Annotated in this window: 405 protein-coding genes, 22 tRNA genes, 4 rRNA genes, 2 other RNA genes, 5 pseudogenes and 1 other annotated feature (2 of these 439 only partly in view); of the genes and pseudogenes, 165 read left to right on the top strand and 273 right to left on the bottom strand. The window is 47.9% G+C overall.

Going from position 1 to position 461,373, the window contains the following annotated elements:
- A protein-coding gene (locus tag EPB59_RS03035; protein WP_154171525.1) for a DUF1853 family protein crosses the window boundary here: on the top strand, nt 1–311 show its final stretch. The gene continues 439 nt to the left of window position 1, outside the view; only the last 311 of its 750 coding nucleotides appear in the window; its start codon lies beyond the left edge, outside the window; its stop codon occupies nt 309–311.
- A 57-nt stretch (nt 312–368) separates the two neighbouring features.
- Here the strand turns inward: EPB59_RS03035 and pgm are convergent, their stop codons facing one another.
- On the bottom strand, nt 369–2,015 hold the full coding sequence (gene pgm / locus EPB59_RS03030; protein WP_154171524.1) for a phosphoglucomutase (alpha-D-glucose-1,6-bisphosphate-dependent): 1,647 nt from the start codon (nt 2,013–2,015) through the stop codon (nt 369–371).
- A gap of 108 nt (nt 2,016–2,123) precedes the next feature.
- Nucleotides 2,124–2,660 (bottom strand): replication initiation negative regulator SeqA, encoded by a 537-nt coding sequence (seqA, locus tag EPB59_RS03025; RefSeq protein WP_000848404.1) that lies wholly within the window; start codon nt 2,658–2,660, stop codon nt 2,124–2,126.
- 92 nt (nt 2,661–2,752) lie between these two features.
- Between seqA and EPB59_RS03020 the strand changes: the two genes are divergently transcribed.
- The 3 genes from EPB59_RS03020 to fldA all read left to right on the top strand — a co-directional run bounded on the left by EPB59_RS03020 (nt 2,753) and on the right by fldA (nt 4,419).
- Nucleotides 2,753–3,532, top strand: a complete 780-nt coding sequence (locus EPB59_RS03020; protein WP_154171523.1) for an alpha/beta fold hydrolase — start codon at nt 2,753–2,755, stop codon at nt 3,530–3,532.
- An 89-nt stretch (nt 3,533–3,621) separates the two neighbouring features.
- Nucleotides 3,622–3,843 (top strand): DUF2788 domain-containing protein, encoded by a 222-nt coding sequence (locus EPB59_RS03015; protein WP_000965049.1) that lies wholly within the window; start codon nt 3,622–3,624, stop codon nt 3,841–3,843.
- A gap of 48 nt (nt 3,844–3,891) precedes the next feature.
- Nucleotides 3,892–4,419, top strand: coding sequence for a flavodoxin FldA (fldA, locus tag EPB59_RS03010; protein WP_055028022.1), 528 nt, complete (start codon nt 3,892–3,894; stop codon nt 4,417–4,419).
- Nucleotides 4,420–4,494: 75 nt separating this feature from the next.
- Here fldA and EPB59_RS03005 read toward each other — a convergent pair whose 3' ends face one another.
- Nucleotides 4,495–5,184, bottom strand: coding sequence for an LrgB family protein (locus EPB59_RS03005; RefSeq protein WP_154171522.1), 690 nt, complete (start codon nt 5,182–5,184; stop codon nt 4,495–4,497).
- A 5-nt stretch (nt 5,185–5,189) separates the two neighbouring features.
- Nucleotides 5,190–5,630, bottom strand: a complete 441-nt coding sequence (locus EPB59_RS03000) for a CidA/LrgA family protein (RefSeq protein ID WP_154171521.1) — start codon at nt 5,628–5,630, stop codon at nt 5,190–5,192.
- 115 nt (nt 5,631–5,745) lie between these two features.
- On the opposite strand from EPB59_RS03000, the gene EPB59_RS02995 reads away from it, so the two are divergent.
- Entirely contained in the window at nt 5,746–6,624 is an 879-nt protein-coding gene (locus EPB59_RS02995; protein WP_154171520.1) for a LysR family transcriptional regulator, read from the top strand.
- A 1-nt stretch (nt 6,625) separates the two neighbouring features.
- On the opposite strand, the gene EPB59_RS02990 is transcribed toward EPB59_RS02995, so the two are convergent.
- Nucleotides 6,626–7,126, bottom strand: coding sequence for a DUF4442 domain-containing protein (locus EPB59_RS02990; protein ID WP_154171519.1), 501 nt, complete (start codon nt 7,124–7,126; stop codon nt 6,626–6,628).
- Nucleotides 7,127–7,490: 364 nt separating this feature from the next.
- Here EPB59_RS02990 and fcrX point away from each other — a divergent pair, with 364 nt between their 5' ends.
- A complete protein-coding gene (fcrX, locus tag EPB59_RS02985; protein WP_001282826.1) occupies nt 7,491–7,943 on the top strand; it encodes a ferric iron uptake transcriptional regulator FcrX in 453 nt (150 codons plus the stop codon).
- Between the two features lie 73 nt (nt 7,944–8,016).
- On the opposite strand, the gene EPB59_RS02980 is transcribed toward fcrX, so the two are convergent.
- The 3 genes from EPB59_RS02980 to fabB all read right to left on the bottom strand — a co-directional run bounded on the left by EPB59_RS02980 (nt 8,017) and on the right by fabB (nt 11,574).
- On the bottom strand, nt 8,017–9,030 hold the full coding sequence (locus EPB59_RS02980) for an aspartate-semialdehyde dehydrogenase (RefSeq protein WP_149560221.1): 1,014 nt from the start codon (nt 9,028–9,030) through the stop codon (nt 8,017–8,019).
- Nucleotides 9,014–10,159, bottom strand: a complete 1,146-nt coding sequence (locus EPB59_RS02975; protein ID WP_195707037.1) for a 4-phosphoerythronate dehydrogenase — start codon at nt 10,157–10,159, stop codon at nt 9,014–9,016. The genes EPB59_RS02980 and EPB59_RS02975 overlap by 17 nt, the downstream gene beginning before the upstream one ends.
- Before the next feature lie 203 nt (nt 10,160–10,362).
- Complete coding sequence (gene fabB, locus EPB59_RS02970; RefSeq protein ID WP_055050931.1) at nt 10,363–11,574, bottom strand: beta-ketoacyl-ACP synthase I; 1,212 nt, start codon at nt 11,572–11,574, stop codon at nt 10,363–10,365.
- Between the two features lie 126 nt (nt 11,575–11,700).
- Between fabB and mnmC the strand changes: the two genes are divergently transcribed.
- A complete protein-coding gene (gene mnmC / locus EPB59_RS02965; protein WP_195707036.1) occupies nt 11,701–13,716 on the top strand; it encodes a bifunctional tRNA (5-methylaminomethyl-2-thiouridine)(34)-methyltransferase MnmD/FAD-dependent 5-carboxymethylaminomethyl-2-thiouridine(34) oxidoreductase MnmC in 2,016 nt (671 codons plus the stop codon).
- A gap of 78 nt (nt 13,717–13,794) precedes the next feature.
- On the opposite strand, the gene EPB59_RS02960 is transcribed toward mnmC, so the two are convergent.
- From EPB59_RS02960 to EPB59_RS02950, 3 genes are all read right to left on the bottom strand, one after another.
- Nucleotides 13,795–14,322 (bottom strand): NADPH-dependent FMN reductase, encoded by a 528-nt coding sequence (locus tag EPB59_RS02960; protein ID WP_055044339.1) that lies wholly within the window; start codon nt 14,320–14,322, stop codon nt 13,795–13,797.
- Between the two features lie 196 nt (nt 14,323–14,518).
- Nucleotides 14,519–14,782, bottom strand: coding sequence for a YfcL family protein (locus tag EPB59_RS02955; RefSeq protein WP_055050929.1), 264 nt, complete (start codon nt 14,780–14,782; stop codon nt 14,519–14,521).
- 38 nt (nt 14,783–14,820) lie between these two features.
- On the bottom strand, nt 14,821–15,351 hold the full coding sequence (locus EPB59_RS02950) for an elongation factor P hydroxylase (RefSeq protein WP_095457267.1): 531 nt from the start codon (nt 15,349–15,351) through the stop codon (nt 14,821–14,823).
- Nucleotides 15,352–15,719: 368 nt separating this feature from the next.
- On the opposite strand from EPB59_RS02950, the gene EPB59_RS02945 reads away from it, so the two are divergent.
- Nucleotides 15,720–16,343 carry a trimeric intracellular cation channel family protein gene (locus tag EPB59_RS02945; RefSeq protein ID WP_055050927.1) on the top strand — a complete coding sequence of 208 codons (624 nt, stop codon included), beginning with the start codon at nt 15,720–15,722 and terminating at the stop codon, nt 16,341–16,343.
- 103 nt (nt 16,344–16,446) lie between these two features.
- Here the strand turns inward: EPB59_RS02945 and aroC are convergent, their stop codons facing one another.
- Together aroC and prmB are read right to left on the bottom strand one after the other, a co-directional pair.
- On the bottom strand, nt 16,447–17,532 hold the full coding sequence (gene aroC, locus EPB59_RS02940; protein ID WP_154171516.1) for a chorismate synthase: 1,086 nt from the start codon (nt 17,530–17,532) through the stop codon (nt 16,447–16,449).
- Between the two features lie 229 nt (nt 17,533–17,761).
- Nucleotides 17,762–18,694 carry a 50S ribosomal protein L3 N(5)-glutamine methyltransferase gene (gene prmB, locus EPB59_RS02935; RefSeq protein ID WP_154171515.1) on the bottom strand — a complete coding sequence of 311 codons (933 nt, stop codon included), beginning with the start codon at nt 18,692–18,694 and terminating at the stop codon, nt 17,762–17,764.
- Nucleotides 18,695–18,760: 66 nt separating this feature from the next.
- Between prmB and smrB the strand changes: the two genes are divergently transcribed.
- Nucleotides 18,761–19,321 carry an endonuclease SmrB gene (gene smrB, locus EPB59_RS02930; protein ID WP_055050924.1) on the top strand — a complete coding sequence of 187 codons (561 nt, stop codon included), beginning with the start codon at nt 18,761–18,763 and terminating at the stop codon, nt 19,319–19,321.
- A gap of 142 nt (nt 19,322–19,463) precedes the next feature.
- On the opposite strand, the gene flhB is transcribed toward smrB, so the two are convergent.
- The 27 genes and pseudogenes from flhB to EPB59_RS02795 all read right to left on the bottom strand — a co-directional run bounded on the left by flhB (nt 19,464) and on the right by EPB59_RS02795 (nt 46,934).
- Nucleotides 19,464–20,594 carry a flagellar biosynthesis protein FlhB gene (gene flhB, locus EPB59_RS02925; protein ID WP_154171514.1) on the bottom strand — a complete coding sequence of 377 codons (1,131 nt, stop codon included), beginning with the start codon at nt 20,592–20,594 and terminating at the stop codon, nt 19,464–19,466.
- A gap of 9 nt (nt 20,595–20,603) precedes the next feature.
- On the bottom strand, nt 20,604–21,386 hold the full coding sequence (gene fliR, locus EPB59_RS02920) for a flagellar biosynthetic protein FliR (RefSeq protein WP_000456296.1): 783 nt from the start codon (nt 21,384–21,386) through the stop codon (nt 20,604–20,606).
- An 8-nt stretch (nt 21,387–21,394) separates the two neighbouring features.
- Nucleotides 21,395–21,664, bottom strand: coding sequence for a flagellar biosynthesis protein FliQ (fliQ, locus tag EPB59_RS02915; RefSeq protein WP_000187050.1), 270 nt, complete (start codon nt 21,662–21,664; stop codon nt 21,395–21,397).
- A gap of 12 nt (nt 21,665–21,676) precedes the next feature.
- Complete coding sequence (fliP, locus tag EPB59_RS02910) at nt 21,677–22,576, bottom strand: flagellar type III secretion system pore protein FliP (RefSeq protein ID WP_154171513.1); 900 nt, start codon at nt 22,574–22,576, stop codon at nt 21,677–21,679.
- A complete protein-coding gene (gene fliO, locus EPB59_RS02905; protein WP_154171512.1) occupies nt 22,554–22,943 on the bottom strand; it encodes a flagellar biosynthetic protein FliO in 390 nt (129 codons plus the stop codon). The genes fliP and fliO overlap by 23 nt, the downstream gene beginning before the upstream one ends.
- A gap of 3 nt (nt 22,944–22,946) precedes the next feature.
- Complete coding sequence (gene fliN, locus EPB59_RS02900) at nt 22,947–23,357, bottom strand: flagellar motor switch protein FliN (protein WP_055050920.1); 411 nt, start codon at nt 23,355–23,357, stop codon at nt 22,947–22,949.
- Between the two features lie 72 nt (nt 23,358–23,429).
- Nucleotides 23,430–24,479 carry a flagellar motor switch protein FliM gene (fliM, locus tag EPB59_RS02895; RefSeq protein ID WP_000130776.1) on the bottom strand — a complete coding sequence of 350 codons (1,050 nt, stop codon included), beginning with the start codon at nt 24,477–24,479 and terminating at the stop codon, nt 23,430–23,432.
- Between the two features lie 7 nt (nt 24,480–24,486).
- Nucleotides 24,487–24,990, bottom strand: coding sequence for a flagellar basal body-associated protein FliL (fliL, locus tag EPB59_RS02890; RefSeq protein WP_055050919.1), 504 nt, complete (start codon nt 24,988–24,990; stop codon nt 24,487–24,489).
- Nucleotides 24,991–25,024: 34 nt separating this feature from the next.
- Nucleotides 25,025–27,007 (bottom strand): flagellar hook-length control protein FliK, encoded by a 1,983-nt coding sequence (locus EPB59_RS02885; RefSeq protein WP_154171511.1) that lies wholly within the window; start codon nt 27,005–27,007, stop codon nt 25,025–25,027.
- A gap of 188 nt (nt 27,008–27,195) precedes the next feature.
- A complete protein-coding gene (gene fliJ, locus EPB59_RS02880) occupies nt 27,196–27,639 on the bottom strand; it encodes a flagellar export protein FliJ (protein WP_000367974.1) in 444 nt (147 codons plus the stop codon).
- 14 nt (nt 27,640–27,653) lie between these two features.
- Nucleotides 27,654–28,973, bottom strand: coding sequence for a flagellar protein export ATPase FliI (fliI, locus tag EPB59_RS02875; protein ID WP_055050916.1), 1,320 nt, complete (start codon nt 28,971–28,973; stop codon nt 27,654–27,656).
- Nucleotides 28,974–28,976: 3 nt separating this feature from the next.
- Nucleotides 28,977–29,777, bottom strand: coding sequence for a flagellar assembly protein FliH (gene fliH, locus EPB59_RS02870; protein ID WP_154171510.1), 801 nt, complete (start codon nt 29,775–29,777; stop codon nt 28,977–28,979).
- Nucleotides 29,778–29,859: 82 nt separating this feature from the next.
- Entirely contained in the window at nt 29,860–30,906 is a 1,047-nt protein-coding gene (fliG, locus tag EPB59_RS02865; protein ID WP_001030087.1) for a flagellar motor switch protein FliG, read from the bottom strand.
- The gene (gene fliF / locus EPB59_RS02860; RefSeq protein WP_055031755.1) at nt 30,899–32,641 is read right to left on the bottom strand and encodes a flagellar basal-body MS-ring/collar protein FliF; all 1,743 of its coding nucleotides are present in this window, start codon (nt 32,639–32,641) and stop codon (nt 30,899–30,901) included. The genes fliG and fliF overlap by 8 nt, the downstream gene beginning before the upstream one ends.
- 15 nt (nt 32,642–32,656) lie before the next feature.
- Nucleotides 32,657–32,968, bottom strand: coding sequence for a flagellar hook-basal body complex protein FliE (gene fliE / locus EPB59_RS02855; RefSeq protein ID WP_032469616.1), 312 nt, complete (start codon nt 32,966–32,968; stop codon nt 32,657–32,659).
- A gap of 75 nt (nt 32,969–33,043) precedes the next feature.
- On the bottom strand, nt 33,044–34,480 hold the full coding sequence (locus EPB59_RS02850) for a sigma-54-dependent transcriptional regulator (protein ID WP_154171509.1): 1,437 nt from the start codon (nt 34,478–34,480) through the stop codon (nt 33,044–33,046).
- Nucleotides 34,481–34,482: 2 nt separating this feature from the next.
- The gene (locus EPB59_RS02845; protein ID WP_154171508.1) at nt 34,483–35,538 is read right to left on the bottom strand and encodes a sensor histidine kinase; all 1,056 of its coding nucleotides are present in this window, start codon (nt 35,536–35,538) and stop codon (nt 34,483–34,485) included.
- 111 nt (nt 35,539–35,649) lie between these two features.
- Entirely contained in the window at nt 35,650–37,116 is a 1,467-nt protein-coding gene (locus tag EPB59_RS02840; RefSeq protein WP_154171507.1) for a sigma-54 dependent transcriptional regulator, read from the bottom strand.
- A 232-nt stretch (nt 37,117–37,348) separates the two neighbouring features.
- Nucleotides 37,349–37,759, bottom strand: coding sequence for a flagellar export chaperone FliS (fliS, locus tag EPB59_RS02835; RefSeq protein WP_001214987.1), 411 nt, complete (start codon nt 37,757–37,759; stop codon nt 37,349–37,351).
- 10 nt (nt 37,760–37,769) lie between these two features.
- Complete coding sequence (locus EPB59_RS02830; RefSeq protein ID WP_009355174.1) at nt 37,770–38,075, bottom strand: flagellar protein FliT; 306 nt, start codon at nt 38,073–38,075, stop codon at nt 37,770–37,772.
- Nucleotide 38,076: 1 nt separating this feature from the next.
- On the bottom strand, nt 38,077–40,083 hold the full coding sequence (gene fliD, locus EPB59_RS02825; RefSeq protein WP_055050910.1) for a flagellar filament capping protein FliD: 2,007 nt from the start codon (nt 40,081–40,083) through the stop codon (nt 38,077–38,079).
- A 21-nt stretch (nt 40,084–40,104) separates the two neighbouring features.
- A pseudogene (gene flaG, locus EPB59_RS02820) lies at nt 40,105–40,565 on the bottom strand (flagellar protein FlaG).
- 71 nt (nt 40,566–40,636) lie between these two features.
- Nucleotides 40,637–41,767: a flagellin gene (locus tag EPB59_RS02815; protein ID WP_000996999.1), complete on the bottom strand. Its 1,131-nt coding sequence runs from the start codon at nt 41,765–41,767 to the stop codon at nt 40,637–40,639.
- Between the two features lie 239 nt (nt 41,768–42,006).
- A complete protein-coding gene (locus tag EPB59_RS02810; protein WP_154171506.1) occupies nt 42,007–43,140 on the bottom strand; it encodes a flagellin in 1,134 nt (377 codons plus the stop codon).
- Between the two features lie 288 nt (nt 43,141–43,428).
- A complete protein-coding gene (locus EPB59_RS02805) occupies nt 43,429–44,565 on the bottom strand; it encodes a flagellin (protein ID WP_154171505.1) in 1,137 nt (378 codons plus the stop codon).
- 117 nt (nt 44,566–44,682) lie between these two features.
- Nucleotides 44,683–45,546: a MurR/RpiR family transcriptional regulator gene (locus tag EPB59_RS02800; protein ID WP_154171504.1), complete on the bottom strand. Its 864-nt coding sequence runs from the start codon at nt 45,544–45,546 to the stop codon at nt 44,683–44,685.
- 119 nt (nt 45,547–45,665) lie between these two features.
- Nucleotides 45,666–46,934: an amino acid deaminase gene (locus EPB59_RS02795; protein WP_154171503.1), complete on the bottom strand. Its 1,269-nt coding sequence runs from the start codon at nt 46,932–46,934 to the stop codon at nt 45,666–45,668.
- 182 nt (nt 46,935–47,116) lie between these two features.
- On the opposite strand from EPB59_RS02795, the gene EPB59_RS02790 reads away from it, so the two are divergent.
- The 7 genes and pseudogenes from EPB59_RS02790 (at nt 47,117) to EPB59_RS02760 (ending at nt 56,007) form a co-directional block, all read left to right on the top strand.
- Nucleotides 47,117–48,550, top strand: a complete 1,434-nt coding sequence (locus EPB59_RS02790) for an N-acyl-D-amino-acid deacylase family protein (RefSeq protein ID WP_154171502.1) — start codon at nt 47,117–47,119, stop codon at nt 48,548–48,550.
- A 77-nt stretch (nt 48,551–48,627) separates the two neighbouring features.
- Entirely contained in the window at nt 48,628–49,020 is a 393-nt protein-coding gene (locus EPB59_RS02785; RefSeq protein ID WP_000023756.1) for a RidA family protein, read from the top strand.
- 215 nt (nt 49,021–49,235) lie between these two features.
- Complete coding sequence (locus EPB59_RS02780) at nt 49,236–50,753, top strand: sodium:solute symporter family protein (RefSeq protein WP_055050905.1); 1,518 nt, start codon at nt 49,236–49,238, stop codon at nt 50,751–50,753.
- A gap of 62 nt (nt 50,754–50,815) precedes the next feature.
- The gene (locus EPB59_RS02775; RefSeq protein ID WP_154171501.1) at nt 50,816–51,757 is read left to right on the top strand and encodes a sugar kinase; all 942 of its coding nucleotides are present in this window, start codon (nt 50,816–50,818) and stop codon (nt 51,755–51,757) included.
- Between the two features lie 21 nt (nt 51,758–51,778).
- Nucleotides 51,779–52,408, top strand: a complete 630-nt coding sequence (locus EPB59_RS02770) for a bifunctional 4-hydroxy-2-oxoglutarate aldolase/2-dehydro-3-deoxy-phosphogluconate aldolase (protein ID WP_154171500.1) — start codon at nt 51,779–51,781, stop codon at nt 52,406–52,408.
- A 36-nt stretch (nt 52,409–52,444) separates the two neighbouring features.
- A pseudogene (locus tag EPB59_RS02765) lies at nt 52,445–54,897 on the top strand (beta-N-acetylhexosaminidase).
- A 66-nt stretch (nt 54,898–54,963) separates the two neighbouring features.
- Nucleotides 54,964–56,007: a lactonase family protein gene (locus tag EPB59_RS02760; RefSeq protein WP_154171499.1), complete on the top strand. Its 1,044-nt coding sequence runs from the start codon at nt 54,964–54,966 to the stop codon at nt 56,005–56,007.
- Nucleotides 56,008–56,145: 138 nt separating this feature from the next.
- Here the strand turns inward: EPB59_RS02760 and EPB59_RS02755 are convergent, their stop codons facing one another.
- Together EPB59_RS02755 and EPB59_RS02750 are read right to left on the bottom strand one after the other, a co-directional pair.
- Nucleotides 56,146–57,054 (bottom strand): Dyp-type peroxidase, encoded by a 909-nt coding sequence (locus EPB59_RS02755; RefSeq protein ID WP_154171498.1) that lies wholly within the window; start codon nt 57,052–57,054, stop codon nt 56,146–56,148.
- Between the two features lie 65 nt (nt 57,055–57,119).
- Nucleotides 57,120–57,584, bottom strand: coding sequence for a DUF2919 domain-containing protein (locus EPB59_RS02750; protein ID WP_154171497.1), 465 nt, complete (start codon nt 57,582–57,584; stop codon nt 57,120–57,122).
- Nucleotides 57,585–57,727: 143 nt separating this feature from the next.
- On the opposite strand from EPB59_RS02750, the gene EPB59_RS02745 reads away from it, so the two are divergent.
- Entirely contained in the window at nt 57,728–58,084 is a 357-nt protein-coding gene (locus EPB59_RS02745; protein WP_154171496.1) for a DUF2956 domain-containing protein, read from the top strand.
- 49 nt (nt 58,085–58,133) lie between these two features.
- On the opposite strand, the gene EPB59_RS02740 is transcribed toward EPB59_RS02745, so the two are convergent.
- Entirely contained in the window at nt 58,134–58,421 is a 288-nt protein-coding gene (locus EPB59_RS02740; protein WP_000423625.1) for a winged helix-turn-helix domain-containing protein, read from the bottom strand.
- A 245-nt stretch (nt 58,422–58,666) separates the two neighbouring features.
- Here EPB59_RS02740 and EPB59_RS02735 point away from each other — a divergent pair, with 245 nt between their 5' ends.
- Genes EPB59_RS02735 through EPB59_RS02720 form a run of 4 tightly spaced genes read left to right on the top strand, consistent with a single transcriptional unit; the run spans nt 58,667 to nt 61,058 of the window.
- Nucleotides 58,667–59,014: an ArsC family reductase gene (locus tag EPB59_RS02735; protein ID WP_055050897.1), complete on the top strand. Its 348-nt coding sequence runs from the start codon at nt 58,667–58,669 to the stop codon at nt 59,012–59,014.
- Nucleotides 59,015–59,030: 16 nt separating this feature from the next.
- A complete protein-coding gene (gene dapE / locus EPB59_RS02730) occupies nt 59,031–60,164 on the top strand; it encodes a succinyl-diaminopimelate desuccinylase (RefSeq protein ID WP_154171495.1) in 1,134 nt (377 codons plus the stop codon).
- Between the two features lie 5 nt (nt 60,165–60,169).
- Entirely contained in the window at nt 60,170–60,844 is a 675-nt protein-coding gene (locus EPB59_RS02725; protein WP_055051179.1) for a M15 family metallopeptidase, read from the top strand.
- Nucleotide 60,845: 1 nt separating this feature from the next.
- The gene (locus EPB59_RS02720; protein ID WP_055050895.1) at nt 60,846–61,058 is read left to right on the top strand and encodes a DUF2897 family protein; all 213 of its coding nucleotides are present in this window, start codon (nt 60,846–60,848) and stop codon (nt 61,056–61,058) included.
- A 100-nt stretch (nt 61,059–61,158) separates the two neighbouring features.
- On the opposite strand, the gene bamC is transcribed toward EPB59_RS02720, so the two are convergent.
- Nucleotides 61,159–62,178 (bottom strand): outer membrane protein assembly factor BamC, encoded by a 1,020-nt coding sequence (gene bamC / locus EPB59_RS02715; RefSeq protein WP_154171492.1) that lies wholly within the window; start codon nt 62,176–62,178, stop codon nt 61,159–61,161.
- A gap of 57 nt (nt 62,179–62,235) precedes the next feature.
- The gene (gene dapA / locus EPB59_RS02710) at nt 62,236–63,114 is read right to left on the bottom strand and encodes a 4-hydroxy-tetrahydrodipicolinate synthase (protein WP_000491217.1); all 879 of its coding nucleotides are present in this window, start codon (nt 63,112–63,114) and stop codon (nt 62,236–62,238) included.
- Between the two features lie 275 nt (nt 63,115–63,389).
- Between dapA and EPB59_RS02705 the strand changes: the two genes are divergently transcribed.
- Nucleotides 63,390–63,932, top strand: coding sequence for a glycine cleavage system protein R (locus EPB59_RS02705; protein WP_000191993.1), 543 nt, complete (start codon nt 63,390–63,392; stop codon nt 63,930–63,932).
- A 14-nt stretch (nt 63,933–63,946) separates the two neighbouring features.
- Nucleotides 63,947–64,414, top strand: coding sequence for a thioredoxin-dependent thiol peroxidase (bcp, locus tag EPB59_RS02700; protein ID WP_055050893.1), 468 nt, complete (start codon nt 63,947–63,949; stop codon nt 64,412–64,414).
- 81 nt (nt 64,415–64,495) lie between these two features.
- Here the strand turns inward: bcp and EPB59_RS02695 are convergent, their stop codons facing one another.
- From EPB59_RS02695 to EPB59_RS02685, 3 genes are all read right to left on the bottom strand, one after another.
- On the bottom strand, nt 64,496–66,367 hold the full coding sequence (locus tag EPB59_RS02695; RefSeq protein WP_154171491.1) for a methyl-accepting chemotaxis protein: 1,872 nt from the start codon (nt 66,365–66,367) through the stop codon (nt 64,496–64,498).
- 175 nt (nt 66,368–66,542) lie between these two features.
- On the bottom strand, nt 66,543–67,619 hold the full coding sequence (locus EPB59_RS02690) for an AI-2E family transporter (protein ID WP_055050891.1): 1,077 nt from the start codon (nt 67,617–67,619) through the stop codon (nt 66,543–66,545).
- Nucleotides 67,612–67,848, bottom strand: a complete 237-nt coding sequence (locus EPB59_RS02685; RefSeq protein ID WP_055044326.1) for a sulfurtransferase TusA family protein — start codon at nt 67,846–67,848, stop codon at nt 67,612–67,614. The genes EPB59_RS02690 and EPB59_RS02685 overlap by 8 nt, the downstream gene beginning before the upstream one ends.
- A 183-nt stretch (nt 67,849–68,031) precedes the next feature.
- Between EPB59_RS02685 and EPB59_RS02680 the strand changes: the two genes are divergently transcribed.
- The 4 genes and pseudogenes from EPB59_RS02680 (at nt 68,032) to EPB59_RS02665 (ending at nt 70,850) form a co-directional block, all read left to right on the top strand.
- Nucleotides 68,032–69,486, top strand: a complete 1,455-nt coding sequence (locus EPB59_RS02680) for a beta-barrel assembly-enhancing protease (RefSeq protein WP_055050889.1) — start codon at nt 68,032–68,034, stop codon at nt 69,484–69,486.
- 23 nt (nt 69,487–69,509) lie between these two features.
- Nucleotides 69,510–69,859: pseudogene (arsC, locus tag EPB59_RS02675) on the top strand (arsenate reductase (glutaredoxin)).
- Nucleotides 69,856–70,422, top strand: coding sequence for an NAD(P)H:quinone oxidoreductase (gene wrbA, locus EPB59_RS02670; protein WP_134817927.1), 567 nt, complete (start codon nt 69,856–69,858; stop codon nt 70,420–70,422). Before arsC ends, wrbA begins: the two are co-directional and overlap by 4 nt.
- Nucleotides 70,423–70,433: 11 nt before the next feature.
- On the top strand, nt 70,434–70,850 hold the full coding sequence (locus tag EPB59_RS02665) for a DUF2069 domain-containing protein (protein WP_055051178.1): 417 nt from the start codon (nt 70,434–70,436) through the stop codon (nt 70,848–70,850).
- 123 nt (nt 70,851–70,973) lie between these two features.
- Here the strand turns inward: EPB59_RS02665 and EPB59_RS02660 are convergent, their stop codons facing one another.
- The gene (locus EPB59_RS02660; protein WP_055050886.1) at nt 70,974–72,098 is read right to left on the bottom strand and encodes a DUF2066 domain-containing protein; all 1,125 of its coding nucleotides are present in this window, start codon (nt 72,096–72,098) and stop codon (nt 70,974–70,976) included.
- Between the two features lie 220 nt (nt 72,099–72,318).
- Between EPB59_RS02660 and EPB59_RS02655 the strand changes: the two genes are divergently transcribed.
- Nucleotides 72,319–73,572, top strand: a complete 1,254-nt coding sequence (locus EPB59_RS02655; RefSeq protein ID WP_055050885.1) for a uracil-xanthine permease family protein — start codon at nt 72,319–72,321, stop codon at nt 73,570–73,572.
- Between the two features lie 87 nt (nt 73,573–73,659).
- Here the strand turns inward: EPB59_RS02655 and ybaK are convergent, their stop codons facing one another.
- The 8 genes from ybaK to hemA form a co-directional block, all read right to left on the bottom strand.
- Complete coding sequence (ybaK, locus tag EPB59_RS02650; protein ID WP_055050884.1) at nt 73,660–74,142, bottom strand: Cys-tRNA(Pro) deacylase; 483 nt, start codon at nt 74,140–74,142, stop codon at nt 73,660–73,662.
- Nucleotides 74,143–74,280: 138 nt separating this feature from the next.
- Complete coding sequence (ushA, locus tag EPB59_RS02645; RefSeq protein ID WP_154171490.1) at nt 74,281–75,942, bottom strand: bifunctional UDP-sugar hydrolase/5'-nucleotidase UshA; 1,662 nt, start codon at nt 75,940–75,942, stop codon at nt 74,281–74,283.
- 405 nt (nt 75,943–76,347) lie between these two features.
- A complete protein-coding gene (gene kdsA / locus EPB59_RS02640; RefSeq protein WP_154171489.1) occupies nt 76,348–77,199 on the bottom strand; it encodes a 3-deoxy-8-phosphooctulonate synthase in 852 nt (283 codons plus the stop codon).
- 19 nt (nt 77,200–77,218) lie between these two features.
- On the bottom strand, nt 77,219–78,031 hold the full coding sequence (locus tag EPB59_RS02635) for a SirB1 family protein (protein WP_154171488.1): 813 nt from the start codon (nt 78,029–78,031) through the stop codon (nt 77,219–77,221).
- Between the two features lie 14 nt (nt 78,032–78,045).
- A complete protein-coding gene (locus EPB59_RS02630; RefSeq protein WP_154171487.1) occupies nt 78,046–78,429 on the bottom strand; it encodes a SirB2 family protein in 384 nt (127 codons plus the stop codon).
- A complete protein-coding gene (gene prmC, locus EPB59_RS02625) occupies nt 78,429–79,289 on the bottom strand; it encodes a peptide chain release factor N(5)-glutamine methyltransferase (protein WP_154171486.1) in 861 nt (286 codons plus the stop codon). The genes EPB59_RS02630 and prmC overlap by 1 nt, the downstream gene beginning before the upstream one ends.
- A 3-nt stretch (nt 79,290–79,292) precedes the next feature.
- A complete protein-coding gene (gene prfA, locus EPB59_RS02620) occupies nt 79,293–80,381 on the bottom strand; it encodes a peptide chain release factor 1 (RefSeq protein ID WP_055050880.1) in 1,089 nt (362 codons plus the stop codon).
- 29 nt (nt 80,382–80,410) lie between these two features.
- Nucleotides 80,411–81,670, bottom strand: coding sequence for a glutamyl-tRNA reductase (gene hemA / locus EPB59_RS02615; protein WP_055032908.1), 1,260 nt, complete (start codon nt 81,668–81,670; stop codon nt 80,411–80,413).
- Between the two features lie 157 nt (nt 81,671–81,827).
- On the opposite strand from hemA, the gene lolB reads away from it, so the two are divergent.
- From lolB to EPB59_RS02510, 21 genes are all read left to right on the top strand, one after another.
- Nucleotides 81,828–82,445: a lipoprotein insertase outer membrane protein LolB gene (gene lolB, locus EPB59_RS02610; protein WP_154171485.1), complete on the top strand. Its 618-nt coding sequence runs from the start codon at nt 81,828–81,830 to the stop codon at nt 82,443–82,445.
- Entirely contained in the window at nt 82,442–83,314 is an 873-nt protein-coding gene (gene ispE / locus EPB59_RS02605) for a 4-(cytidine 5'-diphospho)-2-C-methyl-D-erythritol kinase (RefSeq protein ID WP_195707087.1), read from the top strand. Before lolB ends, ispE begins: the two co-directional genes overlap by 4 nt.
- Nucleotides 83,315–83,344: 30 nt before the next feature.
- A complete protein-coding gene (locus tag EPB59_RS02600) occupies nt 83,345–84,289 on the top strand; it encodes a ribose-phosphate pyrophosphokinase (RefSeq protein ID WP_001113134.1) in 945 nt (314 codons plus the stop codon).
- A 169-nt stretch (nt 84,290–84,458) separates the two neighbouring features.
- Nucleotides 84,459–85,049: an aminoacyl-tRNA hydrolase gene (pth, locus tag EPB59_RS02595; protein WP_055050878.1), complete on the top strand. Its 591-nt coding sequence runs from the start codon at nt 84,459–84,461 to the stop codon at nt 85,047–85,049.
- Nucleotides 85,050–85,059: 10 nt separating this feature from the next.
- Nucleotides 85,060–86,151 carry a redox-regulated ATPase YchF gene (ychF, locus tag EPB59_RS02590; protein ID WP_055050877.1) on the top strand — a complete coding sequence of 364 codons (1,092 nt, stop codon included), beginning with the start codon at nt 85,060–85,062 and terminating at the stop codon, nt 86,149–86,151.
- Between the two features lie 277 nt (nt 86,152–86,428).
- Nucleotides 86,429–86,505: transfer RNA gene (locus EPB59_RS02585), tRNA-Met, on the top strand.
- Nucleotides 86,506–86,534: 29 nt separating this feature from the next.
- Nucleotides 86,535–86,620: transfer RNA gene (locus EPB59_RS02580), tRNA-Leu, on the top strand.
- Nucleotides 86,621–86,644: 24 nt separating this feature from the next.
- Nucleotides 86,645–86,729 (top strand) — tRNA-Leu (locus EPB59_RS02575).
- A 27-nt stretch (nt 86,730–86,756) separates the two neighbouring features.
- Nucleotides 86,757–86,831, top strand: a tRNA-Gln gene (locus tag EPB59_RS02570).
- Between the two features lie 77 nt (nt 86,832–86,908).
- Nucleotides 86,909–86,985 (top strand) — tRNA-Met (locus EPB59_RS02565).
- A gap of 23 nt (nt 86,986–87,008) precedes the next feature.
- Nucleotides 87,009–87,094, top strand: a tRNA-Leu gene (locus tag EPB59_RS02560).
- Nucleotides 87,095–87,111: 17 nt separating this feature from the next.
- Nucleotides 87,112–87,186: transfer RNA gene (locus EPB59_RS02555), tRNA-Gln, on the top strand.
- Between the two features lie 41 nt (nt 87,187–87,227).
- A tRNA-Leu gene (locus tag EPB59_RS02550) sits at nt 87,228–87,312 on the top strand.
- A gap of 27 nt (nt 87,313–87,339) precedes the next feature.
- Nucleotides 87,340–87,414, top strand: a tRNA-Gln gene (locus EPB59_RS02545).
- A gap of 40 nt (nt 87,415–87,454) precedes the next feature.
- Nucleotides 87,455–87,539: transfer RNA gene (locus tag EPB59_RS02540), tRNA-Leu, on the top strand.
- Nucleotides 87,540–87,564: 25 nt separating this feature from the next.
- Nucleotides 87,565–87,641 (top strand) — tRNA-Met (locus EPB59_RS02535).
- A gap of 22 nt (nt 87,642–87,663) precedes the next feature.
- A tRNA-Leu gene (locus EPB59_RS02530) sits at nt 87,664–87,749 on the top strand.
- Between the two features lie 17 nt (nt 87,750–87,766).
- A tRNA-Gln gene (locus tag EPB59_RS02525) sits at nt 87,767–87,841 on the top strand.
- A gap of 41 nt (nt 87,842–87,882) precedes the next feature.
- Nucleotides 87,883–87,967 (top strand) — tRNA-Leu (locus tag EPB59_RS02520).
- Between the two features lie 38 nt (nt 87,968–88,005).
- Nucleotides 88,006–88,080: transfer RNA gene (locus EPB59_RS02515), tRNA-Gln, on the top strand.
- 41 nt (nt 88,081–88,121) lie between these two features.
- Nucleotides 88,122–88,206, top strand: a tRNA-Leu gene (locus EPB59_RS02510).
- A gap of 266 nt (nt 88,207–88,472) precedes the next feature.
- Here the strand turns inward: EPB59_RS02510 and EPB59_RS02505 are convergent.
- From EPB59_RS02505 to EPB59_RS02435, 15 genes are all read right to left on the bottom strand, one after another.
- Entirely contained in the window at nt 88,473–89,606 is a 1,134-nt protein-coding gene (locus EPB59_RS02505; RefSeq protein ID WP_095468790.1) for a flagellin, read from the bottom strand.
- Between the two features lie 559 nt (nt 89,607–90,165).
- On the bottom strand, nt 90,166–91,305 hold the full coding sequence (locus EPB59_RS02500) for a flagellin (protein WP_000154826.1): 1,140 nt from the start codon (nt 91,303–91,305) through the stop codon (nt 90,166–90,168).
- A gap of 407 nt (nt 91,306–91,712) precedes the next feature.
- Complete coding sequence (gene flgL, locus EPB59_RS02495) at nt 91,713–92,906, bottom strand: flagellar hook-associated protein FlgL (protein WP_000934645.1); 1,194 nt, start codon at nt 92,904–92,906, stop codon at nt 91,713–91,715.
- Nucleotides 92,907–92,918: 12 nt separating this feature from the next.
- A complete protein-coding gene (gene flgK, locus EPB59_RS02490; protein WP_055051370.1) occupies nt 92,919–94,793 on the bottom strand; it encodes a flagellar hook-associated protein FlgK in 1,875 nt (624 codons plus the stop codon).
- A 189-nt stretch (nt 94,794–94,982) separates the two neighbouring features.
- Complete coding sequence (flgJ, locus tag EPB59_RS02485; RefSeq protein WP_055028294.1) at nt 94,983–95,921, bottom strand: flagellar assembly peptidoglycan hydrolase FlgJ; 939 nt, start codon at nt 95,919–95,921, stop codon at nt 94,983–94,985.
- 10 nt (nt 95,922–95,931) lie between these two features.
- Entirely contained in the window at nt 95,932–97,017 is a 1,086-nt protein-coding gene (locus EPB59_RS02480) for a flagellar basal body P-ring protein FlgI (protein WP_055051371.1), read from the bottom strand.
- An 89-nt stretch (nt 97,018–97,106) separates the two neighbouring features.
- A complete protein-coding gene (gene flgH, locus EPB59_RS02475; RefSeq protein WP_055051372.1) occupies nt 97,107–97,883 on the bottom strand; it encodes a flagellar basal body L-ring protein FlgH in 777 nt (258 codons plus the stop codon).
- 23 nt (nt 97,884–97,906) lie between these two features.
- Nucleotides 97,907–98,695 carry a flagellar basal-body rod protein FlgG gene (flgG, locus tag EPB59_RS02470; RefSeq protein WP_055051373.1) on the bottom strand — a complete coding sequence of 263 codons (789 nt, stop codon included), beginning with the start codon at nt 98,693–98,695 and terminating at the stop codon, nt 97,907–97,909.
- A 19-nt stretch (nt 98,696–98,714) separates the two neighbouring features.
- On the bottom strand, nt 98,715–99,464 hold the full coding sequence (gene flgF / locus EPB59_RS02465) for a flagellar basal-body rod protein FlgF (RefSeq protein ID WP_154171483.1): 750 nt from the start codon (nt 99,462–99,464) through the stop codon (nt 98,715–98,717).
- A 182-nt stretch (nt 99,465–99,646) separates the two neighbouring features.
- Nucleotides 99,647–100,951: a flagellar hook protein FlgE gene (gene flgE / locus EPB59_RS02460; protein ID WP_055028291.1), complete on the bottom strand. Its 1,305-nt coding sequence runs from the start codon at nt 100,949–100,951 to the stop codon at nt 99,647–99,649.
- Between the two features lie 28 nt (nt 100,952–100,979).
- A complete protein-coding gene (gene flgD, locus EPB59_RS02455; RefSeq protein ID WP_055051375.1) occupies nt 100,980–101,687 on the bottom strand; it encodes a flagellar hook assembly protein FlgD in 708 nt (235 codons plus the stop codon).
- 17 nt (nt 101,688–101,704) lie between these two features.
- Nucleotides 101,705–102,121 (bottom strand): flagellar basal body rod protein FlgC, encoded by a 417-nt coding sequence (gene flgC, locus EPB59_RS02450; RefSeq protein ID WP_009356150.1) that lies wholly within the window; start codon nt 102,119–102,121, stop codon nt 101,705–101,707.
- Between the two features lie 4 nt (nt 102,122–102,125).
- Nucleotides 102,126–102,521, bottom strand: a complete 396-nt coding sequence (flgB, locus tag EPB59_RS02445) for a flagellar basal body rod protein FlgB (RefSeq protein ID WP_001007978.1) — start codon at nt 102,519–102,521, stop codon at nt 102,126–102,128.
- A gap of 204 nt (nt 102,522–102,725) precedes the next feature.
- Nucleotides 102,726–103,553, bottom strand: a complete 828-nt coding sequence (locus tag EPB59_RS02440; RefSeq protein ID WP_000125390.1) for a protein-glutamate O-methyltransferase — start codon at nt 103,551–103,553, stop codon at nt 102,726–102,728.
- Nucleotides 103,554–103,563: 10 nt separating this feature from the next.
- Nucleotides 103,564–104,490: a chemotaxis protein CheV gene (locus EPB59_RS02435; protein ID WP_000145782.1), complete on the bottom strand. Its 927-nt coding sequence runs from the start codon at nt 104,488–104,490 to the stop codon at nt 103,564–103,566.
- Nucleotides 104,491–104,546: 56 nt separating this feature from the next.
- On the opposite strand from EPB59_RS02435, the gene flgA reads away from it, so the two are divergent.
- From flgA to EPB59_RS02420, 3 genes are all read left to right on the top strand, one after another.
- A complete protein-coding gene (flgA, locus tag EPB59_RS02430; protein ID WP_081017767.1) occupies nt 104,547–105,314 on the top strand; it encodes a flagellar basal body P-ring formation chaperone FlgA in 768 nt (255 codons plus the stop codon).
- A 129-nt stretch (nt 105,315–105,443) separates the two neighbouring features.
- Nucleotides 105,444–105,767 carry a flagellar biosynthesis anti-sigma factor FlgM gene (gene flgM, locus EPB59_RS02425; protein ID WP_000907261.1) on the top strand — a complete coding sequence of 108 codons (324 nt, stop codon included), beginning with the start codon at nt 105,444–105,446 and terminating at the stop codon, nt 105,765–105,767.
- A 57-nt stretch (nt 105,768–105,824) separates the two neighbouring features.
- Nucleotides 105,825–106,250 (top strand): flagella synthesis protein FlgN, encoded by a 426-nt coding sequence (locus EPB59_RS02420; protein WP_000729364.1) that lies wholly within the window; start codon nt 105,825–105,827, stop codon nt 106,248–106,250.
- A gap of 83 nt (nt 106,251–106,333) precedes the next feature.
- On the opposite strand, the gene flgP is transcribed toward EPB59_RS02420, so the two are convergent.
- A complete protein-coding gene (gene flgP, locus EPB59_RS02415; RefSeq protein WP_000805586.1) occupies nt 106,334–106,768 on the bottom strand; it encodes a flagellar assembly lipoprotein FlgP in 435 nt (144 codons plus the stop codon).
- A 10-nt stretch (nt 106,769–106,778) separates the two neighbouring features.
- The gene (locus tag EPB59_RS02410) at nt 106,779–107,414 is read right to left on the bottom strand and encodes a FlgO family outer membrane protein (RefSeq protein ID WP_000759068.1); all 636 of its coding nucleotides are present in this window, start codon (nt 107,412–107,414) and stop codon (nt 106,779–106,781) included.
- Between the two features lie 159 nt (nt 107,415–107,573).
- Between EPB59_RS02410 and EPB59_RS02405 the strand changes: the two genes are divergently transcribed.
- From EPB59_RS02405 to EPB59_RS02395, 3 genes are all read left to right on the top strand, one after another.
- On the top strand, nt 107,574–108,707 hold the full coding sequence (locus EPB59_RS02405; protein ID WP_154171482.1) for a flagellar assembly protein FlgT: 1,134 nt from the start codon (nt 107,574–107,576) through the stop codon (nt 108,705–108,707).
- 42 nt (nt 108,708–108,749) lie between these two features.
- Nucleotides 108,750–108,826, top strand: a tRNA-Arg gene (locus tag EPB59_RS02400).
- Nucleotides 108,827–108,981: 155 nt separating this feature from the next.
- Nucleotides 108,982–109,488, top strand: coding sequence for a hypothetical protein (locus tag EPB59_RS02395; protein WP_000045927.1), 507 nt, complete (start codon nt 108,982–108,984; stop codon nt 109,486–109,488).
- Nucleotides 109,489–109,584: 96 nt separating this feature from the next.
- Here EPB59_RS02395 and EPB59_RS02390 read toward each other — a convergent pair whose 3' ends face one another.
- The gene (locus EPB59_RS02390; protein ID WP_055029868.1) at nt 109,585–110,553 is read right to left on the bottom strand and encodes an OmpA family protein; all 969 of its coding nucleotides are present in this window, start codon (nt 110,551–110,553) and stop codon (nt 109,585–109,587) included.
- Between the two features lie 294 nt (nt 110,554–110,847).
- The gene (gene gltX, locus EPB59_RS02385) at nt 110,848–112,272 is read right to left on the bottom strand and encodes a glutamate--tRNA ligase (RefSeq protein WP_154171481.1); all 1,425 of its coding nucleotides are present in this window, start codon (nt 112,270–112,272) and stop codon (nt 110,848–110,850) included.
- A 200-nt stretch (nt 112,273–112,472) separates the two neighbouring features.
- On the opposite strand from gltX, the gene copA reads away from it, so the two are divergent.
- On the top strand, nt 112,473–115,181 hold the full coding sequence (gene copA / locus EPB59_RS02380; RefSeq protein ID WP_195707035.1) for a copper-translocating P-type ATPase CopA: 2,709 nt from the start codon (nt 112,473–112,475) through the stop codon (nt 115,179–115,181).
- 8 nt (nt 115,182–115,189) lie between these two features.
- Nucleotides 115,190–115,630, top strand: coding sequence for a DUF411 domain-containing protein (locus tag EPB59_RS02375; protein WP_154171479.1), 441 nt, complete (start codon nt 115,190–115,192; stop codon nt 115,628–115,630).
- A gap of 137 nt (nt 115,631–115,767) precedes the next feature.
- Here EPB59_RS02375 and EPB59_RS02370 read toward each other — a convergent pair whose 3' ends face one another.
- Entirely contained in the window at nt 115,768–118,419 is a 2,652-nt protein-coding gene (locus EPB59_RS02370) for a beta-N-acetylhexosaminidase (protein ID WP_154171478.1), read from the bottom strand.
- 446 nt (nt 118,420–118,865) lie between these two features.
- Between EPB59_RS02370 and EPB59_RS02365 the strand changes: the two genes are divergently transcribed.
- Entirely contained in the window at nt 118,866–119,732 is an 867-nt protein-coding gene (locus tag EPB59_RS02365; RefSeq protein ID WP_055051382.1) for a TraB/GumN family protein, read from the top strand.
- A 53-nt stretch (nt 119,733–119,785) separates the two neighbouring features.
- Here EPB59_RS02365 and EPB59_RS02360 read toward each other — a convergent pair.
- Nucleotides 119,786–119,862, bottom strand: a tRNA-Pro gene (locus tag EPB59_RS02360).
- A 229-nt stretch (nt 119,863–120,091) separates the two neighbouring features.
- Here EPB59_RS02360 and EPB59_RS02355 point away from each other — a divergent pair.
- The 3 genes from EPB59_RS02355 to rluF all read left to right on the top strand — a co-directional run bounded on the left by EPB59_RS02355 (nt 120,092) and on the right by rluF (nt 122,056).
- Nucleotides 120,092–120,232, top strand: coding sequence for a DUF3149 domain-containing protein (locus tag EPB59_RS02355; RefSeq protein ID WP_081017771.1), 141 nt, complete (start codon nt 120,092–120,094; stop codon nt 120,230–120,232).
- Between the two features lie 181 nt (nt 120,233–120,413).
- Nucleotides 120,414–120,992: a DNA endonuclease SmrA gene (gene smrA / locus EPB59_RS02350; protein WP_154171477.1), complete on the top strand. Its 579-nt coding sequence runs from the start codon at nt 120,414–120,416 to the stop codon at nt 120,990–120,992.
- A 65-nt stretch (nt 120,993–121,057) separates the two neighbouring features.
- Entirely contained in the window at nt 121,058–122,056 is a 999-nt protein-coding gene (gene rluF, locus EPB59_RS02345) for a 23S rRNA pseudouridine(2604) synthase RluF (RefSeq protein WP_195707034.1), read from the top strand.
- Between the two features lie 59 nt (nt 122,057–122,115).
- Here rluF and EPB59_RS02340 read toward each other — a convergent pair whose 3' ends face one another.
- Both EPB59_RS02340 and upp read right to left on the bottom strand, forming a co-directional pair.
- The gene (locus EPB59_RS02340; RefSeq protein ID WP_055051385.1) at nt 122,116–123,543 is read right to left on the bottom strand and encodes a sensor domain-containing diguanylate cyclase; all 1,428 of its coding nucleotides are present in this window, start codon (nt 123,541–123,543) and stop codon (nt 122,116–122,118) included.
- A 320-nt stretch (nt 123,544–123,863) separates the two neighbouring features.
- Nucleotides 123,864–124,490 carry a uracil phosphoribosyltransferase gene (gene upp, locus EPB59_RS02335; protein ID WP_000706206.1) on the bottom strand — a complete coding sequence of 209 codons (627 nt, stop codon included), beginning with the start codon at nt 124,488–124,490 and terminating at the stop codon, nt 123,864–123,866.
- Nucleotides 124,491–124,656: 166 nt separating this feature from the next.
- Between upp and purM the strand changes: the two genes are divergently transcribed.
- Together purM and purN are read left to right on the top strand one after the other, a co-directional pair.
- Complete coding sequence (gene purM, locus EPB59_RS02330; RefSeq protein ID WP_142727034.1) at nt 124,657–125,697, top strand: phosphoribosylformylglycinamidine cyclo-ligase; 1,041 nt, start codon at nt 124,657–124,659, stop codon at nt 125,695–125,697.
- Nucleotides 125,698–125,699: 2 nt separating this feature from the next.
- Nucleotides 125,700–126,337 (top strand): annotated as a pseudogene (purN, locus tag EPB59_RS02325) (phosphoribosylglycinamide formyltransferase).
- A 126-nt stretch (nt 126,338–126,463) separates the two neighbouring features.
- Here the strand turns inward: purN and EPB59_RS02320 are convergent.
- Together EPB59_RS02320 and lpcA are read right to left on the bottom strand one after the other, a co-directional pair.
- Nucleotides 126,464–127,297 carry a class II glutamine amidotransferase gene (locus EPB59_RS02320; protein ID WP_154171475.1) on the bottom strand — a complete coding sequence of 278 codons (834 nt, stop codon included), beginning with the start codon at nt 127,295–127,297 and terminating at the stop codon, nt 126,464–126,466.
- Between the two features lie 62 nt (nt 127,298–127,359).
- Nucleotides 127,360–127,935: a D-sedoheptulose 7-phosphate isomerase gene (gene lpcA, locus EPB59_RS02315; protein ID WP_055051389.1), complete on the bottom strand. Its 576-nt coding sequence runs from the start codon at nt 127,933–127,935 to the stop codon at nt 127,360–127,362.
- A gap of 320 nt (nt 127,936–128,255) precedes the next feature.
- Between lpcA and fadE the strand changes: the two genes are divergently transcribed.
- The gene (gene fadE / locus EPB59_RS02310) at nt 128,256–130,700 is read left to right on the top strand and encodes an acyl-CoA dehydrogenase FadE (protein ID WP_154171474.1); all 2,445 of its coding nucleotides are present in this window, start codon (nt 128,256–128,258) and stop codon (nt 130,698–130,700) included.
- Between the two features lie 89 nt (nt 130,701–130,789).
- Here the strand turns inward: fadE and EPB59_RS02305 are convergent, their stop codons facing one another.
- Nucleotides 130,790–132,049: a TIGR03503 family protein gene (locus EPB59_RS02305; protein WP_055051391.1), complete on the bottom strand. Its 1,260-nt coding sequence runs from the start codon at nt 132,047–132,049 to the stop codon at nt 130,790–130,792.
- Between the two features lie 8 nt (nt 132,050–132,057).
- Nucleotides 132,058–132,801, bottom strand: a complete 744-nt coding sequence (gene dnaQ, locus EPB59_RS02300) for a DNA polymerase III subunit epsilon (RefSeq protein ID WP_055044240.1) — start codon at nt 132,799–132,801, stop codon at nt 132,058–132,060.
- Between the two features lie 56 nt (nt 132,802–132,857).
- Here dnaQ and rnhA point away from each other — a divergent pair, with 56 nt between their 5' ends.
- Complete coding sequence (gene rnhA, locus EPB59_RS02295) at nt 132,858–133,328, top strand: ribonuclease HI (RefSeq protein ID WP_095475962.1); 471 nt, start codon at nt 132,858–132,860, stop codon at nt 133,326–133,328.
- 34 nt (nt 133,329–133,362) lie between these two features.
- On the opposite strand, the gene EPB59_RS02290 is transcribed toward rnhA, so the two are convergent.
- Nucleotides 133,363–134,100 (bottom strand): class I SAM-dependent methyltransferase, encoded by a 738-nt coding sequence (locus EPB59_RS02290; protein ID WP_154171473.1) that lies wholly within the window; start codon nt 134,098–134,100, stop codon nt 133,363–133,365.
- A gap of 37 nt (nt 134,101–134,137) precedes the next feature.
- On the opposite strand from EPB59_RS02290, the gene gloB reads away from it, so the two are divergent.
- The gene (gloB, locus tag EPB59_RS02285; RefSeq protein WP_055029158.1) at nt 134,138–134,896 is read left to right on the top strand and encodes a hydroxyacylglutathione hydrolase; all 759 of its coding nucleotides are present in this window, start codon (nt 134,138–134,140) and stop codon (nt 134,894–134,896) included.
- Nucleotides 134,897–134,967: 71 nt separating this feature from the next.
- The gene (locus tag EPB59_RS02280) at nt 134,968–136,563 is read left to right on the top strand and encodes a lytic transglycosylase (protein WP_055051394.1); all 1,596 of its coding nucleotides are present in this window, start codon (nt 134,968–134,970) and stop codon (nt 136,561–136,563) included.
- 20 nt (nt 136,564–136,583) lie between these two features.
- Here EPB59_RS02280 and EPB59_RS02275 read toward each other — a convergent pair whose 3' ends face one another.
- From EPB59_RS02275 to rpsB, 21 genes are all read right to left on the bottom strand, one after another.
- Nucleotides 136,584–137,429 carry an endonuclease/exonuclease/phosphatase family protein gene (locus tag EPB59_RS02275; RefSeq protein WP_055051395.1) on the bottom strand — a complete coding sequence of 282 codons (846 nt, stop codon included), beginning with the start codon at nt 137,427–137,429 and terminating at the stop codon, nt 136,584–136,586.
- A gap of 72 nt (nt 137,430–137,501) precedes the next feature.
- Complete coding sequence (gene glnB / locus EPB59_RS02270; RefSeq protein ID WP_000717796.1) at nt 137,502–137,840, bottom strand: nitrogen regulatory protein P-II; 339 nt, start codon at nt 137,838–137,840, stop codon at nt 137,502–137,504.
- A gap of 103 nt (nt 137,841–137,943) precedes the next feature.
- Complete coding sequence (locus EPB59_RS02265) at nt 137,944–138,267, bottom strand: c-type cytochrome (RefSeq protein WP_154171472.1); 324 nt, start codon at nt 138,265–138,267, stop codon at nt 137,944–137,946.
- Nucleotides 138,268–138,302: 35 nt separating this feature from the next.
- Nucleotides 138,303–139,625 (bottom strand): tRNA lysidine(34) synthetase TilS, encoded by a 1,323-nt coding sequence (tilS, locus tag EPB59_RS02260; RefSeq protein WP_154171471.1) that lies wholly within the window; start codon nt 139,623–139,625, stop codon nt 138,303–138,305.
- Nucleotides 139,626–139,747: 122 nt separating this feature from the next.
- Complete coding sequence (accA, locus tag EPB59_RS02255; protein WP_055051398.1) at nt 139,748–140,707, bottom strand: acetyl-CoA carboxylase carboxyl transferase subunit alpha; 960 nt, start codon at nt 140,705–140,707, stop codon at nt 139,748–139,750.
- A 54-nt stretch (nt 140,708–140,761) separates the two neighbouring features.
- Nucleotides 140,762–144,241, bottom strand: coding sequence for a DNA polymerase III subunit alpha (dnaE, locus tag EPB59_RS02250; RefSeq protein WP_154171470.1), 3,480 nt, complete (start codon nt 144,239–144,241; stop codon nt 140,762–140,764).
- 38 nt (nt 144,242–144,279) lie between these two features.
- Nucleotides 144,280–144,900 (bottom strand): ribonuclease HII, encoded by a 621-nt coding sequence (rnhB, locus tag EPB59_RS02245; protein ID WP_154171469.1) that lies wholly within the window; start codon nt 144,898–144,900, stop codon nt 144,280–144,282.
- A gap of 24 nt (nt 144,901–144,924) precedes the next feature.
- Nucleotides 144,925–146,064: a lipid-A-disaccharide synthase gene (gene lpxB, locus EPB59_RS02240; protein WP_154171468.1), complete on the bottom strand. Its 1,140-nt coding sequence runs from the start codon at nt 146,062–146,064 to the stop codon at nt 144,925–144,927.
- 147 nt (nt 146,065–146,211) lie between these two features.
- Nucleotides 146,212–147,000, bottom strand: a complete 789-nt coding sequence (gene lpxA / locus EPB59_RS02235) for an acyl-ACP--UDP-N-acetylglucosamine O-acyltransferase (RefSeq protein ID WP_055051402.1) — start codon at nt 146,998–147,000, stop codon at nt 146,212–146,214.
- Nucleotide 147,001: 1 nt separating this feature from the next.
- The gene (fabZ, locus tag EPB59_RS02230) at nt 147,002–147,433 is read right to left on the bottom strand and encodes a 3-hydroxyacyl-ACP dehydratase FabZ (RefSeq protein ID WP_009355382.1); all 432 of its coding nucleotides are present in this window, start codon (nt 147,431–147,433) and stop codon (nt 147,002–147,004) included.
- 108 nt (nt 147,434–147,541) lie between these two features.
- Complete coding sequence (gene lpxD, locus EPB59_RS02225; RefSeq protein ID WP_154171467.1) at nt 147,542–148,594, bottom strand: UDP-3-O-(3-hydroxymyristoyl)glucosamine N-acyltransferase; 1,053 nt, start codon at nt 148,592–148,594, stop codon at nt 147,542–147,544.
- 9 nt (nt 148,595–148,603) lie between these two features.
- The gene (locus EPB59_RS02220) at nt 148,604–149,113 is read right to left on the bottom strand and encodes an OmpH family outer membrane protein (protein ID WP_055029149.1); all 510 of its coding nucleotides are present in this window, start codon (nt 149,111–149,113) and stop codon (nt 148,604–148,606) included.
- A gap of 14 nt (nt 149,114–149,127) precedes the next feature.
- Nucleotides 149,128–151,539 carry an outer membrane protein assembly factor BamA gene (gene bamA / locus EPB59_RS02215; RefSeq protein ID WP_154171466.1) on the bottom strand — a complete coding sequence of 804 codons (2,412 nt, stop codon included), beginning with the start codon at nt 151,537–151,539 and terminating at the stop codon, nt 149,128–149,130.
- A gap of 48 nt (nt 151,540–151,587) precedes the next feature.
- Nucleotides 151,588–152,946 (bottom strand): sigma E protease regulator RseP, encoded by a 1,359-nt coding sequence (rseP, locus tag EPB59_RS02210; RefSeq protein WP_154171465.1) that lies wholly within the window; start codon nt 152,944–152,946, stop codon nt 151,588–151,590.
- A complete protein-coding gene (gene ispC, locus EPB59_RS02205; protein ID WP_154171464.1) occupies nt 152,943–154,151 on the bottom strand; it encodes a 1-deoxy-D-xylulose-5-phosphate reductoisomerase in 1,209 nt (402 codons plus the stop codon). Before ispC ends, rseP begins: the two co-directional genes overlap by 4 nt.
- Nucleotides 154,152–154,197: 46 nt before the next feature.
- A complete protein-coding gene (locus EPB59_RS02200; RefSeq protein WP_000813570.1) occupies nt 154,198–155,040 on the bottom strand; it encodes a phosphatidate cytidylyltransferase in 843 nt (280 codons plus the stop codon).
- Between the two features lie 17 nt (nt 155,041–155,057).
- Nucleotides 155,058–155,810, bottom strand: a complete 753-nt coding sequence (locus EPB59_RS02195; RefSeq protein ID WP_001180537.1) for a polyprenyl diphosphate synthase — start codon at nt 155,808–155,810, stop codon at nt 155,058–155,060.
- A 90-nt stretch (nt 155,811–155,900) separates the two neighbouring features.
- Nucleotides 155,901–156,458, bottom strand: a complete 558-nt coding sequence (gene frr / locus EPB59_RS02190) for a ribosome recycling factor (protein ID WP_000606616.1) — start codon at nt 156,456–156,458, stop codon at nt 155,901–155,903.
- Between the two features lie 53 nt (nt 156,459–156,511).
- Complete coding sequence (gene pyrH, locus EPB59_RS02185; RefSeq protein ID WP_000210549.1) at nt 156,512–157,243, bottom strand: UMP kinase; 732 nt, start codon at nt 157,241–157,243, stop codon at nt 156,512–156,514.
- Between the two features lie 181 nt (nt 157,244–157,424).
- Complete coding sequence (gene tsf, locus EPB59_RS02180; protein ID WP_154171463.1) at nt 157,425–158,267, bottom strand: translation elongation factor Ts; 843 nt, start codon at nt 158,265–158,267, stop codon at nt 157,425–157,427.
- Between the two features lie 131 nt (nt 158,268–158,398).
- Nucleotides 158,399–159,124 carry a 30S ribosomal protein S2 gene (gene rpsB, locus EPB59_RS02175; RefSeq protein WP_000179227.1) on the bottom strand — a complete coding sequence of 242 codons (726 nt, stop codon included), beginning with the start codon at nt 159,122–159,124 and terminating at the stop codon, nt 158,399–158,401.
- A 343-nt stretch (nt 159,125–159,467) separates the two neighbouring features.
- Here rpsB and map point away from each other — a divergent pair, with 343 nt between their 5' ends.
- From map to EPB59_RS02160, 3 genes are all read left to right on the top strand, one after another.
- Entirely contained in the window at nt 159,468–160,310 is an 843-nt protein-coding gene (map, locus tag EPB59_RS02170; protein WP_000023304.1) for a type I methionyl aminopeptidase, read from the top strand.
- Between the two features lie 104 nt (nt 160,311–160,414).
- The gene (glnD, locus tag EPB59_RS02165) at nt 160,415–163,045 is read left to right on the top strand and encodes a bifunctional uridylyltransferase/uridylyl-removing protein GlnD (RefSeq protein WP_195707033.1); all 2,631 of its coding nucleotides are present in this window, start codon (nt 160,415–160,417) and stop codon (nt 163,043–163,045) included.
- Nucleotides 163,046–163,239: 194 nt separating this feature from the next.
- Nucleotides 163,240–163,623, top strand: coding sequence for a DUF3461 family protein (locus EPB59_RS02160; protein WP_000483923.1), 384 nt, complete (start codon nt 163,240–163,242; stop codon nt 163,621–163,623).
- Between the two features lie 32 nt (nt 163,624–163,655).
- On the opposite strand, the gene pgpA is transcribed toward EPB59_RS02160, so the two are convergent.
- The 14 genes from pgpA to EPB59_RS02090 form a co-directional block, all read right to left on the bottom strand.
- Nucleotides 163,656–164,162: a phosphatidylglycerophosphatase A gene (gene pgpA, locus EPB59_RS02155; protein WP_154171461.1), complete on the bottom strand. Its 507-nt coding sequence runs from the start codon at nt 164,160–164,162 to the stop codon at nt 163,656–163,658.
- Complete coding sequence (thiL, locus tag EPB59_RS02150) at nt 164,159–165,133, bottom strand: thiamine-phosphate kinase (protein ID WP_154171460.1); 975 nt, start codon at nt 165,131–165,133, stop codon at nt 164,159–164,161. Before thiL ends, pgpA begins: the two co-directional genes overlap by 4 nt.
- A 91-nt stretch (nt 165,134–165,224) precedes the next feature.
- A complete protein-coding gene (gene nusB, locus EPB59_RS02145; protein WP_000501297.1) occupies nt 165,225–165,695 on the bottom strand; it encodes a transcription antitermination factor NusB in 471 nt (156 codons plus the stop codon).
- Complete coding sequence (gene ribH / locus EPB59_RS02140; protein WP_000864130.1) at nt 165,695–166,165, bottom strand: 6,7-dimethyl-8-ribityllumazine synthase; 471 nt, start codon at nt 166,163–166,165, stop codon at nt 165,695–165,697. Before ribH ends, nusB begins: the two co-directional genes overlap by 1 nt.
- A gap of 140 nt (nt 166,166–166,305) precedes the next feature.
- Nucleotides 166,306–167,415 (bottom strand): bifunctional 3,4-dihydroxy-2-butanone-4-phosphate synthase/GTP cyclohydrolase II, encoded by a 1,110-nt coding sequence (gene ribBA / locus EPB59_RS02135; protein ID WP_055051412.1) that lies wholly within the window; start codon nt 167,413–167,415, stop codon nt 166,306–166,308.
- Nucleotides 167,416–167,454: 39 nt separating this feature from the next.
- Complete coding sequence (locus EPB59_RS02130; RefSeq protein ID WP_154171459.1) at nt 167,455–168,108, bottom strand: riboflavin synthase; 654 nt, start codon at nt 168,106–168,108, stop codon at nt 167,455–167,457.
- Between the two features lie 4 nt (nt 168,109–168,112).
- Nucleotides 168,113–169,216, bottom strand: coding sequence for a bifunctional diaminohydroxyphosphoribosylaminopyrimidine deaminase/5-amino-6-(5-phosphoribosylamino)uracil reductase RibD (gene ribD, locus EPB59_RS02125; protein WP_154171458.1), 1,104 nt, complete (start codon nt 169,214–169,216; stop codon nt 168,113–168,115).
- A 12-nt stretch (nt 169,217–169,228) separates the two neighbouring features.
- Complete coding sequence (gene nrdR / locus EPB59_RS02120; RefSeq protein ID WP_000543546.1) at nt 169,229–169,678, bottom strand: transcriptional regulator NrdR; 450 nt, start codon at nt 169,676–169,678, stop codon at nt 169,229–169,231.
- A gap of 100 nt (nt 169,679–169,778) precedes the next feature.
- The gene (locus EPB59_RS02115) at nt 169,779–171,029 is read right to left on the bottom strand and encodes a glutamate-5-semialdehyde dehydrogenase (RefSeq protein ID WP_154171457.1); all 1,251 of its coding nucleotides are present in this window, start codon (nt 171,027–171,029) and stop codon (nt 169,779–169,781) included.
- An 11-nt stretch (nt 171,030–171,040) separates the two neighbouring features.
- Nucleotides 171,041–172,174: a glutamate 5-kinase gene (gene proB, locus EPB59_RS02110; RefSeq protein ID WP_154171456.1), complete on the bottom strand. Its 1,134-nt coding sequence runs from the start codon at nt 172,172–172,174 to the stop codon at nt 171,041–171,043.
- 120 nt (nt 172,175–172,294) lie between these two features.
- A complete protein-coding gene (gene crl, locus EPB59_RS02105) occupies nt 172,295–172,684 on the bottom strand; it encodes a sigma factor-binding protein Crl (protein WP_055051416.1) in 390 nt (129 codons plus the stop codon).
- A 146-nt stretch (nt 172,685–172,830) separates the two neighbouring features.
- Entirely contained in the window at nt 172,831–174,078 is a 1,248-nt protein-coding gene (gene frsA / locus EPB59_RS02100; protein WP_055051417.1) for an esterase FrsA, read from the bottom strand.
- 96 nt (nt 174,079–174,174) lie between these two features.
- Complete coding sequence (gpt, locus tag EPB59_RS02095) at nt 174,175–174,639, bottom strand: xanthine phosphoribosyltransferase (protein WP_055051418.1); 465 nt, start codon at nt 174,637–174,639, stop codon at nt 174,175–174,177.
- A 37-nt stretch (nt 174,640–174,676) separates the two neighbouring features.
- The gene (locus tag EPB59_RS02090; protein WP_000890420.1) at nt 174,677–175,969 is read right to left on the bottom strand and encodes an NCS2 family permease; all 1,293 of its coding nucleotides are present in this window, start codon (nt 175,967–175,969) and stop codon (nt 174,677–174,679) included.
- Between the two features lie 878 nt (nt 175,970–176,847).
- On the opposite strand from EPB59_RS02090, the gene EPB59_RS02085 reads away from it, so the two are divergent.
- The 4 genes from EPB59_RS02085 to EPB59_RS02070 all read left to right on the top strand — a co-directional run bounded on the left by EPB59_RS02085 (nt 176,848) and on the right by EPB59_RS02070 (nt 180,950).
- On the top strand, nt 176,848–178,320 hold the full coding sequence (locus EPB59_RS02085) for an aminoacyl-histidine dipeptidase (RefSeq protein WP_154171455.1): 1,473 nt from the start codon (nt 176,848–176,850) through the stop codon (nt 178,318–178,320).
- 236 nt (nt 178,321–178,556) lie between these two features.
- Nucleotides 178,557–179,000, top strand: coding sequence for an ATP-dependent zinc protease family protein (locus tag EPB59_RS02080; protein WP_154171454.1), 444 nt, complete (start codon nt 178,557–178,559; stop codon nt 178,998–179,000).
- Nucleotides 178,997–179,902, top strand: coding sequence for a 30S ribosomal protein S6--L-glutamate ligase (gene rimK, locus EPB59_RS02075; RefSeq protein ID WP_000689987.1), 906 nt, complete (start codon nt 178,997–178,999; stop codon nt 179,900–179,902). Before EPB59_RS02080 ends, rimK begins: the two co-directional genes overlap by 4 nt.
- A complete protein-coding gene (locus tag EPB59_RS02070) occupies nt 179,889–180,950 on the top strand; it encodes a succinylglutamate desuccinylase/aspartoacylase family protein (protein ID WP_195707032.1) in 1,062 nt (353 codons plus the stop codon). The genes rimK and EPB59_RS02070 overlap by 14 nt, the downstream gene beginning before the upstream one ends.
- A 55-nt stretch (nt 180,951–181,005) precedes the next feature.
- Here EPB59_RS02070 and EPB59_RS02065 read toward each other — a convergent pair whose 3' ends face one another.
- From EPB59_RS02065 to EPB59_RS02005, 14 genes are all read right to left on the bottom strand, one after another.
- Nucleotides 181,006–182,361 carry a sodium-dependent transporter gene (locus EPB59_RS02065; protein ID WP_154171452.1) on the bottom strand — a complete coding sequence of 452 codons (1,356 nt, stop codon included), beginning with the start codon at nt 182,359–182,361 and terminating at the stop codon, nt 181,006–181,008.
- Nucleotides 182,362–182,516: 155 nt separating this feature from the next.
- Nucleotides 182,517–184,034 (bottom strand): sensor domain-containing diguanylate cyclase, encoded by a 1,518-nt coding sequence (locus tag EPB59_RS02060; protein ID WP_154171451.1) that lies wholly within the window; start codon nt 184,032–184,034, stop codon nt 182,517–182,519.
- A 63-nt stretch (nt 184,035–184,097) separates the two neighbouring features.
- The gene (locus EPB59_RS02055) at nt 184,098–184,841 is read right to left on the bottom strand and encodes a YggN family protein (protein WP_154171450.1); all 744 of its coding nucleotides are present in this window, start codon (nt 184,839–184,841) and stop codon (nt 184,098–184,100) included.
- Nucleotides 184,842–185,000: 159 nt separating this feature from the next.
- Entirely contained in the window at nt 185,001–185,405 is a 405-nt protein-coding gene (locus EPB59_RS18495) for a hypothetical protein (protein ID WP_241666222.1), read from the bottom strand.
- Nucleotides 185,339–186,079 carry a DNA polymerase IV gene (gene dinB / locus EPB59_RS02050; RefSeq protein WP_241666221.1) on the bottom strand — a complete coding sequence of 247 codons (741 nt, stop codon included), beginning with the start codon at nt 186,077–186,079 and terminating at the stop codon, nt 185,339–185,341. Before dinB ends, EPB59_RS18495 begins: the two co-directional genes overlap by 67 nt.
- 109 nt (nt 186,080–186,188) lie before the next feature.
- A complete protein-coding gene (nqrM, locus tag EPB59_RS02045; RefSeq protein ID WP_001091359.1) occupies nt 186,189–186,422 on the bottom strand; it encodes a (Na+)-NQR maturation NqrM in 234 nt (77 codons plus the stop codon).
- 16 nt (nt 186,423–186,438) lie between these two features.
- On the bottom strand, nt 186,439–187,443 hold the full coding sequence (locus EPB59_RS02040) for an FAD:protein FMN transferase (RefSeq protein ID WP_134818609.1): 1,005 nt from the start codon (nt 187,441–187,443) through the stop codon (nt 186,439–186,441).
- 145 nt (nt 187,444–187,588) lie between these two features.
- A complete protein-coding gene (gene nqrF / locus EPB59_RS02035; protein WP_000103960.1) occupies nt 187,589–188,815 on the bottom strand; it encodes an NADH:ubiquinone reductase (Na(+)-transporting) subunit F in 1,227 nt (408 codons plus the stop codon).
- Between the two features lie 33 nt (nt 188,816–188,848).
- Nucleotides 188,849–189,445 carry an NADH:ubiquinone reductase (Na(+)-transporting) subunit E gene (gene nqrE, locus EPB59_RS02030; protein ID WP_055051426.1) on the bottom strand — a complete coding sequence of 199 codons (597 nt, stop codon included), beginning with the start codon at nt 189,443–189,445 and terminating at the stop codon, nt 188,849–188,851.
- Between the two features lie 7 nt (nt 189,446–189,452).
- Nucleotides 189,453–190,085 (bottom strand): NADH:ubiquinone reductase (Na(+)-transporting) subunit D, encoded by a 633-nt coding sequence (locus tag EPB59_RS02025; RefSeq protein ID WP_055051427.1) that lies wholly within the window; start codon nt 190,083–190,085, stop codon nt 189,453–189,455.
- Nucleotides 190,085–190,858, bottom strand: a complete 774-nt coding sequence (locus tag EPB59_RS02020) for a Na(+)-translocating NADH-quinone reductase subunit C (RefSeq protein WP_154171449.1) — start codon at nt 190,856–190,858, stop codon at nt 190,085–190,087. Before EPB59_RS02020 ends, EPB59_RS02025 begins: the two co-directional genes overlap by 1 nt.
- Entirely contained in the window at nt 190,845–192,092 is a 1,248-nt protein-coding gene (locus EPB59_RS02015) for an NADH:ubiquinone reductase (Na(+)-transporting) subunit B (RefSeq protein ID WP_000523295.1), read from the bottom strand. The genes EPB59_RS02020 and EPB59_RS02015 overlap by 14 nt, the downstream gene beginning before the upstream one ends.
- A 5-nt stretch (nt 192,093–192,097) precedes the next feature.
- A complete protein-coding gene (locus tag EPB59_RS02010) occupies nt 192,098–193,438 on the bottom strand; it encodes a Na(+)-translocating NADH-quinone reductase subunit A (RefSeq protein ID WP_055051520.1) in 1,341 nt (446 codons plus the stop codon).
- A 483-nt stretch (nt 193,439–193,921) separates the two neighbouring features.
- Entirely contained in the window at nt 193,922–194,242 is a 321-nt protein-coding gene (locus tag EPB59_RS02005; RefSeq protein WP_055051429.1) for a BolA family protein, read from the bottom strand.
- Between the two features lie 164 nt (nt 194,243–194,406).
- On the opposite strand from EPB59_RS02005, the gene EPB59_RS02000 reads away from it, so the two are divergent.
- From EPB59_RS02000 to EPB59_RS01985, 4 genes are all read left to right on the top strand, one after another.
- Complete coding sequence (locus tag EPB59_RS02000) at nt 194,407–195,537, top strand: methyltransferase (protein WP_154171448.1); 1,131 nt, start codon at nt 194,407–194,409, stop codon at nt 195,535–195,537.
- 41 nt (nt 195,538–195,578) lie between these two features.
- Nucleotides 195,579–196,154 carry a YajG family lipoprotein gene (locus EPB59_RS01995; RefSeq protein WP_055051430.1) on the top strand — a complete coding sequence of 192 codons (576 nt, stop codon included), beginning with the start codon at nt 195,579–195,581 and terminating at the stop codon, nt 196,152–196,154.
- Nucleotides 196,147–196,695: a peptidylprolyl isomerase gene (locus tag EPB59_RS01990; RefSeq protein ID WP_055027581.1), complete on the top strand. Its 549-nt coding sequence runs from the start codon at nt 196,147–196,149 to the stop codon at nt 196,693–196,695. Before EPB59_RS01995 ends, EPB59_RS01990 begins: the two co-directional genes overlap by 8 nt.
- A 148-nt stretch (nt 196,696–196,843) precedes the next feature.
- Nucleotides 196,844–198,154, top strand: coding sequence for an AmpG family muropeptide MFS transporter (locus EPB59_RS01985; RefSeq protein ID WP_195707086.1), 1,311 nt, complete (start codon nt 196,844–196,846; stop codon nt 198,152–198,154).
- Between the two features lie 81 nt (nt 198,155–198,235).
- Here EPB59_RS01985 and EPB59_RS01980 read toward each other — a convergent pair whose 3' ends face one another.
- From EPB59_RS01980 to EPB59_RS01970, 3 genes are all read right to left on the bottom strand, one after another.
- Complete coding sequence (locus EPB59_RS01980) at nt 198,236–198,916, bottom strand: ChrR family anti-sigma-E factor (protein WP_154171446.1); 681 nt, start codon at nt 198,914–198,916, stop codon at nt 198,236–198,238.
- Nucleotides 198,913–199,497 carry an RNA polymerase sigma factor gene (locus tag EPB59_RS01975; RefSeq protein WP_154171445.1) on the bottom strand — a complete coding sequence of 195 codons (585 nt, stop codon included), beginning with the start codon at nt 199,495–199,497 and terminating at the stop codon, nt 198,913–198,915. Before EPB59_RS01975 ends, EPB59_RS01980 begins: the two co-directional genes overlap by 4 nt.
- Nucleotides 199,498–199,588: 91 nt before the next feature.
- Nucleotides 199,589–200,170: an LON peptidase substrate-binding domain-containing protein gene (locus tag EPB59_RS01970; protein ID WP_055029128.1), complete on the bottom strand. Its 582-nt coding sequence runs from the start codon at nt 200,168–200,170 to the stop codon at nt 199,589–199,591.
- 327 nt (nt 200,171–200,497) lie between these two features.
- On the opposite strand from EPB59_RS01970, the gene EPB59_RS01965 reads away from it, so the two are divergent.
- The 4 genes from EPB59_RS01965 to csdA all read left to right on the top strand — a co-directional run bounded on the left by EPB59_RS01965 (nt 200,498) and on the right by csdA (nt 204,177).
- Nucleotides 200,498–201,349 (top strand): outer membrane protein OmpK, encoded by an 852-nt coding sequence (locus tag EPB59_RS01965; RefSeq protein WP_154171444.1) that lies wholly within the window; start codon nt 200,498–200,500, stop codon nt 201,347–201,349.
- Nucleotides 201,350–201,486: 137 nt separating this feature from the next.
- Nucleotides 201,487–202,377 carry a 2-dehydropantoate 2-reductase gene (panE, locus tag EPB59_RS01960; protein ID WP_154171443.1) on the top strand — a complete coding sequence of 297 codons (891 nt, stop codon included), beginning with the start codon at nt 201,487–201,489 and terminating at the stop codon, nt 202,375–202,377.
- On the top strand, nt 202,374–202,979 hold the full coding sequence (locus EPB59_RS01955) for a DJ-1 family glyoxalase III (protein ID WP_000044236.1): 606 nt from the start codon (nt 202,374–202,376) through the stop codon (nt 202,977–202,979). Before panE ends, EPB59_RS01955 begins: the two co-directional genes overlap by 4 nt.
- Nucleotides 202,966–204,177 carry a cysteine desulfurase CsdA gene (gene csdA, locus EPB59_RS01950; RefSeq protein WP_154171442.1) on the top strand — a complete coding sequence of 404 codons (1,212 nt, stop codon included), beginning with the start codon at nt 202,966–202,968 and terminating at the stop codon, nt 204,175–204,177. Before EPB59_RS01955 ends, csdA begins: the two co-directional genes overlap by 14 nt.
- Before the next feature lie 69 nt (nt 204,178–204,246).
- Here the strand turns inward: csdA and csdE are convergent, their stop codons facing one another.
- The 4 genes from csdE to EPB59_RS01930 form a co-directional block, all read right to left on the bottom strand.
- Nucleotides 204,247–204,678 (bottom strand): cysteine desulfurase sulfur acceptor subunit CsdE, encoded by a 432-nt coding sequence (gene csdE / locus EPB59_RS01945; RefSeq protein WP_195707085.1) that lies wholly within the window; start codon nt 204,676–204,678, stop codon nt 204,247–204,249.
- A 7-nt stretch (nt 204,679–204,685) separates the two neighbouring features.
- Nucleotides 204,686–205,501 (bottom strand): tRNA cyclic N6-threonylcarbamoyladenosine(37) synthase TcdA, encoded by an 816-nt coding sequence (gene tcdA, locus EPB59_RS01940; protein WP_154171440.1) that lies wholly within the window; start codon nt 205,499–205,501, stop codon nt 204,686–204,688.
- 96 nt (nt 205,502–205,597) lie between these two features.
- Nucleotides 205,598–206,704, bottom strand: coding sequence for a murein transglycosylase A (gene mltA / locus EPB59_RS01935; RefSeq protein ID WP_154171439.1), 1,107 nt, complete (start codon nt 206,702–206,704; stop codon nt 205,598–205,600).
- Nucleotides 206,705–206,774: 70 nt separating this feature from the next.
- Nucleotides 206,775–207,191, bottom strand: a complete 417-nt coding sequence (locus EPB59_RS01930; RefSeq protein ID WP_154171438.1) for a DUF2850 domain-containing protein — start codon at nt 207,189–207,191, stop codon at nt 206,775–206,777.
- Nucleotides 207,192–207,396: 205 nt separating this feature from the next.
- On the opposite strand from EPB59_RS01930, the gene argA reads away from it, so the two are divergent.
- Nucleotides 207,397–208,734: an amino-acid N-acetyltransferase gene (gene argA, locus EPB59_RS01925; protein ID WP_195707031.1), complete on the top strand. Its 1,338-nt coding sequence runs from the start codon at nt 207,397–207,399 to the stop codon at nt 208,732–208,734.
- Between the two features lie 224 nt (nt 208,735–208,958).
- On the top strand, nt 208,959–209,144 hold the full coding sequence (locus tag EPB59_RS01920; RefSeq protein WP_055029121.1) for a hypothetical protein: 186 nt from the start codon (nt 208,959–208,961) through the stop codon (nt 209,142–209,144).
- Between the two features lie 29 nt (nt 209,145–209,173).
- On the opposite strand, the gene recD is transcribed toward EPB59_RS01920, so the two are convergent.
- The 5 genes from recD to EPB59_RS01895 all read right to left on the bottom strand — a co-directional run bounded on the left by recD (nt 209,174) and on the right by EPB59_RS01895 (nt 219,882).
- Entirely contained in the window at nt 209,174–211,294 is a 2,121-nt protein-coding gene (gene recD, locus EPB59_RS01915; protein WP_154171436.1) for an exodeoxyribonuclease V subunit alpha, read from the bottom strand.
- Complete coding sequence (recB, locus tag EPB59_RS01910) at nt 211,291–214,917, bottom strand: exodeoxyribonuclease V subunit beta (protein ID WP_154171435.1); 3,627 nt, start codon at nt 214,915–214,917, stop codon at nt 211,291–211,293. The genes recD and recB overlap by 4 nt, the downstream gene beginning before the upstream one ends.
- A gap of 156 nt (nt 214,918–215,073) precedes the next feature.
- Entirely contained in the window at nt 215,074–215,211 is a 138-nt protein-coding gene (locus EPB59_RS01905; RefSeq protein WP_154171434.1) for a hypothetical protein, read from the bottom strand.
- 17 nt (nt 215,212–215,228) lie between these two features.
- Nucleotides 215,229–218,675: an exodeoxyribonuclease V subunit gamma gene (recC, locus tag EPB59_RS01900; RefSeq protein ID WP_154171433.1), complete on the bottom strand. Its 3,447-nt coding sequence runs from the start codon at nt 218,673–218,675 to the stop codon at nt 215,229–215,231.
- Nucleotides 218,676–218,913: 238 nt separating this feature from the next.
- Nucleotides 218,914–219,882, bottom strand: coding sequence for a TDT family transporter (locus EPB59_RS01895; RefSeq protein ID WP_055051444.1), 969 nt, complete (start codon nt 219,880–219,882; stop codon nt 218,914–218,916).
- 110 nt (nt 219,883–219,992) lie between these two features.
- On the opposite strand from EPB59_RS01895, the gene EPB59_RS01890 reads away from it, so the two are divergent.
- From EPB59_RS01890 to dapD, 3 genes are all read left to right on the top strand, one after another.
- Nucleotides 219,993–220,907, top strand: a complete 915-nt coding sequence (locus tag EPB59_RS01890; RefSeq protein WP_154171432.1) for a LysR family transcriptional regulator — start codon at nt 219,993–219,995, stop codon at nt 220,905–220,907.
- A 115-nt stretch (nt 220,908–221,022) separates the two neighbouring features.
- Nucleotides 221,023–221,331: a YebG family protein gene (locus EPB59_RS01885; RefSeq protein ID WP_000268538.1), complete on the top strand. Its 309-nt coding sequence runs from the start codon at nt 221,023–221,025 to the stop codon at nt 221,329–221,331.
- Between the two features lie 406 nt (nt 221,332–221,737).
- Nucleotides 221,738–222,769 carry a 2,3,4,5-tetrahydropyridine-2,6-dicarboxylate N-succinyltransferase gene (gene dapD / locus EPB59_RS01880; protein WP_000312992.1) on the top strand — a complete coding sequence of 344 codons (1,032 nt, stop codon included), beginning with the start codon at nt 221,738–221,740 and terminating at the stop codon, nt 222,767–222,769.
- An 81-nt stretch (nt 222,770–222,850) separates the two neighbouring features.
- Here dapD and EPB59_RS01875 read toward each other — a convergent pair whose 3' ends face one another.
- Both EPB59_RS01875 and EPB59_RS01870 read right to left on the bottom strand, forming a co-directional pair.
- Nucleotides 222,851–224,035, bottom strand: a complete 1,185-nt coding sequence (locus EPB59_RS01875) for an NnrS family protein (RefSeq protein WP_195707084.1) — start codon at nt 224,033–224,035, stop codon at nt 222,851–222,853.
- Between the two features lie 162 nt (nt 224,036–224,197).
- On the bottom strand, nt 224,198–225,289 hold the full coding sequence (locus tag EPB59_RS01870; protein WP_000354940.1) for a GNAT family N-acetyltransferase/peptidase C39 family protein: 1,092 nt from the start codon (nt 225,287–225,289) through the stop codon (nt 224,198–224,200).
- 205 nt (nt 225,290–225,494) lie between these two features.
- Here EPB59_RS01870 and EPB59_RS01865 point away from each other — a divergent pair, with 205 nt between their 5' ends.
- The 3 genes from EPB59_RS01865 to EPB59_RS01855 all read left to right on the top strand — a co-directional run bounded on the left by EPB59_RS01865 (nt 225,495) and on the right by EPB59_RS01855 (nt 228,565).
- On the top strand, nt 225,495–226,946 hold the full coding sequence (locus EPB59_RS01865) for a RimK family protein (RefSeq protein ID WP_001285013.1): 1,452 nt from the start codon (nt 225,495–225,497) through the stop codon (nt 226,944–226,946).
- 106 nt (nt 226,947–227,052) lie between these two features.
- Nucleotides 227,053–227,994, top strand: coding sequence for a zinc transporter ZntB (locus EPB59_RS01860; RefSeq protein ID WP_095475987.1), 942 nt, complete (start codon nt 227,053–227,055; stop codon nt 227,992–227,994).
- 19 nt (nt 227,995–228,013) lie between these two features.
- Nucleotides 228,014–228,565, top strand: a complete 552-nt coding sequence (locus EPB59_RS01855; protein WP_000275210.1) for a gamma-glutamylcyclotransferase family protein — start codon at nt 228,014–228,016, stop codon at nt 228,563–228,565.
- Here EPB59_RS01855 and EPB59_RS01850 read toward each other — a convergent pair.
- Entirely contained in the window at nt 228,562–228,906 is a 345-nt protein-coding gene (locus EPB59_RS01850) for a tRNA-binding protein (RefSeq protein ID WP_154171429.1), read from the bottom strand. The genes EPB59_RS01855 and EPB59_RS01850 overlap by 4 nt on opposite strands.
- 158 nt (nt 228,907–229,064) lie before the next feature.
- On the opposite strand from EPB59_RS01850, the gene EPB59_RS01845 reads away from it, so the two are divergent.
- Entirely contained in the window at nt 229,065–230,072 is a 1,008-nt protein-coding gene (locus EPB59_RS01845; protein ID WP_019829868.1) for a substrate-binding domain-containing protein, read from the top strand.
- An 11-nt stretch (nt 230,073–230,083) separates the two neighbouring features.
- Here the strand turns inward: EPB59_RS01845 and EPB59_RS01840 are convergent, their stop codons facing one another.
- Nucleotides 230,084–233,158, bottom strand: coding sequence for a beta-galactosidase (locus EPB59_RS01840; RefSeq protein WP_154171428.1), 3,075 nt, complete (start codon nt 233,156–233,158; stop codon nt 230,084–230,086).
- A gap of 318 nt (nt 233,159–233,476) precedes the next feature.
- Here EPB59_RS01840 and chrA point away from each other — a divergent pair, with 318 nt between their 5' ends.
- The 3 genes from chrA (at nt 233,477) to EPB59_RS01825 (ending at nt 237,686) form a co-directional block, all read left to right on the top strand.
- Nucleotides 233,477–234,619, top strand: coding sequence for a chromate efflux transporter (gene chrA / locus EPB59_RS01835; RefSeq protein ID WP_154171427.1), 1,143 nt, complete (start codon nt 233,477–233,479; stop codon nt 234,617–234,619).
- Between the two features lie 83 nt (nt 234,620–234,702).
- The gene (locus EPB59_RS01830; protein WP_154171426.1) at nt 234,703–235,857 is read left to right on the top strand and encodes an HD domain-containing phosphohydrolase; all 1,155 of its coding nucleotides are present in this window, start codon (nt 234,703–234,705) and stop codon (nt 235,855–235,857) included.
- A 143-nt stretch (nt 235,858–236,000) separates the two neighbouring features.
- Nucleotides 236,001–237,686 carry an AMP-binding protein gene (locus EPB59_RS01825; RefSeq protein WP_154171425.1) on the top strand — a complete coding sequence of 562 codons (1,686 nt, stop codon included), beginning with the start codon at nt 236,001–236,003 and terminating at the stop codon, nt 237,684–237,686.
- 117 nt (nt 237,687–237,803) lie between these two features.
- Here EPB59_RS01825 and fusA read toward each other — a convergent pair whose 3' ends face one another.
- Nucleotides 237,804–239,891: an elongation factor G gene (fusA, locus tag EPB59_RS01820; RefSeq protein WP_000774527.1), complete on the bottom strand. Its 2,088-nt coding sequence runs from the start codon at nt 239,889–239,891 to the stop codon at nt 237,804–237,806.
- A 270-nt stretch (nt 239,892–240,161) separates the two neighbouring features.
- Entirely contained in the window at nt 240,162–241,538 is a 1,377-nt protein-coding gene (gene radA / locus EPB59_RS01815; protein WP_154173170.1) for a DNA repair protein RadA, read from the bottom strand.
- Nucleotides 241,539–241,668: 130 nt separating this feature from the next.
- On the opposite strand from radA, the gene EPB59_RS01810 reads away from it, so the two are divergent.
- On the top strand, nt 241,669–244,011 hold the full coding sequence (locus tag EPB59_RS01810) for a PilZ domain-containing protein (RefSeq protein ID WP_154171424.1): 2,343 nt from the start codon (nt 241,669–241,671) through the stop codon (nt 244,009–244,011).
- Nucleotides 244,012–244,117: 106 nt separating this feature from the next.
- On the opposite strand, the gene serB is transcribed toward EPB59_RS01810, so the two are convergent.
- Nucleotides 244,118–245,098, bottom strand: coding sequence for a phosphoserine phosphatase (serB, locus tag EPB59_RS01805; RefSeq protein WP_195707030.1), 981 nt, complete (start codon nt 245,096–245,098; stop codon nt 244,118–244,120).
- A 102-nt stretch (nt 245,099–245,200) separates the two neighbouring features.
- Here serB and EPB59_RS01800 point away from each other — a divergent pair, with 102 nt between their 5' ends.
- Nucleotides 245,201–245,824, top strand: coding sequence for a YtjB family periplasmic protein (locus tag EPB59_RS01800; RefSeq protein WP_046127023.1), 624 nt, complete (start codon nt 245,201–245,203; stop codon nt 245,822–245,824).
- Between the two features lie 81 nt (nt 245,825–245,905).
- On the opposite strand, the gene deoD is transcribed toward EPB59_RS01800, so the two are convergent.
- From deoD to deoC, 4 genes are all read right to left on the bottom strand, one after another.
- Complete coding sequence (gene deoD / locus EPB59_RS01795) at nt 245,906–246,631, bottom strand: purine-nucleoside phosphorylase (RefSeq protein ID WP_000224887.1); 726 nt, start codon at nt 246,629–246,631, stop codon at nt 245,906–245,908.
- 82 nt (nt 246,632–246,713) lie between these two features.
- The gene (gene deoB / locus EPB59_RS01790) at nt 246,714–247,934 is read right to left on the bottom strand and encodes a phosphopentomutase (protein ID WP_055044203.1); all 1,221 of its coding nucleotides are present in this window, start codon (nt 247,932–247,934) and stop codon (nt 246,714–246,716) included.
- A 17-nt stretch (nt 247,935–247,951) separates the two neighbouring features.
- Nucleotides 247,952–249,298, bottom strand: a complete 1,347-nt coding sequence (gene deoA / locus EPB59_RS01785; protein ID WP_154171422.1) for a thymidine phosphorylase — start codon at nt 249,296–249,298, stop codon at nt 247,952–247,954.
- 87 nt (nt 249,299–249,385) lie between these two features.
- Nucleotides 249,386–250,165: a deoxyribose-phosphate aldolase gene (gene deoC, locus EPB59_RS01780; RefSeq protein WP_001292542.1), complete on the bottom strand. Its 780-nt coding sequence runs from the start codon at nt 250,163–250,165 to the stop codon at nt 249,386–249,388.
- A gap of 107 nt (nt 250,166–250,272) precedes the next feature.
- Here deoC and EPB59_RS01775 point away from each other — a divergent pair, with 107 nt between their 5' ends.
- Complete coding sequence (locus EPB59_RS01775) at nt 250,273–250,455, top strand: hypothetical protein (RefSeq protein WP_001911798.1); 183 nt, start codon at nt 250,273–250,275, stop codon at nt 250,453–250,455.
- Nucleotides 250,456–250,766: 311 nt separating this feature from the next.
- Here the strand turns inward: EPB59_RS01775 and EPB59_RS01770 are convergent, their stop codons facing one another.
- From EPB59_RS01770 to EPB59_RS01755, 5 genes are all read right to left on the bottom strand, one after another.
- Complete coding sequence (locus tag EPB59_RS01770) at nt 250,767–252,023, bottom strand: NupC/NupG family nucleoside CNT transporter (protein WP_055051455.1); 1,257 nt, start codon at nt 252,021–252,023, stop codon at nt 250,767–250,769.
- A gap of 186 nt (nt 252,024–252,209) precedes the next feature.
- A complete protein-coding gene (locus tag EPB59_RS01765) occupies nt 252,210–253,025 on the bottom strand; it encodes a TatD family hydrolase (protein ID WP_195707083.1) in 816 nt (271 codons plus the stop codon).
- A complete protein-coding gene (locus EPB59_RS18395) occupies nt 253,006–253,146 on the bottom strand; it encodes a DUF5363 family protein (RefSeq protein ID WP_001935559.1) in 141 nt (46 codons plus the stop codon). Before EPB59_RS18395 ends, EPB59_RS01765 begins: the two co-directional genes overlap by 20 nt.
- Nucleotides 253,147–253,175: 29 nt before the next feature.
- Complete coding sequence (gene yaaA, locus EPB59_RS01760; protein WP_154171420.1) at nt 253,176–253,949, bottom strand: peroxide stress protein YaaA; 774 nt, start codon at nt 253,947–253,949, stop codon at nt 253,176–253,178.
- Nucleotides 253,950–254,112: 163 nt separating this feature from the next.
- Nucleotides 254,113–255,543, bottom strand: a complete 1,431-nt coding sequence (locus tag EPB59_RS01755) for an alanine/glycine:cation symporter family protein (protein ID WP_032468385.1) — start codon at nt 255,541–255,543, stop codon at nt 254,113–254,115.
- Nucleotides 255,544–256,235: 692 nt separating this feature from the next.
- On the opposite strand from EPB59_RS01755, the gene EPB59_RS01750 reads away from it, so the two are divergent.
- The gene (locus tag EPB59_RS01750; RefSeq protein ID WP_000343856.1) at nt 256,236–256,415 is read left to right on the top strand and encodes a DUF3545 family protein; all 180 of its coding nucleotides are present in this window, start codon (nt 256,236–256,238) and stop codon (nt 256,413–256,415) included.
- A gap of 72 nt (nt 256,416–256,487) precedes the next feature.
- Here EPB59_RS01750 and EPB59_RS01745 read toward each other — a convergent pair whose 3' ends face one another.
- From EPB59_RS01745 to nfo, 3 genes are all read right to left on the bottom strand, one after another.
- On the bottom strand, nt 256,488–257,039 hold the full coding sequence (locus EPB59_RS01745) for a hemerythrin domain-containing protein (RefSeq protein ID WP_154173168.1): 552 nt from the start codon (nt 257,037–257,039) through the stop codon (nt 256,488–256,490).
- Nucleotides 257,040–257,127: 88 nt separating this feature from the next.
- Nucleotides 257,128–257,808 carry a uracil-DNA glycosylase gene (gene ung / locus EPB59_RS01740; RefSeq protein WP_154171419.1) on the bottom strand — a complete coding sequence of 227 codons (681 nt, stop codon included), beginning with the start codon at nt 257,806–257,808 and terminating at the stop codon, nt 257,128–257,130.
- A 376-nt stretch (nt 257,809–258,184) separates the two neighbouring features.
- Nucleotides 258,185–259,039, bottom strand: a complete 855-nt coding sequence (gene nfo / locus EPB59_RS01735; protein ID WP_154171418.1) for a deoxyribonuclease IV — start codon at nt 259,037–259,039, stop codon at nt 258,185–258,187.
- A gap of 345 nt (nt 259,040–259,384) precedes the next feature.
- Here nfo and grcA point away from each other — a divergent pair, with 345 nt between their 5' ends.
- Nucleotides 259,385–259,762: an autonomous glycyl radical cofactor GrcA gene (gene grcA, locus EPB59_RS01730; RefSeq protein WP_055051460.1), complete on the top strand. Its 378-nt coding sequence runs from the start codon at nt 259,385–259,387 to the stop codon at nt 259,760–259,762.
- A gap of 79 nt (nt 259,763–259,841) precedes the next feature.
- On the opposite strand, the gene thrC is transcribed toward grcA, so the two are convergent.
- From thrC to thrL, 4 genes and pseudogenes are all read right to left on the bottom strand, one after another.
- Nucleotides 259,842–261,122 carry a threonine synthase gene (thrC, locus tag EPB59_RS01725; RefSeq protein WP_154171417.1) on the bottom strand — a complete coding sequence of 427 codons (1,281 nt, stop codon included), beginning with the start codon at nt 261,120–261,122 and terminating at the stop codon, nt 259,842–259,844.
- Complete coding sequence (thrB, locus tag EPB59_RS01720; RefSeq protein ID WP_000118026.1) at nt 261,119–262,075, bottom strand: homoserine kinase; 957 nt, start codon at nt 262,073–262,075, stop codon at nt 261,119–261,121. The genes thrC and thrB overlap by 4 nt, the downstream gene beginning before the upstream one ends.
- A 20-nt stretch (nt 262,076–262,095) precedes the next feature.
- Nucleotides 262,096–264,555 (bottom strand): bifunctional aspartate kinase/homoserine dehydrogenase I, encoded by a 2,460-nt coding sequence (gene thrA, locus EPB59_RS01715; protein WP_055051462.1) that lies wholly within the window; start codon nt 264,553–264,555, stop codon nt 262,096–262,098.
- Nucleotides 264,556–264,585: 30 nt separating this feature from the next.
- Nucleotides 264,586–264,704, bottom strand: a sequence feature (Thr leader region).
- Nucleotides 264,640–264,752, bottom strand: a pseudogene (thrL, locus tag EPB59_RS18865) (thr operon leader peptide). Its footprint overlaps the feature before it by 65 nt.
- Before the next feature lie 274 nt (nt 264,753–265,026).
- Here thrL and EPB59_RS01705 point away from each other — a divergent pair.
- Nucleotides 265,027–265,452, top strand: coding sequence for a hypothetical protein (locus tag EPB59_RS01705; protein ID WP_081017800.1), 426 nt, complete (start codon nt 265,027–265,029; stop codon nt 265,450–265,452).
- Here EPB59_RS01705 and EPB59_RS01700 read toward each other — a convergent pair.
- The gene (locus EPB59_RS01700; RefSeq protein WP_055051464.1) at nt 265,449–265,934 is read right to left on the bottom strand and encodes a putative 4-hydroxy-4-methyl-2-oxoglutarate aldolase; all 486 of its coding nucleotides are present in this window, start codon (nt 265,932–265,934) and stop codon (nt 265,449–265,451) included. The two genes, EPB59_RS01705 and EPB59_RS01700, sit on opposite strands and share 4 nt — an antisense overlap.
- A 22-nt stretch (nt 265,935–265,956) precedes the next feature.
- Nucleotides 265,957–266,346 carry a DUF3293 domain-containing protein gene (locus EPB59_RS01695; protein ID WP_154171416.1) on the bottom strand — a complete coding sequence of 130 codons (390 nt, stop codon included), beginning with the start codon at nt 266,344–266,346 and terminating at the stop codon, nt 265,957–265,959.
- A 314-nt stretch (nt 266,347–266,660) separates the two neighbouring features.
- Between EPB59_RS01695 and arcA the strand changes: the two genes are divergently transcribed.
- Nucleotides 266,661–267,377 carry a two-component system response regulator ArcA gene (gene arcA / locus EPB59_RS01690; RefSeq protein ID WP_055051466.1) on the top strand — a complete coding sequence of 239 codons (717 nt, stop codon included), beginning with the start codon at nt 266,661–266,663 and terminating at the stop codon, nt 267,375–267,377.
- A 56-nt stretch (nt 267,378–267,433) separates the two neighbouring features.
- Here the strand turns inward: arcA and arcB are convergent, their stop codons facing one another.
- The 3 genes from arcB to EPB59_RS01675 form a co-directional block, all read right to left on the bottom strand.
- Nucleotides 267,434–269,782: an aerobic respiration two-component sensor histidine kinase ArcB gene (gene arcB, locus EPB59_RS01685; protein WP_431355111.1), complete on the bottom strand. Its 2,349-nt coding sequence runs from the start codon at nt 269,780–269,782 to the stop codon at nt 267,434–267,436.
- 159 nt (nt 269,783–269,941) lie between these two features.
- Nucleotides 269,942–271,681 carry a diguanylate cyclase domain-containing protein gene (locus EPB59_RS01680; protein WP_055051468.1) on the bottom strand — a complete coding sequence of 580 codons (1,740 nt, stop codon included), beginning with the start codon at nt 271,679–271,681 and terminating at the stop codon, nt 269,942–269,944.
- A 67-nt stretch (nt 271,682–271,748) separates the two neighbouring features.
- Nucleotides 271,749–272,687, bottom strand: a complete 939-nt coding sequence (locus EPB59_RS01675; RefSeq protein ID WP_154171414.1) for a TIGR01212 family radical SAM protein — start codon at nt 272,685–272,687, stop codon at nt 271,749–271,751.
- Nucleotides 272,688–273,266: 579 nt separating this feature from the next.
- On the opposite strand from EPB59_RS01675, the gene gltB (EPB59_RS01670) reads away from it, so the two are divergent.
- The 10 genes from gltB (EPB59_RS01670) to EPB59_RS01625 all read left to right on the top strand — a co-directional run bounded on the left by gltB (EPB59_RS01670) (nt 273,267) and on the right by EPB59_RS01625 (nt 290,469).
- Nucleotides 273,267–277,811 carry a glutamate synthase large subunit gene (gltB, locus tag EPB59_RS01670; protein ID WP_195707029.1) on the top strand — a complete coding sequence of 1,515 codons (4,545 nt, stop codon included), beginning with the start codon at nt 273,267–273,269 and terminating at the stop codon, nt 277,809–277,811.
- Entirely contained in the window at nt 277,812–279,281 is a 1,470-nt protein-coding gene (locus tag EPB59_RS01665; protein ID WP_154171412.1) for a glutamate synthase subunit beta, read from the top strand.
- Between the two features lie 406 nt (nt 279,282–279,687).
- Nucleotides 279,688–284,151, top strand: coding sequence for a glutamate synthase large subunit (gene gltB, locus EPB59_RS01660; RefSeq protein ID WP_154171411.1), 4,464 nt, complete (start codon nt 279,688–279,690; stop codon nt 284,149–284,151).
- 18 nt (nt 284,152–284,169) lie between these two features.
- Nucleotides 284,170–285,582, top strand: a complete 1,413-nt coding sequence (locus EPB59_RS01655; RefSeq protein WP_154171410.1) for an FAD-dependent oxidoreductase — start codon at nt 284,170–284,172, stop codon at nt 285,580–285,582.
- Between the two features lie 170 nt (nt 285,583–285,752).
- Nucleotides 285,753–286,187, top strand: a complete 435-nt coding sequence (locus EPB59_RS01650) for a DUF1499 domain-containing protein (protein WP_154171409.1) — start codon at nt 285,753–285,755, stop codon at nt 286,185–286,187.
- Between the two features lie 71 nt (nt 286,188–286,258).
- Entirely contained in the window at nt 286,259–286,954 is a 696-nt protein-coding gene (gene mtnN / locus EPB59_RS01645; RefSeq protein WP_000689872.1) for a 5'-methylthioadenosine/S-adenosylhomocysteine nucleosidase, read from the top strand.
- A gap of 12 nt (nt 286,955–286,966) precedes the next feature.
- Nucleotides 286,967–287,920, top strand: coding sequence for a cobalamin biosynthesis family protein (locus tag EPB59_RS01640; RefSeq protein WP_154171408.1), 954 nt, complete (start codon nt 286,967–286,969; stop codon nt 287,918–287,920).
- A complete protein-coding gene (gene btuF, locus EPB59_RS01635) occupies nt 287,921–288,751 on the top strand; it encodes a vitamin B12 ABC transporter substrate-binding protein BtuF (protein WP_154171407.1) in 831 nt (276 codons plus the stop codon). It abuts the gene before it with no gap.
- A gap of 82 nt (nt 288,752–288,833) precedes the next feature.
- Nucleotides 288,834–289,454, top strand: coding sequence for a TRIC cation channel family protein (locus EPB59_RS01630; RefSeq protein ID WP_154171406.1), 621 nt, complete (start codon nt 288,834–288,836; stop codon nt 289,452–289,454).
- 154 nt (nt 289,455–289,608) lie between these two features.
- Nucleotides 289,609–290,469 (top strand): LysR family transcriptional regulator, encoded by an 861-nt coding sequence (locus EPB59_RS01625; RefSeq protein WP_154171405.1) that lies wholly within the window; start codon nt 289,609–289,611, stop codon nt 290,467–290,469.
- Here the strand turns inward: EPB59_RS01625 and EPB59_RS01620 are convergent.
- The 3 genes from EPB59_RS01620 to carA all read right to left on the bottom strand — a co-directional run bounded on the left by EPB59_RS01620 (nt 290,399) and on the right by carA (nt 295,788).
- Complete coding sequence (locus tag EPB59_RS01620) at nt 290,399–291,184, bottom strand: TSUP family transporter (protein WP_154171404.1); 786 nt, start codon at nt 291,182–291,184, stop codon at nt 290,399–290,401. The two genes, EPB59_RS01625 and EPB59_RS01620, sit on opposite strands and share 71 nt — an antisense overlap.
- A gap of 217 nt (nt 291,185–291,401) precedes the next feature.
- Nucleotides 291,402–294,632 (bottom strand): carbamoyl-phosphate synthase large subunit, encoded by a 3,231-nt coding sequence (carB, locus tag EPB59_RS01615; protein WP_001126442.1) that lies wholly within the window; start codon nt 294,630–294,632, stop codon nt 291,402–291,404.
- Nucleotides 294,633–294,648: 16 nt separating this feature from the next.
- Entirely contained in the window at nt 294,649–295,788 is a 1,140-nt protein-coding gene (carA, locus tag EPB59_RS01610) for a glutamine-hydrolyzing carbamoyl-phosphate synthase small subunit (RefSeq protein ID WP_148519642.1), read from the bottom strand.
- Nucleotides 295,789–295,961: 173 nt separating this feature from the next.
- Here carA and EPB59_RS01605 point away from each other — a divergent pair, with 173 nt between their 5' ends.
- The gene (locus EPB59_RS01605; RefSeq protein WP_154171403.1) at nt 295,962–296,177 is read left to right on the top strand and encodes a 1-deoxy-D-xylulose 5-phosphate reductoisomerase; all 216 of its coding nucleotides are present in this window, start codon (nt 295,962–295,964) and stop codon (nt 296,175–296,177) included.
- A 93-nt stretch (nt 296,178–296,270) separates the two neighbouring features.
- On the opposite strand, the gene dapB is transcribed toward EPB59_RS01605, so the two are convergent.
- From dapB to secA, 3 genes are all read right to left on the bottom strand, one after another.
- Nucleotides 296,271–297,080, bottom strand: coding sequence for a 4-hydroxy-tetrahydrodipicolinate reductase (dapB, locus tag EPB59_RS01600; RefSeq protein ID WP_154171402.1), 810 nt, complete (start codon nt 297,078–297,080; stop codon nt 296,271–296,273).
- A 114-nt stretch (nt 297,081–297,194) separates the two neighbouring features.
- The gene (gene mutT, locus EPB59_RS01595; protein WP_154171401.1) at nt 297,195–297,593 is read right to left on the bottom strand and encodes an 8-oxo-dGTP diphosphatase MutT; all 399 of its coding nucleotides are present in this window, start codon (nt 297,591–297,593) and stop codon (nt 297,195–297,197) included.
- Between the two features lie 90 nt (nt 297,594–297,683).
- A complete protein-coding gene (gene secA, locus EPB59_RS01590; RefSeq protein ID WP_154171400.1) occupies nt 297,684–300,395 on the bottom strand; it encodes a preprotein translocase subunit SecA in 2,712 nt (903 codons plus the stop codon).
- A 353-nt stretch (nt 300,396–300,748) separates the two neighbouring features.
- Here secA and EPB59_RS01585 point away from each other — a divergent pair, with 353 nt between their 5' ends.
- Nucleotides 300,749–301,222 carry a DUF721 domain-containing protein gene (locus EPB59_RS01585; RefSeq protein ID WP_154171399.1) on the top strand — a complete coding sequence of 158 codons (474 nt, stop codon included), beginning with the start codon at nt 300,749–300,751 and terminating at the stop codon, nt 301,220–301,222.
- Between the two features lie 104 nt (nt 301,223–301,326).
- On the opposite strand, the gene lpxC is transcribed toward EPB59_RS01585, so the two are convergent.
- The 19 genes from lpxC to pdhR form a co-directional block, all read right to left on the bottom strand.
- Entirely contained in the window at nt 301,327–302,244 is a 918-nt protein-coding gene (gene lpxC, locus EPB59_RS01580) for a UDP-3-O-acyl-N-acetylglucosamine deacetylase (protein ID WP_154171398.1), read from the bottom strand.
- Nucleotides 302,245–302,341: 97 nt separating this feature from the next.
- Nucleotides 302,342–303,538, bottom strand: a complete 1,197-nt coding sequence (gene ftsZ / locus EPB59_RS01575) for a cell division protein FtsZ (RefSeq protein WP_055051484.1) — start codon at nt 303,536–303,538, stop codon at nt 302,342–302,344.
- Nucleotides 303,539–303,568: 30 nt separating this feature from the next.
- Complete coding sequence (gene ftsA / locus EPB59_RS01570; RefSeq protein ID WP_055051485.1) at nt 303,569–304,831, bottom strand: cell division protein FtsA; 1,263 nt, start codon at nt 304,829–304,831, stop codon at nt 303,569–303,571.
- Nucleotides 304,824–305,606: a cell division protein FtsQ/DivIB gene (locus EPB59_RS01565; RefSeq protein WP_000608983.1), complete on the bottom strand. Its 783-nt coding sequence runs from the start codon at nt 305,604–305,606 to the stop codon at nt 304,824–304,826. Before EPB59_RS01565 ends, ftsA begins: the two co-directional genes overlap by 8 nt.
- 180 nt (nt 305,607–305,786) lie before the next feature.
- Complete coding sequence (murC, locus tag EPB59_RS01560) at nt 305,787–307,247, bottom strand: UDP-N-acetylmuramate--L-alanine ligase (RefSeq protein ID WP_154171397.1); 1,461 nt, start codon at nt 307,245–307,247, stop codon at nt 305,787–305,789.
- 13 nt (nt 307,248–307,260) lie between these two features.
- Nucleotides 307,261–308,322, bottom strand: a complete 1,062-nt coding sequence (gene murG, locus EPB59_RS01555) for an undecaprenyldiphospho-muramoylpentapeptide beta-N-acetylglucosaminyltransferase (protein WP_154171396.1) — start codon at nt 308,320–308,322, stop codon at nt 307,261–307,263.
- The gene (gene ftsW / locus EPB59_RS01550) at nt 308,309–309,505 is read right to left on the bottom strand and encodes a cell division protein FtsW (protein ID WP_032469982.1); all 1,197 of its coding nucleotides are present in this window, start codon (nt 309,503–309,505) and stop codon (nt 308,309–308,311) included. Before ftsW ends, murG begins: the two co-directional genes overlap by 14 nt.
- A 16-nt stretch (nt 309,506–309,521) precedes the next feature.
- The gene (gene murD / locus EPB59_RS01545) at nt 309,522–310,844 is read right to left on the bottom strand and encodes a UDP-N-acetylmuramoyl-L-alanine--D-glutamate ligase (RefSeq protein WP_154171395.1); all 1,323 of its coding nucleotides are present in this window, start codon (nt 310,842–310,844) and stop codon (nt 309,522–309,524) included.
- 23 nt (nt 310,845–310,867) lie between these two features.
- Nucleotides 310,868–311,950, bottom strand: a complete 1,083-nt coding sequence (gene mraY, locus EPB59_RS01540; RefSeq protein ID WP_055051489.1) for a phospho-N-acetylmuramoyl-pentapeptide-transferase — start codon at nt 311,948–311,950, stop codon at nt 310,868–310,870.
- Complete coding sequence (locus EPB59_RS01535; RefSeq protein WP_154171394.1) at nt 311,947–313,308, bottom strand: UDP-N-acetylmuramoyl-tripeptide--D-alanyl-D-alanine ligase; 1,362 nt, start codon at nt 313,306–313,308, stop codon at nt 311,947–311,949. The genes mraY and EPB59_RS01535 overlap by 4 nt, the downstream gene beginning before the upstream one ends.
- Nucleotides 313,305–314,792, bottom strand: a complete 1,488-nt coding sequence (gene murE, locus EPB59_RS01530) for a UDP-N-acetylmuramoyl-L-alanyl-D-glutamate--2,6-diaminopimelate ligase (RefSeq protein WP_154171393.1) — start codon at nt 314,790–314,792, stop codon at nt 313,305–313,307. The genes EPB59_RS01535 and murE overlap by 4 nt, the downstream gene beginning before the upstream one ends.
- Nucleotides 314,793–314,808: 16 nt before the next feature.
- Entirely contained in the window at nt 314,809–316,554 is a 1,746-nt protein-coding gene (locus EPB59_RS01525; RefSeq protein WP_055051492.1) for a penicillin-binding transpeptidase domain-containing protein, read from the bottom strand.
- Nucleotides 316,551–316,871, bottom strand: a complete 321-nt coding sequence (gene ftsL, locus EPB59_RS01520; protein WP_001137974.1) for a cell division protein FtsL — start codon at nt 316,869–316,871, stop codon at nt 316,551–316,553. The genes EPB59_RS01525 and ftsL overlap by 4 nt, the downstream gene beginning before the upstream one ends.
- A gap of 9 nt (nt 316,872–316,880) precedes the next feature.
- Entirely contained in the window at nt 316,881–317,831 is a 951-nt protein-coding gene (gene rsmH, locus EPB59_RS01515) for a 16S rRNA (cytosine(1402)-N(4))-methyltransferase RsmH (RefSeq protein ID WP_000127221.1), read from the bottom strand.
- Between the two features lie 181 nt (nt 317,832–318,012).
- Nucleotides 318,013–318,414, bottom strand: an RNA gene (gene rnpB, locus EPB59_RS01510) — RNase P RNA component class A.
- A gap of 174 nt (nt 318,415–318,588) precedes the next feature.
- Entirely contained in the window at nt 318,589–320,016 is a 1,428-nt protein-coding gene (lpdA, locus tag EPB59_RS01505; protein ID WP_000031534.1) for a dihydrolipoyl dehydrogenase, read from the bottom strand.
- A 268-nt stretch (nt 320,017–320,284) separates the two neighbouring features.
- The gene (gene aceF, locus EPB59_RS01500; protein WP_000963633.1) at nt 320,285–322,171 is read right to left on the bottom strand and encodes a pyruvate dehydrogenase complex dihydrolipoyllysine-residue acetyltransferase; all 1,887 of its coding nucleotides are present in this window, start codon (nt 322,169–322,171) and stop codon (nt 320,285–320,287) included.
- 18 nt (nt 322,172–322,189) lie between these two features.
- On the bottom strand, nt 322,190–324,850 hold the full coding sequence (aceE, locus tag EPB59_RS01495) for a pyruvate dehydrogenase (acetyl-transferring), homodimeric type (RefSeq protein ID WP_154171392.1): 2,661 nt from the start codon (nt 324,848–324,850) through the stop codon (nt 322,190–322,192).
- Between the two features lie 49 nt (nt 324,851–324,899).
- Nucleotides 324,900–325,670: a pyruvate dehydrogenase complex transcriptional repressor PdhR gene (pdhR, locus tag EPB59_RS01490; RefSeq protein WP_000331318.1), complete on the bottom strand. Its 771-nt coding sequence runs from the start codon at nt 325,668–325,670 to the stop codon at nt 324,900–324,902.
- A 457-nt stretch (nt 325,671–326,127) separates the two neighbouring features.
- On the opposite strand from pdhR, the gene EPB59_RS01485 reads away from it, so the two are divergent.
- On the top strand, nt 326,128–328,032 hold the full coding sequence (locus EPB59_RS01485) for a bifunctional metallophosphatase/5'-nucleotidase (RefSeq protein WP_154171391.1): 1,905 nt from the start codon (nt 326,128–326,130) through the stop codon (nt 328,030–328,032).
- Nucleotides 328,033–328,076: 44 nt separating this feature from the next.
- On the opposite strand, the gene recJ is transcribed toward EPB59_RS01485, so the two are convergent.
- From recJ to xerD, 3 genes are read right to left on the bottom strand one after another with little or no spacing between them, the layout of a single operon-like run.
- Nucleotides 328,077–329,816, bottom strand: coding sequence for a single-stranded-DNA-specific exonuclease RecJ (gene recJ, locus EPB59_RS01480; protein WP_154171390.1), 1,740 nt, complete (start codon nt 329,814–329,816; stop codon nt 328,077–328,079).
- Between the two features lie 51 nt (nt 329,817–329,867).
- Entirely contained in the window at nt 329,868–330,620 is a 753-nt protein-coding gene (gene dsbC / locus EPB59_RS01475) for a bifunctional protein-disulfide isomerase/oxidoreductase DsbC (protein WP_154171389.1), read from the bottom strand.
- Nucleotides 330,621–330,635: 15 nt separating this feature from the next.
- A complete protein-coding gene (gene xerD / locus EPB59_RS01470; protein ID WP_162231908.1) occupies nt 330,636–331,514 on the bottom strand; it encodes a site-specific tyrosine recombinase XerD in 879 nt (292 codons plus the stop codon).
- Between the two features lie 167 nt (nt 331,515–331,681).
- On the opposite strand from xerD, the gene fldB reads away from it, so the two are divergent.
- On the top strand, nt 331,682–332,200 hold the full coding sequence (gene fldB / locus EPB59_RS01465; RefSeq protein ID WP_095467139.1) for a flavodoxin FldB: 519 nt from the start codon (nt 331,682–331,684) through the stop codon (nt 332,198–332,200).
- 63 nt (nt 332,201–332,263) lie between these two features.
- On the opposite strand, the gene ampD is transcribed toward fldB, so the two are convergent.
- Nucleotides 332,264–332,815 (bottom strand): 1,6-anhydro-N-acetylmuramyl-L-alanine amidase AmpD, encoded by a 552-nt coding sequence (ampD, locus tag EPB59_RS01460; protein ID WP_154171387.1) that lies wholly within the window; start codon nt 332,813–332,815, stop codon nt 332,264–332,266.
- Nucleotides 332,816–333,102: 287 nt separating this feature from the next.
- On the opposite strand from ampD, the gene nadC reads away from it, so the two are divergent.
- From nadC to yacG, 8 genes are all read left to right on the top strand, one after another.
- Complete coding sequence (nadC, locus tag EPB59_RS01455) at nt 333,103–333,993, top strand: carboxylating nicotinate-nucleotide diphosphorylase (protein WP_055065163.1); 891 nt, start codon at nt 333,103–333,105, stop codon at nt 333,991–333,993.
- A gap of 244 nt (nt 333,994–334,237) precedes the next feature.
- Nucleotides 334,238–334,693: a pilin gene (locus EPB59_RS01450; protein ID WP_154171386.1), complete on the top strand. Its 456-nt coding sequence runs from the start codon at nt 334,238–334,240 to the stop codon at nt 334,691–334,693.
- A 7-nt stretch (nt 334,694–334,700) separates the two neighbouring features.
- Nucleotides 334,701–336,389: a type IV-A pilus assembly ATPase PilB gene (pilB, locus tag EPB59_RS01445; protein WP_154171385.1), complete on the top strand. Its 1,689-nt coding sequence runs from the start codon at nt 334,701–334,703 to the stop codon at nt 336,387–336,389.
- Nucleotides 336,390–336,442: 53 nt separating this feature from the next.
- Nucleotides 336,443–337,669, top strand: coding sequence for a type II secretion system F family protein (locus EPB59_RS01440; protein ID WP_055051503.1), 1,227 nt, complete (start codon nt 336,443–336,445; stop codon nt 337,667–337,669).
- Between the two features lie 57 nt (nt 337,670–337,726).
- Complete coding sequence (locus tag EPB59_RS01435; protein ID WP_154171384.1) at nt 337,727–338,602, top strand: prepilin peptidase; 876 nt, start codon at nt 337,727–337,729, stop codon at nt 338,600–338,602.
- The gene (gene coaE, locus EPB59_RS01430; RefSeq protein WP_195707027.1) at nt 338,599–339,207 is read left to right on the top strand and encodes a dephospho-CoA kinase; all 609 of its coding nucleotides are present in this window, start codon (nt 338,599–338,601) and stop codon (nt 339,205–339,207) included. Before EPB59_RS01435 ends, coaE begins: the two co-directional genes overlap by 4 nt.
- A gap of 31 nt (nt 339,208–339,238) precedes the next feature.
- The gene (zapD, locus tag EPB59_RS01425; protein ID WP_154171382.1) at nt 339,239–339,979 is read left to right on the top strand and encodes a cell division protein ZapD; all 741 of its coding nucleotides are present in this window, start codon (nt 339,239–339,241) and stop codon (nt 339,977–339,979) included.
- Between the two features lie 156 nt (nt 339,980–340,135).
- Nucleotides 340,136–340,333 (top strand): DNA gyrase inhibitor YacG, encoded by a 198-nt coding sequence (yacG, locus tag EPB59_RS01420; RefSeq protein ID WP_154171381.1) that lies wholly within the window; start codon nt 340,136–340,138, stop codon nt 340,331–340,333.
- 48 nt (nt 340,334–340,381) lie between these two features.
- Here yacG and parC read toward each other — a convergent pair whose 3' ends face one another.
- From parC to nudF, 6 genes are all read right to left on the bottom strand, one after another.
- Nucleotides 340,382–342,667: a DNA topoisomerase IV subunit A gene (parC, locus tag EPB59_RS01415; protein ID WP_154171380.1), complete on the bottom strand. Its 2,286-nt coding sequence runs from the start codon at nt 342,665–342,667 to the stop codon at nt 340,382–340,384.
- A 3-nt stretch (nt 342,668–342,670) separates the two neighbouring features.
- The gene (gene parE, locus EPB59_RS01410; RefSeq protein WP_055051508.1) at nt 342,671–344,551 is read right to left on the bottom strand and encodes a DNA topoisomerase IV subunit B; all 1,881 of its coding nucleotides are present in this window, start codon (nt 344,549–344,551) and stop codon (nt 342,671–342,673) included.
- Between the two features lie 329 nt (nt 344,552–344,880).
- Nucleotides 344,881–345,468, bottom strand: coding sequence for an esterase YqiA (gene yqiA / locus EPB59_RS01405; RefSeq protein WP_055051510.1), 588 nt, complete (start codon nt 345,466–345,468; stop codon nt 344,881–344,883).
- 1 nt (nt 345,469) lies between these two features.
- The gene (gene cpdA, locus EPB59_RS01400; protein ID WP_233420231.1) at nt 345,470–346,225 is read right to left on the bottom strand and encodes a 3',5'-cyclic-AMP phosphodiesterase; all 756 of its coding nucleotides are present in this window, start codon (nt 346,223–346,225) and stop codon (nt 345,470–345,472) included.
- Nucleotides 346,226–346,312: 87 nt separating this feature from the next.
- Nucleotides 346,313–346,759 (bottom strand): DUF1249 family protein, encoded by a 447-nt coding sequence (locus EPB59_RS01395; protein ID WP_055051512.1) that lies wholly within the window; start codon nt 346,757–346,759, stop codon nt 346,313–346,315.
- Nucleotides 346,760–346,765: 6 nt separating this feature from the next.
- Nucleotides 346,766–347,392, bottom strand: a complete 627-nt coding sequence (gene nudF / locus EPB59_RS01390; protein ID WP_154171379.1) for an ADP-ribose diphosphatase — start codon at nt 347,390–347,392, stop codon at nt 346,766–346,768.
- 232 nt (nt 347,393–347,624) lie between these two features.
- Here nudF and tolC point away from each other — a divergent pair, with 232 nt between their 5' ends.
- Nucleotides 347,625–348,941 carry an outer membrane channel protein TolC gene (gene tolC / locus EPB59_RS01385; protein WP_055051514.1) on the top strand — a complete coding sequence of 439 codons (1,317 nt, stop codon included), beginning with the start codon at nt 347,625–347,627 and terminating at the stop codon, nt 348,939–348,941.
- A 108-nt stretch (nt 348,942–349,049) separates the two neighbouring features.
- Here tolC and hldE read toward each other — a convergent pair whose 3' ends face one another.
- The 4 genes from hldE to EPB59_RS01365 form a co-directional block, all read right to left on the bottom strand.
- On the bottom strand, nt 349,050–350,480 hold the full coding sequence (hldE, locus tag EPB59_RS01380; protein ID WP_055051515.1) for a bifunctional D-glycero-beta-D-manno-heptose-7-phosphate kinase/D-glycero-beta-D-manno-heptose 1-phosphate adenylyltransferase HldE: 1,431 nt from the start codon (nt 350,478–350,480) through the stop codon (nt 349,050–349,052).
- A 63-nt stretch (nt 350,481–350,543) separates the two neighbouring features.
- Entirely contained in the window at nt 350,544–353,390 is a 2,847-nt protein-coding gene (gene glnE / locus EPB59_RS01375; RefSeq protein ID WP_154171378.1) for a bifunctional [glutamate--ammonia ligase]-adenylyl-L-tyrosine phosphorylase/[glutamate--ammonia-ligase] adenylyltransferase, read from the bottom strand.
- 123 nt (nt 353,391–353,513) lie between these two features.
- A complete protein-coding gene (locus tag EPB59_RS01370; RefSeq protein ID WP_000210401.1) occupies nt 353,514–354,770 on the bottom strand; it encodes a methyl-accepting chemotaxis protein in 1,257 nt (418 codons plus the stop codon).
- Nucleotides 354,771–355,105: 335 nt separating this feature from the next.
- Nucleotides 355,106–356,623, bottom strand: coding sequence for an inorganic triphosphatase (locus tag EPB59_RS01365; RefSeq protein WP_095474471.1), 1,518 nt, complete (start codon nt 356,621–356,623; stop codon nt 355,106–355,108).
- A 205-nt stretch (nt 356,624–356,828) separates the two neighbouring features.
- Between EPB59_RS01365 and EPB59_RS01360 the strand changes: the two genes are divergently transcribed.
- From EPB59_RS01360 to EPB59_RS01350, 3 genes are all read left to right on the top strand, one after another.
- On the top strand, nt 356,829–357,509 hold the full coding sequence (locus tag EPB59_RS01360) for a TIGR00153 family protein (RefSeq protein ID WP_055051527.1): 681 nt from the start codon (nt 356,829–356,831) through the stop codon (nt 357,507–357,509).
- 147 nt (nt 357,510–357,656) lie between these two features.
- Complete coding sequence (locus EPB59_RS01355) at nt 357,657–358,919, top strand: inorganic phosphate transporter (protein WP_055033121.1); 1,263 nt, start codon at nt 357,657–357,659, stop codon at nt 358,917–358,919.
- Nucleotides 358,920–359,086: 167 nt separating this feature from the next.
- Nucleotides 359,087–359,695 (top strand): TIGR04211 family SH3 domain-containing protein, encoded by a 609-nt coding sequence (locus EPB59_RS01350; RefSeq protein WP_154171376.1) that lies wholly within the window; start codon nt 359,087–359,089, stop codon nt 359,693–359,695.
- A gap of 78 nt (nt 359,696–359,773) precedes the next feature.
- On the opposite strand, the gene EPB59_RS01345 is transcribed toward EPB59_RS01350, so the two are convergent.
- Complete coding sequence (locus EPB59_RS01345; RefSeq protein WP_154171375.1) at nt 359,774–360,535, bottom strand: general secretion pathway protein GspB; 762 nt, start codon at nt 360,533–360,535, stop codon at nt 359,774–359,776.
- Nucleotides 360,535–362,124 carry an ExeA family protein gene (locus EPB59_RS01340; protein ID WP_154171374.1) on the bottom strand — a complete coding sequence of 530 codons (1,590 nt, stop codon included), beginning with the start codon at nt 362,122–362,124 and terminating at the stop codon, nt 360,535–360,537. The genes EPB59_RS01345 and EPB59_RS01340 overlap by 1 nt, the downstream gene beginning before the upstream one ends.
- Before the next feature lie 92 nt (nt 362,125–362,216).
- Here EPB59_RS01340 and EPB59_RS01335 point away from each other — a divergent pair, with 92 nt between their 5' ends.
- The gene (locus EPB59_RS01335; protein ID WP_154171373.1) at nt 362,217–363,428 is read left to right on the top strand and encodes a multifunctional CCA addition/repair protein; all 1,212 of its coding nucleotides are present in this window, start codon (nt 362,217–362,219) and stop codon (nt 363,426–363,428) included.
- 101 nt (nt 363,429–363,529) lie between these two features.
- Here the strand turns inward: EPB59_RS01335 and eno are convergent, their stop codons facing one another.
- The 5 genes from eno to rlmD form a co-directional block, all read right to left on the bottom strand.
- On the bottom strand, nt 363,530–364,831 hold the full coding sequence (gene eno, locus EPB59_RS01330; protein ID WP_000036738.1) for a phosphopyruvate hydratase: 1,302 nt from the start codon (nt 364,829–364,831) through the stop codon (nt 363,530–363,532).
- Nucleotides 364,832–364,909: 78 nt separating this feature from the next.
- On the bottom strand, nt 364,910–366,547 hold the full coding sequence (locus EPB59_RS01325) for a CTP synthase (RefSeq protein ID WP_000210849.1): 1,638 nt from the start codon (nt 366,545–366,547) through the stop codon (nt 364,910–364,912).
- Between the two features lie 277 nt (nt 366,548–366,824).
- A complete protein-coding gene (mazG, locus tag EPB59_RS01320; RefSeq protein WP_154171372.1) occupies nt 366,825–367,637 on the bottom strand; it encodes a nucleoside triphosphate pyrophosphohydrolase in 813 nt (270 codons plus the stop codon).
- Nucleotides 367,638–367,736: 99 nt separating this feature from the next.
- The gene (relA, locus tag EPB59_RS01315) at nt 367,737–369,953 is read right to left on the bottom strand and encodes a GTP diphosphokinase (RefSeq protein WP_055052157.1); all 2,217 of its coding nucleotides are present in this window, start codon (nt 369,951–369,953) and stop codon (nt 367,737–367,739) included.
- Between the two features lie 63 nt (nt 369,954–370,016).
- Entirely contained in the window at nt 370,017–371,339 is a 1,323-nt protein-coding gene (rlmD, locus tag EPB59_RS01310; RefSeq protein ID WP_154171371.1) for a 23S rRNA (uracil(1939)-C(5))-methyltransferase RlmD, read from the bottom strand.
- Between the two features lie 172 nt (nt 371,340–371,511).
- Here rlmD and barA point away from each other — a divergent pair, with 172 nt between their 5' ends.
- On the top strand, nt 371,512–374,289 hold the full coding sequence (gene barA, locus EPB59_RS01305; RefSeq protein ID WP_154171370.1) for a two-component sensor histidine kinase BarA: 2,778 nt from the start codon (nt 371,512–371,514) through the stop codon (nt 374,287–374,289).
- Here barA and EPB59_RS01300 read toward each other — a convergent pair.
- From EPB59_RS01300 to rpoE, 14 genes are all read right to left on the bottom strand, one after another.
- A complete protein-coding gene (locus tag EPB59_RS01300) occupies nt 374,277–375,569 on the bottom strand; it encodes a diguanylate cyclase domain-containing protein (protein WP_055052154.1) in 1,293 nt (430 codons plus the stop codon). The genes barA and EPB59_RS01300 overlap by 13 nt on opposite strands.
- Nucleotides 375,562–375,966 (bottom strand): hypothetical protein, encoded by a 405-nt coding sequence (locus EPB59_RS01295; protein WP_081017920.1) that lies wholly within the window; start codon nt 375,964–375,966, stop codon nt 375,562–375,564. Before EPB59_RS01295 ends, EPB59_RS01300 begins: the two co-directional genes overlap by 8 nt.
- A 9-nt stretch (nt 375,967–375,975) precedes the next feature.
- Complete coding sequence (locus tag EPB59_RS01290) at nt 375,976–377,259, bottom strand: hypothetical protein (protein ID WP_154173166.1); 1,284 nt, start codon at nt 377,257–377,259, stop codon at nt 375,976–375,978.
- Between the two features lie 255 nt (nt 377,260–377,514).
- Nucleotides 377,515–377,895, bottom strand: coding sequence for a holo-ACP synthase (acpS, locus tag EPB59_RS01285; RefSeq protein ID WP_055052152.1), 381 nt, complete (start codon nt 377,893–377,895; stop codon nt 377,515–377,517).
- A gap of 3 nt (nt 377,896–377,898) precedes the next feature.
- Complete coding sequence (gene pdxJ, locus EPB59_RS01280; RefSeq protein WP_000095367.1) at nt 377,899–378,630, bottom strand: pyridoxine 5'-phosphate synthase; 732 nt, start codon at nt 378,628–378,630, stop codon at nt 377,899–377,901.
- Nucleotides 378,627–379,352 (bottom strand): DNA repair protein RecO, encoded by a 726-nt coding sequence (recO, locus tag EPB59_RS01275; protein WP_001279493.1) that lies wholly within the window; start codon nt 379,350–379,352, stop codon nt 378,627–378,629. Before recO ends, pdxJ begins: the two co-directional genes overlap by 4 nt.
- 69 nt (nt 379,353–379,421) lie before the next feature.
- Complete coding sequence (era, locus tag EPB59_RS01270; RefSeq protein WP_060780517.1) at nt 379,422–380,399, bottom strand: GTPase Era; 978 nt, start codon at nt 380,397–380,399, stop codon at nt 379,422–379,424.
- Nucleotides 380,392–381,069 (bottom strand): ribonuclease III, encoded by a 678-nt coding sequence (gene rnc / locus EPB59_RS01265; protein WP_154171369.1) that lies wholly within the window; start codon nt 381,067–381,069, stop codon nt 380,392–380,394. The genes era and rnc overlap by 8 nt, the downstream gene beginning before the upstream one ends.
- A gap of 31 nt (nt 381,070–381,100) precedes the next feature.
- A complete protein-coding gene (lepB, locus tag EPB59_RS01260) occupies nt 381,101–381,997 on the bottom strand; it encodes a signal peptidase I (protein ID WP_055052150.1) in 897 nt (298 codons plus the stop codon).
- 91 nt (nt 381,998–382,088) lie between these two features.
- The gene (lepA, locus tag EPB59_RS01255) at nt 382,089–383,882 is read right to left on the bottom strand and encodes a translation elongation factor 4 (protein WP_000680628.1); all 1,794 of its coding nucleotides are present in this window, start codon (nt 383,880–383,882) and stop codon (nt 382,089–382,091) included.
- Between the two features lie 112 nt (nt 383,883–383,994).
- Complete coding sequence (locus tag EPB59_RS01250; RefSeq protein WP_055052149.1) at nt 383,995–384,465, bottom strand: SoxR reducing system RseC family protein; 471 nt, start codon at nt 384,463–384,465, stop codon at nt 383,995–383,997.
- Entirely contained in the window at nt 384,462–385,427 is a 966-nt protein-coding gene (rseB, locus tag EPB59_RS01245; RefSeq protein WP_095469929.1) for a sigma-E factor regulatory protein RseB, read from the bottom strand. The genes EPB59_RS01250 and rseB overlap by 4 nt, the downstream gene beginning before the upstream one ends.
- Nucleotides 385,424–386,038 carry a sigma-E factor negative regulatory protein gene (locus EPB59_RS01240; protein ID WP_055052147.1) on the bottom strand — a complete coding sequence of 205 codons (615 nt, stop codon included), beginning with the start codon at nt 386,036–386,038 and terminating at the stop codon, nt 385,424–385,426. Before EPB59_RS01240 ends, rseB begins: the two co-directional genes overlap by 4 nt.
- Before the next feature lie 31 nt (nt 386,039–386,069).
- Nucleotides 386,070–386,642: an RNA polymerase sigma factor RpoE gene (gene rpoE / locus EPB59_RS01235; RefSeq protein ID WP_001005347.1), complete on the bottom strand. Its 573-nt coding sequence runs from the start codon at nt 386,640–386,642 to the stop codon at nt 386,070–386,072.
- Nucleotides 386,643–387,148: 506 nt separating this feature from the next.
- Here rpoE and nadB point away from each other — a divergent pair.
- Nucleotides 387,149–388,756, top strand: a complete 1,608-nt coding sequence (nadB, locus tag EPB59_RS01230) for an L-aspartate oxidase (RefSeq protein WP_055052163.1) — start codon at nt 387,149–387,151, stop codon at nt 388,754–388,756.
- A 24-nt stretch (nt 388,757–388,780) separates the two neighbouring features.
- Here the strand turns inward: nadB and EPB59_RS01225 are convergent, their stop codons facing one another.
- Nucleotides 388,781–389,122, bottom strand: coding sequence for a hypothetical protein (locus EPB59_RS01225; protein ID WP_095459841.1), 342 nt, complete (start codon nt 389,120–389,122; stop codon nt 388,781–388,783).
- Between the two features lie 52 nt (nt 389,123–389,174).
- Nucleotides 389,175–389,435, bottom strand: coding sequence for a succinate dehydrogenase assembly factor 2 (locus EPB59_RS01220; protein ID WP_000287744.1), 261 nt, complete (start codon nt 389,433–389,435; stop codon nt 389,175–389,177).
- 152 nt (nt 389,436–389,587) lie between these two features.
- Between EPB59_RS01220 and ygfZ the strand changes: the two genes are divergently transcribed.
- Complete coding sequence (ygfZ, locus tag EPB59_RS01215) at nt 389,588–390,559, top strand: tRNA-modifying protein YgfZ (RefSeq protein ID WP_154171368.1); 972 nt, start codon at nt 389,588–389,590, stop codon at nt 390,557–390,559.
- A 628-nt stretch (nt 390,560–391,187) separates the two neighbouring features.
- The gene (locus tag EPB59_RS01210; protein ID WP_055033109.1) at nt 391,188–391,394 is read left to right on the top strand and encodes a DUF1107 domain-containing protein; all 207 of its coding nucleotides are present in this window, start codon (nt 391,188–391,190) and stop codon (nt 391,392–391,394) included.
- Nucleotides 391,395–391,494: 100 nt separating this feature from the next.
- Here the strand turns inward: EPB59_RS01210 and EPB59_RS01205 are convergent, their stop codons facing one another.
- Genes EPB59_RS01205 through EPB59_RS01195 form a run of 3 tightly spaced genes read right to left on the bottom strand, consistent with a single transcriptional unit; the run spans nt 391,495 to nt 394,532 of the window.
- Nucleotides 391,495–392,724 carry an FAD-dependent 2-octaprenylphenol hydroxylase gene (locus EPB59_RS01205; protein WP_154171367.1) on the bottom strand — a complete coding sequence of 410 codons (1,230 nt, stop codon included), beginning with the start codon at nt 392,722–392,724 and terminating at the stop codon, nt 391,495–391,497.
- Between the two features lie 11 nt (nt 392,725–392,735).
- Nucleotides 392,736–393,944: a 2-octaprenyl-6-methoxyphenyl hydroxylase gene (gene ubiH, locus EPB59_RS01200; protein ID WP_154171366.1), complete on the bottom strand. Its 1,209-nt coding sequence runs from the start codon at nt 393,942–393,944 to the stop codon at nt 392,736–392,738.
- Between the two features lie 12 nt (nt 393,945–393,956).
- Nucleotides 393,957–394,532 (bottom strand): YecA family protein, encoded by a 576-nt coding sequence (locus tag EPB59_RS01195; RefSeq protein ID WP_154171365.1) that lies wholly within the window; start codon nt 394,530–394,532, stop codon nt 393,957–393,959.
- Nucleotides 394,533–394,774: 242 nt separating this feature from the next.
- On the opposite strand from EPB59_RS01195, the gene EPB59_RS01190 reads away from it, so the two are divergent.
- The 5 genes from EPB59_RS01190 (at nt 394,775) to serA (ending at nt 398,116) form a co-directional block, all read left to right on the top strand.
- Nucleotides 394,775–395,083: a cell division protein ZapA gene (locus tag EPB59_RS01190; protein ID WP_055033105.1), complete on the top strand. Its 309-nt coding sequence runs from the start codon at nt 394,775–394,777 to the stop codon at nt 395,081–395,083.
- A gap of 12 nt (nt 395,084–395,095) precedes the next feature.
- Nucleotides 395,096–395,279: non-coding RNA, 6S RNA (gene ssrS, locus EPB59_RS01185), on the top strand.
- 3 nt (nt 395,280–395,282) lie between these two features.
- Nucleotides 395,283–395,867, top strand: a complete 585-nt coding sequence (locus tag EPB59_RS01180; protein ID WP_055033104.1) for a 5-formyltetrahydrofolate cyclo-ligase — start codon at nt 395,283–395,285, stop codon at nt 395,865–395,867.
- 109 nt (nt 395,868–395,976) lie between these two features.
- A complete protein-coding gene (rpiA, locus tag EPB59_RS01175) occupies nt 395,977–396,633 on the top strand; it encodes a ribose-5-phosphate isomerase RpiA (protein WP_154171364.1) in 657 nt (218 codons plus the stop codon).
- A gap of 253 nt (nt 396,634–396,886) precedes the next feature.
- On the top strand, nt 396,887–398,116 hold the full coding sequence (gene serA / locus EPB59_RS01170; RefSeq protein ID WP_055028202.1) for a phosphoglycerate dehydrogenase: 1,230 nt from the start codon (nt 396,887–396,889) through the stop codon (nt 398,114–398,116).
- Between the two features lie 110 nt (nt 398,117–398,226).
- Here serA and ilvN read toward each other — a convergent pair whose 3' ends face one another.
- The 7 genes from ilvN to EPB59_RS01135 form a co-directional block, all read right to left on the bottom strand.
- Complete coding sequence (ilvN, locus tag EPB59_RS01165) at nt 398,227–398,721, bottom strand: acetolactate synthase small subunit (RefSeq protein WP_001215918.1); 495 nt, start codon at nt 398,719–398,721, stop codon at nt 398,227–398,229.
- Between the two features lies 1 nt (nt 398,722).
- The gene (locus EPB59_RS01160) at nt 398,723–400,444 is read right to left on the bottom strand and encodes an acetolactate synthase 3 large subunit (protein ID WP_154171363.1); all 1,722 of its coding nucleotides are present in this window, start codon (nt 400,442–400,444) and stop codon (nt 398,723–398,725) included.
- 442 nt (nt 400,445–400,886) lie between these two features.
- Entirely contained in the window at nt 400,887–402,692 is a 1,806-nt protein-coding gene (locus tag EPB59_RS01155) for an AMP-dependent synthetase/ligase (protein ID WP_154171362.1), read from the bottom strand.
- 175 nt (nt 402,693–402,867) lie between these two features.
- On the bottom strand, nt 402,868–403,827 hold the full coding sequence (gene leuO / locus EPB59_RS01150) for a transcriptional regulator LeuO (protein WP_000884668.1): 960 nt from the start codon (nt 403,825–403,827) through the stop codon (nt 402,868–402,870).
- Between the two features lie 305 nt (nt 403,828–404,132).
- A complete protein-coding gene (locus tag EPB59_RS01145; protein WP_154171361.1) occupies nt 404,133–405,221 on the bottom strand; it encodes an MJ1255/VC2487 family glycosyltransferase in 1,089 nt (362 codons plus the stop codon).
- Nucleotides 405,218–405,751 (bottom strand): phosphatase PAP2 family protein, encoded by a 534-nt coding sequence (locus EPB59_RS01140; RefSeq protein WP_055052136.1) that lies wholly within the window; start codon nt 405,749–405,751, stop codon nt 405,218–405,220. Before EPB59_RS01140 ends, EPB59_RS01145 begins: the two co-directional genes overlap by 4 nt.
- A 129-nt stretch (nt 405,752–405,880) precedes the next feature.
- Entirely contained in the window at nt 405,881–406,516 is a 636-nt protein-coding gene (locus tag EPB59_RS01135) for a TetR/AcrR family transcriptional regulator (RefSeq protein WP_055052135.1), read from the bottom strand.
- A 396-nt stretch (nt 406,517–406,912) separates the two neighbouring features.
- Between EPB59_RS01135 and leuA the strand changes: the two genes are divergently transcribed.
- From leuA to EPB59_RS01110, 5 genes are all read left to right on the top strand, one after another.
- The gene (gene leuA / locus EPB59_RS01130) at nt 406,913–408,463 is read left to right on the top strand and encodes a 2-isopropylmalate synthase (protein WP_055052134.1); all 1,551 of its coding nucleotides are present in this window, start codon (nt 406,913–406,915) and stop codon (nt 408,461–408,463) included.
- A 111-nt stretch (nt 408,464–408,574) separates the two neighbouring features.
- Nucleotides 408,575–409,666, top strand: a complete 1,092-nt coding sequence (leuB, locus tag EPB59_RS01125; protein WP_154171360.1) for a 3-isopropylmalate dehydrogenase — start codon at nt 408,575–408,577, stop codon at nt 409,664–409,666.
- A gap of 57 nt (nt 409,667–409,723) precedes the next feature.
- The gene (gene leuC / locus EPB59_RS01120) at nt 409,724–411,127 is read left to right on the top strand and encodes a 3-isopropylmalate dehydratase large subunit (RefSeq protein WP_154171359.1); all 1,404 of its coding nucleotides are present in this window, start codon (nt 409,724–409,726) and stop codon (nt 411,125–411,127) included.
- 15 nt (nt 411,128–411,142) lie between these two features.
- Complete coding sequence (gene leuD / locus EPB59_RS01115; RefSeq protein WP_000012775.1) at nt 411,143–411,745, top strand: 3-isopropylmalate dehydratase small subunit; 603 nt, start codon at nt 411,143–411,145, stop codon at nt 411,743–411,745.
- 100 nt (nt 411,746–411,845) lie between these two features.
- Nucleotides 411,846–412,637: a DUF547 domain-containing protein gene (locus EPB59_RS01110; RefSeq protein WP_101410125.1), complete on the top strand. Its 792-nt coding sequence runs from the start codon at nt 411,846–411,848 to the stop codon at nt 412,635–412,637.
- 58 nt (nt 412,638–412,695) lie between these two features.
- On the opposite strand, the gene rrf (EPB59_RS01105) is transcribed toward EPB59_RS01110, so the two are convergent.
- The 7 genes from rrf (EPB59_RS01105) to EPB59_RS01075 all read right to left on the bottom strand — a co-directional run bounded on the left by rrf (EPB59_RS01105) (nt 412,696) and on the right by EPB59_RS01075 (nt 418,141).
- Nucleotides 412,696–412,811, bottom strand: a 5S ribosomal RNA gene (rrf, locus tag EPB59_RS01105).
- A gap of 42 nt (nt 412,812–412,853) precedes the next feature.
- Nucleotides 412,854–412,929: transfer RNA gene (locus EPB59_RS01100), tRNA-Thr, on the bottom strand.
- A 48-nt stretch (nt 412,930–412,977) separates the two neighbouring features.
- Nucleotides 412,978–413,093, bottom strand: a 5S ribosomal RNA gene (gene rrf / locus EPB59_RS01095).
- A gap of 94 nt (nt 413,094–413,187) precedes the next feature.
- Nucleotides 413,188–416,074 (bottom strand): 23S ribosomal RNA (locus EPB59_RS01090).
- Nucleotides 416,075–416,375: 301 nt separating this feature from the next.
- Nucleotides 416,376–416,451, bottom strand: a tRNA-Ala gene (locus EPB59_RS01085).
- Between the two features lie 8 nt (nt 416,452–416,459).
- A tRNA-Ile gene (locus EPB59_RS01080) sits at nt 416,460–416,536 on the bottom strand.
- 62 nt (nt 416,537–416,598) lie between these two features.
- Nucleotides 416,599–418,141, bottom strand: a 16S ribosomal RNA gene (locus EPB59_RS01075).
- The 16S, 23S and 5S rRNA genes sit together here with 3 tRNA genes alongside, the layout of an rRNA operon.
- 499 nt (nt 418,142–418,640) lie before the next feature.
- On the opposite strand from EPB59_RS01075, the gene EPB59_RS01070 reads away from it, so the two are divergent.
- Nucleotides 418,641–420,278: a methyl-accepting chemotaxis protein gene (locus EPB59_RS01070; protein ID WP_241666220.1), complete on the top strand. Its 1,638-nt coding sequence runs from the start codon at nt 418,641–418,643 to the stop codon at nt 420,276–420,278.
- Between the two features lie 34 nt (nt 420,279–420,312).
- On the opposite strand, the gene EPB59_RS01065 is transcribed toward EPB59_RS01070, so the two are convergent.
- Together EPB59_RS01065 and EPB59_RS01060 are read right to left on the bottom strand one after the other, a co-directional pair.
- The gene (locus tag EPB59_RS01065; RefSeq protein ID WP_055051358.1) at nt 420,313–421,566 is read right to left on the bottom strand and encodes an HD-GYP domain-containing protein; all 1,254 of its coding nucleotides are present in this window, start codon (nt 421,564–421,566) and stop codon (nt 420,313–420,315) included.
- Between the two features lie 165 nt (nt 421,567–421,731).
- Nucleotides 421,732–421,816 (bottom strand) — tRNA-Leu (locus EPB59_RS01060).
- Nucleotides 421,817–422,007: 191 nt separating this feature from the next.
- Between EPB59_RS01060 and EPB59_RS01055 the strand changes: the two genes are divergently transcribed.
- On the top strand, nt 422,008–422,481 hold the full coding sequence (locus tag EPB59_RS01055; RefSeq protein ID WP_055051208.1) for an RDD family protein: 474 nt from the start codon (nt 422,008–422,010) through the stop codon (nt 422,479–422,481).
- Nucleotides 422,482–422,555: 74 nt separating this feature from the next.
- Here EPB59_RS01055 and lptG read toward each other — a convergent pair whose 3' ends face one another.
- Together lptG and lptF are read right to left on the bottom strand one after the other, a co-directional pair.
- Nucleotides 422,556–423,626, bottom strand: a complete 1,071-nt coding sequence (gene lptG / locus EPB59_RS01050; RefSeq protein WP_055051209.1) for an LPS export ABC transporter permease LptG — start codon at nt 423,624–423,626, stop codon at nt 422,556–422,558.
- 3 nt (nt 423,627–423,629) lie between these two features.
- Entirely contained in the window at nt 423,630–424,730 is a 1,101-nt protein-coding gene (gene lptF / locus EPB59_RS01045; protein ID WP_000587728.1) for an LPS export ABC transporter permease LptF, read from the bottom strand.
- A gap of 193 nt (nt 424,731–424,923) precedes the next feature.
- On the opposite strand from lptF, the gene pepA reads away from it, so the two are divergent.
- The 3 genes from pepA to EPB59_RS01030 all read left to right on the top strand — a co-directional run bounded on the left by pepA (nt 424,924) and on the right by EPB59_RS01030 (nt 429,923).
- On the top strand, nt 424,924–426,435 hold the full coding sequence (pepA, locus tag EPB59_RS01040; RefSeq protein WP_154171358.1) for a leucyl aminopeptidase: 1,512 nt from the start codon (nt 424,924–424,926) through the stop codon (nt 426,433–426,435).
- Between the two features lie 83 nt (nt 426,436–426,518).
- Nucleotides 426,519–426,968, top strand: a complete 450-nt coding sequence (locus EPB59_RS01035; protein WP_154171357.1) for a DNA polymerase III subunit chi — start codon at nt 426,519–426,521, stop codon at nt 426,966–426,968.
- A gap of 93 nt (nt 426,969–427,061) precedes the next feature.
- Nucleotides 427,062–429,923, top strand: a complete 2,862-nt coding sequence (locus tag EPB59_RS01030) for a valine--tRNA ligase (RefSeq protein ID WP_154171356.1) — start codon at nt 427,062–427,064, stop codon at nt 429,921–429,923.
- Between the two features lie 80 nt (nt 429,924–430,003).
- Here EPB59_RS01030 and EPB59_RS01025 read toward each other — a convergent pair whose 3' ends face one another.
- From EPB59_RS01025 to rapA, 5 genes are all read right to left on the bottom strand, one after another.
- Nucleotides 430,004–430,999 (bottom strand): M48 family metallopeptidase, encoded by a 996-nt coding sequence (locus EPB59_RS01025; protein WP_154171355.1) that lies wholly within the window; start codon nt 430,997–430,999, stop codon nt 430,004–430,006.
- Nucleotides 430,999–432,171, bottom strand: a complete 1,173-nt coding sequence (locus tag EPB59_RS01020; RefSeq protein WP_154171354.1) for a YjgN family protein — start codon at nt 432,169–432,171, stop codon at nt 430,999–431,001. Before EPB59_RS01020 ends, EPB59_RS01025 begins: the two co-directional genes overlap by 1 nt.
- A 125-nt stretch (nt 432,172–432,296) precedes the next feature.
- Nucleotides 432,297–433,259 carry a D-2-hydroxyacid dehydrogenase gene (locus EPB59_RS01015; RefSeq protein ID WP_154171353.1) on the bottom strand — a complete coding sequence of 321 codons (963 nt, stop codon included), beginning with the start codon at nt 433,257–433,259 and terminating at the stop codon, nt 432,297–432,299.
- 39 nt (nt 433,260–433,298) lie between these two features.
- Nucleotides 433,299–434,036 (bottom strand): pseudouridine synthase, encoded by a 738-nt coding sequence (locus EPB59_RS01010; protein ID WP_001251800.1) that lies wholly within the window; start codon nt 434,034–434,036, stop codon nt 433,299–433,301.
- 96 nt (nt 434,037–434,132) lie between these two features.
- The gene (gene rapA, locus EPB59_RS01005) at nt 434,133–437,042 is read right to left on the bottom strand and encodes an RNA polymerase-associated protein RapA (RefSeq protein ID WP_154171352.1); all 2,910 of its coding nucleotides are present in this window, start codon (nt 437,040–437,042) and stop codon (nt 434,133–434,135) included.
- A gap of 420 nt (nt 437,043–437,462) precedes the next feature.
- Here rapA and EPB59_RS01000 point away from each other — a divergent pair, with 420 nt between their 5' ends.
- The 5 genes from EPB59_RS01000 (at nt 437,463) to EPB59_RS00980 (ending at nt 442,146) form a co-directional block, all read left to right on the top strand.
- Nucleotides 437,463–438,839 carry a PhoH family protein gene (locus EPB59_RS01000; RefSeq protein WP_000502897.1) on the top strand — a complete coding sequence of 459 codons (1,377 nt, stop codon included), beginning with the start codon at nt 437,463–437,465 and terminating at the stop codon, nt 438,837–438,839.
- A 149-nt stretch (nt 438,840–438,988) separates the two neighbouring features.
- Nucleotides 438,989–439,993, top strand: a complete 1,005-nt coding sequence (gene argF / locus EPB59_RS00995) for an ornithine carbamoyltransferase (protein ID WP_000885252.1) — start codon at nt 438,989–438,991, stop codon at nt 439,991–439,993.
- Nucleotides 439,994–440,243: 250 nt separating this feature from the next.
- Complete coding sequence (gene pyrB / locus EPB59_RS00990; protein WP_000013853.1) at nt 440,244–441,173, top strand: aspartate carbamoyltransferase; 930 nt, start codon at nt 440,244–440,246, stop codon at nt 441,171–441,173.
- Between the two features lie 11 nt (nt 441,174–441,184).
- Nucleotides 441,185–441,652, top strand: a complete 468-nt coding sequence (gene pyrI / locus EPB59_RS00985; protein WP_069731257.1) for an aspartate carbamoyltransferase regulatory subunit — start codon at nt 441,185–441,187, stop codon at nt 441,650–441,652.
- A 104-nt stretch (nt 441,653–441,756) separates the two neighbouring features.
- Nucleotides 441,757–442,146, top strand: a complete 390-nt coding sequence (locus EPB59_RS00980) for a RidA family protein (RefSeq protein ID WP_000170058.1) — start codon at nt 441,757–441,759, stop codon at nt 442,144–442,146.
- An 80-nt stretch (nt 442,147–442,226) separates the two neighbouring features.
- On the opposite strand, the gene EPB59_RS00975 is transcribed toward EPB59_RS00980, so the two are convergent.
- The 8 genes from EPB59_RS00975 to mlaF form a co-directional block, all read right to left on the bottom strand.
- The gene (locus EPB59_RS00975) at nt 442,227–442,955 is read right to left on the bottom strand and encodes a 1-acylglycerol-3-phosphate O-acyltransferase (protein WP_195707026.1); all 729 of its coding nucleotides are present in this window, start codon (nt 442,953–442,955) and stop codon (nt 442,227–442,229) included.
- A gap of 78 nt (nt 442,956–443,033) precedes the next feature.
- Complete coding sequence (gene murA, locus EPB59_RS00970; RefSeq protein WP_154171350.1) at nt 443,034–444,293, bottom strand: UDP-N-acetylglucosamine 1-carboxyvinyltransferase; 1,260 nt, start codon at nt 444,291–444,293, stop codon at nt 443,034–443,036.
- Between the two features lie 7 nt (nt 444,294–444,300).
- On the bottom strand, nt 444,301–444,555 hold the full coding sequence (ibaG, locus tag EPB59_RS00965) for a BolA family iron metabolism protein IbaG (RefSeq protein WP_000376481.1): 255 nt from the start codon (nt 444,553–444,555) through the stop codon (nt 444,301–444,303).
- On the bottom strand, nt 444,548–444,877 hold the full coding sequence (locus EPB59_RS00960) for an STAS domain-containing protein (protein WP_154171349.1): 330 nt from the start codon (nt 444,875–444,877) through the stop codon (nt 444,548–444,550). The genes ibaG and EPB59_RS00960 overlap by 8 nt, the downstream gene beginning before the upstream one ends.
- Nucleotides 444,877–445,512: a phospholipid-binding protein MlaC gene (gene mlaC / locus EPB59_RS00955; protein ID WP_055027393.1), complete on the bottom strand. Its 636-nt coding sequence runs from the start codon at nt 445,510–445,512 to the stop codon at nt 444,877–444,879. The genes EPB59_RS00960 and mlaC overlap by 1 nt, the downstream gene beginning before the upstream one ends.
- A gap of 3 nt (nt 445,513–445,515) precedes the next feature.
- A complete protein-coding gene (gene mlaD / locus EPB59_RS00950; protein WP_055029253.1) occupies nt 445,516–446,007 on the bottom strand; it encodes an outer membrane lipid asymmetry maintenance protein MlaD in 492 nt (163 codons plus the stop codon).
- Between the two features lie 2 nt (nt 446,008–446,009).
- A complete protein-coding gene (gene mlaE, locus EPB59_RS00945; protein ID WP_154173162.1) occupies nt 446,010–446,786 on the bottom strand; it encodes a lipid asymmetry maintenance ABC transporter permease subunit MlaE in 777 nt (258 codons plus the stop codon).
- Between the two features lie 4 nt (nt 446,787–446,790).
- A complete protein-coding gene (gene mlaF, locus EPB59_RS00940) occupies nt 446,791–447,594 on the bottom strand; it encodes a phospholipid ABC transporter ATP-binding protein MlaF (RefSeq protein WP_055029252.1) in 804 nt (267 codons plus the stop codon).
- 495 nt (nt 447,595–448,089) lie between these two features.
- Between mlaF and EPB59_RS00935 the strand changes: the two genes are divergently transcribed.
- From EPB59_RS00935 to mgtE, 12 genes are all read left to right on the top strand, one after another.
- Nucleotides 448,090–449,052: a calcium/sodium antiporter gene (locus EPB59_RS00935; protein WP_154171348.1), complete on the top strand. Its 963-nt coding sequence runs from the start codon at nt 448,090–448,092 to the stop codon at nt 449,050–449,052.
- A 24-nt stretch (nt 449,053–449,076) separates the two neighbouring features.
- Entirely contained in the window at nt 449,077–450,051 is a 975-nt protein-coding gene (gene kdsD / locus EPB59_RS00930) for an arabinose-5-phosphate isomerase KdsD (protein ID WP_055029251.1), read from the top strand.
- Between the two features lie 3 nt (nt 450,052–450,054).
- The gene (gene kdsC / locus EPB59_RS00925) at nt 450,055–450,612 is read left to right on the top strand and encodes a 3-deoxy-manno-octulosonate-8-phosphatase KdsC (RefSeq protein ID WP_154171347.1); all 558 of its coding nucleotides are present in this window, start codon (nt 450,055–450,057) and stop codon (nt 450,610–450,612) included.
- A complete protein-coding gene (gene lptC, locus EPB59_RS00920) occupies nt 450,609–451,172 on the top strand; it encodes an LPS export ABC transporter periplasmic protein LptC (protein ID WP_055029250.1) in 564 nt (187 codons plus the stop codon). The genes kdsC and lptC overlap by 4 nt, the downstream gene beginning before the upstream one ends.
- Nucleotides 451,153–451,650, top strand: a complete 498-nt coding sequence (lptA, locus tag EPB59_RS00915; RefSeq protein ID WP_055029249.1) for a lipopolysaccharide transport periplasmic protein LptA — start codon at nt 451,153–451,155, stop codon at nt 451,648–451,650. Before lptC ends, lptA begins: the two co-directional genes overlap by 20 nt.
- A gap of 2 nt (nt 451,651–451,652) precedes the next feature.
- On the top strand, nt 451,653–452,378 hold the full coding sequence (gene lptB / locus EPB59_RS00910; RefSeq protein WP_000996178.1) for an LPS export ABC transporter ATP-binding protein: 726 nt from the start codon (nt 451,653–451,655) through the stop codon (nt 452,376–452,378).
- Nucleotides 452,379–452,433: 55 nt separating this feature from the next.
- The gene (locus EPB59_RS00905; RefSeq protein WP_154171346.1) at nt 452,434–453,897 is read left to right on the top strand and encodes an RNA polymerase factor sigma-54; all 1,464 of its coding nucleotides are present in this window, start codon (nt 452,434–452,436) and stop codon (nt 453,895–453,897) included.
- A gap of 24 nt (nt 453,898–453,921) precedes the next feature.
- On the top strand, nt 453,922–454,209 hold the full coding sequence (hpf, locus tag EPB59_RS00900; protein WP_055051222.1) for a ribosome hibernation promoting factor: 288 nt from the start codon (nt 453,922–453,924) through the stop codon (nt 454,207–454,209).
- A 2-nt stretch (nt 454,210–454,211) separates the two neighbouring features.
- Complete coding sequence (gene ptsN / locus EPB59_RS00895; protein WP_154171345.1) at nt 454,212–454,658, top strand: PTS IIA-like nitrogen regulatory protein PtsN; 447 nt, start codon at nt 454,212–454,214, stop codon at nt 454,656–454,658.
- 12 nt (nt 454,659–454,670) lie between these two features.
- Entirely contained in the window at nt 454,671–455,531 is an 861-nt protein-coding gene (gene rapZ, locus EPB59_RS00890) for an RNase adapter RapZ (protein ID WP_055051224.1), read from the top strand.
- Between the two features lie 9 nt (nt 455,532–455,540).
- The gene (locus EPB59_RS00885; RefSeq protein ID WP_001135899.1) at nt 455,541–455,819 is read left to right on the top strand and encodes an HPr family phosphocarrier protein; all 279 of its coding nucleotides are present in this window, start codon (nt 455,541–455,543) and stop codon (nt 455,817–455,819) included.
- A gap of 170 nt (nt 455,820–455,989) precedes the next feature.
- Complete coding sequence (gene mgtE / locus EPB59_RS00880) at nt 455,990–457,351, top strand: magnesium transporter (RefSeq protein WP_000840452.1); 1,362 nt, start codon at nt 455,990–455,992, stop codon at nt 457,349–457,351.
- A gap of 72 nt (nt 457,352–457,423) precedes the next feature.
- On the opposite strand, the gene pmbA is transcribed toward mgtE, so the two are convergent.
- Nucleotides 457,424–458,767: a metalloprotease PmbA gene (gene pmbA / locus EPB59_RS00875; RefSeq protein ID WP_154171344.1), complete on the bottom strand. Its 1,344-nt coding sequence runs from the start codon at nt 458,765–458,767 to the stop codon at nt 457,424–457,426.
- A 110-nt stretch (nt 458,768–458,877) separates the two neighbouring features.
- Here pmbA and yjgA point away from each other — a divergent pair, with 110 nt between their 5' ends.
- Nucleotides 458,878–459,447 carry a ribosome biogenesis factor YjgA gene (gene yjgA / locus EPB59_RS00870; protein ID WP_195707081.1) on the top strand — a complete coding sequence of 190 codons (570 nt, stop codon included), beginning with the start codon at nt 458,878–458,880 and terminating at the stop codon, nt 459,445–459,447.
- Nucleotides 459,448–459,549: 102 nt separating this feature from the next.
- Here yjgA and thiQ read toward each other — a convergent pair whose 3' ends face one another.
- Nucleotides 459,550–460,266 carry a thiamine ABC transporter ATP-binding protein gene (thiQ, locus tag EPB59_RS00865; protein WP_154171343.1) on the bottom strand — a complete coding sequence of 239 codons (717 nt, stop codon included), beginning with the start codon at nt 460,264–460,266 and terminating at the stop codon, nt 459,550–459,552.
- Nucleotides 460,267–460,277: 11 nt separating this feature from the next.
- Nucleotides 460,278–461,373, bottom strand: the 3' portion of a protein-coding gene (gene thiP, locus EPB59_RS00860) for a thiamine/thiamine pyrophosphate ABC transporter permease ThiP (protein WP_154171342.1). It continues 497 nt past the right edge of the window; the window shows 1,096 of its 1,593 coding nt (coding positions 498–1,593); its start codon lies off the right edge, out of view; its stop codon occupies nt 460,278–460,280.

Here is a 461,373-nt window from a genome sequence, read left to right as displayed (position 1 = left end):
TATGGGCTGGAGCATCACAACACTTACTAATGCAAGGCCGTCTTTATACTAATCCTTTCTCTAATGAGCCAATTCCGACGGATTGCCTTGGTTACACGCTCAATGCAAGCCAAATCCAAGGTTATTGGTGTTTTCAGCGTGAGCAGCATTTAATTGATGAACCTTTGTATCTGCTTGAGAAAGCCGATTGGTTGACGGGACGCCAACCTAGCTCACCATCTTATTCAGGGCAAACCGAAGGTTTTGTGCATTGCCAATCTGAATCCGGTAAATTTTGGTTTATCGTGCCTGACCAGTGGCCTGCTATTTAAGTGCTATAAAAGTAAAGGGGCGATATCATCGCCCCTTGTTCATCTCGTCACAATTGATTATAAACCCGCGTCTTTAAACACTTGGTTCACAATCTGCTGAGCTTCAGACTCAATCTGTTTCAAGTGTTCTGCACCTTTAAAGCTCTCACAATAGATCTTGTAGATATCTTCTGTGCCAGAAGGACGAGCCGCAAACCACCCGTAATCTGTTGTCACTTTCAGGCCACCAATCGCCGCACCATTGCCTGGCGCATGAGTCAAACGAGCTGTAATTGGATCTCCTGCTAAGGTTTGTGCAGCAACCATTTCAGGAGACAGCTTTTTCAGTACATTCTTCTGTGGGCCATTTGCCACAGCTTGAATACGGCTGTAATGAGAATCACCGTGCTTAGCCGCTAGCTCATCATAGTATTGTTGCGGATTCTTACCTGTTACCGCGGTGATTTCGGCCGCTAGCAAACATAGAATGATACCGTCTTTGTCAGTAGACCAAGGTGTACCATCTTGACGTAGGAAAGATGCGCCCGCACTCTCTTCTCCGCCAAAACCAAAACGACCTGAGTGCAGACCATCTACAAACCATTTGAAGCCCACTGGCACTTCACAGAGTTCACGACCTAGATCGGTGACCACTTTATCAATCATGGCACTAGAAACGAGGGTTTTACCTACCGCAACATTCTCTGCCCAACCCTTACGGTGGCGGTACAGATAATCAATGCACACCGCGAGAAAATGGTTAGGATTCATCAAACCTTTTGGCGTAACAATGCCGTGGCGATCGTAATCAGGATCGTTGCCAAAAGCTAAATCGTACTCATCTTTCAGCGCCAGCAAACCAGCCATCGCATAAGGTGAAGAACAATCCATGCGGATCACGCCATCTTTATCTAATGACATGAATTGGAAGCTTGGATCGATAGCTTCACTCACCAGAGTCAGATCCAGTTGGTAGGCTTTACCAATTTGACGCCAGTAATCGATGCCACTGCCACCCAGTGGATCTACACCCATTTTGAGCTTAGCTTTTTGAATTGCCGCCATGTCGATCACATTAACCAGATCGTCTACGTATGGTTTGACCAAATCGACTTGCTTGAGCAGCTCGGATTGTTTAGCCAACGCAATCGGCATACGTTTCACACCTGCCAAGTGATTGCCGATGTATGCATTAGCACGATCTTCAATCGCTTGGGTTAACTCACCTTCGGCTGGACCACCGTGCGGAGGGTTGTATTTGATACCACCATCTTGTGGTGGGTTGTGCGAAGGTGTAATTACAATACCATCTGCTTTATCTGCATGCTTCAGGTTGTAAGTTAAAATCGCGTGTGAAATACCTGGCGTGGGTGTATAGCCGTTATTTTCTTGAACAATCACTTCAATGTCGTTGGCAATCAGCACTTCGAGCACACTGCTAAATGCAGGCTCAGAAAGCGCATGTGTATCTTTGCCAATGAAGATTGGGCCTGTAACGCCTTGCTCGCGGCGTACATCTGCCACGGCTTGTGCAATCGCAAGAATATGATGTTCGTTAAACGTCGTTTTATCTGCTGTACCTCGGTGTCCCGATGTACCAAACTCGACTTTATGCGCCATATTTCCAGCTTCTGGCTGGAGTAGGTAATAATTTGCAACCAGCGCCGGGATATTGTGGAGATCCTCTTGTTGCGCCTTTTGTCCTGCACGAGGGTGCATAGCCATAGTGACATCCTTTCTTTAAATTTCACATAAAATAAAACCCCATAATAACGGCGTAACGCTACGCATTATGAGGCTTGAATCAGAGTTTTTGGCTGTAATCAGCAAAAATCAAATAGAATGGGTAACTTTCTCAATAATGTCGCTTGGGAAGCCCATGCGTACCATCACCTGCTCCACCATTTGTTGCTTACGGCTGGTATTGTTATTAGTGATCACCCAAAACGGTGTATTTGGAATCGCTTTCGGCTTAGTGGTTTGCCCACTGGCTAACAAAGTCTGTTCATTGTCAGCAAAATAAACGCGCTTACGGCCTTTCACCATAGTCGCTTCAGAAAAGCTCGCAGAGTCGATGCGATGAAGAGTAGACAGCACCAACATAAAACGGTCGATTGCATTCTTCAGGCCTGCAAATTCATCGGAAATCAGCAGTGAACGCATTTCTTTAACACCATCAATTTTGGTATCTAACGCTGCGTCTTTGCTCACCACAATGCCTTTTGGCTCAACAACAGGTGTAGCAGTGGCTAACTCACTACCATCCACATTGAGAAGACGACGCAAAATATCGGAGGCACTTTCACCAATATGCAGAGTCTGGCTCGCAATGTAACGGTATAGATCCTCATCAACCTCAATTGTTTTCATTCGCTTTTCACAATCTCTATGTTTAAACTTTCGGGGATTATAGCGAGATCTTTACTGAGACTCTACGTTAAACCAATCACTAATAAGATAAAATGTCAGCACTTCTAAATTACAAACTAGAGGGCAATGGACAGACAGTCGTTCTGATCCACGGTCTATTCGGCAGCTTAGATAACCTTGGCTTGCTTGCTCGCGATCTAAAAAACGATCATCAGGTACTGAGTCTAGATCTCCGTAACCACGGGCTTTCTTTCCACAGTGATGAACACAATTATGATCTGATGGCGCAAGATGTGAATCAGTTACTTGAGCATCTCAATCTCAATTCTGTCATCGTAATTGGCCACTCGATGGGTGGCAAAGTGGCGATGAAATTAGCTGATATCGCCGCACCGAAAATTAGCCAATTGGTGGTTTTAGACATGTCACCGGTCGCTTATACCCAACGTCGTCACGATAATGTGTTTGCCGGACTCGATGCCGTGTTAGCGCAGAAACCAACGTCGCGCAGCGAAGTGATGTCAATCCTTGCTCAACATATTGGAATGGAAGGTGTACGCCAGTTTCTCGGCAAATCTTTGATGTCAGATCAAAACGTGATGACATGGCGTTTCAATGTTGCTGCTTTGAAAGCACATTATGCAGAGATTCTGGGTTGGAACATTATCGCCAAATGCCGAATTCCAACCCTATTTATCAAAGGTGCGGATTCCGATTATCTCACGACACAACATCAGCCTATGGTTCAAGCCCAATTTAGCCAAGCCAAAGCCCATGTGATCGCCAACACGGGGCACTGGCTGCATGCGGAGAAACCGGCTGAAGTACTGCGCGCTATACGCAAGTTTATTGATACACCAATTTCAGGCTAACAAGTGTGAATTGAGAAACATTCGACGCATTAACTTTGTCGGATAACAGTGGTATAGTGCGCGCAAGCAATTTGGCATAAAGGAATATCATGCTTTACGACTATATGAACATGCTGGAGTCGGTGGGACTCGATCTGCTGTTTGCCTCAATCTTTTTCTTGATCGGTATGGCAATTAAAGATGTGTTGAAACAAGGCAATGTTCCGGCTTTCGGGCGTCGTATTGTGTGGTTAGTTCTCTTTTTGGGGTGCGCAGGCTTTGTCGCCAAAGGCATAATTCAATTGACTTGGGAAGGCAGTGGGCTAGGTTAAGCTCAACGAGGCTTCGCAACTCTATAACAATCTAAAGGTAATGACTCTATGGCAAGTGTAGGTATCTTCTTTGGCAGCGACACCGGCAACACCGAAGCAATTGCAAAGATGATTCAAAAACAACTCGGTAAAAAACTCGTTCACGTACAAGATATTGCCAAAAGCAGTAAAGAAGACATCAATAACTTCGACCTGCTGTTGTTGGGCATCCCAACTTGGTATTACGGTGAAGCACAGTGTGACTGGGACGACTTTTTCCCTGAGCTGGAAGCCATTGATTTCTCAACTAAGCTTGTGGCTATTTTTGGTTGTGGTGACCAAGAAGATTACGCAGAGTACTTCTGTGATGCGATGGGCACTGTTCGTGACATCGTTCAAGCCAAAGGCGCAACCATTGTCGGTAACTGGCCAACAGAAGGCTACGAGTTCGAAGCATCTAAAGCTCTGGTTGATGAAAACCACTTTGTCGGTCTGTGTATCGATGAGGATCGCCAGCCAGAACTGACAGAGCAACGCGTAACCAAATGGGTTAACCAAGTTTATGAAGAGATGTGTCTCGCTGAACTTGAAGACTAATTTGCAGAGTCAAAATAAAAAATCCCCTGCCCAGTAGGGGATTTTTTATTAGGGGAGAGTTTCAATCTCTGCCTATCACCAAAACCAGCGCCCAATCCAAGGGGCAATCACCACAGTCACCATGCCCGCCAGCATCATCACAACGCTGGACACCACGCCTTCTGAATTACCGATTTGATAGGCTTTTGCAGTGCCAGCCCCATGAGCTGAAGCCCCCAAGCTAGCCCCTTTCCCCAAGCGAGAGCGAATAGAAAGCACCGTGAGGATCACCTCACCCACCGCCATTCCTATCACGCCAGTCAACACCACAAACAGTGCGGTCAGATCACTTTGTCCACCAATTGATTTGGTGGCCTCAACGGCAAAAGGAGTCGTGATCGAACGCATAGCCAGACTGCGTTGTAACAACTCAGGAAGGTTGAGCCAACGCGCTAGCAAAACCGTGCTTGAGATCGCGACTAACACAGACACCATCACACCAACCGACAGCGATAACCAGTGCTGACGCAATAAGGCTCGGTTATCGTAAACCGGAACCGCAAAAGCCACGGTTGCAGGACCGAGTAACCACAATAGCCAATGGGCATCGGCCATGTAAGCTTGGTAAGGAATATGAAACATCATCACAACGATGACGAGCAGCAATGGCGCGAGTAACAGCGGCATCAGCAACAAACTGCGTTTACGTCGATAAAGAAATTTACTCGCATAGTAAAACAGCAACGTGAGCAGGAAACAGAAAAGGCTAAGTAATGACGTCGACATGAGTTCTACTTCTCCACACTTCGAGCAAACATCATTTGGCGACGTTTGCGTCTGGCTAAAACCAGCTCTACCCGATGCATTTTATCGACAACCCAAGCAGTAGAAGCGATCACCAAAATGGTACTCGCCACGAGCACCACACCTATTTTCATCCCCTCTTGGCGCATTAAGTCTTGGTAATTCACTACCGCCACGACAGCCGGAACAAAAAACAACAACATTTCAGCCAGCAACCAGCTCGCCCCGCGCCGAAACCACTCGACATTTACCACTCTGAGCATGACCAGTAACAACAAAATCAGCATTCCCGTTAAATTGGCGGGTAACGGCAGGTGAAACTGATTGACCAACCAATCGGAGAAAAACCAAATCAGTGAAAGTGCCGCCACTTGAACGACAATCAGTAGGCTATGCTTGAACTGAAAAGTACGCGTAACGTTTTGCATTAAGGTTGCCTAGATAAAATGGGAACTGGGTCACATTGTATTCCGGGTGATTACCAGCATAAAATGACTTAAATTTATTTAATTCATGCCATTTAGGCATACAAAGAGACTTTTGATGGATATCCGCGCCCTACGCTACTTCGTTGAACTGGTTAACCAGCAGAGTTTTACCAAAGCCTCTGAGCGCCTGTTTGTGACTCAGCCAACCATCAGTAAGATGATCCGTAATTTGGAGCAGGAGTTAGAACAGCCCCTTCTACATCGTGAAGGACGACGCTTCTGGCTGACTGAAGCCGGAGAGATTGTCTATCAAAGAGCGCAGCAGATTTTAACCCAAATGCAGCAACTGGAAGCGGAACTCACGGATTTAAACCAACTGCAGCGCGGCCATTTGCGTTTAGGCATCCCGCCCATGGTGGGGCATGTTTACGCACGGTTATTTCGTCAATATCGTCAAACGTACCCTAACGTCGAATTAACGGTGGTGGAGTATGGCGGACGTAAGATAGAACAAGCGATCTTAGACGGTGATATTGATGTGGCGGTGACCATGCTCTCCCCTAATCAGCATCCCGATCTCAATACGGTTGCCCTCGATCACTACCCTATTTTTGCCGTGGTCCCCGATATTCCTCGCTGGCGATCACTCACCACACTCACTTGGACGCAGATCAGCCAAGAGCCTTTCTATCTGTTTACCCATGAATTTACTCTAAGTGACCACATTCATACCTGCTGCCAAGCGGCGGGCTATACACCACAAGTCGCCGCGCGCAGTAGCCAGTGGGATTTTTTGGTGGCATTAGTCAAAAGCGGGGTTGGCGTGTGCTTTCTTCCAGCTCCACTTTGTCAAAGGATTCAAGGGGATGGCGTATTAATCTACCCCATCGCACCGGCTATAGACTGGCGTTTGGGCGTGGTTTGGCATCGCGAACGTTATGTTTCAAAAACCGTAGAAGCTTGGATTGCGTTATGCCGCCGTCAGAGTCTCTAACTCACTCAATACACTCGATAGAACTCTCGCGATATTGCGGTTTTTTGCGTACATACAGTTTACGCTGCACTTCCGAAACCACTTCGCCACGAGCATTTTTGACATGCACAATAAACTCCGGAAAGCATTTATCACCTTCTGCCGTTGAAGCCAGAATCCAATCTAACATCTCTTGAGTGATGCGAAATTCTGCAAATAAATCGGTATCGCCCGGTTTAATAAAGTTAATGCTCGCTTCTTTATCCCACACGTAATAACGCTCACCCAATATGCCCATCAGCATCAAGGCATAAACCGGATCGGTCAGTGAGAAAATACTACCGCCGTATTGAGTCCGGTTGGCGTTTTTATTCCACCAACGCAATTTCAAACGAATGGTCACTTCACGAAAATCGGCACTGATCGCGTCAATATGGATTCCTGCCCCCCAAAAAGGAGGCCAAGAGTTTAGTGCCCACTTCACAATATTCGGTTGATAAAGCTTAGAGAGTGTTTTATTCATACCCTGAGTGCCCTAGACTTCGGTTTGGACAGCCACTGAAATGGATGAACAGTGCTGCCAAGTATTCACATTATCATTGTTAAATAATTGTAACTGGTAAGAGCACTTTGTTCAGTGATTTGCCTCGACTTTGCAGGTTTCCCATTAACCTCTTGAAGTTCGTGGTTTATTGTTCGCGGTGACTCACCTATAATGCAAAGCAACATTGACTTCTGTTATACCCAAACGAATTGAGATGCAGGTAGACGGCAAGTGAGTGATCCCCACTACAGCAACGGTTGAGGTGGGTTTGACAACGCAGCCAATACGATTGCCATTTCATGTAGAACGGATGTATCACTGCAGAACATCAACAGGAAAGTATATGTCAGACAATAACCAAGCGCTAAAGGATGCTGGTCTTAAAGTTACCCTCCCACGGCTTAAGATTTTAGAAGTTTTACAACAGCCAGAGTGCCAACATATTAGTGCTGAAGAGCTGTACAAAAAGTTGATTGATCTCGGCGAAGAGATTGGTCTTGCCACAGTGTACCGTGTTCTCAACCAATTTGATGATGCTGGTATCGTGACTCGTCACCATTTTGAAGGCGGCAAGTCAGTATTTGAGCTTTCAACTCAGCATCACCATGACCACCTAGTCTGTTTAGATTGTGGCGAAGTCATCGAGTTTTCTGACGATGTGATTGAACAACGTCAAAAAGAGATCGCGGCGAAATACAATGTGCAACTGACTAACCACAGCCTCTATTTGTACGGCAAATGTGGCAGTGATGGTAGCTGCAAAGACAATCCTAACGCTCATAAGCCAAAGAAATAATCGCTTAGTAACCAAATAGCAAAAACCCACCAAACGGTGGGTTTTTTATTGCTTATGCTATGGGTCGCGCTACTTAGAAATAGTCGCGCACTAACAGCTCTGCAATTTGTACCGCGTTGGTTGCCGCACCTTTACGCACGTTATCTGCCACTACCCACAGGTTCACACCGCTGTGATGGCTGATGTCATTACGCACACGACCAACCAATACATGGTCTTTGCCACCAGCATCACGTACTTGAGTGGGAAAGTCTGCACCGCGGAACAGCTCAATACCGTCGGTTTGATCCAGCATGTCCATCACTTGCTCTGCATCAATAGGAGCACGCGTCTCCACATGCACCGCTTCAGCATGACCATAGAATACCGGTACACGTACGCACGTTGGGTTGACCATGATCGAAGGATCATTGAAGATTTTCTGGGTTTCCCACACCATCTTCATCTCTTCTTTGGTATAACCGTTGTCCATAAACTGATCGATTTGTGGAATACAGTTAAACGCGATCTGCTGGCTAAAAGTATTCGTTTCCGCTGGATAGCCGTTGAGCAGTTTAGCGGTTTGTCCTGCTAACTCATCAATCCCAGCTTTCCCAGCACCTGAGACCGATTGGTAAGTCGTCACGTTAATACGTTCAATCCCCACCGCATCGTAAATCGGCTTTAGCGCGACAAGCATCTGAATGGTTGAGCAGTTTGGGTTAGCAATAATATTGCGGTTACGAAATTCGGCAATCGCCTCTGGGTTCACTTCAGGTACCACAAGAGGAATGTCGTAGTCGTAACGGAAGTGTGAAGTGTTGTCGATCACCACAACACCCGCTTCTGCGGCAATCGGAGCCCACTTGGCAGAAAGCTCACCACCGGCAGAAAACAGCGCAATATGCACTTGCGACCAGTCAAATTCTTCGACATTTTGCACACGCACGGTTTTACCGTTGAAGCGATAGGTTTTTCCCTCACTGCGCTCACTGGCCAGCAGGAAAAGTTCATCCACAGGAAACTCACGCTCCTGCAGTACTTCCAACATGGTTTCGCCTACAGCGCCGGTTGCGCCAAAAATGGCAACATTAAATTGTTGGCTCATCACATACCTCTACTTGAAAACCGAGTTTAGCCAAAGGAGCCAAATGGCAATCAGCGCCTCCAGCTAGCGTCACCGCGCTGTATTCACGTCTATCCCAATAGTGTTTGCGCATCAAGTCAAACGCTCCGGGTTGGTGAATCTCGCGGCGAAACTGTGCGTCATCTTTACGCACATCATAAATAATTTGAGTTAGCGTACGCAGTGTTTCCTCGTCCCATGCTCGCTCTAGATAAACTTTGGGCACAGGCGCTTTGGGTAACAAGCTTGCTGGGTTTGCACAGTGTGCACTGCCAAGAAACTCGCAGTAGCTATTGAAAATCATGGTGGTACCACGCGCCTTACCTTCAAGGCCATAACCGGCAATATGCGGAGTGGCAAATGCGAGCAGCGGTAGCAATTCCATATCCACTTGCGGTTCAAACTCAAACACGTCTAATACAGCGGTAAAACCATCGCCTTTTTGCAAGCGCGCTTTCAGCGCCGCGTTATCCACCACAGGACCACGCGCCGCATTAATCAAAATCTGATCGCTATGTAATTGCTCAAGAATCGCTGCATCAATCAAATGATGGGTTGGCCACTCACCATCGCGAGTAATCGGTGTATGCAAAGTGATCACATCCGATTCTTTAAGTAAGGTTTCCAGTTCGGTAAATTCTCTCTCATCGCCTTGTGCTTGCTTAGGCGGATCATTGAGTAGCACTTTCATGCCAATCCCAGAAAGACACTTCGCAAGATAGCTGCCGACTTGACCTGCACCGATGATGCCTACCGTTTTATCGAAAACCGAGAAGCCTTGTTGCTGCGCCAGTACCATCAGCACGCTGAACACGTATTCTGCAACACCGACTTTGTTACAGCCAGGAGCAGCCGTGAAGAAGATGCCACGTTCTGCTAACAGAGCTTGGTCAACATGGTCCATACCCGCCGTCGCGGTACCCACAAACTTCAAGCGATTCGCTTTAGCAAGGAGAGCTTCATTGACTTTGGTGACAGAGCGAATCATTAAGGCATCGACATCAATCAGATCATCGGCGGTTAAGTTACGGCCGGGTTTTAAGATCACTTCGCCAAGCTGACTAAACAGCGCTTGTGCGTAAGGCATGTTCTCATCAATCAGAATTTTCATAGTGGGAATTTGCGGCAATCAAAGTTGCAGGCATTGTGCAGAAAAGCACGGAGGCTGTCGAGAATAAAAATACCCGACGACCTAAGCCGCCGGGCAAACATCCAGAACAAAAGGATCCTATCCCGCTCTCCATGGGACAGAGTCTGCGTCTGTTCGATTAGCGATACTAATCTGTTCTGGAAACTATGATGGATTTGGTGCGCTTAACCTTGGTATTTTTTGATAACCAAAGTTGCGTTTGTGCCACCAAAACCAAAGCTGTTAGACATCACTGTAGTCAGCTCTTGCTCACGCATTTCCGTCACGATATCCAGACCATGTGCTGCTTCATCTAACGTTTCAACGTTAATGCTTGGAGCAATAAAGCCGTGGTGGAGCATCAGAGTTGAGTAAATGGCTTCATGTACACCTGCTGCGCCCAGTGCGTGACCAGTCATCGCTTTGGTTGCAGAAATCGCAGGGCTGTTACCTGCAAACACTTCTTGGATTGCGCCAAGCTCTTTCACATCACCGACTGGTGTTGAAGTGCCGTGAGTGTTGATGTAGTCAATTTTATCAACGCCTTGCATCGCCATCTTCATACAACGTACTGCGCCTTCACCCGATGGTGCTACCATGTCGTAGCCATCTGAGGTCGCGCCGTAACCGACGATTTCACCGTAAATTTTTGCGCCGCGAGCCAGTGCGTGTTCCAGTTCTTCAACCACCACCATGCCGCCGCCGCCAGAGATCACGAAACCATCACGATCGGCATCGTAAGTACGTGAGGCTTTTTCTGGTGTTTCGTTGTATTTGGTTGATAGTGCGCCCATCGCATCAAACATCATGGTTTGTGACCAGTACAGCTCTTCACCACCACCGGCAAAAACGATGTCTTGCTTACCCAGTTGGATCAGCTCAACTGCGTTACCAATACAGTGCGCCGAAGTCGCACAAGCTGAGCTGATTGAGTAGTTCACACCGCGAATTTTAAATGGCGTAGCCAAACATGCAGAAACGGTTGAAGACATGGTACGTGGCACCATATAAGGACCCACACGCTTCACGCCTTTTTCACGCTGAGTATCCACCGCGATAACTTGGTTTTCAGAAGACGCACCGCCAGAGCCAGCAACGATACCAGTACGGTCGTTAGACACTTGCTCAGGAGTTAGACCCGCATCAGTAATCGCTTGTTCAAGAGATAGGTATGCATACGCAGCCGCATCACCCATAAAGCGCATTTGCTTACGATCGATATGTTCTTCTGGGTTGATTTTTAAATCACCCCAAACCTGTGAACGCAAGCCATGCTCTTTAAACTGTTCAGAGGCGGTGATGCCTGACTTGCCAGCTTTTAGTGAGGCCAAAACTTCTTCGACGTTGTTACCGATACTCGAAATAATACCCATACCGGTGATGACGACTCGTTTCATGTAACATTCCTATTATGTAAATTTGGCTAGATGATATCGAAGAAGAATAACAGAAGTGGTCAGCTTTCCCATAAATTCGTACAATCTCGACCCATATACAGCCTGATTTCATAGAATTTGTTCATTATGTCATCCATTTCACACGCCCAGCTTGGCTGGAACGACGCAGGAACCCCTGTCTCTGATCAATTTGACGATGTCTATTTCTCTAACGTCAATGGTTTGGCCGAGACACGTTATGTGTTCCTTGAGCAGAATCATCTCCCACAAAGATGGCACAATGATGACCAAAGGCGATTTGTGATTGCGGAAACCGGCTTTGGTACGGGCCTGAATTTTCTGGCAGTGTGGCAAGCGTTTGTGGAGTTTCGTGAAGCCAATCCCGATGCAAAACTCAAAGAGCTGCATTTCATTAGCTTTGAAAAATACCCGCTCAGTAAAAGCGATTTAATTCAGGCACATAAAGCGTGGCCGGAACTGGCAGAATTCGCGCAAAAACTGCATAAACACTATCCATTAGCCATTCCAGAATGCCAGCGGATTGTGTTGGATGATGGGCTCATCACGCTCGATCTCTGGTTTGGAGATATCAAAGACTGCCTACCGAAAGTGGCAACACAGGAGCAAGGCTTAGTGGATGCATGGTTCCTCGATGGCTTTGCTCCTAGCAAAAATCCCGAGATGTGGAATCAAGACCTGTTTGCAGGTATGGCGAAACTGGCGAAAAACGGTTGTACCTGCGCTACCTTTACTTCGGCTGGTTTTGTACGCCGTGGCTTGATTGACGCTGGCTTTGCGATGAAAAAAGTCAAAGGTTTTGGTACCAAACGCGAAATGATTGCCGGCAATCTGAGTGAAAAAGTACCTTACACCAATATTGCGCCAGAATTTCGTTTTGAAGCCACCAACGGCCTGCGAGATGTGGCAATTATTGGTGGTGGAGTCGCTAGTGCCACACTCGCTACAACACTAGCCAAACGCGGCATTTCAGTAACCCTCTATTGCGCCGATGAAAAACCAGCACAAGGCGCATCCGGTAACCGACAAGGTGCGGTCTATCCGCTACTCAGTGGTGATCACAATTCGGTTTCACGAGTGTTTGCTCCAGCATTTCTGTTTGCGCGTCAATTTATTGAACAAGCGGCTGAGCAGGTAACCTTTGACCACGATTGGTGCGGTGTTACCCAATTAATGTGGGATGAAAAGGCAGCCCAAAAGCTCACCAGTATGCTTGAGGGTAATTTCCCAGAACAATTAGTACATGGTTTATCCGCAGAGCACACCAATCAACAAGTCGGAGTGCCTGTTGATCAAGCCAGTGTGCATTATCCGCTCGGTGGCTGGCTCTGCCCAGCAGAACTCACTCAAGGCTTAATCCATCTCTTAGAGCAGCAAGGCAAGCTCACTGCGCATTATAACTCTCCCATTGATGCCCTGACTTGGCAGCCAGAGACTCAGCAGTGGCAGCTACGTAGTGGCGACAAACTCATGTCACATCAGTGCGTAGTGATTGCCAGTGGCCATCAGTTTGACAGCGTAACACAAACCGCCAACTTGCCACTGGGCAAGGTGAAAGGCCAAGTCAGCCATATTCCGACCACCGGCACACTCAGCAAAATCAAGAGCGTACTTTGCTACGATGGCTATATGACCCCGGTTAGCCAACAAAATGGACATCACTGTATTGGGGCAAGTTATGATCGCCAGCACCTTGATGCGACTTTTGATGCGCAAGCACAACGCGAAAATGCGCAAAAGCTGATTCACTGCTTGCCGGAGCAAACTTGGCCATTAGAAGTGGATGTCAGCGGCAATCAGTCACGCCAAGGCGTACGCTGTGTCAGCCGCGATCATCTGCCTTTTGTCGGCAATGTCGGCGAATTTTCGAAAATAATCGAGCAATATCGCGATTTAGCTCATCAGCAAGAAGTCGAGCCAATCGCGCTCTATCCACAACTTTATGCGTTTGCAGGGCTTGGCTCACGCGGTTTAAGTAGCGCGCCGCTGATGGCTGAACTTCTCGCTTCGCAAATGTGTGGCGATCCCATGCCACTAAGCGTGGATCTGCTCGAACAGTTACACCCTTGCCGCATGTGGGTTCGAAAGCTGCGTAAAGGCAAGGCGCTTACACAAAAAGTCTGATAAGGGCTATCAACGCCGATCAAAAAAGCCTCGCTATGCGAGGCTTTCAACATTTAGGACTTAATGGACAATTTTTTCTTAGGCGCTGAGTTTAGCCACGGCCGCTTTCAGCTCTGCAACAATCTCAGGCTTGGTCACAACCCCTTGCTCAAGATCGAAGTTATCGTAGAAGCTAGGTACTGAAACCGATGCTTTCACGTTACCCCCAAAGAAAGGCGCTGAAGCAGTAGCCGCAGCAAGCACTGATTGAGCACCGCCAGGACCTGGAGAGGTAGAAAGGTAAACTGCAGGCTTATCACCAAACATCGCACGATTGATGCGACTTGCCCAATCGAACAGGTTTTTGTACGCCGCAGGGTAGTGGCCATTGTGCTCAGCAAACGAAATCACGAAAGCATCTGCTTGTGCAAGATCGCGTAAAAAGGCTTGTGCACCTTCGGCTTGGCCGATCTCTTTTTCCAGATCTTCGTTAAACATAGGTACAGAATAATCGTTGATATTCAGCACTTGGACTTGTGCTCCATCAATTAGATTTGCAGTAAAAGTAGCAAGCGCTTTATTGATTGAAGTTGAACTGGTGCTGGCACCGAAGGCAATAATTTTCATGGTGGTTTCCCCTGACTAGTGTTAAAGCAAGATTAGTCGGGAAATGGACGAGCAACAATCCTGATTTTTTTACTTAGTTGTTCAGAAAGTTTGAACAACAGACTTTTAGCACTGGAGAGTTGAGCAAAAACGTGGGGAAATCGCGAAAGCCTTACTCTACTCATGGCGACTTTCGCGATAATACCGGATGGTTTGGTTACGCTTGCGTGGCCAGCTGTTGCCAAAGCTCAGCCACAATCGCGCGGTCGGCAGGGCTCAACTCTGAACGCGCAGCCTCTAAACTTTGTTCAATGCGTTGCTTGAGCACATCAAGTTCGGTAATCCCTTCCTCTTCACACTGCGCCGCAGAAAGTGAAATGTGTCCACGTAAATAGCCACCCGCAAACAGCTCATCACTGGACGCGTTAACGACTTGTGCATCAATCAGATCCAGCAGTTTTTCTTCAAATTCAATAATCATCAGCTTCTCGTTAATGGATAAATGGTTTTCACCTAGGGTTATTTAACCGCAAAGTGCTCCGGCAGCAAGGCAGGCGTTTGGTAAAAAGCGCGCAACGCCTCCGACAACATCTTCACTCGCTGCGGTAAACCTTGTTCAAGAATCTTGAGCACTTCACTGTGCACCTTGCTCATAAAAGCCAAACGGTCTGGCTCAAAATCACCGCTCAGGTTGTCACAACTCACCGAGAAGGGAAAGCCTGCGCTCATGGCTAAAATCCACTCATAAGCTTGCGGACGAATTTCCACTTTTTCAAACTCCGCCTGCACTTGCGCGGTACGTCCATCCGGTTCATACCAATAACCAAAATCTTCGAGCAAACGTCGCTGCGGCCCAGCCACACACCAGTGAGCGATTTCATGCAAAGCAGAGGCGTAAAAGCCACGAGCAAAAATGATCCGGTGATAACTCACTTGCTCATCGGCAGGTAAGTAGATCGGCTCATCGCCGCCCAGCTCTAATTGGGTGTTGTAGTCGCGGTAAAAAGTCTGGTTGAAAATGTCAACTAAGTCTTGGTATTGATGGTTCATAGTGCATGGCAAATAGGAGTGACGGCGTGCATTCTGGAGATTTTTTTCCATCGGGTAAAGAACTAAACCTCACACCGAAGATATCTACTCGGAAAACGTTTGGGTTACTCCAACCATTAACTCATTAGTTTTACTAATTTAAATCACATTCACCTTATAAAAAATCATTGTTTATTTCCTAGGATAAACCCTAGAATTTCGCCTTAATTTTTCTATACCAAACTACTTGGAGTTTCAGGTGGACGGCAAATGAACTCATCCCAATGAGCATAGGCAAACTATGTGATTGGGGTGAACGAGCGTAGCCAACACCGCTGCAGCTTCAAGTAGGAAGGGTATATATCCTCTGCTGTTGAATGAGGTGATGCATGCTGCTGAGTGTTTTGTATATCATTGGGATCACGGCGGAAGCCATGACCGGAGCGTTGAGTGCCGGCCGTCGCAAAATGGACTGGTTTGGCGTCATGCTGGTCGCCAGCGCCACCGCGATTGGCGGTGGCACAGTGCGTGATATTTTGCTGGGCCACTACCCACTCGGCTGGGTAAAAAATCCTGAATATCTGGCGATAACTTGTGTCGCGGGCGTGCTGACCACTTGGGTATACAAGTGGGTGATCAAGCTTAAAGGCTTATTTATTCGTCTTGATGCGCTAGGCCTGATTGTGTTTTCAATCATCGGCACGCAAGTGGCAATGCGCATGGGCCTGCATCCCGGTATCTGTTTAGTTTCTGCGGTAGTCACTGGCGTGTTTGGTGGTTTGCTACGCGATTTGATTTGCCGTCAGCCGCCCTTGGTATTGCATGAAGAATTGTATGCGTCGATTGCTCTCATGGCATCTGGTCTATATCTGACCCTACTTGAGTTTGGTGTCAGTGATGTAGTGAGCACCGTGGTAACTCTCGTGGTGGGTTACACTCTGCGTATGGCTGCTGTGCGTTTTAAATGGCGTCTACCCTCTTTCCATTTGGAAGCCGAGAACTCGATTCACTAATAACCATTCCTTATCTATGCGATTTGCAGTTAAGTCGCGGATATGACAACGCCCTCAATTGAGGGCGTTGTTGCATTTAAAGCGATTAACTCTAAAGATAAAACTAGATTTTCGGTGTTGCCGTCATGACACCGTGGTTCTGACCACGATGACGCAGCAGATGATCCATCAGCACAATTGCCAACATGGCTTCTGCGATGGGTACTGCGCGAATGCCGACACAAGGGTCATGGCGACCTTTAGTGATAAGCTCGGTTGGCTCACCGTTCACATCAATCGTCTCGCCCGGCACGGTAATGCTGGAGGTCGGCTTCAGGGCGATATTGGCTACGATATCCTGCCCGCTAGAAATGCCACCTAAAATGCCACCCGCATGGTTAGAACGGAATCCTTGCGGAGTGAGAGGATCACGATGTTGGCTGCCTTTTTGGCGCACCACATCAAAGCCATCACCAATCTCCACCCCTTTCACTGCGTTGATGCTCATCAACGCATGGGCAATATCCGCGTCCAGACGATCAAACACAGGTTCACCCAATCCAACCGGAACGCCTGTAGCAACCACTTGGATTTTCGCGCCGACCGAATCGCCTTCTTTTTTCAGCTCACGGATCAGCTCATCAAAGGCGGCCACTTTATCGACATCAGGGCAGAAGAAATCGTTGTTTTCAATCTCATTCCAGTCCACTTTATCAATCGCGACATCACCCATTTGCGACAAGTAAGCACGCACTTCAATGCCAAATTCTTGCTGCAGATATTTTTTGGCAATCGCTCCCGCCGCGACACGCATGGCAGTTTCACGCGCCGATGAACGGCCACCACCACGATAATCGCGCACACCATATTTTTGATGATAGGTGTAATCCGCATGTCCGGGACGGAACTTATCTTTGATATCTGAATAATCTTTGGAGCGTTGGTCGGTGTTTTCGATCAAAAGCCCAATCGATGTGCCTGTGGTTTTTCCCTCAAACACACCTGAGAGAATTTTGACTTCGTCCGGCTCGCGACGCTGGGTGGTATAACGCGATGTGCCGGGGCGACGACGGTCAAGATCCACTTGTAAATCCGCTTCGCTGATGGTGAGCCCCGGTGGGCAACCATCGACAATACATCCCAGTGCGATACCGTGACTTTCTCCGAATGTGGTGACTCGGAAATGTTGTCCGATACTGTTTCCTGCCATGACTTCCTCAATGCACAGTGAAACTCCAGTTTCACTGATTAACTGTTCTTCGTGGCTTCATAGTGGCGTTAATGCTTTGTGATGTAAAGTCCTAAAAATGACCAGATTTGACCGTTTTCATCGCCTAATGGTGCTATTCACCACCTTCTCCAAGGTCTTTCGGCTGTTTATATGCCATAAAAAACGCCGACTCAAAGGTCGGCGTGGGAATAAGTTCAGCGTGTCATCATTAATCTTTGTACAGCGCGAAATCCGCAGCACAGTCGATAAGCTGCTCACGAGTCAGCAAAAATACACCGTGGCCACCATTTTCAAACTCTAACCACGTAAATGGGATGTGCGGGTACTGTTCCATCATATGCACCATGGAGTTGCCCACTTCACACACCAGAACCCCGTTCTCTTTCAGATAGAGTGGCGCATTGGCCAGAATACGGCGTGCCAGTTTCAGACCATCTCTGCCTGCTGCAAGGCCAAGTTCAGGTTCATGACGGAACTCACTTGGTAGGCTATCCATATCTTCTTGATCCACATAAGGTGGATTGGTCACAATCAGGTCATACTGCTCTTGTGGCAAATCACGGAACAGATCGGAACGGATAGGGAAAACTTGCTGTTCTAGACCATGATCTTGAATGTTTTGCTCGGCAACGTTCAGCGCATCGACTGAAATATCAATCGCATCGACTTCTGCTTCAGGGAAAGCATTGGCACAAGCAATCGCAATACAGCCGCTGCCGGTACACAAATCCATGATGCGCGTTGGTTCTTCAATCAACCAAGGCTCAAAACGGTTTTGGATCAATTCACCGATCGGTGAACGCGGTACCAGAACACGTTGGTCAACAAAGAACTCAAGACCACAGAACCACGCTTTGTTGGTCAGGTACGCCACTGGCGTACGATCGTTAATACGTTTGATCACGCGTTCAACCACACGCAGGCGCTCGCTGCTGGTCAGGCGTGAACTCAGTACATGCGGAGGCACATCAATCGGCAGATAGAGCGTTGGCAGAATGAGTTGTACCGCTTCATCCCAAGCGTTATCCGTGCCTTGACCATAAAACAGGTTAGCAGCGTTAAATCGACTCACAGTCCAACGAATCATGTCTTGCAAGGTATGCAGTTCAGAAACCGCTTCCTCAACGAAAATCTTATCCAAAATTGCCTCCAAAAAGCGCTACAATACCGCGTCATCCATTTACAGTAACAAACACACGTCACCCTAATGAGCAAAAACGATCACCGAATTACCCATAACAAGAACGATAAAGATAATCTTGACGACGATTTCTCACTGTTTCGTGACGAAGTAAAGGGCGTAAAAAAGTTGCGTCAGGATACCATACTCCACGCGCCAAACAGAAATCCCAAGCAAAAAGAAATCCGCCGTACCGAGCGTGAAGCTTCAGACAACGATTTCTATTTCTCCGATGAGTTTATGCCCCATCTGAGTGATGAAGGCCCAACGCGTTACGCACGTAGCGATGTTTCTAAGTACGAAGTGAAAAGGCTACGCCGTGGCGTGTATGTGCCAGATGTGTTTTTGGATATGCATGGCATGACTCAGCAAGAAGCAAAACGCGAATTGGGGGCGATGATCGCCTACTGCCTAAAAGAGAATGTGCATTGTGCTTGCGTGCAGCATGGCATTGGCAAGCACATCTTAAAACAGAATGTTCCACTGTGGCTGGCACAGCACCCCGATGTACTCGCGTTCCACCAAGCCCCACTCGAATTTGGCGGTGATGGCGCGCTCTTGGTGCTGCTGTCTATTCCTGAGAAATAGTGAATTAAAATCGATATACCCAAACTACTTGGAGTTGCAGGTAGGCGGCAAGTGAGTTCATCCCCATGAGCATAGATAACTATGTGATTGGGGTGAACGAGCGTAGCCAACACCGCTGCAGCTTCAAGTAGGCAGGGGATAGTTAGTAACGCATATCCGGTGGGATAGGCATATTCTCTTCGTTGAGTTTCGGCCGCTGACCACCTTTGCGACGGTACTGTTTTAACTGGAAGACGAACGCTAGCACTTGCGCCACCGCCACGAACAAACCATCCGGAATTTGCTGTTCAAGCTCTGTGGTGTGGTACAAGGCTCGCGCCAAAGGCGGTGCAGGAACAATCGCGATATCGTATTCCCGCGCAATTTCACGAATTTTCAATGCCATATGATCCACGCCCTTGGCAATCACCACAGGGGCTTTATCAGTATTTTGCTTATAACGTAGCGCCACCGAGAAGTGTTCCGGGTTGGTGATGATCACATCGGCTTGTGGCAGTGCAGCCATCATCCGCCGCTGCGCCGCTTCACGTTGCAGCATACGAATACGCCCTTTCACCTCTGGTTTACCTTCGGTGTCTTTGTACTCGTCTTTCACTTCCTGTTTGGTCATTTTCAGTTGGTTGGCGTGTTGCCAAATCTGAAATGGAATATCAATTGCCACCACCACCAGTAATGAACAACTGATCAGAAGTACAAAGTTGAGCAGAATGTCGAGCGCATGGAAAATGTTTTGCGGATACACATCCAAGCTGAGTTGAAACAGATCTTTTTGCGAAGCTTCGATGAGATAGAAAGCTACGCCCGCCACCAACATGACTTTTAGAATCGACTTAAGCAATTCAACCCAGCTTTGCATACCGAACATTCGCTTAAACCCACTCAGTGGATTCATTTTGGAGAGTTTGGGCATCGCTGCTTCCGCGGAAAAATTAATTCCCCCTAGCCCTGCCGCACCAATCAAAGCCGCAGCAAACAGAGTAATCAAAATCATCATCAGTGGTAGCAACAAATTAACCAGCGCGCCACCTATGATGTCGAACAGTTTTCCGACATCGAAGATCTCTTCTCGGCTGAGCGAAAAAAGCCGCTGCATAGCCGTGAATAGGCCTTGGGCTAATGCTTCGCCAAACCACATCAAGGAAACTGCGCCTACAACAAGAACGGAAACCGAAGCCAGCTCCTTCGAACGCGCAACTTGGCCTTTTTCCTTGGCCTGCTGCAACCTTCGGGGGGTGGCTTCTTCGGTCCTTTCTTGGCCGTCGGATTCTGCCAAATCAGCCTCCTAACAATTCAAGCGAATGAGACGACAAATCTGCTCTTCCGTCTCTTGCCAGTAGATTTCGTAATGGGTGTACAGGCCGCTGAGTATGTACCAACACAGTAACAGACCCACGAGGAGCGCAAACGAGAAGCCGAGCGAAAAGATGTTGAGCTGCGGCGCAGCACGAGTCATCACCCCAAATGAGAGGTTCACGGTGAGCAGCGCAATAATGCCGGAAAGCGATACCGCAAGTGAGGCTTTAAACATAATGCCAAGCCACAAGGCTAATTCGCGATAATCGACCGTAGTGAGTGAACCGCTGCCAATCGGCAAGCTTTTAAAGCTGAACACCACCAGTTGAATCATTTTTAAATGGCCATCACTGGAGAGAAAAAACAGCGTGGCCAACAGCATAAACATCTGACCCAATAACGGGGTATTTTGTCCATTGGCAGGGTCAACCATGGAAGCAAAACCCAAGCTCGACTGCATACCGAGGATTTGACCAAGCATGACAAAGATTTGCACCAAAAACTGAGTCACCATGCCCATTGCCATGCCAATCACAATTTGTTCAAAGGTGATCATGAATCCTTGCAGTGAGAGCAAGGCAATATCGGAAGGCACCGCAGGAATCGCCGGCATCACCGCAAAGGTCAGGGCCAACCCTAAATAAAGACGCACACGCGCAGGCACAAAGCGCGCACCAGTAACCGTCATCACCATCAACATGGCCGCAATACGCGTGTACGGCCAGAAATAGTTGGCGATGAAATCGAGGACGACACTGGCTGGATACTCCATAAGTGATCCTAGTACAGAACCTGCGGCAAGCGCTCAATCATGCTGTAGAAAAAGTCCATCAGCATTTGCGTCATCCAATGCCCAAAGAACATCAGTGCTAATAAGGTGATGATCAAACGCGGCAAAAAGCTCAACGTCTGTTCGTTAATCGAAGTGGCTGCCTGAAAAATGGCGACCACAAGACCAATCAGCAAGCTGGGGATGATGATGGCACACACCATAATCAGCACCAGCCAGAGTGACTCTTTGAACAGTTCGACAAATATCTCTGGTGTCATGCTGCTTCCCCGCTACAAGGCAAAACTGCCCGCCAAGGTCGACAGAATCAAGTTCCAGCCATCCACCAACACGAACAACATCAATTTAAAAGGTAAGGAAACAATCATTGGCGAGAGCATCATCATACCCATCGCCATCAGCACTGAAGCCACCACCAAGTCGATAATCAAAAACGGCAAAAACAGCATAAAACCAATCTGGAACGCGGTTTTCAGTTCCGAGGTGATAAAAGCAGGAATAAGTACCGCCATGGAGACTTGCTCCGGTGCGGTGACTTGAGCACCCGACATTTCAACGAAGGTTTCCAGGTCTTTGACTCGGGTCTGCTTGAGCATGAAGGCCTTCATTGGCTCTTGTGCTAAATCGAACGCTTGTCGTGCAGAGATCTGTTCATTGAGATAAGGCTGCACCGCTTGTTCATTAATCTGGTTAAACACCGGAGCCATAATAAAAAACGTTAAAAACAGCGCAATACCAATAATCACTTGGTTGGAAGGCGTTTGTTGCAAACCCATGGCTTGCCGCAGAATCGACATCACCACCACGATACGGGTGAATGAAGTCATCAAAATCACCATGGCAGGCAAGAAGCCCAACATGGTCATCAGTGCAAGAATTTGTAGGTTTATCGAGTAATCTTCACTGCCATCCGGATTGGTGGTCATAGTGAACGCAGGAATGCCACTTCCCCCGCTGCTACTGCCCAACGCGATGGTTTTGGCGTTGCCTTGTTCTTTTTCAAGTGCTGTAACAGTGACGGAAGATGCTCCCGCCGCAGTCGATGGAATTCCTGTATTGAGCGGTTCTTCAGCAAATGCGAGCGAAGCAAAACCCAGCATGCCGGAGAGCAGCCAAGTGAGTAATCCCGTAGTCAACCAAGAGGTCAAATTAAATCTTTGAGTCCGTTTCATTTTTTCTCAGTAGCTGCATCAACTGGTTAGAAAAAGGCGTTGCTGGCAGCTCCTCCTGTGTGAGTGGATTATCGAGTCTGGCTAGCAGTTGAATCGACTGAGTGGTAACGCCAATTAAATACTGCTCTTCGCCCACTTGGATGATCATCACCCGCTCTCGGGTACCAACGGGCAGCTGTTTGACAATACTCAATCCTTTCTGCTGACCAAACGCGGGAACACGCATCCGTTTGAGCAACCAAGCCAGTAAAAGGATCAGGGCGATAACGAACAAAAGCGACCCGAAAGTGGTCGCCAAATCCAGTTGGCTGCTGGTTGCAGCCAACACAGGAATAGGGATAAGAATCAAAGCAGCCAATTTACGCATTGGCTATCTCAGTTTCTTGATACGTTCAGTCTGGCTGATTACGTCGGTCAAGCGGATACCGAACTTATCGTTCACCACCACCACTTCACCATGAGCAATCAAAGTACCATTAACCATCACATCCAATGATTCACCGGCAATACGATCCAACTCCACCACCGAACCTTGGTTCAGTTGCAATAGGTTACGGATGCTGATTTTAGAGCGCCCTACTTCCATTGAAATGGTGACTGGAATATCCATAATGGTATCCAGCTTGCGACGTTCATCATCGCTGATCGGTGGCGCAGTATTTTTTAACTCTTCGAGTGGGGCGGCCAGAATTTCATCCACATCAATATCTGGCGCACTAGGGTCTTCACCTAGTGCCGCAGCCCACTCTTCGGCCAATCTTTCATCTTCACTTTTTGCCATCTTCAACTACCTATTGGTTCTGATCTTCATTCGCTGGGTAACAGCGAGGTCATCCTAATCACGTGTAACGGACTACTCGATTTCATCTTCTTCTGCGTTTTCAAACTCAGCCATGATGTCTTTGCCGAGGAATGCGAGATCCGTTTTCACCACATCAGGGCGTTTAATTTTTTCGGAAACTTGTACCGCGAGTTTCTCCCCAGAGCGACCCATTTTAACGCGGTAAGTCGGTAACTCTTCAACAAACATCACCGCGTGTTCTGGCATTTTGATCGGGATAACATCACCGACTTGCAGCTCCATTAAATCACGTAGCGCGATATCCATTTCCAATAGGTTCACTCGGAAATTGACCGGCACATCCATGATCTCCTCACGCAGTGCAGTGCTCCAACGCACGTCGGTTTCCATTTTGTCCGACTGTACACCCGCATCCAGCAGTTCACGGATTGGCTCAACCATGGAATACGGCATGACCATGTGGAAATCACCGCCGCCGCCATCCACTTCAACGTGGAAGGAACTGACGACAATCACTTCGGTTGGGCTGACAATGTTCGCCATACTCGGGTTTACTTCGGAATCGAGGTATTCAAACTCAACCCCCATCACCGGAGACCAGGCTTCTTTGTAGTCAGCAAACACGATTTTGAGCAGCAGTTGAATAACGCGTCGCTCGGTCGGAGTAAATTCACGCCCTTCAATCCGCGCATGGTAACGACCATCGCCGCCAAAGAAGTTCTCAACCAGAATAAACACCAAACGCGCTTCCATGGTCACCAAAGCGGTGCCTTTTAAAGGACGAAAGCGCACCATGTTCAAACTGGTGGGGACATACAAGGTGTTTTGGTATTCACCAAACTTCATCATCTGCACGCCGTTGATCGAGACTTCTGCGGTTTTGCGCAGCATGTTGAAGAGACTGATGCGTAGGTGGCGAGCAAAACGTTCATTGATCAGCTCCAGAGTCGGCATTCGACCCCGGACGATACGATCTTGGGAAGAAAAGTCGAAATTTACCGCGCCAGGGACCGACTTGGGTAATTCCTCTTCTTCCTCATCGACACTATCGACACCGTGGAGCAGTGCATCAATTTCGTCTTGGCTTAATAAATCAGTCACATTTCACCTATTGCATTACAAAATCGGTAAACAGCACTTTTTCAATAATCGGCTTACCTACGGCTTGGTTGAGTGCCGCTTTGATGTCTTCAGTCGCTTTGTCGCGCAATTCAATACGTCCGTTAGGCGTACGTAGCTGTTCAACAGTCGCTGAAGCAAAGGTCGCCAACAAGGTACTTTCCACTAAGGGAGAATGGTAACGGGCTAAATTCTCATTTTCGCTGCCTCGTACCATCAACTGCACTTTGATTTGTACCATGCGATCTTTTGCATCACCCGTTACATTAAACACAAACGGCTGAGCAATATTGACGTAAGAGACAGGGTCGGCCGGTGTCGCAGCTTGTTCTGTTTTCTGCTCAGCTTGCGCTGCGGCCTCTTCATCACTGGATCCCATCATAAAAAATGCTGCACCACCACCGCCAGCCAGTAATACCACGGCGGCGATAATGATGATCAACAATTTCTTTTTCCCTTTGGGGGCATCCGCAACTTGTTCTTCTTCGGCCATAATTGCCTCTGTATGTGGTTAATTTTGTATAAGTTTAAGCGTAATAACTGATTCCATCACGCTTTGTTGCCACATTCAAATCAAGTTTGACGTCGGTATCAAGGTTTTCTTCGCTATTATGCTGTTCGTTGCGTGCAGTTTGACCAAAACCCGACTGCTCTTGTCCTGTATAACGCTGTTGTTGTCCTGCACTTTGCTGTTGAACAGAGGTATCCCCCAATTGAACACCCTGTTGAGCTAGCATTTCACGCAGTCTTGGCATGGTTTGTTCTAACGCATCGCGTGCGTGTTGGTTTGCGACAGTGAAATGCACTGTGGCTCCATCCCCTTGCATGTTCATGCGAATATGCATCCGTCCCATTTCCGGTGGATCAAGCCGAATATCAATGTTTTTCAGGTTTTTGGACATCATCACCTGTACACGTTCAGCAAGCTGATCAGCCGCCATCTCTTTATTGAGATGTAAAGGGGTTGCATTGGCTTGCACGCCTTGCGACTCAGCGCGATGTAACGCCTGATTTTGTCCCACACCCTGCCCCGCAGCCGCAGCAATTTGCTGAGCCAGTCCCTCATGTCCGGAATCATTCGTTGCACGGCGTTCATCACCGCCAGCCAAGGCTCGCCCACTGAGTGCAGCAAGCATAGCAGAACTGGCTGCCAGTTCTGGATTAACGGTTGAAGCAGGGTTGACCATAGGATTCACCGCCACTGCCTGTGGTGCAAGAGCGGCCATATCAACCGGAGTCGTTGCAGTTGGATTTACTGGCACTGCCGAGCTTGCAGCCTGCTGCGCCGCCAAGTGTGCGGGTGTGATTCCTTGTGTAACGGATGACACAGACGGATTAGGGGTAAGTGTTTTGGTTTTACCACCTTCTTCTAGCAGTGCTTTCAATTCTGGAGACACCGCAGCAAGATCATGTTCCGTAGGTGTTTGTGTTGCCCATGGAATCGCCACTTTGCCACTCTCAGCAACCGGAGTTTCAGCCGTCAATACGTCGTTTGTCGTTGGAGTTATGCCATGTACAGGCGCTTGAACCAGTGCTGCAGCACTCGGCACTTTGGCTTTGGTCATCAGTTGATTGTCGACCAAAGCGGCTTCAGATCCCCCTACGGAGGAAGAGGCGACTTGCGCAGCATCGATTGGCATGTCCTCAGCGACGGTGCTTGCCGACTGATTATTCACCACGCTAACGCCGGTGAGCGCGCCACCTAACAACGCTGCAGCCATCAGCTCATCTTGTGTTTTTTCATCTTCACTCGTTTGAGCAACCGCTGCATTCTTTAACTCGTCAGTCGTAGGCTTTGCACCTTGCACGGCAAGCAAATGCGCCTCAGATGATGGGACTTGAGCTGATATTTCGGCAGATAACGGCTCATTTTCTAATCGCTTGGCCGTATGTTTATCTAGCGCTTGACCATGCTGAACAGGCAAAGTTTTGCCGTTTGTTTTTGAAAGCACTTGATTGGATTCTTGTAAGCGTCCAAGTATTTTGTCGCCCTCACTCATGGCTTGTGCGGTTTTGCGTTGTAGCTCATCGCTGACCTGCGCATCATCGATCGCCTCTGATGGTTTAACCCATTTAGCGAGCGAAGCCGGCACTGGCGCATTCGAGTTGCCTTGAGCTTGATGGTTTTGTGTAGGCTTGGCGGAGGTAGCCTCTCCTTTTTCTAATTGAGGCGCTTTTTGATCAGGCTTTACCGCGGCCACATTCGTGCTTTCATCACTGGTTGTGTCCAGATCCGTGGCGCTAAGCAAAGCGTCATCCATCTCTGCTGTTAAAGCGGGCTCACTGTCGGAACTCACTACGGCATCGGCGGTGACTTCAGCGTCTTCAACCTCAGTCGCAGTGGCGGCAGGCTCATCCGATGAGGTTTTGCTACCAAAAATAAGAGCGTGTAACTGCGCAAAAAAGCCACCGGATGTTTCGGTTTCTGCCGCATCCGTACTGACTGCGCCGCTTTTAGCCACAGAGGCGACTTTGCCCGGATCAACCGGAGGGGTGAGATTCACATTCATTTTCGCTACTCGCACAGTGGGATTTGAGCTTAGGAGTAACCAACGGAGGTAACCCCATGTTGTTCAACTCATCGGTAACCATGGGGAATTTATCCCCTTTACAGAAAACCTAGCAAGAAATACGCCAAATAATCTGTTCATAACGAAGGAATAGAGGAAGAAGGTGGCAGCGCGATACTGGACTAACATTAAGAAGAAAGACGTCGACGGTTGAACATCAGCGTTGAAAACTCATCCATTTGTTTTTGCTCACGTTTTTCCTGAAGCAGCTGACGCTCCGACTGTTTTTTCTCAAGCAACCATTGATACGACTTACGCTTTTGGCGCATGCTCAGCCAGTGTTGCTCACAGTTTTCGACTTGTAGACGGAAGTGTTGCTCAGCACTTTTTTGTTTGGCTAAGGTTTCATCAAGCTGAGTCAGGAAGCGATTAAGGTGACCATACTGACTGGCCGTTAAACCCGATTGACCGCGCTCCACCAACTGTTGGCAATACTCCAAACGGTATTGCTCAATTTGGCGTAACTGATGGTAATAACTCTCTAGCTCGCTACGCGCTTTGCTGAGTGCTAATACGGCTTTGTCTTCCCCTTCTTGAGCTTGCTCAAGCAGAAAATCTAACGCGTTATCCATTTAACGGCTCCGAGCTATGAACTGAGCACATGGCGCAGCATATTAACGCACATGTCATAAGGCACGGTTTCTTTCATTGCCTGCTGCAAATACTGATCCAGCTTAGGCTTGAGGGTGAAAGCCGCATCAATCGCTTTATCGGTTCCCGGCTTATAAGCACCAATTGATACCAAATCTTGGTTCTTACGACAGACCGAGAGAATTTGCCGCACCGCTTTAGACATCAGTAAATGTTCATCGGTGGTGATCTGTGGCATAACCCGGCTGACGGATTTTTCGACATCAATCGCGGGATAATGTCCCGCATCAGCCATTTCACGAGACAAGACAATGTGACCATCCAAAATCGCGCGTGAAGCATCCGCGATCGGATCTTGTAAGTCATCCCCTTCGGTTAATACTGTGAAAAAAGCCGTAATGGATCCCTGATGTGGGCCACCGTTCCCAGCTCGCTCAACGAGAGCAGGAAGTTTAGCAAACACGGAAGGCGGATAACCTTTGGTAGCAGGGGGCTCACCGACCGACAAAGCAATTTCCCGCTGCGCTTGAGCAAAACGGGTTAACGAATCCATCAGCAGAAGAACATCTAAGCCTTGGTCTCGAAAATATTCAGCAATAGTCAGAGCGGTTTGGCAGCCTTTTAAACGCATCAATGGTGATGAATCGGCGGGAGCCGCAACGACAACCGAACGCTGACGCCCATCAACCCCGAGGATCTCTTCGATAAATTCTTTAACTTCGCGTCCCCGTTCACCAATCAACCCAACCACGACGACTTGCGCGGTAGTACCTCGGGTCATCATGCCGAGCGTGACCGATTTACCCACACCGGAGCCAGCAAATAAGCCAATCCGCTGTCCTTTGCCGACCGTCAGTAAACCGTTAATAGCTTTAAGCCCGACATCCAAAGGTTCGCTGATCGGTTTACGCGCCAATGGGTTAATCGGTGCGGCGTTCAAGGAAGCACGTTGATCGGTGTAAATCGGGCCAAGACCATCAAGCGGATTGCCAACTCCGTCAATCACTCGACCGAGCAACTCCATTCCCACGGGTAAGCCAGATTCAGACGTAATCGGTGTAACTTTAGCCCCCGGTAGAACACCGATGATCTGTTCGCTTGGCATGAGAAAAAGATTCTCGCCCGAAAACCCGACCACCTCTGCTTCCATTTCCCCCGTCATGGTTTGTACTTTACACAAACTGCCCACCGGCGCCTTGCAGCCAGTCGCTTCCAACGTGAGGCCGACCACACGCACTAGCTTGCCTGAGGCCATGGGTCTGGTGGTATGTCCTTCGACTTTGTACTGGGCAAGACGGTCCGCTAAAGCCAACATCGCTTACTCTCCCGGATGATGGCGGTTAATACCGCAGAAGCTTTTCAATACGCTACGAATCCGCTCTTCCATCCGGTAGCTAACACTCGATTCTCCTGCTTCAATCTGCACATCACCGCGACTTAACGCGGGCTCGCTGAGTAGAGTCCAATTGCGAGTTTCGATTTCTTGTTCGCCATACGCTTGGCGAATGATCTCGACATCTTCAGGATTGAGCTTGAGGGTAATCGCGTGACCAGCAATCGGCAACGACTCGACAGAAGCTTTCACGGTATCAAGGATCACTTGCGGATTGGTTTGTACTTCCACATGCACCACTTCTTTGGTGAGCGCGAGTACCATATCCACTAGCTGCTTTTCTACTTGCGCATTCAGCAGATCAAGGGGCTGGGCAAACTGATTCGCCAGGGCCATAAAGTTTTTGACATGTTCTTGAATTAAGGCTTGTCCTTCGGCAATCCCGTCTTGGTAGCCTTGCGTCTGACCTTCTTGATGTCCGGTTTGAAACCCTTCCGCTTTACCTTGCTCAAGACCTTGCTGATAGCCTTCCGCTTGCCCTTGCTCAAACCCTTCTTGCTGAGCCGCAGTACGAATCAACGCAATTTCTTCTTCGGTTAATTCGTGTTCGACTTCCAGCTCGGGTTCATCAAAGTTGGGAATCCAGCCCGGATCGTAGTTGAAAGCGGTCTGCTTTGCCGCTTTATGGCTCTCGGCACCGTAATCAGGTAGTCCCCAACGTTGAGGAGTGACAGTCGCATCGTCTGCGCCTGGGCGAATAAAACCGCGCTTTCTTTCACTAGACATAGTGATCCTTAATCATGCAGCAAGTTTAAGGTCAATAAACCTATCGATGTGAAACGGATCGGCTTGCGCCAACCCGTATCGATTACAAGAATTCGTCGGCACCGCCGCCTAGCATGATTTCGCCGTTATCGGCCATGCGGCGAGCAATCGCCAAGATCTCTTTCTGCGCAGTTTCCACATCCGATACTTTGATCGGTGGCATCGCTTCCAGATCATCTTTCATCATCTCAGCAGCACGCTTCGACATGTTCTTGAAGATTTTCTCACGCAGCGCATCGTCGGCCCCTTTGAGGGCTTTTTGCAAGACATCTTGTGGCACGTCACGCAGCAACTTTTGAATACCTTGATCGTCGACTTCGACCAAGTTTTCGAACACGAACATCAAATCTTGGATCTGAGTCGCCAAGTCCTCGTCTTGTTCGCGCATCTGATCCATCAACACGCTTTCGATGTTGTTGTCCAGATAGTTCATGATATCGGCAGCCGCTTTCAAGCCGCCAATTTTGGCCGCTTGCGCGCCTGCTTGACCCGCGAACTGTTTCTCCATGATTTCGTTCAACTCGGCCAGTGCTGAAGGCTGTACCTCTTCCAAGTTGGCGATACGCATCAACAAATCAAGACGGTCACGCTCTGCAAACTGTGCCAAGATTTCCGCGGATTGATCCGGCTCAAGGTATGACAATACGATAGTTTGGATCTGCGGGTGCTCGTTGACAATAATGCTCGCCACTTGACGTGGATCCATCCATTTAAGGGAATCCAAGCCTTTAGAGCCCGTACCAAGCAGAATTTGATCCACCAAGTTATTGGCTTTATCGGCACCCAATGCAGCCACCAAGGCATTGCGCAGAAAGTCTTCGCTGCCCATACCGATGTTGGTGTATTTCTGAATGTCTTCCAAAAAGGCGCGATGTACCGCTGACACTTTGGTTTGACTTAAGTCTTTGGCACGCGCCATGGCGCTACCCACACGTTGAACCTGTTTTGGTTCAAGGTGACGAATAATGCCAGCTGCATCTTCTTCGTTAAGGCTGAGCAGAAGAATCGCGGCTTTTTCATCACCTGGGATCTCACTGATGTCAATGGTTGACTCAACCACTTCTCCACCATCTTTATTGTCTTTAGCCATTTTGCATCCAGTTCTTCACCACTTGAGCCGCGAGTTCTGGCTCGTTTGCCACCAAAGCACGCACCGCTTTCAGTACGTCCTCATCTTTGTGGAGATTAGGGAGATCAATGCCGGAACCAAATTCGAACAATTCACCACTGTCGATTTCGCTACCGATCAAGCTAGTTTCACCATCCGCTCCGATAGGCATACCGTCCGGACCATACATCTGATCGTCCGAATCTGCGGTTGGGTTGATAAGTTTTTTCATCGCTGGGCGTACCAAGACCAACACCACAATGATGATCACAAGCGCACTGGCTAGCCAACGAACCCAGTCGTTGAAGTTTGGATTTTCCCAGATTGGCACATTCGCAATCTGTTCCACTTCTGGCTCAGCAAATGGCATGCTTAACACATTCAGTAAATCCCCACGATTTTCACTATAGCCTACCGTGCCGATCAGGATCTGACGAATCGAGTTGATTTCAGCTTCGCTCAATGGGGTGTAAGTGACTTCACCCGTATCAGGATTGACACTCGAACGGCTTTTCACTGCTACAGCGACGGTTTGGCGATTCACAACACCCGATTGTTTACGTTCATGGCTGATTGTGGTGTCGAGTTCGAAGTTGCGCGTGGCTTCTTTGTGTACAGAGCCTTGACCCAGTACCGAGCCATCTTTCATCTGCGCCACATCTTGTGGAATTGATGCATCGGCAGGAGGTTGGTTGCTTAGCGCTCCGGGAACACCTGCAACCACATTACCGTTGTTGTAATCTTCCAACGTGTACTCACTGCGTGTCGCCGGAGTATTGGGGTCAAACACTTTACGAGTTTGTTCAACCGCGCTGAAATCAAGCTCAATATCAACCTGAGCGGTGTAGTTACCTAACCCCAAAATCGGGATCAGCACGGAATCAATTTTTCCGCGTAACGCCTCTTCTTGCTGCTTTTCTAACTCTTGTTCTTTACGGCGGGCAGCCGATACCGGATCTTGTGAGCCAGAGCTGAGCAAGCGACCATGTTGATCGGTCACGGTGACACGGCTCGGCTTCATACCGGGTACCGCACTGGCCACCATATCGACCACCGCATCAATTTCTTCTTGTTTGAGGTTAGCGCCAGTACGCAGACTGAGGAAAACCGAAGCCGAGGCTTCTTGGTTTTGGCGAACGAAGACACTCTGCTTCGGCAGAGCGAGCAGAACGCGAGCTTTGTTTATCTGGCGCATTTCTTCAATGGCTTTTGCCAATTGACGCTCACGACTCAGTTTCAAGCGCTCTTGTTCCAAGCGTTGTGAAACACCAAAACCCATGTCTTGCATTAAGATTTCATCGCCCGCTTGGCGCTCTTGGTTTAATCCCGCACGCACCATGGACAATTTCAGACTGTTGTAATCACTCACCGGCACCAAGATGGTGTTACCGTCGAGTTTGTATTGCTGTTTTTGCTGATCGAGATAATCCAGAACTGGGATCAATTCTTCGGTTTCATACGCGCCAAGTGGACGCATATCCGGCTCACGAACCCAGAAGAACAACATAACGATGAGCGCAACACAGATAGAAATGGACAGCACCAGTACCACTTGGCGCAATAAATCAAGATCACCAACGGTAAAGTCCATCTTGCTACTTTTTTCGTTGATGTCTGGATTTTGCGTATCATGGTCAAGGTCCGAACTCGCCATTAAGGCGTGCTCACCACTACTGTTGGTCAACGCAAGATCGGTTGTTTGTTTATCATCAGCCACAATTTGCTACCCAAGTTATACTGGCATGTTCATCAATTCTTTGTACGCTTCTACCAATTTGTTACGTACTTGAATGGTGGCTTCAAACGCCACACTCGACTTATTGCGGGCAATCATCACGTCGGAAAGAGAGACTCCTTCATCGCCACGATCAAAGCGCATTTGCAAATCGCTTGAGGTCTTTTGTAGGCCGTTCACATTGTTGATCGCGTTATTCAGCATTGCGCTGAAGTCTGCGCCAACTTTCTGACCTGTTGATGCTGGTTGAGTGTTCATCGCTTCGAACATCATCGCTTGCATTTCGCTGTTTAAACCGTCAAGTCTCATTGCTACCTCTGATGCCAATTCTTTGACTCAAAATTTCTATTCCTAACTCTAAAGAGCAATTTATATGCCATGCCCTCATCCGGGGATATCAATTCCAGCATCACGCATTTTAGCGAGCTTATAACGCAAGGTTCGTGGGCTGATACCGAGCTTTTCCGCCATCTCTTTACGACGACCCTGACATTCGACCAACGTATCGAGAATGATCGCAAACTCTTGATCGCGTAGTTCCCCACCCAATCCTGAATTTGGCGCACCCGCCCCCAGCACACCTGAGCCTTGAACCAAAGGTTTAAACACTTCAGGCTCAGCTACTGGTTTAATTTGCGGAGCCGCGACCGATTCACCCGCAACGACTTGTTGCAGGCTGCTGGCGTCATGCCAATCCACGCCTTCGAGTAAAATGTGCTCACTGGCAATATGGCCGTTCTCGCTTAAAATCAGAGCCCGCTGCACCACATTATCCAATTCACGCACATTACCGGGCCAAGAATAATGCAAAAGTTTATTCACTGCATTAGGTTCAATACTCGGAACGGGTAAACCCAGCTTTTTACAATGACGTTCAATCAAATGATTAGCCAGTGGTTCGATGTCATCTTTGCGCTCGCACAGGGCTGGCCACGTTAATGGAAACACATTTAGGCGATAGTATAAATCTTCACGGAAATTCCCCGCTTGCACATACTGTTTCAAGTCACGGTTACTGGTAGCAAGTACACGTACATCTAACTTGATGCTTTTACGGCTACCTAAGCGTTCCACTTCACGCTCTTGCAGTACACGCAGTAACTTAGCTTGTAGGTTCAAATCCATTTCGCTGATTTCATCAAGCAAAATGGTGCCCCCCTGAGCTTGTTCAAATTTGCCAGGACACGCTTGCACCGCCCCAGTAAAGGCGCCTTTTTCGTAACCAAACAGCGTAGCTTCCAGCATGTTGTCAGGAATCGCCGCACAGTTTATCGCGATAAACGCTCCATCTTTACGAGGTGAAGCGTTGTGAATGTAACGCGACATCACTTCTTTACCTGAACCACTAGGACCTAAAATCATCACGTTAGCATCGGTTTTCGCGACTTTGTCTGCTAAGGCAAGAAGTTTTAGGCTCTTGGCATCCGCCACCACCGCATCACCATTGTCATCGGATTTAACGGGTGCATAACGGCTGACCATATTCAGCAGTACTTCTGGCGCAAAGGGTTTTGCCATGTAATCAATGGCTCCATCTTTCATCGCGGATACCGCATCTTGAATATTGGCGTAAGCCGTCATCAATAACACTGGCAGGTTCGGCCAATGCTGCTTGATACTGCGTAAGAGTGCCAAGCCACCCATGCCAGCCATTTGCACATCAGAAACCACAATATCCACACTGTTAGACTTGAGCTTGAGTAAAGCGTCTTCCGCGCAATCGGCTTCTAGCCACTCGTAACCCGCTAAAGCTAAGGTGTCGATCAATGCTTCGCGAAGACCTTCATCATCTTCTACGATTAAGACTTTGCTTTGAGCCATCTTCACTCTCCAGTCTCTGAGTTTGAGCTATCTACCTGACGTTCAAGGGGAATGCACATGGTAAAGCAAGCACCTTCGCCCTCCTTGGATATCAGTTCCAATCGCCCACCATGGGCGCGACACACCATTTGCACCACTGCTAAACCAAGGCCAGTCCCTTGCGAGCGAGTAGTGAAAAAGGGTTCCATAATTTTTTGCTGCAAAGATTCAGGCACACCTGGGCCATTATCTTGCACTGAAATTTTGAGTTCGCCATTCACTGGGCGGAAAAACACATCAATTTGTGAGCCTTTGCCAGCAATTTGCACCGCATTCATCACCAAGTTACTGAGTGCTGATGCTAATGCGTTGGCGTTCCCTAAAAGCATGGTCTCTTCACTTTCAACTTCCTGACCATAATCGATCTGGCTATTTTTCAGTGCCGTTTCCACCATCGGCATAAATTCAGAGGCCAGCTCACCAATTGAAAAAGGCGCGACTACTTTATTATCGCCCCCTTTGGCAAACAGCAGCATGTCGTTAACTTGCTTTTCAAGATCATGCAGCCGATCCACAAGCTTACTTTGAAAACGCTCGCGCGTTGCCGGCGGAAGGTTTGGCGCAGCAAGATTGGCGGCATACAACATGGCGCTAGAAAGTGGCGTACGCACTTGGTGCGCAAGAGAGGCGACCATACGGCCAAGTGAAGAAAGCCGTTGTAAATCACTGACCCGCGACTGCAATAATCGCGTTTCAGTTAAATCGGTGATGAGGATAAGCTGCCCTGTGGTTGAAGCTGAAATCGCCAAGCGGACTTTACGGCCATTACGCAGTGAGATTTCATGACCATCATCTTCTCGAGGTGCAAACGCAATTTGGATCACGCTATACCATCTTTCCCCTACTAATGGGATATCCAACAAGCGCTGCGCTTCTGGGTTGGCTTCACGCACGATACCTTGAGTATCAAGCAAAATGACCCCTGCGGGCATCACATCCAATACCTGTTTATAACGCTCAACTTGATCTTCTAACGAGTCCAAATGGGAATGCTGCTCTTGCACTGCGCTGGTCATCATTCACTCTCTGTCTTAAAATGCAACAATGGCTTGACACGCAAGAGTCATGCCAAGCCATTTAGTTTAAAAATCAATACGTTACCAATGCCAATATATTGACTATGGGTTTTCTTAGCGTTGCATGTTGTATTTGCGCATTTTCTCAACCAAGGTGGTACGACGCATACCAAGCATGTCTGCAGCCCGCGCAACAACGCCACCTTGCGCTTCTAACGCTTGATTGATCAGATTCACTTCCAGGTCCGCCAACAGCTCTTTCAGATTAACCCCTTCAGGAGGTAACGCTTGTGGGGCATCGATATCGGTTGGGAACTCATGCGGCTCCTCAAAGTTGAAATCTTCTGAAAAAATACCTTCCAGAACATCGCGTTCCTGCTCCTCAACCGAGCTAAATCGGCTAGGTTCAGGCTGGAATTCGGGAATATCGCTGTAGCGGTACTTGGTCGGTAAGTGGTTGACATCCACCAGACTATTTGGATACAGGATGACCATACGCTCAACCAAGTTGGCTAATTCACGTACATTACCCGGCCAATCGTGTTCCATCATCGAATTGATGGCACGAGGAGTGAAGCAGATCGGTTGCGCACCTTCTGCCTCCATACGCGTCATCAACTCTTGCAGTAACAAAGGAATATCATCGATGCGATCACGCAGCGCTGGCATTTCGATCGGGAAAACGTTTAAGCGATAGTAGAGATCTTCACGGAATTTCTGATCATCAATCATCTCTTCTAAATTGCGGTGTGTCGCCGCAATCACGCGTACATTCGCTTTAATGGTGGAATTACCACCAACACGTTCAAAACAGCGCTCTTGCAGCACACGCAGCAGTTTTACCTGCATGCTCATTGGCATGTCGCCTATTTCGTCTAAAAACAGCGTGCCGCCTTCAGCCAGTTCGAAGCGACCTTTCCGTGAGGTAATCGCCCCTGTAAATGCACCTTTTTCATGCCCAAACAGTTCGCTTTCTAGCAGTTCCGCCGGAATCGCGCCACAGTTAATCGGCACAAAAGGTCCATTGCGGCGTCCTGAGTGGTAGTGGATATTGCGAGCGACCACTTCTTTGCCCGTACCTGATTCACCGAGGATCAGTACATTGGCTTCGGTCGTCGACACTTGTTCAATCAAATGACGAACTTCTTGGATCCCCATGCTTTGCCCAACAAGGCTACGAAACAGGGTGTTTTTACGTGCTGTCGCAAGAACCTGAAAGCCTTTGCGTCCAAGAAACTCTTTACAGTGGCGGAGTGCTTCACTCAACTGTGGATAGTTAAGGGGAAAATCTAATTCACCAACGTAATTGGGAAACTCTTCTAAGGAATAAGACTGCTTATTCGCCATCAATAGCGGAATATGGTTTGCTTTGGTCAAAGATTGAATTAATTCTTGAGAAAGCGCTTGACCACGCAACGAACCTAAAATACATCCCGCCCACACCGCAGACCAATTGACTTCGGCAAGCTGAGTAGACTCAATGACCTCACACTGCTCTCCTACAAATTCTAAAATAACACTGAGATTGAGCCGGATCGCGGCATCGTCCTCAATCACAAGTAGTTTCGCTAAACTCTGCATAGGTGAGATTATTTGCCTTTATTATAAGAAGTTGTGGTTGCACCCGTTGAACATCATTTTCAGGTGATTCATTTTTGTTATATAACCTGAATAAACGATAGACAATTTGTGGAAATCAGCAACAAAAAAAGCCACTTGGCTAGTTAGTGGCTTCTATTCTATTTAAATCAGCAAATAAGGCAACCAAGCATTTGCTGGGTGTGATATCTGTTAAAAGTTTCCCTGACGGAAATCAAATACCCACTTCAGCGGCGGTCAAATTGTGGAATTCCGGCGGAATTTGATCCCAAGCTGATTTTATTTCACGAATGATCTCAATCACGTCATCCAGCATCTGTGGATCATTTTTGTGGTTGGCTTGGGTAATTTGGTTGACCATAAAGTCATACAGTTGATCGAGATTTTTAGCGATATCGCCACCGTCTTCCATCGACAAGCAACTGCGCAGGCTGATGATGATATCCAGAGCCTTGCCTAAGCGTTCACCCTTTTGTGGAATATTGCCCTGCTGCATTGCCGCCTTACCTTGGATAAGACGCTCAATGGCTCCCGCCATTAACATTTGAACGATTTTATGCGGTGAGGCCGCACTTAGCTGGCTATCCACTGATACTTTTTTGTACGCCTGTAAAGAACCACGCATAGTCTTCCTCTTATAAAAACTTTTTGTATTGTTGAACGGATTTATTTCCGTGGCGATATTTATGAAGAGTTTGACCAATCGCCGCCGTTTTTAACTGCATCTGTTCAACAAGTTGTTGGGTATTACCAATTGCCTCGCGCCATAAATCGGATTGAGCCCATTCTGGGTGCTCGGCTAAATAGCCTAACAAGCTATGCAATAGCTGTTCCCTGTTATCGACCAACTGCAAAATATCTTCAGCATGAATATCATCTTCAGCCAGAAGAGTTGTTATTTGTTGATCAAGATCACTTAAATATTGCAGTTGTGCTTCCACATTAACCACCTAACGCATTCATCATGCCCGCAAGCTGGGATTGCATTTTGCCAGTGGCATCTTGCATGGCACTGAATTTCGAATGAGTGCGTTTTTCCAAGCTATCCATACGGCGATCCAAAGCACGCTGATCATCATCCAGTCGATAGGTTTGCTCTGTCAGGGTTTTTTCACGCGTTCGGATGGAGCCTGTAACTCCCGTCATGCTCGAAATGGCATCTTCGACTCGTTTGGCAAAGCCTTGATTGCCGCCAAAAAAATCACCCAACTTGGTGAAGTTGCTATTTAATTGACGGTTGAGCATATCATAGTTGATTTCCAACGTCCCTTGTCGAGTCGTAGTGATGCCGAACTCCGTCAATGATTTTAGGTTATCTGGTGCTTGTTCGATGCTCGCCGAGAAAGCCGTTTTTAAGCGTGAGTCGGCACTGCGTACAATGCTGTCTCCGGCCAGTGGCCCTGCTTGTCCGGTTCGAGGGTCAACCCCTGCCAGTTCTTTGCTGGTTTGGAAAAACTGATTGTAGGCGGCGACAAACTGTTCAATGTCGGTACGCACCCGATCGCGATCATACTCAATGCCAATTTCGGCAGGAGTTTGGTTGCGATCAGTCTTGCCTTTGAGGGTTAAGTTTACTCCTTCAATGGCATTTTCAATGATGTTGTTATTGCTTGATAAGGTGGCAACACCATCCAGTACGACCATGGAGTCTTGCGCCGATTGCACTTCGGTCATGCCACCGTAACCATCAAACGCCGTTTGCGCAGCATCGAGCGCGGCTTGTGCTTTTTCGACTTGCTCGATGTAGGCTCGCTCTTCAGGGCTGAGCTTAGCCCGAGCCTGAGCTTTAGCCTCTTCTGGGGTCATTTTTCCGCTGCGAATTGCCGCTTCAATATCGGCCTTCTCTTGCGCCAGTTTCTGCTCTAATTTTTGCTGCGCTTCTTTGGGCGTGACGTAAGAATCGAGCAACGTACCGGATGCGGTATTACTCCAGCCGGGGACATCTGAGGCTTTTTCACTGCCTTTAGCATCGAGCTCTTCTTCGGGTTCCCAGTAGGAATCAAGCAAGGTTCCTGAAGCGGTTTCACTCCAGCCGGGGATTCTGTCTTCTGGTCTGATGTATTTTTTGGCTTCGCTTGCCGCACCGGCTGCCGCTTTAACAGCACTGTCGGTGAGTTCACCCGCATTGGTGGCAGTATCTACCGCGCTAGCACCTTGCGCCATTTGTGCCGCGTTGCGAATTTCTTGTGCAACTTCTTGATCCACTAATCGAGCAGCATCGCCGATCTTTTCTGCGACTTTCGCTGCCACTTTCTGCTGTTCAGGTGTCAGTGGGTTAATTAATTGCTGGGCTTGAGCACGTGCTTTTTCCAGATCGCGGACCCGCTGCTCAAGCGTTTTGTATTCGAGTTGTTTGAGAGGATTGCCAGGCTCAGCTTGAGCCGACATTTTTACACTGTTGTCTTTCCCAGATACATTGGAGGCAACAATCAGCCGCGGCCCTTCAACATCGTTAATGATGGAGGCACGCACGCCTGGGTTGGACTTTTCACCGTTTATTCCGCGGACGATATCGACCAGTTTGGAATTGGCTTGTACATCTAGCGTAAAACTCTTATCGCCTAATGAAATTTGCAGCTTGCCTGGGCCAAACTTTGCATCTTTATCTAACACTTCAGACGCAATTTTATGACTTTGAGCAAGCTGCAACACATCGACGGAATAGTTGCCAGCGATCGCTTCCGTGGTGGCAGTCGCGGAGACAACCTTTTCATCACTGGTGTCGACTTTGCGCACAGCAAAAGCCTTCTCCTGACGAAACTGGGTCATCAGATTTTTCATCGTATCCAGCGACTCTCTGAGCCGACCATAGGCACTAATACTGGTATCAATGTTGGTGCGCTCGTTGTCAATGCGTTGCTGCTTGGGTACGCGCTCCGCACTGACAATTTTGCTGACCATGCCATTGATATCAAAGCCAGTATTCATCCCCATCGGGCCTAAACTCATTCAATCACCTCAAAAACATATTCACACCTTTGCCATCAGTAAACCGGATCGATGATCCTGTTCACGGGCAAGGCGACGCAATACTTCAAGCATCTCTTCCTCAGGGATTTGACGAATGATATCACCCGTCGAAGCTTCGTAGATGGTAACCACCTCTCGCCCGGATTCTTGATCCAATCTGAAAGACAGGCCTTTGTTGATAGATTTCACGAACTCGTTCATTTGATCCACCATTTTGGCAAGTTGCTCCTCGTTGAGACGTTGGCGCTGCCTAGCATGCTCCATAGCCGTATCAACCGATTCTTGCTGCTTTGCCCTGGCCTGCTCAGAAAAGTGTTCAGATGATTTATCTGCACGCGAAACCGAGCGGCTGTTCTCCCTGAAAGCGAAACACTTTTTGCATTATCGTTTTCTGAAGCAATTTTAATGCCACTTTGTGAGCCGTAAGGCTGGATGTTCGATGCGTAGGATGGTATTTCCATAACAATCTCCCTTCCACCTTATAAGTAACATTTACCGCAAGTTACTTACTAGCTCGAATGAGCTTAAAGGGTTACCCCAATAAGCTCAGAGCTGCAGATGGTGACTGCTTCGCTTGCGCCAACACGGAAGTACTCGCTTGTTGCAATATCTGCGCTTTCGTCATCGCCGTGGTTTCACGAGCATAATCGGTATCACGGATACGGCTACGAGACGCATTGACGTTCTCGTTGACGTTATCCAAGTTACTGATCGCGTGACCGAATCGGTTCTGGAACGCACCCAATGAAGCGCGTTGGCTATCCACCGCCTTCAATGCACCGTCCAATACCGAGACCGCTTCTTGTGAACCCGCAACGGTCGAAACATCAATATTCGCCACAGTCACATCACGACCTGCGTCAAAGCCGATTTCACCGCCTAGCCCACCGCCAATGGTCACATCACCGTTCACTTTTTGCGATGAAGCAAACAGTTGCATTTTGCCGTTTTCACCTACGGAAGCTTTAACGTCATCCGTTTGGCCGTTGATATAGGTCGCGAGCTCTTCTAAGTCGTCACCTTGTTTGGCATTAATGGTCACTTCACGTGCTTCACCCTGTTTATCAGTGTAGTTCAGGGTTAAGTCCGTTGCAGCGCCTACGCGCCAATCTGCGGCTTTCCCCTCTTGAGCACGGTAACTTCTGCCGCCCATTGCTTGGGTATCCGAGCGCATACTGCCCATGCTGAGCATGACAGCTTCACCGGAATCCGCACCGATCTGGAACGATTTGTTACCAAAGGAGCCGTTGAGCAGTTTGTTACCACCAAATGAGGTGGTTTCTGCAATACGGTTTAGCTCATCATTGAGGGCGGACACTTCTTCTTGAATCGCTCGGCGTTCAGAAGAGGAGTTCGAACCGTTAGAGGATTGCAACGAGAGGTCACGCATCCGTTGTAAGATGTTGGTCGTTTCATTCATCGCCCCTTCAGCAGTTTGGGCGATAGAAATACCATCGTTGGCGTTTTTCACCGCCATATCCAAACCACGACTTTGCGATGTTAAACGGTTAGAAATTTGCAGACCTGCGGCATCGTCCCGAGCACTGTTGATTTTATAGCCGGACGACAAACGCTCCATCGATTTCTGCATGCCATCAGCAGCGCCATTTAAATAGCGCTGAGCGGTCATGGCAGACACGTTCGTGTTTACATTAATTGCCATATTGATCTCCTTAGGCGGATAAGTTGGTAAACCTCGGTGTCTCTCACCTCACGTCGGTTTACCTCATTTCTCTCGTATCCTGTAACGGCGAGAAATAGATATCCTTTAGAGAAATTTCAGGCTTTTTTTCGAAAAAAGAAAATCCCCTCCACTTTCGTGAAGTTAGGCACTGAATTAATGAAATTCGAATGTAATAAAAAATCCAGCCGAAGCTGGATTTTTTGGCGGTGCGGGTATGATTAACCCAACAGGCTGAGTGCGGCGTTTGGCGCTTGTTTGGCTTGGGCCAGCACAGAGCTTGATGCTTGAGACAGGATTTGCGATTTGGTAAGAGCGGTCGTCTCTTTCGCGAAATCGGTGTCTTTGATACGGCTCTTAGAAGCATTCACGTTTTCGTTAATGTTATCCAAGTTGCTGATTGCATGGCTGAAGCGGTTTTGGAACGCACCCAGTTCAGCGCGATGGCTATCTACGTATTTCAGTGCAGAGTCGATAACCGCAACTGATTGTTGCGCGCCACCAACTGAAGTTACATCGATAGTATCAACGGTTTCAGCAGTACCCGCTTGCATGTTCAGTGCACCAGCCAGACCACCAGAGAAAGCTACACCACCGGTTACTTTGTTGTTACCAGCAAAGACTTGCAGTTGGCCTTTCTCATTAACCGATGCTTTCACCATATCGGTTTGGCCGTTGATGTAAGTTGCGACTTCTTCGATGTCATCGCCTTCTTTTGCGTTGACAGTGATGGTTTGATCGTTGCCATCAATATCTTTCAGTGTGAAAGTGATGTCGTTTGCGCCCGCTTGCACTTTCCAGTCTTTGTCTTTGCCTTCAGTCGCAACGTAGCTGGTACCACCCATCATGCGGTTATCACTGCGCATGTCTTTCAGGCTTAACATTACCGCTTCACCGTTGTCAGCACCGATTTGGAACGACTTGGTTGAGAAGGTACCGTTCAGTAGTTTGTTACCACCGAATGAAGTGGTTTCTGCCACACGGTTCAATTCATCGTTAAGCGCGGTGATCTCTTCTTGGATAGCCACACGGTCAGCTTTAGAGTTCGAGCCGTTCGCAGATTGCAGTGACAAATCACGCATACGTTGCAGAATGTTGGTGGTTTCATTCATCGCGCCTTCTGCGGTTTGAGCAATTGAAATACCATCATTCGCGTTGCGTACTGCCACATCCAGACCGCGGCTTTGTACATTCAAGCGGTTAGAAATTTGTAGGCCTGCAGCATCATCTTTAGCGCTATTGATTTTAAAGCCTGAAGATAGACGCTCCATTGAAGTTTGTTGTGCGTTAGTTGCACCAGTCAAATAACGTTGAGCGGTCATTGCTGCTACGTTGGTATTTACATTTACTGCCATGGTGATTTCTCCAATTGATTTTCCGATGTATCCGGTTTCCGACGTCTCGGAAAACCAAAGTAGTTCTCTCAAAGTTACCTTTTATAACGGCGCGTTTTTTAAATCCTTTAGGAAAAATTTTCAATTTTTTAAGAAAAAAGTTTGGTTGGCGATAAATTAGGCATCAAACATATAAAATGCACAAAAAGTGCACTTTGGCACTCAAGGTTTTTCTACCACGGACGATAAAGCGAGCTTGATCTTGAGTCAGACGAACAATGAGTTAGATACGAAGTCGAGCAGGCAACGTTAATTACGCAGCAAAAACAGCACAAACTTCGGCTGGCGTTTCGCTTGAGCGAGCACAGAAGTGCTGACTTGCTGCAAAATTTGCTGCTTAATCATTTGCGTGGTCTCTTTAGCGTAATCGGCATCTTTAATCCGGCTATTTGAGGCAGCCAAGTTTTCATGCACGTTATCGAGGTTACTGATCGCATGGTGGAAACGGTTTTGCATTGCCCCCAATTCCGATCGATGCCCATCGACATATTTCAATGCCGTATCAATGACCGAGACGGCGCGTTGCGCACCGCCAGCACTGCTGATATCGAGATTATCCACCGCTTCATAACCCAATAAGTTCATTTGTAATTCGTTGGCTAAACTGCCACTGAACGATAGGGTTCCGGCAGTCTCTTTACCCGCGATGTAAAGCTGAAGTTGTCCTTTTTCATTCACAGAAGCTGAAACTTTATCAGTTTGGCCATTGATGTAAGTCGCCACTTCCTCAATATCATCGCCTTCTTTCGCTTGGAGCTGAATGTTCTCATTCTCGCCTTGCGCATTGACGTAGTTAATATTGAGTTGTTGCTTACCTTTCGCGACTTGCCACTTTTTATCCGCCATTGCGGAGGCAACGTAGCTAAAGCCGCCCATATCCAAGCTGTCGGATCGCATATTGCGCAGTGAAAGCTGTACCGCCTCACCACTGCTGGATCCAATCTGGAAACTGGCCTTTTCAAAATGGCCATTGAGCAGTTTTCGCCCAGCAAAAGAGGTGGTTTCAGCAATTCGATTCAATTCATCGTTTAAAGCGGCCATTTCTTCTTGTAATGCGGTTCTTTCAGCGGCGCTGTTCGAGCCGTTGGCCGATTGCAAAGAGAGATCGCGCATACGTTGTAATAGTTGAGTGGTTTCCTGCATCGCCCCTTCTGCGGTCTGCATGATCGAAATGCCATCGTTCGCATTACGCACGGCAATGCTCAGGCCACGCATTTGCGTTTCCAGACGGTTCGATATTTGTAGCCCTGCAGCGTCATCCTTCGCACTGTTAATGCGATTGCCAGAAGAGAGGCGCTCAAGAGATTGATTGAGCATCTCGGAAGCGGAATTGAGATGTCGCTGTGCGACCAGCGCTGACACATTGGTGTTTACCGTCATGGCCATGGCTGCTGCACTCCTCACACTATTGCTTACTTGTTCTTTTATCGGTGCGAGGTGGTTTTTCTTTAATCAAAAAAAACGCTAACCGATCCAGTTAACGTTTTAATCTGCTGTCGGCATTTAATCGCCCAGCGGTTGTCGATCTAAACCGCCACGATACGAGTCGAGAGCCAGTTTTAAGCGACGGAGTTTATCGCGTGAACGGCGTTTGTGGTTGACCGCTAAAGCCATCGACAATACATCCACTAAGGCCAGCATGGCATACCGAGAAGCCGAAGGTTTATAGATAAAGTCGGTTTCTTGGTGCTCAATTGGCAAAGTGAGATCCGCGATTTTTGCTAAAGGTGTCGCCTTCGGGGTAATCGCAATCACTTTCACACCGTATTCTTTGGCAAGCTCTGCGCTTTCAATAATGGCGGGTGTGTACCCTGTAGCCGAGAGCATCACAATCACATCATTACCATCGGCAGTTGATGCGATCATGCGTGACATCAAACCATCATTATAAGCCACGACAGCATAGCCTAAGCGAAATAAACGGTGCTGCATCTCTTGCGAGGCGATGGTCGAGCCTCCGCCCATGCCGATCGCAATCACTTGTCTTGCCTCATGCAGCCACTCAACAGCAGTCGCGATATCTGCTTCATTGATCAAATTTCGGTTGATATCCAGTGACTGTTTGATCGACTCATAGATACCTTGATAGCCGCTTTGATCGGGTGGCTCAAGAATAAATCGCTGACCAACGGTGAGCGTTTGAGCCAGTTTGATCTTCATATCACGAACATTCTTACAACCAACCGCTTTGGCAAAGCGCGTAATGGTGGCTTCGCTCACTGCTGCGCTTTCTGCCAGTTCAGTGATACTGGCATTCGCAGCGGTTTCAATATCGTCCATGATCAATTTTGCGACTTTTTTTTCCGCATCGCGTAGCGCACTGAATCGCTCGGTGATCCGAGAAATAATATCTACGTCTAAACTCAACCTAGTGTCCTATTTTTTGCTGTAGGGGGGCGGCGATGGCCGGCATGCCGACCCGAGGTGCTCTGCGCCCATTTTTGCCGTGAGTATACCTTAAAGCGAGCGGACTCACGGCGTTTGGTTTAGAAACAAGTCTCAACCCAATGCGTAACTTGATAGTCATCATCACATATTGCGATGGAGCGCCACTTATCAATCGTTAAGCATGGATGCGATGTGGAGAACGCGATGATGTCTCCAACATTGAGTTGATTGTCTGAATCAATCTCAATAAAGGCATGCTGATCCATTACCGCTATGGTCTGCGCATTGCCCACCGAAATAAGCTGTCCATTACGATAAGCCCGTTCAGGTGTGGGTAATCCTGCATCAAAAGCCACATCACGCTTACCTAGCCCAACCACCAGTCTGTTGCTTTCTGGTCGAGAAAGAACGTGTGCCCAGACTTCAAGAGAAGATTGGAGATCGCCTCCCAAATCGCATGCCACGCCTTGGTTTTTTTCTGCGCGAGCCATCACCTTATTCTGAGCGGCTAAATAGATTCCAGTGTCATGGATTGCATAACAACCGGGGCGAATGATCGCCTCCACATCGTCTAGGTTTGAAAAGCATTCAGAAACCACGTCATACCATGCTGAGCCTGCCCCAGTCACCATAGGTTTATCGGCGATCAACGCTTCTTGCTTTAAAGCACGGGTTAACGCCAAGGCTTGGTTCAAGAATTGCCGGATCATTTCCTCCGCATTGTCGCCATGAATCACCCCTTCGTAGACTTCAATGCCACGTAATATGAGATGACTCTGTTGTTGAATGAAGCGGGCAAGCGATAACACTTGGCTTTGATCACGACAGCCACAGCGACCGCCTTCCACACCATATTCGATAAGCAAATTGAGCGGGATCTGGCGCTGAGCAAAATATTCCCCCAACGCTTTGGCGTTGAGTGTTGAATCAACGCAGGTATAAATGTTCACTCTGCGCTGCTCAATAAGGTTAGCCACGATGGCCATATTCACTTTGCCGACCAGTTGATTGGCAATGATGATCTGCGTCGCGCCGGCACTAGCCGCCACCTCAGCTTGCGCTGCGGTGGCCACCGTAATCCCCCAAGCGCCATGCTCAAGCTGCTGACGAAAGAAACTCGGGATCATGGTTGTTTTGCCGTGTGGACAGAGCTTCACTTGATGCTGCTGCGCAAAACGCTGCATCCAATCTAAATTGTTGTTGAGTTTAGACTGCTGGATCACCGCCGCGGGCAAACTGACTTCTTCATTGATCAGACTGTATTTTGTGGCCACCTCTCGTGAGTTGGCTTGGCATTTTTGCCCAACATCAGGATGGTTAACCCATTCATTATGATAGTTTTTATCACGATAACTTTCTAAAGCCATAATAAAAATCCTTCTCTAACATGATTTAACTCTATGATTAATCACAGTTGACTCTGTGAAAACTACACTCAAGGTTAGAAAGTATCAAACAATAAGGATGTTTATGTGTGGGTTATCACTGATTTTGTAGTGGGGGATTATTAAGATGCATCCATACAAACGAAAAATGAAAAAGGTCATTCATGTTGTTCGATACCCTGATCAAACGTGTAGAAGTCTTCGATGGCAGCGGCGGCCAGTCTTATCACGCTGATATTGCCATTCGCCACGATCGCATTGAACGAATTGGCCAGTTGGATGATGCACAAGCCAAGCATGTGATTAAGGCAGACGGGTTAGCTATCGCCCCTGGTTTTATTGATGTACATACGCACGATGATACGAATGTGATCCGCTTTCCTGAATGTTTGCCAAAGATTAGCCAAGGGGTCACGACCGTTATTGTGGGTAACTGTGGCATTAGTGCTAGCCCCGTTGTTTTAGCCGGAGATCCCCCCGACCCAATGAACTTATTGGGAAAACGCAGCGATTTTCAATATCCAACCTTCGCAAGCTACGCCAAAGCGGTAATAGATGCACAACCTGCGGTGAATGTCGCAGCCTTAGTCGGCCATACCGCTTTACGTAATAACGTGATGGATAATTTACAGCGCACGGCCACCGATGAAGAAATCGAGAAAATGCGTTTAGCCCTTGATCAAGCGATGCAGGAGGGAGCGCTTGGACTCAGCTCTGGTTTAGCCTACGCCAGTGCCAAGCAAGCCAATGCCGATGAAGTGATGCGTTTGGCACAAATACTGGGCGATCACGGTGGGATTTATACTACCCACATGCGTACAGAGTTCGAAGAAATTCTGTCTGCGATGCAAGAAGCTTTCGAAACCGGTCAGTTTGCCAAAGTCCCCGTGGTGATTTCTCACCTTAAATGTGCCGGTGCTGGCAACTGGGGCAGAACAGTTGAAGTGCTGAACTTGATGGATAAAGTCTCTCAGCATCAAGATGTGGCTTGTGACTGTTATCCTTATTCTGCGAGTTCTTCCACGCTCGACCTCAAACAAGTATCCGATGAGATCGATATTTACATCACTTGGTCAGAGGCTCATCCAGAACATGCAGGCAAGATGCTGAAACAGATTGCCCAAGAAATGGCAATGCCATTAATGGATACCGCAAAAGCACTTCAACCTGCCGGAGCGGTTTACCACTGCATGGATGAGAACGATGTAAAACGAGTGCTTAAGTACAGATTAACCATGATCGGCTCTGATGGCTTACCGAATGATCCTAAGCCGCACCCTCGTTTATGGGGGACGTTCCCCAAAGTGCTGGGGCATTACTGCCGAGAAGAGCAGTTATTTTCTCTGCCAGAAGCCATTCATAAAATGACGGGAATGTCGGCCAAGCGATATAACTTGCAAGGACGAGGGGAAATTAAAATAGGCGCATATGCTGACCTAGTAATATTTAATCCAAAAACAGTTAAAGATACTGCAACCTTTGAAAATCCCATTTCTATGGCTAAGGGTATCGAATATGTTTTTGTGAATGGTACTTTGTCTTATTTTAAAGGTGAAGTGAGTAAAAAAAGAAATGGTACATTTATTTATAGAAAATAAGCTTATCGAAAATAAGTTTATCGAAAATAAATGAATCAAAAATTTAAAATAATAATTTTTAAACACTGGAGAATAATATGTCTATTAAACGTTACGGTGTAGAAGGTGGTACAGGTACCGGTGGTCAACACCTACCTTTTGCAAGAGCCACCGAAGCCGGCGGTTTTCTGTATGTTTCTGGCCAAACACCGATGATCGATGGTGAAGTGGTTGAGGGTGGCATCGTTGAGCAATCACGTCTTGCGATCCAAAACTGTGTCAACATTATGACCGAGGCGGGCTACACCCTTGCAGATGTGGTGCACGTAAAAGTAGTGCTCACCGACTCTCGTTATTTCCAATCGTTCAATAAAGTATTTAAAGAATTCTTTGGTGAACACCCACCGGCGCGTATTTGCATGGTCTGTGATCTCGTTGTGGACGTCAAAGTGGAAGTCGATGTGACTTGCTACCGAGAGGATCGTCGATAAGATTACTTAAATCTACCTAACGTTGAGATAAATCCTGAAGACAAATTATCTTATCTCAACGTTCTTACCCTACAAAATACAAATCAAGCAACAGAGCCAACAAGTTAATTTAAATACATTCTTGGATGGCAGTTAATTAAATTAGCACAAATAATGAATGATGCTCTGGTGCAATAAATAAAAACTGAATATGGATTATTCTAACGAGGTGTTCCATGAGTAGCACATTTTTTCTTACAGGTTTTGGTATATATGTACTTTTTTTAATTTGGCTCGGATGGTTCGTGTCCCGTAACCAAAAATCCGGTGAAGATTTTCTATTGGGCGGCCGCGGTCTGCCATTATTTCTCGTTTTAGGTACCACGGTGGCCACCATGGTCGGTACAGGCTCCAGCATGGGCGCCGTGGGTTTTGGTTATGCCAATGGTTGGGCTGGAGCACTCTATGGTATTGGGGGCGCACTAGGCATTTTGCTGTTGGCTCTCTGGTTTGCCCCGGTTCGTAAGCTGAATTTCATGACCATGAGTGAAGAGCTGGCTTATTACGTGGGCGCGCATCGTATTGTGAAGAATGTGGTGGGTTTACTCATCTTCATCGCGTCCATCGGTTGGTTAGGAGCACACATCCTTGGTGGGGGGATGTACCTCGCATGGATTGCTGATATTGAACTGAGTACCGCGAAAATTATCATTGCTGCAGCGTTCACAATTTATGTTGTCATCGGTGGCTATACCGCCGTGGTATGGACAGACACTATCCAAGCCATCATCCTCTTTGTGGGCTTTATTTTGATGGCGGTGCTTTCGGTGCAGCACATCGGCGGCCTAGACAATCTTTACAGCGCGATGGATCCCGCCGCCACCAGCTTCCTCGCGATCGAAAAACTCGGACTGCTGCCAGCTATCTCACTTTCTGTGGTGATTGGTGTGGGTGTGTTGGCAACGCCCTCTTTCCGTCAACGGATATATTCTGGGAAAGATGTCTCAACGATTCGTCGCTCATTTGTCGGGTCTGGCATCTTGTATCTTTTCTTCTCCATCATCCCTGCAATCATAGGTATGGCAGCGCATGCCATTGATCCTACACTAGAAAATCCTAACTACTCGTTCCCCTACATTGCCGCTACCGTACTGCCTGTTGGTGTAGGGCTTATTGTTTTGATTGCGGGCCTGTCCGCCACTATGTCTAGCGCGAGTTCAGACGCAATTGCAGGGGTATCGATTTTACTGCGTGATGTCTATGTCATGTTCACAGGCCGAGTACCAAACAAAGAGTCCATGTTAAATTACTCTCGTCTTGCGTTGGTCGTCGTGATCGGTTGTGCTTTGCTCTTCGCTCTCACCTCCAATGACATCATCGGCTACATCACTAAGATGATTTCAACCGTCATGTCCGGCATGTTTGTGTGTGGAATGCTCGGCCGCTTCTGGAAACGCTACAATTGGCAAGGTGCACTCGCCACGCTCGTGGGAGCCTCCGCCGCCTCATTCACTGTGATGTTCAACGCTGATTTGACAGCCTTTTGGGGTAATCCTGTCATTCCTTCTTGCCTGTTTGCCTTGACCTTAGGGGTTATCGTAAGTCTTGTAACCCCTGCTAACCAAGTCACCCCTGAGATGGCTAGAGCCATCCTTGATGATGAGCGAGCGCTGATGGAAATGGAGTTATCCGATAACGGCCAGCTAGAAGAAGATCTGTCTTTGCAAAACCGTAAAGTGACACAAAATTCTTGATGATTCAGTTCCCAAACACGGTGGCTCAATGAGCCACCATCTTTGACAAGGTTAGCCTCTCTATGACACCTCCATTTCATATCGCATTCTTTGGTGAATGCATGATCGAACTTAGTGGCCTGCCTCTCAAAAAAGGCTTTGGTGGCGATACACTCAACACCGCACTCTACCTTGCGCGCCTAACGGCGAACCGCCCAATAACGGTGAGTTACGCCACTGGATTGGGTTCAGATCCTCTTTCTGAGCAGCTACTTGCCGCTTGGCAAGAAGAAGGGATCCACACCACTCTTGTGCAGCAATATAACGATAAATTGCCAGGACTCTATCTGGTTGAAACCGATCCGCAAGGCGAGCGCCGTTTTATGTATTGGCGAGACAACGCCGCAGCAAAAAGTTATTTCTCCCCTACAGCGCCAAGCAAATTAGAGCAAGCTATTCAAAATGGTGAGATCGATTGTGTGTATCTCAGTGGCATCAGCTTAGCGATCCTCAATGACACGAGTAAACAGCAGCTTATCAACACCCTACGTGATTTTTCACAGAGCGGTGGCACGATCATTTTTGACAATAATTTCCGCCCCCAATTGTGGAGTGCGGAGCAGGCTCGCACTTGGTACAGCCAACTACTGCCACTTGTCGATATTGCTCTGATCACAGAAGAGGATGATCAACACATCTGGGGCGACGAGGAAGGTGCCGAGCAGCGTTGTGCGCGATTTGGCTGTAGAGAGATAGTGCTCAAGCGTGGCAGCCATCCCTGTAAAGTCATTTGGCAGCAAAATGGTGAGCCACATCAGGCAGTTGTCGCCGCGCAACAGGTGACGCATGTCGTTGATACTTGCGCGGCTGGGGACTCCTTTGCCGCAGGCTATTTAGCGGCACGTCTCAGCGCTCAAAGTGCCGAAGCTTCAGCGGAATTGGGCCACCAACTGGCTTCGATTGTGATCCAATTTTCAGGGGCGATCATTCCTAAAGCGGAAATGACCCACCTCACTCTTTGCTAATTTTTTACTGGGTATAAAACAATGACAACAGAAATTATCAACAAACTTAAGCGGTTCAAAATTATTCCTGTTATTCAAATCAACCACGTTGAACACGCCATTCCTTTAGCTAAGGTACTGATAGAAAATGGTTTACCTGTCGCTGAAGTAACATTTCGGACACCAGCGGCAGCAGCATCAATCCAAACAATGCGTGAAGCCTATCCTGAAATGTGTATTGGGGCTGGAACCGTGCTGAATGCCGAACAAGTGGAGCAAGCCAAAGCGGCGGGGGCTGAGTTTGTCGTTGCTCCAGGCCTAAACCCCAATACCGTTCGCTACTGCCATAACATAGGGATGCCGATTGTACCGGGGATCAACAACCCAAGTCAGGTAGAACAAGCGCTTGAGCTCGATCTGACCTTGTTAAAATTCTTCCCTGCGGAAGCATCGGGCGGTATCGCCATGGTGAAATCCCTGCTCGCACCGTACGTTGATGTTCAGCTGATGCCTACAGGTGGTATTGGAAAAAACAACATCAATGATTATCTCGCACTAGAACGCGTGGTGTGCTGTGGCGGAACTTGGATGGTCGCCCCTCAACTGATTGAGAACGAACAATGGGATGAAATTGGTCGTTTAGTTCGTGAAGCTGTTGAGTTAGTCGCATAACAGCAAGCTGAGTATAAAAATCAAAGGAAAAATCCCATGAAAAGATCAACGCTTGCTTTATTCATTTCCGGATTACTAAGTACAAACCTGATGGCAATGGTTCCCTCCACACCTTTAAACCTCATGCCTTATCCACAAAGCGTGGAATTGGGCGTTGGCACAGTCAATATTGATAAAAACTTCAGCATTTACATCAAAGGATTCGATTCGGATCGGGTGCAATTTAATGCCAAACGTACGATGGAGCGCTTGTACCGCCAAACTGGTCTTCCCATGCTGCACTGGCAAGCGAAGTCGGAACAGACGGCGACATTAGTGATTGATATTCGCCAAGGCCCTAAAGAGGAAGTGCAGAATCTGGAAAGCGATGAGTCATACCAACTGACCGTAAGCGATGGGCAAATCCATATCTCATCCCCCCGTCCATATGGTGCATTCCACGCTCTGGAAACCTTTCTTCAACTAGTGCAAACCGATGCCAAGGGATATTCGGTTCCTGTGGTGTCAATTCAAGATGCGCCGCGCTTTAAGTGGCGTGGAGTCTCTTACGACACTGCGCGCCACTTCATCGAACTCGATGTCATTTTGCGCCAACTGGACGCAATGGCATCCGCAAAGATGAACGTTTTTCACTGGCATATTTGGGATGACCAAGGGATCCGCATCCAACTGGATAGCTACCCTAAGCTTTGGGAAAAAAGTTCGGACGGCGACTACTACACCAAAGAGCAGATTCGCTATGTGGTCAACTATGCTCGCAATCTCGGTATTCGTGTGATCCCTGAAATCTCATTACCTGGTCATGCTTCTGCCGTAGCTCATGCCTATCCGGAACTGATGTCTGGTCTCGGTGAGCAGTCTTACCCTCAGCAACGGGCTTGGGGGGTCTTCGAACCGTTGATGGACCCAACCAATCCAGAGCTGTACACCATGCTTGCCCGTATTTTCGATGAAGTTGTAGAACTCTTCCCTGACGAGTATTTCCACATTGGGGGAGACGAGCCGAACTACCAACAATGGAAAGATAATCCGAAGATCCAGCAATTCATTAAAGACAATCACCTCGATGGTGAACGTGGCCTGCAATCTTACCTCAATACTAAGGTTGAGCAGATGCTTGCCGAACGTGGTAAGAAGATGTCCGGCTGGGATGAGATCTGGCATAAGGATCTGCCCAAATCAATTGTTATTCAAAGCTGGCGAGGACACGACAGTATTGGCAGTGCGGCGAAGCAGGGGTACCGAGGCGTTTTGTCTACCGGTTACTATCTCGATCAACCGCAACCGACCAGCTATCACTATCGCAACGACCCCATGCCAACGGGCATTACGGTGGATGATACCCTGCACAGTGGCGAAAAGTTCGAAACTTACAACTGGGTAAAACCGAGAAATAAGGGTGGCCCCCGTCATGGTAATTTAACCATTATCGAAGCCAAAAACGGCACTTTCCGTGCATTTACTGACTACAATGGCAAATCACGCCAAGAAGTCCACATTCTCGACTACCAACCCGGCATTAAATTTCGCGGCCATATGGACAACTTCATGTCTTACACCGAATTCAACTATGAATTTGCTGAGGGTAAGTTGAAAGAAAGCAGCTATCAGTTGATTGGAAATGTTCGATGGCCCACCACCGGTGAGCAGGTAGCAGGAACAGCAATCAAAGGCAGCGTCATTCCCAAGCCGGAGGGAGGCTATCCTGCCGAGCTGCAAGGCGATGAAAAAGATCTGATTTTAGGTGGTGAAATCACCATTTGGGGGAAAACCTAGACTCACTGACCATAGAACAACGGTTGTGGCCGCGTAGTTATGCGATTGCAGAACGCTTATGGTCTAGCCAAACGCTGACCGATGAGCGCAGCATGTATCAACGCATGAACGTAATGGATACTTGGTCTGAAATCTCGCTAGGGCTTCGCCATCATGCCAATCAGAGCATCATGTTAAAGCGCTTAGCCAATGGTGCCGATGTTGCCGCATTGCAGACGTTAGCAAAATACATTGAGCCCGCTCAGTATTATGCTCGCCATTGGGAAAAATGGATTTCAACCCCCAACAAAGGCGATCTCTACAACCAGTATGAGCGCTTAAACCGATTTGCCGATGCCTTACCAGTAGAGAGTTTGGCGGTTTACGCGATGAATGACTTGGTGACTCAATTCGCCCAAGGTGATATTGATGCATTAGATAAATTGACCATGCACTATCAAGAGGCCGCGTTAGCGGCTCAACAAGCGAAGCCGATTTTCGCCAATAACATAGCTTCTATTGAGACGGTAAAAGTGGCGGATGCAACCCTAAAAGTCGCCCAGATCGCCAACATTTTGCTCGAACGGGCAAAACAAGGAAAATCCGTGAAGGCGGCAGAAGCCACTGAATACCAAGCGATTCTTGATGCGCATGCCATCATCTTTGATGAAACCATCATCGCTATCGTCAAGCCGACTCAAAGCTTACTCCACACTTTAGCGAAGAAGTCTTGATACACAGAGCCGCCAGCGCCAACTGGCGGCGTTCATTTGATAAGGTTTAAGGATAAAATCATCGCTATGCAAACCAGTGGACACTTAACATTTTATGTAGGCACTTACACCGATGAACCCAGCTACAGTCGAGGTATTGCGCAGATTCGCCTCAATCCACACACAGGTGAACTCACTAGGCTTGAGGATTTCGCGCCTCTGCGTAATCCATCTTACCTGACGCAATCATCACAAGCCGTCTATAGCTTCTCAGAAGTCGCTCAACAAGAGGGCGCAGAGTTAGTGTGTATCATCGACCAACAGACTCATACCTTGCCTATCGCTGGGGACTATCCATGTCATGTGGCAACCTCTCCGGATGCCAACTACCTTGCCGTGGCGAATTATGGCTCAGGCAATGTTTGTGTTTACGCACTCGACCAACAAGGAAAACCCACTCACGTAGTCGCAGATTTAGCGGCCAACTTAGCCGCGAATGAGCAAGATTCAACGCCCGAACGGCCGATCACACCGCATGCTCATCAAGTGTTTTTTCAGAGCACAGAACCTCGATTGGTCACGGTTGATTTAGGCTGCGATGCCATACGTTTCTATCATCACGATGAGCAAGGGTTTAGCCTACAACAAGACTTACCTCTTCCCACGGGTTCAGGGCCAAGACACTTAGTTTTTAATCGTGCGGAAGATACGGCCTATGTGGTGTGTGAACTGAGTGAAACGCTAGTGGTGATCACCAAAACGGCTGAGGGTTGGCAAGTACAGCACCAAGCCGATCTACTCCCTCAACAGGCAAAAGGTGCGGCCGCAGGCGCGATCAAGCTCTCTGCCGATGAGCGCTTTGTGTATGTCTCATGCCGGCATCAAAATGCCATCAGTTGCTTTGCGATACAGGGTTCTAATGTTCAATGGCACAGTATGCAGGAGTGCGGCGGAAGGTTTCCTAGAGACTTTTCTCTCTCGTCTTGTGAGCAGTGGCTGATAGTGGCTAACCAACATTCAAATAATTTAGTCAGCTTTAGACGCAATCCAAGCGATGGTCGTTTACAAGCAAGCGGCTATCAATGTCATGTTGATGCCCCAGTATGTGTGTTAGAACAAAACTCTCGATAAGGAAGATTAAGGCGTAAGCCGCTTTCTTTACTCTATCGACCTCAAAATCACTAAGGCCGCTCCTAAAGCCTTATGAGTTTAAACATATTGCCCGAGGCATACTGAGCCCGCCTCGGGCAATACAAAAGTGCACAACGCTTACTGAGCTTTTAAGCTCAAGCCTTGTAGCATCACTTGGGATGGTGCAAAGAAATAAGCCCCTGTCACGGCTTTGGTAAAGCGCAGCAATTGGTCTGTTTTTCCATCGGTCACACCATACATGCTTTCCAGCATGGTTTTAAAATTATGCAGCGTATGACAGTAAGCAATAAACAGTAGGCCGTGATCGCCGCTCACGCTGCCGTAAGGTAGGCTGTGGCGAACAATCTTCAGCCCTTTGCCTTCTTCTTTAATATCTACGCGGCCAACATGCGAAGCCGCAGGAACATTGTCTAACTCAACCGAATCAGGCTTGGTGCGACCAATCACTTTCTCTTGCGCCGCCAAATTGAGTCGGCTCCACGCAGGTAGGTTATGCACGAAACGTTGCACCATCACATAACTGCCACCCGCAAATTCACCATCAGCGACTAAAGCCACTTCCGCACGTTTCTCCGCTTTCGGGTTTTCTGTGCCGTCGATAAAGCCGGTCATGTCTCGTGCATCTAGGTAACGGAAACCGTAGGTTTCATCTACCACTTCAATATCTTCAGCGATATCACTGATCCCTTTACGCAGGGCATAAAACAGCAAGTCGTGACGCATAGAGTGGCAGTGAATCAACACATCAACATCGGTAGTTGGTGCATGAATATCCCCTTCCCCTAACTCTGGGAAGTCAATCAACTCTGGTGGTAAAGCCACATCAAGCTGATCCCAAAAACCTTTGCTAAATGCCAGCGAAAGCGTGAGCTCTGCCCCCGGTTGGTTTTGATTTATTTCTTCAATTAATGCGGGTAAAGCCTTGAGCGCATGCAAAACATTGGCGTGGTTCTGGCGAACTTTAATCAGTGTGTACAGGGCAAATGGGCCAGCTTCCGGCACGATTGCAGTCTGTGACTTAAACATAATGAGTCCTCACTTTTAGGTTTTGCTCAGTGTAATAAAAAGTAATAGCACAGTGTTGATGGCGATCATGCCTTCCCCAACACTGGGGTTTGTAAACTGTCTTTGACGTGGCGACTCTGCACAAGGTAAATGCCAAACCACAGCAACAAGACTAACGTTAAAGCGTTAGCCCAGTGAAATGCGCCTTGCTGCAAATAAACATGGAAAGCGGTTTGAATAGCCTGACCGATGACGGTCAACAAAGTCATTGCACGACCTTGGGCCACGATTCGATTGACCCATCCACGTTGTGGGTTACGCAACGTAATCAACCACATTAAGCTGAGAATAGGAACGCCCATCCCCAACCCTACATAAAGCAACGAATGATCAGGATAGATTAAAGAGAGCAAACGCGAACCATGTTCACGGCTCACTCCCGCCATCACAAACATCACCCAAGCCCGAATAAGAAACAGCCATCCTAGCCACAGCCATAGCGGCGCTTTTAAAAATCCTTGACTATCATACTGTTCTAGCGAATAACGCACGGAGGTCTCTACTGATCAATCACGGGCTTTCCACTCTAGCGCAATTCATCCAAATGACCACCGCTAATTCTTGAGAAGCGCCATTTTTTACTGAAGCATCACATGCTAGTCTTAGCCCTCAAGCTTTTTAATTCGAGCCGATAATGAAAAATTCCACGCCAATACCTTCAGAGCAAACGCAACAAGAGGCGCAGAAAATCGCCAAAGCCACCCAAAGACCAGGGCAAACCAAAGAGCAGACCAAACTGATTACTCAAGGTATCGAAAAAGGGATTGCTCTGTATAAGAAGCAGCAAAAAGAGAAACATCGGCAAGCCGATAAACTGCGTAAAAAAGCCTTAAAAGCCAAGCTATCCTCGACGGAGGAAATAGGTGAAGCTGATGACGATGTATCCGAGCTAGGTCATGCAGCTCATACCAATCAAGCCAAACTCGCATGGGTATTATTAGCGCTCAGTTGGGTGGGCTTTATTAGCTATTGGTTGTGGCGAAACAGCTGATGAACCAACCAACATGATGTGGACAAAGAAAAAGCCAGCGATGCTGGCTTTATGCACAAAATCCTAGACTTTCCGCAATATCTTTTTTTCGTTCAGTCACCCACTGACTGTCAAAGGGCCCCCAGTCCGAGAGCTGGTAGTAACCATCGTTATGTCGACGACCATCTTGAACAAAATTTAATTCAATTCCGATACCCGGCATGGCTTTAATCACATCTTGAATGGTGCGACGTGGCCAACCCGTTTTTTCGATGAGCTTAGGGACATTGGGTCGCTCAAGGCTTTCCACTAACAAAGCTAAATACAAGCGCCTTGCAAAAACAGGACTCAGTTCCATTGATACCTCCTAAAGTGTGCTGTGCTCATTATTTCCGTTTTACCGTGTCATGTGTTGCGTTTGATCAAGAACTTGCCAATCGATTTATCTTGACGGGGTATTTTTTCTTTGCGTGAAATATCTACATCACACTTTTGTCTCAGCAGTCCCTTCCTGTTAGGATTGAACGCACAATAAGCAAGGTTGCAGCAAGCTCAGCTTCGCCTAGCAATCCATTCAGCCCTTCAATAAAAACAAGGATAAACATGACGAATATTCTGTATGGCATTCCTAACTGCGACACGATAAAAAAAGCACGCAAGTGGCTAGAACAAGAGGGTGTTCCCTATCAGTTTCACGACTATCGTAAAGATGGCATCACACCGGAGCTCGTCACTGGGTTTTGTGACCAATTAGGCTGGGAACAAGTGCTCAACAAACGCGGTACCACCTATCGCCAACTCAGCGATGAACAAAAAGCCACTTTGAATGCCGAGAATGCCGTGGCATTGTTAGTGGAACAGCCGGCAATGATTAAACGCCCTATTTTACAGCGCCAAGATACGCTCCATCTTGGCTTTAGCGATACGCAGTACCGCGCTCTTTTCTCTTAATACAAGGATTTCAAGGATGACAGATAGCCCTGTTCTGGCTCTGGCAAAAGATCTCATTAGCCGCCAATCAGTGACCCCTGCAGATGCAGGCTGCCAAGATGTAATGATTGCGCGCTTAAAAGCGCTTGGGTTTGAAATTGAAAGCATGGTGTTTGAAGACACCACCAATTTTTGGGCTCGTCGCGGCACACAATCTCCTCTGTTTGTTTTTGCTGGGCATACCGATGTCGTGCCTGCTGGCCCTCTAGCGCAGTGGCATACCCCGCCGTTTGAACCCACAGTGATTGATGATTTCTTACACGGACGTGGCGCCGCGGATATGAAAGGCTCACTGGCTTGTATGATTGTGGCTGTGGAACGTTTTATTGCCGAGCATCCCGATCACCAAGGTTCAATCGGCTTTTTGATCACCTCCGATGAAGAAGGTCCTTTCATCAACGGCACCGTACGCGTAGTGGAAACTCTGATGGCACGTAATGAGATGATCGATATGTGCATCGTTGGTGAGCCATCTAGCACCCTAGCGGTAGGTGATGTGGTGAAAAATGGCCGTCGTGGCTCCATCACGGGTGATTTGAAGGTGAAAGGCTCACAAGGCCATGTCGCTTATCCCCATCTGGCCAATAACCCTGTGCACAAAGCGCTACCAGCCCTAGCTGAGCTTGCTGCAACTCAATGGGATGACGGCAACGCGTATTTTCCCCCCACCAGCTTTCAGATCCCGAATTTGCAAGCGGGTACTGGCGCCTCTAACGTGATCCCAGGGGAATTTGATGTGCAATTTAACTTCCGCTTTAGCACCGAACTGACTGATGAAGAGATCAAACGCCGCGTACATTCGGTTTTGGATGCTCACGGATTGGATTACGACCTGAAATGGACACTCAGTGGTCAACCCTTCCTGACAGATGCTGGTGAACTGCTCGCCGCTGTCGTTGCTGCAGTTGAAGAGGTCAATCATCAAGCCCCTGCGCTACTGACTACGGGTGGAACCTCCGATGGCCGCTTTATCGCACAAATGGGCGCACAAGTGGTGGAGCTGGGGCCAGTCAATGCCACTATCCATAAGGTTAACGAATGTGTGCGGATCGCTGATTTGGAAAAATTAACCGATATGTACCAAAAAACCTTAAACCATCTTCTAGGCTAACTATGATGACGGCGGAGCAGCTGACCGGACAAACTGACACTCATTTGCAGTCAGTGCTGGTAGGACAAAAAGCGTTTCACATTCATCCGCAGGTGAGTGCCGACTTGTTGGCACTCAAACAAGCGGCGCACGATGCTGGGTTTAATCTGTGCATTGCGAGTGGTTTTCGCTCTTTTGAACGCCAGTTGAGCATCTGGAATCAGAAGATGACCGGCCAAAAGCCGATTTTAGATGAACAAAGCCAACCATTAGTGGTCGATAGATTAAGCGAGGCAGAAAAAATACTGGCCATTTTACGCTGGTCAGCCTTACCAGGCGCCAGTCGCCATCATTGGGGTACCGATTTTGATGTCTACGACCGAGATGCCTTGCCTGAAAATACGAGTCTACTGCTTGAGCCTTGGGAATACTTAACTGGTCACCAAAGTCAGTTCTACCTATGGCTAAAGGCTCACCTTGCTGAGTTTGGCTTTTTTCTGCCCTATCAGAACGGTCAAGGGGTTGGTTTTGAGCCTTGGCATATCAGCCATAAAGTAACCGCGCAACAATGCCTTGCGGAGCTTACTGAACCGCGACTGCGTGAACAACTTTCCAAGGCTAACATCGAAGGTCAATCAACGATTCTCACGATGCTACCGGAGCTTTATCAGCACTTCATTACCAATATTAGTGAGGGATAAAATGGAGATATTGTTTAACCCTTGGGTGATCTCTTTCATTGTGGTGGCGGTGATTGTCGGCAATATTGCGGCGCTGAAATACACAGCCAACATGAAAGTAGGACAAATGGGGAAAAAAAGTGAACTGGATCGATTAAACGAACTGGATAAGCAGCGCAATCCTCAGTCTAAAGATACATCCAAACAAACGACCGAACCCGAAGACAAGCCATAGTCACTGATGAAGTTCAAAAAAGAAGGGATGCCGTTGCATCCCTTCTTTTTACTTTGCTATTCGTTTTGAAATGAGGGCATCAAAACGCCCCCCTTTCACATTACTTCTTATCCACTACCGCAGAAAGTACAGGAACCATCTCTTTAAGCAGTGCTTCATTAACCGGTTTTCCTGAAGAGTCCGTAACGTTAATGGACGTTCGGTTACCCAAATCGCCAAACAAGAAAGTATACGTCCCCGATTTTAGCTCAATCGGTTTTACGCCAATCTCTTGCCAGAAATCATCATCTGGCGAAGCATATTTCACTTTAACTGTACCTTGTGACTGGTTACGTTCTTCAATGGTAAAGCCCATCTTAGGCAGCAGCTCAGGTAAACGTTGCCACAGCACATCATAAGGTGTACGTGCGATAATCACAGGGAAACCACTACGGTCTGCGCCCATGGTGATTGGGATCTGTTTCACCAACTCTTGAGCACGACGCGCCGCTTCCGCACGAATGTCAGAATCATAACGAGTGGTCACCAAGTTCGTCATAAAAGCGTTATAGCGCTCTTTATTGGTGGCAGAGACGGTTTGCACTTGGCCGTTTTCACGCCAACCAACCAGTGATATTTTGAAACCGTAACGGTTGTTGTTTTCCACCATCGACATTAAGTAGCGGCTACCGATAGTGACATCTTCATCTTCGGAAACCCACTCAACCCAATCCGTTTCAACCATAGAATCGGTTTGCTTACGTAACGAAATCTTACGTTCAGCAATCATATTCAGTGCCGTTTGCCACACTTTTTGGGCTTCATCTTGGCGCACCATCCAGAGCGTTACTTCACCATTTTGGCGTTCTGCGCGAGCACCTGGAATCAACTCCAGCACTTGTTGTGGAGGACGAATATCGACCGTACTACCCACTCCTCCGAGAAAATCACCTTGGGGAATATCGTAGTTAGGGTAGAACTGTGGCGTGGAACCTTGTGGCAATACCCAAGGCTTGAATTCTGTGGTTTCGAGGTAGTCGAAATCGTTTTTGGCTTGGCGTCGCTGCGTCGGGCTGCTGGAGCAAGCACTTAAAACCAAAACAGCCAGTGAACCGAGAACTAGCTGGCGAGAAAACTTCATTGAAACTCCTAAAAATGACCGGGGTTATCAGACCCCGGCATTGTAATGGATAGCGCCTTAATAAATACAGGCTTCAGACAGTGCTTGGGCAACGATTGGACGCGCTTGTTCCGACAGTTGGGTCAAAGGTAGACGCAGATCACCATTTGTGATCAATCCCATTTTGTGGGCCGCCCATTTCACTGGGATTGGGCTAGATTCGATAAACAGATTTTTGTGCAACGTCATTAAACGTTGATTGATGATTTCCGCTTCTTCAAATTTTCCTTCCAGAGCCAAATGCATCATCTTCGCCATATCGGCAGCTGCGATGTTGTTGGTCACAGAAATCACACCTTGACCACCAAGTTTCACAAACTCAAGACCGGTTGCGTCATCGCCACTGAGCAGCACAAACCCTTTCTTACACATTTCAAGGTGTTTAGCCACGCGGCTGAGATCGCCCGTTGCATCTTTTAAAGCCACAATATTCTTGATTTCAGATAAACGAGCAACCGTTTCTGGACGCATATCGACTGCCGTACGCCCTGGAACGTTATACAAAATCACAGGAATGTCGGTTTCTTGCGCAATCGCATTATAGTGAAGGAACAGCCCCTCTTGAGTCGGCTTATTGTAGTAGGGCGTAACACTCAAATAACCGGATATGCCGGTGTTATTGAGCAGACGACTGAATGTAACCGCTTCATGCGTTGCATTAGCCCCCGTTCCCGCAATAATCGGAAGTCGGCCTTCAGCAAACTCAACAGTTTTAGCAACCACCTTTACGTGTTCTTCGACCGTCAGCGTGGCGGATTCACCCGTGGTGCCGACAGACACAATCGCATCGGTTCCAGCATCAACATGGAAATCGACTAACTTTTTCAGGCTGATATAGTCGACCTCTCCGTCTGGAGTAAATGGGGTAATTAACGCAACGATACTTCCTGAAAACATGTCTATCTCCCTAATCTGATACTCTCAGCATGGTAATGCATGGCGCTAAAAAAAGACAAGCGGAGAAATGGGCTTAAATCGCCATGCGGATGAATATTGATAAGACGCCCTCATAAAATGGCATCTCGATGAATCGTCTTTATACACAGTGCGGCCGAGTGGGTGTCAAACCACCGTCATTTTCAGGGGCATAGCACGGAAAAACGCGTTTGCTCACGGTTTTTCTATACTTTAACTGTGTTAACATGCCCGAAAAATCATCTTAAAGTGACAGTATGACTCAGCATCTTGTGATCACCGCCGTGGGCACCGACAGACCCGGCATTTGTAATGAAGTGGTTCGATTGGTTACCCAAGCGGGTTGCAACATCATCGATAGCCGTATTGCTTTGTTTGGAAAGGAGTTTACTCTCCTGATGTTGATCTCCGGCTCCCCAAGCAGCATCACTCGCGTTGAAACAACACTCCCTTTGCTTGGTCAACAACATGATCTGATTACTATGATGAAACGTACTTCACCTCATGATCATCAAAGTCATGCTTATACCGTTGAGGTATATGTTGAGTCTGACGATAAATTGGGGCTAACGGAAAAGTTCACTCAGTTTTTCGCTCAACGCCAAATCGGTATGGCCTCACTCAGCGCACAAACCATCAGCAAGGAAAAGCTGCACAGTGAGCAAGATCAGTTCCATATTGCGATTGGAGCGCGTGTGGATTCCGGCTGTAATCTGATGCAACTGCAAGAAGAGTTTGATGCCTTGTGTGAAGAACTTGATGTTCAAGGTTCGCTTAATTTTATAAAAAATAGTCAGTAATCAAAGGGATCACTATGAACACACTCACCGCAGGAACTCCAGCGCCAACCTTTTCTCTGCCTGATCAAGATGGCAAGGCGATTTCACTTGCTGATTTCGCAGGTAAAAAAGTGCTGCTTTATTTTTACCCTAAAGCCATGACACCCGGCTGTACCGTTCAAGCCCAAGGTCTGCGTGATGTTCAAACGGAATTGCAGGCACATAATGTGGTCGTATTAGGCGTCAGCATTGATCCGGTAAAACGTCTCGGCAAGTTCATCGAGCGAGATAACCTCAATTTCACACTGCTGTCAGATGAAGATCACCAAGTGGCGGAACAGTTTGGTGTATGGGGCGAGAAAAAATTCATGGGTAAAGTGTTTGATGGTTTGCATCGCATCAGCTTTTTGATCAATGAACAAGGTGTGATTGAACAGGTATTTGATAAATTCAAAACCACCAACCATCATGAAGTTGTGCTGAACTACCTAAACCAAGCGTAATTCGCTTTCTCTGATAACCCACAAGATTATCTAAATTTAAGGCCAGTCAATGACTGGCCTTATTGTTGCGAGAAAAGAGGGTTACACAATAAAGGCATTGAGTACTTTGTCTTGCTCACGCACGTTTTCGGTCTGTACTTGCATTGCCAAGCTAGCCGCTTTGGCTGAATCAGCAACCAGAGTCGAGAGGTCTTTGATTTTGACCGTGTTAGTGTTGATCTCTTCGGCAACCAAACTCTGCTCTTCAGCTGCTGACGCAATCTGCATATTCATATCGCTGATGCGCTGAATCGCACTGCGGATCCGTTGCAGTGATTCATCGGCACGCTGCGCTTTTTGTACCGCATCATCGGCCGTGTATTTACTTTCATTCATCGCGACCGAAACCGCACTCGCACCACTTTGCAACTGTTCAATCATGCTGCGAATTTCCGTTGTCGATTGCTGTGTACGCTGTGCTAGGGTACGAACTTCATCCGCAACTACCGCGAAACCGCGGCCAGATTCTCCTGCACGCGCAGCCTCAATCGCCGCGTTTAGTGCCAATAAGTTAGTTTGGTCTGCAATATCGTTAATCACTTTTAAGATGGTTTCGATATTCCCCGTCGCCACTTCTAACCCTTTCACCTCTTCTACGGCTTGTTCAATACGTGCTGATAGCGCGTCAATCGAACGCGTAGTATCACTCACGACCTTACTGCCATCTTGTGAGGCTTCATCAGCTTCATGAGCCGCGGCCGCCGCCCCTTGAGCATTGTTGGCAACTTCGGTTGCTGTCACGGCCATCTCGTGCATTGCTGTCGCTAACTGCTCTAACTCTTGCAACTGCTGAGACATGGCACTGGCTGATTCATGAGCCCCTTGTACCGTCTGTTCGGTACCATGCATGATCTCTGCACCAATCCCTTTCAACTGCTGAATACGTTTTTGCAATGTTTCGCTAAATACGTTGAAATCCTTAGCCAATATCGCGAATTCCATATCCGTATTAGTGTCTAGGCGTTTGGTTAAATCACCTTGGCCTGAAGCCACATCTTCAATCGCACGACTTAACGCACCGAGTGGTTTCATCAGCACTTTAATTAAGAAGCTCAGACCAACAATGCTGAGTAATACGCCAATCACGGTGTAAATCAACGAACTGCGACGTAAATCATTCACCATCGCGAACGCGACAGATTCATCAACCACAGCACCGATATACCAATGTTCTGAAGGCACTTGGGCAAACTTAACTAAGTAGTATTTGCCATCAAGCTCAACTCGCTGAGTTCCCTCTTTTAGCTCCACATTGGGCAAAAACTTGCTGAACTTCTCACCGTTATTTTCTGCATTAGGGTGTGCAATCGTAATGCCATCTGCAGTGGTGATAAACAGATAGCCTGCATCGAACAAGTTTATTGAGTTAACCAGTTGCGCTAATTGCGTAAGTTCAACGTCGTAGAACATGGCACCAATAAAATTGCTCTGTTGATAAACGGGGGTGCCGATAGAAATGATGATTTTCTTAGTTGATATATCTACATACGGCTCTGTAACCGTCAGCTTTCCTTCCCGTTTTGCATCGATATACCAAGGACGCTTGCGAGGGTCATAATCGGAGTTTGGCTCCCAGCCATCATCGTTTTCAACAACCGAAGCGTCCGACTCATACCCCAAACCAATCGCTAAAAAGCTGCCTTTTAAATTCGGCGCTTCCAACACGTTTTTCACAAACGTTTTATTGGTTGGGTCAAGTTCCAACACTTCCGTCGTCGATTGGGCTAGCCCCTTTTTACTCGCGAGATCCGACTCTATGGTGTTTTTAACCCCTTTCACCATTTCCATCAGGCTATCTTGCACAAGTGACTCAATCTCCTCACGCACCGTTGAAAGCTGCTGAAAAGAAAGCAGTGCAATAATACACAGTAATAAAGCCGATGAAGCGGCAACGATCTTCTGACTAAACCTCATAATTCCCAATCCTTCTGTTTCTGGGTTCCAGATAACCGCAGTGCGATAAATAATCTTGATTAACCTGACTTTCTTATAAGAGCTATATCGCCAACCTTCTTTACAAACTTTAGTCTGAATTTTTGGTTTTGGGCTGAATGACAAAAAAAAACCAGCATTACGCTGGTTTTTTTATTTACGAATAACTCTCTTTACTCGGCTCTTCATCGATACTAGGAAGGGCTTTCCATACCGCTTTTACTAAAGTTGCGAGGGGAATGGCAAAGAATACGCCCCAAAATCCCCACAATCCGCCAAATACCAGAACAGCGATAATAATAGCAACAGGATGTAAGTTAACCGCTTCAGAAAACAGTACGGGAACCAACACGTTGCCATCCAGAGCTTGGATAATGCCGTAAGCAATCAGCAGCGTATAAAACGGTGGAGTTAATCCCCATTGGAACAAAGCAACAATCGCAACAGGTACAGTCACGGCCGCCGCACCAATATAGGGAATCAACACGGATAGACCAACCGCAACCGCTAGCAGCACGGAGTAACGTAGATCTAAAATCGCGAAAGTGATGTAACTGACGGTTCCCACAATCACAATTTCCAGCACTTTACCGCGGATGTAGTTAGAAATTTGTTGGTTCATTTCTTCCCATACTTTGGTGGCGAGCTTACGGTTACGTGGCAGAATACCGCTCGCCATACGCAACATCTCTTGCTTATCTTTCAACAAGAAGAACACCAAAAGCGGAACCAGAATCAAATAAACCCCTAATGTTGCTAAACTCACTAAAGACGCTAACGAGCCTTTCACGACAGTTTCGCCCATGCCAAGCACTTTGTTTTTCGCATTGTTGATGACCGATTCCACGATCTCTAAATGCGCTAATTCTGGAAAACGCTCCGGCAGAGTGGTGATGAACTTTTGCGTACCGTTGTACATGTTTGGAACATCATTAATTAAGTTGCCCACTTGCTTCCAAATTGTCGGAACCAATCCGAATACCGCCAGAATCATCAAACTAGTAAACACGGTAATCACAATGATCACCGCTAAGGTACGAGGAATGCGTAAACGGCGCAGTTGAGTCACTGGCCACTCAAGCAGATAAGCGAGCACAATCGCAACCAATAACGGTGCAATTAGATGCCCAAAGAAATAGATGGTAATAAAACCAAACAGCAAAATCGCTACCAAACTGGCAGCATGTGGATCGGAGAAGCGTCGTTTATACCAACGACTGACCATTTCAAACATTAAACGAAGTCTCCTTACTCACCATGAGCGAACAATGATCGTGTTTTTGAGTACGCTGACATTGTACTGGCTGTTGAGCCATATATTGTTCAATGTCACGTAATGAGGCGGGATCGGCAATCAAAATGGTCAGCGATTCATTGGGTAGCAGTGCTGCCGTTGCCCGTTTAGCCAGCAATAATGCCAGAGGGCAGCGTTGCTCCCGCAAATCGAGAATATTCGGTTCCATTCTGCCGCTTAATCCTTAATATAGGTGGCACATTGTATCGGCTTTCGGTCAGGGTTACACCTATTGTGCGTTCGCAGGTGGCGGATTTTGACAGGAAATTCACTACAGGATAGTCAGCTTGAGAAACCAATTGGGTTCGACTGTGTCTTACTGGCAGATAAACTCGGAGCATTCACCGCCATTATGAAATTCTTCCCGACTCGCACTCTGTTATGTTTGTGTATTGCTGCGCAATGCCTCCCTGCGGTTGCACAAACGGAAGCGATCGAACTGCCTGATATCGGCACCGTCGCAGGTTCCACCTTGACCATAGATCAAGAGCTGATTTATGGCGATGCCTACATGCGCATGCTGCGCAATAATCAACCGGTGATTAATGATCCGGTTCTGAATGAGTACATTGACAGTTTGGGGCATCAATTAGTCGCCAATGCCAATGATGTCAAAACCCCCTTCACTTTCTTTTTAATCCGCGATCGCAACATCAACGCTTTTGCGTTTTTTGGCGGTTACGTAGCTCTGCATTCAGGGCTCTTTCTACATGCACAAAGTGAAAGTGAACTGGCTTCGGTCATGGCGCACGAAATTGCCCACGTGACCCAGCGCCACCTCGCCCGAAGTATGGAAGAGCAAGCCCGCCGTTCACCGGCGACCATTGCTGCTCTGGCGGGATCTTTGTTACTTGCCATTGCCGCCCCAGAAGCGGGGATTGCTGCGATCAACGCCACGCTAGCTGGTAGCATTCAAGGGCAAATTAACTACACACGCAGTAATGAAAAAGAAGCCGACCGATTCGGCATCGCAACCTTAGCCAAAGCAGGGTTTGATGCCAATGCGATGCCACTGTTTTTTAGCCGCTTAGCCGATGAATATCGTTATGCCAGTAAGCCGCCACCAATGCTGCTAACACACCCGTTACCGGAAGATCGCATCACAGATAGTCGTGAACGAGCACGGCAATATCCACCGCTCAAGCTCGCCCCTCATCTGAATTACCACTTGGCGCGAGCACGAATCATTGCTCGTTATGCAGGGATTGAGGCAGATGCTGCTTTAGATTGGTTTGCACGCACGGAGAAAAAAATCGATGCAACACTGCAACCATCTATCCTTTATGGTAAAGCCTTGGTTTATCTCGATCAGAAACTGTTTGATAAAGCAGCCCTTCTGCTCACTCAACTTATTAAAGAGCAGCCCGATAACCATTTTTATCTCGATGCGATCAGTGATCTTTATCTCGGCACTCAGCAAGCGGCTAAAGCACAGAATTTACTGGAAAACGCACTGAAACGAACACCGAACAATTCGGTATTAACCATTAACTATGCCAATGTGCTGCTGAAACAAGATAAGTTCGATGACGCCATTCGCATTTTACAGCGTTATACCCATGACAACCCCAATGACATCAATGGTTGGCAATTACTCTCTGAAGCAAATAGCCGCTTAGGAAATAGCGCCGAAGACTTAGCGGCTCGTGGTGAAATGATGGCGCTGCAGGCAAACTGGAACAAAGCAATTCAGTTTTATACCCAAGCAAGCCAACTGGTTGAACTCGGTAGCCTCGCTCAGGCTCGTTATGATGCGCGCATTGATCAATTAATGGTTCAGCGTGAACGCTTTTTATCCCTCCAATAATAAAATCTGATTAAGGAGAATCCATGTCAGTCGTGATCTATCACAACCCCAAATGCTCAAAAAGCCGTGAAACCTTAGCCTTGCTCGAAAACCAAGGCATCACACCTCAAGTCATTAAATATTTAGAGGAATCCCCTTCTGTTGCAGAGCTTAAACATCTGTATCAACAGCTAGGGCTGAACGATGTTCGGGGATGATGCGTTGTAAAGAAGATCTGTACAAAGAGCTTAATCTAGGCAATAGCCAACTCAGTGATGATGACCTGTTTGCCGCGATGGCTGAACACCCCAAACTGATTGAACGCCCTATCGTGGTCTGTAACGATCAAGCTCGGCATGGCCGACCACCCGAGCAAGTGCTCGAAATCCTATGATTTCGGTTGTTGTCCTTTATTACAGTCGGCATGGCAGCACCCTAGCCCTCGCACGCCAGATCGCTCGGGGTATTGAATCGGTCACGGGCTGCCAAGCTCTACTGCGTACCGTTCCTGAGTGGGATGAAAACGAGCGCGCAAGCGATCCTTATCTTACTTTGGAAGAGCTAAAACAATGTGATGCTTTGGCCTTTGGCAGCCCAGTTTGGTTTGGCAATATGGCAGCCCCATTAAAGCACTTCTGGGATCAAACTACGCCACTTTGGCTCAGTGGCGCACTGATCGATAAGCCGGCTTGTGTCTTTACTTCCTCCGCCACTTTGCATGGTGGGCAAGAAACTACCCAACAAAGCATGATGCTGCCCCTGTTGCATCACGGTATGTTGATCTTAGGGATTCCCTACTCAGAACCAGCTTTGCACACGACTCAATCTGGTGGAACACCTTATGGTGCTAGCCATGTTCATCAACAAAAATCGCTCTCACCGGAAGAGGCAGAGCTGGCACGCCAGTTAGGAAAACGCCTCGCCAATGTGGCCAAACAGTTAAAAGGATCGGTATGACCACACCTAACATGCAACCTCGTACTGCGTTTTATCGCTGGTTGGCACTCAGTGCCAATCTGGGGCTATTGGTTTGGATTGTCTTATGGCAATTGAAACTCTCTCCCCATCCCCATCTCAATGCCATCGCATTAGCGGTAGGGTGGGTGCTCCCTCTATTACTGCCTCTTTGGGGGATCCTCAAAGGCAAGCCTTATACCCATGCATGGGCTAACTTCGTGCTGATGCTCTATTTTTTGCACGCCCTGACCTTATTGTATGTAGATGGGGGTGAGCGTTGGCTAGCATTGATTGAGCTTGCACTCACTTTCGCCGCTTTCATTGGTAATACACTGTATGCTCGCTTGCGCGGTCAAGAACTGGGGTTAAAACTCACCAAACTGTCAGAGGTTGAAAAGCAGGAAAAATCACGTTTTGACCACCCATGATCTTTTTGCTCATTGAGGGCTAATCACCAGAAAGATACCGCTTGTTTGCCCTCTCCCAGCGTAGATGAATAAAAAAATAGCGCCTCTGTAGGCGCTATTTTTATCGATACGATTTTTGATGATTTAACCTTGCCAAGAAAAATACAGCGTAGTGGATGACGCTGGTTGAGGCGCGACTGCTGGCTCTTGGTTTTCATTCAATGAGCCTTCGGTTGGGGTATCTGAAGTAAGGTTATCGGTTGCAGAAACATCATCTTGCGGCGCTTCCATTCGTACCACTTGTCCCATTCTCACCACTTCATTAGCAAACTCATCAACGCTCGCCAGCAAGTGCACTTTAAAAGTCACTTCTGTTCCCTGAATTTTCAGAATATCCAGAGAAGCAACTGAGCTTAAACGCTTAAGTTTGTTTTCAACCACAAAAAAATCTTGCGCACTATCGAGCGGACCAAATTGGGCAAGCACAGATTGTGAAGATTCACTACTCACCACCACCGCACTCTTGCTTGCATAATAATCACTGATTTCATCAATCATCTCACTGGCCGCTTGCTCACCAGAAGCTTGACCCGATATGGGGGATTTGGGCTGAGCCACCATGGTGTTTGCCGCCTGATCAAACAACGTCCAGCGAACATCGGAACCTTGAACACGTACCACTAAAACCGCATCGGTTGGATAACGTTGGCTCGCCGCACTGATCGGGTTAATAAAGCCGCCCCATAGATCGGAAACTTGTACCCCTGTGACATCATCAAAATCACCGACCGGAACCGTCAGTGGTAAACCACGCACACGTGCACGGTTTTTCATTTGGCTCAGCACGGGTGTATCGGCGTGTTCCCAGCTAATGCTGCGATCATAATTAGCCTCTTCCACCAACCAGACCAACAGATTGCTGCGGCTTTCTGGCCAAAACGGCAATTGAGCTTGAGTTAACAAAGAGCGTATGTGTGGCGCACTAAATTGCAAACGCAGCACAGATTGTGTGCCTTGTTGCTGAGTGCTGATCTGCGTAATGTATTGGTTATTTTGGCGCAACGCTTTCTGCACCGCATCATTCTTAAGAGAGTCTTGGCTGCCTGTCGCACGCACAATTACTTCTTCCATACCACGTACACGAGCAGTGGCATCCGCGTTATTTTGTTGGGGATCAATCGCAACTTCTGCTTGATACAAGTTGACTCGAGTGAGGGCGAATGCGGGAAACGTGAGCAATCCCATCATCAACACAGCTAAATAGCGCATACCATACCTACATTCTGTTTACTGAACGACGATGATAAGCAACTATCCTGAGTTCAGCAAGGCAAGAGGTTACAGGAGTGCGTCAGAATTTGTGCGACGCGATCCACGTCGTTTTTACGATTGACTAATAAACCTGTCATTTTTTGATCTCATTCCGCTCGCAATCGATTGCAGAAGTGATAGAATCCCGCGAATTTTTATTTAGTTCAGGGAAAATACGATGAAAAATGCCATACAAGGCGCGCAAATGCTGTTTGTTGCATTCGGCGCGTTGGTTCTGGTCCCACTGTTGACGGGACTCGATCCAAACGTAGCACTGTTCGGTGCTGGTTTAGGAACTCTGCTTTTCCAATTGATTACCCGCCGCTCAGTCCCCATCTTTCTCGCCTCTTCTTTTGCTTTTATTGCTCCCATCATGTTCGGCATCCAAACTTGGGGCATTCCTGCCACCATGGGTGGGTTGATGGCAGCCGGTGCGGTGTATATCGTTCTCGGTGGCATCATCAAGGTGCGTGGTGTAGAAATCATCCATAAATTGTTGCCTCCTGTCGTAGTGGGTCCGGTCATCATGGTGATTGGTTTGGGGCTTGCGCCAGCGGCTGTCAACATGGCGCTAGGTAAAACTGGGGACGGTTCCGTCCAACTGGTTGACCCACAAGCAGCACTGTGGATTTCTTGTCTTTCACTTTTGGTCACCGTGGTTTTCAGTGTCTTCGCGAAAGGCTTTTTCAAGCTTGTACCGATTCTCGCGGGCATCATCACGGGTTATGTACTATCGCTCGTACTCGGAGTCGTGAGCTTTGCCGCCGTAGAACAAGCCGCTTGGCTGGCGCTGCCAAACTTTACTTTCCCTGAGTTTAATATCAACGCGATTCTGTTTATGATCCCCGTTGCGATCGCTCCAGCGGTTGAACATGTGGGTGATATGCTGGCGATCTCCAACGTCACCAACAAAGATTACCTGAAGAAACCGGGCTTACACCGCACGATTGCGGGTGACGGAGTCGCCACTATTGCGGCAACAATGCTCGGCGCGCCACCCAATACCACTTACAGTGAAGTCACTGGTGCGGTTATGTTAACTCGCGCCTTTAATCCGGCGATCATGACTTGGGCGGCCATCACCGCTATTGTGCTGGCTTTGGTCGGTAAACTCGGCGCACTGCTGCAAACCATCCCTGTGCCGGTTATGGGCGGGATCATGATCCTACTGTTTGGCTCCATCGCCACCGTCGGTTTGAACACGCTGATCAAAAATCATGTTGACCTACACAAATCCCGCAACCTCGTGATTGTGGCAGTAACACTGGTCTTTGGTATCGGTGGCATGGCATTCGGCATCGGTGATTTCAGCCTACAAGGCGTGAGCTTATGCGGTATTGTTGCGATCATCCTAAACCTAGTGTTGCCAAAAGATTTGGGTGAAAACCACGTGGTGGATAACGCGCAGATGGAAGAAGAAGCGCGTCATTAATCTCATGTTGGTTAATTCTCCCCTTGTTACTTGAGTTTCAAGTCGCAGGGGATAAACGGCCTCTTACTGAGGCCGTTTTGGTAAACGTTAATTCTCTTCTTGGCATAAATCCGCAAACTGACCACGCGTTAAGCGTGCTAAATCTTGCGGTGATAATTCAATTTCCAAACCACGCTTACCCGCACTCACACAAACAGTCGTTTGCATTTCCGCGCTTTGATGGATAAAGGTCGGCAGTGCTTTTTTCTGACCGAGAGGGCTGATCCCCCCGACCACATAACCTGTCGTTTTTTCTGCAATATCCGGCTTCGCCATCTCAGCTTTTTTGGCTTTGGCTGCTTTCGCTGCCAGTTTCAAATTCAGTTTTAAATCGACTGGGATAATGGCTACCGCGAGATTTTTCTCTTCCCCGTTCATACAAAACAATAAGGTTTTGAAGACCCGCTTCGGATCTTGGCCGAGCGCCTGTGCCGCTTCTAAGCCATAGCTAGCATGGTTAGGATCATGTTCATACTGATGAATGGTATGCGGGATTTTATTTTTCTTTGCAAGATTGATGGCTGGAGTCATGAATCGCGTGTCCTCATTTACTCACACTGCGGATTAGGCAGATAAAACTCAGTTCCATATGGGTATGGAAAAACAAAAAAGCGGTGTTTTCACACCGCCTGTCAGTAAACGCAATTCGACGCGCTGAGTCAAACCTTATTAACGGTAAACAATTTCACCCGCCGGTGCGAATCGTTTTACGTCAATCGGGCTGTTTGCTTCAAGGAAATCTTTCAGCACTTCCGCATCCACAAAACCAGTGTTGACATAACCTGGATGATCCGAGACTTTCGGATAACCATCACCACCTGCGGCGTTAAAGCTTGGGATAGTGAAGCGGTAAGTCGCATCCAAACGCAGTGGTTTACCACTGATGACCACGTTAGAGACTTTGCCATCCGCCACCGTCATAGAGATACCCGCAAATTGAGCATAGGCACCTGAATCAACCGGCTTGGTCGCTACCACATTTAAGTAATCCAGCACTTCCTGACCATTCATATCCACATAAGTCAGAATGTTGCCAAATGGCTGCACTTTCAGTACATCTTTGTACGTAATGTCACCCGCTTGGATTGAGTCACGCACGCCGCCTGAGTTCATAATCGCGAAATCCGCTTTTGCTCGTTGCATGTGCGCCATTGCAATCATGCGCCCTAAGTTGGTTTGCTCAAAACGCACGATGTTACGGTCGCCTTCCAGCTTACCGTTGCTTTTTGCAATCTTAATACCTAATTGCTCTTGGCCTTTCTCTTGGTAAGGGCGTAGGAAGTCGAGCATCGCGGTATCTTCTTTAATTTCAGATGTCGCAAACACACGTTTGCTTTCGCCATTTACTTCCACTTTTTTCTTCAGGTTAACTGGAACTAGATTGTAGCTAACCATATTTAGCTCACCATTACGAAATTCATAATCCGCACGGCCAACATATTTACCCCATTCATAAGCCTGAACGATGTAGGTACCGTTTTGCATGTCAGGTTTACAAGCATCGCCCGGTTCAAAATTCTTTTTGACCAGATTTGGGCCTTCCATACACACAGGCTCTTGTGAGTGACCACCCACAATCATGTCCAGCTCACCCTCAGGTAGGAAACGAGCCAGAGCGACATCCCCCGGAGCATTCACACCATGCTCACCATTTTGGTAGTGACCCATGTGAGTGACGGCAATGATCAAATCCGGCTTCTCATTTTTCTTCAGCTCAGCAATCACTTGCTTCGCTTCTGCTTTTGGATCACGGAAATCAATACCACCGATATATTCTGGGTTACCAATTTTCGCGGTGTCTTCGGTGGTTAAACCGATGACAGCAATCTTGATCCCTTGCTTATCAAAAATATGGTACGGTTCAAACAGACGTTTGCCAGTGGCTTTGTCGTAAATGTTGGCAGAAAGCATTGGGAAATTCGCCCACTCTTTTTGCTTAAACAAAACGTCGATTGGGTTATCGAACTCATGGTTACCAAGCGCCATCGCATCGTAACCAATTTTGCTCATCCCTTTAAAATCAGGCTCTGCATCTTGCAGATCAGACTCTGGAACACCCGTGTTGATGTCACCACCGGACAGCAGTAACACACTGCCACCTTGCGCTTCAATTTCAGCACGCATTTGGTCGATCAGCGTCTTACGTGCTGCCATGCCGTATTCGCCATACTGGTTTTGCCAGAAACGACCATGATGATCATTGGTGTGCAAAATAGTCAGTTTATAGGTTTTGTCTGCTTCCCACTGGTGAGCGGGTTGGGTTGCACAACCTGCCAGAGAGGCAATAATGGCTGCACTGAGTACGGATTTTAGAATGAGGCCTTGTTTCATTGTCATACCTTTGAACTGATGAAAACCACTGCTGAAGTGTATTGATGAGCGCTCGTACGGCGCATACGCTTCCCACTGCCACTGCTTGATGCGCGGGTAAAACTTGACTTAGTTTAAAGTAACGAAATTGATGAGACAGCTTGATTTCATATTTATGTAGGATGGATCACCTAAAACGAGCCAATTACATGTAATCAAGGATGAGAGTTAAGAAGATAATCAGCCTCGATCACAGGCAAACGTTTTACTGATAAAATGGCAGGTACTCTCATTTTGTGCACGCAAGCGTTTAACCTACACAAACCCTCTTTTGCAAGAATTGTGTACCCCATCCCCTACGGTGCATGAGAGATGAAAAAGCCATCCGAAGATGGCTTTAAATCGATGTTTATCTGGCTATCACGCTTATCGGATATCGATGTGTGCAAAATTTTTGATCAGATCATCTAACGCTTTCATTTGCACAAGGAATGGCTCTAACTTATCCAGCGGCAGAGCCGATGGGCCATCACACTTCGCTTTCTCTGGATTTGGGTGCGCTTCAATAAACAAACCGGCAATACCCGTTGCCAAACCCGCTTTCGCCAGTTCAACCGTCTGCTCACGACGGCCACCCGATGCCGCACCAGAAGGATCACGCATTTGCAGTGAGTGAGTCACATCAAAAATGATTGGGCTGCCATTAGAGGCTTGCTTCATCACGCCAAAACCGAGCATATCCACAACAAGGTTGTCGTAACCATGGCAAGAACCACGCTCACACAAAATCACTTTGTCGTTGCCACACTCAGAAAACTTCTCAACGATGTTGCCCACTTGACCAGGACTCATGAATTGCGGTTTTTTCACGTTGATCACGGCACCAGTTTTCGCCATCGCTTCAACCAGATCCGTTTGACGCGCCAAAAAGGCAGGCAATTGAATCACATCCACCACATCCGCAACAGGTTGTGCCTGCTCAGCCGTGTGCACATCTGTAATGATTTTCACGCCAAAAGTTTGTTTCAACTCTTGGAAAATTTTCATGCCTTCTTCCAAGCCAGGGCCACGGTAAGAGTGTACCGAGCTGCGATTCGCTTTATCAAAAGAAGCTTTGAACACATAAGGGATACCGAGCTTCTCGGTGACTTTTACGTAGTATTCGCAAATTTGCATCGCCAAATCACGCGATTCCAACACGTTCATACCAGCAAACAGGGTAAACGGTTTATCGTTGGCTACCGGAATATCACCGACATGGACAATTTTATGTTCCATCTTCATCTCTCTTGTTGGGTTAATGCAGCGTCACGTGCGTATCGTGACTGAGCGCATTGACTTGCGTTTTTAACAATTCAGCTGCCGGATCGTTCGGGCATTGGTCAATAAAATATTGATAATCCGAAATGGCAATTTGGTGGCACTCTAACTGCTGATAGATAAAGCCACGATCGCGAATCTCATAAGGATCATCCGGCACAAAAGTAAGTGCCAAATCGGTACATCTTAGCGCCAGAGTATAACGCTCTTCGCGCAACAAGGCACTTTTAAGCAGCGCCAACCAACGACCAATAATGGTCGGGTTATCTACACCTTGTAAATGTTGCGGTTTAAGTTTAGCAAGAGGCCCTTTATGGCCGACTAACCAAGCTTGTAAAGTGTGTTGAGAAACCACTTCACCATTGAATGGGTTGATATAAACCGGCGTTTCATCTGGCCAATTCAGCGACAGCAGAAACTGTGTAGGGAAACTGATGCCATTCAGTGGAAAGCCCAGTTTGCGGCCAAAGTAAAGCAGCAACGCCCCCAAGCTCACGGGAATACCTTTGCGTCGTTCTAAAACCTGATCCATGAAAGCATTGCGTGAATCAAAATAGGCTTCACGATCCCCGCTAAAGCCCCACTCTTGGTAAAACAGACGCAAAAAAGCCTCAAAACGTGCTTTTTCATGCCGCTCATGAACTAAAGCCAACTCAGCCTCTTCAAGCAGACGTACTAACTCAATGTGAGCCCATTCTAGCTGCGTATCAGGGTTGATGGCTTTATTGAGCGCAAGCGCCCCTTCCACCAACTCCATCGCATCAAAATCTTCATCACACAAATTCAGCATGGTTGCTCCTAAGATTAACCAAACAGAATCGGCGCTTTAGTTACCGCAATTTTTCCAGCCATCGCGAGCCAGCCTAATGCGCCAAAAAACGCAAAGCTACGCAGCAGTTTGTTGCGGCCAAATTTGAGAGCAAAAAAGCCTAAAGCAATATAAGCCAGCACACAGGTGAATTTTTCACTCATCCACGGCGCGGCAGCGGTAAAAGGAATGAATCCCGTGATGAAAATCAAACCGATACCGGAAAGCAATAATAAGGTGTCATTAACATGCGGAAAAACTTTGAAAAACTTGCGATCTAAATGCGCGGAATTCAGCATCATCAGCACATAACGAATCGATAGCATGACGACACTAATGCCAATCGTGAATAGGTGGAAATGTTTTAAGCCTTCGTACATTATGATTCTCTTTCCATTTTATATTGTCCGAATGTAACCCGGTCATTGCCGGCATAATCTTGTTCGGTCGTGACGTTTTGGTAGCCGAGTTCCCGCAACAGCGTGCGCACCGCAGCGCCTTGATCGTAACCATGTTCAAACAGTAGCCAGCCGCCGTCGAGCAAAAAATGCGGCGCATGCGTGCTGATATAGCGTATGTCCGCCAAGCCTTTTTCTTTCGCAACCAGTGCACTTTTGGGCTCAAAACGAACATCACCTTGGCTCAGGTGCGGATCACTTTCTTCGATGTACGGTGGGTTGGAGACGATCAAAGCAAACTTCGTACCGTCGGCCAGTGGACTAAACCAACTCCCCTGTAAAAATTGCGTATTGAGAATGCTCAAGCGGGTAGCATTTTCCTGCGCCAATTCCGCCGCTTCAGGGCGTAAATCGATGCCCGTTACCCGACGCTGCGGCAGCTCCGAAGCCAATGCTAATGCAATCGCTCCAGTTCCGGTGCCAAGATCTAGGAGTTCGCCTTCAATCAACGCCGTTTTTTCCAGCGCCAACTCAACCAAACGCTCGGTATCTGGACGCGGAATAAGAGTGGAAGGAGAAACTTTCAGCGGCAGCGACCAAAACTCACGCTCACCGAGGATGTAGGCAATCGGCTCCCCCGCGATGCGGCGAGCCAGTAGCACGTCTAGAGAAGCCAAAGTCGGCTTCTCTAGCATTTTATCTGGCCAAGTCAGCAAATAGGAACGTGGCTTAGCCAGTACATGGCAAAGTAACACAGCGGCATCTAACGCTGGCGAATCACTGCCGCTTTGCTGCAGTTGCTCGGTTGCCGCTTTTAATGCCGCTTCAATGGTGACTGACATGGATTAGTTTTGATCCGCCAGTGCCGCCAATTGGTCCGCTTGGTGTTCATGAATCACCGGTTCAATCAGTGATTGCATGTCGCCTTCCATCACTTCCGTCAGGCGGTATACCGTCAGGTTGATACGGTGATCGGACACCCGACCTTGCGGATAGTTGTAAGTACGAATACGGTCACTACGGTCGCCCGAACCCAGAAGGTTACGACGAGTGTCGGAAATTTCCGCCGCACGTTTTGACTCTTCCGCTTGGGCAATACGCGCCGCCAACACTGACATTGCTTTGGCTTTGTTCTTATGTTGTGAACGCTCATCCTGGCACTCAACAACAATGCCCGTTGGCAAGTGGGTGATACGGATAGCCGAATCGGTGGTGTTAACGTGCTGACCACCCGCGCCAGAGGAGCGGAACGTATCAATTTTCAGATCGCTGGCTTTAATTTCTGGAATTTCCGCTTCTGGAATTTCAGGCATCACCGCAACGGTACAAGCTGAGGTATGGATACGCCCTTGCGCTTCCGTTGCCGGAACACGTTGCACGCGATGACCGCCAGATTCAAACTTCAGCGTACCGTAAGCACCGTCACCGTTGACTTTGGCGATCATCTCTTTGTAACCGCCATGCTCGGCTTCACTTGATGACATCACTTCGATGCGCCAGCCTTTTTTCTCCGCAAAACGGCTGTACATACGGAACAAATCGCCAGCAAAAATACCCGCTTCGTCACCACCTGCACCCGCGCGGATTTCTAAGAAGCAGTTGCGATCATCATTTGGATCTTTTGGCAGCAGCAGAATTTGTAGCTCATCGGTTAGACGCTCAATCGCTGCTTTTGCCGCTTTGATTTCGTCTTGCGCCATTTCGCGCATGTCAGCGTCATCTTCTTGTGCCATTTCTTCGGCAGCAACCAGATCTTCCTTCGCTTGTTGGTAAGCTTGGAAACACTGAGTGATCTCTTCCAGTTGCGAATACTCTTTGGATAGAGCTCGGAATTTATTTTGATCACCAATAACTGTTGGGTCGCCAAGGAGGTGTTGCACCTCTTCGTAGCGCTCAACAAGGGATTCAAGCTTGCTTAAAATCGACGCTTTCATAGTTGCTTCTTTAAACTCTAAGTTGAGATTTAGTTTAAGTCGTCAAGACCCAAACTTTGTCTGATCACGGCCAATTTAGCCGGTTCCCCTTGTTCCGCCGCGGTTTGTAACGCGCGAGTTGGGGTGTGAATTAGTTTGTTGGTCAGTTTGTTGCTTAACTCGATAAGCAGTTTTTCAGGGTCACCGCCTGCGGCTAAAGCTTGTAAGCTCTTACTCAGCAGATCTTCCCGAGTGTCATTGGCTTGCTTACGGTAATCACGAATACTATCGACGGCTTGCAGTGAACGCATCCAACTCATAAAGGTTGCGCTTTCTTCACTGACAATCGCTTCCGCCTGAATCGCTTCCACTTTACGCTGCTCGATATTGCTATCCACGATCGACTGCAAGTCATCCACCGAGTAGAGGTAAGCATCGTTGAGCTTACCGACTTGCGGCTCAATATCACGCGGCACAGCGATATCCACCAACAACATCGGCTGATGGCGGCGCGCTTTAAGCGCGGTTTCGACCATGCCTTTACCGATAATCGGTAAAGGACTAGCGGTAGAGCTGATCACAATATCCGCTTGCGCGAGATGATCTGGAATTTCATTAAGAGCGATCACTTCTGCCCCAAACTGCTCGGCAAGCCCTAAAGCTCGCTCACGCGTACGGTTAGCCACAATCATCCGTTTACAATGATGCCCCGCCAAATGCTTGGCAACCAGTTCAATGGTTTCACCCGCGCCAACTAACAATACCGTGGCATCCGCCAGTGATTCAAAAATGTGTTTCGCTAGAGTACAGGCAGCATACGCTACCGATACCGCACTACCGCCAATCTCAGTTTCAGTGCGTACTCGCTTGGCCACCGAAAAGGTTTTTTGGAACAACTTTTCAGTCGCGGGATTGACGGCGTGATTTTCTCGCGCTTCCGCGTAAGCCTGTTTTACCTGCCCTAATATCTGCGGCTCGCCCAACACTAATGAATCCAAACCACAAGCCACGCGCATCAAATGACGAATCGCGGCTTGCTCTTCATGAACATACAAGCTGGGTTTTAACTCATCCAAACTGACTTGGTGAAACTGGGAGAGCCATTCGATGACCTTATTCTTACTCGCCGATTTCACATCACAGTAAATTTCGGTACGGTTGCACGTTGAAAGGATCACGCCTCCCTTAACGTGTGAACTGCTAGAAAGCTGATTCAGTGCCAAAGAGAGCTTCTCTGGACCGAAGGCCACTTTTTCCCGCAATTCTACCGACGCCGTATTGTGATTGATTCCAATGGCAAGCAAAGACATCTATAGAGAATTCTCAGATAGGGTGATGGACTAGAGGCCGAATTTTACTTGATGCCCTCTTTGATTGAAAGGGCAGACCGGATTTGTTTTCCTGAGTTCGTGAGATCAATGATATAGTTAGCTCGTTTTCGTTCTCGGTTTGGATAAAAAACGCACTATGAATGCTCTCCTACGTCGCCTACTCCCTGGAGTGGCGAGTCTGTTTCTCCTAGCGGGGTGTGCCACCACACCACCACAACCGGTCAATGTTCAGTGGCAATCTCATCAACTCGTATTACAGCAAATTCAAGCCTATCAACTCACTGGTAAGCTCGGTTATATCGCGCCAGATCAGCGGCAATCCTTCAATTTTCAATGGCAAAAAAGTCCGCAGCAACTCTCGCTTCGCTTAACCAATTTCCTCGGCCAAACCGTTCTCAATCTACGTGTGGACGAGCAAGGAGCCCAAGTTGATACTTACGATGATCAAATTTTCCGCGACCAAGATGCACAAAGCCTGATTCGCAATTTGACTGGATTGGATATTCCCGTTGCACAACTCGAAGATTGGATTTTAGGCTTGCCGACCCAAGCGACTCATTATGACCTGAATGAGCAGAACACCCTTGCCACTCTCACCAAACTCGCCTCAACGGCCGAATGGCACGTAGAATACCAACGTTACCAAGCGATTGAGTGGCAACATCAGCCCATTCCGCTGCCTGATAAACTTAAACTCCAGCAAAATAAAACCTCGATTCAACTGGTGATATCACAATGGACGCTGCTCCCATGATCTCTGGCACCACCGTATGGCCATCGCCGGCCAAGCTTAATCTGTTTCTATACATTACAGGTCGTCGAGCTAACGGCTATCACGATCTGCAGACCTTGTTTCAGTTTCTCGATCACGGTGATGAGTTAACCATTACCGCCAACAACAGCGGCAACATCACCTTATCCCCCGCTCTAGCCAATGTCGCGTTAGAAGATAACCTAATTTACAAAGCGGCCATCGCACTCAAAAACGCGAGCCAATCACCACTCGGTGCAGACATTAAACTACACAAGGTGTTGCCTATGGGCGGCGGAATTGGTGGCGGATCATCCAATGCGGCCACCACTTTAGTCGCACTCAATTACTTATGGCAGACTGGACTTAGCGATGATCAATTGGCTGAGATTGGGTTGGCACTGGGTGCCGATGTCCCCGTGTTTACCCGCGGCTTTGCTGCCTTTGCTGAAGGTGTTGGCGAAGAATTATCCGCGGTAGAACCCGAGGAAAAATGGTATTTAGTGGTGCGCCCTGCGGTCAGCATCGCGACAAAAGATATTTTTACTCATTCTGACCTAGTGAGAAATACGCCGAAGCGTGATCTGGCAAGCCTTCTTGCCACTCCTTACGAAAACGATTGCGAAAAAATTGTCCGATCACTGTACCCCGAGGTTGATCAGCAACTTTCATGGCTGCTACAATACGCGCCGTCAAGATTGACCGGGACGGGATCTTGCGTTTTTGCTGAGTTTTCGAGCAGGAAAGATGCACAAGCCGTCTTTGCTCAATTATCTGACAACGTCTTAGCGTTTGTCGCCCAAGGGCGCAATGTTTCACCGCTCAGAAAGACGTTAGCTGACTACCAATCAGCTAAAATCCGACCTTACTAAAAAACTGGACGCAACCCTGAGGTTTCCACCGTGCCTGATATGAAGCTATTTGCTGGTAACGCAATACCCGAACTAGCCCAACGTATTGCAGATCGCCTGTACATTTCCCTTGGTGATGCTACTGTTTCTCGTTTCTCTGATGGTGAAGTAGCAGTACAAATCAATGAAAATGTCCGTGGTAGCGATGTATTTATCATTCAATCCACCTGTGCCCCGACCAATGACAACCTGATGGAACTGGTGGTTATGATTGACGCAATGCGCCGTGCTTCTGCAGGCCGTATTACGGCAGTTATCCCTTACTTTGGTTATGCCCGTCAAGACCGCCGTGTGCGTTCGGCTCGTGTGCCAATCACTGCAAAAGTTGTTGCAGATTTCCTTTCTAACGTTGGTGTTGACCGTGTTCTGACTATCGACCTTCACGCAGAGCAAATCCAAGGCTTCTTCGATGTTCCAGTAGACAACATTTTCGGTACACCTGTACTGCTGGAAGATATGAAAGCGCGTAACTTGGAAGACCCTGTTGTCGTATCACCAGACCTTGGTGGTGTTGTGCGTGCTCGCGCAACAGCGAAAGCACTGGGTGATATCGATATCGCGATCGTTGATAAGCGTCGTCCACGCGCGAACGTATCAGAAGTCATGAACCTAATCGGTGATGTTGAAGGCCGCGACTGTGTGATTGTCGATGATATGATCGACACCGGTGGCACACTGTGTAAAGCCGCTGAAGCATTGAAAGAACGTGGGGCGAAACGCGTATTTGCTTACGCAACGCACGCGGTTTTCTCTGGCAATGCAGCGAAAAACATCAAAAATTCCGTGTTGGATCAAGTGATTGTGACTGACTCTATCACCCTATCGAAAGAGATGGCGGCGACAGGAAAAGTGACTCAATTGACTCTATCAAGCATGCTGGCTGAAGCGATTCGTCGTATCAGCAACGAAGAGTCTATCTCTGCGATGTTTAACTAATCATTGGATAACCTAACCTATCTGCCTGTCAGGTAAGTTGGGGCATCGATGATGCGAAAGCGTTTCATCCTTGATGAAGCGCTTTTTTATTGCCTTTTGTGTGACTCGCACCTCACGGCGGATGTGTGCTATCATACCGCGCTTTTGAGTTTCCGAAGAGATATTCGCCTTGAGTCAACCAATCAAACTCCTTGTCGGACTGGCTAATCCAGGACCTGAATACGCGAAAACACGCCATAACGCAGGTGCTTGGGTTGTCGAAGAATTAGCCCGTATTCACAACGTTACGCTAAAAAATGAGCCGAAATTTTTTGGCCTTACCGGACGTATGTTGATCAATGGTCAAGAATTACGAGTATTAGTCCCAACCACTTTCATGAACCTCTCAGGCAAAGCCATTGCCGCTCTGGCCAACTTTTACCAGATTAAGCCAGAAGAGATCATGGTGGCACACGATGAACTAGACTTACCTCCCGGTATTGCTAAGTTCAAGCAAGGGGGCGGACATGGTGGGCATAACGGACTCAAAGACACCATAAGCAAATTAGGCAACAACAAAGAATTCTATCGTCTACGGCTTGGCATCGGCCATCCGGGACATAAAGACAAAGTAGCCGGTTATGTACTAGGCAAAGCTCCCGCTAAAGAGCAAGAATGCCTTGATGCCGCAGTGGATGAATCTGTTCGCTGCCTTGAGATCCTCATGAAGGATGGCCTCACCAAAGCACAAAATCGTTTACACACTTTCAAAGCTGAATAAGGTTACAGTCATGGGTTTTAAATGTGGCATCGTCGGTTTGCCAAACGTAGGTAAATCAACTCTTTTTAATGCACTGACCAAAGCGGGCATCGAAGCAGCTAACTTCCCGTTTTGTACAATTGAGCCAAACACAGGCGTGGTTCCAGTGCCAGATCCGCGTATGGATGCCTTAGCCGCTATCGTAAAACCAGAGCGCATTCTGCCAACCACCATGGAGTTTGTGGATATCGCAGGTCTGGTTGCAGGCGCATCAAAAGGTGAAGGTCTCGGTAACAAATTCCTTGCTAACATTCGTGAAACCGACGCAATTGGTCACGTTGTGCGCTGCTTTGAAAACGAAAACATCGTTCACGTTGCAGGTAAAGTCTCTCCGCTGGAAGACATCGAAGTCATCAACCTTGAACTGGCACTGGCTGACCTAGACAGTTGTGAGCGTGCGATTTTGCGTCAGAGCAAACGCGCTAAAGGTGGCGATAAAGAAGCGAAATTTGAGCTGACTGTACTGGAAAAACTGCAACCAGTATTAAGCGAAGGCCAATCTGCTCGTTCTGTTAAGCTTACGAAAGAAGAACTCTTGGCCGTCGGTTACTTAAACCTGCTGACACTAAAACCAACCATGTACATTGCTAACGTGAATGAAGATGGTTTTGAGAACAACCCATATCTGGATGCCGTTGTTCAGTTTGCCGCACAAGAAAATGCCTCTGTTGTTGCAGTCTGTGCAGCCATTGAAGCTGAACTTTCTGAACTGGAAGAAGAAGAGCGTGATGAGTTCTTAGCCGATCTGGGCATTGAAGAACCAGGACTAAACCGAGTGATCCGCTCTGGTTACGATCTGCTGAATCTACAAACTTACTTCACCGCTGGCGTGAAAGAAGTGCGTGCATGGACAATTCCTGTCGGTGCTACAGCACCACAGGCAGCAGGGAAGATCCACACTGACTTTGAACGTGGTTTTATCCGTGCAGAAGTGATCGGCTACGATGACTACATCCAATTTAACGGTGAGTCAGGCGCGAAAGATGCTGGTAAATGGCGTTTGGAAGGTAAAGACTACATCGTTAAAGATGGCGATGTGATCCACTTCCGCTTCAACGTTTAAAACTCGCTTCATTGCAAACTAAAAGCCAACCAAAGTGTTGGCTTTTGTTCTTTATCAGCATAAAAAAAATGATCTTTGTTCCCCTCAAAGCGTAATGAATTTGTTGTTTTGTTGATGGTTTTTGATCATAAACACGCCTCTTTGTTTAAAAAAAACTCGAACGGTTGGTTTCAAAGAATTTATTCAAAAAAACTGTTGACGCTCCTAACCCATATCCGCATAATGCGCTCCGTTCTCAGCGATAAGGCATAACGCCTCGACAGAGAAACAAAAATTTGGCTACGTAGCTCAGTTGGTTAGAGCACATCACTCATAATGATGGGGTCACAGGTTCGAATCCCGTCGTAGCCACCAAATTTATACAATTTGATGCTTTTGAACACGCGGTGGTGGCGGAATTGGTAGACGCGCTAGCTTCAGGTGTTAGTGTCCCTAGGACGTGAGGGTTCAAGTCCCTCCTTCCGCACCAAAAGTATCAGGTTGTTAAAAATTTGCGGAAGTGGCGAAATTGGTAGACGCACCAGATTTAGGTTCTGGCGCCGCAAGGTGTAAGAGTTCAAGTCTCTTCTTCCGCACCATTATTTGATGATATTAATCATCACTGCAGGTCTATCGCCAAGCGGTAAGGCAACGGGTTTTGATCCCGTCATCCCATGGTTCGAATCCATGTAGACCTGCCATTTTCTTAACTTTCAACACGGTAAAAACCATTGGAAGTCAGAGCGAGATTGTATTATAGTCTCTCGCTCGAAAAGATGGCTACGTAGCTCAGCTGGTTAGAGCACATCACTCATAATGATGGGGTCACAGGTTCAAATCCCGTCGTAGCCACCATAATACAATTTGATGCATTTAACGCGGTGGTGGCGGAATTGGTAGACGCGCTAGCTTCAGGTGTTAGTGTCCTTCGGACGTGAGGGTTCAAGTCCCTCCTTCCGCACCAAATGTATCGAATTCTGCAGGTCTATCGCCAAGCGGTAAGGCAACGGGTTTTGATCCCGTCATCCCCTGGTTCGAATCCAGGTAGACCTGCCATTATTTCGATGAGTCGAGCAATCGAGTTATCACTAAAATTTGCGGAAGTGGCGAAATTGGTAGACGCACCAGATTTAGGTTCTGGCGCCGCAAGGTGTAAGAGTTCAAGTCTCTTCTTCCGCACCATTATTTGATGATATTAATCATCACTGCAGGTCTATCGCCAAGCGGTAAGGCAACGGGTTTTGATCCCGTCATCCCCTGGTTCGAATCCAGGTAGACCTGCCATTATCTCGATGAATTGAGCATTCAAATCATCAAACAATTTGCGGAAGTGGCGAAATTGGTAGACGCACCAGATTTAGGTTCTGGCGCCGCGAGGCGTAAGAGTTCAAGTCTCTTCTTCCGCACCATATTAAATCTGAAAGGATTTAGAGTGGCTACGTAGCTCAGTTGGTTAGAGCACATCACTCATAATGATGGGGTCACAGGTTCGAATCCCGTCGTAGCCACCAATTACAATTTGATGCATTTAACGCGGTGGTGGCGGAATTGGTAGACGCGCTAGCTTCAGGTGTTAGTGTCCTTCGGACGTGAGGGTTCAAGTCCCTCCTTCCGCACCAAATGTATCGAATTCTGCAGGTCTATCGCCAAGCGGTAAGGCAACGGGTTTTGATCCCGTCATCCCATGGTTCGAATCCATGTAGACCTGCCACTATTTCGATGATTCGAGTAATCGGATTATCACTAAAATTTGCGGAAGTGGCGAAATTGGTAGACGCACCAGATTTAGGTTCTGGCGCCGCAAGGTGTAAGAGTTCAAGTCTCTTCTTCCGCACCATTATTGAAAGCAACGACGATCGTTGTGCAGAATACTGCAGGTCTGTCGCCAAGCGGTAAGGCAACGGGTTTTGATCCCGTCATACCCAGGTTCGAATCCTGGCAGACCTGCCATTATATCGATAGTTTGAGAAATCAAATTATCACTACAATTTGCGGAAGTGGCGAAATTGGTAGACGCACCAGATTTAGGTTCTGGCGCCGCAAGGTGTAAGAGTTCAAGTCTCTTCTTCCGCACCATATAAACAGACCTAGCTTCGGCTAGGTTTTGTTTTTTCTGCTTTTCCATTTTCAGAGAATAGGCGAATCAGTTTAAGCTTTCGCTCACTCATTAAAGCACATGATTCTCCTATTATTTCTCACGCTTACAACAAAGCCCATCTTTAGTTATTGTTTATGATCGCGTCTTGATTGCCGCTCATCAAAATAAATGGTTTGTAGATTGGCCTAGATTTTTACCCAATAAAAAACCCAGCTGCAGCTGGGTTTTTTCCTATCAACTCAAACTAGCCTAAAAGAGCCAGAGCTGAGTTGGGTGCCTGCTTGGCTTGTGCGAGGACAGAACTTGATGCTTGAGATAGGATCTGCGCTTTGGTCAATGCAGTCGTCTCTTTGGCAAAGTCTGTATCTTTGATTCGGCTTGTAGAAGCATTAACGTTTTCGTTAATGTTATCTAAGTTGTTGATAGCATGGTTGAATCGGTTTTGGAACGCACCGAGTTCAGCACGATGACTATCCACGTATTTCAATGCTGCATCGACAATCGCCACACTTTCTTGTGCACCGCCTACCGTGGTCACATCCAAGGTATCTACCGTGACATCTTTCGCTGCACCGATACCTAACTCACCAGCCAGTGAGCCCCCGAAGGTTGCCGCACCATCGACTTTGTTGTTGTCGGTGAAAAGCTGCAATTTACCTTCTTCACTTACAGAGGCTTTCACCATGTCGGTTTGACCGTTGATGTAAGTCGCCAGCTCTTCGATGTCATCCCCTTCTTTCGCATTGATTGAAATGGTCACATCGCCTTCGCGTTTGTCTTTCAGTGTGATCGTCAGGTCATTTTTACCCGCTTCCACGCCCCAGTTTTTATCTTTGCCATTCGCCGCTTGATAAGTTTTACCACCCATCAAAACGTTATCACTGCGCATGTCTTTGATATTGAGCATCACCGCTTCACCGTTATCCGCACCAATCTGGAAGGATTTGGTTGCGAAAGTGCCGTTGAGCAGCTTGTTGCCACCGAAAGAAGTGGTTTCAGCCACACGATTAAGCTCATCATTCAACGCAGTAATTTCTTCTTGAATCGCAATACGGTCGGCTTTTGAGTTCGAACCGTTAGAGGATTGCAAGGAAAGATCACGCATACGTTGCAGGATGTTGGTGGTCTCTTTCATTGCCCCTTCCGCAGTTTGCGCCATCGAAATACCATCGTTGGCGTTACGAACGGCGACGCCTAAACCTCGGCTTTGCACGTTCAAGCGGTTAGAGATTTGCAGACCTGCCGCATCGTCTTTTGCGCTGTTAATTTTATATCCTGAAGATAGACGTTCCATTGACGATTGTTGTGCGTTAGTTGCACTCGTCAAGTACCGTTGTGCTGTCATTGCTGACACATTGGTGTTTACATTCACCGCCATAGTGGTATCTCCTATTGATTTTCCGACGTAGCGGAACTCACAAACGGTCTCCGACGTCTCGGAAAACCAAGCAGTTCTCTCAAAGTTACTTCTATTAGCGACTCAGTGGATAAATCCTTTAGCAAAAAGATGGTTTTTCGCTCTAAACCTGACGAAATCTATGCATCTTGAGAGATATCACGCAAATTGCATAAATATCTGAAAGATTAACTTAAGTTTTCAGACTGATGGCCGGTGGGTAAAAACTGCCGTAAACTCGCTTTATAGTGAGTATTCATGAGCAGTGAAGGGTTGAAATAGTAATTGACGGGGAACAAATGGTAGAAAAAGAAAAGCCCCCTTTCCTTTGAGAGAACTGGGGCTATTTGGTGGTAGCCATCGCCAATGTGGAGATCAAGAGAAATGAACACATTTCGGCTAACCATTAAGGGCGTATGATTCTGTTTAGCTAGTTGAGCAGTTTGAGTGAGAGAGCTCAGCTAACATCCCACAATCACACTTTGCCAAAGTCCCTTCATTACATACCCACGTCTGAGCTCATTAATGAAGGTACTGGGAACTACTGCAATAACGAGATTGCAGAGTTTGGCAACTGTTTTGCTTGGGCAAGAATTGAAGTTCCTGCCTGTTGCAGAATCTGAGATTTGGTAAGCTGCGTCGTTTCCTTCGCAAAATCCGTATCTTTAATCCGACTTTTCGACGCTTCCACGTTCTCCTGAATGTTCGACAGGTTACTGATGCTGTGGCTGAGTCGGTTCTGTTTCGCACCGAGGTCTGCTCGTTGCGAATCCACGTATTTCAATGCGGCATCGATGATACCCACGGCGTTTTGTGAACCACCGACACTCGTGATATCAATGTCTTGTACTGTGGTTTTCACACCTGGGCCACCATTGAGGCCAAGTTCAGTTGCTAGGCCACCGGAAATATTGAAGTTGCCTTGAACATTCGGTTCAGAAACAAAAATCTGCAGTTTGCCATCTTGATCCACCGATGCTTTGAACAGATCGGTTTGACCGTTGATGTAAGTCGCCAACTCTTCGATGTCGTCGCCACTTTTGGCTGAGATATCGAGCACAACCGCCTCACCATCTTTCTTGGTGAATTCAAACTTCAGGTCACGAGCGGTAGGTGGTACCCCCCACTCTTTGGTTTTGGCTTGTTCGGAGACAAAAGATTGGCCACCCATACGGAAATCGTCCGCACGCACGCTGGTCAATCCCATGATGATCGCTTCACCTGAGCTAGAACCGATTTGGAATGAAGCTTCACCAAACGAACCATTGAGTAGCTTACGACCACCAAACGACGTGGTTTCTGCGATACGGTTCAGTTCATCTTGCAGTGCTTTCGACTCTTCGTCCAAAGCCTGACGCTCTGAATCTGAGTTGGTGCCGTTCGCCGATTGTAGGGCGAGGTCACGCATACGCTGCAAAATGCTGGTCGATTCGTTCATCGCGCCTTCAGCGGTTTGAGCAATCGAAATACCATCGTTGGCGTTACGCATTGCCACATCCAGACCACGAGATTGCGCCGTTAAGCGGTTTGAAATCTGCAGGCCTGCCGCGTCATCTTTTGCACTGTTAATGCGGTTACCTGATGAAAGACGTTCCATGGAGGTGTTTAAATCTCCCGTCGCCTTAGTCAGGTAACGTTGTGCGGTCATCGCCGACACGTTGGTATTTACGTTAATGGTCATAGTTTGCTCTCCTATCGAGTTCGCAAGCTCATTTGCGAAGCGGTCAGCTTTGGTCTCTTTTGGAAGCACTGACCGTGAATAACTTGCCAAATCGGCCCTAAGGCGGATTTAAAAACCGGTTACAACAACTCTGATGTATTTTATTCAATTTGTGTGCCAACTTTCTTTATTTTGGCTTTCACTGATATACATCGCTTATTTTCAATGAGTTACACTACTTTATTTATTTAATCAGCGACTCAGGGTTGCCGATTCAGTCTGGCGGCAACCTTTTTTGCCGCTGACTTGCCGCTTTGGCCACCTGTACAACTTTTCACCGAGGCTTAATGTTGTAAAAGCAACTTTCGCGCCACTTTTTAACTCAACTCACTTCGCACATATGGCGTAAGCACATAAGGCATTGAAGGTTAGATGTAGTTAAACAGCGTGAGATCTTTAGTTTTTCCAAATGCTTTTTGTGATGCTTCAAGAGCACGAGAGTTCTCATTGAATTCAATCACGGCATCGGCGTAATCCAAATCTTCAAAAGTGCTTTTGGATTTCGCGAGGCTGATTTTAAAATCTTCGTGCTGCTCTTCCTGAATATCGAGGGTATTCAAACGTGCGCCGATATCGGTTCTCGTTTTATTGAGATGAATAAAAGCCGTATGAAACTCTTCGACAATTTGATGCAGCTTCGCGGTATTGGATGCATCGGAAACCGAACCTTCCGCATAACGAATCGCATCGCGGAACGTATCAAATACGCTGTAGGTATCACGAGGTGTCAGATCAATTGCATCACCTTTGGTGATCTGCCCTTTCACCTGAATATTCAGTTCGTTAAATTGAATTCCAGTTTTCGGGTCAAACTCACCCGCTTGCACCACGCTACCATTACGTTCTAATTGGTAACCATTATTGCCATCTGGCATATCCACAAAGGTCACGCGATAGGCGGCTGTATCATCAGGATTGAGATTGACGGCGCGCTCCAAGAGCAACTCAGAGCCCTCTTGCAATGCATAATTGGGTTCATAACTGCCAAAAGGATTGGGGATCTCCATAAACACTTTGCTGCCTGGATTATTAAATGGTATTTCCAAGCTGTTGGAGATCTTCATTTTGCGCTGATAGTCATCACCGGCGTAACTCACGTTTCCTTGGTTATCGCGGAAAAATGGCTGATTTTTGGGCTTTGTACCGGCAAAAATATAGTTGCCTGACTCATCCTGCACGTTAGCAAGGTTGAGGAAGTTGCTCGCCATTTCCTGCAATACGCGAGCACGCGCCACCCGATCTTCTGGTGATAACGAACCGTTGATCATCTCCATCACCGTTCGCTTCGCGGAGTCTGAAAACTCTTCAGTGTTCGAGATAATCACTTCTTGGTGCTCTAAACGGTTACGCACCAACACAATGGCATCGAGATACTGGCGTAACTGCTCTTCTTGTTGCCCTACATTTTGGATGTAGTGCGTGGCCAGTGGATTATCACTCGCTGAGAGCAGTTTTTTCCCGGACGCTAATTGCGCCTGGTTATTAAAAACTTTCGATTCCTGACGACGGATGTCGTTCTGAACCGCTTGATAGTTATGGAAGCTAGAGATTCGGTTTAACATTTACCCATCTCCCTATCGCAACGCCAAAATGGTATTAAACGTGTCATTCGAAGCCTGAATAATGCGTGATGACGCCATATAGGCTTGTTGAAACTTCATCATGTTGGCAGCTTCTTCATCGAGGTTAACGCCAGAAATGGAAGCAATGCGCGACTGCGCCGCCTCTTTTTCCAAACGCGCAACATCGGTTAAACGGGTCATGGTCGCCATTTTTAAACCCACATCCGTATTGAGGTTGTGGTACAGATCGATAATGGTCGACTCTTTGTCGTTCACTTTTTTATCGGTTTGAATATTGATCATTTTGCGCAGGTTGCCGTTATCCCCTTCCGATGGAACAAGGTTTGCCGTGAATTTGTCGTTTGGCAAAGCCCCTTCCGTTAACTCGAAAGTCGTGCCCTGTACCGTGACAGGGCCTGAAGGGGGATAAGGTTGAGGCTGCAGTAAAATGTTGCCTTTGGTGTCCGTCACGGCAAATTGATCACCCGTAGGCGAAACATGTACTTCAAACTCACGCACGGCTCCTGCCTGCAAGATTTTGAATTTTGCTTTGCCTTGGGCAAAGGTGGTCGAAGCCTCAAAACTCTGAGCGGCAATTTTTGTCGCATCGTCGGTTGCAAGGCGAATTGCCGCAGCACCGTTACGCGTTGGGCGCACTAAAATGCGCTCCCCAACTTGCGGAGGATTACGCACTTCAACCCGCAGACCATCGACATACACATTACCTTTGACTACGGGCAACACGGTTTGTTGGCCGGAAGGTAAGGTTACGACAAATTCACTACCGTTGTACTGCATGGAGTATTCGCCGCCTTTCAGTTGGCTGACATCATCAATAAAAACGGCCATATCGGCTTTAGAATTACTGTTGGTCACAACACGTGAGCGGGCAATGACGTCCAAATTGACATCGGTAAACAACGCGCTGCCCACATTGCCGCGTAAATCTAAGCCTTGTGACTGTAGCGTGTTCACTTCATGAGAGAACGAGATAGCAAGGCGACCGACTTCATCCATCAAATACGGGATGTGTTCATCACGCATATCTAAAATCGCTTCCATTTTGCCGCCAATATCACGCGCAGAGATGGCTTTGAGCGCTTTCCCTTCAATCATGGCTAAGCGATGTTGCTGGGTATCAGGAAAGCCATCGATCACTTTGAGTTGGCTCGCCTCACTCCCAGAAACTAAGGTGTGTCCATTACCGATATGGATGTTAAAGCCTTCACCGTTTTTCCGTTGGGTTACGGTGACTTTTGTGTATTGCGACAGTTCTGCCACCAGCTTTTCATGCTTATCCATCAGATCGTTATGTGGACCAGGAACACGCATCATTAAACGCTGCAGATCACGGATTTCAATCGCAAGTTGGTTAATCCGCTCCACACCAAGATCTAAACCTTTGTTGGCAATATCTTTTTGCAGGCGAACGGTTTCATGAAAATCATTGAGGTTTTGCGAAATGAGTTTCGCCTTTTCGAGCACCACTTTTCTGGCACCCAAATCATTAGGCGAATCGGCTAAACTTTTTACCGAATCAAACCACTCATTGAGGTTCTCAGGGATTTTTTTCGAAGCCACGGAAGAGAGTAACTTAGACAACATATCCAAGTTTTCTTCGGTATCCCGTTTGAAAGAGTAATCGGTAGAGGCAATGTTCAGCTCTTTCACGGCAAACTGATCCCACGAGCGGCGAACATTTTCCACATGCACACCCATACCGTAGGTTTCACCGCCATATTGGCGGGGCATATTGGTCCCTTGGATCACAGACTGACGGCTGTAACCCTCTGTATTAACATTAGAAATGTTATGACCTGTGGTATTGAGTTGTCTCTGAGCCGTCAGTACGCTTTGCGTACCCACATTCAGAAGATCAGACGCCATACTGCCCCCGAAAACCGATATTAATCAGTAAAAATCACTGAATCCTTTCGGTAATTGCAATATGTATGCCAGTTTATAATTTAGAGTTTTAATCTAATAAAAATAGAGAGTTAACGATATTGGTAATACAGAAAGCCAAAGATAGAGGACAAGCAAAAGAGTGCCGCCGGAAAAATTCCGGCGGACGAATTACAGCAGATTCATTTGGTCAATTTGCGCTTTTACGCGCAGGACTTTATCCGCATATTGAGGATCGGTAGCGTAACCTGCACGATGGATACCATAGATAAAACGTTCGCTGTTGCCACCGTGATCCAATGCATCGGTATAACGTGGGTTACTCTCAAGGAAACGGACATAGTCATTAAAACTGTCATCAAAGTTCGCATAAGAGCGGAATGCCGCTTTCTCCATCACAGGAACATTATTGTGATATTCCAGTGTTTGAGTGGCAACCTTTTCCCCCTGCCAGCTGCGATCGGCTTTAATGTTAAACAGGTTGTTGCTGTTACCAAGAGCATTTTTCACCATCTTTTGCCCCCACCCTGTTTCCAAAGCGGCTTGAGCAATCAGCAATGATGAATCAACCCCAAGCACACGAGCCGCTTTATCGGCATACGGTTTTAGCTTGGTGACAAATGCCTGGCGAGAATCAAACTGGGTTGATTGTACCGCTTGTGTTTTACGTAGTGGATAAACTGCCGCCACCAAATCTTCATTACTGCGCTCACTGGCGGTTTTGCGGGCATGCTCTACACGGCGCATGGCTTCTTGGAAACCATCATCGCCTTTTTTGTCTGCCGGAGTTTGTCCGGTTGAAAGTTGGGCAACAATCATATCAGCCAAACCCAGCGAACCTGAGGAACTAAACTCACTCGCCATCTGCTCATCGAGCATTTGTCGGTAGGTATCTTCCGTCTGGCTTCCGAACATGTCTGATTTAAAATCGCTGTTCGCATCACGCATTGATTTAAGCATCATCGAGGTAAAGATCGACTCAAACTGGCGTGCTGCCGCCGTCAGAGCCGATTGTTCTGAACCTTCATCGCCATTGATCGCCTTTTGGCGCAACTTGTCTAGACCTGCAATATCTTGGATAAAGCCAATGTCATTGGGATTATTAATCATGGCTCACTCCTTAAATAATGATCAGTTGACCTTCGATGGCACCCGCTTGCTTCAGTGCTTGCAAAATCGCCATCAAATCAGAAGGCGCGGCACCCACTTCGTTTACCGCACGAACCAGATCATCCAACGTAACACCCGGTTCTAACTTAAACATTTTGCCCTGTTTCTCTGTCACTTCGATGCTGGAATTAGGCGTAACCACGGTTTGACCACCACCTAGCGCATTCGGTTGGCTGACATTGAGGTTTTCTTTAATCGCTACCGTCATACCACCATGAGTGACCGCAGCCGGTTTGAGGCGTACATTTTGCCCAACCACAATAGTACCGGTGCGTGAGTTAACAATAATTTTTGCCGCACTCTCCGCCGTATTGAACTCTAAGTTTTCAATGGCTGACAAAAAAGCCACTCTCTGACTCAAATCACGTGGTGCACGCACTTTTATCGATGCTGCATCGACCGGAGAAGCCATTTGAGGCCCTAAGAACTGGTTCACAGCATCAGCTAAACGCTGCGCAGTAGTAAAATCGGATTCAAATAGGTTAAAGGTGATGTAATCACCACGACCAAATGGGTTTGGCACTTCACGCTCAACAATCGCACCACTGGAAATCATGCCAACGGTTGGGTTATTACCGACAATTTTTGAACCATCTGCGCCAGTCGCACTAAAGCCACTGACCACTAAGTTACCTTGCGCAACGGCGTAAACTTGACCATCCAAACCTTTTAAGAAAGTTTGCATCAAAGTACCACCGCGTAAACTCTTAGCCGAACCAATCGAAGAGACGGTGATGTCGATGGTTTGACCTTGCTTAGAAAATGCAGGCAGATCAGCCGTGACAATTACAGCGGCAACGTTTTTGGTTTTTGGCTTGGTGCCGGGTGGCAATTGAATGCCGAAGCTTTGCAGCATGGCGTTAAAGCTTTGATCAGTAAAAGGGGTTGATTCGCCAGTTCCCGGCAAACCCGTAACCAATCCGTATCCCACCAATTGGTTACTGCGCACTCCGGCAACCTGCGCGACGTCCTTGATCCGTGCCGCCTGAGCACTGGAGACCAGCAACATCATCAATAATATCGTGAATTTTCTCATGGTGGATTACCTTACTCTTTAAAAAAACGATGAGGCCAAAGGGCCTCACCGTTCACTATGCTGTCAAAAAATTAGCCCAGCGGCTCGACTTATAATGAGACATTAAAAAATCGTGCCAAGAATCCAGGTTCTTGCATATCTTGATTGGTTCCCGTCCCCGAATATTGAATTCGTGCGTTAGAAATTCGGTTAGAAGCAATGGTATTGTCAAAGTCGATATCATCTGGACGAATGGTGCCACTCAAGCGGATATACTCATCCCCCGTATTCAACGTCAGCCATTTTTCCCCGCGAATCACTAAGTTACCGTTGGCCAATACCTCAATAACCTCAACGGTAATCGAACCCGACATGCTGTTACTTTGGTTAGCCGCGGCACTGCCAGAAAATTTGTTGTCGTTCTTCAACGCGTAAGAAAAATTGTAATCACCGACGGTCAAATCTTTGCCACCAACGGCAAGAGGATCCATCTTAGAGTCATTTTTCTTTTTCAGATCTGCATCTGCACTTTTTGCTGCTTTAGTGCTTTCATTCAAGGTAACGGTAATGATGTCACCTACACCACGGGGTTTAGAATCATCATACATGCTACTGCCGCTGGCCAAATTAAACAGTGAGCCGGTTTCCGCAGCATAATGTTCTGGCTTGGCTTTCGGATGAATAGGCGCCCATGCAGGATCGCCCGCTACCGGATCGGTACGGTTACGCAGTGCATCGGTTAATCCTGAGTTTCCTTCTGATTTATCGCCTTCCACTGCATCCACGGTGGTGGTGCCTTGAATGGTATTAGCAGACTCAATCGGTGGCTGCACCAAGCTACAACCGGAGAGCAAAATCAGTAAGCCAGAAGCAAGAAAACGTTTCATAGCGGCCATCTCTTAGTTAGCAATTACAGTTGTTGGTTAACGAAGCTCATCATCTTATCGACGGCAGAAATGACTTTAGAGTTCATCTCATACACGCGCTGCGCTTCTATCATGTTCACCAACTCTTCCGTCACGTTCACGTTCGAGGTTTCTAGCATGGATTGACGAACATCCCCTAAACCATCCAAACCCGGTACCCCTTCTTGCGGATCACCACTGGCACCAGTTGGCAAATAGAGGTTCTGCCCAATCGGTTCTAAACCACCAGGGTTAATAAAATCTACCGTGGTGATTTGCCCTAAAACTTGGTTATTTTGCTGACCGCGAACGCGTACCGATACTTCACCATCATTGCCGATAGTGATAGAAATGGCATCCGGCGGAATGACAATTTCAGGTTGCAAACGATAGCCAGAACCGGATGTCACAATCGCACCTTCATCATCTAAGGTGAACTGGCCATTACGGCTATAGGCAATGTTACCGTCTGGCATCAGGATTTGGAAAAATCCATCACCTTCAATCATCATATCCAAGCTGTTGGACGTAGTTTGCGCATTACCATGGGTGTGCACCTTTTGGGTTGCTACGACCTTAGAACCTGCGCCTAGCATGAGACCACTTGGCAAACGCGTGTTTTGCGAGGATTGCGCACCAGGCTGGTTAATGTTTTGGTAAAACAGATCTTCAAAAACTGCACGGCCCTTTTTAAAACCAATGGTTGAGGCGTTGGCAAGGTTGTTTGAAATTGTTGCAATGTTGGTTTGTTGGGCATCTAAGCCGGTCTTACTGACCCATAGTGCTGGTTGCATACCTGACTCCTACCTTAAATTAGCTTGTGCGCAGCAGTGAATCGGAAGATTTATCCATCTCTTCCGCGGTACTCATCATCTTGACCTGCATTTCAAACTGACGTTGCAAATCAATCAGACTGGTCATTTCACCAATCGCGTTCACGTTACTGCCTTCCAGTGCTCCGGTAAGCACTTTCACGCTAGCATCGGCCTCAAACTGAGTGTTGGGATCCGTTGCGCGGAACAAGCCATTCACATCTTTAAATAGAGACTGATTATTTGGACGAACCAATTTGATCCGGTCAACCACTTCCATCGCATCCGCAGGCGCACCTTGTGGACGAACAGAGATGGTACCGTCACCACCAATTTCCACTTTAGCCAGTGGGACAGGTAAGGTAATTGGTGCACCCGTTTCGCCTAATACCGGATGACCATTGCCATTAAGCAATAAACCCGTTTCATCAATACGTAGGTTACCGTTGCGGGTTAGGCCTTCTTTACCAGTTTTATCCATCACCGAAATCCAGCCTTCACCTTGGATCGTGATATCCAGATCTCGACCCGTTGTCATCACACTGCCTTGGGCAAAATTATTCCCTGGTCGTTCAGTCATACTAAATACACGAGTTGGGAGGCCTTCACCGTAAGCTTGCATTGAGCGCGCTTGCGCCAAATCAGCACGAAAACCCGTTGTGCTGACGTTGGCAAGGTTGTTTGCCCGTAGCTGCATCGCTTGCATGTTTTGTTTTGCGCCACTCATGGCTAGAAACAATGCGCGGTCCATAATCTGCTCCCAAATCGTTAGTTAGAGCAGATAAAGCAAGCAATGTGCCAACTTTATTAATCTTTATTAATCAATAAAATAGATTTAAATATGATGGAAATTTCTGAAGTTTGCCGCGGCAATGGGGCAAAGAGGCAACCCCATTAAGCCGCTTTGCTGCCGCTTAATGGGGTTGAAAAGGATTAACGGATTTGCAGAATATTCTGTTGCAGCTGGTTATGAACTTCTAACGCACGTGAGTTGGCTTGGAAGTTACGTTGAGCAGAGATCAAATCCACCAGCTCTTGAGTCATATCGATGTTCGACTGCTCTAATGAACCATTACTGATAGAGCCGAAAGAACCTTTATTCGATTCCCCCCAGATCTTGTCACCCGAGAACTGAGTCGCATCCCACTGCGTTCCGCCTTTCTTATCAAGGCCTTGCTCGTTAGCAACACGCACCAAGGCCACGCGGCCTAGCGTTGTGTTTTGACCATTCGAATAAGTCGCCAATACGCTACCATTCTCGTCAAAATCGATTTTGGTCAAGAAGCCTGTCGTAGCACCATCTTGGTCAAACTTAGTCAGTTCAAAAGGCGCAGCAAACTGAGTGGCTGAATCCAAACTAAACGACAAGGTTTGAGTTACGTCTGCACCATTCAGATCGACTGGATTTGCACCACCACCGAGCGGTTCAGTCACAATCGGTTGACCGTTGTTTAGGCTCGCAAGAGTACCGTCGTTGTTAAAACGCATGGTATGCCCCACATGCCCTTTCGGAGTTGTCGCATCACCACCCACAACATTGACTGGCTTTTCACCCGTCTTATCTGTCACGGTGTAGTACGTTTGCCACGTATTCGCTTGATTCATATCTTTCAAGTAATAAGTGGTCAGCTTATAAGGTTGTCCCATCGAGTCATAGATAGTCGATGAGGTCGTACGGTTATACGTTTCAGGGTCTGTAATATCAAACAGTGCAGGATCTTTAAGATCGCCGTTGGCTGGTAAGTTAGCCCCTAAATCGATATTCGCGGTCTGTTTCGGCTTACCGAATTGAGGTGGAATATTAATAGGTTTTGGCTCATAAGACAGAACATCACCTGAATCTGGGTTCACTTCATAGCCCAGCAAAAACTCATCGTTTGCCGTTACCATGTAGCTGTTCTTATCCAAGTGGAACGCACCGTTACGGGTCAACTCGTTTTGTTGCGGTACGATTTTGTCTTTAGCTACAGCAAAGAACCCCGTACCGGCAATACGTAAATCCAACGGGTTATTGGTGTAAATGCTGGAACCTTCGTGGAACTGTTGTGCCACCTTTGCCGCTTGCACACCTTGCCCTGGCGTTGTTTTCGCATTGGTAAATAGCGAAGTGGAATACACGTCACCAAACTCAGCACGCGACTCCTTAAAACCAAACGTGTTGGCGTTCGCAATGTTGTTACTGGTGGTATTCAAATCCATCTGCGCGGCGGATAAACCACTAAGAGAGATATATGACATGAGTAATTCTCCTATCTAGCTAGCGCAATCACGCTTTGCCTACTTCAAGTACTTCAGCAAGTCGAACTGGTGCATCGAAACCAGCCAGATTGAGTAGTACGTTACCATCGCCTTTGCCTAACAAAACGCTGTTGACGTTTGCATAAGTGGAGACTTCAAATTCTTTGCTCTCTCCATCCTGCAAGCCAGACGCTTTTACTTTATATTTGCCACCCGGCAACGGATTTCCGTTCTGATCTTTTCCATCCCATTCAACGCGGTTATCGCCTGCAGCTTTGGCGCCCACATCAAAGGTTCGTACCAATTGACCAGCTTCATTCTCAATACGGACGAATAAGTTATCGATAGACTGCGGCAGTTTTACCATTGCCGCCATTCCGCCATCAGGCTTCTTCATACCTGCAGCCCCAGGCACCAACACATCACGCCCCACTAGAGATGAAGCTTGCAGCGCTTGGTTTGAAGTCATCGATGAGTTGAGACTCTCAAATTGAGAGTTCATCTTGCCGATGCCATCTACCGTGGCAAACGAAGCCATCTGCGCAATCATCTGATCATTGCCGACAGGTTTGAATGGATCTTGCTGTGCTAACTGCTTAGTCAGCAGAGAAAGAAAGTCTTCTTGCTTAAGGGCTTTTTGCCCTGTGGTTTCATCCGGCTTTTTCTGCTCTTGAAGAGCTTTAAGCTGATCAATATAGGACAAGCCGCTTTGACCAACATTATTGATTCCGGCCATACGTTAACTCCTTATCCTCACTGACCCATCTGCAGCGTACGCAGCAGCATCTGTTTACTGGCATCCGCCACCTGCACATTGGTTTGGTATGAACGAGAAGCCGAAATCATGTTCGCCATCTCCTCCATCACATTGACGTTTGGCTTATAGATATAACCCTCGTCGTTGGCAAGTGGATGCTCTGGATTAAACTCAGCGACCAGCGGCTTATCACTTTCCACAATCCCAAGCACCTTAACAGGAACATTAGGTTCGCGGTTGAAACGCGCTTTACTCAGTTCCGCACCAAATACGGCATGGCGAGCTTTATAAGTATCTTTTGCTGAGCTACTAATACTATCGGCATTGGCCAGATTACTTGAGGTAGTATTGAGACGAACCGACTCGGCGCTCATCGCAGAACCAGTGACATTGAATACGCTAAATAAGCTCATCTAATTACTCCCCTTTAATCGCTTTGGTTAAGTTCTTGAATTTGCCACCAAGAAAATCCAGCGAGGCTTGATGACGGATTTGGTTTTGCATAAACAAGTTACGCTCAAGATCCACATCCACCGTATTGCCATCCCCCGTGTCCGGTTGAGTCGGAGTGCGGTAAAGAATTTCCCCAGTGACCGTCGAAGAGGCAGGAATATGCCGACCGTCGGTACGGCTAAGACTAATACTTGCCCCCGAACTTGCCGCTTGCAATGCCTTCTGGAAGTCCATTCCTTTTGCCTTAAATCCTGGCGTGTTGGCTTGCGCAATATTGGTGGCAATCACCTCAGAGTTGCGCTCACGTACGCCCACCGTGTGCTGGTGAATGCCTAGGGCATTGTCAAAAGAAATAGCCATGTTTACCTCTTCGATAAGAACTGACCGTTATTACTCAAATTATTTGCAATTAGCATACCAACTTTAAAATCTTCTCCCTCACGGCATAGGGATAAATGAAATTTGCAAACTCCGCGCCAAAGACATCTTTTACCCAGAACGTGCGGAGTCAATAAAAACAAAAAGCCCAGCAAAAGCTGGGCAAAATGAGATGGATCGTACTTATTATTTCAGTTTATAGATGATACCAGGATTACAACGCACCATTTCAAACTTGTCAGTTAAACCAGTTAGAGACTCCGAAGCCCCCAAGAGTAGATACCCTCCGGGGTTGAGACTCGACGCCATCTGGTTGAGCACTTTCGACTTCATATCTGGCGAAAAGTAGATAAGCACGTTACGACAAAAAATGATGTCAAACTTGCCGAGTAACGAATAACTTTCCATCAAGTTTTGTGGTCGAAAGTTCACCAAACGCTTCACGTTATCTTTGATTTTCATTCGGCCATCGCCTGCATCTTCAAAAAAGATTCGGCGTCGTTCCGGTGATAAACCACGACCTAACGCTAGATTGTCATAAACCCCCGCTCGGCACATATCCAACATACTGGCAGAAATATCTGTAGCCGTAATCGCGACACTTGGTAATAAACCAGGCCGTTTTTGCTGAACTTCCAAGATAGTCATTGCCATAGAATAAGGCTCTTGGCCGGATGAACTGGCGGCTGACCAAATTTTTATCGGACGCTTATTGGCTGCCATTTCAGGCAACAGCTTGTCTGCTAAAACCGTAAAAGGGTAAGCATCTCGAAACCATAAGGTTTCGTTAGTGGTCATGGCGTCAACCGCTGCTACTCGCAGATCGCGATTTCGTCCTGTCACGACATCCCGCAACAAGTCAGACAACGACGTTAACTTGAATTTTGTGACGAGTGGACTTAGACGACTTCGCACCAAATACTGCTTGCTGTCACCCAGTACGATTCCGCACTGAGATTCCAGAAATCGGCAAAAGTCGCGATACTCTTGGTCGCTAATCGTTATAGCAGTCATTCATTTCTCTTTATTTAACTAGCGCAGCTTTCACCGCATTACCAAGCTCATCAGGGTTGAATTTCGCAATAAATGCGTTTGCCCCAACTCGCTCAACCATCGCTTGGTTGAACACGCCACTCAATGAAGAGTGCAAAATAACATAAAGATCTTTCAGTTCGTTGCTACGACGGATTTCCGCAGTCAGCGTATAACCATCCATTTCCGGCATCTCAATATCTGAAATCACTAGCGAGATTTGATTGAGAATAGGGCCTTCGCGGCTCATTTCAAGCAGTTTCTCATAAGCATCTTTACCGTCTTTGGTGGAGATAACCTCGAAACCGATCGATTCAATTGCGCGCTGCACCTGCTTACGTGCCACGCTAGAGTCGTCCGCAATCAAAATACGACGAACAATCTCTTTTTCTTGTTCAACTTGTGCAATCTCTTGGCCGATATCTTTTGTCATTGCTTCGTTAACCGGAGCAATCTCAGCCAAAATCTTCTCAACGTCGATAATCTCTACCAGCTCGTTATCGATATTGGTGACAGCAGTTAGGTAGTTCGCTTTACCAGAACCGTCAGGCGGTGGCAAAATCGCTTCCCAACGCATGTTAATGATACGCTCAACCGAACTCACTAAAAAGGCTTGAATTGTACGGTTAAACTCCGCAATCACCACGAAGCTTTTGTCTACATCAACGGTTGGGCGCCCACCGATCGCAAGACTCAAATCGATGACAGATACGGTTTGCCCACGAATATGTGCCACTCCTTTAACCAAACGGTGTAAGTTAGGCATCGCGGTCAACTTAGGGCATTGAAGGACTTCTTTAACTTTGAAAACGTTAATACCGTATCGCTGACGGCCGTTAAGACGGAAAGTTAATAGTTCTAATCGGTTTTGACCGACGAGTTGCGTACGCTGATTCACAGAATCAAGAATACCCGTCATAAGCTCATCTCCATCTCAAACTTTTATCCAAAAAAAGTGATAGTCTACTACAGGCTATGAAGAAACCAGAGAAACGAAAAATGCTTCCGAAGATCGATCTCCATTCGCATTTCATAACTAAGTGTAGAGCTTTCTGTGAAATATTTTATAGCTTTATCGGCTTTTTATTGTTTTTCTTTAGTCTAGCGGCAAATTCGGCCACGCCAGAGCAGCTTTCGATGATAAGAGAAGCCGCGGAAAATCACGTTCTGAGTACCGTCGAGATGCCAACTGGCGGAGAGTTAGTCGTCAATGCCGCCAATATAGACGATCGTCTATTCGCGACCGATTGCCCAGAATCACTTGTGACGAATTCGTCATCCAGTAATGGTTCTGCCGCAAATATTACTGTGCTCGTGGAATGTAAAAGCGATAACTGGCGGGTGTATGTACCTGTTCGCTTGACGATTACGATCCCACTGATCACGGCGGCAAATCCACTCAGCCGAGGACAAATGATTTCAGCACAAGATGTTACGTTGAGTATGGTAGATCTGCTGCGTTTCCGGCGGCAAGGTTTTTCCACTCCCGAAAGCGTGATAGGTGCAAAAATCAAAAAAAATATCCGCATTGGTGATGTTATCGATCAAAAGGATGTGTGTATCGTCTGTCGTAATGAAAGTGTTGTCATCCGTGCTGGAAAATCTGGTATGTCGATCACAACCAAAGGCACTGCAATGTCTGATGGCATCCTTGGTGAACAGATAAAAGTGAAAAATGACAAATCTAACCGTATAATTGATGCGCAAGTCAGTGGTGTAGGTGAAGTCACCGTCGCGTTTTGATCGCTCTTACCTGCTTATTAACAAGCTTGTGCGAAGTGATTTTCTATTTGGTTAAAAAAGTCGCTAAAGTTCCGACCACCACGGTCGATATTGACAGTACACGTTAAAGTTTATTGAAAAGGCTCATCTATGGCAGGTATTGATAACATACGCGCAGGGCAGTCGTTAAATACGACCAACCGGACAAGTGTGCGTTCTTCTGATGCCAGCAACTCTTCACCTCAATCCGGAGCAGTTTCACGCTCATCGGCTGGTGGTCAAGATGCGGTATCACTTAGCTCACAAAGCAAAGCCATTGGCGAAATGCAAAATGAAATGGCATCGAGACCCAGTTTTGATAGCGCCAAGGTGGCGGCGATCAAAGAAGCGATCGCCAACGGTTCATATGTCGTTGATCCCGATAAACTGGCCGATAACATGATCAAATTCGAAAAAGAGCTGGGTGGCTTCTAAGTCATACTCACTCTTTAGAGCTTGTAATAGAAAAGGCAATCAACAGGCGGTTTGACCATGGCAGCATTAAAAGACTTAGTCGAATTTCAGCTAAAAAATGCACAAGAATTAGTGACAGTGCTCGACGCAGAAAAAATTGCGATCACCAGCCGGATCTCTGTGGATATTGAAGCTATCGCCAAACAGAAACTGACTTTGATTAATCAGCTACAACAGACTGACCAGCGCATTGCTAAGCATCCCCACGTCGCGAGCCTGACTGAAGATGCTTACCTTAATGATTTGGTGAGTCAAATCCGCAGTATTATTCTCGATTGTCAGCAAGCCAACCAAATCAATGGCGACGCACTCGCGCGTGCTCAGCTCAGCTTTAATAAACTCAATAATCTGATGCAGCAAAGCCACGGAAAAATCGGCATGACTTACAGTGCTACGGGCAAAACGCACACCATTTCAACTCTTGGTACTAATATCAAAGCCTAACAAAATAGTCCCGCTCACCGAGACAAAAAAGCAAAAGCGGCAATCATGCCGCTTTTTGGATCTGGGAGATGAGTGTGTTTATATTAGAATAAGGTCATTTGACGTTTTTCGGGAACTTGCTGTACTTCACCGTAATCACGCATCTTATCCATCTTGCGAATATCGAGCCTGAGCTCAGTGACATAACTATCACCCACTTTATAGCTGCGTACCACTTCTGCACCACGAATTACCCCATCAACCGCTCCGGCTGTTAACTCGGTACCAAGACGTTGATCTTGTAATTCAGCACGACCACTAATACGCATACCGTATACTTGTTCAGCCAACTCACGATAAGCGTCAATTTTAGACGCGCGCATCGCTCGAACTTGTTTCTCTTCGTCATTGCGACCTTTTTGCTCACTAATGCTGGCATAGCCTACGGCGGTAAGCCAATCATCTGGACGCATGGTTTGCAATGGTTGGCATCCCGTCATCATCAGCACGGCGACTAAAATCAGGAAAACAGGTTTCATTGTTGTTCTCCTATGGGCGCAAAATAACTGTGTAGGGTTGTGTGATGGTCGGATCAGAACGGATCAACACGCCATCCTGAGTACGGATACTGTTTAACGTATCCAAATCTCGACCTATACGATCAGCTGGCAAAAAGCCTTGCGCGGTAGCCACCACGATGCGTGATTGCATTCCCACTACACGAGCATTCACAATCACCCCACCTTCTTGGCGTAACATCGTTCCCGTCAGTACGTACTGTACTTCTTGCTGTTGGGAAAGATCTTTCCAGTCTCGGCTAAAAGCGAAATCACCTTGTTGAGTCACTTGGATCGAACCTGTCGTTTTGAAATCAACCACTTTGAAACCACGACGCTGGAATTGGTGGATAAAACCTTCGGAAACCGAGTTACCCAACCAGTTTGTCGTATCCATGTTTTGTAGATCGACAAATGAGGTCACTGCAATCGGCGTACGAGCCGTAATGCTGGTATTGGAGAGCATCAAATCTTCGGTCATGCTCTCAACAAAGAAATCCAACGTATGACGTGGACTCTCCATCAACATAAACTGTGACCCATTATACGGTTCTTTACCGTTATAAATCGGGGCATATGCACACGAAGTCAGCAAGACAACGGGTACTAAGGAAAGCCATTTTTTCATTCTCTTCATCTCCAGATATACTATGGCGCGCGTTTCAGGTTCTCACTCGATTAAACTGGAACGCTCCTTGCTTTTCTTAATCTGTCATTATTTAGAATCGCAATGCCTACATCAGTTAGGAATTGAAAAGCAAAATTTATACCCACTTGGGACCTTATAATGAAAAAAAATATTTTATCTATAATTTCAGTGCTTTGGATGAGTCTTTATCTCCAATCTGTTCAAGCAGCTTGGTATGAAGTGACAGGCTCTGCCGCCATAGTCTCTTCAGAGGAGGTGGCTCGCTTACATGCATTGGAAGACGCTTTATATAAAGCGGTAAATTTTGCCGGGGCAGATATGGGCAGCATCAGCAACTTAATGCCGCTCCTAGAATCTGATCGTAGAGAGTATTTATTCTCGAATCATGAAGTCCGTTATATCTTGATTGAGGATCGAAAAGTTTCTAATAACGTTATGTACGTGCGCACCCGCATTGATATTTACCCATCGGCAACGGCTTGCCACGTTGAGCAGTACAAGAAGACCATGCTGATCGGCAACATTGATCTCGCCTCGCCTCAACAAGCGGTGATGGGACAAATCTACCAAGTAGGTGATGATTTTGCGCAGGTGATTAATCGCCGTATCGAGCAAGAATCACGTAGCTTTGTTTCGGTCGGTACTACGCAATACGACATTGATCCCAAAGCGCCTGAACGTATAAAAATGATTGCTCAAGATGCAGGAGCGCAATACATCATTGGCGGGGTCATCACTGATTTAACAGCTACCATCGAGCAAAAAACGTTGCAAGATGACCTGATCAATCGCCAATTTGCTATGGAGATTAATGTGTTCGATGGGAAAACTGGTAACGAGGTGATGACACGAACGTATCGTGAAGTTGCACGCTGGCCATTCCCTAAAACCAGTCAAATTGATACGCGTAGTGCGCGTTTTTGGGCTTCGACCTATGGCGAGATGATGTTACGTGTAAGCCGTAATATTATGCTCGATCTGGAATCAGAAATTTCTTGCAAGATTACGCTGCCACAGATCATCGCCAAATTTGGTACTACCGCAACCATGGATCTCGGCCGGATCCACGGGGTACAACAAGGTGATAAACTTCGTCTCTGGCACACCGGTGCTTTTATTGATCAGCAAGGTTTGCCACGTAACAAAGTCACACAAAGTGAGATCACGCTGACGGTCTCACGTGTTTACGAACATGAAGCGGAGTTGACTGTTGATCAACCTGAACTCGCCTACAGCATTCAAATCGGCGATGTCATGCATAAACAGATGTAGTCTATGGGAAGTGTTCTTCGGGACACTTCCTTTTTCCTCTTCGCTCCCGTGGCACAGTTGGATAGCGCAGCCCCCTCCTAAGGGGCAGGTCACAGGTTCAAATCCTGTCGGGAGCGCCATATTTCTCAAGTGGTTAGTTTTTTGACAAAGATTTTGTCTTACTTTGTTGCCACCACCTCATGTCAATCTTTGGTCATTCCTGCAGCACATTTCTTCTCGCACTAGATAAAATCCTCTACTATTACTATTAACAGTTTTATTTATAAAACACAGCATGTCGAAAAGTAACCTAGAGACCAATACCGGACACCGCTTTATTTCAAAAGCGAAAACCGCGTATAAAATTCATATCCATACTCCTGACGATAGCGTTTTGCACCGTTCAGTCGGTTTTGTGCGGCTCGGTGAAAAGAAAGGGCTTAAAAAAGCGATTCTGCTGCGCAATGAATTAGGCTCCGCAATGTGGGGCAAATTTTGGCGACGTATTTTAAAAGATCCCTATCTAATGACTCGCTTACCACACAGCTTAGAACCGAAAATCATCCATAAACCTAGGCCAACGCTAGACAACCCCGAAGCAAGAGATGCCTGCTATATCGCGGCATGGCGAGAATATGACACACAAGGTAAATGTCATTTCCGCAGTGTGGTGTGCTCCATCAACAAACACGGCAAGTTAGCGGCTTACACAAAAACCAAAAAAGCATTGCTGGCGGCTCATAAAGATTGCTTAGATATCTTAGTTTTTATGGGGCGCTTAAACAGTATTGATCTCAAGTAACCCACACCTCCACGCTCAAAGAGTAAAATTTGGTTTGCTGAAAAAAACAAAGGCCCTTACGGGCCTTTGTTAATTAAATCTCGATGATTACCGAAATTACTCAGTCACTTGGTACTGGAATTCTGGGATCACTAGTTCAACACGACGGTTCTTTTCGCGGCCTTCTGCTGTCGCGTTAGAAGCGATTGGGCTGCTTTCACCTAGACCTTTAGCAGAGATACGAGAAGCATCAATACCTTGAGCTTCCAGTGCTTTTGCTACTGCTTGAGCGCGACGCTCAGACAGTTTTTGGTTGTAAGCGTCAGAGCCCGTTGAGTCTGTATGACCAACAACTTCAACTTTCGCTTGTGGGTATTGGTTTAGGTAACCCACAATTTTATCCAGCTTCTTAACCGTTGCAGGTTTTAGCTCTGCACTTGCTGTAGCAAAAGTGCTGCTGTCCAGGTGTTGGAAAGTAAACGTTTTTGTTACCGCAACTTTCTCTACCACTGGTTCTGCCACTGGTGCAGGTTCTGCAGGGCGTTGTTCTACAACTGGAGCGGGTTCTTGGCTGCCACCAAATTTGTACACCACACCAAGCGTTGCACTTTCTCCGCTTGCACGTACGATGTCGTTATTGATGTCAGTAATATTTTGATATTCCAGACGCATTGTTACATTGTGGTTGGTGTTGAACTCCAAACCTGCTGCGCCTAGATATGAGTAATCATCCTTGCTGCCGTAATCAACAAAAGCACCACCGACTTTACCGTAAAGGGCAATACCTTCAGTAAGAGGTAGGCTCAGTTTCGGTGCTAGCGTGATGGCTTTTACCTTTTCATCAGCCAATCCTGCAGCAGTGAATTTACCTAAGTAATCGTATCCTGCTTCAAGAGAGAGCCACTTGTTTGCTTCATAACCTACAAACGCACCAAGCGTCGTGTCATCCTTATCACAAGGTTGACCAGACTGACATGCGTCATCCAACCAAGATTTACCGATTTTACCTCCGACATACACTTCAGCCACTGCCGCAGAAGAAGCAAAAAGTAACGTCGTTGAAATGATTGCCGCTAGCTTTTTCATGGTATTTCCTTTTTTCTTTATGATTATCGTCGCGAATCAATGATGGATTAACGACCGTTCAAAGAGGTTGACTCTTATGCGAGCCAGAACACCTTTTTGTCGGCATCACTATAACGGATGAAATAAAAAGAAAAAGGGCTGTTAGGTTATTATTTTGTCACGTCTTTGCTAAAAATGAGAAAAGTCTAAAACACAACTCGTTAACCCAAAACTATAGTACGAGATAAAGATTTCAATAGATAATAAAAAAGCCGCAGTTTGTGCTGCGGCTTTGTTTTCTATGCAATTAAGTTTCTATGCATTCGCTTCGCGAGTTTCAATAAAGGCTAATGCCATCTTGATACGTGCAATGACTCGCTCTTGACCAATAAGGTTCATCACCGCGTCCACAGAAGGTGATTGACCGCCACCTGTTACTGCAACACGTAGTGGCATTCCGATTTTACCCATACCGATCTCAAGCTCTTCACACACTTGTGCGATCACTTGGTGCAGCGCTTCGGTATTCCATTCAGTGAGTGCTTCAATCTTGCTAAGAGCTAGCATCAATGGCTCTTTCGCTACGCCACGTAGATGTTTCTTCGCTGCATCAGCATCAAACTCAGCAAAATCTTCGTAGAAGTAACGTGATTGCTGCGCTAGCTCAACTAGGGTATTGCAACGCTCACCCACCAACTTCACCACTTCAGCTAAAACAGGACCAGTTGCTTTGTTAATGCCTTGGTGATCAAAATGCCACTCAAGGTGTTTCGCCACATACTCAGGCTCTGAAGTCTTGATGTAGTGGTTGTTCAACCACAGCAGTTTGTCAGTGTTAAACGCTGACGCAGATTTTGAAATTGCGCCAAGGCTGAATAGGTTGATCATCTCATCGCGAGAGAAGATCTCTTGGTCGCCATGTCCCCAACCTAAACGCACTAAGTAGTTCAGCAACGCTTCTGGCAGGTAGCCGTCATCACGATATTGCATTACAGAAACCGCGCCATGACGCTTAGATAGCTTGGCACCGTCATCACCCAAGATCATTGCACAGTGTGCAAACGTTGGGATGGTAGCGCCCATTGCTTTGTAAATGTTGATTTGGCGTGGCGTGTTGTTGATGTGGTCTTCACCACGAATCACATGGCTGATCCCCATATCGACATCATCTACCACTACACAGAAGTTATAGGTTGGAGTGCCATCAGTACGACGGATGATCAGATCATCCAGTTGGTCGTTACGGATTTCGATGCGGCCACGAATTTGGTCATCAAAAACGACGCTACCCTCTTTCGGGTTACGGAAACGGATACAGCAAGGCTCGCCTTCTTTCGCTGCTTCATTGACCGCTTTGATTTTTGGATGATTCGCATCGTAGCGAGGCATCTCTTTATTCGCTTCTTGCTCAGCGCGGATTTCATCCAGCAGCTCTTTTGGGGCATAGCACTTGTAGGCTTTGCCTTCAGCCAAAAGCTGATCAATCACTTGGTTGTAACGGTCAAAACGTTTGGTTTGGTAGTATGGACCTTCATCCCATTCCAAGCCTAACCACGTCATGCCTTCAATGATGGCATCTACCGCCGCCTGAGTAGAGCGTTCTAGGTCGGTGTCTTCAATACGCAGAACAAATTCACCACCTTGGCTTTTAGCATATAACCAAGAATAGAGTGCTGTACGCGCACCACCAACGTGCAGATACCCAGTTGGACTAGGCGCAAAACGAGTTTTAACCGTCATTTGAATTACCTTTGTGAGATTCTTTTGCTGAGTGCTCAGCATGCGAAATTTTGGGCGGTATTCTAACACCCGAGTTAGCGCGATGCTACGCACGATTTTCGGCAAATTCACACTCACCAAAATGAGTGCGAGAAGTAAGGGTTGACCTTACCTTAAGGTAAAGGTTTATCCTTATTCTCATTCCAATGGGAGGAATGAAAATGAACTATTTTGCCTTACCTCTGCGTGGCCTAAATTGCATGGGCTGTGCTCGAAAATTGGAGCGCCAACTCAATCAAGATCTCACCGTTGAGATCGAAACGCTGACGCCAACCTCGATAGAACTGCATACCAATGCCACCTTAAATGAGGTGCTAACCAGTATTGAATCGCTGGGTTATCAAGGCGGCACTGAGCAAACTTATCAGCTACAAGGTTTAAACTGTGGTCGCTGTGTGAATAAACTGACCACGCACCTCAACGCGCAAGCAAAAATTGCCAAACTACAAGTCAGTAAAGATCAGCTTTCACTCGTCACAACCTTAAACGCTGAACAAGTGAAAGCGCTAGTGGCGGAAGTGGGCTATCAGGCTATCGAAGTTACACAAGCACCAGCAGCCTCTATTGATGAGAAGAAAACCGACACGCCTGACGCTAAGAACTCCTCGAACACAGAACCCACTGAGGCGTCTAGCCAAACGCTCTCCCTTCTTATTAAAGGGATGACTTGCGCCAGTTGTGTGGCATCGGTGGAAAAAGCCCTACTTTCTGTTGAGGGAGTACAGAGTGCGCAAGTTAACCTCGCAGAGCAAAGTGCCTTGGTAAAAGCCAATTTCGCCAATCCGCAACCACTGCTTAACGCCATTCAAAGTGCAGGCTACCAAGCCGAGATCTTGGATGACCCAGCACAGCAGCAAGCCAAACAGCAAGCGCAACTCGATGCCTTACAAAAAGAGCATAAACAGAGTGCCTTATTGGGTATCGCTCTGGGTGCGCCTTTAATGCTGTGGGGCGTGTTTGGCGGCAACATGATGATCCGCAATAGTAGTGATCAAATGGTATGGGGTGGAATCGGCGTCATCAGTTTCGCACTGCTGCTCACTGCCGGACGCCACTTCTTTATTAATGCGTGGCAAGCACTGACTCATGGCAGAGCGACAATGGATACTCTCGTCGCATTGGGTACAGGGGCTGCTTGGTTTTACTCCATGCTCGTGGTGGCTTGGCCGCAAGCGTTTCCTGATGCAGCGCGTCATGTGTACTTCGAAGCAACGGCAATGATCATTGGTTTGATTTCATTGGGTCATTACATTGAAACCAAAGCCAAAAGCAATACGAATCGCTCATTGCAAGCCTTGCTTAACTTACAACCACAGCAAGCGACGTTGGTGACTGAACAAGGCGATCAATCCATCGCTGTCGCGGATATTCAAATGGGGATGTCACTGCGCATCAAACCCGGAGAGCAAGTTCCTGTCGATGGTGTAGTCAGTACGGGCCACTCCTATCTGGATGAATCCATGCTCACCGGTGAGCCGATTCCAGTTCTTAAAGAAGCAGGTGCGAAAGTGGCGGCAGGTACTCTGAACCAAGATGGCAGCTTAGTGATCACTGCTACTGGCATTGGTTCGGAAACTATGCTGGCTCGTATTATCCAGCTGGTAAGACAAGCGCAAAGCAGTAAACCTGCGATGGCTCGTTTAGCAGACCAGATTTCGTCCGTCTTCGTCCCTGTCGTGGTGTTCATTGCCATCTTGTCTGCCGCACTTTGGTATCTGTATGGCCCAGATCCTAAAGCCAGTTACATGCTAGTCGTTGCGACGACTGTGCTGATCATTGCCTGCCCTTGTGCTTTGGGGCTTGCCACTCCGCTCTCCATTACCGTGGGTATCGGCAAGGCGGCAGAGATGGGTATTTTGATTCGCGATGCCAATGTACTGCAGACCGCAAGTCAGGTAGATACCGTCGTGTTTGATAAAACGGGGACTCTGACCTTAGGCAAACCGAGTATTCAATCACTGCATGTCATGCAGGGTGATGAAAACCAATTACTTGCCCTAGCCTATGCCCTTGAGCAGCAATCTGAACACCCACTGGCTAAAGCGATCTGTGATTACGCGAAACAGCGCAATATTAGCCCTGTGGAGATCAGCCAATTCACTAACCAACGTGGGCGTGGCCTCTCAGCCGATTACCAAAATCAAACCGTGCTTGTCGGCTCATTGACTTTTATGAAAGAGCAAGGCATTGATTTGTCGATGGCTGAATCGACTCTAGAGCAGTTTGCAGCACAAGTATGGACTCCGGTTGCAGTGGCTTATCGCGGCATGTTGCAAGGTGTATTAGCCATTGCCGATCCGATCAAACCCACCTCAGCACAAGCGGTACGTAAGCTCAATGAGCTTGGAATTCATACCGTGATGCTGACTGGCGATCACGCTTCGGTTGCCAATGCGATTGCCAAAGAGCTCGGTATCTCGCAAGTGATAGCGCAAGTGCTGCCAGACCAAAAAGCGCAGCACATTCAAGCTTTGCAACAACAAGGCCGTAAAGTCGCCATGATTGGCGATGGGATTAATGATGCCCCAGCTTTAGCGCTGGCTGACATTGGTATTGCAATGGGTAGTGGCAGTGATGTGGCGATCGAGAGCGCACAGATGACACTTTTGAACTCATCGCCAACCAGTGTGGTCAGTGCGATTGAGCTTTCTCAAGCCACCGTGCGCAATATGAAGCAGAACCTGTTTGGCGCATTTATTTACAACACGCTGGGCATTCCTATCGCGGCGGGTGTGCTTTACCCAGCGTTTGGATTTTTACTCAGCCCAGTTGTCGCCGGTGCGGCGATGGCGCTCTCCTCCATTACCGTAGTCAGCAATGCGAATCGACTGCGCTGGAGCAAAATTTCTTTCGACCAACATTCTCAATGAGGTAAATCATGAAACGATCAATTATGACACTCGCCCTATTGGCTACATTTTCAGGGCAAGCGCTTGCCGTTGATGTAGTGAATCACAAATCACCTTACTGTGGTTGTTGCACCGAATGGACCAAACACATGGAAGAAAATGGTTTTACGGTTAAAGAAGTCCTGCATGACGACATGAATGGGATTAAGCAACAACTGGGGGTAAAACCAAAACTGGCCTCTTGCCATACCGCAGAGATCGGCGGTTATGTCTTTGAAGGTCACATTCCAGCGCAAGACATTAAAGACTTTCTGGCAAACCCACCGAAAAATGCGAAAGGGTTAGCAGTTCCGGGAATGCCTATGGGTTCACCGGGTATGGAATATGGCGATAAGAAAGACAGCTACGCGGTATACGCCTTTAATGAGCGCGGCCAAGTGTTTGAATACCGTTTCCATAAAGGAAACTGATCTCTCCTTTTTATCGAAGAGAATAAAAGGCTAGACACAAAGCGCTGTCTCATAACTTTTTCTTCTAGAAAAAAGACAAAAGAAAAGCCTCCGCATGCGGAGGCTTTCATTATCCATTCAGTGAAATGAGTGTTCGATTATTTTAGCGAAGTCACTCGGCTGGTACGCTCACCGCTGGCAGAAACAGAGCGAATCCAAACTTCTCCGTTCACTTTTGGCGCTTGCTTCGCGTCATAATCCAACCAAGTTTGACCATCCAGTGAGTATTGCAGCGTGACACCTGGGAACTGAACGTTCATGGCCAAATGACCGTTCTCGATCTTAGCTCCCGGAACTGGGAGGCGGTAATCAATGCCTGCTTTCTCAAGTTTGGCCAGCTCACGTTGACCCAATACGTTAGCAAAGCGATTCCAATCTGCATTCAGCGCTTTATCGTTAACCAACTGAGTCTCTTGCGAATATTCGACGCCGGCTTTGTAAGTATTTTCCCAATCCGCACGATGCCATGCACGCTCAGCGGCTGCGAGCACACGAGGGAATACCATGTATTCATATTGCTCATCGGTACGTACCGTTTCAGACCAAAGCTGCGCAGACAGACCATAGAAAGGCTTACCTTTCACTTCGCCTTTACCGCTGAAGCCATTGCCATCACGATCCAATGAAGTTTCTGCATTTTGTGGCAAGTTTTCCGGTGCAAAACCAAACATCTTACGTGTATCAGTTGCACGGGTTGCCCAGTAATAACCACGCTCTTTAGGATCCACTTCGTAAGGCATATCCATGTAAACGTAGTCAGGGTTAGAGATGATCACATCGTAACCTTTCTCAGCCCATTCATAGGCAGAAGCAGAACCGCCCCAGTACAGAACATCCCAGAAGTTCACACGCGTGTTTTCGGTTGCGAACGCTTTTTCGCCTTCGCTGTATTTCAAGCCATCTTGCCATGCTTGGAAGTTAGCAATACCTTTCTCGGCAACCAACTTAGACACTTGCTCAGCAAAGTAGCTTGGTAAATGGCCGAAATCACTCACCGCACCTGTTGCAATCAAGTTTTGACACTGCGGCGAACGCGCAAAAGGCTTATCTTGCTTGCTCAGATCCAAGTTGCCTTTCCAACTTACTGGCTCTTGGGTATTCACATCTTGGAAGCCTGCGCCAAGCTTGATGTTTTTCGCTTCATCGCCACCAAAGTGCCACGTTGTCAGAGGCATACCCGCCGCTTGGTGCATCGTCGCAATCTCAGAGATCACTTTATCCACAAAGCGCTTTGACGAATCTAAGCATGGGTTGATAAAGCTCATGCGGTCATAGAACTGTACTGTGGTGACGTTAGAGGTATCTTGCGGATCCAGCAAACGGAACTCATTGGCCGCCGCCTCATTGCCCTCTTGCATTAAACGTTGGTAACGCGCTTCCATTGAAACCACGGCCGCACGAGCGTGCGCTGGCATATCAATTTCTGGGATCACTTCGATATGACGAGCTTTCGCGTATTGCAGGATCTCTAAATAATCTTGCTTGGTGAAATAACCAGAGCCAAAGTTATCGGCGTTTGGACCAGAACCCAATTGTGGCAATACACATTCTGTTTCACTCGGGTCAAAACAGCGTTGAGCGCCGATGTCAGTAAGCTCTGGCAATCCTGGGATTTCAATACGCCAGCCTTCGTCATCGGTCAGATGGAGATGCAGCTTATTCATTTTGTAAGCCGCCATTTGATCCAAGGTCGCTAGAATCGCTTGTTTCGAGTGGAAGTTACGCGCCACATCCACCATCACACCGCGATAATCAAAACGAGGAGCATCGACGATTTCAACTTTTGGCAGTTGAGTCGCATCCGCCATATCGACTAAACCCAGCACCGATTGCATCGCATAGAATGCACCCGCTTGGTCAAAAGCGGTAACTTTGACGGCTTTATCCGTAATCGCTAAACGGTAAGCACCAGATTTGGCCAGCTCACCTTTAAATGATTTAGGGTTGATAACCACTTGCGCAGGCATTACGCCTTTTAAGTTCACGCCAAGCAGTTGTGCACGCTCATTCAGCGCTTGCATTTGTTCACCGTCAAACGCTTTGCTTGGCAGCGCGATACCTTTCGCGATAGAGACTGATCCGCTATGCGATTTCACTTGCAGTGGCGTTGGGATGAGTGCGTGTGTCACATCTTGCAGCGCAACATCACTGTTCTTTTCAAAGCGAGACAGCGCTTGAGCGAATACATTGTTATCGCTAGGAGTGCGCTTAAGGTTTTCACCCTCTAGGCCAGACACAAAGCTGTCCACATCTTCCGTGTTCAAAGAAGCAACCACTTTTGGCTCGGCATCCGGTGCGGTTACAAAAGCGCGTGGCATAAAGTCAGTATCAAACAGAGTCCAGTATTCACCAATCAGCGGTAGAGTCACTGTTTCACCTGCGGCAAAACCATCAAACTTATCGGTAGGTTCCAGTTTATGTAGGTCGCCTGTTACGCGAGTAATTTTGAACTGGTCATTACCTACATCGAGGATCAAGCGAATACTGTGGAAGTAAATGGCCCAATCTTTTGAATTAACCGCCTCACCGCGGTTAACCAAGGTCATATTCACTTGGTTACAAGAAGCCCACTCAGCTTCTAGAGTTTGACAAGCCAAACCGGTATCCGCGCCGTGATTGTTGACCACTTGGTATTGCACATCCAAGTTATTCGCTAATGTATCCACCACGTCTTGTGGTGAGGTGGTATTGAGTGCGCAGCCACTTAATGAAGTGAATACCGCAATCGAGACAAGACTCTTTTTCAGCATAATGATTACCCTAAATTGGTTAACGATGAGGGATGCTCTGCCTGCACCCAATCTCACAACGACATCAGCCAATGGCTTTACCTAAAATTCAGGGATATTTAGCGGCACTTTTTTCTAAGCGCAAAATTAATCCTTTAGCCAAGTGATCATGTTCAAACTTTACAAATTGACATAAGATAAAAACCATTAAATTTCAAAATGATAGAAACAACGTCAAAATCGACACTTCATTTTTGACGAGATTTCTTCCAATCCAGATCACACTTAGTAATCCGCGTTACGCAAAGAAAGCTGATCGGAATCACACAAGATCGCGGCAACAAATCGTGAGTTCGCTCGAACAAATCGACAAGATGTGAGCTTCATCATGATTCTGGCCCCGTCAAATCCGTTAATTCACTGCTAAAGTAACGTTTTTGTCGAACCTAAAGGAGTTCACTCATTCCATGCGAAACCGATTCGCCTTCTGTCTTTTATGGCTGTTTATCCCACCGCTCCACGCAGAACCGCTGTACTGGTCTGCAACCAAAGGCTCGACACAACTGATCCTCTTCGGCTCTCTCCATGTAGGCAGTGATCAGCTTTATCCATTGCCTAACCCACTCACGCAAGAGCTGAAACAGAGTGCAGGCTTAGTAGTGGAAACTGATATCCGTCACCAATCCAATGTCACCTTACCAACAACTAAAGTAAGCAGTGAGCAAGTCTTGAGTGATGAACAACTGTTTGTGTTAGATGGGATTGCGCAACAACTGAGGTTGGATGCCCAGCAGATCCGCCAACTGCCCCCTTGGTCAGCCAGTCTTATCTTGCAAATGCACCAATTTTTAGAGATGGGTTATCAAGCCGAACGTGGCATCGACCTTTATTTCATGCACCAAGCTGAGCAAGATCAACTGCCGGTGATCAGTCTAGAAACCTTACAATTTCAAGTGGATCTGTTAGCGCATTTACCTAATTCAGGGAAGGAATTATTAGTGAGTTTGCTCGATGAATGGGAAAACAATACCAAACTCACCGCGTGCATGATTGAAAGCTGGAAAAGAGGAGATGAGAAGAGTTTGCTACAAATGCTCACACTCACGGGTATGTCCGTTGAGTTGGAAGCCCAAATGCTCACCGAGCGTAATAAGGATTGGGCAGAGAAGCTCACTCAACCTCACTTCTTACCACAACAAGGTAAGCCTTATGTAGTGGTGGTCGGCACTTTGCATCTGATTGGCAAGCAAAGCTTACTCAGTTTTCTTGAGCAAAAAGGCTTTAGCATCAAGCAACTTAACCAAAGCCAAACAGCAACCTGCTCATTTTTATAACGTGCACGATGTAAAGCAAAAAGGCCCCAGCATAAATGCTGAGGCCTTAAATATGGTCGGTGAAGAGGGATTCGAACCCCCGACCCTCTGGTCCCAAACCAGATGCGCTACCAAACTGCGCTATTCACCGGAACGCTGCGTATATTACTCGCCATTTTCGGAAACGCAACCCTTTAAGCCAGACTTTCTGCATGGTTTAAACCGTTCGCTCAAAACACCACCAAAGCACGAAAAAAATGTGACTCACAACTCAACACAAGAAACATATTGGCAACCTATGCAACACAATTGATCCAGATCAGTGCTGAAAATGTAGCCAGAATTTAACGTTACTCCGTCTTCAACACTTTGGAGGAAACATGGACTTCTGGCTCAATCTTCTTTTTGGTAATGCAGTTGGACTCTCTTCAATGATAGTCATCTTTGGCGCTCTAGGTCTTATGCTGTTCTATGGCGGTTTCTTCATCTACAAAGTAATGAACGACAAATCTCCTCACTAGATCGCTAGCCTCTATTGAAAAATAGAACAACGCTATGCACCGGAGCCGACTGCGTGTCTGCTCCGGTTTTTTATTGTGCACTCATACTCTGCATCACGCCCTTTCCCCGCTCAACTCAGTGCAACTTGCCAAATTAGCGGTATATAATCAGCACCATGTGAAATAACTTTGATGTGCTGTTATGTCGCAAGATGAACTCGAACTTTTTCAACAAATGATGGGCGATGTAAAAACCATTACTCATGATACCGTTGAACTCAAAAAAGCCCACCAAGTCACCGAAGCTCAACTGGCTAAACGTGAAGCGGCAGTGAACTTGGCTGACCATGACCCCGAGGCGCTATCCATCGATCATGCCCCCATGCTTAAGCCTGATGACATGCTCGAATTTAAGCGTGATGGGGTACAAGATGGCGTTTACCGCAAACTCAGATTGGGCAAATACCCCATTCAAGCACGCTTAGACTTACATCGAAAAACGCTTAAAGAAGCACGCAGTGAGGTGATTCAATTTATTCGCCAGTGTATGGCGATGGATATTCGTACCTTGTTGATTGTGCATGGTCGAGGCAAACGATCTACCCCTCCCGCATTAATGAAGAGTTTTGTCAGCCATTGGCTGACTCAAATTAGCGAAGTGCAGTGTGCTCATTCTGCTCAACGTTTACATGGAGGCACCGGCGCGGTTTATGTATTACTTCGTAAGAGTGCGGAGAAAAAAGCGGAAAACCGAGAGCGTCATCAGAAACGTCTTGGCTAAGCAGGCAAAGCTGTTAGAATGCGCGGATTTTGTGCACCATCCGTTGTGAAACGTTAGGAGATTGTATGTCCCAACCTATTGAAAAACGCCTTAATAAATTCATCAGTGAAACGGGTTTTTGCTCACGCCGTGAGGCTGACAAACTGATTGAACAAGGCCGCGTCACCCTCAATGGCGCCCAGCCAGAAGTCGGAAGTAAAGTCACCGAACAAGATGAAGTGTGTATTGATGGCAAGCCGCTACGCAGCAAAGAACGCCCTATCTATATTGCGTTAAACAAACCAACAGGCATTACCTGTACTACGGAGCGCGATGTTCCGGGGAATATTGTTGACTTTATTGGTCACCACAAACGCATTTTCCCGATTGGTCGTTTAGATAAGCCGTCTGACGGACTGATCTTCCTAACCAATGATGGCGATATCGTGAATAAAATCCTGCGTGCAGGTAATAACCACGAAAAAGAGTACGTGGTTCGAGTCGATAAACCCATTACGCCTGAATTTATCCGTCAGATGGCATCTGGAGTGAACATTCTCGATACCGTTACTCTGCCTTGTAAAGTCACTCAGGAAACCCAGTATTCTTTTCGCATCGTGCTCACACAAGGCCTCAATCGCCAAATTCGCCGCATGTGTGAAGCCTTGGGTTATGAGGTATTTAAACTGCGCCGAGTGCGGATCATGAACATCACGTTAGATGGGATTCCAAACGGTAAATGGCGTTATTTAAGCGAAGCGGAAGTGAGCGAGATTCTGGCTATGTGTGAAGACTCCAGCGGTACGGAAGAAGCCTCACGAGTCGCACAAAGTGGTGACAGCATTAAGCGTGCGACCGATGCCAAGCTGTTTGATAGTCGTGAAGCCAATAAAGAATCCAAAGCGCGCCGCAACCCCAAAACCTATCACGGTAAAAATGCGCAAGAGTTTCGTCATGCCCCCAACTCGAAAAAAGCTCAGCGCCATCCAAAGAGCTCCCCATCCAACTCTTCGACAGCATCAAAACCAGCCCCGCGTCCAACCCCACGCACCGGCGGTACCTTGAGCCTAAGAAAGTCGAAATAAGCGATTTATCTATGCAATAAAAAAAAGGGAAGCTGATTGCTTCCCTATTTTTATTGTGGCTAGAGCGATAACCCAACCACTTTATTACGGCCTTCATTTTTGGCCGTGTACATGGCTTGATCTGCGCGATTAAACAATTGCAGCAAGCTCTCATTCGGAGAGTGTTCAACGACACCAATACTCACCGTAACCTGTGGTTTACTGCTCATCACCGCAATGTCATGTCGAATCTGCTCCATGCGTTGATGCGCTTCTTGCAACGGCATGTCTGGTAGTAGAACAACAAACTCTTCGCCGCCCCAGCGGCACAAGGTTCCCACTTGTTCAATATGACGCTGACATATCCCAACCACACGTTGTAAAACCAGATCCCCAACCGGATGACCATAGTTATCATTCACTTGCTTAAAATGGTCAAGATCGATAACAGCCAAACTTAAAGGATGCTGCTCTTTCGCCGCATTAGAAATCGCCTCTTCAACTAGCTCCTCAAACACTTGTCGACTGTATGCGCCCGTCAATTTATCTCTTACCGCCATATCTTCTAGCCGTTTTTGGTAACCTCGGAAGCTCATTTGTGCAAGCCCTAATACCGCAATCGCCACCAAAGCACTGATCACTAAATTTCCCAGCATCGCTTTGAACCAAATGTCTTGGTTAAATTCATCTTTCTGCTCAACGATGATGTACCACTGGAATTCTTCGACCCAACGACTGTTGAGATAGACTTTTTGCCCATCGGCGTAATAACTCCCACTCACACTAGGGGACGTCAAAATCTGGGTTGAGAGTGTTTTCAGCCCTTCACGCTCCTGAATCCGTGTAAAGCCAGGGTGATTGGAGCCATGCAAAGTGACCTCTCCCAACTCATTGATAAAATAGATATGCCGATTGTAACGTTTTTGATATTTCTCCACTAACGCAGAAACCGCATCGGAGCTCAACCCCACACCAATCACACCCAGGAAACGATTTTCGAAATCAAAAACCTTGTAGTTAACAAACACCACCGTTTGATGACTGTTGGCGGTATCAACATCAATATTCACCTCGAAATGTTTATCGGGCGCAGAATTTTTTACCCGAAAAAACCAAGCATCATTCGGGTTCGATTCCGAGATGGTCTTCAACATTCCGCTGTAGTGATAATAGTTGTGAGTACGATCCGAAATGTAGAAGCTCGACATCGTTTGATATTGGCGCTGAATCTCACTCAAATAGCGGATGATTCGTTCGGGTTCTTGCTCCCCAGCCAATGTCCAGTCACGCACAAAAGTATCTTGTGCCATTAAAGAAGAGATAAAAATGGGGCGGATCAGATCCTGCTGGATTTCTGAATAGATGTTGTCGCTGGTTAAAGGGAGCGAGTCTTTATTGATTTGCTCCTCAAGCGTATCGTGAGCCACTTTATAACTGACCAAACTGGTCACAAAAAATCCAAATATAATTAAAGAGACAAGAATCCAACTAAATTTCTTTCGCGTCATAATCAGCGTCCTGCTAGCACTACTTACTGCATTCCCCTGCTCCAGCTTTTGTGGAGACAGAAGCACATCCATCAATCCTAGTACCTTACGTAATGGGCCCGAATAATCCATATACCATACCGAGTACTGACTATGTTGCCATTAACTATTGGGAATGCGTTAGAAAGAACTGATAGAACGCTCAGTGCTGTGAGGGCTATTCATTTATCCGCGACTTTTTAGCACGGTATTGCATTAAAAGTAGGGATAGATCTCAAAGATAGACAGGAAGTATTGCGCAGAAAAGTAATGAGGAAGCCATTGGGCTTCCTCATTCAAGATCACTTAGTACCAAAAATCTTGTCGCCAGCGTCACCAAGACCCGGGACGATGTAGCCTTTGTCGTTCAGCTTTTCATCGATAGCCGCTGTGTAAAGCTCAACATCTGGGTGTGCTTTTTCCAGAGCAGCAATACCTTCAGGAGCCGCCACCAGCACCAGAACTTTAATCTGGTTACAGCCTTTCTCTTTCAGTAGATCAATAGTGGCGATCATAGAACCACCGGTTGCCAGCATAGGGTCAACCACTAGGGCAATACGCTCTTCAATGTTAGAAGCCAGCTTATTGAAGTAAGGCACAGGCTCTAGGGTTTCTTCATCACGGTAAATACCCACGACACTGATACGCGCACTTGGGATGTGCTCAAGCACGCCATCCATCATGCCAAGGCCGGCACGCAAGATTGGCACGACTGTGACTTTCTTACCTTTGATCTGATCCACTTGCACAGGGCCATTCCAGCCTTCGATCGTGACTTTTTCGGTTTCAAAGTCAGAAGTCGCTTCATAAGTCAGCAAGCTGCCAACTTCTGTCGCAAGCTCGCGAAAACGCTTAGTGCTGATATCGCCTTCACGCATCAGGCCAAGTTTGTGTTTTACAAGAGGGTGCTTAACTTCAACAATTTTCATGTCCAACTCCGGCTTCATTAATTTAAACCTGCGGATTATACACTTATTTTGTCGACTTTTCCGACTCTAAAACCGGAGAAAAATCTTACGCAAACGTTTTCCTTTTTGTTTTAAGCCCTGTAGAATAGCGCCGTTTTCATATCCAACTAGACCGAGGAACTTCCCCGTGAGCGGTAATAATCCATCTCTCAGCTATAAAGATGCAGGTGTCGATATTGATGCAGGTAATGCACTCGTTGAACGAATTAAAGGCGCAGTGAAGCGCACCCGTCGCCCTGAAGTTATGGGTGGCCTAGGTGGTTTTGGCGCACTGTGTGAGCTACCAACCAAATACAAACACCCAGTTTTAGTCTCTGGTACAGACGGCGTAGGTACCAAACTGCGTCTCGCACTGGATATGAAAAAACATGACACCATCGGTATCGATCTCGTTGCTATGTGCGTTAACGATCTGATTGTTCAAGGTGCTGAGCCGCTGTTTTTCCTCGATTATTACGCGACTGGCAAGCTGGATGTGGATACTGCAGCCGAAGTCATTTCCGGCATTGCCGATGGCTGTTTGCAAGCAGGTTGTGCGCTGATTGGTGGCGAAACCGCTGAAATGCCAGGCATGTACGAAGGTGAAGACTACGACGTGGCTGGCTTTTGTGTCGGCGTGGTTGAAAAAGAAGAGATCATCGACGGCAGCAAAGTACAAGTTGGTGACGCGCTAATTGCAGTTGGCTCTAGCGGCCCACACTCCAACGGTTACTCGCTGGTACGTAAGATTTTAGAAGTCTCTAAAGCCGATAAGAATGAGCTTTTAGCAGGCAAAACCATTGGTGAGCACTTACTCGCACCGACCAAGATTTACATCAAGTCAGGCTTAAAGCTGATTGCTGAACACGATATTCACGCAATCTCTCACATTACTGGCGGTGGTTTCTGGGAAAACATTCCACGCGTACTGCCAGAAGGTACGAAAGCCGTAATCGATGGTAAGAGCTGGGAATGGCCAGTCATTTTCCAATGGCTACAAGAAAAAGGTAACGTGACCACTCACGAAATGTACCGTACTTTCAACTGTGGTGTCGGTTTGATCATTGCTCTGCCAAAGGATCAAGCCGATGCAGCCGTCGCTCTACTCCAAGCGGAAGGCGAAAATGCATGGGTGATCGGCGAAATCGCAGCCGCCAATAGCAGCGAAGCACAGGTAGAGATCAACTAAGCATGAAGAGTATTGTTGTTTTAATTTCGGGAAACGGAACCAACCTGCAAGCGATCATTGATGCTTGTGAAACCAGTATTCAAGATGGCAAAGTGACGGCTGTGTTTTCCAATAAAGCAACAGCTTACGGTTTAGAACGCGCAAAACAGGCTGGCGCAGCCGCCTGTTTTATTGATCCCAAAGCTTACGAAACTCGTGATGCCTTTGATGCTGCATTGATGGAGCAGATGGATAAGTTTGCGCCTGACTTAGTGGTCCTCGCAGGTTACATGCGCATTCTCAGTAGTGAATTTGTTCGCCACTATTTGGGGCGTATGATCAATATCCACCCTTCGTTACTGCCAAAGTATCCGGGCTAAATACTTATCAACGTGCTATCCACGCGGGCGATGAAGAACATGGCACGAGCGTACATTTTGTCACCGAACAATTGGATGGCGGTCCAGTGATTTTGCAGGCCAAAGTACCTATTTTCGAAGAAGATACGGTCGATGAGCTCACGGCGCGCGTGCAGGATCAAGAGCATCGCATCTACCCACTTGTCGTGAAATGGTTTGTCGAAGAGCGTTTAGCAATGAAAGACGGTAAAGCTTATCTGGATGGTGAAGCGCTCGGCATGCACGGTTATGCGGCCGAATAATCTCAAATCGAAAAAGGGTTGAAATGATTCAACCCTTTCTTTTTTTATTCCATTCTTTAATTTCCAAACGACATCCCCGAAACACGTGGTGTTGCCAATAGGAATATCTATCGCTTAGTCGAGTGGTTAGGTTGGCGCCTGACATCCGGGTCGACTCGGTGCAAAATCCACCTCCATCAACAAATGGGCATTGTCTTCAATCCGTTCTCCAAAATGGAAAAACGCGAATTGTCCCGGCTTCATCCGTTGCCATGTTTCATTACCGGTTAACGGTTGAGTGGCAATCACCGACACCACATCATTCGGCGTGGTCTCTTCTTGGAAATTGATCTCGACATCTTCATCGAGCAGTGCTGCACGGCCAAATGGGGCTCGGCGAGTAATCCAATACAAATGATTGGTGCAATACGCCATCACATATTCGCCATTAGACAGCAGCATATTAAAGACACCGAGAGCTCTAAGCTCATCACAACACTGCGCAACATAACGCAGCATCTCAGGCCAATCTTGTGGACCTTCGGGGTAACGCTGTTCCATTTGATTCAGCAACCAACAGAATGCCAGTTCACTGTCCGTTTCACCGACTGGTCGATGACGCCCTGTGACTAAACTTTGATATCCCGTCAATTGCCCATTGTGGGCAAACGTCCAATACTGCCCCCACAATTCACGCGTGAACGGATGAGTGTTTTCCAGATTGACGCCACCGCGGTTGGCTTGCCGAATATGACTGATCACCGCACGACTTTTGATCGGGTACTGCTGAACTAATTCAGCAATTTTCGACTGACTACTGGGGTTTGGGTCTTTAAATGTGCGAAAACCTTTGCTTTCGTAAAAAGCGATCCCCCAGCCATCACGATGCGGACCCGTTTTCCCACCTCGTTGCATCAAGCCAGTAAAGCTAAAACAGATATCGGTTGGAACATTCGCGCTCATACCGAGCAATTCACACATGGTTTAAACCACTCCTTACTTAAACCAACAGCCCGGCATACACCGGGCTGATTCGCGTAATGTTACGCCATTTCCTTTTCAATCAACTGAATGATGATGTGGATGATCTTGATATGCACTTCTTGGATGCGATCCGCGTAACCAAAGTGCGGAACACGGATTTCAACATCCGCTAGACCCGCCATTTTACCGCCATCTTTGCCGGTTAACGCGATGGTTTTCATGCCTTTTGCTTTCGCCGCCTCAATGGCTTTTAGGATATTACCTGAATTACCAGAGGTAGACAGACCAAACAGCACATCCCCCTTAGCACCGACAGCTTCAACATAACGAGAGAAAACATAGTCATAGCCAAAATCGTTACTCACGCAAGATAGGTGGCTTGGATCAGAAATCGCAATACCAGGATAACCAGGGCGGTTTTCACGGTAACGGCCTGTTAATTCCTCAGCAAAGTGCATGGCATCACAGTGTGAACCACCATTACCACAAGAAAGCACTTTTCCACCTTGCTTAAATGAATCAGCAATTAGCTTAGCCGCTGCTTCAATTTGCGCGAGATTATGATCATCGCTCAAAAACTTCTGCAAAACGTCAGCCGCTTCGGTCAGTTCACTTCTAATTAAATCCTGGTACATGAGGCATCTCTCTTATTGATTATTTGTTATTCGAACCGAGCGCTCTTGGCACTTCTATTCAGTATCCACCTGAGTTTACCCAAACCTACCGATCTGTCGATAGTCAAAAAGCAAGATTTACTCTTCGTTAGCAAAACCAGCCATTCAATAAGCAACAAGAGTAGAGAGATTACTCTAGCGTGATCACTTTCGGACAAAATGTCGTTTTACATTTCATTAATACTTTGGTTACACTTTAACTGGTTAGACCACCAAACTTAGACTCGCTATTTTCGTATCAGAGAACAGAAGAATGCCAGTCTGAAAAAGGATAAAACTGTATGGAAATCTTGCTCTCAACCTTAGTTATGCTCTTGATACTTGGCGCTTGCCTATATCAAAGAACATCTTTATTTACTTCGCTAGCAGCACTGACTTTTACGATGCTGGCACTCTCACTGTTTGGTCCTTTTGGATTTTTCAGTTGGGCTCTGTATCTTGCCGGCGTTGCGGTACTTTGTGTTCCGTCGATCCGTCAATCCTTGATCAGTGGTAAAGCACTTGCGGTCTTTAAAAAAGTGTTGCCTGCGATGTCACAGACCGAGAAAGAAGCTCTCGAAGCTGGCACCATATGGTGGGAAGCCGAACTGTTTAAAGGCAAACCAGACTGGAAAAAGCTGCACAATATCCACGCTCCGAAACTGTCTGCTGAAGAGCAAGCCTTTCTTGATGGCCCAGTCAATGAAGTGTGTGCCATGGTCAGTGATTACCAAGTCACTCACGAGTTGGCCGATCTCCCTCCTGAAATTTGGACCTTCCTGAAAGAAAAGAAATTCTTCGCCATGATCATCAAAAAACAATATGGCGGTTTAGAATTCTCAGCTTATGCACAATCTCTCGTGCTGCAAAAGCTAACGGGTGTTTCCAGTGTTCTTTCCTCCACCGTGGGTGTACCAAACTCTCTCGGCCCCGGCGAATTACTGCAACACTACGGTACGGAAGAACAAAAAGACTACTATCTACCTCGCTTAGCCGAAGGCAAAGAGATCCCTTGTTTTGCACTCACTAGCCCAGAAGCAGGCTCAGATGCCGGATCAATCCCAGATTTTGGCGTGGTCTGCAAAGGAGAATGGGAAGGCAAAGAAGTGCTGGGAATGCGCCTGACATGGAACAAGCGCTACATTACACTCGCCCCAGTCGCTACGGTGCTCGGTCTTGCTTTTAAATTGCGAGATCCGGAAGGATTGCTCGGAGAGAAAGAAGATCTCGGCATCACCTGTGCTCTCATTCCTACGCATCTAAAAGGAGTGGAGATCGGCAATCGTCACTTCCCATTAAACGTGCCATTCCAGAATGGTCCTACCCGCGCGAAAGATCTGTTTGTGCCGCTCGATTTTATTATTGGTGGCCCGAAAATGGCTGGGCAAGGTTGGCGCATGCTTGTGGAATGCCTGTCGGTCGGTCGTGGCATTACTCTCCCATCTAACTCCACTGGCGGAATTAAATCTGCTGCATTGGCAACGGGAGCTTATGCACGTATTCGCCGCCAATTTAAGCAGCCAATCGGACAAATGGAAGGGATTGAAGAGCCTTTAGCGCGCCTAGCGGGTAACGCTTATGTGATGGATGCCGCGAGCAACCTCACTGTCGCGGGCATTGATTTAGGTGAAAAGCCTTCGGTAATCTCCGCCATTGTGAAGTATCACTGCACCCATCGTGGCCAACGTTCGATCATTGATGCGATGGACATCGTTGGCGGTAAAGGCATCTGCTTAGGCCCCGCTAACTTCTTGGCGCGCGGCTATCAAGGAGCCCCGATTGCTATCACAGTCGAAGGGGCAAACATACTGACTCGTTCGATGATCATCTTCGGTCAAGGAGCGATCCGCTGCCATCCTTATGTTCTTAAAGAGATGGAAGCAGCTTACAGTCAGAACTCCGATGCGGTAGAAAAATTTGATATGGCGTTAGCCGGTCATGTCGGCTTTGTTTTAAGTAACCTTGTCCGTAGCTTATGGTTAGGCTTGACCGATGGCTTCGGATCACAAGCCCCAACGCGAGATGCTACGAAACGTTACTATCAACAACTCAACCGTTACAGTGCCAATTTAGCGCTTCTTGCTGACATCTCTATGGCAGTGCTTGGCGGTTCGCTGAAACGTAAAGAACGTTTATCCGCTCGTTTGGGCGATATTCTCAGCCAACTTTATTTAAGCTCAGCGACCTTAAAACGTTTTGAAAATGATGGTCGTCCGCTGGAAGATTTACCGTTGGTACACTGGGGATTACAAGACAGTTTACGCCAAACTGAAGTCGCTATTGATGAGTTCTTAGCCAACTTCCCAAATCGTCTTATTGGCCGCGCGTTACGCTTACTGCTCATGCCTTTTGGTCGAGTGCGTAAAGCACCGAGCGATAAACTGGATAGTAAACTCGCACAAATCCTGCAAACTCCGAGTGCAACACGTTCCAGAATTGGCCGTAACCAGTACTTAACGCCGAGCGATCACAACCCTGCTGGAAAAATTGAACAGGCGCTACAAGTGATTCTGCAAGCTGAACCTTTGTTTGACAAAGTGTGTAAAGAACTTAGTCAACGTCGCCCCTTTATGGGGCTCGATGAAGTCGCCAGAATCGGGCTAGAAGCCAAAGTGCTGACCATTCAGGAAGCGGCATTACTGAGTGAAGCGGAAGCACATCGCCTCTACACCATCAATGTTGACGACTTTGCCCCACAGGAACTGGCTGCCAAAAAACGCACACAACGTAAAGCAGAAGTGGCTTAGTTTACGCCATACCAGCCGCATGATTAAAAAACAAAGGGAGACGAAATGTCTCCCTTTTTATCTCCACTCAACACAAGGTTGAACCAAGATTACTTGCCCTTTTTAGGTGGCATGTTCAACTGCATTTCAGGTTGAGCCGCTTTTTTCATCTTGATTTTTCGTAACACAAACCACACGACTAGCACCAAAACCAGCACGACCAGATTGCCCACGATGATGTACATCATATTGCGGCTACGCTGCTCTTCACGCATCTGAATCATCAATTGCTCTTGTTCTTTCTTAAGACGCTGAGCCTCTTCTTCTTCTTGAATTCGACGAACTTCCGCAATGTTTAACTCATCAACCACACTGTAAGTTTGGTCACTAATTGGAAAATAAAGCCCACGCTGCGAAGCCAGCTCCGTTGCCCACACGCTTCCATCCCAAGAGTAATTGCCAAACTCACCATCATAAGGAATTGGCAGTTTCACGGTTAAAGACTCTTTCCCAGCTTGAGCTTCAGCAAGATAATCATCTTGATAAGGATGGCGATGGCGGATATGTGCGAGCAACGACCCCGGCTCAACCATTCCCTGCTCACCCGTGAATATCACCTGATGTGGCGTGCCTTTTACACGTGATTGAATAAAGGTGGTGGAAATTGGTGTTGGGTACACTAGTACTTCTTGTTCTTGAGCACGTAAAAACACACCATTACCCGAGGTAATGCGAACTCGGTATTTGCCCGGTTCAATCGACATTTTTAACGAAACGGTAAAGACCCCATCGCCAGGCTTTTCATCCAGTAACGTACCATCATCGGCAAACTCTCCTAATACTTCTGGGATCGGCCGCGCTTCTTTGGCTAAAGAGTCTTCGTTTTCAACGAATTTAGTAAAAGTCACTTTGAGGTTGACTCGATCAAGAAAGTCTCGCAATAGCAAAGGTTTACCATCCGACGTCAAGCGTGCGGTAAATTTAAACTCTTCACCTTGAAACACTCGAATTGGAAATACATCGGTGGTTAATTGTAGGTTAGAGATCAACTTAATATTGTTTTTCGGCGTGACTTTTCCGATGGCTTGCCAAGGGCCTGGCATCGGATTATCAATTGAAATAATGTCCATTGACGGTTCCTGATACCAACGTACGTTGTCAGGATTACGCCACTGATAATATTTGGTGCCATCTGGGCGAACCAACACGACAGGCTGAGAGTCTTTTTCGCGGTAAATGACAAAGGTAATTTGAGAAATAGTGGGATCAACACGAAAACGGTTATCAAGCAGCGACATTGAAGACTCTTTTGCTGCCAAGCTACTCAAACTGATCAAACATCCCACTATCGCCGCGAGAATCCTCACCATAACCACTCCTAATTGCGCCAGAGGCAAGTGCCACTTTTGGCGACTAAATCCAAACGTTCTTGATGTGCTTGTAGTTCATCGGCGCTAGCGTGTAAAACCTTTAACGCTTTTCGCCCGGAACGTGCGCGTTTTAATGATTCTGCGCCCAGTTCCCCACTATTTTGAGAGCTTGCTGAAAATTGTAGTGATGTCTGCCCGCCTGTCATCAATAGATAAACGTCAGCGAGGATCTCCGCATCGAGCAAAGCGCCGTGGAGCGTTCGGTGTGAGTTATCAATACCGTACCGTTCACACAAAATATCTAAATTATTGCGTTTACCAGGGAAAATCCGCTTGGCCATCGCCAAGGTATCGGTCACTTTGCAAAAATCGGTGGTTTTACCTATCGAACCACCTAACTTAGCAAATTCATAGTCCATAAAGCCGACGTCAAACGGCGCGTTATGGGCAACCAGTTCAGCACCTTTAATGAAGTCCAAAAACTCAGCATGAACCTCTTTGTATTCTGGTTTATCACGCAGAAATTCATCGGTAATACCGTGTACTTCAATCGCTTCTAGTTGAATTTCGCGATCCGGTTTTAAATAGACGTGAAAATGCCGCCCTGTGAGCTTACGATTGATGATCTCTACAGCACCGATTTCAATAATTCGATGCCCTTCATAATGGGGGCCGCCTTCGCGGTTCATACCTGTGGTTTCGGTATCGAGCACCACGATGCGTTGGTATTCTGCATTGTTGCTAGTATTCATCAGGATATCTATGTCAGACTATGCCAATTCTTTGCGTGACCCAATAGTATCAAATCATGAACAAACAGGTGGAAATTTTCACTGATGGATCTTGCCTCGGCAATCCAGGCCCTGGTGGTTATGGCGTGGTAATGCGCTATAAGCAAGTCGAAAAAACACTGGCTCGTGGCTATCGCCTCACCACCAATAACCGGATGGAAATGCTCGCCGCCGTCATGGCATTACAAGCACTCAAAGAGCCCTGCCATGTCATCCTCACCACCGACAGCCAATACGTTCGTCAAGGCATTACCCAGTGGATCCATAACTGGAAACAGCGAGGGTGGAAAACTGCCGATAAAAAACCCGTTAAAAATGCCGACCTGTGGCAGGCATTAGATCGTGAAACGGCACGTCATCAAGTCGAATGGCGCTGGGTTAAAGGCCATGCTGGCCATCGTGAAAATGAAATGTGTGATGAGCTAGCTCGACAAGCAGCAGAAAACCCAACCGAAGAGGATACGGGTTACCAACCAGACACCAAATAACCTCAATAAACGCCCCAAAACCGCAGAAGTGCCACTATGACTGCGGTTTACTGTTCACTCGATAATTAACGCCAACAGGCGAGAGCCGTCGCTTTAAACGCCACTTAGAACGAATCGGCTTCAATGGGCAAGTTCGTTTCCTTGCCACAATAAAGTAAAGACTGCCGAATGCCGAGCTAGATTCTCCAAGACCATTTTCTAACCAAGTCCAAAATGGGCGGTATTTCTGCATCGGAAACAGGGCATAGTGATCACAAGCAATCACTTGGTAGTTGAGTACGCCTAACCAATCCTTGATGCGATTAGGCGTAAACATGCGCCCACTCCATGGCAAGTTATTCTTGCGCCACGGCATCAGACTGGCTAAACCAATAAAACTGATCGGGTTAAAACCGGTGATAATGATATAGCCATCATCAATCAACACGCGGTCAACTTCTCGTAATAAACGGTGGGGGTCGTTACTGTAGTCGAGTTGATGCACCAAAATCGCCACATCAATACTCTTCTCCAAAAACGGCAGTTCGTACTTATCGGCAATCACCGTATGCAACGGATTTTCAATATCGAGGTGTACTTGGTGTTGAATATTGCAAGTACAACTGGCAAGCTCACAGCTCAGACCGCCGAGCTTTAACATATGGTAGCCAAAAAGTTTGGGACACCATTCATCTAAACGGGTCTGGATGGATTCACTCACCCACTGGCCATTTTTTAGTTGCGACCATGAGTGTGGATTTTCAAGCGCTTTATCACTGCGTGCTGGTTTCATTGCTCACCCGCTTCATTAAAGTAACCGGAGACAACTCATGTTACAGATCAAAAGCATACCCGCATTTAACGACAATTACATCTGGCTGATCCAAAATAGCGATCGCGATTGTGCTGTTGTCGATCCGGGCAGCGCTGAACCTGTTCTCGCCTATCTCAAACAACATGATTTGAACTTGAAGGCCATCTTAATTACCCATCATCATCATGATCATATTGGTGGCGTAGCCGAATTGATCCATCAATTTCCGAACACCCATGTTGTCGGGCCAGCACAAGAACCCATCCCCACCTTGACTCATCCGGTAGAAGATGGAGACCAAATCGAACTGTTTGATGAGCGCTTTATGGTACTCGGTCTACCGGGACACACCTTAGGGCATATCGGTTACGTTGGTGACGGCAAGCTATTTTGTGGAGATGTACTTTTTTCCGCAGGTTGTGGCCGAGTGTTTGAAGGAACAATGGAACAAATGTTTGCCTCACTTAACAAACTCCTTTCCTTGCCCGAAGAAACCCAAGTTTACAGTGCGCACGAATACACCGCTTCCAACCTTTCTTTTGCACTCGCTGTTGAGCCAGAAAACGAACAATTGCATATTTATCGCGATGAAGTGAGCCGTTTACGCGCGCAAAATCACCCCACATTACCCACAACACTGGGGCGTGAAAAATGGATAAATCCGTTCTTACGGACACAAGAACCGAGTGTCATTCGCTCTGTTGCTAACCGAGTGTCAACTCTGGATCCGCTCACAATATTTACTGCATTACGTGAATGGAAGAATGAATTTTGACTTTTGTCGCTTGTCACCAAGACAAAGTGGCAAGTATTATCAGCAGCCATGAAGAATAAAGGCTGTGTTACATGCGAGTTAAATTCAGTTGGGTATTGGCATTGCTGCTCGTCGGCTGTCAAGCCCCCCAACCTGTGGATACAACCACATCAGATGATCAGGCGGTAAACCCGCCCACTCAATCTGTTAAGGTTAAAAAGAAGCGTAAACCACAAACCATGACCACGCTCCCAGCAGAAGCAACCGAGAGCGTAGAAGAAGAGTATGTGGAGCTTTCCCCACAAGAACAAGACGATGTATGGCAACGCATTGCTATGCAATTAAAACTCGGAATACCGAAAGATCCGAGCGTAGATACTTATCGCGAATGGTTCATCAAAAACCCAGGCCACCTGCAAGCCATTGCAAGCCGTGCCGAGCCCTTTCTGTATCTGATCACCGAAAAAGTCGAGCAACGTGGCCTACCGATGGAACTGGTACTGCTGCCGATTGTAGAAAGCTCCTTTGACCCCTTTGCCTACTCTCATGGAAGTGCCGCTGGCTTATGGCAATTTGTTTCAGCAACGGGGAAACGCTACGGCCTAAAACAAAATTTCTGGTACGACGGTCGCCGTGATGTTTCAGCCGCCACCGATGCTGCACTCGATTACATGACGGTGCTGAGCCAACACTTTAACGGAGATTGGTACCACGCAATTGCCGCTTATAACAGTGGCGAAGGGCGAGTGGCCAGAGCGATCAAAGCCAACCAAAAAGCCGGAAAACCTATCGACTTTTTCTCGCTCGATTTACCTAAAGAGACCAGTAGCTATGTACCAAAACTGATGGCGCTAGCTGATGTGATCGCCAATCAGGAAAAATACGGCATCTCTATCCCTACAATAGAAAACCGCCAAGTGCTATCCATGGTTGATCCGAAAGAGCAGTTGGATCTTGCCATCGCCGCGCAATACGCAGGCATGACGGTAAAAGAGTTACAAAGCTTAAACCCAGCCTATAACCAATGGGCGACGGCCCCGAATGGACCTCATCAGTTATTACTGCCGGTAGAAAAAGTCGAGCGTTTTAATGCGGCCATTGAGGAAAATCGAGGCAAAGGTATAAAAGTAGTACGTTATAAGGTGAAATCTGGCGATACGCTCAGCACGATTGCCGATAAATACAACACCACGACAAAAGTCATCAAAGCGGCGAACCAAATTGCTAACAACCAAATCCGCATTGGTAGCTATCTGTTTGTTCCAACTTCAGTGAAAGATGAGAAAGCCTATGCTCTAAGTGTGAGTAATCGTCTGGCGAAAACACAGTCAGTACCTCGTGGACAGTATCAGGTGACTCATACCGTCAACTCTGGTGAAAGCCTATGGAGCATCGCTAAGCAATATAACGTATCTTACCAATCGCTCGCGAAATGGAATGGCATGGCGCCTAAAGACGCACTGCGTAAAGGGCAAAAATTGGTGGTATGGAAAGATACCAAGCCGACTGGCGTTATTCGTACCGTGACTTACAAAGTCCGTTCAGGTGATTCATTGAGTAGTATTGCCAGCAAATTCAAAGTGAAAACGACTGACATCGTTAAGTGGAATACCTTAAAGAGCAATAAGTACCTAAAACCCGGACAGCAGCTAAAACTGTACGTGGATGTGACTAAATTCAGCGCATAATCGGTGCAAGCTCGATGATATTAGTCGATTAACTGAAAGCTTACTAATAGTGGATTATGGTCAGAAGCGTCCGATTTGGGCGCTTCTGCTTTTTTCAAAACAAGGCCACGATAAAACACATGATCCAACGGCATGCCAGTAATGAACTTGGTACGGAGGTCAGGGGAAAAAACCACTTCTTGTAAGCCAATCGAAGCCAAGTTAGCACTCAATAATGCCATGCGAGCCTCACTCCAGCTGTTAAAATCTCCAGCCACAATGACAGGGCCAGAAAACGAACGTAGCTCTTCAAATAGGGCCGTTAGCTGTTGTTGGTACTCTTGTGTGCCATAGGTAAAGTTGACAGCATGCAAATTCACCACCGCCAACTCTTGCTGATTACTTAAACGGTAACGAGCATAAATACCTGATTTAGGCAACCGCAACCAAGGTTCGACTTGTGTGTAAGCGCACGCCATCATCGGCATTACTTTCGCAAGGTTTATGACTCCTGCCGCCTCCCCGAAAGCTTCAAACGCACGTGTTTGAGTTCCATCCCAGCCATTATCGTTAATCCACTGTTTGAGTCCCTCATTCATATTCGCTTCTTGTAACAGCAACAATTGTTGAGATGCGCTGAGCAAAGAGAGCTCAGTTTGCCAACTCGGACGATTCTGCTTGTAAATATTCCATACTAATAGATTGATTTGTCGTGATTTATCTAAAATTTGTGCATGAGAATTTTGGTAACACAGCAGAGGCTCTCCTTGCTGATTGTGACCGATGGTGATCAGTTCAGGCTGACTGGGTATAGTAAAAATGGAGAAAAATGCCGTTATCGCTAACGCCACAAGTAATAGCGGTATAGCCCAGTAACGTTTTTTCATCGATGTCTCCTAGAAACAAAATAAGGAGCCTCAGCTCCTTATTGTTAACACACACAAAGTAGTGATGAATGCTTAAATCGCATCCTCATCTTCTTCACCGGTACGAATACGCACAACACGTTCAACACTAGTGATAAAGATCTTACCATCACCGATTTTTCCAGTTTGAGCTGTTTCAATAATCGTATCGACACAGCGATCAGCAACATCATCAGTTACGACAATTTCTAGCTTCACTTTGGGCAGGAAATCGACCATATACTCGGCACCGCGATACAATTCAGTGTGTCCTTTCTGACGGCCAAATCCTTTGACTTCAGACACGGTCATACCTGTGATACCGACTTCGGCCAATGCCTCGCGGACATCATCGAGTTTAAATGGCTTAATGATGGCTTCGATTTTTTTCATGTTCATCCCTTAAACGACGGTCAGTGACGGCATTATCTGCCAGCGACCGATAACAATCAATAAAAAGCCCAAGCAAAGCCTGGGCATTCAACAAAACGCGGGCTTACTTCAGACTAGAATAATAAGCCGCTAAGTTGGCAATATCATCCTCACTCAATAGCATGGCTTGCGCTTGCATAACAACGGCGAGGCCACCATTGCGCTCTTTGTTTTTATACGCTTTGATCGAGGTGGTAATGTATTGTTCATTCTGACCTTTTAAATTCGGATAACCCGGAATCACCGCGATCCCATCCATACCATGGCAAGCGGCGCAAATCGCAGCCTTAGCTTGCCCTGCGGCCACATCTCCAGCCAACACAGAACCTGACAATAAGCTTCCACCGAGAACAAGTGCCATTGCCATTTTTTTGATTGCTTTCCCCATCTTATTATCCCTATAGATTATCGGTAGTTATGAATTTATTTTGGCACAGAATTAGAAGATTTGAACCAAACCAACTCACAATCTTGCCCATTCCAATCACGATCTACGAATAAATCCGCAACACTGACCACCCGATCTTGGTACATGAGGATGGGGATCTGCCGCCGCAGCCAACTTGGCACGCCGTATTCTTGAAACAGTTTCTTTAACTTACGCGAACCGCTACGTCCTACCGGACAAGCTTCTAGCCCTTGCGGATCAAAACTAATCCATAATTGGCTGGGGTCATCGGGCAACTTGATATTTCCACTCGCCTTAATGCTTAACTGAAGATGGCCTAAACCTTGCGGCAAGAGCAAAAGTTGCTCAGGCACTAACGTACTGCGCCAACCTGAGAGATCAATTTCTGGCAGTACGAGATACAAACACTGTTGGAAACGGCGAACCTCAATGCTATTGAGCTTTATTTTTGGATTAGCATCCTCACTCGCCAGCGCCACTTCACACCAAATACGTTCCGTGTGTTGACGGCTCGGCATCGGTAGTCGGTGATGCGCAAACCAAGCTCGGATCAGCTGTCGCCGCGCAGCCTCACTACTCTCAGTAAGTGTGGGGATCGATAATCCGCCATCCTCAGTAATCGCTCTTTTTAAAGCATCGGCCAAGAGTTCCTGCAAGAGTGCTTCTTGTTCTGCACACAGCTCAGCACTGCGCTGTACCGCTTGGCGAATGCTCGGCCAACGTTCTGTAAGAGCGGGCGTGATGTGATGACGCAAAAAATTGCGCTCGTAACGCGTATCCAAGTTACTTTCGTCCGTGACCCAACTCAGCTTATTCTGCATGGCATAAGCTTCGATATCTTGGCGAGAAATGGTCAATAATGGACGAGCTAAGTGGCCTTGGGCAAAAGGCGCGTAGGCAGCCATTGCCGACAAACCTTTAGGGCCACTCCCCCGCTTTAACGCGAGCAAAAAGGTTTCGAGTTGGTCATCTGCATGCTGGCCAAGCAGTAAAAGAGTATCTGAACCCACATGCTGAGATAGTGCTTGATAACGCGCTTCACGTGCCATTTTTTCAATGCTTTCACCACTGCCGAGCGTCAATTGTACGCGCTCAATTTGGCATGAAATGTTGGCTACTTGGCACCAAGTTTGGCAATCTTGCGCCCATTGATCCGCATTCGAACTCAGCCCATGGTGTACATGAACCGCTTCTACATCCCAACCAAACTCATCACGCCCACGAGCTAACAACGAGAGTAAAACTCGCGAATCCACCCCACCGCTTAACGCCAGCACTAATTTACGAAAGGGGTAACGCGCTAATTGCTGCACGAAATGGGGATAAAGATCGCTCATAAGCTCAACATCGTGTGAAAAAGTGCCTCAAGTTTACCCCTTGGGCTCAGAAAGCAAAAGGGCTGGCCTGAGCCAACCCTTGCTGTACTTTGATTTCTCACTGCACCTAATCGGTTCAGGGATCAACAGTAACCGTAGTTCATCAAGCGCTGATAGCGACGCTCAAGTAAGTTTTCGTGATCCAGTGTATCTAGATCCGCTAACTGACGCAGCAGCGTGGCTTTTAGATTTTCCGCCGTTTGCTTATGGTTACGATGTGCGCCGCCTAGAGGTTCTTCAACGATTTCATCAATCAGTTCCAGCTCTTTCAGACGAGGGGCGATCAAACCCATCGCTTCTGCCGCTTGTGGCGCTTTGTCGGAATCACGCCACAGAATCGACGCACAACCTTCTGGTGAAATCACTGAGTAAGTTGAGTATTGCAGCATGTTCACGTAGTCACCCACGCCAATTGCCAATGCGCCGCCAGAACCGCCTTCACCCACTACGTTACAAATTACGGGTACTTTCAAGCCTGACATCACTTTGAGGTTTTTAGCGATCGCTTCCGACTGACCGCGTTCTTCCGCTCCGACACCTGGGTAAGCACCCGCAGTATCGATGAAGGTGATGATTGGCATGTTGAAACGTTCTGCCATCTGCATCAAACGAAGTGCCTTGCGGTAGCCTTCAGGTTTTGGCATCCCGAAGTTACGTTTCACTTTTTCACGAGTTTCTCGACCTTTCTGGTGACCAATCACCATGACCGCTCGGCCATCAAGACGCGCAATACCGCCCACAATCGCTTTATCGTCAGCGTAGGCACGATCACCGGCCAGTTCATCAAACTCAGTAAAGATATGATTGAGGTAATCCAGCGTGTAAGGACGCTGTGGGTGACGCGCCAATTGCGCGACTTGCCATGCACCTAAATCACTGAAAATTTTCTTTTTCAGCTCAAGGCTTTTCTTCTCAAGCTGCTCTAGCTCTTTCTCCAGATCTACGGATGCACTTGTACTGTGACGAGAAACATCACGCAGTGCCTGAATTTTCGTTTCCAGTTCGACAATCGGTTTTTCAAAATCAAGAAAATTGAGGCTCATCTATCGATCCTTTGTGACTCAGCCATGCCACCCTCAGTGCGCACTGGCTGAATTTTAGTTAAATTCGAGTTCTACCTGATCGTTACCAAGTAGCTGCTTTAATTCGTCTAACAATGTATCGCTTGGCGTGACTCGCCACTCTGTGCCTAACGTCAGGCGCGCTCGCGCATCAGGGCGCTGGTAGTATACATTGACAGGTACGGTTCCTGCGCGGTGAGGTTCCAGTATGTGACTAAAACGCTCAAAAAATTGTTGATCAATCTGCGACTGTAAAATCGAGATCGATAAACCGCGGGCAAATTTTTCACGCGCGCTGCCCAAGTCCATGACCTCGCGCGCCGACATTTTAAGTCCGCCATTGAAGTCATCAAAGCTGACCTGTCCGGAAACCACCAGAATTTTATCTTTTTCTAACCATTCTGCATACCGATCAAGTGCTTCTGAGTAGAGCATCACTTCCATACGCCCCGAACGGTCATCCAGTGTCATCAAGCCAATCCGTGTACCGCGTTTGGTGGTCATGACTCGTGCGGCAATCACTAATCCGGCAACGGTTAAGGATTGATCACGCCGTGTTGGCGCAGCTTCATTCAAACGGCAACTGGTGTATTTGGTGAGCTCTTTCAGGTATTCATCCACCGGATGGCCGGTGAGATAGAGCCCAAGCGTCTCGCGCTCCCCTTCCAAGCGTACTTTTTCTGGCCATTCTGGTACTTGCGTGTATTTTTGCTCGACCTCTTCCGGTGCATCCGTAAGTACACCAAACATATCCGCTTGACCAAATGCTTCCGCTTGGTGATGTTGGCTTGCCGCCCGCACCGCATCATCCACTGACGCCATCATGGCAGCACGGTGTGGCCCAAGCCGATCAAGAGCACCAGCCAAAATCAGTTTTTCAATCACGCGCTTGTTGACCTTTTTCAGATCAATTCGCGCACAGAAATCAAACAAATCTTTGAAGTAACCGTCTTTGTTACGAGCTTCAAGAATGGCCTCAATTGGACCTTCCCCCACACCTTTGATAGCACCGATGCCGTAAACAATCGCACCGTTGTCATCCACGTTAAAGCGATACAAGCCGGAGTTGATATCCGGTGGCAACACGGTCAATCCCATGTTCTTACACTCATCCACTAGGCCAACCACTTTTTCGGTGTTGTCCATATCGGCCGTCATTACCGCGGCCATGAACTCGGCAGGATAGTGGGTTTTCAACCATAGGGTTTGGTAAGACACCAGAGCATAGGCTGCAGAGTGCGATTTGTTAAATCCGTATCCGGCGAACTTTTCCACCAGATCGAAGATTTTCATCGCCAACTCACCATCGACGCCGTTATTTTCAGCCCCTTCTTGGAACACGGCGCGCTGTTTGGCCATCTCTTCCGGTTTTTTCTTACCCATTGCACGACGCAACATGTCTGCGCCACCCAAGGTGTAACCAGAAAGTACCTGAGCAATCTGCATCACCTGTTCTTGATAGAGGATGATGCCGTACGTTGGCTCTAGAATCTCTTTGAGTGATTCATGCTGCCATTTTTCATCAGGATACGAGATGGCTTCACGACCATGTTTACGGTCGATAAAGTTATCCACCATGCCAGATTGCAACGGCCCCGGACGGAACAACGCCACCAAAGCGATGATGTCTTCAAAACAGTCAGGCTGTAGTCGCTTAATCAGCTCTTTCATACCGCGCGATTCAAGCTGGAATACCGCGGTAGTTTTAGCATCTTGCAGGTTACGGAAAGAGCGCGCATCATCGAGCGGGATCGCTTCAATCCGCACGGGGGGTTTGCCCGCCTTTTTCAAACGCGGGTTCACTAAGCCCAAAGCCCAGTCAATAATGGTGAGGGTACGTAGACCCAAGAAGTCAAATTTGACTAAGCCGGCAGTTTCTACATCGTTCTTATCGAATTGAGTAACGGGGAAGTTACCTTCCGCATCACAGTAAATCGGTGCAAAGTCAGTGATAGCAGTGGGTGAAATCACCACACCACCCGCGTGCTTACCCGCGTTACGGGTACAACCTTCTAGAATGCGACACTTGTCGATCAGCTCTTTAACTTCCTCATCCGCATCATACAGCTCTTGCAGTGCAGGCTCAGCGATAAAGGCTTTTTCGAGTGTCATGCCCGGATCGGGTGGCACTAATTTAGAAATGCGATCGACAAAACCGAACGGATGACCAAGCACGCGCCCCACATCGCGAATGACCGCTTTCGCCGCCATGGTACCGAAGGTGATGATTTGTGATACCGCATCACGACCATACATTTCCGCTACGTGATCAATCACTTGGTCACGCTTATCCATACAGAAATCGACGTCAAAGTCGGGCATAGATACCCGCTCTGGGTTCAAGAAACGTTCGAACAGCAGATCATATTCCAGCGGATCAAGGTCGGTGATTTTCAGTGCGTACGCGACTAATGAGCCGGCACCCGAACCACGCCCCGGCCCTACCGGAATATCGTTATCTTTTGACCACTGGATAAACTCCATCACGATCAAGAAGTAACCAGGGAAACCCATCTGGTTGATTACATCGAGCTCAATTTGCAGTCGCTCATCATATTCAGGGCGACGCTTGGCACGGACTTCTGGATCTGGGAAAAGAAATTCGAGTCGTTCTTCCAAACCTTCACGGGATTTCATGACGAGGAAGTCTTCAATCGCCATCCCTTCGGTTGGGAAGTTAGGCAGGAAATATTCGCCCAAGCGCACCGTTACGTTACAACGCTTGGCAATCTCCACACTGTTTTCCAGTGCTTCGGGAATATCCGCAAACAGCTCGCACATTTCCGCTTCGGTGCGCAGATATTGTTTAGGGCTGTAATTTTTCGGGCGGCGCGGATCTTCAAGCGTGTAACCATCATGAATCGCCACTCGAATTTCATGCGCTTCAAACGATTCTTCAGTAATAAATACCACTTCATTGGTCGCGACAACGGGCAATTCATACTGCTCGGCAACATCGAGTGCAAAATGAAGATAGCTCTCTTCATCCGCACGTCCGGTGCGAATTAATTCTAAATAGAAGTGGTCGGCAAAGTGGTTTTGGTAAAACTCAAGACACTTCTCAACTTGTTGTTGGTTGCCTTTTAACAAAGCACGTCCGACTTCCCCACTTTTGCCCCCCGAAAGCACAATCAAGCCTTCGGCGTGCTCAATCAACCATGCTTTATCAAGTACAGGTTGATGTTGAACATGGCCGCGCAAATAGGCTTTGGAAATCAATAAGGTGAGGTTTTTATAACCGATGTTATTTTTGGCAAGCAGCGTCAGCTTGGTCAGTTCATCACCAAACTCTTCCGATTGCAGCATGAAATCGGCACCGATGATCGGCTTGATCCCGCAATTATGCGCGGTGCTGTAAAACTTAACCAAGCCACACAAGTTAGTGAAATCGGTCAACGCCATTGCTGGCATGCCCATTGCCGCCACTTTTTTTACCAATGGCGGGACTTTGGACAAACCATCCACCATTGAGAAATCACTGTGAACACGTAAGTGGATGAACTTTGGGTCTGACATGCAAGGAATATCCAAATCTTAGGAAACGCAATTGCGCTCTATTCTATACCAAGAGCACGTTTTACTGGGCCAAAACTTTTACGATGCTGCTCAATCACGCCATGCTGCTCGATGGCGGCGAAATGCGCCGCGGTTGGGTAACCTTTGTGTTTGGCAAAACCAAATTGAGGGTATTGTTTATCCAACTCTTCCATCTCGTGATCGCGGATCACTTTGGCAATAATCGAAGCTGCGCTGATTTGCGCCACGCGCAGATCGCCTTTGACTACGGCTTGTGCCTCCATCGGCAGTTTGGGGACTTTATTACCATCCACCAACACCAAATCTGGCTGCACAGCCAATCCCGCCACCGCGCGCTGCATCGCAACCATAGTCGCTTGGAAGATGTTCAGTTCATCGATTTCTTCTGGAGAACAGCGACCAACAGACCAAGCTAAGGCTTTTTCTTGAATCTCAGGAAACAACGCTAAACGTTTTTTCTCACTGAGCTTTTTGGAGTCATTCAAGCCCACAATCGGCCGATTAGGGTCAAGGATAACCGCCGCAGTAACCACATCCCCAACAAGAGGACCTCGCCCCACTTCATCCACTCCCGCAATCAAGGCATAACCAGCCGGAATCTCAAAGGGAGGCAGCTCAATGCTTGGTTTCTTCGCCATGTTGTTTTCTCAATCTGGTTAATTTTATTTCTGAATCAAATGCAGCACAGCTTGCGCCGCTTGCTGATCCGCATTTTTACGGATCCATTGATGCATTTCGGTGAATTTACTCATCAAGGCGTGGTTGTCGTTATCGAGCAAACGGCTCACTTCATGGCAAAGATTGTCGACTGTGCAATCATCTTGCAGCAGCTCTTTCACCAACTCTTCGCCAGCCAAAATATTCGGTAAGGAGACATAAGGTGTTTTCAGCAGGTGTTTAGCCAGAAACGCCGTAAAGGCATTCACGCGATAGCCAACCACCATGGGGCGCTTAATCAACATACATTCCAGTGCAACGGTTCCTGAAGCCAGCATGACGGCATCGGATGCCGTAATCACATTGCGCGCGGTATCATCCACCAACACAAAATTCAGCTCAGGAGCGACTTGCTTCCACACTTCTTCAAATTGTGCACGGCGTTTGGCATTCACCAAAGCCACCACAAAGCCAAGATCTGGATAGCGCGCCTGCAACTTTTGGCACGTTTTAATAAACGGTTCGGCGAGCATTTTCATTTCGCCACCACGGCTACCCGGCAATACCGCTAACCAGCGGCGCTGTTCATCTAGTCCCAATAACTGCCGAGCGACCAACTTATCAGACTCTAATGGGATGGAGTCCGCTAAGGTATGGCCGATAAACTCGCAAGGCACATTGAATTTGTCGTAAAACGCTTTCTCAAACGGCAGAAAAGCCAACACCAGATTGGTGGCTGCCGCAATGCCATGAATACGATTTTGTCGCCATGCCCAGACCGATGGGCTGACATAATGCACCGTTTTGATCCCGGCTTGTTTAAGACTCAGTTCAAGGCGTAAGTTAAAATCAGGGGCATCAATGCCGACAAACACATCCGGCGGATTCGAAGTGAAATATTTGACCAGTTCGGCTTTCACTTTCAGCAATCGCGGCAAACGCCCAAGCACTTCGACTAATCCCATAACGGCGAGTTCTTCCATATCAAACAGAGACTCACAGCCGAGTGCGATCATTTTCGGCCCACCGATACCGACAAATTCAGCATCTGGGTAACGCGAACGCACCGCTTTGATGAAGCCTTCCCCCAAGGTATCACCCGAGAGCTCGCCTGCAACTATGCCAATCCGTAATGGTCTGTTCACTCTATTTTCTCCACCGTTGAAAGAGACTCTTCTCTGGACTGCAAGCCAGTAGAGGCTAAAAATGCAAAAAGATCGCTGAGAGTCGCAGCGATCTTTCAATTTATCCGTCAATTCACTGCACTAAGTAAGTGAATGAGCACCAACCGATCAGCGAATGATGCCACGCTCGGATTTCTCAAGAAAATCGAGGAACACTTTCACACTTGGGAACTGTTCTGCTTCTTGAGCAATTTCGGCTTTTGCGGCTTCTAGCGTCAAGCCATTGCGGTACAGCGATTTGTACGCGCGGCGAATTGCATGAATTTCAGCCTTTTCAAAGCCACGACGTTTCAAGCCTTCCACGTTAATACCGAAAGGTGCACAGTGGTTACCTTGCGCCATCACGTAAGGTGGAACATCTTGTACCACGATAGAACCGCCACCCAACATACAGTGGTCGCCAATATGGCAGAACTGATGAATCGCTGACATACCGCCGATAATCGCTTGGTTGCCTACTTTTACGTGACCCGCCAACGTGGCGTTATTGGCAAAAATACAGCGATCACCAATCACACAGTCATGCGCAACGTGAGCATTGATCATAAATAGGTTGTCGCTACCCACGATAGTGATGCCTTTGTCTTGTACCGTACCACGGTGCATCGTCACGCTTTCACGAATGGTATTGCGATCGCCAATGATGAGTTGAGTATCTTCACCTGCGTATTTCAGGTCCTGACACGCTTCACCAATTGAAGCAAACTGAAAAATACGGTTGAAACAACCAATTTTAGTTGGACCTTTGACAACGACATGAGACATGAGCTCGGTGCCTTCACCGATTTCAACCTTACCGTCCACATAACAAAAAGGACCAATTTTTACGTTAGCGCCAATAATGGCTCCATCTTCCACTACAGAAGTTGGGTGAATTTGTGCAGTTTCGTGAATCATCTTAAAACTCTCGACGTGCGCATTTCAGTTGAGCTGAACAAACGACATCACCATCCACTCTGGCAACACCGTTAAACAGCGCAATACCGCGGCGCTCTTTTAGAAATTCAACTTCAATCATCAGTTGATCGCCTGGGGTAACTGGCTTACGGAACTTCGCTTCATCAATGCTTGCAAAGTAGTACAGTTCATTTTCTTTTGGCGCACCAAAGGTTTTAAACGCCAATAAGCCAGTGGCTTGCGCCATGGCTTCTAAAATCAATACGCCGGGAAAAACCGGCAGTTGTGGGAAATGACCGGTAAACTGAGGCTCGTTCACTGAAACATTTTTCAAACCAATCAGATACTTGCCTTCTTCATAATCGGTCACACGATCGATCAGCAAAAATGGATAGCGGTGCGGAAGAAGCGATTGAATTTCAGTGATGTTCATCGTTTTCTTGTCAGTAGTCAAAGTCATCATCCTGTTTGTGTAAAAATAAATAAGGGGATACCCAACAGCGAAAAGACTCGCAAGATGCGAGCCTTTGGTGTCAGCCAATTACGCTTGTGAATTATCAGGCTGCTCAGTGTCTGATTGCTCAAGCTGTTTTTCTAGAGCTTTCAGTCGCTTATGCATATCTTCAATGCGGTGTACCCGAGCAGCGGTTTTACGCCACTCTTTGTTGGTTTGCAGAGGAATACCAGAGGAGTACATCCCCTTCTCCTCGATGCTGCGCATTACCATACCCATGCCAGTGATGGTCACCCCATCGGCAATTTCGATATGGCCGTTAATCACGCTAGCGCCACCAATAATACAGTACTTACCGATACGTGTGCTGCCGGCGATAATGGTACCACCCGCCAGCGCACTACCATATCCGATGTGCACGTTATGAGCGATTTGCAGTTGGTTATCGATGATCACGTTATCTTCAATCACCGTGTCATCCAACGCGCCACGATCGATAGTGGTACAAGCACCGATTTCTACGCGATCACCAATACGAACCGAACCTAACTGAGGAATTTTGATCCATTCGCCACGTTCATTGGCGTAACCAAAACCATCAGAACCAATCACAGTACCGGATTGAATTAAGCAGTCTGAACCAATCTCTACCTTATGATAGATGGTGACATTGGCCCAGAGTTTGGTGTTATCACCCAAACGCGCCTGCTTACCAATAAAACAACCCGCGCCAACGACTACGTTATCACCAAGCTGTACGCCTGATTCAATCACGGCATTAGCACCAATCGAAACGTTGCTACCTAACTTCGCATCTTCAGCAATCACCGCACTTGGAGCAATACCGTGTGCTGGTGCAGGGGTAGAATCTAACGCCTGAGTCACTTTGGCAAAAGCCACATAAGGATCGGCAACAACTAAAGTGTTACCAGGGCAAAGTTCACGTTCACTGGCTTTAACCATAATGACGGTGGCTTTACACCCACTTAGGTGCTTACTGTATTTGGGATTAGACAGAAATGTCACATTCCCAAGCTGTGCCTTATCCATAGGCGCAACTGCACTGACTAGTGCGGTTGGATCACCGTGTAACTCCCCCCCGGTGATGGTAGCCAATTCGGCTAAAGTTAATGTAGTCATAATGTTCGATTATTTAATGGCTTTAATCACTTTTTCAGACAGATTGTGCTCAGGCTTGCCGTATTGCATTGCGCTAGTATCAATCACGATGTCGTAGCCTTCTTTCTCTGCCACTTTTTTTACGGCATCTTGAATGACTTTAAACAGTTTTTGCTTCTCTTCGGCTTCGCGACGGGCAGATGCTTGCTCAAGAGCCTGAGATTTAATTTTGAATTTGCTGTCTAATTGACCAATTTCAATACGAAGTTTTTCTACTTCATCTTGACTCATCAATTCACCATCACGCTTTAGCTTTTCAATTTTGGTTTTTGCATCGGCTTGAATCGCTTGCAGTTCAGCCGCTTTATCTTTGAACTCACTCTGCATTTTTTGCAAAACAACTTCACGCTGAGGCAAGGCTTGGAACACCTGCGCAGTATTGATGTAGCCAATTTTCTGCGCTGCATCAGCCGCATTAGCCACCATAGATGAGCTAAGAATAATTAGGCCAAGACCGGCTGCTTTGATCATGTTTTTCAAAATATGTTCCTCTCCTAGAAGGTTCTTCCGATAGTGAAGGTGAAGAATTCCTCATTGTCACCCTCATAAATTTTAATAGGTTTAGCCAGTGAAAACACCAGTGGTCCCATTGGTGAAACCCACTGCAAAGCAACGCCGTAAGATGAGCGATACTTCGTTGGATCTGAGTAGTCGTAGTAATACTGGTCGCCATAGGCAGCATGATTACGATAATCAAACTCGGTATCCCACACGCTCGCCATATCGTAGAAAATGCTGGTACGAATTTGATTGCGTACTTCATCCGAAGCAAATGGAGTTGGTACAATCAGTTCCACGCTCGCCAATGCGATAGCGTTGCCACCCACAGAGTCATCCGTCGCTGTATCCGAGCCATTATTTGAACCGGAATAATCACGGTACACCGCTTTAGGACCTGCAGAGTTTGACCCAAAACCACGTAATGAGGTAAAGCCGCCCGCATAGAAGTTCTCATAAAATGGGAACAAGTTATCTTTTCCATCGGTTTGGCCGTAGCCATTCCCATAACCTAAACGTCCACGCAGTAGCAGGGTAAACTCATGCTTTTTGGTTAACGGGAAGTATTGGCGCACATCGTATTGCAGCTTGAAGTACTGAGCATCAGAGCCCGGCACGGTCATTTTGTACGAAGCACGTTGATGGTTACCTGCTGTCGGGAAATAACTGCTGTTTAGGTTATTGCGCGTCCATGACAGGTTGAAATCAAAATCGTTGGTTAACAGGTTGCCTTCTGAATCGATATTATTCGACTGCGCCGCAAGGAATTTTTCCACCTGTAAGTATGGTGTTAGGTTACCCAGTTTATTGTGGGTATATCCAACCCCGAACTCGACACGATTCAATTCATCAAATGGGAAACCCCAAGTGAGATTCATCCCGTAGCTTTCGTTGGTATAGTCAACGATACCCGCTTCAGAGGCTTCGAACTGGTTGTAGAAAACTTTACCACCTAAACTGACACCATCAAGGTTCCAGTAGGGGTCTCGGTATTCCAAGGTCAGGTTTTTCTGATAATCGTTGATCATCGCGTTGATGCCAACCAGATTACCACTGCCTAGGAAGTTATCTTGCTTCAAACCGACTTGGAAACTCACACCTGATTCCGTGCCGTAACCGATACCAAAGTTAACACTGCCGGAGTTCGCTTCTTTCACGCTATAGACTAAGTCAACTTGGTCTTCGCTGCCGGGGACTCGAACAGTTTGTACTTCTACCGTTTCAAAGAAGCCTAGACGATTAAGACGAGTTTTACCCGTTTCAATATCTTTCGAATTCAGCCATGAGCCTTCCATTTGACGCATTTCACGGCGTAGCACTTCATCACGGGTGCTGTTATTGCCGACAAAACGAATATCACGCACATAAATACGTTTACCCGCTTCAACATGAACCACCAGTGATACTTGCTGCTTTTCATCATCAAACTCAGGAATAGTGCGCACTTGAGGATAGGCATATCCCGCCTCACCCAATACTTTCTTGACACTTTCCTCAAGCCTTGTCACCGAAGAACCATTGTAGGTTTCTCCGATTTCAAATGGGATGAGAGAGGTGAACTCAGCTTCTTTGCCCATCAGTTCACCACGGAACTGCACTTTGCTCACCGTGTACGGCTCGCCCTCATTCAGGTTGAGCGTAATGTAAACACCCTTTTTATCGGGAGAAATCGCGACTTGTGTGCTATCGACCTGAAACTTCAAATAACCACGATCGAGATAGTAGGTACGCAGTGCTTCAATATCACCCGCCAATACCTGCTTCTTGTACTTATCATCGGCTAAGAAATTCCACCAAGACACATCCACATTGAGGTTAAAACGCGACAACAGCTCTTCATCGCTAAACACTTGGTTACCGATGAAGTTAATTTGCTGGATCTTGGCTGAAACGCCCTCAGTAAAGACAAATTTGAGGTCCGCACGATTACGAGGCAGTGGTGTCACAACCGCTTTTACGGTCGCGTTGTATTTACCCACACTGTAGTAGAAATCCTCTAAGCCTTTTTCGATATTGCTTAACGTGGTGCGATCGAGCGCCTCACCAACTCGGATATTTGAGGCTTCCAAGTTTTGTTTGAGCTGATCTTCTTTGATCGCTTTATTGCCAGAGAATGACACGCTCGCAATCGTTGGACGCTCTTTCACTTGGACGACTAAAGTATTGCCATCACGCAGCACTTTGACATCTTCAAAGTTTCCGGAGGTGTACAATGCCTTGATAATGTTAGCGACATCTTGTGAATCAACGCTATCGCCAACCCGAACGGGCATTTTCAGTAATGCAGCACCTAACGCCACCCGTTGCAGGCCATTAATCTGGATGTCCTGTACCACAAATTTTTCGGCACTATTTGCCGACACGCTCGTGGCAAGCAATGTCGCGAGCAGAATCTGTTTCATCGCCATATTGTTTTGAGTTCTTCCTTACTACAACTCTTGCCTAATGTTTATCAATCACAGGCGAGTAAAATCGTTAAAGATTGCAACGGCCATTAAAGAGAAAATGATGGCACCACCAATCCGGTAACCCATTTCCTGCACCTTTTCAGGTACTGGTCGACGAATTACCGCTTCAATTATGAAAAACAGCAGATGACCCCCATCCAACATTGGCAGTGGCACCAAATTAATAATGCCAAGGTTAATGCTGATCAACGCTAAAAAACCTAAAAAGTAGACAAAACCATAGTCCGCGGTTGTACCTGCGCCTTTGGCAATAGAAATCGGGCCGCTAAGGTTGTTCAACCCCACATCCCCTACTAGCAGTTTTTTTAACATACTGACCGTCAGGTCAATCACTTGCCCACTTTTTTCAACGGCTTTGCCCAGCGACTCAAATACACCAAATTGCAATTCAAATCGATAGCTTTGCGGCCATTCTGCGACTTTTGGTGCGATTCCCGCAAAGCCGATCACTTTTCCTTGCGAAAGTTCACGACTATCTGGCGTCAGTGAGAGTTCAATTTTTTGCCCAGCGCGCTCAACCACAACAGGGAGCGGCGCGTTAGGATGATTTTGAATGGCATTCACAACCTGCTGCCAATGTTCAATTGCTTGCCCATTGATTTGCAAAAGAATATCACCCACTTGCAACCCAGATCGTTCACCAGCACCTTGTGCTGCCACACTAACCAATTGGTTTGATATTTCAGGAGTAAATGGCTTAAAGCCAAGCGCCCTCATAGCAGACTCTGTTTCTGGGTCAAAGTTCCAATCATGCAGATTAATTGTCTTGATTTCGTCGAATCCAACGCCTTCTGCTAGTGAAACGGTAAGCGTCATACTGTCATCACCAATATGACCAACCAAGCCCATATTCACCGACTCCCAATCTGGGGTAGTCACGCCAGAGACCGCTTTAATCTCCATGCCCGACTCAAGGCCCGCTTGAGCCGCAATCGAGTATGGTGTCACTTCGCCAATCACAGGCTTGACCGCAGGGACACCGATCATAAACATCAGCCAATAGGCAAAGATAGCAAACAGAAAATTGAAGAGAGGGCCTGCACTTACAATTGCTGAGCGTTTCCAAAGCGATTGCTTATCAAACGCCATAGCCTGTTGTTCGGCAGGAACATCATCGACCCGTCCATCCAACATTTTGACGTAACCGCCAAGCGGGATCATCGATAGGCTATATTCGGTGCCATCACGTCCCATGCGTTTCCAAATCGATTTACCAAAACCGATGGAGAATTTTTCAACTTTTACACCGCAACGTCTGGCGACCCAGAAATGTCCAAATTCATGCACTGCCACTAAAATGCCTAGCGCAACAATAAAGGCGATGAAGTTCCATAAGATGTCGTTCATGGTTGACGCTCTTTCAATACTTGGTGGGCAAAATGTCGGGCCATTGTATCTAGCTCAAGCAGGCTTTCCAAGTCACTGCAATGTAACTCGGTATTGGTCGCACAGACCTTAGACAATACCTGATCATTGATCGCGGCGATGTCAGTGAAACGTATTTTCCGTTTTAAAAAGGCGTCAACCGCGACTTCATTCGCAGCATTGAGCGAGGTCGTCGCATGCTGGCCTAGGAAACAAGCATCCATGGCCAATTGCAAGCATGGGTAACGAGCAAAATCGACATCCATAAAAGTCAGTTGCTGCAAACGCGTAAAATCAAGCGCTGGTACACCGGCTGTCACCCGTTCTGGATAAGCCATTGCATAGGAGATCGGGGTTGCCATATCGGGCTCCCCCAACTGCGCAATCACTGATCCATCTTGGTATTGAACCATAGAATGGATCACGGATTGAGGGTGAATCAACACCTTAAGCTGTTCACGCGATGTATTAAACAACCACTTAGCTTCAATGTATTCGAGGCCTTTGTTCATCATGGTGGCAGAATCAACGGAGATCTTAGGCCCCATTGACCAGTTAGGATGAGCAATCGCCTGTTCGGGAGTCACACTCTCTAAGGTGGAGAGATCGCTGTAGCGGAATGGACCACCTGAACCCGTCAGTAAAATATGGCTGATGCCATGCTGCGATAAATCACAGCGGCCAAGCTGTGTTTGGATCTCACGCGGTAAACATTGAAAAATAGCATTATGCTCACTATCAACCGGCATTAACTCCGCGCCCGATTGCGCCACAGCATCAATAAACAGTTGGCCAGACATGACCAATGCCTCTTTATTGGCGAGCAACACTCGTTTGCCCGCTTTCACCGCCGCCATCGTGGGTAACAAACCCGCCGCACCGACAATCGCCGCCATGACCGTATCCACTTCATCCAGCGCCGCGACTTGGCACATCGCTTGTTCACCGTATAAGACTTCAGTGGGGATCGCATGACTTTTTAGTAACTGTTGCAACTCGGCTGCCGCCTGAGCCGTTGCCATCACCGCATATTTAGGTTGCCATTGCTGGCAAAGCTGGTGCATTTTGGCCACATTGCCCCCAGCAACTAAAGCAACAATCGAAAACTGCTGTGGATTTTGGGCAATCACTTTAAGGGTGCTGGCTCCAATCGAACCGGTGGCGCCTAAGATGGTTAGTTTACGCATAGTGAAAACCGCTATTGTGCATCAGGCTGCCTGGGCAGCCCGATGATTAGAACAAGAAATAGAGAAGTGTAAACACTGGGAAAGCAGCCGTCAGGCTATCAATTCGATCCAAAATGCCGCCATGTCCCGGTATGATATTGCTGCTGTCTTTAATGCCAGAGACACGTTTAAACATACTTTCGACCAGATCGCCCAACACTGAAATCACCACGGTCAGCAAAATAATCAACAACATTGCCGGCATAGAGCTAAATTGAAGGCCAAACCCTTCAGCAACCCAGTACCCTACGAGCATAGCCGTAACCACGCCACCGACTAACCCTTCAATGGTTTTATTGGGACTGACTGCGGGCGCCATTTTGTGTTTACCTAGACTTTTTCCCACAAAATAGGCCCCGCTGTCTGCGGCCCAAACCAGAAAACAGACGAAGAGCACAAGTTTTGCGCCATAAAAAGGATCGGCGAGGTAAGAATGAGCGCGCAAAAACAGCACACTCCAAAAGAATGGCACTAGCGTCAGCAATCCAAAGAGGTGGCGTACACTGCTTGAGTGTTCCCATAACGGACGAGAGCGTGGATAAGTGATCGCTAAGCCGCTCGCAACCAACCACCATATCCCACCGAGACCCAGCACGGCAAAATGGGGCGCACTAATATTACCGATGGCTGGAAATTCAAAATCAATCAATGCAAGACTGATCCCACCACACACTAGCGCAGGGATCATTGCCAGAATCCGTGATGGCTGATTCACAAACTGAGTCCATTCCCAGAACCCAAGTAAAGTCACCACGGCAAGCGCCAGCATAAACCAAGCAAAAGGCAAATAGATAATGCCAAGGATCACCAAAGGCGCGAGAACAAGCGCTGTAATGATTCGCTGCTTCAAATTGAGAAGTCCTATATTCAGTTTTCCATCAATGCCTTGATTTGTTCACCAGTGCAGCCAAAACGGCGCTCGCGATTAACAAACCAAGTCACTGCTTCAATCAGGCAGTTTTCATCGAATTCAGGCCAGAAGACTGGAGTAAAATACATTTCTGCGTAGGCAAGTTGCCAAAGCATAAAATTACTAATGCGGCACTCTCCGCTAGTACGGATCAACAAGTCCACATCCGGCAGATCGGCCATTGTGAGATGTTGCTTAAACACGGCTTCATCAATATCGGTTGGCTGTAATTCACCTTGTGTGACTTTTGCTGCTAGTGCTTGGGTAGCTTGCAAAATGTCCCACTGACCACCGTAATTCGCAGCAATGTTCACCACCATGCCCGTATTGCTAGCCGTTAATTGTTCGGCTTGCGCTATTTTCGATTGTAAGCGCTCACTAAAGCGGCTTTTATCTCCAATCACGCGTAGACGAAGGTTATTTTTATGCAGTTTTTTTATCTCGGTAGAAAGCACCGTGATAAAGAGTTCCATCAGCACGCCCACTTCTTCTTCTGGTCGACGCCAGTTTTCACTGCTAAAGGCAAACAGGGTAATCGCTTGGATCCCTAGACGAGCAGAAGTAGAAATTGTTTTGCGAACCGCAGCAACACCATTTTTATGGCCAAACACTCGCGGTTTTCCCTGTGCTTTCGCCCAGCGACCATTCCCATCCATAATGATGGCAATATGCTTAGGTAATACATCTTGGGAAAGAGATAGATTTTGCATAAGAAACACAACGAACAATCAAAGAGGCGCAGAGTAGCATAAAAAAACGCTGTGCTGCGAGCACAGCGTTCTGTTCACCAAGCCAGTGGATTAAACTTCCATCAGCTCTTTTTCTTTTGCAGCAAGAACATCATCGATCTTCTTCACGGCTGCATCAGTCAGCTTCTGAATGTCTTCTTGTGCACGACGCTCATCATCTTCTGAAATTTCTTTATCTTTTAGCAGACCTTTCAGATCGTTGTTCGCATCACGACGGATGTTACGCACCGCAACACGACCGCCTTCCGCCTCACCACGCACAATTTTCACCAGATCACGACGGCGCTCTTCCGTCAGAGGTGGCAGTGGAACACGAATGATAGTGCCTGCTGACATTGGGTTTAAACCCAGATCAGACATTAAGATCGCTTTTTCAACTTTTTGAGTTAAATCACGATCAAATACGGTGATCGCCAAAGTACGTGCATCTTCTGCAATCACGTTAGCAATCTGATTAAGTGGAGTTGGAGCGCCGTAGTAGTCAACAGAAATACCTGTGAGCAGACTTGGGTGAGCACGGCCAGTACGAATTTTAGATAGGCCATTTTTCAGTGCTTCTACACTTTTCTCCATACGCTCTTGCGCATCTTTTTTGATCTCATTAATCACAATATCACCTTAATTCTTGTTTTCGTTTCGAGAGCGTTCAGTTTCAAGACTGATCACAGCGCGTCGCTGATCAATGTACCTTCAGTTTCACCCATAACGACGCGACGAAGTGCGCCAGGTTTGTTCATGTTAAATACACGAATTGGCATTTTATGGTCACGAGCCAGAGTGAACGCGGCTAAATCCATCACTTTCAGCTCTTTATCAAGCACATCGTTGTAAGTCAGCTTATCATACAGTTGTGCATCTGGGTTGGCTACCGGGTCAGCACTGTAAACACCATCCACTTTCGTCGCTTTGAGAACCACGTCTGCTTCAATTTCAATACCACGCAAACACGCTGCTGAGTCTGTAGTAAAGAATGGGTTACCTGTACCTGCCGCGAAAATGACCACTCGGCCTTGACGTAATTCACGAATCGCATCAGACCAGCTGTAATCGTCACACACACCATTTAGCGGGATAGCAGACATCAAGCGCGCATTCACATAAGCACGATGCAACGCATCACGCATTGCCAAGCCGTTCATCACGGTTGCCAACATCCCCATGTGATCACCTACAACACGGTTCATGCCTGCTTTAGCAAGACCAGCACCACGGAACAGGTTGCCCCCACCAATCACAACGCCCACTTGTACGCCCAGCTCAACCAGTTCTTTTACTTCCTGAGCCATACGCTCAAGTACCGTAGGATCAATACCAAAACCTTCAGAGCCTTGTAGCGCTTCACCACTTAGTTTTAACAAAATACGTTGATAAGCTGGTTTAGGGTTCGTAGTCATGGGAGTTTACCTTCCAAAGAGAGTTGAGGATTAACAGTCATGAATAGATTTGAGTGTGTACTTAAATCTATTCATCACGGCTAATCAAGGTATCAGCTAGCCACATTTAACGAATCAACGCACTCATCGTAAAAAGACCGCAGCCATGGCCACGGTCTTTTTTTGAGCAATCGCGCTAGGATTAACCTTTTTGCACCAGTGCTACTTCTTCAGCAAAGCTCAGGCCTTCTTGTTTCTCGATGCCTTCACCTACTTCAAGACGAACGAACGCAGTAACCTCTACGCCTTTCTCAGCAAGAATTTCGCCAACAGTTTTCTTTGGTTCCATTACGAATGGTTGACCAGTCAGAGAAACTTCGCCAGTGAATTTCTTCATACGGCCTTCAACCATTTTCTCTGCGATTTCTTTTGGTTTGCCTTCGTTCATTGCGATGCCAACTTGAACTTCACGTTCTTTAGCAACAACTTCAGCTGGAACGTCGTCTGGAGTCAGGAATTCTGGACGAGAAGCAGCAACGTGCATGGCAACGTGCTTCAGAGTTTCTGCGTCAGTAGAACCTGCAACCACTACACCGATACGATCGCCGTGACGGTAAGTAGCCAGAGTTGCGCCTTCAACGTACTGAACGCGACGGATGTTGATGTTCTCACCAATTTTCGCAACTAGAGCAACACGAACTTCTTCGAATTGCGCTTGTAGTTCTTCTACAGAGGCTTTAGAAGCAACAGCAGCGTCAGCAACTTGGTTAGCAAATGCTACGAAGCTACCGTCTTTTGCTACGAAGTCAGTTTGGCAGTTTACTTCAACCAGAGCCGCAACGCCTTCGCCTTCTTTGATAATGATGGTGCCTTCAGCAGCGATGTTGCCAGCTTTTTTAGCAGCTTTAGCAGCACCACTCTTACGCATGTTTTCGATCGCCAGCTCGATGTCACCGTTAGTTTCAACAAGGGCTTTCTTACATTCCATCATACCTGCGCCAGTACGCTCGCGCAGTTCTTTTACTAGAGCAGCAGTAACAGCCATTCTCTATTCCTCAGTTAATTCTGGATTGGGTAAAAATTGAGGGCCTACATTATCGGCCCCCAATGCTAACTATAACTTGGTCTATGCTGCACAATTATGGCAGATAGCCTAAGTTTCACTCAGAGCCGAGATTATTCCGCTTCTACGAAACCGTCTTTTTCAGCTACAACAGCGTCTTTGTTACGACCTTCATTGATCGAAGCAGCAGCCGCATTCAGGTACAGTTGAACAGCGCGGATCGCGTCGTCGTTACCTGGGATGATGTAGTCAACGCCGTCTGGGCTAGAGTTAGTATCAACAACAGCAAATACTGGAATACCTAGGTTGTTCGCTTCTTTGATAGCGATGTGCTCGTGATCTGCGTCGATTACGAACAGAGCGTCAGGCAGGCCGCCCATATCTTTGATACCACCAAGAGACTTTTCAAGTTTCTCCATTTCGCGAGTGCGCATTAGAGCTTCTTTCTTAGTCAGCTTGTCAAAAGTACCGTCAGTTGATTGAACTTCCAGCTCTTTCAGACGCTTGATTGACTGACGAACAGTTTTCCAGTTAGTCAGCATACCGCCCAACCAGCGGTTGTTAACGTAGTATTGGTTGCTTGCTAGAGCAGCTTCTTTAACAGACTCAGATGCAGCGCGCTTAGTACCTACGAACAGAACTTTACCTTTTTTCTCGCCAACTTTTGCCAGCTCAGCTAGAGCTTCGTTGAACATTGGTACAGTTTTTTCTAGGTTGATGATGTGAACGCGGTTACGAGCACCGAAAATGAATTGCTTCATTTTTGGGTTCCAGTAACGAGTTTGGTGACCGAAGTGTACGCCCGCTGTCAGCATATCGCGCATTGATACAGATGCCATTTTAAATTCCTCTATGGGGTTAGGCCTCCACATTCCCCGTATATCCGACTCCTCAATTGGAGCACCCCGGAACACGTGTCGGAATGTGTGTGATTTAAACAATTAGGTTTGCGGTTCCCAATCCTTTTCGCCGACAAGGAGAACAAGGACCCGGATTCCGGCGCGCTTTATACCATATTTTGCCCCTGTGTGGCTAGAAAAAATTCGTCGGAAGTCGATCTGCGATGAGCCAATTCCCCATCGTTTCTAGCTCAAGACTGACTGTTTTCTTGCGCTTCATCTGTCCATTGTTACAATAGCGCTACTAGCACCTTGTGTGCTCACAAGTCAGTAGAGAAAGCCGATGTCTATAAAAATCAAGAATGCCGTAGAAATTGAAAAAATGCGCGTTGCGGGCCGCTTAGCCGCTGAAGTTCTAGAAATGATTGAACCTCATGTGAAAGCAGGCGTGACCACTGAAGAGCTGGATCAGATATGTCATAAGTACATTACTGAGGTTCAAGGCGCGATTCCGGCACCACTGAATTATCACGGTTTTCCAAAATCGATTTGTACGTCGATCAACCATATTGTCTGTCATGGTATTCCAGCCAGTGAAGATTCTTACTTCGGCCAACTGCAGCGTCCTGCGGTACTGCGTGACGGCGACATCCTCAATATTGACATTACGGTGATCAAAGACGGTTACCACGGCGATACATCAAAAATGTTCATGATTGGTGAGGTGTCACTCGAAGACAAGCGCCTGTGTCATGTGGCACAAGAATGTCTGTACTTGGCTCTAAAACAAGTTAAACCAGGCGTGCAACTTGGCGAAATTGGTAGCACGATTGAAAAACACATCAAGACCAACAACAAAAATAATCCACGCTTTAAGTTTTCTATCGTGCGTGATTACTGTGGTCACGGCATTGGTGCTGAGTTCCATGAAGAGCCGCAAGTGGTGCACTACAAAAACAGTGATCGCACCGTGTTGCGTGAAGGGATGATTTTCACCATCGAGCCGATGATCAACGCCGGTAAATTTGGCTGCCGCCTTGATGATGAAGACAGTTGGACGGTTTACACCGCCGACGGTAAAAAATCTGCACAATGGGAACACACTATTCTCGTTACGGCCACTGGCTGCGAGATCTTAACCCTGCGTAAAGATGAAACACTGCCGCGTTTGCTTAACAACGCTTAAGCTCTTCAACGCTGAAAAATATCCCTGCCGGTCAGGGATATTTTTTTATCTGCTGCCATCTGCTAGATTGGCTCTATTCGTGTTAACGCTTGCATGGACGCGCTATGCTGTATCAATCGCCCCTTACACTTCAAGAATCACAACTGACCGTTGAGAGTTTAAAGCAACAACTGGAAAGTTTTACGGAATATCAGAAACAGGAGTTTTTCGATCACCACCCTGTGACAGATTTGGTCTTAGGCCGCTCAGAATACATGGATTTGTTGCTGCATCGCCTATGGCAATCTTTTGGGTTTGATGAACTGCTCGAAGTGAGTTTAGTTGCAGTCGGTGGTTATGGTCGCGGTGAGCTGCACCCCCTTTCTGACATTGACTTATTGGTGCTTTCTCAGCAGCCGCTCAGTGATCAAGTCGCGAGCAAGATCAGCCAATTTTTAACTCTATTATGGGATTTAAAATTAGAGATTGGTCATGCGGTTCGTACGGTTGAACAGTGTGCTGAAATCGGTAAGGCCGACTTAACCGTCGCAACTAACTTACAAGAAGCGCGTTTACTTTGTGGGTGTGAAGAGACGTTCCATCACTTAAAAATGGTGATTCATTCTGAATCGTTTTGGCCCAGTGAAGTGTTCTATCAGGCCAAAGTGCAAGAACAAAAAGAGCGTCACGCCCGTTATCACGACACTACCTACAATTTAGAACCCGATATTAAATCAACGCCCGGCGGGTTGCGCGATATTCATACCCTAAGCTGGGTTGCTCGTCGCCACTTCGGGGCAACCTCCTTATATGAAATGAGCCGCTTTGGCTTTCTCACTGATGCGGAATACCGTGAGTTGGTTGAGTGCCAAGATTTTCTGTGGCGCGTACGTTTTGCACTGCATATTGAGCTGAAACGTTACGACAACCGCCTGACATTTGCTCATCAAGTTCAAGTCGCTCGTCATCTAGGCTATTTTGGAGAAGGTAATCGTGGCGTAGAAATGATGATGAAAGAGTTCTTTCGCACATTACGTCGCGTGGCAGAACTGAACAAAATGCTGCTAAAAATCTTCGATAAAGCGATCCTCAATAACGGGGAAGAAGAAGATGCAATCATTATTGATGAGGATTTTCAGCGCCGAGGCAACATGATTGAGGCACGTAAACCAGCCTTATTTCAAGCGCGCCCAGAAACGATTCTGGATATGTTTTTGCATATGGCGAACGATTCCACCATCGAATCGGTAGCACCTGCGACCATGCGCCAATTGCGCACCGCTCGACGTCGTTTAAATAAATTCCTGCACACCATTCCTGTGGCGCGGGAGAAATTTATCGAACTGGTGCGTCATCCCAATGCGTTACATAAAGCCTTTAGCCAAATGCATAAACTCGGCGTATTGGCCGCTTATCTACCGCAATGGCATCAAATTGTCGGCCAGATGCAGTTCGACCTATTCCACGTGTACACTGTCGATGAACACAGTGTACGTTTGCTCAAGCACATCCATCTATTTAGCGATATAAAAAACCACGAAAGACACCCGATCTGCTGTGAAATTTATCCTAAAATTCAGAAAAAAGAGCTATTAATTCTCGCCGCGATTTTCCATGACATCGGCAAAGGCCGTGGTGGCGATCACTCCGACATCGGGGCGGATGAAGCCTTTGATTTCTGTATTGAACATGGCTTATCTAAACCAGAAGCAAAACTCGTCGCGTGGTTGGTTAAAAATCATCTGTTGATGTCGGTCACCGCTCAGCGACGTGATATTTACGACCCAGATGTGATCATCGAATTTGCCAAAAAAGTGCGTGATGAAGAACGTTTGGAATACTTAGTGTGCCTCACCGTGGCTGACATCTGCGCCACCAACCCGGAACTTTGGAACAGTTGGAAACGTACGCTACTGGCGGAGCTGTTTTACTCTACACAACGGGCTTTACGCCGCGGCTTAGAAAATCCGGTTGATATTCGTGAGCGAATTCGCCACAACCAGCAAATGGCCTCCGCCCTGCTACGCAAAGAAGGCTTCACTAGCCGAGAAATTGAAGTGCTGTGGCAACGCTTTAAAGCCGATTACTTCCTACGCCACACCCATAAACAGATAGCTTGGCACTGCTCCCATTTACTGCGCCATGAAGACAGCAGCAAACCCTTGGTGCTCATTAGCAAAAAAGCCACCCGTGGGGGGACTGAAGTCTTTGTGTATACCAAAGATCAAGCCGCGCTGTTCGCGACCGTGGTTGCCGAACTCGACCGACGCAACCTAAACGTACACGATGCTCAGATCATGGCGAGTAAAGATGGGTACGTACTTGATACCTTTATGGTGCTCGATCAAAACGGACAAGCGATTGAAGAAGATCGCCACCAAGCTCTTATTCGTCATCTCGTGCATGTGCTAGAAGATGGCCGCCCAACCACATTAAAAGTGCGGCGTATTCCACGTAACTTGCAGCACTTTAAGGTCAAAACTCAGGTGGATTTTCTCCCCACTAAGAGTAAAAAACGCACCTTAATGGAATTGGTTGCTCTCGATACTCCGGGTTTACTCGCCACTGTCGGTGCAACATTTGCAGAGCTCAATCTCGACTTACATGCAGCGAAAATCACTACTATTGGGGAAAGAGCAGAGGATTTATTTATTCTGACCAATTCACAAGGTGCTCGCCTTAATGAAGAGGAAGAGCAGTTACTGCGCGAGAAATTGATCGAAAATGTCTCTCAACTTGCACCTAGTGCACAATAACCTCGTACCGAACAGCGGGCGATTGAGCTTTAAATGCCTGACGAGATTAGGTGGGATCTTGAGCACAACTTAACCTATTGAACTGTCAGGCACATCAACCTGCTGCTAAAGTGAATAGAGTCCATCACGAGTTTGACAAACATATGCTTGTGCTCAGTGATGGTAAACAGGTTATTTTGACTAAGAGGTTGCCTATGTTTCCCCATCTCGTCGGCTTGGGTATTAATGAACCAACGCAGATTGAACGTTATTCGCTGCGCCAAGAAGCGCATAAAGACGTGTTAAAAATCTACTTCAAAAAGCAAAAAGGCGAACTGTTCGCAAAAAGCGTTAAGTTTAAGTATCCAAGACAGATCAAAAATGTATTGGTGGACAGTGGTAGTCATCAATACAAAGAAGTGACTGAAATTAATCGTAATTTGACGCTAGTGATTGATGAACTGAATAAGATCACAAAACCTGAAGTGATGGGCGAAGTGGACGTAAAACAGAAAATTCTTAATGATTTACGCCACTTAGAAAAAGTAGTCGCCAGCAAAATTGCAGAAATTGAAGCGGATTTAGAAAAACTTAATTAGCCAAGTCAGGTTCCCCTTTGGGAACCTGCAGACTAAAGACTCCAACCGAGCCAGTGCCCGATGGCCGCTAAACTGATCGCCGCCATCACACCAGCCACTAAATCATCAATCATGATGCCGAAACCGCCGTGCACACGTTTATCCAACCAGCTGATTGGCCAAGGTTTAAGCATGTCGAAAAAGCGAAACAGCACAAAACCAGTGACTAACCATTTCCAGTCAAAAACGGGCAATTGGCATAAAGGCACAATCAACATGGTGATCCAGAATCCGGCAAATTCATCCCAGACAATCGAACCGTGATCATGCACCTTCATATCATCAGAGGTTACTTGGCAAATTTTAATCCCGATGAGGCTGGCTGCCACAATCACCACCAAATACAGTGTGAATGGGAGTTGCGCCAACACAAGATAAAACGGCACAGAAGCTAAGGTCCCCATAGTGCCGGGAACCACAGGAGATAAGCCACTACCAAAGCCCGTTGCGAGCAAATGCCAAGGATTACTTAATGATATTTTGCTGCGCGGATCACTCATGATTTCACCTTAAAATGATCATACCCTGCCAATTGCCAGTTGAGCTTTTTACCCTGATTATGCAGATCAAAAGTGCCTGCTGGGCGAATCTGACCGATACAAGTCACTTTAGTACCACAGTGAGCCAAGGCATTTTCTAATGATCCGCGATTCTCTTCTGGTATGGTAAAGCAGAGTTCGTACTCTTCACCGCTGGTCAGCGCATATTGCTGAGCTGTAGTGGCATCATCCACAAACTGTAATAACTCTTTCGAGAGAGGTAATAAACTCACATCAATACTCGCCCCAACATGTGAACGCTGCATGATATGCGACAGATCGGCGATCAAGCCATCGGAAATATCAATCGCCGAAGAAGCCAAATGCACCAAGGCTTGCCCAGCAACAATCCGTGGTGTCGAAAGGTAATGGCGCTGCTCTAAAATCTCTGCAAATGGCAATTGGCGCTTTTCAGGGTGCAAAATCACATCCAACCCCGCTTGGCTATCGCCAAGATCACCAGTGACATACAGCCAATCACCGACTTTCGCTCCACTGCGCAACATGGCTTGCTCTTTAGGCAAAAAACCCTGCACCGTCAGAGTAATACTGAGCGGACCTTTGGTGGTGTCACCACCAATTAGCTGCACATTGTAGTAATTGGCTAACTCGAAAAAGGCATCGCAGAAAGGTTTTAGCCACGCCTCATCGATTTCAGGCAAAGTGAGAGCAAGGGAAACCCAAGCCGGTGTCGCGCCCATCGCCGCCAGATCACTGATGTTAGAAGCCAACGCTTTATGCGCAACCCATGCTGGATTCGCTTCAGCTAAAAAATGAGTTCCCGCCACTAAGGTGTCCGTACTGATCGCCACTCGTGAGTTTTCAGGAACTTTAACAATCGCACAATCATCCCCCAACGCTAAATGCACATCTTTGCGTTGTGGTTGTCGGTTAGAAAAGTATTTATCGATTAAATTAAATTCACCAAACATCATCCAGACTCTTTGGTTAATTAAGCCAACAGAAGCAGCAGCTTATTAAGAAAAAAGGTCAGCAACTGCTGACCTTCTAGTGGAAAACGAATTACGCTTTCTTACGTACGTGCGGTGCGGCTTTATCCAATACACCGTTAACGAATTTATGGCTATCTTCAGCGGCAAATACTTTTGCCAGTTCAATCGCCTCGTTAATCACGACTTTGTATGGTACGTCTTCACGACGCGTCATTTCGTACATGGCCAAACGCAGCAGCGCCAGTTCCATCATGTCCAGATCTTGCATTGGACGAGAAACAAAAGGACGCAGTTTGCTGTCTAGTTCAGTATGGTTCAAAACCACACCGGCTAACAGGTCACGGAAATAAGAAACATCGGTTTCAGGAGCAGCAAGAGCTGGCTCAGCGGCACGATGTTCTTCTTCATCGTACTTACCGCTGGTTAGAAATTGCTCTTCAATAGTCGCAACATTCTCTTTAGTAATTTGCCATGAATAAATTGCTTGTAGCGCAAATTGACGTGCATTACGACGTGCGGCTGGTTTCACACTGGCCCCCATTAGGAATCAATTTCAGAAAGAACGTTAATCATCTCAAGTGCGCTCAGTGCTGCTTCAGCACCCTTATTACCAGCCTTGGTTCCTGCGCGTTCAATAGCTTGATCGATAGTATCAACAGTCAACACACCGAATGCGACTGGAATACTAAATTCCAGAGACACTTGTGCCAGACCTTTATTCATTTCACTGCAAACGTAGTCAAAGTGAGGCGTACCACCACGGATCACACAACCCAGAGAGACAATCGCATCGTAGTCGCCTGTTTTTGCAACGCGTTGGGCTACCAATGGCAACTCAACCGCACCTGGGCAACGAACGACAGTAATGTTGTCATCACTGATCTGACCGTGACGCTTAAGAGTATCGATGGCACCAGACAGTAAACTTTCATTGATAAAACTGTTGAAACGAGAAATCACAATCGCAATTTTCGCATTTGGTGCTGGGAAACCACCCTCGATCACTTTCATAGCTTTCCTTTAACTCTGTTCATCAAGTGAGAATCGCCGGATTCTAGCACAATTTTGTGAGCAATATCTAACAGAAATTTGGGCTAAAAGCCGCGCCCCACCTTCAAGGCAACACGCGGCAAACCGGCAATTTGCTGTGATTATTCACAGACATATTCGACTACATTGAGACCAAAACCGCCCAATGCGTGGTATTTTTTGTTCGGCGAAGAGAGCAAACGCATCTCCTTAACCCCTAGATCGGCAAGGATTTGTGAACCCACACCCACACGGCGCGAAGTGCCTTGCTTTTTCGCCATTGCCGGTGCTTCACCTTTATCTTGCAGCTCAAACATTTTCACGCGGTGCAGAAGTAGATCGCTTGACTCTTCATTACCAAGAATTACCAACACCCCACCTTCTTGACCAATACGCTGCATGGCGGTAGTCAGCGTCCAACTACGCTCGGCGGTACGGTCACTGTGTAGCAAATCGGTAAAGGTATCTTGCAAATGCACACGCACCAAAGTGGGCGATGTAGTGACATCCCCTTTGCGCAGTGCGAAGTGAATTTGCTTATCGATGATGTCGCGGTAAGTCACCAGTTCAAACTCACCGTATTCGGTCGGCAATTTGCATTGCGCCACGCGCTCAATGGTGGTTTCGGTGTGGTTGCGGTATTCAATTAAGTCTGCAATCGTACCAAGCTTCAAACCGTGTTTTTCAGCGAACACTTCTAAATCCGGACGACGCGCCATGGTGCCATCATCATTAAGAATTTCCACAATCACCGAAGCAGGCTCAAACCCTGCCAAGCGAGCTAAATCACAGCCCGCTTCAGTGTGACCAGCACGCGTCAGCACCCCACCTTCTTGCGCCGCGAGAGGGAAAATATGGCCTGGCTGAACCAAGTCTGCCGCTTTCGCCTCTTTGGCTACCGCGGCTTGCACAGTACGTGCACGATCCGCCGCCGAAATGCCCGTCGTCACCCCTTCCGCCGCTTCAATCGAGACGGTGAAATTGGTGGTGTACTGCGCATTATTGTCCTGCACCATAGGATTTAAGCCCAAACGGCGGCAACGCTCTTTAGTCATGGTTAAACAGATCAGGCCACGACCATGAGTCGCCATAAAGTTGATTGCCGCTGGCGTGATATGCTCCGCCGCCATGATCAAATCACCTTCATTTTCACGATCTTCATCGTCCATCAGGATGACCATTTTGCCCTGACGGATATCTTCAATAATTTCTTGTGGGGTACTAATTGGCATGATGTCAGTCCTATTGTTATTCGTTTTTATGGCAAATGATTAAGCGAAACCGTTTTGCTGCAGAAAATCCATCGTTAGTCGCGATTGTGGTTCGCTCCCTTTGCTTCCTTGGAGCAAGCGCTCCATGTAACGAGCTAACACATCCACTTCCAGATTCACTCGACGACCCACTTGGAATTCATCCATCGTAGTTTCTGCACTGGTGTGAGGAACAATCGTCAGTTTGAAGGCGTTTTTGCGCAAATCATTCACCGTCAAACTAATTCCATCGACCGTAATCGAACCTTTTTCCGCGACGTATTTGTTCAGTTCCGCAGGCATGTTGACCCACAGTTCTACCGCACGGCCAACAGGAATACGCTCGACGATTTCACCTACACCATCCACATGTCCAGAAACAATGTGACCACCAAAACGGGTAGTGGGCAGCATAGCTTTCTCAAGGTTAACGCGATCACCAACCTGATACTGAGCAAAGCCAGATTTTTTCAAGGTCTCCATTGACAGATCCGCACTGAAACTGCGCGAATCAAAGGCTACGACAGTTAAACACACACCATTGGTCGCGATACTGTCACCGAGTTTGACATCGGCCATATCCAACTTACCCACCTCAACAGTGATGGTGACATCACTGCCTTTGGGGATGATGGCAGTCAGCTTGCCGACCGCTTCAATAATTCCAGTAAACATAGTGTTAATCTTTTGATTTTGGGGTGGCAATGATCCGCAGATCCGCCCCCACCATTCGACAATCTTCAATTTTGAGTTCAATGGCCTCAGCCATCTCTGTCAAACCGAGCGCGCCAAATAAACCACGGCCATCGCTGCCCATCAATTTTGGCGCTAAATAGAGAATAATTTCATCCACCAACTTTTGCTCAATCAATGATTGAGCCAGTTGGCTACCCGCTTCCACCCACACTTGATTCACATTGTGTTGCTGAGCGAGTTGTGCCAAAAGCTCACGCAAATCAAGCTTTCCGTTCTCAGCAGAAATACAGAGATCGGCATTCTCGCTGGCAACTCGCAGCACGGGTGAAGGTGTTTGGTATAACGCTAACTCTGGATGCAACTGGTGTTGACGATCCAAAATGACGCGAAGAGGTTGGCGCAAATCTGTTTCAGCGTATTGCGCTTGTACCGATTGCGGTAGATCGTGCCAACGTACCGCCAGTGAAGCATTATCCGCAAGCACCGTTTGACTGGTGGAAAGAATCGCGCTGGCTTGCGCGCGAAACCGCTGAACATCTTTACGCGCAGCGGGAGAAGTGATCCACTGACTTTTACCGTTCGCGAGCGCGGTTTGGCCATCGAGACTGGCCGCCATTTTAAGCTGCACATAAGGCATGCCGGTTTCCATACGTTTCAGGAAACCGCGATTCAGTGCTCGTGCATCCGCTTCGAGCAAACCGACCTGCACCTCAATGCCAGCATCACGCAACATTTGTACGCCACGTCCAGCCACTTGCGGATTAGGGTCTTGCATCGCGCAAATGACTTTTGCCACTCCGGCTTTGATAAGGCCTTCAGCACACGGTGGAGTGCGGCCGTAATGAGAACAAGGCTCTAAAGTAACATAAGCCGTAGCACCGCGAGTCAGCTCGCCCGCTTGGCGCATAGCATGCACTTCAGCATGTGGCTCGCCTGCTCGAAAATGGAAGCCTTCGCCCACAATCTGCTCGCCGCGCGTGATCACGCAGCCAACATTGGGATTGGGGGAAGTGGTAAAACGTCCACGCCACGCTAATTCAATCGCGCGGGACATCATTTGATGATCAAAAGAGGTAAACATAGGTATAGTCGCTGTGCATTAATCCTGTAGCTTGGCGATCTCTTCACCAAACTCTCGTACATCTTCAAAGCTACGATATACGGAAGCAAAACGGATATAGGCCACTTTATCTAGCACTTTTAATTGCTCCATCACCAAGTTACCAATCAGTTTACTCGGCACTTCACGCTCACCAGTAGCACGCAATTTGGATTTGATAGTGCTGATTGCCAGTTCAATCGCATCCGCGCTGACTGGGCGTTTTTCCAAGGCTCGTTGCAGACCGCCAATCATTTTCTCTTCATCAAATGGCTCGCGATTACCGTTCGATTTAATCACACGCGGCATCACTAATTCCGCACTTTCAAAAGTGGTAAAGCGCTCATTACAACCTAGACACTGACGACGACGGCGTACTTGATGTCCGTCAGCCACCAGACGTGAATCGATCACTTTGGTATCGTTTTCAGAACAGAAAGGACAATGCATATTACCTCCATAACAAGGCAATCAGTGTAGCCGATGTACTGTTGAGAGCCAAAGAAAAAGGGGCATGAAGCCCCTTTACATCACATCTTACTGAGATTTTTTAGCTGCGAGACAGGTAATTAGCCTTACCAACCCATTTGTAACTGGTGAGTTCTTCCAGCCCCATAGGACCACGCGCGTGCAGTTTTTGCGTGGAGACTGCCACTTCTGCGCCTAAACCAAACTGTGCACCGTCGGTAAAACGAGTTGAAGCGTTGACATACACCGCTGCAGAACCGGCGGTATTCACAAACAGCTCAGCATTGTAGAGATCGTTGGTCATGATCGCATCAGAGTGGCTCGCATTGTGTTCACGCATGTGATCAATGGCTTCTTGTACGTCTTGCACCACTTTCACCCCTAAGGTGTAGCTGAGCCATTCAGTATCAAAATCTCCGTCTTGCGCATCGCGCAGATCGGCGGCTGAACTCATCAATGCCTTCGCTTTTGGCTCCGCCACAAACGTCACTTTGCCATTCAGTTTTGCGACCAATTTTTCCAGTAACGATTTGGCAATCGCTTGGTGCACCAATAAAGTATCCAATGCATTACACGCCGATGGACGTTGCACTTTGGCGTTTTCAATCACAGCGACTGATTTCTCCACATCTGCACTTTCATCAACGAAAATATGGCTGATACCAAATCCACCAATGATCACAGGCACAGTGCTGTTTTCTTTGCACATTTTGTGCAGGCCCGCACCGCCACGTGGGATGATCATGTCGACATAATCGTCCATTTTCAGTAGTTGAGTGACCAATTCTCGATCCGGCTTTTCAATGTACTGTACCGATGCTGCAGGCAACCCCGCTTTGTCGAGTGCAGACTGGATCACTTTGACCAGTTCCATGTTAGAGAAAAATGTCTCTTTGCCACCACGCAGAATCGCTGCGTTTCCTGTTTTCAAACACAGCGCAGCAATATCAATGGTAACGTTCGGGCGGGCTTCATAAATCACGCCAACTACGCCAAGTGGCACACGGCGACGCGCCAGTGACATACCATTTTCCAGCACACGACTATCGATTTCGCTGCCGACTGGATCGTTCAACTTGATCACGTTACGCACATCGTTGGCGATTGCTTGCAAGCGAGGTTCATTAAGCAGCAAACGATCCAGCATGGCATCAGACAAGCCCGCTTCGCGCCCTAATGCAATATCTTTCGCGTTCGCAGCGAGAATGCTCGCGCTTTGCGCTTCCAACTGATCGGCCATAATGGCGAGAGCCTGATTTTTTTGCGCGGTACTGGCGGTAGCCAGTTGGAAAGAGGCCGCTTTAGCCGCTTTACCGAGTACGGTTAAATCCATCATTCTCTCCTTTATTCTTGAATCACGACCATATCGTCGCGGTGGATCACTTCTGAGCCGTGATCGTAGCCTAAAATATCGATGATCTCTTTACTGTGCTTACCCGCGATTTCCGCTAAAGCATCATGTGCGTAGGCTGAGATGCCACGCGCGACCAGATGGTTGTGTTTATCCAATACACGCACTACTTCACCACGATTGAAGTGGCCTTGCACACGAACCACCCCTTTCGCCAGCAAACTGCTGCCTTTGTTGAGTACCGCTTTCACCGCACCATCATCAATCACGATGTCACCAGAAGCGGCTGGCCCTGCCAAAATCCAGCGTTTACGGTTTTCTAAAGCTTCTTCTAGGGCCAAGAAACGCGTGCCTTGTGGCTCATCGCTCAACGAGTCAAAAATCACATTGGGTGCACGGCCTGCCGCGATAATCACTTCAATCCCTGCACGGCGAGCAATGTCCGCGGCTTGCAGCTTAGTTGCCATCCCACCGGTACCAAGTGTGGTACCACTGCCACCAGCAATTTTGCGCAGTGTGTCATCAATGGTAGTCACTTCTTTGATCAGTTGAGCATTCGGATCTTTACGTGGGTCGGCGGTGAACAAACCTTTTTGATCGGTCAGTAGCAGCAGCTTATCTGCGCCGCACAAGATACCGACCAATGCCGATAGGTTGTCGTTGTCACCGACTTTGATTTCATTGGTCGCCACCGCATCGTTCTCGTTGACCACTGGCACAATACCGTTTTCAACCAAAGCATTGATGGTGTCACGCGCATTCAAGAAACGTTCACGATCATCAAGATCAGCGCGCGTCAGCAGCATTTGACCAATTTTGATACCGTAAATCGCAAACAGCGATTCCCATACTTGAATCAAACGACTTTGCCCAACTGCCGCCAGCAGTTGCTTGCTGGAGATCGCGTTGGGCAGCGCAGGGTAACCTAAATGCTCACGGCCTGCCGCAATGGCACCCGAAGTCACGATCACTACTGAGTGACCTTGTTTTTTCAGTTCTGCACACTGGCGTGCAAGCTCAACCATATGAGCTCGATCCAGTGCAAGAGTACCACCGGTCAGAACACTGGTTCCCAGCTTCACAACAACCGTTTGTGGAGCCGTTACGCTTCGTTGATTTGTAGTCATGATTGCTTCTGTCGAGAAAAACTTTAAGAGACGATGTTTTAGCAATCCGCACTGCATTGCACAAGCAGAAAAAGGTGCAAAAGCACCTTTTTCTTTAGGTTAATGATTGAACTGGGTCAATTAAGCAAAATCGGCTGATTCACTTGCGACAGTCACTGAAATTTCGAAACGTTCACGTAACGTTTTCACTAACTTCTTATGAAATTCCGTTTGGGTATGATTCACGTCCGCTTGAACAGCTTCAGGTATCACCTCCGCGACCCAATCTCCTGCGAGCGTATAGCGGCCGATATGGTAACAAGCCGACATCTCTTGCTCATTTTGGGTCAATTCCATCCACCAGCCCCAAAACTCACGTTTTTCAGGGGATTTTTTATCGTTAACACACGAGGCGAGACAATCAAATAAATAGACTTGCTCACTACACTGTCCTTCCCGCAAATAAGGGCCAATGGCTTTCAAAGTTGAAAGTAGACGGTAGTGGGTGGGGGTTTTGGTCATCTCTGACATAGTTCATCTCCATAAGCAGCAATCAAGAGCCATTTTTATTCCCTTGCAACTTGGCGTGGCAACACCAAGTCATTGGGAAAATTTAATTATTGGACGAACAAACATTCGCCACTTAATGTTTAATCTTGATGACTTTTATGAAAATGTCACTTGCAAAGTTCATCTTCTAGCCAGTTTATTGCCAAATCGAGGGATTGCTCATATCCCTGTGAAATGGTTTTACTTTTTACTTTCTTTGCTTGTCCACCATGGCTAAACAGTGCCACAAGTTGATTGTCTGAATAAGGTGACACCGGATCCCCTTCTAACCCTAGCGCCAAGATCGGCGTTTTGGTTCTTCGACCAGACATAAAACCTTGTACTTTCAGCGACCATGCCATCAATTGTCCCGCTAAGCTGCGCACATCGACTACGTTTTTCCCTAAGCGCGATGCCAGAACATCAAGATACATTTTCGGCATGCCTGCCAATTTGTTCGGAGATGTGAAGATGTCGTGGATCGGAGCCCCTAATGCGACACAGGCTTTTATTTTGTCCGATTCTAGAAAAGCAAGCCGAGCCATCGAGTTCCCACCAAAACGAAAACCAATTAGCCCGACACGAAAATGGTCGACCCAAGGCAGATCGGCCAACTGATTCAGTACGGCTTGATGAAGGCAGGACGAGTCTTCCGTCAGCGGCCATTGCGAGCTCGCTCCTAGTGATGGCATATCAATCGTCAGCATAGCGATGTCTCGTTTGGCTAAATAATCGCGAAACAGACGCCACATATCGGTCTGTAGGCTATCCAACCCCGCACTGACCAGCACCACAGGCTTAGGAGAATCCGTATTACACAAATGAAGATAACCTGCGATTTTTTTGTTTTTGTAAGAAAACTCTAAACGTTTAACCACAAAACCGGTGAGCTTCGCCCCCTCTTGATAGGCGTTATTGGCCAGTACCTGTGCTTGCAAAGCTAAATTGTCATTTTTGAGGTGCGGATAACCCGCGATGCTATAACACAGAGCAGCAGTGAACATTTCATCCGCAGCCTCTTCGCCTTGACGTTCAGCCGCTTGCTTTTGGTGCAGCATGCCAACCCGAGTCCACTCATAAGTCCAATTGCCACTACGGTAGCCCATTACGGTATCTAACCATTCATCATGAGTACGTGAATGAGTGGATGACGCAATCCGAGCGAGCACTTCTTCCTGTTCTACCGGATTAATCCCCTGCCACACCCATTGCAAACGACGTAAATTGCGATACCAAGCAGAAGATGATTGTTCACGGCGAGCGTCTAACAGCTCTAAACTGCTTGGCATATATTGGGTAAGCGAAGACGTTTCTTTGGCTTGTTTATGGTTTTGGAATAGGGTCTCAGACAGGTTTTTGCTGATCGCTTCTGACATGGCAAGTCTCTATGCTGGCATTACGCTAAGTTGGCCTAACAGTAGTAAAAAAAAATGACCCTTGAAAGGGTCATTTTCAAATTCTATGCAAAAAGACTACTTTTGCTTACGATTGACTGGCTCAACGTAGGACAGAACCATATCCCACGGCTGTTCTATCCAAGTGTCTTGTGCAATATCAACCACATACTCATCGACCAAGTCTTTACCTGCAGGTTTAGCACACACAGTGACAAATTTAGCTTTTGGATACATTTCGCGAATTTTACGCGCAGTATCACCGCTATCCACGAGATCATCAATGATCAGGAAACCTTCTCCGTCATGCTCTGGTGCTTTCAGAACCGTCATATCACGCTGGTGATCATGGTCATAACTAGAGATACACACCGTATCCACATAGCGAATACCCAGCTCGCGAGCGAGAATTGCAGCAGGAACTAAGCCACCACGGCTGACACCCAAGATACCTTTCCATTGTTCTGCTGGCATTTGACGCTGTGCAAGTTCACGGCAGTAATGCTGCATATTGTCCCAGGTGATAACGAATTTTTTGCTCATGTGATAAACCTAAATTGAATTTTTATAATTTCTTCTCTTACGCTGCCAAAATGTATTTGATGACAAAAATGGCTGCCATCACCCATACACTGAGGGAGACGCTGCGTCCTTTACCACTGAAGAGTTTGATCGCCGCATAAGCAATGAAACCCAGTGAGATACCTTCCGCAATTGAGAATGTCAGAGGCATCATCAAACAGGTGACAACAGTGGGTGCCGCTTCAGTCAGGTCACGCCAATCAATGCTCACTAAGCCTGACATCATCAGAATAGCTACATAGAAAAGTGCACCAGCTGTTGCATAAGCTGGGATCATACCCGCTAGTGGCGAGAAGAATAATGCAAGAAGGAACAAAATGCCAACCACGACAGCGGTTAAACCGGTACGTCCACCCACCGCAACGCCGGAAACACTTTCGATGTACGACGTGGTGTTTGAAGTACCGAGCAGCGCGCCCACAGACGTTGCTGTAGAGTCAGCTAACAGTGCACGATTTAGGCGAGGAATTTTGCCATCTTTTTCAATCAAATCCGCTTTTGTCGCTACGCCCACCAAAGTGCCTGCGGTATCAAACAAGTCAACAAATAGGAAAGCAAACACCACTGAAATCATCCCCAATTCAAAGACTGAAGAGAAATCCAGTTGCAAGAAAGTCGGCGCAATGCTTGGTGGCGCGGACATCACACCGCCCCATTGTACATCACCGAAAACTAAACCAAGGCCTGTCACCGCTAAAATGGCAATCATCACCGCGCCTTTGACGCCGCGATACACTAAACCAATGGTCAGGAAGAAACCCACCGCACCCAATACCGCATGCAGTGAGGTGATCGCACCGAGTGAAACCAGTGTCGCAGGGTTATCAACGACGATTCCCGCATTTTTTAATGCGATGAAAGCCAAAAACAAACCAATACCCGCCGAGATGCCAGTACGTAAAGAATGCGGAATAGAATTGATGATCCACTCACGAATTTTGAATAGGCTGAGTAGGATAAACAGCACACCAGAGCAAAACACCGCGGCCAGTGCTACTTGCCATGTATGCCCCATGCCAAGAACCACACCGTAAGTAAAGAAGGCGTTAAGTCCCATACCCGGTGCTTGGGCGATCGGATAGTTTGCGATAAAGCCCATGATGAAACAGCCAATCGCTGCAGCCAAACAGGTCGCGACAAACACAGCTCCGCGATCCATGCCAGCATCCGACAAAATCGCTGGGTTAACAAAAATAATGTAAGCCATGGTCAGGAAAGTGGTGACCCCAGCGAGGATCTCAGTACGCACGTTCGTGCGATATTCACTGAGTTTAAAAAGCTTTTCCAGCATGTTCGAATCCTTTAAAGATAAAAAGTAAACGGTTGCGTAAACGATTGGCGGCGATTATAGAGTTATCAAATAACAAATTCCAGACACAATTCTGACTGCGCGCTGGTTTTCTAGGCAAACGAGGAAAAGACCTAGGACGAGGAAGGAAAATTGAGCTTCACAAACAAAATGTTGCGATCAACATCGACTGTTATCTTTGTAAAGCACAAAAAAAACGCCACCTCAACAGAGATGGCGGTGAATCATATCAACCAAATTTGGTTGCCAATAAATTCTAATTTAGGGGTGAACAAAACTTGTTCGAGACGCAAAAAATTTGCGTATTAGTAGCCGAAGCTACGAGGGTATGCAAAGTTACCGGTATACACAGCGTGTTGATTCCAGAACATTACAGACGATAAACCTTTATTCATAACTATCACCATTAAAATCAAAAACTGTTTACTTGATTTCTCGGTTCCATGGAGGCGATAAATCGGACTCATCCTTTGAGCGTTTTTTCTTCGCTAGCGAAGTTGTACATAAATATACCACCAAGAAATTTAATTACAATAAAAATAGTGATTAAAATCACAAAAATCATTTTATTTGATCTCTGTCAGCATATTAAGGTAATTAAATTACAGTTTTATAAAGTTAAATTACACCAAAAGTGCATATTGATGCATTTCATTAGCCAACCAAGAGGCTTTACTCTGTTCGGCGGCATAAGACCAAAAAAGTAAAACCCGCATTCCTAGCACTTTTTGACCTACACCACCGCCTAGCTCAGTGATATGCTGTGCAGCGAAAGTACCCACCTGTTACAGGTAAATTCTCTACCATGAACGAATTTGGCTAAGAGAATAAATGGGAAAACCTACAGTAAGGAGTCATCTGTGTCTGAGTTCCAAACCGAAATCAGTAAGTTATCGTCAAATCCTATTTGGCCTTTTTTTGCGACCATCTGTTCCATTCCACACCCTTCAAAACATGAAGAGGCGTTAGCTCAATACATCATTGGCTGGGCAAAGGAACAAGGTTTCGCTGTACGTCGTGATGAAACAGGCAACGTCTTTATTAAAAAGCCGGCGACACCAGGCATGGAAAATCGTAAAGGTGTGGTACTTCAAGCACACATTGATATGGTGCCGCAAAAGAATGAAGACACTGAACATGACTTCACTAAAGACCCAATTCAACCTTATATCGATGGCGAATGGGTCACAGCAAAAGGAACGACTTTAGGTTCCGACAACGGTATTGGCATGGCTTCTTGTCTTGCGGTGCTGGCGTCTACAGATATTCCTCACGGCCCAATTGAGGTTTTACTGACGATTGATGAAGAAGCGGGGATGACTGGCGCTTTTGGTCTGAAAGAGGGGTGGCTGGAAGGCGATATTCTGCTCAATACCGACTCAGAACAAGAAGGCGAAGTTTACATGGGTTGCGCCGGCGGTGTGAATGCCGAGTTTGCTTTCCCGATTGAACGTGAAGCGGTTCCTGCTGGCTATGTTGGCCGTCAACTGACCTTAAAAGGCTTGAAAGGCGGCCATTCAGGTTGTGATATTCACACTGGCCGCGGTAACGCGAACAAATTGATGGCACGCTTCTTAGCCGGACATGCTAAAGAATTAGAACTTCGTTTAATCGAATTTCGTGGCGGCAGTCTGCGTAACGCCATTCCACGCGAAGCGTTTGTGACGGTGGCACTGCCAGAAAGCCGAGTCGCCGAATTAGAAACACTGTTTAACCATTACACTGACTTACTCAAAGCGGAGTTGGGTAAGGTTGAAACCAGTCTGGTGACGTTCCTTGATACCAAAGAGATCAACGCTCAAACCCTGACATCTAGTACACAGCAACGTTTTATTGCCGCGCTCAACGCTTGCCCAAATGGCGTGATCCGCATGAGTGATGACATCGCAGGCGTCGTAGAAACTTCACTAAACGTAGGTGTGATCACGACCGAAGCTGCACAAATCAAAGTATTGTGCCTTATCCGCTCGTTGATGGATTCGGGTCGCCAGCAAGTGGAAGGTATGCTGAAGTCAGTCGCTGAACTGGCCGGTGCAGAGCTTGAGCTTTCTGGCGCGTACCCAGGCTGGAAACCGGATGCTGATTCCGAGATCATGCATATTTTCCGTGATATGTACGAAGGCATATACGGCCACAAGCCGAACATTATGGTGATCCATGCTGGCCTTGAATGTGGACTGTTTAAAAAACCTTATCCTAATATGGATATGGTTTCGTTCGGTCCAACCATCAAGTTCCCACATTCACCTGATGAAAAAGTAAAAATTGATACCGTCGATCTTTACTGGCAACAAATGGTCGCGTTGCTAGCGAACATTCCTGTAAAAGCTTAATGCTTTAAAAAAGCCGAGTGAAATAACTCGGCTTTTTTGTATCAATTTTTTTTGTCGAAAAGGAAAATTTAATTCATTAGCTTGAATTTAAGGTTGGCTGCTAGAGTTCGCCCCCTTGAAGTTCCCAGAGTTATTCACCAAACTCTCTTCAAGCGACAACTTGCCAAACGCAGGTTGTTTCGAGGGTGCTGCTTGTCCTTAGCGGTATCTGAAATTCTCAAACTAATGAAATTGCGATGAAAGAAAAAATGATTGTCGGATGGCGTGAGGAACTCAGCCTTCCAGGGTTAGGTATTGAGCGCATTAAAGCGAAAATCGATACCGGAGCCCGAACGTCTTGCTTGCACGCGTTCAAGGTAGAGAGCTTCACTAAGGAAGGAGCTCCGTGGGTTCGTTTTTGGATCCACCCGATGCAAAAGAATGACGCGCTAGTGAATGAATGTGAAGCTGAGGTAGTAGACGAACGAGTGGTTCGTGACTCCGGTGGCCACGAAGAAAAACGCTACGTCATTCGGTCGGAACTTAGCTTTGGAGGCCAAATTTGGCCAATTGAGATCACGTTAACCAATCGAGAAAACATGGCATTTCGTATGTTATTAGGTCGTACAGCCATGCATCACCGAATCATCGTTGATCCAACTAAATCGTTTTTAATCCCTTTCGAGGAGCCGAGTAAATGAAAATTGGTATTCTGTCGCGTAACGCTTCGCTGTATTCGACCAAGCGTTTGATAGAAGCGTGCAAACAGCGTGGCCATGAAGTTCGTGTGATTGATGCCTTGCGCTGCTACATGAATATCAACTCCGAAAAGCCGGAGATTCATTACAAAGGTGAAGAACTAGCGGGTTTTGATGCCATCATTCCTCGGATCGGAGCTTCTGTGACCTTTTATGGCACCGCGGTATTGCGCCAATTCGAAATGATGGGAGTTTACCCCGCTAATGAATCAGTCGCCATTACTCGTTCACGCGATAAACTGCGCTCTATGCAGTTACTATCCCGTAAAGGGATCGGCATGCCGATCACAGGTTTCGCAAGTAAACCTGATGATGTGAAAGACTTGCTCGACATGGTGGGTGGTGCACCGGTGGTGATCAAACTGCTGGAAGGCACACAAGGGATCGGCGTCGTTCTCGCCGAAACTCGTACCGCGGCTGAAAGCGTGATTGAAGCCTTTATGGGACTCAAAGCCAACATCATGGTGCAAGAGTACATCAAAGAAGCAGGCGGTGCCGATATTCGCTGTTTCGTTATTGGTGATAAAGTGATTGCCGCAATGAAGCGCCAAGGTGCCGATGGCGAGTTTCGCTCTAACCTGCATCGTGGCGGCACGGCATCACTGGTTAAAATCACTCCACAAGAACGTAAAACCGCGATTGACGCTGCAAAAATCATGGGCTTGAATGTCGCAGGTGTTGATTTGCTCCGCTCCGCTCGTGGCCCACTGGTGATGGAAGTGAACTCTTCACCCGGTTTAGAAGGTATTGAAGCGGCAACTGGCAAGGACATTGCAGGAATGATTGTCGAGTTCATTGAGAAAAACGCAGCCAGTAAAAGGACAAAAACTCGTGGCAAAGGCTAAAAAGCACAGCGCATTTTCATTTTTGGGGGAAACCATTTCCCCCACTTCCCGACGAGTTATCGAACTCGAAGCCGCCAAACTGTATACCGACTCCCCTCTTTCCATACCAATTGAAGTTATCCACGGTTCGGCTCCCGGCCCTGTGTTAATGATCAATGCCGCTATTCATGGGGATGAACTCAACGGCGTAGAAATTATTCGCCAACTGCTCAACACTCTCGATGAGAAAAAACTCAAAGGCACACTCATCGCTGTTCCTATCGTTAATGTATTCGGTTTTATTCATAAATCCCGCTATTTACCTGACCGCCGCGATTTAAACCGCTGTTTCCCAGGCAGCGAAAAAGGCTCCCTAGCTTCTCGCATGGCACACACCTTTTTCTCTCAAGTCGCCGAACGTTGTGATTACATTCTCGATCTGCATACCGGAGCGATTCACCGTACCAACCTACCGCAAATTCGGGCGGATCTGAGTAACAGCGAAACCCTGCGCATTGCACAAGCGTTTGCCACTCCAGTTATCATTGATTCGCCCTTACGGGACGGCTCGCTACGTAGTGAAGCGGAAAAGCAGCAAATTCCAGTATTAACCTATGAAGCGGGTGAAGCACTACGTTTTGACCCAATAGCCATCAATGCAGGCATTATTGGTGTAAAACGGGTCATGCAGGCAATTGGTATGCTCAGGGCCAGCCGTAAAAAAACACCAGCTTCGATCATTGCTAAATCCACAAGCTGGCTACGTGCAGAAGCCGACGGCATTCTACGTACTCTGGTATCACTGGGGGATAAGGTTGAAAATGGGCAAATACTCGCTTATATCAACTCGCCACTTGGCAAGCTCGAAGTAGAGATCCGCGCCAATAAAGGCGGCATCGTGATCGGCCAGCAAACCCTGCCATTAGTGAATGAAGGGGATGCCGTATTCCACCTTGCTTACTTCGATCAAGATGATGATATTGTTGAACAGGTAGTCGAAGAATTCATTGAAGAGTTAACTGAAGCCGATTTAGAGCCGCTCACCACTGGCCATATCATGACTCAATAAGTGATACATAGAAAAGCCCTCATGACGAGGGCTTTGTTGTATCTGTTCGCCGTATTTAACCAAACGAAGCCCAGATAACTGTCGCCACCAAAATCGGGCAAACAAACTTCACATACCAAGGCCAAATCTTGCCAAAGATGCTTTGTTGTAGCTCTGGGAATCCAGCTTGTAGCTCCTTCATTTTGGCGTCACGCTGCCATACCCAACCACCAAACAGACAGAACATGAGAGCAGCCGTGGGTTGCAGGTACTGGGTCGCTAACGTTGCGACCAAGCCAAATAACGCACCAAAGTTATAGACAATCACCACGCTCACTAGCGCAATCAAGCTACCCAGCACCCAACTGGTTGGCGTACGGCGTGTATTGAAACGCTCTCCAACTAGCGCTACTGGACATTCCAACATAGAAATTGAGGAAGTCAGCGCAGCAATAGTAAGCAATAAAAAGAACACCATCGCGAAAATCTGTCCAAGTGTACCTAAGCTATCAAACATCAGCGGTAGCACAGTAAACACTAAGGTGTCAGAGCTCAGTAAAGAGCCATCTTGGGCGTAAATCTCAACCCCTTTATTCATGGCCACAAACATGGCTGGCAATACCACCAGACCAGCAATAAACGCCACGGCGGTATCAACCAATGTCACGCTCATCGCCATTTTCGGTAGGTTTTCTTTCTTACTCAGATAAGAGCCATAGATCAACATCGAACAACCGCCAATGGTTAGCGAGAAGAAACCTTGTCCCATCGCCGCTAAAATCAACTTACGATCCCACACCTTGTCAAAATCAGGGATCAAGTAGTGCTTTAAGCCTTCCATCGCACCTTGTTGAGTCATGATGTAGACAAACAGGACGGCAAACAGCACAAATAATGCGGGCATCAGTCGTGTAGACCAACGTTCAATCCCTTTTTTCACCCCACCTTGCACGATCAAAATCGTCAGGACATAAAAAATGATCGTACCGAGCAGGTTTCGCTCAACACTAAAACCTTTTAGCCAAGCACTGATACTCTCAAGGCCGAAGAGATCCGCCATCGCCCCGAACAAGAAGCAGATGATCCAACCACCCACAATGCTATAGAAAGCCAAAACTGCACTCGGCACACTCAGCCCAACCCAGCCAACTAAGCCTCCAACCTTTTTGGCTGTAGGATTTGCGGTTAGCGATCGCATACTATCAACAGGATTAGCTTGACCATAACGGCCAATTGCCATTTCAACAACTAACATAGGAAAGGCAACGACAACGATCAAAACCAGATACACCAACAAAAACGCACCGCCACCATTGCTGGCAGCTTGGGTTGGAAATCCCCAAATATTACCTAACCCCACCGCAGCTCCGGCTGCAGCAAGAATAAAACCAAGGCGAGAACTGAATGTCTCACGAGAATTTGATTGTGCCATGACGACTCACACGATACCAACACACTAGTTGACTAGTACATTAATACAAAGTGCCGTTTGACTCAATCGACAACAGAATCATCCGCTGAAAAAATGCACAAACACTTTGTTTTTATCGAGTCAAATCAAAATAAAACTAACTTTTTGTTTAAAAATCAAACAAAGTTACGCACAACATAGCGATCCCTACCATTTGCCTTTGCATGGTAAAGTGCTATATCAGCCTGATGGAATAGTAGCTGATAGGCATCCATCTGAGGAGAGAAGGCGTAAACTCCACCAATACTAATCGTGAGATATTGGAAAGTTGAGTCAACAGGGTTGGTAATCGCAAGCTGAGCTACTTTGGTGCGCATTTGTTCGGCATATTGTTCACCATCGAATGGCTGATCTGAAGCGAGCACCACACAAAACTCCTCACCACCAAAGCGGGCCACGATTTTCTCTCCAGAAAAATCCACCGATTGCAAGATATCCGCCACTGAGCACAATGCTTCATCACCGGCCAAATGCCCAAAACTGTCATTGAAACGTTTAAAATAATCAATATCAATGAGATACAAAACCAAATAGCGAAAAGGGCGATCACTCAAATAGCTTTTAAGTTGCTTTTCTAAGTAACGGCGGTTTGAAATTCGAGTTAGAGGATCATGTTCGGACTGCCAGCGTAACACTTGTTGGCTATCATCAAGCTGACTCACAATATGATTTATTGTATGTGCAAATTCTTTCATTTCTGATGAGATAAAAGAATTCTCATCCGGTACTTTACCTCCCGATGTTTTGAACTGCTGCAACACATGGTTTGCCCTTGTGATAGGGCGAATCAGTGCCTGCACCACCCATAGGTTTATCAAGTACATCACTAGCGAAAAAAACAAAAGAGCTAAGACCTCATCATTACGGATGAAAGGCGGATGTTTAACTTGGTGGTTGATTTTAAACAGCACACTTGACTGACCGCTGTAATCAAGCTGTTTTAAATAGGAAATATCCTGCTCATCTTCAGGTAATGGGGCATTGGTTGCACACGTTAATACTTCGATATCGATACCCGTGGCTTGTTCAACCACATTGGCAAATTGTGCTCGGACTTTTTTAATAAAGATGAGGTAACCTTTATTACACGATTTTCCTTCGCTATCACACACTCGGGAGGTAGCTGCGAGATAGGGTTCATCATCCACCACCATATAGCGCACCGATGTCGAAACCTTATCGGTGCTTAAACGTTGAGCCTGCAGCAAAATCCCAGAAAAGTCGGGTAACAAGTATTCATAGCTGACACTTTTATCGAGTTCAGAGTCATATTTTTCCCCCCAGACTAGCTTTTTACTGGGATCAAAAATAAAAATGCCATCCAGAAATTGAGAGGTAAACGCATGTTCGCCTATATTACTCTCAATAAACTCCGCTGTCGGATGAGCAATAAAATTCGCCATGTCGTCCCAAGCTGCATAATCCGCTAGAGAAGCTCCCATCGCTTTACGTTCCAACGACACTATGGTTTCAACACGGTGTAATTCTGCTTGTTGTAATTGCAGGGCTTGCGCAATATCGCGATCGTGTGACCAAAAATATTTGAAGGTCAGATAAAACACCAAAAAGCACACCACTACCGCTAATGCATTGAGTGCAGTTAATTTGCGCAAACTAACATTATTTAAATTCATATCACCATCGTCATGACAAACCTTACCTAAAACAAAAAGAGCGTGGCTTACGCTCTTTTAAGTTTAGATGGTGAAGACTTGATAGTTTTTTAATTGAGGGATCTTTTTGTGTAATTGCTGCTCTTGCTGAGTCATTTCGTTTAATGCGTCACACCACTCCTGTCCCTGCTTTTCAAAAGTCGAGGTTTGCTCTTTTAGCTTCACATCCAACTTTGTTTTCAGATCTGCCATATTTTTACCTAGCTGCGTCAGATTCAAGCCACCTTCTTTTTGCATCTTGGTAGACATCACATCAAACGCACTGGCAAAAAATTGCTGAGTGAGCACTTCCTTACCACGAGAAAACTGTTGTTGAAAACGGTTCTGCATTGCTTCAAACGTTTCGGCAGGCACGATCATATCCCCATTTTTAAAATACTGGGCTTTAGCATCTGCAAAAAACGTTGCCATCGACTTCTTCACGTTATCAAACGCTTGTGGTGCTTCTAAAGAAATCGCTACCTCATCAACCAATTGATTGGCCGATTTTAAACTATCATCAGCCCAACGCTGTGCCTTAGGCACCATGTTGGCAAGTTGTTCACGATAACGACGTACTGCATTTTTCTGATCCGCGGTCAGCGCTATTTTTTTGCCTTGAATATAGAGATTATTTTGTTTATCAATCAATGCCGTATCATTTGCTGTACGCAAAATTTTAACGCGCTGAGTATTTAGGTGAACTTCATTTTGAATATCCACTCGGCACTGTGCGGCCCAGGTAGATGAACTCATTAATACAGCTAAAGCTAAAATGTTTTTTTTCATAGTTTTCTCTGGCTAAGTTTTGCCAACTATAATCAATCCTGGCGAATGATACGCCAATAAATCGTCAAAAATAGCGCATTACTGATAATTTTTATTCAGGCGCTTAAAGCTCAGATTATCTTCATCAGTTCAGTGCATTTCAGAGTGGAATGCCAAGCCTTAGTCCAATTCGTTAGGAAACATTGATAACTGCTTCATTTGCAATTCTGGTTTTAACATCACACTTAAGCCTAGCAAGCGAATCTCTCGCCCCTGTTGACGAGTTAATACTTGTTCAAGCAGTTCATGGAAGTACTCTAAGTCCAATACTGGGTGAACATGTTCAATTGTTGTCAGTTGAAAATCGGCAAACTTCACTTTAATGCCCTGTTTGATAATGGCTCGCTGTGAATTAGCACGATTAAGACGTGCATCAAGTTCAGGATAAAGTCGTTGCTCAATCACCTGCCAGCACTCATCAAACGTGGTGATGTTTTGGCTAAAAGTGTATTCCACCCCTACCGATTTACGCTCACGCTCTGTGACGACCTCTCTTTCATCAATGCCGTGGCTCTTTTTCCACAAAGAAGCCCCAAGCGGCCAAATTGATGCAGTAGCTTCCTATAATCGGCGTTTTTAACATCAGCCCCGACATAAAGGCCTGCTTGATGGAGTTTTTCTAACGCCACTTTGCCAACACCCGGAATTTTTTCTAAGGGCAAAGAATCAACCATGCTCTGCACTTGATCAGGAGTCACCACATACAATCCATTGGGTTTATTGATATCAGAAGCAACTTTGGCCAGAAACTTGATGGGTGCAACGCCCGCCGAAGCCGTTAAATTCAGTTCTTGCCAGATGTCTTGGCGAATCGCCTGTGCTATCAGAGTGGCGCTTCCTTGGTAGGCGTTTGACTCTGTAACATCAAGATAAGCTTCATCCAAAGAAAGCGGTTCAATCACCGAGGTATAGCGTTGAAAAATGGCACGAATTTGTTGAGAAACCGTTTTGTAAACTGGCATACGTCCAGGGACAACATGCAGTTGAGGGCAGAGTTTTAATGCCTGAGCGGTGGGCATAGCAGATCGAACGCCAAACTTGCGCGCCTGATAGTTGCATGTACTGATCACTCCACGCTGCTTTTCATGTCCGCCAACGGCCAGTGGTATCTCTCGATACGCAGGGTTATCCCGCATTTCAACGGCAGCGAAAAAGCAGTCCATATCAACATGGATGATTTTACGAATTCTATCTTGCATAGCCCACCAATACTGTATACATAAACAGTATAATAATAAGCCATCGATAAGGAAAGTCTGATAAACAAAAAGCCCGCCGGAGCGAGCTTTTTTATTTGAGTAGCCTTGATTACGCGATGCGATCTTTTTCCCAAGCGGCAAGGCGTTCTGCACGCGCTGCGGCCTTCGCTTCACGCTTTTTGCGTGCATCACAAGGTTCTGGGCAGTTGCACACTTTTTCGATGCCTACGGCACCTAACCCACCACAACTCCCCTTCACCACTTTACGTTGGAAAATGTAGCCAACAGCCATAGCGGCAATGACAGCAAGAAAGAAACCAAAAGTAATCAAAAATGTGTTCATTGTTTTATGCTCACTATTACTTGTTTAAAAACGGTTTAAAGCTGCTTGATGCGTATTCTTTGAAGCCATCATCAGTTTTTACAATCATCAAGACTGGGATCTGGTTGGCTTCAGCGATCGCCATACCACGTTCTTCGCCCATCACCATTAAACCAGTCGCTAGCCCATCCGCCGTCATGCATGATTTATCCAGTACGGTGACAGAAACCACTCGATTGTTGATCGGGCGACCTGTTTTTGGCTCAATAATGTGTGAATAGCGCACACCATCTTGCTCAAAATAGTTGCGGTAGTCGCCTGATGTCGCAATCGCATATTCGCCCGGTTCGATGATTTCTTGCACGCTACGCTGATCAACACTGGGTTTTTCAATCGCAATGCGCCAAGCTACACCTTCACGGTTCAAGCCTTTCAAACGGATTTCACCACCGATTTCAACCATATAATTCTCAATGCCTTGTGACTGGATGTAATCCGCAACCACATCTACCCCCCAACCTTTGGCAATCGTAGACAGATCAACGTACAGCTCAGGAATATCTTTGCTCAGTGTATTGCCTTCCACCTTCAGATGCTCAATACCGGTAATTGCACGGCGAGCATTCAACTCTTCATCCGTCGGTACGATATCAGGGCGAGCTTCAGGCCCAAATCCCCACAGATTAACCAAAGGTCCAACAGTCACATCCAAAGCACCTTCAGTAAGGCCGTTCAAACGAATCGCCTCTTTCACTACAGTTAACGTTTGTGTAGAAACGGCAAAAGGTTCGCTACTGGTATGCTGGTTAAAACGGCTTAGCTCAGAGTCTTTACGGTAAGTCGACATTTGATCGTTCACTTCTTCAAGGAGTCGATCAATCTCGGTTTGCAGTGTTTTCGAATCCGCAACGCCCGGCTGTTGAATGTATTTAATGTTGTAAGTGGTTCCCATGGTTGGGCCACTGATATGCACTTGCTCAACCGGCTTTTCACAACCAGCCAACAAGAGAAGAGAAGCGAATGCAACAAGCCAGTTTCTCACTTGTTTACTCCTTTCATAGTTAAAAATTGATATGGGAAATACCGATGCCCTAAACCAGATTACCATCGACACTTTCAATATCCGATTTGCAAAAAACAATGGCTGACTCGAACGAGCCAGCCATCACAGTGTAGCGAGTTATCGATTAACCACCGAAGTCATCCAGTAGGATGTTTTCCTCTTCTACACCAAGGTTTTTCAGCATGTTAATTACTGCCGCGTTCATCATCGGAGGTCCACACATGTAGTACTCACAATCTTCTGGTGCTTCATGGTCACGCAGATAGTTTTCGTACAACACGTTATGGATGAAACCGGTATAACCCGTCCAGTTATCTTCTGGCTGAGGATCAGACAGAGCACAATGCCATACGAAGTTGTCATTCTCTGCTGCTAGGCCATCGAAATCCTCTACGTAGAACATTTCACGCTTAGAACGCGCACCGTACCAGTAAGACATCTTACGTTTAGACTTCAGACGTTTCAGCTGGTCAAAGATATGCGAGCGCATTGGCGCCATACCTGCACCACCACCGATAAAGACCATTTCTGCATCCGTATCCTTCGCGAAGAACTCACCGAATGGGCCAGAAATTGTACATTTATCACCGGCTTTCAGTGACCAGATGTAAGAAGACATTTGGCCTGGTGGCACGTTTGGATTATTTGGCGGCGGAGTCGCGATACGCACGTTCAGCATGATGATACCGAACTCTTCTGGGTAGTTCGCCATAGAGTAAGCACGGATGATGTCTTCATTTACGATAGACTCATAACGGAACAAGTTAAACTTGTCCCAATCACCGCGATACATTTCTGGCACATCGAAATCAGCGTACTTAATGTGGTGCGCAGGCGCTTCAATCTGAATGTAACCACCCGCACGGAACGGTACTGATTCACCATCAGGAATCTGTAGTTTCAGCTCTTTGATGAAAGTGGCTTTGTTATCGTTAGAGATAACCGTACATTCCCACTTCTTCACACCAAAGATTTCTTCTGGCAGTTCTAGATCCATATCGGTTTTCACAGCAACCTGACACGCCAAACGCTCGCCTTCACGGGCTTCGCCTTTGCTGATGTGATCCAGTTCTGTTGGCAGAATATCACCACCACCCGATTTGATTTTTACGCGGCATTGGCCACATGAACCACCACCACCACAAGCAGAAGATACGAATACACCGGCACCAGCCAATGCACCCAGCAACTTACCACCCGGTTGGGTTACGATCGCTTTTTCAGGATCGCCATTGATTGAGATTGTAATGTCACCTGTTGGTACTAGCTTGGATTTGGCGAATAGAATCACCAAAACCAACGCCAGTATAATCAGGGTAAACATCACTACACCAAAAATAATAGTAGACATTAACTATTCCTTTATTGCTGCGGTTTACCCGACTTACAGTTGAACACCAGAGAAAGACATGAAGCCCAACGCCATCAAGCCAGCCGTGATAAAGGTAATACCTAAACCACGCAGACCTGGAGGAACGTCTGAATACTTCATCTTCTCACGGATACCTGCAAGAGCGACGATAGCCAGCATCCAACCCACACCAGAACCGAAACCGTATACCACAGATTCAGCAAAGCTGTAGTCGCGCTGCACCATGAAAGACACACCACCGAAGATCGCACAGTTTACTGTGATCAGCGGAAGGAAGATGCCCAGTGCGTTATACAGAGGCGGGAAGAAGCGATCGAGGATCATTTCCAGAATCTGTACTAATGCCGCAATAACACCGATAAAGGTAATAAAGTTCAGGAAGCTTAAATCTACCCCTTCAGCCAGTGCATCTGGTTTTAGCACTAAGTTGTACACCAGATTATTGACTGGTACAGAGATAGTCAGTACTACGATAACCGCAATACCTAAGCCGAATGATGTCTTAACTTTTTTCGACACCGCCAAGAATGTACACATCCCCAAGAAGAAAGAGAGTGCCATGTTCTCGATGAAAATCGATTTCACCAGCAGACTAATATAATGTTCCATGACAACCTTACTCCTTCGCTTCTACTTGTTCTGGTTTGAACGTACGAATCGTCCAAATCATGAAGCCGATCAGGAAGAATGCTGAAGGCGCGAGTAGCATCAGACCATTTGGCTGATACCAACCACCGTTGCTGATAAGAGGAAGAATTTCCAAACCAAACAGTTTGCCTGAACCCAAAAGCTCACGGAAGAAACCAACCGACATCAGCACGAAACCATATCCTAGACCGTTACCAATACCATCAATAAAAGAAGGGATTGGCGCCGACTTCATCGCAAACGCTTCTGCACGGCCCATTACGATACAGTTGGTGATAATCAGACCAACGAATACCGACAGTTGCTTAGAAATATCGTACAGATACGCTTTCAGAATCTGGTCTACCACGATTACTAGCGACGCGATAATGGCCATCTGCACGATGATACGTACGCTGTTAGGAATGTGGTTACGGATCAGAGAAACGAAGAAGTTAGACAATGCAGTAACAAACATTACCGCCAACGTCATAACAAATGCCGTTTCCAGCTTAGTGGTTACCGCCAGTGCCGAACACACACCCAGAACTTGCAATGCAATTGGGTTATTGTCCAAAACTGGGGCTAACACACTCTTTTTCAGCTCTTTTGCGCTAGACATTAGTTAAGACCTCCGTCACGAACTTTTGTCAGGAATGGACCAAAGCCCATATCACCCAACCAGAAGTCGAAGGTATGTTGAACACCATTACTGGTCAGCGTTGCGCCAGACAAACCGTCTACGCCATGCTCAGAACCTTGTGGTGCGCCACCTTTGACAATCTTGATCGCAGGTTTGTGGTTTTCATCAAACAGCTTTTTACCTACCCATTGAGCACGCCAAGCTGGATTTTCAACTTCGCCACCCAATCCAGGAGTTTCGCCTTGTTCATAGTAAGTCAAACCTGAAACGGTGTTACCGTCAGTTTCAACTGCTACAAACGCGTACATCATTGACCATAGGCCGTTACCATGTACAGGCAGAATCACCTTGCTGGTTTTGTCGCCGTCTTTCACAAGATAAACCACACCAACATTCGCACGACGTTGGATCTTCGCTTTATCTTGTTCAGCAGTCAGTTTAATTGACTCAGAGGCGGCTTTCGCAGCTTTACGTTGATCGTAGTTTGCAGCATCGCCTTCAACAAAGTCACCCGTGCTGAAATCAACCAAACGTGGTTCAATGTTCTTATTGAACTGCTCAACGATTTGTTTGCTGCCTTTCGCTTGAATACCAGCCACTTGCAGAATTTTGCTCTGCTTGTCTAATGCTGCATTCTCTTTTTGCTTGTCACGCAGACCGACAGCCGCTGCCGATACAATGATTGAGCACACTAGGCTCAACGCGATAACAACAAACAGCGTCTTTTTAATGCTATCGTTATTGCTTGCCATAGCGCGCTAATCTCCGCTTGATATTTCTCTCTACAACCACGTGGTCAAACAGTGGTGCAAATAAGTTCGCGAATAGGATCGCCAGCATCATACCTTCTGGGTACGCTGGGTTCACGACACGGATCAGTACACACATTACACCGATCAAAATACCGTAAGCCCACTTACCACCATTGGTGAAAGAAGCTGAAACTGGGTCAGTCGCCATGAAGAACATACCGAATGCAAAACCACCTAAAACAAGGTGCCAATGCCATGGCATGTTGAACATTGCATTGGTATCAGAGCCAATCACGTTAAACAGTGTCGACAGCAGAATCATACCAATCATCACACCGCCGATAATGCGCCATGAAGCAATGCCCATGTAAACGATAAATGCTGCACCAATCATCAGTGCCAGTGTTGACACTTCACCGATTGAACCAGGGATGTTACCGATGAAAGCATCCATCCAAGTGATCGTTTGGCCAGTTGCGTTGTTGATCAGTGCACCTGCACCACCTTGCGCCCATTGGCTCAGTGCTGTTGCACCTGAGAAGCCATCCGCAGCAGTCCATACTAGGTCACCTGAAATCTGTGCTGGGTAAGCAAAGAATAGGAAAGCACGGCCAGCCAACGCTGGGTTAAGGAAGTTACGGCCAGTACCACCAAACACTTCTTTAGCAACCACAACACCAAAGGTAATACCTAGTGCGGCTTGCCAAAGTGGCAGAGTTGGCGGAACAATGAGAGCAAACAGGATTGAAGTTACGAAGAAACCTTCGTTGACTTCATGCTTGCGCACCATACAGAACAACACTTCCCAGAAACCACCCACAAGAAACACAGTGGCATAAATCGGCAGGAAGTAGGTTGCACCCAACAGCATTTTACTGCCCCAACCTGCATCGCTTGACATTGTTCCGCCAAGCATTTCGGTTAGCCAGTAGTGCCAGTTACCCGCGACCATCGCGGCTAGTTGATCACCTGAGTAAAGGTGGTTAAGTGCAGCAATAGCTTGGCCGCCAGCATTGTACATACCCCAGAACATCGCAGGGAATACAGCAAGCCAAACCATGATCATGATACGTTTTAGGTCAACGCTATCACGAACGTGTGAGCTTCTTTTAGTAACCAGACCTGGTGTATAGAACAGCGTTGCCGCCGCTTCATACAGTGCAAACCACTTCTCGTGTTTGCCGCCTGGCTCAAAATGATGCTCGATGTCTTCAAGAAACTTTTTAAGGCCCATGGAAATTACCCTTCTTTCTCGATCTTGTCTAAGCACTCACGCAGGAGCTGACCGTACTCATATTTGCCTGGGCAAACGAAAGTACACAATGCCAGATCTTCTTCATCTAGTTCCAAAGCACCTAGGCGAATCGCGTTGTCACTGTCGCCAGCACACAGATCACGAAGCAACAAGGTTGGCTCCATATCCAATGGCATCACTTTTTCATAGTTACCAATTGGAACCATGGCGCGATCACTACCATTCGTGGTGGTGGTCATGTTGTACACTTGACCTTTGAACAGATGTCCAAGGAAAGAGCGAGTTACAGAGAACTTATTCTTACCTGGCATTGCCCAACCGAGCAGCTCTTTATCACGGCCTTCACGTAGGACAGAGACTTGTAAGTGGTAACGGCCTAAATAAGCATGTGGTCCAGTGGCTTTAGTACCAGACAGCACAGAGCCAGAGATAATACGCACTTCACCTGGCATGATTTCGCTATCAACCAGTTGCTCTAGAGACGCCCCCATTACTGTACGAACCAAACGAGGTTTGTTCACCACAGGGCCGGCAAGAGAAACCACACGCTGATTGTATAGCTCACCCGTCAAGAACAACTGACCAATCGCGATCACGTCCTGATAGTTGATGCTCCAAGCTACGTGGTCTGCACTTACAGGGTAAAGGAAATGCATGTGAGTGCCAGCAAGACCTGCAGGGTGTGGGCCGTCAAAGACGTGTTCTTCAACATTCGACTGCTGAGAACGCGGCAAGCTAGTACCTTTTTTACAAACGTACACTTTGCCTGTGGTCAACGCAGAAAGAACATCAAGACCGGCTACGAAGGCTTCCGATTGTTCATTGATCACGACAGTCGGCTCAGCCGCCAACGGATTGGTATCCATGGCAGTCACAAAAATGGCTTCAGAAGTGGAATCAACGGCTGGAACCTTGCTGAACGGACGAGTACGTAAAGCAGTCCAAAGACCAGATTCAACCAGTTGAGTTTTGATCGCATCGCGATTCAAACTGGCTAATTGATTGGCTTCAAACTTGTCGAATGTCACTTGGTCATCACCCGCCACTTCAATCACTACAGACTGAAGAACGCGCTTAGCACCACGATTGATTTCAACCACTTTACCGCTGACTGGTGAAGTAAATTTCACACCCGGATTCTTCTTATCTTCAAAAAGAATCTGAGCTTTTTTTACTTCATCACCTACGCGAACATGCATAGTAGGACGCATGCCAACGTACTCTTCGCCAAGCAAGGCGACTTTTTTGATGGCTTTACCATCACTAATCACCTGGGAAGGAGTTCCTGCGATAGGAAGGTCCAATCCCTTTTTTATTGTAATCATACGCACTTGCACTACTTTTATCGGGAAAAAGATTCTTTCATTGCGCAAATTCGAGGCGCACTCCGTTTGCCTTGTTCTTACAACTGAACAACGCTAGCGGAATCCTTACCTCGGTAGACACGACATTGTTTGTGTCCGTTTTAATGGCCTTGGCCATTAAAATCGCAACATCCTTTTAAAAATCCCATCACAAATCATGTGGGGGATTTGTCAGGTGCTGTAGTCTAGCATCTTTTAGGAACTCGATGCCATGACCAATGCCCTGAATCACTGTTTAATTTCAAACGAATCCGGAGTGAAAGGCTAAGAAATCATCATATTTTTGAAGCATCGCACAAACTCATTAAGGCCTATTTTATGTAGGCTTATCCTTCATCTTGCTGCGCTAAACTCTCGCTTAACTCGATTTATCGCAATCCATTTGTTTAAACTGTGTTAATAATTTGCTTAAAAAGCGACCAGGAATAATGATTTCATCCTGTTTTATTGAGCGCTTTTTCGTGACCCACCCAAGCACATTGGGCTTTCTGGGATCTCTTCATTCATCTGTTGCCACTCTTCACGAGTATAGGTATGGATAGCCAAAGCGTGAATATGGTTAGCTAATTCGTCAGCCAAGGTTTGATTAACTAAACGATGACGTGCAACCGGTCGCAGCCCAGTGAAGCGGTCACTAACGATAGTGACTTTAAAATGGCTTTCCGAGCCTCTCGGCACATTATGCATATCGCTTTCATTAATGACTTTAAAAAAATCCGGCTGTAGCTCGCTACGCAACTTCATTTCAATAACATCTTGAATCATATTGCTTTCCTTGTTGAGCACTTGTGTGTCGACAACATGACAAATTGAGAATAGACCATGGAAGGCCTGACGTGTGGTTAAAAATACAAAAACCTAGGTTTTCATTTGCTGTTTTATCGCCATCTGAGACAATGCGCCGTCAATTTACTAAAAACACGAGCAATATGAAAACTGAGCTTACCTTGCTTGAGCAAACGCTCACTCTTCATCGTTTCCCTAAACGCAATAATGAAACCCTGCAAGCTTGGGACGCTGGCGATGAGTACCTCATTCAGCATGTCGCTGAACTCAAACTGCCTGATCATCGTCATGTGGTGGTGATCAACGACCATTTCGGGGCGTTGAGTTGTTGGTTTGCAAGGCAACATAAAGTCAGCATGATGAGTGACTCTTATATTGCCCATCAAGCCACTCAAGCTAACTTGCAACAAAACCATTGCCCCTCGGTGACGATGCTCACCACGATGGATCCAATTCCAAGTGATGCGGATCTCGTGTTATTGCAATTGCCTAAAAGTAATCGTCATTTGGTTTGGATACTAACTCAACTGCGTAAAAGCTTACCCGCCAATGTCCCAATCATTGCCGTCAATAAAGCAAAGGAAATCCACACTTCCACTCTGAGCTTATTTGAAAAATACTTAGGTACTACAACAACTTCATTAGCTTGGAAAAAACATCGTTTAGTCTTCAGCTCTGCAACCGTTACCCCTGTGGTTGAGGTCAGTCAGGATTGTTGTTGGAAGGTCGAGCCTTATGCTATCACTCTCACCAATCTACCGAATGTGTACTCTGGTGAAAGTTTAGATCTGGGTGCCAGATTTATGCTTGAGCATTTACCGTCCGATCCCGCTCTAGAGGATTTTATTGACTTGGGTTGTGGAAATGGCGTGCTTTCCGTTCGTCTGGGGCAATTAAATCCTCAAGCGTCGATCACATGCGTAGACGAAAGTTTTATGGCGATCACCTCGGCTCAAAAAAACCTAACCGATAATCTCGGTGAACGGAACGTCCATTGTGTGACAAACAATTGTTTAGACCAATTTCCTGCACAAAGCAGTTCGATGATTGTATGTAACCCGCCTTTCCATCAACAACAGACCATTACAGATCACATTGCTTGGCAGATGTTCTGTGACTCAAAGCATGTTCTGAAAAAAGGTGGGAAATTATGGGTGATCGGCAATCGCCACCTCGGCTACGATGTAAAACTGGCAAGATTGTTTGGCAAAAGCCATGTTAGAGTGATCGCCAACAACAGTAAATTTGTTATCTTACAAGCTATTAAATCTTGAGCCTTGCGGCTGTGTGCACAATAAAACGAAAGGAATTAACCATGAAAAAACTGGTTCTTGCGGCTTCAATCGCTTTACTTACCGCTTGTTCTGCTCCTCAGCAGACCCAAATCAACGTTACACCTCAAGCAACGTTAAGTCATAACGCGATTGTGAAAAACAGCAGTTTTTCTCTTGTCAGTAAAGACGTGCGCTCGGCGCAGTACGTGGCATTGGTGGACAGTGGCCGTAACAATATCGAGCCTATCCATCCGCGCCAAAACGTTCGCATTACTCTAGAGAATGCGTTGGCTGAACAGTTTGGTTCGCAAGGTTTCCGCCTCAGCGTTAATAGTGAAAATACTATCACTCTCGAAATCCAAGAGTTGTTGGTTTCAGTGAAGCACTCGATCATGGAAAACCAAATGGATGGCAGCGTTACACTGGAAGTGACGGCTGAAACCCCAAAAGGCAAGCTAGTAAAGAGTTACAACGGCACGGCTAAGCGTACTGGCATGCTAAGCGCTTCAAATGATGAGATCGAAATGGTCCTCAATGATGTGATTAATATCGTACTCAAAGAGATTGCCAACGATACCGAACTGCAAAGCTATATGCAGGAGCGTTTCAATGGCTAAATCATGGCTGTTGGCCGCTACCGCACTGCTGAGCAGCTGTGTATGGGCGGGTCCCAAAGTTGCGGTGGAAACCTCGCTTGGTAACTTCACCATCGAACTGAACCAAGAAAAGGCGCCGATTTCAGTCGCCAACTTTTTGCGTTATGTCGATGACGGTAGCTATGTAGGTAGCCAATTTCATCGGGTAATCCCGGGCTTTATGGCGCAAGGTGGTGGCTTTGATGCAAGTATGAATCAGCTGCAAACCTATGCACCGATTGAAAATGAAGCCAGTAATGGTCTGCGTAATGATACCGCGACGATTGCTATGGCTCGCACTCAAAACCCCAACTCGGCGACTCGTCAGTTTTACATCAACTTGGTGGATAATGACTTCTTGAACTATGCAGCACAACCTCCGGGTTATGCCGTGTTTGGTCAGGTCATTGAAGGGTTTGATGTGGTTGAAAAGATGGCTCTGCAACCGACCAAAAATCAAGGCCGGATGCAAAACGTTCCCGTGACACCTATCGTGATCAATAAAGTCACTCGTCTGCCTTAAATCACCTCTTCGCACTCCTCATTGCAGGAGTGCGACTCTCTTTCCTAATCACTCTCATAAAGGACTCGTTATGGTTCAACAGCCCCGGTCCCATTCTTGGCTAGAATTGATTGTTAGCTATTTTGATCGACGCTTGCTTTGGGTATTTATGCTGGGTTGTGCCAGCGGCTTCCCATGGGTATTGATTGGTTCCAACATGACAGGCTGGTTGAAAGATGCCGGACTCAGTCGTACTGCCATCGGTTATTTCGGCAGTATATTTACGGTGTACGCAATTAACTTTCTCTGGGCTCCACTGGTCGATAGAGTCAAGTTACCCATCCTACACTCGATGCTTGGTCAGCGCCGAAGCTGGATTTTGTTTTGCCAATGCATCATTTTAATAGGTACTTTGCTGATCGCAGGCATTAACCCAGCCAACAATCTCATGCTCACCTCACTGTTCGCTTTGGGGATTGCCATTGCTTCAGCCACGCAAGATGTGGCAATCGATGCTTTCCGAATTGATTCCTTCTCAAAAAGCGAATCGAGCAAGCTCCCCCAAGCCTCTGCAATGGCGGTGATCGGTTGGTCAACAGGGTACTCTCTGCCAGGCTATTTTGCGTTCGTGAATGCCGACAGCATGGGTTGGAATGGGGTTTACTACGTTATGGCGGGAGTGGTTGGCTTATTGATGCTGTTTACTTTGCTAGTCGGTGAGCCACACACTCAGCGAGATCAATTACAGCAACTTGCCGAAGAACGTCACCAACAGATCGTCAGCAATCGAATACTCAGTTGGTTGACCGTCACGGTATTCGAGCCGTTTATCGATTTTTTCCGGCGTAATGGTTTTCGCGTTGCACTGACACTACTGCTGTTCGTGTTCCTGTTCAAAATCGGTGAAGCTTTCTTGGGTCGTATGTCGATCGCCTTTTACAAGGAAATCGGTTTTAGCAACGAACAAATCGGCTACTACTCTAAGCTACTCGGTTGGGGGATCACCATTTTGTTCACCTTGCTTGGTAGCCTAGTCAATATCAAGTTCGGTATTGTGCGTGGTTTAATGATTGGCGGCATAGCCATGGCGTCGAGTAACTTGATGTTTGCATGGATCGCCAAAGTGGGTCCCAATGAACACCTGTTTTTAGCTACGTTGGTCGTCGATAACTTTACTTCGGCCTTTTCCACTGTGGCTTTTGTGTCGTTCCTGACCTTAATGACAGGACAAGCATTTTCAGCAACCCAATATGCTTTGCTTGCCTCGCTAGGTAACTTAGGTAGGACGACGATCGCTTCATTTAGTGGAGAATTAGCGGATTACCTTAATGATTGGTCACTGTTCTTTATTTTGACCGCGGTAATGGTGATCCCGAGCTTGGTCATGCTTTACTCACTGCGCCATGACTTTAGCTTGATGTTGGAAAAAGCCAAACAGCATAAGGAAGATCCAACACCCGAAGATAACATCGTCCAATAGAGAACTTGTCTATCTTCGCGGAAAAGTCTAAATGAAAGGGAGCCGTACAGCTCCCTTTCACTTTCCATGACATAACCCAAATTAGGGATAGAGCCCTTTACCAAACAGGTTAAAGATCCGCGCTACCCCTTGGGTAAACACCATTGGCTCCGTCAGTACCGTTAAACAGAGACAATCTTGCCCTTGCGGCGTACGAGGCGAATGGCAAACTTGCCCGTCATGCTGAATGAAGTCACCCACTTCATAATGACCGTTTTCATCACTGAATCCACCATGCAGCACCAAGGTTGACTCAAATCCCTTATGAGTATGTTGGGGAATCGAAACACCTTGGCTGATATACATCAGATTCATTCGTACATTTTCTTCTGATCGCAAAGGTAAACTAAACACTTTGCCGCCATAACTGCGCCACGCTTGTTCTTGTTTGACAAGGCGAGCCAGCGCCTTGGGAATAGCGATCTGCTTACCGTTGACCTTTACCAAGGTTGGGCACGTTTTTACGGTTATCGGTGCAGCTGGGTGTTGAGGTAACGCCACGATCGAATCAAACATATGTTGCCAATCAGCTTCTGCAGGCAAAACTACGGCCTGTGCCGATTGCTGATTGAGTCGCTCACCCAATTCGCCTTCAATTTCATGCACGATATCGCGGCAATGTGGGCAGATCTCTAAATGAGCAGTAATGGTAAGACCATGCGCACAATCTAATTCGCCCTCAACGTAATTGGCGAGCAAAGCATAATCCGGGTGATAACTCATACAGACTCCGCATCCATTGATAATCTTAACTTTTCGACCGCAAGGCGTAGACGTGACTTCACCGTGCCCAACGGTATATCAAGCATATCGGCCACATCCTGTTGTGGTATTTCCTCTAAATAAACCGCTTTGATCACCTGCTGCTGAGATTCGGGCAATCGGTCAAGAAACTTCCTAACTTGTTCTTTGAGAAGATCTTGCTCCGGGGCGTAGTAGTCAACTAAATCGGGAGGACAATATTCGTCAGGCCAGATATCATCGGCAAGCACATAGGGATCACGCCCTTTTTGGCGCCGCAATAAGTCATAGCTCAAATTACGTGCGATAGTGTAAATCCAAGTCGCTAACGAGCTTTTCTGCCCATCAAATAAACTCGCTTTTTGCCAAACCGTGGCCATGGTCTCTTGAACCAACTCCAGCGCCACCTGTTCACTCCCGACATGCTTCATCACAAACTGCTTCAGTTTGGGCGAGTAATAGCTAAAAACCAGAGCAAACGCCTGCTTATCTCTGCTTTTGACCTTTTCCATACAGTCGAGCCACTCTTGGCGACCAAACGTATGAGGTGATGGATTAAACATAGAAACGCATCCTTTATGACTCACACAGACACCCTTGCTAGCCTATACGTCAGGGTTACCACTCAAGATCAATCCTAACCAACAAATTTATTCAAGTATCCAAATACGATTCGATGGTGCGTTGCAAAAAAGCCAAGGCCGCATGGCAATCTGTTTGTCCCACTAATACATCAAATTGATCGTTACTTAAAGGTAGCAGCTCAAGCCAACGTTGACAGACCCAACTCGCATCATCAAAAAAACACAAGCTGTGTAGTTCTCCGATTTGTGGAAACTGTCGATACACTTCTTGCAGTTGTTCACCTAAAAAACGCTCCCTCGCTAACAACTCCTGACTAGGCCAATCAGGCAACCACTGCACCGTTGCGATGCGTAAGCCATCATACTCAACCCGAACTTTACGAATCACAAAGCGACGCATACCAACCACGGTGATACCCAGCAGACCATCGCTTAACGTTTCAAAATCAACGATTTTGACTAAAGTCCCAAATTTAGATAATTCGTTTGCATTTTTATTCGACTTGCTATCGAACAAGCAAAGGCCAAATCCACTACCCGTTTTACTGCATTGAGCCACCATACGCTGGTAGCGGGGCTCAAATATACGCAGCTTCATTTTCCCTTCAGGAAGTACGACGGAGCTAAGTGGAAACAACATTATCTCTTCCATTACTCACTCCTTTTCATAAATTCACTTAGGTATACGAAAAGAGTCCATTCGCCGATCACTCACCAAATATGTTGGTTTATCGATCACCCTATACATTTGACAAACTCAGAAATAAAACAACATAGATCACAATAAAAATGCAATTTTATGAAATACAAAATAAGTTCAAAATTAATTAATAAAGGTGTGATTGGCATCACTTAATGCCTTTAAATTTGCACTTCCTATCACTTTTAATTGCGATTTTTATCGTTATTATGCCCGCCAGTTGAACGAGCTGCAGTCAAGCGGCCGCCATACACAACACACTTACAGAGAGTTCCCCTTATGCGTAAATCACTTCTTGCTTTAAGCCTATTGGCCGCAACTTCAGCACCTGTTCTGGCCGCTGACTACTCAGATGGCGATATCCACAAAAACGATTACAAGTGGATGCAATTTAACCTGATGGGTGCAATCAATGAGAAAGGCTACTCAGAGTCAACTCATGATTACCTAGAAATGGAATTTGGCGGTCGCTCAGGCATTTTTGACCTATACGGTTACGTTGACGTGTTCAACTTGACCTCAGATAAAGGCAGCGACAAAAACGGCGCAGAAAAAATCTTCATGAAGTTTGCTCCACGTATGTCTCTGGATGCATTGACTGGTACAGACCTGTCATTCGGCCCAGTACAAGAACTGTACGTAGCAACTCTGATGGAATGGGGCGGCGGCGGTGCAACGAACTGTGATGATAAAGGTTATTGTGTACCAGGAAAACCTGGCGTTAACACTCAAAAAGTCGGTCTGGGTTCAGACGTAATGGTTCCATGGTTTGGCAAAGTTGGCCTAAACCTATACGGAACTTACGATTCAAATGAAAAAGACTGGAACGGTTTCCAAATCTCTACTAACTGGTTCAAACCTTTCTACTTCTTCGAGAACGGTTCATTCATCTCTTACCAAGGTTACATCGATTACCAATTTGGTATGAAAGATGACATCTCAGGCAAAACGTCAAACGGCGGTGCGATGTTTAACGGACTCTACTGGCACTCAGACCGCTTCGCGGTGGGTTACGGTATGAAACTGTACAATAACGTATACGGCTTCAAAGATGGCGAAGCTCTGCCATGGGGCCACACTCCTGAATCATCAGGCGTTGGTCACTACGTAGCAGTAACTTACAAGTTCTAATTGTAAAAACTGCACGCTCTTTCCTAAACAGGAAAAGAGTCTGAACAGCAAAAATGGCGCGACTTAGCGCCATTTTTTATTGCTTTCAAAACTCCCCTAGCTATCCTTGGCGGATTAAGTTTCGATTGGGGATAGAGATGAACATTGTTGTGCTTGGCCCTGGTGCGGTCGGTTCTTTGTGGGCACTGCATCTGCATCGTGCTGGTCACCAAGTGGCACTATGGAGCCGTCAATCTCAGCCAACATTAGAGCTGCAGCTAGACAATGGCGAGCTTGTACTGTTCAACAATCAAAATTTAGAGATTCTAGCCAACGCCGATTTACTGCTGATCACCGTCAAAGCTTGGCAAGTGGAAGCGGCATTGTTGCCTCTGCTACCTCATCTGAATCGCGATACTATTTTGTTATTTATGCACAACGGTATGGGCGCAGTCGAAGCCATAAGCGAATCTTTGGCCAGCTTTCCAGTGCTGCTTGCCACCACAACCCACGGTGCACTCAAAACCACCGTCAACCAAGTTCACCACACTGGCTTAGGCCAAACCCAAGTGGGTCCTTTTAATGCTCTCGGTGCACGTTGTGACTTTATCGCAGACGTTTTTAATCACGCACTGGCTCCAGTGACATGGAGTCCAGACATCCAACACGCTCTGTGGCATAAACTGGCCGTGAATTGCGCGATTAATCCGCTCACGGCGATTAATCAATGCTCAAACGGTGCAATAGATGCACCTGAATTTGCGCCGACCATCGCCGCTATTTTAGATGAGATTACAGCCGTTATGCGGGCAGAAGCAGTGAACAGTGATGAAACCAAACTGCGTGATTTGGTTTATCAAGTCATCCGAGCGACTGCGGCTAATCGCTCCTCGATGCATCAAGATGTTTTCCACCAACGGCCAACCGAGATAGACTTTATTACCGGTTACGTAGTACGTAAAGGCGAACAGCATGGCGTTGCAACTCCAGTAAACAGCGAGTTATATCAACAAATCAAAACCTTAGAGCAGAGTTGGAGAAAGGCATGAGCAAACGAATTCTAGTCCCCGTTGCCAACGGCAGCGAGGAAATGGAGAGTGTCATTATTGTTGATACTTTGGTGCGGGCTGGCTTTCAAGTCACAATGGCGGCTGTCGGCGAAGATTTGCAAGTACAAGGCTCACGCGGCGTATGGCTGACAGCACAGCAAACACTGGATGCCCTCTCTGCGGAAGATTTTGATGCGCTGGTTTTGCCCGGTGGAGTGGGTGGTGCACAAGCCTTTGCCAGTAGTGAATACCTACTCACTTTACTGGATGCCTTCCAGCAACAGGGCAAGTTGGTTGCGGCGATCTGCGCCACGCCAGCACTGGTTTTCGCCAAACAGCAAAAATTTGTCGGCGCACGCATGACTTGTCACCCCAACTTTTTTGACCATATTCCCTCAGAGCGTCTGAGTCGTCAGCGCGTCTGTTACTATGCCACGCAACATTTGCTCACCAGCCAAGGGCCGGGCACCGCGCTGGAGTTTGCTCTGGCAATCATTGCTCTGCTCGCTGGTGCGGAATTGGCTCAACAAGTCGCGGCCCCAATGGCACTTCATCCTCAACAACTGACTGAACTTTCAGGTTTTATTGATGCTCAATCTTGATGCAATCCGCGCGCAATTTCCGGCGCTGCAACAAACCGTCAACGGCAACCCACTTATCTATCTCGACAGTGCTGCCACTACACAAAAACCGCAGTGTGTGATTGATACCATCAGCCACTACTACAGCCAGCACAATGCTAATGTGCATCGCGGTAGCCACAGTTTGACGGCGCAAGCCACCAGCCAATTTGAAGCAGCGCGTGAACAAGTCGCACAGTTTATCGGTGCGCCAAGCAGCAAAAATATTATCTGGACGCGTGGCGCCACCGAAGCACTCAACCTCATCGCGCAGAGTTATGCCCGCAGCACATTGCAAGCTGGCGATGAGATTTTGGTCAGTGAAACTGAACACCACGCCAATATCGTGCCGTGGCAAATGGTTGCTGAGCAAACGGGGGCGAAAGTAGTCAAAATCCCAATGACGCCTAACGGTGAATTTGGTCTTGAAGCCTTTCAGCAAATGCTGTCACCGCGCTGCAAAATCGTTGCTCTCGCTCATGTCACTAATGTCACGGGAACTCGTCAGCCGATTGAAGCGGTGATCCAAGCCGCGCATCAGCAAGGTGCGATTGTGGTGGTGGATGGTGCCCAAGGCATAGTTCATGAAACCGTGGATGTTCACGTTCTGGATGCAGATTTCTATGTTTTTTCCGGCCATAAGCTGTATGCGCCAACGGGCATTGGGGTGCTGTATGGAAAAACTGAGCTTTTAGAAACCATGCCACCTTGGCATGGCGGCGGCAAGATGGTCGAAAAAGTCTCGTTTGATGGTACTACGTTTGCTGGCCTACCTGGCAAATTTGAAGCAGGCACACCAAATGTGGCAGGTGCGATTGCCCTGTCTACAGCGATTGCTTGGTATCAGAATCTTGGTCGTGAAGCCGTTGAAGCACACTTACATCAACTGCAACAGCAGGCTTACCAAGTTATCTCGCAAATCGATGAAATTCGCGTGCTCGGTTATCAACCCAAGGCCAGTGTGCTGAGCTTAGTGATGGATGGTGTACATCATCAAGACCTCGCTACCTTGCTCGATCAACAAGGGATTGCTGTTCGTGCGGGGCACCATTGTGCTCATCCTTTGATGGATGCGTTTGGCGTAAAAGGAACGGTGCGAATTTCTTTCGGAGTGTACAACACCGCAGAAGAGGTGGAACGCTTGCTCGCAGCCATCCATAAAGCAGTCGATTTGCTGTAAACATCGGCAGCCCGGATAGCAAAAGAGCCTCATGACTATGAGGCTCTTTTGATTGGAAAAAGTATATCGTTAGTTATGTGCCTTGGCCTGAATCGTCGCGACAATCGCTTGCAAGCCATTACCGCGTGATGGGCTTAAATGCACCAGCAAACCAAGCTCGGCAAAGTAGTCATCCATCGAAAACGCGCTAATTTCTGCAGAAGTTTTGCCATTCAGCGCCGCCAACACAATCGCAATCAAACCGCGCACAATCCGAGCATCGGAATCCGCGCAGAAAAACCACTGTTCCCCTTGCTGCTCGGCTACTAGCCACACTTCACTTTCACAGCCAGAGACAAGAACTTGCTCACTTTTCAGCACTTCTGGCATCACAGGCAGCAGCTTACCCCATTGGATGATCTGGCGATAACGATCTTCCCAACCGTACAGAGTTTGCATGGTCTCTAAGATGGTTTGTGCATTAATTTCATCACCAAACGGATGAGCTGGAAATTGACTCATCATGCCCTCACGCCTTCACTTTATGCTTTTGAATCAGTTTATCGACGATGCGCGCCACCGCGACAAAACCAAACGTCGCTGTCACTACCGTCGCAGCGCCAAATCCGCTGGCGCAATCCATACGTTTTGGACCTTCTGCGGTTGATTTGGTGGCGCATACCGAACCATCGGCTTGTGGGTATTTGAGTTGCTCGGTCGAGAAAACACAATCAATCCCAAATTTACGCGCTGGATTGGTTGGGAAGTTATGGTGCTGACGCAGGCGATCTTTGAGCTTTTTCGCCAGTGGATCTTGAATCGTCTTGGTCAAATCGGCCACGGTGATTTGCGTTGGATCGGTTTGTCCGCCCGCACCTCCGACCGTAATCACTTTGATTTTGTTGCTGCGGCAGTAAGCCAGAAGAGAAGCTTTGGCTTTCAAGCTATCAATTGCATCCAACACATAATCAAACGATTTATTGAGATAAAGATGTTGATTATCCGGCGTGATGAAGTCATCCACCAAATTGACTTTGCACTCTGGATTGATGAGCTTAACGCGCTCCGCCATCACTTCAATTTTGCTTTTGCCAACCGTACCCGTCATGGCATGGATTTGACGGTTAATGTTGGTCACGCACACATCATCCATATCTATAAGGGTCAACTCGCCAATGCCTGTTCGAGCCAGAGCTTCAACCGCCCATGAACCCACACCACCAATCCCAATCACACACACGTGCGCGGCACGTAAAATGTCGACTTCGTTATAACCATACAGACGGCGCGTACCACCAAAACGTTGGTTGTAACTGTCGGAGGCAGGAGTATCGAGTTCACGCATAACCACATTTCCACTCTAGCTGAAAAATAAAGAGTGCGATTTATACGCACTCTTCACAAAAATGTCCAGTTTGCTGCCTACGCAATAGCGGCAAAACTATTGTTGTTTTTCTGGCGGCAATGCCCACGGCGCTTGAGTGGATGAGTTTTCCAGCCCGAGCTTCCATACGCGACCAAAGTGCTTATAGTGCCCCGCTTCTAACCCTGCACGTGACCCCATACCGTGATACAAATCGAGATGGTTTTGTTTCACCGCCCCCCCCGTATCGAGCACGATCAACAAGCGCAGTTGATGTGCGCCAGACCAAGTACCATCTGCATTCAACAGCGGCACTTCCGCCAGAATCGGCGTCCCCATTGGGAGGATAGAACGATCTCCCGCAACCGATGCCATCGGCAGTAACTCAATGCCTGCACTGCCAGTAACTGGCGCTGCTGCTCGTGGTTTAAAGAACACAAAAGAAGGGTTCTGCTCTAACAGTTCGCGCACCGTTTCTTCATCGTTAGCAAGCACCCAATCTTTGATTGCTTTCAGCGACATTTTTTCACGTTCAACCAAGCCACGCTCAATCAGTACCTTGCCAACGCTGACATACGCTTTGTTGTTTTTACCAGCGTAAGCAAAGTATTCCAATGTGTCATCATCACCAAAATGCACAAAGCCACTGCCCTGCACTTCCATAATAAATGGATCGATCAAATTCGCCGCGTAGCCCAATTCTAGCCCTTTACCCTCCAATGCACCTTGGTATATTTCCGCGCGAGTTGGGCAATTTTTATTGCACTTAGGCAGGCTGTACACCGGGTATTTGAATTGATGATCAGGCTGATGACGCAGTTCTATCACTGGTGAAAAGTAGCCGGTAAACAACACATTGCCTTGTTTGTCACCACCACCCAATTGCGCAGTTTGAATGCCGAATTGGGTGAGCGTTGCGGGGTCGCCACTTTGCAGTACCCATTCGTTGAGCTGTTCATACAGAGGCTGATAGAGTTTGGCTAACGACGCCGAACCTTGCACCACCAACTCACTTTGCTTGCTGAATTCGGTATAGTCGCGAGGTTTGTTCGATTCAACCACATCGACACGGTTGAGAATTTGCGGGAAGGTTTGTTGCTGGTATTGCTGTGCGCGATCCGTCGGTTGTTGTGCACAACCAAATAACAGCGCCAAACTGACAAGAGAAAGAAGACGTTTACTCACAAATGAAGTCCATGGTTTGAGTTTGCCAAGAGGATGACAAAGTCGACGTCACTGTGCAATTGGCGTTTTGTTAATGGAAGTTTTTTTTCGATAATTCTGACAATTGATAGACCGGTTGATAATGAGCCGATGAGCTTTGCTTCATCTGTTTTTTCTCCAACATGATTTCAAACCGATAAGGTTGCCCATTCACCATAAATTCGAGTTGAGCACCATCGTAGTCAAAATGAGTAGTCACTAGACGTCCATTAAGGATCACGCCTTGCGTGCCAATAGTGATTTTTTGTGCTGAATAGGCAGCCACATTTTGCTCAACCCATACACCATACAATTCAGACTTTGGGAACCAATGCTCCTGCAATCGACCAAAAATATTGCTGTACAACATAAAGACATAAGCCGTCCCTAACACGGCCAGCAACAGCAGTAAACGCTCTTTGCTCAAAGCCCCACTTTTTCCATTTGCTTGACGTTCCGCTTTCACCATTTGAACTCAACTCATCTTAAGCCCGATTTATCACAACCCGCACAATTCATCATTTCGTCATCCCACTGTTTTGCATTCGTTCTAATTTGTAGGAACAGGATTTGAAATGGGTTGATTTCTCCTCCGGTCATATAAAAAACCGCTTGCCCAACAAAGAATAAAAAGTCATTATTTGCGCATATTTAAACATCAAGGATGTTCAGCCGTGAAAATTCGCAGTACCGCTCTCGTCAAAGGATTTCGCCAGTCAGCGCCCTACGTTAATGCCCACCGTGGGAAAACCATGGTCGTTATGCTGGGAGGAGAAGCGATTGCCGATAAAAATTTTCCTAACATCATCAGCGATATCGCTCTGCTGCACAGCCTTGGCGTTAAAGTGGTACTCGTGCACGGAGCTCGGCCACAAATCAATCAAATCCTTGAAAAAAACCAACGTGATACGCCATACCATAAAGGGGTGCGGATCACCGATGAATCCTCACTCGGCTTAGTGATGCAAGCCGCCGGACAACTACAACACGCGATCACTGCGCGTCTTTCGATGAGCCTCAACAATACGCCAATGGCGGGCACTCAACTCAACGTTGTGAGCGGCAATTTCATCATCTCTCAACCACTAGGTATAGATGAAGGTGTCGATTACTGCCACAGCGGACGCATTCGCCGGATTGATGTGGAAGGCATCAACCGCATGTTGGATTTAGGCTCAATTGTGCTGCTTGGCCCGATTGCCAGCTCTGTCACGGGTGAGTGTTTCAATTTGCTTTCCGAAGAAGTCGCCACCCAAGTGGCGATAAAACTCAAAGCTGACAAGCTGATCGGTTTTTGCCCACAGCAAGGGATCATTGATGCCAAAGGCAATGCGATTGCTGAACTTTTCCCAAGTGATGTTGAACGCCTCGTCAAAAACATGGAGCAAGAGTGCGCGCCAGATGATGAAGAGTGTTTCAGCACCATGCGTTTTTTGCGCGCCGCTTTAAAAGCCTGCCGCGCCGGTGTGCCACGCAGTCACTTGGTGAGTTACAAAGAAGATGGTGCATTAATCCAAGAGCTGTTCTCGTTTGATGGTATCGGCACCCAGATCGTAATGGCGAGTGCGGAGCAGATCCGCCAAGCCACGATTGATGATATCGGCGGTATTTTTGATTTGATTCGTCCGTTGGAAGAACAAGGCATTCTGGTACGCCGCTCTCGTGAACAGTTGGAGCAAGAGATCCATAAATTCACCATCATCGACAAAGATGGTTTAGTGATTGGCTGCTCGGCACTCTACCCTTATCCAGAAGAACGCATGGCTGAGATGGCTTGTGTCGCGATTCATCCTGAATATCGTGATGGTCACCGCGGCCTGCATTTACTGGTGCACACCAAGCATCAAGCAAAACAAATGGGCATTCGGAACCTGTTTGTGCTAACCACTCACAGCACGCACTGGTTCCGTGAACAAGGTTTTAATGAGGTTGATGTGGAAGCGCTACCGATGGCGAAAAAGAGCTTATATAACTACCAACGCCGCTCGAAAATTTTGATGCTGGCGCTTTAAATTCAACAGCTTAAAACACATATGAAAGTCAGTGAAAAAAGATGCAATTTGTTGCATCTTTTTTATTCGATTTTTGCTTTTATTTTGTGCGAGAGATCGGTAGAATGCGCGCGTTTGATTAAATGTTGTTCAACACTTCTTGTCAGGATTTGACGCTTGAGATTTTTCTCAATTCACGCATGGATTGCTTTTACTACTAAATTCAGTATCTAAGAGCAAATCGTATGAAAACCGTTATTTGTAACTCTCTACAAAGCTTTTGGGATATGGCAGACGCTGATTTCCTCTCAGGGCTTGATGTGCACTGTGTATTCCCTGCCAGTGACAACCTCAAAACGTTCCTACTTCAGTCATGTGAACGTTACCAGATTCGCAGCATCACCTTTACCAAAGCCTTTGCGAGAATCTAATACTGTGCCGCCATGGATTGGCGGAGCATTTACTGCTCCAACCTTGCCACTAACCCACTTGCCCTTTGTGTTTTCACTTTAATCGCCCGCTGCAATACCTTGTTATCGCAATACAGTTTGAGTTGTTTTTTCGCCCTTGTTATCCCAGTGTAAACTAACTCTCGCGTCAGGATCGGACTGTAATCCGGCGGTAAAATCAGCAAAGTTAAATCAAATTCACTGCCTTGTGATTTATGTATGGTCATCGCATACGCGGTTTCATGTTGCGGTACTCGGCTCGGTAACACAGCTTTGATACTGCCATCCGGCAGCTCAAAATAGACTTTCAACCTACCCTGCTCATCGTCACGATCGCGCATACACAAGCCAATATCGCCATTGTATAAACCCAAACCATGATCGTTACGCGTCACCATGATCGGCCGCCCGTGATACCAGATCTCTTCTTGAGTTTTAATCAGCTTGTGAGCATTCAACGCCCGTTCGATGCGCGAGTTAAGCCCCATCACCCCAAAATCGCCTTCACGTAACGCGCACAATAATCGGCAGCGACTAAACGCATCGAGTGCTGATTTGGCAAGTGTAAGCATGGTTTGCTTTGTCGACTCAAATTGCTCAGTCGATTGATTGAGCAAATTCAGATAAGGACGATAAGCCTGCACTAAGGTTTGCAACAGTTGCTGATAATGCTCGCCACTGAGCGCAAAGTGTTCAATATCGCTGAACGATTGCTGCCACACAGTTTCAACGCGCGCCGGAGATCCGCTGTTGATCGCTTTCGCCAGTTGGCCAATGCCAGATCGTGCATCAAAACGGTAGCTTTTTTGCAGCATGCATAAACAGTCCGCCACCGGATTCACCATTTTACTGGTGGTTTGGCGCAAAGAGGTAAAGCCAGTCAGTTCAGCCAACTGCGCCCCCTGCTCATTGCCGTAACCTTGGCTCAGGAAGGTACAAATATCACCGAGCACAGCCCCTGCTTCCACCGAAGCCAATTGATCTTTATCGCCCAGCAAAATCAACCGAGCGTGCTTGGGCAGCGCTTCGACCAGTTTCACCATCAAAGGCAAGTCAACCATGGACGCTTCATCCACCACCAACAGATCAAGATGGAGTGGATTGCGGGCGTGATGACGAAACTCAGCGCTGCCCGGAATCGCGCCAAGCAAACGGTGAATGGTGCTGGAAGTGCTCGGGATCGCCGCGGCGATCTCAGGCTCTATCGCCAACTGACTCACCGCTTTCCCCATCGATTCGGTTAAGCGTGCCGCGGCTTTACCGGTTGGAGCAATCAATTTGATCTCTGGCACTTTACCTTGCGCCATGCTTTGGCTAATCAGCGCCGCCAGAAGCTTGGTCACTGTGGTGGTTTTGCCGGTTCCCGGCCCACCGGAAATCACCGCAAAACGGCGGGTGAGCGCGACGGCCGCCGCCACTTTTTGCCAGTTTAAGCAGTGAGTGAGCGGGATCAGTTGTTCTAACGGTTGCAAATCCGCCGCGCGCTGTGCTTTTTCGACCACGGCTTCAATGGCCGGCCAATCCAGCGCGTCAGATTCCACTACATCCAATCGATCATTCAGCAGTTGAATCCGCTCGACTGAGCTCAGCGGCTTTTGCTGTAGTGCTTGCCACAAACCTAAATAGTCGCGGGCAAATAAGGTATCAAGGCGTTCGCGCAAGTTAGCCAGTTCAGCACTGGTTAAACGTTGGGGTGCGGCCAACTCAGTCAATCGCGCCGCCAGTTGCTTTTCATAATGCCAGTAGCGATGCAGATAGAGCCTTGAGCCATCAAACATTAACGGCACCGCTTCACCTTGCTGCCCCACCAACGGCGAGGCTTGCAGTAAGGCTTGCCAGTCTACCGCTAACCAGCGTTCACTGTGCTGCAAACTCGCTTCACCATAAAGACCAATCAGCGCCGCCAGATCGCAGCGATTACCCTGTGCATCACACAGTGGCAGACAGATGTGTCCACGCCCAAGTTCCGCACTCAACGCCGCGCTCAGTACACTCAAAAGCTCACTTTCTGCAGCGTTGTGCCCAGCCAGCACCGCTTGCTTGCCAATAAAGCGGGCAAACTGCACATCCAAAGGACGCAGCGCGCCTTGTGCCAGCAGACGTTTCGCCACTTCGCTATCCCAAAACATCATAAATCAAGCTCCATCTGCCCAGCTTTACTCGCTCTTTGTACCAGCTCGCGCCCTGCAATCAATCCATCCAACTCATCTAACAAGGCCAAACTTGGCTTGGTATGGAACACGCCCTGATCGCTGCGCCCATCCATCCCGCGTAAAAAGAGATAAAACACGCCGCCGAAATGCTGCTCGTAATTGTAATGGGCTAAACGGCTGCGCAAAAAGCGATGCAGCGCTAACGCATAAATTTGGTATTGCAGATCATAACGGTGCTCGGCCATCGCACCGCTCAAACGCTGTGGATGATACGCAGCAGGTTCGTCACCTAAATGGTTGGATTTCCAGTCCAGCACGTAATAGCGCCCCTGATATTGAAACACCAGATCGATAAAGCCTTTGAGCATGCCTTGCACCGCATGAAAACCGAGATCGCCCGCCTGTGCCGAAAGCGGATCGTGACGCTGGGTGATGCGATTCAGGGTTGGCGCATCCAACACTTCGATCGGCAGTAAAAACTCCAATTCGGTGAGACGCTGGGCGGCCATAATTTGTTGTAAGCGCAGCGCTTTACCATCCAGTGGCGTGCTCAATACGGTGTCAACCAAGTGTTGCAACACCGGCAGCCACTCGCTTTCAATCTGCTCACTTTCCATCAAATCAAGGATGATTTTAGTATTGGGTTCACTGTGTGCAGATTGCTGGAAATCCACCTCTTCAAACAGCGAATGCAAGAAAGTGCCGGGGCGTGCGCCACGCGGGAAATTGAAAATCGAGCGCTCGACAGATTCCAGCGCCGCTCCATCACGCTCTTGCGCACTATCAAGATCAAAACCGCCTACTTCAAGCAAGGGCAACTCTTGCAAAGGATCATGGCGAGCATGACTCGATTGCATCACCAAGCCTGAGTAACTGGTGACTCGCCAGCGGCGATCAATCGCTTGGCTTAACTCACGGGCAGTCAGTTCTCGCTCGTCCAGTTGGGGGGGCTGATACGCTTGCTCGAAACGCTTCGGTGGCGGGCATTGCACGACATCCGGTAAGTTTTCACACTGTTTAAGCAGCGCTTGCTGTAGATCCGCGATACCACCCTCTTGACCATCTTGCAGCAGAAAACCCATCGCACTGCGATGCGCCGAGGTCGGCTCTTGGCTCGAATTCCCGTTGCGCAGAGGCGCAACACCGATAAAACAGCCATACACAGCGCGAGTGAGCGCCACATACAGCAAGCGTAAATCTTCTGCCAAGCGTTCTTGATCGGCTTTGGCTAAGGCCTCTTCATTGCCGGTTAAATCGACCCAAGTGGTGGCCGATTCAGTATCGTAATATTTGCCTTCACTGCTCTCGCGATAGCTCATCACAAACGGCAAAAACACCAGCGGGTACTCAAGCCCTTTTGATTTGTGGATGGTAACAATCTGCACCAAGCGCCGCTCAGATTCGAGGCGCTGGATCTGTTCATCACTGCCCCCCAATCCTTGCGCAGCATCCGCCATCGCCTGAGTCAGAAAACGCAGTAAACCCTGATCGCTATCGATCTCACGCGTCGCTTGCTGCAAGAGTTCGCTGATGTGCAGATAATCGGTGAGCCAGCGCTCACCTTCACTTTCCGTCAGCCAACGTTCGGCAATGTGGCGCTGAGTTAATACTGCGCGCAGCATCGGCAGTACGCCGCGTTCACTCCACAAGCGGCGATATTGACGAAATTCGGCAATCAACTGTTCCCATTCGTTTTCATCATTATTCAGCGCATCTAACTCGCTGGCGGTTAACGCAAACAGATTCGAGGCGACAGCCGCACGGAGCAAGCGTTCATCTTCTGGCTGCCACACGGCAAGCAGCAAGCGTTCAATATCTTGTGCCACATCGCTGGCAAACACGCTGTCACGGTTGGAAAGGTAAACACTGGCTATGCCCTGCTGACTGAGCGCATCACGCACCATGCGCGCTTCATTACCGGTGCGCACCAGCACCGCCAGATCGCCCGCTTCAATCGCCTCACCGCGATGAAAGGTTGCCGCGCCAGAGGCCGAAGCAGTCAAAATGTGCTGAATTTGCGCCGCACACGCCTCGGCCATTTGCGCGTAGTAATCGGTTTTGCTTTGTGGTTTATCAAGATCTTCCGGCCACCAATAGGTCAAGGCTGGTTGTACTTGCCCCTCCAGTGACCAATGGCGTTTATCGGCACCAGGGCTTGCCGCCACGGGCTGAAAGGGAATGTCATCACTGTAAATAAACGGATGAGTCGCGGAGCTAAACACTTGGTTAACTGCCGCCACCATAGCCGCGCTGGAGCGCCAGTTCGTGCCCAAGGTGTAGTGAGCGCTCACCTGATTGCGCGCTTTGATGTAAGTGAAAATATCGGCGCCACGGAAGGCGTAAATCGCCTGTTTCGGGTCGCCGATCATCAACAAGCCACACTGCGGATAGTCCAGATACAGCCGACTGAAAATGCTGTACTGCAGCGGGTCGGTATCTTGGAATTCGTCGATCATCGCCACCGGATACAGCGTGCGAATTCGCTCGCCCAATAGTCCTTGCTCATCATTATCCAACGCAGCGCTAAGTTGAGTGAGTAAGTCATCAAACGAGAGCCAGTGATGAGTGGATTTGGCTTTCGCCAACCAGTGACGACAGTGATGAATCGCATGCACCAAAAGCGGTGTTTTGAGTGACACAGGCTCAGCAAGAAACGCTTCTATTCGTTCAAACAGCGCTAATTGTGGCGGATTGCCTTTCTTTGATTTGGCGAGCAACCCGCTTTGGGTGAACTCTTCAAGCTCTAACGGCACTTGCAGATCTTGCGTTTCACTTTGCGCCCAAGCATCCAGAATCGGTAAACGGCGCAGCAGCGCATTTTGGCTATTTTTGTGCAGGTCAGAGCCAGTTACGGCAGGCTCAATCTCCTCTCGCTCCGCTAACCAGTGCTGCTTAATCTCGCTAATGCGCGCTATCTGCGCTTGTTGCAGCGCGGCCAAATCTCCTTCCATTAAAGGCGTGGTCAGTTTGACTGGCGGCCCAGAAAGATAACCGGCAATCTCAGCCAACAGCGCAGAGGGCGCCGGCCATAAGCGGCGTACTTCGTTCGCGAGAGAAATGGGCAAGGGGTAGAACTGTCTACGCCAATAATCGGCCACCACTTGGGCTTTGAGGCGACTTTCATCGGTGACGAATTCATTTTCAAAGCGACTGCCCGATTCAAACGCATTTTGCGTCAGCATGCGTTGGCAAAAACCGTGGATGGTGAAAATGGCCGCTTCATCCATCTGCCGCTCGGCATTGAGTAGCAAAGAGACGGCTAGGCTGTGATCGGTAAATTCAGCCAGCAGGGAGCGAAGCAGCGGATCTTCACTCGCACCGCGGGCAAAGGCGAGGCGCGCATCGTGTAAGCGGCGACGAATACGGTCACGCAGCTCTGCGGTGGCCGCTTCGGTAAAAGTCACCACCAGAATTTGATCCACACTCAGTGGATGCGCGTGGCGAGTTTCCGCGCAACCATGCCCAAGCACCAGACGCAGATAGAGTCCGGCAATGGTGTAGGTTTTTCCGGTACCTGCCGAGGCTTCAATCAGCCGCGCTCCATGCAAAGGAAAGCGCAACGTATCGAGCGTAACAGCCAGCTTATTTGAATCGGCACTCATCAGCCTTAATCCTTCTATCTACCGATGACAGAGATGTGAGCTAAAACGAATATTTCTCTGCATTAAACTAAAAACCGTGATTGAGTATGGGCTTATGGGATCCACTTCACGGCACAAGCCAAGGCGGCGCTTTACACTGCGCGCACGTTAACAAATTCATTTGTTACACAAGAATTTAGGTCCCTCTGACCTGTGGCCGTACAGCGAACGCCCTACACCAATAATGATTTTCTGGCGGCCACCCACTTCCCACGCATCTCTCATTGCCAATCCATTCATGGCGAATCTATTCATTGCTATTCCATTTATGGTTAGGCCTGTTCGGCATCTTGCACTTGTAAACGCGGTGTTTGCAGCACTGTGATGGCCAATTGGCGCAGCGTTTTTGCCAGTTCATCACTCCACTGCGGCCAAATACGCGCGATGTAGCGATTACCGCCTTCACCCTTGATGTAAAAGCTATCGTTGAAGGTGTCCGCCATTTTCTTGTAGGACTTCTCTTCATCTTCCTGCCATTTGCCACGGGAAAATCCCGCCTCAACGCAAGCCAACGCCGTTTTCGGAAAATAAGCCAAAGGTTGGTTCATGCCTTGGCAAAACAGCGCCACCATTTCACTCAGTAGCACCTTGGCTTGCTGCGCGTCATTAAGTGGCGGCAGCATTTGGTGCTGCACTCCTTCTTTGCGCTCATAACCAATCAAATGGGTCGTGACGGCTTTGCCGCTCGCCGCCAAGCAGAGATGATCAATCCATGCGGCTAATAAATCTTCCGAGCGAATCGCGCCACTGCGCGCACGCACCAAACCAGATTGATAACGCTTCACGAGCCAGCCACGTAGTAAGACATCTCGACCATCGGCAAAGGGCTGCAAGCGCAGATCAATCTCTTCATCCTCCAGTGGTTGGTGACACAAAAAGCCAATTTTTTCCGCCAGTGCCAAGGCTTGCTGCGCACTTTGCGCCAATTCGAGATCGCCAAACGCCGCCACCGGCAACTTGCCTTGTGCCCGTTGCTGTTTGGCAAACTGCGCCACCACTTGATCGCGCTCTGCGCCATCACGGCAAGCGAGCAGATTTTCCACCAACTCATCACGCAGCTGATACGCGCTCAATCCATCCAAAGCAAACGGCTCATCATCTTCCAGCACGGCCAGCGGCGGCTCAAAGCTCACTTTCAAGCGGCGTTTGAAGAAATACTCAACGGGCAGACGCCAAAAACGTTGCAGCTCGACCAGATCCAGCTCCATCGGCCAACTCACTTCGAGCAGATAATCACTCAGTGGAGTGAGAAAATCAGCGCTACTCTGCCCTTGGCGGCGCGCGGCAGGTAGCCATTCACGGGCAAAACTGCCAGCGATAAACGCCTGCGGGCTGAACGGCACCATAGGATACTGAGTGGTTAAGTGCTCAACCAAACGGCGTCCTGAGTCATCACTTTCTAGATTTTCATCGCCTGCCAAGCAGTAGTTCTGCTCGCAATATTCCAAAAGCTCGCTGACCAGCACCGAAGGCACGCGTTCGCTGTTATCTTGAATCGAGCGGCCGACATAGCTGATATACAGCTGCTCTTTGGCTGACAACAATGCTTCGAGGAACAGGTAGCGCGATTCTTCACGCCGCGAGCGGTCGCCGACTCGGCGCTGCACATTACGCAGGTCAAACCCTTCCACCATTTCATTGGGTGGATAAACGCCATCATTCATGCCGAGCAAGCACACTCGGCGAAACGGGATCGAACGCATCGGCATCAGGGTACAGAAGTTGACTTGTCCCGCTAAAAAGCGTTGGCTAATCCGCGTGCCGGAGAGTTTATTGGTCAGCACTTGGCGAATAATGGCCGGTGAAATCGCTTGTTGATAGCCCGCATCGGCCAGCTGCTGTTTTAGGTTTACCAAACTATCGCGGATGGTTTTCAGCGCCAGCTCACCTTGCAGATCGACACTAAAACAACGCTCCAACAATTCGTTGAGCCAATAACGCCACTGCTCCATGCTTTGGGTTTGTGCAAGCTGGCTACGCAGCTCGCTGAGCGTTTCCACAAAGTGCGCGAGCTTACCCGCCAACTCGGCGCTCATACCTTGCACTTGGTTATAGGGTGCAAGCCACTGGCCGCCAAGCTCATACAACCCTGCTTCAGCAGGCATGGCGTAGCCCAGTAACATACGTTCGATGCCAAACTGCCACGTATTTTGTTCACTGGCGGGCAGTTCAAACTCCGCACCCGTGTCGCTATTCAGTCCCCAGCGAATGCCCGCTTCTTCGACCCAACGTTTGGCAGTTGCAAACTCTTCTTCATCAATCGCAAACCTTGCCATAATCGCCGGGGTTTCAAGTAGCTCAAGCAATTCAGACGCCAGACAGCGTGATTGCGGCAGCGCTAACAACTGCAAGAAGGCGGTTAAAATCGGGCTTTCCTGATCAGCGCTGCGATCGGAAATTGAAAACGGAATAAAACGCTCGCCGGGCGCGTTGCCAAACACCGCCTGAATGTAAGGCGCATAGGCGTTAATGTCCGGCACCATCACAATCACATCCCGCGGTTTCAGGCTGGGATCGCGCTCAAACTCGGCCAGCAATCGGTCGTGCAGCACTTCCACTTCACGAATTGGGCTGTGACACAAGGCAATCTGCAGGGAATCATCCTGCTCGGCAATACTCGGTTTATGGCCGCTGCTGGCAAACTTGGCATCGTCTTGATGCTCTTGCAGATGCAAAATATCCGCTTGGATGTGATGCAGCAGCGAGTCGCGTTGAATCTCAATAAACAACTCTAATTCGGACTGATCGTTTTGTGCCAGAAGATAGAGATTATCGCGCCCCATTTTGCCCATCGAGGCCAGTAAGCTATTACCCACCGCGTGACTCAGGTGCAGCGACTCTTGCAGATAGCTTTCTACATCGCCTTTGAGTGGCGAGACTTCACTGCCGATGGTGACTTGCTCACCGTTAATGTGCAGGAGTTTGCGTTTTTGCGCTGCCACTCGCGCCAGATATTTACGGTCACGAATGTCACCCCAATAGTGCTGACAAGGGTTGGTCAGCATCAGGTGCACATCGATATGCTCACCCATCGCGCGCAGCGCATCAATATAACGGGGCGGCAGCGCGGAAATACCGAAGATGAACAAGCGCTTAGGCCATGTGCTGCGATCAAAATTGCCACTGGCCAACTGCTCAATAAAACGCTGATAGAGGTTGGCACGGTGATAAATCGAATGCCCTTGCTCACGAGTGTAAGCGTAGAGTTCACGCCATAAAATCGGCTGCCACGGGTGTTGGTCAGCGATTTCCGCCACCTCTTCCCCCGCTTCCCAACTTAAAATCCAGTCGGAACGATACACCAAGTAACCATCGAAAATATCGGCAATTTTTTCCGCTAATTGGAAGCGCTTAGAATCATCTTCATCGTCTTGTAAATAGCGTTGCAGCGGTTGGAATTCTTCACGGTCAAGCAGCTTTGGCAGTAGCTCCATCAAACGCCAGCTCATCGCTTCTTTATTGAATGCACTGCGCTGCGGCACATCGGGCAACACTTGAGTAAACATCTGCCAGATAAACGTTGCCGGTAGAGGAAACTCAAGGTTCGCGGCAACCCCTAATTCACTGGCCAGAGCCATTTTAAGCCACTGCGACATGCCGGGGCTTTGCACCAAAATGCTCTCAGGAATAAAGGGATCGTCCAACGGTTCATTTTTGATTAAATGAACCAACAGGATCTTCAGCGTTTCAACTTGGTTGGAGTGGTAGACAGTAAACACAATGCACTCATGCTGCTCGACTCATCATGAGCTGAGAGTAGCATAAGTGCATGTCAGGAAGGATAAAAAAGCGCGGGGCAGGATCTCAATCTATACCCAAACCACTTGATATACCCAAACAACTAGGAGTTGCAGGTAGGCGGCAAGTGAGTGAGTCCCCATGAGCATAGACAAACTATGTGATTGGGGTGAACGAACGTAGCCAACACCGCTGCAACTTCAAGTAGGAAGGGAATAGTTAACGAGAACCCACTAACACTTTGTGTGGTTGATAAAAGGCCAGATAGCGAATCGCAACATAGCTCACCACCACCGTGGCTACGATCAGCTCAAGGCTCGCTAACCAATGCACTTGTGCTACGTAATGCTCTGCCACGCCGATATTTTCCATCCAGTGCGCCATTTTAAACAGCGCGGTCGCACCAATCACCATCGGGAAGGTGAATGCCGCGTAACCCGGACTAAAGGGCAGACGCAGTAAGCGCGTGAACGCCAAGTAGATGATGGCGGTCATCAGCACCGCAATCCCAAACAACAGCGCCACAATCACAGGTGAAGGATCTGCCACTACGGTCAGATAACCGGCCAGAGAGAGGCTAGCTGGTGCTGCCATAATCGCCAATGTTGGCTTCGCCGCATCTGGAATTTCATGTGTAAAAATAAAACGATAGATCATCATAGGCAGCATCACGGCGTAAGCCAGCATGCCAAACACTAAACACGCGTAGGCAATTGGCGCTAACGCAGGATGACCCGAGAAAGAAACGTCAGCGACAATAATGCCTACGGGAGGCACAAACCAGCTTGGCACCATGTGGTGCAGCTCAAACGCTTGTGCGCGGTGATACAAAAAACTCACCAAAAACAGAATGTGTAACCCCACGGCAAACAGCCACAAAGCATCGCCAGCCACAGGGTAAAAATGACCTAGCGACGCCGACACCACCATGGTTGCCATGGCAAAGGTTGGCACCACACTGCCCACTACCGGATGTGCCAAATCTTGGCGTAACAAGTGGCCGTGCCATAGAAATTTAAAGGCCAGCACAATCAATAGCACACTGGCGATTGCTGCCCCCACCCACTGCGCGACACCGTGTGCCGCAATCATGTTTTCCCAACTCCATCCCAAGCTCGCAATCCCTAGCGCGAGGCCGGCCATTGGGGTCGGCGCTCCCATCACTTTCGCTTTTGCTGCTCGAATCATACGGTCTCTCTATCGATGGTTATCGGTTAATAAACGCATCTTACGCTTGCACTTTGTTTTCAACTATCTAATTATTTCTAACACATGTTCAATAAAACTAAACGGTCGCCATGGCTAGCCATATTTCGCTCAAACAATTGCGGGTTTTCACCACCATCACTCAAAATAAAAGTTTGACTGTCGCCGCAGAAGTGCTGTGTCTCTCCAAAGCCGCGGTCAGTGTCGCGCTGTCAGAGCTGGAAAAACAGCTTGGTCATGCACTGTTTGATCGCGTCAACAACCGCTTGGTGCTTAACCAAGAAGGGCAAAAACTGCTGCCAATGGCCGATGAACTGCTGCAGCGTGCCAAAGATATCGACCGTTTGTTTGCAGAGCAGCAGGTGCTCACTGGCAAACTGCGCATCGGTTCGAGTGACACTATAGGTAATCAAGTTGCACCTTATCTGATCAGTGCCTTTCGTCAGTTGCATCCTCATCCGTCACAAAGCCTGTTTATTTCCAACTCAGCGCAAGTGTGCCAAAAGCTGGTCGATTACGAGCTCGATATCGGTCTGATTGAAGGCAAAACGCTGCATCCCGAGCTTATCTCTACTCAGTTCAGCCAAGATGAGATGTGTATCATCTGTGCGCCCGATCATCCTCTCGCACAGCAAGAGCGCTTGGTCATGAGCGATTTTGAACACAGTGATTGGGTGCTGCGTGAAGCAGGTTCTGGCTCGCGCGAGTTTTTCTTACGTGTGATTGCGCCGCGCATCGAGCACTGGATTGAAGCGTTTGAACTCAATACCACCGAAGCGCTGATCAATAGTGTCTCTTCCGGTTTAGGGCTAGGTTGCTTGTCTCGATTAGCCGCGAAAACGCCTCAACAAGATGGGCGAGTAGTGATTCTCAATGTCCCGCTCGACATGAAACGTCGCTTCTGGATGTTGGTTCATAAAGAGAAATACCAAAACCCACTGCTACGGCAGTTCATTGAATTTTGTCCCCAATGGGCGAGCCAAAGCGCCCTACTGCAACTCGATTAATCAGTGAATCAAGGGATATGACTCAGCGCGCATTTTGGTGGTCGCAACTGGACTTTAGTGAATGAAAACTGTATAAACAGCCAGTTATTTTTAGCGACAAACTAGAGGATTAACCATGGCTGTTATCGTGAAGTACGTGGTGGAGCGCAACGGAGAAGAGAAAATGACTTTTACCTCGAAAGCCGAAGCTGACGCTTATGACAAAATGCTGGATATGGCAGACGAGCTTTTCGAGCTGCTGGGTAAAAGTGCTCTGATCGAAGATGAAGCCAAGCAAGAAGAACTGGCAATGTTCTTGGCTCAAAACAAAGAAGACGTACTGTGTGCACTGGGAGCCAAGCGTAAACCTGCTCCAGCAACAGGCAAAAAGCCTAAAGCAGTTGCAGACAGTGATGAAGATGAGTCTGTCGACGACGCTGCCTAATCAAGAAAACCGCTGCTCAACCCAGCGGTTTTTTATTTGCTGAGGTTGGCTCACAGACGAAGCACTGCGAAAAATGAACGGGATTCTTTTTATACCCAAACTACTTGGAGTTGCAGGTAGGCGGCAAGAGAGTTCATCCCCATGAGCATAGATAAACTATGTGATTGGGGTGAACGAACGTAGCCAACACCGCTACAACTTCAAGTAGGACGGGGATCACTTTAAAAAGACAAAATGCATTCTTCTACAGACGGATTGCCTCTGCGGTCTTTTATCCTGCTCATCCACTCTTTATGATGAACCACCTATCGGTTGAGCTGTGGATGCTCAACTCAATGCCTTTGCTTTGTCCATGTATGACAAGCGGGCAAACAGCTCAACCCACATTTGATGATGGAGAATACACATGGCGTACTTTGCTTTAGGTCTAGCAACCGCGACCAAAAATCGTGATGGAAAAATTATTGAAGCCTTCTTCCCAACCCCCATTCTGGCTCCTAGCGACGCTTTGGTTGCGGCATTGGCACCGATCGTGGGTTACCAAGAAGGCAATCAAGCGCTAGACATTACCGCGGCACAAAGCGCGCAATTAGCCGCAGTTTTCGCCGCTCATCAACAAGCCGCAAGCGCAGCATTTGCTGATAAAGCTGCCAATGCCAAACAGCCTCTCGTGCTGGTGATTCTGGCCAGCGATGAAAAGCCACAAAGCGTGGCTGAAGGCTACCTCAAGCTACAACTGATTTCTCACCGTCTGGTTAAACCACACGGTACGGTACTGGATGGGATTTTCGGTCTGCTGCACAACATCGCATGGACCAATGAAGGCCCCATTGATCTTCCAGAACTGGCAGAGCGCCAAATCGAAGCGCGTCTGGCTGGCCGAGTGCTGACGGTCGATTGCGTCGACAAATTCCCGAAAATGGTCGATTACGTGGTCCCTGCAGGTATTCGTATCGCGGACACTTCTCGCGTACGTCTTGGCGCACATGTGGGTGAAGGCACCACAGTCATGCATGAAGGCTTCATCAACTTCAACGCGGGTACCACTGGCGTGAGCATGGTTGAAGGCCGTATTTCTGCGGGTGTTGTGGTGGGCAATGGCTCAGACATCGGCGGCGGCGCATCCATCATGGGTACGCTGTCTGGCGGCGGCAAAGTAGTGGTATCGATTGGTGAAAACTCTCTGCTTGGTGCAAACGCAGGCTTGGGCTTCCCACTTGGCGATCGCTGTACTGTGGAATCAGGCTTGTACGTGACGGCCGGCACCAAAGTGCGCACGCTGGATAAAGATGGCAACCAAGTCGATATCGTTAAAGCACGCGATCTGGCTGGCGTTTCGGATTTGCTGTTCCGTCGTAACTCACTGACTGGACAAATTGAGTGTCTGGCCAACAAATCGGCCGTGGAACTCAACAGCGAACTGCACAAGAACAACTGATCTTGATACGTTCGTGATGCAAGAAAAATGGCTTGAATTTCCAAGCCATTTTTTTATCTCAAATCTTGCATTTCAATACGCTTAACCGGGATGACCATCCACTCTTGGTTTTAGCAACATTGCGCCAAAGCGCAGCACAAACAGTGCAAACGCAATCACCCACAGCGCAGCGCTCAGGTTCACCCAAATCAGCAACGGCTGCGGCAGCAAACCCACACCGAAACTGCGCACAAGTGCAGCAAGCAACAAAGCGATAAATGCCCATTGCATGTTAGGGCCTTGATAAATCGCTCGTCCCGTATGCCCCATAGTGACACGCGCAAGCATGCTTAAAACTAGGCCAGAGAGCGCACCAATCGCAAATAAATGCAGTAAGTTGTGGTTCAGCCAAGCGTTATTCACTCCCCCGCGCAGCAGCAAACTCAGCGGGATACACAGATAGGCAGCATGCAGTGACCAGACTAAAGGCTCACTCACTGTACGCCAAGACTGCCAACGTAAAAAGCGGATCAATTGCGCGACGCCAGCTAACAGCATCAAAGGCTGGCCGAGTTGAGCCATGGTCAATGGGAAGAAACTAAGTGCAAACAGCGCCAGTAAGCTACCGTTTGCGATCACATCCAAAGCCAAAATCGGCTCCGCTTTGGTAAACTGGAAACGTCTTGCGGTGAAAAACGGTATCACTCGCCCGCCCATCACCGAAAGCAGCAACATAAACCACCACAGCATGGCTTGCCACACCGCACTGCTCGGGAATGGCGGCATGCCTTTAATGGTGGCGTAGCTGGCAAAGTTAACGGCAATCGCCAACAGAAACAGAGGGATAAAAAATAGGTTGCGCCAACCTTTGGCTTTTAGCACCCGTAACCCCACTTCATAGGCCACCGCCAGAAGAAATAGCGCTTCAATACTCGACGTTAACCACAGCGGCACAGGCAACCAAAACAGAATCCGCACCATTAGCCACAAAGCCACAATGAGAGCTAAACGGTGACTTTTCGTGCCAGTAATACCCGTCCAGTTTTGCACCGCCGTGAGCAGAAATCCGGCCACAATCGCCATCGCAAAACCAAACAGCATTTCATGCACATGCCACCACAGCGCGGGGACTTGCAAGCGTTGCGGCTGTCCGGTTTGAAACATCCACACCCAAGCCACAATCGCCACCACGGCATAAACACTGCCAAGTAAGAAGAAAGGACGAAATCCCAACCGCAGTACGGCAGGAATACGCTCTTCGACACGTTTATCGATAATGTTGATCACTTTGGCTCCTTCGCCGACTTCATCACAGACCGAACCAGTGATGAGCACAAACCAAGCCAAGATAATTCATATTTAAAATCAATAGACTAGAAAAAGGAAAAGTCATAATGACACCGAAAAATCGAGTCATTATGACTTTTTGATGTGTGTTTCACTCAAACTCTATAGGCGAGGTGTGATCACCACACAAGCGATCTGCTTTTGCTTACCAAAGCCGATGATTTGCGACAGTGCCGCTTTGCCCACCGGAATATAACCCGAACCGCTCACATGCTCTTCCGATTCTGCATGCGGATCGTGGAAAAAGAAGAACTTATCACTCAAACCACTGAGCACAATCCAGTGCGGCTCTTTCTTGCCATCAAAACGGTACGTGCTAATGAGCAGCAGCACACAGGCGCCTTGCCGTACCCACTCCTCGAGCTGGGCTTGCGATGGCGGCGCATCAATCATACTCACATCTTGCTCAGCAAGTTGCTGGCAAAAATCTTGGTGCACTAACTCAATGATCTGCTTTTTGTTGGGGTCACGTACGCTATCAATAAAAGGCGTCGATCGAGATTGATTCCATAGCTCAACATGATAGCCACGTCTTGCGGCGGCCAGCGCCAAACCTTGGCCACTGCAGCCACCATGCCCAGCCGCCATAAAAATCGTGGTGGCTTCACGCCACAGCTGCATCTCTTGCGTGCGGCTTGGCTCAAAGGTTTTATCCAAGCAGGCAAAACTCATTAACAGACAGGCTGCGCCACACGTAAACGGCGTGGTTTGTACATACAAAGGCATCGGCAGCAAGACCTTGGACTCTTGAGGCGTTAACCTTTTCTGCATTCTGCGCCCATCGCACAAATCGTCATAGTAATGGATGAGCAACTTCAAGGTTTTATAGCCCATCTTTTCATATAATTTTAGGGCGGCGGTATTGTCTTCACGCACTTCCAGCCGTAATGTAGTTGAGCCTTGATCAAGAGCAGCACGCTCGCATTGCTCGACTAAACTCTGAGCAATTCTCTGCCCTCTGAATTCAGGTTTTACGGCAATCGAATACAATCTTGATAGCTGTGTACCTTGATGAAATAGAAGCAATGCATATCCCGCCAGCTGGTCGCCGGCATCTGCCACGAATAACGCCGCATGGTCGGAATGTAAAAAACGCTTCATTTGACGAGGAGAGATTCTATCCCCGTCAAAAAGCTGTTGTTCTAACGCATTGAGCGCATTGAGATCAGCGCTATTGGCACGACGAATGTCCATTCAACGTCCTTAAATAATGAGTGGATTGACGAGATTGCGACTCAAATAATAGACCCAAACTACTTGGAGTTGCAGGTAGGCGGCAAGTGAATTCATCCCCATGAGCATAGATAGACTATGTGATTGGGGTGAATGAACGTAGCCAACACCGCTGCAATTTCAAGTAGGAAGGGTATAGACCTATTGCAATAGGAAGAATATACCGATGGCTAACCTTTTAATCGTGACCGATCAGGTCAGTGACTGGCAACAATATTTCCCTTCAGAACAAGTTGTTAGTGTCGATCAGTATCTCGATACTGACTGGAAATTCAACCACCGCAGTGTACAGGTAGTCAACCTGTGTCGCGATTACGGCTACATGAGTAGCGGTTACTATGTTTCCTTGATGGCCGAAGCCCGTGGCCACCGCGTGATCCCGCGCGTGATGGCGATTAATGACATCAATCAGCCGTTTTTCCTCTCTTCCGGCCTGATCAAGATGCACAAACTGAACAGTGGCACTGACGTAATCAACACCAAAATTTACTTTGGGCGCACTCCACAAAAAGGCTTAGAAAAACTGGCGCGCCGCCTGTTTGAGCAGTTCATGGTGCCGGTGATTGAGCTGGAAATGCACAAATACCAAGGGCAATGGCAGATCATCAAAATCGCCCCCTTCCCGTTTCAAGACTTAGAAGACCCCGAGCAGGATTTCTTCATTGAGTCGCTAGAAATGTTCTCCACCAAAGTGTGGCGTCGCCCAAAACAAGAGAAGAAGTACCGCTACGACATCGCGATGTTGGTCGACCCAGATGAAAAAATGCCACCGTCTGATGCTTCTGCGCTCAAACGTTTCCACCGCGCCGCCAACCGTTTGGGTATGAACTTGGAAACCATTTCCCCTGATGATTTGTCACGTTTGGGAGAGTTTGATGGTCTGTTTATTCGTGCGACCACCAACATCAGTAACTACACCTATCGCTTTGCCAAAACGGCAGAAAAGATGGGCTTAGTGGTGATGGATGACTCTGAATCGATCATGAAATGCACCAACAAGGTATTTTTGACTGAGCTGTTGGAAACCAACAAAGTACCCGCACCGAAGAGCGTGATCATCCGCAGTTTTGACCCAGAGTGGAAAACCGGGCTGATGGAGCAGTTGGATTTCCCTATGGTGCTGAAAATTCCTGATGGTGCCTTTTCTCGCGGTGTGGTGAAAGTGCGCAATGAGCAAGAGCTGGAGAAAGAAGCCGGCACCCTGTTTGAGAAAAGCGCGCTGATTTTGGCGCAAGCCTTTATGCCGACCGACTTTGACTGGCGTATCGGGGTGATGAACCGCCAAGCGATTTTTGCTTGTAAGTACATGATGAGCCGTGGCCACTGGCAGATTTACCAACACCATAACAGCGGCCGCGTGACCGCAGGTGGCTTTGAAACGCTCGATCTCAAACAAGTACCGAAGCATGTGGTCGATGTGGCGGTCAAAGCTGCAAACCTGATTGGTGGCGGGCTCTACGGTGTGGATCTCAAAGAGATTGATGGCCAAGTGTATGTCATTGAAGTGAACGATAACCCGAGTATCGATCACCATGTGGAAGACGCCTTCTTGGGCGATCTGCTCTACGATCGCATCATGACCGAGTTCTTACGTCGCATTCAGATGCGTGGTTTTTAAAGCGTTTTTACCCTTCTAAACTAAGCCCGGAGATATTCCGGGCTTTGACTCTTTATCGCTCCATTGTTACCTTCTTTCCATCATTGGCTAACACAAAAGATTAACCATGGAGTTTCTCATCGATCACTGGCGTTTTGGCGATTCCGCGCCACAACGACATCCTGCTCAATTACAACAGTTACAAGCGGGTGATTGGTATCACTGCCAACGCGATGCTAAAGGGCTGCGCGAGTGGTTACTCGACCAAAATGTTCCCTCTTCGGTGATCGACAGTTTGTTGGCCGAAGATACTCGCCCCCTATTTGAGCAGTATGATGAACAGAACTTTCTGCTGATTTTGCGTGGAGTGAATCTTAACGATAACGCGGATCCTGCGGACATGCTCAGTGTGCGTATTCTCTATTATCACGGCGCGTTGATCTCGACTCGTAAAACACCTTCGAAAGCGATCAGTACCGTGCGTACAGCGCTTGAAGCCGGCCAAGGCCCATCCAATTTGGCAGAACTGATTGTGCGTGTAGTCGATGAACTGAATAAAAACATCGACCTCTATCTCGACCAGATTGAGGAACGCATCACCCAGTTTGATGAAGAACTCGAACTCAGTAATGAGCTGATGCAAACCCATAAATCACTGCTCAAATTGAAGCGTTTCATTAAGCCGCAGCAATACGCATTGGATGATTATCTCAATTCGGAAGTCGCCCTGGCGCAGAGCCAACATTTACGTTTGCGCCACAGCGTCAACACGGTAACGCGGATTAACGAAACCTTGGACTTCTTCTTGAGTGAGCTGGAAATCATCAAAGGTGAACTGCGCCAGTACCATGCAGAGAAGATGAACCAGAACACGTATTTGTTTTCCGTGATCGCGGCAATTTTCCTGCCGACCAGTTTCTTAACGGGTTTGTTAGGCGTGAACGTTGGCGGCATTCCGGGGACTGAATCGCCCATCGCCTTTGGGCTATTTTGCGCAGGACTTGGGCTGATTTTCGGCTTAGAGTTTTGGATTTTGCGCCGTCTGCGCTTTTTTGATAATCAATCGTAAATCGTTACAGGAACGCATCATGTACATCTTTGGCTATGGAAGCCTGATTAATTCTGCCTCACGCCGTTTAACCGGCCAGACTGGGCGTGCCATTCCCGCCAGCGCAACCGGATTGGTGCGCTATTTTGGCAAAATTGATGACAGTTACATTCTTTCACCCTTAGTGGTTCATCAAGGCGACGGGCAAATTAATGGTGTGCTGTTAGAAATTGATGAGGTTGCATTAGCGGAATTTGATCGCCGTGAGCGCGGTTATCAGCGCATCGCGTTAGCCGCGGATCGTATTCACACACAAGAGCATTTTGATCCTGAAAAACCGATTTGGATTTACGTCACCGAGCAGCATCAACCACCCTGTTCACAAAGCCCGATCGTGCAAACCTATGTCGATACCGTACTCAGTGGCTGCCTTGAGTTTTCCGAAGCGTTTGCACGGCAATTTGTCGAGCAAACCTTGGGCTGGCAACATCCGTTAGACAATGACCGTCACGCCCCCAAATACGGCAACTTGGCGGGGGTAAAACCGGAGCAGCATGGGCTGATTGATCAACTGATTGCCGCAGTACGCTAAACGATTCTCACCCCATTGGCGATAACCCGTTGTGGGGTGAGCAATACACTCTCTTCTCCATCTTGCGTTTCCGCGCACAGCAGCATGCAGTGGGATTCTACACCAGCCACTAAACTCGGTTTGAGATTGCACAGTACCACCACTTGTTGATTGAGTAATTGTTCTGCCGAGTAATAAGGTACTAACGCGGTGACGGCTTGCAACATCTGCTCTCCCAACGCAATCTGCACAATATAGTTGCGGGTCGAACGAGGATGAAGCTTTGCCTCAACAATGGTGCCAATACGTAAATCCAGCCGCGCAAAATCATCGTACCCTACCGTCAAAAACGCCGAGTCCATAACTCTTATCCTTCTTAATCATTAAAAACGTTTACACTTTACGCCAATCCCTGTTGAACAAGCGTCATGGCTCACAATTCACTCTTATGTACTCAGTTACAATTGCGCTGTTTTCACAGGGAGCGCTACTATTGCGCCTGTGATAGAGAAGGAATCTTATGGCAACCATAAAAGACGTAGCGCGTGAAGCCGGTGTATCTGTGGCAACGGTTTCACGCGTCATCAACAAATCCCCGAAAGCCAGCCAAGCCTCGATTGATGCGGTGACCAGTGCGATGCACAAACTCGGCTATCGTCCGAACGCCGCCGCTCGCGCTTTAGTCAATCAAAGCACCAATACCATAGGGGTCTTGGTCAGCGATGTATCTGATCCCTTCTTTGGAACTTTAGTCAAAGCCGTCGATACTGTCGCCCACCGCGAAGGAAAACATTTGCTGATCGGCAACGGCTACCACCGAGCGGAAGAAGAGCGCCGCGCGCTGGAACTGCTCATCAACAGCCGCTGTGATGCCTTGGTAATCCACTCCAAAGCGCTTCCCGATGAAGAGCTGATTGAGTACGCCAACGAGGTAAAAACTCTGGTGTTGATCAATCGCCATATTCCTCAGCTCGCCGATCGCTGTATTTCACTCGACAACCAGAAAGGTGCTTATTTAGCAACCGATTTTCTGATCCGTCAAGGACATAGAAACATTGCTTGCATCAGCTCCTCTCATCAAATTGAGGATGCCGATCAGCGTATTGCGGGCTATCAACAAGCCTTGAACGAACATGGCATCACCCTAAGCAGCAGCTATATTGAAAAAGCCAGCCCAGACAGTGAAGGCGGCGAACAGGCGATGACTAACCTACTGGTGAAATCACTGCCTTTTACCGCAGTGGTCGCCTACAACGACAATATGGCCGCTGGAGCCCTGTTGGTACTTGAGGAAAATGGGCATTCGGTTCCTGAACATGTCTCAGTGATTGGTTTTGACGATGCCCTGATTTCGCGCTACTTACGCCCACGCCTGACGACCGTGCGTTACCCAATCCAACTGATGGCAGAAAAAGCCACTCAGTTGGCTCTTGCTTTGGCAACCGATGCACCGCGTGAAAATGATCCGATGATCTTTTCGCCCACCATCGTTCGCCGCGACAGCGTGGCACAAAAAAGAGAGCCTTAAGGCTCTCTGGCTTATTGTGGGGATGACGCTTTCACACGTAAGGTGAGCTGATACTGATAGTACGGCTGAGTGAGCAAAAATTCAGGGTGCACACTTTGGCTCCACGAATCATCGCCGCCCACGCCCATATGCTGCGCATCCAGATTGAGATACCACTTATCGCCCGCCACCAACTCGTTGCTGTGTTTGGCTTTATCCAACATCGTTTGTGAGTAGCGACTGAGCGAGAAGTGAAAATGCCCTTCCACCACCAAAGCGCCCACTTGTAGCTGGCGAGTATCACAACGCAAACCATTTTCGCTCGGGAAAATGTACGGTGTATGCAGCTCATCCACTGTGGCGGTGTATCGCCCCACATGCGCCGATTGCAAACGATCTGGATAATTCTCATGCGGCCCGCGACCAAACCAAGACACTGGGGTTTCTGTCACTGGCAATGCGAGCGTTAACCCCACTCTTGGCAGCGGCGGTAAATCGGCACACACCTTCACCTCAACATTCAGTTCTACCCGCGCATCACCGAAGATTTGGTAACGCCAACGGGTACGGATCGCTAACGCTTGCTGATGGTAATGGGCGACATCGACCACTACTTCGACGCATTCGGTCAAGGTGGTGACTCGCAGATCGTCACATTCCACACGCAGCTTATCTAAGCCCGCCGCATGCCAACGTGCGATCCAGCTGTTCGGGTCAAGGTGCTGCGCTTCGCTGGTACCAATATCGTTATCCAGCACCGCGCGGTAAAAGTTATCGCGCAGCGGTTCACTTAATACGGGCTGGCCATTTTGCCACCACTGCTCCAATAGCCCAGTTGGGCGATGAAACTGCCATTGCTGATTGGCCGCCTCGATGCGTACCTTATCCCCATCTTGCTGCCATTGAGGCAGCGGAGCGTGTGTGATTTTAGGTAACATGCTTCTTCGTGGCTGCAAACACCACTGCTCACTAGCAATACAGTGCCCAGCCTTAGACCAAGGCTGATCTTCACGACACAATAAGACTGCATTGAGGTGGTATTCATGCTCTGGCAACATTGGCAGCGACGCTAAATCCAGCTCGGTTGTGCCACGCGGCGCAATATCGAGCGGCAGACGCTCTTGCTTAATCTCTTGCCCATCGCACAGCACACTGACTACTAATTCCAACGGCAACACCGTAAACAAACGCTCATTGTGAATGGTGAGCTTGGGATAGCTCAGCGAAAACTGGTACGGCTGCTGGACTTTTTTGACTTCATGCAGAGCAGGATGCGGCGTGCGATCTGGAAACAGCAAACCGTTTATGCAGAATTGGCGATCATTAATCGCATCCCCAAAATCACCGCCATAGCCCCAATAGTGGCGCCCCTCGCTATCCCATTTGGAAATGCCCTGATCGACCCAATCCCAAATAAAGCCACCTTGCAGACGAGGAAACTCACGAAACGCCTGCCAGTATTTATAAAACGCGCCCAAGCTGTTGCCCATCGCATGAGCATATTCACACAAGATGAGGGGGCGGTTTTCCTGCGGCAAACTGATCCAATTTTTCAGCGCATATTTTGGAACCGCTGGATGCGGCTGATGCTGATCGACCCGCGCGTACATCGGGCAAACAATATCGGTCGCCGCCGTATTAGCGCCGCCCCCTTCGTATTGCACAGGACGCGATGGGTCGCGCTGTTTCGTCCACTGATACATAGCGTGATGATTGACACCAATCCCCGATTCATTGCCGAGCGACCAAATGATCACACAAGGGTGGTTTTTATCGCGTTCCACCATGCCAATCATGCGCTGCAAATAGGTATTCACCCATTGCGGATCATTGGAAAGTCGGCTCATCGGGAACTGGCCGTGGGTTTCGAGATTCGCCTCATCCACCACATACAAACCGTATTCATCACACAGTTCGTACCAACGCGGATGATTGGGGTAATGGGCGGTGCGCACCGCATTGAAATTATGCTGTTTCATCAATTCAATATCGCGGCGCATGCTTGCTTCATCCATCACATGCCCCAATTCGGGATGATGTTCATGACGGTTCACCCCGCGGATCAACAAGGGCTGACCATTGAGCTTCAGTAGCCCCTGAGCGATTTCTACTTTGCGAAAACCGACTGCCGCACTTTCAAACTCAATCGGCGCGCCATCTTCATCAAGTAAACTGATCACGCAGCGGTAAAGATAAGGCGCTTCATCACTCCACAGTGTCGGAGAGCGAATCGCTAAACTGTGTTCGGTTTTATCGTGCCATGCTCCTTTTTCATCCACCACACGCGGACCGGTATGTAAGGCTTGCGAACGCGCCACGCATTCACCTTGTGCATCGAATAAAGCCACTTGCACTTGATGATGACGAGTCACTTGGCTTAAGCGAGTTTCTACTCGCAATTCAGCGTGTTGATAAAGCGCATCTAATTCAGTGCGGATAAAAAAATCTTCAATCGCAAGTATCGGCTTGCGGTAGAGATACACATCGCGAAAGATGCCACTCAGCCACCACATATCTTGGTCTTCCAAATAAGAGCCATCAGACCAGCGCAGCACCATGGCCACCAACAGGTTTTCACCCTCTTTTAGATAAGGGGTGAGCTCAAACTCGGCAGGCAAGCGGCTATCTTGCGAATAACCGACCCAATGACCATTGCACCACAGATGAAATGCCGAATTGACCCCATCAAACACGATGCGAGTGGACTCGGTTAGCGCTTGTTTTTCCAGTGTAAAACGGTGGCGATAACAGCCGGTGGGGTTATCTTGCGGCACGTAAGGCGGCCGATCCGCAAATGGATATTGGATGTTGGTGTAAATCGGCTTATCAAAGCCTTGCATCTGCCAGTTACTCGGTACAGGAATGTGCGCCCAAGCGCTATCATCAAAATCCGAGTCTATCACCGCAGGTTCAACCGCTTCTGGCCGCTCAAACAAAGCAAATCGCCACTGACCATTTAGAGATTGGCGACTCCCCCCAACAGCCAAACGAGCCTCCTGCTCACTGCGATAACTGTGCAAAGGAACATGGGGCGTACGGCTGTGCCATTTAACGATGTGCGGGGTTTGCCAATCTTGGCTAAGAAGAATATCGGAGAAGTTGCGCATGGCGTCCTCTTGTTCGAGTTGAGCAGCATTTCCTTGCCTAGCCGCCGTCAGTAAGAGAAAAGTCTAGCAGGTTTGTGATTGGATAGACTGTGAACAACCCTGCATTTGTGTAAACGCTTACACCACTATAAAAATTGGCATAGGCGATATTTTCAGCCTATAAAATTGCTTTGCTTTACACTCATAACCATCCGTTGTTATCGCGAGTGCTGTCATCGCTTTGTCACTGACAAGATGTACTTTCTTACATCTTGTCGATTGCAGCGAACGCCCTCCCCCTCTACTTTATTTATTATTGGATTTTTACTCACAATCACTATGTTGACGATTTTTAAAACTTTTTTTGCTTTAGGTTGGGTGAGCTTTGGTGGCCCGGCGGCACATATTGGCTATTTTCGTCATACTTTTGTGGAAAAGTTAGGCTGGCTTAGCGAGCAGGAATACGCGCAGTTTGTCGCTCTAAGCCAGTTCCTACCAGGCCCCGGTTCTAGCCAAGTTGGTTTTGCCATTGGTTATCATCGTGGAGGGCTAGCCGGCGCTTGGGCGGCGTTTCTCGGTTTTACCCTTCCCTCTGTGCTCATTATGCTGCTGCTCGCGGGGCTGAGTAGCCATCTTCTTGATACCCCACTGTTTGAACAGGTGATTCATGGCTTGAAACTACTCGCGATCATAGTGGTGGCCGATGCCTGTTTAACCATGTATCGCAATTTTTGTCAGCAGCGTCTTACTGCAGCATTATGCGTTCTGACTGCGGTTGCGATTACGCTGGCACCCGGTTTACTCACTCAATTTGCGGTGTTACTGCTTGCCGCATTGGTCGGCCAAGCTCGCTTTGCACCACAACAACCACTTTCGACAACCACGTTCACCCCCTCTTGGCTTGCACTGCTGCTCTTTGCGAGTTTATTACTCGGACTGCCACTATTGGCTGCAAGCTCACCACTGGTTGAGTTGTTTGGTCATTTCTTCCAAGCGGGAAGCTTAGTGTTTGGTGGCGGTCATGTGGTTCTTCCCTTGCTGCAAAATGCCTTAGGTGACAGCCTATCGACCGATCAATTTCTGACTGGCTACGCGGCAGCCCAAGCGGTGCCGGGTCCAATGTTTACCTTAGCCACTTACCTTGGTTATGTGCTGACACCAGAAACGCCTGTGGTTGGCGCTTTAATCGCGACTTTCGCTGTATTTCTACCTGGCTTTTTATTGCTACTAGGCGTACTCAAAAACTGGTCGGCATTGGCTCAGCGCCCGAAAGTTGCAGGAGCCATGCAAGGGGTAAACGCCTGCGTGGTCGGTTTACTGCTCGCGGCCTTATATCAACCCGTTTGGAGCAGCACAGTACATGCCCCACTCGATTGGGCTGCATTGTTGGTCGGCTTCTTCTTGTTTAAAGTCATCCGCTTACCCTTGATGGGCATGGTCGCCAGTGCTTTGTTGTTTGGTTTTATCAATGGCTTGATCTAAAACACAGAAAAGCACCGCCCTAATGCGGCAATACGCCAAACCTTGTCTAAACTTATTAAGTAGCTAGTAAGGAAGGCGATGACATGCAAATGCAACCCAAAGTCGGTCAGTTTCGCTATTACCCATCGGTGGGCTCATTGAATACTTACTTTGTCAGTATGCATGAGAAAATCCGGGTGGAATTTCCTGATATTCAGAGAATTTCCTTTGCCCTGTATGATGAGAAACATGACTCAATAAAAACCTACGCTGACAGCTCACCGGTCAGCCATGACTTTGTGCATTACGAGTTTCAACTCTCGGGGTTGCCATCGCTACAACAGATAAAAGAATCAGGTTCAGTACGCATAATTCATGACATGCCTAACCAGTTACAAAGTCAAACACGCCACAATCGCTGGCTGCTAGAGCACCAATACCGTTCATCTTTCGTTCAACCTATATTCCATCACCAAGAGTTTATCGGCTTCTTGTTTTTTAACTCTTCAACGGGTTCTTACTTCTCACCGAATGTGGTCAAAGAGTTGCAACCTTATATTGATTTAATTCAACAAGCTGTATGCAGCGAATACATCTTAATCCATCATCTCATTCAAAATGTAGAGCAGATAGAATCACAATCGCCCGAACATTGGGCGCAACTTAAACAACACAAAGAACGCATTAGCCGCTATGCACATATCATCGCGATTAATATTGCTGAACAATACGCGCTTGATGATGAGTTGATCGAAAATATCAGCCAATTCGCTACCTGCCACGATATTGGAAAACTTGCTCTACCCGTCAACATCTTGCAGAAAAACACAACGTTAGCCAGCAATGAACGTGAACAAGTATATAACCATATCGAATCTGGCGTTACTCTCCTGAATGATGTCATTGAAAAATTAGGAGCACCTCACCACCCTTGTTTAGCGGTGCTCCGAGAAATCGTGGCGTACCATCATGAATTCCTAGATGGCAGTGGGTACCCTTTCGGTCTCACCAGCGAGCAAATTCCCGTTCCTGCGCGCATCATTAGTGTCGCGAATATTTTTGATGCATTGACAACTCATCGCCCATACAAACAGGCGCAATCCATACCACATGCGCTCTTAGAGCTAGAAAAAATGGTGAGTGCAGGGAAATTAGATCGTCACTGCGTAAACGCTCTACGTGAGAGCCAAGAAGAGTTAAAAACGATTATTGAACAGTTTCCAGAATTGGATCCTAAAGACAGTGGTGTAACACACTAATAGAACGAAACTTCTCTTTTGATCTCGGCGACAGATTTACAAGATTTACAATTCTCTACCGCAAAAAGGTTCGATGCGCTGAACTGCTCATGCTATGGTTTACAACAAATTAACATAAAAACAACATAATCCGGAGTTTGAGAATGATCCAGCCGAATCAGTTCAATCACCCTCCTTGTGCTCTCCCACCTCCCAATGAAATGTTACTCCGTTGGGCTCAAGAGCGCCCCAATGAGGTCTATTTAAAACAAATCATTAATCGTAAATTCGTTGAATTTACCTATGCCGAGGTAGCCGATCAGGCATTGCGTCTTGTCTCCGCGTTACGTGCACTAGGGGCTGTGCCGGGAGATCGAATTGCGCTGATTTCCAAAAATTGTGCTGAATGGTTTATCTGCGATTTAGCACTGATGCTCGGAGACTACATCAGCGTACCGATTTTCCCCACCGCAGGTAGCGAAACCATCGATTACTGCCTTGAGCACAGTGAAAGCAAAATCCTCATCGTAGGCAAACTTGACGATAACAAAGCCACCACGCAAGTATTAGCTAGCAGACCAAATCTGCTCAGCATAGCGTTGCCCTACCCCTCTGCCGCTCAATGTCAATATGAGTACCGAACGCTACTCAAACAGCATCAACCCAGCACCGAACGACCCAATCATTTCGATGAAAAAGTGATGTCTTTAGTTTACACCTCTGGCACATCGGGGCTTCCGAAAGGCGCAATGCTGACCTATGGGGCATTTACTTGGTCCGCCCAGCAACTGATTAACCATATTGGGATTGAAGAAGGCGATCGACTCTTTTCTTATTTACCACTCGCCCATATTACCGAGCGAGTCTATATTTTTGGCTCTTCGATTATAGGCGGTGTACCAACTGCCTTTCCAGAATCACTCGATACCTTTATCGAAGATGTCAAAATGCACCGTCCAACCTTATTCATTTCCGTGCCACGGTTATGGACGCTGTTCCAACAGCGCATTCAAGATAAACTGCCACAGAAGAAACTCAATATTCTACTCAAAATCCCATTCATCAACTCACTCATCAAACGTAAGTTGGCCGATGGCTTAGGGTTAGATCAAGCTCGGGTTCTTGGTTGTGGTTCCGCCCCTGTCTCTCCGGCATTGTTAGAGTGGTATCACAGCGTCGGGCTCAATATTACCGAAGCATGGGGCATGACCGAATCATTTGCTTACAGCACCCTCAACTACCCTTTCCGAGCCGATAAGATTGGTACCGTGGGTAATGCAGGGCCCGGCATTGAACTCAAAATTGCGGAAGATGAAGAAATTTTAGTACGCAGCAAAGGCTTATTTGCTGGCTACTATAAAAATGACACCGCAACCGCCGAGAGCTTTAACGATGACGGCTGGCTACATACAGGCGATATCGGATTTATTGATAGTGAAGGCTATCTGACTATTCAAGGTCGTAAAAAAGACACTTTCAAAACAGCGAAAGGCAAATTTGTTGCCCCTGTGCCTATCGAGAAAAAACTGTTCGAGTACAGCCGAGTGGAAATGATGTGTTTGATTGGTTCAGGTTTACCTGCACCAATCTTGTTAGTCATCCCTCACCAGTTCCCAGATTTTGATCGCGCACGTTATGAGCGCACCGTTCAGAAAGTCATTGCTCGAATGAACAGGGAATTGGAATCTCACGAACAAATCAAAGGGGTTTTGATGATTAAGGATCCGTGGAGTATTGATAACGGCATTTTAACGCCGACGCTAAAAATCAAACGCCATGTATTAGAGAAAAAATATCATGATGTCGGCCAAGATTGGCCTAAAGGGCAATTGGTGGTGTGGGAAGAATAATAAGAAGTCGGATCCGTTGATTATCCAAAGTGTATACCCCCAAACAACTCTACAGACTAAAACAAAAGCCCCGTAAGCTTTCACTTACGGGGCTTTTTTAAGCTTTAAAACAAAGAATTACTTCTTCGCGTTACGCTCTTTAACTTCAGCAATTACTTGCTCAGCTACGTTGTTTGGACATGGTGAGTAGTGTGAGAACTCCATAGAGAACTGACCACGACCAGAAGTCATTGTACGTAGAGTACCGATGTAACCGAACATCTCAGATAGTGGAACGTCAGCTTTAACGCGTACGCCTGTCAGACCCATTTCTTGGTCTTTGATCATACCACGACGACGGTTCAAGTCACCGATAACGTCACCAACGTGATCTTCAGGAGTGAACACGTCCACTTTCATGATTGGTTCAAGAAGCTGAGGAGCCGCTTTTGGAATTGACTGACGGAATGCGCCTTTCGCTGCGATTTCAAATGCGATTGCAGATGAGTCCACTGCGTGGAAGCCACCGTCGAACAGTTCAACTTCAACGTCAAGTACAGGGAAGCCAGCAAGAGTACCGGTGTCCATCATAGACTTGAAGCCTTTCTCAACTGCTGGCCAGAATTCCTTAGGAACGTTACCACCAACAACTGTTGACTTGAAGGTGAAACCAGAGTTTTGCTCTCCTGGCTTGATACGGTAATCGATCTTACCGAACTGGCCTGAACCACCAGACTGTTTCTTATGCGTGTAGCTGTCTTCAACTGCTTTAGTGATAGTTTCACGGTAAGCAACTTGAGGAGCACCCACTTCCAGCTCAACGCCGTAAGTACGCTTAAGGATGTCTACTTTGATGTCTAGGTGAAGTTCGCCCATACCTTTCAGGATGGTTTCGCCTGAATCTTCGTCAGTCTCAACTTGGAATGATGGATCTTCTGCAACCATTTTACCGATCGCGATACCCATTTTCTCAGAACCGTTCTTATCTTTAGGCTTAACAGCGATAGAGATAACTGGTGTTGGGAAAATCATCGGCTCAAGAGTACATTCGTGCTTAGGATCACATAGAGTGTGACCAGTTTGAACGTTCTTCATACCAACGATCGCGATGATGTCACCTGCTTGTGCAGATTCTAGCTCGTTACGGTCGTTTGCATGCATCTCAACCATACGGCCAACACGCTCAGTTTTACCAGTTGCGCTGTTAAGAATGGTATCACCCTTCTTAATTTTGCCTGAGTAGATACGAACGAAGGTCAGGGCACCGAAACGGTCATCCATGATCTTGAACGCAAGCGCTTTTAGAGGTGCATCAACAGATACTGTTGCTACTTCGCCAGTTGGCTCACCCGTTGCTGGATCAGTCAGTGGTTGTGGCTCAACTTCTGTTGGAGAAGGCAGGTAGTCAACAACTGCATCCAGAACTAGCTGCATACCTTTGTTTTTAAACGCAGAACCACAGAAAGTTGGGAAGAATGCGAGATCACGTGTACCTTTACGGATACATGCTTTGATTTGCTCAACAGTTGGCTCTTCGCCTTCCATGTAAGCCATCATCAGCTCGTCATCTTGCTCAACAGCAGTTTCGATCATCATTTCACGGTATTCTTCTACCTGATCAACCATGTCTGCTGGAACTTCTTTGATCTCGAAGTTTTCTGGAAGACCTGAGTCATCCCATACGAACGCTTGACGAGTTAGAACATCAACCACACCAACGAATTCATCTTCGCGGCCGATAGGTAGAGTCATAACCAGTGGGTTTGCGCCAAGAACTTTCTTCACTTGCGCAACTACGCGGAAGAAATCAGCACCCATACGGTCTAGTTTGTTTACGAAGATCAGACGAGATACTTCTGAATCGTTCGCGTAACGCCAGTTTGTTTCTGACTGAGGTTCAACACCGCCAGAACCACAGAATACACCGATACCACCGTCAAGAACTTTCAGAGAACGGTAAACTTCAACTGTGAAGTCAACGTGTCCCGGGGTGTCGATTACGTTAAAACGGTGACCTTTCCAGAAACAGGTAGTCGCAGCAGACTGGATAGTGATACCACGCTCAGCTTCTTGTTCCATGAAGTCCATCGTTGAAGCGCCGTCATGTACTTCGCCCAGACGGTGGATTTTACCAGTCAGCTTCAGGATACGCTCAGTGGTAGTGGTTTTACCCGCGTCAACGTGCGCGAAGATACCAATGTTTCTGTATAATGATAAATCTGCCATTGTCTTACTCTGTTAATAAGGTATAAAGTGCGCGCAGAGTATATCACAATCTGTCAAGACTGATACCCCTGCATGCATTTGCTGAAAAAAAATATACCCAAACTACTTAGCGTTGCAGCCAATACAACCGCGCTTTCAAGTAGCAAGGGACATGCACCCGTGCCTATCGCTGAGAAACTATAGGCGATCCTCTAACCGCTCGCGAGGCGCAACCATGATATTTTTACGCTTCGTCTTTTCTTGTCCTTAGCTTTGAATATTCTCAGCGAGTTACAGCTCATCAAAAGCCGCAATCGCATCCGACAATTTCTTCACGCCATGTATTTGCATTCCGGAGATGCCACCTTTCGGCATGTTGGCAATCGGCACAATCGCTTTCTTAAATCCATGTTTAAACGCTTCATTAAGGCGTTCTTGACCACTCGGTACGGGACGAATTTCACCCGCCAATCCGACCTCGCCAAAAACCACGACATCTTTGGGCAGAGGGCGATCGCGAAAGCTGGAAAGTAGTGCCATCAGCAAAGCTAAATCTGCACTGGTCTCCGTCACTTTCACACCGCCTACTACGTTAACAAACACATCCTGATCAGCCATTTGCAAGCCGCCGTGTTTATGCAGCACCGCCAATAATAAAGAGAGGCGGTTTTGTTCTAAGCCAACAGCGACACGTCGTGGGTTAGCGAGTTGTGAGTAATCGACTAAGGCTTGGATTTCCACCAACAGTGGGCGCGTTCCTTCCCACACCACCATCACTGAGCTACCAGAAGTGGCTTCTTCTCCACGAGAAAGGAAAATCGCCGATGGGTTGCTCACTTCACGCATCCCTTGCCCTGTCATCGCAAACACGCCGAGTTCATTGACCGCACCAAACCGGTTTTTATGGCTACGCAGTGTACGGAAGCGGCTATCCGTATCACCATCAAGCAAAATCGAACAGTCAATAATATGCTCCAGCACTTTCGGTCCTGCCAAAGTGCCGTCTTTGGTCACATGACCCACAATAAACACCGCCACATTATTTTGTTTGGCATAACGCGTGAGCGCCGTGGCCGATTCACGCACTTGCGCGACACTCCCAGGGGACGATTGCACATCCGCCACATGCATCACTTGAATCGAATCGATGACCATGATGCGCGGTTTCTCTTGCTCAGCGATTTGGCAAATCCGATCCACATTGGTTTCTGAGAGCATTTTTAGATGCTCTTTCGGCAAACCAAGGCGCGAAGCTCGCATCGCGACCTGTTGCAATGACTCTTCCCCTGTGACGTACAAAGTCGGCATCTGTCCGGAAAGTAAACACATGGTTTGCAGTAGCAAGGTGGATTTACCCGCGCCCGGATTACCACCAATCAAAATCGCCGCACCCGGCACAATACCACCACCGAGAACGCGATCTAGTTCTTTAAAGCCACTGGTGAATCGAGGCACTTCTTGTAAATCAATATCAGCCAAAGTTTGTACTTTCGCTTCAAGGGCTCCCGCATAACCGACCAACCGTTCATTGCGCGCCACCTGCGGTGAAGCCGCTAAACGAACTTCTGAAATCGAATTCCACGAACCACAAGCATTACACTGTCCTTGCCAACGCGGAAAATCCGCTCCACATTCATTACATACATAGGCGCGCTTAGCTTTCACAATCAATCCTCGAACTTGCTCTCACTTATCAGGCGTAATACTTTAAGAAAAAGTGGAACGGCTGCAACATATCGCTAAAGATTAGTATGTTGATGCCGATGCATCAGAATGGAAGACACTTTAACAGAAAAGTATGCAGCAGACCGAAATTCTCTCTCTGGTTGAAAGGCTTATCCCCGTTTACCGTTCCGGTGACCTTGACTACCTTTTGTCGCAAATGACCGAAGGGCAGCCGCCTTCGGCCAAATTATTGGTCAAAATGGAACTGAACCGCCTAATGGCACCTTGTACAAAAAGCATTGATTTACGTGGCAAGGTTCAAGGAGAGTGTCGAGAATACAATTTCGATGGTCGCCAACACTGGCTCGATGATGTGGCGTTCAACTCTTATCAAAAATGCCTCAAGAAATTTGGGGCTTATACCGAAGGGGTTTGGGAAGCGGTCAATAATACCCGCAACAATTTCCGAGTGATGAAGCAACAAGGTAAGCTCGATCCGAAAACGGATCAGCCGAAAGATACGAGTTTTGAAGTTGAGCCGGTCAAACTCGGCTACGATCTCAAACGCCAAGAAAACCGCTTAAAAATCTCAAGCCAGATCGAAATCCATCTGAAGAACGAGCAGTTAGTACACGGTCTGAGTGTTGACTTATCTCCTTCTGGAGCCAAATTAAAAGTGCCGGCAGCATTTGACTACAAGCTGGGCGAGGTGATTCAAGTCTATTTTTCTGACCTGAATAAAACCTCAAACGTGGTTGGACTGCATAAAAGTATCGATTACCGAATTCTCGGCGTCGATGAATCCTATGACAGTGATGCGATTAAATTTCTCCGCGTTCTAAAACTCAGTGAAACGGATGTGATCGAAAAGGTCATTGAGGAAGCCATTCAAACCAATACACAAAAAGCACGCCACGATAACCAAGATAAAATCATCCGCGCACGTACTCGTGGCTATGAGCATATGTATCTTAAGCACACTTGTAACCTACCGCTGTTTTTTAGCGGTAACGAACTCAAGCTGGCTTTGCTCACCGAAAATAACCGCCCCATTTGGCAATACTGGCACGATGAGCGTAATCAACAAGCCCTCGGCACTTTATTCAAACCAGAGCGCATGGCGCATCTTACGGCTCCGGGTGTACGAGGCAGTAATAATGTGTTGTACTCCTTTAAACATGAGCATCACCACAAAACCCTGTTTTTCTCTATGCTGATGCCAGAGGCCACTCAAGAGCAGCGTAAACTGTTTTGGCACATTGGTGCCAAGCGTGACAGTTGGAAAGCTTTTCGTTTGTTTGTTTTTGAGTTGTCAGAAGAAGAACGGCAAGCGTTGGCGCAGCACTCTCGCGAGTTGGCAAATCAATCCAGTGCTCTGACACATTGTGGGGTGCTACAAGAAATCAGTGATACCGAAGCAGCCTGCGATTACTTATTGGTTGAAAAACCCAACCTGCCAAGCAGCGCATTGAATGACTTTCGCCATCCAAGACAAGTTGTTGGTAGCCCGATGGGTGTCTATTTTGACGCACGCTCACGACGTAAAGAGCCACGCTATCGTTTTAGAACGCCGGTGCAAATCAATAAAGATGCACAGAAAGTGTCTGGGGCCACGGTGGATCTCTCCAAACGGGGTCTGAGCCTGATTTTAGATACCCCACTGGACGTCAAAGCCAACGATCAGGTTTGGGTCGATTACCTCGAACTCAAACTGTATGACAAAAATCTTCCGTTAGGGAATGCGCCCTATAAGGTGGTACGCATTGGGCCAGAGGGACGCCGCCTGCAACTGATGATTGAAGAGACATCACAAACTCTCAAGACGATAGCCTTTTTCAATAGCATCATTGAACACAATCAAGATAAGTTGTTGCCCAAAGAAGAAATCCTGCCCAGCAATGCCCTGCTCGAAAGTCTGCATAATATTCTGTTGGACAAAATGGTCAGTACCCCAATCTTCGTTGAGAAAGTTGGCAGTAACCTTAAACCTAAAGTGATTGGGGTAAACTATCCTCTTCCCCCACATCTTGCTCTGTTGGCGAAACTAGGCAGTGAGAATCGTATTACTCTACAGCCAATTTTCAAAGGTCACACCAACACTCTGCTTGCCACACCGATGAAACGGATTGAAGGTGCAGTGCCCCAGTACCATGACGTGTATATCAGCGTGGTGAAATATGGCACTCGCATTCAATCGGTAGAATCTCGTCTGTTGAGCGATTTTACCGACACACGAGATCGGATCCGTTTTATTCAGCAAGGACAAGAGATGGGAGAATTTTACGCACTGCGTGTGAGTGGGGTTCCGGTGTTTGCGCCGATTACTAATTTGTTGCGTAGTGATTTAACTGAGCTCGCTTCGATCAGCCCACATCATGCCAAAAGTTTAGAAAAAGAGATGCTGGCACAAGTTGGGTATGGCGAGCTGGTCGATATTACTGAAGAAGTGTTAATCCGCCTTGAATTGACTCGTTAACGTATTAAAGGGAGGTTTCCCGATACACTGAGCGAACCTATCCTCTGAACAAAAAAAGCCACGTTTTCACGTGGCTTTTTTTTGTGTTTCACTCAGCATTCTAAACTTAAGGCTTCGCTTGCCAACTCAGTTTTTGTTGGCGAATCAAGGCTGCAGAAAGGATACACACCACGCCACCTAATCCTGCAAAACGCACCGCCGTTTGCGCCTTGGCTTCAACCTTAGGTTTGGCGTGGTATGCCACACCTAATCCCGCCGCAGCCATCATCACCAAATCATTTGCACCATCGCCAACGGCGACCGTGTTATGAATTTCCACATCGTATTGCTGAGCAAGCGTCAGCAAAATATCGGCTTTGGTTTGCGCGGAGACTATCTCTCCCAGCACCTGTCCGGTCAGTTTGCCGTTCACAATTTCTAGGGTGTTGGACTGTGCATAGTCTAGCGACAACTGCTCTTTCAGATAATCAGAGAAGTAGGTAAAGCCGCCCGAGGCGATCGCCACTTTCCAACCAAAGGCATGCAGTGTCGCTACTAGCTCGGGTAACTCAGGCATTAACGGCAGGGTTTCACGTACTTGGCTTAGGATCTGCTCCGGAGCATCTTTAAGTTTACTGACTCGCAAACGTAAACTCTGCTCAAAATCCAGCTCACCTTGCATCGCGCGCTCAGTGACTTCAGCGACCTCTTCCCCGACTCCTGCAAGCTTAGCAATTTCATCAATGCATTCGATCTGGATCGCGGTCGAGTCCATATCCAGCACTATTAACCCCGGCTTGGTAAGATCTGGCACATCCTGAATCCGCGCGTAATCGAGCTCTAACGCTTTAAGAATGGTTTCATGCTCAGACGTCAGCTCACCGTCCATCAATGCGACTTCATAACGTCCCACTTTCCACATATCTAAGATGGTATTGAAGCGATCGGTGAAGAAATCCATGTCTTCAAATTGTGCAGGCGTTAAGTAATGTCCAAACACAATCCAACTGGCGCGATTTTTCGCTAATTGGGTGACAAAACGCGTTTCAGGGAAACGGTTAAGCAGCGTTGTGTGTTTTTTGATCGGTAAAGTTGTTAAAGCATCCATGTCCACTTTCCTTATTCGGTATAGCCAGACGTTACCCTATTGCAATTTAAAAACGCAAGTCTCAATATGAGCGCAGTTGGTTTTTTGTAGGTTTCTCTCATCATGGATGGTTCACTTTTTTCATTCCGAGTCGTTGTGCGCGTGGCAACGGTGTTCGCTGTCGCAGTCATGTTTTTTATCACCATCCAAAACAGCGTTGTGATCAGTAAAGGCAATGAACGCATTCAAGCCAACCAACTGGAAACCTTAACCAAAGTTCTGATTACTCAAGCCGCTATGTCTGCGGGGAGTATGATTGCCGATCAAGATCAGGAACGCCTGTTAGCACTCACTAACCAGCTCGCCACTGATCGTCTGGTATTTGATGCCTCCATTTATGATTCTGAAGGCGTATTGCTCGCCGCGAGTGACTCTGCGCTCAGTGTGCGTGAAGTGCTGGGTTTAGATACGCCACTGCATACTGCCAGCATTGGCCGCCAACAATTAGTTGAGCCCGTAGTTCACGACGGCAGTTTAATTGGTTTTGTACGCATCACTTTTGAAACCGGTAAAGTGACGGCGATTTCAGACCACCACTATCGTAAGAGCGACCACAATATGTATTGGATGCTGTTGATGAGTTTTGTCAGCGGTGTGCTACTGACGCTTTTACTACGACGCAAACCGAAAAAACCAACAGGTGAGAACTTACTGCTCAAGCAAGCCGAACAGTCTTTAAATGAGTAACAGGAAAAATAAATTGAGTGATAAAAAAACCTCAGCACCAGCTGAGGTTTTTTGTATTCAGAGATAACACGAGTACAAAGATTAGTAACCCGCTTGGTCGCCAATCAGTACCGAATCGAGCGCGATTTCAATCATCTCGTTGAAGGTGTTTTGACGCTCTTCTGAGGTGGTTTGCTCACCGGTTTTGATGTGGTCAGACACAGTACAGATCGCCAGTGCTTTCGCGCCGTATTCCGCCGCTACACCGTAAATGCCTGCCGCTTCCATTTCTACGCCAACAATGCCGTATTTATCCATCACATCGAACATGGAAGGATCTGGCGTGTAGAACAGTTCTGCTGAGAACAGGTTGCCAACTTTCACGTCAATGCCACGTGCTTTGGCGGCTTCTTCTGCTGCCTTAACCATTTTGTAGTCCGCTATCGCAGCAAAATCATGATCTTTGAAGCGAATACGGTTGACTTTAGAGTCAGTACACGCGCCCATGCCGATCACCACATCACGCACTTTGATGCCTTCGTTCACGGCACCACAGCTACCGACGCGGATGATCTTTTTCACACCGTAATCTTTGATAAGCTCGGTCACGTAGATTGAGCAAGATGGGATACCCATACCATGCCCCATCACAGAGATCTTACGGCCTTTGTAAGTACCTGTGTAGCCGAACATATTGCGCACATCACATACTTGAACTGCGTTATCGAGGAAGTTTTCTGCGATGTATTTCGCGCGCAGCGGATCACCCGGCATCAGTACAACGTCAGCGAAATCACCCATTTGCGCATTAATATGTGGAGTTGCCATGTTTTCGTTCCTTTGGTTTGTTGGCTCAATCGCCATCATTCAACAAAACCCTAAGACTGAAGCTAGCCTTAGGGTATGCGTATTATAAAAAGTTCTTACCGTAATCCATTGGCGAAGTGCCAAAGTAGCTTGCCAGAGTTTGCCCGATATCAGCAAAAGTGTCACGACGACCTAATGAGCCCGGAGCCACTTTCTTGCCATAAACCAGTACCGGAATGTGTTCACGAGTATGGTCAGTGCCCGGCCATGTTGGGTCACAGCCGTGGTCGGCAGTTAAAATCAGAATGTCATCTTCCTGCATCAACTCCAGAACTTCAGGTAAACGCTTATCGAAATACTCCAGTGCCGCCGCATAACCTGCGACATCACGGCGGTGACCATAAGCCGAGTCAAAATCCACAAAGTTAGTGAATACGATGGTGTTATCACCGGCTTGTTTAATCTGCTCTAAAGTCGCTTCAAACAGATCTGGAATACCCGTCGCTTTGACTTTGTCGGTAATGCCGCAGTACGCGTAGATATCGGCAATTTTACCGATAGAGACCACTCGGCCTTGCTTCTCTTCCACCAACTTTTGCAACACTGTGGCTGAAGGTGGCTCAACCGACAAGTCACGGCGATTACCGGTACGAGCAAATTGGCCTTTGCCCGGGCCAACGAATGGACGCGCAATGACGCGACCGATGTTGTAATCCGCCAGCTCTTCACGAGCGATTTGGCACAGCTCCAGCAGACGATCTAAACCAAATGTCTCTTCATGGCAGGCAATTTGGAATACAGAATCTGCCGACGTGTAGAAAATCGGCTTGCCCGTACGCATGTGCTCTTCACCCAAATCATCCAGCACTTGCGTGCCAGAGGCGTGGCAGTTGCCTAAAAATCCGTCCAAACCTGCGCGCGCTAAAATGCGATCGGTCAGCTCTTTCGGGAAGCTATTTTGCTTATCGCTAAAGTAGCCCCATTCAAACAGCACAGGTACACCGGCAATTTCCCAGTGACCTGACGGTGTATCTTTGCCCGATGACAGCTCTGCGGCATGGGCATAAGCACCGATGATGTCCGCACGCTCATCCAGCCCTGGCGCAAAACGTCCGGTCGACTCTTTATGTGCCATCGCCAAACCCAGCTTAGAAAGATTAGGCAGTTGCAATGCGCCTTTGCGCTCTGCGTTATCCGCCAAACCTTGCGCACATTGATCCGCAATATGGCCTAAGGTATCAGAACCGACATCACCAAAGTCTTCTGCATCCGCTGTTGCGCCAATGCCAAACGAGTCTAAAACTAAAATAAATGCTCTTTTCATTGCTCACTCCCCCGAACTTACACGTCTTGTGCTCGAATTTGACGGTAAACATCCGGTGTTGGTACGTAATCACCGCCCACTTTAATCGCACTTTGTAGTGCATTGGCAGCTTGTTGCCACTGCTCTTCATTACGGGCATGAATCATTGCTAAAGGTTTGTTGTTGTCGGCGATTTCACCCAGACGGATAAACTGATCAAAGCCGACAGCGTAATCGATACGATCGGTCGCTACGCGGCGGCCACCGCCCATTCCCACCACCGCCATACCGATGGCACGGGTATCCATCGCAGAAATAACGCCAGATTGCTGAGCGTAAACTGGGCGAACAATCTCAGCTTTCGCAAGATACTTATCGTAGTTTTCAACAAAATCGCTTGGGCCACCGAGGCCTGCGACCATTTTGCCAAAACGATCGGCGGCTTGGCCGTTATCCAGCACCGCTTGCAGTTTCTCACGCGCTTGCGCAGTATCTTTGGCTAACTTGCCAAGTACCAGCATTTCCGCACACGACGCCATAGTGACTTCCAGCAGACGCGGATTGCGGTATTCGCCGGTGAGGAAGCGCACTGCTTCACGCACTTCCACCGCGTTACCTGCAGAGGACGCCAGCACTTGGTTCATATCGGTTAAAATCGCCGTAGTATTGGTACCTGCACCATTCGCCACTGCCACGATAGATTTGGCGAGTTCTTCAGAAGCTGCATAGGTTGGCATGAAAGCACCAGAGCCCACTTTCACATCCATGACCAACGATTCAAGGCCGGCCGCCAGTTTCTTGGAAAGAATTGAAGCGGTGATCAGCGAGATGTTATCCACCGTCGCGGTAATATCACGCGTTGCGTACACACGCTTATCCGCCGGAGCCAGATCACCTGTTTGGCCGATGATCGCCACGCCGGCTTGTTTGGTCACTTTGCCAAACACGTCATTGGTTGGGGTAATGTTGTAGCCGGGGATTGCTTCAAGTTTGTCGAGCGTACCACCTGTATGACCAAGGCCGCGGCCAGAAATCATCGGCACATAACCGCCACAGGCTGCCACCATAGGGCCAAGCATCAGTGAGGTCACATCGCCCACGCCGCCCGTGGAGTGTTTATCGACAATCGGACCATCAAAATTCATGTAGCTCCAATCAATCACCATGCCGGAATCGCGCATCGCGCACGTCAGTGCAATACGCTCAGGCATAGTCATTTCACGGAAAAAAATCGCCATCGCAAAAGCAGCGATTTGACCTTCAGAGACGGTGTTATTCGCCACACCTTGAATGAAGAAGTTGATTTCATCGTTGGTGAGAACTTCACCATCACGCTTTCTGCGGATAATTTCTTGAGGTAAATACTTTGCTTGAGATAAAGACATAGCTGCCTCCCAGTTCCCAAAGAAACTGCGTAGTGTAAAGAGGTTAAGCAGCGCGAAGCCTCGCGCTGCTCTCAGACACAATGGATATTAGTAAGCGGCAGGATCTGCCTTTTGGTCTGTCACTTCTAATGTATTCAGAAGGTTGGTCAGTAGGCTTGATGCACCAAAGCGGTAGTGACGGCTGTCCGCCCAATCGCCACCGAGGATTTCATCCGCCATCGCCAGATATTGCTGCGCATCTTCTGCGGTACGAACACCACCAGCGGGTTTGAAACCAACAGTTTTGGCTACGCCCATATCACGGATCACTTCCAGCATCATGCGAGCATATTCTGGTGTCGCATTCACAGGCACTTTACCGGTTGAGGTTTTGATGAAATCTGCGCCAGCTTCAATACAGATTTGAGAGGCTTTTTTGATCAGCGCTTCTTCTTTCAGCTCACCGGTTTCGATGATCACTTTCAGTAGCACTTTGTCGCCACAAGCCGCTTTACACTGTTTCACCAGATCAAAACCGACTTGCTCGTTGCCTGCGATCAGAGCGCGATATGGGAATACCACATCCACTTCATCAGCACCGTAAGCAACAGCGGCTTTCGTTTCAGCAACAGCGATTTCAATATCGTCATTACCGTGAGGGAAATTGGTTACCGTAGCAATACGGATTTCAGGGGTTCCTTGCTCGCGAAGTGTCTTCTTAGCAATAGGAATAAAGCGAGGGTAAATACAGATGGCAGCCGTGTTGCCGACTGGACTTTTCGCGTCATGACAAAGTTGGATCACTTTGGCATCCGTATCGTTGTCATTCAACGTGGTGAGATCCATCAGTTTCAGTGCACGTAGAGCTGCTACTTTTAATTCGCTCATTTCTATCTCCGATCAATATAGTCATCTAGTTCACTCCCCAGCAGAGTGCTATTTTCTGCTGAGCAGCCACAAATGAACGGACTTGGTTCCTTGAAGACTCGGTGCTCATGCACCAATTGCTATCCTTGTCACCGCACAGTACCAGTTTGGTCAATGGCACAACAATCTGCGTTTGCGGTATTTTACTGCATACAGGCAAGGCGATTGCCTCCGGCGCTCATCATACTCTTAGTCATGCTGAGAGCCAGCGAAAACTCATCCATATTCCATTAGATAAGCCCGCCACCTGAGCCTAAGCTCACGGTCAAAACGCGTGGTGTATTCCATCGTCAATCCACTCGTTTTTTATCCATGGCTACAGTATAGATATTTGTCGCAAAACGGTAGTGCTGCGCGAAGCGCAAACGGTTTGTATCTCAAAAAAAACAGCTGAAATTTAAAGGGCAATCCCTTACCACACAAGGCTTCAGCTTTGCAATCCATTACAATATTACCCCTAGGCTTGCCCCTAAAACTCGGGGAGCCTAAAAGCAAAACACCCCGCAGCAATCACTTGCTACGGGGTGAATTTAAACGGCGTCTATAAAACTCTGTCTCTAACTTAGAAAGAGAGGAAGAAGCCAGCGATGGTTGCTGCCATCAGGTTCGATAGAGTACCAGCGATAACCGCTTTGATACCCATACGAGCGATGTCACCACGGCGTTTAGGCGCCAAGCTACCCAAACCACCCAGTAGGATTGCGATAGAAGAAAGGTTCGCAAAACCACACAGAGCGAAAGAGATGATCGCTTTGGTCTTCTCAGACAGAACAACAGGAGCTGCGTCTGTCAGGTAAGGGGCAAATTGAGAGTATGCAACGAATTCGTTCGCAACGGTTTTTAGACCGATGAACTCACCCGCAACTGTCGCTTCATTCCAAGGAACACCGATCAGGAAAGCCAGAGGAGCAAACGCCCAACCTAGCAGCATTTCCAGTTTCAGTTCAGGCATACCGAACCAACCGCCAATACCACCCAACATACCGTTGATCAGAGCGATCAGACCGATAAAGGCAATCAGCATTGCACCTACGTTCAGAGCCAATTGCAGACCTGCAGAAGCACCGCCCGCCGCAGCGTCGATCACGTTAGCTGGTTTGTCGTCACCACCATCAATTGCGATTTCTTCGCCTTCTTGTGGTTTTTCGGTTTCTGGCATGATCAGTTTTGCGAACAGCAGACCACCCGGTGCCGCCATGAATGACGCTGCAACCAAGTACTCGATCTTAACGCCCATAGAAGCGTAGCCCGCTAACACACCACCAGCGATAGAAGCCAAGCCACCACACATTACCGCAAACAACTCAGATTGAGTCATTTTTGGAACAAATGGACGCACCACTAATGGCGCTTCAGTTTGACCAACGAAAATGTTTGCTGCTGCAGACATAGATTCAGCACGTGAAGTACCCAGTGCTTTTTGTAGGCCACCACCAAGAATGCGGATAACCCATTGCATAACACCCAAGTAGTACAGTACAGAAATCAGCGCAGAGAAGAAGATCAGCGTTGGTAGTACACGGAATGCGAAAATGAAACCGCCGCCGCCAAACACTTCGAACATCTTGCCAGATACCAGTCCACCGAAGAGGAATGAAGTACCATCGTTACCGTAGTTAATTACGTTAGATACGGCGTCTGAAAAGCCACGAAGCAGCTTTTGACCCCAAGGTACATACAGAATAAATGCACCCAGTAAAAATTGGATAGCAAAAGCACCACCCACAGTTCTGATTTTGATAGCTTTACGGTTACTTGACAGAAGTACTGCGATTCCTAGCAGGACTGCCATGCCGATTAGGCTCATAAACAGGCTCATAGTTTATGACTTCCTTATTAGTTTATAGTTGGCGTGTTACAAAATGGAGCGATTAAGCGGGGGCAATTATACTCACGGGCACTGCGAGAAAGTAATGCAGGATTCACACTTTCGGATAAGATTCATCACGCGTTCACCAATATATGTGACGCCACTCAACTTTTAGTGGCAAGTAGGTCATTAACGCTACATCTTGTTTCGGTTTTGTTCACACAAGCCAAACAGAGTTTGGCTGCTTTTCCATAAGATTTGCGCGAGATATTGTACTGAAACACCTTTTAGCTCAGCGAGTGTTTCTAAAACCTTGGGTAATTGAGCGGGATGGTTAGCCTGACCTTGAAAACCATTCAGTGGCATATCAGGAGCGTCGGTCTCCAAGACTAAGTGCTCGGGTGCTAATGCCGCAATCGCTTGACGTGTTTTGTTAGCTCTGGGGTAAGTAATCACACCACCAACCCCAATCTTAAACCCCAAATCCACAAACTGCTGTGCCTCTTGCAAACTGCCGGAGAACGCATGCAACACGCCGCCTTGTCGAAAGCGTTGCTGTTTCAATAACTGTAACAATCGGTTGTGTGTACGGCGACTGTGTAAGATAACGGGCAACTTAGCTTCAGAGGCCAGAGTTAACTGCGCAATAAGCACTTGCTCTTGTAGCTTGGCATCCATGTCTATCATGCCATCTAAGCCACACTCTCCAACAGCCAAGCAAGCCTGCTCCGCCTGCATTAGAGCCTTTTCTAACGTAGGTAAATGGGTCGGTGAAGAAGCATCTAAATAGAGCGGATGAAATCCCAACGCATAGTAAATGGTAGAGGGAAAGCGCTGCGCAAGCTCAGCCACGGCTTGCCAGTCTTGTGGGCCAATCGAAGGAACCAGCAAACGTTGAACCCCTTGTTCTGCTGCTCGTTGTAATTCGAACTCAGGGTCAGCAGTAAAAGGGGCAAAGTCAAAGTGGCAATGAGTGTCAAATAATGGCCACTCAGGCTGATTTGGTGTCATCACGTTCATTGGCCGGATCTTTTCGATAAGGAACACAACTGCGCTTCTGTTCTGGGGTCAGCCCTAGGCTTTTACACCAAGCATCGTATTTTGCGATCCAACCTTTTAACCATTGCCACATTGCGCGCCCCTTCCCTTAAATGCCACAGGCTACTGTTCTTCGCGTTTAAATACCAATTCTGTCGGTGTCGACTCTTCGGCAACAAAATAGTAGCCCGCAGTGTTGAAACCTTCTAAATCCTTTACCGATTTAATTCGATTTTCAATGATGTAGCGAGCCATCATGCCGCGTGCTTTTTTCGCAAAGAAGCTGATGATTTTATATTGGCCATTTTTGGCATCTTTAAAGATTGGCGTCACAATTTGCGCGTTCAGTCGCTTTGGATTGACCGCTTTGAAATACTCATTAGAGGCAAGGTTTACCAGTACATTATCACCTTGTGCTTCAATCGCTTGATTGAGCTTCTCCGTAATAATGTCCCCCCAAAATTGGTACAAGTTAACACCGCGCTCATTCGCAAGCTTCGTGCCCATCTCCAGACGATAAGGCTGCATCAAATCCAGCGGGCGCAACACGCCATACAAGCCAGAGAGCATACGCAGATGTTGCTGGGCAAACTCTAACTCGGTTTCAGACAGTGTTTCTGCTTGCAACCCTGTATAGACATCGCCTTTAAAAGCAAAAATCGCCTGCCGTGCGTTATCGAGAGTGAAGGTTTCACTCCACTGCGCAAATCGAGCCACATTGAGTCCGGCTATTTTATCGCTGACGCTCATCAGCTCAGAAACATCCTGTGATGACAAAGTACGACAGACTTGAATTAACTCAGCCGAATGCGCGGTTAATTCAGGCTGCGTAAAGTTTGAGGTAGAAACAGGAGATTCATAATCCAGCGTTTTCGCAGGTGAAACGACAATCAGCATACTAATTCCTATCTTTTGTTGAGCAAGTTCCTAACCGACTTGAAGCAAGAGTACTGACAGCAACTCCAAGTGATAGAGATATTTATAAGATGATGTTAGCTAGGGTACAAAAAAAGCCATGCAGTGTCTGCATGGCTTTTTCAATTTCTAGCATCGGTAATTTCTATGACGCTTTATTGTTATCCCAAATACCATCTTCAAGTTGAGATTTCAGCTCTGGATAATCATTGGCATCGAAAGTCGGGACTTTGCCCGCATCCAATTGGCGGTTGTAATCTTTAGCCAACTTAATCACGATACCTGAGAGCAGTAGAATCGCCACAAGGTTCACAATCGCCATTAAGCCCATCGAGACATCCGCCATCGCCCATACGGTAGGCAAGGTCGCTAATGAACCAAACATCACCATGCCTAAAAACACCAAACGGAACAGCACTAAGCCTTTTTTGTTATTGTGCTCAAGGAAAATCAGGTTAGTTTCTGCGTATGAATAGTTCGCAATAATTGAAGTGAACGCGAAGAAGAAGATCGCAAACGCGATGAAGATACTTCCCCACTCACCCACTTGTGAACTTAAGGCACGCTGAGTCAATTCAATCCCTGTTAGCTCACCATGAGGCACGTATTCGCCCGACATCAGAATAATCGCCACAGTGGCAGTACAGATAACGATGGTATCAATAAATACCCCCAACATCTGAACGTAACCCTGTGAAGCTGGGTGTGGTGGATATGGCGTTGCAGAAGCTGCGGCATTCGGTGCAGAACCCATACCCGCTTCGTTTGAGAACAAGCCACGCTTCACACCGTTGATCATCGCTTGTGCAATCGCATAACCCAAACCACCCGCTGCCGCTTCTTGTAAACCGAAGGCGCTTTTGAAAATCAGGCTAATCGCATCGGGAACTTTTTCATAGTTCATCAGCACAACAAACAGGGCAATCGCAAGGTAAGCAAACGCCATAAAAGGCACAATCAGCTCAGCCGTACGGGCAATTTTACGAATACCACCAAAAATAACGAATGCGGTCAGCAACACGATGCCGACACCGATCACCATCGGCTCAAAGCCAAACGCTGTTTTCATCGCGTTGGTGATGGAGTTGGCTTGCACTGCGTTAAACACTAGACCAAAGGCAATGATCAGGAAGATAGAGAACAGCACCCCCATCCAACGCATCCCTAGGCCTTTTTCCATATAGTACGCAGGACCACCACGATAGTTACCATCTTTATCACGGGTTTTGTACAGTTGAGCCAGCGTACTTTCCGCAAAAGAAGTCGCCATACCGAGCATCGCAATCAGCCACATCCAGAAAATGGCACCAGGACCACCCGCCGTTAATGCAACCGCTACACCAGCCATATTGCCGGTACCTACACGAGCTGCCAAGCTGGTACATAACGCTTGGAAAGAAGAGATTCCCGCATTATCGGCTTTACGGCTATTTTTAAGAACGGTGAAAGTATGAGTGAAATGGCGAAATTGGATAAAGCCCAATCGTAGAGTGAAGTAGATACCGACCCCAACCAATAGGTAAACCAGAATGGAACCCCATAGTAGGTCGTTCATTAAATTAATTAAGTCTGTCACGGGAACCTCGCATTGAGTGATGAGCTGCTCTTACCCCGATGAGTAAGAGTTTCTGTTACACGGATACGGTATTGAGATTATGTTTTTGCCGTGTATGTCTTGGTGCTATCGAGCAGGAAAGGCCTCAAACAGCACCCAGCCTATTTTTTGACGGGCGGATAATGCAATCTCACCGGACAAAAATCAATATGATAACAATTGCATTAAAATGTTATTTTTCACCTTAAAGTTACGTTCGCGCAACATCATTTAAATCAAAATAGACATAATTGAAAAACAAAAACAAAACAAACAACTTACAATTCGGCGCATTTATTCACCACAAACTCTTTATTGCATAAACAGAATCTCACCCCTTGGGAATAGCAACATCCCTGTTCAGGCAAGCAATTTTTGTCAGAATAACGTTATATTTTGCGATCGTTCGAACAAAAAACACTCACCAACAGTCCTCTTAACGCGAAAATCAACATTCTAGCAACATAGGTAAATGTGCAATTTAATCGTTTGCCTGAGTTTTTTGTTTGGTTTTTCATCGATAACAGCGGGTCAAAAATGTGAAATTCTATTCAAAAGCTCATTAAAGCTTCATTAAAACGAAACAAATGAGAAACAAATCATAGTTACGCTTCGCCAAGGTGTGCTATTTAGAGAGCACTCAAGGAATGATGACAACAATAATGAGGCTACTTATGGACGAACTGCACTTTGATGAGCTGTTGGAAATGGAAATCTCCAAAATTCGTACTAGTCGTTCAAAACCAGTAAAACGTATGTGGCGCGAAATCGAAGCGATTCGAGATCGTAAACGGCTAGAAAAAGAGTTATTGGAAATGGATGTGTGTCTTGATTTAGATAGCATCAAAATCTGAAGAATTGAATAATAAAGGCACGTATCACGTGCCTTTATTATTTTTACCTATCTCGAAAACTCACACCTCAAGTCAGGTGTATTCGTTTTCACTTTTACGTACTCGTCTTGCTAAATGGGCATAACGTTCAGCGATTGTTTCACCAAAAACAGGGTCATCATCGTTATCCTGCCATTGCGCTTCAACGCTCTGCCAGTCTTCCAAGACAAAGGTTTGATTAATCAGAGGTAAAATCGACTGCTCTTCCAACTCTAAATGGCTTTTTTGGCCTTGTAAGAACGTTTCGAGCTGTTCAATAAAGACATCCTGAGGCACCACTGCATCGTTTAAAATCATCTCCATAATTTCAAGAAAATGATGAGTAGTTTGAGCCAGCGTTTGATGTTCCAGCTCAAGATTAGCGACGACTTTCTCATCACCATAGCACTTCATATAGTGACGATAGAGAATATCCTCTTTTGGATGGTGCACCTTCTCCGAATGACTCGCTAAGTAGTCAACGATCTCTTTCAATAAACTGTAGTTAATCGGTTGTTCGTTTTTCACCAGCTCCAATTTATGGCGTAAAATCGACAACAAACGCACCATATAGCTGTGCTCGCGGCGAATTCGTTCCATCATCATCATATCAATCTCCATACTGTACTGACTTAAAGTGTACATAAGGATTGATATACCGGCTTTGAAACTGGTCGAAAAAACGCCAATTGAATTAAGATTCGAGCTGGGGCTGCCAATTAATTGGAGAGATTCCTTGCGCTTGCAGCAGTTGATTGGTTTGAGAGAAATGTTGGCAACCCAAAAAGCCACGATGAGCAGAAAGTGGCGAAGGATGTGGCGCCATTAATACATGATGACGCTGGCGATCAATCATGCGTCCCTTTTTCTGTGCATGAGAGCCCCACAGTAAAAAAACCAAACCGCTACGATGTTGATTTAGTGCATCAATCACGCGATCGGTAAATGTTTCCCATCCTGTATTGGCATGCGAATGCGCCATCCCTTGCTCAACGGTCAGTACGGCATTCAGTAACAATACGCCTTGTTGTGCCCAACTTTGTAGGTAGCCATGAGAGGGAATTTGAAATCCAGGAATATCTTGCGCCAACTCTTTATAAATGTTGACTAACGAAGGGGGTGTTTTGACACCGGGCAAAACTGAGAAACACAGCCCATGAGCCTGGTTCGGGCCATGATAAGGATCTTGCCCCAAGATCACCACTTTGACATCGCAGAATTCAGTAAAACGAAAAGCGTTAAACACCTCTTTCGCCGGGGGATAAATAACTTTTCCGGATTGACGCTGGCTTTCAACAAATTGTAGCGTTTGTTGAAAGTAATCCTGCTGCTTTTCATTCCCGATGACATCATGCCAAGTCAGTGATTGCGACATATCAGTACCTTAAATCTATTTTCTAGCGCGGTATTGTATACACAAACCACAAGAAGTTGCCAAGCATGGCACCATCGCTTTATTCAACCGACCCTTTGAACAAATGGACAAACCGTCAGGGTACTTACGCCCCCTGACGGCAAAAACTTTAGAACGATAGAGACGACAAACGTTTCTTAATGAGGCTTTGTCGGCTGTGGAGCGCGGTTATGCCCCTGTCCGTTGACATGCCGATTAGGCACAGGACGGCGAGCGGCAGGTCTGGAACTGGGAGAAGCTGGCGGAGCAAATGTGTTCATAGCGGCATCCTTCTTACAACGCTGACATGAGCATGATGAAAAAAAGATGCCAAATCTGTGAAACACGCCGATTATTTTTACTTTTCCTCAGAAAATTGGCGCAGTGTTGCGATCTCTGTCGCCCAGATATCAGGGTCAATCGTTTCTAGAATCAGTGGGATACCATTAAATCGTGCATCTTTAGCAATATATTCAAAACACTCCCAGCCAATCTCTCCCATACCTAAGGAATGGTGACGGTCAACGCGGCTAGCCAGTTTGCCTTTTGAATCATTGACGTGCATTGCGCGCAAATAGTGCATCCCGACCACTCGCTCAAACTCAGCAAAAGTCTCATCGCATGCTGCTTTCGTACGCAAGTCATACCCTGCGGCAAAGGTGTGGCAAGTATCTAGGCAAACTCCAACCCGTTCTTTATCCTCAACTTGGTCAATAATTGCCGCCAGATGCTCAAAACGCCAACCTAAGTTACTCCCCTGTCCTGCGGTATTTTCAATCACCGCAATCACATTCGGTACTTGACGATGTGCGAGATTAATTGACTCGGCAATTGTCGCTAAACACGCCTCTTCAGAGACCTGCTGCAAATGACTACCGGGATGAAAGTTAAGCAAAGTTAACCCTAACTGATCACAACGCAGCATTTCATCAACAAAAGCGGCTCGCGATTTGTCGAGCTTCTCTGGCTCAGGAGCCCCTAAATTAATGAGATAAGAGTCGTGTGGCAAAATCGCCTCACTGCCAAATCCCCATTTTTTACAATTGGCTTTGAAAGCACGAATGCTGCTCGCTTCAAGTGGCTTAGCCGCCCATTGGCGCTGGTTTTTGGTGAAGAGAGCAAACGCATTCGCCCCGATTTCGCGCGCTCTAACTGGCGCGAGTTCAACACCACCGGAGGCCGAAACATGCGCCCCAATTAACTTCTCATACATAACACGACTTCTTATTGTTGCTAAATGACTTCGGACTTTCAGTTCACAGCGCTAACTTTCTGATTTTCTCTGGCACGGGTCAAGTCGGGTTACAATTTTGTAGTAAAATTACAACAAAATATAACTTAACTATTTTTTATTATTTAAAATAAACTTAGTTACCATTGTTTTTAAAGCATTTATTGATACAAATCAAAAATCAAACCTTAGTATTAAAATGGTTTTTTGTTGTAATTTGACTTAAATCAATATCAGATGTATGGATATTTGCTATATAATAGCCAGCTCAACAAGATATGAAAATTAACACCAATAACGCCACTTGATGTGGACTAGGAGAAAGCAATGATCCAAGGTATCCAAATCACTAAAGCTGCTAACGACGACCTACTGAACTCTATCTGGTTGCTGGACAGCGAAAAGAATGAAGCACGCTGTGTTGCTGCGCTGAATGGCTTTGAAGCTGATCAAGTGGTTAGCATCAACGATCTTGGTCAATTCGAAAGCCGTGAAGTGGCTATCGAAGCGGCACCACGCATCGAAGGTGGTCAACACCTGAACGTGAACGTACTGAAGCGTGAAACTCTGGAAGATGCCGTTGCGCATCCAGAAAAATACCCACAACTGACTATTCGTGTTTCTGGATACGCTGTGCGTTTCAACTCTCTGACTACAGAGCAACAACGCGACGTTATCGCGCGTACTTTCACTGAATCTCTATAGTCATCAGTAAAGAATTCATACTAAAACGGTGCTCAATGAGCACCGTTTTTTATTATCTTCGTTTTCTCAAATCCGCGGATTATTTCACATTCACCAGTAACGTACGCAGCGCTGCGAAATCGGCATTCAGTTCTTGTGAGAGCAACTCCATCGCCGCATGTTTTGCTAATGGCGCAGGCAGATCAATATCTGTACCTAAAATGTCATCTACCACTTCTTTGAATTTGGCGGGATGCGCGGTACATAAGAACAGCCCCGTTTCTTGCGGCTGACGCTGCTCTTCCAATACACGGTAAGCAATCGAACCATGCGGCTCACACAAGTAGCCAAGATCATAAAGTTCTTGTACTGCTTGTGCACTTTCCTCGTCAGAAACAGCGCCTTTGCCTAGCGTTTCTAAGCCCCATCCCATACGTTGGCAGAGCTCTTCGATACGCAGCCAGTTGTTCGGTTGACTCACATCCATCGCATTTGATGTTGTCGCTACCGTGGGTTTTGGTTCCCAACGTCCCGTTTCCAAGTAGCGTGGCACTGTATCATTGGCATTGGTTGCCGCAATAAAGCGTTTCACCGGTAAACCCAGTGCTTTGGCTAACAGCCCCGCGGTTAAGTTACCAAAGTTACCACTAGGCACTGAAATCACCAGATTTTCACGCTCGGCTTTGCTCATCTGCGCAGCGGCTTCAAAGTAGTAACAGATTTGCGCCATCAAACGGCTGATGTTAATTGAGTTGGCAGAGTTCAAACCTATCTGTTGGCGCAGCTCTGCGTCATCAAACGCTTGTTTCACTAGTGCTTGGCAAGCATCAAAATCACCATTGATCGCCACAGTATGAATGTTTTTACCTAATGTGCAGAACAGCTTCTCTTGCAGCGGGCTGATTTTTCCTTTCGGATAAAGGATCACCACATTAATGTCTGGCATGCCATAAAAAGCATGCGCGACAGCAGCACCAGTATCACCCGATGTCGCCGTCAAAATCGTGATTTTTCCGCCGTTCGAGACCGCTGCCAGAGACTGGGCCATAAAGCGGCCACCAAAATCTTTAAACGCGAGCGTTGGGCCGTGGAACAATTCGAGCGCGTAAACCCCCTCTTTCACTTTGGCAATCGGTGCTGCGAATTGAAAGGCGGAATCCACCATAGCGCGAACTTTATCCGCTGGGAGTTCATCGCCAATCAACACCGATAAAATCTTGCTGCTACGAGAAACAAAATCTTCGGCCAATAGCGCATCAATATCATCAAACTTCGGCAACTCTGCCGGAAAGAATAGGCCTTGGTTGCGACCTAACCCTTGGCGAACGGCTTGGCCAAAGGAGACTTGTTCATCATTTTCTTTTATGTTGTACAGCTTCATAGCTCACTTCCTGTTACTTTCGAACCTTGCTTGTCTAGGCGACAAATGTGGACGAATCCTTCTTCATTTTGGACATAGTTTTGCTCAAGCCAACGTGCTACACGTTCAGCCACCGCTTGCTCTTTACACACACTAAACAGAGTCGGACCACTGCCCGAAATGCCAGTTGCCAGTGCGCCAGCCGAAGCGGCGTAGCTGCGTGCTTTGGCAAAACCCGGCAGCAGTTTCTCACGATAGGGTTCGGCAATCACGTCTTTGATCATTTTTGCAGCTAATTCAGGCTGCTGAGTATGGCAAGCGTGAATAAATCCTGCCAGATAGCGGCCATGCGCCACAATATCTTGGCGGCGATATTGCGCAGGCAAAATGGCACGCGCTTCCGCCGTGGACACTTTGATCCCCGGATAGGCCATCACCCAATACCAGTCATCAAAACTCGGCACGGATTGACTAATGATACCGAGTTCTTCGAGCATCAACTGCACGCCACCTAAATAGCAAGGTGCGACGTTGTCATAATGAATGCTGCCAGAGATCTTGCCTTCCATTTCCCCCATCAGCGCCAGAAGCTCGGTTTCATCCAGCGGACTGGCGTGAAACTGATTCAATGCATCCAATGCCGCCACAATCGAGCAAGCACTGGAGCCCAATCCTGAACCAATCGGCATATTTTTTTCTAGCGTCATGGTCAGCGGCTTCAGTACCACCGATTTTTTCTCTAGCTCACGCGCGAATACTTGCCAGCAATCATACACAATGTTTTCTTGCGGATTAGCGGGAAGCTTATCGACAAATCGTCCCGCCGTTTTCAGTGTGAAGGCCTCTGCGCCAGTTTCCACTTTCACTCGGTCGCCGAGTAAAGTGCCATCAATCGGGGACACAGCGGCCCCCAACACATCAAACCCGACACTGACATTACCAATGGAAGCGGGTGCGTACACCACAACACTCATGTCACCTGAACTCATTTCTATTAAACCCCTAATTTCCAACCGAGTGTACGCATCACATCTGAGAACACGCCTGCGGCAGTCACTTCAGAACCTGCACCGTAACCACGCAATACCAATGGGATTGGCTGATAGTAACGGCTGTAGAAAGCCAGCGCGTTTTCACCTTCTTTGACTTTAAACATAGGGTCGTTTTCATCAACCGCGACAATTCGCACTTGGCACTGTCCATCGACGATTTGCGCCACATAGCGCAGCACTTTGCCTTCGGCTTTGGCTTGCGCTACTCGCTCAGCAAACGCGGCATCGGCTTGCGGTAAACGAGCGATGAACTCCTCAACACTGCCTGATGCATCAAAGCCAGCAGGCAGTGCTTGTTCAACATCCACATCGCTCAGCTCCAATTCATAACCAGCTTCACGTGCCAAAATGAGAAGTTTACGCGCCACGTCCATACCAGAGAGATCATCGCGCGGATCTGGTTCAGTAAAGCCTTTTTCTTTTGCCAGCAGAGTCGCTTGACTTAAGGTCATGCCTTCATCCAATTTGCCGAAGATAAAGGAAAGCGATCCGGAGAGAATGCCGCTGAACTTTTCCAGCTCATCCCCTGCTGCAATTAGGTTTTGCAAGTTTTCGATAACTGGCAGACCCGCGCCAACTGTAGTTTCATACATTAGTTTACGACGTGAATGACGCGCCACATTACGCAACTGATGGTAATAACTCATGCTAGCGGTGTTGGCTTTCTTGTTCGGGGTAACGACATGGAAACCCGCGGCGAGGAAATCCGCATACTGGTTGGCAATTTCATCACTGGACGTGCAATCCACCAATACTGGGTTAATGATGTGATTACGCTGCACCAAGGCCACTAGGTTCGCTAAGCTAAAAGCTTGATCAGCATTGACCATGCGATCACGCCACTGCTCAAGAGGCAGGCCACGGCTATCAAGCAGCATGCCTTTACTGTTAGCGAGGCCACAAACGCGCATCATGATGCCTTTTTCCGCAAGCTTAGCTTGTTGACGCTGGATTTGATCGACCAGCTCACCGCCCACGCCACCAACACCAACCACAAACACATCCAAGAAGTGTTTAGAGTTGAAGAGGTTTTCGTGACAAGCTTTGATCGCTTCTGAAATTTTATCATCAGGGATCACTGCAGAAATCGCGCGTTCAGAGGAACCTTGGGCAATCGCAATCACGTTAACATGCACTTCAGCAAGTGAAGCAAAGAATTGCGAGGCCACGCCGCGCGAAGTACGCATACCGTCACCAACTAGAGTGATGATGGCGACGTCATCCACAAACTCAACTGGCTCAAGCAGACCATCTTTGAGTTCCAATTCAAAGGTTTCCGCCAGTGCTTGCTGTGCCAAAGCTTTATGTTGCGCTTCAATACAGAAGCTGATGCTGTATTCCGAAGAGGATTGAGTGATAAGCACAATCGACACATCGGCCGCTGACATCGCGCCAAACACGCGGCTCGCCATCCCCACCATGCCTTTCATTCCTGGCCCAGAAACGTTGACCATAGTGAGATTACTCAGAGTGGTAATGCCTTTAATCGCGAGTTTATCTTCGCCAGTGTCTTGGCCAATCAAGGTTCCCGCACCTTGTGGATTGAAGCTGTTTTTGATCAGACAAGGGATTTGAAATTGAGCAATCGGTGCAATGGTCTTCGGATGCAGCACAGATGCTCCGAAGTAAGAAAGCTCCATCGCCTCTTGATAGCTGAGCGATTTAAGAAGGCGCGCATCATCCACTAAACGTGGATCACAGTTGTAAACGCCATCCACATCCGTCCAAATCTCGCAGCAATCCGCGCGTAAACAGGCAGCCAGTACAGCGGCTGAATAATCCGAACCGTTACGACCTAAACAGACCAATTCACCTTGTGCATTACCCGCAGTAAAACCCGGCATGATATTGACATGCTGTTGTGGCAATGGCGATTGTCTGAAACGCTGAGTAGAGATTTCCACATCCACCATAGCTTCAAGATGATCCCCTTTCGCAAGCAGGTATTTCACTGGGTCAATTAAATTCGCCGGCAGACCTTTGGCTTCCATCACCGCTTTCATCAATTGGATGGAAACGCGCTCACCTTTACTGATTATGCGAGCATTCACATTGTCTGGACACATCCCTAGCAAGGTAATGCCGTGTACAAACTGGCGCAGTTGACTCATCGATGAGTCGACTTGCTGTTTGTAAGCACTTTCATTCAAATTCGGTAACTGGGCTTTAATACCATCAAGCAAGGCATAAAAAGAACTTTCCAGCTCTACAATTTGCGCTTCCGCTTCACCGCGGGCTAATGCACTTTCAATCACCGCCACCAGTTTATTGGTGGTTTTACCCGGAGCAGAGAGGACAACGGCCACCTCTTCCTGCTGGGCATTATTGGCGATGATGTCAGCGGCGCGTAGAAAACGCTCCGGATCCGCCAGCGATGAACCTCCAAACTTTAATACTCGCATCCCTTCCTCCAAATGCATAAAAAGCGGGTATAAAAAAAGGCCTGTATCGGTTGGGATACAGGCCTTTTTTGTGAAATTTTGCGCTCAGCAGCCTGCCCCAACATGCGACGTGTCGGTAATGGTAATAATGGTGGTCATTACGATTAGGCTGTGATTCAACATAACGGTTTTCTGTCTATCTGTGTGTTTGCTTGCAAATACGTTTAACCTATTTGTGTTCAATTCGTCAACGAAAATCTGATTTATTTATCTAGGATTTAAAAAATCCGCGAGACGTTAACGATTTTTCCAATCGGATGAATCAGATAACAAGCGACCAATGAAATGCCTATATATAAATAACAAATTGCTATAAAACCGAGTCTGTACTGTCGGTATTTTTGTGCTTAAATTGAGCTTACCCATCATCAATGTCAGCTAGTCATACAAGGAGCCGTTGTGAAGATCAGGATGCTATATCTAGTGCTCTTCATGAGTCCGCTTTGTTGGGGCGAAACACTCCCAGCCCTACCTTCGGAAAACACTCCATCGGCGCACAAACTATTTTTTGCTAGCGATAACAACAGCCAACACTTTGATAGCTGGACCATTGATAGTGGTTACGCCTATAACGTGTTTGATGATATTGACCTGTACGTCGGTGCGCGGCTCAATAATAACAAGCAAGGAGAGAATGGCTGGCTTAGTGGTATTCGTTACCAGTTTACGGAGCGGCTCTCGTTCAAAAGTACTCTGCTGAGCACATCAAATACAGACAAGACCAAAAGTAAAGAGGCGGCTCTTTCGGCAGAGCTTTCTAGTCGATTAAAGCTAAGTGAAAATCTCGACTTGCATGCCACACTGGAGTACCAAGAATGGCAGCAAGGTGTCGAGTTCGGTATTGGGTTTCGTTTTTAAATCACATCAAGAGGTGTCTCAGACATCAAGATCCCATTCCAATCAGCATAAAGGTAATCACCAGGTTCAACGATTTGGTTCTGCATGGTCAACGTCACATTGATTTGTCCTGCGCCACGTTTTTCTGTTTTGAATGGGCAAGCACCTAACGCTTTGATACCTAAATCCATCTCAGACATCGCGACTACATCACGTACCGCACCATAAATGATCACACCTTCCCAATCATTTTTGATGGCTAAAATGGCTAATTGATCACCCATCAATGCCTTATGACATGAGCCGTGACCATCAACGACCAATACTTTGCCTTTACCATTTTGGCTCAACACATCGCGTACTTTCGAATTATCGTGATAACAACGAACAGTCACAATTTCACCCCAAAAGGCGCTGCGTTGACCAAAGTTTTGTAACGGTAGATTGAGTAAAGTGACTTGTGCTTCGTATTTATCGCACAGATCTGGGGTTATATCTCTCATCATTCCTCCATGATTTTACTTTTCAGATTTGTTGATTTTGGATTGGCCCGAGATAAAGCTCGTGATCATCAACACATGAACAGAGGTATAGTTCTCTGTCTTGCACGAAATAGATCGCGTTTTGAGCGAATCTCTGTGCCAGTAATCGGGCTTCTGAAAGCGGCATCGCGACCGCAAAACTGTCTTCAAACCAGTGAAAATGAGCGTCTCCTACCCTCACTTTCACCCAATCATAATCGATCAAGCATTGCTGTAAACGTTGATTATTTACGCAATTCTCATCATCTGACAAGTGAATACTCTTAGGGTTCCATGCGGTAATTATGCAGTAAAACGTCCAATTTACTGGCTTTTCAAAGGCAAATTTCACTGATTGGTAGGCCTGCCAAAGGCTCGCGTCGATCGACATCATTTGGTAATTTTACAACTCGTGATTGTTCTTAATATCTGTTACATTCTAACTCTTGATGTAAATCAACAAAGTGATTGGAATTAACATTCGGGCGTTGTTAGCATGCTGTTAACATTATAGAATCCGCCCCATAGACTAGTAGAACCTCTTGAGAATGGGAGTCTCAACACTAGTTACACCAAGGATGGCGGACAAAAAGTAGTGACATAAATTAGATTTTTTACTTTATTGTTAACATCACTAACCGGTATGTAATCTTTTTGCCTAGAATGACTTCTACTAGCACGATTTTTTCACAAGTTTAGGTAACGCTAATGCAAACCCCGCAGATCCTTATCGTCGAAGACGAGCAAGTAACTCGTAACACTCTTAAGAGTATTTTTGAAGCAGAGGGATACGCTGTTTTTGAGGCCAGCAATGGTGAAGAAATGCACCAAGTGCTGTCCGATTATCCAATTAACTTGGTGATTATGGACATCAACCTGCCAGGTAAAAATGGCCTACTGCTAGCACGTGAATTACGCGAGCAAGCGGATGTAGCGCTAATGTTCCTGACCGGTCGCGACAATGAAGTAGATAAGATTCTGGGCCTAGAGATCGGCGCAGATGATTACATCACCAAACCTTTCAACCCACGTGAATTAACCATTCGCGCACGTAACTTGTTGAGCCGCTCAATGCATGCGGGCACCACACAAGAAGAAAAACGTAGCGTTGAAAAATACGTGTTTAATGGTTGGGAACTGGATATCAACAGCCGTTCACTGGTGAGCCCTGATGGTGATAGCTACAAGCTGCCACGCTCAGAGTTCCGCGCTCTGCTGCACTTCTGTGAAAATCCAGGGAAGATCCAAACACGTGCGGATCTGCTCAAGAAGATGACTGGCCGTGAGCTAAAACCACACGACCGTACTGTAGATGTAACAATCCGTCGTATTCGTAAGCATTTCGAATCGATATCAGGCACACCTGAAATCATTGCAACCATTCATGGTGAAGGCTACCGTTTCTGTGGTGATTTAGAAGACTAATCTCTTCTCTGCAGCTGATTAGATAAGACCCTAGCCATGGCTAGGGTCTTTTTTTATCACTTGTTTGAGCCCACTTGCTGACTCAACCACTGCTTTAACAACACTATATCGGACTGATATTCATTTTTTATTTCTTCAACCCAATCGCTGATGTTTTCCCACCATGCCGGAGCTTCCGGTGATTGTGCCTTTTGGGCAATTTTTTGGATCCGCTTAAGCCCTACCGAGCCTGCTGCACCTTTAATTTTATGTGCTTCACTCACTATCCCCTCTTTATCTTTAGCGACCATATTGGAGTCCAATACTTCGAGATAAGCTGGCATAGAGTGCTCAAATAAAGTCACACTATCGATAACAGGCTGAGCGCCCACAATTTCAACGTAAGATTGCAGCATCTCAAGATCGAGCAACTGCTGATAAATATCTTGATCCTGAGTTTTCTGAATCAAGCTCGGATCATGTAAATCAGCATCATCCTCAAGATCATGCGTCACTTTACCAATCACTTCACGTACCGCTGCCACAGACAACGGTTTACTGATCGCTGCATCCATACCTTTTTGGCGATACTCTTCTTTGTCTTTCAATACATTGGCAGTTAAAGCCACCAAAGGCGGAAGTTTGGTGTAGTGAGCACGATAATATTGAGCGATATCGAACCCTGTCATATCCGGTAGCTGAATGTCGAGAAACACCAGATCGTAATCGGTCGGCGTAAAACGTTGGATCGCGTCTTCTCCGGTCATCGCCACGGTCACTTTATGCCCCATGCTTTCAAGTAACGAACGAGCAACCGTAATATTGAGTTCAATGTCCTCAACCATGAAAATGTTCAGCTGGGTTTGTGATTCTTGAGGCTCCTCAGTAAAGGGAGCTTCCTCCAAAAGCGGTACACGCATCGTAACGGTAAAGGTACTACCGAAGCCTTCTTCACTGTTTACACTGATATCGCCGCCCATCAATTTAATCAATTGACGAGATACAGCTAGGCCAATCCCCGTGCCGACTGCATGTAAGTTGTCTTTGCCGGACTTAACCTGATAATACATGGCAAAGATTTTTTCTTGCTCAGCTTCTGGAATACCAATCCCAGTATCTTCAACTTCGATAGTAATATCGGCATGCTGCTCATCGCACTCCGCACTCACCGTCATCACAACACCACCTTCTTTGGTAAACTTCATCGCATTACTGATTAAGTTCCACAACACTTGGCGCAAGCGCGTAGCATCCACTTCCACCAATGATGGTAAATCGGTCAGACGTTCTAAATCAAACCGCAGCCCTTTTTGCTCCGCCATCAAAGCGGCTAGCACTTCAATTTCTGCCACAAACTCTTCAAAATTGAGTGCCGCTGGGAAAAGCTCAAGCTTGCGGCGGTCAAACTTATCCATATCAATGATATCGTTGAAGATATTACCAAGGGTCACGGCACTGACATTAATGGTTTGCAGATGTTTGCGTTGTTCACCACTTAATGGCGTATCAAGCAACATTCGACTGAGGCCGACAATGCCATTGAGCGGAGTACGCAGCTCATGGCTGATGGTGGAAATAAACGTGGTTTTGTCTCGGCTGGCTTTCTCCAGCGATTCTTCATGGCGTTTTCGCTCGGTAATATCACGACCAAAACCGACCAAGCCAAGATGACGCCCATCTTTGCTATAAAATGGCACTTTACGTAGTTCAAAGAAGCTCTTACGACCGTCAGGATACTCAAGCCACTGCTCATAAGTAATGGCGGTGTTATTGTTAAAAACTTGCTGATCGGTTTCGACAATCGATTGTGCGATTTCTTTGCGGTAAACATCCCAAGGCGTTAACCCCACCAACTCGCTTTCGCGCTTGCCGGTCAGCTCTTCCATCGCTCGGTTACAACCGGAAAACTCGCCTTTAGCGTTGCGGTAATAGATCAAATCTGGAGAGGCATCGATGAAGGAGCGCAGTAATGCCGTACGTTCTGCGAGCTCCACTTGGGTTTTTTCACGTTGATACACTTCATTTTCGAGATCGGCCATCGCCTCTTCACGAGCTTCTTCTGCTTTAATCCGCTCTTCTATCTCTTGATTCAGTTTCACGATGTTTTGTTGCAGTTTTTGATTAAGCTCTTGATCACGAGAGCGCATATCTTTCAGCTTGGAAACCAATTTCGACAGGCGTTGGCGTGATTCTTCTAACTGATCAACCACCACAGAAAGGAAGTACACCGCCCAAGGTGTAATGAGCAAACCAAAGAAAACCGATCGAATTATGTCAATGTCATCAACAAAACCGTTGAGAATTAATGTAATGCCAACCTGCACCACCACAGCTAACGCTACGAGCGCGAGAGCTAATAAAATCGAAAAACGCAAAATACCCAGTTTGACTAACAAATCGACATAATACTGAGCCAGATTTTTCATCGGTTTCATTCACTGCTCCGTCAGATAAAGAGCCACTAGTCTAGCCGTTTTCCCGAGCAAACGTTAGCGATGCGGATCCACTTCCCATACCAAGCCATCTCAGACATTGCATTATGGTTAAGCGAAGCAGTGGCATTTCAAGCAATTGAAAACGTTCTATTAGTCATTTTTTTCATAAATGGAGGTTTGATTACGACCGTTAGCTTTGGCTTGATACAAGGCTTGGTCGGCCAAAGCGACAATCTGCTCTGGAATGTCTTCCGGATGAGGAATGTGCGTAATAACCCCTAGGCTGACGGTAAGGCGATCCGCAACTTTGGAGTGGACATGAGGGATCGCCAGCGAACGAATTTTTTCGTGAATACGATCGGCAATCAAAATCGCCCCTGATTGAGGGGTGTTAGGCAATAAGATACCGAACTCTTCACCACCATAGCGTGCGACACAATCGGATTGACGATTCGCCACTTGAGTAAAAGCGATTGCGACTTGCTTTAAGGTTTCATCGCCCATTAGATGACCATAAGCATCGTTGTAATCTTTAAAATAATCCACATCACAAAGAATAATGCTAAGTGGATTACCTTCACGCACATGCAGATGCCACAATGTGTGCAATTGTTCATCAAACCGACGTCGATTGGCGACATGAGTCAGACTGTCTAAGAAACTTAAGCGCTCCAACTCAAGATTTGCGACTTTTAATTGCTCGGCAGCCAGATAACGATCGGACACATCTCGCGCCATGATCAATACCCCATTGGTACCCGATGCCGGATCTCGAAAAGGAGATTTAACTACATCAAACCAGACAAACTCGCCGTTCGGACGCGCGATTTTATCAATCCGGCGTAACGACTTTCCTTCATGCAGCACTTGGCTATCCGATTCGGCTAGACGAGCATAAATATGTTCAGGGATCACGTCTTGTAAACGCTTACCCACTAAATCAGAAACTTCCGCAATCCCCAAGGCTTCCACAAATGGCTGATTACAAGCCTGATAAACCATGTTTTCGTTAAAGATACCAATCGAATCAGGGCTAGATTCAAGGATGTTTTGTAAGATGGTATCACGCTGCGCCAAGGCTACTTCCGTATCACGCCGCTTGTCCATCTCTTCTCTTAATTGGCGCTGCATGTTGTACCAATCGGTCACATCATGGCTGATACCCAATAACCCAATATTTTCGCCTTCTGGTGACATCAGTACTCGTTGATAGGTTTCTAAAAGGCAGCTACGCCCGTCGGGGGTCACCGTCCAACAACGCTGGCTGGTACGCCCTTTCATAATACCTTTGAAGGTCGCGCTACCCTCTTCGATTCTGTCTTGCCAAAACCGATCAAACGCACGGTTGGTCGCCATCAATGTCCCTTCCGTACTTTTAATAAAGATCAACTCGGATAGAGAATCGAGAGCCGTACGCGCCATCGCTAATGAATGGCGCTCTTGCTGCATATCCGTACTCGGACAATCAAATCCAATCACATTCACTAGCCATAATTTTTTCGGCCAATGGCGTAATAACGATGCTGATATTTCTAAGGTTTGTGTCGTTTTGCCTGCAACAGGCCAAAGCAAAGGTACCGAGCGTTTTTGTCGTACACTACTTTCGAGAGCACGATAAAAGGCATGTTCGCCCTCTTCACCTTGCTCGTTTGCAAACAAATAGTGTCTCCCAACCAAGCGGATCCCCAACAGTAAATACGCAGCTAAATTAGCACGCAGAATACGTTGCTCGCCGACCAGCAGCACTCCTGAGGGTGCCTGATGAAAAAGCTGAATCAATCTTTGAGGTTGAAAGTAGCTGTACCAGCCAAACCAGAGTAATAGTCCACCACCAAGCATGAGCCCAGTGGCGAACAAGGTCAGTACAAATTCAGAGAGAAATTCAGGCATGCATTCAGATGTGTTATTGATGATTCTTTAAATAGTACAAAAGATTATCTGATTTTGCTGCGGATTATTACTTTAAGTTCAAAGGAGAATACTCAAAAGGCGTGCCGAGTAACGAGCCCTGAACCCCTTCTTTTTCCAATGTTTGACCAATCGCAGTCATTGCCCACCAGCGGTTTTCACACCACAACGGGGCAAGTAGCGTTGGTCTACGGGCCGCCGAAGACACACGATGATAAATAATCTGCGGTGGCGTTGAGCGAATCATTTCACAGGCGATAGACACATATTCGTCCTGTTCGAGCACAGTTAAACGCCCCGCTCGCCATGCTTTCGCCATGGTACTGCCTTCCACAATGTGCAAACCGTGCAACTTAATACCATCGGTTCCCACACTAAGCACTTGTTGTAATGTGGCAAGATTGTCACTACGCCCTTCGCCAGGCAACCCAACAATCAAGTGAGTACACACTTTGATGCCTAACGCTCTCGCTTTGGCAGTGATCTCTGCGTAGCAGGCAAAATCGTGCCCGCGGTTAATGCGTTTCAAGGTGTGATCGTGTGCGGTTTGCAGCCCAAGCTCCAACCAAATCTCGTAACCTTGCTGCACATAATCGGCGAGCAGTTCAAGCACCGCATCCGGCACACAATCAGGCCGAGTGCCAACACACAACCCCACAATATCCGCTTCTTCTAGAGCCTGTTCGTACATCGATTTCAACACTTGCACTTCCGCATACGTGCTGGTGTAAGCCTGAAAATAAGCGAGGTATTTTTTGGCGCGTTTGATCTCCCCCGCCCGATCTTTCAACTGCTCTTGAATACTTTTCTGCTGGGTTTCTTCATTGGCAAACGAAGCAACGTTACAGAAAGTGCAGCCACCGCGGCCAATCGTACCGTCTCGATTTGGGCAACTAAACCCTCCATGGAGCGTCAGTTTATGAACTTTCTCTCCATAGCGACGTTGTAAATCTTGACCTATGGTGTTCACCAATTGATGTAGATGCATGTGTTAGCCCAATCTAAATACAAATATCTCTCACTACCATCCGTGTAATTTAATTACATTTCCAATTAAATTCGTCACAAATTTTAATCCCTCGCGTTTGATTTCAAACGAAGCCAAATCAATAAATAGGCATAAACAAAACACTATTTGCATATTGTTGCTGTTTTGTTAAACAAAACATTCATCTTACTGTAAAAAAATAAACCAATCCGCAGACTTTTCGTTGGAATTTGCGCCAGCAAAATTGTAGGATACTTTCAGTTTTCCGTGCTTTTTTGCTCAATTAATTACAAAAAACTCGGCAGACTATCAGTGATATTCCATACCTACCAAAAGAATCCACTAGTAAAGTGGCTCAACGACAGGAATATCACTAAGGATTGTCTTTCTCACAATATATTTCCTGTGAGAGACGGAAAGGACGCGGATCTGCTCCCTAAGCAGATTTCACTCAAAACAAAAAAGGACAGGACGTATCACCCGAGCACTTGATACAGCCAATGCTGCTTGATGTGTGGAGGGAATAACTGAGTGCAAACTCAGTGCTGTTGCGTCCTCAAGAACTGGAAGGATGTATCTATGGTAGATAAAGCGCAGCGTTCGCGGGGTCTTTATACGCCTGAGTTAGAGCACGATGCTTGTGGTATCGGCTTTGTCGCTCACCTGAAAAATCGCAAATCTCATCAGGTGGTCACTCAAGCTTTGGACATGCTCGCACGCATGGAACACCGTGGCGGTCAGGGCTGTGACCCTTGCAGCGGTGACGGTGCGGGTATTTTGTTGCAAAAACCTCACGAATTTTTACTCGAAGAAGCCGTTAAGCTTGGTATTAAGCTGCCTTCATTCGAAAAATATGGTGTGGGTGTGGTGCTGTTCCCGAAAGACGAACACAAACGCGCCCAATGCCGCGATATTCTAGAACGCAATGCCAAACGCCTTGATCTGGATGTGATTGGCTATCGTGTTTTGCCAACCGACAACAGCATGTTAGGTGCCGATCCACTCAGCACTGAGCCACAATTTGAACACGTGTTCATTTCTGGCGGCCCCGGTATGCAACCTGACGAGCTAGAACGTAAGCTATACGTGCTACGTAATTACACCGTTCGCGTCTGCCTTGAGAGCGTGTCGAACATCGGTGATGATTTTTACATCAACTCGATGTCATACAAAACCTTGGTCTATAAAGGTCAGCTGACCACAGAGCAAGTACCGCAATACTTCCTCGATTTGCAAAATCCGACCATGGTCACTGCACTGGCGCTGGTGCACTCGCGTTTTTCTACCAACACCTTCCCGAAATGGCGACTGGCCCAGCCTTTCCGCTACATCGCGCACAACGGTGAGATCAACACCGTTCGCGGTAACTTGAACTGGATGAAAGCGCGCGAAGCGATTTTACAATCCAAACTGTTTACCCAAGCTGAAATCGACATGCTGCTGCCTATCTGCCAAGAAGGCGCATCCGATTCCGCTAACTTTGACATGGTTCTAGAACTGCTGGTGCTTTCTGGTCGCAGCTTGCCTCACGCTCTGATGATGATGATCCCGGAAGCATGGCAAGAAAACAAAGCGATGGATCCAAAACGCCGCGCTTTCTACCAGTACCATGCCAACGTCATGGAACCATGGGACGGCCCAGCATCAGTATGCTTTACCGATGGTGTACAAGTCGGTGCAACGCTAGATCGTAACGGTCTGCGTCCGTCTCGTTATACCGTGACCAAAGATGATTTCCTGATCATGGCTTCTGAATCTGGCGTAGTGGAAATTGATCCAGCCAATGTGGAATACCGTGGTCGTCTGCAACCGGGACGTATCTTTGTTGCTGACCTAGAGCAAGGCCGTATTATCTCTGATGAAGAAGTCAAAGACGGTATCGCTTCGGCGCAGCCTTATGAAAAATGGGTAGAAGAAAACCTACTCAGCTTGAAAAAGCTGCCGGATGCCGACAACGTACATAGCCAACCATCGCCAGAGCGCCTGCTTCACCGCCAACAAGCGTTTGGAGTGAGTAGCGAAGAGGTCAATGACATCATTCTGACCCTAGCTCAAACCGGTTATGAGCCTCTCGGTTCGATGGGTGCAGACTGGCCTGTAGCCGTGCTGTCGCACCAATCTCAGCATCTTTCAAACTACTTTAAGCAGTTGTTTGCTCAGGTGACTAACCCACCAATCGACCCGATCCGTGAGCGCATGGTAATGTCGCTCAACACTTATATCGGCCGCGATCAAAACTTGCTTTCTGAAACGCCTGCTCACTGCCGTAAGGTTGAGCTGGAATCACCTGTGATTTCTAACGCTGAGTTGGAAAAACTGCGTGCGATTGATAACGAGCACCTACAAGCCAAAACGTTGGACATCGTATTTCGTGCCAGCGATGAATCAGGCAAGCTAGAGCGTGCTCTGAAACGTATTTGCCAATACGCGGAAGATGCAGTGATTGATGGCTACTCGATCATTTTGCTGACCGACCGTGCGGTGAACTCCAACCATGCCGCCATCCCAGCGATGCTGGCCGTGGGTGCAGTACACCATCACCTGATCCGCAAAGGTCTGCGTTCGAAATGCGGCATTGTGGTCGAAACCGGTGATGCGCGTGAAACGCACCACTTTGCGACCCTGCTTGGCTACGGCGCAAATGCGGTTAACCCGTATTTAGTGGTAGAAACCATCGTTGACCTTAAGCGTCAGAAGAAACTCGATGCCGATGTCTCGGTTGAGAAATACTTCGAAAACTATCGTAAAGGCGTTAATGGCGGCTTACTGAAGATCTTCTCAAAAATGGGGATTTCGACCCTACAGTCTTATCACGGTGCACAGATTTTTGAAGCGCTCGGGATCAGCAAAGCGGTGGTGGATAAATACTTCACCGGCACCATCACGCGTATTCAAGGTTTAACCCTCGACGATATCGCCAAAGAAGTTCTGGTTCGTCATCGCATTGGCTACCCAACGCGCGAAATCCCACTGCAAGTGTTGGATGTCGGCGGCGTGTATCAATGGAAACAGCGCGGTGAGCAGCATCTGTTTAACCCAGAAACCATTCACTTGCTGCAAGAGTCCACTCGCCATAAAAACTACCCGCAATTTAAGAAATATGCGGCAGCGGTTGATAGCCAAGGCGATAAAGCGGTGACTCTGCGCAGCCAACTCGATTTTGTGAAAAATCCAGCGGGTTCTATTCCGATTGATGAAGTTGAACCGATCGAGAGCATTGTGAAGCGCTTTGCAACCGGTGCGATGTCGTTCGGCTCTATCTCTTACGAAGCGCACTCCACACTGGCGATTGCGATGAACCGCTTAGGCGCGAAATCCAACTCCGGTGAAGGTGGTGAAGACCCAATGCGTTTTGAACTGAATGCGAATGGCGATTCAGAACGTTCAGCGATCAAGCAAGTGGCTTCTGGCCGTTTCGGCGTGACCTCTTACTATCTGACCAACGCGGATGAAATCCAGATCAAGATGGCGCAAGGTGCGAAACCGGGCGAAGGTGGTCAGCTACCGGGTGATAAAGTCGATGAATGGATCGGGGCGACTCGTCACTCCACGCCTGGAGTTGGCCTGATTTCACCACCACCACACCACGACATTTACTCAATCGAAGACTTAGCCCAGCTGATTTTCGATTTGAAAAACGCCAACCGCAAAGGCCGCGTCAACGTCAAACTGGTTTCTGAAGCTGGTGTCGGCACCATCGCTTCTGGTGTAGCCAAAGCCAAAGCCGACGTAGTACTGATTGCCGGTCACGATGGTGGTACCGGTGCATCACCAATCTCTTCTATCCGTCATACTGGTTTGCCTTGGGAATTGGGTCTGGCTGAAACCCACCAGACTCTGCTCAAAAACGGCCTGCGTAACCGCATCGTGGTGCAAGCCGATGGACAGATGAAAACCCCACGCGATATCGCCATTGCGGTACTGCTGGGTGCAGAAGAATGGGGCGTGGCAACCGCAGCGCTGGTGGTTGAAGGCTGTATCATGATGCGTAAGTGTCATAAAAACACTTGCCCAGTCGGTATAGCGACTCAAAACAAAACCCTGCGTGAGCGTTTTGCTGGCCGTGTTGATGACGTTGTTACCTTCTTCCAATACATGGCACAAGGTCTGCGTGAAATCATGGCTGAACTGGGTTTCCGCACCATCAATGACATGGTTGGCCAAGCGCACAAACTCAAAGTGCGTGATGATGTGGGTCACTGGAAATATAAGAATCTCGATCTGTCGCCAATCCTCTTTATTGAGCAGCCGCGCAGTGTCGATGGTATTTACTGTCAGACTCAGCAGAACCATCAGCTTGAAAGCGTACTGGATCGCACCTTGATCCAATTGGCGACACCAGCCCTTGAGCGTGGTGAAACCGTCAAAGCCGAACTGCCGATCATCAACACCGATCGCAGTACCGGTACTATGCTGTCGAACGAAATCTGTAAGGTTTACAAAGACCAAGGCCTACCACAGCCAATGCAGGTGAAATTCAACGGCAGTGCGGGACAATCTTTCGGAGCCTTCCTCACTAAAGGCGTTTACTTTGAAGTGGAAGGCGATGCTAACGACTACTGGGGCAAAGGTCTTTCTGGTGGCACGCTGGTGCTCTACCCGAACCGTAACGCCACCATCGTTCCTGAAGAGAACATTGTGGTCGGCAACGTCTGTTTCTACGGCGCGACCTCTGGCGAATCTTACATTCGCGGCCTTGCGGGCGAACGTTTCTGTGTACGTAACTCAGGTGCTAAAGTGGTGGTTGAAGGTATCGGCGATCACGGCTGTGAATACATGACCGGCGGTGTCGCGGTGATCCTCGGCTCAACTGGTCGTAACTTCGCCGCGGGTATGAGTGGCGGTGTGGCTTACGTTTGGGATAAATCTGGCGACTTCCAATCTAAGCTCAATGCTGAGTTAGTCGATCTGGATCCAATCGAAGCGGAAGACAAAGCACTACTCAAAGAAATGTTAACTAAGCATGTTCAATTCACAGGAAGTGAAGTGGCCAAAGCTTTCCTTGCCAACTTTGACGCCAGCCTAGCCACTATGGTCAAGGTGATGCCGCGTGATTACAAAGCGGTACTGCAAAAGCGCAAAGAGCAGGAGCAACAAGCCACATTAGCAGCGGAGGCGGTATAAATGGGTAAAGCAACCGGATTTTTAGAATTTGGTCGTGAACTGCCGAAAAAAATCGACCCGGCAGAGCGCATCAAAAACAACAAAGAGTTTGTTCTTAACCAAGAGTTTGGTAAGAAAATCAATCAGCAAGCTTCACGTTGTATGGATTGTGGCGTGCCGTTTTGTCATAACGGCTGCCCGATTGGCAACATCATTCCCGAGTTTAACGATGCGGTGTATCGCGACAGCTGGGAAGAGGCTTGGAATATTCTGAGCTCGACCAATAACTTCCCTGAGTTTACGGGTCGTGTCTGCCCTGCTCCTTGTGAAAGCGCGTGTGTGCTCGGCATCAACCAAGATCCGATCACCATCTGCAACATTGAGAAAACCATTGTAGAACGTGCTTACCAAGAAGGTTATGCCAAGCCGAAAACGCCACGTTCACGCACAGGCAAGACGGTCGCGATCATAGGTTCCGGCCCTGCTGGGCTTGCCGCAGCTGAGCAGCTTAATGCGGCGGGCCATAGCGTGACCGTGTTTGAACGTGATGAAAAAGTCGGTGGTTTGCTGCGCTTTGGTATTCCGGATTTCAAACTCGGCATGGATGTGATTGATCGCAAAATCAATGTGATGGAGCAAGCGGGCGTTAAGTTCGTGGTCAATGCGCATATCGGTGTAGACATCAACGCTCAACAGTTGCGTCAGGAGTTTGATGCGGTATTGCTGACGGGCGGATCAACCGTACCACGCGATCTAGGGATTCCGGGACGTGATCTGAAAGGCGTTTACTTCGCGATGCAGTTCCTCGCGCAAAATAACCGCCGAGCCAATGGTATGGATCTGAAAGGCGAAGCGATCCACGCCAAAGGCAAACACGTGGTGGTGATTGGTGGTGGCGATACCGGCTCTGACTGTGTGGGCACTTCTAACCGCCACGGTGCAGCGAGCATTACTCAAGTTGAGATTATGCCGATCCCATCCAAAATGCGCCCAGTTAACATGCCTTGGCCGCAATATCCGATGATTCTGCGCACTTCTACTTCTCACGAAGAAGGCTGTGAGCGTCACTGGAATATCCTCACCAAAGAGTTCATTGGCAATGAACAAGGTGAAGTAACCGGTCTACGCATTGCTGACATCGTTTGGAAAGATGCAGCACCCGGTGAGCGTCCAAGCTTTGACGAAGTCGCAGGCAGTGAACGCGTGATTCCTTGTGATATGGCGTTTCTAGCGATGGGCTTCTTGCATCCTGAACCACACGGTGTATTGGCTCAGCTAGGCATTAAACTCGATGAACGCGGCAATGTGGCAACGCAAGACTTTGCGACCAACCAAAAAGGCGTATTCGCCGCTGGCGACATGCGCACAGGCCAATCGCTGGTGGTACGCTGCATCAACGAAGGACGTGAATGTGCGCGAGCCGTTGACACCTTCTTGATGGGCAATACCCATCTTGAGGCTAAAGCTGACTCTCTCATGCTTTCAGCGTAAGTGAGTACCAAGGCGTGAGTCATACATCCTGATCCACGCCTTAATGTGAACGTTTCCTTCCATATTGTTTTACTTCGGCCAGCATTCCCTGCTGGCCTTTTTTACGCCTATTCTCATTGCTCGGGATAAAAACTCGAGTTATCTGTAACTGACAAAAAACTATCTTATTGAATAAAAAGAAATTATCTGAAGTATTCCTCGGCAAATCTCCCTCAAACCCTATTTTTAACCAATAACTTGACCTTTTGCACAATAAGCTATAGGTTGTGAATTCGGTGAAAATAAAACCCCGCAAAAATGTTAATTAATTAACCATGGATGTTAATTAAATATTCAAATAATAAAATTTTAATGAATAGTTAGTCATTTACTGTCTAGATGACAGAGAGGCAAAGGGAGAATTGCAATGGCTCTATACGATCCAAGTCTTGAAAAAGACAACTGTGGATTCGGCTTGATCGCGCATATGGAAGGGCAAGCCAGCCACAAACTCGTTCGTACTGCGATTTCAGCACTTGATCGCATGACTCACCGCGGCGGTATCGCAGCCGATGGCAAAACCGGTGATGGATGTGGTCTGTTACTGCAAAAACCTGATTCTTATTTGCGCCTGATCGCAGAAGAGCAACATTGGAAGCTCAGCAAACAGTACGCGATTGGCATGCTGTTTCTCAGCCGAGATCCACAAAAAGCACAACAAGCGCAGCAGATTGTTAATCAAGAACTCGCCAAAGAAACCTTAAGCGTGGCAGGTTGGCGCAAAGTGCCTACCAACCCTAAGGTGCTTGGCCCTATTGCCCTCGACTCTTTGCCAGATATTCAACAAGTGTTTATCTCCGCGCCAGCCGGTTGGCGTGAGCGCGATGTTGAGCGCCGTCTCTATATCGCGCGTCGTCGGATTGAAAAACAGATTACGGATGATCGTGATTTCTATATCTGCTCGCTCTCCACGCAAGTGCTGGTCTACAAAGGCCTGTGCATGCCAGCCGATTTGCCTCGCTTTTATCTTGATTTGGCAGACCTGCGTATGGAATCGGCGATTTGCTTGTTCCACCAACGTTTCTCTACCAATACTCAGCCACGCTGGCCTCTGGCTCAACCATTCCGCTATCTAGCACACAACGGTGAGATCAACACTATTGATGGTAACCGCCAGTGGGCGCGCGCACGTGCTTATAAATTTGCTTCACCGCTACTGCCCGATCTACAAACCGCCGCTCCTTTTGTTAACGAAACCGGTTCTGACTCCTCAAGCTTAGATAACATGCTAGATCTGTTTTTAGCCGGCGGGATGGATATTTTCCGCGCGATGCGCATGCTAGTTCCACCTGCATGGCAAAACCATCCAGACATGGATCCAGATCTGCGTGCGTTCTACGATTTCAACTCCAAACACATGGAGCCATGGGATGGCCCAGCCGGGATCGTGCTTTCTGATGGTCGCTACGCCGCGTGTAACCTTGACCGTAACGGCCTGCGCCCTGCGCGTTATGTGATCACCAAAGATAAGCTCATCACCCTCGCTTCAGAAGTCGGGATTTGGGATTACGCGCCGGATGAGGTTTCCGAAAAAGGCCGTGTTGGCCCCGGTGAACTGCTGGTGATTGACACTCGCAAAGGCAAAATTTGGCAATCGAGCGAGATCGATAACGATCTGAAAAGCCGCCATCCGTATCGTGAATGGATGGAAAACAACGTTCACAAACTGACGCCATTCTCTGAATTGCCTGACGATCAAGTTGGTGAGCGCAGCTTCGACCAAGATCTGCTCAAAACTTACCAAAAGCAGTTTGCCATGAGCAACGAAGAGATCGATCAAGTGCTGCGTGTGCTTGGCGACATGGCGCAAGAAGCGGTCGGTTCAATGGGCGATGACACACCGATGGCGGTGCTTTCTTCAAAAGAGCGCCTGATCAGCGACTACTTCCGCCAAAAATTTGCTCAGGTGACGAACCCACCGATCGACCCATTGCGTGAAAAACATGTGATGTCGCTGGCCACCAGTATTGGCCAAGAGATGAACGTGTTTTGTGAAACTGATGGCCATGCACATCGTGTGACCTTTGGCTCGCCGGTATTGCTCTATTCAGATATGCAGCAACTGCTGACATTGAGTGATCAACACTATCGCAACACGATTCTCGATATCAACTTCGATCCGCAAGAGAAAGATCTCAAACAAGCCGTACTCGATTTGTGTGACAAAGCAGAGCAAGTGGTGCGCGAAGGTACGGTATTGATCGTGCTTTCCGACCGCGCGTTAACCGCGGATCGTTTGCCGATCCCCGCGGCAATGGCAGTAGGTGCGGTGCAAGCGCGTCTGGTTGAAGCCAATTTGCGCTGCGATGCCAACATCATTATTGAAACCGGCGCCGCGCGTGATCCACACCACTTTGCGGTACTGATCGGTTTTGGTGCCACTGCCGTTTATCCTTACCTTACCTACGAAACACTGGGCAAAATGATTGACGATGGCGCACTACAAAAGAGCTATCGTGAAGTGATGCAGAATTACCAATACGGCATCAACAAAGGTCTGTACAAAATCATGTCCAAAATGGGCATTTCGACCGTTGCCTCTTATCGCTGCTCACAACTGTTTGAAGCCGTAGGTCTGCACCGCGATGTGGTTGATCTCTGCTTTAAAGGGGTAACCACACGTATCCAAGGCGCGAACTTCGACGATTTTGAGCAAGATCTGTTCAACCTGTCGCGTAAGGCATGGGCAAAACGTAAACCTCTCGAACACGGCGGTTTACTCAAATACGTCCACGGTGGCGAATACCACGCCTACAACCCAGATGTGGTTGGCACACTACAAAAAGCGGTGAAATCTGGCGAAACGGTGGATTACCGCGACTTTGCTAAACAAGTCAACCAGCGCCCAGTGGCCATGCTGCGTGATTTGCTGCGTTTGAAAACCTCGGATAAACCGCTGCCACTGGAACATATCGAGCCCGCGAGCGATCTCTACAAACGCTTTGACTCAGCAGCGATGTCGATTGGCGCGTTAAGCCCGGAAGCCCACGAAGCATTGGCCACCGCGATGAACCGCTTGGGTGGCCATTCCAACTCAGGTGAAGGCGGTGAAGATCCACGCCGCTTTGGCACCGAACGTAACTCGCGTATCAAGCAAGTCGCTTCTGGCCGTTTCGGTGTAACGCCGCACTATTTAACCAATGCCGATGTGCTGCAAATTAAAGTGGCGCAAGGGGCAAAACCCGGTGAAGGCGGCCAGCTTCCGGGGCACAAAGTCACCGCTGAGATCGCGAAACTGCGTTATTCCGTTCCCGGAGTGACCTTGATTTCGCCGCCGCCGCATCACGATATCTACTCGATTGAAGATTTGGCGCAGCTGATTTTCGATCTTAAACAGATCAACCCGAAAGCCTTGGTCTCGGTCAAGCTCGTCTCTGAGCCGGGCGTTGGCACGATTGCGACCGGTGTGGCAAAAGCCTACGCCGACCTTATCACCATCTCAGGTTATGACGGCGGCACCGCAGCCAGCCCGCTCACCTCTGTAAAATATGCAGGAAGCCCTTGGGAGCTCGGTTTGGCGGAAACGCAACAAGCCTTGGTCGCCAACGGTCTGCGTCACAAGATCCGCCTGCAAGTCGATGGCGGTTTGAAAACCGGATTGGATGTGATCAAAGGAACGATTTTAGGCGCTGAAAGTTTTGGTTTTGGTACAGCGCCTATGGTCGCGATGGGGTGTAAATTCTTGCGTATTTGCCACCTCAACAACTGTGCAACTGGTGTGGCAACGCAGGATGAAACGCTGCGCAAAGATTACTTCAAAGGTCTGCCTGAAATGGTGATGAACTATTTCAAAGGGTTAGCTGAAGAAGTGCGCGGTTATCTGGCCGAATTGGGCGTTGAGAAGCTCACCGACCTCATCGGCCGCACCGATCTACTGGAAGTGATAGAAGGCATGACCGCGAAACAGAGCAAATTGGATCTCTCCGATCTGCTCGAAGCGCCAGTGTCACCACAAAATCTGCCACTGTACTGCACCGAACCGAACACGCCGTTTGATAAAGGGGCGCTTAACCTGAAGATCGTGGAAGATGCTTTGGCTGCGGTGGAAAAACAGCAATCGCTGGAACTCTATTACAACGTGATCAACACCGACCGTTCGATTGGCGCACGTCTGTCTGGTGAAATCGCGAAACGTTACGGCAATCTCGGCGTCGCCACCTCACCCATCAAGGTCGTCCTCAATGGCACCGCTGGGCAATCGTTCGGAGTCTGGAACGCAGGTGGTCTTGAGCTGTATCTCACCGGTGATGCCAACGACTACGTCGGTAAAGGCATGGCAGGCGGCAAGATTGTGATTCGCCCTCACCAAGGCACCGCTTTTGTGTGTAATGAAGCGACCATTATCGGCAACACCTGCTTGTATGGCGCAACCGGCGGTAAACTGTTTGCCGCAGGTAAAGCTGGCGAGCGTTTCGCGGTGCGCAACTCCGGCACGATTGCGGTGATTGAAGGTGCTGGCGATAACGCCTGTGAATACATGACCGGTGGCATCGTCGCCATTTTAGGCGCAACGGGCGTGAACTTTGGCGCAGGCATGACCGGCGGCTTTGCTTACGTACTCGATGAGAATGGCGATTTCCAAGGCCGCGTCAATGATGAATCCGTTGAAGCGGTTGCCTTGACCGACTTATATATCCATCAAGAGCATCTGCGCGGGTTGATTGCTGAACATCTCGAAGAGACTGGTTCCGCCCACGCAGAGCGAATTTTGGCGAACTTTGATGAATGGATTCCGAAGTTCTATCTGATCAAACCACAAGCAGCGGACTTACGTACCCTGCTCGGCCATCAGAGCCGCAGCGCAGCTGAACTGCGCGTGCAAGCACAATAATTGGAAGGAGCCTGATTGATGAGCCAAAACGTTTACCAATTTATCGATGTCAATCGTGTGGATCCGGCGAAAAAGCCACTGCAAATCCGCAAGATTGAATTTGTCGAAATTTATGAGCCCTTTACTAAGCAACAAGCCACCGCACAGGCCGATCGCTGCCTCGATTGTGGTAACCCTTACTGCGAATGGAAGTGCCCAGTACACAACTACATTCCGCAGTGGCTGAAGCTGGCCAATGAAGGACGCATTATTGAAGCGGCCGAGTTGTCGCATCAAACCAATAGCCTGCCAGAGGTGTGTGGCCGAGTGTGCCCGCAAGATCGTCTGTGCGAAGGCTCATGTACCTTGAATGCCGATTTCGGCGCAGTAACTATCGGTAATATCGAAAAATACATTACCGATACCGCATTCGAAATGGGCTGGAAACCCGACATGTCCAACGTGGTGTGGACTGATAAAAAAGTGGCGATCATCGGCGCGGGCCCTGCAGGGCTTGCCGCAGCGGATATTCTAGTGCGCAACGGGGTAAAACCTGTGGTGTTTGATCGTTACCCAGAAATCGGCGGGTTACTCACTTTTGGTATTCCATCGTTCAAGCTGGAAAAAGGCGTGATGGAAAATCGTCGCCGAATTTTCAGCGAAATGGGTATCGAATTCCGTCTTAATGTCGAAGTCGGCCAAGACATCACACTTCAACAACTGCTTGATGAGTACGATTCAGTATTTCTCGGCGTCGGTACCTACCAATATATGCGCGCAGGATTAGCCAACGAAGACGCTTCTGGCGTTTACGATGCACTGCCGTTTTTGATCTCCAATACCTATAAAGTGATGGAGCTTGCAAGCGATACGCCGTTCATTGATATGGCAGGAAAAAACGTGGTGGTACTCGGCGGTGGTGATACGGCGATGGACTGCGTACGTACTTCGATTCGCCAAGGCGCATCTCGCGTGATTTGTGCATATCGCCGCGATGAAGAGAACATGCCCGGTTCACGCCGTGAAGTGAAAAACGCCAAAGAAGAAGGTGTAGAGTTCATGTTCAACCTGCAACCCCTTGCGATTGAAGTCAATGCGCATGGGCAAGTAACCGGTGTCAAAGTGGTCAAAACCGCCTTGGGTGAACCCGATGCCGCAGGTCGTCGTAAACCAGAACCCGTAACAGGCAGCGAGCACGTATTGCCAGCCAATGCGGTGATCATGGCGTTTGGCTTCCAGCCACACAAAATGGCTTGGTTAGAACCGTTTGATGTTGAGCTTGATCAGTGGGGGCGTATCAAAGCGTCCGCACAGCAAACCTATCAATATCAGACCACCAACCCGAAAATTTTCGCCGGTGGTGATGCGGTACGCGGCTCCGATCTCGTGGTGACTGCGATAGATGAAGGACGCAAAGCAGCCGAGGGAATTCTCGACTATCTTGGACTCTAGCTCACACTTTTGCGAGAACATTGGCGCAAACAACAAAGGATTCATAGTGTTATGGATCCTTTTTTATTTTTGCTACCTATAATGAGCACAAAATATATTCATATATGCCCTTCCAACCGAATATTGCAGGAAAGAAGAGCATAACTAAAGATGAGAGTGTACTTATCACCATGCATCCATCATTTTATGCTGCTATCGCTGCTTTTTCGCTTACCGCCTGCAGTCAGGGAGTTGCCCCAATGGAAGATCGCACAGCCATCCCTTGTGCCAACAAACCCAACTGTGTTTCTACTCAAGATGAACGAGATAAATTCAATCTTACGCCATTTATCTTGCGCCCTGGTGTCACCATTGACCAAGTGGAGCGCGTTGCTCTCTCCCTCTCTGGAGCAAGCACTGCGGAAAAAAATGGGCAATATTTGCGTATCGAATGCACGTCGAGTGTGTTCCGTTTTGTTGATGATCTGGAACTAAGCATTCAACAGGATCACTTATGGGTTCGCTCTGAATCACGGATTGGCTACAGTGATTTTGGGGTTAATCGTCGCCGCGCTGAAGAGCTGCGCCAAAAGCTCACGCTGTCTGGTCTACTTGAGCAACCCTAACCTCGATCCGCTAAGGGCGCTCATGATACACTGCGGCCTGTTTTCCTATTGATAGATGAAAGAGAGCCCCTATGAAAATCGGCATCATCGGCGCAATGCAACAAGAAGTCGCCATCCTGAAAGATCTCATCGAAGACGTGCAAGAAGTTAACCAAGCAGGTTGTACTTTTTACAGCGGTCGAATCCAAGGTGTCGACGTCGTATTACTGCAATCAGGCATAGGTAAAGTCGCAGCTGCATTGGGTACAACTTTGCTGATCAGCCAGTACGCGCCAGATGTAGTGATCAACACAGGCTCTGCCGGCGGTTTTGATGCCAGCCTAAATGTCGGTGATGTAGTGATCTCAACCGAAGTTCGCCATCACGATGCCGATGTGACCGCATTTGGTTATGAAATTGGCCAAATGGCAGGCCAACCGGCAGCATTCAAAGCAGACGAGAAACTAATGACAGTGGCGGAACAAGCATTGGCTAACCTGCCAGATACCCATGCGGTTCGCGGCTTGATTTGTACTGGTGATGCGTTTGTGTGTACGGCTGAACGTCAAAGCTTTATCCGTCAACATTTCCCAACCGTTGTTGCGGTGGAAATGGAAGCATCAGCAATCGCGCAAACTTGTCATCAATTCAAAGTTCCATTTGTTGTGGTACGCGCTATTTCTGACGTTGCCGATAAAGAATCACCAATGTCGTTTGAAGAGTTCCTGCCGCTGGCAGCACAAAGCTCTTCAGCTATGGTGCTGAAAATGGTTGAGCTGCTCAAGTAAGCGAGCCGATTGATGGAAACTTGGTTTTCCCACCTTTATGCCAATGGCGCGCTCCTCGTGATGTGGGGCGCACTACTGTTTCATTTGCTGCTGCCCATTCCTTATGCAGTACACCCTGTCACTTTGTGGCACAAGTTTGCCGAACTGCTAGCCAGTAAGGTCAATACACCAGCCAGTGACACCCAAAACCTTATTTCGGGCTCTCTCGCGTGGGGATTAATGGTTTTGCCAACTATCGCGGTGCTTTGGGCGCTCAAACCCTTAGTCTGGCAGACACAGCTGTTTGATTTGGCGCTGCTGCTGCTTGCCTTGGATTGGCGACGCCAAGAAACGCTAGGTACTCAGCTCACCCAAGCGCTGGCAAAAGAGGACAAACCGCAAGCGCGTACTCTGCTGCAACCCTTTGTAAACCGTCAAACTACAACGCTTTCAGCGCTTGGGCTTGGAAAAGCCGGAGTTGAAACTCTCGTTATGGGTTTTGGCCGCAATGTGGTTGGGGTGCTGTTTTGGTATGGCTTGTTCGGGGGCTGCGGTGCTTTGATGTATCGCTTAATCGCTGAATTGGCTCGTGCTTGGTCACCATCTCGCACCATATACCAACCTTTCGGTTTGCCTGCCGTGCGTGTTCTCGCAGTGCTCGATTGGCTCCCCCTACGCTTATTTAGCTTAATCATCATCACTGGCAAACAAGCGGGTAACGTTTTTAAAGCCGTTCTGGAGCAAAGCCGCAGTTGGCCTCTACCGGGCCCCGCTTGGTTACTGTGTGCCGTTGGCAATAAATTACAACTCTCATTGGGCGGCCCTGCGATTTATGGTGAGCAAAAAAGCGTACGTGCCAAAATTGGCGGGCGCATCGCCCCTGCGGCGATTCATATTGCGCAAGTCCAAAAACTCATCGCATGGCGTATCTTCGTTTGGATAGCGCTAGAAAGTTTACTGTTACTACTGATTTATCGCGGAGTATAAATGCTTGTTATCCGGCTCATCGCCTGCACTTTTTTGTTCATTACCCCAAGCTTATTGGCTGCGCCTTTTCCCGCCGAGCGCATCATCAGCCTTGCCCCTCACGCGACAGAAATTGCTTATGCCGCAGGTTTGGGCGATAAGTTAGTTGCGGTGAGCGAGTACAGTGACTATCCGCCACAAGCGCTAAAACTAGAGCGCGTTGCCAATCACCAAACCATCAACATCGAGAAAATCCTAACGCTCAAACCCGATTTGATCATCGCTTGGCCTGCTGGCAATCCACCACGTGAATTGGCCAAACTGCGCCAACTCGGCTTCACGATTTACGATTCGCAAACCAAAACGTTGGATGAAATTGCCAATAATATCGAAGCACTCAGTCAGTATTCGACTAATCCAGAAATTGGCCAAAAAGCGGCTAACGACTTTCGACAACGTTTACAAGGATTGCGCGAGCAATATGCCGGCAATCAACCTATCCGATTTTTCTATCAGCTCAGCGAAAAGCCGATCATTACGTTGGCTCAAGGCCACTGGCCTAGCGAAGTATTTAGCGTTTGTGCAGGCGAAAATGTCTTTGCCGACAGTGCCGCTCCCTACCCACAAGTAAGCATAGAGCAAGTTCTGGTTAAGCAACCCGATGTTATCTTTACCTCTCAGCATGCCATCGCTAATGGCCATATGTGGCAAGCGTGGAAAAATCAGCTCAAAGCGGTCGAAAAAGAACAAGTTTGGGCGCTCAATTCCGATTGGCTAAATCGCCCAACACCAAGAACGTTAGATGCGGTTGAACAAGTGTGTCAGTACCTCAAAATTGCACAAAAGCAGTAACTTTAGCGGATAAAATCTCGTAAAATTCGCCCCAATTTGCCCGCTCTATACTTTTAATAGTTCTATAGATAGTGAGACTGCTTTGGATACTTCTCTGCTTTATCTGATTGATATGTTTGGTACTGCCGTGTTTGCAGTTTCTGGAGTGCTCTTAGCGGGGCGCCTAAAAATGGATCCATTTGGTGTTATGGTTCTGGCCAGTGTCACTGCGATCGGTGGTGGAACCATTCGTGATATGGCATTGGGAGCCACTCCGGTATTTTGGATCAAAGACACCAATTACCTATGGGTAATTATGATCACCTGTGCACTGACTATGTTGTTGGTGCGCCGCCCGAAGAGGCTCGCATGGTGGATTCTGCCCGTCAGTGATGCGATCGGCTTAGCCGTATTCGTTGGAATTGGCGTTGAAAAAGCATTGGTCTACCAAGATTCGGCATTAATTGCCGTGATCATGGGCGTGATCACCGGTTGCGGCGGTGGCATCATTCGTGATGTGTTAGCCCGAGAAATCCCTATGGTGCTGCGCAGTGAAGTGTACGCGACGGCCTGTATTATCGGCGGCATTTTCCATACTACTGCACTGGCCATTGGCTATAGCAGTTCAACTGCGCTGTTATCAGGCGTGTTCACGACTTTGCTCATCCGCCTTGGTGCGATCCGTTGGCATCTTTCTCTACCCACTTTTGCCCTGACGAAATAACTCAACTGGCTCCCCATCGCCCAGCGGTGGGGAGCACTCCTTCCGTCAACTCATTCCTTTCTTTAGCCTAAGCTTACTTTGTGAGCTTAACGCACGACCTTACTTTGAATTCCACATACAATTCAAAGCATCTATTCCTGTTTGTCATCAAAGCATGTTACTCGAAGGTATTGAAACCCTGCTGGTACTCAGCAAAGAAAAAACCATGAGCCGTACCGGTAGCCAGCTCTACATTAGCCAATCGGCGGTTAGCAAACGTATTGCCAATTTAGAAAAAAAACTGGGGAAGAAATTGATTGTTCCTGCGGGAAGACACATCAAATTAACGGCGGATGCCGAACAGTTGATTGCCAACATCGGCCCGACCTTTAATGAGTTACATGGACTGATCTTTGAGCAGCAAACACTGGAAGACAACACACCCATTCGCATGGATTGCTCAGAAACCTTGGTGGCGGGTTATCTTGGGGATACGATGGGGCGCTATCGCCAGCAAGATCCGCACCTTGTGATCACCACCAACCACACCCCAAGAATTGTCGAAAATGTGCAGTCAGGTAAAGCAACCTTGGGATTCTGTGCAGGTTACCTACCCGCCAATCATGGCTTATTAACTTTCCACTTAGGTGATGAGCCTTTTACTGTTGTCAGCAAAGAAGCTCTGCACTCACTGCCAAATGAGTTGATTACCAATGATTTAGCTAATCCCTCGAACACCTATCAAGCTGCCATGCTGCACAAACAAGGTATTCGTCCTGCAATGGAAATGGATTCTTATACTGCTGCCGCTCAGTTAGCCCTTGGCGGTATGTTGCCCGCTTTGGTGCCATGCTCGATAGTGAGCACACTGAAAATTGAACCTCACTATTGCTTTGATTTTGAAGAACTCGCCGACCTCAGTCGGCCCATTCACATTTGCCTGCGCGCCAGCCGTTATCGTAGTACTAGAGTCCAAGCATTGATAACAGCGCTGCATGATGCTGTTCCCAAAGCAGTTTTAGCGCCATCAACATAGACATGGTGATCACCAAAGGCCGAATCAAACGCTGACCTTTGCTGATCACAACTTTCGCGCCCATACGAGCACCGATAAATCCGCCTACCGCCATGGTTAAGCCAATTTCCCAAATCGGCAAACCTGCGATTAAGAAAAAGGTCAAAGCGGCAATATTGGAAGTGAAATTCAACACTTTGGTTCGCGCGGTGGCTTCAACCAAACTGAAATGCCCTAAGGCCACAAAGCAGACAGTAAAAATCGACCCCGTACCGGGACCAAAAAATCCATCATAAAAACCGATACCAAAACCCACTGTGAAAGCAAAAGCGGTTTCGGATAGAGGTGCTGGGCCACTGTGGGTTTTCGTTGTCGGTGCCAGCAAGAAATAAAGCGAGATACCGAGCAGTAATATGGGGATGAGGCTGGTTAGCAAAGTCGCATCAATATATTGCACCGCTTCTGCGCCAAGTGCTGCACCAACGAAAGTACAAGCAATTGCCAGTCGCATCGCTTTCAGGCTCACTACGCCCTTGCGTACAAAATAAAGGGTGGCAGAAAAGCTACCAAAAGAACTTTGCAACTTATTCGTTGCTAAGGCTTGAGTCGGTGGAACGCCAGCCGCAAGCAAAGCAGGCAAGGTCAGCAAACCGCCACCGCCCGCCATGGCATCAATGAATCCTGCAATCCCTGCCACCAAAAACAGCAGGCCTAATACTTCCAGTGAAAGTTCCATTTCTTATCAACGCATTGAACAATAAAACCCAACAGTAACACTGCTGAAAAAGTGAAAACAGCGAAACACAAGACGACAACCTATTCCCATTTTTCATCAATAAGTATTCGAGATGAAATCAGCAAAGATCGGTGAGTTCCAAAAATAAAAAAGCCCGCTGACGAGCGGGCAAAGAGGTTGTCAGAGAGGCCTTGAGCCTCTCTTGTTGTAATACCAATTAAGCTTGGCTAGCTTTTACACGCGCATGCAGCTCTTGCACTGAAGTTACCGATGCTTTGGCATCTGCTGTGTGTGCCATACAAGTAGCAAACGCAGCGTTCAGTGTGGTGGTGTAGTTCACTTTGTGTGACAGAGCACCACGGCGCAGCACTTTTGAGTCTTCAATCGCTTGACGGCCAGAAGCCGTGTTCACAATGTAGGTGTACTCGTGGTTCTTGATACGGTCCAGAATGTGTGGACGACCTTCATGCACTTTGTTGACCAGACGTGGGTTGATGCCCGCTTCGCCCAAAATCACCGCTGTACCATGAGTGGCATCCAACTGATAACCCAGTTTCACCAGCTTAGAAGCCAGATCCACCACACGTTGTTTGTCACCTTCGCGCACCGAAAGTAGCGCACGACCACCTTCAGGGTAAACAGAGCCACTACCCAATTCTGCTTTGGCGTACGCTTCAGCAAACGTCGCACCGACACCCATCACTTCGCCGGTTGAGCGCATTTCAGGGCCAAGGAGTGGGTCAACACCTGGGAACTTGTTGAACGGCAGAACCACTTCTTTTACTGAGTAGTAAGGTGGAATGATCTCTTTAGTGAAGCCTTGTTGCTCCAGAGTTTGTCCAACCATCACGCGCGCAGCAATTTTCGCCAGCGGTGCACCTGTCGCTTTGGAGACAAACGGTACAGTACGCGCGGCACGTGGGTTTACTTCAATCAGGTAAACTTCGTTGTCTTTCACCGCAAACTGAATGTTCATCAAACCACGAACACCCAATTCAAATGCCAGCTTCTCAACTTGTTCACGCATCTTGTCTTGGATTTCTTGGCTCAAGGTGTAAGCCGGCAGAGAACATGCTGAGTCACCTGAGTGAACACCCGCTTGTTCGATGTGCTCCATGATGCCGCCAATCACGACACGCTCACCGTCACAAATCGCATCCACGTCCACTTCGGTTGCGTCATCAAGGAAGCGATCCAGTAGGACTGGTGATTCATTCGACACGCTCACCGCTTCGTTGAAGTAACGACGCAGATCTTGCTCATCGTACACAATCTCCATCGCACGACCACCCAGAACATAAGATGGACGAACCACGAGTGGGAAACCGATTTCACGCGATTTCTCAATCGCTTGCTCGATTGCTGTCACAGTTGCGTTGTCTGGCTGTTTGAGGCCTAAACGCTGTACCGCTTGTTGGAAACGTTCACGGTCTTCAGCGCGGTCAATCGCATCTGGGCTAGTACCAATCACAGGTACACCAGCCGCTTCAAGAGCGCGAGCCAGTTTCAGTGGAGTTTGACCACCGTATTGAACGATAACGCCTTTTGGCTTCTCAACACGCACGATAGCTAGAACATCTTCCAGAGTCACAGGCTCAAAGTAGAGACGATCTGAAGTATCGTAGTCGGTTGATACGGTTTCTGGGTTACAGTTGACCATGATGGTTTCGTAACCATCTTCACGCAGGGCTAGAGCTGCGTGTACACAGCAGTAGTCAAACTCAATACCTTGACCGATACGGTTTGGACCACCGCCCAGAACCATGATCTTGTCTTTGTCAGTCGGATTGGCTTCACACTCTTCATCATAAGTGGAGTACATGTAAGCCGTATCTGACTTAAATTCTGCCGCACAGGTATCCACACGCTTGTAAACTGGATGGATGTTGTATTGGTCACGCAGACGACGGATTTCGTTTTCGCTTACACCCAGCAGTTTTGACAGACGTGCATCAGAGAAGCCTTTACGCTTCATCTTACGCAGTACGTCTTGGTTCAAGCCAGCAAAGCCACCGGCTTTCACTTCGGCTTCAAGCTTCACCAGTTCTTCGATTTGCACTAGGAACCAGCGATCAATGTTAGTCAGGTTAAATACGCCATCAACAGACATACCCGCACGGAATGCGTCAGCGATGTACCAAATACGCTCTGCGCCTGCTTCTTTCAGCTCATAACGAATTTTGGTCAGAGCGTCAGGCGCGTCCAGATCCACTTTCTCATCCAGACCAGCAGCACCCACTTCCAAGCCACGCAATGCTTTTTGCAGTGATTCTTGTTGGTTACGGCCAATCGCCATCACTTCACCCACCGACTTCATTTGTGTGGTCAGGCGGTCATTCGCACCGGCGAACTTTTCGAAGTTAAAACGAGGAATCTTAGTTACCACGTAGTCGATGGTTGGTTCGAACGAGGCTGGTGTTGCGCCGCCCGTGATGTCGTTCATTAACTCATCCAGTGTGAAACCCACTGCCAGTTTGGCCGCCACTTTCGCAATTGGGAAACCAGTTGCTTTTGAAGCCAGAGCAGAAGAGCGAGAGACACGCGGGTTCATCTCGATGATAACCATGCGACCATCTTTCGGATTGATACCAAACTGAACGTTTGAACCACCGGTTTCTACACCGATTTCACGCAGTACCGCCAAAGAAGCGTTACGCATGATTTGGTATTCTTTATCAGTCAGTGTTTGTGCTGGTGCAACCGTGATCGAGTCACCGGTGTGGATGCCCATTGGGTCAAAGTTTTCAATCGCACAGACGATGATGCAGTTGTCGTTCTTATCACGCACCACTTCCATCTCGTACTCTTTCCAACCAATCAGCGATTCGTCGATCAGCAGTTCATTGGTCGGTGAAAGATCCAGACCGCGAGTACAGATTTCTTCAAACTCTTCACGGTTGTAAGCAATACCGCCGCCGCTGCCGCCCATAGTGAAAGAAGGACGGATGATACATGGGAAACCCACCATATCGAGGACTTTGTACGCTTCTTCCATGCTTTTCGCAGTATCAGCGCGAGGACACTCCAGACCGATTGATTTCATCGCTTTATCAAAGCGTGAGCGGTCTTCCGCTTTATCAATCGCATCGGCGGTTGCACCGATCATTTCCACGCCAAACTCAGCCAATACGCCATGTTTTTCCAGAGCCAATGCACAGTTCAGCGCAGTCTGGCCGCCCATGGTTGGCAAAATCGCATCTGGGCGCTCTTTTTCGATGATTTTACGCACCACTTCCCAGTGGATTGGCTCGATGTAAGTCGCATCAGCCATTTCTGGGTCAGTCATGATGGTGGCGGGGTTTGAGTTAACCAGAATAACGCGGTAGCCCTCTTCGCGCAGGGCTTTACACGCTTGCGCGCCTGAGTAGTCAAACTCACAAGCCTGACCGATAACAATTGGACCCGCACCAAGGATAAGGATGCTTTGAATGTCAGTACGTTTTGGCATTATCTACTACTCCAAATTAAGCGCGGAATTGTTTAATCAGTTCAATAAAGTGGTCAAACAGCGGTGCTGCATCGTGTGGGCCTGGGCTCGCTTCTGGGTGACCTTGGAAGCTGAATGCAGGTTTGTCCGTACGATGAATCCCTTGCAGTGAGCCATCAAACAGCGATTTGTGAGTTGCACGCAGGTTGTCAGGTAGGGTCGCTTCATCAGCGGCAAAACCGTGGTTTTGCGAGGTGATCATCACCACACCGCGATCCAAATCTTTCACTGGGTGGTTTGCACCATGGTGGCCGAACTTCATTTTTACTGTTTTCGCGCCGGAGGCGAGTGCCAGAATTTGGTGACCTAGACAGATCCCAAAAACAGGAATGTTTTTCTCAAGGAAAACGCGTGTGGCTTCAATCGCATAAGTACATGGCTCTGGGTCGCCTGGGCCATTGGATAGAAACACACCGTCTGGATTAAGGGCGAGCACTTCTTCTGCTGAGGTTTGCGCCGGTACCACAGTTAAGCGGCAGCCACGATCCACCAACATACGTAGGATGTTACGCTTCGCGCCAAAATCGTAAGCCACAACATGGTAAGGCAGATCGCAGTCTGCTTTCGCTTCAGGTAGGCCGCCTTCTAGCGTCCATGAGCCTTGTTTCCACGCATACGCTTCTTTGGTAGAAACCACTTTCGCGAGATCCATGCCTTTCAGGCCAGGGAACTCTTTCGCTTTTGCCAGTGCTAATGCTTCATCCAGATTATCGCCCGCCATGATGCAGCCGTTCTGTGCACCTTTCTCACGCAAGATACGAGTCAGTTTACGGGTATCAATGTCAGCAATACCGACAATGTTTTGTGACTTGAGATAATCAGAGAGGGATTGTTCACTGCGGAAGTTGGAAGCGATAAGAGGGAGATCGCGAATCACAAGGCCTTGAGCATGAATCGCTGTGGATTCTTCGTCTTCGGAATTGGTTCCGGTATTGCCAATGTGAGGATAAGTAAGAGTAACGATTTGCTGGGAATAAGAAGGATCAGTGAGGATTTCTTGGTACCCCGTCATCGAGGTATTGAAAACGACTTCTCCAACGGAAATACCATCTGCCCCGATGGACACTCCGCGGAACACTGTCCCATCTTCCAGGACTAACAGTGCTGATTTACTCAAGACAACCTCCAGAATAAAAATGCATAAAAAATAAATTATTTTGCAAATTCGTCTTCCTACTAGCCACTAAAACATGCATTAGGATGCTATAGACAAATTGGCGATATTCTAGGGATGTGATCGGAGGCTGTCAACACAAGCCTAAAAATTTAATTTATCTTTACGAGACTCTGATGGATTTATTCATCAAAACCATCAAAAAAACATCTTTACTCAGTCATTCCTGTCTATTCATCCCCCACTCGGTGAGAAAGAACATTTTAAAAATGGAAACAGGTGGCAAAAAAACAACCACACATAAAGCAATCGTTAACAGGTCAAGTTTCCAATCACAAATGGAGCAAAAAACACAAAATACATACGAAGCACCCAAAAAACAAAGAAAATAAGCGTAGCTTTCACTAAAAATGGATGAGAAGATTTTTAATCAAGTTTTAAGGATAAAAAAAACGCCAGCTGTTCGCTGGCGCATAATTATGTATTTAGAGATCATTCAATCCGAGCACATCGGTCATGGTGTAGAAACCGGCGGGTTGCTCCGCCAGCCAAATGGCAGCTTTCACAGCACCATTAGCAAAGGTCATTCGATCGGTGGCTTTGTGGGTAATCTCGACTCGCTCACCAATATCGGCGAACATAGCAGTATGTTCACCGATAATGTCTCCCGCACGAATCGTGGCAAAACCAATTTCATTGCGTGAACGTTCACCGGTGATTCCTTCTCGCGCATATACCGCGACATCACTCAGTTGGTTGCCCATCGCATGAGCGATAGCCTCTCCCATCCCAATTGCCGTACCAGAAGGGGCATCGACTTTATGGCGATGATGAGCTTCAACAATCTCGATATCGCAGTAATCTCCCATCACCTTGGCCGCTTTTTCCAGCAGTTTAAACACCAAGTTCACGCCAACGCTGTAGTTGGGTGCCATGACAATCGGAATCTTCTTTGCTGCTTGTTCAATGGCTTGGCGCTGAGCATCGGTAAAGCCCGTTGTGCCAATCACCAGTTTCTTACCATGCTGCTCACACAAGGCTAAGTTAGCCAAGGTGCTGACTGGCGCGGTGAAATCAATAATCACATCAAACTGTTCAACGGCTTGCTCTAGGTTATCGACTAAAACAATGCCCTGTTTACCGATACCGCACAGCTCGCCAACATCGACACCCACTAATGAGGATTCTGGACGCTCAGAGCCTGCACCCAATTCGGAAAGCGGATTCTGGTGCGTTGCTTTTACCAGATTGCGCCCCATACGTCCTGCGGCACCCGCAATCGCAATTCTAACCATCTTGCTGTCTCCATTCTCCACTGCCTTCAGGCAGTTCCAATTTGTAGACTTAAACTACCAACTATCTTCCACTCTGGCTAGCCTGACAACTTTACCGAGTGAGGAAAAATCCACTTAACCAAACTGAGCAATGACCTGCTGGAGTACAGGCTCATTCGCTTCAGGAAAACGGTAGTTAGCTAAATCTGCAATCTTCACCCAACATCCTTGCTGTCCCTCACGGCCATAGGGTTGATTGTCAAAAGCAGTAACCAACATAAAATCAAAGCTCAATGATTTATCTGTGTAGTCATAATCAAAGTGTTGGAATGGCTGTTGCTCCGTCACGGTAATGCCGATCTCTTCTTCAAGCTCGCGAACCATGGCTTGCTCAATATTCTCACCCACTTCGACTTTACCACCGGGAAACTCCCAGAACCCACCTTTATGAAGATGATCTGGACGCTTAGTGATGTAAATTTCGCTCTGGTCTGGATTAAAAATGATCCCTGCAACAATATGGATTCGTTTCAAGGTGTCGCTCCTGTGTTTCTAGCTGACGTATGTTTCAGTTGTAAAAAGAGTCGCCATAGCGACTCTTTTATTTAATAAGGTGAAACAGGTTTAGTTAATTTGTCCGTGACACTGTTTGTATTTTTTACCGCTACCGCATGGGCAAGGTTCGTTACGCCCCACTTTACGCTCATCACGCACCATCGGCTGGTTCGATTCTTCTTGCTCAATCTCATCAGCGCTTGCGTGTTGCGCATGAGCATGACGAGCAGCCTCTTCAGCTTGAGCCCGGCGCTGAGCTTCCATACGCTCCACTTCTTCTTGCTGCTGAACGCGAACTTTTGACAAGACAGTGATCACATCTGATTTGAGTGATTCAAGTAACTCTTCAAACAACTCAAACGATTCACGCTTGTACTCTTGTTTCGGATTCTTCTGCGCGTAGCCACGTAGATGAATACCTTGACGCAAGTGATCCATCGCTGCCAAATGCTCCTTCCAAAGAGTATCAAGTGTTTGCAGCATCACCGATTTTTCAAAGTTACGCATAACCGCTGGACTAACCGCTTGCTCTTTGGCTTTGTAAACCTCAACCGCTTGCTCAATAATGCGCTCGCGTAGCGCTTCTTCATACAGCTTGTTGTCAGCATCTAACCAAGATTGGATCGGCAGAGGCAGATCGAAATCGTTCTTCAGACGATCTTCCAATCCTTTGATATCCCACATATCTTCCAGAGATTGTGGCGGAATGTATTCATCCATTACCGCATTCAGCACATCTTCGCGGTTTTGCGCAATCATGTCGCTGATATCATCTGCGCTCATCAGCTCATCACGCAGTTCATAAACCACTTTACGCTGATCGTTCGCCACATCATCATACTCAAGCAATTGCTTACGAATATCGAAGTTACGGCCTTCCACTTTGCGCTGCGCTTTTTCGATCGAGCGAGAGAGCATTTTTGACTCAATCGCTTCGCCTTCATCCATACCACTTTGGATCAATGCCGCCATACGATCAGAGGTGAAAATACGCAGTAACGTATCTTCCATTGAGAGATAGAAACGTGAAGAACCTGCATCACCTTGACGACCAGAACGACCACGTAACTGGTTATCGATACGGCGAGATTCGTGACGCTCAGTACCAATGATGTGTAAGCCGCCAGCTTGCAATACTTGATCGTGCACTTGCTTCCATTCAGCTTTAATTTCATTGATTTGATCTTGGGTTGGGTTTTCCAGCTTCTCCACTTTCGCTTGCCAGCTACCACCTAACACGATATCTGTACCACGACCCGCCATGTTGGTTGCGATAGTCACCGCACTGGGTTTACCTGCTTCGGCAACAATTTCCGCTTCTTTTTCGTGGAACTTCGCGTTCAGAACATTGTGTTTAATGCCTGCTTTTTTCAGAGCATTAGAGAGTAGCTCTGATTTTTCAATCGAAACGGTACCCACCAGCACAGGCTGGCCTTTTTCAACACGGAGTTTGATATCTTCAATGATGGCGGCAAACTTTTCTGCTTCAGAACGATACACCACATCTGGCATATCGTTACGCACCATAGGTTTGTTGGTTGGGATCACCACCGTTTCCAAACCGTAGATTTGTTGGAATTCAAACGCTTCGGTATCAGCAGTACCCGTCATACCGGATAGTTTTTCATACAAACGGAAGTAGTTTTGGAAAGTGATCGAAGCCAGCGTTTGGTTTTCGTTCTGGATCTTCACCCCTTCTTTCGCTTCCACCGCTTGGTGCAGACCGTCAGACCAGCGACGCCCCGGCATGGTACGGCCGGTGTGTTCATCGACGATCACCACTTCACCATCTGGTGTCACGATGTAATCAACGTTCTTTTCAAACAGCACATGCGCACGCAGTGCTGCGTTCACATGGTGTAACAAGCTAATATTAGCCGGAGAATAAAGCGTATCCCCCTCTTGCATCATGCCGTTTTTCACCAGCAGTTCTTCCACGAACTCTTGGCCTGTTTCGGTTAGGTGTACCTGCTTGGATTTTTCATCAACCGTAAAGTGGCCGTCACCGCGGTACTCTTCAGAATCTTCTTTATCTTGCTTTTCCAGTTGTGGGATCAGCTTGTTGATACGGATATAGAGATCAGAGCTGTCTTCTGCAGGACCTGAAATAATCAGTGGGGTACGCGCTTCGTCGATTAGGATCGAATCCACTTCATCGACTACCGCAAAGAAGCGAGCACGTTGCACGCGATCTTCAGGGCGGAATGCCATGTTATCGCGCAGGTAGTCAAAACCAAATTCGTTGTTGGTTCCGTAAAGAATATCGGCTTGGTAAGCCTCTTTCTTGGCTGGCTGTGGCATGTTTGGAATATTCACACCCACCGTCATACCTAGAAATTCAAATAGAGGTCGGTTAGTTTCAGCGTCACGTTTAGCCAAGTAGTCGTTAACCGTAACAATATGCACACCTTTACCCGGTAAGGCATTCAGATAAGCAGCCAGCGTTGCGGTTAAGGTTTTACCTTCACCCGTACGCATCTCAGCAATTTGGCCACCGTGCAACACCATACCGCCTATCAGCTGTACATCAAAATGGCGCATACCAAACACACGCTTAGAGGCTTCACGAACGGTCGCGAAAGCTTCTGGCAGAAGTTGGTCTAGGTTTTCACCCTGTTCAATACGTTGACGGAATTCTACTGTTTTGGCTTTTAGCTCTTCATCGGAGAGAACTTCAAAGGCAGGTTCGTAGTTATTAATCTCTTTTACAATCTTGCGTAAACGGCGCAGTGTGCGGTCATTGCGACTGCCAATCACCTTTGTCAGTAGCTTAGTTATCATTTCTTGTGAATCTCTCTGTGCTAAATCGCTGTCTATCGACCTTGGAATGTCTTTAGTCTCTACCTATTTTCAACTAAGGGTACTGAGATAAGTCATCTGTGTGAGATATTGTGATGACGGCGTTTATTTTCAAGGCATGCTGTTAATTAAGTGCCGCCTAGTTTAAGGAATTTTCGTCTTAACAACCAAGGTTCTCTACGATTTGTTGAATACGAGCTTACGGTTTTGTGCACTAAGCCCAATGTTTACAAGGTTTCTCGTGATTTTTAATTCATCTCAGCAAACTAAGATGTACGTTTCGATGCGCCAAGAAGCACGTTAGAATAGCGTCATACCAGACAAAGGAGAATCCGATGCGTGATCACCGCCCTACCGCTACCGATGAGTTGATTCAGGCATCCAAACTCAAGCAGATCCAAGAACATGCGAAAGCGATTTTGCAGATCAATCGTCAGTTACAAGAAATCCTACCCAAAGGCTTAAAAACCCAAGTGCGCGCTGCAAATGTACGAGGGGGAAATTTGGTACTTGAAGCCGCGAGTGCAGCACTTAAAATGAAAGTGGATTATGAGCGTTTACATATTTTGACTCAGTTACGGCAAAACGGGTTTGGCCATTTGATCAGCATCGAAGTACGAGTCAACCCAGAGCTGTATCGGCAAACTAAACTACCTTCGGAAGATGCCTCGGCGGCAAATCCTCGCCCACCCTTATCTGAGAATGCCGCTCATGTACTGCTCGCGATTGCCGATCAAGCCTCAGATAAAGTCAAAAAACGCTTACAGAGCTTAGCGCGTTTAGCCAAAGCAAATCAGAAAGACGATTGAGCAGGTTACACTTATCGAATAGCATTTAAATGCCATTGAGTTTAATGGAAAAAATAAAGCCAGACATCAGTCTGGCTTTATTATGATTGTTCTTTCTAAATGGCTTACGCGAGTACCATGTTAGGCTCAGCAAAAGCTACAGGGGAACCCACTTCTTCTTCGAAGGTTGCCCATTCCCATGCTTCTTGATCGGCCAATACCGCACGCAGCAGTTGGTTATTCAAACCGTGACCTGATTTGTAGGCACGGAACTCACCAACAATCGCATGACCAGACATGTACAAGTCACCAATCGCATCCAATACTTTGTGGGTCACAAATTCGTTATCGAAACGCAGTCCTTCTTCATTCAGGATACGGTAATCATCCAGCACGATCGCGCAATCAAAGCTACCACCTAAGCAAAGGTTTTGTGATTGCAGATATTCGATATCACGCATAAAACCAAAGGTACGCGCACGAGAGATTTCTTTCACAAACCCTTGTGAAGAGAAATCAAACACAAGGCGTTGGTCATCGCCATCAATCGCTGGGTGGTTGAACTCAATTTCGAAATCCATACGGAAGCCGTTAAATGGAACAAATTCCGCCCACTTATCGCCATCTTCAATGCGTACAGGTTTCTTGATACGGATGAAGCGTTTTGGTGCATTCAACGTTTCAATACCTGCTTGTTGTAGCAGATAAACAAATGGACTTGCACTGCCATCCATAATGGGGATTTCGGGTGCGTCCACTTCGATAATCGCGTTATCGATCCCCATCCCTGCTAAAGCAGCATTAAGATGCTCTACGGTAGAGATACGAATACCTTGGTCATTGACCAGAGCCGTGCAGAGCATGGTGTCACGCACAGAAGCCGGATCGGCTGGGAAATCAACCGGTGGGTTGACGTCAGTACGACGATATACAATCCCCGTATTGGCTGCGGCCGGGCGAAGAGTCAGCGTAACTTTACGACCAGAGTGTAAGCCCACCCCAGTTGTTTTCACTATTTCTTTCAGAGTACGTTGTCTGATCATCTAGTTGCCTCGATTTATTTAGCCACAATGAACGGCCGGCACAACACCGACCGACATCCTACCAGAATTCTGAACACTGTCAAATTACGCTGATATTTTAGTCAGCTTGACGTCTCAGGAAAGCCGGAATATCAAGATATCCGCTCTCTTTTTCTGGCTTTGGCGCGACACTCTGACTTGCCGAAGAGTGTGATGGCGCTGCTGCTGGTTGAGTTTTCACTTCAACTCTTTCATGCAAAGGCTGAGCCACTTTTTCTTCCACTCGAGAGGCAACTGGAGCCGATACTGCAGCCACTTTAGCTTTACCACCTGCTACTAACGTAATATCAGGTTTTTTCTCGGTGCCGATACCCGTAGCCACTACGGTTACACGAATTTCATCAGCCATATCTGGATCTAACGAAGTACCGATCACTACGGTTGCATTGTCAGAAGCAAAGGCTTTAACAGTATTGCCGACAGTTTCGAATTCATCCAGTCGCATATCTAAACCTGCAGTAATGTTCACAAGAACACCACGCGCACCAGCGAGATCGATGTCTTCCAGCAGCGGGCTAGAAATCGCCATTTCAGCAGCTTCTTCCGCGCGATCTTCACCTCTTGCAACACCGCTACCCATCATGGCATGACCCATTTCCGACATCACAGTACGCACGTCCGCAAAGTCGACGTTAATCATGCCTGGGCGAGTAATCAGTTCAGCGATGCCTTGCACTGCATTTTTAAGTACGTTGTTCGCGCTCGCAAAGGCTTCCAGTAACGTGATACCACGACCCAATACTTTGAGCAGTTTTTCGTTTGGAATCGTGATCAGTGAATCAACGTGCTTAGACAGCTCTTCAATTCCCTGCTCAGCAAAAGCCAAACGCTTTTTGCCTTCAAAGCTGAAAGGTTTAGTTACTACAGCAACCGTCAAAATGCCCAGCTCTTTTGCCACTTCGGCAATCACTGGTGCAGCTCCGGTTCCTGTACCGCCACCCATACCTGCTGCGATAAACACCATATCGGCACCAGTAAGGAATTCTTTAATGCGTTCTTTATCTTCTAGTGCTGCATCACGCCCCACTTGTGGGTTAGCGCCCGCACCTAGACCTTTAGTGATATTGCCACCAATCTGAATGACAGTACCAACGCTTGTTTTGCGCAGTGCCTGAGCATCGGTATTGATACTCATGAATTCCACACCTTCGATGGATTCACGCACCATGTGTTCAACAGCGTTACCGCCGCCACCACCTACTCCAACGACTTTGATTACCGCATCGTCAGACATTTCCATCATCGGTTCAAACATGTGTTATCTCCGTTTTTCCTGTCTCTCAGGTTAAAACTCTTTTTGTATCCAGTTGCGCAAGCGGCCTATCCAACCTGTCATTGACGGTCGTTTGGGTTCTTGATATTCAGTATCGTCGCTGATTTGACTATCTCTTGCGTAATGAAGTAATCCCACTGCCGTAGAATGATACGGCTCTTTTACGTAGTCGGTAAGGCCACTCACTTCCAGCGGCTTACCTACCCTAACTTGATTGCGGAATACGCGTTCTGCGCATGCCACTAAACCTTCAATTTGTGCTGCACCACCAGTGAGCACAACACCGGCAGCCAAATGATGCTTGATACCTTCTTTACGTAAGGACTCTTGCACCGAATCCACCGTTTGGTTAACCAAACCCATTAGCTCAGTGTAGCGAGGCTCAATCACTTCCGACAAGGTTTGTCGCTGTAAACTTCGCGACGGGCGTCCACCAACACTGGGAACATTAACCGTATCGTCTTTGCTGACTAACTCACTCAACGCACAACCATATTTAACTTTGATCTCTTCCGCATCACTAACTGGCGTACCAAAGGCAAACGCGATATCGCTAGTAACGGCATTTCCTGCGTAGGAAAAGACCTCGGTGTAACGTAACGCTCCGCCAGTCCAGATTGCGATATCCATGGTGCCTGCGCCGATATCAACCACACAGACACCCAGTTCACGCTCATCTTCGGTAATTACAGCATTACTTGCAGCTAAACCGGAATAGACTAATTGTTCAACTTTTAGTCCACAGCGCTCAACCGCTTTGATAATGTTTCTTGCCATATCATTATGACAAGTGATCAGGTGCACACTCACTTCCATGCGAACCCCAGACAAGCCGAGCGGATTCTTGATGCCTTCCTGATAATCTATGGTGAATTCTTGCGGAATCACATGCAGAATACGCTGTTCTTCACCAATTTTGATCGATTTCGCTGTATGGATCGCGCGATCCATATCTTCTTGGGAAACTTCTTCATCTGAAATCGTCCCCATTCCTTTCTCAATACGGCTGGCAATATGCCGCCCAGAAATCGAAAGGAATACTTGGCTGATTTTACACTCAGCCATCATCTCTGCTTGATCAATCGCACGTTGAACCGATTTCACTACAGATTCAAGGTCGTTCACGCCGCCTTTATCCATCCCACGGGATGGGCTACTACCCGCGCCAATAATATTGATCTGACCATCAGGGAGTATTTCACCCACGAGAGCGGAGACGGTGGCAGTGCCTATGTCTAGACCAACAATAATGTTGTCATCGGCAGTCTTAGTCATCGTTTTTCTCTTGTGTTAACTCTTGTTCAGGGAACCAACCCACCGCGGCTCCAGTATCATACCTGAGGTCGATATAGCTGATTTGTTCAGCTTTATTACCTAATTGTTTGTAGAGCAAAAAGAAGCGCGATATTCGTTCTTCTAATGACTCTTTCCCCAATTCCAGACGAATACCATTGTCGAGAATAATTTGCCAAGCTCGTCGGTCATTTAATACTAATGAAGAGATATTTAAACCTAGCTGAGCAAATTTCGGGTTGTAATCTCGCCATGCTTTTAATACTTGCGGCGCAGTGCCATCAGGCCCATATAATTTAACGTGTTCGCCTTTAACTTGCGCAATATCACCGTAAAATACTGTGCCATTTTTATCTAATAACGCATTCGCATTCCATAATGCTTCGACCTGATATTCGGTTAAATAGACTTTAATCGTATCTGGCCACTGTTTCCTTATCGATGCATGTGATACCCATGGAATCGACTGCACACTCTCTTGCAGAACATTAATATCTTGCGACATAAATGTCCCGATATGATCCAAGCGCGCTAATACTCGTTGCACATCGAGGGAGGAAACATATTGTAAGTCACCCTGTAAAACGAGTTTCGAGAGGGGAAGACGTTGTTCGTCCCACATCCAACTGATCGTCGAATACAGCAAACCACCTATCAGCAATAGCACCACCAGAAAAAAACTCGCACCACAGGCATGTTGTTTCACTTGTGGTGAGCGGGTGATTCTACGGCCTTCTAAAAGTACCTTGTTGATCAAAGCCCGGTGTTCCTGTTAACGACTGGCAATTTGATTCCCTATTTCGTTGCGTCATAGAGGTAAAAGCAATGACTTTAACCTCCGGATTATACTGAGGTGATCCAAAGTATCAAATACCCAACATCAGAAATCTGGGCTTGATACCAAGGAATTCACCAATGAGACAACCTTTAGCTTGCTTTATATCTGCTGCATGTTCGCAATATTGAGCTCAAGCGCCGCTAAATGTCTTGCTACTTTCCCGACATCACCGGCACCTTGCGTCAATACTAAGTCACCCTCTTGCAAGATATTGGCAAGTACAGCAGGTAAAGTTTGGCTATCCGGCACAAAGATCGGGTCAATTTTGCCTCGGCTACGAATTGTACGACACAAGGATCGCCCATCAGCACCAGCAATTGGTTTTTCACCGGCTGAATAGACATCCAGCATGATCAGCACATCGACTTGCTCAAGTACGTTGGCAAAATCATCATACAGATCGCGCGTTCGAGTGTAACGATGCGGCTGGAAAATCATCACTAAACGTTTTTCAGCCCAGCCATTACGCGCCGCTTTAATCGTCACATCCACTTCGGTTGGGTGGTGACCGTAATCATCCACCAGCATTGCCACTCCATTGCCAGTTTCAAACTCACCTAGATGATCAAAACGACGGCCAGTGCCTTGGGTATTGGCCATAGCACGTAAAATCGCTTCATCGCTGATGTCATCTTCGGTCGCAACCGCAATAGCCGCTGATGCATTAAGTGCATTATGACGCCCAGGAATATTCAATGTGATATCTAAATTCGCTTTGCCTTTACGTACCACGGTAAATTGGCCCTGCTGACCATTCTGGCGGTAATTTTCAATACGCACGTCGGCATCTTCTGAGAATCCATAAGTGATCACTTGGCGGCTAACACGCGGAATAAGCTCACGAATCACCGGATCATCAATACACAAAATCGCTTGGCCGTAAAAAGGCAGGTTATGCAGAAAGTCGATAAAGGTCTGTTTAAGGTTTTCAAAATCGCCGCCGTAAGTATCCATATGATCGGCTTCGATATTGGTGACAATGGTCACCATAGGTTGCAGATGCAGGAATGACGCATCACTCTCATCTGCTTCAGCGATCAAAATACGGCTAGAACCTAAGCGCGCATTGGTGCCAGCACTTTTTACCAAACCGCCATTCACAAAGGTAGGATCCAATCCCGCTTCAGAATAAATCTGTGTCACCAGTGCCGTGGTAGTGGTTTTGCCATGGGTTCCGGCGACTGCGATACCGTGACGAAAACGCATCAGTTCAGCCAGCATTTCGGCGCGGCGTACAATCGGGATGCGCTTTTCACGTGCAGCTTGGATTTCAGGATTCTGTTCATTGATGGCGGTGGAAACCACCACTACGCTGGCACGTTCGATATTCTGCGCTTCATGGCCAATAAAAATCGTCGCACCTTTTTCCGCTAATCGCTCAGTGACTGGATTTGCCGCTAAGTCGGAACCTGAAATTTGGTAGCCTTCGTTGAGCAGCACTTCGGCAATCCCGCTCATTCCTGCCCCACCGATACCAATAAAGTGGATCGCTTTAACACGGCGCATCTCCGGCACCATAGCGCGAATTTGGGCAAGATCTTGAGTGTGTTTAATCGTCATAATTCTGTTCTCGTTATTCTGTAATGGCGATGATCGCTTGCGCCACCACCTTGTCAGCATCTAATTTGGCAGCTTGGCGCGCCTGCTGTGCCATAGACAATAATTGTGTTCGATCGAGTTGGCGTACCATTTGAGCGAGCTTTTCCACGCTCAAATCGGGCTGTTCAATCATTTTGGCGGCTCCACAGGCCACTAAATGATCAGCGTTGAGTGCTTGCTGGCGATCTTTATGCATGAAAGGGATAAAAATTGCACCGACTCCCGCTGCCGACACTTCAGAAACCGTCAATGCACCTGAACGACAAATCAGTAAGTCCGCCCAGCTATAGGCCTCTGCCACATCGTCGATAAATTCGGTAACTTGTGCGTCCACAACATCAGCTGCCGCATAAGCCTCTGCGACTTCTTGTTGGCTGTTTTTTCCTGCTTGATGACGGATTTCATACCCCTCACCTAGCGCTGCCATTACCGCTGGCATAGTTTGATTCAAAATGCGAGCGCCTTGGCTACCGCCCATCACCAAAATTCGGATCGCACCACTACGCTGCGCAAAACGTTGCTCTGGCTCGTCAAGTTGCACCACATCTTGACGTACTGGGTTACCCACTACAGGCGCGTCAGTGAATGCTCCTGGGAACGCTTGAAACACACGGCGAGCAATTTTTGCCAACCATTGATTGGTTAAACCCGCAACGGCATTTTGTTCATGCAGCACCACGGGAATACCCAGTAGCCAAGCGGCAATACCACCAGGACCACTCACATAGCCGCCCATACCGAGTACCGCATCAGGCTGATAAGCCAGTAAATGGCGGCGCGCTTGCAAAATCGCATTCACAATTTGGAACGGCGCTTTGAGCAAACGCATAAATCCTTGACCACGCAGCCCTTTGACCTGAATAAAGTCAATCTCAATGCCGTGTTTAGGAACCAAGTCCGCTTCCATTCGGTCAGCCGTTCCCAACCAACGAATTTGCCAGCCTTGTTGCTGTAGTTGTTTCGCCACGGCTAAACCGGGAAACACGTGACCGCCAGTACCTCCGGCCATCACCATTAATTTTTTATTCTTGTTCATCAACTGTGATTTCTTCTGGTGTGTGGCGATCCGCTAAACGGCATTCATGATCGATACGCAGTAAAATCGACACCGCCACTGACATAATAATTAAACTAGAACCACCGTAACTGATCAGCGGTAGCGTTAGACCTTTAGTCGGAACCATACCTGCCGCTGCACCAACGTTAACCAAGGTTTGGAAAGCAAACCAAATACCAATACCAAACGCGAGATAACCGCCAAACTGCTGATCATGTTGGAAGGCTTTCTTACCAATAAAAATGGCTTTCAGTACCAAGCTAAAAATCAACACCAGCACTAATACCACGCCAACAAAACCGAGTTCTTCGGCCAATACGGCAAACACAAAGTCGGTGTGCGCTTCGGGTAAGTATTCGAGCTTTTGAATCGAATTGCCCAAGCCTTGCCCAAACCATTCACCACGGCCAAACGCCATCAAAGATTGAGTGAGCTGATAGCCACTGCCGAACGGATCTTCCCATGGGTCAAGAAAGGAAGTCACACGACGAATACGATAGGGTTCTGCAGCAATCAAGGCGACCACCGCCAGTACGCCTGCGACCATTAATGCCAAAAACTGGGAGAGTTTCGCACCTGCGATAAACAACATGCCAAACAGCGTGACCAACATTACGATCACCGTTCCCAAGTCTGGCTGCCCAAGCAGCAATACGGCGAGCGTACCAAACACCATGATCGGTTTTAAAAATCCGCCAAAAAACGTCTGACGAACTTCGTCATGTTTGCGCACCAAATAACCAGACATGAAAATAAATAGTGACAGCTTGGCCACTTCCGCAGGTTGAAGGTTAAACAACCCTAACGGGATCCAACGTGATGCACCGTTCACCGATTTACCCGCTACCAGCACCACAACCAACAAAAAAAAGGAGATCCCGAGTAGCAGTGAGCTGTATTTCATCCAACGCTCTAACGGAACCTGCAGTACCAAACTGGAGGTGACAAGAGCCAATAGTAGAAAGATGGCGTGACGGAACATAAAGTGGAAAGGTTGATCAGTCAGGCGAGAGCTGATTGGAAAAGAAGCAGATGTCACCATTACGAGACCAATCAGCATCAAGCCAAACGCAATCCAGACCAATTGGCGGTCAAACAGAGCCTCTGGCGAAGCCGAGCTCAGCCAGTGGCGAAGTTTTGTAAAAGGTCTGGATAAAAACAAGCTGAACTACCTGTTGTTAGGCGTATTGCCGAGCGAGTTGGGCAAAAATATCCCCACGCGCCATAAAATTTTTGAATTGATCAAAGCTCGCACAAGCAGGAGAAAGCAGAACCATATCGCCGCTTTTCAACTGTGGACGAATCGAGCGAATAATGCTCTCCATCGAGTCATAAAAACGAGCTGAAGGGTGCAGCGACATAAACTTGTCACCATCCACACCAAAACAGCACAACTGCACAGGCAATGTCGCCAAGATCGGAGCAAGTGGTGAGAAATCAGCACCTTTACCAACCCCACCGACCAGTAAATAGAGTTGCCCTTCGATTTTAAGACCTGACAGAGCCGCCTGCGTACTTGCTACGTTGGTCGCTTTAGAATCATTGACCCATTTAATACCGTGATTATCGGCAACCACTTGGCAGCGGTGTGTCAAACCCGTGTAAGACTTCAGTGCATCCAAAGCTAAACGGCTGCTTACTCCTGCTGAATCAAGCAAAGCCAACACAGTCAGTACGTTTGCCACGTTATGACGGCCAACCAAACTCAGCTCAGCACACGCCATCACGGCTTCATCGCGTGCAAAGAGATATTCACGACCTTGATGTTCCGCTACGCTAAATTGTGCAGCTTGCTCAACACCAAACGTCACCACTTGCAGATGCGCCGCATGATCAGGAAACGTCTGCACATCATCGGCATTCACCACTGCGGTTTCGGCATGATCGAAAATGCGCAGTTTGGCTTGGCGGTAGTCCTCCATCCCCTGATAGCGATCCATGTGATCTTCAGACAGATTGAGAAACGCAGCGGCTTTCAGTTTTAAGCTAGAGGTGGTTTCAAGTTGGAAACTCGATAGCTCAAGCACATACAGTTCAACTTCTGGAGAAATCAAATCCAGTGCAGGCACACCAATGTTGCCACCTACCGCGGCTTTCACTCCTGCTGCCTTGGCCAGTACACCACTCAAATCGGTTACGGTACTTTTGCCATTCGAGCCAGTGATTGCGATGACGGGCTTATCCACATGCCATGCAAACAGCTCAATATCACCGACCACGGAAATGCCAGCCGCAAGCACTTGTTGAATCTCAGCAGTCGCCAACGCAATGCCCGGATTGGTGACCACCAAATCGGCACTGAGTAACCACTCAAGATTCCAACCGCCACAATGCAGTGCTACTTCAGCTGGAAGCTGCTCTTGCCCCGGTGGCGTTGCACGAGTATCAATGACCTGAATAGTCACTGACGGATGATATTTTCGCAGATAATTAACGACAGAGAGCCCGGTAATCCCGAGCCCTACGACGACCACATGCTGTATGCCTTGCCAACGGTCCATTGAAATTTACATCCTTAATCCACTTAGCGTACTTTGAGTGTCGCTAAGCCAATCAATACTAAAACGATAGAGATGATCCAAAAACGCACGATCACGCGTGGTTCTGGCCAGCCTTTTAATTCGTAGTGATGGTGAATCGGTGCCATACGGAAGATGCGTTGTCCACGCAGCTTGTAAGAACCGACTTGCAAAATCACTGATAGGGTTTCCATCACGAACACACCGCCCATGATCACTAACACGAACTCTTGGCGAACCAGTACCGCGATAGTGCCTAACGCACCACCTAATGCCAACGCGCCAACATCACCCATAAACACTTGAGCAGGGTAAGTGTTAAACCACAAGAAGCCTAAGCCTGCACCAACCATCGCGGTACACACCACGACCAGTTCAGAAGTATGTGGGATATAAGGAATGTGCAGATAGTTGGCAAAATTAACGTTGCCAGTTGCCCATGCAATGACCGCAAAACCAGCAGACACCAACACAGTCGGCATAATCGCCAAACCATCTAGACCATCGGTCAAGTTCACCGCGTTACTGGTTCCGACAATCACAAAATAGGTCAACACGATGTACATCAAGCCCAGTTGTGGCATCACGTCTTTAAAGAAAGGCACCACTAGCTGCGTTGCCGCGGTATCTTGACCATGGGCATAGAGCGCAAAAGCAACCACTAAAGCAATCGCAGATTGCCAGAAGTATTTCCAACGCGCGATCAAGCCATCGGTATTTTTGCGTACCACTTTGCGGTAATCATCCACAAAACCAACCGCACCGTAACCGAGCAGTACCGCAAGCACAGCCCAAACATAAGGGTTAGTCAGATCGGCCCACAACAGCACAGTAATGGTGATGGCGGCGAGGATCATCACGCCGCCCATGGTCGGAGTACCACGTTTACTAAAGTGAGATTCTGGCCCTTCATTACGTACAACTTGGCCGATCTGCAACATCTGCAAGCGTCTGATCATACGTGGCCCCATCCACAACGAAATCCCAAGCGCAGTCAGGATGCTGACGATAGCGCGAAATGAGAGATATTCGAATAGACGGAAAAACGAAAAATATGGCTGGAGCAGTTCAGCAAGCCAAATAATCATGCAAATTTCTCCTTGAGAGCAGCCGCAATCTTACTCATCCCTGCACTGTTGGCACCTTTCACCAACAATACTTGAGCGCGACCCTGTTGTTGTTCTATGTGCTGCTCAATAAATGTCATCATGTCCTGATGGGTAGCAAAGTGATGCCCTTGGCAAAGGTCGCTGATCACTTTTGCGTCCTTGCCATACGTCAGGACAAACTCAAAACTGAATGGTGCAGCATGTTCACCGACTTGTTGGTGAAGTGCAAGGCTTTCATCACCTAACTCCGCCATATTGCCCAAAATTAACCAACGTACTGCTGAAAAGCTGCCCAACAGGTCCACTGCGGCTTTCATGGCCGGCACACTGGCGTTGTAGCTGTCATCAATCAGAGTGATATCGTCACGCAGGTGAGTCAGATCAACTCGGCCTTTCACTTTGGATAAATGCGCCAAACCGTGAGCAATTTCCGCCAAGCTTGCGCCCATTTCCAGTGATAACGCCGCCGCCGCCAAAGCATTGGCTACGTTGTGTTGACCAATAATACCCAACTCAACGTCCACTTCACCGATTGGCATTACCAAAGTAAAACTAGCCACACCGAGCGCATTTAACCGCACATCGCGTGGATAAAAGTCAGCATTGTGATCGGTCGCGGAAAATGTTTTCACGGTTTTGTCAGCCAGAACTGTTTTCCAGTGCTCGCCACCATTACTATCTAGGTTCACAATCGCGACCGCACCTTCGCGTAAGCCTTGGTAAATTTCGCCTTTGGCACGTTTAACACCTTCAATCGAACCAAAACCTTCCAAGTGCGCGGCGGCCACGTTATTGACTAACGCCACATCCGGTTTAACCAAAGCCGTGGTGTAGGCAATCTCACCAATATGATTGGCACCGAGCTCAATCACCGCATAATCATCTTCGACGGTTGAACGCAGCAAAGTCAGTGGAACGCCGATGTCGTTATTGAAGTTCCCTTGGGTATACAGCACTTGGCCTTTTTGGCTTAAAATGCTCGCCACCATCTCTTTTACCGTGGTTTTGCCACAACTTCCGGTGATCGCCACAGTGGGTGTTTGGCACTGAGCATGTACCCAAGCCCCCAGTTGACCTAAGGCTTGTTTGGTATCGGCAACAACCAGTTGTGAACAGTCTGCATCGAGCTCACGCTCAACCAACAGCGCCACTGCGCCACCGGTTACCGCTTGAGAAGCAAAATCGTGCGCATCAAAACGCTCACCGACCAAGGCAACAAACAGCGCTTCGGCGGGAATAGTACGACTGTCCGTCGATACGGCGCTGATCGCGCGATCGGCGCCGATTAAGCGAGCATTCAATACCGAACAAAGCTGTGAAAGCATTACGCGGATCATGGGTGTAACTCCAGTAACTGTTGGGCGGTTTCCCGATCCGAGTAGTGAATCGTTTCGTTGGCCAGCACCTGATAATCTTCATGTCCTTTGCCCGCGAGCAGGATGATATCTTGCGCTCCTGCATGTTGGAGCGCATAACTCGCGGCTTGAAAACGTTGATGTTCGATATGAGCGCGTGCAGGGTGAATCAGTCCTGCCACCATATCCGCCACAATCGCTTGCGGCGATTCACTGCGCGGATTGTCATCGGTCAGGATCACCCGATCAGCAAACTGCTCGGCAATCGCGGCCATCATCGGGCGCTTACCACGGTCGCGATCGCCACCACAACCCACAATCGCCCACAACTGACCAACACAATGCACACGTAACGCGCGCAACGCTTTTTCTAATGCATCAGGTGTGTGTGCATAATCGACCACTATTTTGGCTTTGTGCTCACGTTGGAACAGCTCCATTCGCCCTAATACTGGACGCAGCTTTGGCGCAGTGGCGAGCAGTGCACTTTTCTCAAAACCCAAGCTGAGCAAGGTTGCGAATGCGAGCAATAAGTTACAGGCGTTAAACTCGCCAATAAGTGGCGCGTGCAGTTCGCCTTCACCCCATGAGCTGTCAAAATCCAGCGTGATGCCGCTTTCGGCGTATGCCACTTGACGCGCCCAAATGGCTTGCGCCGTATCCGGTTTCGCGACCAAGGAAACCCCGATCGCCTGCGGCAGCTGTTTGACCCATTGCGCGCCGACCGCATCATCGACATTAATAATCGCGTTTTGGCAGGCATGCTCGCTAAATAGGGAGAGTTTCGCAGCCGCGTAGGCCTCCATCGTGCCGTGATAATCCAAATGGTCACGACTCAAATTGGAAAAGACACCGGCCACAAAATGGAGCTTTTTCACTCGCCCTTGCACTAAACCATGAGACGAGGTTTCCAGCGCCGTATATTGCGCGCCGCGTTCAGCTAAATCGCTCAGTGTGGCTTGAATTTGCAACGCATTGCCTGTGGTATTGGCCGCAGGTTCAAGCGCATTTAAAAAACCGTTCCCCGTGGTACCCATCACTGCTGCCTTATGGCCTAGCAATTCTAGCCACTGAGCAATCAGTTGTGTGATGGTCGTTTTACCATTGGTACCCGTTACGCCAATCAGTTGATTATGGTGGCCGCCATACAGACGTCCTGCCATTTCCGACAAATGCTGATCAAGCTCGCTCAAATACATCACAGGTACTGCTTCACGGTACTCAACCTGCCCATGAGCGTGGTGAGCATCCGCTTCTGCCAGCACGGCATTAGCACCTTGTGCGATGGCTTTATCAATAAATTGGCGACCATCGACCGCATGGCCTTGAATGGCAACAAAGGTATCACCGCTCTTAATCTGGCGGCTATCCAGTTCTAAATGAGTAATGACCAGAGACGCCAACTTAGGGTCAGTCAACTCTAGCCAAGGAGCGATCAGTTCGGAGAGCGCTGTCTGCGTGTTCATGTTTCATCTCACACTATTATTTGTTTTGGAAGCGGTTTTCATCCGGAGCAATATTGAGGATTTGTAATGCGCCTTTCATGATTTCCGAGAAAACCGGACCGGCCACTGCGCCGCCATAGTAAGAGTCGCCTTGCGGCTCGTTAACCATGACCACCAGTGAAATTCTTGGGTCGCTCACCGGAGCCACCCCTGCGGTATAGGCGAAATATTCATCACTATAACCACCCGCAATCGCTTTACGTGACGTACCAGATTTGGCCGCAATGCGATACCCCGGAACCGCCGCACGGGTTGCCGTACCGCCGGGTTGCGTCACCGTTTCCAACATTTCGAGCACTTGATTGACGTATTTAGCATCTACCACCTGGCGAGGTTCACCGAGCCGATTCCCTTCTACAACGTGAATCGGCTGATATTTGCCATGATTGCCTAACGTGGCATAGGCGTGAGCCAGTTGGATGGGTGTGATCGCCAAACCATAGCCAAACGACAAGGTCGCGATTTCAAACTGTGACCAGCGGCGACGGTTCGGGAAAATACCTAGCGTTTCGCCCACTAAGTTAAGCCCAGAGATTTCGCCCAAACCCACCGAGTTATACATGCCGAGTAAGGCTTCCAATGGCATTTCTAGAGCTAATTTAGCCACACCAATGTTGCTCGACTTTTTCAAAATCAGCGTGAGATCGGCTTTGCCAACCTTGGAGGTGTCACGCACGCGGCTACCGCCAATTTGCATGGTGCCATCCCCGGTATCGATGATGGTGTTCTTATCCGCAACACCATTAGCCAACGCGGCTAACACCACAAAAGGTTTCACCGTTGAACCGGGCTCAAATGCATCGGTGATCACGCGGTTACGCATTTTAAAACTTTGCCAGTCACTGCGATTATTCGGGTTGTAAGAAGGCGCATTGACCATCGCCAGCACAGCCCCCGTTTTCACATCCAACATCACCGCCGATGCCGAGGTCGCGCGGTAATCCGCCATTGCCTGTTTCACGGCGCGAAAAGCGATCGCCTGCAAGCGTTGGTCTATAGTGAGCTGAATGGGTTTACCCTCTTCACGCTCTTCTAGGGCAATGTTTTCCACCACTCGCCCAAACTTATCTTTACGCGTTACGCTTTTGCCTGACTCGCCAGTGAGCGTGCTATCAAAACTGCGCTCTACCCCTTCAAGACCATGGCCGTCAATTCCGGTCACGCCAACTAAGTGTGCACTCACCTCACCTGCAGGATAATAGCGACGGGACTCTTCTTTTAGGCCAACGCCCGCTAATTTCAATTCGCGGATGTATTTCGCCATTGCCGGGCTCACCTGACGTTGCAGATAGATAAATCGCCGCGCACGGTTATCCTCGATTTTTTTCATCATTTCTTGACGATCCAAACCAAGCACATCGGCGAGTGCATACCAGCGTTCTTTCTCGACCAGTCCACCCTCTTTATAGATTGCCACAGGGTCAGCCCAGACAGCTTCGACAGGTACACTCACCGCTAATGCTTCACCATTACGATCGGAAATAATGCCGCGCGCTGATTGCAAGGTTTTGGCGCGAATCGAGCGTAAATCACCCTCTTTAATGAGGTTGTCAGGTTCAATGATTTGGATATATGCCACCCGTGCGACCAAAGCACAGAAAGCGGTTAACACAAAAAACAACAGTAAATAAAAACGCCAGCGGATAAAAATGGGCGCAGGTTCTGCCGTGGTGACACGGGGAGACACACGAGAGGATTTGGCAGGGGTAGCTTTCTTCTTCATTTAAGATTGATCACGACTTCTTTGTCTGAATCCGGACGCTTCATCTCCAGATCTTGTCTAGCCAATTGTTGTACTCGGCTGTGCTCAGCCAAAGCGGTTTCTTCCAAAATCAGGTTACGCCACTCGTTATCGAGCCGTTCACGCTCCATAAAGGCTTGGTCTTTCTCGCTGATCGCCTGCCTTGTATGGTGAGTCATAAATACCACGCCCATCGCACAGCTGAAAATCAGCACCAAAATCAGCAAAGGCACCCGACCTACGGTCAGTAGATCGAGAGCAATTAATTTTGCAAGGTTCGGTGGAGACTGACGAGGCATCATAACCCTCTACAGTTTTTCAGCCACACGCAGCACTGAACTGCGTGAACGCGGGTTGAGTTCAACTTCTTGATCCGAGGGCTTGAGTGCCTTACCCACGGTTTTCATTTTGGCACTACCCAACGCGCGAATTTGATCTTGGGTCAACGGAATACCGTGCGGCACTTGCGGGCCTTGGCTCTCTTTACGCATAAAGCGTTTCACCATGCGATCTTCCAGTGAATGGAAACTGATCACAGACAAACGGCCTTGTGGAGCCAGAATGTCAGAAGCGCCGCGCAATGCGGTATCAATCTCTTCTAATTCACTGTTGATGTAGATCCGAAAAGCCTGAAAAGCGCGGGTGGCAGGGTGCTTTTTCTCTTTAAAACTCTTAGGTGCCGCATCGGAGATGAGTTTTGCTAACTGGCTGGTACGCGTCAAGGGCTCGTTAAGCTCGTTTTCCCGATATTCGACAATGGCTTTGGCAATTCTGCGCGCATGTTTATCTTCACCAAACTCGCGAATGACCCAAGTGATGTCATCCAAGTCGGCTTGTGCCAACCACGCGGAAACTGGCATACCACTGGTTGGATCCATGCGCATGTCGAGTGGACCATCTTTCATAAAACTAAAACCGCGCTCGGCATCATCCAACTGCGGTGAAGAAACGCCGAGATCGAACAACACTCCATCGACTTTACCCACCAGATCATAACGCTGTGCGTATTCCGCAATGCCCGAGAAAGGGCCATGGACGATGGTAAAACGCGGATCATCAATCTTCTGCGCTTCAGCAATGGCTTGTGGATCACGGTCAATGCTGTACAGACGACCTTCTGGGCCTAACTGAGCGAGAATGGTGCGACTGTGACCACCGCGGCCAAAGGTGCCATCGATGTAGATACCATCCGGCTTGATCGCCAATCCTTCAATCGATTCGTTCAGTAGTACAGAGATGTGTTGGAAAGATGCAGTCATGATTTTCTCGTTGTGCTGGGCATGCCCGTCATATGGGTTAGTGTACCGATTTCAGACACTACCGCTAGCCATAAGCGTATACAGGACGTGACTTTGCGCTAAGTTTAATGGTTTTGCTACGACCTGAGTCAGCAAAAAGCAAAAAACCCACCATAACACAAGGCTATGATGGGTCTGCAATAGGTGGAGTCGACGTATAAGCCGGGTTCTGTTCCGCTTGCGCGGTAGTAGCCATTCCTCTAGGCCAGCAATCACTCACTGGCTCAAGCAACCTACCCGCCTCCTAACGCGAGCAACGCTATGTGGAGGCCTATTTGGTCTTGCTCCGGGTGGAGTTTACCCTGCTACGAACTGTTGCCAGCCGCACGGTGCGCTCTTACCGCACCCTTTCACCCTTACCTGATCCTATCCCGAAGGAGAGGCCATCGGCGGTTTGCTCTCTGTTGCACTTGTCGTAGGCTTGCGCCCCCCAGGCGTTACCTGGCACCCTGCTCTATGGAGCCCGGACTTTCCTCCCCCTTATCAGTCTCCCTGGCGATAGGCCAAGGGACGTCAATAAGGCAGCGACTACCCAGTCAACTCCGCGGCGGATTGTAGCGAGAAGTGTGAGCAGAGTCCAGAAACAATCGGCCAGTGAGTCAAATCTCGGTTTGACTGCTTACTTTGCATTCAATTAGGAATCAAAGACGAAAAAAAACCGCTGCAAGCAGCGGTTTCTTCAATCAAACACTGTTTAACCAAACCAGTGGATCAGAAATTACTTTTTCTTTTTCGCTTTTGCATTTGGCAGGTCAGTGATGGTGCCTTCGAATACTTCAGCAGCCAGACCAACAGACTCATGCAGAGTTGGGTGCGCATGGATGGTCAGTGCGATGTCTTCTGCATCACAGCCCATCTCGATCGCCAGACCGATTTCACCCAGCAGTTCACCACCGTTAGTACCTACGATAGCACCACCGATCACACGATGAGTCTCTTTATCGAAGATCAGCTTAGTCATACCGTCTGCACAGTCAGAAGCAATCGCACGGCCAGAGGCTGCCCATGGGAAAGTAGCAACTTCATAGTTGATGCCTTCTGCTTTTGCTTCTTTTTCTGTCTTACCAACCCAAGCAACTTCTGGCTCAGTGTAAGCGATTGATGGGATCACTTTGGGATCGAAGTAGTGCTTCTTACCAGAGATCACTTCTGCCGCTACGTGGCCTTCATGCACGCCTTTATGTGCCAGCATTGGTTGACCCACGATGTCACCGATCGCGAAGATGTGCGGAACGTTAGTGCGCATTTGCTTATCCACGCGGATAAAGCCACGCTCGTCCACTTCCAGACCCGCTTTCTCAGCATCCAGCAGTTTACCGTTTGGTACACGGCCAATCGCAACCAGAACCGCATCGTAACGCTCAGCTTGTGCTGGTGCGCTCTTACCTTCCATTGAAACGTAGATACCATCTTCTTTCGCTTCAACGGCGGTCACTTTGGTTTCAAGCATCAGGTTGAACTTATCTTTGATGCGTTTGGTATAGACTTTAACCATATCTTTATCCGCAGCAGGAATAAGCTGGTCAAACATCTCGACCACATCAATTTTAGAACCCAGTGAGTGATAAACGGTCGCCATTTCCAGACCGATGATACCGCCGCCCATGATCAGCAGTTTTCCAGGCACTTCTTTCAGTTCCAACGCATCGGTTGAATCCCAAATACGTGGGTCTTCATGCGGAATGAATGGCAGTTTGATTGGACGAGAACCTGCGGCAACGATCGCGTTATCGAAAGTTACGACAGTTTTGCCCTCTTCGCCTTCCACTTCAATAGTGTTCGGGCCAGTGAATTTACCGTAGCCGTTGACTACGTTCACTTTACGCATTTTTGCCATACCAGCCAGACCACCGGTAAGCTGATTGATCACTTTTTCTTTCCACAGACGAACTTTGTCGATGTCTGTTTTTGGCTCGCCAAACACAATACCGTGCTCAGTCAGCGCTTTAGCTTCTTCAATCACTTTTGCAACGTGCAGCAGGGCTTTAGAAGGAATACAACCAACGTTCAGACACACACCACCTAGCGTGTTGTAACGTTCGATGATGACGGTATCCAGACCTAAGTCTGCACAGCGGAATGCGGCGGAGTAACCAGCAGGACCGGCACCAAGCACCACGACTTGGGCTTTAATTTCTTTGCTCATTTCGACCTCTTGTAGTCAATATCCCTAACAGGCTGATGGGTGTTCTATCTAGTTGTTTTATTTACAAACGAATCAAAAACGAATGTTTCAAATCAAGCATGTAAAACGATTACTTTCAGACCGCAACAGTTTACAGAGATGTTAATGGTGTGAAAAGTAAATCCATGTAGCCTGTGAGCTAGACAACAATTCAACGGAAAAATCGGTTTCAACGTCAAATTGGGAGATAACCATTAAATCGGGTGGCTTTCGCCACCCGAGAATGCGCTTACAGTACCAGACGACGGATGTCGCTTAGACACTCGTTCAGGTAAGTAATGAAGCGTGCACCTTCTGCACCGTCGATCACGCGGTGATCGTAAGACAGTGACAGTGGCAGTTGCAGACGTGGCGCGAACTCTTTGCCGTTCCACACTGGCTTCATCTCAGACTTAGACACACCCAGAATAGCAACTTCTGGTGCGTTAACGATTGGGGTAAACGCTGTACCGCCAATGCCGCCTAGGCTAGAGATAGTGAAACAGCCACCTTGCATGTCAGCAGCAGTCAGCTTACCGCCACGGGCTTTCTTCGATACTTCAGCCAGCTCTTTTGACAGCTCGTAGATGCCTTTCTTGTTCACATCTTTAAACACAGGAACCACCAGACCATTTGGTGTATCCACTGCGATACCGATGTTCACGTATTTCTTCAGGATCAAGCTTTCGCCGTCGTCAGACAGAGAAGAGTTGAACGCAGGGAAAGCTTCCAGCGCTTTAGCGGCTGCTTTCATGATGAAGACCAGCGGAGTGATCTTCATGCCTGTGTCGCGCTTCGCTTCCATCGCGTTTTGCTCTTGGCGGAATTTCTCTAGCTCAGTGATGTCTGCATTGTCCCATTGGGTCACGTGCGGGATCATCACCCAGTTACGGTGCAGGTTAGCACCAGAGATTTTCTTGATGCGAGACAGTGGTTGCACTTCGGTTTCACCGAACTTGCTGAAGTCCACTTTTGGCCAAGGCAGTAAGCCCAGAGCTGCGCCATCACCTTTGCCTGAAGCGGTTGCTTGCGCGCCAGATTCCAGACGTTTCAGCGCTTCTTTCACGTAGCTCTGTACGTCTTCTTTCAGGATACGGTTCTTACGGCCAGAGCCTTTTACTTTGGCTAGGTTAACGCCAAACTCACGAGCCAGACGACGCACTACTGGAGAAGCGTGTGAGTACTCATGGTTTTCTTGGAATTCGCCACTTGCTGCTGGTGCAGCCGCCGCAGGAGCTGCTGCTTGAGCAGGTGCTGCCGCTGGTGCAGAAGCTTGAACAGGTGCCGCTACTGGCGCTGCGCCAGCAACTTCAAACACCATGATCAGCGAGCCAGTTTTCACTTTATCGCCTGCAGCCACTTTGATCTCTTTTAGAGTACCAGCAAATGGTGCTGGTACTTCCATAGAAGCCTTATCGCCTTCTACTGTGATCAGTGATTGCTCTTCGCTGATGCTGTCGCCCACGTTAACCATGATTTCAGTTACGGTCACTTCGTCACCGCCGATATCAGGTACTTGAACTTCTTTCAGTGCTGCAACGGCTGGAGCAGCGGCTGCCGCTGGTGCCGCAGCTTGAACTGGTGCTGCAACTGGCGCAGCGCCTGCTACTTCAAACACCATGATCAGTGAACCCGTTGATACTTTGTCGCCAGCTGCGATTTTGATCTCTTTAACAGTACCGGCGAAAGGTGCTGGTACTTCCATTGACGCTTTGTCGCCTTCAACGGTGATCAGAGATTGCTCTTCAGCAACCACATCGCCAACTTTGACCATGATTTCAGTCACTTCAACTTCATCACCGCCAATGTCTGGTACTTGCACTTCTTTCAGTGCAGCTGCCGCTGGAGCCGCAGCAACCGGTGCCGCCGCTTGAGGCGCAGGAGCTGGTGCAGCCGCTGCTGCACCTTCCGCTTCAAATACCATGATCAGAGAGCCAGTAGACACTTTGTCACCTGCAACCACTTTGATCTCTTTAACGATACCCGCTTGAGAAGCAGGAACTTCCATAGAAGCTTTGTCGCCTTCAACCGTGATTAGAGATTGCTCTTCAGCCACTTTGTCGCCTACTTTGACGAGAATCTCAGTGACTTCAACCTCATCCGCACCGATGTCAGGTACATAAATTTCGATTGCCATTACTTTTCCTACCTTCAATTAAGCGTACAGCGGGTTGGTTTTTTCAGTGTCGATGTCGAATTTCTTGATTGCTTCTGCAACCACAGATTTCTCAACATCACCACGTTTAGCCAATTCATTCAGCGCTGCGACTACAACGTAACCAGCATTAACTTCAAAGTGACGACGCAGGTTTTCACGGCTGTCTGAACGGCCGAAACCATCAGTACCCAGCACTTTGTAAGACTCAGCAGGAATGAACGCACGTACTTGATCCGCGTAGTTCTTCATGTAGTCAGTTGCTGCGATAGCAGGCTCAGTACCCATCACTTGTGCGATGTAAGGTACTTTCACGTCTGCTTCTGGGTGCAGCATGTTGAAACGATCACAAGCTTGGCCATCACGCGCCAGCTCGTTGAATGAAGTCACAGAGTAAACGTCAGACGCTACACCGTACTCTTCACTCAGAATTTGTGCTGCTTTACGCACTTCGTTCATGATGGTGCCTGAGCTCATCAGTTGAACTTTTGCTTTGTTACCTGCGTAAGTTTCCAGCTTGTAGATACCTTTGCGGATACCTTCTTCAGCGCCAGCAGGCATTGCTGGGTGAGCGTAGCTTTCGTTCATCAGTGTCAGGTAGTAGAACACGTTCTCTTGCTCACCGTACATACGACGGATACCGTCTTGCAGGATTACCGCAACTTCGTAAGCGAAGGTTGGGTCGTAAGAGATACAGTTTGGTACCGTGCCCGCAAGAATGTGCGAGTGACCATCTTCGTGCTGTAGGCCTTCACCGTTCAGTGTGGTACGACCCGCAGTAGCACCCAGTAGGAAGCCACGCGCTTGTTGGTCGCCCGCCATCCACGCCATGTCGCCAACACGTTGGAAACCGAACATAGAGTAGTAGATGTAGAACGGGATCATCGGCAGGTTGTTGGTGCTGTATGACGTTGCAGCCGCAACCCAAGATGACATTGCCCCCAGCTCGTTGATACCTTCTTGCAGTACCTGACCTGAAGTCGCTTCTTTGTAGTAAGAAACGATATCGCGATCTTGTGGAGTGTAGTTCTGACCGTGTGGGTTGTAGATACCGATTTGACGGAACAGACCTTCCATACCGAACGTACGTGCTTCATCCGCGATGATAGGAACGATGTTTTGACCAATGTTCTTATCTTTCAGCAGGATGTTCAGTGAACGTACATACGCCATAGTTGAAGAAATTTCACGGCTCTGCTCTTCCAGCAGTGGCTTGAACTCTTCCAGAGCCGGCACAACGAACTCACCAGTGAAGTTTGGCAGGCGCTGAGGTGTGTAACCGTGCAGTGCTTTACGACGAGCGTGCAGGTATTCGTACTCTTTTGAGCCTTCTTCTAGCTTCAGGTAAGGCAGGTTGTTGACTGCTTCATCTGAAATCAGGTCTTGCAGACCAAGGCGGTTACGCATCGCCAGAACATGGGTCATATCCATCTTCTTCACTTGGTGCGCAATGTTCTTACCTTCTGCTGCATCACCCATGCCGTAACCTTTAACCGTTTTCGCTAGGATAACAGTTGGACGGCCTTTGGTTTCTTGTGCGTTTTTGTACGCTGCGTACACTTTAGATGACTCGTGACCACCGCGTTTCAGAGCGAAGATCTCATCGTCAGTCATGTCAGCAACCAATGCTGCTGTCTCTGGGTACTTACCGAAGAAGTGCTCACGTACGTAAGCGCCATCTTTAGCTTTGAACGTTTGGTAGTCGCCGTCGATGGTTTCGTTCATCAGTTGCAACAGTTTACCAGTGGTATCTTTCGCCAGCAGTTTGTCCCAGCCGTTGCCCCAAATCACTTTCACTACGTTCCAGCCAGCGCCACGGAACAGACCTTCCAGTTCTTGGATGATCTTGCCGTTACCCATAACAGGGCCGTCCAGACGTTGCAGGTTACAGTTGATCAGGAAGCATAGGTTATCTAGCTTCTCACGCGCAGCGAAAGAGATCGCGCCGCGTGATTCTGGCTCGTCCATCTCACCGTCACCTAGGAACGCGTATACGCGTTGTGCAGTGGTGTCTTTCAGGCCGCGGCCGTTCAGATACTTCAGGAAGCGAGCTTGATAAATTGCAGAAATTGGACCCAGACCCATAGATACGGTCGGGAATTGCCAGAATTCAGGCATCAATTTCGGGTGTGGGTAAGAAGGAATGCCTTTGCCATCCACTTCCTGACGGAAGTTGTCCAGTTGTTCTTCAGTCAAACGGCCTTCAACGAAAGCACGCGCGTAGATCCCTGGAGAGATGTGACCTTGATAGTAAACCAAGTCGCCACCGTCTTGCTCATTTGGAGCACGGAAGAAGTGGTTGAAACAGGTTTCGTAGAAAGCAGCTGAAGATTGGAAAGAAGCCATGTGGCCACCCAGTTCCAAATCTTTTTTCGATGCACGCAGCACGATCATGATCGCGTTCCAGCGAATGATTGAACGGATACGACGTTCGAGCGTGGTGTCACCTGGGTAAGCAGGTTCTTGTGCCGCAGGAATGGTGTTGATGTAGTTAGTGGTCACGCCTGTTGGCATGTCTACCCCATCCAGACGCGCTTTTTCTAGCACTTGCTCAAGCAGGTACTGCGCACGTTCTACGCCTTCTTCACGGACAACGGATTCAAGGGCAGCAAGCCACTCCTGAGTTTCCAGTGCATCTACGTCATGCTTCATGTCAGACATGGCGATCTATCCTTCTGTTGGTTGGATTTAAGTTGAATCGCAATGGCCGCTATTGCGGCTCATTACCCTGCTGAATTCGACGCAGAGATCGCTCACGGCGAGTCTGTTCACGAGTCAAATCCAACAACGTTTCTTCGATATAAGCTAAGTGAGAATGGGACATTTCACGTGCCTTTTCCGGCTGACCCGAAACAATCGCATCCACAATGTTAGCCCGGTGTTTGCTTACTTTCTCTACCGCTTCAGGGCGGCGATGTAAGAGTTTAAAATTCTGACGAATATTCTGCTCAAGCAGTGGACTCAAGCTGCGTACGATGTGCAGTAACACAACGTTGTGCGCGGCTTCGGTAATGGCAATCAAAAAGGCCATCACCCGCTCTGCTTCTTCATCCACATTATTCAATGCCTGAGCCTCCGCGATACGCGTAACACAGTGTTGAATACGAGCAAAATCTTCTTCGGTACCACGCAACGCCGCAAAATAGGCGCAAATACCTTCCAGCGCATGACGCGCTTCCAGCAGATCCAGTTGAGTTTCGGAGTGGCTAGACAATAAATTTAGCAGAGGATCAGAAAAGCTCTGCCAAATTCGGTCACTAACGAATGTACCACCACCTTGACGGCGGGTAAGCAAGCGTTTGGCTTCCAAGCGTTGTATGGCTTCTCTGATCGAGGGGCGAGACACTTCAAACTGTTTGGCCAGCTCGCGTTCCGGAGGAAGTTGCTGACCGGGTGAGAGTGTTCCTTCCACTATCAGTCTCTCCAGTTCTTGTTCAATCACATCGGAGAGCTTTGGCTGACGGATCCTTTGATAAGCCATAATTTATTGTTCTTCTACTCTTATTCTTCTTGCTGGCAATTGGTAATACCAATTTTAAGTTGGTGCAGAAATTAACATAATTAAAACGCCAGTGTCCAGCCGAAAATTGACCTAAATCATAGAACAGGTCACGCCCTAACAATCCAGCAACAATAGTTGATTAAAACAGCAAAATTATTGGTCAGACCAATTACAAAATAGATACAGGTGGGGTATTGGCGGGCTAGAAGTACCAACTCAAACGAAGCTCAAGATTGAATATCAACCAGTTAGAAATCTGTTCCTCCAGATGACAGCGAAATAATATTGGTGATAACCCACCATCAAAAACCACCTCACTTCGCACAATTTCATGCAACAAATGTTCACATTTCCGTCATTTATCAACAATTATCACATTAAGTAATGATTCCATTGATTACTATGCATATGGTTTTAACTAATGACGTGACGAACAATGAAAAAAACACTTCTCACCAGTGCGATTGCACTGGCACTGACTTTTCCAGCCCTCGCCGCCAATGGCGATATTCATAATGTGACCATTCTGGGTACCTCTGACCTACATGGTCATTTCATGCCGTGGGATTATGCAGCGGATAAAAAAGAGATGAGCGGCAGCCTGAGCCAAATTGCCACTCAGGTAAAAACGATTCGCCAAGAGCAACCGAACGTGATTCTGGTCGATGCGGGCGACACCATTCAAGGCAACTTTGTGGAAACGTTCAAAGAGGAAGCGACCGATCCGATGATGTTGGGCTTCAACGAGATGAAGTACGACGTTTGGGTACTTGGTAACCATGAGTTTGATTTTGGCCTCAAGGTGCTCAATCGCTCTCTAACTCAATTCAAAGGGCAATCTCTGGCGGGTAACATCCAACGTGCTGATGGCAACCCGTTTCTCCCTAGCTACACCATTATCGAGCGTGATGGCATCAAGATCGGGGTGATTGGGATGGATACACCAATGACCCAAGTGTTTGCCGAAGGAACCAATCGACTCGAAGGCATGACCTTTACTAACCCTACCCTTGAAGTGCAAAAGGTCATCAAGCAAATTGATCCACAGGTAGATGCGATTATCCTAGTCGCGCATATGGGTCTGGAGAATGAAAACGACATCGCCAATACTGGCGTGACCGACATTGCCAACGGCAACCCAGAACTGGATGCGATTGTGGCAGGTCACATGCACACTCGGATTGATAAAGCCGTGGTGAATGGTGTGATCATTACCGAGCCAGATAAATACGGACGTGCGCTGTCGCGTATTGATCTGCAATTTGAAGAACAAAACGGCAAGTTCACTCTCGTCAACAAAGATAGCCTGACCTACAAAATCAAAGACATTACCTCTGACAGTAAAATGGAGTCGCTCTACGAGCCTTACCATAAACGCTTACGTGAGATGGCAAACCGCGAAGTGGCTCAGCTCAGTGGGGTGAATTTAGTGCCAGAAAACGAAATTCGTGGCATCCCACAAGTGCATGTGCAAGACACCGGCATCAGCGCGCTCTTCCAAGAAGCGAGCTTCTTCTATGCGCCCAAAGCCAATGTGATTGCGCTACAAATTGATAACGATAATGCCAAGTTAGATGTAGGGCCGATCAAGGCCAAAGACATCGCCTACAACTACCAATATGCCGGCGGCGAAATCACGGTTTACCAAATGACGGGCAAAGAGTTGAAGCAATATATGGAATGGTCAGCGGGCTATTTCAACTCAGTCAAACCGGGGGATGTCACATACAGCTTTAACCCTGAACGCCGAGCCTCAAAATACTCCACCAACGATTTCTTTGCAGGCGTAACTTACACCATCGATCTCACTCAACCAGCCGGTGAACGTATTACTGATTTGAAATTTGCCGATGGCACACCAGTAACGGATAACAGTGAAATTCGTCTAGGCATGAATAGCTACCGTATGGGGCATCTCACCAAGAAAGGTGGCGTATTAGAAGGACAACAATTCCCAGTATTGTTTGATACCGAAGCCGAATATGGTGAAGAACAAGGCACGATTCGCAATCTCACCATTCGTTACCTGACCGAGCAAAAGCAAGGTAAGTATGAAGGGAAAGCGATGCAACGCTGGAAACTGTCTGGCTTAGAAGGATTTGAGAAGGAACGGGAGATCGTTAAAGAGCTGATTAACAGTGGCAAAATTGATGTTCCAACCAGTGCCGATGGCCGTTACACCAATATTGAATCGATTAATGTCCAAGACCTGATTTTAGAAGATTCAGCAGCAAAAAATGCGGCGATCATGCAGCGTTTATCGCGCTTGGAAACTGCGCCAAGTGACGAAAAAGCCACTCTCAAACGTGAGCTAATTTTGTTGGAAGCGCTTAATCCTTAATAACGAAAACGCCCTCTTTTTATGAGAGAGGGCGTTGTTTTCAATCATTTCGCTTCTAGATGATCAATCATGAGTTGTAATGACTGATTGCCGCGAAACTCATTGATGTCCAGCTTGTACGCCAAGCGTACCGTTTTTACCGAAGCATCCGGCCAGCGGCGTAGATCGACGTTAAACGCAATTCCATCAATCATCACATTGGTCGGAAAGCCTTTATACAGCGGTTCAAGCATCAGTTTGAGGTGTTTTTCGCCAACCAGTTTTTGGTGCAGCACTTTAAATTCACCATCAAATAGGGGTTCAGGAAACGCTTGTCCCCATGGGCCACCGGCACGCAGTAATTCGGCAGTATGCAGCGAAAACTCTTCCGGTTTCAGTTCGCCATCACTGAGGATAATACCTTTGAGCGCCGCTTCATCGAGCTCTTCACGCACTACATTGTCAAACAGTCGGCAAAAACCCTCAAAATTCCGCTCTTCAATGGTCAAACCCGCCGCCATCGCGTGGCCACCAAACTTGAGAATGATGCCCGGATTTTGCGTATCAATTTTATCCAACGCATCACGCATATGCAGACCGGGAACCGAGCGACATGAACCTTTCAGCTTGCTATCGCCACCTTCGGCAAACGCAATCACGGGGCGGTGATATTTCTCTTTGATGCGCGAAGCCAGAATGCCGATCACCCCTTGGTGCCAATCGCGCTGAAACAGCACTAAACCGTAAGGCAGCTCGCGATCATCGCTCAGTTGCAAGCGCTCACAAAATGCCACCGCCTCTTGCTTCATCCCCTCTTCAATCTCTTTTCGGGTTTGATTGAGGCCGTCTAGCTCACTCGCCATACGCCGCGCCGCATGAATGTTATTACACAGCAAAAGTTCAACGCCGAACGACATATCATCCAAACGCCCTGCGGCGTTAATCCGTGGCCCAAGCGCAAAGCCAAAATCAGCGGCGACCAAACGGCGCGCATCGCGCTTAGCCACTTCAATCAGTGCTTGAATGCCGGGACGCGCTAAACCCGCACGAATACGCTGCAAACCTTGATGCACCAAAATACGGTTGTTGTCATCCAGCGGTACCACATCGGCAACGGTGCCAAGCGCCACTAAATCAATCAACTCCATCAATTTCGGTTCAGCTATACCTTGCGCTGCAAACCAACCTTGCTGACGCATGTGCACACAAAGCGCCATCATCAAATAGAAAGCAACCCCTACCCCTGCGAGCGCCTTAGAAGGGAAAGCACACTGCTGCAAGTTCGGGTTCACCATCGCATCTACCTCTGGCAATTGCTGCCCCGGTAGATGGTGATCGGTGACCAACACTTGCAAGCCTTTCTGCTTGGCGTAACGCACACCTTCCAGCGAAGAAACACCGTTATCCACGGTCATGATCATCTCTGCGCCACGCTCAATCGCTTGATCCACCACTTCAGGGCTCAGGCCATAACCATCTTCAAAACGGTTTGGCACTAAGTAATCCACATTGTGGCTACCGAGCATACGCAGCGCGAGCACGGAAAGTGCCGAACTGGTTGCCCCATCGGCATCAAAATCCCCCACCACTATGATGCGTTTTTGCTCGGCAATCGCTGCAAACAGCAATTCGACCGCGCGTTCAATCCCATGCAGTTGCTTAAAGGAATGCAGTGCTTTGGCGGCTTTTTCGAGCTGCGCGATATCACGCACACCACGGTTGAGGTAAAGCCTGCGCAATAGCGGGTCGATATGGTCAGGAAGAAGTGAAAGATCGGGGTCTGGGCGTCGCTGGATTTCTATCATGCTGTGACAGGCCAAAGTTACCTTTGGCCTGATTCCTTAATCGGTTGGAGATTATTGTGTCGCTTGCAAGCGTTGCAGTAGTTGTGGCGCTGGCAAGTAACCGCCAACCATCTCGCCATTCGGCAGGAAGATCGCCGGAGTGCCGCTAATGCCGAGCTCATGGCCTAGCATGTAGTGCTGTTCAATCGTCTGCTGGCACTGAGCAATATCTTTATCGGCCGTGATGGTTTTACGATTGGTTTTCGCATCGTGCATCGCCGCTTTTGGATCGTTAGAACACCAAATGGCCGCCATCTGATCCGCCACTTGGCCTTTAGGCCCTTGGCGTGGGTAAGCCAAATAGCGCACGGTAATGCCTAAGTCATTGTATTCTTTGAGTTGGCTGTGCAGCCGCACACAGTAACCACACGTGATATCGGTAAACACGGTGATTGCGTATTTTTCATTCGGCGCTTTGTACTCAATCATAGTGTCTTGCAACGCGGCCAACTTCTTCGCATTCAATGGTGCTTGGCGTTGAGCCACAACATCGACGTAGCCGCCATTCGCATCCAGTGCGTAAAGCGTCCCCGCGATAAAATGTTCACCATTGGGCGAAGAAAAAAGGATACCGCCTGAGGTTTGTACTTCGAGCAAACCATCAATATCCGCAGGTTTGATGTCTTGAATCTGTAATCCCAGTTTGGCAAAGCGCTGCTCAAGTTCGGCTTTATTGAATTGGACTGGCGCACTGGTCGCATTCACGTTGAATGCCATACTCAGTAAAGGAAATGCCAGCCATGTTAATCGGCGCAATACGCTCATGAAAATCACCTTTTTTCAAGCCCTTGGATGGTGCTCATTGTGGAGTTGTTTAAGTCGCTCAGTCGCGACATGAGTATAAATTTGTGTGGTCGATAAATCACTATGCCCAAGCAGCATCTGCACCACGCGCAAATCCGCCCCGTAGTTGAGCAAGTGAGTGGCAAACGCATGACGCAGTACGTGTGGTGAGAGTTTTTCCACATCAATGCCCGCAATCACCGCATAGTGCTTAATACGATGCCAGAAAGTTTGCCGAGTCATTTGTTGCCCTCGGCTGCTGGGGAAAACGATATCCGACGTTTGCTCCCCCAGAAGTAAAGACCGTCCCTGCTGCAAAAAAGTTTCAATCCATTCAACAGCATTTTCACCCATTGGAACTAACCGCTCTTTGCCGCCCTTACCAATCACCCGCACGACGCCTTGGCGTAAACTCATGTTTTCCATGGTCAGCGATACGAGTTCAGTCACCCGTAACCCCGTGGCATACAGCAGTTCGAGCATGGCTTTATCGCGCAGCTCAATTGGCGTTTGTGGGTCGGGCGCATTGAGTAAAGCATCGACTTGCGCTTCACTCAAATCTTTCGGCAGCCGGATAGGTAATTTAGGGCTAATCAACAGTGCGCTAGGATCATCAGCGCGCACTTTCTCGCGATGTAAATACTGAAACAAACGACGAATTGCCGAGAGCATACGCGCTTTCGACGTCGGCTTATAATTTTGCTCCGACAGCCAGCTTTGGTACTCCTGTAAACCCGAGAAACTAATAAAATCCAGCCGATAGTTACGCTGTTCCATCCACTCCAATAGTTTACTTAAATCATTACGATACGAAGCCACGGTATTTTCGGCCAAGCCGCGTTCTAACCACATCGTATCTAAAAATTGTTCTACCAACCCTTGATCGGGAGAAAAGGCGTCGCTCACCGCATCCTCAGCTTTTGCTATCTCATTACAGCGCGTTTAATAGCATAAAAAAGCCAGTGATGCAGGATATTGGCTGCATTCCGGCCATTTTTATGGTTAGAATTTGCTATTCCTTCGCAGACAGATACAAATAATTAATGAAGATTGGTCTATTTTATGGCTCAAGCACCTGCTATACCGAAATGACCGCGGAGAAAATTCGCGCCATTCTTGGTGAAGAGTTGGTGGACATCCACAACGTAAAAGAATCCCCCCTCACTTTAATGAGTGATTACGACCTTTTACTGCTGGGCATTTCAACGTGGGATTTCGGTGAAATTCAAGAAGACTGGAGTGCAGTATGGGATCACATCGATGGCGTGTCGCTAAAAAACAAGTACGTCGCGTTATTCGGCTTAGGCGATCAAGAAGGTTATGGCGAATGGTATCTGGATGCGATGGGGCTGCTGCACGACCAGATCAAGAAGAGCGGAGCTAACATGATTGGCTACTGGCCAAATCAAGGCTATGAGTTTGAGGCTTCTAAAGCACTGACCGAAGATGGCAGCCATTTTGTCGGCCTCGCGCTGGATGAAGATTCGCAATATGACTTGAGTGATGAACGCATCGCCACTTGGATTGAGCAAGTGCTAACCGAGTATCACGACGCGATTTAAGAGCATTCGTCATCGCCGCATCTTTTGCCCCTCCCTTACCAAGGGAGGGAATTCAGTCGGGTTCTAAGCCTCTGGCTGCAACGCCGCCCGAAAACGTCGCCAGTCAAACACCAAACCAGGGTCGGTTTTACGCAGCGGCGCAATATACTGATGCCCCGTAATGCGCGGTAAAGTGATGTGCGGGTAATGCACCATCAAAGCTTGGGTCAGCTCAGTCAACGCCTGATATTGCGCATCGGTATACGGCACAAAATCGCTCCCCTCTAGCTCAATGCCAATCGAATAATCGTTACACTTTGCCCGTCCCGCAAACGAAGAAACACCTGCGTGCCACGCGCGCAGATGAAACGGCACAAATTGCACCACTTCACCATCACGGCGGATCACACAATGCGCCGAGACGCGCATCTTGGCGATCACCTTAAAAAACGGATGCTGATGAGCGTCCAACTGGCCAAGGAAAAACTGCTCAATATACGGCCCACCAAACTGGCCGGGGGGCAAACTGATGTTGTGCACCACCAACAATGAAACATCTTCCCGATCACTGCGTGCATCACAATGCGGAGAAGGGACTTTTCTGGCATGGCTGTACCAACCTTGGCTATCAATCATTTCTTCTCCTTGCCTTGGGCTTTCATCAAATGGCCACCTTATTCGTCTATATATCCTCAAACAACGGAGAGTTGCAGGTAGCTGACAGTGGGTTTATCTCCAACATCGACCAACGCGATGATCATGAAAAAACCTAACCAACACCGCGGCAACTTCAATGAGAAACGGATACTTGAATGACGCTGATTTTACCTAGCTAACAGCGAAATGCGAGATTAGAGGCTGAATTCTTAGGCAACAGTCAGTATCATGGCGCGGTTATGTTTAACACGGAAATTCGACTTGCGATGAAAGAAACTCACAACAGTCAGGATCGCCTTGCGTACCTGAAACAGCAACTGCCTGCCGATATTACTCGCAGCGTGATCGACACATTAAAAGAAGACTTAGGGGGAACGCTCGATCCAGCCGCGGACATCACGGCTAGCCTCATCCCCGCCGATCGCATCAATACAGCAACCATCATCACTCGTGAAGCGGGCGTGTTTTGTGGCCAGTTGTGGGCGGATGAAGTGTTTAAACAGCTCGGCGGCCAAGTCACCATTGAGTGGCATGTGCAAGATGGTGATACCCTCACGCCCAACCAAACCTTGTGTACCTTAACCGGGCCTGCGCGTATTCTGCTCACCGGTGAGCGTAACGCAATGAACTTTATCCAAACCCTTTCCGGTTGCGCCACGGCTACAGCGCGTTATGTGCAAGAGCTCAAAGGCACTCAGTGCCGTTTGCTCGATACTCGTAAAACCATTCCCGGCCTGCGCAGCGCACTGAAATACGCAGTGGCTTGTGGCGGCGGTTATAATCACCGTATCGGCGTGTTTGATGCTTACCTCATCAAAGAAAACCACATTATTGCTTGTGGTGGGATCCGTCAGGCCATTACCACCGCCAAGCAGCTCAATCCGGGTAAACCCGTCGAAGTGGAAACCGAAACCTTGGCCGAATTGGAAGAGGCGATCAGCGCCGGTGCCGACATCATTATGCTCGATAACTTTAGTCTTGAGATGATGCGTGAGGCAGTAAAGATTAACGCCGGGCGCGCCGCGCTGGAGAACTCCGGCAATATCACGCTGGATAACCTGAAAGAGTGCGCAGAGACGGGGGTGGATTACATCTCGGTCGGCGCACTGACCAAACACCTCAAAGCCCTTGATTTGTCGATGCGTTTTAAGTCGTAACCCTTGAGGCTAACTTCAAATATTTCAAATAGTTAACAGGAAGCGAGACGCTTCCTGTTTTGTTCTTTATTTTCAGATGATCAACCCACCTTTTTTAACTGACTCGTAATATTTTGTATTCACTATGCAAATCAGTTGGTTAAATCCATATTTGCCTCGCAGCCTCCTTTCAACGGCATTCCCCCTTTGCAGCACACTGCTTATGCTCATTGCGCTTAATACGCAAAGACCTACGGAGGGAATCATGAAAGCGTATAAAAACAAACAACAGAAAGGTTTTACCTTAATTGAATTAATGATTGTGGTGGCTGTAATTGGTGTGTTGGCAGCGATTGCAATGCCCCAATACCAGAAATATGTTGCTAAAAGTGAAATCGCCTCTGTTTTAGCAACACTGACTGGCAGCAAGACCAACGTAGAGGCATATACTGTTGAAAATGGTATTTTCCCCAAAGCAGGTGATGAAACCAAGCTAGGTGTTCCTACAATGCCTTTAGGTGTTGCTGTATTCCCTGCGTCACCTACAAATGATGGTGGAACAATCGCATTTACTTTTACTTCTGTAGCTAGTGGTGCTAGCAGTTTGACAGCAGGAACAAATTTAACCTTGACACGAACAGCGTCTACAGGTGCATGGAAATGTTCAACTGAAGGTAGCAAAAAGTTAGATACTGAACTATTACCTAAAAACTGTAAATAATCACTAAATGCTCACCAACCTTGTTGCTATCTTGCGTCAGGCTGAGTTAATCAGCGCAACGCAAGAACAAGCGGTGGTTATACAGGTTAGCGCTTCGGGGACTTCGGTGCCCGAAGCGCTGCTTGGTTTAGGGATTTTTCACGCCCAAGAACTGACTGAACAACTGAGCCATATTTTCGGCTTGCCGGAAACCGATCTTAGCCGCTACGACTACGCCCCCCTGTGCCAACAGCTCGGGCTGCGTGAACTGATTACCCGCTACGATGCACTGCCGATTGCCAAGCAAGGCACTTTATTACTGCTCGCCGTCTCAGACCCGACCTTACTGCAAGCCGAAGAAGAGTTTCGCTTTGCCACTGGGCTACAAGTTGAACTGGCACTGGCCGATCACCGCGCGCTGCAAGCCGCGATTCGCCGTTTGTATGGCCGCTCGATTCAAGGCGCCGCCAATCAAGGCAAAGAGATCAGCCAAGATGAGCTCGCCAACCTGGTTAAAGTCGGCGATGACGAGCTGCAATCGATCGAAGATCTCAGCCAAGATGAGTCCCCCGTCAGTCGCTTTATCAACCAAGTGCTGCTCGATGCGGTGCGTAAAGGTGCCTCGGATATTCATTTTGAGCCTTATGAAAGCCAGTATCGGATCCGCCTGCGCTGCGATGGGATCTTGGTGGAAACTCAGCAACCCGCCAGCCATTTAAGCCGCCGTTTAGCCGCGCGGATTAAAATTCTCTCCAAATTAGATATTGCCGAGCGCCGCTTGCCGCAAGATGGGCGAATTAAACTGCGCCTGAGCCGCGATACCGCGATTGATATGCGCGTTTCCACGCTTCCCACTTTATGGGGTGAAAAAATCGTTCTGCGTCTGCTCGATAGTAGCGCCGCCAATCTGGATATTGATAAGCTCGGTTATAACCCGCAGCAAAAACAGCTCTACCTCAATGCTCTTAAAAGACCGCAAGGAATGATCTTGATGACCGGCCCCACCGGCAGCGGTAAAACCGTTTCGCTCTATACAGGGCTGCGCATTCTCAACACGTCACAGATCAATATCTCCACTGCGGAAGATCCGGTAGAAATTAACCTCTCTGGGATTAACCAAGTGCAAGTGCAGCCGAAAATCGGCTTTGGCTTTGCCGAAGCGCTACGCTCGTTTCTGCGCCAAGACCCTGATGTGGTGATGGTCGGCGAAATACGCGATCTGGAAACCGCCGAAATCGCGGTAAAAGCCGCGCAAACCGGCCACTTGGTGCTTTCCACCCTCCACACCAACTCGGCCGCTGAAACCGTGATTCGTTTGGCCAATATGGGGGTGGAGCCGTTTAACCTCGCGTCATCACTCAGTTTAATCATCGCCCAACGCCTCGCGCGCCGCCTATGTAAACATTGCAAAATCTCGGTGCGCCCTTCCGCCCTATTGCAAAGCCAATTTGCGTTTCAGCCCAATGAAATCTTGTATGAAGCCAATGCGGCGGGGTGTAACGAGTGTACGGGCGGCTATTCAGGGCGCGTTGGGATCTATGAAGTGATGGCGTTTAATACCGAGCTGGCAGAAGCCATTATGCAACGTGCCACCATTCACCAAATTGAACGTTTAGCTAAAACCAATGGCATGCAAAGCTTGCAAGAATCCGGCTTAGAAAAACTACGTGAGGGCATCACCAGCTTTGCCGAGCTACAACGTGTGCTCTATTTTTAACCGTTTCATTTTTTATACCTTGTAACTCTACCCATGACATGGCGAGCCGAAACATGAAAGCAACCAAACATGTAGCCTTAAAAAACTATCGCTGGAGAGGCATCAACAGCAACGGCAAAAAAGTGTCGGGCCAAATGCTTGCCTTAAACGAATTGGAGGTTCGCGATAAGCTCAAAGAGCAGCATATCCAAATCAAAAAACTCAAGAAAGGCAGCGTTTCTCTCCTCTCTCGCATTACCCATCGTGTCAAAACGAAAGACATCACAATTCTCACCCGCCAATTAGCCACCATGCTGACCACGGGCGTACCCATTGTGCAAGCCCTCAAACTGGTGGGCGATAATCATCGCAAAGCTGAAATGAAATCGATCTTGGCACAAATCACCAAAGGCGTTGAAGCAGGCACGCCGCTTTCTAAGGCGATGCGCACTGCCAGCGCCCATTTTGATACCTTGTATGTCGACTTAGTGGAAACTGGAGAGATGTCCGGTAACCTACCTGAAGTGTTTGAACGTTTGGCCACCTATCGCGAGAAAAGCGAACAGCTACGCGCCAAAGTGATCAAAGCTCTCATCTACCCGAGTATGGTGGTGTTGGTGGCTCTTGGGGTTTCCTACTTGATGTTGACCATGGTGATCCCAGAGTTTGAAAGCATGTTTAAAGGCTTTGGCGCCGAGCTGCCTTGGTTTACACAGCAAGTGCTGAAACTCTCACACTGGGTGCAGGCTTATAGTTTATGGGTGTTGATCGCTCTCGGTGCAGCACTGTTTGGACTAAAAACCCTGCGCAAAAACTCGTTACAGATCCGATTAAAAACCAGTCGCTTGGGGCTGAAATTTCCGATTATTGGCAATGTGCTCGCTAAAGCGTCCATCGCCAAATTCAGCCGCACGCTTGCCACCAGCTTTGCAGCGGGGATTCCGATCCTCGCCAGTTTAAAAACCACTGCCAAAACTTCCGGCAATGTGCACTTTGAAACTGCGATTAATGAAGTACATCGTGATACTGCCGCCGGTATGCCGATGTACATTGCCATGCGCAATACCGAAGCTTTCCCTGAGATGGTGCTGCAAATGGTGATGATCGGTGAAGAGTCTGGGCAATTAGATGACATGCTCAACAAGGTGGCGACCATCTATGAATTTGAAGTCGATAACACGGTCGATAACTTGGGCAAGATTCTTGAACCACTGATCATCGTCTTTCTTGGGACAGTCGTGGGTGGCTTGGTAGTAGCGATGTACTTACCTATCTTTAACTTAATGAGTGTATTGGGTTAGTATGGCGACAAACGGCGTGCCCATTGAGCGCGCCCTCATTTCGCTTAGAGCAAGAGAATGGAACTGTTTTACTTCTACCCTTGGCTGTTTCCGGTGCTCGCCACGCTGTTTGGCTTGATTGTCGGCAGCTTTCTCAATGTGGTGATCTATCGCTTACCCAAAATCATGGAGCGTGAATGGCGCGCCGAATGTGCGGCAAGTTTTCCTGAATATGGCATCACGCCACCAGAGGGTAAACTGACCCTCAGTTTGCCGCGTTCCACTTGCCCACACTGCCAAACACCGATTCGAGTGATTGATAATATTCCGGTAGTCAGTTGGCTGGCGCTGCGCGGCAAATGCTCACACTGTAAAGCGCCGATCAGCGCTCGCTACCCCTTCATTGAGCTACTTACTGCCCTCATGAGCTTGGTGATTGCCACTCACTTTCCATTCGGTGTATTTGCCGTGGCGCTGCTGTTTTTCAGCTATGTGTTGATTGCGGCAACCTTCATCGACTTCGATACCCTGTTGCTGCCCGACCAATTAACATTACCCTTAATGTGGGGCGGTATTGCGCTGGCACTGCTTGGCTTTTCTCCCGTTTCACTGAGTGATGCGGTGATCGGAGCCATGGTGGGTTATCTCTCGCTGTGGTCGATTTATTGGCTATTTAAACTGCTGACTGGCAAAGAAGGCATGGGCTATGGCGATTTCAAATTGCTCGCCGCACTCGGCGCTTGGCTGGGTTGGCAGCAGTTGCCAGTCATCGTGCTGCTCTCATCCGTAGTCGGGGTTATTTTCGGTTTAATCCAACTGCGCCAGCAGAAAAAAGGTATCGATATGGCCTTTCCGTTTGGCCCTTATCTCGCCATCGCCGGATGGTTTGCCTTACTGTGGGGCGATAAGGTAATTGATTGGTACTTCACCGTTTGGGTAGGACAACCGCTATGAGTTTTGTTGTGGCATTGACCGGTGGCATCGCCAGTGGCAAAACCACGGTCGCTAATCTGTTTCATGCTCAGTTTGGCATTGATCTGGTCGATGCCGATGTGATCGCGCGTGAAGTGGTTGAACCGGAAACCGAAGGATTAAAAGCGATTGCTGCCCATTTTGGGCAAACCATCTTGCACCCTGATGGCTCACTCAATCGCGCCGTGCTGCGTGAACGCATCTTTGCCAAACCTGATGAGAAAGCATGGATCAACCAGCTACTGCATCCGATGATCCGCCAACGAATGCAACATGCGCTAACCCAAACCATATCACCTTACAGCCTGCTGATTGTGCCACTGTTAGTGGAAAACCAACTGCAGGGTATGGCCGATCGCGTGTTAGTGGTCGATGTCGATGAACAAGTACAAATTGAGCGCACCATGGCGCGCGATAATGTTTCACGCGAACAAGCGCTAGCCATCCTTGCTGCGCAAGCCTCACGCGCACAACGTTTGGCGATTGCTGATGATGTGCTCAAAAATGACGCAGAAAACCAGAAACTTTTGCCTCAAATCACACTATTGCACCAAAAGTATCTAGCCATGAGCGGGCAAAATTTGTGAGAATAAGTGCAAAGAATCCAAGGCTAGCTCAATGACCACGCACCAGTTTGAACACCCTCTCAATGAAAAGACACGTATCTACTTGCGTGTGGAAGCGCTGCTTAACCAGATGGAGCGATCCTCCACTTTCAGTGATGGGATTCAACATCAACTTTTCTTTCGCTCGTTGTTCGATATGCTCGACATCTTTGAGCAAATCCAACTCAAAAGCGAACTGGCGAAAGATATGGAAAAACAACGCTTAACCTATCGCAGTTGGCTTAACGTCGAAGGGGTCGACCAAGAGATGCTTAAATCTCTATTAGCCGAGGTGGATGAAGTTCACCGCGATCTGATGAGTGCCGAGCGTTTTGGTCAATCACTCAAAGAGGATCGCTTTTTGAGTGCGATTCGACAACGTTTTAATCTACCCGGCGGATCCTGCTGTTTTGATCTGCCTGCGCTGCATTACTGGCTGCATTTGCCGCTTGAACGCAAAATGCATGATGCCCAGCAATGGATGCAAACTCTCACGCCACTTTCCAATGCGCTAAAACTGTGGCTTAAATTGACCCGTGAAACCGGCCACTACCGCTCACGCATGGCGAGCAACGGTTTCTACCAAAGCGATGCGGAAGATGCCAACATCCTGCGCCTTGCGATTCCGCTCGAATACGGCGTGTACCCGATGATTTCTGGACATAAAAACCGTTTTGCCATCAAATTTATCGACTTTCACAACGGGCAAGCCTGCACTCAAGATATCGCCTTTGATTTGGCGGTGTGCTGCTAAAACTCGCAACCTTTTCTCGAAACGACTTTTTGCGAAACAATGTTGCGAACCGAAAATACATTCTCAGCTTGGCTTTGATGAAGAGTATCCCCACACAACTTGGCGTTGCGGGTTGGAAGAGGATAAGCCATTGCTGTTTTTCAATAGGACTGCGTTATGACCGAAAAACTCACTATCGTAAAATGCCCACAATGTGGCACTGACGTGGAATGGGGTGAACAGAGCCCACACCGCCCATTTTGTAGCAAACAGTGTCAGATGATTGATTTTGGTGAGTGGGCAGATGAAGAAAAAGCCATTCCCGGCGCGCCTGATATGTCCGACAGCGATGGTTGGTTAGAAGATCAGTATTAGTTCGCAGGTTTGAGAGTAAAGCAAGAGGAGCCAAATGGCTCCTCTTGTTTATTCTTCTTCGTTGTTATCGGTGCTGTTCGGCTCAGCTGAGCTTTCAATCTCAATCGCGGTCACACGCTGTAAACCACGAGGCAGCAAGCCACCACGGCGGCCACGCTCACCACGGAAGTTATCCAGATCACTCACCTTCAAGCCCAGTTTGCGTTTGCCCGCATACAGGGTAATTGAGGCACCTTGTGGTAGTACCATCAAATTGGACAGAACTTCCTCACGGGTTTTCGCTTTCGCCGCAGGAATGTTGATGATCTTGTTACCTTTACCTTTGCTCAATTGCGGCAGATCCTTAATCGGGAACAGCAACATACGCCCTTGGTTGGTAATGGCTAAAATCTCATCTTTATCCAGATCGGCAATCACTTGTGGGGTCATCACTTCCGAGTTTTCCGGCAAGTTGATCAACGCTTTACCACTGCGGTTTTTCGACAGCAGATCATCGCCTTTACACACAAAGCCGTAGCCGGCATCTGAACCCACCAGCCAGAGCTGATCTTCTTCACCCATGACAACCTGACGAATCGTGGTGCCTTCGGCCACATTCAAGCGTCCGGTAATCGGCTCACCTTGACCACGTGCTGATGGCAGCGTGTGCGATTCGAGCGAGTAACTACGGCCATCGCTGCCCAAGAACACCGCTTGCTGATTGCTCTTACCACAGGCATGGGTGAGATAGTTATCGCCTGCTTTGTAGTTCAGGCTTTGGCAATCCACATCATGGCCCTTGGCATGGCGGATCCAACCTTTTTCGGACAGCACCACAGTGATCGCTTCGCTTGGCATAAGGTCACGCTCGGTCAATGCTTTGGCTTCTTCGCGTTCGACCAGTGGTGAGCGGCGATCATCGCCAAACTTGTCGGCATCCGCTTTGATCTCTTTTTTGAGCAGATTATTGAGACGACGTTCAGAGCCGAGTAGCTCTTCCAGTTTTTTGCGCTCTTTTTCCAGCTCATCTTGCTCACCGCGGATCTTCATCTCTTCCAGTTTCGCCAAGTGGCGTAACTTGGTATCTAAGATCGCGTCAGCTTGAATATCGGTCAGATCGAAACGCGCCATCAGCACCGCTTTCGGGTCGTCTTCGTTGCGGATGATCTCAATCACTTCATCAAGGTTGAGATAAGCGATCAGCAAACCTTGCAAAACGTGCAAGCGAGCCAGCACTTTATCGAGGCGGTATTGCAAACGTGAGCGAACCGTTTCACGACGGAAGCTGATCCACTCACTCAGAATTTGCACTAAACCTTTAACCTGAGGACGATTGTCGAGACCAATCATGTTCAGGTTAACGCGGAAACTTTTTTCCAGATCCGTTGAAGCGAACAAATGGTTCATCAGCAGATCGCAATCGACTCGATTTGAGCGCGGCACGATCACGATACGCGTTGGGTTTTCATGATCCGATTCATCGCGCAAGTCTTCCACCATCGGCAGTTTCTTGGCGCGCATTTGCGCGGCGATCTGCTCCAGCAACTTCGCACCAGAGACTTGATGCGGCAGCGCAGTGATCACGATGTCCGAACCTTCTTTGCACCACACGGCACGCATTCTTACGCTGCCACGACCCGAACGGTAGATCTTCTCTAGCTCAACCGTTGGAGTGATGATTTCTGCTTCGGTCGGGAAATCTGGGCCTTTGACGTATTGCATTAAATCGGTCAGCGGCGCGTTAGGATTATCGATGAGGTGAATCGTCGCCTCCGCCACTTCACGCACATTGTGCGGTGGAATGTCGGTCGCCATACCGACCGCGATGCCGGTGACACCATTGAGCAGAATGTGCGGTAGGCGCGCAGGCAACATTTTCGGCTCTTGCATGGTGCCGTCAAAGTTTGGTTGCCAATCCACCGTGCCTTGGCCTAATTCACTGAGTAGAATCTCGGCAAACTTTGACAATTTGGCTTCGGTATAACGCATGGCCGCGAACGATTTTGGATCGTCCGGCGCACCCCAGTTGCCTTGACCATCCACCAACGGATAGCGATAGGAGAATGGCTGCGCCATCAACACCATGGCTTCGTAACAGGCCGAATCACCATGCGGATGGTATTTACCCAGTACGTCACCCACGGTACGTGCTGATTTTTTGTATTTGGCCGATGCCGAAAGCCCAAGCTCGGACATCGCGTAGATGATGCGTCGTTGAACCGGTTTTAAGCCATCGCCAATGTAGGGCAACGCACGGTCCATGATGACGTACATCGAATAGTTGAGATAAGCGTCTTCGGTAAACTTGCGCAGCGGCAGCTGTTCAACGCCATCAAAGCTGATTTCTGTAGACATTCGTTACACCTCTGCCATATCGCCGTTGCGTTGCAGCCAAGTACGGCGATCATCCGCACGTTTTTTACCTAGCAACATATCCATCATCTCGTCGGTCGCTTCTGCATCATCAATGGTCAATTGCACCAAGCGGCGAGTGTTGGGATCCATCGTGGTTTCACGCAGTTGCAGCGGGTTCATTTCACCCAGACCTTTAAAGCGTTGCACGTTCACTTTGGCTTTTTTCTGGCTCAGGCGCTCTAACACGCCCTCTTTTTCCTGATCATCGAGTGCGTAGAACACCTCTTTACCACAGTCGATGCGGTAGAGCGGCGGCATGGCAACATAGACGTGACCGGCTTTCACCAACGCTCGGAAATGGCGAGTAAATAGGGCACACAGCAAGGTCGCGATGTGCAGACCATCCGAGTCCGCATCGGCAAGAATACAGACTTTGCCGTAGCGCAGTGCTTCGAGGTTGTCGTTATCGGGATCTATGCCCAATGCGACCGAGATGTCGTGTACTTCTTGTGAAGCCAGTACCTGATCGGCAGAAACTTCCCACGTATTGAGGATTTTCCCGCGCAGCGGCATTACCGCTTGGAATTCACGATCCCGCGCTTGTTTTGCCGAGCCGCCCGCAGAATCCCCTTCCACCAGGAAGAGTTCAGTGCGGTTAAGGTCTTGCACTGTACAGTCAGTCAATTTACCTGGTAAGGCAGGGCCTGAAGCGATCTTCTTGCGCACCACTTTCTTGCTGGCACGCATTCGGCTGTGCGCGTTGGCAATACAAACTTCGGCTAACTGCTCTGCCAATTGTGGTTTTTCGTTAAGCCACAAGCTGAACGCATCTTTCACCACGCCGGAAACAAACGCCGCCGATTGGCGTGAAGAGAGGCGCTCTTTGGTTTGGCCTGCAAATTGCGGATCTTGCATCTTGATCGACAGTACATAAGCACAGCGGTCAAACACATCTTCGCCTGTCAATTTCACCCCGCGTGGCAGCAGATTGCGGAACTCACAAAACTCGCGCATCGCATCCAGCAAGCCTTGGCGTAAGCCGTTGACATGGGTACCGCCTTGCGCGGTTGGGATCAGGTTAACGTAGCTTTCGGTGATCAATTCGCCACCTTCGGGTAGCCAAATCACCGCCCACGTTGCTGCTTCGGTTTGCGCGGTAAATTCGCCCGTAAACGGCTCCTCCGGCAGTAAGGTATAACCTTTCACCCCTTCGGCCAGATAGTCTTTTAGACCATCTTCGTACAACCAGCGGTGCTCGTTGTTGTTGACCTTATCGGTAAAGATGATTTCTAAACCGGGGCAAAGTACCGCCTTGGCGCGCAAGTTATTCACTAGACGCGATACGGAGAAATTCGGTGAGTCGAAGTATTTGGTATCTGGCCAGAAATGGACGCTAGTACCGGTATTGCGACGGCCACACGTGCCAGTGACGGCCAGTTCAGTCACTTTATCGCCATGTTCAAAGGCAATTTCATACACTTGACCATCACGGCGCACGGCGACTTCTACCCGTTTGGAGAGCGCATTCACCACCGAAATCCCCACCCCGTGTAAGCCACCGGAGAATTGGTAGTTTTTGTTGGAGAACTTACCACCAGCGTGCAGTTTGCACATAATCAGCTCCACCCCAGAGACTTTTTCTTCAGGGTGAATGTCCACCGGCATACCTCGCCCGTCATCAATCACTTCGAGTGATTGATCGGCATGGAGAATTACCTGAATTTTCGAGGCGTATCCGGCCAGCGCTTCATCGACGGAGTTGTCGATCACTTCTTGCCCAAGGTGATTGGGACGCGTGGTGTCGGTATACATTCCCGGTCTGCGACGCACTGGTTCTAAGCCATTGAGTACCTCAATGGCGCCAGCATTATATTGTTCAGTCATAATACGGAATGCTTTATTTGCTCATGATTGGTAACTTTATCAGCGCTGTGTGAAAACCCGTTTTTTTGTGTATGAATTGTGCGAAAAATCGCATTAATTTGGGGTTGTTCATTCAAGTCAACCCAAGCTGAGTATTCAGGCAAAGCGCATGAGTTGATCACGCGGCAAGCCACTCAGTCACTGGGAACCTTCACGCTAAAGTCTAAGGGGAACATAGTCTGGAAGCAGCCCTCTGATGTCAAGGGCACAGCGCAAGTATCAAGTAAATTTATGAAGCTTTGCGCAGCAAAACGCAGATTGACTCCGCAAACAGTAAAGTCGGCGATCCATTAAAGGCTGAGAAATTCAATGATCCGTTCTGGATAACGCTCAAAATCGACAAAACTGTGGTCACCGCCCTCTTCCACCGTCAGCTTGGCGGCTCGGTACTTGTCCACCGCTTGCCGGTAATCGAGCACTTCATCGCCTTTTTGCTGCAGTAACCAAAAATCGCTTGGCTGTTTCAGCACTGGCGTATCGAGCGCTTTCAACTCATCAATATGACACGCTTCGAGCACGTAGTGTTCTTTCGTATAAGGATTGATTTGCTCACCAAGGAAATCGGCTAATAGTTCGTAAGGTTTTACGGCAGGGTTGATCAGTACCGCGCGAAAGCCAAATTGGGCATTTAACCAAGTGGAAAGATAACCGCCTAACGAGCTGCCCACCAGCCCGATGCGATATTCCTCGCTATATTGCTCCACGACAGACAACAGATGCTGCGCCGCTTGCGCTGGAAAGCTCGGTAATTTGGGTACCACGACTTTGATATCAGGCCTGTGCTGTTGGCAATACTGCTGCATCACTTGTGCTTTGTGCGACAAAGGTGAGCTATTAAAGCCATGAATGTAAAGCAGCAATGCAGGGCGAGTCGTCATATCAGTATCCGTTCGAGTTAAAGTCAGGTAAAAAGCGGCCTTGTTTGAGTCGTTTCACTTGAGTGCTTACCTGACCATCGGCATGCAAAGTCAACTCACGCCAGCCGGGTGAACAGTTGTCTAACGCAAAGTCTTGCGAATTGGGCTTAAACTGCACGCAGGTGGATGGGGTTGCCATCACACGAGCACCAAGATGAAGGCGATCCATATCCTGATGCACATGGCCACACACAATGGCTTTGACATTGCTATGCTTGGCGACGACATCCCAAAAACGCTCGCTCTCTTTGAGTGTGTGTTGATCAAGCCAAGCGCTTCCAACCAAGAGCGGATGATGGTGCAGCAGCACTAAGGTGTGACGGTCTGGATATTCGGTCAGCTTATGATCCAGCAGTTGTAACTGCTGCTCACTCAGTTTGCCGTGAGGAACGCCAACCACTTGCGAATCGAGTAACACCACTTGCCAATACTCCCCCAGCAACAAATGTTCAACGGCTTGAATTTGCTGAGTGGGCAGTACGCTGTGCATACTCGGTTTGTAATCATGATTACCAGGCAGCCAATAACACGCTTTTTGTAGCGGCTGAATACCGCGCACAAAGCGTTGATAAGACTCGGGTGTGTGGTCTTGCGAAATATCACCGGTGGCGAGAATGGCATCAAATTCGACCTGCTCTTCACCAATGGCCGCAACCACAGCGGCAAAACTGTCAGCCGTATTCACGCTGAGCAAGCTCCCATCTTCAGCAGCGAACAAATGGGTGTCCGTGATCTGAATAAGCTTGACGGATGAATCCTCTGATTGAGACGACACTTTCAAAATCGGTAAACCTAACTCTGTAATTTATTGTGATAGGGAGATCGGGCTACGGCTAATGCCATGCTTAAGGCAAAAAGTCAGCCAATCACCTAAAAAACGATTCAGTTGTACTTTTTCGTCGGGTTGCACCATGTTTTCGTTCGGATATTCATAACGCGGTAGCACTCGCCCTAATTGTTCACTGGCGCAAACCTCGGCCACGCGAGCATCGTGGTACAGCCTGACAGACATAGTTGGCAATGGAAATACTGACAAGTCATCACTTTGACAAATCTCCAACAAAGTTGTGTACTTTGTGACCTCTAGCACTTCCAGTTGATAAGTCATTTGAGCAGCTTGATAACAACGCACATCACCGACCTCCGGCTGCACAGGCAACAGAGCATTCAGTTTGGCGTAGTTGGTCTCATAAACCCGCATTAATTCAGGTAGATCAACATGATAAGGTTTTCTTGCTGTCAATTGACTCATCACTTATTACTGCCATTGCTGTTGTAATGGCTGATAATTCAGCTCCAACCACTGTAAGGCGATGATTGAAGCACCATTTTCAATTCGTCCCTGCAAAACTAATTGGTAGGCATCCTGACGGCTCATTACATGCACTTTGATGTCCTCTCCTTCACAGTCTAAACCATGAAGACCACCTGCTTGTGAACAATCGACCTCACCAATAAAAACATCCAGCTTTTCAGAACATCCACCAGAAGAAGGATAGTAAGACGTGATTTTCTCAATCCGCCCTACAGTCAGCCCCGCTTCTTCCATCGCCTCACGACGCACGACTTGTTCAGAGCTCTCTTCGGTATCAATGACCCCTGCAACAATTTCCAGTTGCCAAGGCTGTTCATGTTCTAAAGCTCCCACGCGGATCTGCTCAATGATCACCACTTGGTCACGGATAGGATCGTACGGCAGCATGGCAGCGGCATGACCACGCTCAAACATCTCTCGCTCGATCGGCTCACTCCAGCCTCCCGCAAAGCGTTTATGCTTGAAGCGATACTTAATCATGCGGAAGAAACCTTTAAAGAGTGTCTCTTTGTTAAGGATTTCGACATCTTTCTTATTAAAAGAGACTGGCTGCTGATTCGCGTCTTGCATTCGTACCTCCTATATAGAGAATTTTATAGTTTACTCGCGGAATTTACCGACCACCAAGTGGTGACTCAACTTTTTATATAAAATTTATTTTATTTTTTAAGTGGGTCATAAATTTTATTGCACAAGTGGATAGTTAAGTGTAAAAAAGTGCAAAGTTTCGGGTGAATTACCACCAATTTGAGTTAAACTCTTGAGGAATAAATCCTTTCACATCACGTCAGGAATAGGACCGATGAAAAAACTGCTTCCATTATTTGTTAGTGCTGCGCTAGGCACACTAAGCTCTGCCGTTTGGGCGGAAAACCTGGCAGAGATTTATAACCAAGCGAAAGAAAATGATCCCCAGTTACTTAGTGTAGCGGCTCAACGTGATGCTGCGTTTGAAGCGGTAACCTCTAGCCGTAGTGCCCTTTTACCACAAATTAATCTGACGGCTGGTTACAATATCAACCGCAGTGATCAAGACCCACGCGAAAGTGATCTTCTCTCTGCCGGCATCAGCTTTTCACAAGAACTGTACCAACGTTCTAGCTGGGTAAGCTTAGATACAGCTGAGAAAAAAGCCCGCCAAGCAGATTCTCAGTATGCTGCGGCGCAACAAGGCTTAATCTTACGTGTGGCACAGGCTTATTTTGAAGTGCTACGCGCTCAAGATAACCTAGAGTTTGTGCGTGCAGAAAAAGCCGCAGTGGGTCGTCAACTTGAGCAAACCAAGCAACGCTTTGAAGTCGGTTTGTCAGCGATTACCGACGTGCATGATGCACAAGCACAATATGATGGTGTATTGGCTGATGAAGTGTTGGCGGAAAACAGTTTGACCAACAGCTACGAAACCCTACGTGAAATCACTGGCCAAGAATATTCTAAGCTAGCGGTGTTAGACACCAAGCGTTTTGCGGCAAGTCGTACTACTGACTCAACAGAAGCACTGATCGAGAAAGCCCAGCAGCAAAACCTGTCACTATTGTCGGCTCGTATCAGCCAAGACGTGGCGCGCGACAATATCTCGCTTGCCAGCTCTGGTCATCTGCCTTCACTGACTTTGGATGGCGGCTATAACTATGGCAATAACAGCAATGACAATGCCAAAGGTACCTCAGGTGAAGAATACAACGATTTCAAAATCGGTGTGAATCTGTCGGTTCCTTTGTACACCGGTGGTAACACAACTTCACAGACCAAGCAGGCTGAATTTGCTTATGTGGCTGCGAGCCAAGATCTGGAAGCCGCTTACCGTTCAGTAGTTAAAGATGTACGTGCGTACAACAACAACATTAACGCTTCAATTGGTGCACTGCGTGCCTACGAACAAGCGGTGATTTCAGCGAAGTCTGCACTGGAAGCCACCGAAGCGGGTTTTGATGTCGGTACACGTACCATTGTTGATGTGCTCGATGCGACACGTCGTCTGTACGATGCCAACAAAAATCTCTCGAATGCTCGCTATAACTACATTCTGAGTGTGCTGCAACTGCGTCAAGCAATTGGTACTCTGAGTGAGCAAGACGTTATGGATATCAATGCTGGCCTAAAAGTCGCGAAAAAATAACTCGCTATGAGCATGAAATAGACCAGAAAAATAAAGGGGCCGTTTGGCCCCTTTTGCTATTGGTTTATTCACGTAAGTGATAAACGGCGCGTAATTGGTGGCGCAGTATTAACCGCGGCCACCTTTGATCGCTTCGATAATTTCGGTGGTTGAGCAGCCTTCTTCAAAGTTCAACACTTTGACTTCACCACCCGCGGCAATCACTTCTTGCCCGCCCGCAATTTCTTCTGGTTTGTAATCGCCACCTTTAACCAATAAATCTGGTAAAACGGCTGCGATCAAACGTTGTGGTGTATCTTCACCAAAGGGTACCACCCAGTCCACAGCGCCAAGACCTGCCAATACCGCCATACGACGATCGGTACTGTTCACAGGACGGCCTGGACCTTTGAGGCGTTTTACCGATTCATCCGTGTTAACGGCAACAATCAGGCGATCGCCCAGTTCTGCCGCATGGTTAAGATAGGAAACATGGCCGGCATGCAAGATGTCAAAACAGCCGTTAGTCATGACAACTTTTTCGCCACGAGCTTGCGCTTTCTTCACCGCTTCAATCAACGCATCTTCGCCAATCACACCAAAATCAGTATCTCTGCTACCATGTACCGCTTCCGCCAATTCAATGGTAGAAACGGTCGAGGTACCTAGTTTACCAACGACCACACCCGCAGCAGCATTGGCTAATGCACAAGCTTCATCCAACGGTTTACCCGCTGCAACAGAAGCCGCTAGAACGGAAATCACCGTATCGCCCGCGCCTGTTACGTCATACACTTCTTTGGCTTGAGTAGGCAAGTGGAAAGGTTCCAGTCCACGGCGCAACAGTGTCATACCGTGCTCACTGCGAGTCACCAGTAATGCACCGAGATCGAACTTTTCAATCAGAGCAAAGCCTTTTTCAACCAGCTCTTGCTCAGATTTGACTTTACCGACTACCGCTTCAAATTCAGACATATTTGGCGTAAGCAGCGATGCACCACGATAGCGTTCAAAATCGCTGCCTTTGGGATCGATAAACACAGGTACACCTGCCGCATTGGCTTTTTGAATGAATTGCTGTACGTGCTCTAGCGCACCTTTGGCATAATCAGACAAGATCACCGCACGAACGTTAGACAAGGCACTTTCCATGCGCGATAGGATCAACTGCGCATCGGTGTTTTCAAACTTATCTTCGAAATCCAGACGGATCAGTTGTTGACCACGGCTAAGCACACGCAGTTTAGTGATGGTTGGGTAATTCGGCAGCGCCACAAAATCACAATGAACCTTCAGTGAAGTCAGCTTATCGGTTAACACACTCGCCGGTTCATCTTGCCCAGTCAGGCCAATGATATGTGCATGGCCTCCTAAAGAGGCAATGTTCATCGCAACGTTAGCAGCACCACCGGGACGCTCTTCACTCTGCTCTACTTTTACTACTGGCACAGGGGCTTCTGGTGAGATACGGCCTGTCGGACCATACCAGTAACGATCAAGCATCACATCACCGACAATTAACACACCTGCTTTGCTGTAGTCAGGTAGGACTGGTTTCATTCTCAATCTCCAATAATCCGATTGGGGCGGAGTTTATCACAGCCGCCTAGGCGGCAGAAGTGCTCAACTGAGCCACTGCTGCCAAGCTTGTATCACTTGTTCACGTTCAAGTACAAATTGGGAATCACGCACATCCGCCGATTGATTAAGTAGGTTACGACGATGAATTTGGTCGCGCATGCTGGTATACGCATGGGTCAATCCCAAGGCTTGTGATTCCTCCATCACTTGATGATTCATCAAGGATTCAAAAATGCGCACATTATCTGACCAACGGGTCAGCTTAGGTTGTTGATGACTAAAGCGTAAGACCAGATATTGCGCTAAAAATTCAATATCGGTAATCCCCCCTTCATCTTGCTTGAGCATAAAACGCCCAGCTTTTTTGCCGCCGAGGTGATCGCGCATTTTGATCCGCATATCGACCACCTCTTGTTTGAGTTTTTGTTCCTCACGCGGCAAACAGAGAATCTCATGACGTATCGTTGCAAAGGCTTGTTGCAGAGGCTCATCCCCATAAATCATGCGGGCACGAACCAGTGCTTGGTGCTCCCATGTCCACGCTTCTTTGTGCTGATATTCATCAAAGGCATCCGTTGGACTCACCAGCAGGCCGGAAGCTCCGGAGGGACGCAATCGGGTATCGACTTCATACAAAATGCCAGATGCGGTACGGGTAGAGAAAATATGGATGATGCGCTGCGCTAAACGCAGATAGAACTGGCGGCCATCAATACTTTTCTCGCCATCGGTGTTCACTTCAACTGGGCAGTCGTGGATAAAGACGATGTCGAGATCGGAGTTATACCCCAGCTCCCAGCCGCCGACTTTGCCATAGCCCACCACAGCAAAGCCTTTGCCATCACGATCTTTAAGATGGGTCGGCTCGCCATATTTACTGCTCACTTGTAACCACGCTTGGCTAATCACCGCCTCGACAATCGCCTCGGCAAGGTAAGTTAAGTGATCACTGACTTTCATGATTGGCAATGCACCCGCAATATCAGCCGCAGCAATCCGCAGAATTGAGATCTGCTTAAACTGGCGCAGCCCTTCCATCTGCTGCTCCATATCGTCTTCCGGAATACGCGCGAGGAAATCACGCAGCTCCGTTTTATAGGATTCCAGCGGGATCGGGTTATACAGATGCTGCGGATCAATCAACTCATCGAGCAAGATCGGATAGCGAGCCAATTGCTCAGAAATCATCGGGCTGGCGGTACACAAGCGCACTAGCTGCACCAAGGCGGCAGGGTGTTCATCAAGTAGTTCAAGGTAAGTGGTACGCGTGGCAATGCTATGTAGCAACGCCAACACGCGAGAAACACCAAACTCCGCTTCTGGGTGAGCAAAGATCGCTTGATAGACTTTGGGCATCAGTCGGTTAAGCACCTCACGCCCACGCGGGCCAATCGTGCGTTTAGCGAGATCCTCTTTAAATTGGGTGATCGTTCGGATCTGCTCTGCACCATCAAGCAAACCAAGATCTTGTTGGATAATGTGTTCAATGACCTCGGGCTTATGTGCCATATCCCACAATTCATGGAAATGGCGAGCCACCGCTTGCTCTTCATCCTCATCTTCTTCGCCAATCAAGGTCGCAAACACGTTATGCACACGCTGCATTTGCTCGCTCACTTGGTGTTGCAAGCTCGGCCAGTCAGCCAATTCCATCGCTACCGCGAGGCGCAACTGATCATCTTCTTTATCGGGCAGTGTTTGGGTTTGCTTATCCGCCATCGCTTGCAATAAGTTTTCCAAACGACGTAAAAAGCGGTAGGCATCACGCAGATCTTGCACTTGTTCGCGCGTTAGCAGCTCAAGCTCCGCAATCGCATCGAGTGTTTCTAGCAAGCCGCGTTTACGCAAGCTCGGCTCACGTCCACCACGAATCAATTGAAACACTTGCGCGATAAATTCCACTTCACGAATACCACCCGCTCCGAGCTTGATGTTGTTGCTCAGACCACGGCGACGCACTTCGCTGCTGATCATCGATTTCATCCGGCGTAGGGATTGAATCGCGCTGAAGTCGATGTAGCGGCGAAATACGAACGGACGCAGCATCTGGCGCAGTTCTTGGTATTGCGGGTACATTTCCCGCCCCATCACCCGCGCTTTGATCATCGCGTAGCGTTCCCAATCTCTCCCCTGCTCTTGATAATAATCCTCCAACGCCGCATAGCTCATCGCGAGTGGGCCGCTATCGCCAAATGGGCGCAAGCGCATATCGACTCGGTAACAAAACCCCTCGGGGGTGGATTGATCAAGTAACTTGATCAAACGCTGCCCTAAGCGCGTGAAAAATTGCGCATTGGCAATCGAGCGGCGCGCGCCTTGCGTCTCGCCATTCTCGGGATAAGTGAAAATCAAATCGATATCGGAAGAGAAGTTGAGCTCGCCACCACCGAGTTTGCCCATTCCAATGATCAGCATCGGTTGAGCTTCACCTTGCGCATTGCATGGTGTGCCCATTTCAAGGCAACAGCGTTGATAAAGCCATTGGTAGCTTTCAAAAATCAGTGCTTCTGCTAACTGAGAAAGATGAGACAGGCTCTCTTCAAGTGTCCAACTTGCACAGAAATCACGCCACGCGATATAGACCATTTCTTGGTTGCGAAATTGGCGTAAACGTTTTTGTGCTGCAGTTTCATCCTGACACTCGGTTAACCATTGGGCGAGCTCTTTACGATAGTCCTGCTCACGGCTTGGCTGGGCCAATAACGTGGGGAGCACCTGACACAAATGCTCATCACGCTGTAAAGTTTGTGCCACAAATTGACTCAGACCGAGCACATAATGCAATTGACTCAATAAAGTCGAAGGCCAATTCGCGACTTGCGGATGATCAGAAATCAATGATTGATAATGCAACTCGGCGGTAGGCAAAAGCGCGCTGGGCAGTGACATGATGCTTCCTTGTCTTTGAATGTTCACTAGTTATATCGCAAACTCAGGCTTAAAAAAAACGCCCACAGAACAGTTGTGGGCGTTTTACTCGAAATTTTTTCAGTTGATGAGCATCGTGCTCAGCTACACACGAAAGGCAGTGATCTTGCGATCCAACTCTTCGGCGTTGTTTTGCATGATTTCTGAGGTTTCCAGTAGCTCGGTCATCACCGTCACGGAACCTTCCACCAACTCACGCACATTATTGAGATTTTCATTCATCTCTTCTGCCACGCTACTTTGCTGACCCGCCGCCGCGGCAATTTGGAAGTTCATGTCGTTGAGCTGTTGAACTTGGTTCACGATGCCATCCAGCTCGCTGCCCGCGTTGGTGATCAGCTCAACCCCATCGGCGGCTTGCACCACACTTTTCTCCATTAAATCCACCGCACTGTTGGCGCTGTTTTGCAGTTGTGAAATCATCTCTTGGATTTCCACCGTCGCATTTTGTGTACGCTGCGCCAAATTACGCACTTCATCAGCAACCACCGCAAAACCACGTCCTGCTTCACCTGCACGCGCAGCTTCAATCGCCGCGTTAAGCGCAAGCAAGTTGGTCTGTTCTGAAATGCCGCGAATCGTCCCAACGACACTGCTGATCGCCACCACTCGCTCTTCCACCTGATTGACGGCTTGCGCAGAAGAGCTAATGTCTTTCGACAGTTCACTCATTTTGCTAATCGTGCTTTTGACAAACTGTTGCCCAGTTCTAGCTTGCTGCGAAGCATTTTCAGTGAGCGAAGAGGCACTCTGCGCATGTTCTGCCACAGTTTGTACCGTTGACGACATCTCGCTCATCGCCGTTGCCAGTTGGTCAATTTCGTTGAATTCTTCTTGCGCCGAGTCTTTGGTTTCCGACATGCTCATCGTCATGACTTCCGTTAGCGAAGTCAGCTCTTGTGAGGCATTCATCTGCATACGGATCAAATCTTGTAGCTGACGGCGAGTTTTTTCCAGCTCTCGTGCCACATCGCCATACTCATCTTTACAATCCATATTGATCGGTTCAGATAAGTTGCGTTGTGCCATCAACTTGATCGCATCATTGAGATATTGGGTTTGTCTTAACATGACGCGAGCGGCAAACAATAAGAGCACCACGAACACCGCAATCAACAACAGCGTTTGCCAAAACACTTGCACAAGGTAATTATCGTAATGCTGCTGCGCGACTTCAACGCTATTGGTTGCGGTCAATAAGGATTGGTAAAAAGTATGGGCATCCCAAAGTTGTTTGCCAACGATCAACGCCGTACTGAACACCATTAACATCACCATTTTAGGCACAAGGCGAATATCGGTGATCAGGCGCTCCCACGGTTTAAACGACATCGTTGTCATTATCCTTACTCCATATTGTTGAGACTGAGTGACAAAACAGTTGGCAGCCAAACATGGCTCCTTAAATAAATCGACGGTGATGATAACAAAGATAAAGCCAAGCCAATGCGCGGAATATCGCTAATTCTTTCGTTTAGGAAAATAATTTGTGATCTTTGCCCGCTTCCGAATAGCGCTTGCCCTCGACTTTACTATCGTCTTACCTTGCTATCGGCCTAAACCGCTAAAGCTAAAGTTTTTTGCATCCTTTGATAGAACCAACAATGCTCTATAGAAATCAGGGAAGCCTAAGCCTCCCTGATGCGTTTTCGCATAATTATTGAGTTTATGGATGCTTATTCACGCCAATAAGGATGTGCCTCAACACCCATAGTGCGGCTTTGCTCCATGGCATGCAAAATCGAGTTCTCTTGGCGAATCAACCAACGCTTGAGTTGATCTTGTTCTTCATCTTGCAGTAAATCGACCAAACGCTCTAAGGGCTTCAAGCGCAATAAATCATCGATACCATGCAATAAATCCGCCCACGGCATACGGAACGCTTGGCGATCCTCTGCATCATACAAGCCGGCAAAACTGACGCCGGTGTACAGGTTACGCATCAAGCGATACTGCTGATCCACATACTCTTGTACGGTTAACGCTTTGCCCGGAGGGAAAGCTTCCATCAGCTCAGCCCATGTGCGGTCGAGTTGTTTCACGGAGAACGCTTCCAGCGACTGCGCCATTTTCTCACGTGCTTTGTCATCCAAGAAAGGTTGCCAGCCACGAGTGAGTACCCAGCGACTTAAATCGAGTAATAAGCCGGTATAGCGAGCACTACTGAGCAAACGGAGTGTATCTTCACGCTGTGGTAGGCTTTCCTGTAAGGTTTTCAGTGCGGTGACAAGAAACTTACGAGCATCCAGTTTGCGCAGTGCATAACCTTTATCTTCTTGCAGGCTTTCTAAATACTCAAACTCTTTCAGCCATTGTAACTCTTGCTCTAACCATTTCAGCTCTTGACGCAAAATCGCGCTAGCACGACGCGGAATAATTCCTCCGTAGACGGAAAGCAGTTGGCGCAGGTAACTCACCGCATGGCGAATTTCATGCAGCGCAGCCACCGCTTCACGCTCCGTGTAAATCTGTTCGTGGTAATGCCAATGCGCTAGCGCATGTTCCAGAGCACGAATAAAACAGGACTCTGCGGTGTCATTCTTATCGACACTCACCAACGCCATCGGCTGAATTTCATCACCCGAATAATTGGCAGCTAAGCGATAACCGCGTGCGGCTTTACTGAGGTTACCTAAACGCATGCCACCGTGTTCACACAGCTGGCGCGCCAGTGTAAATAGAGCATCGGTTTGACCGGACTTAAGCTCAAGCTCTACTTCACAAATCGGTTCTTGGCGATCGCCTGCCACCACCACACCTTGGTCAAAGGCAACTTCGACTTGGCTACCATCGGCCATGCCAATCAGCCATTGTTCACGCGTAAAGTTGGTTGAGAAAAGCGGCATAAGCTCCGCTTGTAATTGAGAGAGGTCTTTTCCTTGCGGCCAGATATCCGCAGGATGCAAAGAGAGATCAGGATCGTTGCTGTGATGTTCAGCATTAAACTCTGGGCGCTGATGTAAACCAGCAACCACACGACCTGCGGTTTTCACCGTTTGGACATAGACGTCATCAAAACGACGGATGCGCAATCCAATATCATGCTGACGTAACCAGTTATCGGGGGTATCAAAGTAAGTGTTTCCTAACTCCCGACAGCTATGCTGAAGTACTTTGGTTTCAGAAATCTTAGCGCTTAAAATCGTTGAAAATTCTGGAGAAACAAAAAACTTCAGTTCTATCTCGGTTTCCATAGTTATACCTTTCGATGCAGATGCCGACAGGATATTGCCTTATAGACAGCGGAGCAAGAGAGAAATATCCGCCCAATCATGATCTAAAACAGTTTTATTGCGACGATGTTTGGGTTAACATGCGCGCCTTTATAGCCAACGCTCAACATTTCACCATATTATGGTGTATGTTATTTCAAGGTTATAGCTATTAGGTTGAATGACCATGCCAGTAAATACAATCATGGGGTTATTTGCAAAGTCCCCGATTAAGCCTTTGCAACGCCACGTTGTGTGCGTGAATGAATGCTGCTCTCATCTGATCAATTTCTTTGAAGTCTGTAACAAGGGTGATTGGGAAAAAGCAGGTGAAATTCGTGCACAGATTTCTCATCTTGAGAAAGAAGCTGACGTGTTAAAGCGTGAAATTCGTCTTAAACTTCCTCGCGGTTTGTTCATGCCTGTTGATCGTAGTGACATGCTTGAGCTTCTTACTCAACAGGATAAACTCGCAAACCTCGCCAAAGACATTGCGGGCCGTGTATATGGCCGTCAGCTTGTCATCCCTGAGCCTCTCCAAGAAAACTTCATCGCTTACGTTAAACGTTGTTTAGACGCGGCTAACCAAGCGCAGAATGTGATCAACGAGCTCGACGAGTTATTGGAAACTGGATTCAAAGGTCGTGAGGTAACTCTCGTGGCTGAAATGATCCATCAACTGGATGTGATTGAAGATGACACCGATAGCATGCAGATTCGCCTGCGCCAACAATTGATGGCCATCGAATCGAAAATGAATCCTATCGATGTGATGTTCTTGTACAAAATTCTGGAATGGATGGGCGGCATTGCCGACCAAGCGCAGCGCGTTGGTGCTCGCTTAGAGCTGATGCTCTCTCGTTCTTAAATTTAAAGTTAAAGTTAACCAAATAACGAAGAGCAACCACACTATGACGACCTGCTAGGCGATGAGTATTTTCTACGCTGAAGGTCGTTATGTGCGTCAAAAACAAGCCAAGGTTGCTCCGCTTGTTATCAACAACTAGGTATTACGATGGAAATCCTTGCGAACTACGGCACCGTCTTGATTATTGTGGCAGCAGTCTTCGGTTTCTTGATGGCAATTGGTATTGGTGCAAATGATGTCGCCAATGCAATGGGCACTTCCGTAGGGTCAAAAGCGCTCACCGTTAAACAAGCTATTATTATTGCGATGATTTTTGAATTCGCAGGCGCTTATTTAGCCGGTGGTGAAGTGACAGAAACTATCCGTAATGGGGTTATTGAAACCTCTCTTTTCGCCGATAAGCCTGATGTGCTGATTTACGGCATGATGTCAGCATTGCTGGCTGCAGGTACTTGGCTACTCGTCGCCTCTTACATGGGTTGGCCTGTCTCTACCACTCACTCAATCATCGGTGCCATCATCGGTTTTGCTTGTGTGTCTGTTGGCACGGAAGCGGTCGATTGGAGCTCAGTACAAGGTATTGTCGGTAGCTGGATCGTTACTCCGGTGATTTCAGGCTTCTTTGCTTATCTCATATTCGTTAGTGCACAAAGCCTCATTTTCGATACGGAAAAGCCGCTGATCAACGCGAAACGTTTTGTACCTGTGTACATGTTTATCACCACCATGGTGATCGCACTGGTTACGATCAAGAAAGGTCTCAAGCACGTGGGTTTACACCTGACTAACCCAGAAGCTTGGATGTGGTCAGCCGTCGTTTCTGCCATCGTGATGGTCGGCGGTTACCTGTACATTCAGAAGAAATTTGCTAATCGCGATGAAGACCATGGGTTTTCAGGTGTGGAAAGCATTTTCAGCACACTGATGGTCATCACCGCATGTGCGATGGCTTTTGCTCACGGCTCAAACGACGTAGCAAACGCGATTGGTCCTTTGTCAGCAGTCGTTTCAACCGTTGAACACATGGGCGAAGTGGCCGCGAAAAGCTCTATCGCATGGTGGATTCTGCCATTGGGCGGCTTCGGTATCGTTGTGGGTCTCGCGACATTAGGTCACAAAGTAATGGCAACTATCGGTACTGGCATTACAGAATTGACTCCAAGTCGTGGTTTTGCCGCTCAGTTAGCAACCGCTTCAACGGTGGTTTTGGCTTCAGGCACGGGTCTACCTATCTCAACCACACAAACACTGGTGGGTGCGGTACTGGGTGTGGGTTTTGCGCGCGGAATTGCCGCACTGAACCTTGGTGTAGTACGTAATATCGTTGCGTCTTGGGTTATCACGCTTCCTGCGGGCGCCCTACTGGCCGTGGTTTTCTTCTACGCAATTCAGGCCGTGTTTGTCGGCTAAAACACACGTAAGCGTAGTGTTAGCGAACTGTCATTATTGACTCAATCGCACAGAAAGGGAGGCTTTGCCTCCCTTCTTTGTTGCAGCGCTTGCCAAAACTGCATACTATTTGCCACAAACTTTATGAGACTTATCGCCAAATCTATCTTTAAATTAAGGGATTTACTGTGAAAAAACTGTTCTGCATGGTGCTCTTATCCATGTTGGCCGCACCAACGTTCGCGCAAGACCGCTACATCGCGGACAAACTCTTCACTTACATGCATTCAGGCCCAAGTAATCAATACCGTATCCTTGGCAGCATTGATGCGGGGGAAAAAGTTAAGCTACTCGACGTGAACAAAGAGAGTGGTTACAGCCAAATTGCCGATGAGCGTGGCCGTACAGGTTGGGTAGAAAGCCGTTTTGTGACCCGTGAAATCAGCACTGCATTGCGTTTACCTGCTCTAGAAAAAGAGCTGGCAGAAGTGAAGAATCAGCTCGCGAATGCGCGTCAAAATGCCGATAGTGAAAAAACTGGGCTAGCGGAATCACTTGAATTACGCAATCAACAAATCGCCGATCTAGAACGCAGCTATGGCGATATCAGTAAGCAGTTGACCGAATCACAAACAGAAATTCGTGAGCTGCGCGCCAAGCTCGATACGCAAAAAGAAGACCTATTACTGAAATACTTCACTTACGGTGGTGGTGTTGCCGGTATTGGTTTACTGCTTGGTCTTGTATTGCCACATATCATTCCACGTCGTAAACGCCATCCTGCTGGCTGGGCATAATAGGCCCCCTACGACACAAAGATATAAAAAAACGGTCACGTCTGTGACCGTTTTTTTATATCTCAATCTTATCGTAGCTTAGCCTTTCCAATCATGCAGTGCGGGAATTTCTATCTGCTCGCCTGCAAATAGAATCACACTGCTTTGCGGTTTAATGCTTTCTAACTTCACCTCGGGAGCTAACATCTCCCCTTCACGGTGTTCAACACCATTTACTTTCACCCAGCGTTTTTGTTCATTACTGGAAAAGGCATGCATCTGGAAATTCAGTGCGGGTAAACGGCCTTGGTAACGATCGCTGTGCTGAGTGAGCACCACCACAGAAGACTCCGGCTTAGCAGCGGCTGGCACCGGTTGATCGCGCATGATGGCTTGAACTCGCAATGCTAATTCGGGAGAGAGCTGGGTTAAATCCAGATCGCCTAAACCGTCATTTGCTGCCAGTTGCGGTGATGTACCTAAAGTTGCAGGGGGCGTTACGGTTTTTTCCTCAAAGGAAATGGAATCCTCCACACGGCTCGTTTGCGTCAATACCGGCTCAACAAAAGTGGGTTGCAGATCGCCCCATTCTGGATAGGCTAACCGCTCCAATGGAGCATCAACCTGCACAATGCTCGGCTCGGTTTGCCGCATTGTGACGTCCTGCTGCACTTGTTCATAACGTTGGTAAATCATCACTCCCGCGGTAACGATTCCCGGCACTAGCCACAGCATTAAGTGCAACCAACGCCATGACGTCAAGGAGCTCGGTTCTTGTTCTGTAGAAGTGCGATAGGTCGCTGGCTGAGTCCGCAGATACTCTTGCTGAGATTGCTTCAAGGCATTCATCACTTTTGACATTAGCCCTCCTCCTTCAAACTCGGCGCTTGCTGCTGAGTCAACAGTTCTAAACGACGCAGGGTTTGTTTTCCCGCAATGCCATCAACATGCATACTCTGCCAACGTTGAAATAACTCCACCTTACGCGAAATATCCTTATCAAACATATCGGTAGAGCGTTCTGGCTCACCTAATACTTGCGCCAATTTACTTTCCAACAATGCCACATCATCCCCTCGCATTCCTTGCTTTAACGTTCGAGAAAAACCGCCCTGCCAAAGCAACGAATACTGGCCACGCCATAACGGCTCTAGCCATTGGCGCGCAATCCGATAACGCTGACCTCCCACCAAGAGTTCTGCATGATCACCACTTAACCGGTACAACACAGCATAAGTGCGCACTTCATCAATCACTAATGTCAGTACCGCAGGCAAATCATACGCTTGTAAACTCGCCCAATCTCCGGTTTGCTGCTCACACCAGAGCAGAGCATCCGGCTTCGATTGACAAAATCGATCCATCACCGAGGCTTGAAAACCCCACACGGCGTATAGTGTTTCTACAGCATCTTCACTACTGGTCGCATCAAGTAACGCGCTGCGCAGAGCTTGTGGAAATACCGTTTGTTCGGTTGGTGGCACAATCTCTGGCGCAGGGAAATAGGCTTGTACAGCTCGCTCAAGCTGTGGCGGTAATTGCCATGCTAGTAACACGGCAAGGGCAACACCGCCTAATGCGCTAGAGAGATAAGATAACTTCGGTGTTTGTGATTTAGTGGGTGTGACTTGGTAGACAGAAGATTGAAAGCTCATCACCTCTTGGCAGGCACGTTTGATTCTGTCCAAACTCAGTTCCTGCTCGCCCGCTTGATAAGCCTGCTTTAAAGCGGCATCACACACCAGATTGATTAAGCGCGGAATACCGTGAGTTTGTTGGGCAATCCACTGACAAGCTTTGCGGTTAAACAGCTCGACATTACCACCCGCTTGCTCAAGCCGGAAACGGATGTAGTCGGTGCTTTGCGCTTCACTCAGCGGCAGTAAGTGGTAGCGGCCGGTAATGCGCTGCGCGAGTTGACGCAACTGCGGCATTCGCAACTTCTCTTGCAATTCCGGTTGGCCAATCAGCAGCACTTTGAGCAACTTATGATTTTCGGTTTCTAGATTGGTCAGCAGGCGCAGCTGCTCTAACACATCGGGAGCCAAATGCTGCGCTTCATCAATCATCAAGAGCACTTGTATGCCTTGTGCGTGCTCGGCCAACAAAAACTCATGCAGCACTTGGGTGAGCTTTTTTAAGGTCGCCTTCTTCGGATAGCTGACCTCAAATTCATCGCAGATCGCTTCCAATAGCTCCAGATCCGAGAAAGTGGGGTTGAGGATCATCCCCGCGCGCGTTTTGCCCGGCAAACTCGCCAGAATCGCTCGCGCTACCGTGGTTTTTCCCGTCCCGACTTCTCCGGTGAGCATGGCAAAGCCCCCACCATCGCCCAATCCGGCTTGCAGGTGTACTATGGCTTCCTGATGACGCTGACTCAGGTAGAGATAGCGCGCATTGGGGACGATAGAAAACGGTAATTCGTCAAACCCAAAGAAGTTCAGATACATGCTTGTTGACCCTATTCATCGCAGTGGGTGCAACGTATCATTGCTGACTAAGATTAGCCAATGCCATTCGCGCAATTTTTTGAGACTCTACGATGCAAATTTACCTCGTTGGCGGCGCAGTGCGCGATCAATTGCTGCAACTTCCAGTTTATGACCGTGATTGGGTGGTGGTCGGCAGCAGCCCACAAGCTATGCTCAGTGCTGGCTTTCAAGCCGTGGGAAAAGACTTCCCAGTGTTTTTACATCCGAAAAGTAAAGAAGAACATGCCCTTGCTCGTACCGAGCGCAAAACGGGCGTGGGTTACACCGGCTTTGCTTGCCACTATGCTCCAGACGTGACTTTGGAAGACGATCTGCTGCGCCGCGATCTGACCATCAATGCGATGGCGCAAGATGACTCTGGACAACTTATTGATCCTTATGGCGGTCAGCGCGATCTCGCCGCGAAAGTGCTGCGCCATGTTTCGCCCGCGTTTGTGGAAGACCCCTTGCGTGTGCTGCGCGTGGCGCGCTTTGCGGCCAAGCTGCATCACCTAGGTTTCATCGTTGCCGAAGAAACCATGCAGTTAATGGCGAAGATTGCGCAATCGGGCGAATTACAGCACTTAACCGCTGAGCGCGTTTGGCAAGAGTGGCATAAATCGCTCTCGACGAATCATCCCGAAGTGTTTTTGCAGGTGTTACGTGATTGCGGCGCATTGGCGGTGGTGCTGCCTGAAATCGATCGCTTGTTCGGCGTGCCACAACCGGAAAAATGGCACCCAGAGATCGACACCGGTATTCACACGTTAATGGTCGCCAAACAAGCCGCACAACTTTCTGATTCCCTTCCCGTGCGTTTTGCCGCGCAAGTGCATGATTTAGGAAAAGGCGTGACGCCACCTTCTGAATGGCCAAGCCATAAATTGCACTGCCATACCGGGCTTAACATCATTGAATCATTGTGCGAGCGCATTCGCGTGCCTAATGAGTTTCGTGATTTAGCGCTCGCGGTGTGCGCACAGCATTCCAATGTTCATCGTGCCGACGAGTTAAAGCCTGCCACCAAGCTGAAAGTGCTGGGGCTTTTGGATGTGTGGCGCAAACCGGAGCGTCTTGAGCAAGTGCTACTGTGCTGTGAAGCGGATCATCGTGGCCGTTTAGGTTTAGAGAGTGAGCCGTATCCGCAGCGTGAGATTTTCCTGCGCGCCTACCACGCCGCCCTTGGCGTAGAGGTTCAAGCCGTGATTGCGGATGGTTTTCAAGGCAAGCATATCAAAGAAGAGTTGGATAAACGGCGCGTATCGGCAATCGAGGCTCTGTAGTTCATTGCCCGCAACCGTAGAAAGCAAAACGCCCTGCAATGCAGGGCGTTTTTTATCGCGAGACTGTTATCGTCAACAGTCGCGAAGGCGCTCGCTTAAAATTAAGCTTGGCCTTTCACTTCTTTCAGACCGTTGAAAGGAGCACGTGAACCCAGAGCTTCTTCAATACGGATCAGTTGGTTGTACTTAGCAACACGGTCAGAACGGCTCATAGAACCCGTCTTGATTTGACCTGCAGCAGTACCTACCGCTAGGTCAGCGATAGTTGCGTCTTCAGTTTCGCCTGAACGGTGAGAGATAACTGCAGTGTAACCAGCATCTTTTGCCATCTTGATCGCAGCCAGAGTTTCAGTCAGAGAACCGATTTGGTTGAACTTGATCAGGATAGAGTTAGCGATACCGTTGTCGATACCACGCTTCAGGATCTTGGTGTTTGTTACGAACAGATCGTCACCAACGATTTGGATTTTCTTACCCAGTTTCTCAGTTTGGTATGCGAAACCTTCCCAGTCAGACTCGTCCAGACCGTCTTCGATAGAAACGATTGGGAACTTCTCAGTCAGCTCTTCTAGGAAATCAGAGAAACCGTTAGAAGTGAAGATACGACCTTCGCCTTTCAGGTTGTATTCTTTCTTCTCTGCGTCGTAGAACTCAGAAGCCGCACAGTCCATCGCTAGTGTGATGTCAGTACCCAGTTTGTAACCTGCAGCCGCAACCGCTTCAGCGATAACTTCTAGCGCTTCTGCGTTAGATTTCAGGTTAGGAGCGAAACCACCTTCGTCACCCACTGCAGTGTTGTAGCCTTTAGACTTCAGTACTTTAGCTAGGTTATGGAACACTTCTGCGCCCATACGTACTGCTTCTTTCAGAGTTTTTGCGCCAACTGGTTGGATCATGAACTCTTGGATGTCTACGTTGTTGTCAGCGTGCTCACCACCGTTGATGATGTTCATCATTGGTAGAGGCATTGAGAATACGCCAGGAGTGCCGTTCAGCTCAGCGATGTGCTCAAACAGAGGCATGCCTTTTGCTGCCGCTGCTGCTTTCGCGTTTGCTAGAGAAACCGCCAGAATCGCGTTTGCACCGAAGTTTGACTTGTTCTCAGTACCGTCTAGGTCGATCATGATTTGGTCAATAGTTGCTTGATCTTTTGCATCTTTGCCAACCAGAGCGTCTGCGATTGGACCATTAACCGCAGCCAGCGCTTTCAGAACGCCTTTACCTAGGAAACGAGACTTGTCACCGTCACGCAGTTCAAGCGCTTCACGAGAACCAGTAGAAGCACCAGATGGAGCTGCTGCCATACCAACGAAACCACCTTCTAGATGAACTTCTGCTTCTACCGTTGGGTTACCACGTGAGTCGATGATTTCACGACCTAGAACTTTAACGATCTTAGACATTAATGTTTCCTCTCAATTGAATTTAAATGTCAAAACTAAAAGGGTAGCCACACTGCTAGAGTGGCTACCCGTATCCTTTTACTTCAATTCACCGCGTTGGTACTGACCTGCTGCTTTCACAAAACCAGCAAACAGAGGGTGACCATCGCGTGGGGTTGAGGTGAACTCTGGGTGGAACTGCGCTGCTACAAACCATGGGTGAGCAGGGTTCTCAATCACTTCAACCAGCTTCTTATCTGCTGACAGACCAGAAACCTTCAAACCTGCTTTTTCAATCTGAGGACGCAGCAGGTTGTTGACTTCGTAACGGTGGCGATGACGTTCATGGATCGTTGCGCTACCGTACATTTCGTACGCCTTAGTACCTTTTTCAAGGTGGCATAGCTGTGAACCTAGACGCATAGTGCCGCCCAGATCTGATTTCTCGCTACGCTCTTCGACATTGCCTTCACCATCTACCCATTCAGTGATCAAACCAACCACTGGGTATTTGGTGTTTTTATTGAATTCGGTTGAGTGTGCACCTTCCATACCCGCTACGTTGCGTGCGTATTCGATCAGTGCCACTTGCATACCCAAGCAGATGCCAAGGTAAGGAATTTTGTTTTCACGTGCATACTGAGCTGCACGGATTTTGCCTTCGATACCACGATCGCCAAAACCACCCGGCACCAAAATAGCATCCAGACCATTCAGCACATCGGTGCCTTTGGTTTCAACGTCTTGTGAATCCACGTATTTGATGGTCACGCTCAGACGGTTTTTCAGACCCGCGTGTTTCAGCGCTTCGTTAACCGACTTGTAAGCATCTGGCAGTTCAATGTACTTACCGACCATACCGATAGTCACTTCACCGGTTGGGTTCGCTTCTTCATAGATAACCTGTTCCCATTCAGACAGATCCGCTTCTGGCGCGTTAATGCCAAAACGTGCACACACCAAATCATCCAAACCTTGAGAACGGATCAGTTGTGGGATCTTGTAGATAGAATCCACGTCTTTCATAGAGATAACGGCTTTTTCAGGCACGTTACAGAACAGAGCGATCTTCTTACGCTCGTTCGCTGGGATCATACGATCGCTACGGCAAACCAGAATGTCTGGCTGAATACCGATTGAAAGCAGTTCTTTTACCGAGTGTTGGGTTGGCTTCGTTTTCACTTCGCCCGCTGCCGCTAGGTAAGGAACCAGCGTCAGGTGCATGAACATGGCGTTTTCACGGCCCACTTCGATTGCTAGCTGACGGATCGCTTCCATGAATGGCAGTGATTCGATATCACCTACTGTACCGCCAACTTCAACGATAGCGATGTCGTGGCCTTCTGAGCCTGCAATCACACGATCTTTGATCGCGTTCGTGATATGAGGGATAACCTGAATGGTTGCACCTAGGTAGTCGCCGCGACGCTCTTTGCGCAGTACGTCAGCGTAAACACGACCTGCAGTGAAGTTGTTGCGCTTGGTCATTTTGGTACGAATGAAACGCTCGTAGTGACCAAGGTCTAGGTCAGTTTCCGCGCCATCTTCCGTAACGAACACTTCACCGTGTTGAGTTGGGCTCATTGTGCCTGGGTCAACGTTGATGTAAGGGTCAAGCTTCATCATGGTCACTTTAAGACCACGAGCTTCGAGAATCGCTGCAAGGGATGCCGCTGCAATACCTTTACCTAGAGAGGATACAACCCCGCCAGTAACAAAAATATAATTTGTCGTCATGTTTAACCTGAAAATGGTTGAATGAGGGAAATGGATTTCTTCTGGACGGGACAAAACTATACCAGAAGGCCCCCATTGCCACAACGTGAAATCTATCACACTCAATTTTTTATTTTTTGCTTCAAATCAAACCAAATTGAAGCGAACCACACAAGCGGCACATTATCTGAGTCAATTTTGTCCCAAACGGGACTCTTTTTCAGCAATTGAGAAATTAGCAGTTTAATCAACCAGTAAGCTCATCAATGAGTTTGCTTTGTTTTTTAATGCTCAGCGATTAAAACGACTTTATCGCCTGTTTTTCTTCAAGTTTTACCTGATCCCAAAACGCGTCCAACTCAGCCAAAGTAAAGTCTTGGAGTGGCTTATTTTTCGCTCTCGCTTTGTTTTCAACACCTTGAAAGCGGCGCACAAATTTGGCGTTGGCTTTGCTCAGAGCCATTTCAGGGTCATGCCCTAAATGGCGCACTAAATTGACGGTAGCGAACAATAAATCGCCTAACTCTTCTTCTACTTTTTGCGTATCCACATCCACTTGCAGCGCTTCTTCCATCACTTCTGAGACTTCTTCGTGCACTTTGTCGACAACCGGACCTAAGCTGTCCCAATCAAATCCGTATTTGGCGCACTTTTTCTGGATCTTGTGAGCACGCGATAACGCGGGCAATGAACGTGGTACAGAGTCTAGAATACTCTGCTCATTTTTGCCTGCTTGCGCTTTTTCTTTGGCTTTTTCTGCCTCCCAATTGGCGTGAATTTGCTCGTCATTTTCAAAGGTCACATCTCCAAATACATGAGGATGACGGCGCGTCAGCTTCTCATTGACTGTATCCACCACATCACGAAACTCAAACAGGCCTTGTTCTTTGGCCATTTGGCTGTAGAAAATTACCTGAAATAGCAAATCCCCCAACTCTTCACGCAGGTTAGGCCAATCGCGCTGGGTGATGGCATCCACCACTTCAAAGGTTTCTTCAATGGTGTATGGCGCAATGGTGTCAAAGGTTTGCTCTTTATCCCACGGGCAGCCTAGCTCTGGGTCTCGCAGGCGGTTCATGATCTGTTCGAGTTGTTCAATCGGGTGTGACATGGTTTTCCTCACATCAGGCATTGAGCGCCTAAACTTATTGAAGTTGAAAAAGCAACGAGGTGGAAGTTTTCACTTCACACCTCGCTGTTTGCGTTGGATTTACCCTAAGCGTTTGACCAACATAACATCTTTGATCTGCTCGATGCGTTTGGAGACTCGCGCTAAGGCTTCAACGTTGTTCACCTCAAGATCGAAATCCATGATGATGATTTGTCGTTTGTAGTCGGAGCGGCTCTTCATGCTCGCCACTTTGACTTTTTCATTGGCCAGCAAGGTGGTGATGTCTTTCAATAAGCCACTGCGCTCCATCGCTTCCACGCGCACGGTCAACAGGTAAGAACCCACAAAACCGCCGCCCCACACGGTATCAATGATCCGCTCTGGTGCATGGTGGCTCAACTCTTCCAACTGTTCACAGTCGCTACGATGTACTGAAATGCCGCGACCTTGAGTAATGTAGCCACGGATCTCATCACCAGGAATTGGCTGACAGCAACGCGCAAGGTGAGTCATCAGGTTATCGACCCCTTCCACCACCACCGCATCTTTATGCGGGCGATTCGGCGTTAGGGCTTTGTTTTCCTGCAGTTTTTCCAGCGCGAGCTTATCTTCTTCCTCAGCGGTCGGTTTATTTACTAACGCATTGATATGATTAACAATTTGGTTAATACGCAGATCGCCACTGCCGATACCGACATACATCTCATCGACACTGTTAACGTTGAAGCGCTTAAGTGCATATGCCTCGGCATGTTTCAGATTGGCGCCCACTTTGGCTAATTCGATTTCGAGAATTTCACGCCCCGCTTCGAGGTTTTTCTCGCGGCTTTGCTTGCGGAACCAAGCATTGATCTTGGCGCGTGCACGACCTGAGTGAACAAACCCAAGCGATGGGTTTAACCAATCACGCGAAGGATTGGGCTCTTTGGCGGTAATGATTTCAACCTGATCGCCCATCTGCAATTTATGGGTAAACGGCACGATGCGCCCTGCGACTTTGGCACCAATACAGCGATGCCCCACTTCGGAGTGAATGTGGTAGGCAAAATCGAGCGGTGTGGCACCCATCGGCAAGTCGACCACATCGCCTTTCGGGGTAAAGGCGTAGACGCGATCATCAAACACTTGGCTACGCAGCTCATCGAGCATCTCGCCCGAATCGGACATCTCTTCTTGCCAATCAAGCAGTTTACGCAGCCAAGTGATCTTCTCATCGTAACCACTGCGGCCAGCGCTGCTGCCTTCTTTGTATTTCCAGTGTGCCGCCACCCCAAGCTCTGACTCTTCGTGCATCTGCTTGGTACGGATCTGGATTTCGATGGTTTTGCCTTCTGGCCCCAAAATCACGGTATGGATTGACTGATAGCCGTTCGGCTTCGGGTTTGCCACGTAGTCATCAAACTCGTTCGGCAAATGTTTGTACTTGGTATGCACAATGCCAAGCGCGGCATAACAGTCTTGCAGCTTGTCGGCAATAATCCGCACCGCGCGCACATCAAACAACTCATCAAAAGCGAGGCTCTTTTTCTGCATTTTGCGCCAGATGCTGTAGATGTGTTTCGGGCGACCGCTGACTTCGGCGTTGATGCCCAGTTGTTTCATCTCAGCACGCAGATCGCTGACAAAATCACGGATGTACTGCTCACGCACAATACGGCGCTCAGAAAGCTGTTTGGCAATCTGTTTATAGGTATCCGGTTGTTGGTAACGGAACGCGTAGTCTTCAATTTCCCATTTGAGCTGACCAATGCCTAGACGGTTCGCCAGTGGTGCGTAAATGTTGGCACACTCTTTCGCGGCGATGCGGCGCACTTCATCCGGCTCATTTTTCACTTCACGCAGGTTACAGATCCGCTCAGCAAGCTTAATGACCACGCAGCGGAAATCATCCACCATCGCGAGTAGCATGCGGCGCACGTTATCCACTTGCGCTGAGGCTTCACTGCCATGCATGGTCACATTGAGCTGACCGATGGCTGCCATCTCTTCCACGCCGAGGATCAGTTTGAGCACTTCTCTGCCATAACTCTCTTCGAGTGACTCATTATCCAACACGCCACTGGTGGCGATGGGAAATAGCAAAGCGGCCACCAGCGTTGGGCGATCCATAGATAAAGTGATCAAAATTTCGATCATTTCCCGCCCACGCCACAACAGCAGTGGTCCTTGAGGATTACCAGCAAGCAACTGCTCACACTCACGGTACACTGCGGTCAATTTAGCGGCCGTTTTACCCTCTTGGGCAAGGCTGGCTATCCATGTTTCTAGCTCAAACTGTTGGTCTGGGTTTAAGTGTGCGCTTCGTACCGCAACCATTGATATCGTCCTAATAATTGTATTTTTAGCCTTCGACTGACGCTGAAATGAAGAGTTCAGTCGCTAGCGTTTTTTCACAAATAAAGCCATGGATTCAAGGTGACTGGTGTGCGGGAACATATCCAGCATGCCCAGTTTCTCTAAGCAAAATCCTTGGCTCAGCAAGCTTTGGCTATCACGAGCCAGTGTCGCAGGGTTACACGACACATACACCACCCGTTCCGCTCCTAACGCAGCCAGTTGTTCCACAATCCCTTCTGCACCTGCACGGGCGGGGTCGAGCAGTACTTTAGCAAATTTCTGCTGCGCCCATGAGGCGGTTGTCATATCTTGTTCCAAATTGGCCTGATAAAACGTCACATTGTTGATTTGGTTCAATTTCGCATTGTGAGTAGCGTGCTGCACCATCTCTTCCACGCCTTCTACGCCCACCACTTGTTGCGCTTGTTTTGCTAACGGCAGAGTGAAATTCCCTAAGCCACAAAACAGATCAAGCACGCGATCCTGTTCATTCACCTCAAGCCAGTTGAGTGCTTGCTCGACCATTTGCTTATTCACCGCGCGGTTCACTTGAATAAAGTGGCTCGGCAAGAAGCTTAGACGGCTACCGGTTTCTTCACAGTAAGGCGGTTCACCTTGTACGTGTTGCAACGCGCCGGCTTCCAATGTTAGGTATAAGGTTAGTTGGTTTTGCGAGGCAAAGTCAGTTAAACGCTGCTGATCTTGTTCAGTCAACGCACCGACATGACGCAGCGCCAATACTCGCGCATTATCGCCTTTCACCAATTCCACATGCCCCAACTGCTCAGGTTGGCTCCATTGGCTCAACAAGGTATTCAATTCCGGCAAGAGCGCATTCAAACTCGGCTCTAGTACAGGGCAATGTGTTACGTTGACAATCGCTTTGCTCTGCTTACGGCGAAAACCAAACTGCAGTTGCTGGGCTTTCTTATCCCACATCAAGCTTAATCTTGCTCGGCGGCGATAGCCTTGATCATCAGAACAAACTGGCGCAGACAGGGCAAGGCTCTGCCCTGCAAACTTCACCATTAATTGACTTAACGCCTGCTGCTTGTGGTTAATTTGACCGGCTCGGTCAAGATGCTGTAAATCGCAGCCACCACACTGCGCGTAATGTGCACAGAAAGGGGTAACGCGCTCAGAACTAGGCTTGAGCACCTTAATCAACTGCCCACGCGCATATTTACTTTTGCTTTCGGTGAGCTGGATCAGCACCTCTTCACCCGGCAAAGCGCCATCGACAAACAACGGTTTCTTCTGCAAAAAGGCCAGTCCGCTGCCTTGGTGATCCAACCGTTCAATGGTGACCGGTTGATGCTTTTTGTCTAACGTGCTGTGCTTTTTCGGTTGAAAGAAACGTGCCATGCTTTGTGCTCAAGTGTTGGAGTAGAATTGTTTTTGCCCCGGCATCACTATTCTGCACGGGGGTGATTGTCGAAGGTCAGGGAGTTGATTAAGCTAACGCCAATGTTTCCCCACGCAATCCGATTTGTGCGGGGGTATTTTCCCATATCCACACCACAATGTTTAGACAATAATGACTCAAAGATATGGCTTGCGCGCCCGCGTTGTGACGCTCACTCTGGCTCCAACCCTGATTATTGGCCTGCTGCTTAGCGCACTGTTCTCTTTTAACCGTTATCACGACTTAGAAAACCAAGTGATCAACTCAGGGGCTAGCATCATCGAACCACTGGCGATCGCCAGTGAAGATGCGCTACGCATGCAAAGCCGCGAATCGGTGCGGCGCATCATTAGCTATGCACATCGGAAAAATTCTAAATTAGTTCGCAGCATTGCGGTATTTGATGGCAACCACGAGTTGTTTGTCACTTCCAACTTTCACCCCAATTTCGAAAAACTCATGTATCCCAAGGATAAACCTATCCCCTTTTTGAGCAGTTCGGTGATTGATGAAAACACCTTGATTTTGCGCACACCGATTGTCTCAGAACGGACTTTACTCGAAAACGGTGATGCCAACCCAGCGACCCCCGTCATGGGCTATATCGCCATCGAACTTGATCTCTCCTCTTTGCGCCTACAGCAATATCAGGAAATTTTCTCGGCGGGCTTAGTGTTGGTGATTGGGGTTTTGCTCTCAGGTGTGTTCGCATTTCGTTTGATGCACGATGTCACTCGCCCCATCACACACATGAAAAACATGGTGGATCGCATCCGGCGCGGCCATTTAGATGTACGTATTGAAGGCAAAATGCACGGCGAGTTGGATGCGCTAAAAAAAGGCATCAACGCGATGGCGGTGTCGCTCTCGGAATACCATGTCGAGATGCAGCACAGTATTGACCAAGCCACTTCTGATTTGCGGGAAACCTTGGAACAGTTAGAGATTCAGAACGTGGAACTCGACATTGCCAAAAAACGAGCGCAAGAAGCAGCACGGGTGAAATCTGAGTTTTTGGCTAACATGTCCCATGAGCTGCGAACCCCACTGAATGGTGTAATTGGTTTTACTCGACAAATGCTAAAAACCCAGCTCACCAACAGCCAAACGGATTACCTGCAAACCATTGAAAAGTCTGCCAACAATCTTCTAACGATCATTAATGACATTCTAGACTTCTCTAAACTTGAGGCTGGAAAACTGGCGTTAGAGAATATTCCGTTTGAATTCCAAGATATTCTAGAGGAAGTGGTTAACTTACAAGCCACCAGCGCCCATGAGAAAGGGTTAGAAATCACCCTCAAAATTGACCCGAAAATTCCGCGCGGCGTAGTGGGCGATCCACTGCGTATTCAACAGGTATTGACTAACTTAGTCGGCAACTCGATTAAGTTTACCGAGCGCGGCAACATTGATGTCAGCGTGGAAATGCGCTCACTGCGCGATGACGTGATAGACCTGCAATTTATGGTGCGCGATACAGGCATCGGTATCTCAGAGCGCCAACAAGCCCAATTATTCCAAGCCTTTAGTCAAGCGGATGCCAGCATTTCTCGCCGCTATGGCGGCACAGGGTTAGGGCTAGTGATCACCCAAAAACTGGTTAGCCACATGGGGGGCGAAATCAGCCTCACTAGTCGCTTACACCAAGGTTCAACCTTCTGGTTTACTCTGCGTTTGCACACGACAGAGTTACCCGTCAATGATGGTTATGATGCTCAACGACTCAACCATCGTCATCTGTTGTTGATTGAACCTAACATGCAAGCGGCGGCAATTGTGCAACAAACGCTAGTACAAAGCGGGTTAGACGTGACTTATCGCTCCGCGATACCGGAAGAGGAACAAAGTTACGACTATGTACTACTCAACCTAGCACCAAGTAAAGAAACCAACTATGCGATGGTCGAACTTTGGGTTAAGCGTGCGCTCGCCATGACACATAACGTGATTGTCGGTGTACCGAGTACCGAACTGGCGTTGGCCGATCTATTGATGCAACAATATCCGGTGAAATGCATCAGTAAACCGCTTTCACGCAAAAAGCTGCTGCAAACGTTGGCCGCGCAACAACCACTCTCACTCCATTCTGCACAGTCTAAACCGCAAGCCGATAAGTTGCCGCTGTGTGTTATGGCGGTCGATGATAACCCTGCCAACCTAAAACTGATTACAGCATTGCTTCAAGAGCGAGTTGAATGCGTGATCGCCTGCGCCAGTGGCCAAGAAGCGATAGAACAAGCACAGAATCGCCACTTCGATATCATCTTGATGGACATTCAAATGCCACATATGGATGGGGTAACCGCATGTAAATCGATTAAACAGTTACATGGCTATCAAGACACTCCTGTCATTGCCGTCACGGCTCATGCCATGGCAGGCGAACGAGATCGCCTCCTGAAAGCGGGCATGGACGACTACCTCACTAAACCGATTGAAGAGCATATTTTGCAACAAGTGTTGGTACATTGGAGCCCACACACGCGCAGTAAACAGGTGGCAAAAATTTCTCTGCCAGATGGTGCCGCAGTACAAAATGCTTTGCATACTGCAGAGCAGGATGATGCGATCATTGATTGGTCAGCCGCATTACGCCAATCGGCCAACAAAGAAGATCTTGCTAAAGAAATGCTGACCATGCTGGTCAATTATTTGCAGGAGGTCGAAACGGTCGTCAACATGGCTTTAGAAGATGAAGAGTACGCCACGAGCGACTTATTGCATCATATCCACAAACTGCACGGCAGTTGTTCATACAGCGGTGTACCAAGGCTCCGTAAAGTCTGCGCGAGTTTGGAGCAAGCACTGCGTAGCGGAGCTGCCATAGACGAGTTGGAACCGGAGCTCTTTGAGTTGCAAGATGAGATGGTGAAAGTTATCAAGGCAGCCGCTGATTATCTGGATTGATCGTGTTTCATGTTTTGCTGATGGGGTAAAGAATGCACCTCTTGCCCCATCACATAAACATGATAGCCATGCTTACCTCGATGTTTGACCCAATACATTGCCTTATCCGCTTGTAAAAGCAGTTTTTCTAAGTCGATGTGCACACAGTCCATATGACTGATGCCAATACTGCACCCAACTTGAGCACTCTGTTTACCCAATACGATCGGCGTACCAGAGGCGTTGATCAAATCGGCAGCAAGAGCTTCAACTGGCGCCTGATCATAAACGTCGAGTGGAATATAAATCGCAAACTCATCCCCACCGAGTCGGCCGACGACAGAATCGACAAAGTGAGCCTGCGCAAGAGCCAAAAAGCGTTTAGCGATTTCACGCAATACATCGTCACCAGCTCCATGTCCTAACGTATCATTCACCTGTTTAAAACCATCTAAGTCGATAAGTAGCAACACCATAGTGCAACTGACGCGTTTTTTATTCAGCACGTACTTTTCACACCCCAACCGATTTTTGAGCCCAGTCAACGTATCTTGCTCAGCAATGGTTCGGTAATAACTTTCCCAACGCTCAATCTGTTGGCGTAATTCGCGCTCACGGATCAGGGCCTGATGGGATGCATCAATAAACTCATTGATACTTTTGGCCACCAAACCGATCTCATTATGCTTATTTTCCTGAGCCACCGAGACTTTACGATCATGATCTGGACGCACTTCCGATAATGCCTCATAAAGCTCAGTTAATGGCTTACCCACTAAACGGCGTACTATCCAAATTAGCGCGACAAAGGTGACTAAAAACTGGATCAACACCACGGCAATTTGATCGAGAATTTTGCTCGTCGCCTGCTGCCTTATCACTTGATGATCCTCATGAAGCATCAAGTAACCAATTAAATTACCATCAACAGGCGAAACCAAACGGTAACGGTTAGCATCCTCCCAAATATCATGCTCCTTGAGGAGCTGGGGAATACTGGTTCGTTCAAAGACAATCCCATCCACACTCGCTAGTTTGACGGCATTGATCTCTTTATGCAGCAACAGGGCATCCATCACCTCAGAGGCGATATCGTAGTTATTCACGTACAGAGCAATCGCCGCCGAGTTGCTCAGAGAGAGCGCCAGCTTTTCTTCAAGCTCTTGCTTTTGCAATTCAACAATGTGCATACCTCGTGGAATAATCACCGCAAGAATGATCAACAAATAAGCAAGTGCGCACAGCGAAATCATCTTCAATAAACGATTAACCAGAGGAGATGTTCGCGTTTGATCAGTCATAAATCACCAATAGCACTTTTAATGCTTCATCTGGCGGCTGAGCCATGTAACCAATCGAGAATGGGTTAGCCTCAAGTTTCGTCGCCAACTCTTGATCACTGGGAACAGACTCCGGAGCACGAAGCCGTCCTGAAAACTTTAACTTCGCCCAATACGCATTAATCTGGCTTTCTTGCATATTGGTTACCTGAAAGAAAAATCGTTGGCGAACTTCACCACTACGATCCAATATCTGATTAATGTATGTATTACCCACCACTCTATTGCGCCCAAGATATAATGCGGAGAGCTCTTCTTTGGTAATGGCAGAAACGGGGCTTTCTTGGCCTGCAACAACATACAATTCCGCAGATGCCAATGGCGATAGCAATATAACTAGGAGTAACCAATATTTCATTCAGTCCTCCTAAAATACAAAATTGACGCTTAACGAAAAGAGACTCACATCGCGTCCTTGAGTATGTTCTTCTAAGGGTATCGACCATAAGCCATAACCATTATCGGCGATCTGGGTGTAATCATATTGTGCTTTCAAAGCAACTTGTGAACTCACATCCCAGCGAACTCCGAATGAATACGTTTGCTGATCGATATAAGTAGAATTAATTCCTCCAATTAACCATTTTTGAACTTCCGCCAATTGGGCGCCATTCACCGATGATAGCCCCCAATCCGATTGAGCTTGGTAAGGCGATTTTCTGGGGTTAAATTTGCCGTAGATAACGTAAGGCGTCACGCTTCCTAGCGTATATCCGGCCATCGCATAGCCACCAACACCTTCAGGCACAACCGCTTTATTCCCTAAAATAGTAAAAATTTCTGATTGAAATGACCACTTTTCACCTCGGTATCCTCCGCCGAATTGCCAATACTCAATCGTTTCAGCTTTTAAATTAATCTGCTCAACCAACTGCTTTGCTTCAGAACTGATCGCCCCCAACCCTGCTTGAGCTAATTGATTGACGACTTGCACACCAAGTAAAGAGTTACCATCTAGGTCAACTTTTAATTTCCCTACATGTACATAAGAAAGGCGTCCAAACCAACGCTCCTGTTCGAGTGCAAACACTAAAACTAACGTTTGATCAGATTGAGACCCTGAAACTTCACTGGAAGCGGTATTTTGCAGTTTCTGCTTAATTCGGCCATATTGGGCACCTAGAGACCAGGTTATATCGTCAAATGAGCTGCGGTAGGTCACATCGACCCCGTCGATAGAATCGTAAAAAATACCACCATAAAACTCTTGGGGAGGACGTACCCACAGGTGCGCGTAGTCAATTCGCCGGCTGTCAGCGGCGATATATCCATAAAGGCCAAGGCGCCCCATTCGAAGATCCCAGTGTTCGTCAGGCATATAGCGAACAAAAGCCAGCTCAGTGACATCATCAAACCGCTGCTCGACTCGATCTTCCAACACCCATTGTGCTGTCACCGACCATTCCGGGTTTAACTGCAAATCAAACTGGATCCCGAGATTAGAATCTGGCTTAAATGATCCGTTACGCTGATACTCATTGGGCTGGGAAATATTGCGCAGAAAACCAAGATTTTCTTCATTTTCATAGCTATAACCAATCGAACCATAACCAGAGACACTCCAATCTCCGGCCAAGGCTGTATTGCTCGTCATAACAAATACACTAAAGAGACTTCTCATCAGCAGTGTTTGAAAAAAACATCGTATCATTGGGTTATCCCTAAGCAAGCCTTACTTCCACCACAGCGCAAACCTGCGCACCTAGTGAAACATTCTCTATTTCGAGCGTCATTGATGATGAATGACATCACCCAATTGCTTTAATTTTAGTGATTGGTGATAGAAAAATACGCATTTGGTGCAAAGAGTATAAAACCCATTCTTCCGTTGAGGGAAATTAAACACGTAAGGAAAATATAGTCAGAAAATGAAAGATTTGAAATGACTAAAAGTATGAACGCCGCATTAGCGGCGTTCGAGGATCACGGTGGCCATGGCATAATGGCGCTCATCAGAGATGGAAAGATGGATATTCGCCACCTGCAATTGTGCGGCTAACTGAGCAGCCTTGCCACTCAAGTTCAATAAAGGCTTACCTAGTTCGTCGTTGCTAACGGTGAAATCGTGAAAGGTCACACCTTGAGCAATTCCGGTACCTAACGCTTTGGATGCCGCTTCTTTAGCTGCAAAGCGTTTAGCTAAAAAGCGCCCTTGTTGCTTCGAAGCATGAAATTGCTCTAGTTCAGAATCGGTAAGAATGCGACGCGCAAAACTTTCGCCTGAGCGCGCCAACGCTTTCTCAACCCGTTCGATTTCAGCGATGTCCGTGCCGAGTCCAACGATCATACGTTATCGACGCGCAGCAACCATGATGGCTTTCATATCGGCGACGGCTTTCGCTAAACCATCAAATACCGCGCGACCAATGATCGCATGGCCGATGTTCAGCTCGTAGATTTCAGGGATCGCCGCAATCGCAGCAACGTTGTGGTAAGTCAATCCATGACCCGCATTCACCGTAATGCCCAAGTCGTGAGCATAAGCCGCTGCTGCCGCGATTTTTTTTAGCTCATTTTGCTGATCGACTTCACTTTTCGCATCCGAATAATGACCGGTATGCAGCTCAATGAATGGTGCACCACAGGCTTTTGCCGCATCAATTTGCTCGCGATCGGCATCGATAAACAGAGATACCTTAATGCCTGCCGCGGTGAGTTTTTCCGTTGCCGCTTTTACGCGCTCAAGCTGACCAAGTACGTCCAAGCCACCTTCTGTCGTCAGTTCTTCACGCTTTTCCGGCACCAAGCAAACGTATTCTGGTTGAGTTTGCAGCGCAATCTCAACCATCTCATCGGTCACAGCCATTTCAAGGTTCATACGCGTTTGCAGCGTTTCACGCAAAATACGCACATCGCGATCTGTAATGTGGCGGCGATCTTCACGCAGATGGATGGTGATGCCATCTGCACCCGCACGTTCAGCTATTTCCGCTGCATGCACAGGATCGGGATATTGCGTGCCGCGTGCGTTACGCAAAGTAGCCACGTGATCGATGTTCACACCAAGATAAATTGAGCTCATTCTTCTGTACTCCGTGCTCTGGGTAGAGTTGTTTGACGAAACAACTCACGACTTTTTAAAGGTTTGCCGCCAAGATACGGCTTTAAGGCTAAACGTGTAAAGCGTTTTGCCGCTTGCAGTTGCTCTTTGCTGGTAAAACGCCGCTCACTGATCGCAATCAGCTCATTACCGAGAAAGGTGAGATTATCGCGGCGTACCGAGGCAATAAAGCCTTTTTGCTCACGATAGCGATAGGTCATGTCTGGTGAAACTGGTTCGCCCGTACCAGCACAATGCAGAAAATCCACGCCGTAGCCCATCGCGGCAAGCAAAGCGAGTTCAAAGCGACGTAGTGCTGGCTCGGGATTAGTGCTTTGCGCCAGTTCAGTGAGCGCAAACAGATAATCATGGAATAGCCCGGGGCTAGCGACTTCTGGCATTAACACCCGATCCACCAGCTCGTTGATGTACATCGCCGAATAGAGATAGACGCCGGAAAGCGGTAAGCCGAGACTAATTGGTTCGGCTTGGCGCAGCGTTTTCATCGAACCATTGCCCGACCATTTCAGCAGTAAAGGAGTGAAAGGTTGCAGCGCACCTTTGAGGTTGGAGCGTTTTCCGCGCGCACCTTTGGCCATTAAGGTGACTCGCCCGTACTCCTCACTGAACACATCGAGAATTAAGCTCGATTCACTGTAAGGGCGGCGGTGCAGAACAAAACAGCGTTGCAGTCCGTCTGACATTTTCCCTTTCTATCATGCAGTTGAAGGTATAAATGAAAAAGGTGGCAACTGGGTCACCACCTTTAGAGTTTAGAGATCGTCGATGTAGCCGAGTGAACGCAGGGCTCGCTCATCATCCGCCCAACCCGATTTCACTTTCACCCAAGTCTCTAGGTAGACTTTGCGGCCGAACAGCTCTTCCATATCGAGACGCGCCTCGCGGCCGATGGTTTTGATCTTCTCGCCGTTTTTGCCAATCACCATTTTCTTCTGGCCGATACGCTCAACCAAAATCAGGGCGTTGATGTGGAAGCCATCAGTATCTGGGTTGTAATCGAAACGCTCGATTTCCACCGTCACCGAATACGGCAGCTCTTCGCCAGTAAAACGCATCAACTTTTCACGGACGATTTCAGAGGCCATAAAGCGCTGTGAACGATCCGTCACATACTCTTCAGGGAAATGGTGCACGGCTTTCGGTAAATGGTCGCGAACATGCTTTTTCAACACATCGGTGTTTTTACCCTGTTTAGCGGAAATCGGTACGATATCGACAAACGGCATGCGTTTAGAAAGCTCCAGCATGTGCAGCATCACTTCGTTGCGATCTTTGACCTGATCGACCTTGTTCACACACAGCACTACTGGGAAGTTGGCTTTTTGCAGCTTAGTGAATACCATCTCGTCATCGGCGGTCCAGTGAGTACCTTCAACGACAAACAGCACTAAGTTGACATCACTCAGTGAGCTTGATGCCGCACGGTTCATCAAACGGTTAATCGCGCGTTTTTCTTCAATGTGCAGCCCTGGGGTATCAACGTATATCGCCTGATAATTGCCATCGGTCTCTACGCCCATAATGCGGTGGCGAGTCGTTTGCGGTTTACGCGAAGTAATCGAGATTTTTTGCCCTAACAGGTTATTGAGCAGAGTCGATTTACCCACGTTTGGACGACCGACAATCGCGACAAAACCGCAATGTTGGTTTTCCGGTGTCGATGCCACCACAGATTTACCTTCGCTTTGAGAAGCAAAGTATGCATCGATATCAAATTCTTGATCAGCCATTGGTCAATTGCTCCAGAGCCGTTTCTGCAGCCGCTTGCTCTGCCTTGCGGCGGCTGGTGCCTTTACCGATCACAGGCGTATCCATACCTGCCACTTCACACGCAACGGTAAACTCTTGGTTGTGTGCTTCACCTTTAATATTAGTCACTGTGTAGACGGGCAGCGGTTTTCTTCTGCCCTGCAAAAACTCTTGTAAGCGAGTTTTCGGGTCTTTTTGTGATGCGCCAGGTTTTATCTCTTCCAGACGACCGTGATACCACTCAAGCACGATGCTGCGCGCCATTTCCAGATCGCTGTCAAGGTAGATCGCACCGATGATCGCTTCCACCGCATCCGCTAGAATCGAGTCTCGGCGAAAACCACCACTTTTCAACTCACCTGGACCTAATTTTAAGTAATCTCCCAGATCGAATTCACGACCTAGCTCCGCCAACGTGTTGCCACGCACTAAGGTGGCACGCATGCGGCTCATATCCCCTTCATTCACTTTCGGGAAGCGGCGATAGAGCTCATCAGCAATGACAAAACTTAAAATTGAATCGCCCAGAAACTCAAGACGTTCATTGTGCTTACCATTGGCGCTGCGGTGTGTCAGCGCCAGATTAAGCAGCTCGATCTCCTTAAAGGTATAACCGAGCTTACTTGTTAATTTATTCATTGGAGGTGTCATAATCTCAACGTTATTACCAGCTCATGCTGGCTTAATGGATCCCACCAACACGGTTAAATCGTACGCCGGTTGGAATCCAACTTGGAAGTACGCTGTCTTCAGCGCGTTCAAACTCGAAACTGATCCAAATAGCCACAGCCTTTCCGACCAGATTCTGCTCTGGCACAAAGCCCCAGAAACGGCTGTCAGCACTGTTGTCACGGTTATCTCCCATCACAAAGTAGTGCCCTTGTGGTACAACCCACTCATTCACGCCACTGCGTGGACGATAGTCTGCTACGTTATCAATGCGCAGTGGATTGATCAGAATATTGTGCTCAACTTTCCCTAACTGTTCGTCTAATTGAATCAGCGGAATATTGTTTTGGTAAAACGCACTTTCTTGCACATTCGATAGCTTAACGCTTTGGCACTCATTCTCACCTTGGTGCTGAATGCACAACTCTTTACCAGAGCTGTAACGTACCGTATCACCCGGCATACCCACCACGCGTTTGATATAGTCGATATTAGGATTCACTGGGTATTTGAACACCACGATATCGCCGCGCTCTGGTTTCCCCGTTTCTACCAGTTGAGTACGCCATACCGGATCTTTCAAACCGTAAGCGTATTTTTCAACCAGAATAAAATCCCCCACCAACAGGGTTGGCATCATGGAGCCAGAAGGGATCTGGAACGGTTCATAAATAAACGAACGCAGAATTAAGACAAAAGCGATCACAGGGAACACCGATACGCTATTCTCAATCCACCACGGTTGAGCCGCTGCTTGATCGAGTGCCAACGTAGGCATGTCCGGCGATTGAGCCTTTAACTGAGACAGTTTTTGTTGGCGTTTTTTCGCCCACACCAGCTTTTCCAGTGTCCAGACGATACCGGTGACCAAAGTTACAATCACCAAAATCAGTGAAAATGTGTTCGCCATTGACTTCCCTTATCTAAAAAATACGAAAGTGAAAGAGCCGAAACCCTTTCACTCATGTGTTAAACCAATAAGATTGAAGTCGCCAAAGAAATTAGTCTTTGCCGACATGCAGAATCGCAAGAAACGCTTCTTGTGGCAGCTCAACATTACCGATCTGCTTCATACGTTTCTTACCTTCTTTCTGCTTCTTCAACAGTTTCTTCTTACGACTCACGTCACCACCGTAACATTTCGCTAGTACGTTTTTACGTAACTGCTTTACGGTTGAACGCGCGATGATATGGTTACCAATCGCCGCTTGAATCGCGATATCGAACATTTGGCGAGGAATGAACTCTTTCATCTTCTCCACCAATTGACGACCACGAGTCTGTGATAGATCACGGTGAGTGATGATCGCAAGTGCATCCACTTTGTCACCGTTGAGCAGCACATCCACACGTACCATGTACGACATTTCAAAACGTTGGAAACCGTAATCCAGTGACGCATAGCCACGTGACGTTGATTTCAGACGGTCAAAGAAATCAAGTACCACTTCTGCCATTGGGATGTCGTAAGTCAGTGCGACTTGGTTACCGTGGTAAACCATGTCCACCTGAGTACCCCGTTTTTCGATACACAGAGTGATAACGTTACCCAGATAATCCGAAGGGACCAGAATGTTACAACGCGCGATCGGTTCGCGGATCTCTTCAATATCATTGATAGCAGGCAATTTGGCAGGGCTATCAACGTAGACGATCTCTTTGTTGGTCTTCAGCACTTCATACACTACGGTCGGTGCTGTGGTGATGAGATCGAGATCGTATTCGCGCTCTAAACGTTCTTGAATGATCTCCATGTGCAGCATACCCAAGAAGCCACAACGGAAACCAAAGCCAAGTGCCGCTGACGTTTCTGGTTCATAGAACAGTGACGCATCATTGAGGCTGAGTTTACCTAGCGCATCACGGAAGTTGTCATAGTCGTCAGAAGACACTGGGAACAAGCCCGCATACACCTGAGGTTTTACCTTTTTAAAGCCCGGTAGTGCTTTGTCACAACCGTTTTTCGCCAAGGTTAGAGTATCACCCACTGGTGCACCCATGATGTCTTTGATACCACACACCACCCAGCCTACTTCGCCAGTGTCCAGTGAATCGGTATCCACTTGTTTCGGTGTGAAAATACCTAAGCGATCCACACCCCAAGTTTGGCCGGTGCTCATCACTTTGATCTTGTCGTTTTTCTTCAGGCTACCGTTTTTGATTCGAACCAGAGACACTACGCCCAGGTAGTTATCGAACCATGAGTCGATGATCAGCGCTTGCAGCGGTGCGTCAGGATCGCCTTGTGGCGCAGGGATCGCAGAGACAATCTTTTCTAGAACGTCATCAACACCCACACCGGTTTTCGCTGAACAACGCACAGCGTCAATCGCATCGATACCGACGATGTCTTCAATTTCTTCCGCCACACGCTCAGGCTCTGCTGCAGGTAGGTCAATCTTGTTCAGAATTGGCACGACTTCCAGATCCATTTCGATCGCGGTATAGCAGTTTGCTAGGGTTTGCGCTTCCACGCCTTGACCCGCATCCACCACCAACAGGGCGCCTTCACAAGCCGCCAATGAACGTGATACTTCGTACGCGAAGTCAACGTGTCCTGGGGTGTCGATGAAGTTCAGTTGATAGGTCTCGCCATCTTTTGCTTTATAGTCGAGAGTCACACTCTGCGCTTTAATGGTGATGCCACGCTCACGTTCTAGATCCATAGAGTCAAGAACTTGCTCGGCCATTTCACGATCGCTCAAGCCGCCACAGACTTGGATTAAACGGTCAGATAGAGTCGATTTACCATGGTCAATGTGGGCGATAATCGAAAAGTTACGAATGTGCTTCATAGGTTTGGGATGACTAAACTCTTAAATAATAAGGACATAGAAAAGCCGCGTTGGCGGCTATTCATTCAAGTTGGGCGATTCTACCCAATTTCGTTGGGGTTCGCATCATAATTTAGGCAACCGGGATACCCAGTTTTCGTAACAAAACCACTTGCTGTTCTGAACGCTGTTCGAGCACTTTCGCGTAACGTTTGGCTACCCAGACGCCTAATCCAATAAAGAGCAGTGAAGTAAAGATCACGATACCCTCACCCAGATCCCACATAGGGGCTAGCCATTGAGTGCCAAGCCAAGCGCCCAGCATCATGAAAAACAGCGGTAATAAGTAGACAAGCGCAGCCGACTGCAGCAGGCTCTTCTCTGGCAAACCAATCTCGACCACTTCTCCCGCTTGCAAAGCTTGTGTGGTTTGCAAACGCCAGAAAAGCGTTTTATTGCCCAGTGCTTTGGAAACCACGCCAGTGCCACAGCTTTGTGAGGATTGACAACTACTACAACTGGTTTGCTGCTCGCAACTCAGCGTGACTTGAAATCCTTGTTGAGCGGGTACCACTTTGGTTACCGTGGCTAATGCAGTCATCATTGCGCTTTCACGCCTCCCACACCAAACATAACGGATTGAGCAATACGCTGCGCAGTAGAAGGAGGAATATCACCAACGACAGAGATTTCATTCTCGCCTTTGACTAAGCTGTGCAGCGTGCGGCGACCTTGTCGAACTAATTGTCCCTTCAAGGAGTAGTTATCACTGGCAGAGACGTACACAGAGAAGTTAAACAGCCCGTCAGAATACATTTGGCTTTCCACTAAGCGATCGGTCATCGCCATCCGATAGCGGTTCAGCTCCATCGCTTTAAAACCTTCAGGAACCCAACTGACTTGCCAAAATGTCTCTTGTACGCTGCCTTTAGGCAGTTTAAGCACTTCCGGCAGTTGCACCTTGTTCAACCCAGCCATCAATTCAGCCAAACGCTCACTCACAGAGAAAGAGATGGTGCGATACTGCTCCAGCACCTCACCATCACGATCTAGCAAATCTGCACGCAATGGTAAGCGGCTCTTTTCATCTACCCATAGAACATAGGAATAACGTAAGCCATCTTTCGGAACAATACGCAGCACCTGACAAGCAGTACCCGCTTCACGCGCTCGCCCTACTTTGACAAAGTCATAGTACTGGCCCAACTCCGTAACATCGCTATTGATCATCGGGATGGTTGGCGCCACCATGCTCCCAGACTCAATCGTAAACGGCTCGACACCTGGTTCTATGTAACTGACCTCATCACCACGACGGATCACTTCACGCACAGGGCCGCTCAAATAGACTAAATGCGCCAGTTGCTGCTCTTCTTGCCGTGCATGACGATAGAGCAAAGGTTCAATACTGTTTTTCTTAACTAAGATGTATGAAAGTTCGTAGTTGAGATGTTGGCTGGCTTCGTTCATCTGAGACAACAACGCCTCTGCAGACTCTTCCTCTGCAAAGGCGAACGTTGAATTCACACAGAACAGTGTCAGCGCACTGATCAAAAATTTATTCATTCCACAACCGATTCAACTGGATGTTGGTGAGAGAGATCCTCACTATTCAGGCGTAATTGCAGTTCGTAGTCCTGCAGCAAGGCGTTTACGCGACGACGTTGTTCTTGCATGGTGCTATCTGATGAATGCTTTTCAACCGAATCACGAGTTAAGCTCACTGGCTCGGCACTTCCCGCCAACGGGATCGTTTGTAGTACAGGCAATTCATTTTCAGCAGAGCTTTGAGCGCCATATTGTTGCACACCAAAGATGACCGCGAGAGACACACAAGCCGCAATCCCCACTTGACCAAACTGAGTCAACCATGCAGGCAATTGACGCTTCGCCTGTTGTGGTTTCGGCTGAGCCTCCAACCTTGCTTGCTGCAGGTCGATCACTTTTTGTGAATGGTTCAACGGATTGTGCGCGGGTTCATTTTCTAACGCCAAGGCCACACTTTCAGCAATATTCCATTCTTTTTGCATCGGAATGTCACCACGGAGCACATCACCAATCAGGTGATAATTTTTCCATGTTTCACGAGCATCTAGATCCTGAGTCAACCCTAAAATCAACTCATTGTCGATCGTTTCGCCATCCATGAGTGCTGAAAGTTTTTCTTTGTCAGCCATTCTATTCACCATAGTCATTACGGAATTTGCGTTAAAGCAGAGGTTTAATTCTCTTCTCTACCGCCTCACGAGCACGGAAAATTCGGGAACGCACTGTACCGACAGGGCAATCCATCACTTCCGCAATTTCCTCGTAACTCAAGCCATCAAGCTCGCGCAACGTCATTGCCGTTCTTAAATCATCAGGTAACGCATCAAGGGCATCGAACACAGCCTGTTTCAACTCTTTGGACAACGTAATGTTCTCCGGGTTCGATAATTCTTTTAATGCATCACCACCTTCATAAAATTCAGCTTCTTCAGCATCAACATCACTTGCGGGTGGGCGTCGGCTTTGCGCAACAATGTGATTTTTCGCGGTATTGACAGCAATACGGTACAACCAAGTGTAAAACGCACTCTCACCACGAAAGGTTGGAATGGCTCGATAGGCCTTAATAAACGCTTCCTGCGCTACATCAGCCACATCGCCGGAATTGCTCACATACCGGGAAATAAGGTTGCACACTTTATTTTGATATCTCAAAACCAAAAGGTTAAATGCTTGCTTATCCCCATTCTGAACTCGCTCAATCAGTACTTGATCGGTCAGTTGCTCGTTCATTCGAGCGGTCACTCCTATTGTTATTTCCCCTACCTTCTCAGATATGGGTACTCATTATGCGAATTGTAATATTGACACCACTACTAGCATGAGCACCTTTAGAGACTCGGCATCTTCGAGAAAGTTCATTATTTGGTGAAATATTTTACTCAAAACCTTACCAATGCAGCATTTCACCCTTTGTCTCTAGCTTATATGACACATTTACCATTCACCACTCCACGTCCATTCTTTATATAAGGGGGAAAATGGCAGATAAATAGGCCGTGCTAGCCAAGATGACAATAAGATTTACAAACTATTGCATTTAGCGCGATGATAATAGCAGGACTAACACCGTATCAACGATCCGAATTTTTCAATAATTTCTTGCCACTTGATTGTACACAGTGGCATGTCTGCTCAATCGATGCGGTGTTTTTTTCCTCTAAAGAAAATCACTCTTTGAGGAATTTAAAGAAATGTCGAGTTGGATGACTCGCTACTGTTTGGGAATTGGCAATTTTATGAACGCAGACCGAGAGCATCAGTGTGATGTATTAGTCATAGGAAGTGGCGCAGCAGGCTTATCGCTTGCTTTACAGGTCGCTCAATACGGAAAAGTGATTGTATTAAGCAAAGGGCCGCGCAGTGAAGGCGCAACCTTTTATGCTCAAGGCGGTATTGCCGCCGTGTTTGATGAATCAGACAGCATTGATTCGCATGTGCAAGATACGCTAATTGCTGGCGCAGGGATTTGTGATGAGCAAACTGTGCGTTTTATCGCCGAGCATGCCAAAGAATGCGTGCAATGGCTGATTGATGGCGGCGTGCCATTCGATAAAGAAGATGACAGTGATACAGAACATCCTCGCTACCATTTGACTCGCGAAGGCGGTCACAGCCATCGCCGTATTTTGCACGCAGCCGATGCTACGGGTATGGCAATGCAAACGTCATTGCAAGATAACGCCCACAACCATCCCAACATTACGGTACTGGAACGGCACAACGCTCTCGATCTGATCACTGAAGATAAAATTGGTGGTGATGCTAATAAGGTGGTCGGGGCTTATGTATGGAACCGCAATGCGGAACACGTAGAAACGATTCGCGCGAAATTTGTGGTACTGGCGACTGGTGGTGCATCTAAAGTGTATCAATACACCTCCAACCCTGATGTCTCCTCAGGCGATGGCATTGCCATGGCATGGCGCGCGGGTTGTCGTGTTGCGAACTTAGAATTCAACCAATTTCACCCGACTTGCTTATATCACCCAGAAGCGCGTAACTTCCTGCTCACCGAAGCGCTGCGTGGTGAAGGCGCTTATTTGCGCCGCCCAGATGGCAGCCGTTTTATGCCGGATTTTGATGAGCGAGCTGAGCTGGCCCCGCGTGATATCGTGGCGCGCGCCATCGACTTTGAAATGAAACGCTTAGGAGCGGACTGCATGTATCTCGACATCAGTCATAAACCAGCGGATTTTATCGAGAAACATTTCCCAACCATCTACTCACGCTTAATGGATTTGGGCATTGATATGACCAAGGAGCCTATCCCTATCGTTCCTGCCGCCCACTACACTTGCGGTGGTGTGATGGTCAACCCACAAGGACAAACCGATATCAAACAGTTGTATGCGATTGGTGAAGTCAGCTACACCGGCTTGCACGGTGCAAATCGTATGGCCTCCAACTCTCTTCTTGAGTGTGTGGTTTACGCATGGTCGGCATCGCAAGACATCATTGCTCAGTTGCCTAATGCGCACATGCCACAGTCACTCCCCGTTTGGGATGAAAGCCAAGTGACCTGTTCCGATGAAGAAGTGGTTCTGCAACATAACTGGCACGAACTGCGCCTTTTTATGTGGGATTACATGGGGATTGTGCGTACCAATAAACGTTTAGAGCGTGCCATGCGCCGAATTCAACTGCTACAACAAGAAACGCATGAGTATTACAGCAACTTCCGAGTCTCCAATAACTTGCTTGAGATGCGTAATTTGCTGCAAGTGGCTGAATTAATGGTACGTTGCGCAATGCAGCGTAAAGAGAGCCGTGGATTACACTACACGCTGGACTACCCAGAACAACTCGCAGACAGTGGCCCAACTATTCTAGTACCGGAAAAATAACGCTCTCTCCGCTTGAAACCGCGTTCAAGAGATCTGCACATTATCACGGGAGCCATTGAGCTCCCGTTTTAATCGCACTAACAATTGCCGATAGGTGGCTTCATCGCAGCTATCACGCCAGATAAACCAACGCTGACGCGGCCCTTGTATAGTGACAAATAACGGCGCATACAAGGTTTGAATGGTATGGAATGTGAAATGCTGCCCATTGTGCTCCAACGAGCCGCAAAACGTGAGGTCAATTTCCCCCGTAAGACTGTTGGGCATCCATTGGCCAAGATAATGACCACGCCAGATCCAAGCGCTAAAAAAGGGAACTAACACGAGAGGAATAGAAGAAACGAATAACGCCCAGAGCATCAACATTAGAATTAACCATGCAGTGAACTGAGCGTAATAAGAAGACGTTAAAATCAGCTTAACGGACTTTGCTGAGGTTATGAGCGACAATCTTATCCACCATCGCAGCTAGGCCTAGATTCTCACAGCGGCCATGTCCCATAATCCAAGAAAAAAGGTCTGGGTCGTCGCTTTCCAGTAGCGCCACAAAGTCGTTTTGTTCAGATTCAGTCAGAGAATCAAAACACTCTTCGAAAAATGGCATGATGACCACATCAAGCTCCAACATACCACGACGGCATGCCCATTTGATTCGCGCTTTTTGTTCAGCGGTGTACATCAGTATTCCTCACCTTATGGTTTTTGTTTGATTCGGAGTGTAACAAGGGTGCAGGCGGACAACTAGTAACTCAGTCACAGTCCCTGTTCAAGCTGACAAAAAAGTTGATCCAGATTAACATAGCGAGACTTTTTTCCTCACTGGTGAACAACATGGACTGGCAAAATCGTTTTTCAGTACTCAATCTTTCTTCTCACGATCCTCTCCCTGAACTGATGCTCACGCATCTCACTGGATGGGGAGCCATCACTATGGTCGGTGCAGATAAAAAAGCTTATTTGCAAGGCCAAGTCACCTGTAACGTGGTTTCTTTGCAAGAACAACAAGTGATCTTTGGTGCACACTGTGATGCTAAAGGCAAGGTATGGTCTGTGTTTCGTTTATTCCATCACAACGATGGTTACGCAATGTTCCAACCTCAATCTGCGATTGAAGTCGAATTACGCGAGCTGAAGAAATACGCCATCTTCTCTAAAGTCACAATTGCCGAGAGCAACGATATCGCATTAGGTGTGATGGGTAGCCAAGCCAACGCTTGGATTGATAGCTTTACTGAGCAAACTGGCGATGTGCGCCGTATCCAAGGTGGTACTGCTGTGCGCATAAGTGAGCAGCGTTGGTTACTACTGATCACCGCAGAACAAGCTGAGCATTACGTGAATGCGTGGCAAGATCTGTGTGTTGAGCAAGCCCTATGGACTCGTATGGATATTGAAGAAGCCGTACCTGTCGTTACTCAAAGCGCCCAAAATGAACACATTCCACAAGCACTCAATGTTCAGGCGGTAGATGGAATTAGCTTTAGCAAAGGCTGTTACACAGGGCAAGAAACCGTCGCGCGAGCCAAGTATCGTGGGATCAATAAGCGAGCCATGTACATTGTCAAAGGCAACCTGATTACGGCACTTAGCCATAACGCTCCAGTGACACTTGAGCGTGCGGTTGGTGAAAACTGGCGTAGTGCGGGAACTTTACTCACCCACTACAGTTTCACGGACTCAATAGCAATCGGTTTAATTGTGCTACCTAACGATCTTGAGCAAAACGTTGAACTTCGCTTAGCCGAACACCCCGAAACGCGCTGGCATATTCAAGCACTGCCATACTCCCTCAACGACGAATAAACAACTACTTTACAAGCTTGAGCGGTATACTCGTGCCACTCAAGCTTGGTCATGGGCATCTGTTATCGCATCCCGCATGCAACGCCAAACCAAAGTTACATATCCACGCGAGCCTCTTCAAACAAACCAATACTTATTGATGAATTTAAAGTCACAACTAAAACATAAATAGTCAAATCAATCAGAATCCTCTACGCTATGCAAAGTTGATGGGGCATTGAGTAACCAAGTTCGCTCTTTTTTCATCAACTCAAAAGTGAATCAACTAAGCATTCAAGTTATCCACTTTTTGTGTAATGCATCTGTGACTATTTGCCCGCCTAATTGCGGGCGTTTTTTTACAATTTATTTACAAGTAACTTGCCTGATCGGAATTTTTTCAACTATTCTTTAAAGTGTCACAAGAGAGTGGCTTAATACTCGCGTTCACAGAGAACCGGTATTTATAGGCCAGAAGAATTTGTAAGTTTGGTCACATGATTCTGGATAATTCACTGCAGATTTGCTTACCTCTGCACAGATACTCCAAATAATCCGTTAGCACTGCGTTTTTCACCAAACCTATCACAGTCTTTTTGATCAGGTTTTCTTATACTTAGCAGTGCCAGAACAACGCAAGGATCGAAGTATGAGACTGTTTAAGCGCTATACACCAGGTATGATTGCTAAACACGTGAGCCGTCTGTTTAAAGGTAGAATTTATATCTTTGGCGTCGGTAAATTCGAGTTCGATAATGGCAAGTTAAAGCTGCCAGAGAAAGCGGATCAGCGCCACTATCAGACCGTTAAAGAGGTCAATCAAGAGATCATGAGACTGCGTTGCGCTTATGCATAAACAAGCAAACACTCAATAGTATTCGATTTAATGCAAAACGATTTAATGTAAAAAGGGTTGGCAATGCCAACCCTTTTTATTTGATCAACTTGTTATTTAATCAGTAGGCACGTTCTAACCAAACTTGCTTCGCCAGCTCAGGCAAATCGCCCTTCAAGCCCAAAGCACGTTTCATGATTTCATCTTTGGCGCCCGGCAACTGACCGACTAGACGCATACCGATCCCACGGATCAGCTTTTTGGCGGGATTATCGCCCTCAAACAGATCGCGGAAACCTTGCATTGCGGCAATCATTTTTGCTGCTTCCGCCTTACGCCAACGCTCGTAGTGGCGCAAATTACGCTCATCACCAATATCACGATTCTGCTCCCACAAGCTTAGCAGCTCTTGTGCCAAGCAAGCAGCATCAAGCAAGCCTAAGTTCACGCCTTGCCCCGCCAAAGGATGTATGGTGTGCGCTGCATCTCCTACCAAAGCAATTCGTGGCGCAACAAAATCACGGGCATAGCGCATCTTCAGTGGAAAAGCTTGTCGCTCACCGACCACGTCACAGCGGCCTAATCGTGCATCGAATTCTGCGGTCAGCGCTTTGTTAAACTGCGCATCACTCATATTGAGCAAAGCCTCAGCACGTGACGGCTCCGTTGACCACACAATCGAGCTCATTTGCGGCTCTGACATCGGCAGAAAAGCCAAAGGTCCTTGCGGTGTAAAAACCTGCCGCGCGATTTTGTTGTGCGCTTCACTGGTACGCACATTGGCCACCAACGCACTGTGTCCATAATCCCAATGAGTTAAAGGAATATCCATTTGACGACGCAGCCATGAGTTCGCACCATCAGCCCCAACAACGAGCTTGGCGCTTAAGGCTTGGCCATTGCTCAAAGTAAGCCACGCTTCACTCTCACCTACTGCGATGCTCTGGCACGTTGCAGGAACGTGTAAAGTAACATTCGCTTGCTGCTGCACTTGTTCTAACAGCGCCAACTGAATCACTCGATTCTCAACAATATGGCCCAGATTCGGCTGAGTCATCTCATTGGCTTTAAATTCAATGCGCGCAAAGCTGTCTTGCTCCCACACTTCCATTGCGGTGTAAGGCGCAGCTCGGCGCGCTTCAATGCCCGCCCACGCATTGAGGTTACGCAGTACAATCTCACTTGAACGACTCAAGGCCGAAACGCGTACATCTGGCAGTGGGCTTAAAGAATCTTCCGGCAAATGGTTTTCGACCACGGCAATACGTAGGTCACTCTCTTTCAGAGCGGCCGCCAGCGCAAGGCCAACCATGCCTCCACCGATAATCACAACATCAACACTTTGCATCATTTTCTTACCTATTAACGGTTAACTATGCCGAGAGTGCGGCGCAATAACGGGGTTTTTAATAAAGGCAGATTATCCATCGCCATCAGACCAAGGTTACGACCAATCCGCATAGGTAACCAGTCGTTGGAAAAGGTGTGTACTAAGCCAGTCGTCAGCGTGATAGTCGCGGTGCGATCAGCTTGCCGACGTTGATAAAAACGTTGCAGCAAAGCGTAATCACCTGCATCGTCACTCTTGGCTATTTCTTCGGCCAGCGTGGCGACATCCCTAATTCCAAGGTTAAAACCTTGCCCGGCAATCGGGTGCAAGGTTTGCGCAGCGTTGCCCACCATAGCAAATCGATGAGAGATGGTTTGTTCACGATAGCGCAGAACAAGCGGGTAAACACTTCTCTCCCCCGCATGCGTTAACTCTCCTAACCGCCATCCAAAGGCTTTTTGTAACCCCTGTAAAAACTCGGCTTCACTGCAATGCAACCAGTGCGCAACTTGTTCTGGAGGCAGACACCAAACTAAAGACAGGCGATCTTGGCTCATCGGGAGCAAAGCAACTGGACCGTGTGGCGTAAAACGCTCGAAAGCTCGTCCTGCATGAGGTTGCGAGCTAATGATATTGGCGATCAGCGCAACTTGCTCAAAATCGTGTTCCTGCATCGTTAGTCCTAGCGCTTGGCAACAGGTGGACATTGCTCCATCAGCCGCCACCAACAACTTCCCTTGTAAAGCGTCACCACTGTCGAGTTGTACCGTGACCGACTTTTGTTCACGGTTAATATTGATGACTCGGCTTGGCACAAATTGTTGGATGGAAGAACATTGCGCCATACGCTCGGCGTAGACTCGCCCCACATCAGCAAGTTCAACCACATACCCCAACGCTTCCACCCCAAGCGATTCACGGTGAATATCCGTCATCCCCGCATGGGATTGATCCGATACATGAATATGTTCAATCGGAGTCGCAAAAGGGCGTAAACTCGACCAGAGTTGCATTTCTTGTAGGATCCGCACAGTGCCGTAAGACAGCGCAATACTGCGTGCATCAAATCCGGGGTGCGCAGAATGATCGGTGGCAAACGCCTCAATAACCGCCACTTTAAGTTTGCCTTGGCTCAGTTGATGTAAAGCCAAAGCTAAAGTAGCGCCCGCCATCGCTCCACCAGCGATGATCACATCAAAACTGATCGGCTTACTCAAACTGGGCTGCTTGCTGTCCGTCATCGCGCTTCCTTATTAATGCACTGTTGGCTTGCTATCTTGCTCTGGTTTTACGCCAAATTCAGCATGCAAGGTGAACACACAGGCTTTCATATGTTCGATTACCTGCTCAAGAAGCTCAGCTTGTTCAGCCAAATCATCGTCCTCATCAATGCCCAATTTCGACATTTCTTCAAGGTCTTCTAGCGCTTCTTTGGCTTCCGCTGAGGCATGTTTAAGATTTGCGCCGATCAAGCCTAATCCAGAGATAAAATGGTTAATCCATTCTGCAACGGCATCCGCCAGCTCAAACAGGGCTTCTTCACCATCCCCCTCAGGCAACAGTAAAGAAAGCTCAAGATCGGTATCCACCAACTCAGCATTCATTGCAAGCAGAATGTGTTCGGCACTGGCTAGAACCCCAATTGGCCAGCCCATGCCGTCATTGGTGTAATCAAAGATCAACGCTTGCCAACTTTTATCGTTGAGGCTCAAACCGCCGGACAACATCCCCGTCAGTAACCCTTGTAGCTCAGCAGGATTGATACCGAGAGAGGCGGCACGCAGTTCGTTTGCCAAAGCTGGGTAAGCAGGAAGTGTATTTTTGCTCATATTGGATTCATTAACCGAGAAATTTAGCCCAATCCTACCACTTCATCGCCAGAGCGAAAACGCTCGCTTGCGGTTGGTGCTTAGCTTTTGCTCAAATTGTCCAAATCATGAGTTTTCAAACGTCCATTTACGGGGTTGCGACGGGAAAGGCTTGAATCTTGTTTTAGCTTTACCTATAGTTCCACCTCGATGGTCACCTGAGCTGATTCATCTTTTAGTTACGCCAAAAGAGTTCATTTATCATGAGTAATCAAGCGGTTGACATTGAAATTTTGGGCAAGGTGACCCGGGTAAACTGCCCTGCGGGTCAAGAGGCGTCGTTGCTTCAAGCCGCACAAGATCTCGACCACCGTTTGAAAGAAATGGCTGAGCGAACTAAAGTCACCAATGAGGTGAAATTATTGACGATTGCCGCACTCAATATCTGCTACGAGTTACAAACTAAGCAGCAAGAAAACGCAGGCAACCAGTCACAACTCAGTGAGCGAATGGAACAGCTCACCGCTTCATTAGAAGCCGCATTGAAAAATGTGAAGCCAGCAAAGCAATAAGCAAAGAATTGATTTACCCTGGGGTGTTTGTCAGTGGATTTATGTCCCTGAGCCGATAAGCAACATAACAGGGTTGGTATTGGGTAGCTATTGAGCAGGCTCGGCTTGTACCGAGAAGCCTACGGTTACCATTACTGATCCGCCTTGAACCTAATGGTTCAAGGGCTACGATCCTCAACGGCACCCCGGGGTTCCCTTTATGACTGATTCTCGCACACTCCTCCGCCAGCAAATTCGTCAACGCCGACAAGCGCTATCCCCTTTAGACCAGCAAACGGCTAGCCAGCAACTTATTCATACCTTTTCGACTCTGCCAGACATTGCCTCAGCGCAGCGGATCGCCCTTTATCTTGCCAATGACGGCGAGCTGAATACCCAACCGCTAATTGAATGGCTTTGGCAACAAGGCAAACAAGTTTACTTGCCCGTTTTACACCCTTTTGCCAAAGGTCACTTGTTGTTCCTGCAGTACCACGCACAAACCCCGATGACCAAAAACCGTTATGGGATTGATGAGCCGAAACTCGATCAGCGTTTAATCTGCCCAGTTCGAGAACTCGATATTATCGGCACCCCACTGGTCGCCTTTGATGGTTCAGGGCAGCGTTTGGGGATGGGCGGCGGTTACTACGATCGCACCTTAGCGCCTTGGTTTCATACTCAGCAAGGCGCTATGCCAATCGGATTGGCACACGACTGCCAATATGTGGATACTCTCCCTACGGAAAGTTGGGATATTCCGCTGCGCAAAATCGTGACACCGAGCAAACTTTGGCAGTGGTAAGCTTTGAATCTTTCCCTTTAGCACCTTGCTAGTGATTACTTCTGCTTCCGGTTTGGGGTTATAATCGCGCCGCGCAACATACCCTCAAGTTGATATTCAGGAGATAGGCATGACTCAAGATGAAATGAAAAAAGCCGCCGGTTGGGCTGCTCTTAAATACGTAGAAAAAGGCAGCATTGTCGGTGTCGGTACAGGTTCAACCGTGAATCACTTCATCGATGCTTTAGGCACTATCAAAGAAGAAATCAAAGGCGCAGTATCCAGCTCTATCGCCTCTACCGAGAAACTCGAAGCCCTCGGCATCCGCGTTTATGATTGCAATGATGTGGCAGCACTGGATATCTATGTTGATGGTGCAGATGAAATCAACCCAGAACGAGACATGATCAAAGGCGGCGGCGCTGCGCTGACGCGTGAAAAAATCGTAGCGGCGATTGCCAAGAAATTTGTGTGCATCGTCGATGGCACCAAAGCAGTTAATGTTCTAGGTAACTTCCCACTGCCTGTTGAAGTCATTCCAATGGCGCGCTCTTACGTGGCACGTGAACTGGTGAAATTAGGTGGCGATCCTGTGTATCGCGAAGGCGTGATCACGGATAACGGCAACGTGATCCTCGATGTGCACAACATGAAAATCACCCATCCGAAAGATCTGGAAACTAAGATCAACGGCATCGCTGGCGTTGTCACGGTAGGTCTATTTGCCCACCGTGGAGCGGATGTAGTGATCACCGGCACACCGCAAGGTGCAAAAGTCGAAGAGTAATATCGGCGATTTCACACATATTCCGTTATTTGATTACAAACGGCACCGATGGGTGCCGTTTTTTATCCTTTTCTCTCAGAAAAATATGCCTTATTCCGTAATTTTCTTACCCAAAGCAAAAAAAGTTTGTTAATTTAGTGAACAGAAGGCGCACAAGGAAAACGTTTGCTTTTCTAAATTACGACTTAAATTCGATCAGTTTCGAACAACTGCGCCTGTTAGCCCACCTTTCCATAGTTTTAAGGACGATAAAATGGCCAAAGTTTCACTGGAAAAAGACAGAATTAAGATCCTCCTTCTTGAAGGACTTCATCCCTCTTCGGTAGAAGTTCTGCAAGCAGCCGGTTACAGCAACATTGAATACCATAAAGGCTCGCTTGAAGAAGCTGAGTTGATCGAAGCCATCAAAGATGTGCATTTTGTCGGCATCCGCTCGCGCAGCAACCTGACCGAGAAAGTGATTAATGCGGCTGAAAAACTGGTGGCCATTGGTTGTTTCTGTATTGGTACCAACCAAGTCGACCTTAATGCGGCAGCAAAACGCGGTATTCCAGTGTTTAACGCACCATTCTCCAATACTCGTAGCGTGGCGGAACTGGTGTTGGGCGAAATTCTGCTGTTACTGCGTGGTATTCCAGAAAAGAACGCTCTTGCCCACCGTGGAATTTGGAAAAAAAGTGCCGACAACTCTTATGAAGCACGCGGCAAGCGTTTAGGCATCATTGGTTACGGCCATATCGGTACTCAATTAGGTATCATTGCTGAAAACTTGGGGATGCACGTTTATTTCTACGACATTGAAAGCAAACTCTCGCTTGGTAACGCCACTCAAGTGCATACGCTAAGCGATCTACTCAACAAATGTGATGTGATTTCGCTGCATGTGCCAGAAACCGCAGGTACCAAAAACATGATGGGGGCGGAAGAGTTCGCACGTATGAAGCCCGGCTCTATCTTCATCAACGCAGCACGCGGTACTGTGGTCGATATCCCAGCCCTGTGTAGTGCACTTGAATCTGGCCATATTGCAGGCGCAGCGATTGACGTATTCCCAGAAGAACCAGCATCAAACAAAGAACCGTTTGAATCTCCGCTGATGAAGTTCGATAACGTGATTTTGACGCCACACGTAGGTGGTTCAACTCAAGAAGCGCAAGAAAATATCGGTATCGAAGTGGCTGGCAAGCTGGCTAAATACTCAGACAATGGTTCAACGCTCTCTAGCGTCAACTTCCCAGATGTGTCGCTACCAGAGCATCGCAACTGCTCTCGTCTGCTGCACATTCACGCTAACCGCCCAGGCATTTTGACGCAAATTAACACCATCTTCGCCGAAGAAGGGATCAACATCGCAGCTCAATATCTGCAAACGACCGCAGAAATTGGCTATGTGGTCATCGATGTGGAAACCGCTCGCTCTGAAGAGGCGTTAACTAAGCTCAAAGCGATCGATGGCACCATTCGCGCGCGTATTCTGCACTAATTGATTGGTGGGCTATAAGCTCACCCATCCAGAATCCTGAACACAAAAAACCAGCCTTTCAGCTGGTTTTTTATTTGTTTTTTATTTGTTTTTTATTGTGTTGGTAACGACTACGCTCTGAGTGCTCGTTCACCACGCGCAATTCCGACGACACCACTGCGTGCCACTTCAATCACTTCGGTAACTTCAGCAATCGCTTCAATAAAGGCATCCAGTTTTTCGCTCGTTCCCGCTAATTGAACGGTATATTGCGAAGCTGTCACATCCACAATCTGTCCACGGAAAATATCCGCTGTACGTTTCACTTCCGCACGTGCAAAGCCAGAGGCTTTCACTTTCACTAGCATCAGCTCACGCTCGATGTGCTCACACTCCGTCACTTCTTGTACTTTGAGTACATCAATCAACTTATGCAGCTGCTTCTGGATCTGCTCCAGTTGCATTTCATCGGTTTTGGTCGTGATGTTGAGTCGCGAGAGCGTTTCATCATCGGTCGGAGACACATTGAGCGTTTCAATGTTGTAGCCGCGCTGTGAAAAGAGCCCGACAACACGAGACAGTGCACCCGGTTGGTTTTCCAATAGCAGTGAAATAATGTGTCTCATCTTAGGTTCTCTCCGTTTTGCTCAACCACATTTTGTCCATCCCTTCGCCTTTGATCTGCATTGGGTACACGTGCTCAGTCTCATCGACATTGATATCGACAAACACCAGACGATCTTTCATCGCTAAGGCTTTTTCCAGCCCTGCTTCCAGTTCATCTGGGCGAGAAATGCGAATCCCCACATGACCATAAGCTTCAGCGATCGCCGCAAAATCCGGCACGGAACTCATGTATGAGTTAGAGTGACGCCCTTGATAAATAATGTCCTGCCACTGTTTTACCATTCCAAGGAAACGGTTATTCAGGTTGATAATTTTTACTGGAATATCGTATTGCAGCGCGGTCGAGAGCTCTTGAATATTCATCTGAATACTGCCATCCCCCGTCACCACCAACACCTCTTCCTCTGGCATGGCGAATTTCACCCCCATACCTGCTGGCAAACCAAAGCCCATCGTCCCTAAGCCGCCAGAGTTGATCCATTGGCGTGGTTTAGAGAATGGGTAGTAAAGTGCCGCGAACATTTGATGCTGGCCTACATCAGAAGCCAAAATCGCCTTGCCTTCCGTGATTTTGTACAGAGCCTCAATCACTTGCTGCGGTTTGATACGCTCAGCAGACTTTTCATAAGCCAAGCATTGGCGATTACGCCACACTTGAATCTCACTCCACCAGCGTTCTAGCGCTACCGCATCATTGCGTTCGGTACTCTCTTCCAGAAGCTTAAGCATGCCATCCAACACTTGATCAGCGGAACCAACAATCGGCAAATCAACTTTCACATTTTTGGAAATCGAAGAGGGATCAATATCAATGTGCATGATTTTCGCGTTTGGGCAGTATTTTTCTAAGTTATTGGTCGTACGGTCATCAAAACGTACCCCAACACCAAAAATCAGATCCGCATTGTGCATTGCCATATTGGCTTCATACACACCATGCATGCCTAGCATACCTAGCGCGTTTTTATGTGTGCCCGGAAATACGCCCAGCCCCATCAAAGTACTCACCACTGGCAGATTCAGCGCTTCGGCTAACTGGCGTACCTGTTGATGTGCATTCGAAATCACCGCGCCACCACCGATATAAAGCACGGGCTTTTTCGCTTCTAATAGCGCACGCAACCCTTTTTTGATCTGGCCTTTATGGCCTGCAGTTGTCGGGTTGTAAGAGCGCATTTTTATGGTTTCTGGGTACTCATAAGGCAGCTTATTGAGAGGATTCATCACATCTTTCGGCACATCAATTACCACAGGACCAGGACGCCCTGTTGATGCAATGTAAAATGCTTTTTTGATGGTCTCTGGAATATCTTCCGCTCTTTTCACTAAAAAGCTGTGTTTAACGATAGGGCGTGACACGCCAACAATATCGCACTCTTGAAACGCATCGTTACCAATCAGATTGGTCGCAACGTTACCCGAGATCACAATCATCGGGATAGAGTCCATATAAGCCGTTGCAATCCCTGTGACCGTATTGGTGGCACCAGGGCCTGAACAGACGAGCACCACGCCCGGTTTTCCAGTGGCGCGCGCATAGCCATCAGCCATATGCGTTGCGGCTTGTTCGTGACGAACGAGGACGTGTTTAATTTGATCGGTTTTTTCGTGAAGGGCATCATAGATATCGAGTACAGAACCACCGGGATAACCGAAGATTTGCTCAACACCTTCATTGATCAGAGATTGAACGATCATCTCTGCGCCAGATAGCATTTCCATCTTGTCTCCTTTTACCAACATACCTAATGCCCGGTCGGCAAAAGGGTTGGTTTTACATAGTTTAGGGCTTATTTGTAGCCTAATTCGAAAACGCTCCGCTTTCGGCTATGTCCTGCGCCTGTCATAACAGCCGCGAGGTTACGCAACAAATGTAACGCTTTCTTAGCAACTGGTCTAACCCCAATTTGGATACTTTTGCAGCTGAATCGAAAATAAGACGGTAATTAAGCATTCAATTTCGACAATTCATTGAGTTTCGAACTGAATACCCAGTGAGCAATCGAAAAAAAGTGGATTATTTTGTCGTCTAAATGCGTGACTGTGCATCGTGGATTAAACAATGCAACTCCAAATCTGTAAAACTCGCTCACACATAAAAAACACCTCTGAGCAGACAAGGCTTAGAGGTGTTCAACTGAATCAAGCTAACAATTTGATGGTGTTATTTCTTCGGAGAATCTTGGTACATTTCTTCGATTTCATCCTGATAACGGTCGTTAATCACCTTTCGGCGCAATTTCTGCGTCGGAGTTAGCTCTCCGCTATCCATCGAAAACGCTTTGGGCAGTAGTTTAAACTTTTTCACTTGTTCAAACTTTGCCAGTTCTTTTTGCAGTTCGTTAACTCGTTTTTCAAACATTTCCAGCACTTGGCTATGTTTGAGGAGTTCCAAACGATCCTGATACTTGATGTTCAACTCTTTGGCATACACTTCCAGTGAATCAAAACACGGTACAATCAGTGCGGAGACAAACTTGCGAGTATCGGCAATGACTGCGATCTGTTCAATAAAGTGATCTTTGCCAATCGCCCCTTCAATGACTTGTGGCGCAATGTACTTACCACCAGAGGTTTTCATCAGTTCTTTGATTCGATCGGTTATGAACAGGTTACCATTTTCATCAATATGGCCCGCATCACCGGTTTTCAGAAAACCTTGCTCATCAAAACTTTCTGCGGTTTCTTTCTCTAACTTGTAATAGCCACGCATCACCATCGGGCCTCGTACCAAAATCTCGTTATTTTCACCGATTTTGACTTGTGCGCCCGGCATGGAAAGACCAATAGAGTCGGGGTTAAAACAGTGGTCATCCCAACAAGAAACAGTGGCTGTCGTTTCGGTCATACCATAACCGAGCTTAATGTTAATTCCGATGGCATGGAAAAAACGGCCTATCGTTTCATCTAGTTTGGCACCGCCACAAGGCATGAAATTGATCCGTCCACCGAGCAGCGCACGTAATTTACTCAGTACAAGTTTGTCCGCTAACTGATGACTTTGCTTGAGTAACCACGAAGGTTGACGCTGTTGCTGGCGACATACGGCCATTTTTGCACCCATATTCACCGCCCAAGTAAATAACACTTTGCGAATGAATGGTGCTTTAGCGACTTTCTCATGGATCGCCGAGAAGATTTTTTCGTAGAAGCGAGGAACCGCACACATCACGGTCGGGCGTACTTCACCTAGAGCATCGCGTACATGGGAGACATCATGCAAGTAACAGTTGGTGGCACCTTTGTACAACACGTAGGCAGTCCAAGCCCGCTCAAAGACATGTGACAGCGGTAAGAAGCAAAGTGAGACATCTTCTTCAGTGAGATTGAGACGCTGATCATGCCCTTCTAATTGTGCGCCAATATTACGATAATCCAGCATCACGCCTTTCGGTGTTCCGGTAGTGCCTGAGGTGTATATCAGGGTGAAGAGATCGTCAAAATTGGCTTGTTCAATCAGTTCCAAAAGTGGTGTGTGATCTTGTGTTTGATGCTGCGTGACAAAATCATCCCAATGCATTGCACAATCAGCTTGTTTAAGATCGATGTTCACATTCATTGCTATGATCAAGCGTAGCTCTGAACATTGTTCAAACTGACTCAAGGCAGCATCAAATTGGGGCTGATCCCCTACAAACACCACTTTAGCATCGGCATTTTGCAAAATGTAAGCGGCTTGTTCTGGTGTGTTGGTAGGATAAATCGGAACAGTCACAGCACGAATCTGTAATGCGGCAAAATCTGCAATCGTCCAACGCGGCATGTTATTGGAGAAAATCGCGATTTTATCTTGTATGCCAATACCTTGGGCGAGCAAAGCCATAGAAAGCGCATCAATCTGGCTACCGAATTGCTGCCAGCTGATTGCATGCCATGCACCATTCTCTTTATGCTTCAGCGCTGCTCGATCACCACCTTGGGCAATGCGCTGACGGAGCCGTTTAACGATGTGAAAATCTAAGTTCGTCATATCTCTTACCTATAGCTTACACCTGTAAGCCTTTTTCAGCGCACAAGTGTACATTTCAAAGGCCAAAACACAACTGACTAACGTCAAAGTTATCGATTAAAACTCATTCTGTAACAAAAAAGCCTTGGACAGTTCTTACTGCCCAAGGCCTTAAAGACTCAGTTTGGTGAAAAAATTAGCGGTTTGCGACCACTTCTCCACAAATCACCATCAGTTGATCACGCAACCAGATATGACCTTTATCCTTTTCACTTGATTCGTGCCAGCTCAGATAACCTGAGATTTTGGCATCCGCAAATGGGAAGTCGAGGATCTGAAGCTCATCGCGATTTGCGGCATTTTCTGCCATCCAACGAGGTGCAACGGTGACCAATTCAGATTGACCAACAACGTACAGTACATTACTCAAGCTGGTGCCTTCGTAGTATGACTGGCAATCAAATTCACGATACGCTAACTCAGAGAAGCTACGTTGACCATGCACTTTTGACAGCTTGGCGTGTTTTTCAGCCGTCAGTTGCTCTGCGGTGATATTGCTTTGAATGCGTGGGTGTAATTTTGATGCGACGACCACCAACTCATCTTGGAAAATTTCAGTGCTGGAGAAGCCCTGATCATCAAAACGAGCATAGTCGATAACAAAATCAATCTCTTGATAACGCATACGTTCTGCAATTTGGCGATCAAACTCTGCATCCAAATGAAGTTGTACGCTTGGAGCCAACTCGTCAATAGATGCCATGATTTGAGGTGCAAAACGCAGATCACAAGGGCTGCAGATCGCCAGCTTAAACAATCGAGTCGACGTTTCAGGTGTAAACACTGAACTTGGCAACTCGTTACGGATCAACTGTAGCGCCTGACGGATTGGACCAAACAGTTGACGAGCACGTTGAGTTGGCTGAATACCGCGACCTTGGCGCATAAACAACTCATCATTGAACATCACTTTTAAACGCGCTACGGCATTACTTACCGCAGGCTGTGACATACCTAAATTATGTGCAGCACGTGTGATGTTTTGCTCTTGCATCACGGCGTCAAAAACGGTTAACAGGTTGAGGTCTACGCCTCGAAGGGTGCTTTCCATGCGGTAACTCGCAATGGCACTCATTGCGTCTTTTTTATCTAACATTTGCATGCCTCACAGTGTTATCACCAACGATAGATATGCATAAATCGCAGGTGAATAGATAAGCGCTGTTTTTAATATTTACCGCCCAGATACTTGGTGGATGGCTATTAATATCGACTAATCATTTGAGGCTATGCAATAGCATTGACAAAAAGTCAGTTAATTTTAGTCATTGCATCAAAAAAACCTTATTAATCAATATGATTAATTTTTATAAAAATCTATAAAAATGCACTTTTAATGGATTTTTATTAATTATTAATCTGAACAATAGGTTCTCTCTTTATCACACACTAATATTCACGTTAAAAATGATTTAACGGAGAATTCATTGAGCTCGTCATTTCATTGCTTAAAATTGTGTAACTCGGCAAATCAACTTTTTGCCAAAGTTGACGACAAAGATCTTCACTATCCTCCCATTGACCTTTTAATATCCACTCAACCAAAGAATTGGCGACATCGGGATAAATCACTCGTTCTGCCTGTTTTTCGTCCAACCATTTGCGCAAGCTAGCCGGGTCTAGAAACTCCATAACACTCGCCAGACCAAGCATTTCAAGGGTTGCCGCATTACTGACTTGCTCAAATTGACCATGTAAGGGCTTGATAAGTAGCTTTTTTCCCAACGCTAATGCTTCAGATGGCAGCTCAAAGCCACCGCTAGTGATCACTCCATGACATTGATGTAAGTGATGTTGGAAGTCACCGTGGTGTAATCGACGCAGTTCGACATTTTCCACAAACTCATTATCTTGCACATCAGGGTGATAACAGATGAAATGGACGTTCATGAAGCCATGCAGTAACTCACAGATTTCATTCACATTTTCAAAAGGAAGGTACACTAAAACAAAATCTTGATAAGCGATGGTCTGCTCTGGCGTATAGACAATTGGCGGCAAGATAGGTTGTTCAAAATGGTACCAATGTAAACCTAACTGATGCTTTGCCGGAGCAAAATAACGCAGGATCGCCTTATCTAACCAAGAAGCTCCTTTTAACGGCACCGGATAAAGGAAAGCATTTTGGTGACTGATGCTCAGACAGGGCACATTTTGTCTTTTTGCAGCCCACGCGGTTATTGGCTCAAAATCGTTCAAAATCAAGTCATAAGCAGTCAGATCTAGAGCTTGTACATCTTGCCAAAACTCCCAAAGACTATTCTTACACAAGGTTTTGACGTAATTAACGTGACCATTTTCGGTCACAAACGATAAACCTCGTCGAGTAGCAAAATCCCCAAAACACTCCATCGAAAAATAGTTTGTAGCAGGCCGTCCAGAAAACAAATAATCCACTTCAACTTGGTGCTTTTTCAATGCAGCACACATCGCCCTAGAACGAGCAATATGCCCATTGCCCGTACCTTGTATTCCATAAAGAATCTTCAAATACTCTTCCCCACTACGCTGATCGCATAAGTTGCACTACTGATACCAAGTAAAGCTCCCGCCAACACATCACTTAGAAAATGCACGCCAAGCAATACTCGAGCAAAACCAATCAAACTAGCCCAACCGACCGCTAGGGGGTACCAATGAGGGTAGATGTAGCCAATCACTGTCGCCATTACAAAGGCGGCTGCGGTATGACCTGAGGGTAAGCTGTAACGATCGCTGGGGATAATGTAAGCCGTCACTAACGCAGAAAGCTCTTGTGGACGGCGACGTTGAAAACCATTTTTCAACACCCAATAGATTGGGAGCTCGATTGCAAATGCCAGCAATCCGATGGTGAGGAAGAGCAAACCATGGCTACTATCCAGCAGCCAAGCCAAACCGCCCATCACCGCATAAAGATGACCATCTCCGGTATGTGAAATCGACTTACTCAGCCTTGCCGCAGGTAAATTATACCGATGCTGCAAACAGAGTAGTGAAAAAGCCAAATCCAATTTAGCAATAGGTTCAATCACTCGCATCACGCATCCTTTTTCATAAGGTGATGCTTTGAGCTTATCTAGAGCGCATGACAGTCAGGTGAAAATTGTTTGTCGAAATGGTGACACATAAGCGACAAATCTACGCCAAGCATGGCTAAACAGAATTATTTATCTCGCTATCGTGATAAAGCCTTGTTCCATCAGCTGAATATTATGCTCGACCAACTTCTCGAGAAAGGCCTGCGATAATTCAACACCATGGATTTTGAGCAGCGCAGGAGGTGCGACAAAAGGAAAAATCATCAAGCTCAGATAGGAAATTTTACACAAGTGCGGATCCATTCCCTCTCGAATCACGCCTCGCGCAATTAACTTTTCAAACAGCGTTTCTTGAATCGGACGCGTAATATCCAAAACCACTTTTTCAATCAATTGCTTCTTGATATCACTCCCTGGGGTACTCATGACTTGCATAATTAGACGAGGAAAATGCGGGATATTGAACATTTCCCGATAGTAAGTTCGCATTAAATCGGTAAAATTTTGATGGCTACTTTCTGCTACCAACAACCCCAGTTGCGCTTTCATTGGCATTAACGTTTCTCGCAACATAGCCTCAAATAGCCCCGCTTTATTCGCAAAATAATAGCGAATCAAACCAATGTCGACACCGGCTTTACTGGCAATCAAGCGTGTTGATACTTTGTCATAAGGCATCACAGAAAACAGTTCTCTAGCATGAGTAATTAGCTGTTCACGAGCTTGTGTCTGTTGAGTTGGCCGTCCGGCTTTACGTAATGACATGTCATCTCCTTTATTCATCACTCGATGAATTATAAGTAACCCCACCCTTTTTACTCAAATCTGTACAACTTTCAATCTCACTTCTTACACGTCGACAAACTCAGCATTTTGTTCAAATGCTTAGCAAGATGAATAAAAAAACAACTTTGGGGTTGACGCATTGTGTCGAGTACGGTACTAATCTCTTAACTTAATTTGGTGGATTGTTAATGATGACAATGCGTTTTTCTCTCCTGCTAGGCCTACTACTGATCGTGGAACCATCACGCGGGTAGGTTGTGGACGAAAAACACCACACGAGATAAAAAACCCGCATCCGATGCGGGTTTTTTTATAGCCGATTTTTACAACAATATTCAGGAAGTTAGTCGTTAACTCTAGTGCGAGGAAGCAAACATGAACGATCAGGTGATTATATTCGATACCACATTGCGCGATGGTGAGCAGGCGTTGTCTGCTAGCCTGACGGTAAAAGAGAAGCTACAAATCGCCTACGCACTGGAGCGCTTAGGGGTAGATATCATCGAAGCGGGTTTCCCTGTGTCTTCCCCTGGTGACTTTGAATCTGTACAAACCATTGCTAAACACATCAAAAACAGCCGTGTCTGCGCCCTTTCGCGAGCCGTTGCGAAAGACATCGATGCCGCGGCAGAAGCATTGAAAGTTGCCGAAGCTTTCCGTATTCATACTTTCATTTCTACTTCAACTATCCATGTACAAGACAAATTGCGCCGTAGCTACGATGACGTCGTAGAAATGGCAGTCAAAGCGGTGACACACGCTCGCCAATACACGGATGATGTGGAGTTTTCGTGTGAAGACGCAGGACGCACACCTATCGACAACCTTTGTCGTATGGTTGAAGCCGCTATCAATGCGGGCGCACGCACCATCAATATTCCAGACACCGTCGGCTACACAATCCCAAGCGAATTTGGCGGCATCATTCAGACACTGTTTAATCGCGTGCCAAATATCGATAAAGCGATTATCTCCGTCCATTGCCATGATGATTTGGGCATGTCGGTGGCAAACTCAATTGCCGCCGTTCAAGCAGGAGCTCGTCAAGTTGAAGGCACCATCAATGGTATCGGAGAGCGTGCAGGTAACTGCGCACTGGAAGAGATCGCGATGATCATCAAAACTCGCCAAGAGTTTTTAGGCGTGACTACAGGTATTAAATATGAAGAGATCAGCCGCACTAGCAAGCTAGTCAGTCAGCTTTGCAATATGCCGATCCAAAGCAACAAGGCAATTGTGGGGGCCAATGCCTTTAGCCACTCTTCGGGCATTCACCAAGATGGCATGCTCAAAAACAAAAACACCTACGAAATCATGACTCCCGAATCGATTGGCCTGAAAAACCAAGCGCTGAACCTCACTAGCCGTAGTGGTCGTGCTGCAGTGAAAAGCCATATGGACTCGATGGGTTACAACGAAAACGAATACAACTTGGATGCTTTGTATGAGGACTTCTTGAAGCTGGCGGATCGTAAAGGTCAGGTATTTGATTATGACTTAGAAGCCTTGATGCATTTCTCCAATTTGCGTGAAGAAGATGACTTCTACAAACTCAACTACTTGAGCGTGCAATCCGGCAGCGTGATGGCCACCACCAGTATCAAACTCCTGTGCGGAGATGAAGAAAAATGCGAAGCCGCTGTTGGTAATGGCCCAGTTGATGCGTTATATCAGTGTATCTACCGCCTAACTGGGTATGAGATTGTACTCGATAAATTCGATCTCACCGCCAAAGGCGAAGGTGAAGATGGCCTTGGTCAAGCGGATATCATCGCGAATTATAAAGGACGTAAATATCACGGTACGGGTGTCTCAACTGATATCGTCGAAGCTTCCGGTCAAGCCTTGTTGCATGTTATCAATAGCATTCATCGCGCGGATCAAATCGCCCAGATTAAACAGAAAAAAAGCGTCGCTACGGTTTAATACTCATATTCCTTAGCTCTACTGAAGTTACTGCTAACGCTGAGTAACTTCAGTATTCAAGAACCTTAGGCGCCACAAACACAACTTAAAAATCGATCATAAAGGACTCGCATGACAGACAAACATTACAAAATTGCCGTATTGCCCGGTGACGGTATCGGCCCGGAAGTGATGGCGCAAGCCCACAAAGTATTGGATGCCATTGAACAAAAGCACGGTATTCACTTCAGTCGTGAAGAACACGATGTCGGTGGTATCGCCATTGATAACCATGGTTGCCCATTACCAGAAAACACTCTGCATGCCTGTGAAGAAGCCGATGCGGTCTTGTTTGGTTCGGTCGGCGGACCTAAATGGGAACATCTGCCACCTAATGAGCAACCTGAACGCGGTGCTTTGCTGCCTCTGCGCAAGCACTTCCAACTGTTTTGTAATTTGCGCCCGGCTCAAATTCACCAAGGGCTAGAAGCCTTCTCACCTTTGCGTGCTGACATCTCTGCTCGCGGTTTCGATATTGTGGTGGTGCGTGAACTGACTGGCGGCATCTACTTTGGTCAACCTAAAGGTCGTGAAGGTGAAGGTGCCAATGAAAAAGCCTTCGATACCGAGGTTTACCACCGTTTTGAAATTGAACGTATCGCACGTATCGCCTTTGAATCAGCTCGCTTGCGCCGCAAGAAAGTCTGCTCTATCGACAAAGCCAATGTGCTGCAAAGCTCGATTCTCTGGCGCGAAGTGGTCAGTGAGATTGCCAAAGAATACACCGATGTCGCGCTTTCACACATGTACATCGACAATGCCACCATGCAGCTGATTAAAGATCCTGCCCAGTTCGATGTGATGCTCTGCTCGAACATTTTTGGTGACATCCTTTCTGACGAATGCGCGATGATCACAGGCTCCATGGGCATGTTGCCTTCGGCCAGTATGAATGAAAGCAAGTTTGGCCTGTACGAACCTGCCGGCGGCAGCGCGCCAGATATCGCCGGAAAAAACATCGCCAACCCTGTCGCGCAGATCCTTTCTGCTGCACTCATGCTGCGTTACAGCTTAGGTGAAGAAGCGGCGGCACGAGATATTGAAAATGCCGTGAGCCAAGCATTAGCGGCAGGTGAACTGACTGCTGATTTAGCGGGAAGTAAACCTGCGTTATCGACTTCGGCGATGGGCGATAAGATCGCAAGCTATATTTTGAATTCATAAGTTTGAGAGTGGGGCTAACCCACTCCTCTTTAGCTCACTGAGCTCAAGGAAGAAGCAATGTCAAAAGCAAAAACACTCTACGAAAAGATTTACGATGCTCATGTGGTCGTGGCCGCACCGGGTGAAACACCGATTTTGTACATCGATCGTCATCTGGTGCACGAAGTGACTTCACCACAAGCCTTTGATGGTTTACGCGAAAAAGGCCGTCAAGTACGCCAAGTCGGTAAAACCTTCGCAACGATGGATCACAACGTCTCTACCACCACCAAAGACATCAATGCCTCAGGTGAAATGGCGCGCATCCAAATGCAAACGCTTTCCAAAAACTGCGAAGAGTTTGACGTCACTCTGTACGACATTAACCACAAGTACCAAGGCATTGTGCATGTGATGGGACCTGAGCTCGGTATCACCCTTCCGGGCATGACGATTGTGTGTGGTGATTCACACACCGCAACTCACGGTGCATTCGGCTCACTAGCCTTTGGCATCGGCACCTCAGAAGTAGAACACGTACTGGCCACCCAAACCCTTAAACAAGGCCTCGCTAAGACGATGAAAATCGAAGTGCGTGGCAAAGTAGCTCCTGGCATTACCGCTAAAGACATCGTACTGGCGATCATTGGCAAAACAACCGCGGCTGGCGGTACAGGCTATGTCGTTGAATTTTGTGGAGAAGCGATTCGCGATCTCTCCATGGAAGGTCGCATGACCGTGTGTAACATGGCGATTGAACTGGGCGCAAAAGCGGGCTTGATTGCCCCTGATGCAACCACATTCAACTACATTAAAGGTCGTAAATTTGCCCCACAAGACAGTGATTGGGATGCCGCTGTAGAATATTGGCAAACCTTAAAAACGGATGAGGATGCACAGTTCGATGCCTTCGTGACGCTTGAAGCCAGTGAAATCAAACCGCAAGTGACTTGGGGCACCAACCCAGGACAAGTGATTGCTGTCGATGAACCAATCCCGTCACCTAGCCAGTTTATCGATCCCGTTGAACGCACCTCTGCGGAAAAAGCACTGGCTTATATGGGACTAGAAGCGGGCAAAATGCTCTCGGACTATAAAGTCGATAAAGTGTTTGTCGGTTCATGTACCAACTCACGCATCGAAGATATGCGCGCTGCAGCAGCGGTAGCCAAAGGGAAAAAAGTCGCCTCTCATGTCCAAGCTCTGATCGTGCCCGGATCCGAACAAGTGAAAGCGCAAGCCGAAGCGGAAGGCTTAGATAAGATCTTTATTGAAGCAGGATTTGAATGGCGCTTACCGGGTTGCTCAATGTGTTTAGCCATGAACAATGACCGCTTAGGGCCAGGAGAACGCTGCGCGTCTACCTCAAACCGCAACTTTGAGGGACGTCAGGGACGTGATGGTCGCACTCATTTAGTTAGCCCAGCAATGGCAGCCGCCGCAGCGATTGCTGGTCACTTCGTCGATATTCGTCAGTTTTAATTCAAGGAGAACCCCATGTCAGGATTTCAGCAACACACCGGCTTAGTCGTTCCTCTTGATGCCGCCAACGTCGATACGGATGCGATCATTCCAAAGCAGTTTTTGCAAAAAGTGAATCGCACTGGCTTTGGCAAACATCTGTTCCACGACTGGCGATTTTTGGACGATGCAGGTGAAAAAGCCAACCCAGAATTTGTGATGAACCAACCTCGCTACCAAGGCGCTAGCATTTTGCTCGCAAGAGAGAACTTTGGTTGCGGCTCCTCGCGCGAACACGCACCTTGGGCATTAGCGGATTACGGCATCAGAGTCATGATTGCACCAAGCTTTGCCGATATTTTCTATGGTAACTCGATCAACAACCAGATGGTGCCCGTTCGTTTAACCGAGCAAGAAGTGGATGAGCTCTTTAGCTATGTTCATGATACGGAAGGTGCAACGATTACCGTCGATTTAGAAGCGCTGAGCGTAACCGCGAATGGTAAAACCTACCATTTCGAGATTGACGATTTCCGTCGCCATTGCCTACTCAATGGCTTAGACAATATCGGCCTGACTCTACAGCACGAAGCAAAAATTGCGGAGTATGAAGCCAAGATACCGAGCTTCTTAAAATAAGCATTTCTAGGCTGCCAAATGGCAGCTTTTTTTATCGCGAAAGAAAATGCGTTGCCATCGGGTCTAGCTAATCACAATCTCACGATAAGGTTACTCTGATATGAAAACACTCTTCGCTTTCTGTCTTCTGATTTTTTCGAACATAGTTTACGCTGCACCCAAAGCTGAGCTTTGGGCTTATTGGCAAGCAAGTAATAACAGTAATACGGCAACCATCTCTCACCAAGCTTGGCAAAGCATCCTCGATCGTAATCTTGTTCAGTTGGGAGAGAACGCCCTCTTTCGTTATGCAGAAGTAACGAAGGAAGATAAAACGCTACTCAATGATTACCTAGCTCAACTTTCGAAATTGGATCCAAGAGAATTTAACCGCCAAGAGCAATATGCTTATTGGGTTAATCTCTACAACGCCCTAACAGTGAAATTAATTCTGGATCACTACCCAGTTGCGTCCATTACCAAACTAGGCGGCTTATTCAGTTTTGGGCCGTGGGATGAGAAAGTTTTTACTGTGGCAGGACAAGACCTCACCCTTAATGACATCGAGCACCGAATTTTGCGCCCTATCTGGAATGAACCACGAACCCATTATGCGGTCAATTGTGCCAGCCTAGGCTGCCCAAACTTGCAATCTCAAGCCTTTACTGCACAAAACACAGAACAACTACTTAGTAACGCAGCACATACCTTTATCAACAGCAGTAAGGGAGCAACATTGAACAATGACACCTTAATCCTCTCCTCTATTTATGACTGGTTTGCCGTTGATTTTGGTAATAAAGAAGATCTTCTTATTCACCTTGCGCAGTATCGTCCTGAGCTATCCCTTTATTCAGGCAACATCGACTATCAATATGATTGGAAACTGAACGATGCGAAAGAAAAGAAATAATACAGAAAAGTGAAATAGCAAAAAGCCGCCGTATTTCTACAGCGGCTTCGTAAATCAAGCCTGGCGATGTCCTACTCTCACATGGGGAGACCCCACACTACCATCGGCGCTACTTCGTTTCACTTCTGAGTTCGGGATGGAATCAGGTGGGTCCAAAGTGCTATGGTCGCCAAACAAATTTTGTGATGTCAGCTTTGAGCTAAGCATCGAAATAGATGGTGCTGATACCCAGAATCGAACTGGGGACCTCATCCTTACCAAGGATGCGCTCTACCGACTGAGCCATATCAGCACACAAAAATTTAAAACACGTTATAAGTAACGTGTTTTGTAAATTAAAGCCTGGCGATGTTCTACTCTCACATGGGGAAACCCCACACTACCATCGACGCTGTTTCGTTTCACTTCTGAGTTCGGGATGGAATCAGGTGGGTCCAAAACGCTATGGTCGCCAAGCAAAATTTTAAAATCTGGAAAGCTGTTTTCGTTCTCACACACATTCTTATGCGCTTAGCTTATTGAGTCCACTACAAAACCCCTTGGGTGTTGTATGGTTAAGCCTCACGGGCAATTAGTACAGGTTAGCTCAACGCCTCACAACGCTTACACACCCTGCCTATCAACGTTCTAGTCTCGAACAACCCTTTAGGACAGTTAAACTGTCAGGGAAGACTCATCTCAGGGCTCGCTTCCCGCTTAGATGCTTTCAGCGGTTATCGATTCCGAACTTAGCTACCGGGCAATGCGTCTGGCGACACAACCCGAACACCAGAGGTTCGTCCACTCCGGTCCTCTCGTACTAGGAGCAGCCCCCTTCAATCTTCCAACGCCCACGGCAGATAGGGACCGAACTGTCTCACGACGTTCTAAACCCAGCTCGCGTACCACTTTAAATGGCGAACAGCCATACCCTTGGGACCGACTTCAGCCCCAGGATGTGATGAGCCGACATCGAGGTGCCAAACACCGCCGTCGATATGAACTCTTGGGCGGTATCAGCCTGTTATCCCCGGAGTACCTTTTATCCGTTGAGCGATGGCCCTTCCATACAGAACCACCGGATCACTATGACCTGCTTTCGCACCTGCTCGAACCGTCATTCTCGCAGTTAAGCGGGCTTATGCCATTGCACTAACCTCACGATGTCCAACCGTGATTAGCCCACCTTCGTGCTCCTCCGTTACTCTTTGGGAGGAGACCGCCCCAGTCAAACTACCCACCAGGCACTGTCCTCAACCCGGATAACGGGTCTAAGTTAGAACATCAAACATACAAGGGTGGTATTTCAAGGACGGCTCCAACGCAACTAGCGTCACGTCTTCATAGCCTCCCACCTATCCTACACATGTAGGTTCAATGTTCAGTGCCAAGCTGTAGTAAAGGTTCACGGGGTCTTTCCGTCTAGCCGCGGGTACACTGCATCTTCACAGCGATTTCAATTTCACTGAGTCTCGGGTGGAGACAGCGTGGCCATCATTACGCCATTCGTGCAGGTCGGAACTTACCCGACAAGGAATTTCGCTACCTTAGGACCGTTATAGTTACGGCCGCCGTTTACCGGGGCTTCGATCAAGAGCTTCGCTTACGCTAACCCCATCAATTAACCTTCCGGCACCGGGCAGGCGTCACACCGTATACGTCATCTTGCGATTTTGCACAGTGCTGTGTTTTTAATAAACAGTTGCAGCCACCTGGTATCTGCGACTCTCGTCAGCTCCATCCGCGAGGGACTTCACCATCAAGAGCGTACCTTCTCCCGAAGTTACGGTACCATTTTGCCTAGTTCCTTCACCCGAGTTCTCTCAAGCGCCTTGGTATTCTCTACCCGACCACCTGTGTCGGTTTGGGGTACGATTCCATCAAATCTGAAGCTTAGAGGCTTTTCCTGGAAGCATGGCATCAATGACTTCACTACCGTAGTAGCTCGACGTCGTGTCTCAGCCTTAGAAAGAGCCGGATTTACCTAACTCTTAAGCCTACGCACTTGAACCAGGACAACCGTCGCCTGGCCCACCTAGCCTTCTCCGTCCCCCCATCGCAATTTGATTGAGTACGGGAATATTAACCCGTTTCCCATCGACTACGCTTTTCAGCCTCGCCTTAGGGGTCGACTCACCCTGCCCCGATTAACGTTGGACAGGAACCCTTGGTCTTCCGGCGGGGAGGTTTTTCACCCCCCTTGTCGTTACTCATGTCAGCATTCGCACTTCTGATACCTCCAGCAAACCTTACGATTCACCTTCAACGGCTTACAGAACGCTCCCCTACCCAATGTCCAAAGGACATTGCCGCAGCTTCGGTGTATTGCTTAGCCCCGTTACATCTTCCGCGCAGGCCGACTCGACTAGTGAGCTATTACGCTTTCTTTAAATGATGGCTGCTTCTAAGCCAACATCCTAGCTGTCTGAGCCTTCCCACATCGTTTCCCACTTAGCAATACTTTGGGACCTTAGCTGGCGGTCTGGGTTGTTTCCCTCTCCACGACGGACGTTAGCACCCGCCGTGTGTCTCCCGGATAGTACTTACTGGTATTCGGAGTTTGCAAAGGGTTGGTAAGTCGGGATGACCCCCTAGCCTTAACAGTGCTCTACCCCCAGTAGTATTCGTCCGAGGCGCTACCTAAATAGCTTTCGGGGAGAACCAGCTATCTCCGAGTTTGATTGGCCTTTCACCCCTAGCCACAAGTCATCCGCTAATTTTTCAACATTAGTCGGTTCGGTCCTCCAGTTGATGTTACTCAACCTTCAACCTGCCCATGGCTAGATCACCCGGTTTCGGGTCTATATCCAGAGACTGAGCGCCCAGTTAAGACTCGCTTTCGCTACGGCTCCCCTATACGGTTAACCTTGCCACTGAATATAAGTCGCTGACCCATTATACAAAAGGTACGCAGTCACACCACGAAGGTGCTCCTACTGCTTGTACGTACACGGTTTCAGGTTCTATTTCACTCCCCTCACAGGGGTTCTTTTCGCCTTTCCCTCACGGTACTGGTTCACTATCGGTCAGTCAGGAGTATTTAGCCTTGGAGGATGGTCCCCCCATATTCAGACAGGATATCACGTGTCCCGCCCTACTCGATTTCACGCTCGATGAAGCGTCGGTTACGGGGCTATCACCCTGTATCGCCAAGCTTTCCAGCTTGTTCACCTACTTCACCGAGTGCTTAAGGGCTAATCCAGGTTCGCTCGCCGCTACTACCGGAATCTCGGTTGATTTCTTCTCCTCGGGGTACTTAGATGTTTCAGTTCCCCCGGTTTGCTCTGTTAACCTATGTATTCAGTTAACAGTAACTGCTTATGCAGTTGGGTTTCCCCATTCGGAAATCGCAGACTCAAACGGCTCTTACTGCCTTATCTGCGCTTATCGCAAGTTAGTACGTCCTTCATCGCCTCTGACTGCCCAGGCATCCACCGTGTACGCTTAGTCACTTAACCATACAACCCGAAGGAGTTTCGGGTTGTTGTTTAAACAACCTAAGTTGTCTCGCGTTTAATTTACATGAGTGCGAGACAGATTTTGCCGGACTCAAATTTGAACAAGACCGAAGTCTTATTCGATACCAAGCACACTTGAATGTGTTGTTGGTGTTTATCTTTCGATAAACATTGAGAACTTTACAAACAACAATAAATTGTTGTTTTGTCAGCTTTCCAAATTGTTAAAGAGCAAGATTCCCTTTCTATTTAAAGAAAAGATGAACCATTTTTAAACATTCTCAGCGAAAACGCTTAAAGATGGTGGAGTTATGCGGGATCGAACCGCAGACCTCCTGCGTGCAAGGCAGGCGCTCTCCCAGCTGAGCTATAACCCCATCGTTAGTGGTGGGTCTGAGTGGACTCGAACCACCGACCTTACGCTTATCAGGCGTACGCTCTAACCACCTGAGCTACAGACCCACTTAATGCTCAAATCTAAACCGAATCAATCTGTGTGGACACTCATCACGATAACCATCGTGTAAGGAGGTGATCCAGCGCCAGGTTCCCCTAGCGCTACCTTGTTACGACTTCACCCCAGTCATGAACCACAAAGTGGCAAGCGTCCTCCCGAAGGTTAAACTACCTGCTTCTTTTGCAGCCCACTCCCATGGTGTGACGGGCGGTGTGTACAAGGCCCGGGAACGTATTCACCGCAACATTCTGATTTGCGATTACTAGCGATTCCGACTTCATGGAGTCGAGTTGCAGACTCCAATCCGGACTACGACGTACTTTGTGAGATTCGCTCCACCTCGCGGTATCGCTGCCCTCTGTATACGCCATTGTAGCACGTGTGTAGCCCTACTCGTAAGGGCCATGATGACTTGACGTCGTCCCCACCTTCCTCCGGTTTATCACCGGCAGTCTCCCTGGAGTTCCCACCATTACGTGCTGGCAAACAAGGATAAGGGTTGCGCTCGTTGCGGGACTTAACCCAACATTTCACAACACGAGCTGACGACAGCCATGCAGCACCTGTCTCAGAGTTCCCGAAGGCACTCCAGCGTCTCCGCTAGATTCTCTGGATGTCAAGAGTAGGTAAGGTTCTTCGCGTTGCATCGAATTAAACCACATGCTCCACCGCTTGTGCGGGCCCCCGTCAATTCATTTGAGTTTTAATCTTGCGACCGTACTCCCCAGGCGGTCTACTTAACGCGTTAGCTCCGAAAGCCACGACTCTAGGTCACAACCTCCAAGTAGACATCGTTTACGGCGTGGACTACCAGGGTATCTAATCCTGTTTGCTCCCCACGCTTTCGCATCTGAGTGTCAGTATCTGTCCAGGGGGCCGCCTTCGCCACCGGTATTCCTTCAGATCTCTACGCATTTCACCGCTACACCTGAAATTCTACCCCCCTCTACAGTACTCTAGCTTGTCAGTTTCAAATGCGATTCCTAGGTTGAGCCCAGGGCTTTCACATCTGACTTAACAAACCACCTGCATGCGCTTTACGCCCAGTAATTCCGATTAACGCTTGCACCCTCCGTATTACCGCGGCTGCTGGCACGGAGTTAGCCGGTGCTTCTTCTGTAGGTAACGTCAAATGATTAAGGTATTAACTTAACCACCTTCCTCCCTACTGAAAGTACTTTACAACCCGAAGGCCTTCTTCATACACGCGGCATGGCTGCATCAGGCTTGCGCCCATTGTGCAATATTCCCCACTGCTGCCTCCCGTAGGAGTCTGGACCGTGTCTCAGTTCCAGTGTGGCTGATCATCCTCTCAGACCAGCTAGGGATCGTCGCCTTGGTGAGCCCTTACCTCACCAACTAGCTAATCCCACCTGGGCATATCCGGTAGCGCAAGGCCCGAAGGTCCCCTGCTTTGCTCTTACGAGGTTATGCGGTATTAGCCATCGTTTCCAATGGTTATCCCCCTCTACCGGGCAATTTCCCAGGCATTACTCACCCGTCCGCCGCTCGCCACCCAAGGAACAAGTTCCTCTGTGCTGCCGCTCGACTTGCATGTGTTAGGCCTGCCGCCAGCGTTCAATCTGAGCCATGATCAAACTCTTCAATTAAAAGTTTTTTGAAGCTTTCGCTTCGGCTCAATGAATACCGATAACATTACATAGTAATGTTGAATTGACTGTGCTGAATGATTGCTCATTCAAATGGTCACTCAGTTCATTGATAAATCTTTTTTGATTATCATCAACGAGTGCCCACACAGATTGATTGGTTTATATTGTTAAAGAGCGTTTTGCTTCGGCTTTCTTACCGAAGAGGCTGTGCATTCTAGCGAGATAATTGTCAGAGTCAAACTCTTTTTTCAACTTTCTTCGTCGAAGCGTTTTAGCCTTACTGACTAGCCCTGAAGCCTTGTGGCGTCTGCCGTGTCAGTGAGGGCGCATTATAGGGATACTCGTTTTCGACGCAAGTGATTTTTTAAAATTTCCTCATAAAAAATGCCATTCGAGCAACAAATAATCGAGCCGATGTATTTTTGATCAACTAGAGTTACTAAAAAGGCGCTTTAAGATATGAAAAGTGCTCATTCCTCTTTAGGTGAATAACGTTATGGCTGAGAAAAAATCCCGAATTACTATCAGAAAACTCATGTTTTCTACAGGGCTTATTGTGATTGTCTTGCTTTTATTGAGCAATGCGGTCTTGTCCTACAATAGTCGTATGCTGTCTGAACTGGAATCAACACAAAACGCTCTCTATCAAGCACGCACAATATTTAAAGATGTTCGTTACCATGTCGTTCAAATTCAACAGTACTTAACCGATGCTTCTGCCGTCGGTGAGTTGGAAGAAGATCAGGCTTTAGCGGAAGAACACAAAAAAGCGGCGCTTGATGCTTTAAACTCTTTAGCACAGTTAGTTCCAGACTTAAGTAACCAAGTTAATGACACAAAGTCTGGCGTTGTACAGCTATATGATGTCGGTCTTTTGATGGCCAAAGCTTATATTGATAACGGCCGGGAAGCTGGAAATCAGGTAATGCAGCAAGCTGGCTCTGGATTTGATGCCCGAGCTGATGAGCTGGGTGACGCAATGCAGTCTCTTGCCGAAACACTAGAGCCTAAACTTTTGTCCGTTTCGACACTGAAATCAGAATGGCAAGATAAGCTGTTCATGGCTTTTATTTTGAGTGGCATTTTAACTCTTTTTATTTTTGTCTTAGCTGGGTATTTCATTTATCGGCAGTTGATCAGTTTGTTAGGGGGAGAACCTAGCTACGCACTATGGGTAACTCAACAGATTGCTCAGGGAAATTTCAGCACGCCGATTAAAAACCTCTCGCGTGACCCTCAAAGTGTGTTGGGGAGTATGCAATATATGGCCAAAAGCCTAGCGGATTCAATGCAAGGGATCTCTATGGCCTCTGGGGCCATATCTGAAAGTTCAACCAAAATGGCTCATATTTCTCATCACATCGGTGAAGTCGCCGTAGAGCAGCAACAAAGCTCACAAGAAGTTCAGCAAGCTACCGTCAACCTCAGCCATGCTTCCCAACAAGTCTTTAACCTTGCACAAACCGTTAACAGCAGTACTAAAGAGGTAAAGAACAAGGCATCTTCTGCGATCAAAACGATCCAAGATAATATTCATGAAATGGGCCATGCTGCTGAGTTAGTCAAAGGGGCAGAAGCAGAAGTAAAAGCATTAGGTGATGCGAGCAGGCAGATTCAAGCCTTTACCACGTCCATTAACGAAATTACTGAACAAACGAATCTCTTAGCACTTAATGCTGCAATTGAAGCAGCGCGAGCTGGTGAATCAGGTAGAGGCTTTGCCGTCGTTGCAGATGAAGTAAGGAAACTGGCTCAACGCGTCGGTGAGGCAACAAGCAATATCAATCAAATCGTAAATAACCTTAACACATTGGTAATGAGCAATGGTAAAGCAATGGAGAGTATTATCCACACAACCGACATAAGCCATGAAAAAGCTCAACAGGTAAGCGATATTTTCCACTTAATCTTGCAAGGTATTGATAGCAACGTTCAGTACTCTCAAAACATCATTGAAGTGATCAGTGAGCAAGGTAAAAAGCTAGAGCTGCTTCAGGAGACACAATCCGATCTCATGCATGCGATGTCGCACAATACCGAAGAAATTCATATGACAGAACATCTCAGCCAAGAGTTATCGGAGATCACTCAAAATCTTCAGCGCACTCTCAATCAATTCCAATTGCAGGCATAACTCAATAAAGAAGGCATCTCATGATGCCTTCTTATTATTCCTCACTATCAAAGAAGTAAGAAATCCGTGAACGAGGATTAAGATAGTCACGAACCTTATCAGGTAATTTGTTCGGTAAAATGGCATTAACGATTTTCAAGTCGCGATCGGCAAGATCAATAATAGGCGCTTGAGAACGTGGAACAGAAGGATCATAGATAAGAACGTTCGGATACAAGAGACTGCTTGCATTTACCGAAATGACTAATCCAACCATATCATTAGAGAGTTGTACGACAGTTCCTGGCGGGAATACCCCCATGAACTTAATTAAGATGCCTAAATTCTCCGCGTTATAGAGATGCTTGCAGTTCTTAAATAAATGAGACAACGCAACGTACGGGATCTTTTGTTCAGAAGGAATATTAGGGTGGCAGAGATTATCAAACGCATTCGCTACCCCCACAATCTGCGCTAGCTCATCAATATCATCCCCTTTCAGGCCAAGTGGGTAGCCCGAACCATCCCGCAGTTCGTGATGTTGTTCGATGACACGTTTGGCACTTTCGGGGAACGTCGCTATATTATCAGCCAGCTCTATGCCGTATTTGGTATGAAGCCGTAAATAGTTTTCTTCCGGCTCGGTTAATGGGGTCTTTTTACGCACGATCGCTGTAGGCACCCTCACTTTGCCTATATCATGAAACAGCGCCGCAAAAGCCAGATCTTTGATTCTTTCTGCAGGTAAACCTCTGGCCTTACCAATCATCATGGCAATGACTGACACATTTAAAGAGTGAAAATAGATATCTTCAAATTCACTTTTGCTGTTCATTAAATGCAATGTGACATTATCATCACTCAGCAGCTTATCGACTATGTCATCGACCAGTATGATAGCCTCTCCGACGGCATCTAAAGGACGATTACGGATTTTATTTACCACGGCACGCATACGAGCTAGAGAACGCTCAAACTCTTTCTCACAAGTTTGTACTCGGCGTCGATATTCGTTGAGTTTTTCTATCCGAACTTGCTTTTCCTGCCATAGTTTTTCAGCTTCACTATCAACTGGAGGTAAAACCTCTTCCGGTGTGGATTCTTCAATATTTGGCGGTAAAGGTTGGCTATCGCTTAACCCTGGATTGAGAAAAACGTGCTGAATGCCAAGATGCTTGATCAGTTGGATCTGCTCTTGTGATTTGATCTTGAAGCTATTGAATAGGAAAGGATGTTCATTCCATTTGACTGGCAACCGAATGTAGAGCCCAGGTTGCAATCTATCTACCGTGATTTTAATACTTGCCACAATCTTCATTACATCTCAGTGAATAACCTCAGTATCATAGAAGAAGTTAATAATAACTTCATCAGCCTTGTCTCACTAGAAACTGAAGGATCACGAAAACAACGCTAGATATCCAAAACAACAGATAGCAAAAAGCCGACTCATTGAGTCGGCTTCTTTAAATTATGGTACCGATGGACGGACTTGAACCGTCACTCCCGAAGGAAACGGATTTTGAATCCGTCGTGTCTACCAATTTCACCACATCGGCATCTAGGCTGTTGCCCTTTGATGGAACGCATTATACGTAAGAAGTCGAAGCACGCAATAGCAAAAGATTGAAAATAAAATCGTTTGCCGATTATTTCACCACAAAGCGCGAAGCTGTGCGTTAGCTCTCTTTCTTTCGGATTTACCACTGGCTATGCTTGCCACCTTTGAAAATGACCAAAAATGACAACTATGAACTATGCAACACTTCCACCAGCTGGCTTTTTTCGGCGCTTAGGTGCTTGGACCTATGATGCCCTGATCGTGATAGCAATATTGATGATGGCGGGCGGTATTGTGGTCGCCATACTAGAGGCATTAGTTGCAGCAGGACTGCTTACCTATGCGCCTTATCAAGATGCCAGTGATCTTCTCAGCTCTCATCCTATTTGGAGCCCAGTCTACACGGCATATCTCGCTTTGGTATGGGTTTATTTTTTCGTTTACTTCTGGACACGAGGCGGTCAAACCTTAGGAATGCGCGCGTGGAAATTGCGTATTTGTACTGAAGATGGACGCCATATTTCGACGACACAAGCCCTGATTCGATTGGCGACTTCCGGGTTTGGGCTCGCGAATTTAACCGTCTTCTTTGACCCTAAGAAACGGGGCTTTCATGATATCTGGGCGAAAACCAAAGTCGTGGTGATGCCCAAAGCTAATTAACATATCCCAGATCCATATAAAGAAAGGAAGGCAATGCCTTCCTTTCTTTATATGCTTCATCTACCAGAGCAGCGTTACAGCTTTCTCCCTAACAAACCTAGGGCAATCGTTAAGAACACTAAACTTGGCGCAATCGCACCAAATAATGGCGGTAATCCATAAACCAAGCTTAATGGCCCAAAAAACTCACTGGAAATATAGAAAGTGAAACCGGCTATCACACCCGATAAAATCCGCGCTCCCATGGTTACACTGCGCAATGGGCCAAAGATAAACGACAACGCCATAAGCATCATAACGGCGATGGAAATGGGCTGAGTCACTTTACGCCACAGGGCTAACTCATAGCGCGAGGCATCTTGTTCTGAGGCTTTCAAGTAATGCACATAGTCACTCAGCCCGCTGAGTGATAACTCTTCAGGTTTAACCGTGACCACTGCCAACTTGTCGGGCGCTAATGAGGTATGCCAACGATACTCCGGCAACGCTTCTTTGCTGATTTCGATATCGTTCACCATGCGGGTTAAATGAACATCTTTCATTAACCACTCATTGTTACCGATGTAATCGACCTGCTCTGCAAAGATCACTGTACTGAGTTTTTTATTCTCATCGAATCGCCACAGATTCATACCTGTAAGCTGTTCATTATCAACTTTAGCAATAAAGATAAAATCATTCGCATCCCGTGCCCACACACCAGTACGCACAGACATAATTGCCCCACCAGAGGTCGCAAACGCTCGCATATCACGCGCCAATTTTTGAGCTTGTGGTGCGCCCCACTCTCCGAGCAAAGTGATAATAATCATCAGCGGAATAGCGGTTTTGAGGACAGAAAGACCGATATCAAGCTTAGAAAAACCAGCCGCCTGCATCACCACCAATTCAGAGCTAGAAGCCAAAGCACCCAAACCGATCAAAGCCCCTAGTAGCGCAGCCATCGGGAAAAACATTTCCACATCACGTGGAATACTCAGCACCACAAATAACAAGGCTTGGAGTAAGTCGTAACTTCCCTCACCGACTTTGCGCAGCTGTTCAACATATTTGATGATGCCGGATAAACCGACAAAGGTAACCAATACAAGTGCTGTGGTGGCAACGATGGTGCGGCCAATATACCAATCAAGAATTTTAAACACGGCTTAAGCTACCTTTCTCTGTTTCCATCGATCTTTAAAACGGCGCACAGGGATGCTATCCATGGTATTGACGATCAACGCCGCAAACAACAGTGCCGCATTCACTGGCCATAAACCAATGATCACGGGTAGCGAGCCATCTTCAATCGCGGATTTGGTTGCACTGAGCGTAAGGAAATAAGTCAAATAGATCAAAATGGCCGGCCCCATTTTGGCAAAGCGTCCCTGACGAGGGTTTACAGCTGATAGAGGCACAACCAACATCGTAAGCAAGGGGATACAAACCACTAAGGAGAGTCGCCATTGCAATTCAGCTTGAGCTTGGCGATCTGCATTCTTCAGCAAACTTAATGTGGGTAGCGCTTCCCAATCACGCCCAGTGGATTTCACTTCACGTTGACCAATCAAACCATCATAAGAATCGAAGTTAGTGATCATGTAATCGACCCGAGTCGGTACGCCTTCGTAGCGAGTGCCATCGTAAAGGGTAATGATCTGGCGACCATCACTGAGCTCTTTCACAGCTCCGGAGTTGGAAAACATCACGCTCGGCAGTACAGAATCTCGCGGTGCTAACTGTGCCACAAACACATTGTGCAGTTTACGGTTTTCAATGTTGTCGATAAAAACCACCGACGACCCATCAGGCGAGCGTTGAAAGTGGCCTTTTTGCAACAGATCAACACTGTTTTCTGCCGCAAACTGCTCCATCAGTTGTGCTTCTTTGTCTTGGCTCCAAGGCGCAAGCCACAGCGCATTAAAGGCCGCGACGGATGCCGTGATCAAAGCAAGATAAAGCGCAGCTCGGATTAAGAATTTATTGCCAATACCGGTCGCGTTCATCACCGTTATCTCACTCTCCGCATACAAACGGCCAAAAGTGAGCAGAATTCCGATGTACAGGCTAAGTGGCAGCATTAATAGCCCCATCGCCGGCATATTCAATCCAACGATGGATAAGATCATGCTGGTAGGAATTTCACCGTCAGAGGCATCCGCCAAAACACGAATAAACTTCTGGCTGAGAAACACTAAAAACAGCACGAAAAAGATCGCAAACTGGCTTTTTATTGTTTCTCGGATCAAATATCTAACAATAATCACGCTGAAATTACCTATGCAAAACTTGTTTTTTTGATTGAATCACTATAATTTCCCGATGAACCTTTTATTTTTTGAATAATTTCGCTAACGGTTAGGTTGCGCACGCAAAAGGTCGATCCTTCATGGGATCCAGCAAGTAAGAGCGCATTATCTACCATTTAGTTCTATTTGTCTTCAGGATGTAGGAGTACGCATGGAGTTCAGTGTTAAGAGTGGCAGCCCTGAGAAACAGCGCAGCGCATGTATCGTTGTTGGGGTGTTTGAACCACGTCGCCTTTCTCCAGTCGCAGAACAGCTTGATAAAATCAGCGACGGCTATATTAGTTCACTGCTACGTCGCGGTGATCTAGAGGGTAAACCGGGGCAGATGCTACTGCTGCATCAAGTACCAGGTGTGTTGTCTGAGCGAGTGCTGCTCGTCGGTTGCGGTAAAGAACGCGAACTGGGTGAACGTCAGTACAAAGAGATCATTCAGAAAACCATCAACACATTAAATGAAACCGGGTCTATGGAAGCGGTCTGCTTCTTGACCGAGTTGCACGTCAAAGGTCGCGATACCTATTGGAAAGTACGTCAAGCGGTTGAAGCCACCAAAGATGGCCTGTACACCTTTGACCAATTCAAAAGCGTTAAACCAGAAACTCGCCGTCCACTGCGTAAACTGGTGTTCAACGTCCCTACTCGCCGTGAGTTGAATCTTGGTGAACGTGCAATTTCTCATGGCTTAGCCATCTCTTCTGGCGTGAAAGCCTGTAAAGATCTTGGCAATATGCCACCAAACATCGCTAACCCAGCTTACCTCGCTTCACAAGCTCGTCGTCTGGCTGACGATTATGAGAGCATCACCACCAAAATCATTGGTGAGGAAGAGATGGACAAGCTCGGCATGGCTTCTTACCTCGCGGTAGGCCGTGGCTCACGCAATGAATCGATGATGTCAGTCATCGAATATAAAGGCAATCCAGATCCTGAAGCCAAGCCAATCGTACTGGTGGGTAAAGGTCTGACTTTTGACTCAGGCGGTATCTCACTCAAACCGGGTGAAGGTATGGATGAGATGAAGTACGACATGTGTGGCGCAGCATCTGTGTTTGGCACCATGAAAGCCATTGCCAAACTCGGCCTCCCCCTTAACGTGATTGGTATTTTGGCTGGCTGTGAAAACATGCCAGGCAGCAATGCTTACCGTCCGGGTGACATTCTGACGACGATGTCAGGTCAAACCGTGGAAGTGTTAAACACCGATGCAGAAGGCCGTTTGGTGCTGTGTGATGTACTGACTTACGTTGAGCGCTTTGAGCCTGAATGTGTGGTCGATGTAGCAACGCTAACTGGTGCTTGTGTGATTGCTTTAGGCCACCATATTAGTGCGGTGATGTCTAACCATAACCCACTAGCGCATGAGTTGGTGAATGCCTCTGAGCAGTCGAGCGATCGCGCATGGCGTCTACCTCTGGCAGACGAATACCATGAACAGCTCAAGAGCCCATTTGCCGATATGGCAAACATTGGTGGCCGCCCAGGTGGCGCCATTACTGCAGCTTGTTTCCTGTCTAAATTTGCTAAGAAATACAACTGGGCACACTTAGACATCGCGGGTACTGCGTGGAAATCGGGTGCAGCAAAAGGCTCAACCGGTCGTCCTGTCTCGCTCCTAGTCCAATTCCTGCTCAATCGCAGCGGTGGCCTAGACGCTGAAGAGTAATCGCAAAAGGGCCTTCGGGCCCTTTTTCATTACTAGACCTAAACTACCACCACAGGCGTGGTGATTGTTTGCAAGAGACCAAGATGCCTACCGCAACTTTTTACCTGATTTCCCCAGATTCAGCTCAAGCAACGCCAGAAGGCTTCGCGCAGTACGTGCTGTATTTGGTACGTCACTTTGCCGCGCAAGGCGCACGCATTTATCTGCAATGCCAAGATAAACCACACGCCGAGCAGCTAGCTGAGCGATTTTGGCAAATCGAACCTGAACAGTTTTTAGCGCACAATTTAGTGGGTGAAGGCCCCAAATCTGGCACCGCGATTGAGATAGGTTATGTGGGTGTCTCCCCTTCTTGGAATCGTCAACTGGCAATAAATTTGGCGGATAATCAGACAACCTTTGCGCGTACCTTTGCCGAAGTGGTAGACTTCGTGCCCTGCGCAGAAAATGCCAAGCAGCTAGCACGCGAGCGGTATAAACTCTATCGACAAGCAGGTTATCAGCTGCAAACTGTTGAGATTCAGTATCCATAACCGTCCATCCTTATAGTTAAGCTCTCTTATCCAAGAGAACTCACTTATAGCGATAGACTGAATTAACCATCACAGCATCCATTAAAGAGCACTATGGAAAAGACATACAACCCAACATCAATCGAACAAGATCTGTATAAGACTTGGGAAGAGCAAGGCTACTTTAAGCCTCACGGTGACACATCAAAAGACGCGTACAGCATCATGATCCCGCCACCGAACGTCACAGGCAGCCTGCATATGGGTCACGCCTTCCAAGACACCATTATGGATACTCTGATCCGTTGTCAGCGTATGAAAGGCAAAAATACCTTGTGGCAAGTGGGTACTGACCACGCGGGTATCGCCACTCAAATGGTGGTTGAGCGTAAGATCGCTGCAGAAGAAGGCAAAACTAAGCACGATTACGGCCGTGATGCGTTCATCGACAAAATTTGGGAATGGAAAGCAGAATCTGGCGGTACCATCACTAAGCAGCTACGTCGTCTTGGCGCCTCTGTCGATTGGGATCGTGAGCGCTTTACGATGGATGATGGCTTCTACAAAGCCGTGCAAGAAGTGTTCGTGCGCCTCTACAAAGATGATCTGATCTACCGCGGTAAGCGCCTAGTTAACTGGGATCCCAAACTGCACACTGCGATCTCCGATCTGGAAGTGGAAAACAAAGAGACCAAAGGTCACATGTGGCACTTCCGCTACCCGCTAGCAGATGGCGTGAAAACGGCAGATGGCAAAGATTACATCGTGGTAGCCACCACCCGTCCAGAAACCATGCTCGGCGATACGGGTGTTGCGGTTAACCCTGAAGATCCTCGTTATAAAGATCTGATTGGTAAAGAGATCATTCTGCCTATCGTGGGTCGTCGCATCCCTATCGTGGGCGATGAGCACGCCGATATGGAGAAAGGCACGGGCTGTGTGAAAATCACCCCTGCGCACGACTTCAACGACTATGAAGTCGGCAAGCGCCATAACCTGCCGATGATCAACATTCTGACCTTTGATGCTAACATCCGTGATGCAGCCGAAGTCTTCAACTCAAACGGCGAAGCAAGCAATGCTTACGGCACAGAGATCCCTGCTAAATACCAAGGCATGGAGCGTTTTGCTGCGCGTAAAGCGATCGTGGCAGAATTTGAAGAACTGGGGCTACTGCAAGAAATCAAAGATCACGACCTAACGGTTCCTTACGGCGACCGTGGTGGTGTGGTGATTGAACCAATGCTGACTGACCAATGGTACGTTCGCGCAGGTATTTTGGCGAAACCAGCGGTTGAAGCCGTTGAGAATGGCGATATTCAATTTGTACCAAAACAGTACGAGAACATGTACTTCTCTTGGATGCGTGACATTCAAGACTGGTGTATCTCTCGCCAACTGTGGTGGGGTCACCGCATTCCGGCTTGGTATGACGAGCAAGGCAATGTGTTTGTAGGCCGTAACGAAGAAGAAGTGCGCTCAGAAAACAACATCGCGGCTGATGTTGCACTTCGTCAAGATGATGACGTGTTGGATACTTGGTTCTCTTCTGCATTGTGGACCTTCGGAACACTTGGCTGGCCAGAAAAAACGCCTGAGCTGAACGTATTCCATCCAACCGATGTTCTGGTAACCGGTTTTGACATTATCTTCTTCTGGGTGGCGCGCATGATCATGATGACCATGCACTTCTGTAAAGATGAAGATGGCAAAGCACAAGTTCCGTTCAAAACCGTGTACGTAACGGGTCTGATCCGTGACGAAAACGGCGACAAAATGTCGAAGTCGAAAGGCAACGTACTTGACCCTATCGATATGATCGACGGTATCGACCTAGAGTCTCTGGTCGCGAAGCGCACCGGCAACATGATGCAGCCACAACTGGCAGCAAAGATCGAGAAAAATACCCGTAAGACGTTTGAAAACGGCATCGAAGCCTACGGTACTGACTCACTGCGTTTCACTCTAGCGGCCATGGCGTCAACCGGTCGTGACATCAACTGGGATATGAAGCGTCTAGAAGGTTACCGCAACTTCTGTAACAAGCTGTGGAACGCAAGCCGTTACGTGCTGATGAACACCGAAGAGCAAGATTGCGGTTTTGCAGCCGGTGCTGAGCTTGAATACTCACTGGCCGACAAGTGGATCGAATCACAGTTCGAGCTGGCTGCGAAAGAGTTCAATGGTCACATTGATAACTTCCGTCTGGATATGGCAGCCAACACGCTGTACGAATTCATCTGGAACCAATTCTGTGACTGGTACTTAGAGCTAACTAAACCAGTTTTGTGGAAAGGCACGGAAGCTCAGCAACGCGCAACCCGTCGTACGCTGATCACCGTACTAGAGAAAACGCTGCGTTTGGCGCATCCAGTAATCCCTTACATCACAGAAACCATCTGGCAAAGTGTTAAGCCACTGGTGGATGGCGTGGAAGGCGACACCATCATGCTGCAAGCACTGCCTCAGTACGATGCGGCAAACTTCAACCAAGAAGCCTTGGATGATATTGAGTGGGTGAAAGCCTTTATCACTAGCATCCGTAACCTGCGCGCTGAGTACGACATCAACCCAGGTAAGCCTCTGGAAGTAATGCTGAAAGCGGCGAATGAGCAAGATACCGCGCGTATCGAAGCGAACAAGCAAGTGCTGGTTTCACTGGCCAAGCTCGAAAGCATTCGTGTATTGGCGGATGGCGAAGCGACACCGGCGTGTGCAACCGCACTGGTTGGCAAATCTGAGCTGATGATCCCAATGGCAGGTCTGATTGATAAAGACGCTGAGCTGGATCGTCTGGCCAAAGAGATTGCTAAGACGCAAGGTGAAATTGCGCGCATCGAAGGCAAGCTAGGTAACGAAGGTTTCGTGGCGAAAGCACCAGAAGCGGTAATTACCAAAGAGCGTGAAAAGCTCGCGGGTTACCAAGAAGCACTGGTGAAACTTGAGCAGCAGAAAGCGACCATCGCTGCGCTGTAAGCAAAGCACTAGTATAAAAAGAAAAAAGGCAGCGATTTCGCTGCCTTTTTGTTTACGATGCTGAATGCTTTTACCTGAGATTAAGGCTGACGCGCCGCATCGATCCGCTGTTCCAGATCAGGATGGGTACTGAGCCAAGCCGGAACCTCAATCGTTTCTTGCTGCTGAAACAGTTCAAACATTTCAGCTAGCGGTTCACTGCTACCGTAAATCGCCTGCATCGCTTGTTTCGCGTATTGATCGGCCTCTTGTTCCGCATCGCGGGATTGGCCGTTGGAGAGCGTAAATACCCCAATCCCAACCAGATTATCCACCACCCCAGAGCTTTCACCTGTCAGCAGCGCCACACCAATCGAAAGCACACTCGAATGCACCAAGCGTTTAAGCATATGGCGATGATGTACATGCCCCAGCTCATGCAGAATAATGCTGTCTAACTGCTCGGGCGTTTTAGCCAGTAGCACCAACTCATCCAGTAACACCAAGGTTCCACCGGGCAAAGCGAACGCGTTAGCGCCAATATCTGAGTGACGAAACTCCACTTTGATTGGATAAGGTAGCGGCTCAAGTTGGTTAAGATGGGAGAAAACTCGTTGCTTTATCTCATCTTGTTGTGCGAGAGAAAGTTCACTCGGTTTTAAATCGCGATCTAACGTTTGCAGAATTTTCTCACCCAGCACCACAGCGGCAGATTCCGGAACTCGTTCAGCCACCTCTTTGCTTAGCCAAGGTAGAAATGCCACATAAGCCCAAACACATAAACCGATGCCAAGCACCACGGCGATTAGCCAAGCGCTCCACTTTCCTTCCAGCCGATCCACCCACCCCGGTTTATTGTGTTGTTCTAACCAACGGTTCAACTGCGCATTACGTTCACAAACGAAAACCCAGCCACTGGGTAATTGAAAACGAATCGGTAATTTTCCGACTGGAGCACTGATTTGAGCATCGCTCTGCGCACAGCTAATAATCTCACCATCGACATGCAAAGCGAGAAAATGGGTTTGTGAGAGATCGAGCTCGGCCTCGCAACGTAATGAGCTGCGAGGTGGGAAAGCGGTTCCGGTAATACGCATCAGCCGATCCCGATACCGAGATCAAACGCTTGTGCCAACTCATCAGAGATTGCGGATTTTACATCTGAGGATTGATCGGTCGATTTGAGTGCATCCATATCGCCAATCACAGCAGTGCGTTCAGCCAGATAGCGCGTCGTTCTCACCATCACCCATGGGCGTGCGATACCGACTGTCACGGCTTGCAGTAAGAAATTACTGATCACTAAACCAGTATAACCACGAGCACTGAGAGTGGATTCAAATCGAAAGGCTGTGTCCTCGTTCAGCGCTTGCTGCATCACCAGTTGCGAGAAAATGTAATTGCGTACCCGCGAAGTAATATAAGCCGTCACCGCGATACCCATTACGATCATCCCTATGTACACAGTAGCGATCAGCATAAACGGTGAGCCACTTGCAAGTAGCGAGCTTTCCCAATTGGTAAGATTAGAGAAATCGATACTGCCGAACACCATGATAAGCACCATGGAGATGATCGCGAGCATCGAGGCAACCCCAATTGCCGCTGCTTTTAAATAGGTATGTAGGAAGAAGCGCGTAGTCAGTTGGGCGCTAAACTGCCAATCCCCATAACGATAACCATTAGCAAAATAGTTTTGCACGCCAGCAATAACCCAAGCATAGAGCGCCGCCATCACTAAAAAAGAGCCAATAAACATGACAACAGAAAGACTTGCCGAAACAGACGCTGAGACCGAAGCAATAACAAAGTAGATCAGCAGCAAAACTAGAGCACCGATGCCTCTCCCCATAAACGAGAAATAGGCTTCTTGCAGTGTGCCGTTAAAGGAGAAGTGCACATTACGAAAGCTGGTCATCGCCGAATCAAAGCGGGCGTTGCTCCAAAGCAGCCAAGGCAAAGCAAAATAAAACACCAAGAGCAACAGCAATGAAGCAATTGGGAATAAAGAGTTAGCCACGAACCACACGAGAACAGCGGCGAATGCGACCAAACGCCCTTTGAGGATTTGCATCGGCTGGGCATGATATTCAAAGTTATCGCCCGCAATGAAAGTATTGCCGTAGAAATAGCGCTTAGTACGCACCTTAGCCCATGCAGAGTAGATGCCTAAGGTAATAATGGAGAGCAGAAGATTGACACTCCAGATCCCAAAAAACTCTTTACCCTCACCACTGAAGGTGACGGTATGTTTATGTTGATTAACCATGAATGATTCCTGACGTTGTTCTTAGAGTAAAAAAGCGCTCCGAGTGTAACAACCTGTAAGAACCATTCACAACACCAATTAAATTATGGCGATATAAATCACACACATAATCAACAAAGCAACTTCTAGACGACTCGATTTTTCGCTTCACCACGCATAAATGCACTGATGTTGTCGATCAAGATAGTCGCGAGTTGTTGTATCGAGGAATCACTGCCCCACGCCACATGCGGTGTCAGCAGAAGATTGGGCAGATCACGGTTGGCAATCAGTGGGTTATCCATATCCGCAGGCTCGACACTAAACACATCCACCCCAGCCCCAGCAATTTGACGTCTTTTCAGCGCATCTACCAGCGCCTGTTCATCCACTAAACCACCGCGCCCAGTATTGATCAGTAGAGCATTGGGCTTCATCTGCACCAATTCCGCTTCCGAGATAATATTGCGCGTTTCATCCATTAGCGGACAGTGCAGGGATAACACATCGGATTGCGCCAACACTTGCTCAAATGGTGTGTACCCATCGCGGCATTCCAACTGACCTTTACGTTCAGCAAACAGCACATGCATACCTAATGCGCGCGCTAAATTCGCCGTCGCTTGTCCTAATGCACCACTGCCGATAATGCCCATGGTGGAGCCCGCAATATCGCCGATAGGATGCGTGAAAAAACAGAACTGCTTATGGCGCTGCCACTCTCCGGCCGCAATATCATTGTGATAACCGATAAGATTACGCCTTAGAGCAAACATCATGGCGATCACATGCTCTGGTACAGAGCGCGTAGCATAGCCTTGCACATTACACACCGTGATATTGAGATCACGACACGCCTGCAAATCGACGTTGTTGGTGCCCGTGGCAGAAATGGCGATCAACTTGAGCTTAGGCAACTGAACCAGCATTTCACGGGTGAGTACCACTTTATTAGTGATAACGATATCGGCCGCTAAGAGGCGCTCAACCACTTGGTGAGGCTCACATGCATCATACTCAACCCAATGATGTTCAAAAGGCAGAGCAGGTAAGGGGATATGGCGCGGAATAGTAGCGCGGTCTAGAAAAACTAAAGTGGGTAGTGACATGCTGACTCCGGGTCTGATTATCCGCTACCCACAATAATATTAGTCTTGGGATAGCTTTTTATAGTCCGGTAATTTTCGCTCAGGATCGAAATGCTGCAAAATCTGCTCCTCGGCTTCGGGATAGAAGTCACAAGGGACAAACAGAGTGCGTAGCCAATGACTGCGTGGATGGTAGAAACAGAGCTCCGCGGCGTGCAGTTGCAGACGATCGGCAAACTCGACCGCTTCTTGTGGCGCGTAAAGATCATCACCGACAATCGGATGACCAAGCGATTGCATATGCACACGCAGCTGATGAGAGCGTCCAGTGATCGGGATAAGGCGTACGACTGTGGTTTTCTCTTCACGCTTGACGACTTGATAGCGGGTCAGAGAATCACGTCCCTCTTCAAAACAGACTTTCTGTTTCGGGCGGTTTGGCCAATCACAACACAGCGGCAAATTCACTTCGCCTTCGTCTTGCTCCATCACACCCCATACGCGGGCATAGTAGATTTTATGAGTGAGACGATACTGAAACTGCTTCTTCAATGCCGATTCCATATGTTTGCCTTTAGCAAACAGGATCAACCCAGAAGTCGACATATCCAAACGGTGTACGACCTTCACATCAGGGCAGTAATCCACCAAACGAGCCCACATACTGTCGTAGTGCTCAACAGGTCGCCCAGGAACAGATAACAAACCAGAAGGCTTGTTGGCTGCGATGATGTGTTCATCCTCATAAATCACATCAATCCACGGTTCCTTGGGTGGATTGTACTCGGTCATTGCCATCGCTATCGTCTCGTATCACAAAAAACGGCGCATTATATACGCAAAATGTCGCCAACGGGGAATAAAACAAGGCCCTCGTATTGAGGGCCTACGTAATCAGTTGTGTGCCACCACAATCAAACGCAGTGAATCCAGCTGATACTGCGCCTGCGCAATATAGCCAGTCAGCTCTTTGATTTGCTGCTCCAGCACTTCGATCTCTTCATCACGAATGTTCGGGTTAACCGCTTTGAGTGCCAGCAAACGCTCCAACTCGCTGTTGAGGCTCTGCTGCATATCACGCTGCGCCTGTTCACGAATCGCGCTCACTCGCGGCTCAACCGCCGCTTCGCTTGTCGTAATCAAACGATGCACGTCATGCTGTACTGAACTCACCAGCTTGCTGGCCAAATGACGATTCACTGGGCTAAGCTGACGGTTAAAGCTTTCAAACTCCACTTGTGAAGAGAGATCATTACCGCGCGCATCCATCAGAATTCGGATTGGAGAGACTGGCAAGAAGCGGCTGATGCCACTGCGTTTCGGCGCTTGGGCATCCACCACATACACCAGTTCCAGCAAGATGGTACCCACTGGCAGTGCTTTGTTTTTCAACAGCGACACTGCGCAAGTCCCCACCCCTTCACTCATCAGCAAATCAATGCCACCTTGCACCATTGGGTGTTCCCAACTGATGAAGTGCATATCTTCACGCGACAGTGCGGTGTCACGATCAAAGGTAATGGTTGCTCCTTCATAAGGGAGACCCGGATAGCTTGGCACCATCATGTGTTCGGCAGGAGTGACCACTAGAGCATTCTCGCCACGATCTTCTTGATGCAGACCAATCGCATCAAACAGGCTCAAAGCAAACGTCACCAGATTGGTATCGCCATCAGTTTTCGCGATCTGCTCGGCAATCTGCTGCGCCTTTTCGCCACCGTTAGAATGCATTTCCAGCAAGCGATCACGCCCCACTTCCAGCTGCGATTTCAGCATTTTGTTGAGCTTGGCTGACTCTTCGATGATCACTTCCAGCTCTTCACCGCCACCAGCAGCAAGAATTGGGATCAAACGCTCAGCGAAGGCGTCATACACCGCACGACCCGTTGGGCAGGTTTCCGCAAAGGCATTCAAACCTTCTTGAAACCAACGCGCCAAAATCGCTTGTGACGTTTCGGTCAGATACGGCACGTACACGTCGATATCACGTTTTTGACCGATACGATCCAAACGTCCGATACGCTGCTCAAGCAAATCAGGGTTGAACGGCAGATCGAACATCACCAACTGGTTAGCAAACTGGAAGTTACGGCCTTCGGAGCCGATTTCACTACAGATCAGCACCTGCGCGCCGCCCTCTTCTTGGGCAAAGTAAGCCGCGGCTTTATCGCGTTCAATGATCGACATGCCTTCATGGAATACCGTTGCACGAATGCCTTCACGCTCACGCAGTGCCTGCTCTAGCTGCAATGCGGTACTGGCACGGGAAGCGATGACGAGGATCTTCTCGCTGCGTTTGGCTTTGACTTTTTCGAGCAGCCAGTTAACGCGTGAGTCAAATTGCCACCAGCTTGATTCGTCACCTTCAAACTCTTGGAAAATCTCTTCCGGGTAGAGCATTTTCATCGCACGCGCTTCTGGCGTCAGTTTACCGCCGAGCATGCCCGCAACACGCATTGACGTGGTGTATTGAGAAGGAATTTCCAATGGCAGCAAATGCACATTACGCACTGGGAAGCCTTTGATTGCCGCACGCGTGTTACGGAACAATACGCGACCAGTACCGTGGCGATCCATCAGATTGTCGATCAGCTCTTGGCGCGCCAAAGCAATTTCGTCCTCGCTGGCGTGGCTTTCCAACGCTTTAAACAGCGGCTCCACATCTTGCTCAGAGAGAAGCTCAGTGATTTTGTTTTTCGCTTCATCACTCAACTTCTCACCGCTGAACAGCGCAGTGACCGCATCCGCAACCGGCGCGTATTGCTCTTCTTCTTTAACAAAAGCTTCGTAATCGTAGAAACGATCTGCATCCAACAGGCGCAGACGAGCAAAGTGGCTTTCACGACCTAACTGCTCAGGTGTTGCCGTCAATAGCAGCACCCCCGGAGTTTGCTCTGCGAGCGCTTCAATCACTTGATATTCGCGGCTTGGCTTTTCTGGGTGCCACTCTAAGTGGTGAGCTTCGTCTACTACCAACAAATCCCATTCTGCTTCCAACGCTTGTTCAAAACGCTGGCGGCTTTTACGCAGAAAATCGAGTGAGCAAAGCACATACTGCTGAGTTTCAAATGGGTTATCTGCCTCGCTAAAGGCTTCGACACAGCGCTCTTCATCAAAAATCGAAAAGTGCAGGTTGAAACGGCGCATCATCTCCACCAACCATTGGTGTTGCAGCGTTTCAGGCACCACAATCAGGATGCGTTCAGCACGTCCCGTCAGCACTTGCTGATGGATGATCATGCCCGCTTCGATGGTTTTACCCAAACCGACTTCATCGGCCAGTAACACGCGTGGTGCATGGCGGCGACCTACTTCATGGGCGATGTACAGCTGATGCGGGATCAGCCCAGCGCGCATACCACACAAACCACGCATTGGGCTTTTGTGCTGTTGATATTGATTGGCTAGAGCGCGATAACGCAGCACGAAGTTGTCCATGCGATCGATTTGACCAGCAAACAACTTATCCTGCGGTTTATTAAAACGAATTTGGTTACTGAGGAAAATTTCACGCAGCGCGACACCACTTTCTTCGGTATCCACTCGCGTGCCTAAATAGGTGTAGACGCCTTGGTCTTCCACCACTTGTTCAACTTGTAACGACCAGCCTTGCTGACTATCCACCACATCGCCGACATTGAAGATCACACGGGTGACCGGCGCATCTGAACGTGCATACACACGATTTTCTTCCGATGCTGCAAACATCAAGGTCACTGTACGCGCATCAAGCGCCACCACAGTACCTAACCCGAGATCACTTTCCGTATCGCTTATCCAGCGTTGCCCTAAAGCAAATGACATGAATGGACTACCTCATCAAATAGCGTTGCAGAGAATTTTTACACTTCACTTCAGCCAGCTTTTTATTATGGATGCTGACCGCTTTGAGTGCAGAAAAAGGCCGCTAATCTTACTTGATGGCGTGACACAGGTCACGCCCATTCCCTGCCGCAACGTGCTTTTTTTTCTACAGCTTTTGGGTGACATCAAATTGTCAAAAATGAGTGGCATTTGTTAACAAGATGATTGCTATACTCAGGTTGAAGGCGCGGTGTTAGTGTCAAAAAAGATTGGCACAAAGCCTGCAAGTTCAAACAGAGAGTATCAACACGGGTTTGCAGCAAGTCGACAATGATCGCAACGCTCACCTGAGCGTACGATCCTACAGGCCGCTTGTGAACATCCACGACAAAGCATGCTACATGTAGCAAGGAGACGCTTATGGGCGATACCGATCGGAAACTGTTTGTACTGGATACCAATATCCTACTCCACGAACCTCTCGCCATTTACTCTTTCAAAGAGCACGACGTGGTCATCCCAATGACCGTTCTTGAAGAACTCGACCGAATCAAAGACAGCAAACGTGATGTGGCGCGCGATGCACGCGTAGCGATTCGGGCTTTGGAACACTTATTCCACGATGCCACTCCCGAAGAAATCACCGAAGGGATCCCGCTTTCTAAGCAAGAGGGCGCAACAGGAACCATCTCGATCCTCGCCGACTATGAAGTACATGAAACCGTGAAAGCCTTTACCGATAAAGAAGGCGATAACCGGATCCTCAATGCTGTGCTTTATCTGCAAACTCAACGTGCGCCACGTGCCGTCGTGCTGGTGACTAAAGACATCAACATGCGTTTGCGCGCCAAAGGTGCGGGCGTGTTGTATGTGGAAGACTACCGCACCGACCAACTGATTGATGATATTCAATATCTGACCAAGGGCTTTCAAACTCGTCCCGGCAGTTTTTGGGACAGCGTGGAAGATGTCGCGAGCTACACGCTCGGTGGCAAAACCTTCCATAAGCTGGATCGTGCGCCGTTCGATCCGACCTTCCTCAACCAATATGTCATTGATGAAGACAGCGACTTTGCCGCGCGGGTCGAAACCATCGATGGCGATACATTGACGTTGCGCGATCTGAGCCGTGAACGCATGATGCATCGCAAAGCATGGGGCATCACCCCAAAAAATATTTATCAAGGGATGGCGCTAGACGCATTGCTCGATCCGGATATCGATCTGGTGATCCTGACCGGTGCTGCCGGCAGTGGTAAAACCTTACTGGCGATGGCGGCAGCGCTGGAGCAAACCGTCGAGCGCAAAATGTTCGATAAAATCATCGTCACTCGCAACACCCCTGATATCGGCGAATCGATTGGTTTCCTGCCCGGCACGGAAGAGGAAAAGATGATGCCGTGGCTCGCTTCCGTCACCGATACCTTAGAAGCGCTGCATAAAAATGATCACTGTACCGATGGCTCGCTCAAATACATCTGCGATAAAGCCAACATTCAGTTTAAATCGATCAACTTTATGCGCGGTCGTTCAATCCAAAACGCCTTCGTGCTGCTCGATGAGTGTCAAAACCTCACCGCCTCGCAGATCAAAACCATCATCACCCGCTGTGGTGAAGGCACCAAGATTGTCTGCTCAGGTAACTTAGCGCAGATTGATTCCCACTATTTAACCCCTGTCACCTCAGGCCTTACCTACATGGTTGAGCGCTTCAAAAACTTTGAAGGCAGCGCCAACATCCACCTCAATGGCGTAGTACGCAGCCGTTTGGCTGAATTCGCCGAAGAGAATTTATAATCACTTTTGGCGAGATGTTATGTGCATCTCGCCTCACAAAATCTATCTTCCCTTGCCTTTTCTTTATTTAATTAAAAATATTTATTCACTTTTATAGCATTTTCATGCTTTACTAGCCGCAACTGGAATCGCCAAACGAGGATAGGGAAATGGCTTTCAATTTACGTAACCGCAACTTTTTAAAACTGCTCGACTTCACCCCAAAAGAGATCCACTTCCTACTGGATCTGTCTGCCGAGCTAAAACGCGCCAAATACGCAGGCACCGAGCAGAAAACCCTGCAAGGCAAAAACATTGCGTTGATCTTTGAAAAGTCATCGACCCGTACTCGCTGTGCCTTTGAAGTGGCGGCGTTTGATCAAGGTGCACAAGTTTCCTACATCGGCCCTTCTGGCTCGCAAATTGGCCATAAAGAGTCGATGAAAGATACCGCGCGTGTTCTAGGCCGTATGTACGATGGCATTCAATATCGCGGCTTCGGCCAAGAGATTGTTGAAGTGCTCGGACAATACGCGGGTGTGCCAGTGTGGAATGGCTTAACGGATGAGTTTCACCCCACGCAGATCTTGGCCGATCTTCTGACTATGCAAGAGCACGGACGCGGTAAACAGCTGCATGAAATGAAGTTTGCTTACCTTGGCGATGCACGCAACAACATGGGCAATTCCCTGATGGTAGGCGCAGCCAAAATGGGCATGGATATTCGCTTAGTCGCGCCCAAAGCGTACTGGCCAAATGATGCCTTAGTGGCAACCTGCCAAGAGATTGCCAAGCAAACCGGTGCCAAAATAACTTTGACCGAAGAGGTTCAAGAAGGCGTAAAAGGCTGTGATTTCCTTTACACCGATGTATGGGTTTCGATGGGTGAAGCCGCCGACGCGTGGGATGAGCGGGTGGCGTTAATGAAGCCGTATCAAGTCAACATGGATGTGATCAAAGCAACAGGCAATCCACAGGTCAAATTCATGCACTGCTTACCGGCATTCCATGATGACCAAACCAAAGTGGGCCAAGAGATTGCGGCCAAATACGGCATGCAAGGATTAGAGGTCACCGAAGAGGTGTTTGAATCAGAATATTCGATTGTATTTGATGAAGCGGAGAACCGACTACACACCATCAAGGCGGTGATGGTCGCCACTTTAGGCCAATAACGTGCCAGCGATTTAATATCCCTGCACTCTGTGATGTAATCGCTTGCGCTCACAGCCTTTCGGCGTATAATGCCGACCGTTTGTCTGAGGGGTAGCCAATGAAATTTGCACAGCGTGCAGCTCAAAGCAGTGTCCATCGTAGTAAGCAAATTGGCTTACTGGCCTCACTGTTTTTCCCCTCATCGATTTGTTAAAGCCTCCCTTATGGGGGGCTTTTTTATGGCTGTTAGAAAATATAGGGAAGACGATCATGGCGAATTCGCTTTACCAAAAGCACATCATCTCCATTGCTGAACTCTCACGCGCTGAGTTGGAGTTGATTGTGAAAACCGCAGGCCAACTGAAGGCACAACCGAATCCAGAGCTGATCAAGCACAAGGTCGTGGCCAGCTGTTTCTTTGAACCTTCCACCCGTACTCGCCTCTCATTCGAGACAGCAATCCAACGTATCGGTGGCAGCGTGATTGGCTTTGATAACGGCGGCAACACGTCACTGGCGAAGAAAGGCGAAACCCTAGCCGATTCAGTACGCGTCATCTCCTCTTATGTTGATGCTTTTGTGATGCGTCATCCGCAAGAAGGTGCCGCGCGTTTAGCGTCTGAATTTTCTAACGGCGTCCCAGTGATTAACGCCGGTGATGGTTCAAACCAACACCCATCGCAAACCCTGCTCGATCTCTACTCTATTTTCGAAACCCAAGGCCGCCTCGACAACCTCGATGTTGCATTTGTTGGTGATTTAAAATATGGCCGCACCGTGCATTCGCTGGCACAAGCACTGGCTAAATTTGATAACAACCGCTTCTACTTTGTGGCACCGGAAGCTCTAGCGATGCCAGACTACATCTGTGAAGAGCTGGATGAAGCTGGTGTCAAATACCAAGTGTTCAGCGATATGGAAAGCGTGATCCCAGAGCTGGATATTCTGTACATGACGCGTGTACAGAAAGAACGTTTTGATGAGTCGGAATACGCACATATCAAATCGGCCTATATCTTGACGGCCGCTCACCTGAGCGATGCGCGCAGCAATCTGAAAGTGCTGCACCCACTGCCACGGGTGGATGAAATCACCACCGATGTCGATAAAACCCCACACGCTTACTATTTCGAGCAAGTTGAGAACGGAGTTTATGCCCGTGAAGCCTTGCTGGCTCTAGTTTTGAACGAATCGCTGTAAGGAGAGCAATCATGAGCAAAGAGACGAAATTACAAGTTGAAGCGATCAAAAACGGCACGGTCATTGACCATATTCCCGCCAAAGTGGGGATTAAAGTGCTGAAGCTGTTTGATATGCACAACTCCGCACAGCGTGTCACCATCGGCCTCAATCTGCCTTCTTCTGCCCTCGGCAGCAAAGATCTACTCAAGATTGAAAATGTGTTCATCAGTGAAGCGCAAGCCAACAAACTCGCGCTGTACGCGCCACACGCGACTGTAAACCAAATTGAAAACTACGAAGTGGTGAAGAAGTTGGCGCTGCAACTGCCAGAGCGCATCAACAATGTGTTTGCTTGCCCAAACAGCAACTGCATTTCACACAACGAGCCTGTGGAAAGTAGCTTCAAAATTACCGAGAAGAACAACGACATCCGCCTGAAATGCAAATACTGTGAAAAAGTGTTTGCGCGCGATGTGGTCACGGAAATCGAAGCTTAACCGCTGTCAGCAGAATAGGGATAAATGAGCGCACGACGCTTTACCTACCAAAGCTTTACAGGCAAACTGAACAGCGATTTTGGAACCACTAACGGATAAAAAAGATGACAAAAGTTCTGCATACTGACGCGGCCCCAGCTGCCATTGGCCCATACATTCAAGGTGTTGATCTTGGCAACATGGTACTGACGTCTGGTCAAATCCCAGTAAACCCTGCCACAGGTGAAATTCCTGCGGACATCGCTGCGCAAGCTCGCCAATCTCTGGATAACGTGAAAGCCGTGGTTGAAGCCTCTGGCCTAACCGTCGGTGACATTGTAAAAATGACCGTATTCGTGAAAGATCTCAACGACTTCGGCACGGTAAACCAAGTGTACGGCGCATTCTTTGATGAGCATAAAGTGGCGCACTACCCAGCGCGTTCTTGTGTTGAAGTGGCACGTCTGCCAAAAGATGTGGGCATCGAAATCGAAGCGATCGCAGTACGCAAGTAATCCATTTTATTGGATCTCAAATACCAAAAGGGTTGCCAGTGGCAACCCTTTCTTTTTATTCGTTTTGATCAAAACTGCGGCTAGGCTTTACGATTCAGCTCAGCCACTTCGGCATCCAACTCTGCCAGTTTCGCTTTCATTTGCTCATGGCAAAGCTGTGACAGCTCGCGGATATTCTCTTTGCTGTAGCCTTCGGTGCTGATGGGAGGCAACACTTCGACAATCACATGGCCGTTATTCCAACGGTTGAATTTAAGCTTATCGGTCGAGCTGCACACGATAGGAATAATCGGCACACCCGCGCCAATCGCCGCATGGAAAGCACCTGCTTTAAATGGCAGCAAACCGCGGCCACGCGAGCGCGTCCCTTCCGGAAACATCCACACCGAGACATCGCTCTGCTTCATCGAATCAACCACTTGATCAATGGTGCCTTTGGCTTTAGCTTTGTTGGCGCGATCAATCAGGATATTGCCCGTCAACCAATAGAGCTGACCAAACAGTGGCATCCACGCGAGACTTTTCTTACCGACGGTGACCACTTTTGGCGTTACCGCCTTGGAAACGGTAAACAGATCCCAGTTATTCTGGTGGTTAGCAATATAAATGTGCTGACCACGCTGATCGACATCGACCGGAGCGCGGTATTCAAGCTTAATGCCGAACACTTTCGACATCGCCGCAAACTGCTTACCAAAGGTATAAACGTGTTTAGGGTTGCGAGGGCTAAATAAACAGTAACCACAACCAAACACAAACATATAGACAGCGAACACTGCCACTGCCAAGATTCGCAATAACGCAATCATGCAACTTCTCCGAAAGCACTGGAAGAAAAAGGCCGAAACCCTTGGATTTCGGCCCATTCATGAATGAGGAGTTTAACGCTAGTCGCGGAAACGCTCAATATTGGCACCAAGCGCTGAGAGTTTGTCCTCAATTCGCTCGTAACCACGATCAATATGATAGATACGATCGACAATGGTTTCGCCTTTGGCGATACAACCGGCAATGACCAGGCTTGCAGAAGCACGTAGATCGGTCGCCATCACTTGCGCGCCACTTAAACGATCGACATCACCACAAATCACGGTATTGCCTTCGATTTCCGCTTTGGCACCCATGCGTTTTAACTCAGGTACATGCATAAAGCGGTTTTCGAAGATGGTTTCGGTGATCACGCCACCGCCTTTTGCCATCATGTTCAGCAGTGTGAACTGCGCTTGCATGTCGGTTGGGAAACCAGGGTGCGGAGCAGTACGTACATTGACAGCTTTTAACTCGCGCCCTGTCATGTCCAAGCTGATCCAATCTTCACCACACTCAATCTCAGCACCCGCTTCTTCAAGCTTAGCCAAAACCGCTTCGAGCAAATGGGCATGGGTGTTACGACAGGCAATTTTGCCACGCGATACGGCAGCGGCGACCAAGAAGGTGCCGGTTTCGATACGATCGGGAACCACAGCATGCTTACCACCACCAAGACGTTCTACGCCCTCAATGGTAATGCTGTCCGTGCCGGCACCAGAGATTTTCGCGCCCAATTTATTGAGGAACATAGCAGTATCCACAATCTCAGGTTCACGCGCCGCGTTATCCAGTACGGTAGTGCCTTCTGCGAGTGTTGCGGCACACATGATGGTGATCGTGGCACCCACGCTCACTTTATCCATCACAATATGCGCACCTTGCAAACGACCATCAACGTGGGCTTTTACATAGCCATCTTCCAAGGTAATGGTTGCGCCAAGCTGCTCCAGACCGTGGATATGCAGATCCACAGGGCGCGCACCAATTGCACAGCCACCAGGCAGAGAGACTTGGCCTTGACCAAAACGCGCCACCAATGGACCTAATGCCCAAATCGAGGCACGCATGGTTTTTACCAAATCATAAGGTGCGCAATATTGGTTGATTGGACCAGAATCCACATGAACGGAACCATTACGCTCAACTTTCGCGCCTAAACGCTCAAGCAGTTCCATAGTGGTATCGATGTCACGCAGGTGGGGGACATTGGCCACTTCAACTGGCTCTTCTGCCAAAATTGAAGCAAATAAAATCGGTAGGGCAGCATTCTTTGCGCCTGAAATGGTCACTTCGCCTTGGAGTGGCTGCGTGGACCCAATAACTCGAAACTTTTCCATAAAAACCTTAAAGGGACATCAACTTCTTATTGCGTGCCCACTCTTGTGGGGTAAACGTCTTCATTGTGACCGCGTGAATATCATTACGTTGGATGTAACCCATTAAAGGGGCATAAATCATCTGCTGTTTCTTCACGCGGCTCATATCGGCAAAACAAGCATCGACAGCGATCACTTCGTAGTGGCTGCCCTCTCCTTTGACATGAATTTCTTCAAGATTAAGGGCTTGTTGTAAAATTTGTTGGACTTGTGCGCTATCCACAATTCACCTCTGCTGGTTTGGCTATGTGTTGAGACATCAGATGTTCAATATTGCTCAACTGAAACAGTGTGCGCAGTTGTTCTGGCACGAAGCTGAGCATTATATGACAGTTTCTCACTTTTGCATGCTCTATTAAGTGAATTAACAGCACCATTCCGGCCGAGTCAATTCTGACAACTTGTTGCAAAGAAAGCTCGATTTGCTTCACTTGCGGCTGCCAATTTTTGAGAAAGATCCACAATTTAGGCACAGTTTCTCGATCCAACTCGCCAATTAAACTGAACTTTCGTTCATTCTCAACTAACCATTGTGGATGAGTCATTACTTTTTGCTCTCAAAACGAATCGGTTGTTTAGACAGCTGTTCTAACTCTTGGGCTACCGCTAAAATGCCATCCTGACGAATCTTTCCATTCCATTCTGATTGCTTACTGGAAAGCAGGCTCACCCCTTCAGCAATCATATCGAATGCTTTCCACTCACCGGATTTTTCTTGGCGAAGCTTAAACTCAAGTTTGATGTTTGGACGCGGCGCATCAACGATTTCCACTTTGACGCTGGTGATTCGACGATCATCTTCCAGAGGCATTTCAGGGCCAAACTCGATGGTTTGATTCGTATACTGCGTTAATACCTGTGCATAGTTGGTAACCAAGTAATCACGAAACGCTTTAACAAACTCGGCCACATCTTCACGTTTCGCACCCTTGAGATTCGGACCAAGCAACTTCAGGGCGGCGTATTGATCATTCACATAAGGCATCAATTCTTCTTCCACAATGACCTTGAGGTACTGCGGATCTTGATGCACTTTATCTTGCTCATTTTTTAGACGATCGAACGACTTTTCAGCCACCGCTTTCATCATTTGATAAGGATTACTGGTATCAATGGTGGCCGCTGTTGCCAACCAAGGCATTAACATTACACTCACTAGGAGTAGAGCCTTCTTCCACATCTCTTATTCCTTTTTCTCTTTGTCTGATCCACCACCCACGCTATACAGCACTTGGCCGATCAAATCTTCCAGCACCAATGCTGATTTGGTATCTTCAATGCGATCACCATCTTTAAGCATGGCTTCATCTTCAAACACAAACCCCGGCACTAGGCTCAAATATTGTTCACCAATCAAGCCTGACGTTAAGATCTGTAAGCTTGAGTTTTCAGAAAACTGGTTATATTGGCTATCGATTGCCAACGTTACGGTAGGCAGTAGGCTCTTTTTATTCAGTGCAATCGACTCCACTCGACCAACCACGACACCACCAACTTTGACTGGCGAACGCACTTTCAGGCTACCAATGTTGTCAAACTCCGCTGTCAGGCGATAAGTATCGCTAGCACCCAGACCTTTCACGTCAGCGACCTGAAAAATCATCACCAAAATCGCGCAAATTCCTGCGAGCACGAAGCTGCCAACCCAAAATTCAATTTTTCGTGTTTGTTGCATGATCAGTTCCCAAACATCAATGCGGTTAGAACAAAATCTAGCCCAAGTACGGCCAGTGATGAGTGCACTACGGTGCGGGTGGTGGCTCGGCTGATCCCTTCTGAAGTCGGGATCGCGTCATAACCGTTAAACAGAGCAATCCAAGTTACGGTAAACGCAAACACCACACATTTGATGGTGCTATTACCGATATCTTGACCTAATTCGACCGAGGCTTGCATGGCTGACCAAAAACTACCGTGATCAATGCCTTTCCAATCCACCCCCACCAATTGACCACCCCAAATACCGACCGCCATGAAAATCATCGCCAGCAGCGGCATGGAGATCACCCCCGACCAGAAGCGTGGCGCAATGACGCGTTTCAGAGGATCGACCGCCATCATTTCAAGGCTAGAAAGTTGCTCGGTGGCTTTCATCAAACCAATTTCAGCGGTTAAGGCGGATCCAGCGCGCCCGGCAAACAGCAGCGCCGTGACTACTGGGCCTAATTCACGCAGCAATGATAAAGCCACCATTTGACCTAGGCTGGTTTCGGCACCGTAATCGACCAGAATCACATAACCTTGCAAGCTGAGCACCATGCCAATAAAAAGACCCGAGACGATGATGATAGCCAAAGACTGTACGCCAATGCTGTACAGTTGACGGACTAAAAGAGGGAAATGACGTACCGGTTGCGGACGCCCAACCAGTGCACCGAACAACATTAAACTCGCACGGCCAAAAGTTTCACTGACCGCCAGCGTGCGTTGCCCGACTGAGCTGACCCATCGCATCACATCATTTAGCACTAAACAGCTCCTGTTCTATCGGCTGAGCAGGAAAACGAAATGGCACAGGTCCATCTGCATCGCCGCATAAAAATTGTTGTACGCGCGGATCGGAATTATCGCGCAGCGCTTGTGGTGTACCCTGAGCGATCACCTTACCATCTGCCAACAGATAAACCCAATCTGCAATGCTCATTACTTCAGGCACATCGTGTGATACCACTACAGACGTCACCCCCAAGGCTTGGTTGAGATTACGGATAAGCTCCACTAACACGCCCATGGTGATGGGATCTTGCCCCACAAACGGCTCATCAAACATAATCAATTCAGGGTCGAGCGCAATAGCACGCGCCAGAGCGGCTCGGCGCGCCATACCGCCTGACAGTTCACTCGGCATTAAATACGCGGCACCACGTAAACCCACTGCCTCTAATTTAAGAAGTACCAAGGTTTTGATCATGGATTCATCGAGTTCGGTATGTTCACGCAGCGGATAGGCCACATTGTCAAACACATTAAGATCAGTAAACAGTGCGCCTGATTGGAACAGCATGCTCATTTTTTTGCGCGCGCGGTATAGTTTGCGGCGACTGAGTGTAGGAATGTTGTCGCCATCGAACCAAATCTCACCCTGCTCAGGCAACAACTGTCCACCGATTAAGCGTAAGAGCGTGGTTTTACCTATCCCTGAAGGCCCCATAATCGCGGTCACTTTACCTTTGGGGACATGCAGATCGATATCATCAAAAATGACCCGTTGCGAGCGCGAAAAGCGTAAATTTTTGATGGTGACTAAGTCAGATTGAGACATAGGGAGCACTTCACTGTTAGGTCGACATCCTGAAAGAATGCGCATGATAATGCACAATATGGTGCAATTAAAAGCATGCTTCAATGTGCCTCTCAGTTATTGACCAAGATTTGTCAAAGCGAGGCGAGGCCTTCCATAACGCCAAATCGACATACAAACCTTCAGTGAGCATAGCCGATACCCGTCGAGAGGCAACCTTGATTTGTCGTGGTTTTAAGCCTTTATACTGCGGTTTATCTCCTATTGTTTCTGTTGCACAAACTGACGTAATTAGCAGCGAATTGACGCGGCATAGCGACAATTAATTGGAACTTCGACTTCCCTTTTAATGATCAACAAGTCAAAATTGGCGGTCAATTCTCTGCCTAAAATGCTGATGACGCATACAGAGTGGGCTAATTCATCACTTGATGATTCCGCCCCCTCACTGATAGCGCACTCGATATTGCTTCTAAGCATTAGGCATTCGTATTCATTTAATGTTTGGGAATCAACATGCTTATTGAAGCGGTGGTCTTTCTGTTTATCGGTCTCGCAATCCTAGTTTGGGGCGCGGACAAATTGGTGTTCGGATCTGCGGCATTAGCTCGCAATATTGGCATCTCTCCTTTAGTGATCGGTATGACTATCCTCGCGATGGGCTCCTCAGCACCAGAAATGATGGTTTCCGCTACAGCCGCTTTAGAAGGCAAAACCGATACCGCAGTCGGTAACGTGCTGGGCTCAAACATTGCCAATATCGCGTTGATTCTAGGTATTACCGCCATAATCAAACCCCTCTCAGTTGGCTCTGCAGTACTACGTCGTGAACTCCCGATGATGATTGGGGTAACGTTGATTGCCGGCGCGATTTTGTGGGATAACCACCTTGGCTTTTATGAAGGCATTTTACTGATTACGCTGTTTGCCGCCTTTATCCTCGTGATGCTGCAAGTTAGCCGTAAAGAAAAACACAATGGTGATGCTCTACTGAATGAACAAGAGTCTGAAGTTCCGGAGGGAGTCAGCAACCCGAAAGCGGCATTCTGGGTGGTCGTCGGTTTGATCCTGCTCCCGATTGGGGCTGGTATGTTGGTCGATAACGCCGTAGTGATCGCCAAGCATTTTGGCATGAGCGATCTGGTGATTGGTTTAACCATTATTGCTGTGGGAACGAGCTTACCTGAGCTTGCCGCCTCTTTAGCGGGCGCTCTAAAAGGGGAAGATGATATGGCAGTCGGTAACATCATCGGCTCGAACGTCTTCAATATTTTAGCGGTGATGGGCTTGCCTGGTTTGCTCAACCCGTCACTACTGAGCCCTGAAGCTATGGGACGTGACTTTTGGGTTATGCTTGGCGTTTCACTGTTGTTGGTTGCGGTCGCTTTAGGCAAAAAGCGACAAATTACCCGAGCCGAAGGCGTACTCTTGCTGTGTGCATTCGTCGCTTACATTACTTACTTGATGATGAATATCTAAGTGCATTAGAAGGGAATACCGAGCATGTCTAATACCTTTAATTACCAAGATGTCGCCAAGCAAGTTTTGCGTACTGAAATCCAAGCATTGCAGCAGTTAGAACAGTACATTAACGCTGACTTCGCTAGCGCGTGTACCATGATTTTGGCCAATCAAACCGGCAAAGTGGTGGTGATGGGGATGGGGAAATCTGGTCATATTGGTAAGAAAATTGCAGCGACGTTAGCCAGCACGGGGACTTCAGCATTCTTCGTTCATCCTGGAGAAGCCTCGCACGGCGATTTGGGGATGATTGAGCGTGGCGATATCGTGCTTGCCATCTCCAACTCTGGTGAATCATCAGAAATTCTCGCCCTACTTCCCGTGCTAAAACGCTTGAATATTCGCGTGATCAGCATGACGGGTAACCCCAATTCCAACATGGCAAAACTGGCGGACATCCACCTACAAATCACTGTACCACGTGAGGCTTGTCCACTAGAGCTCGCCCCAACGTCAAGCACAACAGCAACCCTAGTGATGGGAGATGCATTGGCGGTTGCACTGATGCAGGCTCGCGGTTTCACTGCAGAAGATTTTGCTTTGTCTCACCCAGGTGGTGCACTTGGGCGTAAACTCCTCCTCAAGCTGAATGACATTATGCACAGTGGTAAAGCGTTGCCTAAAGTTGCGCCCCAAGCACTAATCCGCGATGCTTTACTGGAAATCAGCCAAAAAGGACTCGGCATGACCGCCGTGGTTGATGAAGACGACACCCTACTCGGCATTTTTACCGATGGGGATTTACGCCGTATTCTCGACAAACGTATCGACATTCACACCACCGCGATTGCTGACGTGATGACTCGTCAACCGACCGTGGCACAGCCTAATTTACTGGCGGTAGAAGGGTTGAATTTGATGCAGGCCAAACGCATTAATGGCCTGATGCTTGTTGAAAATAATAAATTGGTTGGCGCACTGAATATGCACGACCTACTCAAAGCCGGAGTGATGTAATTAATGAGTTCAACCATCTCAACCTTATACGGAGAAGTGGAACCTTCACTGCTGGAGATTGCCAAACAGATCAAACTACTGATTTGTGATGTTGACGGTGTATTTTCTGACGGCCTAATTTACATGGGTAACCAAGGTGAAGAACTGAAAACCTTCCACACTCGTGATGGTTATGGCGTGAAAGCCTTAATGAATGCCGGCATTGAAATCGCGATCATTACTGGTCGCCGTTCACAGATTGTTGAAAATCGCATGAAAGCGCTAGGCATTTCACTGATCTATCAAGGACAGGATGATAAAGTACAGGCTTATTATGACATTTGTCAAAAGCTCGCCATTGCTCCTGAACAGACTGGCTACATTGGTGATGATCTCATCGATTGGCCAGTGATGGAAAAAGTCGCGCTGCGTGTTTGTGTGGCTGATGGACACCCACTGCTAGCAAAACGTGCTAACTACGTCACTCACATCAGAGGTGGCCATGGCGCGGTACGGGAAGTGTGCGATTTAATCTTACAGGCGCGTGACGAATTGGATGTACATAAAGGCCTGAGCCTATGAGCGTACCGCGCATTGTTTATGTCCTGCTGTTGTTTGTCTGTTCTTGGTCACTCTATTACCTGCTAGAGCAAGAGCAAAACAGCACGATTCAGGTGGCTCCTAATTTGGAGCTGCCGATGTTCAGTGGCGAAAATTTAGAAAATATTTCATACAACGAACAAGGCATCCGTAGCTATGTGATCACCTCTATCCATTTAGATCACTACGCCAAAAGCGGCAATACCTTGTTCAAAGCACCGATACTCAAAGTGTATCGGGAAGGCACATTACAAGAGTGGGAAATTACCGCACGCCGAGGCATTTTGAGTAAAGATCAGGTGCTAACTCTGTACGATGATGTCCTCGCGAAGAATCTACTTCCCGACTCCGGTTTTGATACTCTTTCGACCAGCGAAATGAGTATCCAGTTGAAAAGCCGTGATTTTTGGGCAGATAAACCGGTCGAACTACGCGGCCCACAATTTGAAACACAGGGTCAAGCGATGAAAGGCAACTTTGCTGATCACTCGGCTGAACTTTATAACCAAGTACAAGGTAGATATGAAACGCTCACACCTTAGTCTTATTGCTTGTTTGCTTGCCTCGACTCAGGCTTATGCACTCTCTACCGACAGAGAACAACCAGTTTACATTGACTCCGACAGTCAACAACTGGATATGAAAAGTAACCGCGTGACCTTTATCGGGGATGTGAAACTCAAGCAAGGCAGCATCAACATCAATGCCGACAAGCTGATCGTGATCCGTAATGCAACGAACGGCAAGATTGAAGAAATTGAAGGCTACGGCGACGTTGCCACCTTCTCTCAGCTCACCGACGAAGGCAAAACCCTGTATGGAGAAGCGAACGAGCTGTACTACAAGGTTCGTGATGACGAATTGGTGATGATTAAGAAAGCCATGTTGTCACAAGATGATAGTGAAATTCGTGGCAGCAAAATCCGCTACAAAATCAGCTCACAAAAGCTGATTGCCGATAGTGAAGGCAAAGGGCGTGTTTCAACCGTTCTTCAACCACAAGCAGTACAACAAGAGTAACCATGGCCATTCTAAAAGCACAGCACTTAGCCAAGAGCTACAAAAAACGCAAAGTGGTTTCAGACGTCAGCTTACAAGTTGAGTCAGGACAGATTGTTGGCCTGCTTGGCCCAAACGGAGCAGGCAAAACCACTTCGTTTTACATGATCGTAGGTCTGGTCGCGCGTGACGAAGGCACTATCACTATTGATGACAACGACATCAGTATTTTACCGATGCACAGCCGTTCACGGATGGGGATTGGCTACCTACCCCAAGAAGCCTCGATCTTCCGCAAGCTCTCGGTCGAAGACAACATCATGGCCGTACTGCAAACTCGTGAAGAGCTGACCCATGAAGAGCGTCAAGACAAACTCGAAGATCTGCTCGAAGAGTTCCATATTCAGCATATCCGTAAAAGTGCCGGGATGGCGCTCTCGGGTGGTGAACGTCGCCGAGTCGAGATCGCGCGAGCCTTGGCCGCCAACCCACAATTTATTTTGCTCGATGAACCTTTTGCCGGCGTTGACCCGATTTCAGTTATCGACATTAAAAAAATCATCGAACATCTGCGCGATCGCGGTCTAGGTGTCCTAATCACCGACCACAACGTGCGTGAAACGCTCGATGTGTGTGAAAAAGCGTATATTGTCAGCCAAGGACGTTTGATTGCGGAAGGCACCCCACAAGATGTTCTTAATAATGAACAGGTGAAGCAGGTTTATCTCGGCGAACAATTCCGTCTATGATTAAAACAGAGTAGAGTTCAAACAATACTAACAATAACAAGGCATCCATTACTGCATGAAACCGTCATTACAGCTCAAGCTAGGTCAACAGTTAGCCATGACTCCGCAGCTCCAGCAGGCAATCCGCTTGTTGCAGCTTTCGACGCTGGATCTGCAGCAAGAAATTCAGGAAGCATTGGAATCCAATCCCTTGTTAGAAGTGGAAGATAACCAAGACGATGCACCATCACTCGATAGCGTGCGATTGACGGAAGAAAGCCCACGCGAACCCGAAGAACTCTACGAACCTGAACCACAAGACAGCTCGGACTTGATTGAAAAATCCGAAATCAGTGCCGAACTGGAAATGGATACCACTTGGGACGAAGTATATAGCGCCAATACTGGCAGCACAGGACTGGCGCTCGATGATGATGCGCCCATCTACCAAGGCGAAACCACCCAAACTCTGCAAGATTACCTGTTCTGGCAACTTGATTTAACCCCCTTTAGCGATGTGGATCGCACTATTGCTATCGCCCTCATCGATGCCATCGATGACTACGGTTATTTGACGGTCTCACTGGAAGAGATCCAAGAAAGCCTACGCAGTGATGATATTGAGCTAGATGAAATCGAAGCGGTGCGTAAACGCATACAACAGTTTGATCCCTTTGGTGTCGCCTCACTGAATCTGCAAGATTGTTTACTGCTGCAGCTCACCACGTATCCCATTGAGACCCCATGGTTGGAAGAGGCGCGACTGCTACTCTCACAATACATTGATGATTTAGGTAATCGCGATTACAAAACCATTCTGAAAGAGACTAAGCTCAAAGAAGAGGACTTACGCGAGATCCTACAGCTCATTCAGCAACTCGATCCTCGCCCTGGCAGTCGAATCGCTGAAGATCACGCTGAATACGTCATACCTGATGTGTCAGTGTATAAAGAACAAGGTCGATGGTTGGTCACCATCAACCCAGACAGTGTGCCTAAACTGAAGATCAATCAGCAGTATGCCGACCTGATGCGCGGCAATAATGCGGAGAGCAACTACATCCGCACCAATTTGCAAGAAGCAAAATGGCTGATCAAAAGTTTAGAAAGTAGAAACGAGACACTGCTCAAAGTTGCCAAGTGCATAGTTGAACACCAGCACGATTTCTTCGAGTATGGAGAAGAAGCGATGAAGCCAATGGTGCTCAACGATGTCGCGATGGCCGTGGAAATGCATGAATCCACCATTTCGCGTGTCACCACGCAGAAATACATGCATACCCCACGCGGCATTTTTGAGTTGAAGTACTTTTTCTCCAGTCACGTCAGTACTGACAATGGCGGAGAGTGCTCGTCCACTGCGATCAGAGCGCTGATCAAAAAACTGGTGGCGGCGGAAAACCCAGCCAAGCCACTGAGTGACAGCAAGATCGCAACCCTACTGGCTGACCAAGGTATCCAAGTGGCGCGACGAACCATTGCTAAATATCGCGAGTCACTCGGCATTGCTCCATCAAGTCAGCGTAAACGCCTGCTATAGGCCTAAACTAGAAAAGGAAAGTCTATGCAAATCAACATTCAAGGCCACCACATTGATCTTACCGATTCAATGCAAGACTATGTTCACTCCAAATTTGACAAACTTGAGCGTTTTTTCGACCAAATTAATCACGTTCAAGTCATTTTACGTGTTGAAAAACTGCGCCAGATCGCCGAAGCTACGCTCCACGTAAACCAAGCTGAAATTCACGCCCACGCGGACGATGAAAACATGTATGCCGCCATCGATAGTTTGGTGGATAAATTGGTTCGACAATTGAATAAGCATAAAGAAAAGCTAAGTAGTCATTAATCATGCAATTGAGCGAAGTACTTTCATTGGACTGCACCAAAAGTGCAGTCCAATGTTCTAGTAAGAAACGAGCACTAGAAATCATCAGCGAAATCGCTGCCCTTCATACTGGCCAGAATGCCACCGAATTGTTCGAGTGCATGTTAAGCCGCGAAAAAATGGGCAGTACCGGTATTGGTAACGGGATAGCCATCCCACACGCACGCATGTCCGACAGCGAAAACGCCGTCGCCGTGCTATTGCAGTGTGAAGAGCCGATTGAATTTGATTCGATTGATAATCGTCCGGTCGATCTCCTGTTTGCTCTCTTGGTTCCTGAAGATCAGTGCAAAGAGCATTTGAAAACCCTCGCTTGTATGGCAGAACGCCTCAACGATAAGCAGATCCTCAAGCAGCTTCGCAATGCAGAAAGCGATCAAGAGCTGTTTAACATCATGGTAAACCAATAGCAGGCAAACAGTATGCGTTTGATCGTGGTCAGCGGACAATCAGGAGCCGGTAAGAGCGTCGCTCTTCGGGTACTGGAAGACCTAGGTTACTATTGCGTTGATAACCTACCCGTCAGTCTGCTGCCCGCTTTTATTCAATCGGTACAGGGCAGCCAGCAGAACGTGGCCGTCAGCATCGATATACGTAACTTGCCCAAAGAGCCGGGCTTGGTACAGGATGTGCTCGAACAGCTCAAGCAAAACAATGATGTCAGCATGCTGTTTCTTGATGCCAGCAAAGAAACCCTGCTCAAACGCTACAGTGAAACACGGCGTATTCATCCTCTTTCTCTGAGTCAAAGCAAGCCTTCGCTTGCACAAGCGATAGAGTTAGAAAAGCAACTACTGCGCCCACTCAAAGAACAAGCCGATCTACTCCTTGATAGCAGTAATCAGTCGCTACATGACCTGAGCGAAACGGTGCGTATGCGCATTGAAGGCCGTGAGCGCAAGGACCTCGTCATGGTGTTTCAATCGTTTGGCTTTAAGTACGGTTTACCGAGCGATGCCGACTACGTGTTCGATGTGCGCTTTTTGCCAAACCCGCACTGGGAGCCAGATCTACGCCCACTGACGGGACTGGATGCACCGATCAAATCCTTCTTGGAAGGCCATAGCGAAGTGATGGAGCTGAAACAGCAGATCCAAAAATTCTTTGAATACTGGCTGCCTATGCTTGAGAAAAACAATCGCAGCTACCTGACCATTGCCATTGGTTGCACCGGTGGTAAACATCGCTCGGTCTATCTCACTCAACAGATCGGCGAATACTTTGCCCAACTTGGTCATCAGGTACAAATCCGCCATACTTCATTGGAAAAGCAGCAATCCTAGGAGTTCATCATGCCACAATTGAGCCAAACCGTTCTCATCCAAAACCGCCTTGGTCTGCATGCTCGCGCAGCCGTCAAATTGGTACAATTGGCTCAGTCGTTTGATGCCGTTCTAACCGTGCAGAGCCAAGATGGCCGAGAAGCGACGGCCGACAGTGTGATGGGGTTACTGATGCTGGAATCAGCACAAGGGCAAAACGTGGTGATCTCTGCCGAAGGTTCGCAAGCTGAGCAAGCACTACAGGCCGTTTGTCAGCTTATCGAACAAAAATTTGATGAAGATGAGTAAGGTTATCGGCTTTCTCTGACCGACAACTTATTGCTCTTCAGAACGCACTTGCCAAAACCAAGCAAATAACCGTAAAGAAATCTTTCTTCCTCACTAAGATCTTATTAAATAAGCAGGTAAATTAAGTTACCATGCTGACCATTATTCCAATTCAAACCTAGGGGGAAGCCATGGCCGAGCAAATCGAATTTGACCAAGCTCACCTCACCCTCCAAGAAATCACTGAAGCCTTAGATAATGGCCGCTTTGTTCATGTCCGTCGCCAACTGCAGGACATGGAGCCAGAAGATATTGCTCATCTGCTGGAAGCCTCACCCCGTAAAGCGCGTGAGGTGTTGTGGCAACTGACTGACCCGGAAGATTACGGTGAAATCCTTGACGAGCTGAATGAAGACGTTAAGGACGCGCTGGTGTCGAAAATGGCACCGGAGAAGCTCGCCGAAGCGACCGAAGGTATGGACATCGATGATGTCGCCTACGTATTGCGTAGCTTGCCGGATGATGTGTCACGCGAAGTTCTGTCCCAAATGGACGCCGCGGATCGCATGCGGGTCGAAACCGCGCTTTCCTATCCGGAAGATACCGCCGGCGGTCTGATGAACACCGACGTGATCACCATCCGTGCCGATGTGGACGTCGATGTGGTACTGCGTTATCTGCGTATGAAGGGCGAACTGCCCGAAGCCACCGATGCGCTGTATGTGATTGATGATGAAAGCAAACTGATTGGTCATCTTTCCCTCGTCACTTTGCTCACCACCCAACCGGATGTACCGGTCAGTGAAGTGATGGACGATGCAGACGAAGCGATCAAAGTCGATATGAAAGACTCCGACATCGCCAATCTGTTCGAACGGCGTAACTGGGTTTCTGCCCCAGTGGTGGATGAAAACCAACACCTGGTTGGCCGTATTACCATCGATGACGTGGTCGATATTATCCGTGAAGACGCCGAACACTCGATGATGAGTATGGCGGGTATGGATGATGATGAAGATACCTTCGCCCCTGTCGTCAAATCGGCGCGCAAACGCAGTATTTGGCTCGGTGCCAACGTGCTAGCCGCTCTTGCTGCGGCTTCGGTTTCGAACATGTTTGAAGCCACTCTCGAACAAATGGCGGCGGTTGCTGTGCTGATGACCATAGTTCCATCCATGGGCGGCGTAGCCGGTAACCAAACCGTGGCTCTGGTGATTCGGGGGCTGGCACTCGGTCACATCGGTGACAGTAACAAGCGCGAATTGCTGATGAAAGAAGCGGCAATCGGCCTACTGAATGGCATTACCTGGGCATTGATCATCGGAGCCATCGTCGTAGTGTGGAAAGGAGAATGGATGCTTGGCGGGATCATTTCCGCGGCGATGATGACCAACCTTATCGTGGCTGGCATTGCTGGAGTAAGCATTCCTATTTTGCTGAAAAAAATGAATATCGACCCAGCTCTCGCTGGCGGGATGGCGCTCACCACCGTCACCGATGTGATTGGTTTATCCGTCTTTCTCGGTCTAGCCACTTTGCTGCTCGCCAGTTAGTTTCCGATTTCCCAAATTGATTCGACAAAAAAGCCGACTTTCTGTCGGCTTTTTCATTCAATGACTCAGAGCTTACTCGCCCGCCACTTTCATTGATTCAATCAAAATAGAACCAGTTTGGATCTGTGAGCGCGTTTCAACATCGCTACCCACCGCGACAATCTGCTGCAACATCTGCTTGAGGTTACCCGCAATGGTGATTTCAGAAACGGGGTATTTGATTTCACCGTTTTCCACCCAGAAACCGGCAGCGCCACGTGAGTAATCACCCGTCACCACATTCACACCTTGTCCCATCACTTCGGTCACCAGCAAGCCGGTACCCAGCTCTTTGAGCATCTGTTGGTAGTTTTGACCCGTCGATTTCACATACCAGTTATGAATGCCACCCGCATGACCAGTTGGTGTCATGTTCATTTTGCGCGCGGCGTAGCTGGTCAGTAAGTAAGTTGCCAACACACCATCAGTGATGATTTCCAGATCTTGGGTACGAACCCCTTCACTATCAAATGGGCTGGAAGCCAAACCACGCATCACATGCGGACGCTCACTGATATTGAACCACGTCGGCAGAATGGTTTTGCCAAGATGATCGAGTAAGAAACTCGATTTACGATATAAATTGCCACCGCTGATCGCCATCACCAGATGACCGATTAAGCCAGTCGCCACATCTGCCGCAAACATCACCGGAAACTGACCCGTTTTCAGTTTTTGCGGATCCAGACGGCTCACCGTATTTTCCGCCGCTTGCAAACCCACGCTTTCTGGCGTCCATAAATCGTCACGGTGACGCGCCACGGTGTAGCTGTAATCACGCTCCATTTCACCGTTGCGGCCTTCACCAATCACACTACAGCTAATGCTGTGGCGACTGGAGGCATAGCTAGCCAATAAACCATGGCTGTTGCCGTAAACACGAATGCCGAAATGGCTATCATAACTACCGCCATCGCTTTGTTTAATTTTCTTGCTGTAGCCTAAGGCCGCACGTTCTGCCGCAATGGCAATTTGCGCCGCCACATCAGGATTCGGCTCATCAGGATGGAAGAGGTCAAGATCAGGAATATCCTGCACCATCAATTCTTTCGGCGCAGGGCCAGCATAAGGATCTTCAGAGGTGTACTGGGCAATATCCAGCGCCGCCAACACAGTTTGTTGGATCGCTTTTTCACTTAAGTCCGACGTTGAAGCGCTGCCTTTACGTTGGCCACGATAGACGGTAATCCCAAGTGCACCATCGCTGTTGAATTCAACATTCTCTACTTCACACATGCGGGTCGAAACACTTAATCCCGTGCTCTTGGTGATGGCCACTTCAGCCGCATCAGAACTCGCCGCTGCCATCTCTAATGCTTTGGCAACCGCAGTTTCCAGTTCTTGACGCTGCAGCGCAACTCGCTCTTTTACATCCATATTTCATTCAACCATTGGTTATTGATGTTATTAGGATAACAAGAATTTCGCTTTCTCCCCACGATTCTTGCTAAAATAGCCGACATAAGTAACTCATCATGATGAAGAATATGGCACGTAAAAACCAAAAAGCCCCTTGGGAAGAGGAAGAAGAGATCATTTGGGTCAGCAGAACCGAATTGAAAAATGATATGCTAGCCCTGCAAAAGCTTGGCGAAGAGCTGGTTGAGCTAAAGCCTTCCGCACTAGCCAAATTTCCGCTGCCAGAAGATCTGGCCGAAGCCATTAAAGATGCACAGCGTTTTAAAAACGAAGCACGTCGCCGCCAGTTGCAATACATTGGCAAACTGATGCGCCATATCGACCCGGAACCGCTACAAACAGCGTTGGATAAACTGCGCAACAAACATTCGCAAACTACCGCGCTGCTGCACAAACTGGAGCAACTGCGTGATCGCATCGTTGCCGAGGGCGATAGCGCGATTGAAGTGGCGATGGAGCAATATCCAGAAGCAGATCGTCAACGTCTGCGTCTGCTAGCGCGTCAAGCCACCAAAGAGAAAGCGAGCAACAAGCCGCCAAAATCATCTCGCGAGATCTTCCAACTGCTGAAAGAAGCGATGTTGGCAAAACAAGAGATCGAAGAAGAAAGTGAAGACGATCTGGATTCAGAAGAATAAAACGCGATGCGATCAGCCGTTTCGTTTTAGCAAGATCATCAAAAAAGGTTAGCGCAAGCTAACCTTTTTCTTTACGGTCGATGTATATCCGTTCACTCAGCGTTATTTCGGCTCACTCAGTGCCGCCGCCACAAACTGAGCCAGTTCAGGATGAGGATGCTGCACCGTCACCGCCTGACAATCACTCACCACCTTCACTTTACCTTGGCTCAAAAATGCGATTTGGCTGGCGATGGCACGCGCATCACTAAGATGGTGGGTCACCATCACTACAGTGCGCTGTCGCTCACTGGCTAATTGTTTCACCAGAGCAAGCATCTCTTCTCGCAATAAAGGATCGAGTGCCGAAAAAGGCTCATCAAGCAACCAAATCGGATTCGGCTGCACAAAACAGCGCGCGAGTGCCACACGCTGGCGTTGCCCGCCGGAAAGTTGCTCAGGCAACCTGTCGAGATAATCGCAGATCCCGACCTGCTCTGCCGCTTGCACGACTTGTTGTTTCTGCTCAGCGTTCAATTTGAGCCCAGGATGTAAACCTAAGCCGATGTTTTCGCGTACGGTAAGATGGGCAAACAGGTTGTGCTCCTGAAAGAGCATCGAAAAGGGGCGTTGATAAGGCGCTAAACCGAGTACCGACTGCTGATTGACCTTGATGCTGCCGCTCACCGGTTCAATAAATCCCGCCACCAGACTGAGCAAGGTAGATTTACCCGCGCCACTGGGTCCCATCAGCGCCACAATGTCGCCATCAGCCACGTTCAGATCAAACTCAAACCATTCGTGCTCATATTCGTAACGCACTTTATCTAGAGCTAACATGCTTTTCCTTATTAGCGTTTGGTAAGCGGACGCTGGGCAAACAGCCGCTCAATCACATAAAACCAACCTACACTCATGATCAGCATGGCCAACGCGACTACCGCCGCGGTATCCATCTGATAGCTGCCGAGCAGTTGATAAAGATAGAGCGGCAGAGTGCGAAAATCTTGGCTACCAAACAGGGCAATTGCGCTTAAATCCCCCATCGAGAGCAGAAAACCGATCGCAAACGCATGGGAGAGAGGCTTACGCAGCGCGCGCCACTCCACTAAACGAAATCGACGCCAACCAGACATGCCTAAACTGGCGCACAGCAATTCATATTGCTGAGCCAAGTGCCACATAGGTTGGCTCAAGGTTTTTACGACGTAAGGCAGCGCCATTAGCGCGTTGACTGCGACCACAATCCAGTAAGCTAAACTAAACACATCGGTGATATTACGCAGCAACAAAAAGAGTCCGGTACTCACCACTAATCCCGGCGTGACCAGAATTAACGTCGCGATCCACTCCACGCCATTGGCGCGGCGATGAGCCGCTTTCAACCGCAAGGCTCGGCTGGTGAGTAACATCGCGATTCCACTGGCCAGAGCCAAGCTACTGGCTAAGCTCGCCACTTGCAAAGAGTGGCTGACTGCCGACCAAAAATCGCCGCTCGTCAGTACCTTGCCTAGCTTTGAATTGAGCCCTGCCAGCACAACCATCGCTAATGGTGGAAGTACTAAGGCGCAAACCGCAATAATCCAACTGGCATCCCAAACTTTGGCGCGCCATGAATCACGTATCCAACGCTCAGTCACCTTGCTCGCAGCACTGCTCATGGGGCGGGAATGCGAAAAGCGCTGCAAGGTAAAAGTCAGTAAGGTACACAGCAACATCTGCCAAAGCGCCAATAACGCGCCAATTTGCAGATCGAAATCGAATTTGATCGCTTGGTAGATCGCGAGCTCAATGGTGGTTGCTTTAGGCCCACCACCGAGCGCCATCACGGTTGCAAAGCTAGTAAAGCAGAGCATAAACACCAAGCCCGCAACGTGCGGCAGTTGCTGACGCAGACGCGGCCACTCGACCCACTTAAACTTCTGCCAACGGCTCATACCGAGATGG

It is taken from the genome of Vibrio metoecus (genome assembly GCF_009665255.1).
Taxonomy (GTDB): Bacteria; Pseudomonadota; Gammaproteobacteria; order Enterobacterales; family Vibrionaceae; genus Vibrio; species Vibrio metoecus_B.
The sequence above is the reverse complement of the archived record's forward strand: the minus strand, read 5'-3'. Positions and strand labels throughout refer to the sequence as shown.

Bases quoted from the DNA above. Each gene is read 5' to 3' on its own strand.
- bcp (WP_055050893.1), top strand. From the start codon at position 63,947: ATGAACACACTCACCGCAGGAACTCCAGCGCCAACCTTTTCTCTGCCT.
- lptC (WP_055029250.1), top strand. From the start codon at position 450,609: ATGAGCGTACCGCGCATTGTTTATGTCCTGCTGTTGTTTGTCTGTTCT.
- EPB59_RS01810 (WP_154171424.1), top strand. From the start codon at position 241,669: ATGCAGCAGACCGAAATTCTCTCTCTGGTTGAAAGGCTTATCCCCGTT.
- EPB59_RS02655 (WP_055050885.1), top strand. From the start codon at position 72,319: ATGAAAAATGCCATACAAGGCGCGCAAATGCTGTTTGTTGCATTCGGC.
- rnhA (WP_095475962.1), top strand. From the start codon at position 132,858: ATGAACAAACAGGTGGAAATTTTCACTGATGGATCTTGCCTCGGCAAT.
- pdhR (WP_000331318.1), bottom strand. From the start codon at position 325,670: ATGGCTTATCAAAGGATCCGTCAGCCAAAGCTCTCCGATGTGATTGAA.
- leuA (WP_055052134.1), top strand. From the start codon at position 406,913: ATGAACGATCAGGTGATTATATTCGATACCACATTGCGCGATGGTGAG.
- EPB59_RS02720 (WP_055050895.1), top strand. From the start codon at position 60,846: ATGGAGATATTGTTTAACCCTTGGGTGATCTCTTTCATTGTGGTGGCG.
- leuB (WP_154171360.1), top strand. From the start codon at position 408,575: ATGACAGACAAACATTACAAAATTGCCGTATTGCCCGGTGACGGTATC.
- flgM (WP_000907261.1), top strand. From the start codon at position 105,444: ATGGCAGGTATTGATAACATACGCGCAGGGCAGTCGTTAAATACGACC.
- EPB59_RS01525 (WP_055051492.1), bottom strand. From the start codon at position 316,554: ATGAAGAAGAAAGCTACCCCTGCCAAATCCTCTCGTGTGTCTCCCCGT.
- EPB59_RS18395 (WP_001935559.1), bottom strand. From the start codon at position 253,146: ATGTGGCAATGGTTAAAAGGTTGGATCGCAAAATACGATGCTTGGTGT.
- EPB59_RS01955 (WP_000044236.1), top strand. From the start codon at position 202,374: ATGAGCAAACGAATTCTAGTCCCCGTTGCCAACGGCAGCGAGGAAATG.
- gltB (WP_154171411.1), top strand. From the start codon at position 279,688: ATGGCTCTATACGATCCAAGTCTTGAAAAAGACAACTGTGGATTCGGC.
- EPB59_RS01665 (WP_154171412.1), top strand. From the start codon at position 277,812: ATGGGTAAAGCAACCGGATTTTTAGAATTTGGTCGTGAACTGCCGAAA.
- EPB59_RS01225 (WP_095459841.1), bottom strand. From the start codon at position 389,122: ATGTTGATGCTCTGGGCGTTATTCGTTTCTTCTATTCCTCTCGTGTTA.
- recJ (WP_154171390.1), bottom strand. From the start codon at position 329,816: ATGATAGAAATCCAGCGACGCCCAGACCCCGATCTTTCACTTCTTCCT.
- EPB59_RS01970 (WP_055029128.1), bottom strand. From the start codon at position 200,170: ATGGAAGAGATAATGTTGTTTCCACTTAGCTCCGTCGTACTTCCTGAA.
- EPB59_RS02630 (WP_154171487.1), bottom strand. From the start codon at position 78,429: ATGTACGAAGGCTTAAAACATTTCCACCTATTCACGATTGGCATTAGT.
- flgK (WP_055051370.1), bottom strand. From the start codon at position 94,793: ATGGCGTCTGATCTTCTGAATGTGGGTACGCAAAGCGTACTGACGGCT.
- EPB59_RS02290 (WP_154171473.1), bottom strand. From the start codon at position 134,100: ATGAAACCAGCACGCAGTGATAAAGCGCTTGAAAATCCACACTCATGG.
- EPB59_RS02015 (WP_000523295.1), bottom strand. From the start codon at position 192,092: ATGGGCCTTAAAAAGTTTCTTGAAGACATCGAGCATCATTTTGAGCCA.
- panE (WP_154171443.1), top strand. From the start codon at position 201,487: ATGAACATTGTTGTGCTTGGCCCTGGTGCGGTCGGTTCTTTGTGGGCA.
- carB (WP_001126442.1), bottom strand. From the start codon at position 294,632: ATGCCAAAACGTACTGACATTCAAAGCATCCTTATCCTTGGTGCGGGT.
- upp (WP_000706206.1), bottom strand. From the start codon at position 124,490: ATGAAAATTGTTGAAGTTAAGCACCCTCTTGTAAAACACAAACTTGGC.
- EPB59_RS00885 (WP_001135899.1), top strand. From the start codon at position 455,541: ATGCCACAATTGAGCCAAACCGTTCTCATCCAAAACCGCCTTGGTCTG.
- EPB59_RS01905 (WP_154171434.1), bottom strand. From the start codon at position 215,211: ATGAATAGATTCGCCATGAATGGATTGGCAATGAGAGATGCGTGGGAA.
- flgH (WP_055051372.1), bottom strand. From the start codon at position 97,883: ATGAAACGTTTTCTTGCTTCTGGCTTACTGATTTTGCTCTCCGGTTGT.
- flgC (WP_009356150.1), bottom strand. From the start codon at position 102,121: ATGAGCTTATTTAGCGTATTCAATGTCACTGGTTCTGCGATGAGCGCC.
- EPB59_RS00935 (WP_154171348.1), top strand. From the start codon at position 448,090: ATGCTTATTGAAGCGGTGGTCTTTCTGTTTATCGGTCTCGCAATCCTA.
- deoA (WP_154171422.1), bottom strand. From the start codon at position 249,298: ATGTCTTTATCTCAAGCAAAGTATTTACCTCAAGAAATTATCCGCAGA.
- EPB59_RS02005 (WP_055051429.1), bottom strand. From the start codon at position 194,242: ATGATTCAAGATGTTATTGAAATGAAGTTGCGTAGCGAGCTACAGCCG.
- ygfZ (WP_154171368.1), top strand. From the start codon at position 389,588: ATGGACTGGCAAAATCGTTTTTCAGTACTCAATCTTTCTTCTCACGAT.
- EPB59_RS01355 (WP_055033121.1), top strand. From the start codon at position 357,657: ATGGAAATCCTTGCGAACTACGGCACCGTCTTGATTATTGTGGCAGCA.
- EPB59_RS03015 (WP_000965049.1), top strand. From the start codon at position 3,622: ATGCTTTACGACTATATGAACATGCTGGAGTCGGTGGGACTCGATCTG.
- EPB59_RS02885 (WP_154171511.1), bottom strand. From the start codon at position 27,007: ATGAATGTGAATCTCACCCCTCCGGTTGATCCGGGCAAAGTCGCCTCT.
- EPB59_RS02740 (WP_000423625.1), bottom strand. From the start codon at position 58,421: ATGGAACTGAGTCCTGTTTTTGCAAGGCGCTTGTATTTAGCTTTGTTA.
- pgpA (WP_154171461.1), bottom strand. From the start codon at position 164,162: ATGAGTGATCCGCGCAGCAAAATATCATTAAGTAATCCTTGGCATTTG.
- pilB (WP_154171385.1), top strand. From the start codon at position 334,701: ATGCTCACCAACCTTGTTGCTATCTTGCGTCAGGCTGAGTTAATCAGC.
- parC (WP_154171380.1), bottom strand. From the start codon at position 342,667: ATGTCTACAGAAATCAGCTTTGATGGCGTTGAACAGCTGCCGCTGCGC.
- tcdA (WP_154171440.1), bottom strand. From the start codon at position 205,501: ATGCGTGAACTCGATACTCCTGCCTCCGACAGTTACAACCAACGTTTT.
- EPB59_RS00975 (WP_195707026.1), bottom strand. From the start codon at position 442,955: ATGATTGCGTTATTGCGAATCTTGGCAGTGGCAGTGTTCGCTGTCTAT.
- EPB59_RS02420 (WP_000729364.1), top strand. From the start codon at position 105,825: ATGGCAGCATTAAAAGACTTAGTCGAATTTCAGCTAAAAAATGCACAA.
- aceE (WP_154171392.1), bottom strand. From the start codon at position 324,850: ATGTCTGACATGAAGCATGACGTAGATGCACTGGAAACTCAGGAGTGG.
- flgJ (WP_055028294.1), bottom strand. From the start codon at position 95,921: ATGATTAATAATCCCAATGACATTGGCTTTATCCAAGATATTGCAGGT.
- EPB59_RS01655 (WP_154171410.1), top strand. From the start codon at position 284,170: ATGAGCCAAAACGTTTACCAATTTATCGATGTCAATCGTGTGGATCCG.
- EPB59_RS01440 (WP_055051503.1), top strand. From the start codon at position 336,443: ATGAAAGCAACCAAACATGTAGCCTTAAAAAACTATCGCTGGAGAGGC.
- pyrI (WP_069731257.1), top strand. From the start codon at position 441,185: ATGAGCAAAGAGACGAAATTACAAGTTGAAGCGATCAAAAACGGCACG.
- EPB59_RS02020 (WP_154171449.1), bottom strand. From the start codon at position 190,858: ATGGCAAGCAATAACGATAGCATTAAAAAGACGCTGTTTGTTGTTATC.
- EPB59_RS02505 (WP_095468790.1), bottom strand. From the start codon at position 89,606: ATGGCGGTGAATGTAAACACCAATGTGTCAGCAATGACAGCACAACGG.
- EPB59_RS02810 (WP_154171506.1), bottom strand. From the start codon at position 43,140: ATGGCAGTAAATGTAAATACCAACGTAGCAGCAATGACCGCTCAACGT.
- flgB (WP_001007978.1), bottom strand. From the start codon at position 102,521: ATGGCTATTTCTTTTGACAATGCCCTAGGCATTCACCAGCACACGGTG.
- rsmH (WP_000127221.1), bottom strand. From the start codon at position 317,831: ATGACTGCATCTTTCCAACACATCTCTGTACTACTGAACGAATCGATT.
- EPB59_RS01620 (WP_154171404.1), bottom strand. From the start codon at position 291,184: ATGGAACTTTCACTGGAAGTATTAGGCCTGCTGTTTTTGGTGGCAGGG.
- fabZ (WP_009355382.1), bottom strand. From the start codon at position 147,433: ATGAACATCACTGAAATTCAATCGCTTCTTCCGCACCGCTATCCATTT.
- EPB59_RS02130 (WP_154171459.1), bottom strand. From the start codon at position 168,108: ATGTTTACTGGAATTATTGAAGCGGTCGGCAAGCTGACTGCCATCATC.
- yqiA (WP_055051510.1), bottom strand. From the start codon at position 345,468: ATGACGACTCGCCCTGCATTGCTGCTTTACATTCATGGCTTTAATAGC.
- EPB59_RS01975 (WP_154171445.1), bottom strand. From the start codon at position 199,497: ATGTTTAATCCATCACCTCATACGTTTGGTCGCCAAGAGTGGCTCGAC.
- crl (WP_055051416.1), bottom strand. From the start codon at position 172,684: ATGTCAGAGATGACCAAAACCCCCACCCACTACCGTCTACTTTCAACT.
- EPB59_RS02375 (WP_154171479.1), top strand. From the start codon at position 115,190: ATGAAACGATCAATTATGACACTCGCCCTATTGGCTACATTTTCAGGG.
- fliE (WP_032469616.1), bottom strand. From the start codon at position 32,968: ATGAGACTTGACGGTTTAAACAGCGAAATGCAAGCGATGATGTTCGAA.
- rseP (WP_154171465.1), bottom strand. From the start codon at position 152,946: ATGAACGACATCTTATGGAACTTCATCGCCTTTATTGTTGCGCTAGGC.
- EPB59_RS02725 (WP_055051179.1), top strand. From the start codon at position 60,170: ATGACGGCGGAGCAGCTGACCGGACAAACTGACACTCATTTGCAGTCA.
- murD (WP_154171395.1), bottom strand. From the start codon at position 310,844: ATGGACCGTTGGCAAGGCATACAGCATGTGGTCGTCGTAGGGCTCGGG.
- hldE (WP_055051515.1), bottom strand. From the start codon at position 350,480: ATGAAACCAGTCCTACCTGACTACAGCAAAGCAGGTGTGTTAATTGTC.
- yjgA (WP_195707081.1), top strand. From the start codon at position 458,878: ATGGCACGTAAAAACCAAAAAGCCCCTTGGGAAGAGGAAGAAGAGATC.
- fldA (WP_055028022.1), top strand. From the start codon at position 3,892: ATGGCAAGTGTAGGTATCTTCTTTGGCAGCGACACCGGCAACACCGAA.
- EPB59_RS01990 (WP_055027581.1), top strand. From the start codon at position 196,147: ATGGCTAAATCATGGCTGTTGGCCGCTACCGCACTGCTGAGCAGCTGT.
- deoC (WP_001292542.1), bottom strand. From the start codon at position 250,165: ATGAGCGAATTAAAAGTAGCAGCTCTACGTGCACTGAAACTGATGGAT.
- thrC (WP_154171417.1), bottom strand. From the start codon at position 261,122: ATGAAGCTGTACAACATAAAAGAAAATGATGAACAAGTCTCCTTTGGC.
- EPB59_RS00980 (WP_000170058.1), top strand. From the start codon at position 441,757: ATGACAAAAGTTCTGCATACTGACGCGGCCCCAGCTGCCATTGGCCCA.
- EPB59_RS03005 (WP_154171522.1), bottom strand. From the start codon at position 5,184: ATGTCGACGTCATTACTTAGCCTTTTCTGTTTCCTGCTCACGTTGCTG.
- prfA (WP_055050880.1), bottom strand. From the start codon at position 80,381: ATGAAAGCGTCGATTTTAAGCAAGCTTGAATCCCTTGTTGAGCGCTAC.
- EPB59_RS01300 (WP_055052154.1), bottom strand. From the start codon at position 375,569: ATGACTGATCAAACGCGAACATCTCCTCTGGTTAATCGTTTATTGAAG.
- EPB59_RS02695 (WP_154171491.1), bottom strand. From the start codon at position 66,367: ATGAGGTTTAGTCAGAAGATCGTTGCCGCTTCATCGGCTTTATTACTG.
- EPB59_RS01335 (WP_154171373.1), top strand. From the start codon at position 362,217: ATGCAAATTTACCTCGTTGGCGGCGCAGTGCGCGATCAATTGCTGCAA.
- mraY (WP_055051489.1), bottom strand. From the start codon at position 311,950: ATGATTATTTGGCTTGCTGAACTGCTCCAGCCATATTTTTCGTTTTTC.
- EPB59_RS02975 (WP_195707037.1), bottom strand. From the start codon at position 10,159: ATGAAAATTCTGATTGATGAGAACATGCCTTACGCACAAGCGCTGTTT.
- EPB59_RS01155 (WP_154171362.1), bottom strand. From the start codon at position 402,692: ATGACGAACTTAGATTTTCACATCGTTAAACGGCTCCGTCAGCGCATT.
- kdsA (WP_154171489.1), bottom strand. From the start codon at position 77,199: ATGGAACATAAAATTGTCCATGTCGGTGATATTCCGGTAGCCAACGAT.
- pmbA (WP_154171344.1), bottom strand. From the start codon at position 458,767: ATGGATGTAAAAGAGCGAGTTGCGCTGCAGCGTCAAGAACTGGAAACT.
- chrA (WP_154171427.1), top strand. From the start codon at position 233,477: ATGTTGACGATTTTTAAAACTTTTTTTGCTTTAGGTTGGGTGAGCTTT.
- EPB59_RS01035 (WP_154171357.1), top strand. From the start codon at position 426,519: ATGCCTACCGCAACTTTTTACCTGATTTCCCCAGATTCAGCTCAAGCA.
- lepB (WP_055052150.1), bottom strand. From the start codon at position 381,997: ATGGCGAACACATTTTCACTGATTTTGGTGATTGTAACTTTGGTCACC.
- EPB59_RS01845 (WP_019829868.1), top strand. From the start codon at position 229,065: ATGGCAACCATAAAAGACGTAGCGCGTGAAGCCGGTGTATCTGTGGCA.
- kdsC (WP_154171347.1), top strand. From the start codon at position 450,055: ATGAGTTCAACCATCTCAACCTTATACGGAGAAGTGGAACCTTCACTG.
- fliG (WP_001030087.1), bottom strand. From the start codon at position 30,906: ATGGCTAAAGACAATAAAGATGGTGGAGAAGTGGTTGAGTCAACCATT.
- lolB (WP_154171485.1), top strand. From the start codon at position 81,828: ATGAATGCTCTCCTACGTCGCCTACTCCCTGGAGTGGCGAGTCTGTTT.
- EPB59_RS02790 (WP_154171502.1), top strand. From the start codon at position 47,117: ATGTTGTTCGATACCCTGATCAAACGTGTAGAAGTCTTCGATGGCAGC.
- EPB59_RS01605 (WP_154171403.1), top strand. From the start codon at position 295,962: ATGGATTTATTCATCAAAACCATCAAAAAAACATCTTTACTCAGTCAT.
- ftsZ (WP_055051484.1), bottom strand. From the start codon at position 303,538: ATGTTTGAACCGATGATGGAAATGTCTGACGATGCGGTAATCAAAGTC.
- EPB59_RS01140 (WP_055052136.1), bottom strand. From the start codon at position 405,751: ATGCGAGTGATTGAACCTATTGCTAAATTGGATTTGGCTTTTTCACTA.
- recD (WP_154171436.1), bottom strand. From the start codon at position 211,294: ATGATGTTTTGGGATAGCGAAGTGGCGAAACGTCTGCTGGCACAAGGC.
- coaE (WP_195707027.1), top strand. From the start codon at position 338,599: ATGAGTTTTGTTGTGGCATTGACCGGTGGCATCGCCAGTGGCAAAACC.
- ispE (WP_195707087.1), top strand. From the start codon at position 82,442: ATGATCTCTGGCACCACCGTATGGCCATCGCCGGCCAAGCTTAATCTG.
- EPB59_RS02685 (WP_055044326.1), bottom strand. From the start codon at position 67,848: ATGGAACCGAATATTCTCGATTTGCGGGAGCAACGCTGCCCTCTGGCA.
- EPB59_RS02480 (WP_055051371.1), bottom strand. From the start codon at position 97,017: ATGAGAAAATTCACGATATTATTGATGATGTTGCTGGTCTCCAGTGCT.
- lpdA (WP_000031534.1), bottom strand. From the start codon at position 320,016: ATGAGCAAAGAAATTAAAGCCCAAGTCGTGGTGCTTGGTGCCGGTCCT.
- proB (WP_154171456.1), bottom strand. From the start codon at position 172,174: ATGACTACAAATCAACGAAGCGTAACGGCTCCACAAACGGTTGTTGTG.
- flgE (WP_055028291.1), bottom strand. From the start codon at position 100,951: ATGTCATATATCTCTCTTAGTGGTTTATCCGCCGCGCAGATGGATTTG.
- EPB59_RS02780 (WP_055050905.1), top strand. From the start codon at position 49,236: ATGAGTAGCACATTTTTTCTTACAGGTTTTGGTATATATGTACTTTTT.
- ung (WP_154171419.1), bottom strand. From the start codon at position 257,808: ATGTCGCAATCACTGACTTGGCATGATGTCATCGGGAATGAAAAGCAG.
- btuF (WP_154171407.1), top strand. From the start codon at position 287,921: ATGCTTGTTATCCGGCTCATCGCCTGCACTTTTTTGTTCATTACCCCA.
- parE (WP_055051508.1), bottom strand. From the start codon at position 344,551: ATGACTGAACAATATAATGCTGGCGCCATTGAGGTACTCAATGGCTTA.
- EPB59_RS01000 (WP_000502897.1), top strand. From the start codon at position 437,463: ATGGGCGATACCGATCGGAAACTGTTTGTACTGGATACCAATATCCTA.
- EPB59_RS01345 (WP_154171375.1), bottom strand. From the start codon at position 360,535: ATGTCAAAAGTGATGAATGCCTTGAAGCAATCTCAGCAAGAGTATCTG.
- EPB59_RS01890 (WP_154171432.1), top strand. From the start codon at position 219,993: ATGGCTAGCCATATTTCGCTCAAACAATTGCGGGTTTTCACCACCATC.
- EPB59_RS02160 (WP_000483923.1), top strand. From the start codon at position 163,240: ATGTTTCCCCATCTCGTCGGCTTGGGTATTAATGAACCAACGCAGATT.
- map (WP_000023304.1), top strand. From the start codon at position 159,468: ATGTCTATAAAAATCAAGAATGCCGTAGAAATTGAAAAAATGCGCGTT.
- pyrH (WP_000210549.1), bottom strand. From the start codon at position 157,243: ATGACTACGAACCCTAAACCAGCTTATCAACGTATTTTGTTAAAACTA.
- accA (WP_055051398.1), bottom strand. From the start codon at position 140,707: ATGAGCCTCAATTTTCTTGATTTTGAAAAACCGATTGTCGAACTGGAA.
- rpiA (WP_154171364.1), top strand. From the start codon at position 395,977: ATGACTCAAGATGAAATGAAAAAAGCCGCCGGTTGGGCTGCTCTTAAA.
- EPB59_RS01965 (WP_154171444.1), top strand. From the start codon at position 200,498: ATGCGTAAATCACTTCTTGCTTTAAGCCTATTGGCCGCAACTTCAGCA.
- yaaA (WP_154171420.1), bottom strand. From the start codon at position 253,949: ATGCTGATTGTCGTTTCACCTGCGAAAACGCTGGATTATGAATCTCCT.
- flgL (WP_000934645.1), bottom strand. From the start codon at position 92,906: ATGTTAAACCGAATCTCTAGCTTCCATAACTATCAAGCGGTTCAGAAC.
- fliD (WP_055050910.1), bottom strand. From the start codon at position 40,083: ATGAGTTTAGGCCCGATGGGGATGAATACTGGCTTTGATATCAATGGC.
- EPB59_RS01775 (WP_001911798.1), top strand. From the start codon at position 250,273: ATGCACCAATTGCTATCCTTGTCACCGCACAGTACCAGTTTGGTCAAT.
- lptA (WP_055029249.1), top strand. From the start codon at position 451,153: ATGAAACGCTCACACCTTAGTCTTATTGCTTGTTTGCTTGCCTCGACT.
- thrB (WP_000118026.1), bottom strand. From the start codon at position 262,075: ATGAGTGTTGTGGTGTACGCACCCGCTTCCATTGGTAATGTCAGTGTC.
- fliN (WP_055050920.1), bottom strand. From the start codon at position 23,357: ATGGCAAAAAGTGAAGATGAAAGATTGGCCGAAGAGTGGGCTGCGGCA.
- EPB59_RS02305 (WP_055051391.1), bottom strand. From the start codon at position 132,049: ATGGTGAGGATTCTCGCGGCGATAGTGGGATGTTTGATCAGTTTGAGT.
- EPB59_RS01995 (WP_055051430.1), top strand. From the start codon at position 195,579: ATGAAAAAACTGGTTCTTGCGGCTTCAATCGCTTTACTTACCGCTTGT.
- EPB59_RS01485 (WP_154171391.1), top strand. From the start codon at position 326,128: ATGAAAAAAACACTTCTCACCAGTGCGATTGCACTGGCACTGACTTTT.
- barA (WP_154171370.1), top strand. From the start codon at position 371,512: ATGACTCAAAGATATGGCTTGCGCGCCCGCGTTGTGACGCTCACTCTG.
- yacG (WP_154171381.1), top strand. From the start codon at position 340,136: ATGACCGAAAAACTCACTATCGTAAAATGCCCACAATGTGGCACTGAC.
- relA (WP_055052157.1), bottom strand. From the start codon at position 369,953: ATGGTTGCGGTACGAAGCGCACACTTAAACCCAGACCAACAGTTTGAG.
- EPB59_RS00960 (WP_154171349.1), bottom strand. From the start codon at position 444,877: ATGACTCATCCACAATGGTTAGTTGAGAATGAACGAAAGTTCAGTTTA.
- EPB59_RS02995 (WP_154171520.1), top strand. From the start codon at position 5,746: ATGGATATCCGCGCCCTACGCTACTTCGTTGAACTGGTTAACCAGCAG.
- ribH (WP_000864130.1), bottom strand. From the start codon at position 166,165: ATGAAAGTGATCGAGGGTGGTTTCCCAGCACCAAATGCGAAAATTGCG.
- EPB59_RS01625 (WP_154171405.1), top strand. From the start codon at position 289,609: ATGTTACTCGAAGGTATTGAAACCCTGCTGGTACTCAGCAAAGAAAAA.
- nfo (WP_154171418.1), bottom strand. From the start codon at position 259,039: ATGTATGAGAAGTTAATTGGGGCGCATGTTTCGGCCTCCGGTGGTGTT.
- flgF (WP_154171483.1), bottom strand. From the start codon at position 99,464: ATGGACCGCGCATTGTTTCTAGCCATGAGTGGCGCAAAACAAAACATG.
- EPB59_RS03000 (WP_154171521.1), bottom strand. From the start codon at position 5,630: ATGCAAAACGTTACGCGTACTTTTCAGTTCAAGCATAGCCTACTGATT.
- EPB59_RS02355 (WP_081017771.1), top strand. From the start codon at position 120,092: ATGGACTTCTGGCTCAATCTTCTTTTTGGTAATGCAGTTGGACTCTCT.
- EPB59_RS02060 (WP_154171451.1), bottom strand. From the start codon at position 184,034: ATGAATTTAAATAATGTTAGTTTGCGCAAATTAACTGCACTCAATGCA.
- EPB59_RS01585 (WP_154171399.1), top strand. From the start codon at position 300,749: ATGCGTGATCACCGCCCTACCGCTACCGATGAGTTGATTCAGGCATCC.
- tilS (WP_154171471.1), bottom strand. From the start codon at position 139,625: ATGAGCGATCTTTATCCCCATTTCGTGCAGCAATTAGCGCGTTACCCC.
- EPB59_RS01070 (WP_241666220.1), top strand. From the start codon at position 418,641: ATGGCTGAGAAAAAATCCCGAATTACTATCAGAAAACTCATGTTTTCT.
- EPB59_RS02960 (WP_055044339.1), bottom strand. From the start codon at position 14,322: ATGAAAATTATTGCCTTCGGTGCCAGCACCAGTTCAACTTCAATCAAT.
- EPB59_RS02090 (WP_000890420.1), bottom strand. From the start codon at position 175,969: ATGCTGGAAAAGCTTTTTAAACTCAGTGAATATCGCACGAACGTGCGT.
- EPB59_RS01370 (WP_000210401.1), bottom strand. From the start codon at position 354,770: ATGACAACGATGTCGTTTAAACCGTGGGAGCGCCTGATCACCGATATT.
- EPB59_RS02010 (WP_055051520.1), bottom strand. From the start codon at position 193,438: ATGATTACAATAAAAAAGGGATTGGACCTTCCTATCGCAGGAACTCCT.
- EPB59_RS01365 (WP_095474471.1), bottom strand. From the start codon at position 356,623: ATGGAAACCGAGATAGAACTGAAGTTTTTTGTTTCTCCAGAATTTTCA.
- acpS (WP_055052152.1), bottom strand. From the start codon at position 377,895: ATGATCGTTGGACTCGGCACGGACATCGCTGAAATCGAACGGGTTGAG.
- fldB (WP_095467139.1), top strand. From the start codon at position 331,682: ATGAAGATTGGTCTATTTTATGGCTCAAGCACCTGCTATACCGAAATG.
- EPB59_RS02405 (WP_154171482.1), top strand. From the start codon at position 107,574: ATGAAAAAAAATATTTTATCTATAATTTCAGTGCTTTGGATGAGTCTT.
- EPB59_RS01450 (WP_154171386.1), top strand. From the start codon at position 334,238: ATGAAAGCGTATAAAAACAAACAACAGAAAGGTTTTACCTTAATTGAA.
- pdxJ (WP_000095367.1), bottom strand. From the start codon at position 378,630: ATGAGCTCAATTTATCTTGGTGTGAACATCGATCACGTGGCTACTTTG.
- fliI (WP_055050916.1), bottom strand. From the start codon at position 28,973: ATGTTGGCTTTAGCGGACCGTCTTGCCCAGTACAAAGTCGAAGGACAT.
- gpt (WP_055051418.1), bottom strand. From the start codon at position 174,639: ATGAGCAAAAAATTCGTTATCACCTGGGACAATATGCAGCATTACTGC.
- glnB (WP_000717796.1), bottom strand. From the start codon at position 137,840: ATGAAAAAAATCGAAGCCATCATTAAGCCATTTAAACTCGATGATGTC.
- ybaK (WP_055050884.1), bottom strand. From the start codon at position 74,142: ATGACTCCAGCCATCAATCTTGCAAAGAAAAATAAAATCCCGCATACC.
- EPB59_RS02435 (WP_000145782.1), bottom strand. From the start codon at position 104,490: ATGACGGGTATTCTTGATTCTGTGAATCAGCGTACGCAACTCGTCGGT.
- pyrB (WP_000013853.1), top strand. From the start codon at position 440,244: ATGGCGAATTCGCTTTACCAAAAGCACATCATCTCCATTGCTGAACTC.
- EPB59_RS03020 (WP_154171523.1), top strand. From the start codon at position 2,753: ATGTCAGCACTTCTAAATTACAAACTAGAGGGCAATGGACAGACAGTC.
- prmC (WP_154171486.1), bottom strand. From the start codon at position 79,289: ATGTCAGTCACCATTGAAGCGGCATTAAAAGCGGCAACCGAGCAACTG.
- leuD (WP_000012775.1), top strand. From the start codon at position 411,143: ATGTCAGGATTTCAGCAACACACCGGCTTAGTCGTTCCTCTTGATGCC.
- flgD (WP_055051375.1), bottom strand. From the start codon at position 101,687: ATGGCCGGAATCAATAATGTTGGTCAAAGCGGCTTGTCCTATATTGAT.
- csdA (WP_154171442.1), top strand. From the start codon at position 202,966: ATGCTCAATCTTGATGCAATCCGCGCGCAATTTCCGGCGCTGCAACAA.
- ftsL (WP_001137974.1), bottom strand. From the start codon at position 316,871: ATGCCTCGTCAGTCTCCACCGAACCTTGCAAAATTAATTGCTCTCGAT.
- EPB59_RS02370 (WP_154171478.1), bottom strand. From the start codon at position 118,419: ATGCTGAAAAAGAGTCTTGTCTCGATTGCGGTATTCACTTCATTAAGT.
- nrdR (WP_000543546.1), bottom strand. From the start codon at position 169,678: ATGCATTGTCCTTTCTGTTCTGAAAACGATACCAAAGTGATCGATTCA.
- dnaQ (WP_055044240.1), bottom strand. From the start codon at position 132,801: ATGAATACTAGCAACAATGCAGAATACCAACGCATCGTGGTGCTCGAT.
- thiQ (WP_154171343.1), bottom strand. From the start codon at position 460,266: ATGTTAGCTCTAGATAAAGTGCGTTACGAATATGAGCACGAATGGTTT.
- EPB59_RS01535 (WP_154171394.1), bottom strand. From the start codon at position 313,308: ATGATCCGCGTAATGCTTTCACAGCTTTGTTCGGTATTGAATGCTCGC.
- aroC (WP_154171516.1), bottom strand. From the start codon at position 17,532: ATGGCAGGAAACAGTATCGGACAACATTTCCGAGTCACCACATTCGGA.
- EPB59_RS02705 (WP_000191993.1), top strand. From the start codon at position 63,390: ATGACTCAGCATCTTGTGATCACCGCCGTGGGCACCGACAGACCCGGC.
- arcA (WP_055051466.1), top strand. From the start codon at position 266,661: ATGCAAACCCCGCAGATCCTTATCGTCGAAGACGAGCAAGTAACTCGT.
- rluF (WP_195707034.1), top strand. From the start codon at position 121,058: ATGTCCCAACCTATTGAAAAACGCCTTAATAAATTCATCAGTGAAACG.
- EPB59_RS02785 (WP_000023756.1), top strand. From the start codon at position 48,628: ATGTCTATTAAACGTTACGGTGTAGAAGGTGGTACAGGTACCGGTGGT.
- EPB59_RS01745 (WP_154173168.1), bottom strand. From the start codon at position 257,039: ATGATGATGGAACGAATTCGCCGCGAGCACAGCTATATGGTGCGTTTG.
- EPB59_RS02025 (WP_055051427.1), bottom strand. From the start codon at position 190,085: ATGTCTAGCGCAAAAGAGCTGAAAAAGAGTGTGTTAGCCCCAGTTTTG.
- EPB59_RS01055 (WP_055051208.1), top strand. From the start codon at position 422,008: ATGAACTATGCAACACTTCCACCAGCTGGCTTTTTTCGGCGCTTAGGT.
- aceF (WP_000963633.1), bottom strand. From the start codon at position 322,171: ATGGCAATCGAAATTTATGTACCTGACATCGGTGCGGATGAGGTTGAA.
- EPB59_RS01240 (WP_055052147.1), bottom strand. From the start codon at position 386,038: ATGGCTGACAAAGAAAAACTTTCAGCACTCATGGATGGCGAAACGATC.
- ribBA (WP_055051412.1), bottom strand. From the start codon at position 167,415: ATGCCAATTAGTACCCCACAAGAAATTATTGAAGATATCCGTCAGGGC.
- rpsB (WP_000179227.1), bottom strand. From the start codon at position 159,124: ATGGCATCTGTATCAATGCGCGATATGCTGACAGCGGGCGTACACTTC.
- serB (WP_195707030.1), bottom strand. From the start codon at position 245,098: ATGGATGCTTTAACAACTTTACCGATCAAAAAACACACAACGCTGCTT.
- EPB59_RS01290 (WP_154173166.1), bottom strand. From the start codon at position 377,259: ATGATACGATGTTTTTTTCAAACACTGCTGATGAGAAGTCTCTTTAGT.
- murE (WP_154171393.1), bottom strand. From the start codon at position 314,792: ATGAACACGCAGACAGCGCTCTCCGAACTGATCGCTCCTTGGCTAGAG.
- EPB59_RS02500 (WP_000154826.1), bottom strand. From the start codon at position 91,305: ATGACCATTAACGTAAATACCAACGTGTCGGCGATGACCGCACAACGT.
- gltX (WP_154171481.1), bottom strand. From the start codon at position 112,272: ATGACGGTTAAAACTCGTTTTGCGCCTAGTCCAACTGGGTATCTGCAC.
- dapA (WP_000491217.1), bottom strand. From the start codon at position 63,114: ATGTTTTCAGGAAGTATCGTTGCGTTAATTACCCCATTTACTCCAGAC.
- EPB59_RS01700 (WP_055051464.1), bottom strand. From the start codon at position 265,934: ATGAGAGATATAACCCCAGATCTGTGCGATAAATACGAAGCACAAGTC.
- EPB59_RS01800 (WP_046127023.1), top strand. From the start codon at position 245,201: ATGGATGGTTCACTTTTTTCATTCCGAGTCGTTGTGCGCGTGGCAACG.
- thrA (WP_055051462.1), bottom strand. From the start codon at position 264,555: ATGCGAGTATTAAAGTTTGGAGGTTCATCGCTGGCGGATCCGGAGCGT.
- seqA (WP_000848404.1), bottom strand. From the start codon at position 2,660: ATGAAAACAATTGAGGTTGATGAGGATCTATACCGTTACATTGCGAGC.
- ispC (WP_154171464.1), bottom strand. From the start codon at position 154,151: ATGCGTAAACTAACCATCTTAGGCGCCACCGGTTCGATTGGAGCCAGC.
- mlaF (WP_055029252.1), bottom strand. From the start codon at position 447,594: ATGTCTCAATCTGACTTAGTCACCATCAAAAATTTACGCTTTTCGCGC.
- EPB59_RS02990 (WP_154171519.1), bottom strand. From the start codon at position 7,126: ATGAATAAAACACTCTCTAAGCTTTATCAACCGAATATTGTGAAGTGG.
- lpxD (WP_154171467.1), bottom strand. From the start codon at position 148,594: ATGACTACATTAACTTTAGCCGAATTGGCTACCATCACCGGGGGGGAG.
- flgP (WP_000805586.1), bottom strand. From the start codon at position 106,768: ATGAAACCTGTTTTCCTGATTTTAGTCGCCGTGCTGATGATGACGGGA.
- EPB59_RS02690 (WP_055050891.1), bottom strand. From the start codon at position 67,619: ATGTTTGAAATGGTCAGTCGTTGGTATAAACGACGCTTCTCCGATCCA.
- frsA (WP_055051417.1), bottom strand. From the start codon at position 174,078: ATGTCAGAAGCGATCAGCAAAAACCTGTCTGAGACCCTATTCCAAAAC.
- EPB59_RS01980 (WP_154171446.1), bottom strand. From the start codon at position 198,916: ATGAGTTATCACCCGGATTATGCTTTGCTCGCCAATTACGTTGAGGGC.
- EPB59_RS02665 (WP_055051178.1), top strand. From the start codon at position 70,434: ATGCAACCTCGTACTGCGTTTTATCGCTGGTTGGCACTCAGTGCCAAT.
- EPB59_RS02320 (WP_154171475.1), bottom strand. From the start codon at position 127,297: ATGTGTGAATTGCTCGGTATGAGCGCGAATGTTCCAACCGATATCTGT.
- lpcA (WP_055051389.1), bottom strand. From the start codon at position 127,935: ATGTACCAGGATTTAATTAGAAGTGAACTGACCGAAGCGGCTGACGTT.
- fliS (WP_001214987.1), bottom strand. From the start codon at position 37,759: ATGCGTGGTTCTTTACAGGCGTACAAAAAAGTATCAGTGGATAGCCAG.
- rapZ (WP_055051224.1), top strand. From the start codon at position 454,671: ATGCGTTTGATCGTGGTCAGCGGACAATCAGGAGCCGGTAAGAGCGTC.
- EPB59_RS01020 (WP_154171354.1), bottom strand. From the start codon at position 432,171: ATGGTTAATCAACATAAACATACCGTCACCTTCAGTGGTGAGGGTAAA.
- ftsA (WP_055051485.1), bottom strand. From the start codon at position 304,831: ATGACTAAGACTGCCGATGACAACATTATTGTTGGTCTAGACATAGGC.
- EPB59_RS01830 (WP_154171426.1), top strand. From the start codon at position 234,703: ATGCAAATGCAACCCAAAGTCGGTCAGTTTCGCTATTACCCATCGGTG.
- EPB59_RS02950 (WP_095457267.1), bottom strand. From the start codon at position 15,351: ATGAACCATCAATACCAAGACTTAGTTGACATTTTCAACCAGACTTTT.
- ychF (WP_055050877.1), top strand. From the start codon at position 85,060: ATGGGTTTTAAATGTGGCATCGTCGGTTTGCCAAACGTAGGTAAATCA.
- EPB59_RS01825 (WP_154171425.1), top strand. From the start codon at position 236,001: ATGATCCAGCCGAATCAGTTCAATCACCCTCCTTGTGCTCTCCCACCT.
- lpxA (WP_055051402.1), bottom strand. From the start codon at position 147,000: ATGATTCACGAAACTGCACAAATTCACCCAACTTCTGTAGTGGAAGAT.
- EPB59_RS01220 (WP_000287744.1), bottom strand. From the start codon at position 389,435: ATGTACACCGCTGAACAAAAAGCGCGAATCAAATGGGCATGCCGTCGT.
- EPB59_RS02115 (WP_154171457.1), bottom strand. From the start codon at position 171,029: ATGGATTTAACCGTACTCGGTAAAGCGGCTAAAGCGGCCTCTTTCCAA.
- EPB59_RS02945 (WP_055050927.1), top strand. From the start codon at position 15,720: ATGCTGCTGAGTGTTTTGTATATCATTGGGATCACGGCGGAAGCCATG.
- fliH (WP_154171510.1), bottom strand. From the start codon at position 29,777: ATGTCTAGTGAAAGAAAGCGCGGTTTTATTCGCCCAGGCGCAGACGAT.
- ushA (WP_154171490.1), bottom strand. From the start codon at position 75,942: ATGAAACAAGGCCTCATTCTAAAATCCGTACTCAGTGCAGCCATTATT.
- leuO (WP_000884668.1), bottom strand. From the start codon at position 403,827: ATGTTAGATAAAAAAGACGCAATGAGTGCCATTGCGAGTTACCGCATG.
- EPB59_RS01865 (WP_001285013.1), top strand. From the start codon at position 225,495: ATGGCTAACCTTTTAATCGTGACCGATCAGGTCAGTGACTGGCAACAA.
- EPB59_RS02795 (WP_154171503.1), bottom strand. From the start codon at position 46,934: ATGGCTTTAGAAAGTTATCGTGATAAAAACTATCATAATGAATGGGTT.
- ubiH (WP_154171366.1), bottom strand. From the start codon at position 393,944: ATGACGGACAGCAAGCAGCCCAGTTTGAGTAAGCCGATCAGTTTTGAT.
- EPB59_RS01850 (WP_154171429.1), bottom strand. From the start codon at position 228,906: ATGGACTCGGCGTTTTTGACGGTAGGGTACGATGATTTTGCGCGGCTG.
- EPB59_RS02195 (WP_001180537.1), bottom strand. From the start codon at position 155,810: ATGCAAAATCTATCTCTTTCCCAAGATGTATTACCTAAGCATATTGCC.
- secA (WP_154171400.1), bottom strand. From the start codon at position 300,395: ATGATAACTAAGCTACTGACAAAGGTGATTGGCAGTCGCAATGACCGC.
- EPB59_RS00905 (WP_154171346.1), top strand. From the start codon at position 452,434: ATGAAACCGTCATTACAGCTCAAGCTAGGTCAACAGTTAGCCATGACT.
- EPB59_RS02980 (WP_149560221.1), bottom strand. From the start codon at position 9,030: ATGAGCCAACAATTTAATGTTGCCATTTTTGGCGCAACCGGCGCTGTA.
- nqrE (WP_055051426.1), bottom strand. From the start codon at position 189,445: ATGGAACATTATATTAGTCTGCTGGTGAAATCGATTTTCATCGAGAAC.
- EPB59_RS02390 (WP_055029868.1), bottom strand. From the start codon at position 110,553: ATGAAAAAGCTAGCGGCAATCATTTCAACGACGTTACTTTTTGCTTCT.
- EPB59_RS01650 (WP_154171409.1), top strand. From the start codon at position 285,753: ATGCATCCATCATTTTATGCTGCTATCGCTGCTTTTTCGCTTACCGCC.
- EPB59_RS01010 (WP_001251800.1), bottom strand. From the start codon at position 434,036: ATGGCAATGACCGAGTACAATCCACCCAAGGAACCGTGGATTGATGTG.
- EPB59_RS02660 (WP_055050886.1), bottom strand. From the start codon at position 72,098: ATGCGCTATTTAGCTGTGTTGATGATGGGATTGCTCACGTTTCCCGCA.
- EPB59_RS01860 (WP_095475987.1), top strand. From the start codon at position 227,053: ATGGAGTTTCTCATCGATCACTGGCGTTTTGGCGATTCCGCGCCACAA.
- nadB (WP_055052163.1), top strand. From the start codon at position 387,149: ATGAACGCAGACCGAGAGCATCAGTGTGATGTATTAGTCATAGGAAGT.
- flgA (WP_081017767.1), top strand. From the start codon at position 104,547: ATGAAGAAACCAGAGAAACGAAAAATGCTTCCGAAGATCGATCTCCAT.
- murA (WP_154171350.1), bottom strand. From the start codon at position 444,293: ATGGAAAAGTTTCGAGTTATTGGGTCCACGCAGCCACTCCAAGGCGAA.
- rlmD (WP_154171371.1), bottom strand. From the start codon at position 371,339: ATGGCACGTTTCTTTCAACCGAAAAAGCACAGCACGTTAGACAAAAAG.
- EPB59_RS02815 (WP_000996999.1), bottom strand. From the start codon at position 41,767: ATGGCAATTAATGTAAACACGAACGTGTCTGCCATGACCGCTCAGCGC.
- flgG (WP_055051373.1), bottom strand. From the start codon at position 98,695: ATGCAACCAGCACTATGGGTCAGTAAGACCGGCTTAGATGCCCAACAA.
- EPB59_RS02410 (WP_000759068.1), bottom strand. From the start codon at position 107,414: ATGAAAAAATGGCTTTCCTTAGTACCCGTTGTCTTGCTGACTTCGTGT.
- serA (WP_055028202.1), top strand. From the start codon at position 396,887: ATGGCCAAAGTTTCACTGGAAAAAGACAGAATTAAGATCCTCCTTCTT.
- lptB (WP_000996178.1), top strand. From the start codon at position 451,653: ATGGCCATTCTAAAAGCACAGCACTTAGCCAAGAGCTACAAAAAACGC.
- ilvN (WP_001215918.1), bottom strand. From the start codon at position 398,721: ATGAGACACATTATTTCACTGCTATTGGAAAACCAACCGGGTGCACTG.
- EPB59_RS01885 (WP_000268538.1), top strand. From the start codon at position 221,023: ATGGCTGTTATCGTGAAGTACGTGGTGGAGCGCAACGGAGAAGAGAAA.
- EPB59_RS02805 (WP_154171505.1), bottom strand. From the start codon at position 44,565: ATGGCCATGACGGTAAACACCAATGTGTCAGCGCTGGTCGCACAGCGA.
- mgtE (WP_000840452.1), top strand. From the start codon at position 455,990: ATGGCCGAGCAAATCGAATTTGACCAAGCTCACCTCACCCTCCAAGAA.
- fliR (WP_000456296.1), bottom strand. From the start codon at position 21,386: ATGGAGTATCCAGCCAGTGTCGTCCTCGATTTCATCGCCAACTATTTC.
- nudF (WP_154171379.1), bottom strand. From the start codon at position 347,392: ATGCAAGACGCGAATCAGCAGCCAGTCTCTTTTAATAAGAAAGATGTC.
- EPB59_RS02635 (WP_154171488.1), bottom strand. From the start codon at position 78,031: ATGCTGAATTTGTGTGATGAAGATTTTGATGCGATGGAGTTGGTGGAA.
- EPB59_RS01985 (WP_195707086.1), top strand. From the start codon at position 196,844: ATGCTGGGTTGTGCCAGCGGCTTCCCATGGGTATTGATTGGTTCCAAC.
- zapD (WP_154171382.1), top strand. From the start codon at position 339,239: ATGACCACGCACCAGTTTGAACACCCTCTCAATGAAAAGACACGTATC.
- rpoE (WP_001005347.1), bottom strand. From the start codon at position 386,642: ATGAACGAGCAACTGACCGATCAAGTACTGATTGAGCGAGTTCAGAAT.
- EPB59_RS01340 (WP_154171374.1), bottom strand. From the start codon at position 362,124: ATGTATCTGAACTTCTTTGGGTTTGACGAATTACCGTTTTCTATCGTC.
- eno (WP_000036738.1), bottom strand. From the start codon at position 364,831: ATGTCTAAGATCGTTAAAGTTCTAGGTCGTGAAATCATCGACTCACGT.
- gltB (WP_195707029.1), top strand. From the start codon at position 273,267: ATGGTAGATAAAGCGCAGCGTTCGCGGGGTCTTTATACGCCTGAGTTA.
- EPB59_RS02955 (WP_055050929.1), bottom strand. From the start codon at position 14,782: ATGATTATTGAATTTGAAGAAAAACTGCTGGATCTGATTGATGCACAA.
- EPB59_RS01705 (WP_081017800.1), top strand. From the start codon at position 265,027: ATGAGTCCGCTTTGTTGGGGCGAAACACTCCCAGCCCTACCTTCGGAA.
- glnE (WP_154171378.1), bottom strand. From the start codon at position 353,390: ATGTCACTGCCCAGCGCGCTTTTGCCTACCGCCGAGTTGCATTATCAA.
- dinB (WP_241666221.1), bottom strand. From the start codon at position 186,079: ATGCAAGATAGAATTCGTAAAATCATCCATGTTGATATGGACTGCTTT.
- grcA (WP_055051460.1), top strand. From the start codon at position 259,385: ATGATCCAAGGTATCCAAATCACTAAAGCTGCTAACGACGACCTACTG.
- recO (WP_001279493.1), bottom strand. From the start codon at position 379,352: ATGTCAGACGGACTGCAACGCTGTTTTGTTCTGCACCGCCGCCCTTAC.
- EPB59_RS01110 (WP_101410125.1), top strand. From the start codon at position 411,846: ATGAAAACACTCTTCGCTTTCTGTCTTCTGATTTTTTCGAACATAGTT.
- EPB59_RS01680 (WP_055051468.1), bottom strand. From the start codon at position 271,681: ATGCCTGAATTTCTCTCTGAATTTGTACTGACCTTGTTCGCCACTGGG.
- EPB59_RS02065 (WP_154171452.1), bottom strand. From the start codon at position 182,361: ATGGCACAATCAAATTCTCGTGAGACATTCAGTTCTCGCCTTGGTTTT.
- EPB59_RS02275 (WP_055051395.1), bottom strand. From the start codon at position 137,429: ATGAAAAAACGTTACTGGGCTATACCGCTATTACTTGTGGCGTTAGCG.
- EPB59_RS02775 (WP_154171501.1), top strand. From the start codon at position 50,816: ATGACACCTCCATTTCATATCGCATTCTTTGGTGAATGCATGATCGAA.
- tolC (WP_055051514.1), top strand. From the start codon at position 347,625: ATGAAAAAACTGCTTCCATTATTTGTTAGTGCTGCGCTAGGCACACTA.
- dnaE (WP_154171470.1), bottom strand. From the start codon at position 144,241: ATGTCAGACCCAAAGTTCATCCACTTACGTGTTCACAGTGATTTCTCA.
- EPB59_RS02680 (WP_055050889.1), top strand. From the start codon at position 68,032: ATGAAATTCTTCCCGACTCGCACTCTGTTATGTTTGTGTATTGCTGCG.
- recB (WP_154171435.1), bottom strand. From the start codon at position 214,917: ATGAGTGCCGATTCAAATAAGCTGGCTGTTACGCTCGATACGTTGCGC.
- EPB59_RS01640 (WP_154171408.1), top strand. From the start codon at position 286,967: ATGGAAACTTGGTTTTCCCACCTTTATGCCAATGGCGCGCTCCTCGTG.
- nusB (WP_000501297.1), bottom strand. From the start codon at position 165,695: ATGGGGGCCAGTGTGAAACCAGCCGCACGTCGTAATGCACGTCAATTT.
- hemA (WP_055032908.1), bottom strand. From the start codon at position 81,670: ATGTCTTTGCTTGCCATTGGAATCAATCACAATACGGCGTCGGTAGAA.
- deoB (WP_055044203.1), bottom strand. From the start codon at position 247,934: ATGAAAAGAGCATTTATTTTAGTTTTAGACTCGTTTGGCATTGGCGCA.
- lpxC (WP_154171398.1), bottom strand. From the start codon at position 302,244: ATGATCAGACAACGTACTCTGAAAGAAATAGTGAAAACAACTGGGGTG.
- EPB59_RS01675 (WP_154171414.1), bottom strand. From the start codon at position 272,687: ATGCATCTACATCAATTGGTGAACACCATAGGTCAAGATTTACAACGT.
- bamC (WP_154171492.1), bottom strand. From the start codon at position 62,178: ATGAAGTTTTCTCGCCAGCTAGTTCTCGGTTCACTGGCTGTTTTGGTT.
- EPB59_RS02770 (WP_154171500.1), top strand. From the start codon at position 51,779: ATGACAACAGAAATTATCAACAAACTTAAGCGGTTCAAAATTATTCCT.
- rapA (WP_154171352.1), bottom strand. From the start codon at position 437,042: ATGTCATTTGCTTTAGGGCAACGCTGGATAAGCGATACGGAAAGTGAT.
- EPB59_RS02080 (WP_154171454.1), top strand. From the start codon at position 178,557: ATGAAAGAAAAAATGATTGTCGGATGGCGTGAGGAACTCAGCCTTCCA.
- EPB59_RS01855 (WP_000275210.1), top strand. From the start codon at position 228,014: ATGTACATCTTTGGCTATGGAAGCCTGATTAATTCTGCCTCACGCCGT.
- EPB59_RS02735 (WP_055050897.1), top strand. From the start codon at position 58,667: ATGACGAATATTCTGTATGGCATTCCTAACTGCGACACGATAAAAAAA.
- deoD (WP_000224887.1), bottom strand. From the start codon at position 246,631: ATGGCAACTCCACATATTAATGCGCAAATGGGTGATTTCGCTGACGTT.
- EPB59_RS02440 (WP_000125390.1), bottom strand. From the start codon at position 103,553: ATGACTGCTATAACGATTAGCGACCAAGAGTATCGCGACTTTTGCCGA.
- fliL (WP_055050919.1), bottom strand. From the start codon at position 24,990: ATGGCCGAAGAAGAACAAGTTGCGGATGCCCCCAAAGGGAAAAAGAAA.
- fliO (WP_154171512.1), bottom strand. From the start codon at position 22,943: ATGCGTAAATTGGCTGCTTTGATTCTTATCCCTATTCCTGTGTTGGCT.
- EPB59_RS01195 (WP_154171365.1), bottom strand. From the start codon at position 394,532: ATGAGCAAAAATACACTTCCTGCTTACCCAGCTTTGGCAAACGAACTG.
- dapE (WP_154171495.1), top strand. From the start codon at position 59,031: ATGACAGATAGCCCTGTTCTGGCTCTGGCAAAAGATCTCATTAGCCGC.
- EPB59_RS02845 (WP_154171508.1), bottom strand. From the start codon at position 35,538: ATGATGACCAGCGCAGTGCAAGAGCAGCATTCCCATTTGGACTCGTTA.
- fcrX (WP_001282826.1), top strand. From the start codon at position 7,491: ATGTCAGACAATAACCAAGCGCTAAAGGATGCTGGTCTTAAAGTTACC.
- mlaE (WP_154173162.1), bottom strand. From the start codon at position 446,786: ATGCGATGGGTCAGCTCAGTCGGGCAACGCACGCTGGCGGTCAGTGAA.
- EPB59_RS01920 (WP_055029121.1), top strand. From the start codon at position 208,959: ATGAAAACCGTTATTTGTAACTCTCTACAAAGCTTTTGGGATATGGCA.
- EPB59_RS02055 (WP_154171450.1), bottom strand. From the start codon at position 184,841: ATGAAAAAAAACATTTTAGCTTTAGCTGTATTAATGAGTTCATCTACC.
- lepA (WP_000680628.1), bottom strand. From the start codon at position 383,882: ATGAAGCACATTCGTAACTTTTCGATTATCGCCCACATTGACCATGGT.
- EPB59_RS01325 (WP_000210849.1), bottom strand. From the start codon at position 366,547: ATGACGACAAATTATATTTTTGTTACTGGCGGGGTTGTATCCTCTCTA.
- kdsD (WP_055029251.1), top strand. From the start codon at position 449,077: ATGTCTAATACCTTTAATTACCAAGATGTCGCCAAGCAAGTTTTGCGT.
- smrB (WP_055050924.1), top strand. From the start codon at position 18,761: ATGAGCAAAAACGATCACCGAATTACCCATAACAAGAACGATAAAGAT.
- EPB59_RS01750 (WP_000343856.1), top strand. From the start codon at position 256,236: ATGGACGAACTGCACTTTGATGAGCTGTTGGAAATGGAAATCTCCAAA.
- glnD (WP_195707033.1), top strand. From the start codon at position 160,415: ATGCTGTATCAATCGCCCCTTACACTTCAAGAATCACAACTGACCGTT.
- EPB59_RS01395 (WP_055051512.1), bottom strand. From the start codon at position 346,759: ATGAGTCAATTGACAGCAAGAAAACCTTATCATGTTGATCTACCTGAA.
- EPB59_RS02745 (WP_154171496.1), top strand. From the start codon at position 57,728: ATGAAAAATTCCACGCCAATACCTTCAGAGCAAACGCAACAAGAGGCG.
- EPB59_RS01210 (WP_055033109.1), top strand. From the start codon at position 391,188: ATGAGACTGTTTAAGCGCTATACACCAGGTATGATTGCTAAACACGTG.
- tsf (WP_154171463.1), bottom strand. From the start codon at position 158,267: ATGGCTGTTACTGCTGCTCTAGTAAAAGAACTGCGCGAGCGTACTGGC.
- pgm (WP_154171524.1), bottom strand. From the start codon at position 2,015: ATGGCTATGCACCCTCGTGCAGGACAAAAGGCGCAACAAGAGGATCTC.
- mlaD (WP_055029253.1), bottom strand. From the start codon at position 446,007: ATGCAACAAACACGAAAAATTGAATTTTGGGTTGGCAGCTTCGTGCTC.
- bamA (WP_154171466.1), bottom strand. From the start codon at position 151,539: ATGGCGATGAAACAGATTCTGCTCGCGACATTGCTTGCCACGAGCGTG.
- csdE (WP_195707085.1), bottom strand. From the start codon at position 204,678: ATGAGTCAATTTCCAGCTCATCCGTTTGGTGATGAAATTAATGCACAA.
- rnc (WP_154171369.1), bottom strand. From the start codon at position 381,069: ATGACACCTCCAATGAATAAATTAACAAGTAAGCTCGGTTATACCTTT.
- wrbA (WP_134817927.1), top strand. From the start codon at position 69,856: ATGATTTCGGTTGTTGTCCTTTATTACAGTCGGCATGGCAGCACCCTA.
- ampD (WP_154171387.1), bottom strand. From the start codon at position 332,815: ATGATTGATAGCCAAGGTTGGTACAGCCATGCCAGAAAAGTCCCTTCT.
- EPB59_RS02850 (WP_154171509.1), bottom strand. From the start codon at position 34,480: ATGGCTCAAAGCAAAGTCTTAATCGTAGAAGATGATGAAGGTCTTCGC.
- EPB59_RS02265 (WP_154171472.1), bottom strand. From the start codon at position 138,267: ATGGGGAAAGCAATCAAAAAAATGGCAATGGCACTTGTTCTCGGTGGA.
- hpf (WP_055051222.1), top strand. From the start codon at position 453,922: ATGCAAATCAACATTCAAGGCCACCACATTGATCTTACCGATTCAATG.
- EPB59_RS01435 (WP_154171384.1), top strand. From the start codon at position 337,727: ATGGAACTGTTTTACTTCTACCCTTGGCTGTTTCCGGTGCTCGCCACG.
- EPB59_RS01360 (WP_055051527.1), top strand. From the start codon at position 356,829: ATGCCAGTAAATACAATCATGGGGTTATTTGCAAAGTCCCCGATTAAG.
- EPB59_RS01015 (WP_154171353.1), bottom strand. From the start codon at position 433,259: ATGTCACTACCCACTTTAGTTTTTCTAGACCGCGCTACTATTCCGCGC.
- rimK (WP_000689987.1), top strand. From the start codon at position 178,997: ATGAAAATTGGTATTCTGTCGCGTAACGCTTCGCTGTATTCGACCAAG.
- mtnN (WP_000689872.1), top strand. From the start codon at position 286,259: ATGAAAATCGGCATCATCGGCGCAATGCAACAAGAAGTCGCCATCCTG.
- fadE (WP_154171474.1), top strand. From the start codon at position 128,256: ATGGAAATCTTGCTCTCAACCTTAGTTATGCTCTTGATACTTGGCGCT.
- mlaC (WP_055027393.1), bottom strand. From the start codon at position 445,512: ATGTGGAAGAAGGCTCTACTCCTAGTGAGTGTAATGTTAATGCCTTGG.
- murC (WP_154171397.1), bottom strand. From the start codon at position 307,247: ATGACGATTAAACACACTCAAGATCTTGCCCAAATTCGCGCTATGGTG.
- EPB59_RS01765 (WP_195707083.1), bottom strand. From the start codon at position 253,025: ATGACACCAAATCAGCCTGAGTGGCCATTATTTGACACTCATTGCCAC.
- EPB59_RS01135 (WP_055052135.1), bottom strand. From the start codon at position 406,516: ATGTCATTACGTAAAGCCGGACGGCCAACTCAACAGACACAAGCTCGT.
- fliQ (WP_000187050.1), bottom strand. From the start codon at position 21,664: ATGACACCAGAGATATTTGTCGAACTGTTCAAAGAGTCACTCTGGCTG.
- dapB (WP_154171402.1), bottom strand. From the start codon at position 297,080: ATGGTTAGAATTGCGATTGCGGGTGCCGCAGGACGTATGGGGCGCAAT.
- EPB59_RS01770 (WP_055051455.1), bottom strand. From the start codon at position 252,023: ATGAGCCTGTTTATGAGCCTAATCGGCATGGCAGTCCTGCTAGGAATC.
- EPB59_RS01895 (WP_055051444.1), bottom strand. From the start codon at position 219,882: ATGATTCGAGCAGCAAAAGCGAAAGTGATGGGAGCGCCGACCCCAATG.
- fabB (WP_055050931.1), bottom strand. From the start codon at position 11,574: ATGAAACGAGTCGTCATCACCGGTATGGGTATTATTTCGAGTATCGGT.
- fliJ (WP_000367974.1), bottom strand. From the start codon at position 27,639: ATGGATAACGCGTTAGATTTTCTGCTTGAGCAAGCTCAAGAAGGGGAA.
- EPB59_RS01025 (WP_154171355.1), bottom strand. From the start codon at position 430,999: ATGCGTATTACCGGAACCGCTTTCCCACCTCGCAGCTCATTACGTTGC.
- EPB59_RS01870 (WP_000354940.1), bottom strand. From the start codon at position 225,289: ATGGACATTCGTCGTGCCAATAGCGCTGATCTCAATGCGCTCAATGCG.
- ptsN (WP_154171345.1), top strand. From the start codon at position 454,212: ATGCAATTGAGCGAAGTACTTTCATTGGACTGCACCAAAAGTGCAGTC.
- era (WP_060780517.1), bottom strand. From the start codon at position 380,399: ATGGCTGATCAAGAATTTGATATCGATGCATACTTTGCTTCTCAAAGC.
- fusA (WP_000774527.1), bottom strand. From the start codon at position 239,891: ATGGCAGATTTATCATTATACAGAAACATTGGTATCTTCGCGCACGTT.
- gloB (WP_055029158.1), top strand. From the start codon at position 134,138: ATGTTACAGATCAAAAGCATACCCGCATTTAACGACAATTACATCTGG.
- EPB59_RS01695 (WP_154171416.1), bottom strand. From the start codon at position 266,346: ATGATGTCGATCGACGCGAGCCTTTGGCAGGCCTACCAATCAGTGAAA.
- nadC (WP_055065163.1), top strand. From the start codon at position 333,103: ATGAAAGAAACTCACAACAGTCAGGATCGCCTTGCGTACCTGAAACAG.
- EPB59_RS01180 (WP_055033104.1), top strand. From the start codon at position 395,283: ATGACTGATTCTCGCACACTCCTCCGCCAGCAAATTCGTCAACGCCGA.
- EPB59_RS01030 (WP_154171356.1), top strand. From the start codon at position 427,062: ATGGAAAAGACATACAACCCAACATCAATCGAACAAGATCTGTATAAG.
- rseB (WP_095469929.1), bottom strand. From the start codon at position 385,427: ATGAATAAATTTTTGATCAGTGCGCTGACACTGTTCTGTGTGAATTCA.
- smrA (WP_154171477.1), top strand. From the start codon at position 120,414: ATGTCGCAAGATGAACTCGAACTTTTTCAACAAATGATGGGCGATGTA.
- EPB59_RS02280 (WP_055051394.1), top strand. From the start codon at position 134,968: ATGCGAGTTAAATTCAGTTGGGTATTGGCATTGCTGCTCGTCGGCTGT.
- EPB59_RS02755 (WP_154171498.1), bottom strand. From the start codon at position 57,054: ATGTTTAAGTCACAGACTGCAATCGTGCCGGAAGCTGGCCCATTTGCC.
- EPB59_RS02340 (WP_055051385.1), bottom strand. From the start codon at position 123,543: ATGACGCGAAAGAAATTTAGTTGGATTCTTGTCTCTTTAATTATATTT.
- pepA (WP_154171358.1), top strand. From the start codon at position 424,924: ATGGAGTTCAGTGTTAAGAGTGGCAGCCCTGAGAAACAGCGCAGCGCA.
- EPB59_RS01160 (WP_154171363.1), bottom strand. From the start codon at position 400,444: ATGGAAATGCTATCTGGCGCAGAGATGATCGTTCAATCTCTGATCAAT.
- EPB59_RS01295 (WP_081017920.1), bottom strand. From the start codon at position 375,966: ATGAAATATTGGTTACTCCTAGTTATATTGCTATCGCCATTGGCATCT.
- EPB59_RS02000 (WP_154171448.1), top strand. From the start codon at position 194,407: ATGAAAACTGAGCTTACCTTGCTTGAGCAAACGCTCACTCTTCATCGT.
- dapD (WP_000312992.1), top strand. From the start codon at position 221,738: ATGGCGTACTTTGCTTTAGGTCTAGCAACCGCGACCAAAAATCGTGAT.
- EPB59_RS01250 (WP_055052149.1), bottom strand. From the start codon at position 384,465: ATGATGACTGCATTAGCCACGGTAACCAAAGTGGTACCCGCTCAACAA.
- arcB (WP_431355111.1), bottom strand. From the start codon at position 269,782: ATGAAAAATCTGGCTCAGTATTATGTCGATTTGTTAGTCAAACTGGGT.
- EPB59_RS02760 (WP_154171499.1), top strand. From the start codon at position 54,964: ATGCAAACCAGTGGACACTTAACATTTTATGTAGGCACTTACACCGAT.
- EPB59_RS02395 (WP_000045927.1), top strand. From the start codon at position 108,982: ATGTCGAAAAGTAACCTAGAGACCAATACCGGACACCGCTTTATTTCA.
- EPB59_RS01930 (WP_154171438.1), bottom strand. From the start codon at position 207,191: ATGGTGAAAGCGGAACGTCAAGCAAATGGAAAAAGTGGGGCTTTGAGC.
- mnmC (WP_195707036.1), top strand. From the start codon at position 11,701: ATGTCATCCATTTCACACGCCCAGCTTGGCTGGAACGACGCAGGAACC.
- fliP (WP_154171513.1), bottom strand. From the start codon at position 22,576: ATGAAACGGACTCAAAGATTTAATTTGACCTCTTGGTTGACTACGGGA.
- EPB59_RS01205 (WP_154171367.1), bottom strand. From the start codon at position 392,724: ATGATGCAAAGTGTTGATGTTGTGATTATCGGTGGAGGCATGGTTGGC.
- argF (WP_000885252.1), top strand. From the start codon at position 438,989: ATGGCTTTCAATTTACGTAACCGCAACTTTTTAAAACTGCTCGACTTC.
- leuC (WP_154171359.1), top strand. From the start codon at position 409,724: ATGTCAAAAGCAAAAACACTCTACGAAAAGATTTACGATGCTCATGTG.
- mazG (WP_154171372.1), bottom strand. From the start codon at position 367,637: ATGTCACACCCGATTGAACAACTCGAACAGATCATGAACCGCCTGCGA.
- EPB59_RS02365 (WP_055051382.1), top strand. From the start codon at position 118,866: ATGCGAAACCGATTCGCCTTCTGTCTTTTATGGCTGTTTATCCCACCG.
- murG (WP_154171396.1), bottom strand. From the start codon at position 308,322: ATGAACAAGAATAAAAAATTAATGGTGATGGCCGGAGGTACTGGCGGT.
- copA (WP_195707035.1), top strand. From the start codon at position 112,473: ATGAACTATTTTGCCTTACCTCTGCGTGGCCTAAATTGCATGGGCTGT.
- nqrF (WP_000103960.1), bottom strand. From the start codon at position 188,815: ATGTCTACTATTATTTTTGGTGTAGTGATGTTTACCCTGATTATACTG.
- nqrM (WP_001091359.1), bottom strand. From the start codon at position 186,422: ATGAACACATTTTTGATTACTTTTGGTTTCTTTCTTGCTGTCATTGCC.
- EPB59_RS01190 (WP_055033105.1), top strand. From the start codon at position 394,775: ATGAGTAATCAAGCGGTTGACATTGAAATTTTGGGCAAGGTGACCCGG.
- EPB59_RS02840 (WP_154171507.1), bottom strand. From the start codon at position 37,116: ATGCAGAGTTTAGCGAAACTACTTGTGATTGAGGACGATGCCGCGATC.
- rnhB (WP_154171469.1), bottom strand. From the start codon at position 144,900: ATGGCGAAGAAACCAAGCATTGAGCTGCCTCCCTTTGAGATTCCGGCT.
- thiL (WP_154171460.1), bottom strand. From the start codon at position 165,133: ATGTTTGGTGAATTTAATTTAATCGATAAATACTTTTCTAACCGACAA.
- dsbC (WP_154171389.1), bottom strand. From the start codon at position 330,620: ATGAGCGTATTGCGCCGATTAACATGGCTGGCATTTCCTTTACTGAGT.
- EPB59_RS01840 (WP_154171428.1), bottom strand. From the start codon at position 233,158: ATGCGCAACTTCTCCGATATTCTTCTTAGCCAAGATTGGCAAACCCCG.